474 protein-coding genes, 2 tRNA genes, 1 pseudogene, 7 riboswitches and 2 other annotated features (1 of these 486 only partly in view) are annotated in these 461,373 nt (G+C 41.9%); of the genes and pseudogenes, 337 read left to right on the top strand and 140 right to left on the bottom strand.

Annotated elements, in window-relative coordinates; genetic code table 11:
• The 3 genes from pdxR to yhbH form a co-directional block, all read left to right on the top strand.
• A protein-coding gene (gene pdxR / locus D9X91_RS04970; RefSeq protein WP_121679452.1) for a MocR-like pyridoxine biosynthesis transcription factor PdxR crosses the window boundary here: on the top strand, positions 1–160 show its 3' portion. It extends 1,253 nt beyond the left edge of the window; 160 of the gene's 1,413 nt are visible here — the last part of the coding sequence; its start codon lies beyond the left edge, outside the window; the stop codon is at positions 158–160.
• A 44-nt stretch (positions 161–204) separates the two neighbouring features.
• Positions 205–363, top strand: a complete 159-nt coding sequence (locus D9X91_RS04965; RefSeq protein WP_233569639.1) for a hypothetical protein — start codon at positions 205–207, stop codon at positions 361–363.
• Positions 364–841: 478 nt separating this feature from the next.
• The gene (gene yhbH, locus D9X91_RS04960) at positions 842–2,008 is read left to right on the top strand and encodes a sporulation protein YhbH (RefSeq protein ID WP_121679451.1); all 1,167 of its coding nucleotides are present in this window, start codon (positions 842–844) and stop codon (positions 2,006–2,008) included.
• A gap of 98 nt (positions 2,009–2,106) precedes the next feature.
• On the opposite strand, the gene D9X91_RS04955 is transcribed toward yhbH, so the two are convergent.
• From D9X91_RS04955 to D9X91_RS04945, 3 genes are all read right to left on the bottom strand, one after another.
• Positions 2,107–2,814, bottom strand: coding sequence for an exonuclease domain-containing protein (locus D9X91_RS04955; protein ID WP_121679450.1), 708 nt, complete (start codon positions 2,812–2,814; stop codon positions 2,107–2,109).
• A 132-nt stretch (positions 2,815–2,946) separates the two neighbouring features.
• A tRNA-Arg gene (locus D9X91_RS04950) sits at positions 2,947–3,020 on the bottom strand.
• A gap of 127 nt (positions 3,021–3,147) precedes the next feature.
• Positions 3,148–3,594 carry a nucleoside 2-deoxyribosyltransferase gene (locus D9X91_RS04945; protein ID WP_233569638.1) on the bottom strand — a complete coding sequence of 149 codons (447 nt, stop codon included), beginning with the start codon at positions 3,592–3,594 and terminating at the stop codon, positions 3,148–3,150.
• Between the two features lie 172 nt (positions 3,595–3,766).
• Here D9X91_RS04945 and D9X91_RS04940 point away from each other — a divergent pair, with 172 nt between their 5' ends.
• Together D9X91_RS04940 and D9X91_RS04935 are read left to right on the top strand one after the other, a co-directional pair.
• A complete protein-coding gene (locus D9X91_RS04940; RefSeq protein ID WP_121679449.1) occupies positions 3,767–4,615 on the top strand; it encodes a patatin-like phospholipase family protein in 849 nt (282 codons plus the stop codon).
• Positions 4,616–4,740: 125 nt separating this feature from the next.
• Positions 4,741–5,316: a CBO0543 family protein gene (locus tag D9X91_RS04935; protein WP_121679448.1), complete on the top strand. Its 576-nt coding sequence runs from the start codon at positions 4,741–4,743 to the stop codon at positions 5,314–5,316.
• Positions 5,317–5,821: 505 nt separating this feature from the next.
• On the opposite strand, the gene D9X91_RS04930 is transcribed toward D9X91_RS04935, so the two are convergent.
• Positions 5,822–6,334 (bottom strand): DoxX family protein, encoded by a 513-nt coding sequence (locus tag D9X91_RS04930; protein WP_121679447.1) that lies wholly within the window; start codon positions 6,332–6,334, stop codon positions 5,822–5,824.
• A gap of 406 nt (positions 6,335–6,740) precedes the next feature.
• Between D9X91_RS04930 and thiM the strand changes: the two genes are divergently transcribed.
• From thiM to thiE, 3 genes are read left to right on the top strand one after another with little or no spacing between them, the layout of a single operon-like run.
• Entirely contained in the window at positions 6,741–7,556 is an 816-nt protein-coding gene (gene thiM, locus D9X91_RS04925; protein ID WP_267900799.1) for a hydroxyethylthiazole kinase, read from the top strand.
• 6 nt (positions 7,557–7,562) lie between these two features.
• The gene (gene thiD / locus D9X91_RS04920; protein WP_121679445.1) at positions 7,563–8,369 is read left to right on the top strand and encodes a bifunctional hydroxymethylpyrimidine kinase/phosphomethylpyrimidine kinase; all 807 of its coding nucleotides are present in this window, start codon (positions 7,563–7,565) and stop codon (positions 8,367–8,369) included.
• Between the two features lie 12 nt (positions 8,370–8,381).
• Positions 8,382–9,050 (top strand): thiamine phosphate synthase, encoded by a 669-nt coding sequence (thiE, locus tag D9X91_RS04915; protein ID WP_233569631.1) that lies wholly within the window; start codon positions 8,382–8,384, stop codon positions 9,048–9,050.
• A gap of 43 nt (positions 9,051–9,093) precedes the next feature.
• On the opposite strand, the gene D9X91_RS04910 is transcribed toward thiE, so the two are convergent.
• Together D9X91_RS04910 and fbpA are read right to left on the bottom strand one after the other, a co-directional pair.
• Positions 9,094–9,399 carry a MerR family transcriptional regulator gene (locus D9X91_RS04910; RefSeq protein ID WP_121679443.1) on the bottom strand — a complete coding sequence of 102 codons (306 nt, stop codon included), beginning with the start codon at positions 9,397–9,399 and terminating at the stop codon, positions 9,094–9,096.
• 140 nt (positions 9,400–9,539) lie between these two features.
• On the bottom strand, positions 9,540–9,695 hold the full coding sequence (fbpA, locus tag D9X91_RS04905; RefSeq protein ID WP_121679442.1) for a Fur-regulated basic protein FbpA: 156 nt from the start codon (positions 9,693–9,695) through the stop codon (positions 9,540–9,542).
• 410 nt (positions 9,696–10,105) lie between these two features.
• Between fbpA and D9X91_RS04900 the strand changes: the two genes are divergently transcribed.
• The 7 genes from D9X91_RS04900 to D9X91_RS04870 all read left to right on the top strand — a co-directional run bounded on the left by D9X91_RS04900 (position 10,106) and on the right by D9X91_RS04870 (position 18,487).
• Positions 10,106–10,804 (top strand): polysaccharide deacetylase family protein, encoded by a 699-nt coding sequence (locus D9X91_RS04900; protein WP_121679441.1) that lies wholly within the window; start codon positions 10,106–10,108, stop codon positions 10,802–10,804.
• 80 nt (positions 10,805–10,884) lie between these two features.
• Positions 10,885–12,279 (top strand): bifunctional metallophosphatase/5'-nucleotidase, encoded by a 1,395-nt coding sequence (locus tag D9X91_RS04895; protein WP_121679440.1) that lies wholly within the window; start codon positions 10,885–10,887, stop codon positions 12,277–12,279.
• Positions 12,280–12,303: 24 nt separating this feature from the next.
• Positions 12,304–12,822: a GNAT family N-acetyltransferase gene (locus tag D9X91_RS04890; protein WP_199738073.1), complete on the top strand. Its 519-nt coding sequence runs from the start codon at positions 12,304–12,306 to the stop codon at positions 12,820–12,822.
• An 89-nt stretch (positions 12,823–12,911) separates the two neighbouring features.
• A riboswitch (SAM riboswitch) is annotated at positions 12,912–13,016 on the top strand.
• 90 nt (positions 13,017–13,106) lie between these two features.
• Positions 13,107–14,447: a Na+/H+ antiporter NhaC family protein gene (locus tag D9X91_RS04885; protein ID WP_121679439.1), complete on the top strand. Its 1,341-nt coding sequence runs from the start codon at positions 13,107–13,109 to the stop codon at positions 14,445–14,447.
• A 238-nt stretch (positions 14,448–14,685) separates the two neighbouring features.
• Positions 14,686–15,495 carry a pyrroline-5-carboxylate reductase gene (proC, locus tag D9X91_RS04880; RefSeq protein ID WP_121679495.1) on the top strand — a complete coding sequence of 270 codons (810 nt, stop codon included), beginning with the start codon at positions 14,686–14,688 and terminating at the stop codon, positions 15,493–15,495.
• A 57-nt stretch (positions 15,496–15,552) separates the two neighbouring features.
• Positions 15,553–15,654: riboswitch (purine riboswitch) on the top strand.
• A 201-nt stretch (positions 15,655–15,855) separates the two neighbouring features.
• Entirely contained in the window at positions 15,856–17,649 is a 1,794-nt protein-coding gene (ade, locus tag D9X91_RS04875; RefSeq protein WP_121679438.1) for an adenine deaminase, read from the top strand.
• 268 nt (positions 17,650–17,917) lie between these two features.
• On the top strand, positions 17,918–18,487 hold the full coding sequence (locus D9X91_RS04870) for a methyltransferase family protein (protein WP_121679437.1): 570 nt from the start codon (positions 17,918–17,920) through the stop codon (positions 18,485–18,487).
• 449 nt (positions 18,488–18,936) lie between these two features.
• Here D9X91_RS04870 and D9X91_RS04865 read toward each other — a convergent pair whose 3' ends face one another.
• Complete coding sequence (locus D9X91_RS04865; protein ID WP_121679436.1) at positions 18,937–19,497, bottom strand: maltose acetyltransferase domain-containing protein; 561 nt, start codon at positions 19,495–19,497, stop codon at positions 18,937–18,939.
• Between the two features lie 72 nt (positions 19,498–19,569).
• On the opposite strand from D9X91_RS04865, the gene D9X91_RS04860 reads away from it, so the two are divergent.
• Entirely contained in the window at positions 19,570–19,890 is a 321-nt protein-coding gene (locus tag D9X91_RS04860; protein WP_121679435.1) for a YciI family protein, read from the top strand.
• A gap of 63 nt (positions 19,891–19,953) precedes the next feature.
• Here D9X91_RS04860 and D9X91_RS04855 read toward each other — a convergent pair whose 3' ends face one another.
• The 4 genes from D9X91_RS04855 to D9X91_RS04840 all read right to left on the bottom strand — a co-directional run bounded on the left by D9X91_RS04855 (position 19,954) and on the right by D9X91_RS04840 (position 22,426).
• A complete protein-coding gene (locus D9X91_RS04855; RefSeq protein ID WP_121679434.1) occupies positions 19,954–20,181 on the bottom strand; it encodes a hypothetical protein in 228 nt (75 codons plus the stop codon).
• Between the two features lie 107 nt (positions 20,182–20,288).
• Complete coding sequence (locus D9X91_RS04850) at positions 20,289–20,942, bottom strand: SIMPL domain-containing protein (RefSeq protein WP_121679433.1); 654 nt, start codon at positions 20,940–20,942, stop codon at positions 20,289–20,291.
• A 7-nt stretch (positions 20,943–20,949) separates the two neighbouring features.
• Positions 20,950–21,345 carry a hypothetical protein gene (locus tag D9X91_RS04845; protein WP_121679432.1) on the bottom strand — a complete coding sequence of 132 codons (396 nt, stop codon included), beginning with the start codon at positions 21,343–21,345 and terminating at the stop codon, positions 20,950–20,952.
• Between the two features lie 124 nt (positions 21,346–21,469).
• Positions 21,470–22,426, bottom strand: a complete 957-nt coding sequence (locus tag D9X91_RS04840) for an L-lactate dehydrogenase (RefSeq protein ID WP_121679431.1) — start codon at positions 22,424–22,426, stop codon at positions 21,470–21,472.
• Positions 22,427–22,588: 162 nt separating this feature from the next.
• Between D9X91_RS04840 and D9X91_RS04835 the strand changes: the two genes are divergently transcribed.
• The 10 genes from D9X91_RS04835 to D9X91_RS04790 all read left to right on the top strand — a co-directional run bounded on the left by D9X91_RS04835 (position 22,589) and on the right by D9X91_RS04790 (position 33,491).
• Complete coding sequence (locus D9X91_RS04835; protein WP_121679430.1) at positions 22,589–23,590, top strand: DUF3231 family protein; 1,002 nt, start codon at positions 22,589–22,591, stop codon at positions 23,588–23,590.
• Between the two features lie 203 nt (positions 23,591–23,793).
• Positions 23,794–24,786: a LacI family DNA-binding transcriptional regulator gene (locus tag D9X91_RS04830; protein WP_121679429.1), complete on the top strand. Its 993-nt coding sequence runs from the start codon at positions 23,794–23,796 to the stop codon at positions 24,784–24,786.
• A 25-nt stretch (positions 24,787–24,811) separates the two neighbouring features.
• Positions 24,812–26,122 carry an ABC transporter substrate-binding protein gene (locus D9X91_RS04825; protein ID WP_121679428.1) on the top strand — a complete coding sequence of 437 codons (1,311 nt, stop codon included), beginning with the start codon at positions 24,812–24,814 and terminating at the stop codon, positions 26,120–26,122.
• 112 nt (positions 26,123–26,234) lie between these two features.
• Positions 26,235–27,530: a carbohydrate ABC transporter permease gene (locus D9X91_RS04820; protein WP_121679494.1), complete on the top strand. Its 1,296-nt coding sequence runs from the start codon at positions 26,235–26,237 to the stop codon at positions 27,528–27,530.
• 25 nt (positions 27,531–27,555) lie between these two features.
• A complete protein-coding gene (locus D9X91_RS04815; protein ID WP_121679427.1) occupies positions 27,556–28,383 on the top strand; it encodes a carbohydrate ABC transporter permease in 828 nt (275 codons plus the stop codon).
• Positions 28,384–28,419: 36 nt separating this feature from the next.
• Complete coding sequence (locus D9X91_RS04810) at positions 28,420–29,148, top strand: ThuA domain-containing protein (protein ID WP_121679426.1); 729 nt, start codon at positions 28,420–28,422, stop codon at positions 29,146–29,148.
• Positions 29,149–29,162: 14 nt separating this feature from the next.
• Positions 29,163–30,194: a Gfo/Idh/MocA family protein gene (locus D9X91_RS04805; protein ID WP_121679425.1), complete on the top strand. Its 1,032-nt coding sequence runs from the start codon at positions 29,163–29,165 to the stop codon at positions 30,192–30,194.
• Positions 30,195–30,238: 44 nt separating this feature from the next.
• Positions 30,239–31,279: a Gfo/Idh/MocA family protein gene (locus D9X91_RS04800; protein ID WP_121679424.1), complete on the top strand. Its 1,041-nt coding sequence runs from the start codon at positions 30,239–30,241 to the stop codon at positions 31,277–31,279.
• Between the two features lie 12 nt (positions 31,280–31,291).
• On the top strand, positions 31,292–32,260 hold the full coding sequence (locus D9X91_RS04795; RefSeq protein WP_121679423.1) for a sugar phosphate isomerase/epimerase family protein: 969 nt from the start codon (positions 31,292–31,294) through the stop codon (positions 32,258–32,260).
• A gap of 799 nt (positions 32,261–33,059) precedes the next feature.
• Entirely contained in the window at positions 33,060–33,491 is a 432-nt protein-coding gene (locus D9X91_RS04790) for an NUDIX hydrolase (RefSeq protein ID WP_121679422.1), read from the top strand.
• Positions 33,492–33,501: 10 nt separating this feature from the next.
• On the opposite strand, the gene D9X91_RS04785 is transcribed toward D9X91_RS04790, so the two are convergent.
• Positions 33,502–33,948 carry a PaaI family thioesterase gene (locus D9X91_RS04785; RefSeq protein WP_121679421.1) on the bottom strand — a complete coding sequence of 149 codons (447 nt, stop codon included), beginning with the start codon at positions 33,946–33,948 and terminating at the stop codon, positions 33,502–33,504.
• 146 nt (positions 33,949–34,094) lie between these two features.
• On the opposite strand from D9X91_RS04785, the gene D9X91_RS04780 reads away from it, so the two are divergent.
• From D9X91_RS04780 to D9X91_RS04770, 3 genes are read left to right on the top strand one after another with little or no spacing between them, the layout of a single operon-like run.
• Positions 34,095–34,595 carry a DUF1648 domain-containing protein gene (locus tag D9X91_RS04780; protein WP_121679420.1) on the top strand — a complete coding sequence of 167 codons (501 nt, stop codon included), beginning with the start codon at positions 34,095–34,097 and terminating at the stop codon, positions 34,593–34,595.
• A 16-nt stretch (positions 34,596–34,611) separates the two neighbouring features.
• The gene (locus tag D9X91_RS04775; RefSeq protein ID WP_121679419.1) at positions 34,612–35,349 is read left to right on the top strand and encodes a class I SAM-dependent DNA methyltransferase; all 738 of its coding nucleotides are present in this window, start codon (positions 34,612–34,614) and stop codon (positions 35,347–35,349) included.
• A gap of 16 nt (positions 35,350–35,365) precedes the next feature.
• Positions 35,366–36,067, top strand: coding sequence for a Dph6-related ATP pyrophosphatase (locus tag D9X91_RS04770; RefSeq protein ID WP_158598242.1), 702 nt, complete (start codon positions 35,366–35,368; stop codon positions 36,065–36,067).
• Positions 36,068–36,180: 113 nt separating this feature from the next.
• Here D9X91_RS04770 and D9X91_RS04765 read toward each other — a convergent pair whose 3' ends face one another.
• Together D9X91_RS04765 and D9X91_RS04760 are read right to left on the bottom strand one after the other, a co-directional pair.
• On the bottom strand, positions 36,181–36,726 hold the full coding sequence (locus D9X91_RS04765) for a GNAT family N-acetyltransferase (RefSeq protein ID WP_121679417.1): 546 nt from the start codon (positions 36,724–36,726) through the stop codon (positions 36,181–36,183).
• 510 nt (positions 36,727–37,236) lie between these two features.
• On the bottom strand, positions 37,237–37,695 hold the full coding sequence (locus D9X91_RS04760) for a hypothetical protein (RefSeq protein WP_121679416.1): 459 nt from the start codon (positions 37,693–37,695) through the stop codon (positions 37,237–37,239).
• A gap of 188 nt (positions 37,696–37,883) precedes the next feature.
• Between D9X91_RS04760 and D9X91_RS04755 the strand changes: the two genes are divergently transcribed.
• Together D9X91_RS04755 and D9X91_RS04750 are read left to right on the top strand one after the other, a co-directional pair.
• A complete protein-coding gene (locus tag D9X91_RS04755; protein ID WP_121679415.1) occupies positions 37,884–38,768 on the top strand; it encodes a DUF2785 domain-containing protein in 885 nt (294 codons plus the stop codon).
• A 112-nt stretch (positions 38,769–38,880) separates the two neighbouring features.
• Positions 38,881–39,912 carry a S66 family peptidase gene (locus tag D9X91_RS04750; RefSeq protein ID WP_121679414.1) on the top strand — a complete coding sequence of 344 codons (1,032 nt, stop codon included), beginning with the start codon at positions 38,881–38,883 and terminating at the stop codon, positions 39,910–39,912.
• A gap of 49 nt (positions 39,913–39,961) precedes the next feature.
• Here D9X91_RS04750 and D9X91_RS04745 read toward each other — a convergent pair whose 3' ends face one another.
• On the bottom strand, positions 39,962–41,362 hold the full coding sequence (locus tag D9X91_RS04745; protein WP_158598241.1) for an APC family permease: 1,401 nt from the start codon (positions 41,360–41,362) through the stop codon (positions 39,962–39,964).
• Positions 41,363–42,474: 1,112 nt separating this feature from the next.
• Between D9X91_RS04745 and D9X91_RS04740 the strand changes: the two genes are divergently transcribed.
• From D9X91_RS04740 to D9X91_RS04725, 5 genes are all read left to right on the top strand, one after another.
• A complete protein-coding gene (locus D9X91_RS04740; protein ID WP_121679412.1) occupies positions 42,475–42,924 on the top strand; it encodes an NUDIX hydrolase in 450 nt (149 codons plus the stop codon).
• A gap of 94 nt (positions 42,925–43,018) precedes the next feature.
• Complete coding sequence (locus D9X91_RS22440; RefSeq protein ID WP_158598240.1) at positions 43,019–43,186, top strand: hypothetical protein; 168 nt, start codon at positions 43,019–43,021, stop codon at positions 43,184–43,186.
• A 56-nt stretch (positions 43,187–43,242) separates the two neighbouring features.
• On the top strand, positions 43,243–44,025 hold the full coding sequence (locus D9X91_RS04735) for a cytochrome c oxidase assembly protein (RefSeq protein WP_121679411.1): 783 nt from the start codon (positions 43,243–43,245) through the stop codon (positions 44,023–44,025).
• 132 nt (positions 44,026–44,157) lie between these two features.
• A complete protein-coding gene (locus D9X91_RS04730; RefSeq protein ID WP_121679410.1) occupies positions 44,158–44,925 on the top strand; it encodes a GNAT family N-acetyltransferase in 768 nt (255 codons plus the stop codon).
• Between the two features lie 282 nt (positions 44,926–45,207).
• Positions 45,208–45,672, top strand: coding sequence for a hypothetical protein (locus D9X91_RS04725; protein ID WP_121679409.1), 465 nt, complete (start codon positions 45,208–45,210; stop codon positions 45,670–45,672).
• A gap of 64 nt (positions 45,673–45,736) precedes the next feature.
• On the opposite strand, the gene D9X91_RS04720 is transcribed toward D9X91_RS04725, so the two are convergent.
• Entirely contained in the window at positions 45,737–46,717 is a 981-nt protein-coding gene (locus D9X91_RS04720) for an aldo/keto reductase (protein WP_121679408.1), read from the bottom strand.
• Between the two features lie 180 nt (positions 46,718–46,897).
• Here D9X91_RS04720 and D9X91_RS04715 point away from each other — a divergent pair, with 180 nt between their 5' ends.
• The 7 genes from D9X91_RS04715 (at position 46,898) to D9X91_RS04685 (ending at position 54,643) form a co-directional block, all read left to right on the top strand.
• The gene (locus D9X91_RS04715; RefSeq protein WP_121679407.1) at positions 46,898–47,551 is read left to right on the top strand and encodes an HAD family hydrolase; all 654 of its coding nucleotides are present in this window, start codon (positions 46,898–46,900) and stop codon (positions 47,549–47,551) included.
• The gene (locus tag D9X91_RS04710; RefSeq protein ID WP_121679406.1) at positions 47,541–48,158 is read left to right on the top strand and encodes an NUDIX hydrolase; all 618 of its coding nucleotides are present in this window, start codon (positions 47,541–47,543) and stop codon (positions 48,156–48,158) included. The genes D9X91_RS04715 and D9X91_RS04710 overlap by 11 nt, the downstream gene beginning before the upstream one ends.
• A gap of 148 nt (positions 48,159–48,306) precedes the next feature.
• Positions 48,307–48,789, top strand: a complete 483-nt coding sequence (locus D9X91_RS04705; protein ID WP_233569619.1) for a cysteine hydrolase family protein — start codon at positions 48,307–48,309, stop codon at positions 48,787–48,789.
• 20 nt (positions 48,790–48,809) lie between these two features.
• Positions 48,810–49,481, top strand: a complete 672-nt coding sequence (locus D9X91_RS04700) for a hypothetical protein (protein WP_121679405.1) — start codon at positions 48,810–48,812, stop codon at positions 49,479–49,481.
• A gap of 260 nt (positions 49,482–49,741) precedes the next feature.
• Positions 49,742–50,011, top strand: a binding site (T-box leader).
• 52 nt (positions 50,012–50,063) lie between these two features.
• Complete coding sequence (gene metG, locus D9X91_RS04695; protein ID WP_121679404.1) at positions 50,064–51,740, top strand: methionine--tRNA ligase; 1,677 nt, start codon at positions 50,064–50,066, stop codon at positions 51,738–51,740.
• Between the two features lie 410 nt (positions 51,741–52,150).
• On the top strand, positions 52,151–53,782 hold the full coding sequence (locus D9X91_RS04690) for a BMQ_0737 family morphogenetic spore coat protein (protein WP_158598239.1): 1,632 nt from the start codon (positions 52,151–52,153) through the stop codon (positions 53,780–53,782).
• Positions 53,783–53,965: 183 nt separating this feature from the next.
• Entirely contained in the window at positions 53,966–54,643 is a 678-nt protein-coding gene (locus tag D9X91_RS04685; protein ID WP_121679402.1) for a BMQ_0737 family morphogenetic spore coat protein, read from the top strand.
• Between the two features lie 56 nt (positions 54,644–54,699).
• Here D9X91_RS04685 and D9X91_RS04680 read toward each other — a convergent pair whose 3' ends face one another.
• Entirely contained in the window at positions 54,700–55,104 is a 405-nt protein-coding gene (locus D9X91_RS04680; RefSeq protein WP_121679401.1) for a VOC family protein, read from the bottom strand.
• A gap of 181 nt (positions 55,105–55,285) precedes the next feature.
• Here D9X91_RS04680 and D9X91_RS04675 point away from each other — a divergent pair, with 181 nt between their 5' ends.
• On the top strand, positions 55,286–55,813 hold the full coding sequence (locus D9X91_RS04675) for a GNAT family N-acetyltransferase (RefSeq protein WP_233569680.1): 528 nt from the start codon (positions 55,286–55,288) through the stop codon (positions 55,811–55,813).
• Positions 55,807–56,292 carry an SRPBCC family protein gene (locus tag D9X91_RS04670; RefSeq protein ID WP_121679400.1) on the top strand — a complete coding sequence of 162 codons (486 nt, stop codon included), beginning with the start codon at positions 55,807–55,809 and terminating at the stop codon, positions 56,290–56,292. The genes D9X91_RS04675 and D9X91_RS04670 overlap by 7 nt, the downstream gene beginning before the upstream one ends.
• Before the next feature lie 181 nt (positions 56,293–56,473).
• On the opposite strand, the gene D9X91_RS22990 is transcribed toward D9X91_RS04670, so the two are convergent.
• Positions 56,474–56,608 (bottom strand): hypothetical protein, encoded by a 135-nt coding sequence (locus D9X91_RS22990; protein WP_267900798.1) that lies wholly within the window; start codon positions 56,606–56,608, stop codon positions 56,474–56,476.
• 229 nt (positions 56,609–56,837) lie between these two features.
• Between D9X91_RS22990 and D9X91_RS04660 the strand changes: the two genes are divergently transcribed.
• The 5 genes from D9X91_RS04660 to lepB (D9X91_RS04645) all read left to right on the top strand — a co-directional run bounded on the left by D9X91_RS04660 (position 56,838) and on the right by lepB (D9X91_RS04645) (position 59,247).
• Entirely contained in the window at positions 56,838–57,278 is a 441-nt protein-coding gene (locus D9X91_RS04660) for a MarR family winged helix-turn-helix transcriptional regulator (protein WP_121679399.1), read from the top strand.
• A 51-nt stretch (positions 57,279–57,329) separates the two neighbouring features.
• Positions 57,330–57,965 carry a nitroreductase family protein gene (locus D9X91_RS04655; RefSeq protein ID WP_121679398.1) on the top strand — a complete coding sequence of 212 codons (636 nt, stop codon included), beginning with the start codon at positions 57,330–57,332 and terminating at the stop codon, positions 57,963–57,965.
• Positions 57,966–58,003: 38 nt separating this feature from the next.
• Positions 58,004–58,297 (top strand): putative quinol monooxygenase, encoded by a 294-nt coding sequence (locus D9X91_RS04650; RefSeq protein ID WP_121679397.1) that lies wholly within the window; start codon positions 58,004–58,006, stop codon positions 58,295–58,297.
• Positions 58,298–58,494: 197 nt separating this feature from the next.
• Positions 58,495–58,653 (top strand): hypothetical protein, encoded by a 159-nt coding sequence (locus D9X91_RS22705; RefSeq protein ID WP_199738072.1) that lies wholly within the window; start codon positions 58,495–58,497, stop codon positions 58,651–58,653.
• Positions 58,654–58,680: 27 nt separating this feature from the next.
• The gene (gene lepB, locus D9X91_RS04645; RefSeq protein WP_121679396.1) at positions 58,681–59,247 is read left to right on the top strand and encodes a signal peptidase I; all 567 of its coding nucleotides are present in this window, start codon (positions 58,681–58,683) and stop codon (positions 59,245–59,247) included.
• Positions 59,248–59,305: 58 nt separating this feature from the next.
• Here lepB (D9X91_RS04645) and D9X91_RS04640 read toward each other — a convergent pair whose 3' ends face one another.
• Positions 59,306–59,587 (bottom strand): hypothetical protein, encoded by a 282-nt coding sequence (locus D9X91_RS04640; protein ID WP_121679395.1) that lies wholly within the window; start codon positions 59,585–59,587, stop codon positions 59,306–59,308.
• A 158-nt stretch (positions 59,588–59,745) separates the two neighbouring features.
• On the opposite strand from D9X91_RS04640, the gene D9X91_RS04635 reads away from it, so the two are divergent.
• From D9X91_RS04635 to D9X91_RS04585, 11 genes are all read left to right on the top strand, one after another.
• Positions 59,746–60,057 carry a DUF3892 domain-containing protein gene (locus tag D9X91_RS04635; protein WP_121679394.1) on the top strand — a complete coding sequence of 104 codons (312 nt, stop codon included), beginning with the start codon at positions 59,746–59,748 and terminating at the stop codon, positions 60,055–60,057.
• A gap of 309 nt (positions 60,058–60,366) precedes the next feature.
• The gene (gene argH, locus D9X91_RS04630; protein WP_121679393.1) at positions 60,367–61,890 is read left to right on the top strand and encodes an argininosuccinate lyase; all 1,524 of its coding nucleotides are present in this window, start codon (positions 60,367–60,369) and stop codon (positions 61,888–61,890) included.
• Between the two features lie 73 nt (positions 61,891–61,963).
• Positions 61,964–63,259 (top strand): extracellular solute-binding protein, encoded by a 1,296-nt coding sequence (locus D9X91_RS04625; protein WP_121679392.1) that lies wholly within the window; start codon positions 61,964–61,966, stop codon positions 63,257–63,259.
• 29 nt (positions 63,260–63,288) lie between these two features.
• Complete coding sequence (locus D9X91_RS04620; RefSeq protein WP_233569606.1) at positions 63,289–64,167, top strand: carbohydrate ABC transporter permease; 879 nt, start codon at positions 63,289–63,291, stop codon at positions 64,165–64,167.
• A 12-nt stretch (positions 64,168–64,179) separates the two neighbouring features.
• Positions 64,180–65,010 carry a carbohydrate ABC transporter permease gene (locus D9X91_RS04615; protein ID WP_233569591.1) on the top strand — a complete coding sequence of 277 codons (831 nt, stop codon included), beginning with the start codon at positions 64,180–64,182 and terminating at the stop codon, positions 65,008–65,010.
• A 267-nt stretch (positions 65,011–65,277) separates the two neighbouring features.
• Positions 65,278–66,603 (top strand): GntP family permease, encoded by a 1,326-nt coding sequence (locus D9X91_RS04610; RefSeq protein WP_121679390.1) that lies wholly within the window; start codon positions 65,278–65,280, stop codon positions 66,601–66,603.
• A 463-nt stretch (positions 66,604–67,066) separates the two neighbouring features.
• A complete protein-coding gene (locus D9X91_RS04605) occupies positions 67,067–67,741 on the top strand; it encodes a response regulator transcription factor (RefSeq protein ID WP_121679389.1) in 675 nt (224 codons plus the stop codon).
• Positions 67,731–69,158, top strand: coding sequence for a sensor histidine kinase (locus D9X91_RS04600; RefSeq protein WP_233569577.1), 1,428 nt, complete (start codon positions 67,731–67,733; stop codon positions 69,156–69,158). Before D9X91_RS04605 ends, D9X91_RS04600 begins: the two co-directional genes overlap by 11 nt.
• A 335-nt stretch (positions 69,159–69,493) precedes the next feature.
• On the top strand, positions 69,494–69,814 hold the full coding sequence (locus D9X91_RS04595; RefSeq protein WP_121679388.1) for a hypothetical protein: 321 nt from the start codon (positions 69,494–69,496) through the stop codon (positions 69,812–69,814).
• Positions 69,814–70,710 (top strand): FAD:protein FMN transferase, encoded by an 897-nt coding sequence (locus D9X91_RS04590; RefSeq protein ID WP_148709046.1) that lies wholly within the window; start codon positions 69,814–69,816, stop codon positions 70,708–70,710. Before D9X91_RS04595 ends, D9X91_RS04590 begins: the two co-directional genes overlap by 1 nt.
• The gene (locus D9X91_RS04585; RefSeq protein WP_121679386.1) at positions 70,707–71,267 is read left to right on the top strand and encodes a ferric reductase-like transmembrane domain-containing protein; all 561 of its coding nucleotides are present in this window, start codon (positions 70,707–70,709) and stop codon (positions 71,265–71,267) included. The genes D9X91_RS04590 and D9X91_RS04585 overlap by 4 nt, the downstream gene beginning before the upstream one ends.
• A 55-nt stretch (positions 71,268–71,322) precedes the next feature.
• On the opposite strand, the gene D9X91_RS04580 is transcribed toward D9X91_RS04585, so the two are convergent.
• On the bottom strand, positions 71,323–71,901 hold the full coding sequence (locus D9X91_RS04580) for a biotin transporter BioY (RefSeq protein ID WP_121679385.1): 579 nt from the start codon (positions 71,899–71,901) through the stop codon (positions 71,323–71,325).
• Positions 71,902–72,016: 115 nt separating this feature from the next.
• Between D9X91_RS04580 and bioD the strand changes: the two genes are divergently transcribed.
• On the top strand, positions 72,017–72,724 hold the full coding sequence (gene bioD / locus D9X91_RS04575; protein WP_121679384.1) for a dethiobiotin synthase: 708 nt from the start codon (positions 72,017–72,019) through the stop codon (positions 72,722–72,724).
• Positions 72,721–74,085: an adenosylmethionine--8-amino-7-oxononanoate transaminase gene (gene bioA, locus D9X91_RS04570; RefSeq protein ID WP_121679383.1), complete on the top strand. Its 1,365-nt coding sequence runs from the start codon at positions 72,721–72,723 to the stop codon at positions 74,083–74,085. Before bioD ends, bioA begins: the two co-directional genes overlap by 4 nt.
• Before the next feature lie 51 nt (positions 74,086–74,136).
• Here bioA and D9X91_RS04565 read toward each other — a convergent pair whose 3' ends face one another.
• Entirely contained in the window at positions 74,137–75,858 is a 1,722-nt protein-coding gene (locus D9X91_RS04565) for an ABC transporter substrate-binding protein (protein ID WP_158598238.1), read from the bottom strand.
• 96 nt (positions 75,859–75,954) lie between these two features.
• Between D9X91_RS04565 and D9X91_RS04560 the strand changes: the two genes are divergently transcribed.
• From D9X91_RS04560 to D9X91_RS04540, 5 genes are all read left to right on the top strand, one after another.
• Positions 75,955–77,217 (top strand): MDR family MFS transporter, encoded by a 1,263-nt coding sequence (locus tag D9X91_RS04560; RefSeq protein ID WP_121679381.1) that lies wholly within the window; start codon positions 75,955–75,957, stop codon positions 77,215–77,217.
• A gap of 162 nt (positions 77,218–77,379) precedes the next feature.
• Positions 77,380–77,925, top strand: coding sequence for a sigma-70 family RNA polymerase sigma factor (locus tag D9X91_RS04555; protein ID WP_121679380.1), 546 nt, complete (start codon positions 77,380–77,382; stop codon positions 77,923–77,925).
• Entirely contained in the window at positions 77,915–79,291 is a 1,377-nt protein-coding gene (locus tag D9X91_RS04550; RefSeq protein WP_121679379.1) for a DUF4179 domain-containing protein, read from the top strand. Before D9X91_RS04555 ends, D9X91_RS04550 begins: the two co-directional genes overlap by 11 nt.
• 119 nt (positions 79,292–79,410) lie before the next feature.
• A complete protein-coding gene (locus D9X91_RS04545; RefSeq protein WP_158598237.1) occupies positions 79,411–79,902 on the top strand; it encodes a GNAT family N-acetyltransferase in 492 nt (163 codons plus the stop codon).
• 84 nt (positions 79,903–79,986) lie between these two features.
• A complete protein-coding gene (locus D9X91_RS04540; protein WP_121679377.1) occupies positions 79,987–80,190 on the top strand; it encodes a hypothetical protein in 204 nt (67 codons plus the stop codon).
• Between the two features lie 39 nt (positions 80,191–80,229).
• On the opposite strand, the gene D9X91_RS04535 is transcribed toward D9X91_RS04540, so the two are convergent.
• Positions 80,230–80,616, bottom strand: a complete 387-nt coding sequence (locus tag D9X91_RS04535; protein ID WP_121679376.1) for an SET domain-containing protein — start codon at positions 80,614–80,616, stop codon at positions 80,230–80,232.
• Positions 80,617–80,764: 148 nt separating this feature from the next.
• Between D9X91_RS04535 and D9X91_RS04530 the strand changes: the two genes are divergently transcribed.
• The 22 genes from D9X91_RS04530 to D9X91_RS04425 all read left to right on the top strand — a co-directional run bounded on the left by D9X91_RS04530 (position 80,765) and on the right by D9X91_RS04425 (position 101,717).
• Positions 80,765–81,430, top strand: a complete 666-nt coding sequence (locus D9X91_RS04530) for a DUF1287 domain-containing protein (RefSeq protein WP_121679375.1) — start codon at positions 80,765–80,767, stop codon at positions 81,428–81,430.
• Between the two features lie 696 nt (positions 81,431–82,126).
• Positions 82,127–83,452: a phenylacetate--CoA ligase family protein gene (locus tag D9X91_RS04525; protein ID WP_121679374.1), complete on the top strand. Its 1,326-nt coding sequence runs from the start codon at positions 82,127–82,129 to the stop codon at positions 83,450–83,452.
• Between the two features lie 34 nt (positions 83,453–83,486).
• Positions 83,487–84,452, top strand: a complete 966-nt coding sequence (paaA, locus tag D9X91_RS04520; protein ID WP_121679373.1) for a 1,2-phenylacetyl-CoA epoxidase subunit PaaA — start codon at positions 83,487–83,489, stop codon at positions 84,450–84,452.
• Positions 84,453–84,463: 11 nt separating this feature from the next.
• On the top strand, positions 84,464–84,859 hold the full coding sequence (paaB, locus tag D9X91_RS04515) for a 1,2-phenylacetyl-CoA epoxidase subunit PaaB (protein ID WP_121679372.1): 396 nt from the start codon (positions 84,464–84,466) through the stop codon (positions 84,857–84,859).
• Positions 84,780–85,640 (top strand): 1,2-phenylacetyl-CoA epoxidase subunit PaaC, encoded by an 861-nt coding sequence (gene paaC, locus D9X91_RS04510; protein WP_121679371.1) that lies wholly within the window; start codon positions 84,780–84,782, stop codon positions 85,638–85,640. Before paaB ends, paaC begins: the two co-directional genes overlap by 80 nt.
• A gap of 23 nt (positions 85,641–85,663) precedes the next feature.
• Positions 85,664–86,164: a 1,2-phenylacetyl-CoA epoxidase subunit PaaD gene (gene paaD / locus D9X91_RS04505; protein ID WP_121679370.1), complete on the top strand. Its 501-nt coding sequence runs from the start codon at positions 85,664–85,666 to the stop codon at positions 86,162–86,164.
• 258 nt (positions 86,165–86,422) lie between these two features.
• Entirely contained in the window at positions 86,423–86,728 is a 306-nt protein-coding gene (locus D9X91_RS04500) for an EthD family reductase (RefSeq protein WP_121679369.1), read from the top strand.
• Positions 86,721–87,497, top strand: coding sequence for an enoyl-CoA hydratase-related protein (locus D9X91_RS04495; RefSeq protein ID WP_121679368.1), 777 nt, complete (start codon positions 86,721–86,723; stop codon positions 87,495–87,497). Before D9X91_RS04500 ends, D9X91_RS04495 begins: the two co-directional genes overlap by 8 nt.
• 12 nt (positions 87,498–87,509) lie before the next feature.
• The gene (locus D9X91_RS04490) at positions 87,510–88,283 is read left to right on the top strand and encodes an enoyl-CoA hydratase-related protein (protein WP_121679367.1); all 774 of its coding nucleotides are present in this window, start codon (positions 87,510–87,512) and stop codon (positions 88,281–88,283) included.
• A gap of 77 nt (positions 88,284–88,360) precedes the next feature.
• Entirely contained in the window at positions 88,361–89,215 is an 855-nt protein-coding gene (locus D9X91_RS04485; protein WP_121679366.1) for a 3-hydroxyacyl-CoA dehydrogenase, read from the top strand.
• Between the two features lie 16 nt (positions 89,216–89,231).
• A complete protein-coding gene (locus D9X91_RS04480) occupies positions 89,232–90,431 on the top strand; it encodes an acetyl-CoA C-acyltransferase (RefSeq protein WP_121679365.1) in 1,200 nt (399 codons plus the stop codon).
• A 77-nt stretch (positions 90,432–90,508) separates the two neighbouring features.
• Positions 90,509–91,399 carry a phenylacetic acid degradation operon negative regulatory protein PaaX gene (gene paaX / locus D9X91_RS04475; RefSeq protein ID WP_121679364.1) on the top strand — a complete coding sequence of 297 codons (891 nt, stop codon included), beginning with the start codon at positions 90,509–90,511 and terminating at the stop codon, positions 91,397–91,399.
• Between the two features lie 33 nt (positions 91,400–91,432).
• Positions 91,433–92,395 carry an NAD(P)H-dependent flavin oxidoreductase gene (locus D9X91_RS04470; protein ID WP_121679363.1) on the top strand — a complete coding sequence of 321 codons (963 nt, stop codon included), beginning with the start codon at positions 91,433–91,435 and terminating at the stop codon, positions 92,393–92,395.
• Between the two features lie 181 nt (positions 92,396–92,576).
• The gene (locus D9X91_RS04465) at positions 92,577–93,587 is read left to right on the top strand and encodes an ABC transporter substrate-binding protein (protein WP_121679362.1); all 1,011 of its coding nucleotides are present in this window, start codon (positions 92,577–92,579) and stop codon (positions 93,585–93,587) included.
• A 15-nt stretch (positions 93,588–93,602) separates the two neighbouring features.
• Positions 93,603–94,631: an ABC transporter permease gene (locus D9X91_RS04460; RefSeq protein ID WP_121679361.1), complete on the top strand. Its 1,029-nt coding sequence runs from the start codon at positions 93,603–93,605 to the stop codon at positions 94,629–94,631.
• Positions 94,632–94,634: 3 nt separating this feature from the next.
• The gene (locus D9X91_RS04455; protein ID WP_121679360.1) at positions 94,635–95,432 is read left to right on the top strand and encodes an ABC transporter ATP-binding protein; all 798 of its coding nucleotides are present in this window, start codon (positions 94,635–94,637) and stop codon (positions 95,430–95,432) included.
• A 15-nt stretch (positions 95,433–95,447) separates the two neighbouring features.
• Positions 95,448–95,846 carry a thioesterase family protein gene (locus D9X91_RS04450; protein WP_121679359.1) on the top strand — a complete coding sequence of 133 codons (399 nt, stop codon included), beginning with the start codon at positions 95,448–95,450 and terminating at the stop codon, positions 95,844–95,846.
• A 36-nt stretch (positions 95,847–95,882) separates the two neighbouring features.
• Complete coding sequence (locus D9X91_RS04445) at positions 95,883–96,992, top strand: Leu/Phe/Val dehydrogenase (protein WP_121679358.1); 1,110 nt, start codon at positions 95,883–95,885, stop codon at positions 96,990–96,992.
• Positions 96,993–97,019: 27 nt separating this feature from the next.
• A complete protein-coding gene (gene pdhA, locus D9X91_RS04440; protein ID WP_233569563.1) occupies positions 97,020–98,087 on the top strand; it encodes a pyruvate dehydrogenase (acetyl-transferring) E1 component subunit alpha in 1,068 nt (355 codons plus the stop codon).
• A complete protein-coding gene (locus D9X91_RS04435; protein WP_121679356.1) occupies positions 98,084–99,082 on the top strand; it encodes an alpha-ketoacid dehydrogenase subunit beta in 999 nt (332 codons plus the stop codon). The genes pdhA and D9X91_RS04435 overlap by 4 nt, the downstream gene beginning before the upstream one ends.
• Before the next feature lie 17 nt (positions 99,083–99,099).
• Positions 99,100–100,302, top strand: a complete 1,203-nt coding sequence (locus tag D9X91_RS04430; protein WP_121679355.1) for a dihydrolipoamide acetyltransferase family protein — start codon at positions 99,100–99,102, stop codon at positions 100,300–100,302.
• Positions 100,303–100,304: 2 nt separating this feature from the next.
• On the top strand, positions 100,305–101,717 hold the full coding sequence (locus tag D9X91_RS04425) for a dihydrolipoyl dehydrogenase family protein (RefSeq protein ID WP_121679354.1): 1,413 nt from the start codon (positions 100,305–100,307) through the stop codon (positions 101,715–101,717).
• Positions 101,718–101,747: 30 nt separating this feature from the next.
• Here D9X91_RS04425 and D9X91_RS04420 read toward each other — a convergent pair whose 3' ends face one another.
• Both D9X91_RS04420 and D9X91_RS04415 read right to left on the bottom strand, forming a co-directional pair.
• Positions 101,748–102,281, bottom strand: a complete 534-nt coding sequence (locus tag D9X91_RS04420; protein WP_121679353.1) for a dihydrofolate reductase family protein — start codon at positions 102,279–102,281, stop codon at positions 101,748–101,750.
• A gap of 387 nt (positions 102,282–102,668) precedes the next feature.
• Positions 102,669–103,967, bottom strand: coding sequence for an NCS2 family permease (locus D9X91_RS04415; RefSeq protein ID WP_121679352.1), 1,299 nt, complete (start codon positions 103,965–103,967; stop codon positions 102,669–102,671).
• Between the two features lie 209 nt (positions 103,968–104,176).
• On the opposite strand from D9X91_RS04415, the gene D9X91_RS04410 reads away from it, so the two are divergent.
• Positions 104,177–105,826 (top strand): M20/M25/M40 family metallo-hydrolase, encoded by a 1,650-nt coding sequence (locus D9X91_RS04410; protein WP_121679351.1) that lies wholly within the window; start codon positions 104,177–104,179, stop codon positions 105,824–105,826.
• Between the two features lie 47 nt (positions 105,827–105,873).
• Here the strand turns inward: D9X91_RS04410 and D9X91_RS04405 are convergent, their stop codons facing one another.
• Both D9X91_RS04405 and D9X91_RS22435 read right to left on the bottom strand, forming a co-directional pair.
• Entirely contained in the window at positions 105,874–106,485 is a 612-nt protein-coding gene (locus D9X91_RS04405; protein ID WP_121679350.1) for a nitroreductase family protein, read from the bottom strand.
• A gap of 240 nt (positions 106,486–106,725) precedes the next feature.
• Positions 106,726–106,863: a hypothetical protein gene (locus D9X91_RS22435; RefSeq protein ID WP_158598236.1), complete on the bottom strand. Its 138-nt coding sequence runs from the start codon at positions 106,861–106,863 to the stop codon at positions 106,726–106,728.
• A gap of 101 nt (positions 106,864–106,964) precedes the next feature.
• Here D9X91_RS22435 and D9X91_RS04400 point away from each other — a divergent pair, with 101 nt between their 5' ends.
• Positions 106,965–107,936, top strand: coding sequence for a LacI family DNA-binding transcriptional regulator (locus D9X91_RS04400; RefSeq protein WP_121679349.1), 972 nt, complete (start codon positions 106,965–106,967; stop codon positions 107,934–107,936).
• Between the two features lie 230 nt (positions 107,937–108,166).
• Positions 108,167–108,529: pseudogene (gene mscL / locus D9X91_RS04395) on the top strand (large conductance mechanosensitive channel protein MscL); the annotation flags it as partial.
• A 301-nt stretch (positions 108,530–108,830) separates the two neighbouring features.
• Here mscL and D9X91_RS04390 read toward each other — a convergent pair.
• The 3 genes from D9X91_RS04390 to D9X91_RS04380 all read right to left on the bottom strand — a co-directional run bounded on the left by D9X91_RS04390 (position 108,831) and on the right by D9X91_RS04380 (position 111,131).
• Positions 108,831–109,829 carry an inorganic phosphate transporter gene (locus tag D9X91_RS04390; protein ID WP_121679347.1) on the bottom strand — a complete coding sequence of 333 codons (999 nt, stop codon included), beginning with the start codon at positions 109,827–109,829 and terminating at the stop codon, positions 108,831–108,833.
• Positions 109,830–109,842: 13 nt separating this feature from the next.
• Positions 109,843–110,463 (bottom strand): DUF47 domain-containing protein, encoded by a 621-nt coding sequence (locus tag D9X91_RS04385; RefSeq protein WP_121679346.1) that lies wholly within the window; start codon positions 110,461–110,463, stop codon positions 109,843–109,845.
• Between the two features lie 140 nt (positions 110,464–110,603).
• The gene (locus D9X91_RS04380; RefSeq protein WP_121679345.1) at positions 110,604–111,131 is read right to left on the bottom strand and encodes a flavodoxin family protein; all 528 of its coding nucleotides are present in this window, start codon (positions 111,129–111,131) and stop codon (positions 110,604–110,606) included.
• A 196-nt stretch (positions 111,132–111,327) separates the two neighbouring features.
• Between D9X91_RS04380 and helD the strand changes: the two genes are divergently transcribed.
• Positions 111,328–113,598, top strand: a complete 2,271-nt coding sequence (helD, locus tag D9X91_RS04375; RefSeq protein WP_121679344.1) for an RNA polymerase recycling motor HelD — start codon at positions 111,328–111,330, stop codon at positions 113,596–113,598.
• A gap of 306 nt (positions 113,599–113,904) precedes the next feature.
• Here the strand turns inward: helD and D9X91_RS04370 are convergent, their stop codons facing one another.
• Entirely contained in the window at positions 113,905–114,657 is a 753-nt protein-coding gene (locus D9X91_RS04370) for an SAM-dependent methyltransferase (protein WP_121679343.1), read from the bottom strand.
• A gap of 133 nt (positions 114,658–114,790) precedes the next feature.
• Here D9X91_RS04370 and D9X91_RS04365 point away from each other — a divergent pair, with 133 nt between their 5' ends.
• From D9X91_RS04365 to wrbA, 3 genes are all read left to right on the top strand, one after another.
• The gene (locus tag D9X91_RS04365) at positions 114,791–115,621 is read left to right on the top strand and encodes an aldo/keto reductase (RefSeq protein WP_121679342.1); all 831 of its coding nucleotides are present in this window, start codon (positions 114,791–114,793) and stop codon (positions 115,619–115,621) included.
• A 306-nt stretch (positions 115,622–115,927) separates the two neighbouring features.
• Entirely contained in the window at positions 115,928–116,338 is a 411-nt protein-coding gene (locus D9X91_RS04360) for a DoxX family protein (protein WP_121679341.1), read from the top strand.
• Positions 116,339–116,479: 141 nt separating this feature from the next.
• On the top strand, positions 116,480–117,091 hold the full coding sequence (wrbA, locus tag D9X91_RS04355; protein WP_121679340.1) for an NAD(P)H:quinone oxidoreductase: 612 nt from the start codon (positions 116,480–116,482) through the stop codon (positions 117,089–117,091).
• Between the two features lie 302 nt (positions 117,092–117,393).
• Here the strand turns inward: wrbA and D9X91_RS04350 are convergent, their stop codons facing one another.
• The gene (locus D9X91_RS04350) at positions 117,394–118,311 is read right to left on the bottom strand and encodes an RluA family pseudouridine synthase (protein WP_121679339.1); all 918 of its coding nucleotides are present in this window, start codon (positions 118,309–118,311) and stop codon (positions 117,394–117,396) included.
• A gap of 163 nt (positions 118,312–118,474) precedes the next feature.
• On the opposite strand from D9X91_RS04350, the gene D9X91_RS04345 reads away from it, so the two are divergent.
• Positions 118,475–118,879, top strand: coding sequence for a YhcU family protein (locus D9X91_RS04345; RefSeq protein WP_121679338.1), 405 nt, complete (start codon positions 118,475–118,477; stop codon positions 118,877–118,879).
• A gap of 209 nt (positions 118,880–119,088) precedes the next feature.
• Complete coding sequence (locus tag D9X91_RS04340) at positions 119,089–120,780, top strand: glycoside hydrolase family 13 protein (RefSeq protein ID WP_121679337.1); 1,692 nt, start codon at positions 119,089–119,091, stop codon at positions 120,778–120,780.
• A gap of 66 nt (positions 120,781–120,846) precedes the next feature.
• Here D9X91_RS04340 and D9X91_RS04335 read toward each other — a convergent pair whose 3' ends face one another.
• Positions 120,847–121,458, bottom strand: coding sequence for a TetR/AcrR family transcriptional regulator (locus tag D9X91_RS04335; RefSeq protein ID WP_158598235.1), 612 nt, complete (start codon positions 121,456–121,458; stop codon positions 120,847–120,849).
• Positions 121,459–121,589: 131 nt separating this feature from the next.
• Here D9X91_RS04335 and D9X91_RS04330 point away from each other — a divergent pair, with 131 nt between their 5' ends.
• The 4 genes from D9X91_RS04330 to D9X91_RS04315 all read left to right on the top strand — a co-directional run bounded on the left by D9X91_RS04330 (position 121,590) and on the right by D9X91_RS04315 (position 125,243).
• Complete coding sequence (locus D9X91_RS04330) at positions 121,590–123,131, top strand: bifunctional GNAT family N-acetyltransferase/carbon-nitrogen hydrolase family protein (protein ID WP_121679335.1); 1,542 nt, start codon at positions 121,590–121,592, stop codon at positions 123,129–123,131.
• A gap of 170 nt (positions 123,132–123,301) precedes the next feature.
• A complete protein-coding gene (locus D9X91_RS04325) occupies positions 123,302–124,072 on the top strand; it encodes a fumarylacetoacetate hydrolase family protein (RefSeq protein ID WP_121679334.1) in 771 nt (256 codons plus the stop codon).
• A gap of 6 nt (positions 124,073–124,078) precedes the next feature.
• On the top strand, positions 124,079–124,819 hold the full coding sequence (locus D9X91_RS04320; protein WP_121679333.1) for a fumarylacetoacetate hydrolase family protein: 741 nt from the start codon (positions 124,079–124,081) through the stop codon (positions 124,817–124,819).
• Positions 124,820–124,862: 43 nt separating this feature from the next.
• Positions 124,863–125,243, top strand: a complete 381-nt coding sequence (locus D9X91_RS04315; protein ID WP_121679332.1) for a 5-carboxymethyl-2-hydroxymuconate Delta-isomerase — start codon at positions 124,863–124,865, stop codon at positions 125,241–125,243.
• 9 nt (positions 125,244–125,252) lie between these two features.
• Here the strand turns inward: D9X91_RS04315 and D9X91_RS04310 are convergent, their stop codons facing one another.
• Positions 125,253–126,137, bottom strand: a complete 885-nt coding sequence (locus tag D9X91_RS04310; protein ID WP_121679331.1) for a LysR family transcriptional regulator — start codon at positions 126,135–126,137, stop codon at positions 125,253–125,255.
• Positions 126,138–126,297: 160 nt separating this feature from the next.
• Between D9X91_RS04310 and hpaI the strand changes: the two genes are divergently transcribed.
• The 8 genes from hpaI (at position 126,298) to D9X91_RS04275 (ending at position 136,236) form a co-directional block, all read left to right on the top strand.
• Positions 126,298–127,224 carry a 2,4-dihydroxyhept-2-ene-1,7-dioic acid aldolase gene (gene hpaI, locus D9X91_RS04305; protein ID WP_121679330.1) on the top strand — a complete coding sequence of 309 codons (927 nt, stop codon included), beginning with the start codon at positions 126,298–126,300 and terminating at the stop codon, positions 127,222–127,224.
• Positions 127,225–127,261: 37 nt separating this feature from the next.
• Positions 127,262–128,785, top strand: coding sequence for a 5-carboxymethyl-2-hydroxymuconate semialdehyde dehydrogenase (gene hpaE, locus D9X91_RS04300; protein WP_121679329.1), 1,524 nt, complete (start codon positions 127,262–127,264; stop codon positions 128,783–128,785).
• Positions 128,786–128,806: 21 nt separating this feature from the next.
• Complete coding sequence (gene hpaB, locus D9X91_RS04295; RefSeq protein ID WP_121679328.1) at positions 128,807–130,282, top strand: 4-hydroxyphenylacetate 3-monooxygenase, oxygenase component; 1,476 nt, start codon at positions 128,807–128,809, stop codon at positions 130,280–130,282.
• Positions 130,283–130,294: 12 nt separating this feature from the next.
• On the top strand, positions 130,295–131,278 hold the full coding sequence (gene hpaD / locus D9X91_RS04290; protein ID WP_121679327.1) for a 3,4-dihydroxyphenylacetate 2,3-dioxygenase: 984 nt from the start codon (positions 130,295–130,297) through the stop codon (positions 131,276–131,278).
• A gap of 313 nt (positions 131,279–131,591) precedes the next feature.
• Positions 131,592–131,711 (top strand): symporter small accessory protein, encoded by a 120-nt coding sequence (locus D9X91_RS23090; RefSeq protein ID WP_325050497.1) that lies wholly within the window; start codon positions 131,592–131,594, stop codon positions 131,709–131,711.
• Positions 131,708–133,297, top strand: coding sequence for a sodium:solute symporter family protein (locus tag D9X91_RS04285; RefSeq protein WP_121679326.1), 1,590 nt, complete (start codon positions 131,708–131,710; stop codon positions 133,295–133,297). Before D9X91_RS23090 ends, D9X91_RS04285 begins: the two co-directional genes overlap by 4 nt.
• A gap of 308 nt (positions 133,298–133,605) precedes the next feature.
• Positions 133,606–135,357, top strand: coding sequence for a phospho-sugar mutase (locus D9X91_RS04280; RefSeq protein WP_121679325.1), 1,752 nt, complete (start codon positions 133,606–133,608; stop codon positions 135,355–135,357).
• A gap of 156 nt (positions 135,358–135,513) precedes the next feature.
• Entirely contained in the window at positions 135,514–136,236 is a 723-nt protein-coding gene (locus D9X91_RS04275; protein ID WP_121679324.1) for an SDR family oxidoreductase, read from the top strand.
• A 49-nt stretch (positions 136,237–136,285) separates the two neighbouring features.
• Here the strand turns inward: D9X91_RS04275 and D9X91_RS04270 are convergent, their stop codons facing one another.
• Positions 136,286–136,810, bottom strand: coding sequence for a 5' nucleotidase, NT5C type (locus D9X91_RS04270; RefSeq protein ID WP_121679323.1), 525 nt, complete (start codon positions 136,808–136,810; stop codon positions 136,286–136,288).
• A gap of 175 nt (positions 136,811–136,985) precedes the next feature.
• Here D9X91_RS04270 and D9X91_RS04265 point away from each other — a divergent pair, with 175 nt between their 5' ends.
• Genes D9X91_RS04265 through D9X91_RS04255 form a run of 3 tightly spaced genes read left to right on the top strand, consistent with a single transcriptional unit; the run spans position 136,986 to position 139,331 of the window.
• Positions 136,986–138,113 (top strand): GAF domain-containing sensor histidine kinase, encoded by a 1,128-nt coding sequence (locus tag D9X91_RS04265; RefSeq protein WP_121679322.1) that lies wholly within the window; start codon positions 136,986–136,988, stop codon positions 138,111–138,113.
• A 14-nt stretch (positions 138,114–138,127) separates the two neighbouring features.
• Entirely contained in the window at positions 138,128–138,769 is a 642-nt protein-coding gene (locus D9X91_RS04260; protein WP_121679321.1) for a response regulator, read from the top strand.
• Between the two features lie 34 nt (positions 138,770–138,803).
• Positions 138,804–139,331, top strand: a complete 528-nt coding sequence (locus tag D9X91_RS04255) for an NADPH-dependent FMN reductase (protein WP_121679320.1) — start codon at positions 138,804–138,806, stop codon at positions 139,329–139,331.
• A gap of 92 nt (positions 139,332–139,423) precedes the next feature.
• On the opposite strand, the gene D9X91_RS04250 is transcribed toward D9X91_RS04255, so the two are convergent.
• Entirely contained in the window at positions 139,424–139,675 is a 252-nt protein-coding gene (locus D9X91_RS04250) for a YhdB family protein (RefSeq protein WP_121679319.1), read from the bottom strand.
• 190 nt (positions 139,676–139,865) lie between these two features.
• On the opposite strand from D9X91_RS04250, the gene D9X91_RS04245 reads away from it, so the two are divergent.
• The 6 genes from D9X91_RS04245 (at position 139,866) to D9X91_RS04220 (ending at position 146,246) form a co-directional block, all read left to right on the top strand.
• Positions 139,866–140,183, top strand: a complete 318-nt coding sequence (locus D9X91_RS04245) for a DUF3889 domain-containing protein (protein WP_158598234.1) — start codon at positions 139,866–139,868, stop codon at positions 140,181–140,183.
• A gap of 169 nt (positions 140,184–140,352) precedes the next feature.
• Positions 140,353–141,564 carry an MFS transporter gene (locus D9X91_RS04240; protein WP_121679317.1) on the top strand — a complete coding sequence of 404 codons (1,212 nt, stop codon included), beginning with the start codon at positions 140,353–140,355 and terminating at the stop codon, positions 141,562–141,564.
• A 144-nt stretch (positions 141,565–141,708) separates the two neighbouring features.
• Positions 141,709–143,127 (top strand): SpoVR family protein, encoded by a 1,419-nt coding sequence (locus D9X91_RS04235; RefSeq protein ID WP_121679316.1) that lies wholly within the window; start codon positions 141,709–141,711, stop codon positions 143,125–143,127.
• 267 nt (positions 143,128–143,394) lie between these two features.
• Positions 143,395–144,687 (top strand): VTT domain-containing protein, encoded by a 1,293-nt coding sequence (locus tag D9X91_RS04230; protein ID WP_121679315.1) that lies wholly within the window; start codon positions 143,395–143,397, stop codon positions 144,685–144,687.
• Between the two features lie 23 nt (positions 144,688–144,710).
• Positions 144,711–144,810, top strand: a riboswitch (guanidine-I (ykkC/yxkD leader).
• 68 nt (positions 144,811–144,878) lie between these two features.
• Positions 144,879–145,202: a DMT family transporter gene (locus D9X91_RS04225; protein WP_121679314.1), complete on the top strand. Its 324-nt coding sequence runs from the start codon at positions 144,879–144,881 to the stop codon at positions 145,200–145,202.
• Between the two features lie 132 nt (positions 145,203–145,334).
• Positions 145,335–146,246 carry a cation diffusion facilitator family transporter gene (locus D9X91_RS04220; RefSeq protein ID WP_121679313.1) on the top strand — a complete coding sequence of 304 codons (912 nt, stop codon included), beginning with the start codon at positions 145,335–145,337 and terminating at the stop codon, positions 146,244–146,246.
• Here the strand turns inward: D9X91_RS04220 and D9X91_RS04215 are convergent.
• A complete protein-coding gene (locus D9X91_RS04215) occupies positions 146,243–146,569 on the bottom strand; it encodes an ArsR/SmtB family transcription factor (RefSeq protein ID WP_121679312.1) in 327 nt (108 codons plus the stop codon). The two genes, D9X91_RS04220 and D9X91_RS04215, sit on opposite strands and share 4 nt — an antisense overlap.
• 131 nt (positions 146,570–146,700) lie before the next feature.
• Between D9X91_RS04215 and D9X91_RS04210 the strand changes: the two genes are divergently transcribed.
• Positions 146,701–147,120 carry a CBS domain-containing protein gene (locus D9X91_RS04210; RefSeq protein ID WP_121679311.1) on the top strand — a complete coding sequence of 140 codons (420 nt, stop codon included), beginning with the start codon at positions 146,701–146,703 and terminating at the stop codon, positions 147,118–147,120.
• 93 nt (positions 147,121–147,213) lie between these two features.
• Here D9X91_RS04210 and D9X91_RS22430 read toward each other — a convergent pair whose 3' ends face one another.
• Entirely contained in the window at positions 147,214–147,357 is a 144-nt protein-coding gene (locus D9X91_RS22430; protein ID WP_158598233.1) for a hypothetical protein, read from the bottom strand.
• An 87-nt stretch (positions 147,358–147,444) separates the two neighbouring features.
• Here D9X91_RS22430 and D9X91_RS04205 point away from each other — a divergent pair, with 87 nt between their 5' ends.
• From D9X91_RS04205 to D9X91_RS04190, 4 genes are all read left to right on the top strand, one after another.
• The gene (locus tag D9X91_RS04205; RefSeq protein ID WP_121679310.1) at positions 147,445–147,918 is read left to right on the top strand and encodes a hypothetical protein; all 474 of its coding nucleotides are present in this window, start codon (positions 147,445–147,447) and stop codon (positions 147,916–147,918) included.
• A complete protein-coding gene (locus tag D9X91_RS04200) occupies positions 147,905–148,411 on the top strand; it encodes a hypothetical protein (RefSeq protein ID WP_121679309.1) in 507 nt (168 codons plus the stop codon). The genes D9X91_RS04205 and D9X91_RS04200 overlap by 14 nt, the downstream gene beginning before the upstream one ends.
• A complete protein-coding gene (locus D9X91_RS04195; RefSeq protein ID WP_121679308.1) occupies positions 148,408–149,313 on the top strand; it encodes a phosphotransferase enzyme family protein in 906 nt (301 codons plus the stop codon). The genes D9X91_RS04200 and D9X91_RS04195 overlap by 4 nt, the downstream gene beginning before the upstream one ends.
• A gap of 119 nt (positions 149,314–149,432) precedes the next feature.
• A complete protein-coding gene (locus D9X91_RS04190; protein ID WP_121679307.1) occupies positions 149,433–149,558 on the top strand; it encodes a YjcZ family sporulation protein in 126 nt (41 codons plus the stop codon).
• Between the two features lie 265 nt (positions 149,559–149,823).
• On the opposite strand, the gene D9X91_RS04185 is transcribed toward D9X91_RS04190, so the two are convergent.
• On the bottom strand, positions 149,824–150,726 hold the full coding sequence (locus D9X91_RS04185) for an aldo/keto reductase (protein ID WP_121679306.1): 903 nt from the start codon (positions 150,724–150,726) through the stop codon (positions 149,824–149,826).
• Positions 150,727–150,894: 168 nt separating this feature from the next.
• Between D9X91_RS04185 and D9X91_RS04180 the strand changes: the two genes are divergently transcribed.
• Positions 150,895–151,140, top strand: a complete 246-nt coding sequence (locus D9X91_RS04180) for a transcriptional regulator SplA domain-containing protein (protein WP_121679305.1) — start codon at positions 150,895–150,897, stop codon at positions 151,138–151,140.
• 16 nt (positions 151,141–151,156) lie between these two features.
• The gene (splB, locus tag D9X91_RS04175) at positions 151,157–152,185 is read left to right on the top strand and encodes a spore photoproduct lyase (protein ID WP_121679304.1); all 1,029 of its coding nucleotides are present in this window, start codon (positions 151,157–151,159) and stop codon (positions 152,183–152,185) included.
• Between the two features lie 58 nt (positions 152,186–152,243).
• Here splB and D9X91_RS04170 read toward each other — a convergent pair whose 3' ends face one another.
• A complete protein-coding gene (locus D9X91_RS04170) occupies positions 152,244–152,675 on the bottom strand; it encodes an arsenate reductase/protein-tyrosine-phosphatase family protein (RefSeq protein WP_158598232.1) in 432 nt (143 codons plus the stop codon).
• A gap of 302 nt (positions 152,676–152,977) precedes the next feature.
• On the opposite strand from D9X91_RS04170, the gene D9X91_RS04165 reads away from it, so the two are divergent.
• Positions 152,978–154,219 (top strand): dicarboxylate/amino acid:cation symporter, encoded by a 1,242-nt coding sequence (locus tag D9X91_RS04165; protein ID WP_121679302.1) that lies wholly within the window; start codon positions 152,978–152,980, stop codon positions 154,217–154,219.
• Between the two features lie 267 nt (positions 154,220–154,486).
• Entirely contained in the window at positions 154,487–154,684 is a 198-nt protein-coding gene (locus D9X91_RS04160; RefSeq protein ID WP_121679301.1) for a twin-arginine translocase TatA/TatE family subunit, read from the top strand.
• 70 nt (positions 154,685–154,754) lie between these two features.
• Here the strand turns inward: D9X91_RS04160 and D9X91_RS04155 are convergent, their stop codons facing one another.
• Positions 154,755–155,870 (bottom strand): histidine kinase N-terminal domain-containing protein, encoded by a 1,116-nt coding sequence (locus D9X91_RS04155; protein WP_121679300.1) that lies wholly within the window; start codon positions 155,868–155,870, stop codon positions 154,755–154,757.
• Positions 155,871–156,009: 139 nt separating this feature from the next.
• On the opposite strand from D9X91_RS04155, the gene modA reads away from it, so the two are divergent.
• The 3 genes from modA (at position 156,010) to thiT (ending at position 158,322) form a co-directional block, all read left to right on the top strand.
• Positions 156,010–156,777: a molybdate ABC transporter substrate-binding protein gene (gene modA, locus D9X91_RS04150; RefSeq protein WP_121679299.1), complete on the top strand. Its 768-nt coding sequence runs from the start codon at positions 156,010–156,012 to the stop codon at positions 156,775–156,777.
• Between the two features lie 13 nt (positions 156,778–156,790).
• The gene (gene modB, locus D9X91_RS04145; protein WP_121679298.1) at positions 156,791–157,453 is read left to right on the top strand and encodes a molybdate ABC transporter permease subunit; all 663 of its coding nucleotides are present in this window, start codon (positions 156,791–156,793) and stop codon (positions 157,451–157,453) included.
• Between the two features lie 74 nt (positions 157,454–157,527).
• Positions 157,528–157,626: riboswitch (TPP riboswitch) on the top strand.
• A 114-nt stretch (positions 157,627–157,740) separates the two neighbouring features.
• Positions 157,741–158,322 (top strand): energy-coupled thiamine transporter ThiT, encoded by a 582-nt coding sequence (gene thiT / locus D9X91_RS04140; protein WP_121679297.1) that lies wholly within the window; start codon positions 157,741–157,743, stop codon positions 158,320–158,322.
• A gap of 211 nt (positions 158,323–158,533) precedes the next feature.
• Here the strand turns inward: thiT and D9X91_RS04135 are convergent, their stop codons facing one another.
• Positions 158,534–159,946: a cryptochrome/photolyase family protein gene (locus D9X91_RS04135; RefSeq protein WP_121679296.1), complete on the bottom strand. Its 1,413-nt coding sequence runs from the start codon at positions 159,944–159,946 to the stop codon at positions 158,534–158,536.
• Between the two features lie 141 nt (positions 159,947–160,087).
• Here D9X91_RS04135 and D9X91_RS04130 point away from each other — a divergent pair, with 141 nt between their 5' ends.
• Positions 160,088–160,546, top strand: coding sequence for a helix-turn-helix transcriptional regulator (locus D9X91_RS04130; protein WP_121679295.1), 459 nt, complete (start codon positions 160,088–160,090; stop codon positions 160,544–160,546).
• A gap of 304 nt (positions 160,547–160,850) precedes the next feature.
• Here the strand turns inward: D9X91_RS04130 and D9X91_RS04125 are convergent, their stop codons facing one another.
• On the bottom strand, positions 160,851–161,360 hold the full coding sequence (locus D9X91_RS04125; protein WP_158598231.1) for a universal stress protein: 510 nt from the start codon (positions 161,358–161,360) through the stop codon (positions 160,851–160,853).
• Between the two features lie 581 nt (positions 161,361–161,941).
• On the opposite strand from D9X91_RS04125, the gene D9X91_RS04120 reads away from it, so the two are divergent.
• Positions 161,942–164,002, top strand: coding sequence for a transglycosylase domain-containing protein (locus D9X91_RS04120; protein ID WP_121679293.1), 2,061 nt, complete (start codon positions 161,942–161,944; stop codon positions 164,000–164,002).
• A 285-nt stretch (positions 164,003–164,287) separates the two neighbouring features.
• Here the strand turns inward: D9X91_RS04120 and D9X91_RS22700 are convergent, their stop codons facing one another.
• Positions 164,288–164,437 (bottom strand): hypothetical protein, encoded by a 150-nt coding sequence (locus D9X91_RS22700; RefSeq protein WP_199738071.1) that lies wholly within the window; start codon positions 164,435–164,437, stop codon positions 164,288–164,290.
• 375 nt (positions 164,438–164,812) lie between these two features.
• Between D9X91_RS22700 and D9X91_RS04115 the strand changes: the two genes are divergently transcribed.
• The 7 genes from D9X91_RS04115 (at position 164,813) to D9X91_RS04085 (ending at position 173,802) form a co-directional block, all read left to right on the top strand.
• Positions 164,813–166,090 (top strand): MFS transporter, encoded by a 1,278-nt coding sequence (locus D9X91_RS04115; protein WP_121679292.1) that lies wholly within the window; start codon positions 164,813–164,815, stop codon positions 166,088–166,090.
• A gap of 531 nt (positions 166,091–166,621) precedes the next feature.
• Positions 166,622–168,379 (top strand): ABC transporter ATP-binding protein, encoded by a 1,758-nt coding sequence (locus tag D9X91_RS04110; RefSeq protein WP_121679291.1) that lies wholly within the window; start codon positions 166,622–166,624, stop codon positions 168,377–168,379.
• Positions 168,376–170,394 (top strand): ABC transporter ATP-binding protein, encoded by a 2,019-nt coding sequence (locus tag D9X91_RS04105; RefSeq protein WP_121679290.1) that lies wholly within the window; start codon positions 168,376–168,378, stop codon positions 170,392–170,394. The genes D9X91_RS04110 and D9X91_RS04105 overlap by 4 nt, the downstream gene beginning before the upstream one ends.
• Before the next feature lie 53 nt (positions 170,395–170,447).
• Entirely contained in the window at positions 170,448–170,927 is a 480-nt protein-coding gene (locus tag D9X91_RS04100; RefSeq protein ID WP_121679289.1) for a hypothetical protein, read from the top strand.
• 189 nt (positions 170,928–171,116) lie between these two features.
• Complete coding sequence (locus D9X91_RS04095) at positions 171,117–171,710, top strand: hypothetical protein (protein WP_121679288.1); 594 nt, start codon at positions 171,117–171,119, stop codon at positions 171,708–171,710.
• Positions 171,711–171,791: 81 nt separating this feature from the next.
• Entirely contained in the window at positions 171,792–172,466 is a 675-nt protein-coding gene (locus D9X91_RS04090) for a response regulator transcription factor (protein ID WP_121679287.1), read from the top strand.
• The gene (locus D9X91_RS04085) at positions 172,459–173,802 is read left to right on the top strand and encodes a sensor histidine kinase (protein ID WP_121679286.1); all 1,344 of its coding nucleotides are present in this window, start codon (positions 172,459–172,461) and stop codon (positions 173,800–173,802) included. Before D9X91_RS04090 ends, D9X91_RS04085 begins: the two co-directional genes overlap by 8 nt.
• A 136-nt stretch (positions 173,803–173,938) precedes the next feature.
• On the opposite strand, the gene D9X91_RS04080 is transcribed toward D9X91_RS04085, so the two are convergent.
• Entirely contained in the window at positions 173,939–174,559 is a 621-nt protein-coding gene (locus tag D9X91_RS04080; RefSeq protein ID WP_121679285.1) for an NAD(P)-dependent oxidoreductase, read from the bottom strand.
• 178 nt (positions 174,560–174,737) lie between these two features.
• Between D9X91_RS04080 and D9X91_RS04075 the strand changes: the two genes are divergently transcribed.
• The 8 genes from D9X91_RS04075 to fumC all read left to right on the top strand — a co-directional run bounded on the left by D9X91_RS04075 (position 174,738) and on the right by fumC (position 183,001).
• Complete coding sequence (locus D9X91_RS04075; protein ID WP_121679284.1) at positions 174,738–175,532, top strand: amino acid ABC transporter substrate-binding protein; 795 nt, start codon at positions 174,738–174,740, stop codon at positions 175,530–175,532.
• A complete protein-coding gene (locus D9X91_RS04070) occupies positions 175,519–176,226 on the top strand; it encodes an amino acid ABC transporter permease (protein ID WP_121679283.1) in 708 nt (235 codons plus the stop codon). Before D9X91_RS04075 ends, D9X91_RS04070 begins: the two co-directional genes overlap by 14 nt.
• 14 nt (positions 176,227–176,240) lie before the next feature.
• A complete protein-coding gene (locus D9X91_RS04065) occupies positions 176,241–176,975 on the top strand; it encodes an amino acid ABC transporter ATP-binding protein (protein ID WP_121679282.1) in 735 nt (244 codons plus the stop codon).
• A gap of 171 nt (positions 176,976–177,146) precedes the next feature.
• Positions 177,147–177,719: a biotin transporter BioY gene (locus D9X91_RS04060; RefSeq protein WP_121679281.1), complete on the top strand. Its 573-nt coding sequence runs from the start codon at positions 177,147–177,149 to the stop codon at positions 177,717–177,719.
• A 16-nt stretch (positions 177,720–177,735) separates the two neighbouring features.
• Entirely contained in the window at positions 177,736–179,214 is a 1,479-nt protein-coding gene (locus D9X91_RS04055; protein WP_121679280.1) for an AMP-binding protein, read from the top strand.
• Positions 179,211–180,353 (top strand): thiolase family protein, encoded by a 1,143-nt coding sequence (locus tag D9X91_RS04050; protein WP_121679279.1) that lies wholly within the window; start codon positions 179,211–179,213, stop codon positions 180,351–180,353. The genes D9X91_RS04055 and D9X91_RS04050 overlap by 4 nt, the downstream gene beginning before the upstream one ends.
• Positions 180,350–181,138 carry an SDR family oxidoreductase gene (locus tag D9X91_RS04045; protein WP_121679278.1) on the top strand — a complete coding sequence of 263 codons (789 nt, stop codon included), beginning with the start codon at positions 180,350–180,352 and terminating at the stop codon, positions 181,136–181,138. Before D9X91_RS04050 ends, D9X91_RS04045 begins: the two co-directional genes overlap by 4 nt.
• A 480-nt stretch (positions 181,139–181,618) precedes the next feature.
• Positions 181,619–183,001, top strand: a complete 1,383-nt coding sequence (gene fumC / locus D9X91_RS04035) for a class II fumarate hydratase (protein WP_121679276.1) — start codon at positions 181,619–181,621, stop codon at positions 182,999–183,001.
• Between the two features lie 56 nt (positions 183,002–183,057).
• Here the strand turns inward: fumC and D9X91_RS04030 are convergent, their stop codons facing one another.
• Together D9X91_RS04030 and D9X91_RS04025 are read right to left on the bottom strand one after the other, a co-directional pair.
• Positions 183,058–183,273 carry an alpha/beta-type small acid-soluble spore protein gene (locus D9X91_RS04030; protein ID WP_121679275.1) on the bottom strand — a complete coding sequence of 72 codons (216 nt, stop codon included), beginning with the start codon at positions 183,271–183,273 and terminating at the stop codon, positions 183,058–183,060.
• Positions 183,274–183,572: 299 nt separating this feature from the next.
• On the bottom strand, positions 183,573–183,785 hold the full coding sequence (locus D9X91_RS04025) for a hypothetical protein (protein ID WP_121679274.1): 213 nt from the start codon (positions 183,783–183,785) through the stop codon (positions 183,573–183,575).
• A gap of 130 nt (positions 183,786–183,915) precedes the next feature.
• Here D9X91_RS04025 and D9X91_RS04020 point away from each other — a divergent pair, with 130 nt between their 5' ends.
• Positions 183,916–184,161, top strand: a complete 246-nt coding sequence (locus tag D9X91_RS04020; RefSeq protein ID WP_121679489.1) for a hypothetical protein — start codon at positions 183,916–183,918, stop codon at positions 184,159–184,161.
• Between the two features lie 53 nt (positions 184,162–184,214).
• Here the strand turns inward: D9X91_RS04020 and D9X91_RS04015 are convergent, their stop codons facing one another.
• Together D9X91_RS04015 and D9X91_RS04010 are read right to left on the bottom strand one after the other, a co-directional pair.
• Positions 184,215–185,315, bottom strand: a complete 1,101-nt coding sequence (locus D9X91_RS04015) for an ABC transporter ATP-binding protein (protein WP_121679273.1) — start codon at positions 185,313–185,315, stop codon at positions 184,215–184,217.
• Positions 185,316–185,453: 138 nt separating this feature from the next.
• Positions 185,454–186,368: a PucR family transcriptional regulator gene (locus D9X91_RS04010; protein WP_158598230.1), complete on the bottom strand. Its 915-nt coding sequence runs from the start codon at positions 186,366–186,368 to the stop codon at positions 185,454–185,456.
• 130 nt (positions 186,369–186,498) lie between these two features.
• Between D9X91_RS04010 and D9X91_RS04005 the strand changes: the two genes are divergently transcribed.
• Positions 186,499–186,759: a metal-sensitive transcriptional regulator gene (locus D9X91_RS04005; protein WP_121679271.1), complete on the top strand. Its 261-nt coding sequence runs from the start codon at positions 186,499–186,501 to the stop codon at positions 186,757–186,759.
• 266 nt (positions 186,760–187,025) lie between these two features.
• Here D9X91_RS04005 and D9X91_RS04000 read toward each other — a convergent pair whose 3' ends face one another.
• Positions 187,026–187,226, bottom strand: coding sequence for a hypothetical protein (locus D9X91_RS04000; RefSeq protein WP_121679270.1), 201 nt, complete (start codon positions 187,224–187,226; stop codon positions 187,026–187,028).
• Positions 187,227–187,398: 172 nt separating this feature from the next.
• Complete coding sequence (locus D9X91_RS03995; protein ID WP_121679269.1) at positions 187,399–187,614, bottom strand: YheE family protein; 216 nt, start codon at positions 187,612–187,614, stop codon at positions 187,399–187,401.
• Between the two features lie 131 nt (positions 187,615–187,745).
• On the opposite strand from D9X91_RS03995, the gene D9X91_RS03990 reads away from it, so the two are divergent.
• Positions 187,746–188,141, top strand: coding sequence for a ferritin family protein (locus D9X91_RS03990; protein ID WP_121679268.1), 396 nt, complete (start codon positions 187,746–187,748; stop codon positions 188,139–188,141).
• Positions 188,142–188,193: 52 nt separating this feature from the next.
• Here the strand turns inward: D9X91_RS03990 and D9X91_RS03985 are convergent, their stop codons facing one another.
• The 4 genes from D9X91_RS03985 to D9X91_RS03970 are packed head-to-tail and all read right to left on the bottom strand — an operon-like array spanning position 188,194 to position 193,193.
• Complete coding sequence (locus D9X91_RS03985) at positions 188,194–189,357, bottom strand: YheC/YheD family endospore coat-associated protein (protein ID WP_121679267.1); 1,164 nt, start codon at positions 189,355–189,357, stop codon at positions 188,194–188,196.
• Positions 189,354–190,715 carry a YheC/YheD family endospore coat-associated protein gene (locus tag D9X91_RS03980; RefSeq protein WP_121679266.1) on the bottom strand — a complete coding sequence of 454 codons (1,362 nt, stop codon included), beginning with the start codon at positions 190,713–190,715 and terminating at the stop codon, positions 189,354–189,356. The genes D9X91_RS03985 and D9X91_RS03980 overlap by 4 nt, the downstream gene beginning before the upstream one ends.
• A gap of 10 nt (positions 190,716–190,725) precedes the next feature.
• Positions 190,726–191,814, bottom strand: a complete 1,089-nt coding sequence (locus tag D9X91_RS03975) for a YheC/YheD family endospore coat-associated protein (protein WP_121679265.1) — start codon at positions 191,812–191,814, stop codon at positions 190,726–190,728.
• Positions 191,811–193,193, bottom strand: coding sequence for a YheC/YheD family endospore coat-associated protein (locus D9X91_RS03970; RefSeq protein ID WP_158598229.1), 1,383 nt, complete (start codon positions 193,191–193,193; stop codon positions 191,811–191,813). The genes D9X91_RS03975 and D9X91_RS03970 overlap by 4 nt, the downstream gene beginning before the upstream one ends.
• A gap of 137 nt (positions 193,194–193,330) precedes the next feature.
• On the opposite strand from D9X91_RS03970, the gene D9X91_RS03965 reads away from it, so the two are divergent.
• The 5 genes from D9X91_RS03965 (at position 193,331) to D9X91_RS03940 (ending at position 199,075) form a co-directional block, all read left to right on the top strand.
• Complete coding sequence (locus D9X91_RS03965) at positions 193,331–194,470, top strand: DUF445 domain-containing protein (protein WP_121679263.1); 1,140 nt, start codon at positions 193,331–193,333, stop codon at positions 194,468–194,470.
• A gap of 124 nt (positions 194,471–194,594) precedes the next feature.
• Positions 194,595–194,948, top strand: coding sequence for a YlbF family regulator (locus D9X91_RS03960; RefSeq protein WP_121679262.1), 354 nt, complete (start codon positions 194,595–194,597; stop codon positions 194,946–194,948).
• Positions 194,949–195,114: 166 nt separating this feature from the next.
• The gene (locus D9X91_RS03955) at positions 195,115–195,984 is read left to right on the top strand and encodes a Cof-type HAD-IIB family hydrolase (RefSeq protein ID WP_121679261.1); all 870 of its coding nucleotides are present in this window, start codon (positions 195,115–195,117) and stop codon (positions 195,982–195,984) included.
• Positions 195,985–196,625: 641 nt separating this feature from the next.
• Complete coding sequence (locus D9X91_RS03945) at positions 196,626–198,131, top strand: coproporphyrinogen III oxidase (protein WP_121679259.1); 1,506 nt, start codon at positions 196,626–196,628, stop codon at positions 198,129–198,131.
• Between the two features lie 152 nt (positions 198,132–198,283).
• Positions 198,284–199,075, top strand: coding sequence for an enoyl-CoA hydratase (locus tag D9X91_RS03940; protein ID WP_121679258.1), 792 nt, complete (start codon positions 198,284–198,286; stop codon positions 199,073–199,075).
• Between the two features lie 70 nt (positions 199,076–199,145).
• Here the strand turns inward: D9X91_RS03940 and D9X91_RS03935 are convergent, their stop codons facing one another.
• A complete protein-coding gene (locus tag D9X91_RS03935) occupies positions 199,146–199,325 on the bottom strand; it encodes a YhzD family protein (RefSeq protein WP_407644172.1) in 180 nt (59 codons plus the stop codon).
• Between the two features lie 155 nt (positions 199,326–199,480).
• Between D9X91_RS03935 and D9X91_RS03930 the strand changes: the two genes are divergently transcribed.
• From D9X91_RS03930 to D9X91_RS03900, 6 genes are all read left to right on the top strand, one after another.
• The gene (locus D9X91_RS03930) at positions 199,481–200,380 is read left to right on the top strand and encodes an ABC transporter ATP-binding protein (protein ID WP_121679257.1); all 900 of its coding nucleotides are present in this window, start codon (positions 199,481–199,483) and stop codon (positions 200,378–200,380) included.
• Positions 200,373–201,626 (top strand): ABC transporter permease, encoded by a 1,254-nt coding sequence (locus D9X91_RS03925; RefSeq protein ID WP_121679256.1) that lies wholly within the window; start codon positions 200,373–200,375, stop codon positions 201,624–201,626. Before D9X91_RS03930 ends, D9X91_RS03925 begins: the two co-directional genes overlap by 8 nt.
• Positions 201,627–202,050: 424 nt before the next feature.
• Positions 202,051–203,274: a metallophosphoesterase family protein gene (locus D9X91_RS03915; protein ID WP_121679254.1), complete on the top strand. Its 1,224-nt coding sequence runs from the start codon at positions 202,051–202,053 to the stop codon at positions 203,272–203,274.
• A 27-nt stretch (positions 203,275–203,301) separates the two neighbouring features.
• Complete coding sequence (locus D9X91_RS03910) at positions 203,302–206,289, top strand: ATP-binding protein (protein WP_121679253.1); 2,988 nt, start codon at positions 203,302–203,304, stop codon at positions 206,287–206,289.
• Between the two features lie 77 nt (positions 206,290–206,366).
• Positions 206,367–207,311, top strand: coding sequence for a 3'-5' exoribonuclease YhaM (gene yhaM, locus D9X91_RS03905; RefSeq protein ID WP_121679252.1), 945 nt, complete (start codon positions 206,367–206,369; stop codon positions 207,309–207,311).
• A 542-nt stretch (positions 207,312–207,853) separates the two neighbouring features.
• Positions 207,854–208,039 (top strand): sporulation YhaL family protein, encoded by a 186-nt coding sequence (locus D9X91_RS03900; RefSeq protein WP_121679251.1) that lies wholly within the window; start codon positions 207,854–207,856, stop codon positions 208,037–208,039.
• Positions 208,040–208,085: 46 nt separating this feature from the next.
• On the opposite strand, the gene D9X91_RS03895 is transcribed toward D9X91_RS03900, so the two are convergent.
• Positions 208,086–209,048 carry a peptidylprolyl isomerase gene (locus D9X91_RS03895; protein WP_121679250.1) on the bottom strand — a complete coding sequence of 321 codons (963 nt, stop codon included), beginning with the start codon at positions 209,046–209,048 and terminating at the stop codon, positions 208,086–208,088.
• A 183-nt stretch (positions 209,049–209,231) separates the two neighbouring features.
• On the opposite strand from D9X91_RS03895, the gene D9X91_RS03890 reads away from it, so the two are divergent.
• From D9X91_RS03890 to D9X91_RS03880, 3 genes are all read left to right on the top strand, one after another.
• A complete protein-coding gene (locus D9X91_RS03890; protein ID WP_121679249.1) occupies positions 209,232–209,318 on the top strand; it encodes a YjcZ family sporulation protein in 87 nt (28 codons plus the stop codon).
• A 162-nt stretch (positions 209,319–209,480) separates the two neighbouring features.
• Entirely contained in the window at positions 209,481–209,561 is an 81-nt protein-coding gene (locus D9X91_RS03885; RefSeq protein ID WP_114744072.1) for a YjcZ family sporulation protein, read from the top strand.
• A gap of 66 nt (positions 209,562–209,627) precedes the next feature.
• Positions 209,628–209,714, top strand: a complete 87-nt coding sequence (locus D9X91_RS03880) for a YjcZ family sporulation protein (protein WP_121679248.1) — start codon at positions 209,628–209,630, stop codon at positions 209,712–209,714.
• Between the two features lie 77 nt (positions 209,715–209,791).
• Here the strand turns inward: D9X91_RS03880 and D9X91_RS22810 are convergent, their stop codons facing one another.
• The gene (locus D9X91_RS22810; RefSeq protein WP_121679247.1) at positions 209,792–209,971 is read right to left on the bottom strand and encodes a hypothetical protein; all 180 of its coding nucleotides are present in this window, start codon (positions 209,969–209,971) and stop codon (positions 209,792–209,794) included.
• 163 nt (positions 209,972–210,134) lie between these two features.
• Here D9X91_RS22810 and D9X91_RS03870 point away from each other — a divergent pair, with 163 nt between their 5' ends.
• The gene (locus tag D9X91_RS03870; RefSeq protein WP_233569557.1) at positions 210,135–210,515 is read left to right on the top strand and encodes a DUF1878 family protein; all 381 of its coding nucleotides are present in this window, start codon (positions 210,135–210,137) and stop codon (positions 210,513–210,515) included.
• A 3-nt stretch (positions 210,516–210,518) separates the two neighbouring features.
• On the opposite strand, the gene D9X91_RS03865 is transcribed toward D9X91_RS03870, so the two are convergent.
• Both D9X91_RS03865 and D9X91_RS03860 read right to left on the bottom strand, forming a co-directional pair.
• A complete protein-coding gene (locus tag D9X91_RS03865; RefSeq protein ID WP_121679246.1) occupies positions 210,519–211,094 on the bottom strand; it encodes an HTH-type transcriptional regulator Hpr in 576 nt (191 codons plus the stop codon).
• A gap of 309 nt (positions 211,095–211,403) precedes the next feature.
• Positions 211,404–211,781, bottom strand: a complete 378-nt coding sequence (locus tag D9X91_RS03860) for a YtxH domain-containing protein (RefSeq protein WP_158598228.1) — start codon at positions 211,779–211,781, stop codon at positions 211,404–211,406.
• A 155-nt stretch (positions 211,782–211,936) separates the two neighbouring features.
• Here D9X91_RS03860 and D9X91_RS03855 point away from each other — a divergent pair, with 155 nt between their 5' ends.
• A complete protein-coding gene (locus D9X91_RS03855; RefSeq protein WP_121679244.1) occupies positions 211,937–212,131 on the top strand; it encodes a hypothetical protein in 195 nt (64 codons plus the stop codon).
• Positions 212,132–212,624: 493 nt separating this feature from the next.
• Here the strand turns inward: D9X91_RS03855 and D9X91_RS03850 are convergent, their stop codons facing one another.
• Together D9X91_RS03850 and D9X91_RS03845 are read right to left on the bottom strand one after the other, a co-directional pair.
• The gene (locus D9X91_RS03850) at positions 212,625–213,143 is read right to left on the bottom strand and encodes a tryptophan transporter (RefSeq protein ID WP_121679243.1); all 519 of its coding nucleotides are present in this window, start codon (positions 213,141–213,143) and stop codon (positions 212,625–212,627) included.
• A 198-nt stretch (positions 213,144–213,341) separates the two neighbouring features.
• A complete protein-coding gene (locus D9X91_RS03845) occupies positions 213,342–213,761 on the bottom strand; it encodes an HIT family protein (RefSeq protein WP_121679242.1) in 420 nt (139 codons plus the stop codon).
• Positions 213,762–214,322: 561 nt separating this feature from the next.
• On the opposite strand from D9X91_RS03845, the gene D9X91_RS03840 reads away from it, so the two are divergent.
• The 3 genes from D9X91_RS03840 (at position 214,323) to D9X91_RS03830 (ending at position 217,187) form a co-directional block, all read left to right on the top strand.
• Positions 214,323–215,069: an ABC transporter ATP-binding protein gene (locus tag D9X91_RS03840; protein WP_121679241.1), complete on the top strand. Its 747-nt coding sequence runs from the start codon at positions 214,323–214,325 to the stop codon at positions 215,067–215,069.
• Positions 215,056–216,279 (top strand): ABC transporter permease, encoded by a 1,224-nt coding sequence (locus D9X91_RS03835; RefSeq protein WP_121679240.1) that lies wholly within the window; start codon positions 215,056–215,058, stop codon positions 216,277–216,279. Before D9X91_RS03840 ends, D9X91_RS03835 begins: the two co-directional genes overlap by 14 nt.
• A gap of 191 nt (positions 216,280–216,470) precedes the next feature.
• Positions 216,471–217,187 (top strand): EcsC family protein, encoded by a 717-nt coding sequence (locus D9X91_RS03830; RefSeq protein ID WP_121679239.1) that lies wholly within the window; start codon positions 216,471–216,473, stop codon positions 217,185–217,187.
• Positions 217,188–217,236: 49 nt separating this feature from the next.
• On the opposite strand, the gene D9X91_RS03825 is transcribed toward D9X91_RS03830, so the two are convergent.
• The gene (locus tag D9X91_RS03825) at positions 217,237–218,442 is read right to left on the bottom strand and encodes a M20 family metallopeptidase (protein ID WP_121679238.1); all 1,206 of its coding nucleotides are present in this window, start codon (positions 218,440–218,442) and stop codon (positions 217,237–217,239) included.
• A gap of 416 nt (positions 218,443–218,858) precedes the next feature.
• On the opposite strand from D9X91_RS03825, the gene D9X91_RS03820 reads away from it, so the two are divergent.
• Positions 218,859–219,449, top strand: coding sequence for a phosphatase PAP2 family protein (locus D9X91_RS03820; RefSeq protein ID WP_121679237.1), 591 nt, complete (start codon positions 218,859–218,861; stop codon positions 219,447–219,449).
• A 50-nt stretch (positions 219,450–219,499) separates the two neighbouring features.
• Here the strand turns inward: D9X91_RS03820 and D9X91_RS03815 are convergent, their stop codons facing one another.
• Positions 219,500–220,891 carry a hypothetical protein gene (locus D9X91_RS03815; protein WP_121679236.1) on the bottom strand — a complete coding sequence of 464 codons (1,392 nt, stop codon included), beginning with the start codon at positions 220,889–220,891 and terminating at the stop codon, positions 219,500–219,502.
• Positions 220,892–221,357: 466 nt separating this feature from the next.
• Here D9X91_RS03815 and liaF point away from each other — a divergent pair, with 466 nt between their 5' ends.
• The 3 genes from liaF to D9X91_RS03800 are packed head-to-tail and all read left to right on the top strand — an operon-like array spanning position 221,358 to position 223,829.
• Positions 221,358–222,134 (top strand): cell wall-active antibiotics response protein LiaF, encoded by a 777-nt coding sequence (gene liaF, locus D9X91_RS03810; protein WP_121679235.1) that lies wholly within the window; start codon positions 221,358–221,360, stop codon positions 222,132–222,134.
• A gap of 11 nt (positions 222,135–222,145) precedes the next feature.
• Positions 222,146–223,192 (top strand): sensor histidine kinase, encoded by a 1,047-nt coding sequence (locus D9X91_RS03805; protein ID WP_233569545.1) that lies wholly within the window; start codon positions 222,146–222,148, stop codon positions 223,190–223,192.
• The gene (locus D9X91_RS03800) at positions 223,185–223,829 is read left to right on the top strand and encodes a response regulator transcription factor (RefSeq protein ID WP_121679234.1); all 645 of its coding nucleotides are present in this window, start codon (positions 223,185–223,187) and stop codon (positions 223,827–223,829) included. Before D9X91_RS03805 ends, D9X91_RS03800 begins: the two co-directional genes overlap by 8 nt.
• Positions 223,830–223,987: 158 nt before the next feature.
• Here D9X91_RS03800 and D9X91_RS03795 read toward each other — a convergent pair whose 3' ends face one another.
• Positions 223,988–224,512, bottom strand: a complete 525-nt coding sequence (locus D9X91_RS03795; protein ID WP_121679233.1) for an antibiotic biosynthesis monooxygenase family protein — start codon at positions 224,510–224,512, stop codon at positions 223,988–223,990.
• A 310-nt stretch (positions 224,513–224,822) separates the two neighbouring features.
• Here D9X91_RS03795 and hemE point away from each other — a divergent pair, with 310 nt between their 5' ends.
• The 3 genes from hemE (at position 224,823) to D9X91_RS03780 (ending at position 227,564) form a co-directional block, all read left to right on the top strand.
• Positions 224,823–225,863 carry a uroporphyrinogen decarboxylase gene (gene hemE, locus D9X91_RS03790; RefSeq protein ID WP_121679232.1) on the top strand — a complete coding sequence of 347 codons (1,041 nt, stop codon included), beginning with the start codon at positions 224,823–224,825 and terminating at the stop codon, positions 225,861–225,863.
• Positions 225,864–225,950: 87 nt separating this feature from the next.
• Positions 225,951–226,886 carry a ferrochelatase gene (hemH, locus tag D9X91_RS03785; RefSeq protein ID WP_121679231.1) on the top strand — a complete coding sequence of 312 codons (936 nt, stop codon included), beginning with the start codon at positions 225,951–225,953 and terminating at the stop codon, positions 226,884–226,886.
• Positions 226,887–227,060: 174 nt separating this feature from the next.
• Positions 227,061–227,564 (top strand): DinB family protein, encoded by a 504-nt coding sequence (locus tag D9X91_RS03780; protein ID WP_121679230.1) that lies wholly within the window; start codon positions 227,061–227,063, stop codon positions 227,562–227,564.
• Between the two features lie 368 nt (positions 227,565–227,932).
• Here the strand turns inward: D9X91_RS03780 and D9X91_RS03775 are convergent, their stop codons facing one another.
• Together D9X91_RS03775 and D9X91_RS03770 are read right to left on the bottom strand one after the other, a co-directional pair.
• Positions 227,933–229,354, bottom strand: coding sequence for a LysM peptidoglycan-binding domain-containing protein (locus tag D9X91_RS03775; protein WP_121679229.1), 1,422 nt, complete (start codon positions 229,352–229,354; stop codon positions 227,933–227,935).
• Positions 229,355–229,430: 76 nt separating this feature from the next.
• Positions 229,431–230,057, bottom strand: coding sequence for a hypothetical protein (locus tag D9X91_RS03770; protein WP_121679228.1), 627 nt, complete (start codon positions 230,055–230,057; stop codon positions 229,431–229,433).
• A gap of 144 nt (positions 230,058–230,201) precedes the next feature.
• On the opposite strand from D9X91_RS03770, the gene D9X91_RS03765 reads away from it, so the two are divergent.
• Both D9X91_RS03765 and D9X91_RS03760 read left to right on the top strand, forming a co-directional pair.
• Positions 230,202–230,789, top strand: a complete 588-nt coding sequence (locus D9X91_RS03765) for a TetR/AcrR family transcriptional regulator (protein ID WP_233569543.1) — start codon at positions 230,202–230,204, stop codon at positions 230,787–230,789.
• A gap of 74 nt (positions 230,790–230,863) precedes the next feature.
• Positions 230,864–233,074: a YhgE/Pip domain-containing protein gene (locus D9X91_RS03760; RefSeq protein ID WP_121679226.1), complete on the top strand. Its 2,211-nt coding sequence runs from the start codon at positions 230,864–230,866 to the stop codon at positions 233,072–233,074.
• Positions 233,075–233,124: 50 nt separating this feature from the next.
• Here the strand turns inward: D9X91_RS03760 and D9X91_RS03755 are convergent, their stop codons facing one another.
• Positions 233,125–233,655 (bottom strand): SCO family protein, encoded by a 531-nt coding sequence (locus D9X91_RS03755; RefSeq protein ID WP_121679485.1) that lies wholly within the window; start codon positions 233,653–233,655, stop codon positions 233,125–233,127.
• Positions 233,656–233,880: 225 nt separating this feature from the next.
• Positions 233,881–234,015, bottom strand: coding sequence for a protein YhfH (gene yhfH / locus D9X91_RS03750; protein WP_121679225.1), 135 nt, complete (start codon positions 234,013–234,015; stop codon positions 233,881–233,883).
• A gap of 195 nt (positions 234,016–234,210) precedes the next feature.
• On the opposite strand from yhfH, the gene D9X91_RS03745 reads away from it, so the two are divergent.
• The 3 genes from D9X91_RS03745 to D9X91_RS03735 all read left to right on the top strand — a co-directional run bounded on the left by D9X91_RS03745 (position 234,211) and on the right by D9X91_RS03735 (position 236,796).
• A complete protein-coding gene (locus D9X91_RS03745) occupies positions 234,211–234,945 on the top strand; it encodes an MBL fold metallo-hydrolase (protein WP_121679224.1) in 735 nt (244 codons plus the stop codon).
• Positions 234,946–234,967: 22 nt separating this feature from the next.
• Complete coding sequence (locus tag D9X91_RS03740; RefSeq protein WP_121679223.1) at positions 234,968–235,957, top strand: lipoate--protein ligase; 990 nt, start codon at positions 234,968–234,970, stop codon at positions 235,955–235,957.
• A gap of 80 nt (positions 235,958–236,037) precedes the next feature.
• Positions 236,038–236,796, top strand: coding sequence for a TrmB family transcriptional regulator (locus D9X91_RS03735; protein WP_121679222.1), 759 nt, complete (start codon positions 236,038–236,040; stop codon positions 236,794–236,796).
• Between the two features lie 314 nt (positions 236,797–237,110).
• On the opposite strand, the gene D9X91_RS03730 is transcribed toward D9X91_RS03735, so the two are convergent.
• Complete coding sequence (locus D9X91_RS03730; protein WP_121679221.1) at positions 237,111–238,301, bottom strand: MFS transporter; 1,191 nt, start codon at positions 238,299–238,301, stop codon at positions 237,111–237,113.
• 308 nt (positions 238,302–238,609) lie between these two features.
• Between D9X91_RS03730 and D9X91_RS03725 the strand changes: the two genes are divergently transcribed.
• Both D9X91_RS03725 and D9X91_RS03720 read left to right on the top strand, forming a co-directional pair.
• Positions 238,610–240,154: a fatty acid--CoA ligase family protein gene (locus tag D9X91_RS03725; protein WP_121679220.1), complete on the top strand. Its 1,545-nt coding sequence runs from the start codon at positions 238,610–238,612 to the stop codon at positions 240,152–240,154.
• Between the two features lie 233 nt (positions 240,155–240,387).
• Complete coding sequence (locus D9X91_RS03720) at positions 240,388–241,164, top strand: enoyl-CoA hydratase-related protein (RefSeq protein ID WP_121679219.1); 777 nt, start codon at positions 240,388–240,390, stop codon at positions 241,162–241,164.
• Positions 241,165–241,486: 322 nt separating this feature from the next.
• Here the strand turns inward: D9X91_RS03720 and D9X91_RS03715 are convergent, their stop codons facing one another.
• Positions 241,487–242,035 carry a helix-turn-helix domain-containing protein gene (locus D9X91_RS03715; RefSeq protein WP_121679218.1) on the bottom strand — a complete coding sequence of 183 codons (549 nt, stop codon included), beginning with the start codon at positions 242,033–242,035 and terminating at the stop codon, positions 241,487–241,489.
• A 119-nt stretch (positions 242,036–242,154) separates the two neighbouring features.
• Between D9X91_RS03715 and D9X91_RS03710 the strand changes: the two genes are divergently transcribed.
• The 3 genes from D9X91_RS03710 to D9X91_RS03700 all read left to right on the top strand — a co-directional run bounded on the left by D9X91_RS03710 (position 242,155) and on the right by D9X91_RS03700 (position 244,538).
• Positions 242,155–242,883, top strand: a complete 729-nt coding sequence (locus D9X91_RS03710) for an AzlC family ABC transporter permease (protein WP_121679217.1) — start codon at positions 242,155–242,157, stop codon at positions 242,881–242,883.
• Positions 242,873–243,181: an AzlD domain-containing protein gene (locus D9X91_RS03705; RefSeq protein ID WP_121679216.1), complete on the top strand. Its 309-nt coding sequence runs from the start codon at positions 242,873–242,875 to the stop codon at positions 243,179–243,181. The genes D9X91_RS03710 and D9X91_RS03705 overlap by 11 nt, the downstream gene beginning before the upstream one ends.
• A 97-nt stretch (positions 243,182–243,278) precedes the next feature.
• Entirely contained in the window at positions 243,279–244,538 is a 1,260-nt protein-coding gene (locus D9X91_RS03700; RefSeq protein ID WP_121679215.1) for a M48 family metallopeptidase, read from the top strand.
• A gap of 86 nt (positions 244,539–244,624) precedes the next feature.
• On the opposite strand, the gene D9X91_RS03695 is transcribed toward D9X91_RS03700, so the two are convergent.
• On the bottom strand, positions 244,625–244,864 hold the full coding sequence (locus tag D9X91_RS03695) for an IDEAL domain-containing protein (protein WP_121679214.1): 240 nt from the start codon (positions 244,862–244,864) through the stop codon (positions 244,625–244,627).
• A gap of 204 nt (positions 244,865–245,068) precedes the next feature.
• Here D9X91_RS03695 and D9X91_RS03690 point away from each other — a divergent pair, with 204 nt between their 5' ends.
• Positions 245,069–245,668: a competence protein ComK gene (locus tag D9X91_RS03690; RefSeq protein ID WP_121679213.1), complete on the top strand. Its 600-nt coding sequence runs from the start codon at positions 245,069–245,071 to the stop codon at positions 245,666–245,668.
• Between the two features lie 88 nt (positions 245,669–245,756).
• On the opposite strand, the gene D9X91_RS03685 is transcribed toward D9X91_RS03690, so the two are convergent.
• Positions 245,757–246,149 (bottom strand): hypothetical protein, encoded by a 393-nt coding sequence (locus tag D9X91_RS03685; protein WP_121679212.1) that lies wholly within the window; start codon positions 246,147–246,149, stop codon positions 245,757–245,759.
• Positions 246,150–246,356: 207 nt separating this feature from the next.
• Here D9X91_RS03685 and D9X91_RS03680 point away from each other — a divergent pair, with 207 nt between their 5' ends.
• The 4 genes from D9X91_RS03680 to D9X91_RS03665 all read left to right on the top strand — a co-directional run bounded on the left by D9X91_RS03680 (position 246,357) and on the right by D9X91_RS03665 (position 253,328).
• Entirely contained in the window at positions 246,357–248,345 is a 1,989-nt protein-coding gene (locus D9X91_RS03680) for a S9 family peptidase (RefSeq protein ID WP_407644171.1), read from the top strand.
• Positions 248,346–248,729: 384 nt separating this feature from the next.
• Complete coding sequence (locus D9X91_RS03675; RefSeq protein WP_121679211.1) at positions 248,730–249,347, top strand: TVP38/TMEM64 family protein; 618 nt, start codon at positions 248,730–248,732, stop codon at positions 249,345–249,347.
• Between the two features lie 23 nt (positions 249,348–249,370).
• Complete coding sequence (gene lepB / locus D9X91_RS03670; RefSeq protein ID WP_121679210.1) at positions 249,371–249,925, top strand: signal peptidase I; 555 nt, start codon at positions 249,371–249,373, stop codon at positions 249,923–249,925.
• Positions 249,926–250,067: 142 nt separating this feature from the next.
• A complete protein-coding gene (locus tag D9X91_RS03665) occupies positions 250,068–253,328 on the top strand; it encodes a BTAD domain-containing putative transcriptional regulator (RefSeq protein WP_121679209.1) in 3,261 nt (1,086 codons plus the stop codon).
• An 18-nt stretch (positions 253,329–253,346) separates the two neighbouring features.
• Here the strand turns inward: D9X91_RS03665 and sda are convergent, their stop codons facing one another.
• Positions 253,347–253,499: a sporulation histidine kinase inhibitor Sda gene (sda, locus tag D9X91_RS03660; RefSeq protein WP_158598227.1), complete on the bottom strand. Its 153-nt coding sequence runs from the start codon at positions 253,497–253,499 to the stop codon at positions 253,347–253,349.
• Positions 253,500–253,881: 382 nt separating this feature from the next.
• On the opposite strand from sda, the gene D9X91_RS03655 reads away from it, so the two are divergent.
• The 13 genes from D9X91_RS03655 to D9X91_RS03590 all read left to right on the top strand — a co-directional run bounded on the left by D9X91_RS03655 (position 253,882) and on the right by D9X91_RS03590 (position 272,703).
• Positions 253,882–255,105: a substrate-binding domain-containing protein gene (locus D9X91_RS03655; protein WP_121679483.1), complete on the top strand. Its 1,224-nt coding sequence runs from the start codon at positions 253,882–253,884 to the stop codon at positions 255,103–255,105.
• Between the two features lie 134 nt (positions 255,106–255,239).
• Positions 255,240–256,007 carry an ABC transporter ATP-binding protein gene (locus D9X91_RS03650; protein ID WP_121679207.1) on the top strand — a complete coding sequence of 256 codons (768 nt, stop codon included), beginning with the start codon at positions 255,240–255,242 and terminating at the stop codon, positions 256,005–256,007.
• A complete protein-coding gene (locus D9X91_RS03645) occupies positions 255,991–256,698 on the top strand; it encodes an ABC transporter ATP-binding protein (RefSeq protein WP_121679206.1) in 708 nt (235 codons plus the stop codon). Before D9X91_RS03650 ends, D9X91_RS03645 begins: the two co-directional genes overlap by 17 nt.
• Positions 256,699–256,717: 19 nt before the next feature.
• Positions 256,718–257,578, top strand: a complete 861-nt coding sequence (locus D9X91_RS03640) for a branched-chain amino acid ABC transporter permease (protein ID WP_121679205.1) — start codon at positions 256,718–256,720, stop codon at positions 257,576–257,578.
• 4 nt (positions 257,579–257,582) lie between these two features.
• Positions 257,583–258,584 (top strand): branched-chain amino acid ABC transporter permease, encoded by a 1,002-nt coding sequence (locus D9X91_RS03635; RefSeq protein WP_121679204.1) that lies wholly within the window; start codon positions 257,583–257,585, stop codon positions 258,582–258,584.
• A 20-nt stretch (positions 258,585–258,604) separates the two neighbouring features.
• Positions 258,605–259,618, top strand: coding sequence for a 3-oxoacyl-ACP synthase (locus D9X91_RS03630; protein ID WP_121679203.1), 1,014 nt, complete (start codon positions 258,605–258,607; stop codon positions 259,616–259,618).
• 10 nt (positions 259,619–259,628) lie between these two features.
• Positions 259,629–260,531: an intracellular short-chain-length polyhydroxyalkanoate depolymerase gene (gene phaZ, locus D9X91_RS03625; protein WP_233569528.1), complete on the top strand. Its 903-nt coding sequence runs from the start codon at positions 259,629–259,631 to the stop codon at positions 260,529–260,531.
• 13 nt (positions 260,532–260,544) lie between these two features.
• Positions 260,545–261,285: a 3-oxoacyl-ACP reductase FabG gene (gene fabG / locus D9X91_RS03620; RefSeq protein ID WP_121679202.1), complete on the top strand. Its 741-nt coding sequence runs from the start codon at positions 260,545–260,547 to the stop codon at positions 261,283–261,285.
• A gap of 13 nt (positions 261,286–261,298) precedes the next feature.
• Positions 261,299–262,471 (top strand): thiolase family protein, encoded by a 1,173-nt coding sequence (locus D9X91_RS03615; RefSeq protein ID WP_121679201.1) that lies wholly within the window; start codon positions 261,299–261,301, stop codon positions 262,469–262,471.
• 805 nt (positions 262,472–263,276) lie between these two features.
• Positions 263,277–264,782, top strand: a complete 1,506-nt coding sequence (locus D9X91_RS03605; protein ID WP_233569521.1) for an acyl-CoA synthetase — start codon at positions 263,277–263,279, stop codon at positions 264,780–264,782.
• A gap of 285 nt (positions 264,783–265,067) precedes the next feature.
• Positions 265,068–268,574: a helicase-exonuclease AddAB subunit AddB gene (gene addB / locus D9X91_RS03600; protein WP_121679199.1), complete on the top strand. Its 3,507-nt coding sequence runs from the start codon at positions 265,068–265,070 to the stop codon at positions 268,572–268,574.
• Positions 268,549–272,298 (top strand): helicase-exonuclease AddAB subunit AddA, encoded by a 3,750-nt coding sequence (gene addA / locus D9X91_RS03595; RefSeq protein WP_121679198.1) that lies wholly within the window; start codon positions 268,549–268,551, stop codon positions 272,296–272,298. The genes addB and addA overlap by 26 nt, the downstream gene beginning before the upstream one ends.
• A gap of 99 nt (positions 272,299–272,397) precedes the next feature.
• Positions 272,398–272,703, top strand: a complete 306-nt coding sequence (locus tag D9X91_RS03590; protein WP_121679197.1) for an HNH endonuclease — start codon at positions 272,398–272,400, stop codon at positions 272,701–272,703.
• Positions 272,704–272,756: 53 nt separating this feature from the next.
• Here the strand turns inward: D9X91_RS03590 and D9X91_RS03585 are convergent, their stop codons facing one another.
• The 7 genes from D9X91_RS03585 to D9X91_RS03555 form a co-directional block, all read right to left on the bottom strand.
• Positions 272,757–272,975 (bottom strand): spore germination protein, encoded by a 219-nt coding sequence (locus D9X91_RS03585; protein WP_121679196.1) that lies wholly within the window; start codon positions 272,973–272,975, stop codon positions 272,757–272,759.
• Positions 272,976–273,082: 107 nt separating this feature from the next.
• Positions 273,083–273,301, bottom strand: coding sequence for a spore germination protein (locus D9X91_RS03580; protein ID WP_121679195.1), 219 nt, complete (start codon positions 273,299–273,301; stop codon positions 273,083–273,085).
• A 30-nt stretch (positions 273,302–273,331) separates the two neighbouring features.
• Positions 273,332–273,751: a spore germination protein GerPE gene (locus D9X91_RS03575; protein ID WP_158598226.1), complete on the bottom strand. Its 420-nt coding sequence runs from the start codon at positions 273,749–273,751 to the stop codon at positions 273,332–273,334.
• Complete coding sequence (locus tag D9X91_RS03570; protein WP_121679193.1) at positions 273,751–273,930, bottom strand: spore gernimation protein GerPD; 180 nt, start codon at positions 273,928–273,930, stop codon at positions 273,751–273,753. The genes D9X91_RS03575 and D9X91_RS03570 overlap by 1 nt, the downstream gene beginning before the upstream one ends.
• A complete protein-coding gene (gerPC, locus tag D9X91_RS03565; RefSeq protein ID WP_121679192.1) occupies positions 273,920–274,546 on the bottom strand; it encodes a spore germination protein GerPC in 627 nt (208 codons plus the stop codon). Before gerPC ends, D9X91_RS03570 begins: the two co-directional genes overlap by 11 nt.
• A 28-nt stretch (positions 274,547–274,574) precedes the next feature.
• Positions 274,575–274,829: a spore germination protein GerPB gene (locus D9X91_RS03560; RefSeq protein ID WP_121679191.1), complete on the bottom strand. Its 255-nt coding sequence runs from the start codon at positions 274,827–274,829 to the stop codon at positions 274,575–274,577.
• A 15-nt stretch (positions 274,830–274,844) separates the two neighbouring features.
• Positions 274,845–275,066 (bottom strand): spore germination protein, encoded by a 222-nt coding sequence (locus D9X91_RS03555; protein ID WP_121679190.1) that lies wholly within the window; start codon positions 275,064–275,066, stop codon positions 274,845–274,847.
• Between the two features lie 130 nt (positions 275,067–275,196).
• Here D9X91_RS03555 and D9X91_RS03550 point away from each other — a divergent pair, with 130 nt between their 5' ends.
• The 3 genes from D9X91_RS03550 to D9X91_RS03540 all read left to right on the top strand — a co-directional run bounded on the left by D9X91_RS03550 (position 275,197) and on the right by D9X91_RS03540 (position 277,995).
• Positions 275,197–276,351 (top strand): DUF418 domain-containing protein, encoded by a 1,155-nt coding sequence (locus D9X91_RS03550; protein ID WP_121679189.1) that lies wholly within the window; start codon positions 275,197–275,199, stop codon positions 276,349–276,351.
• A gap of 268 nt (positions 276,352–276,619) precedes the next feature.
• A complete protein-coding gene (locus tag D9X91_RS03545) occupies positions 276,620–277,522 on the top strand; it encodes a fumarylacetoacetate hydrolase family protein (RefSeq protein ID WP_121679188.1) in 903 nt (300 codons plus the stop codon).
• A gap of 89 nt (positions 277,523–277,611) precedes the next feature.
• Entirely contained in the window at positions 277,612–277,995 is a 384-nt protein-coding gene (locus D9X91_RS03540; protein ID WP_121679187.1) for a YisL family protein, read from the top strand.
• Between the two features lie 540 nt (positions 277,996–278,535).
• Here the strand turns inward: D9X91_RS03540 and D9X91_RS03535 are convergent.
• Entirely contained in the window at positions 278,536–279,096 is a 561-nt protein-coding gene (locus tag D9X91_RS03535; RefSeq protein WP_121679186.1) for a DUF2777 domain-containing protein, read from the bottom strand.
• A 170-nt stretch (positions 279,097–279,266) separates the two neighbouring features.
• Between D9X91_RS03535 and asnB the strand changes: the two genes are divergently transcribed.
• From asnB to D9X91_RS03515, 4 genes are all read left to right on the top strand, one after another.
• Positions 279,267–281,117: an asparagine synthase (glutamine-hydrolyzing) gene (gene asnB / locus D9X91_RS03530; RefSeq protein WP_121679185.1), complete on the top strand. Its 1,851-nt coding sequence runs from the start codon at positions 279,267–279,269 to the stop codon at positions 281,115–281,117.
• Between the two features lie 285 nt (positions 281,118–281,402).
• Positions 281,403–282,905 (top strand): phytoene desaturase family protein, encoded by a 1,503-nt coding sequence (locus tag D9X91_RS03525; RefSeq protein WP_121679184.1) that lies wholly within the window; start codon positions 281,403–281,405, stop codon positions 282,903–282,905.
• Positions 282,902–284,401: a phytoene desaturase family protein gene (locus D9X91_RS03520; protein ID WP_121679183.1), complete on the top strand. Its 1,500-nt coding sequence runs from the start codon at positions 282,902–282,904 to the stop codon at positions 284,399–284,401. Before D9X91_RS03525 ends, D9X91_RS03520 begins: the two co-directional genes overlap by 4 nt.
• Positions 284,361–285,200 carry a phytoene/squalene synthase family protein gene (locus D9X91_RS03515; RefSeq protein WP_121679182.1) on the top strand — a complete coding sequence of 280 codons (840 nt, stop codon included), beginning with the start codon at positions 284,361–284,363 and terminating at the stop codon, positions 285,198–285,200. Before D9X91_RS03520 ends, D9X91_RS03515 begins: the two co-directional genes overlap by 41 nt.
• A 55-nt stretch (positions 285,201–285,255) precedes the next feature.
• On the opposite strand, the gene D9X91_RS03510 is transcribed toward D9X91_RS03515, so the two are convergent.
• The 5 genes from D9X91_RS03510 to D9X91_RS03495 all read right to left on the bottom strand — a co-directional run bounded on the left by D9X91_RS03510 (position 285,256) and on the right by D9X91_RS03495 (position 290,979).
• Positions 285,256–286,632 carry an ammonium transporter gene (locus D9X91_RS03510; protein ID WP_121679181.1) on the bottom strand — a complete coding sequence of 459 codons (1,377 nt, stop codon included), beginning with the start codon at positions 286,630–286,632 and terminating at the stop codon, positions 285,256–285,258.
• A 17-nt stretch (positions 286,633–286,649) separates the two neighbouring features.
• Positions 286,650–286,991, bottom strand: a complete 342-nt coding sequence (locus D9X91_RS03505; protein ID WP_121679180.1) for a P-II family nitrogen regulator — start codon at positions 286,989–286,991, stop codon at positions 286,650–286,652.
• A gap of 383 nt (positions 286,992–287,374) precedes the next feature.
• Positions 287,375–288,721, bottom strand: coding sequence for an MATE family efflux transporter (locus D9X91_RS03500; RefSeq protein ID WP_121679179.1), 1,347 nt, complete (start codon positions 288,719–288,721; stop codon positions 287,375–287,377).
• 228 nt (positions 288,722–288,949) lie between these two features.
• Positions 288,950–289,108: a hypothetical protein gene (locus tag D9X91_RS22425; protein WP_158598225.1), complete on the bottom strand. Its 159-nt coding sequence runs from the start codon at positions 289,106–289,108 to the stop codon at positions 288,950–288,952.
• A 113-nt stretch (positions 289,109–289,221) separates the two neighbouring features.
• Positions 289,222–290,979: an alpha-glycosidase gene (locus D9X91_RS03495; protein ID WP_121679178.1), complete on the bottom strand. Its 1,758-nt coding sequence runs from the start codon at positions 290,977–290,979 to the stop codon at positions 289,222–289,224.
• Positions 290,980–291,283: 304 nt separating this feature from the next.
• On the opposite strand from D9X91_RS03495, the gene D9X91_RS03490 reads away from it, so the two are divergent.
• From D9X91_RS03490 to D9X91_RS03455, 11 genes are all read left to right on the top strand, one after another.
• Positions 291,284–292,552, top strand: a complete 1,269-nt coding sequence (locus D9X91_RS03490) for a sugar ABC transporter substrate-binding protein (RefSeq protein WP_121679177.1) — start codon at positions 291,284–291,286, stop codon at positions 292,550–292,552.
• 129 nt (positions 292,553–292,681) lie between these two features.
• The gene (locus D9X91_RS03485; protein ID WP_325050494.1) at positions 292,682–293,995 is read left to right on the top strand and encodes a carbohydrate ABC transporter permease; all 1,314 of its coding nucleotides are present in this window, start codon (positions 292,682–292,684) and stop codon (positions 293,993–293,995) included.
• A complete protein-coding gene (locus D9X91_RS03480; RefSeq protein WP_121679176.1) occupies positions 293,995–294,837 on the top strand; it encodes a sugar ABC transporter permease in 843 nt (280 codons plus the stop codon). Before D9X91_RS03485 ends, D9X91_RS03480 begins: the two co-directional genes overlap by 1 nt.
• A gap of 27 nt (positions 294,838–294,864) precedes the next feature.
• Positions 294,865–296,415, top strand: coding sequence for an alpha-amylase family glycosyl hydrolase (locus D9X91_RS03475; protein WP_121679175.1), 1,551 nt, complete (start codon positions 294,865–294,867; stop codon positions 296,413–296,415).
• A 171-nt stretch (positions 296,416–296,586) separates the two neighbouring features.
• A complete protein-coding gene (locus D9X91_RS03470) occupies positions 296,587–297,612 on the top strand; it encodes a LacI family DNA-binding transcriptional regulator (RefSeq protein WP_121679174.1) in 1,026 nt (341 codons plus the stop codon).
• 64 nt (positions 297,613–297,676) lie between these two features.
• Entirely contained in the window at positions 297,677–297,913 is a 237-nt protein-coding gene (locus D9X91_RS22315; protein ID WP_148709045.1) for a hypothetical protein, read from the top strand.
• Between the two features lie 25 nt (positions 297,914–297,938).
• Positions 297,939–298,070 (top strand): hypothetical protein, encoded by a 132-nt coding sequence (locus D9X91_RS22985; RefSeq protein ID WP_267900797.1) that lies wholly within the window; start codon positions 297,939–297,941, stop codon positions 298,068–298,070.
• 2 nt (positions 298,071–298,072) lie between these two features.
• Entirely contained in the window at positions 298,073–298,330 is a 258-nt protein-coding gene (locus D9X91_RS03465; protein WP_121679173.1) for a hypothetical protein, read from the top strand.
• Positions 298,331–298,385: 55 nt separating this feature from the next.
• A complete protein-coding gene (locus D9X91_RS22310; RefSeq protein ID WP_148709044.1) occupies positions 298,386–298,592 on the top strand; it encodes a hypothetical protein in 207 nt (68 codons plus the stop codon).
• 2 nt (positions 298,593–298,594) lie between these two features.
• Positions 298,595–298,801, top strand: coding sequence for a hypothetical protein (locus tag D9X91_RS22305; protein ID WP_148709043.1), 207 nt, complete (start codon positions 298,595–298,597; stop codon positions 298,799–298,801).
• Positions 298,802–298,855: 54 nt separating this feature from the next.
• On the top strand, positions 298,856–299,053 hold the full coding sequence (locus D9X91_RS03455) for a hypothetical protein (RefSeq protein ID WP_121679171.1): 198 nt from the start codon (positions 298,856–298,858) through the stop codon (positions 299,051–299,053).
• 974 nt (positions 299,054–300,027) lie between these two features.
• Here D9X91_RS03455 and D9X91_RS03450 read toward each other — a convergent pair.
• The 5 genes from D9X91_RS03450 to D9X91_RS03430 form a co-directional block, all read right to left on the bottom strand.
• Entirely contained in the window at positions 300,028–300,894 is an 867-nt protein-coding gene (locus tag D9X91_RS03450; RefSeq protein WP_121679170.1) for an SDR family oxidoreductase, read from the bottom strand.
• A 107-nt stretch (positions 300,895–301,001) separates the two neighbouring features.
• The gene (locus tag D9X91_RS03445) at positions 301,002–302,339 is read right to left on the bottom strand and encodes a CoA-disulfide reductase (protein ID WP_121679169.1); all 1,338 of its coding nucleotides are present in this window, start codon (positions 302,337–302,339) and stop codon (positions 301,002–301,004) included.
• Positions 302,340–302,405: 66 nt separating this feature from the next.
• Positions 302,406–302,897 carry a YajQ family cyclic di-GMP-binding protein gene (locus D9X91_RS03440; protein WP_121679168.1) on the bottom strand — a complete coding sequence of 164 codons (492 nt, stop codon included), beginning with the start codon at positions 302,895–302,897 and terminating at the stop codon, positions 302,406–302,408.
• A 140-nt stretch (positions 302,898–303,037) separates the two neighbouring features.
• Positions 303,038–303,169: a DUF3941 domain-containing protein gene (locus D9X91_RS03435; RefSeq protein WP_121679167.1), complete on the bottom strand. Its 132-nt coding sequence runs from the start codon at positions 303,167–303,169 to the stop codon at positions 303,038–303,040.
• Positions 303,170–303,231: 62 nt separating this feature from the next.
• Positions 303,232–304,092: a DegV family protein gene (locus D9X91_RS03430; RefSeq protein ID WP_121679166.1), complete on the bottom strand. Its 861-nt coding sequence runs from the start codon at positions 304,090–304,092 to the stop codon at positions 303,232–303,234.
• Between the two features lie 221 nt (positions 304,093–304,313).
• Between D9X91_RS03430 and D9X91_RS03425 the strand changes: the two genes are divergently transcribed.
• Complete coding sequence (locus tag D9X91_RS03425; protein ID WP_407644170.1) at positions 304,314–305,168, top strand: YitT family protein; 855 nt, start codon at positions 304,314–304,316, stop codon at positions 305,166–305,168.
• A gap of 58 nt (positions 305,169–305,226) precedes the next feature.
• On the opposite strand, the gene D9X91_RS03420 is transcribed toward D9X91_RS03425, so the two are convergent.
• The 3 genes from D9X91_RS03420 to D9X91_RS03415 all read right to left on the bottom strand — a co-directional run bounded on the left by D9X91_RS03420 (position 305,227) and on the right by D9X91_RS03415 (position 306,473).
• Positions 305,227–305,400 (bottom strand): DUF3813 domain-containing protein, encoded by a 174-nt coding sequence (locus tag D9X91_RS03420; protein WP_121679164.1) that lies wholly within the window; start codon positions 305,398–305,400, stop codon positions 305,227–305,229.
• A gap of 1 nt (position 305,401) precedes the next feature.
• The gene (locus tag D9X91_RS22695; protein WP_199738070.1) at positions 305,402–305,554 is read right to left on the bottom strand and encodes a hypothetical protein; all 153 of its coding nucleotides are present in this window, start codon (positions 305,552–305,554) and stop codon (positions 305,402–305,404) included.
• A gap of 109 nt (positions 305,555–305,663) precedes the next feature.
• Positions 305,664–306,473 carry a Cof-type HAD-IIB family hydrolase gene (locus tag D9X91_RS03415; protein WP_121679163.1) on the bottom strand — a complete coding sequence of 270 codons (810 nt, stop codon included), beginning with the start codon at positions 306,471–306,473 and terminating at the stop codon, positions 305,664–305,666.
• A 164-nt stretch (positions 306,474–306,637) separates the two neighbouring features.
• On the opposite strand from D9X91_RS03415, the gene yjfP reads away from it, so the two are divergent.
• The 4 genes from yjfP to clpB all read left to right on the top strand — a co-directional run bounded on the left by yjfP (position 306,638) and on the right by clpB (position 310,893).
• Positions 306,638–307,405, top strand: a complete 768-nt coding sequence (gene yjfP, locus D9X91_RS03410; protein WP_121679162.1) for an esterase — start codon at positions 306,638–306,640, stop codon at positions 307,403–307,405.
• A gap of 73 nt (positions 307,406–307,478) precedes the next feature.
• Complete coding sequence (locus D9X91_RS03405; protein ID WP_121679161.1) at positions 307,479–307,787, top strand: metal-sulfur cluster assembly factor; 309 nt, start codon at positions 307,479–307,481, stop codon at positions 307,785–307,787.
• A gap of 192 nt (positions 307,788–307,979) precedes the next feature.
• Positions 307,980–308,159: a YjzC family protein gene (locus D9X91_RS03400; RefSeq protein WP_121679160.1), complete on the top strand. Its 180-nt coding sequence runs from the start codon at positions 307,980–307,982 to the stop codon at positions 308,157–308,159.
• Between the two features lie 112 nt (positions 308,160–308,271).
• Complete coding sequence (gene clpB / locus D9X91_RS03395) at positions 308,272–310,893, top strand: ATP-dependent chaperone ClpB (protein WP_121679159.1); 2,622 nt, start codon at positions 308,272–308,274, stop codon at positions 310,891–310,893.
• A gap of 70 nt (positions 310,894–310,963) precedes the next feature.
• Here the strand turns inward: clpB and D9X91_RS03390 are convergent, their stop codons facing one another.
• Positions 310,964–311,146, bottom strand: coding sequence for a YjzD family protein (locus D9X91_RS03390; RefSeq protein WP_121679158.1), 183 nt, complete (start codon positions 311,144–311,146; stop codon positions 310,964–310,966).
• 227 nt (positions 311,147–311,373) lie between these two features.
• On the opposite strand from D9X91_RS03390, the gene D9X91_RS03385 reads away from it, so the two are divergent.
• From D9X91_RS03385 to D9X91_RS03370, 4 genes are all read left to right on the top strand, one after another.
• Positions 311,374–312,117 (top strand): alpha/beta hydrolase family protein, encoded by a 744-nt coding sequence (locus tag D9X91_RS03385; protein WP_121679157.1) that lies wholly within the window; start codon positions 311,374–311,376, stop codon positions 312,115–312,117.
• Between the two features lie 90 nt (positions 312,118–312,207).
• Positions 312,208–313,011: a Rossmann-fold NAD(P)-binding domain-containing protein gene (locus tag D9X91_RS03380; protein ID WP_121679156.1), complete on the top strand. Its 804-nt coding sequence runs from the start codon at positions 312,208–312,210 to the stop codon at positions 313,009–313,011.
• A 108-nt stretch (positions 313,012–313,119) separates the two neighbouring features.
• Entirely contained in the window at positions 313,120–314,073 is a 954-nt protein-coding gene (locus D9X91_RS03375; RefSeq protein ID WP_121679155.1) for a BMP family ABC transporter substrate-binding protein, read from the top strand.
• A gap of 11 nt (positions 314,074–314,084) precedes the next feature.
• Entirely contained in the window at positions 314,085–314,270 is a 186-nt protein-coding gene (locus D9X91_RS03370; RefSeq protein ID WP_121679154.1) for a ComZ family protein, read from the top strand.
• Positions 314,271–314,504: 234 nt separating this feature from the next.
• Here D9X91_RS03370 and D9X91_RS03365 read toward each other — a convergent pair whose 3' ends face one another.
• The gene (locus tag D9X91_RS03365; RefSeq protein ID WP_121679153.1) at positions 314,505–314,756 is read right to left on the bottom strand and encodes a hypothetical protein; all 252 of its coding nucleotides are present in this window, start codon (positions 314,754–314,756) and stop codon (positions 314,505–314,507) included.
• A gap of 198 nt (positions 314,757–314,954) precedes the next feature.
• Between D9X91_RS03365 and D9X91_RS03360 the strand changes: the two genes are divergently transcribed.
• The 10 genes from D9X91_RS03360 to D9X91_RS03315 all read left to right on the top strand — a co-directional run bounded on the left by D9X91_RS03360 (position 314,955) and on the right by D9X91_RS03315 (position 325,264).
• Positions 314,955–315,893 (top strand): beta-ketoacyl-ACP synthase III, encoded by a 939-nt coding sequence (locus tag D9X91_RS03360; protein WP_121679152.1) that lies wholly within the window; start codon positions 314,955–314,957, stop codon positions 315,891–315,893.
• A gap of 51 nt (positions 315,894–315,944) precedes the next feature.
• Entirely contained in the window at positions 315,945–317,186 is a 1,242-nt protein-coding gene (fabF, locus tag D9X91_RS03355; protein ID WP_121679151.1) for a beta-ketoacyl-ACP synthase II, read from the top strand.
• Positions 317,187–317,420: 234 nt separating this feature from the next.
• Positions 317,421–318,206 (top strand): DUF2268 domain-containing protein, encoded by a 786-nt coding sequence (locus tag D9X91_RS03350; RefSeq protein ID WP_121679150.1) that lies wholly within the window; start codon positions 317,421–317,423, stop codon positions 318,204–318,206.
• Between the two features lie 149 nt (positions 318,207–318,355).
• On the top strand, positions 318,356–319,381 hold the full coding sequence (locus D9X91_RS03345; protein ID WP_121679149.1) for an ABC transporter ATP-binding protein: 1,026 nt from the start codon (positions 318,356–318,358) through the stop codon (positions 319,379–319,381).
• On the top strand, positions 319,381–320,397 hold the full coding sequence (locus tag D9X91_RS03340) for an ABC transporter ATP-binding protein (RefSeq protein ID WP_407644169.1): 1,017 nt from the start codon (positions 319,381–319,383) through the stop codon (positions 320,395–320,397). The genes D9X91_RS03345 and D9X91_RS03340 overlap by 1 nt, the downstream gene beginning before the upstream one ends.
• A 29-nt stretch (positions 320,398–320,426) precedes the next feature.
• Complete coding sequence (gene opp4A, locus D9X91_RS03335) at positions 320,427–322,148, top strand: oligopeptide ABC transporter substrate-binding protein (RefSeq protein ID WP_121679148.1); 1,722 nt, start codon at positions 320,427–320,429, stop codon at positions 322,146–322,148.
• Between the two features lie 35 nt (positions 322,149–322,183).
• A complete protein-coding gene (gene opp4B, locus D9X91_RS03330; protein ID WP_121679147.1) occupies positions 322,184–323,149 on the top strand; it encodes an oligopeptide ABC transporter permease in 966 nt (321 codons plus the stop codon).
• A gap of 12 nt (positions 323,150–323,161) precedes the next feature.
• Positions 323,162–324,070 (top strand): oligopeptide ABC transporter permease, encoded by a 909-nt coding sequence (opp4C, locus tag D9X91_RS03325; protein WP_121679146.1) that lies wholly within the window; start codon positions 323,162–323,164, stop codon positions 324,068–324,070.
• Positions 324,071–324,187: 117 nt separating this feature from the next.
• Positions 324,188–324,433 (top strand): hypothetical protein, encoded by a 246-nt coding sequence (locus D9X91_RS03320; protein ID WP_325050493.1) that lies wholly within the window; start codon positions 324,188–324,190, stop codon positions 324,431–324,433.
• An 84-nt stretch (positions 324,434–324,517) separates the two neighbouring features.
• On the top strand, positions 324,518–325,264 hold the full coding sequence (locus D9X91_RS03315; protein ID WP_121679145.1) for a YjbA family protein: 747 nt from the start codon (positions 324,518–324,520) through the stop codon (positions 325,262–325,264).
• Positions 325,265–325,596: 332 nt separating this feature from the next.
• Here the strand turns inward: D9X91_RS03315 and trpS are convergent, their stop codons facing one another.
• Complete coding sequence (gene trpS / locus D9X91_RS03310; RefSeq protein ID WP_148709042.1) at positions 325,597–326,589, bottom strand: tryptophan--tRNA ligase; 993 nt, start codon at positions 326,587–326,589, stop codon at positions 325,597–325,599.
• Positions 326,590–326,695: 106 nt separating this feature from the next.
• Positions 326,696–326,936 (bottom strand) — a binding site (T-box leader).
• 54 nt (positions 326,937–326,990) lie between these two features.
• Positions 326,991–327,347 (bottom strand): DUF3899 domain-containing protein, encoded by a 357-nt coding sequence (locus D9X91_RS03305; protein ID WP_158598224.1) that lies wholly within the window; start codon positions 327,345–327,347, stop codon positions 326,991–326,993.
• A gap of 351 nt (positions 327,348–327,698) precedes the next feature.
• On the opposite strand from D9X91_RS03305, the gene D9X91_RS03300 reads away from it, so the two are divergent.
• From D9X91_RS03300 to D9X91_RS03275, 6 genes are all read left to right on the top strand, one after another.
• Entirely contained in the window at positions 327,699–329,396 is a 1,698-nt protein-coding gene (locus D9X91_RS03300) for a peptide ABC transporter substrate-binding protein (RefSeq protein WP_121679142.1), read from the top strand.
• Positions 329,397–329,572: 176 nt separating this feature from the next.
• Positions 329,573–330,499: an oligopeptide ABC transporter permease gene (opp3b, locus tag D9X91_RS03295; protein ID WP_121679141.1), complete on the top strand. Its 927-nt coding sequence runs from the start codon at positions 329,573–329,575 to the stop codon at positions 330,497–330,499.
• Complete coding sequence (opp3C, locus tag D9X91_RS03290; RefSeq protein WP_121679140.1) at positions 330,499–331,515, top strand: oligopeptide ABC transporter permease; 1,017 nt, start codon at positions 330,499–330,501, stop codon at positions 331,513–331,515. The genes opp3b and opp3C overlap by 1 nt, the downstream gene beginning before the upstream one ends.
• Positions 331,516–331,533: 18 nt before the next feature.
• The gene (locus D9X91_RS03285; RefSeq protein WP_121679139.1) at positions 331,534–332,592 is read left to right on the top strand and encodes an ABC transporter ATP-binding protein; all 1,059 of its coding nucleotides are present in this window, start codon (positions 331,534–331,536) and stop codon (positions 332,590–332,592) included.
• Between the two features lie 3 nt (positions 332,593–332,595).
• Positions 332,596–333,531 (top strand): ABC transporter ATP-binding protein, encoded by a 936-nt coding sequence (locus D9X91_RS03280; RefSeq protein WP_121679138.1) that lies wholly within the window; start codon positions 332,596–332,598, stop codon positions 333,529–333,531.
• Between the two features lie 375 nt (positions 333,532–333,906).
• Entirely contained in the window at positions 333,907–335,106 is a 1,200-nt protein-coding gene (locus D9X91_RS03275) for a putative glycoside hydrolase (RefSeq protein ID WP_233569657.1), read from the top strand.
• Between the two features lie 193 nt (positions 335,107–335,299).
• Here D9X91_RS03275 and D9X91_RS03270 read toward each other — a convergent pair whose 3' ends face one another.
• A complete protein-coding gene (locus D9X91_RS03270) occupies positions 335,300–335,497 on the bottom strand; it encodes a hypothetical protein (RefSeq protein ID WP_121679137.1) in 198 nt (65 codons plus the stop codon).
• A gap of 162 nt (positions 335,498–335,659) precedes the next feature.
• On the opposite strand from D9X91_RS03270, the gene D9X91_RS03265 reads away from it, so the two are divergent.
• The 6 genes from D9X91_RS03265 (at position 335,660) to pepF (ending at position 343,108) form a co-directional block, all read left to right on the top strand.
• Positions 335,660–336,238: a GNAT family N-acetyltransferase gene (locus tag D9X91_RS03265; RefSeq protein WP_121679136.1), complete on the top strand. Its 579-nt coding sequence runs from the start codon at positions 335,660–335,662 to the stop codon at positions 336,236–336,238.
• A 640-nt stretch (positions 336,239–336,878) separates the two neighbouring features.
• On the top strand, positions 336,879–337,274 hold the full coding sequence (gene spxA, locus D9X91_RS03260) for a transcriptional regulator SpxA (protein WP_121679135.1): 396 nt from the start codon (positions 336,879–336,881) through the stop codon (positions 337,272–337,274).
• A 350-nt stretch (positions 337,275–337,624) separates the two neighbouring features.
• Positions 337,625–338,284: an adaptor protein MecA gene (gene mecA / locus D9X91_RS03255; protein WP_121679134.1), complete on the top strand. Its 660-nt coding sequence runs from the start codon at positions 337,625–337,627 to the stop codon at positions 338,282–338,284.
• Positions 338,285–338,369: 85 nt separating this feature from the next.
• Positions 338,370–339,881, top strand: coding sequence for a cardiolipin synthase (cls, locus tag D9X91_RS03250; protein WP_121679133.1), 1,512 nt, complete (start codon positions 338,370–338,372; stop codon positions 339,879–339,881).
• Positions 339,882–339,985: 104 nt separating this feature from the next.
• Positions 339,986–341,215: a competence protein CoiA gene (locus tag D9X91_RS03245; protein WP_158598223.1), complete on the top strand. Its 1,230-nt coding sequence runs from the start codon at positions 339,986–339,988 to the stop codon at positions 341,213–341,215.
• Between the two features lie 75 nt (positions 341,216–341,290).
• Positions 341,291–343,108 (top strand): oligoendopeptidase F, encoded by a 1,818-nt coding sequence (gene pepF, locus D9X91_RS03240; protein ID WP_121679131.1) that lies wholly within the window; start codon positions 341,291–341,293, stop codon positions 343,106–343,108.
• Between the two features lie 682 nt (positions 343,109–343,790).
• Here the strand turns inward: pepF and D9X91_RS03230 are convergent.
• From D9X91_RS03230 to D9X91_RS03215, 4 genes are all read right to left on the bottom strand, one after another.
• Positions 343,791–344,657, bottom strand: coding sequence for a ClpXP adapter SpxH family protein (locus tag D9X91_RS03230; RefSeq protein ID WP_121679129.1), 867 nt, complete (start codon positions 344,655–344,657; stop codon positions 343,791–343,793).
• Positions 344,657–345,058: a globin domain-containing protein gene (locus D9X91_RS03225; protein WP_121679128.1), complete on the bottom strand. Its 402-nt coding sequence runs from the start codon at positions 345,056–345,058 to the stop codon at positions 344,657–344,659. Before D9X91_RS03225 ends, D9X91_RS03230 begins: the two co-directional genes overlap by 1 nt.
• Before the next feature lie 412 nt (positions 345,059–345,470).
• On the bottom strand, positions 345,471–346,109 hold the full coding sequence (locus D9X91_RS03220; protein ID WP_121679127.1) for a lytic transglycosylase domain-containing protein: 639 nt from the start codon (positions 346,107–346,109) through the stop codon (positions 345,471–345,473).
• A 20-nt stretch (positions 346,110–346,129) separates the two neighbouring features.
• Positions 346,130–346,720 carry a CYTH domain-containing protein gene (locus D9X91_RS03215; protein ID WP_121679126.1) on the bottom strand — a complete coding sequence of 197 codons (591 nt, stop codon included), beginning with the start codon at positions 346,718–346,720 and terminating at the stop codon, positions 346,130–346,132.
• Between the two features lie 326 nt (positions 346,721–347,046).
• Between D9X91_RS03215 and D9X91_RS03210 the strand changes: the two genes are divergently transcribed.
• From D9X91_RS03210 to D9X91_RS03195, 4 genes are read left to right on the top strand one after another with little or no spacing between them, the layout of a single operon-like run.
• Positions 347,047–347,421, top strand: coding sequence for a UPF0738 family protein (locus tag D9X91_RS03210; protein ID WP_121679125.1), 375 nt, complete (start codon positions 347,047–347,049; stop codon positions 347,419–347,421).
• Between the two features lie 27 nt (positions 347,422–347,448).
• Positions 347,449–348,093, top strand: coding sequence for a GTP pyrophosphokinase (locus tag D9X91_RS03205; protein WP_121679124.1), 645 nt, complete (start codon positions 347,449–347,451; stop codon positions 348,091–348,093).
• Between the two features lie 26 nt (positions 348,094–348,119).
• Positions 348,120–348,914 carry an NAD kinase gene (locus tag D9X91_RS03200; RefSeq protein ID WP_121679123.1) on the top strand — a complete coding sequence of 265 codons (795 nt, stop codon included), beginning with the start codon at positions 348,120–348,122 and terminating at the stop codon, positions 348,912–348,914.
• Positions 348,915–348,929: 15 nt separating this feature from the next.
• Positions 348,930–349,838: an RluA family pseudouridine synthase gene (locus D9X91_RS03195; protein WP_121679122.1), complete on the top strand. Its 909-nt coding sequence runs from the start codon at positions 348,930–348,932 to the stop codon at positions 349,836–349,838.
• A gap of 1,000 nt (positions 349,839–350,838) precedes the next feature.
• Here the strand turns inward: D9X91_RS03195 and prpE are convergent.
• Entirely contained in the window at positions 350,839–351,576 is a 738-nt protein-coding gene (gene prpE, locus D9X91_RS03190; protein WP_121679121.1) for a bis(5'-nucleosyl)-tetraphosphatase PrpE, read from the bottom strand.
• A gap of 193 nt (positions 351,577–351,769) precedes the next feature.
• Between prpE and mgtE the strand changes: the two genes are divergently transcribed.
• From mgtE to D9X91_RS03165, 5 genes are all read left to right on the top strand, one after another.
• Positions 351,770–353,143, top strand: a complete 1,374-nt coding sequence (mgtE, locus tag D9X91_RS03185; RefSeq protein WP_233569513.1) for a magnesium transporter — start codon at positions 351,770–351,772, stop codon at positions 353,141–353,143.
• A 25-nt stretch (positions 353,144–353,168) separates the two neighbouring features.
• Positions 353,169–355,028, top strand: coding sequence for a monovalent cation:proton antiporter family protein (locus tag D9X91_RS03180; RefSeq protein ID WP_121679120.1), 1,860 nt, complete (start codon positions 353,169–353,171; stop codon positions 355,026–355,028).
• Positions 355,029–355,109: 81 nt separating this feature from the next.
• Positions 355,110–355,595: a DinB family protein gene (locus tag D9X91_RS03175; RefSeq protein ID WP_121679119.1), complete on the top strand. Its 486-nt coding sequence runs from the start codon at positions 355,110–355,112 to the stop codon at positions 355,593–355,595.
• Between the two features lie 76 nt (positions 355,596–355,671).
• On the top strand, positions 355,672–356,448 hold the full coding sequence (gene fabI, locus D9X91_RS03170; RefSeq protein WP_121679118.1) for an enoyl-ACP reductase FabI: 777 nt from the start codon (positions 355,672–355,674) through the stop codon (positions 356,446–356,448).
• Between the two features lie 242 nt (positions 356,449–356,690).
• Positions 356,691–357,176: a CotO family spore coat protein gene (locus D9X91_RS03165; RefSeq protein ID WP_121679117.1), complete on the top strand. Its 486-nt coding sequence runs from the start codon at positions 356,691–356,693 to the stop codon at positions 357,174–357,176.
• Positions 357,177–357,216: 40 nt separating this feature from the next.
• On the opposite strand, the gene D9X91_RS03160 is transcribed toward D9X91_RS03165, so the two are convergent.
• Entirely contained in the window at positions 357,217–357,756 is a 540-nt protein-coding gene (locus D9X91_RS03160) for a CotY/CotZ family spore coat protein (protein WP_121679116.1), read from the bottom strand.
• A gap of 126 nt (positions 357,757–357,882) precedes the next feature.
• Here D9X91_RS03160 and D9X91_RS03155 point away from each other — a divergent pair, with 126 nt between their 5' ends.
• The 9 genes from D9X91_RS03155 (at position 357,883) to D9X91_RS03115 (ending at position 362,862) form a co-directional block, all read left to right on the top strand.
• Positions 357,883–358,239 (top strand): DUF1360 domain-containing protein, encoded by a 357-nt coding sequence (locus D9X91_RS03155; RefSeq protein ID WP_121679115.1) that lies wholly within the window; start codon positions 357,883–357,885, stop codon positions 358,237–358,239.
• 310 nt (positions 358,240–358,549) lie between these two features.
• Positions 358,550–359,023 carry a YhcN/YlaJ family sporulation lipoprotein gene (locus tag D9X91_RS03150; protein ID WP_121679114.1) on the top strand — a complete coding sequence of 158 codons (474 nt, stop codon included), beginning with the start codon at positions 358,550–358,552 and terminating at the stop codon, positions 359,021–359,023.
• Between the two features lie 17 nt (positions 359,024–359,040).
• Positions 359,041–359,511 (top strand): stage V sporulation protein AC, encoded by a 471-nt coding sequence (gene spoVAC / locus D9X91_RS03145; RefSeq protein ID WP_121679113.1) that lies wholly within the window; start codon positions 359,041–359,043, stop codon positions 359,509–359,511.
• Complete coding sequence (gene spoVAD / locus D9X91_RS03140) at positions 359,511–360,527, top strand: stage V sporulation protein AD (RefSeq protein ID WP_121679112.1); 1,017 nt, start codon at positions 359,511–359,513, stop codon at positions 360,525–360,527. Before spoVAC ends, spoVAD begins: the two co-directional genes overlap by 1 nt.
• 27 nt (positions 360,528–360,554) lie before the next feature.
• Positions 360,555–360,911 (top strand): stage V sporulation protein AE, encoded by a 357-nt coding sequence (gene spoVAE / locus D9X91_RS03135; RefSeq protein WP_121679111.1) that lies wholly within the window; start codon positions 360,555–360,557, stop codon positions 360,909–360,911.
• An 18-nt stretch (positions 360,912–360,929) separates the two neighbouring features.
• Positions 360,930–361,625: a DUF421 domain-containing protein gene (locus D9X91_RS03130; RefSeq protein ID WP_121679110.1), complete on the top strand. Its 696-nt coding sequence runs from the start codon at positions 360,930–360,932 to the stop codon at positions 361,623–361,625.
• An 80-nt stretch (positions 361,626–361,705) separates the two neighbouring features.
• Positions 361,706–361,834, top strand: coding sequence for a YjcZ family sporulation protein (locus D9X91_RS03125; protein WP_121679109.1), 129 nt, complete (start codon positions 361,706–361,708; stop codon positions 361,832–361,834).
• Between the two features lie 110 nt (positions 361,835–361,944).
• Entirely contained in the window at positions 361,945–362,202 is a 258-nt protein-coding gene (locus D9X91_RS03120) for a stage VI sporulation protein F (protein WP_121679108.1), read from the top strand.
• Positions 362,203–362,604: 402 nt separating this feature from the next.
• On the top strand, positions 362,605–362,862 hold the full coding sequence (locus D9X91_RS03115; protein ID WP_121679107.1) for a hypothetical protein: 258 nt from the start codon (positions 362,605–362,607) through the stop codon (positions 362,860–362,862).
• 2 nt (positions 362,863–362,864) lie between these two features.
• Here the strand turns inward: D9X91_RS03115 and D9X91_RS03110 are convergent, their stop codons facing one another.
• From D9X91_RS03110 to D9X91_RS03095, 4 genes are all read right to left on the bottom strand, one after another.
• Entirely contained in the window at positions 362,865–363,554 is a 690-nt protein-coding gene (locus D9X91_RS03110; RefSeq protein ID WP_121679106.1) for a DUF421 domain-containing protein, read from the bottom strand.
• Between the two features lie 133 nt (positions 363,555–363,687).
• Positions 363,688–364,119, bottom strand: a complete 432-nt coding sequence (locus tag D9X91_RS03105) for a GNAT family N-acetyltransferase (protein ID WP_121679105.1) — start codon at positions 364,117–364,119, stop codon at positions 363,688–363,690.
• Between the two features lie 5 nt (positions 364,120–364,124).
• Positions 364,125–364,637, bottom strand: coding sequence for a YjcG family protein (locus D9X91_RS03100; RefSeq protein WP_121679104.1), 513 nt, complete (start codon positions 364,635–364,637; stop codon positions 364,125–364,127).
• A 151-nt stretch (positions 364,638–364,788) separates the two neighbouring features.
• Complete coding sequence (locus tag D9X91_RS03095) at positions 364,789–365,511, bottom strand: alpha/beta hydrolase (protein WP_199738069.1); 723 nt, start codon at positions 365,509–365,511, stop codon at positions 364,789–364,791.
• A 207-nt stretch (positions 365,512–365,718) separates the two neighbouring features.
• Between D9X91_RS03095 and D9X91_RS03090 the strand changes: the two genes are divergently transcribed.
• From D9X91_RS03090 to D9X91_RS03080, 3 genes are all read left to right on the top strand, one after another.
• Positions 365,719–366,681, top strand: coding sequence for a TAXI family TRAP transporter solute-binding subunit (locus D9X91_RS03090; protein WP_121679103.1), 963 nt, complete (start codon positions 365,719–365,721; stop codon positions 366,679–366,681).
• A 156-nt stretch (positions 366,682–366,837) separates the two neighbouring features.
• Positions 366,838–367,359, top strand: a complete 522-nt coding sequence (locus D9X91_RS03085; RefSeq protein WP_121679102.1) for a DUF1850 domain-containing protein — start codon at positions 366,838–366,840, stop codon at positions 367,357–367,359.
• Positions 367,360–367,384: 25 nt separating this feature from the next.
• The gene (locus tag D9X91_RS03080) at positions 367,385–369,316 is read left to right on the top strand and encodes a TRAP transporter permease (RefSeq protein ID WP_121679474.1); all 1,932 of its coding nucleotides are present in this window, start codon (positions 367,385–367,387) and stop codon (positions 369,314–369,316) included.
• A gap of 84 nt (positions 369,317–369,400) precedes the next feature.
• On the opposite strand, the gene D9X91_RS03075 is transcribed toward D9X91_RS03080, so the two are convergent.
• Positions 369,401–369,712: a DUF3243 domain-containing protein gene (locus tag D9X91_RS03075; RefSeq protein WP_121679101.1), complete on the bottom strand. Its 312-nt coding sequence runs from the start codon at positions 369,710–369,712 to the stop codon at positions 369,401–369,403.
• Between the two features lie 142 nt (positions 369,713–369,854).
• Here D9X91_RS03075 and D9X91_RS03070 point away from each other — a divergent pair.
• Together D9X91_RS03070 and D9X91_RS03065 are read left to right on the top strand one after the other, a co-directional pair.
• Positions 369,855–369,926, top strand: a tRNA-Val gene (locus tag D9X91_RS03070).
• A gap of 164 nt (positions 369,927–370,090) precedes the next feature.
• On the top strand, positions 370,091–371,482 hold the full coding sequence (locus D9X91_RS03065) for a cadherin-like beta sandwich domain-containing protein (protein WP_121679100.1): 1,392 nt from the start codon (positions 370,091–370,093) through the stop codon (positions 371,480–371,482).
• Between the two features lie 77 nt (positions 371,483–371,559).
• On the opposite strand, the gene D9X91_RS03060 is transcribed toward D9X91_RS03065, so the two are convergent.
• The 10 genes from D9X91_RS03060 to D9X91_RS03015 form a co-directional block, all read right to left on the bottom strand.
• A complete protein-coding gene (locus tag D9X91_RS03060) occupies positions 371,560–371,745 on the bottom strand; it encodes a FeoB-associated Cys-rich membrane protein (RefSeq protein WP_121679099.1) in 186 nt (61 codons plus the stop codon).
• A gap of 18 nt (positions 371,746–371,763) precedes the next feature.
• The gene (feoB, locus tag D9X91_RS03055; RefSeq protein ID WP_121679098.1) at positions 371,764–373,749 is read right to left on the bottom strand and encodes a ferrous iron transport protein B; all 1,986 of its coding nucleotides are present in this window, start codon (positions 373,747–373,749) and stop codon (positions 371,764–371,766) included.
• The gene (locus D9X91_RS03050; RefSeq protein ID WP_121679097.1) at positions 373,734–373,976 is read right to left on the bottom strand and encodes a FeoA family protein; all 243 of its coding nucleotides are present in this window, start codon (positions 373,974–373,976) and stop codon (positions 373,734–373,736) included. The genes feoB and D9X91_RS03050 overlap by 16 nt, the downstream gene beginning before the upstream one ends.
• 444 nt (positions 373,977–374,420) lie before the next feature.
• Positions 374,421–375,809, bottom strand: coding sequence for a peptide MFS transporter (locus D9X91_RS03045; protein WP_407644174.1), 1,389 nt, complete (start codon positions 375,807–375,809; stop codon positions 374,421–374,423).
• A gap of 272 nt (positions 375,810–376,081) precedes the next feature.
• Positions 376,082–377,239: a DegT/DnrJ/EryC1/StrS family aminotransferase gene (locus D9X91_RS03040; RefSeq protein ID WP_121679473.1), complete on the bottom strand. Its 1,158-nt coding sequence runs from the start codon at positions 377,237–377,239 to the stop codon at positions 376,082–376,084.
• Entirely contained in the window at positions 377,229–377,885 is a 657-nt protein-coding gene (locus D9X91_RS03035; protein WP_121679095.1) for an acetyltransferase, read from the bottom strand. Before D9X91_RS03035 ends, D9X91_RS03040 begins: the two co-directional genes overlap by 11 nt.
• A 5-nt stretch (positions 377,886–377,890) precedes the next feature.
• Entirely contained in the window at positions 377,891–379,048 is a 1,158-nt protein-coding gene (gene neuC, locus D9X91_RS03030; RefSeq protein ID WP_121679094.1) for a UDP-N-acetylglucosamine 2-epimerase, read from the bottom strand.
• A complete protein-coding gene (gene neuB / locus D9X91_RS03025; RefSeq protein WP_121679093.1) occupies positions 379,045–380,079 on the bottom strand; it encodes an N-acetylneuraminate synthase in 1,035 nt (344 codons plus the stop codon). Before neuB ends, neuC begins: the two co-directional genes overlap by 4 nt.
• Positions 380,072–380,773: an acylneuraminate cytidylyltransferase family protein gene (locus tag D9X91_RS03020; RefSeq protein WP_121679092.1), complete on the bottom strand. Its 702-nt coding sequence runs from the start codon at positions 380,771–380,773 to the stop codon at positions 380,072–380,074. Before D9X91_RS03020 ends, neuB begins: the two co-directional genes overlap by 8 nt.
• A gap of 8 nt (positions 380,774–380,781) precedes the next feature.
• The gene (locus tag D9X91_RS03015) at positions 380,782–381,786 is read right to left on the bottom strand and encodes a UDP-N-acetylglucosamine 4,6-dehydratase family protein (protein WP_121679091.1); all 1,005 of its coding nucleotides are present in this window, start codon (positions 381,784–381,786) and stop codon (positions 380,782–380,784) included.
• A 196-nt stretch (positions 381,787–381,982) separates the two neighbouring features.
• On the opposite strand from D9X91_RS03015, the gene D9X91_RS03010 reads away from it, so the two are divergent.
• Entirely contained in the window at positions 381,983–383,845 is a 1,863-nt protein-coding gene (locus D9X91_RS03010) for a motility associated factor glycosyltransferase family protein (RefSeq protein WP_121679090.1), read from the top strand.
• A 20-nt stretch (positions 383,846–383,865) separates the two neighbouring features.
• Here the strand turns inward: D9X91_RS03010 and D9X91_RS03005 are convergent, their stop codons facing one another.
• Positions 383,866–384,315, bottom strand: coding sequence for an SACOL1771 family peroxiredoxin (locus tag D9X91_RS03005; protein WP_121679089.1), 450 nt, complete (start codon positions 384,313–384,315; stop codon positions 383,866–383,868).
• Between the two features lie 222 nt (positions 384,316–384,537).
• Here D9X91_RS03005 and D9X91_RS03000 point away from each other — a divergent pair, with 222 nt between their 5' ends.
• Genes D9X91_RS03000 through D9X91_RS02990 form a run of 3 tightly spaced genes read left to right on the top strand, consistent with a single transcriptional unit; the run spans position 384,538 to position 387,199 of the window.
• On the top strand, positions 384,538–385,593 hold the full coding sequence (locus tag D9X91_RS03000) for a M42 family metallopeptidase (protein WP_121679088.1): 1,056 nt from the start codon (positions 384,538–384,540) through the stop codon (positions 385,591–385,593).
• Positions 385,594–385,624: 31 nt separating this feature from the next.
• Positions 385,625–386,122, top strand: a complete 498-nt coding sequence (locus D9X91_RS02995; protein ID WP_121679087.1) for a hypothetical protein — start codon at positions 385,625–385,627, stop codon at positions 386,120–386,122.
• Positions 386,123–387,199 carry a GGDEF domain-containing protein gene (locus D9X91_RS02990; RefSeq protein ID WP_121679086.1) on the top strand — a complete coding sequence of 359 codons (1,077 nt, stop codon included), beginning with the start codon at positions 386,123–386,125 and terminating at the stop codon, positions 387,197–387,199.
• Positions 387,200–387,240: 41 nt separating this feature from the next.
• On the opposite strand, the gene D9X91_RS02985 is transcribed toward D9X91_RS02990, so the two are convergent.
• Positions 387,241–388,302 carry an aromatic acid exporter family protein gene (locus D9X91_RS02985; protein WP_233569505.1) on the bottom strand — a complete coding sequence of 354 codons (1,062 nt, stop codon included), beginning with the start codon at positions 388,300–388,302 and terminating at the stop codon, positions 387,241–387,243.
• Between the two features lie 150 nt (positions 388,303–388,452).
• On the opposite strand from D9X91_RS02985, the gene D9X91_RS02980 reads away from it, so the two are divergent.
• Positions 388,453–388,929, top strand: coding sequence for a glutathione peroxidase (locus D9X91_RS02980; protein WP_121679084.1), 477 nt, complete (start codon positions 388,453–388,455; stop codon positions 388,927–388,929).
• A 377-nt stretch (positions 388,930–389,306) separates the two neighbouring features.
• On the opposite strand, the gene D9X91_RS02970 is transcribed toward D9X91_RS02980, so the two are convergent.
• The 3 genes from D9X91_RS02970 to D9X91_RS02960 all read right to left on the bottom strand — a co-directional run bounded on the left by D9X91_RS02970 (position 389,307) and on the right by D9X91_RS02960 (position 390,943).
• A complete protein-coding gene (locus tag D9X91_RS02970; RefSeq protein WP_121679082.1) occupies positions 389,307–389,624 on the bottom strand; it encodes a hypothetical protein in 318 nt (105 codons plus the stop codon).
• 21 nt (positions 389,625–389,645) lie between these two features.
• Positions 389,646–390,185, bottom strand: coding sequence for a hypothetical protein (locus D9X91_RS02965; protein WP_121679081.1), 540 nt, complete (start codon positions 390,183–390,185; stop codon positions 389,646–389,648).
• 80 nt (positions 390,186–390,265) lie between these two features.
• Positions 390,266–390,943 carry a BMQ_0737 family morphogenetic spore coat protein gene (locus D9X91_RS02960; protein WP_121679080.1) on the bottom strand — a complete coding sequence of 226 codons (678 nt, stop codon included), beginning with the start codon at positions 390,941–390,943 and terminating at the stop codon, positions 390,266–390,268.
• Between the two features lie 238 nt (positions 390,944–391,181).
• Here D9X91_RS02960 and D9X91_RS02955 point away from each other — a divergent pair, with 238 nt between their 5' ends.
• The 16 genes from D9X91_RS02955 to D9X91_RS02885 all read left to right on the top strand — a co-directional run bounded on the left by D9X91_RS02955 (position 391,182) and on the right by D9X91_RS02885 (position 409,938).
• A complete protein-coding gene (locus D9X91_RS02955; RefSeq protein WP_121679079.1) occupies positions 391,182–392,090 on the top strand; it encodes a hypothetical protein in 909 nt (302 codons plus the stop codon).
• A 49-nt stretch (positions 392,091–392,139) separates the two neighbouring features.
• Entirely contained in the window at positions 392,140–392,337 is a 198-nt protein-coding gene (locus tag D9X91_RS22420) for a hypothetical protein (RefSeq protein ID WP_158598222.1), read from the top strand.
• 13 nt (positions 392,338–392,350) lie between these two features.
• On the top strand, positions 392,351–392,746 hold the full coding sequence (locus D9X91_RS02950; RefSeq protein WP_158598221.1) for a Mov34/MPN/PAD-1 family protein: 396 nt from the start codon (positions 392,351–392,353) through the stop codon (positions 392,744–392,746).
• A 127-nt stretch (positions 392,747–392,873) separates the two neighbouring features.
• Positions 392,874–393,107, top strand: coding sequence for a YueH family protein (locus D9X91_RS02945; RefSeq protein WP_121679077.1), 234 nt, complete (start codon positions 392,874–392,876; stop codon positions 393,105–393,107).
• Positions 393,108–393,277: 170 nt separating this feature from the next.
• On the top strand, positions 393,278–394,858 hold the full coding sequence (locus D9X91_RS02940; RefSeq protein ID WP_121679076.1) for a peptide chain release factor 3: 1,581 nt from the start codon (positions 393,278–393,280) through the stop codon (positions 394,856–394,858).
• Between the two features lie 13 nt (positions 394,859–394,871).
• Positions 394,872–395,915, top strand: coding sequence for an EAL domain-containing protein (locus D9X91_RS02935; RefSeq protein ID WP_121679075.1), 1,044 nt, complete (start codon positions 394,872–394,874; stop codon positions 395,913–395,915).
• Position 395,916: 1 nt separating this feature from the next.
• Entirely contained in the window at positions 395,917–396,393 is a 477-nt protein-coding gene (locus D9X91_RS02930) for a GNAT family N-acetyltransferase (protein ID WP_121679074.1), read from the top strand.
• 694 nt (positions 396,394–397,087) lie between these two features.
• Complete coding sequence (gene nhaC, locus D9X91_RS02925; RefSeq protein ID WP_121679472.1) at positions 397,088–398,488, top strand: Na+/H+ antiporter NhaC; 1,401 nt, start codon at positions 397,088–397,090, stop codon at positions 398,486–398,488.
• A gap of 263 nt (positions 398,489–398,751) precedes the next feature.
• Positions 398,752–401,838: an efflux RND transporter permease subunit gene (locus tag D9X91_RS02920; RefSeq protein ID WP_121679073.1), complete on the top strand. Its 3,087-nt coding sequence runs from the start codon at positions 398,752–398,754 to the stop codon at positions 401,836–401,838.
• A 190-nt stretch (positions 401,839–402,028) separates the two neighbouring features.
• On the top strand, positions 402,029–403,129 hold the full coding sequence (locus D9X91_RS02915) for an SDR family oxidoreductase (RefSeq protein ID WP_121679072.1): 1,101 nt from the start codon (positions 402,029–402,031) through the stop codon (positions 403,127–403,129).
• 11 nt (positions 403,130–403,140) lie between these two features.
• Entirely contained in the window at positions 403,141–404,679 is a 1,539-nt protein-coding gene (locus tag D9X91_RS02910; RefSeq protein ID WP_121679071.1) for an aldehyde dehydrogenase family protein, read from the top strand.
• A 219-nt stretch (positions 404,680–404,898) separates the two neighbouring features.
• Positions 404,899–405,369 (top strand): hypothetical protein, encoded by a 471-nt coding sequence (locus D9X91_RS02905; RefSeq protein ID WP_121679070.1) that lies wholly within the window; start codon positions 404,899–404,901, stop codon positions 405,367–405,369.
• 54 nt (positions 405,370–405,423) lie between these two features.
• Positions 405,424–405,572, top strand: a riboswitch (yybP-ykoY riboswitch).
• A gap of 37 nt (positions 405,573–405,609) precedes the next feature.
• Entirely contained in the window at positions 405,610–406,371 is a 762-nt protein-coding gene (locus D9X91_RS02900; RefSeq protein WP_121679069.1) for a TerC family protein, read from the top strand.
• Positions 406,372–406,552: 181 nt separating this feature from the next.
• Positions 406,553–407,872, top strand: a complete 1,320-nt coding sequence (locus D9X91_RS02895; RefSeq protein ID WP_121679068.1) for a DUF5667 domain-containing protein — start codon at positions 406,553–406,555, stop codon at positions 407,870–407,872.
• A gap of 180 nt (positions 407,873–408,052) precedes the next feature.
• Positions 408,053–408,799, top strand: coding sequence for an RNA polymerase sigma factor SigI (sigI, locus tag D9X91_RS02890; RefSeq protein WP_121679067.1), 747 nt, complete (start codon positions 408,053–408,055; stop codon positions 408,797–408,799).
• Positions 408,796–409,938, top strand: coding sequence for an anti-sigma factor domain-containing protein (locus D9X91_RS02885; protein ID WP_121679066.1), 1,143 nt, complete (start codon positions 408,796–408,798; stop codon positions 409,936–409,938). The genes sigI and D9X91_RS02885 overlap by 4 nt, the downstream gene beginning before the upstream one ends.
• Positions 409,939–409,992: 54 nt before the next feature.
• Here the strand turns inward: D9X91_RS02885 and D9X91_RS02880 are convergent, their stop codons facing one another.
• Positions 409,993–410,196 (bottom strand): alpha/beta-type small acid-soluble spore protein, encoded by a 204-nt coding sequence (locus D9X91_RS02880; RefSeq protein ID WP_121679065.1) that lies wholly within the window; start codon positions 410,194–410,196, stop codon positions 409,993–409,995.
• A 208-nt stretch (positions 410,197–410,404) separates the two neighbouring features.
• Here D9X91_RS02880 and D9X91_RS02875 point away from each other — a divergent pair, with 208 nt between their 5' ends.
• Both D9X91_RS02875 and D9X91_RS22690 read left to right on the top strand, forming a co-directional pair.
• Positions 410,405–411,760 (top strand): TrkH family potassium uptake protein, encoded by a 1,356-nt coding sequence (locus D9X91_RS02875; protein ID WP_121679064.1) that lies wholly within the window; start codon positions 410,405–410,407, stop codon positions 411,758–411,760.
• A gap of 70 nt (positions 411,761–411,830) precedes the next feature.
• The gene (locus D9X91_RS22690) at positions 411,831–411,992 is read left to right on the top strand and encodes a hypothetical protein (RefSeq protein ID WP_199738068.1); all 162 of its coding nucleotides are present in this window, start codon (positions 411,831–411,833) and stop codon (positions 411,990–411,992) included.
• Between the two features lie 738 nt (positions 411,993–412,730).
• On the opposite strand, the gene D9X91_RS02870 is transcribed toward D9X91_RS22690, so the two are convergent.
• Positions 412,731–414,500, bottom strand: a complete 1,770-nt coding sequence (locus D9X91_RS02870) for a B12-binding domain-containing radical SAM protein (RefSeq protein ID WP_121679063.1) — start codon at positions 414,498–414,500, stop codon at positions 412,731–412,733.
• Between the two features lie 317 nt (positions 414,501–414,817).
• Complete coding sequence (locus tag D9X91_RS02865; RefSeq protein WP_121679062.1) at positions 414,818–415,870, bottom strand: acyltransferase family protein; 1,053 nt, start codon at positions 415,868–415,870, stop codon at positions 414,818–414,820.
• Positions 415,871–416,022: 152 nt separating this feature from the next.
• Between D9X91_RS02865 and D9X91_RS02860 the strand changes: the two genes are divergently transcribed.
• From D9X91_RS02860 to D9X91_RS02845, 4 genes are all read left to right on the top strand, one after another.
• Positions 416,023–418,233 (top strand): PAS domain S-box protein, encoded by a 2,211-nt coding sequence (locus D9X91_RS02860; RefSeq protein ID WP_158598220.1) that lies wholly within the window; start codon positions 416,023–416,025, stop codon positions 418,231–418,233.
• 13 nt (positions 418,234–418,246) lie between these two features.
• Positions 418,247–418,729: a methylated-DNA--[protein]-cysteine S-methyltransferase gene (locus D9X91_RS02855; protein WP_121679470.1), complete on the top strand. Its 483-nt coding sequence runs from the start codon at positions 418,247–418,249 to the stop codon at positions 418,727–418,729.
• A 203-nt stretch (positions 418,730–418,932) separates the two neighbouring features.
• Positions 418,933–419,523 carry a DUF2087 domain-containing protein gene (locus D9X91_RS02850; RefSeq protein ID WP_121679061.1) on the top strand — a complete coding sequence of 197 codons (591 nt, stop codon included), beginning with the start codon at positions 418,933–418,935 and terminating at the stop codon, positions 419,521–419,523.
• Positions 419,520–419,999, top strand: a complete 480-nt coding sequence (locus D9X91_RS02845; protein ID WP_121679060.1) for a GNAT family N-acetyltransferase — start codon at positions 419,520–419,522, stop codon at positions 419,997–419,999. Before D9X91_RS02850 ends, D9X91_RS02845 begins: the two co-directional genes overlap by 4 nt.
• A gap of 223 nt (positions 420,000–420,222) precedes the next feature.
• Here the strand turns inward: D9X91_RS02845 and mtnA are convergent, their stop codons facing one another.
• The 3 genes from mtnA to D9X91_RS02830 form a co-directional block, all read right to left on the bottom strand.
• The gene (mtnA, locus tag D9X91_RS02840; RefSeq protein WP_121679469.1) at positions 420,223–421,275 is read right to left on the bottom strand and encodes an S-methyl-5-thioribose-1-phosphate isomerase; all 1,053 of its coding nucleotides are present in this window, start codon (positions 421,273–421,275) and stop codon (positions 420,223–420,225) included.
• Between the two features lie 42 nt (positions 421,276–421,317).
• A complete protein-coding gene (mtnK, locus tag D9X91_RS02835) occupies positions 421,318–422,505 on the bottom strand; it encodes an S-methyl-5-thioribose kinase (protein ID WP_121679059.1) in 1,188 nt (395 codons plus the stop codon).
• Positions 422,506–422,598: 93 nt separating this feature from the next.
• Positions 422,599–422,755, bottom strand: a riboswitch (SAM riboswitch).
• 92 nt (positions 422,756–422,847) lie between these two features.
• Positions 422,848–423,630, bottom strand: coding sequence for a carbon-nitrogen family hydrolase (locus tag D9X91_RS02830; RefSeq protein ID WP_121679058.1), 783 nt, complete (start codon positions 423,628–423,630; stop codon positions 422,848–422,850).
• Between the two features lie 130 nt (positions 423,631–423,760).
• On the opposite strand from D9X91_RS02830, the gene D9X91_RS02825 reads away from it, so the two are divergent.
• The 6 genes from D9X91_RS02825 (at position 423,761) to D9X91_RS02800 (ending at position 428,545) form a co-directional block, all read left to right on the top strand.
• Entirely contained in the window at positions 423,761–424,945 is a 1,185-nt protein-coding gene (locus D9X91_RS02825) for a pyridoxal phosphate-dependent aminotransferase (RefSeq protein WP_121679057.1), read from the top strand.
• Between the two features lie 71 nt (positions 424,946–425,016).
• Positions 425,017–425,127: riboswitch (SAM riboswitch) on the top strand.
• Between the two features lie 62 nt (positions 425,128–425,189).
• Positions 425,190–426,407 carry a 2,3-diketo-5-methylthiopentyl-1-phosphate enolase gene (locus D9X91_RS02820; RefSeq protein ID WP_121679056.1) on the top strand — a complete coding sequence of 406 codons (1,218 nt, stop codon included), beginning with the start codon at positions 425,190–425,192 and terminating at the stop codon, positions 426,405–426,407.
• Entirely contained in the window at positions 426,407–427,069 is a 663-nt protein-coding gene (locus D9X91_RS02815) for a 2-hydroxy-3-keto-5-methylthiopentenyl-1-phosphate phosphatase (RefSeq protein WP_121679055.1), read from the top strand. The genes D9X91_RS02820 and D9X91_RS02815 overlap by 1 nt, the downstream gene beginning before the upstream one ends.
• A complete protein-coding gene (locus D9X91_RS02810; RefSeq protein WP_121679054.1) occupies positions 427,066–427,704 on the top strand; it encodes a methylthioribulose 1-phosphate dehydratase in 639 nt (212 codons plus the stop codon). The genes D9X91_RS02815 and D9X91_RS02810 overlap by 4 nt, the downstream gene beginning before the upstream one ends.
• Before the next feature lie 17 nt (positions 427,705–427,721).
• Positions 427,722–428,261 carry a 1,2-dihydroxy-3-keto-5-methylthiopentene dioxygenase gene (locus tag D9X91_RS02805; protein WP_121679053.1) on the top strand — a complete coding sequence of 180 codons (540 nt, stop codon included), beginning with the start codon at positions 427,722–427,724 and terminating at the stop codon, positions 428,259–428,261.
• Between the two features lie 98 nt (positions 428,262–428,359).
• The gene (locus D9X91_RS02800) at positions 428,360–428,545 is read left to right on the top strand and encodes a hypothetical protein (RefSeq protein WP_148709040.1); all 186 of its coding nucleotides are present in this window, start codon (positions 428,360–428,362) and stop codon (positions 428,543–428,545) included.
• 42 nt (positions 428,546–428,587) lie between these two features.
• Here the strand turns inward: D9X91_RS02800 and D9X91_RS02795 are convergent, their stop codons facing one another.
• Entirely contained in the window at positions 428,588–429,001 is a 414-nt protein-coding gene (locus D9X91_RS02795) for a YkvA family protein (protein ID WP_121679051.1), read from the bottom strand.
• A 233-nt stretch (positions 429,002–429,234) separates the two neighbouring features.
• Here D9X91_RS02795 and D9X91_RS02790 point away from each other — a divergent pair, with 233 nt between their 5' ends.
• The gene (locus tag D9X91_RS02790) at positions 429,235–429,510 is read left to right on the top strand and encodes an aspartyl-phosphate phosphatase Spo0E family protein (protein ID WP_121679468.1); all 276 of its coding nucleotides are present in this window, start codon (positions 429,235–429,237) and stop codon (positions 429,508–429,510) included.
• A 64-nt stretch (positions 429,511–429,574) separates the two neighbouring features.
• Here D9X91_RS02790 and D9X91_RS02785 read toward each other — a convergent pair whose 3' ends face one another.
• Complete coding sequence (locus D9X91_RS02785; RefSeq protein ID WP_121679050.1) at positions 429,575–431,131, bottom strand: PAS domain-containing sensor histidine kinase; 1,557 nt, start codon at positions 431,129–431,131, stop codon at positions 429,575–429,577.
• 166 nt (positions 431,132–431,297) lie between these two features.
• On the opposite strand from D9X91_RS02785, the gene D9X91_RS02780 reads away from it, so the two are divergent.
• From D9X91_RS02780 to D9X91_RS02770, 3 genes are all read left to right on the top strand, one after another.
• Positions 431,298–432,884: a bifunctional metallophosphatase/5'-nucleotidase gene (locus tag D9X91_RS02780; protein WP_121679049.1), complete on the top strand. Its 1,587-nt coding sequence runs from the start codon at positions 431,298–431,300 to the stop codon at positions 432,882–432,884.
• Positions 432,885–432,959: 75 nt separating this feature from the next.
• Positions 432,960–433,403 (top strand): MarR family winged helix-turn-helix transcriptional regulator, encoded by a 444-nt coding sequence (locus D9X91_RS02775; protein ID WP_121679048.1) that lies wholly within the window; start codon positions 432,960–432,962, stop codon positions 433,401–433,403.
• Between the two features lie 179 nt (positions 433,404–433,582).
• On the top strand, positions 433,583–435,277 hold the full coding sequence (locus D9X91_RS02770) for a M3 family oligoendopeptidase (RefSeq protein ID WP_121679047.1): 1,695 nt from the start codon (positions 433,583–433,585) through the stop codon (positions 435,275–435,277).
• A 397-nt stretch (positions 435,278–435,674) separates the two neighbouring features.
• Here the strand turns inward: D9X91_RS02770 and D9X91_RS02765 are convergent, their stop codons facing one another.
• Positions 435,675–437,813 (bottom strand): ATP-dependent Clp protease ATP-binding subunit, encoded by a 2,139-nt coding sequence (locus D9X91_RS02765; RefSeq protein ID WP_121679046.1) that lies wholly within the window; start codon positions 437,811–437,813, stop codon positions 435,675–435,677.
• Between the two features lie 247 nt (positions 437,814–438,060).
• On the opposite strand from D9X91_RS02765, the gene D9X91_RS02760 reads away from it, so the two are divergent.
• Positions 438,061–439,104: a YkvI family membrane protein gene (locus D9X91_RS02760; protein WP_121679045.1), complete on the top strand. Its 1,044-nt coding sequence runs from the start codon at positions 438,061–438,063 to the stop codon at positions 439,102–439,104.
• A 219-nt stretch (positions 439,105–439,323) separates the two neighbouring features.
• Here D9X91_RS02760 and D9X91_RS02755 read toward each other — a convergent pair whose 3' ends face one another.
• On the bottom strand, positions 439,324–439,983 hold the full coding sequence (locus D9X91_RS02755) for a hypothetical protein (protein ID WP_121679044.1): 660 nt from the start codon (positions 439,981–439,983) through the stop codon (positions 439,324–439,326).
• Between the two features lie 281 nt (positions 439,984–440,264).
• Between D9X91_RS02755 and D9X91_RS22805 the strand changes: the two genes are divergently transcribed.
• Positions 440,265–440,390: a DUF6254 family protein gene (locus D9X91_RS22805; RefSeq protein ID WP_233569493.1), complete on the top strand. Its 126-nt coding sequence runs from the start codon at positions 440,265–440,267 to the stop codon at positions 440,388–440,390.
• 45 nt (positions 440,391–440,435) lie between these two features.
• On the opposite strand, the gene D9X91_RS02750 is transcribed toward D9X91_RS22805, so the two are convergent.
• On the bottom strand, positions 440,436–441,749 hold the full coding sequence (locus D9X91_RS02750) for a DUF2254 domain-containing protein (protein ID WP_121679043.1): 1,314 nt from the start codon (positions 441,747–441,749) through the stop codon (positions 440,436–440,438).
• Between the two features lie 110 nt (positions 441,750–441,859).
• Entirely contained in the window at positions 441,860–442,051 is a 192-nt protein-coding gene (locus D9X91_RS02745) for a YkvS family protein (RefSeq protein WP_121679042.1), read from the bottom strand.
• Between the two features lie 124 nt (positions 442,052–442,175).
• Here D9X91_RS02745 and D9X91_RS02740 point away from each other — a divergent pair, with 124 nt between their 5' ends.
• From D9X91_RS02740 to D9X91_RS02720, 5 genes are all read left to right on the top strand, one after another.
• A complete protein-coding gene (locus D9X91_RS02740) occupies positions 442,176–442,409 on the top strand; it encodes a DEAD/DEAH box helicase family protein (RefSeq protein WP_325050491.1) in 234 nt (77 codons plus the stop codon).
• A gap of 262 nt (positions 442,410–442,671) precedes the next feature.
• Positions 442,672–443,277: a cell wall hydrolase gene (locus tag D9X91_RS02735; protein WP_121679041.1), complete on the top strand. Its 606-nt coding sequence runs from the start codon at positions 442,672–442,674 to the stop codon at positions 443,275–443,277.
• Positions 443,278–443,307: 30 nt separating this feature from the next.
• The gene (locus D9X91_RS02730; protein WP_233569487.1) at positions 443,308–443,496 is read left to right on the top strand and encodes an aspartyl-phosphate phosphatase Spo0E family protein; all 189 of its coding nucleotides are present in this window, start codon (positions 443,308–443,310) and stop codon (positions 443,494–443,496) included.
• 492 nt (positions 443,497–443,988) lie between these two features.
• On the top strand, positions 443,989–444,729 hold the full coding sequence (locus tag D9X91_RS02725) for a glucose 1-dehydrogenase (RefSeq protein WP_121679040.1): 741 nt from the start codon (positions 443,989–443,991) through the stop codon (positions 444,727–444,729).
• Positions 444,730–444,816: 87 nt separating this feature from the next.
• Positions 444,817–445,185, top strand: coding sequence for a cbb3-type cytochrome c oxidase subunit I (locus D9X91_RS02720; RefSeq protein WP_121679039.1), 369 nt, complete (start codon positions 444,817–444,819; stop codon positions 445,183–445,185).
• Between the two features lie 44 nt (positions 445,186–445,229).
• On the opposite strand, the gene D9X91_RS02715 is transcribed toward D9X91_RS02720, so the two are convergent.
• Positions 445,230–445,604, bottom strand: coding sequence for a PilZ domain-containing protein (locus D9X91_RS02715; RefSeq protein ID WP_121679038.1), 375 nt, complete (start codon positions 445,602–445,604; stop codon positions 445,230–445,232).
• 117 nt (positions 445,605–445,721) lie between these two features.
• Here D9X91_RS02715 and D9X91_RS02710 point away from each other — a divergent pair, with 117 nt between their 5' ends.
• The 11 genes from D9X91_RS02710 (at position 445,722) to D9X91_RS22685 (ending at position 455,763) form a co-directional block, all read left to right on the top strand.
• On the top strand, positions 445,722–446,666 hold the full coding sequence (locus D9X91_RS02710) for an AAA family ATPase (protein WP_121679465.1): 945 nt from the start codon (positions 445,722–445,724) through the stop codon (positions 446,664–446,666).
• 5 nt (positions 446,667–446,671) lie between these two features.
• Entirely contained in the window at positions 446,672–447,838 is a 1,167-nt protein-coding gene (locus D9X91_RS02705; RefSeq protein WP_121679037.1) for a DUF58 domain-containing protein, read from the top strand.
• The gene (locus D9X91_RS02700; RefSeq protein ID WP_121679036.1) at positions 447,826–449,058 is read left to right on the top strand and encodes a hypothetical protein; all 1,233 of its coding nucleotides are present in this window, start codon (positions 447,826–447,828) and stop codon (positions 449,056–449,058) included. Before D9X91_RS02705 ends, D9X91_RS02700 begins: the two co-directional genes overlap by 13 nt.
• A gap of 62 nt (positions 449,059–449,120) precedes the next feature.
• Positions 449,121–449,744 carry an ABC transporter ATP-binding protein gene (locus tag D9X91_RS02695; RefSeq protein WP_121679035.1) on the top strand — a complete coding sequence of 208 codons (624 nt, stop codon included), beginning with the start codon at positions 449,121–449,123 and terminating at the stop codon, positions 449,742–449,744.
• 12 nt (positions 449,745–449,756) lie between these two features.
• On the top strand, positions 449,757–450,542 hold the full coding sequence (locus tag D9X91_RS02690; protein ID WP_121679034.1) for an ABC transporter permease: 786 nt from the start codon (positions 449,757–449,759) through the stop codon (positions 450,540–450,542).
• Positions 450,543–450,627: 85 nt separating this feature from the next.
• On the top strand, positions 450,628–450,891 hold the full coding sequence (locus tag D9X91_RS02685; protein WP_121679033.1) for a hypothetical protein: 264 nt from the start codon (positions 450,628–450,630) through the stop codon (positions 450,889–450,891).
• Positions 450,892–451,228: 337 nt separating this feature from the next.
• On the top strand, positions 451,229–451,495 hold the full coding sequence (locus D9X91_RS02680; protein ID WP_121679032.1) for a phosphocarrier protein HPr: 267 nt from the start codon (positions 451,229–451,231) through the stop codon (positions 451,493–451,495).
• A complete protein-coding gene (gene ptsP / locus D9X91_RS02675) occupies positions 451,495–453,213 on the top strand; it encodes a phosphoenolpyruvate--protein phosphotransferase (RefSeq protein WP_121679031.1) in 1,719 nt (572 codons plus the stop codon). The genes D9X91_RS02680 and ptsP overlap by 1 nt, the downstream gene beginning before the upstream one ends.
• A 259-nt stretch (positions 453,214–453,472) precedes the next feature.
• Positions 453,473–454,255, top strand: coding sequence for an SDR family oxidoreductase (locus D9X91_RS02670; RefSeq protein WP_121679030.1), 783 nt, complete (start codon positions 453,473–453,475; stop codon positions 454,253–454,255).
• Between the two features lie 413 nt (positions 454,256–454,668).
• On the top strand, positions 454,669–455,544 hold the full coding sequence (locus tag D9X91_RS02665) for an NAD(P)-dependent oxidoreductase (protein WP_267900796.1): 876 nt from the start codon (positions 454,669–454,671) through the stop codon (positions 455,542–455,544).
• A gap of 42 nt (positions 455,545–455,586) precedes the next feature.
• The gene (locus D9X91_RS22685) at positions 455,587–455,763 is read left to right on the top strand and encodes a hypothetical protein (RefSeq protein WP_199738067.1); all 177 of its coding nucleotides are present in this window, start codon (positions 455,587–455,589) and stop codon (positions 455,761–455,763) included.
• A 51-nt stretch (positions 455,764–455,814) separates the two neighbouring features.
• Here the strand turns inward: D9X91_RS22685 and D9X91_RS02660 are convergent, their stop codons facing one another.
• A complete protein-coding gene (locus tag D9X91_RS02660; protein ID WP_121679029.1) occupies positions 455,815–456,969 on the bottom strand; it encodes an aminotransferase A in 1,155 nt (384 codons plus the stop codon).
• Positions 456,970–457,334: 365 nt separating this feature from the next.
• Between D9X91_RS02660 and corA the strand changes: the two genes are divergently transcribed.
• The 4 genes from corA (at position 457,335) to D9X91_RS02640 (ending at position 460,598) form a co-directional block, all read left to right on the top strand.
• Positions 457,335–458,330 carry a magnesium/cobalt transporter CorA gene (corA, locus tag D9X91_RS02655; RefSeq protein ID WP_121679028.1) on the top strand — a complete coding sequence of 332 codons (996 nt, stop codon included), beginning with the start codon at positions 457,335–457,337 and terminating at the stop codon, positions 458,328–458,330.
• 81 nt (positions 458,331–458,411) lie between these two features.
• Entirely contained in the window at positions 458,412–458,933 is a 522-nt protein-coding gene (locus tag D9X91_RS02650) for an RDD family protein (protein WP_121679027.1), read from the top strand.
• Between the two features lie 169 nt (positions 458,934–459,102).
• A complete protein-coding gene (locus tag D9X91_RS02645; RefSeq protein WP_121679026.1) occupies positions 459,103–460,002 on the top strand; it encodes a chemotaxis protein in 900 nt (299 codons plus the stop codon).
• A gap of 44 nt (positions 460,003–460,046) precedes the next feature.
• On the top strand, positions 460,047–460,598 hold the full coding sequence (locus D9X91_RS02640) for an HD domain-containing protein (protein WP_158598219.1): 552 nt from the start codon (positions 460,047–460,049) through the stop codon (positions 460,596–460,598).
• Positions 460,599–460,636: 38 nt separating this feature from the next.
• Here the strand turns inward: D9X91_RS02640 and D9X91_RS02635 are convergent, their stop codons facing one another.
• Entirely contained in the window at positions 460,637–461,098 is a 462-nt protein-coding gene (locus D9X91_RS02635) for a YkyB family protein (RefSeq protein WP_407644168.1), read from the bottom strand.
• Between the last annotated feature and the right edge of the window lie 275 nt (positions 461,099–461,373).

Below are 461,373 nucleotides of genomic sequence, written 5' to 3'. Positions count from 1 at the left end.
AAAAAGAGGCGTAAAGGTCTACCCGACCGCCGCGTATTGGGAAGGAAATGAAAAAGCTCCACGCGACACAATACTCCTTGGATTCGGGGGACTGAACGAACGCGACTTAAGTGCCGGGATTGCTATTCTTCGGGATGTGGTAAAAGAATTGAAAGCATGAAGGGGATTCACAGAGCGCATACTGATGTATGAGGTGATGACATCATGATGAAAAAGAAGCCGGCTCCTGCATCAAGCATCGTGAACGGCAATATGACGAACAATTTCGAGGACGTTATCTGGCTTGGAAAACAAATGGAGAAGCTGAGATCGGAAGAAGAGTTGGAGATATATGGGGAGGAGGCAGATCCCCAGCAGTTTTAATTATGGATGATGAAAATAAGCTGGTTACAGAATGGCAAATGGAATTGCGAGGATGCGGTCTCGATTCTATTTGTCATTTTTTTAATCGAGCTTACACTACTGGAATTTATTGATGCATAGACATAACTAGTGAAGTAAGGGTGATGCTTTTTCATTAAAATGGGTATGAGTCTTTTTCTTTATTATAGGAAATTTTGAGATTCTCACCAAATTTTTTTGTCATACAACAACAACTTTTCACGAAAAAAGCTTGTCATATTCTGGAGTAAATTTAGGCTTGTCCACACCGTAGGTTTTTGTCTTATTGTCGCAATAATTAGTAAATTATTTGGTTTTGGTGCATAGGATAGAGTAATCAACCTTTAACAGGATGAAGAGGCAAGACGCTTTTTTATTTTGACAGTCAAGACAGTATATGTTGATGAGGATGCCATTGTGACAATTTAGGATATGAAACTTCATAAGGAGGGGAATGAGAATGTCTCAAACGGATAATCAGCAGTATGTTATTTCGCAAGAAGATTGGTCCCTCCATCGTAAAGGGCATGATGATCAGCAGCGACACCAGGAAAAAGTGCAGGAAGCCATCAAGAAGAATCTTCCGGATTTAATAACAGAAGAAAGCATCATTATGTCCAATGGCCAAGATGTGGTCAAAATTCCAATACGATCATTAGACGAATATAAAATTCGATACAACTATGATAAGAATAAACACGTCGGCCAAGGCGACGGAGACAGCCAAGTGGGGGACGTCATCGCACGCGATGGTACACCTCAAAAGGGTCCCGGTAAAGGTCAAGGAGCGGGAGATCAGCCAGGTGAAGATTATTATGAAGCCGAAATTTCCATGCTGGAGTTGGAGGAAGCGCTGTTCAGTCAATTGGAGCTCCCGAACCTGAAAAGGAAGGAACAAGATGAAATTACTGTCGAGGACATCGAATTTAATGATATTAGAAAAACTGGTTTGATGGGGAACATCGATAAGAAACGAACGATGATGACGGCCTTCAAACGGAATGCCATCAGCGGGGAGCCGAAGTTCCATCCGATCTTTCCGGAGGATTTGAAATTCAGGACGTGGAATGAAATCAGGAAGCCTGAATCCAGGGCGGTCGTATTGGCGATGATGGATACGAGCGGATCGATGGGACTGTGGGAAAAGTATATGGCACGAAGCTTTTTCTTCTGGATGACTCGATTCCTGCGGACGAAATATGAAACCGTCGAAATCGAATTTATCGCCCATCATACGGAAGCAAAGGTTGTGTCGGAGGAAGACTTTTTCTCCAAAGGAGAGAGTGGCGGGACCATTTGTTCATCCGCCTACCGAAAAGCACTGGAATTGATTGATGAGAAGTACAATCCAACCCGTTTTAATATTTATCCTTTCCATTTTTCAGACGGAGATAATTTAACATCGGATAATGTCCGCTGCGTCAAGCTGGTCGAAGAGCTCATGAAAGTGTCCAACATGTTTGGCTATGGGGAAGTCAATCAGTACAACCGGCACTCGACCTTGATGTCAGCATACAAGAACATTAAAGACGAAAACTTCCGCTATTACATCTTGAAGCAAAAGGCGGATGTATTCCATTCGATGAAGAGTTTTTTCAAGCAGGAAGAAGAAAAGCAATACGCGTAGTCCCTGCCGGGCGGTGATTTTCATCGCCCGGTCTTTTATTTGTATCTTGGTTCTGAAATGAAAAACCGGCCAAACGAAATGGGCCGGGAAGGAAATGTTTATGAATCAACATTCTTTTTTGTTTGATAGCGGAATGGCGCTTTTTTTTCACGGGAGGCAGCCATCTCCTGCTCGGCCATTTTCCGGGCACGGCGGTAGGAATATTTGCTCGTTTGACCAGAAGGTCCGGTTTTCATGGAAGCTGGCAGAGCCATCGGCTTCCTGCTGGTCATTTCTTTCAAGTATGTATGTCCTGCTGAATTGGTTTTGAGCATGAGTTCCAGTGTGGAACGGGTGTCGCTATTGGCTCGATGGGCTTGATCGTTTAAAATGCCGTGGCCGTCGAGCAGGGTTCCAAGCTTCATGTTCGGGAATCCATGGTTTTTCCATTTTACGTGGCGCATGGAGCAATGCCATTTTCGATGGACCAATTCAGGCATGACCTTGATGATAAAGCTTCTATCGAATGAAGCGTTGTGAGCGAAGAAGTATTCAACATCTGAACAGAAATCTAAGATTTCCCCCAGATCCAGGGATGCGCCTTTCACCATTTCATTCGTGATGCCGGTCAATCTCGTAATCTGTGAAGAGATGGAAGAAGACGGCTCATTGAACGTGGAATATTCATCAAGCGTCTCGATGAATCGGCCTGTTTTTTGGTCAAAGGAAAACTTGATCATAAACAATTCGATGATTTCATTTGTATGCGGGCTCAAGCCGGTGGTTTCGACATCAAGGACAATTCCGATCTTTTCGTTTTGCGCCATGGTTCACACTCCTATTCGAATAACAAAGCCAAGCGGCAATGAGAGTAAAAAAATACACGCTATCATAAGCGTGGTCGATTTAATCTTGTAGGATATGAAAAAAATGATATTGTGAAAAATGATTATAAAAAACGTCCCAGGCGAGATTCGAACTCACGACCTACAGCTTAGGAGGCTGTCGCTCTATCCTGCTGAGCTACTGGGACACATTTAATAATTATAGAGGGAATGTACGCTCTGGTCAAGAATAATATTTTAAGTGGTATCCAATATCTGGATGGTGCTGTCACCCTCCGTCAACGGAGGGTGACAGGCACCATCCAGAAAATCCCATCAAACCATCGGTCCTTCATAGGGGATGGCGGGCATTTGGTGGAAGTTGTATGTGGCCATGTCTTCGACGTGCTTGAAGAAGGCGTGCAAGCTTTCTACGAGCATTAAGTTGGGAGGGAAATCCTTTTCTTCAATCAGGATGATCGGTTTTTGCATGGCATAGGCATAGCCGACTTCGAATGCAGTGCCGCTGTCCATGCAGTCCCCGGTGAAATCCCGGATTGTTACAACAACGTCAGCCCTGCGAAGGAATTTTAAGTCCTGCTCAAATGTTGTTTTCCTCCAAATATGCGAGCCAAAAGGAAGCTGCTCATTTTGGTGGAATCGAGCGGAATAAATATCGATGACATACGGATTTTTGGCAAGTGCGGTCTCCAGCCTATGTACTCGATCAATCTGTTCATCGGAGAAAAATGGTGCGGCAATGAATACACGGACAATTTTCAAATGAATGACCACCTTTCCGAAGAAGAAGTTATTGTTAGTTTATGGGGAGACAAAGGTAATTTAGACTTTATATTATTCTCGTTTAAAGAATCTGTAAAATATATGACGCTTTAACTGAACAAAGGTTATAATACAGGCTATCAGATAATATTCTTTACTGGGAGGCGGGGATATGAAAATAGGGATTGCCTTTTCAGGGGGCGGCATCAGGGGCGCCGCGCATCTAGGGATTGCACAGGCTTTATATGAAAACAATATTAAACCTTCCATTTACACTGGTACAAGCTCAGGGGCGATTGCGGCCACCTTGCTGGCTCTGGGATATAGTCCGGGAAAGGCTTTGGATAAATTCAAAAAAGTTAAGAGTGTCATTGATATCGCCTATTGGCACATCATAAAAGGGATCTTTACAAGCGATAAGATAAAAGGGATTGCCAAAGGGAATCGGCTGCATAAAATTTTGGACGATGTTTTTGATGGAAAGAGCTTTTGTAACTGTGAGGATACACTGGCAATCGTTGCAACGGCGATTGTGAATGGGGAACAGTCGGTCTTTTCGAATTCATCGGTTATGTATCCAGACAAAATCAACGATGATCACTTTCAATGGCACCCACTCGCTGAAAAGGATCTAAGTGATATTGTCCGTGCATCCTGCTCGCTGCCAGGTGTCTATTTGCCCTATACATATGAGGATTATGAATATGTCGATGGCGGGATAACGAACAACCTTCCGAGTGACATCGCCTATTCGCTCGGAGCAGAAAGGGTAATTGCCATCGACCTGGGGTATTCAGGGAAAACCCGTAAAGTGGGCGGTATTCAGGAAATTCTTTCTCAAAGCATTTACATCATGGTTGAAAGCATCATCGATGACCATGACTATAGTCATGGCGTTTACTTGAATCCAGAAATATTCGATATTGGCTCTTTAGAAATATCCAAAGTCAACGAATGCTTTGAAAGAGGCTACGAATACGCAATCAAGAACATGGGAAGAATCATGAAAGCATTGATATAATTAATTTGGAATAAAATGGATGGTGCCTGTCACCATCCATTTTTTGTTTGAATTCGCTGCAATTCGTTAAGGATAGTAGATAGTGGGGATTGAACTGATGAATTTCCGTTATTGGGGGAATAGAGTTGAACAGTAAGTATGATCAATTGGTACAGCATCGCATTATCCAGACCTATAAAGAGATGCATCAATGGTATGAAGATACATTTTTAAGCTGGGAATGGTGGCTGCTTGTCATATTGTTTTTGGGATCTTGGGTGGTTTTTATCAAGCTCGTCCATAAAGAAAAGCTCCATTTTCTTTTGTTGGTAGGGCTGCTGTGGATAATCATTTCATCAAACCTCGATAGTATCGGCTACGACCTGGGTCTTTGGGGATACCCGAAACAGCTTATACCGCTGCTGCCAAAGGCATATTTATTTGACTATGCGATTATTCCAGTCATTTATATGCTGATGTATCAATACTTTCCAAAGGGAAGAGCTTTTTTCATAGCCAATCTGCTAGTGGCTGCCAGTGCTGCTTTCATTGGGGAGCCGGTTTTCCATTGGCTCGGTATTTACAAAACTTTTCATTGGAGCTCCTTTTACTCATTTCCCATCTACTTTGTTATTGGATATATAGTGAAGATCATAGTCGAAAAGGTGAAAAAGACTTCCAAAATCAATAGAATACAGGACAGCCACCGCCATCAAAACTAGAGTTCTTACGGAAAAAATGAAAAATAAGTTTCAAGTCATTACGACATTACGACAAAGAAGGTACATGATTGGATGAGTATGAACACGTCGATCCAGGCAAAAATCATGATAAAACCTACTCCACCAGCTATCATGCAAGCTGAAACCTATCAATATAAAGTTGACCCCAGCAGTCTCGGCAGTCATTATATAGAAAAATTTCGTGACTGTCGGGGTGGTACCGATGGCAGAAGCAGCCTTCACTTACAGCTTCATTAATTGTATTGCCATACGGTATTCCTCCCTTCAAAGTGGATTCCTAGTATTTTATGAAAGTAAATAGAAGTGAAATGGACAAACGTGCAGGGGGCGATGTGTCGAATAATATTATTCGACAACAAGCAAGCTCTACTATTTCTATCATTTTCAACTTTGGTAGAAAGGAGAGAAGAGTCGTTAGGGGGGTACGATGATAGATTCCAGAGTCTCCCCACCCATTCAATTTGGTGAATGGGTGGAGTTTTCATTATAATGATTTCTGCAAGGCGATTTCACTACTTTCTTGCGATGCATTTCTGTTCATATTCTTTGAAAGTATTCCATCCAAACCCCATTTTCCTGCATTCATACCTGAAATGATGATAAAAAAAGTTAGCAGGACAAGCTGTGGGTTCGTACTCGTTGAACCACTGAATAGATAAGAAATATTCATGAGCAGGGCAAAGAAAGCACTTGTTTTCGTAAAGCACCCCATAAGAAGGCCGATTCCCACCAAAAGCTCCCCCCACATAACAAGGATGGTGAATACATCAGCATTTGGTAGAATCAAATGCTCAAGGAAGAATCCCCACCAAGGCTGAACAGCAGGATGACTGCCGCTGGTTTTGCTAAGGGCTTGCTGTAAAAAGCCTGACGCGTCAAATTCGCCGCCTAAGATTTTTTCGAGACCAGCCGTTAACCATGTATATCCTAAATAAAGACGGATAATGGCCAAAATAAAGGAAGGAACCATGCCTTCACGTATGTACTTAATTATCATGGAAATTTACCTCCTGAAAAAACATTAATGAAATTGATAATCATTATCAATTAATAAATTATCATAACCCATGACAACTTAAAATCATCCTTTTGACTCAATTTATAAAATGTAAAAAAATGGATGGTGCCTGTCACCCTGGTTGCAGGATAAGGGGTTTCGTAGTAGACTCTAAGTATAGTTGAATATGTTTCCGGGAGCCCGTGGGAAAGGGCTGAGAGTATGGCTGGACCGCCATAGACCGTTGAACCTGTTGGGTAATGCCAGCGTAGGAAAGTTATGAATGAGAGATACACTTTGCTTGCGCGCAAAGTGTTTTTTTGCGTTAGCAGATCACTTTCCCGCGGCGGTTCCCCACAATGGAGCCGTTTTTTATTTTTATTTTGCAGAAGGAGAGGGAAATAAATTGAATATCAGTGGAAAATTAGTGAAATTAAGAGAAAAGAAGCCGCTTGTCCATAACATGACGAATGTGGTCGTAACGAATTTTACTGCGAATGGGCTGTTGGCGATCGGCGCTTCCCCGGTCATGGCTTTTGCCAAAGAAGAAGTGGCCGATATGGCGGCAATTGCTGGGGCGCTTGTGTTGAACATCGGGACACTTGAAAAGGACCTGATAGATTCGATGATCATTGCAGGGAAATCTGCAAATGAAAATGGCGTGCCAGTCCTGCTTGATCCTGTTGGAGCAGGTGCGACAACGTTCCGGACAGAACAGGCGAAGCGAATTTTGAGCGAAATCAACGTAAACGTATTACGCGGAAATGCCGCGGAAGTTGCCAACGTGATCGGCGAAGAATGGTCCATCAAGGGAGTCGACGCAGGTGAAGGCAGCGGGGATGTCATTCAAATGGCGAAAAAGGCGGCCCAACAGCTGCATTGTACCGTCGTCATCACGGGAAAAACAGACGTCGTTTCCGATGGCGATCAAACTTACCTTGTCAATAATGGCCACCCGCTTTTGACCAGTGTAACCGGAACCGGATGTCTATTGACATCTGTCATCGGAGCATTCTGCGCCATCCATGAAGATCATGCCGAAGCAGCTCTTTCTGCCCTTGTCACTTACGGGGCTGCTGCAGAACAAGCAGCGGCATTAGCGGAAGCCCATGGGACCGGGACGTTTCAAATTGAATTTCTAAACCAGCTTTCCAAAATTACCGCGAATGAAATCGAGCAAATGGCGGACTATTCGCATGAAACTGCAGCAATGAAGGAGTGAGTACTCATGAAACAAGCAATGGCACTAACGATTGCAGGATCGGACAGCGGCGGCGGTGCAGGAATCCAAGCCGACCTTAAAACCTTTCAAGAATTGAAGGTTTATGGCATGTCAGCGCTCACAGCAGTGACCGCTCAAAATACCCTTGGTGTTCAAGGGGTATATCCAGTTCCCAAAGAAGGGGTCATCCAGCAATTGAATGCGATTGAAGAGGACCTTCGTCCGCAGGCGTTGAAGACCGGCATGCTCTTCAGTTCGGACATTATTGAAGCTGTGGCTGAACGGATTCATTCTTTTCAATGGAAAAATATCGTTGTCGATCCTGTCATGATAGCCAAAGGTGGTGCTTCACTCTTGTTGGAGGAAGCAATCGATGCTTTGAAGACACATTTGCTGCCGGTTGCTACAGTGATCACCCCGAACATTCCAGAAGCGGAAGTATTAACTGGCTTGAATATCATTACAGCTGATGACAAGAGAAGAGCTGTCGAGAAATTGACAGAGCTTGGTCCAAAGTATGTCATCCTCAAGGGGGGGCATGATGAAAATCCGAAAGAAGCGATTGATTTCTTTTATGACGGAAGCGAACTTAAAGAGCTGAGAAGTGAAAGAATACCGACAAAAAATACACATGGTACTGGATGTACATTCTCGGCGGCCCTTACAGCTGAGCTTGCAAAAGGGAAGAGTGTAGAAGATGCTGTTGAAACGGCCAAGCTTTTCATCCAGGCTGCCATCCAAAATTCCTTGGAAATCGGTAGTGGACATGGACCGACAAATCACTGGGCATACCAGGAGAACAATAAGCAATAGGAGATGCTTGAAATGAGAATTCCCAGTCATCAACTGAGAGACCTGCTAAAATTATATTTCATTATGGGCAGTCAAAATACCGATAAGGATCCCCGATTTGTATTGGAGGAAGCGATTCAAGGCGGCATCACCTTATTTCAATTCAGGGAAAAAGGTGAAGGCGCAAAAACTGGCGGAGAAAAGGAAGAACTCGCCCGCAGCCTGATGCAGCTTTGCCGAAATCATGGAATTCCTTTCATCGTGAACGATGACATTGATTTGGCCATAGCCATTGATGCAGATGGTGTCCACGTTGGACAGGACGATGAGGATGTGGCAGCGGTGCGCGAGCGGATTGGGGACAAAATCCTTGGAGTATCCGCCCATACGTTGAAAGAAGTCGAGGAAGCGATCGAGGACGGTGCGGACTATCTTGGCATCGGACCCATTTTTCCAACGGGCACCAAGCCGGATGCTAAAAAGCCCCAGGGTGATACGCTCATCCGGGCGGTCAGGAAGGAAAAGATCGACATTCCAATCGTGGGCATCGGCGGCATCACAGCAGAAAATGCTTCGTTTGTCATCCAAAGCGGGGCGGATGGGATTTCCCTTATATCAGCCATCAGCCAAGCTGCATCACCGAAGGAAAGCTCTAAGCAGCTTTTGGAAAGAATAATGGTGCCGTTAGCTCAAAATAAATAATTTGAAAATGTAAAAACCCGTTTCTTTGCATAGAAACGGGTTTTCACTTTGGCAGCTTAAAATGGGCATTCAGTTGGCCGCGGATCATCCGGTCGCGGATGTCTTTTTTCGTTTGTTCATTGAGCAGCTCCTGTTTGATTTCATTGGTTTGGACGCCTTCCTCACGTTTGTCGGCGATTTTCAATAATTGCTCGACATCGTAGAAAGAATACTTTCTCGTCCCGCGTTTCGAACGATCGGGGAATATCAATCCACGCTCCTCGTAATAGCGGATCTTCCGCTCAGAAAGTCCGGTCAATTCACTGACGATACCGATAGTAATGACTTTTTTATCTTTATAAGCGGACAACCCTCCCCCTCCTTATTTCCGTCCTGATCCCCTAGTTTTATCCCTTTTTCTTTTGATATATGTTCATTATCCTATTAATCTTTTGTTAATTCAAAGGTTATGTTAGAAAATCTAACATATATTCTGTCCTTTTAAGCTGATCATGGCTTGTTGACCTTTGCTGCAAGGCTTTTCAGTTCGCTTAATGTAAAAGAATACAAGATTTGATCCTTTGTTGTAAAAGTTCCCGTCCCTAATAGTCTTTGAATGTAATAGTGCCTCATCTTTTCCACACCGGCCCGTAGTTGATTTTTCATCTTTAAACACCTCCATCTTTTTCTATTCGAGCGACTGAAGAATTTTGGAAATTATCTATAGCTTAAAACAGTTTCGATCCCCTGTCATTGAACATGTCAGAAAATCTTACATGATTTTTTAAAAGGCTCTTTCCATAAAGTTTGTTACTATTAATCAAAGGATGTTCAAGTTTGATTTACGCGGAAGGAGGCTCGCTTTCTGAGGGGCCTCACACGAAGTGAGGTCGTTCGATGTTGGCACACGGATGTGCCGAACTTAATCGAACATCTGCCCAACCTCTCCTCGCTTCGCTGCGGGGTCTCAAATCTTCCGCTCCAATCAACTCCATATGAGAGTTATTTTATAGAAAAACTGTTAAATACAACAATCTTTGAGAAAAGAACCTTATAAAATGAATTTGAGGTGACTTATGAAAAAAACGCTTATCTTGATTGGCATCATCTTTGCAATAATTTTATTGTGGGCGTTCGGTACGTACAAATTAATGAATGCGAGAACATTTCAGCTGTTTGGCGGATTGACAAGTGAGGTGGATACAAAACAAAAAGTGGTGGCGATCACTTTTGACGACGGACCGACCAAAAATGTCGAGTCCATCTTGCCGTTGTTGGAAAATTACCATGCAAAAGCGACCTTTTTCTTGATCGGCAATGAATTGAAAAAGAATCCGGAGGAAGGCAAGAACATTGCTGATGCAGGACATCAAATCGGCAATCATAGCTTTTCACACCACCGGATGATTTTTAAATCTCCCGCATACATAAAAAACGAAATCGAAAGCACCGACAGGCTCATTCGAGAGACCGGGTATAAGGGAGAAATCGATTTTCGTCCCCCGAACGGCAAAAAACTTGTCGGCTTGCCCTATTATTTGAAAAAGCAAAACCGGGATACCATCATGTGGAGCCTTGAACCCGATACTTACAATCAATCGGCTTCAGAAAAAGTGAAATACGTCTCTGAACATGTAAAACCCGGGTCGATCATATTGCTCCACGCCATGTACGATCAGAAGGAACTGAAAGCGCTCGAAGGCATATTAAAAGAACTATCTAACAAAGGCTATCATTTCGTCACGGTCAATCAGCTGCAGTCGTTTGAAAAATAAGACCAGTTAATCTGGTGTAGAAAAAACTTGTCCAAACAAAAAGAAAATAATGGTAAAATTTAAAGGGAGGAGGGATAGGGATGAAATTAACCATCATACATACAAATGACTTGCACAGTCATTTCGAAAATTTCACAAGAGCAGCTTCATGGATACGAACCAATAAGACTGAGCATACATTGGTGCTTGACGGCGGGGATTTTGCCGATTTCAAAAGCATCGAGCTTCAAGGCACAAGAGGAATTGCAGCCATCGAACTATTGGAATCGGTCGGCTACGATGCCATTACAATTGGGAATAATGAAACATTCAACGGAGTGGACACACTTGAACATATGGCAGGCCGCAGCACCGTTCCATTCATCAGCAACAACCTGTTGAAAAAGGATCAAACGAAAATCGATGGTGTGTTCAGAAGCACGATCATTGAGAAAAATGGTCTTCGCATCCTGATAACCGGTTCGTCGCCAGACTTAGGGGTCTTCAACGATGGACTCGGCGTGTCGATCAGCTCCTATAAGGAGGCTGCTGAAGAAGAACTGAAAAGGAATCAAGGAAACTATGACATTTGCATTCTTCTAAGCCATATCGGCACGGAGGAGGATGAGAAGCTCGCTGAGGAAATAAACGGAATCGATATCATCATTTCTGCTCACGATCACCAGCTATACAAGGAAGCGAAAATTGTCAATGGTACGATCATGAACAGTGCAGGCTGCTACGGTGAGCATATTGGTTTTTTGGAGCTAGAGGCTTCAGAAGAAAAGATAGAGCTGCTTCGTTCAGGCACGATTGCAACTGATAACCTTCCAAGTGATGAAGAAACGGTCCGCCTTTTAAAAGAGAATAAAGATAGAGCTGTCGTAGTGCTTAGCCGTCCATTGTACCCGTTGGAAAAACCGCTCTGGCATGATGTGATCGAGGAGAATCCGATCTCCAATTTGATTGCGGATGGCTTAAAGGATATGCTGCAGGGTGATATCGGCATCATTAACAGCGGGATTGTCAATGCAGGCGCATTCGATTACCTTTCGAATAAAAAATTAGTGGAAATTTGCCCCTCCCCTTTAAATCCAACAACTTTTGAAATACAGGGGAAATACATCAAGCAGGCCTTGGAGGAATCACTTGATGCCCAGGTTTGCATGGCAGATGGCAGAGGTCCAGGATTTCGTGGGAAATATGCAGGGAAGCTCCATGTTTCTGGAGCGAAAATTGTCCATAATGGCAAAAAAATCGTGGAAATGTACATAGGTGATCGTCCGTTGGATGAAGAAGCATGGTACACGGTGGCGAGCTCCGATTACTTGCAGCGGGGGTCTGGCTACCCATCACTTGCCAATAACCGCAATGATCAATACCGTCCAGAAGAAATCCGCGATGTTATCCGGATGTATGCCGACAAGCCTGAATTCATTGATCGGGCTGTCGACAAAAGGTGGCGTGAGACAGCAAATGTGTCTGTCACTTTGTAGGAACATGAAAGGGAGTGGATGTGAATGATCACCATTAGAAGAGAGTATGTCATGGATGTTGATAAAATCAGGAAGATCCACGATGAAGCCTTCAAACAAAAGAATGAAGGAAAATTGGTCGACGCGATCAGAGAGTCAAAATATTTCATCCCCGAACTTTCCCTTTGCGCCGTGACAGATGAGGATGAACTGATCGGACATATTATGTTCAGCACGATCTTTCTCGAAACGGAAAAAGAAACAGTGCCAACCTTGGGGCTTGCACCGATGGCCGTCCTTCCAGGGCATCAGCATCAAGGCGTCGGATCGATGCTTGTTAAAGAGGGAAAAAATCGATGCAGGGAACTTGGATTCAAGCATATCGCAGTCCTTGGACATTCGGGCTTCTATCCCAGGTTCGGTTTTGAGATTTCAAAGAATAAAGGAATCGAGCCCCCTTTTCCGGTCCCTCCGGAAGCGTTCATGGTAATGGAGCTCGAAAATGGTTCGTTGGAAAACCTGAAAGGTAGAGTAAAATACCCGAAGGCTTTTGAAAGCGTTTGATTGAAAAAACGCGTCAAATCAAGAAAAAGAAACCATTTGACATATAATTAAAAACCGTTTATCGTAGTGAAATATATTCATATTGCAACTTCTTATCAAGAGAGACGGAGGGACTGGCCCTGTGATGTCTCGGCAGCGGACTCAATGTAGAGTGCTGTGCCAATTCCAGCAAGCGAAAACTTGATCGATAAGGAGGGTACTTTCATTACGTCGAATTTTGAATGGCCTCTTCTTATTGTTAAGAAGGGGCCTATTTTATTACTTCAACGAGAGAGGTGCTTGAAATGATGAACGAAAGAGGGAATCCATGGGCTTTATTGCCATTATTCATATTCTTGGCTTTATTTGTAGGCTCGGGTATCATTACCGGCGACTTTTATAAACTGCCTGTCCTTGTAGCGATCTTGATCGCCGCGGCAGTCGCCTTGACATTTAACCGTAAGCGAAGCTTCATGCAAAAGGTTGAAAGCTACGCGAAAGGTGCAGGGCATCCGGATATTATGATCATGGTGTTCATTTTCATCCTGGCAGGTGCATTTTCTGCAACAGCGAAAGGAATGGGAGCAGTTGATTCGACTGTCAACCTTGCCTTGAACATTTTGCCGCAAAATTTATTAATTGTCGGAATCTTCGTAATCGGGGCGTTCATTTCGTTGGCAATGGGAACATCAACCGGTACGATTGCGGCCTTGGCTCCGATCGGTGTCGGCATCAGCCATGAAACGGATATTTCGTTGGCGTTGTCAATGGCTGCGGTCATTGGAGGAGCGATGTTCGGGGATAATTTATCGATTATATCCGATACGACGATTGCCGCTGTAAGATCGCAGAAAACAGAGATGAAGGACAAGTTTAAAGTGAACTTTTTCATCGTCCTGCCTGCAGCAATTTTGACCATTGTCATTTTATTTTTCATGACGCAGGGTTCCCAATCCAGTGTGGATCATCATTCCTATAGCTTCGTGAAAATTTTGCCTTACATCGGTGTATTGGTTGCTGCACTATTCGGAGTGAATGTCATGGGTGTTCTGGCAGGGGGAATCGCCCTTGCAGGAATCATCGGATTGTCGGACGGGTCATTTACACTTTCCACTCTTTTTGGAAAAATGACTGATGGAATCGGGGAAATGTCCGAACTGATCATCTTGACTCTCTTGATCGGCGGTTTGGTTGAAATCATTCGGATTAATGGTGGAATTCAATATCTACTCAACTTGATGACAACCAAAATCAGCGGGAAAAAAGGAGCAGAATTCGGTATTGCAGGTCTTGTCAGCTTGACGAACCTTGCCACAGCGAATAACACAATTTCGATTATTTTCACGGGTCCGCTTGCGAAAAATATTTCCGACCGATATGGAATCGATCCCCGCAAGTCGGCGAGTATTCTCGATATTTTCTCTTGCTTTATTCAGGGAATCATTCCATACGGTGCACAAATGCTGGCGGCCGCAGAGTTCGCCAAAGTTTCACCGATGAATATCCTGCCGTACAACTTCTATCCGATTTTAATCGGCGTGTGCGGAGTCGGTGCAATTTTGATCAATTTCCCAAGGCTTTCTACAAAACCTTCGAAAGCGGGGAAACCAGCTCAATCTGCAAAAGCAGAACCGCAGCAATCCTAAAATGATCGAAGCTGTATGAAAGGCAGCGCAAGGCTGTCCCAAAGAATGTGCCAGGCAGCATCCTTCCATGGTATAGTAGAAAAAACGATTTTCTGCTTTGCCAGGACGAGGAAATGCCTGGTGCCTTTGGGGCAGCCTTTTTTGCTTTCCGCGTGTTATAATGGACCATCTGAGAATGATAGTAATGAATGAAAAAATCGAGAATAAGATAACTGAAAAGACGGGAAGTGATCATGATATGAAGAAAAAAATTGGATTTATAGGCTGTGGAAATATGGCACAGGCGATGATCGCGGGGATGATCAGGTCAGAGGTGATCCCTCCTGAGCAAATCATGGCAAGTGCCTTTACAGAAGCGACGCTGATTGAAGTCAGGAAAAACTATCATATTCACATCTCGCAGGACAATAAGGCTGTTGCTGCGTTTGCAGATATCCTGTTCCTGGCCATCAAGCCAGATCAATATAAAAAGGTGATCAATGAAATCAAGGATGCGGTCGGCGATGATACGATCGTGGTGACCATTGCAGCCGGGATAACGATCGACGCGATGAACGAAGCGCTTCGAGAAGGTGCAAAGGTCGTCCGGACGATGCCGAACACGCCATCACTTGTCGGGGAAGGATTGAGTGCCCTCTGTCCAAATGAGTTTGTGGAGAAAGAAGAATTGCAGGATGTAAAAGTTCTCTTCGAAAGCTTCGGTAAAGCCGAGGTGATCCAAGAAGATCTGATGGATGCGATACCTGCGATCAGCGGTTCGTCCCCTGCTTATGTGTTCATGTTCATTGAGGCTCTGGCAGATGGAGGGGTCATGCAGGGCATCCCGAGGAAGCAGGCCTATCGTTTGGCAGCCCAAGCAGTTTTGGGCGCAGCGAAAATGGTCCTTGAAACAGGGATGCACCCTGGAGAATTAAAGGATCAAGTATGCTCTCCGGGCGGTGCAACGATTGAAGCGGTCACGACCCTTGAACAGAAACAATTCCGGGGAGCTGTATTATCCGCGATGGAAAGCTGTACGAAAAAAGCAAAGGATTTGGCCAAATCTTAGTCTAAATTCCTAGTTGACCAGCCGCTCCTTTCGTCATATAATGTTCCTTAAAACATTTGAATATCGTTTGTTTTCTAATGTATATACCTGGGAATATGGCTCAGGCGTCTCTACCGGATCACCGTAAATCATCCGACTACGTCAGAAAACGATGGGAAAAGGGCTTTTTTTCATAGATAAATGCCGTTTTCCCTCGTTGACTCATATTTTTGAGATTGGATTGAACAGTGGGCCAGACACCTGGGATGCGCTCAAGCAAGGAGATGCCGTATATTTCTATTGCTTGGGGTGATTCTAAAAGGTGCAGGAGCTGTTTCGTCCAATCTCTTTTTTATATAGAAAGAAGGGAGAATCATATATATGACAAGACATCATAGAAAAAGTCTCGTTGAGGTAAAGGAGCATTTGGCACAAGTTGCGCTGGGGAAGAAGCCTGCCGATTTGGTCGTTAAAAATGGAAAGCTGATCAATGTTTTTACAAAAGAAATTCTTGATGGCAAAGATATCGCGGTCTCTGAAGGAAGAATCGCTTTTGTCGGGGATGCAAAGCATACCATCGGAGAAGGGACACGTGTTATCGATGCCGATGGCCGCTACTTGGTCCCAGGTTTACTGGACGGCCATATGCATGTGGAAAGCACGATGCTGAGCGTCACTGAATTCTCAAAAGCAGCTTTGGCAAAAGGGACGACTGCGGTGTTCATGGATCCACATGAAATGGCGAATGTATTTGGCTTGGAAGGCGTGCGCATGATGCATGATGAAGGAAAGAACTTGCCATTAAAGGTCTTCACGACCATTCCATCGTGTGTACCCGCCACAGAGGAGCTTGAAGATGCCGGGGCATCATTGGGAGTCAAAGAAATCAAGGAAGGCTTGAACTGGGATGAGCGCGTCGCTGGACTTGGCGAGGTGATGAACTTCCCAGGCGTCGTTTTCGGAGATGAAAAGACGACGGGGGAAATCAGTGAAACCATCCTTGCTGGAAAAGCGGTTACCGGGCACTTTCCAAGCACGGATGAAAAAATGCTCCAAGCCTATATTGCAGCCGGTGTGACATCCTGTCATGAAACGGTGACGAAGGAAGACGGGCTGGAAAAACTGCGTGCCGGACTTCACTTGATGATCCGGGAGGGATCGGCATGGCACGATGTTAAAGAAGTCATCAAAGTCGTGACGGAAGACCATGTGTGCACCGACAATATTTCATTGGTGACCGATGACGTATACCCGCAGACATTGGTCGACAAAGGGCATTTGAATCATGTTGTCAGAAGGGCGATCGAAGAGGGCGTGGATCCGATCGTTGCCGTTCAAATGGCGACCATCAACGTCGCACGCTATTTTCATATGGAGAAAGATTTGGGCAGCTTGACGCCGGGAAAATGTGCAGACATTTTATTGATGGACAACTTGGAGAAAATGGTCCCATCCACCGTCATCACGGATGGTCAAATCGTTTACGCAGATGGAGGATTGCAGGTTGAATTTGAACGGTATGATTATCCGGAGAAAGTGAAGAATTCAATCAGGCTGCCTCGTCAGCTCGCGTCAGAGGATTTTCTGTTAAAAAGCAAACATGACAAGCCCGTGACCAAAGTAAATGTTATCCATGCGATTGAAAATAGTGCACGTACGGCAAAGATGACAGCGGATCTTCCTGTCGAGGAAGGTGTCATCCAGCCTGATTTGGAACAGGACATCGTGCGCCTTGCCTGCATTGAACGGCATAATGGAACAGGTCAGATTTCCAATAACTTTGTCCATGGCTTCCAGCTGAATAGAGGTGCCGTTGCATCCACTGTCGCCCATGACAGTCATAACCTTATTGTAATGGGGACAAACGAAGAAGATATGGCGTTTGCTGCCAACGAACTCGTGAAAATGGGCGGCGGCATGATCGTTGTCAATAACGGACAGATACTTGGCAAAGTAGCGATGCCGATCGCCGGCTTGATGTCAGACCAGCCGCTGGACGTCGTCGTCAAGGAAGTGCAGGAGCTTGAAGCAGGCTGGAAGGAACTGGGCTGTCCATTGAATGCACCGTTTATGACATTTTCCTTGATTGCCTTGCCAGTCATTCCCGAAATCCGGATTACAAACAGGGGACTGGCAGATGTGACGGAATTCAAATTGATTGAAACGGAATTATAAGATGTGAAAAGGCGCTGCCGAAATGTCGTAACCGGTTCGGATTTCGAGCGCAAAATCCAATTAGCAGTCCAATTTTACAAACGGAAATTGGACTGCTTTTTTTAAAAGTCATAAGAAGGAGTTTCAAGGAGAATTAAGGGGAATTGCATATTCAAATTGGCAGGTTAAAGCGGATGCTGATTACTTTGCTAAATAAAATTTTATAAAGAGGGCTTATTTGGGTAATTGTGTTATAAAATTAATAAATGGTATTTAAGGGGGGGATTTAGTGGTAGGAATTAGTTTATTTGCAGAGGTTGCATTTTATCTATGGGTATTATCTGAAATTGCTATTTTAATAAAAACTAAACTTCAAAGAAAAAATGTCGTCTCGGAAAATAAAGATAAGGGGTCTATTTTATTCATTGTTTTAGGCATTTTTGTTTGTATGTTCTTGAATCAACTATGTAGTACTATGAAAATTGGCTATGTAAACGAAGTATTTTCGAATTTAGGCTCATTTTTAATTATTGTAGGTGTATTTGTTCGAATTTGGGCAGTGGTTGTATTAGGCAGACACTTCTCCTTGTCGGTCTCTGTGGATTCTAAACAAAAAATCATACAAAATGGTCCTTACCGTATGGTCCGACATCCTGCCTATACTGGCATGTTGATGACTTTTATTGGTATTGGTCTTGCTTTTAATACGTGGGTTGGATCTTTAATTTCGTTTATCTTTTTTCTCATTGTATTCGGTTATCGAATACGCATAGAGGAAAAAGCGTTGGCGGAGATGTTTCCAAATGATTATCCGGGATATATTCAAAAGACTTTCAGATTAATTCCATTTGTTTGGTAGAAGGTGACCTTAAATCAATTAACCGAAACTTTAGTTCAGTAAACTCATATAGAAAAAAAGCTCAAGGCATAAAGCTCTGAGCATTTTTTATGTAAATATCTAGTTTTCCAGCCACAAATGCCATTTGATACTTCAAATTCGAACCCGTCTGGATTGTCGACGGCGTCTTTTTCAGTTTTTTTCATGTTCAAAGGGGGTGCTGGATTGGATATCAGCGAAAAGTGTGGATTTATCTACGAAATTACCATTTTAATTTTATCTACGAAAATCGATCATATATTTCGAAATTATTAAAATATCGATGATTCGACACTTGTCAACAATTTACGCTTGCTTTTGCCTCTAGATTTAACCTTCTCCAGTCGTATACAAATCATTCAGTACCGCTAATAGAGAAATAAAAAAACCGGACACCCCCATATCCCGATCGCTCGGTTACGATGCAAGAATTAAAGTTCGATCTGCTTGATGATCCGTGCGGGATTGCCTCCGACCACCACATTGTCCGGCACATCCTTGGTCACGACGGCACCGGAAGCTACCACGACGTTATCACCGATTGTGACACCTGGATTGATGATGGCGCCTCCGCCGATCCAGGCATTATCGCAGATCGTCACGGGTTTGCCGAACTCTTTCCCGGAATTTCTATCCACCGGATGAAGTGGATGCGCCGCTGTGTAGATATGTACACCTGGTGCCAACATACAGTTGTCTCCGATCCGGACCTCGCATACATCGAGGATCGTGCAGTCGAAGTTAGCGTAAAAGTTTTCTCCAACATGAATGTTATAGCCATAGTCGCAGCGGAAATTAGTTTCCATGTAGATGTGGTCTCCAGTCGATCCGAACAGTTCTTTCAGGAGCTGTGACCGTTTTTCCTCTTCCGTTTCAGTTGTACTATTGAATTGGCGGGTCAAACGACGGGCATTTCTGCGGTCATTGATTAATTCCTCGTCCCCGGCAATGTAAAGCTCCCCCGCGATCATTTTCTTTTTTTCGGTTATCAACTAGAACACTTCCTTTTCGGTTGGTGGATAATCTATTACAATCATACTATAAACAAGATAGGGGATGGGAATATGAGAGAGCAATATGTTTATATCCTGAAATTGATTCCGGAATTGCTGAACGAAGAAAATTGGACTGAAAAAGAGAATGGCATTGTCGCCGAACATTTCGAGGCGCTGCAGGAGCTGAAAGCCGATGGCAAGCTCATCCTTGCGGGGCGGACATTGAATATGGATGAAACGACATTCGGCCTGGCAGTCTTTGAAGCAGACAGCGAACAACAAGCAAAGGAAATCATGGAAAGCGACCCTGCAGTCAAAAAAGGCATCATGACTGCCACTCTCTTTCCCTACCGAGTGGCTTTGTTCAGTGAAGCGAACATATCCAAATAGGGGATATTCAAAAAGCTCCGCACCTTTATAGAATAAGGGTGAGGAGCTTTTTTATCGTTCCCATTAAATCTCTCTTTCATTTTGTACTCGCTTCTCTCTAATCAACATCAATATCCCGAGTATGAAAAAACAAAACCCGCCGACGATGCTTGATATGAGGGAAATCCATGCAGCTGGTGCAATGGTCCCATCCCCGAGCGCGCCGGTTCTTGGCTTATTCCAGCTGTACAGGAAGTATAAGGGAAGCAATATCATCATGGCAGATCCCGCCAGTAAAAGATACTTTCTCATGAACGCCTCCTTGAAAAAGATGGATTTTTATCTATTTTAACATATTTTACTAAAAGGGTGACAGGCACCATCCAGAAAATGGATGGTGCCTGTCACCCTTTTGAACCTTATATTTTATATTCGACGCGGAGGGAGGAGGTGATGGTGTTTTTCCCTGCTTCGATCGGGGTGGTGCTTTTGGCAGCCTGCATATAGGCCATGGGAATGGGTTCGGAGATGGAGCCTGATTGCTCCAAAATTTTCATCGGAACCGGATCGGCTTTTTTCCCGAGTGACCTTGACAGGGTTTTGGCTTTTTGATTGGCGTCCTTCAAGGCAAGTGTCAATGCTTTTTGATAGTATTGATCCTGGTCAGAGACAAGGAATTGGATGTTTTGGACGGTATTTGCTCCGCTTTCGACAGCTTGATCAATCAATTTGCCCGTCATTTCAGGAGTCGAGATCGTGACGGTCAACAGGTGAGTCACCTGGTATCCCCGCAAAATTTGCTTACCCTCGATGTAGTCATATTGAGGGGATATCCGATAATCCTTTGTCTGAATATTTTCCCGTGGAATCCCCATTTTAACGATCGAATCAATCACATTTGTGGTGTCTTTCGCATTTTCAGCCTGGGCCGCGGCCAAGTCTTGGTTTTCGGTCGTGACGCCCAACGTCAGAACAACTGTATCCGGTGATGCTTTGACAGTCCCTTCACCTAGGACAGTGACAGTTGTCGGTGAATCACCGGTGGGTGGTTTAAAGTTTGGATTTCGATTCATCAGGCACCTACACACATTGAAAGGAAGAAATTTGTTTTAAGCTGACACCGTAATAGATCCACATATAGCCAACCCAGCGGTACCCGGATATTGATTGTCTCCCTACATATGTCGGGTAGAACCAGAACGATTGGCCATTGCGCAGCCAAATATAAGTGTAGCGATATCGGCAGCCTTTGATGGCGCCTGGATCCACCGCTTTTAGACTGGCGCTTTGTGACAGTTGGATATTCGGCGGCGGGCCTGAAGGCGGTTGATTATGCCCATCACCCGGGCCATGCTGGCCAGGAGGCGGCTGGGAAGGAAAGTGGTCTGGGCCAATTATTGGCGGTGCAGGAATCCCCACTGGTCCCGGCACTGAAGGAAATGGAGGGAAGGGTGGAAACGATGGTCGGTAAAACATATTACCAGCTCCTCAAACGTATTCCTTTTATTCATATGGGAAAACAAAATATGTGTGCATGCCTACACATACTAGTTCTTCACAAAAAAACGCTTGGTTTCCCAAGCGTTTCTGAAAATCAATCTTATTTTAAAAGTTCGGCATGGTCGATGATTCCTCTTAACAAATCGGCAGAAGCATTGAGCTGTTGTTTCTCATGCTCATCCAACGGCAGTTCAATGACCTTTCGAATTCCTTGCCGGTTGATGATAGCAGGAACTCCGATATATAGATCGTCCACACCATATTCACCTGTCATCAAGGCAGAAATGGTCAATATGCTGTTTTCGTTATGAAGGATGGCCTTCGTAATCCGGGCAAGTCCCATAGCGATACCGTAATAAGTGGCACCTTTGCGTTCGATGATTTGATACGCGGCATCCTTCACATTAAGAAAGAGCTTATCCAGATCGGCAGCCACTTGTGGATCCTTTATATCTATCAACTCATGAAGCGGACTTGCTCCGATTGTCGCATGGCTCCAGACAGGAAATTCGGAATCGCCATGTTCCCCCATGATATAGGCATGAACATTACGTGTATCGATGTCGAAGTAGCTGCCGAGCAAATAGCGGAAACGTGCCGTATCCAAGATCGTCCCGGAGCCAATGACCTGTTCCTTAGGAAGGCCGGAAAACTTCCAGGTCGCATATGTTAAAATATCGACTGGATTCGTCGCAATCAAAAAGATCCCATTAAATCCGCTTTCCATTACGGAGTCGACGATGCTTTTAAAAATCTTTAAGTTTTTTTCAACAAGGTCTAGTCTGGTTTCACCAGGTTTTTGATTAGCCCCCGCAGTAATGACGACAATGTCTGCATCTGCACAATCCCTATATTCACCTGAGCGGATCTTCATCGGGGAAGAAAAGGAAAGGCCGTGGCTTAAGTCCATTGCATCTCCCAGCGCTTTGTCTTTATTCACATCGATCATGATCAATTCTTGGGCAATCCCTTGATTCAGCATGGCAAATGCATAACTGGAGCCAACAAATCCTGTTCCTATCAAAGCGATTTTATGATGAGACCGTTGAGCTTGCATTCTTATCACCTTCATTTTAATTTTTATGTGAAAATATTCACAAACTAATTATACCAGCATTTCATTTAAAATGACACCCTATTTTTTCCTTGAAAAATGAATAATTTTACGTAAAAAAAGAAAAATACTCCTATATGATATGTACGTTATGGAGGGATCAGTTTGACTGACAAAATGAAAGTCAATGCAACCGAGCTGGGTACATTGTGGATGACCTATCAAGAGAAAACGTTGATAATCCAGTTCCTGGAATATTTTATTACCAAATCTGATGATCAGGAAGCAAAAGAAATTTTGAAGAGCTTATTGAGAGACCTTAATGGAAGTATTGAAAAAATTAAGTTGATTTTGAAAAGTGAAGGAATGGCCATACCGGTTGCCTTCGATTCGAGTGATGTTAATTTGGATGCCCCGAAACTTTATGATAACGGATTTGATATAATGTTTATCCGGGTTCTGAAGCAAATCAGCATGGGAATGTATACGCTGCATATCAGTATGGCCTATCGGGAAGATATTGTCATGCTATATAAGGACCTCACCGCCATCACACAAAAAATCTATAATCAATGTACGCAGTATTTGCTGAAAAAGAATATTTTGACACCACCCCCTAATATGACGGTTCCAACATCGGCTCAATTTATCAAGAGCCTTCAGTATTTAAGCGGTTTTCGATTGTTCGGTCCGAAGAGATCATTAAATACGATAGAAATGGGCTATATGCAGCATGCGATTGAAACCAACTGTGTAGGATTGCAGCTTGTGACAGGATTTGCCCAATGTGCAGAAGATGCGCATATAAAAAAATACTTTGTAAAAGGGAAAGGGCTCTCGAAAAAAATCATGAAAGAATATGAAGAGATCCTCATTGATAGTGATGTACCGATTTCCACTGGTACAAGGAGCACGGTGACGACATCGACTGAGCCGCCATTTTCCCAGAAGATGATGATGTACACCATTTATTTACTCAATTCCTTCGGGCTTGGGAGCGGCAGTTTCGGGGCGATATTCAGCATGAGAAAGGACTTAATCGCTAAATCAGCCCTCCTGACAAAAGACATCTATGATTACGCACAGGAAGGCGTCAAAATCATGGTGAAAAAAGGATGGATGGAAGAGCCTCCACATATAGAGGACCGCTCACAAATCATTAAATAGTTCATGAAAGTAAAAAAGGTATGCCCCTTCGGTGACAGGCACCACAGGGGGTATGCCTATTTTTTATAATAAAATAAATTTTCTAAAAACATCTTGAAAGGATTGTGAATATGGTTTAAACTTTCTTTGAAAACGATTTCATGAAATCGATTTCAATGACCTTTCAAAATAGGGAAAGGGGATGATTATTAGGAGGAGAACTAATGGCAACCATTTCGGATGTAGCTAGGCTTTCAGGACTATCGAGATCGACGGTTTCCAGGGTGCTGAATAATTATCCATATGTATCGGAAGAAAAGAAGCGCTTGGTCAATGAAGCGATGGAGCAGCTGAATTATTTTCCGAATGCTTCAGCCCAAAAATTAAGAAACCAAAAAACGGAGACGATAGCTGTGCTTATCCCGATGCTCACCAATCCATTTTTTGCGTATCTTCTGCAAGGCATCGATACGATTGCCACTGAGAACGGATTCCAGCTTCTTGTCTGCCAGACGAGATATGATAAGGAAAAAGAGCTGAATTTCTTGAATTTGCTAAAATCCAAACAAGTAGACGGCATCATCTTAACTTCTATTGAAAACTCTTGGGATCAGCTGGAGCCATTCTTGAAGTATGGCCCGATCGTGATGTGCAATGAATATGAGAAAACGGCAAAAAATGTACCAAGTGTGCGTCTCGATCAAGTATACGGGGGCTACATAGCCACAAGGCATCTTATCGAAAAAGGTCATTCAACGATTGCGTACTGCAGGGGAGCTTTTCGAAGCGGGATTGCAAGCGATCGTGAAATCGGCTACAGACTCGCGTTGGAAGAATTCAATCTCCCATATCGAGAAGAATTGATGTTCAGAGCGGCTGCAGATAGCCGTGATGGCGAAGAAGTCTTTAAGAAGCTGATGACTCTTAAAGAAAGGCCGACAGGGATATTTACCGGAAGCGACCAAGTGGCTGCCGGGATCATCAAACAGGCCAAATTAAATGGCATCGAAGTACCTAAGGAATTGGCGGTTGTCGGCTTCGACGATCAGCCGATAGCCGAGATCGTGGTTCCTGAGATCACCACCGTGAAACAGCCCATTCATGAAATTGGGGAAAAAGCCATGGGGTTGATGTTGAATCTCCTGCTTCCGAATGAATCAGATTCGATAGAGGAAGTGGAGCTCCAACTACAATTGATTGAAAGAGCTTCTACCTAAAATAAATTGGCAAAGGGGAAAAAAGATGAAAACTTTTAAAAAGTCTAAAGCACTTGCAGCTGCAGCACTCTCACTTACCCTCGCATTAGGAGCATGTTCAAGTAATTCCACCGATGACACCGCATCCAAAAATGACAACAAAGGCGACAGCGACAAACAAGTTACGCTTGTGTATGCAAGAGGAAAAGATGTGACAAAAGGAACGGAAAAAACAGTCGAAGCCTTTGAAAAATCCCATCCAAATATCAAAGTTAAATTCCGTGAAATGCCGTCTGATTCTGGGCAGCAGCATGATGCATACGTCACTGCATTAAACGCGAAGTCCTCCGAGATCGATGTATTCGATATGGACGTTGTATGGCCGGCTGAATTTGCCCAAGCGGATTATGTTCTGCCGCTGGATCGCTTCATCCAACAGGACAATGTCGATTTGTCGCAATATAACCAAGGTGCCTTATCAGCAGCACAATTCAACGGAAAGCAATGGGCATTGCCGAAGTTCATCGATGCCGGCTTGCTTTTCTATCGTACAGACTTAGTCAAAAAAGACGAAATCCCGAAAACATGGGATGACTTGATTGCACAGGCAAAAGCGAAAAAAGGACAAGGTGGAACGAAATTTGGCTACGTCATGCAGGCGAAACAGTATGAAGGCCTTGTATGTAACGCAATCGAATTCGTTGCAGCCTACGGCGGGCAGTTCATCAACGACAAAAATGAAGTCGTTGTCAACAGTCCGGAAACCATTAAAGGCTTAAAGAAAATGGTTGAAGTCGCACAGTCCGATTTTGTCCCAGGAAACGTGACAAACTTCACGGAAATTGAATCCGATCAAGCCTTCATCGAAGGGCAGACGCCATTCCTTCGCAACTGGCCGTATGAATATGCAAGTGCGAATGATAAAGAAAAATCCAAGATCGCAGGCAAGGTCGGCATCGCACCGCTTCCAGCGGGCGACAAGGGTTCAGCTGCAGCCCTTGGCGGTTGGTTGGCTGGAATCAATAAATATTCTAAACATCCGAAAGAAGCTTGGGAATTCCTTAAGTTCATGGCAGGTGCAGAAGGTCAGAAAATCGATGCCATTTATGGCGGCCATGCACCGACAATCACGAAGCTGTATGATGATCCGGATGTCATCAAAGCGAACCCGACTTTCGCCGATAAAGGGTTCCAGGAAGGTCTGAACGCTGCTGTACCGCGTCCAGTTGCAGCGAATTATCAAGAAATCTCCGAAATCATTCAAATCGAAGTTTCAAAGGCCATCGCGGGGTCTGAAACGGTCGAAGAAGCTGTGAAAAACATGGAAGCACAGATGAAAGAAAAGATAAAACAATAATAGGACCTTTATTGGGGCTTTGAGTCTGGCTGCACAAGGCCCCCCTTTTTTTATCTCATCATAAGGAAGTGAGAAAATGAAAAAGAGTTCTTCACCATCCAAAGGCAAGAAAATCAAGAATGAAAAATCCCATGAAAAAATCATGGCCTATTCCCTTGTTGCCCCCGCCCTTATCTTAATCCTGGTCATCGCCATCTGGCCCGTCCTGCAATCCTTTTATTTCAGCTTGTTCGACCTGAAGCTGAACAGCCCGACGAAATCTGAAACACATTTAAGCTACAGCATCGATCTGGAAAGATATCTAGACAACTACCCCTTTCTCGTAGGGGCGATCGACAATGAAATCAAAAAAAATCATGCACCCGACCAGCTTGGGAAAGCGAAAGACCAATTGGAAAAGCTGGATGCGAAAATCCAAAAAGATCCTAAAATAAAAAAGAACTATGACTTGGTAAATGATAAGCTGCTAAACTTCGAATCCATCGATCCGAGTATAGCGCTTTTAAAAATTGATAAAGATTTAGCAAACGAAATCGGCCATGTATCAAAAGAGGTTAAGGCAGAAGTGAAGAGTGCCGCGAAAGAGAAAAAGCTTGATCAGGAGAAGAAAATAGTAGGTCTGGCTTCCGGTATGCAGGATGTCGTGGTAAAGCCTAATTTCATTGGGTTGAAGCATTATATAAGCGACCTTTCTTCGAAACGGGTTTGGCGTGCACTTGGCAATACGATGACCTTTACCGTTCTATCGGTTGGAATTGAGCTCGTGCTAGGATTATCCATTGCCTTGTTGATCAATAAGGCCTTCGTCGGCAGGGGGCTTGTACGGGCTGCCATCCTGATTCCTTGGGCAATCCCGACAGCCGTTTCCGCGAAAATGTGGCAGTTCCTCTATGACGGCCAAAACGGAATCGTCTCGAAAATGTTTGAAAAGCTCGGACTTGTCGATTCGATGACGCATCTATTGACGACTGACACGGGTGCGATGTTTTCCGTAATCTTCGCGGATGTCTGGAAAACGACACCATACATGGCGTTATTGCTATTGGCTGGACTGCAGACGATCCCGGGATCCCTTTATGAAGCAGCATCAATCGATGGAGCATCGAAGTTCAAGCAATTTTTGACCGTCACATTGCCGCTGCTCAAATCGAGCCTGCTTGTTGCCTTATTGTTCAGGACGCTCGATGCCTTCCGCGTCTTTGACCTGATCTACGTCTTGACGGGAGGCGGACCAGCAAACTCAACGGAAACGATCTCCATTTTGGGCTACAAGATGATGTTCTCTCAAACGAATTTCGGTAATGGATCAGCCATTTCCGTCATCGTCTTTATATGTGTAGCGATCATCTCCATCATCTACATAAAATTCCTCGGAAGGGACTTGTTGAATGATGGCACAGGAAGATAACCCAAAGGAAAAGGAGGGACGGTAAATGAATAAAAAGGCAGGACTATTATTCTATGTATTTTTGTTTTTGTTCATCTTTGTCGTGATGTTTCCATTCCTATGGATCCTCCTGGCATCGATCAAGCCTGCGACGGAATTATTCGGTGACAAAGCATTTACACCATTTTCCGATCATCCGACATTCAAAAACTATGTATCAGTATTCGTCAACTATCCGTTCTTAAGATATATGTGGAACAGTTTCATCGTTTCTGTCATTACGACGCTGTATACCGTTTTCGTCGCATCCTTTGCGGCATACGCGATTGCCCGATTAAATTTCAAGGGCAAGTCGTTCATCCTCGGCTTGGTGCTTTCGGTGACGATGTTTCCGCAAATCGCGACCATTTCACCGATCTATATTTTCATGAAGGACCTTGGATTGACCAACTCTTATCTGGGGCTGATCATTCCGTACACAACCATAACACTGCCGCTATCCATATGGATTTTGGTCACCTTTTTCAGGAAAATCCCATTTGATCTTGAAGAGGCGGCAAAAATGGACGGGGCGACCTTATTGCAAACGTATTGGAAAGTCATCTTCCCGTTGGCGGGGCCGGGGATTTTCACAACGGCGATCCTCGTGTTCATCGCTGCCTGGAATGAATTCCTCTTTGCCTTGACGATCAATACCGATGAACATTATAAAACCGTTCCGGTGGGGATCGCGATGTTCCAGGGGCAATATACGATCCCTTGGGGAGAAATATCTGCTGCGACCATCGTCATCACCGTGCCGCTCGTCCTGTTCGTCTTGTTATTCCAAAGACGGATTGTATCCGGACTTACTTCAGGTTCGGTAAAAGAATAAGAATCTATTATACTCATCAAAAAAGGAGATATTGCTATGTTAAAAGTTACGGTTTGGAACGAAAACCGCCATGAAAAAAAGGATCCACGAGTAAAGGAAATCTACCCCGACGGCATCCACGGGGCAATAGCGAATGCCCTTTCCACCCATGATTTCGATGTCAGGACAGCGACCCTTGATGAAGAGGAGCATGGTTTGACGGATGACGTGTTGAATCAAACCGATGTCCTTGTATGGTGGGGACACCTTGCCCATGATGAAGTATCCGATGAAATCGTCTCGAAAGTATCTGAAAAAGTGTTAAATGGCATGGGCTTGATCGTCCTCCATTCCGGACACTTTTCAAAGATCTTCAAAAAACTGATGGGGACTTCATGCGATTTGAAATGGCGTGAAGCAGGAGAAAAGGAAAGACTCTGGGTCGTCGATCCGAGCCACCCGATCGTTGATGGCATCGATTCCTACATCGAGCTGCAGCAGGAGGAAATGTATGGCGAGCACTTTGACATCCCAGCGCCTGATGAACTCGTATTCTTGAGCTGGTTCGAAGGCGGGGAAGTATTCAGGAGCGGATGCACGTATCGCAGAGGGAACGGCAAGATTTTCTATTTCCGTCCCGGCCATGAAACGTATCCAACATACCATGATGAAAATATCCAAAAAGTCATTGCCAATGCCGTCAGCTGGGCAGCACCAACAGACCATAAACGTCCGGTTTACGGAAATGCACAGCCGCTTGAAGCAATTAAGAACCAAGAAAACTAAGGAGTGAATACACAATGACAACAGTAAAAGTAGGTATCATTGGCTGCGGGAGCATTGCGTCCCACCGCCACATCCCTGAATATGCCAATCATCCTGATGTAGAAATCGTTGCCTTTTGTGACGTGAAACTGGAGCGTGCTGAAGAAAAAGCGGCAAAGTATGGCGGAAAAGTTTATGAAAGCTATGAAGAAATGCTGGCAAACCATGAAATCGACGCTGTCAGTGTTTGCACGCCAAATTATCTCCATGCCCCGGCATCGATTGCTGCATTGAATGCCGGCAAGCATGTATTATGCGAGAAACCGATGGCTACATCGAAGGAAGAAGCGGAAAATATGATTTCGGCTGCAAAGAAAAACGGCAGGAAATTGATGATTGGCCACAATCAACGCTTTGTACGCTCCCATGAAAAAGCGAAGCAATTGATCAAGGAAGGAGAAATCGGGAAGATTTACAGCTTCCGTACAGCGTTTGGCCATGACGGTCCTGAAGGCTGGAGCGTAGATGGCACGAACAGCTGGTTCTTCAAAAAAGACGAGGCATTCATCGGTGCGATGGGCGACTTGGGCGTACATAAAACCGACCTACTTCGATATATCTTGGGCGATGAAATTTCCGAAGTGTCCGCATTCGTCGGAACGCTTGCCAAAGAAGGGGCATCAGTCGATGACAATGCGGTCTGTATTTTGAAAACCGAGTCCGGCATCATCGGGACACTTGCTGCAAGCTGGTCTTATGTGGCGGGAGAAGACAACTCAACCATCATCTATGGTGAGAAAGGAATTATCCGCCTGGAAGAAAGCCCGGATTACTCGTTGATCGTTCAATACAAAAATGGGGAAGTCGTCAATTATGACCTCGGGAAAATACAATCGAACGACGAAGGCGGGCAAAACGACTCAGGTGTCATCCGCCACTTCATCGGAAGCATTAAAGAAGATCGCGAAACCCCGATTCCCGGAGAGGAAGGCATGAAATCATTGAATGTCATCCTGGCTGCATTGGAATCAAGCCAAACCGGCAAAAGCGTATCGGTAAAGAATTAACAGTTTCATACATTAAGATGAAAAATATAAAAGAAGGTGCAGCCATGAACAAATTGCGATTAGGAATCATCGGGGTTGGCGGAATTGCGATAGGCAGGCATATTCCGGCTTTCCAAAAACTGTCTGAGCAGGCTGCGATTACTGCCGTGACTGACGTGAACCTTGAACGTGCAGAAAGCGTGGCAAAGGAATTTAAAATTCCTCATGCTTTTGAAAGTTATCAGGATATGTTTCCACATGTGGATGCTGTCGTCATTTGCACGCCGAATAAGTTTCACGCAGAGATTACGGTCAAGGCATTGGAAGCAGGGCTTCATGTCCTTTGCGAAAAGCCGATGGCCATGACAACGGCAGAAGCGGAACAGATGGTTGAAGCATCGAAGCGAGCAGGGAAAGTATTGAGCATCGGGTTTCACTACCGCTTCATGAAAGAATCACAAGCAGCCAAAAAAGTGATTTTAGAAAATGAAATCGGCCAGCCGATCGTCGTTCGCATCCAGGCTTTAAGAAGGAGAAAGGTTCCGGGGTGGGGAGTATTTACAAACAAGAGCCTTCAAGGCGGGGGAAGCCTGATCGATTATGGCTGCCATCTGCTTGATCTTGCGCTATGGCTGATCGGAAACCCCGAGCCAGTGGAAGTATCGGGTACTGCTTATAATATTTTGAGCAAACAGCCAGATCAAGTGAATCTTTGGGGAACATTCAACCATGAAACATTTGATGTCGACGACCATGTGACGAGCTATGTCCGCTTCGATAACAATGTTTCCTTAATGCTGGAGACGACATGGGCGGCCAACATCGAGGAAGATCAAGAAACATTAAGCATCTCCGGAGATCAAGGCGGGCTGGATGTATTTCCGTTCCGGTTGAACTATGCTAAACATGGGATGTTGTTTAACAGCGCGGCATCATGGATTCCAGGCGAAGAAGATTACGGCTTGGAACAAGCAAGGAATTTTGTCGGGTCATGCCTCGGTCAAACGGAACAGCTCGTTAAGCCGGAGGAAGCTTTGCACGTAACCAAAATCATCGAAGCGATTTATGAAAGCAGCGAGAAAAAAAGAAGCATCATTCTTGAATAGGAGGAAATAACAATGAAATTAGGCGTGTTTACTGTATTATTTGCAGAGAAAACGTTCACTGAAATGCTCGACTATGTGAAAGATGCCGGGCTGAAGGCAGTTGAAATCGGAACAGGAGGATACCCTGGGAATGACCACTGCCCGTTGGATGAACTTCTTGAAAGCAGTGAGAAGCGTGAAGCCTACTTAAATGAAGTGACGAGCAGAGGCTTGGAAATCAGTGCGTTCAGCTGCCACGGGAATCCAATTTCCCCTGACGAAGCTTTTGCAAAGGAGTGCCGTGAAACGTTCACGAAAACGGTACGCCTCGCGGAATTATTGAACGTACCTGTCGTCAACTGTTTCTCCGGAACAGCAGGTGACCATGAAGGCGCCAAGCATCCGAACTGGCCGGTCGCTCCATGGCCAAACGAATATGGTGATGTATACAACTGGCAATGGGAAGAGAAACTGATTCCATATTGGAAAGAAGCAGGTCAATTTGCCAAGGATCATAATGTCAAAGTCGGCCTTGAGCTGCATGGCGGCTTCCTTGTTCACACACCATATACGATGTTGAAACTGCGTGAAGCCACTTGCGATGCCATCGGCGCCAACCTCGATCCGAGCCATCTTTGGTGGCAAGGCATCGACCCGGTCGCTGCAATCAAAATCCTGGGCAAAGCTGGAGCAATCCACCATTTCCATGCAAAGGATACCTACATTGATCAGGACAACGTCAATATGTATGGTCTTTTGGATATGCAGTCCTATGGAAACGTCCAATCCCGTGCTTGGACATTCCGATCCGTCGGCTGCGGCCATAGCATACAGGAATGGTCCGATATGATGAGCGCCCTTCGCACCTATGGCTACGATTACGTCGTCAGCATCGAACACGAAGATCCATTGATGTCGATTCCGGAAGGCTTCATGCGAGCTGTCACAAATCTGAAGGGAATCTTAATCGAAGAACAGCCTGCCGATATGTGGTGGGTGTAATAGATTCAATGAAAGCAAGTCTCCTCTGAGGGGACTTGCTTTTTAATGTTGAGTCGTTCGAATGCGATGGAATATGAAGGAAGGATTCCGTACAGGGAACGAAATAAGCAAATCCCATGGATACGCATCATTCAATAGTGAGTCCAGCGGCTAGAGTATATGATATCATCGAAAATGAACATTTTATGTACGAAATACATAATATTCAAATATTTTTATGGTAGAGTAAAATCACAGGAAGGAAGTGCCAAATAGAGAATGAAATCACTTTTGCTCATCTTGTATTGTAGCTTATTGATATGTGTACAGTTTCTTTTTATTAGGGCAACCTTGTTTTTAGCTACGAATGCAGAATCATATCCCAGCACAGCCTTAATTCTCATGTTGCTCCTCATGATTGGATCGATTTGGGGGATTGCCTTTCAAGCAAGGAAATACATAAGGAAAATATCCGCAGGAAATGAAAAGAGAAGACATCATTTCAATAACATTATCGCAGTCTGTACCGTTCTTTGCGCATTGCTCACTTTATTATTTTTGACCCCTGTTTTCTAAAGACTAATTGTTGTAAATCACTTTTTCTTGTAATTTATTCATCCTATGTTGTTGATTGGAGCAGCAGGTGCGAGACTCCGGAGGGATCAGCGGGACATGTGAGACACCGCAGGGGGAGAGACCCCCCTTGAAAAACGAGCATCCTTCCACGGAAATACGGAAATCAACCTTGCTCGACCTTTGACGAATAGCAACAGGTTTAACGAAAAAAGTTTTCTAACCAACTAAAATTGGAGGCATCCATATGAAACGAGTCGATGTTGCTTACGCTCTAATCTTTGCGAAAGGGAAAATTTTGATGGTCAAAAATAGGGGACCAAAAGGATCCTATTACACACTGCCAGGCGGAGCAGTGGAAGAAGGAGAAACCCTTCAAGAAGGGGCAATAAGAGAAGTAAAGGAAGAAACCGGCTACGATGCGGAAGTGGGTCAAATCTGCGCGGTGACAGAAGCACGCTTTGAAAACAGCGGCCATCATGTGGTCTTTTTCACCTTCATCGGGAAAGTCATCGGAGGTGTGGCAGGTATATCCCATCCAGACGAAATTGAAGAAGTAACATGGATGCAGATTGAAGAAGCGAAAAAACAATTGACCATGTATGAAGATCTCGAAGCCCTTTTAAGGGAAAGCAGGGCCCCTTATTCATGGAAGGGGCATGTAACAGACCACATTTAAAGTACAGATATTAGTCAACTGGGACAAAATAGTGATCCTTGCGATAGGCCAATGCTTCCATCGTCGCGATGAGTTCACCGTCGCTTTCGACTCTGATTTTGTACCAGGAGGTGCGGTGGTTTTTCTTTTCTTCTGATGCAGTTGCTCTCAGCCTAGAGCCTTTTTTTCCTGCTGCCATGTAGTTGACGGTGGTGGAAAGGCCGACGGAAGTTTTTCCATATGAGTTGCAAGCGGCCGCAAAAACATAGTCCGCTATGGCAAATGTAATCGCACCATGGACGGTCCCATGTGAATTCAACATGTGATCTTGAATATCCAATTCCGCAACGGCAGTCCCTTCACCGATGTCCAGCAGTTCAATGCCTAAGAAATTTGCGTACGGTTCCTCTTTCAATAATTGAAAGATTTTTTCTTTATGACGATGGTGCAAATCGCTTTCATCCATAATCCTTTTCATCAATACGCCTCCTTTATAGGGAATTATACTATATTCACCTCAGATATGAGGGAATATTCAGAAATATAGATGTGTCAAAATCAAAATGAAACTTCCCATAAGGGATTTACGTATAAAGGGAAGTTTGCAAAAAAGGAGGAAAAGCGATGGATGAGAGGGGCCGCCCCATATTAAAAATAAAGAAAACACCGTTGGAGAAACTCCTTGATTTAGCCGCTTTGATTATCCTAATCGGAAACGTCATCTATTTGTTGTTGGTTTGGCCATCACTGCCAGATTCGATTCCGACGCATTTTAATTTCAAAGGGGATGTGAATGGAACAGGATCTAAATGGACCATTTTGCTGCTGCCGGCATTAGGTTTAATTTTGTGGCTTGGGATGTATGTACTGGAAAAATATCCGCACATTTATAATTATCTTAATTTAACGGAGGAAAATGCGGAGAGGCAATACAAAAATAGCAGGATGCTGGTCAATGTCCTGAAAAATTTCATTCTTTCCTACTTTGTCTATATTGGTTGGGAAATGGTCCAAGTTTCCAAAGGGAGTCATAAAGCTATGGACGCTTGGCCGATGATTTTATTTATCATCGCGATACTTGGCATTACTGTATTTTTCATTATCAGGTCGATTCGTTTAAAATAAATTTAGGGGGATACGCATGGAGTACAAAGGATCCAAGGTTTATGATACAGAAGAATTTTTTGACCGGTACATGAACAGAAGGCACAGGCCGGAAAGTCCGAATACCTTGATTGAAAACCCAGTCTTATTTGATTTGCTTGGAGACATCAATGGAGAGCATATATTAGATCTAGGATGTGGAGATGCATCGCTTGGACTTGCCCTTTTGGAAAAAAACTGTGGATTTTATACTGGTGTCGATGGCTCAGCGAATATGTGCCAAAAAGCAACTCAGTCGCTTAGAGGAAAAAACGGCGAAGTGATTGAATCATCGATGGAAGGATTCGATTTTCCACCCGACTCATTTGATACTGTCGTCTCTCAATTGGCGCTCCATTATATTGATGATTTTGCATCATTGGCGAAACAAATCTATAAAACCATTAAGCCAAATGGCCGTTTTGTTTTCAGCGTTCAGCATCCTTTACTGACCGCCTCTTTTAAAAGCATGAGTGAAACAGGAAGGCGCTTGGATTGGGTTGTGGATGATTACTTCAAAAGTGGAAAAAGAACAGAACCGTGGATTGGTGAACATGTCGTCAAGTACCACCGGACGATCGAGGATTATTTCATCCAGCTTCAGCAGGCAGGCTTCCAAATCACGGATTTGAAGGAAGCTGCTCCCCGCAGGGAATTCTTCCAGGACGAAGAAGAATATGAGAGAAGGCTCAGGATTCCATTGTTTTTATTGTTTAGTTGTAGGAAGTCAATTTAAAAAGGTTGTGTAAATGATGGAAAAGAAAGCAAAAAAGACAGTTGTTTGTTGGAGCGGAGGCAAAGACTGCTGTCTCGCTTTGCATAGAACCCTTCAAGAAAATCATGAAGTTATTTGCCTATTATCGATGGTTTCAGACAAAGACGAGAGGAATCATGCCCATGGTCTGAAATTAAAGATATTAAGCATGCAGGCGGAAGCTCTGGGAATACCTTTGCTGATGATCGATTCAGCTGGGGAGTATGAAAAGTCATTGAAACAAGCATTGACTCGCTTAAAAGAACAACAAGGTGCAGAAGCAGTTGTCTTTGGGAGTTTATATGCGAGAGAAGATCGTGACTGGAACGAGAATGCAGCGCGACAAGCTGGATTGGAGCCGATGTTTCCAATTTGGATTCAAGAAGACGAAACCTCCCGGCTGCTTCAGGATTTTATATCCCTCGGCTATAAATCCATTGTTTGCCGTGCCCATATGAAGCATTTTGACTCTTCGTGGGCCGGCCGCTATTTGGATGAACGCTTTTATTCTGACATCCATCACACTCAAAGCTGTGTCATGGGGGAAAATGGAGAATATCATACGTTTGTTTTGGATGGTCCAAAGTTTCATAAGAGACTTACAATCACTGCATCAGATGTAGTATTGAATTCCGATTTATGGTCATTGGATATCCAGGCTTGTGAATTGAAGGATCAGGAAACAAGGCACTCCGGATGAGCCAGTATGCAGCGGTATTAAACCTTACACAAACCTTATGAAAAGAGCTTGATGAAAAAACAACAAGGCGTATTGGACCTTCATCCAGTACGCCCTTCGAAAAGAAGAAACCTTTATTCCTTCTCAACCAGTTTCTTACTCCTCAAAACGGTGATGAAACCGTCCAATATATCATGGCTGACAGAAAAACCTTTTCGCTTGTAGAACTCTAATGCATTTTCATTTCCATTGGAGACGTAGATGAAATAATCCTCGACATCTTCAAATTGTTTCAGCCATTCCATCGACAAGTTAAAAAGCTTGGAACCGACTCCATATTTTCTGTATTGATCCTTTATATAAAATTGGGAGAGGCAGCCTACATTCCTTTTGCTGACCGATGACAGGTCGAAAAAAATGGCAAATTCATTGGAATAGGCTTCTTTCGGTGAAACATTTGAATATACATATCCGACGATTTCTTCACCGTCTTTTACGATAACTGTATGATTATGTACAGCGTTTCGGATGGAAGGCAGCAATCGTGTTTCAAAGCTCATGTTGTCGAACAATTCCGGTTTTATGCGGGCTTTCGACTTTTGAAACGCCATCAGTTCATTGCAGGCATCCCGGCAAAGTTCAATCTGTTCATCCGGGATGACCTCATAAGTAAGCTCCATTTTTTCACGCCCCATTTCTATTATTTTTTCAGTATCTATTCCATTTTAGTTTAATACATTATGAGAAATAAATAATAGATTATCTTTTAGAGGCTCTTCCAAGAAAGAGCCTCTAAAAATTAAATGGAGAATAGCTGTGTGTAGAAAGCTTTTTAGCCCATTTCAGTGAGGGTATTTGAATATTTTCATTGATTTTCAAAGAAGGTAGGTCTATTGCATTCCGTGCAGATGAAAATAGTTCCTGTGGTGAGATTGCCTGATAAATGAGGTTCCACACACTTGTACCTTTTTTGCGGGGTTGTTTCGCTGCTGCAATATTCACAAAAGTAGGAGGTATTGTTATATACAGATAATGTATTATACCAAGTTCCGGATAATTTAGGGTCCACTCAAAAGAACCAGCTCCTTATAGATAATTTTAGTGCGCATTATATATGCTAACTTATATTTTCAGTTTTTTCAGTAAATATTCCTAAAATTATATTCTGGCTATGATAAGCAATCCATTCATTATATTTTCTTTGTATAATAATCTCTTCCCATTTGAAAGGCATACAACAAAAGTAATCTGAATAAGTCAACCGCCCAATACTGCAGTTTGGGTATTTTCTTTAAAGATACGATGCCGATTTTCTTTAAAAAATCCAACCCAAAGAAAATAAAGAGGTATTGAACGACCACGTTAGTCAGTACATAAAGCCAGAATTTTTGATAGGTCATTTTTAAAATCCATAGGCTGGTGATGAAATATGGGCCAAGATTAAATACATCCACACCTTTAATCGGAGGCAGATCTTGATAAAATTTCCACCAATATCGTTTGTCTCCAATGATATCAATTATTTTTGTCACTACTGTAATGATAAGAACAGCAGGAAGAAATCGTTTAATCGAGCTCTTTCCGAGCAAAGGGAATGTCAACCATGGAACAATGAGTAATCCTAATAAGAACCATCTTGAATTTTTCATATATCTCACCTCATTCATTAGAATGTGCAATCGCAGATTGAAAAATTCCTAGTGGCAAAAGTGTATGTGTGTAAAAACTAAAGGAATTTCGCGGATTTCGTCGAAATTAAAAATATTGTGGAATGTAGTCAAACATTTGGAACAACCGTAAGTATAGGCTGACTGTGATAAATTTCAAGCCGTAATAAATGAAATCTCAAAATATTAATAGAAAAGGGGAACCAACAATATATAAAATGTCATTAGTAAATATGCTACAGGAAATTAAGAATAATGATTACCGTCTTCCCGATGAATATAGTGTATTTGAAGCAGTGAAGCTTGTCATGGGATCATTAAGTTCACCTGACGGAGAATTGAGGGATGACCTAGGATATACCATTCTCTTTAAATGGCTGATTGAGCAAAAGCTCCTGAATGGAACCGAGCTGAAGAATTTATTGGAGCAAGCCCAGTCAAGTAAGATGTTATATTTTGAAATTGGCGAAATTGAGAGCGACAGTGTATTTTTAAGGTCATTTTCTTCGCTGCTGATTGCCTTGATTCTTCATCGCGATAATGAAGAGAATTTACTGGGGGAAGAAGATTTTCAAGGATTATTGTGTCAATTAACTAAATATTGCTCGCTAGAGAGGGATTTTAGAAGCTTTGTTGATGGAAAAGGCTGGGCTCATGCCCCCGCACATATCAGCGACGCTCTTGATGAGTGTGTCAAGAGTCGATTTGCTGGTCTGGAAGAGTGCATTGTGATTTTAAACAGCATAAAGAATATGCTAGGAAATGCCCCTGCCGTCTTTGATGCAGAAGAAGATGAACGGATGGCGATTCCTGTTATAGGAATGATTGTTCAGAAAAAAGTAAAAGTCGGGATTCTAGTAGATTGGCTACATGAACTTGAAGTTGATAAGGCTTCTTCAGTCGATGCTGCCAACTTGAAGAAGAGAATAAATATAAAGCATTTTATTCGTTGTCTTTACATGAGACTGAAAGAAAAATCATTGATGGACCAAGAAGAAGAGCGTCGTTTATTTCAATTGGAGCATAGATTCAACCCGAACTTTTTTGATGTTTAAAACAAACTGTTCTTTAGTGAATGCTGAAGCAGCATCTGATGGAAAAGGTATTATCAAGAATAGATAATATTGTAGATAGATAAAAAATGAGTGCTTGAAATGAGGGAGTAACATGTTGATAAAACCAAAAAGATTGCAGCCAGGTGACACAGTTGCGACTGTAAGCCCCTCGTGGGGAGGGGCAGGTGAGCCGGAACTGAGATGGCGATATAAGCAAGGTGTCCAAAGGTTGGAAGAAGTCTTTGGCCTGAATGTGATCGCGATGCCAAACAGCATGAAGGGCGGGGACTATCTATACCATCATCCGGAGGCGCGTGCGGAGGATTTGATGACTGCCTTCAAGGATGAAAACATTAAAGGGATCATTGCCAACATAGGCGGAAGCGATAGCATCCGACTGCTTCCTTATATCGATTTCGATGTCATTCGTGATAATCCCAAAATATTCATGGGCTATTCCGATGTAACGATTTCACATTTATTTTGCCACACGGCAGGAGTCTCTTCGTTTTACGGACCAGCGATACTAACGGATTTCGCAGAAAATGTGGAGATGGATCCATATACAGTCGAAATGGTGAAGCGGACGCTTTTTTCCAATGAACCGATAGGCGAAATTCTGGCCGCTGCCAAATGGACGAGCGAACGTTTGGAATGGAAGGAAGATAATAAACATACACGGCGATCCATGAAGAACAATTCAGGAATCGAAGTGCTGCAAGGAGCTGGTTCCGCAACGGGGAGCTTGATTGGCGGCTGTATCGAGGTCCTGGAATTTGCAAAGTCAACGAAGATTTGGCCGGAAGAGGAGTATTGGAAGGAAAGTATTCTATTTTTTGAAACGTCTGAAGATAAACCTGAGCCCCAATTTTTGACGTATTGGCTGCGAAATTATGCAGCTCAAGGAATCCTGCAAAAAGCAAATGGAATCATCTTTGGAAAACCACAGGATGAAAAGTACTATGAGGAGTATAAGATTGAAATTCAAACGGTCATGAAGGAATATGGCCTGGAGGACATGCCGATATTGTATAACATGAATTTCGGACATACCGAACCGAAGTTTATTTTGCCATACGGCGCCATGGCAGAGATTAATTGTGACAATGGTACGTTTTCGATTTTAGAAAGCGCCGTTGAATAAAATACATGATACAAAAAGCTCATCTTGCCTTTGCAAGATGAGCTTTTTATTAACTTGCCTTCTTTAGTAAGGATTTGCTTTCTCTCGTTCCCATCTGATAAAACCAGAGTCCCAATACTCCAAAAATGACAGGGCCGACCACAAGTGGCGCGTACTGCGAAAGAGTGGTATGTGGTGCAGGGATCAAGGTTAATACAATCGTAGCGACAACGGAAAACAACCCTGCGCCAGCTACGATCAAAGCCAGTGTATTATTTTTGACTTTGAATGGACGAATGACGGATTGATCGATTTTCCTAAGTTTGATATAAGCCAAAATCAGATAAACATAAGGAATGAAGAAAGCAAGGGTCGCCATGAATATCAACATGTTCACTGCACTCGAAATGGTAGGAATGAATCCTGACAGCAGGAGAATGACTGATACCCCTGCTGCTTGCCAAAGAATCAAATTGGCAGGCATATCGGATTTGTTCTTCTTAGCAAGAGCAGCCTGCAGGATATTCTTCCCGCTTTCATAAAACATGACACTTGGATTCAGGATTAAAAACGATAAGGCGCCGATGATCGAAATAACAAAGCAAATTCCGAGAACTTGCGATAAATGAAATGGCAGGTGGAACTGCTCTGTCACTTGATCGGCAAACAAATATAAGGCAGTTGCAGTCTGGTCAGGTTTAATATTGACGACAAACTGAAACGCAATTGTCCCTAGGATATAAACCGCTCCGATGATCACGGACGTTATCCCTATCGCTTTCGGGAACGTGCTCTGTGGATTTTTTACATCGCCGGCAATGGTCCCAAGCATCTCCATTCCTGCAAAAGCAAACATCAAAGTTGATATGAACATCACGGTATCCAAAGAAAGATTATTTGGCAAGATGGTATGTGCATTGAAATCAGTTGCTGATTGATGACCGCTGAAAATGCTGATTGCTCCGAAACCAAAGATCAAGATGACAGGAACGACAAGGCCGATCGGTGTTCCGATCGCTGCCAGCTTTTCGCTCATTTTGGTTCCGCGCAATGTCAGAAGCGTCACGCTCCAGAAGATAGTCAGGGCGATGATCGTTCGAAGCCAATTGTTATCAATGATTTGGTGTTGATTGATGGCATATGAGATATTGACAGTTATTCCGAGCAGCAGGGATGGGTAGTATGTGAAATTTGCCACCCAATAAAACCAACTGCATAAAAAACTTGCCTTTTGGCCGAATGCACGGTTTACCCATGCGCTGATTCCACCCTGTTCCGGATAGGTGGTCGATAGCTCTGCCACAATCAAACTGATCGGGATGAAATAAAGCAGTGCGGCAACCACCCAAAATAAAATGGCAGATGGTCCGACTGTCGCTGCATAAGGAATATTTTTTAAACCAAGTATGGTGTTGACGCTGATGATTGATAATCCCAATACACCAAGCTTCTTTTTTGATGTAGAATTCATGGCTGTTTCCCTTTCTGGTAGATAAATAATTAGTAAAGCAAAATAAGAATACATCGATAAGCATATTTATACAATCTATTTCATTAAAATAAAACTTTTCTATTAATTTTCATTATTTGAATGATTTTGTTTAAGTCTTTTAGATAGGCTTTTTAGGAGAGAATTAACTATGCGTGTTAATTGGAGAAGAATGAATGAATGAATATACATATAAATCTATGGAAGTTGTCATTCCCTAAATAAAATATCAAATAATACAAACCAAGTTATTATTGACCCTAGCAAAGAGGAATTTAATGATACAAGAAGATAATATAGAGTCGCTGTGGCGGGCTCACCGCCCGCCCCTCGGAAAGAGAGCATCCTGCAGCGGAAATCAACATTTTATTATTTTTTACTAATAGCAGAAAAAATTTTGAATAAGATCGAATCTTTACAGGGAGGCAAGAGTTGGTCTGAAGGAAATCAGAATGAAGATCTGGTGCCCGTCACGGAGGATGAGGTGTACTGAAGGGAATCAGAATGGAGTTCTGGTGCCCGTCAAGGGGGATAAGGTGTACTGAAGGGAATCAGAATGGTGTTCTGGTGCCCGTCACGGGGGATAAGTTGTGCTGAAGGAAATCAGAATGAAGATCTGGTGCCCGTCACGGAGGATGAGGTGTACTGAAGGGAATCAGAATGGAGTTCTGGTGCCCGTCAAGGGGGATAAGGTGTACTGAAGGGAATCAGAATGGTGTTCTGGTGCCCGTCACGGGGGATAAGTTGTGCTGAAGGAAATCAGAATGAAGATCTGGTGCCCGTCACGGAGGATGAGGTGTACTGAAGGGAATCAGAATGGAGTTCTGGTGCCCGTCAAGGGGGATAAGGTGTACTGAAGGGAATCAGAATGGTGTTCTGGTGCCCGTCACGGGGGATAAGTTGTGCTGAAGGGAATCAGAATGGAGTTCTGGTGCCCTTCACTGGGAGAAAGCTGGTCGGAAGGGAATCAGAAGCAGGAAAAGTTTCAAATTTGAAGTTTGATTAAGTCATCAATCATTCGTTTCCCCCTTTTAAAGGGATTTCTCCATTTTTCATTGAAATATATATACATCATTTTTTTTGGAGGTAGTCGTATGTACATTGTCAATGTGGAAGGGGCCATCCATCATGATGGCCGCTGGCTTCTGATTGAACGTAGCAAGCATGAAGAACATGCAGCGGGGATGTTATCACTTGTTGGCGGTCAGTGTGAAATCGAAGAAAATTCAACTGATATATTGGAACGCACACTTAAACGGGAGATCTTCGAAGAAGTCGGAATCGAGGTATCCAACCTTCAATACGTCAATAGCTCCACATTTATGACGGATTCTGGGATCCATGTCATGGATATCGTCTTCCTTTGCGATCACTATTCAGGAACAGCCTATCCCAAAAGTCCGCATGAGGTCGAAGCTGTTTTTTGGATGACGACAGAGGAGATTCTTCAACGTCCTGACTTGCCGCCTTATTTGAAGGAAAATGTAAAGCTCGCTGATCGACTGGCAAAAAGAAATTCATCTTCCAGGAGTGGGCAGTCATGATTTATGGCATCGATCATGGACAGAAGAATTTAAACAAGAAAAGGCGTATGCAAGGAGGGAGGGGGGATGCATTTGAATAAAGAAGGCATCAGGAATGAAATCTGTAATCGATGAACGGCTTGATGTAGTTGATTTAGGCGAAGCCGATCGTTTAAAATTGTCCTCATTCAATGGTGAATATAAAAAATATGAATCCATGAAGCATGAGATGTGGAATGTGAAAAATATCTCATTACAGTCAATTTCGAATGCCTTGTTATAATCCTTCCCACCTGGCATAAACATGTGTATGTAGACTGCTGTTTGGGGAGGGAATCTATGCACACGTTATCCTTGCTCACAGATTATATCGAGTGGGATCTTCCGTTATTGATAGGGCTTACCTTTTCATTGACAATGTACTTATTTTGGATCAAGTGTGAAAGTATCCTTGGCCAGCCTTCCAAACGTTTTTTCCTTTCAATGGGATTGCTGTATGTCACGATTGGGAGTCCCTTTCGCATGATTATCCATTTAGCATTCTTCATACATATGACTCAAATGAGCATCCTTTTTTTTATTATTCCTCCCATACTTTTATCGGGGCTTCCGGAAGTTCAAATAATCAATCGCTTCATGAAATTCCATTTCGTAAATTTACTTCTATTTGCTGTCATGCTGTTCTTCTATCACCTTCCTTTCATGCTGGTCTTCTTTTTTCTCCATCCGACCTTTCACCAAATATACTTCATTGGGCTGTGTACATTAAGTTTTAGCATGTGGTGGCCCATTGCAGCGAAGGATTCACGGACCCCATTTACACAAAATCACAAAAGAATATATATTCTTTTCAGCGGTTTATTGATCACTCCTGCATGTCTTATATTTATTATCAATGCACTTCCTTGGATTTCGGAAAATCCATTTTTGAAAGATTATTCAGCCAACCTCTGCAATTATTCTCAGATAGGTCCGATCAGCAGCTTCACGCCCATTGCCATAAATGAAAGGGTGGATCAATTGTTGGCGGGCATACTGATGATGCTGTTGCATAAGGTGGGGCTCATGTTGGCTAACCATCTTCAAAAACAAGAAAAAATGAAACAGGAAAAAAATCATTAGTTATTCTACAGACTATTAATTCCTTAGCTGGGACCGCACTGAAAAAAATGCAGGGATTTGGCACAAATATAAAGAAAGAGGACATAAAGCATTTTCAAGTATCCTAATGTTTAAGAGAAGGGACTTTTTGATATGGACCACCTGAAAGTGAAGATAGATAGTAATTTAAAGGACTTCTTCAATATTTTGAACGGACTTCCAGATTATATCGCAATTGAAGAAATGACTGGGTGCGACCCATGTATAGACCAAATAAAAACAGGCCTGATGAATTTAATAGATACAGGAATGAAGCTGAATCTAAAAAGGATAAGTGCTGCGATTCAACAAACATCAGTGCATTATTTAGAATTGGCACAAATACTGAAAGATCTTGGCTTCCAACCCCATGCTTCAAAGGTTGTGGTATATCGGGATCTCAAAAAAGTCCAAAGCAATAAAGATTATAAGTGGGAATCATTGAGTAAGGGCGTCTTGACGGAAGGAGACTTTAAAAAGTTCTGGGAACGATGTATGTCTGGTTCTGCCAATGCCCCATCAACCCTCACCATGGATGAACATCTTCAATCAGTCAAAAGCGAATTAGGCGAAGCTTGGGAGGATGCTTGTAACCTAATTTCATTGAACGGTTGCCCCATCGGCATCTCCATTCCGCATATCGAACCTGGGACAGCCGATGAAGGACGGCTGTTTTATTTCGGGATATTGCCTGAGGAGCGGGGGAAGGGACACAGCTCTCCTATTCACTATCAATCATTGAATAAGTTAAAACAAATCGGAGCGTCCTACTATATCGGAAGCACCCATGAGAGTAATATCAAAATGCAAAAAGTATTCCTGCGAAACGGCTGTGAGATAAAGGGGAAGATAGAATCGTTTTATTATTATTTTCCGAAATAGATAGCCATGATTGCATGCGTATGTTCTTCGTGTTTTGTTGATTCAAGGAAAAAGTATCAATGTCCAGCGGAGCGAGGAGGCTCGACCGTCCGTCCGCGAAAGGGAGTTAGTCCCCTGCCATTAAGACATACAACATAAAGAGATGTCGGTTAAGTGGATTTATCTGAAATGATTAAAATATAAGTTTAAAGGCTGCCGCAAAGGGGCAGCCTTTTACTTTTTTAAGTACATCATACATCAGCATTTGGGGATAATGAGGTAAAAGGAGGTATCCCCAACGAAATGAAAAGATCCAATATTATTCGTATGGTTCAAATGACCGTTCCTTGGTTATCGGTTGTTTTTCTTCCAAAGAATTCTATTCGGCGATATTTACCTGTTTCTATCTTAGCTTCTTTGCTTGTAACAGGAATGTGTTTATTGGCAGTTCCATATAAATGGTGGAAAGTTATGGGTGGATGGAAAATAAAGATTTTTAATGATTTAAGCTTTATCCTTGGTCCTTTCTTCGTGGGGACTTTATGGATTTTTCATTTTAGCTTTGGCAATTTTTTACGATACTTTTTTCTTAATCTAATCATGGATTCTCTATTTTCTTATCCTTTAAATTATTTATATCAACGATTAAACCTTTATAAATTAATTAACTTCAAGCCAAGTCAAATCTTCATGTCATTCTTTGGCTTCTCTATCATTATCTATTTGTATCAGCATATTGTACAACGTGTAAATAACATAACAAAATAAAAGGTGTGAAAAATATTTTCACACCATTTTCGAGGGTTTTCCTTTTTAAAATATGAGAATTGGTTTATAAATTAACCCCGCTCATATTCGGATACCGCTCACCGGCAGCGACTCCTTTGGGAGAAGCTTCATCAATTTCCTGCAATTCTTCTTTCGTCAATGAAACATTTAGTGCCCCGATGTTTTCTTCTAAGTACTTTCTTCTTTTAGTACCAGGAATCGGAACAATATCTTCGCCTTGCGCCAAGAGCCAGGCAAGTGCCAGTTGAGCTGGTTTACAGCCTTTTCCCTTAGCGATTTCTTCGATTTTCCCGACGATGTCCAGGTTCTTTTGAAAATTGTCCCCTTGGAAGCGCGGAGAATGTTTACGGAAATCATCGTCAGCCAAGTCTTCGAATCGTTTGATTTGTCCGGTTAGAAATCCTCTCCCAAGCGGGCTGTATGGAACGAAGCCGATGCCAAGCTCCCGGCACGTTGGAAGGATTTCGTCCTCGACGTCACGGCTCCATAGCGAATATTCGGTTTGCAGTGCAGAAATAGGATGGACTTTATGAGCACGGCGGATTGTAGCCGGGGCAGCTTCTGACATGCCAAGGTAGCGTACCTTTCCTTCCTTGACAAGCTCGGCCATTGCCCCAATTGTCTCTTCGATTGGAACATTCGGATCGACCCGATGCTGGTAGTATAGATCGATGTAATCAATGTCAAGGCGCTTCAAGCTCGCGTCGCATGCTTTTTTTACATAGTCAGGATGACCGTTGACGCCAAGAAATGACCCATCATCCCCGCGCATATTACCGAACTTCGTTGCCAACACGACTTGATCGCGTCGTCCATTGATCGCTTTGCCGACAAGCTCTTCATTATCCCCGACACCATACATATCTGCCGTATCGAGGAAGTTAATTCCCTGTTCAAGTGCATAGTCAAGGGTTTTTAGCGATTCTTCATCATTTCTTCCACTGTAAAATTCCGACATGCCCATACATCCTAGTCCAAGTTCTGATACTTCCAAGCCTTGATTGCCGAGTTTCTTAGTTTTCAATGCCTTCACATCCTCAATTTGAGATTTTTTCCTGGAAACTAGTCTTCACGAAAAAGTGTAACGCATCGCTTTGATAAATACTAATTTTTAGAATTGTAAAAAATTGATTTGAGTATATTAGATTACTTTGAAATAATTGTCATTAAGCATGAAAAGTTTAGTTGTTTAGGAGATGAGTTTATGAAAGCTGTGATTTTTGACTTCGATGGAACATTGGCGAATACACTGCCCATTTGTTTTCAAGCATTTCAGCAAGTCTTCAGGGAATTTGATGACAAGGAACTTACCGCAGATGAAATCAAGTCCATGTTTGGTCCTTCTGAAACCGGAATCATTAGAAAGAACCTATTAATCCCACAAAAAGAGCAAGCGATTGAATTGTACTATCAATCTTATAAAAAGAAACACTCGGAATTTGTACAGCCAAATAAGGAAATCGATGCTTTGATTACATATTTGAAAAAAGAAGGCTACAAGCTAGGCATCGTAACAGGGAAAGCAAGAAGGAGTTTGGATATCTCGTTGGATGCACTTCAGATGGAAGATCTCTTTGAAGTCATTATAACCGGTGATGATGTGTTGGATCCTAAGCCACATCCGGAAGGGATTGAAAAAGCTCTGTCCCTCCTTGGTGTTCATCCTACCGACGCACTATTTATCGGAGATAGCGATGCCGATATTGAAGCGGGAAGAAGGGCGAATGTACAGACCATTGGTGTACAATGGCTGCCGGACTATCAAACAATTAAATTTGGCGTGAAGCCGGATCATTCCCTGAATAAGGTGGAGGAATTGATCGAACTGTTAAAAACTGGGGTGCCGAATGAGTTATAAATGGCTCGAATGGGCGAAGAGGATTCAATCCTTATCACAGGCTGGATTGGCCTTTTCAAAAAACGTTTATGACATCGAACGATATCAGGAGCTTCGTGATATAAGTGCTGAGATCATTGAACAATATACCGAATTGGACATGGGAAAAATCAAAGAACTCTTTCACAATGAGGACGGTTATCAAACACCAAAAGTTGATGTAAGAGGGGTTGTTTTTAGAGATCAAAAAATCTTGATGGTGAAAGAAAAATTGGATGAATGCTGGTCTTTGCCGGGAGGCTTCTGCGATATCGACCTATCGCCTGCGGAAAATATCATCAAAGAAATCAAAGAAGAAGCAGGCTACGATGTGAAGGCAGTAAAGCTTCTGGCTGTTTTGGACAAAAACAAGCACCCTCATCCACCAGAACCGTACCATTACTACAAACTCTTTATTCAGTGTGAGGTAATAGGCGGGAAAGCAGAGGCTGGCCTGGAAACAAATGAAGTTCATTTTTTTGATGAAGATCATCTTCCTGAGCTTTCACTGAATCGAAATACTGATTCCCAAATTAAACTGCTATTTGAATTCTTGCGTTCACCGGAAAAAGAGACGGTATATGATTGAAAGTCTATGTTGATATCTCAGATAATCAATATATCAAAAAGCATATTCGGCAGTCGCAATCGAAACATGAATAGTAGTTAAAAATAATATAGAGGGAGAAAAAACAATGAAACGATCTGCACTAATCATTATCGATGTATAAAATGCGATGTTCCATGAGGATGATCTGGTTTATAACCATAAAGAATTGATTCAAAAGCTTAAGAAATTAATAGCGGATGCACGTTCTTCCGAAACACCCATTTTTTATGTCCAGCATAATGAGAAAGAGGGAGAGCCATTGGAATCAGGTACGAAAGGATGTGAAATCCATCCTGAGATTGCTCCGGATATTGGGGATGTCATCATTCAGAAGTTCACCCCAGACTCCTTTTTCAATACAAACTTGGGAGAAGAATTGAAGAAAAAAGATATCGAACATCTTGTTTTAGCGGGCATCCAAACGGAAATGTGTGTAGATACAACGTGCAGAAGCGCATTCAGCAAGGAGTATGATGTGACATTGGTGTCGGATGCACATAGCACGTGGAATTCGACTGAAATTACGGCGCAGCAAATCATCAACCATCATAATGGGCTGTTAAGTTGGTTTGCTGATATCGTTCCGGCGAAGAAAGTTACATTTCAGTAGAAGTAAAGGAGAGAGAGAATGTGAATTCATTCATCCATAAGGCCGTAATGAATAATATTGCATGGTGCGGTAGTGTCTGTGAGGCACATGGGCTCACCCACCATTCAAAGGAGAATGTTTGGGGGCTGTTTTCTAAAGCACCAGTCTATTATCCCGAAATTATTTCTTCCAATTTAGATGCAGACCTGAAAGATATTGAATACTTTATTGAAAAAGGGGAAGTTTCAAGCGTTAAGGATAGCTATGCAAACCTTGATTTATCAACCATGGGATTTAAAATCCTTTTCGAGGCAGATTGGATTTTCCATACTGCATATTCAGGAAAATCGGATGTATTGCATTGGCGTGAAGTGAGAAGTGCAGATGAAATGGTAGAATGGATTCGGCTAAGCAGCCTGGAGAACGTAATTATGCCAACTCTTTTAAATCACTCAGATGTAAAGTTTTTCATCAGTGAATTCAGCGGAGAGGGAGCCGGATTTATCGCTAATATGAACGATGGCGTCGTAGGGATCTCCAATGTCTTTTCAACAGGCGACGTTCACGATGATCTATGGAAGGATATCCCCCTGGTTGCAGGAAATGCATTTCCGGGAGAATCCTTGGTCGGCTACGAACAGGGCAGTGACCTTACCGCTGCATTAAAAGCTGGTTGGACGTCGATCGGACCGCTTCGGGTGTGGGTGAAATAATGTGGCTGTTGTTTTAAATAGTTCTTTTAATGAAAATTTGAATTGGGTGTTGATTGAAGCTGAAGGTGCGAGGCTCCGATGGGATTAGCAAGTCAGGTGAGACCCTTTGGAAAGCGTGCATCCTGCAGCGGAAATCACCTTGCACAACCTTTGATGAATTGCATCGAACTTTACGAGAAGAGACAATAATTTAGTGAAAATCTCAAAAACATTCTTTATAAAAATTTGAATTTGTGTAATAATAAGGAAAATTTATTTAAAAAAATGCGATGATGAGAAAAGTAAATCAATCCCCCTTTTCTTCCAGAGAGCTTCGGTTGCTGAAAAGAAGCAGAAAAGAATTGATTGAAAATGGCCTCTGAGCTGCTTGGTCGACTTTCTACTGTGGAATAGACTTAGACGGGATTTGTCACTCGTTATGAATGACAGAGTATAAGGGTGGATTTTTTCACTCCGTACTTATAGAGACCGATAATGTGAGTTATTGGTGAACAAAGGTGGTAACACGAGAGCGCTCCCTCGTCCTTAGACAATTCATTTGTCTAGGGGCGGGGTTTTTTATTACAAAAGGAGGCGCACGTAATGAGTATATTTATTGGCGGGGCATGGCCGTATGCGAATGGGTCACTTCACTTGGGGCATATATCGAGCTTATTGCCGGGAGATATATTGGCAAGATTCTTTCGCATGAAGGGGGAAGACGTTTTGTACGTTTCAGGCAGCGACTGCAATGGGACGCCAATTACCATTAAAGCAAGGCAGGATGGAGTATCCGTTCACTCGATTGCCGATAAGTACCATCAGGAGTTTAAGAAGAATTTTGAGGCACTTGGTTTTACCTATGATTGTTATGCACGGACTGATTCAAAGGAGCACCATGAAGTTGTCCAGGAAATATTCATTCAGCTGCTTGAAAAAGGTGAAATTTATAAAAGGTCAGTTGAACAATGCTATTGCCAAACCTGTGAGCAGTTTCTGCCTGATCGATATGTCGAAGGGATTTGCCCGCACTGCAGCCACGAAGCACGTGGAGATCAATGCGATTACTGTTCGAATATGATCGATCCCCTGGACCTGGTTGAAAAAAGGTGCAAGGTTTGCGGCGGGTCTCCGACGGTCAAGGAAACCGAGCATTTCTATTTTAAGTTGAGCGCCTTTCAAGAGGACCTTGATCATTATGTTCAAGAGGCAAAAAAGAAGGGTCTATGGCGTAATAATGCCATCCATTTGACGGAACGATATTTAAAAGAAGGATTGCATGATCGTGCGGTATCGCGTGACCTGCCTATTGGAGTAAACGTTCCGGTCGAAGGCTATGAGGATAAAAAAATATATGTGTGGATCGAAGCTGTTTCAGGCTATTACTCTGCCAGCAGGAAATGGGCCAACGATCATGGCAGGGATACAGCGGATTTTTGGAATGAGAAGACGAAATCCTACTACGTTCATGGGAAAGACAACATTCCATTCCATACAATCATTTGGCCATCCATTCTGATGGGAATAGAGAACCCTGGTCTGCCGAGTCGGATCGTTTCAAATGAGTATTTGACGCTGGAAAATAAAAAGCTTTCCACCAGCAGGAATTGGGCCGTTTGGATACCTGACTTGCTTGCACGTTATGAACCTGATTCCATCCGATATTTCTTAACGATCAATGCACCCGAAAATCGCGATGCCGATTTTTCATGGCGGGAATTTATTAATAGCCACAACAGTGAACTGTTGGGTGCTTATGGAAACTTTGTCAACCGGACATTGAAATTCATTGAAAAATCATTTAATGGAACTGCCCCTATTGGCAGAATCAATCAAGATATTCAAAAGCGAACACAAGAACTTTATGAAGAAGCTGGATTGCTCATTACGGAAGCCTCATTCAAAAAAGCGCTTGAAGAAATCTTTGATTTCGTAAGAGCAGCCAATAAATATTTTGATGAGCAAAAGCCTTGGGTCCAAATAAAAGAAAATCAATCGGACTGCTTCAGCACAATGACGACCTGCCTTTATATCATTGCCAATCTGGCACAACTGCTGAAGCCGTTTCTGCCATTTTCAAGCGGCAAGGTAAAGGAGATGTTGGGATTAGAGAATCTTGCTTGGAAGGAAATCGTTCCCCGGTCTATTTCCTTGCAAGGTGTGAAGCCTCTCTTTGAAAGGATTGAAAAAGAAAGAATTGATCAGGAATTGGAACGTTTGAACAAACAATATAGCGTATGTAGGAAAAAAAGAGCTGGAAAACTTTATTTCAACGAATAAAATAGGTATTTTTTACGATAGTCTCTTTTCTCAAAGATTGTCGTATTTAACGGTTTTATTTAAAATAACTCATCGTATGATGTTGATTGGAGCGGAAGGTGCGAGACTCCGGAGGGAATAGGGGGGCAGCGCAAAGCGAGGAGAGGTTGGGCGGATGTTCGATTAAGTTCGGCACATCCGTGTGCCAACATCGAACGACCTCACTTCGTGTGAGGCCCCTCGGAAAGCGAACATCCTGCAGCGGAAATCAACAAAGGTGTTTGGCATATCCATTTTTAAAAACTCGTTGTAGTCTACTTTTCGGAAAAGTTCGACATGAAATCTATCTCCTGATAGCCGCTCGTCTATACAAGGACTTGACCAATTGCATAAAATATATGAAGTCAGATAGTAATAGAAAGGAGATTGTTATGGTTCTAGATCCTTGTCAGTTAAATGGACCTTTGGAAACCACTTGTTTTTTATCGGATGAGTCTGGACAACGGCTAGATCCTTTATCTGATAATGCAATTATTTGTGAGGAAATCGTTCAGCAAAACGGGCGCAAAAATGTATCCATTCTTCTCCCGACAGGGGAAACGGTTGACTTGCAAAAGGTATTTGTATTAAAAAGAGGATTTATCGTGGTTGAAATCAGTGGTTCAAATGGATCATGCACTACCGCGCCAATCCCATTTGCAATCGAGGAAGAAATCATATTATGTGCTCCGGAGGGTACTGAACTACAATGCGAAGTTACTAAATTTAATTGCTTTTCAAATGTGATTTGCGATGCCAATCAAATGCTGAGGGAGCTTAATGTCTTTATAGAAATATGTCAATCCATTAAAATGACGGCCGATGTAGTGATTGATGTAAATGCATCATTTTGCGCACCGCGAGAACAGATTACGAGGACGTGCAGATCATTCTCGATCCCGCCGCAATGTCCGGATATCTTTAACCAAGATCATGTGGATATACAAAAAGAGTCTGCAAAACCAGAACTGAAAAACGAAGTGGCTGTTCCCATTCGGCAGCTTGAAAGTCTTTGTGTCAATACTGAAAAAGTGTATGACTGGGTGACCCTTCAAGCAAAGAAGAAAATCAGCCTGAACCGGAATCAAATCATTTTCAACTGTACGCCTACGCACATTTTAGCGCCAGGCGGGGAAAATAACGGTGCTGCAATCGATAATGTCGATGATTATTTCTGCCAGACGGATACATGGGTGGCAAGGTCCAATCTGCTTGTTGTCCGAGAGGCGCATGCAGGAGGACTCCTTCCGAATGGGATGGTGATTGTCAGCCATGGATTTTCGCCTTCTGCGTTCACAGGGATTGATACGGCGGAATTCTATAATCCAGCGACTGATACGTGGACAGCTGCTCCAGCTGCCAATGTTCCCCGTGGTTCTGTAGGGGGGGATGTGCTGAATGGATTATTCTACGTAGTTGGTGGCAGCGATGGCAATGGAAGCAACGTATTGGATACGGTTGAAGTGTTCAACCCTGCCTCAAATACTTGGGCTCTGGGGACGGCGCTGCCATCACCGCGTTCGGAGCTGGCTGTGGTCGCATTAAATGGAGAGCTTCACGCAATTGCGGGCTTTGATGGTACAAATGATATTGCTGACCACGATGTTTTCGATCCCAATACGAATATGTGGACCTCAAGGGCTCCTTTGCCTCAACCGTTGGCATTCATAGCGGCCGAGGCCTTTCAAGGGAAAATCTATGTGTTTGGAGGAAGAGATCCAAGTTTTGCACCGATGAATAGTACATCATTTCTTTATGACCCGCTCAATCCTACCGCTCCCACAAACAATGTCTACATTTATGATCCAGCAACCGATTCATGGTCGACCGGAGCTCCAATGCCTACTTCACGCTGGGCCGCCGCAGCTTGTGTTTGCGGTTCTGAAATCTTTGTCATGGGTGGTTTTACACCGCCGAATAGCTATTTAACGGTAGTTGAGGCATATAATCCTGTCACGAATACGTGGCGCACAGTGGCTTCAATGCCAAACGCCCGCGCGGTTTTCCCGTGTATTTCTTTATAGTTCTGCACACAAAAGGAAAAGTCGTTCTTTAGAGAAAAGGGACGACTTTTCTCTTTCACCATGGAAAAGCAGCGAAAATAAAAAGGGGAGAATGATGCTCCACCAAGAATTTAGGCGAACAAGCTATTGGATGACTGAATATCCTAATCAAAATGATGTTTTAAGGAAAGGAGGCGGCAATCATTGAATCCCAATTTATGCAGGCTAATAAAAAATAGTCTGATTGATTGCTATTTGAGTGACCAGCAGGGGCTCCCGTTGTCGCAAAAGGGATTGGCGTCTCTTGTATGTGAAGAACTTATGCAGTCAGGCGGGAGGGAAGATGTTGCTGTCATGCTCCCATCCGGTGAATCAGTCACACTTCAAAAGGTGAATATCATAAAAAGGGGCTACTTGGTCATTGAAATAATAGGTTCTTTTCTATGTGTTTCCGAGCCGATTCCTTTTGAACTGCAGGAATCCGTGCTTTTATGCGCTCCGGAAGGAACGGAGATCACCTGTGATGTGACCGACTTTAACTGCCGCACAAGATTCAATTGTCAAAACGACAGGTTAGTATCATTGGATATATTTATGGATACATGTCAGGACATAAAAGCTTTGACGGATGTGGTCATCGCACAAACAGCCTCATTTTGCCAACCGCGCGAAAACTTCATCAAGCCGACCTGTTCTCCTGCTATCCCAGGGGAAGTCAAGATCCATCCTCTTCATGAACCACCTGGTACTTCACGGGAACAAAGGGTACAAGAAACTATTTGTTTTTCTGTACCAAAGGTCTATGACTGGATCATCAGCCAACAGAATTTCAGGTTGAATTACCTTTCCAATCAAGTTGTGTTTCACTGCGTGCCTCAATAATTGTCCAAAAAGGCGGTCCCCTCCATAAAGGAACCGCCATTGACTATCAAATCTCATTACATAACTGTGAACATCCAAGAAACTCCATATGTATCTTTGACAGATCCATGAAGTTTGGCAAAGAATGTAGGCTGGAGATCCATTAGGACAGTTCCGCCGTTTTTCAGGACTTCCCATGCTTTCAAAGCTTTCCCTTCATTGTCAAGTTCAACACTGACTGCAACTTTTTCACTGCCGCCATGTTCTTCTCTTGTATCGGATCCCATAATGTGTCCTGCCTCCGTAATTTTCAATTCAGCGTGTAAAACAAGACCTTTATCATCATCAGAAATCGGGAAATTCGGATTTGGGGGCATGTCACCATACTTTTGAATGGCTTTCATTTCTCCGTCAAATGCTTCTTGATACATTTGGAAAGCTTCTTCGCATTCTCTGTTAAACAATAAATAAGGTTTGATCATCACATATTCTCCTTTAAGCTATATGGATTTGAAGTAATTCATAATTGGTGTTATTCTTATCTTTAGTATATACGAACGTATGTTTCTGATACAATGATTTTTTTGATTTTCAAGGAAGTTTTAAATATAAGTAGAAATAGATAAAAGAAATGTTGATGGGATGACAGGAGGAATGGAATTGGTGCAAATCAGAAAGATGCACGATGTAGAAATTGACATGGTCCGTGATAAACGAATTGAGTGCTATGTAGAATATCGAAGTCTTGTTTCGGAAAATCACTGGGATGCCTTAATAGGGACCTTATCGTCCAAAAACGACACCTCGCCGGGTACAGAGATTTATGTGGCCGTTTCTGACAATCTAATTGTCGGAAGCATCGTTTTGTTTCCTGGAAAGAGCAAGTCTTATGAATGGACATCCGGTGCACCGGACTATCCTGAAATCAGGATGCTCGCAGTGGACAGGGATTTCAGGGGAAAAGGAATCGGTCGGAGTTTGGTCATGAGATGCATCGATGAATCAAGGAAAAAAGGATATTTTGCTGTAGGATTGCATACGGCGGAGTTTATGAAAAACGCTATCTTATTATATACAAAGATGAACTTTAAACGGATGCCTGAATATGATTTTGAGCCAGCCGATGACGGGATAATCGTTAAGGGATTCAAATACACGTTTGGCGATGATAAGGAGGAAAATCCATGTTAGCAGCTCTAGGAAAAAAGGTTGATGGATATCTCGCCCAGTTTAATCGTCCGATGGAGCATTCAATCGAAAATGTTTGGTCTGCATTAACGGAGAATGAAAAGCTGAAAAAGTGGATGCCCAATCTTCGTGTTGAAGATCTGGGGAAAGGCGGACGGATCATCTTCCATATGAATGACGGGACGGGCTCTACTTTTCCGATCAGCATTATCGATTATAAAATACATTCTTATTTCCAGTATGAGTGGGGGAAAGGCTCGGTCCGGTTCGAGTTGTTTCCAATAGATGATGGAACCCTGCTGATTTTAAAAGAATACATCCCTGTATTGACTGAACACACATCAAAGGATCTCGCAGGCTGGCATGTATGCTTAGATGTTTTCAACGCATTATTGAAAGGGGAAGAAATGGATTTTCCAAAAGAAGAATGGGAAAAACACCGTAAAGACTATGCCCGAATCATCGATAAGTATAGGGGATAAAATCAACCTCTTTCAACATCATTTCATCACTAATAGTTAGTCGTTGATTGGGGCGGAAAGCGAGCATCCTGCAGCGGAAATCAACCTTACACAACCTTTAATGAATTAGAACAAAAGAGCCGAATCAATAAACTAAAAAAGCTTGTCCCAATACCACTTGATTTAGGTTGGGACAAGCTTTTTACATTTGCGTCACTTTTCGATTATCGATCCACCAATCAATATAATCCAAATTAAAGACGAGAATGTTATTCATCAGTCTCTGATGGGGAATGTTCTTTTTTATGATCAACTGATTGATTTCTTCTTCATTCATGGGGTAATTGACTGAAACCAGGTATTCGGCCAGACCCTTGACTCCGGTAACTTTTCTAATGTTACTCAGCTCCTTGTAAAGATGGGAAAATTTTAATATTTTTAGTACCCTACTTTCGAAAAGGATAAACATTTAAATTCAATTATTTGAAATCCAAGATTAAATATATTATATTAATTGACGGGTCAACCATTGACTTATCAACTAATGAAAAGGAGGAGTTGATGCATTGTCCGAAGACCGTACGTTAGAAGAGAAAATTGTTTATGCTTTTTATGAAATAAATAAACAAACAAGTCCAAAGTTTGAGCGCTGCACCGGCATCAGTCAAACTCGGCTTGATTTGCTGCATAAGTTGTTTGAGGTAGAGGAAATCAGCCAGACAGAACTGCAAAAGACCGTGAATATCGATAATGGGGCAGTTACCAGGCACCTAAAGCAGCTGGAAGAAAAGGGAATGGTATCCCGAAGGAAAAATCCAGCAGATAACCGTTTTACCTTCGTCCGTTTAACGAGTGAAGGACGCGATAAAATTGCTGGCTATAAGGAAGAAAAACAACGCTTCATTAAAAAGGTCTTAAAGGGGTTTACCGAAGAGGAACATGCTGCTCTATTGGATATGCTAATCAGAATCCAGAATAACGTTAAAGCAATCAATCCGAATGAATAGACTGTCAGATTAGAGCGTTCAGCTAGAATATCGCAAAAAGGAGAATGTAAAATGAATACGACACTTATTAATGATTTCCAAGAAATTGTAGCAGGACGACGTTCAATCCGGAACTATGATCCCACGGTCAAAATCAGCCGTGAGGAAATGACAGAAATCTTATCAAAAGCTTCCTTGGCACCGTCATCGGTCAATTTACAGCCATGGCGTTTTGTCGTCATCGACAGTCCAGAAGGAAAAGCAAAACTGGCACCATTGGCTAAGTTCAATCAAAGGCAAGTGGACAAATCTGCTGCGGTCATTGCGGTATTTGCTGATATGAATAGTATTGAATACATTGATGAAATTTATGGACAAGCAGTGGAAAAAGGCTATATGCCTGCAGAAGTAAGGGATCAACAAGTCCCCGCTATAAAAGGATTGTTTGAAACGATGACAACGGATCAACTGAAGGACATGAATTTAATCGATGCCGGCCTGGTTTCCATGCAGCTTATGCTGGCTGCACGCGCGTATGGTTATGATACGAATCCGATCGGCGGCTATGAAAAAGATAAAATTGCAGATGCATTTGACATTGATTCAGAAAGATATTACCCTGTGATGCTGATTTCAATAGGAAAAGCTGCGGACGAAGGCTATCCATCATTCCGGATGCCAATTGAAAAACTCACAGAATGGAGATAATTTAGCTCACAAAAAAACTTGTGAAAGAGGGAGAAAAAATGATTGTCATTCATGCTAAGTTTCAAATCCACACCGATAAGGAGCAATCGTTCCTTGATGTAATCCGTCCATTGGTCACAGCATCCAGAGCGGAAGAAGGAAATATTTCGTATGATTTAATGAAGGATACAGAGCATGATGGAATTTATACCATGGTAGAAGTATGGGAGGATATGTCTGTGGTCGAAAGCCATAACAAAAGTGAGCACTTCACCTCTTTCGGCAGCATTGCTCCGGAATACTTGGCAGCTCCAATGAAAGTCAACGTCTACGATGGCAAACGATTGAAATAATATTTTCACACTGCCCGCCCCTCGGAAATCGGGCATCCTGCAGCGGGAATCAACTTTGCACAAACTTTACGAATAGAACCTTTTAAAAGACTGTTCCAGATAAGGAGGGACAGTCTTTTTTCTATAATTATGAAGAAAATATCGGGGAAAATATGGTAAAATTTTTGGTGGGATAGTTTGATAGGAGTGATTATACGATGGATCAATATTTTGTTGGATGGGGCACACTGTCCCTCATCAATGCTGGTTTGGCGCAGGGGAAAAACAGAAGAGGGTTCAACTGGTTTATCCTATCTTTGCTGATAGGACCATTTGCTACATTAATCCTGCTGTTCATGGATAAGCATCCATCATAAAGATGTATGAAAGAAGGGGTGACAAGGATGAGTGAAAGAAGCAAACGAGAATTGGTTAGTTGGATAAAAGCGGTTATTCTCGGCTTCACCATTGTGATTGTGGTGAAAAGTTTTCTCTTTTCGAATTATGTCGTTGAAGGAAAGTCGATGATGCCGACCTTGAAAGATGGGAACCGATTGATTGTCAATAAGCTTGATTACGATGTTTCTGCACCGAAGCATGGTGATATCGTCATATTCCATGCCACCCCAACGGAGGATTATGTGAAAAGGGTGATTGGCCTTCCGGGAGATACCATTGAATACAAGGGAGATCAGTTGCTTCGGAATGGGAAAGAAGTAGACGAGCCCTATTTAAAAGCGTATAAGAATCAATTGGAATCCGGCCAGCTGACGGAGGATTTTACATTGAAGGAGAAAACAGGGAAAACACGGGTGCCTAAAGGAATGCTGTGGGTAATGGGTGATAACAGAATAAAAAGTTCAGACAGCAGAATGCCATGGATCGGCTTTGTCGACATGGATCAGCTGGTAGGGAAGGTCAGTCTTCGATACTACCCGACCAATGATATCAATACTTTTTCAACTAATTGATAGGCAACGTAAAAGACGCATTCAAATAATCAGAATGCGTCTTTTGAAAAATCAGGAGCTAATATGGGTAAGGATAAGGGTACGGATATGGATATGGTGGATATGCTACCGGGACCGGATACGCATTGGGAGTTGTTGCTGCTCCAACCGCCAATCCCGTGACAGCACCTGCTGCGAAAGGAACTCCAGGGTAGTACCCCCCATGATAGCCTCCGTGGTATCCCCCATGGTATCCCCAATTTCCACCATGTCCCCAGGATGCATGCCCATGGCCATTAGCCCAAGTTGCGTGCCCGCCTCCGCCATGAGGACGAAAAGGCTGGAATCTGAATTGATTCATGTTGTCACCAATCTTTCTGATTTCTAATTATTTTAGATGTATTATCATATGTATAGGTTCAGGAAATGGACTTTAAAGGACAGACAATTTATTAACTTTCACATAGAACGGCTTTTTCCAGAACATACTAAAAACATATGTTCTGGAGGTGTATTTGAATGGATCAAAAAGATTTTGAGCAAATTTATGATGAGTACAAACATCAAGCAGAAGATGACACTCGCGCAGAAGTTGGCAGGTCGGATTCCGGCAAAGAGAAGATTGTAGCCGTCCGAAAAAATGATGAAGGAGATCTGATTGCTTTTAAAACGAACAGTGGAAGGGAATTGGACTATTTGACCGCGCTTGATGAAGCGAAAGCGGGAAAGCTCTCTCATGTGGATGTATTCCATAAATACGGAAGGGATATCCTCCGCAGCGAACCGGATGGCATCAAAGAGAATAATTTGGATAACCTGCCTTCTTTTTAACTTTTTTTATGAAGGGGCGAGCACAATGCAGCGCATTGTTTTAAAGGTTTCAGACGGAATGTCCTAATAAGGGCATTCTTTTTTGTCGTTCTCTTTTATGCAGGATGAACCTTTCCGGGGCTCCTGGACCGCCCATGGAAAGACCTTCAGGGACATCAACAGCTGTATTTAAAAGGGCCTTTTGCTCCAAGTTTCAAGAGTCTGGTTCTAAATGATTTTGTCCAATTTATATGATTTAAAATACGCGTTTCTCAATCGATACACTTTTTGTCGTCGCATAGGAGGGATTGATAGGGGGGGCGGTACTATATGAATAAGAAAGATAGGATTTTAAAAAAAGAAGGAAAGAAGTTTCCGGGGGCTACATATGCGGAAGTAGTACTGGCGCCTGCTTATGAACAGTCAAAACGTGTCTTGCTTGAGCCGATGATCGCCATCCATAAAGCACATCTGATCATGCTGGTCGAGCAAGGTCTGTTGGTTGAAGAAGAAGCTGGGAAAATCATGGATGGGATTAGGGCATTGGATATGAGGGCAATCAGGGAAACGACCTATGATGGGCGGTATGAGGACCTTTTTTTCCTTGTAGAAGACTGCATCATGAAGGTGGCTGGCGAAGCGGGTGGAAGTCTCCACCTTGCCCGGAGCAGGAATGATATGGGGGTAGCTGCGTACAGAATGGTTCTCCGTCATGAACTTCATGCTGCATTATCATCTTTGCTTTCTTTTCAGGAAACGTTATTGGAGGCAATCGACCAGTACAAAGAAACCATCTGTTTAGGGTATACCCATACGCAGCAGGCGCAGCCCATGACGTTTTCCCATTATCTCACGGGCATATATGATGTCGTAGACCGTGATTTTAAAAGGCTGCTGGCAGCGTACAATACTTGCAATGCCAGTCCACTCGGAGCTGCAGCATTCACCACGACAGGGTTTCCGATCAATCGGAAGAGGGTGGCTGACTTGCTTGGGTTTCCGGAAGTCGTGAAGAATGCGTATGATGCGATTGGCGGGGCTGATTATTTAGGGGAAATTGCTGCAGCCATACAATTGACATTCATCAATCTTGGCCGTTTTGCCCAGGATCTCCTTTTATGGTCTTCCCAAGAGTTCTCTGCTATTCGAGTGGCGGACCCGTATGTGCAAACGAGCTCCATCATGCCTCAGAAGAGAAATCCCGTTTCATTGGAGCACATACGCGCTTTGAGCTCCAGCGGCATCGGGAATGCCCAGACCGTCTTGCAGATGCTTCATAATACTCCGTATGGTGATATCAATGATACGGAAGATGATTTGCAGCCATATTTATGGAAAGGGATAAGCTTGATTGATCAGGTATTTCGGTTGACTGAGGCTGTGGTCGGAACGATTGATGTCCATGAAGAGGTTCTAAAAAATCGTGCAAAACACAGCTTTGCTACAGTTACTGAATTGGCAGACAGCGTTTTTAGGGAGACGGGCTTATCATTTCGGACAGCACATGCGATTGCAAGCGAAGTGGTGAATCTGGCTCTTTCCAAGGGGCTCAATGCAGAGCAAATAACCGCAGCCATTGTAGATGAAGCTTCAAAATCAATTATTGGAAGTCCATTGAATCTGCCGGAACATGTCATCCAAAAAGCGATGGATCCTGCACATTTCGTTAAGGTACGATCAGTGAGCGGGGGGCCGGCGCCGAAAGAAGTGAAAAAGGGGATGCATGCAAGAAAAAAAGAATTAAAGAAAAAAAATCATTTGCTGAAATGTGAGATAAATCGCATCGCTGAATGTATGAAAAAGCTTGATGATCTGACCGAGAATTGGAGCAGCCAGATGGATAGTGATTCTTGAACTAATGATTTTAAATCATGTAATAATGATACGCAATGTTTTCAAATGATTGTTTACTGGAGGGGGCATATAAATGAAACGAAGGTTATTTAGTATGGTTGTTGTCTTCATGATCATCGCTTTGCTTGCGCTGACTGGATGCAGTAATACCAAATCGGCAGGCAATGATTCGGATGTGACCATTACTTACTGGCAATATACTTTCCCGGCCAAAGTGACAGAAATCAAAAGCTTGATCAAAAAGTTTGAAGCGGAAAATCCTCATATTAAGGTCGTTGCACAGGATTTTCCGTACGATCAATACAACCAGAAAGTTTCAGCTGCCATGCATGCAGGCAAAGGCCCGGATATTTTAAATCTATACTATGGCTGGCTTCCTCAGTATGTAAAGCAAGGCTATCTGCAGCCGATTCCTCAAGACTTCATGTCCACTGCCGACATTGAAAAGAAATATATTCCGATGATCCAGGCTTCGAAAATCGATGACCAGTATTATACGCTTCCGATTGCTGTAAGATCGCTCGCATTATTCTGGAATAAGGAATTATTCAAGAAGGCAGGACTCGATCCGGATACACCACCAAAAACGTGGGATGAGCTCATAGCTTATGCCAAGAAATTGACCATTAGAAAAGACAACGGGAAACTGGAGCAGGAGGGATTCGCCTGGGACGTAAATGGCCAGGGGTACCATGCGTTTGAAGAAGTCCTACTCCGCCAGTGGGGGATTGAACCATTCAGCGAGGATGGGAAAGAGGTTCAGTGGAACTCCGATCCTGCAGGGCTGGATGCATTTACGTATTGGATCAATATGAACAAAAAAGATAAAATAGGCGAACCTAATTTCCTGACTGATTATAATACAGCATTTAAAGCAGGAAAGGCGGGTATGATCATTGACGGATCTTTCGATATCGCTGCAATCAAGGAAGCAGCAAAATTCAATTGGGGTGTGGCGACTCTTCCTGTAAAAGCAGAAGGCGGGCTTGAAGCGAATTTTGGATCGTTTTGGACGAATGGAATTGCCAAAGGGGTGAAGGGAGAAAGGCTGAAAGCTGCGGAGAAATTCTTAGATTTCCTTACTTCGGAGGAAACACAAACGGATTGGCTGAAGAATGTCGGGGAGCTGCCTGCTTCTGCTTCATTTGCCAATGATGATTCCATCAACAATGATCCGATTTACGGACCGTTTGTCCAAGGCTTGCAGCACGCACATGCTACCTTCTTCGTTGATGAAGCAAAGGAACGAGATTCCATGAGTGCACAAATCGATAAGATCTTGTTGAATAATGAGCCGATCGATAAAACTTTCGAAAGCCTTGTAAAAGAACAGCAGCAAATTCGCGATGACTATTTTAACAATCAATAGATTGTAGGATGAAAAGGAGGGCAGGGATAATGAGCCTAAAAGCTAGGAGGACGATGATTGCCTACTCATTCTTGACCATCCCGCTGTTATTCTTCCTGTGTATTCGAATCTTTCCGACAGTCTATGCTTTTTCCATGTCTTTCTCGCCCCAATATGGAGGCAGTTTCACATTAGAAAACTACGTGAAATTATGGCATGATCAAGTCTTTTGGAAATCGGTTTGGAATACATGCAAATATGTCTTCATCACCGTACCGGTGCAAATGGCGATCGGACTCCTGATCGCCATCGCCATCGAACGTGTCCGACATTTTCGGTGGATATATCGGATGATTTATTTTTTGCCCTACATCACTTCGATTGTTGCTGTCAGCTGGGTATGGCGTCTCATGTTTGATCCGAATGTAGGCTTTCTTAATGAGTTTATCGGCTGGTTTGGAATCCCTCCGCAAAACTGGCTGTCGGATCCGAAAGAATCGTTATTCTGCGTTTGTACGGTAATGATTTGGCAGTCCATGGGGTTCAGTATGTTGATCTTTATGGCGGGACTGAAGGCTGTACCCAAACAGTATATAGAAGCAGCCCAAATGGACGGAGCCGGAACCTGGAAGTGGTTTTGGAAGATTACCTTTCCTCTCTTAAATCCGACAATTGTGTTTTTGGCCGTTACAGGCGTCATCCAATCGCTGCAGACGTTTACACAAATTCAAAACTTGACGGCCGGGAGCGGTTCAAGTGCAGGCGGTCCGTTGAACAGTACGATCAGCATCGTGGTTTATATGTATAAAAACGCCTTCCAGGATTTTAATATGCAATATGCATCAGCTGTCGCGGTGGTATTATTTATCATCATTCTGCTGGTTACCCTGCTGCAATTGAAAATCCTCAATAGAAATTTTGATTATTAAGGGGTGATGGGATTGAAAAAGAGAAGAATCAAAGGTTCAGAGCTTATCATCCATCTCTGTTTATTCGCAGGAGTCACTATCGTTGCATTTCCATTTCTTTGGATGATTTTATCTTCCTTTAAAAGCCTGTCAGACTTCTATAGTTTTTCGTTTTTTCCTCATGAAATCGATTTATCCGCTTACAAGTATATTTTTCATGAAACGGGCTTTTTGACATGGTATATGAACAGTATCATCATTGCTGCTGTTGTTACGTTAAGCTGTTTGATCTTTAATTCGCTGATTGGATATACGCTTGCCAAATATAAGTTTCCAGGTGTGAAAGTCATTTTTATCTTAATCTTGAGTACCCTCATGATACCCACTGAAATGCTGGTCATCCCATGGTATGTCATGGGGAGTAAGGTGAACATCATTGACAGCTATTCCGGCATCATGTTCCCTGGGCTCATCGAAGCGTTCGGCGTCTTTCTTATGAGGCAGTTCATGCTCGGCATCCCCGATGATTTATTGGACGCGGCGCGGATAGATGGAATGAGCGAATTCAAGATATGGTGGAGAGTGGCGATTCCTCAAGTAAAGCCTGCCTTATCAGCTTTGGGAATCATTACATTCCTTGGGAATTGGAATGCTTATCTGTGGCCGGTCATCGCTGTCTCGTCTGATAACATGAGGACCCTGCCAGTCGGGATCTCCCTATTTGCAACCGGGGACGGAGGGGGGATCCAATGGAATACGATCATGGGCATGAGCACACTGGCCGTTGTGCCGATGATGGTGGTTTTCCTTATCTTCCAAAGGCGAATTGTTGAGGGGATCTCTTTGACCGGGGTGAAAGGTTGATTTGCAGGACGCTTTTCTTTTATAGGAAAGCGTTTTTTACGTATTTAGGGGTAAAAGGTTCTATCTTGGTTCATTTTGATTCTTGGAAGTTTGCAGAGGTATTTTTTAGGGGAATATTTCTATGAATCTTCAAATTTCATACGAACGACTTTCTTGGGTATGATAGGACTATCGTCACGTTTTTGGCTTTGGATTTTTCTTCTTCTTTATTTTTTGCGGAAAAGTATGTTAAGTTGACATGTATCATTGCTTAGGAGGGAAAAGGTTGTGGATACATACTTATTATTGATTACGCTTACATCCATCATCATCGTTATTTTAGGTGTTACTTGGCTGAATTGGCATGCATTCATCAGTTTACTTTTCGCCAGCCTGTTTCTGGCCGTGATGTCAGGACTATCCCTCGATAAAATCGTTGGTGCCTATGAAAAGGGAGTCGGCGGCGTATTGGGCCACCTCATCGGAATTTTGGCATTGGGGACGATTCTTGGGAAAATGATGGCGGATTCAGGAGCCGGAATCAAAGTAGCCCGATATTTTATCAATAAATTTGGTGAAGCATACTTGCCTTGGGCCATGCTGCTTTCTGGATTCATTATCGGATTACCCGTTTTCTTCGAAGTCGGCATCATCATATTATTGCCGCTTGTGATTTCGATTCAAAAAACTTCAAAACAGAACATCCTGTTGATTGCATTGCCGGTAGTGGCCGGTTTATCGATTGTGCACGGGTTGGTACCGCCGCATCCTGGTGCATTGGCAGCCATCAGCATATATAAAGCCAATCTTGGAAAAGTGCTGCTATATTCTTTGATCATTGCCATTCCAGCAGCCATTATCGCGGGGCCATTATTTGCAAAGTATATTCATAAGAGGGTCAAACCCGAAGGAGAACCTGAATTGATTCAAGTCGATGCAGAAAAGGAGCAATTACCGAGTACGGGAACTTCATTTTTTGTCATCCTATTGCCTGTCATCTTGTTGGTATTCTCGACAATTGCGCCTTATTTGCCGGTGCCATCAGGTGTAACTAAAGCATTTGAATTCATCGGGAGTCCATTGATGGCACTTCTGATTTCAGTGTTTGCAGCATACTATTTTCTTGGTTATCGTCAAGGGAGAGACCGGAAAGCCATTAAGAAGCTTACGGAAGAATGCTTGCTGCCCGTCGGTTCGATTGCACTCATCATCGGTGCAGGCGGTGGATTTAAAGAGATATTAATTGAAAGCGGTGTCGGAGATACGATTGCCAATATGGCGCAGAACTTTTCGCTTTCTCCGTTAGTGCTCGCATTCATCATTGCCGGCCTGATCCGAATCGCAACTGGATCTGCAACAGTTGCCTTAACGACAGCTGCAGGCATTGTAGCGCCGATCATCAAGCACATGTCCGGTGTAAACCTCGAGCTACTCGTCATTACCACAGGAGCTGGATCGCTGATGTTTTCCCATGTCAATGATGCAGGCTTCTGGATGGTGAAAGAGTATCTCGGATTATCTGTAAAAGAAACGTTCAAAACGTGGACAGTCTTGGAAACATTGCTTTCATTCATCGCATTCGGCGGTGCACTTATCGTAAATATATTTGTGTAATCTTTATGTAAAAAAATAATTTTTTAACAAAATGAAGGCGCTTTTCTGCTAAAAGAAAAGCGCCTTTTTCCATTGGAAAAACACATTAGTCATTCCAGAAAAGATTGTGCAAAGCTGATTTCCGCAGAAGGATGCTCACTTTCCGAGGGGCCTCACACGAAGTGAGGTCGTTCGATGTTGGCACACGACGTGCCGAACTTAATCGAACATCCGCCTGATATCTCCTCGCTCCGCTGCGGGATCTCACCTTGCCCGCTGATCCCTTCGGAGTCTCGCACCTTCCGCTCCAATCAACTTTAAATGAGGAATAATTTAAATTACAATCCATGCGAAGATTGGCACTCAAAGAAATCATTTAAGAAAAACATATCCCATGCCCATTCTGACAATTATGAGTTAAAATAAACATAATTGAAGAGAGCTCGAACATTTAGAAGAAAAGGTAACCGAAGGAGGAACAGTCTTGAATATTCTTTTGGCAGAAGATGATGAACAGCTGGGTGAATTGATCGTTTTCATGCTGCAAAAAAAGGGTGGATATAAGGTCGATTGGGTGATGGACGGAGAGGATGCTTATGCTTATGCGAACGCATCCCATTATGATGTCCTGGTGCTAGATTGGATGATGCCAAAAGAGGATGGGATATCCGTATGCAGACACTTAAGGCAAGAAGGGTATTCTGGTGCGATCTTGATTTTGACTGCAAAAGACGCAGTCCAAGATCGGATTGAAGGACTCGATGCCGGTGCCGATGATTATTTAGTCAAACCATTTGAAATTGATGAGCTTTTGGCACGGCTAAGGGCACTCTCAAGACGTAATTATGCACCGATCCTGGAAGATCGACTTGTCATTAATGATATGGTTTTAAACCGAACGAGCCAAACGGTCCGCCAAGGTGAACAAGAAATACAATTAAGCCGCAGGGAGTTTCAATTATTGGATTTCCTGGTCCAGAATAAAGGCCAAGTCCTTCCCCGTGAGCTGATATTAGACAGGGTTTGGGGATTGGATGCCGACGTATCGACGAAAACCATCGATGCAACGATAAAGCTCCTTCGTAAGAAACTCGATATGATCGAAAAACAGGATATGCTGCAAAGCATCAGAGGGGTGGGATATAAATTTGAAGGCTAGGTTTTCTTTTTTTTCTATTTTTCAAAGAAACCGTGGAGAAAAAGATATATTCAAGCATACCCAGTATCGCCTGACCGGGATATACAGCAGTCTCCTTATGCTTTTCCTTCTTTTATTTATCGTGGTGGTTTTTGCTCTATTATATACAATCATCTATAAAGGTCAGGAACAGGACCTTGATTCCAAATTGGATGGTGAAGCACATAGCATCGAGGAATATTTGAATCATAGGAACCAAACCAGTCTTTCAGGATTCGAGGGCCAAGAATTGGTATTGAATAACGTAGACCAATTTTTTTATTATATTACCGGGCCGGATGGGGATTTAATAATGGGGGATGAAATTCTCTCAGGGCTTCGCCCGGACATTTTGAACCTGATTAAAGGATGGTCGCCGGATCAGGAAGAATTTCACAGGGAACAATTAAGAGTAGATTTCTCAAAAATACATGAGCGAAAAGATGAAAGACACGAATTACAGCCGGCGCAAAGCCCACAGGATATCCAATTGATCATTGCGGTCCATCCCATCAAGTACAACGGTGAAATTGTCGGACGGATTTATCTAGGAAAGGATATCACTTCTACCTATCAGTTATTTAAGTGGCTATTGATCATTTTGGTTGGATTGGCTGTGCTCTTCATCGGGATTGCATTGATCATCAGCTTTTTCATGTCCAAAAAGGCGATGGTCCCAATAAGCAGAGCGTTTTCCCGACAGCGGGAATTTGTTGCGGATGCATCCCATGAGCTCCGTACCCCCTTGAGTGTCATGATGTCTTCCATTAATGCAATGGAAATGACAATGGATGAGAAAAATGATGACAACTATAGTAATAAGCTCCTCATTACGATGAAGGATGAAGTGAAACGGATGACGAGGCTTGTAGGAGATATGCTTACGCTTGCGAGGAGCGATTCAGGAGCGATGGAAAGATTCAATGAACGGTTTGATTTCAGTTCAGCAGCGGAGAAAGGTGTTCAATCTTTCCGTTCCCTTGCGGAGCAAAAAGAAATTCACCTGCAACTTCATGCCCCAGAAACTCTTTATATACAAGGTGATTCACAGCGCTTGACTCAGCTGCTGTACATCTTGATCGATAATGCCATCAAATATACATCAAACGGTGGAGAAGTGCATGTTTATCTTTCAATCGAAGGGGGAAGCTTGTCGATCAAAGTGGAGGATACTGGAATCGGCATCAGGCGAGAAGATTATGACTTGATCTTTGAACGCTTCTACCGATCGGATAAATCGAGGTCAAGACAAGTTGGGGGCCATGGACTTGGGCTGGCAATTGCCAAGTGGATCGTGGAGACCCATGGCGGGACGATCCGCGTTGACAGCGACATGGGAAAAGGGAGCATTTTTACTGTCAAAATCCCATTATCGTCAAAAACGAAAAGAGGCAAATAACAAAAGGGAACAGCATTTCTTAGGCGGAATGCTGTTTTTTTTGTAGTCCTATTTATGTTTGGAGCTGAAAGCGATCATGCTGCAACGCAAAAATAGCTATTTTGAAGTTTGAAACTTTGTTTAAACAATCTTTATTTGCTATAGCAGCGATGTATGAGAAAAGAGTCTTTTGAAATAACAAATTCTTTACGAAACCATCCATGTGTTCATTGAGGTAGCACATTTTTTCACTATTTTTTCACCATTGACGAGTAAAGTAATAGTTGTACTACTCATCCATTTAACATACTGTAAACGAATATTTTTGAATAATGGTATATAAAGGAGAATCGAACATGAAAAAAAAGGTGAAATGGTCAGTCATATCGGTCACTTCGATTACGTTTCTCACTTTTGCAGGACTCGTAGGAGCAAATTCGAATCCAAATAAGGATATTAACCAAGGTACAGCTTCCAATGACGATGGCTTTCAGCACAATGGCGATTCGTTCCAACGACGGCATCAGGATTTTAATGACCAAGGAAGTCAAAATGGTGATTCCGGATTTGGGGACAATTTTGATTCAGGTTCCTCTGACAACCAGGATCAATTTTTTCAGGCGCCTTCAGATGGATTTGCTCAAGGACACGGAAGTTCTGGCGGGTCGAAGCATTGATGATGACACAGTTCACAGCCATGAATTCTACTATCAAGCTTGTCGGGCTGAATGAAGAAATGCAGCAAATGGTGGAGCAGTTATTTCAACAATTTGAACAAACTGCAAGCAGGTTCATTCCTGGAAATGCGTTAGCCCATTTGAATGAAAGTCCCCTTCACGTGCCAATCCACTTGGAGGAAACATTGGCTGACCTGCTTCAACACGCTTTGAAACTATCCAGACGAGTTGAATATCATGTGAACCCCTTTATTGGTGAGGCGATGAAATCGATCGGTTATACGAATTCCTTTTACGAAGGATACAATCCCAGCAAACCGAATAGGCGGATTGTGAAATTTTTAACGGAGCCTATCGAACAAATCAGCAGGCAGTGGATCGTTAAAAAAGAGAATTTCACATTTGATTTTGGTGGATTCGGGAAGGGATACATTGTCGATAAAGCGAAACAGCTTCTTTTGCAGGAGGGTCAAGCGGAAACCATCATCAATGCCGGTGGTGATATGGCCGTCATCGGCAGGATGAAATCTGGCATCGAGCATCCGGGTTTAAATGGAAAGGATATTGCCAGGTTTTATATAAAAGACTGTGCCCTTGCCACTTCAAGCAAAAAATATAGGAAGTGGGCATTGGATGGGGAAAGCGTCCATCATATCATAAATGGCAGAACCGGGAAGGTTGCCCGAAATGGGGTTCTGCAGGCGAGTGTGATTGCCGACACGGCAATGGAGGCTGAAACGATCTCAAAGGTTTTTTGCATCCTCCCTTTTGAGGAAGCAAAAAGACTTGTCAGGAAAACTTTTCCGAATATCGCTTATTTTATTTATTTTGACAATCATACATTTGCTGTCGGAGGAAATGAACGCATGTATGAAGAATTGGAGGTTGCAAAATGAATTGGACGTGGTTGCTCATTCGAATTACGGGTTTGACGGCTTACAGTCTGCTGACGATTTCTGTCCTGGCTGGCATCTTCAGGCACATTCCCCGAAAAAAAGCCGGAATCTTGGAATTTCATCAAGTCATCGGACAGATTGCCCTTTTGGGATCTGCTGTACACGTGTACTTGCTCTTCTTTGATCATTTTCAGCCGTTTTCATTGACTGAAGCGCTTGTCCCATTCATGTCACCTTATCATCGGATTTTGAGTGGGATCGGGACGATTGCGTTGTATATCTTCATCATTGTGATCGTGACGTCAGATTTCATGAAGGCAATAGGCAGGAAGGTTTGGAAAAAGACACACTACCTCGTTTTTCCGCTTTGGCTGATGACTTGGGTGCATGGGTTCTATCTTGGAACGGATTCAAAAACAGAGTGGTCCATGTTCCTGTATTGGGGAAGCTTCCTGCTGGTACTTGGAGCAAGCCTCTATTTAGGGTACGTCACGTCCACGAAGAAGCCAGCTAATCCGAAACCTGTAGAAAAAAGGATGCAAAGATCTCAGATGTAGTAATGAAGCCCGCAGTCTATCTGCGGGCTTTATCAATGCTAACGATGCCCGGGAATCAATCTACACTTGCTCGTTTAGGTGTGTAACCGGTTTGTATGGCAGATTTCAGTCTTGGAACGATTGAAAATGACACGATGGTGACGACAATATCCAAAGAAAGATAGGCCATCATCCAGCCCCATGCCACCCCATAGCTGAATCCATCCGGTGTATCTGCACCAAATCGAAGGATGCAGTACATATAATTCGTGCCGATTCCATAATTAAGGACGAGGCTGAGAATTCCAGCCGCTATGTATGCACGCTTAGATTGTTTCAGCTGATCGCCGACAAGTTTTCCAGCCACATAGGCGACTGCGATAAAAGAAAGGATAAAGCCGAAAGTTGGACTCATAATATGTGACGGCCCACCTTTGAATTGAGCGAAGACCGGCAACCCAATCAATCCCATCAGCATGTAAACGACCATTGAAATCGAGCCCAGTCTGCTCCCAAGAATGCCTCCTGCCAAAATAGCGAACATGAGCTGCAGCGTTACTGGCACCCCGCCAATCGTTAAAAAAGGGGAAACATTAGCGCCAACTGCCATCAGTGCTGCGAAAAGTGCACAGTAAACCATGTTTTTCGTTTTCATTGCTTTCGATTCCTCCCAGATAAACTATTAATAATTTTCAAACTACATTGATTAACATTTTCGCATATGTTAACATTTTTGTAAATTATGTTTACAAATAATAAGGAGGTTCACAATGGCGGGGTATTTTATTACAGGAACTGATACTGATGTTGGCAAAACTGTCGTGACAAGTTTACTATTGTCGTATTTTCATCAAAAGGGCATCGATGTTTATCCATATAAACCAATTCAAAGCGGTGCCATCTATGAAAATGGAAACCTGCAAGGACCCGATCTTCAAATGTATGAAAGAGTCCTGACATCGCTCGATACAAACAAGGCATGTACATATTTATTGAAAAAGGCGAGCTCGCCTCACCTTGCTGCAAAGGAAGAAAATGTATGGTTCGATATTCCGGCTATCCAGAAGAATGTTGAAAGATTACTGGCTCTTCATGATCTTGTACTTGTGGAAGGAGCAGGCGGGCTTATCGTCCCGATACAGGAAGATTACTGCATGATTGATTTGATGAAGGAAATAGACTTGCCTGTCATCCTTGTTGGAAGAGCAGGTTTGGGGACCATCAACCATACGGTCTTATCTGTAATGGCACTGAAACAGGCGAATATAACAATCGAAGGAATTATTTTAAATCGTCTCCATATGGAGGATGAATCAATAGAAAAAGACAATGCAGTCATGATTGAACGGCTGACAGGGGTAAAAGTTCTTGGAACCATTCCTCATTTATCGGATGTTGAAGATGCATTCAAAACCCCGCAAGCCTATGAATCTATTTTTAATCGATTGAACGCTGCTAAGGAGGATATCAAGCAATGAATCAGCAGAAAGCGCTTTTGGAAGACAGCAAAAATTACTTATGGCTCCCTTTCACACAGATGACGGATTATGAAAGAGATCCGCTCATCATAGAGAGCGGGGAAGGGATCAAGTTGAAGGATATTGATGGAAAAGAGTATTTGGATGGGTACTCTTCGTTATGGCTTAATGTTCACGGGCATCGTAAAAAGGAAATCGACGACGCCATCAAAAAACAGCTGGATGCCATATCCCACTCGACATTGCTTGGGGCCGCAAACGTCCCTGCCATTCAGCTCGCTAAAAAGCTTGAACAAATCACACCTAAAAATCTTAAGCGGACATTTTACTCCGACAGCGGTGCTGAATCAGTCGAAATTGCCATTAAAATGGCCTATCAGTATTGGCAAAACAAAGGATTCAAAAAGAAGACGAAGTTCGTCACACTCTCGAATGGTTACCACGGTGACACAGTAGGGGCGATAAGCGTCGGGGCGGTCGACCTCTATCACCGGGTGTATGGTTCACTCATGTTTGAATCCATAAAGGCGCCTTTTCCACTAGTGTACCGAAGTGGCAAGAAAAATCCGGACGCCATACGCGATCATGCTCTGGCGGAGCTTCGAGAAATCTTTCAAAGCCGCCATGAAGAAATCGCCGGCATCACAATGGAATCCATCATCCAAGGTGCTGGAGGCATGAACATCATGCCCAAGGGCTACTTAAAAGGTGTTGAACTGTTGTGTAAGGAGTACGATATTCTCTTGATCATCGACGAAGTGGCAACTGGCTTCGGCCGGACAGGCAAAATGTTTGCCGTTGAGCATGAAGATGTACAGCCGGATCTGATGACGATTGCAAAAGGGATTACGGGAGGCTATCTGCCCGTTGCTGCAACGATGACGACGGAAGAAATCTATGATGCTTTTCATGGAGAATACGAAGAAATGAAAACTTTTTTCCACGGCCACTCCTATACAGGGAACCAATTAGGCTGCGCAGCGGCACTTGCCAATCTTGAAATCTATGAAAAAGAAAACCTGATTGAACAGGTACAGAAAAAAATTGCCATTGTCAAAGAAGGATTAGATGAACTGAAGGATTTGGAGTATGTCGGGGATATTCGCCAGCTTGGCTTGATGTGCGGAATCGAGCTAGTTCGCGATAACATTACGAATGAACCGTTTCCATGGAAAGAGAGGGTCGGCTACCGCTCCACACTGAAAATGCGAGAGCTTGGCATGCTTACACGCCCGCTCGGTGATATTATCGTATTCATGCCGCCGCTGGCGAGCACAGAGGAAGAATTGAAGCAAATGATCTCCATCATGAAGCAAGCGATAGAAGAAACATGTAAAGAAATGGCTGGAGTTGGAAATTAAGCGTGACCCTGAAGTGCCAGGCACCTAGGTGCCTGGCACTTTATTTGCCATTTATTTTATCCAGAGCTTCTTGAAGTCCAATTGGCTGTAGGATTGAAATTCTACATCTTTGATCATTGGGTGAAAGGTTCGTGTTTTGATGGGGTGGTGCTGGAAGATTAAGAGATTGTGTGCTCGTATGTGTGCTTCTATTTCTTTCATGATTCCCTCGCGTTTTTCGTTCGTCGGAGTCTGTTTGAATTGCTCCAGTTTCTCGTCGATCCACCTTAAATTTTCTGCAGGGAATAGTCTGCGGAATAAAAGCGTCTCGTTGTAAAAAGCGCCGAGAAAGGAAAGGTGGGTATCGAGAGTGGAGACTTCCCCCATGAAAATCATGTCCGAGTGTTGATCGATTTCCCTTTTATAAAAATCTTCTATCGAAAAAGGATGCATCGTAAGGTTAATGCCATATTTTTTCGCCTCTGCATCGAACCATCTGCTTGAGGCTATGGAGTTTGCATAATTCAAATGGTAAAGATGCAATTCTTCCCCTGCGTACCCTGAAGCCTTTAATAGATTGGGAATTTCAGAGGGATCTTTTTTTTGATGGAAGGAACGTTCTTTTGTAAAACTACTGGCTTCAATTAAGTCCGGCCACTGAAGGTCACGCGCCATCTTTTTCATATCTAGTAAGTGGTAAATGGCTTTTCGAAATGAAGCGTTCTTAACAGTGGATTGACGATGAAAATTAAATGCAAGGAAACGGAAGCCCGTTTCAATTTCATATGTACTTGATGGTTCAACAGACTCTCCGTTGTCGACGGTGTAATTCACCACTTCAGCTGCATCCTGGGAGACCTTATAAAAATGGATTTCATCCAATAGCGGCCTTTCTTTGAAATATCCATCAAACGCTTCCAAGACCAGCTTGTTTCTGCTCCTCTCCTTCATGGAGAATGGCCCGGAGCCGATCCATTCGTTTTCATTGAATGGAGTGGATGCCGGCAGGACGCAAAAGTTCGCGCATGATAAATATCGGAGCAAAAAGGGGTTCGGCTTGCTTAGATGCAAGTGTACCTCATAATCCCCGGCACATTCCACCTTGATGATTTCCTTCACCAGCCATGTGTATGCAGACGGACCTTGTTTTAAGCGCTCAATGGTTGTCTCCACATCTCTGCTCGTCAATGTTTCTTGATGATGGAATAGCACGCCTTTTCGCAAATAAAAGATCCACTTCAAACCCGCTTCGTCGACTTCATAATGATGGGCGATATGGGGGATGATTTTATCCTCCTTTGGATCATACTTCACCAGTGTATCCCCTAACTGCTCTACGAGGTGGGATTCAAATGTAACAGATGTGTATGTTGGATCTAACGTGGTGATCTCTCTGGAAATAAAGGAATGGAGTATATCCTTTGCAGCCATCCCCTGCTGGAATCCAAACATTTCCCGTATTTCCGATGATGCTTTGGCAATCCAAGATTTCGGAATGGGGAGACGGAGCAATTGGGCAGCCTGATCGAGACGGTCATTCTCAACGCTTTCCTTAATGAAATGCTCGACCTCTTGTTGGAATGGAGAGAGAAAGACTAGCTTAGACGGGTTTCCACGCCCTTTTCCAGGGATATAAGTGACTTTCCCACTTTCTTCAAAATGATGGAGAATCCTCTTTACATTCTTGGCTGAACAGAACCAAAGGGCTTCAAGCTCTTTAAGTTTAAAATAGCATTCTTGATCTTGTTCGCGCTCAAAAAAAGTTGCGCGCATTGAAAAATAACGCTCATCCATGGTTGAAACCTCCATATAAAAGGGGACATTTTTTTCATGATTGTACCCTTTTTCCCCCTTTTTTTCTAGCGGATAATGGAAAAAGGAGGCGGTATAATGTTTAAATCATTGCACCCGAATATACGAATGCGCATTTATACTTCATTTTTAAGCCGAGTGGTCGGATCTTCTGTATTCCCATTCATGGCCATTTATTTTACCAAACATATAAATCCCACGGTAGCAGGGATTCTAGTGTTGATACAGGTAGCAATCCAGTTTGTGGCAGGGCTGTACGGAGGATTCCTGGCAGATATCATCGGACGCAAGAAGCTGATGGTAGCAGGGGAGTTGATGAAGGCAGGGGCTTTCGCTGGCATGCTGTTGGTAAACTCTCCTTGGTTTGAATCTCCTTGGGCCACGTTTTTGATGATGCTGTTAATAGGTGTTTCAGGGGGATTGGTAAATCCGGCTGCGGAAGCAATGCTCATCGACGTCAGCACGAAGGAAACGAGGGCGTTTATGTACTCGGTCAACTATTGGGCCGTCAACATGTCCATCATGCTGGGGCTGATGTTCGGAGGCTGGTTCTTCGAAGACTATTTTTTTGAACTATTGGCTGTCTTGACTGCGATGAGCGTTTTCACATTCTGGCTTACGGCATCGAGAATCACGGAAACTTACAAAGGGAAAAAAACGGCAAGGAAAGAATATGGCTTGAAACCACTATTCCAAAGTTATGGTCTGGTGATGAAGGATTGGCCGTTTATTGCTTTTACGATCGGCGGGTTCAGTATCCTTGCACTTGAATTTCAGCGGAACAACTTTATTTCAGTCAGGCTGGAAAAAGAAATCGTTCCCGAAACCTATCATGCTTTTCACCTGATATCCCTACAATTGGATGGCATCAAGCTGTTGAGCATGCTGACGGTCGTCAATACACTGATGATTGTGTTATTCACGAGCCTTGCTGCAAAGTGGATCAAGGGGAGGAATGAGCGAAAAATCATGTACGCCGGATTCGTACTATTTGGCACAGGATATGCCATCATGGCGTTCAGCAACCAAATCATCCTTTTATTGCTGGCTGTCATCGTCCTGACGATCGGCGAATTGCTGTATGTACCGACAAGGCAATCACTCCTTGCCGATATTATCGATGGTTCACAGCGTGGTGCCTACATGGCGATGAATGGCCTCGTTTTTCAAATCGGCAAGATGCTGGGTGCCCTTGGTCTCATTGTCGGTAACATCATCGGTGGTTTGAACATGGCCGGAGGTTACCTTTTCCTTGTCCTGCTCGGAATCTTTTTCTCCAATTTGGCTCTCAGGCTGGGAGAGAGGAAGTCTATTCATATACAGTCGGCTGTAGGGAAATAATAGCCTTTGACGTTGTCTAAATATGTTAATATAAGTTTAATAATGGAAAGGGAAAGCTTGAATCAAATCCGTAATTGATTCAAGTTTTTTTAATTAGTTATAAAAACTTGAAACTTTCCAAACTTTTTCCTGCACTAATAGGCAGAAAGGAGTTGCCGATGGATGAAAGAAAAGAAATATAAAGCGTTAGTGAAAAAAGCGATAAAAGGCAATAACAAGGCATTTGAAGTGTTAATTAAGCACCACTATCAGCAAATCTATCGAACAGCTTTCATTTATACAAGGAATGAAGGGGACGCCCTGGACGTTGTGCAGGAAGCAACATGCCAGGCACTGATCCAAATTAAGTCATTAAGGACTCCGGAATTTTTTATGACCTGGTTTACCCGGATCATTATCCGCTGTGCGGCAAAACTTATAGACAAAAGGAAAGACATCGTTCCGATCTGTGAGGAGATGATAGAATCGTATCACAATGTGTCTCAGCAGGCGGGCAAAGAAGAATCCATGGTCCTGCTCGAAGCCATATCAACCTTAAAAGATTCCTATAAAACAGCCATCATCTTATTTTACTATCATGATTACTCGATCAAAACAATCAGTAAAATGATGGACATTCCCGAAGGAACAGTCAAGACGCATTTAAGCAGGGGAAAAAGTGAATTGAAAAAAATACTCTCACGGGAGGAATTTTGCTATGGATCATAAGGAATGCAAAGGAGCAATCAATCGCATATACGCACCAAAGGATAAAATTTTCGAAGCAATGGAACATGGGATTAAACAGGCTAATGGACACAACGTTAAACCTTTTAATAGAAAAAGAAATATACTTGTGAGTTCGATGACGGCGGCAGCTGTGGCAGGCTTGACGTTAGCATCGGGATTTATCAATCCTAATATGAACCATGTATTGGCAGAGGCGCCGCTGATCGGGAAAATCTATCAGGAATTCGGGGACACGATGGGAATGCAATTGACACAGCAGCATGCAGTCAAGGAGCTGAACAAATCGCTGACAAGAAATGGGATTACCGTAAAGTTGAGCAGTGCTTATTTTGATGGAAATGTCATCTCCGTCATTGGGCATGTAAGCGGTGATCTTAAAAAGGGAATGAATGAAAAGGGTGAATTAAGCTTCGATCTCAATGTTGAAGATGGAAAGGGCGATAACGATCCATGGCTGAATGGAATGGTAAAAGACATAAGGAAAAAAGGGAAAGGCTATGATTTTCAATGGAAACTCTACTATCCATATGAAACCATAAATGATGATTTCACATTGCCGGTGACCATTCATGATATCAATGGGATTAAAGGTGACTGGAAGTTCAATATCCCAGTAGAGCAAAAGAACTACAGAACGGTTGCGTTGAGCGAGTCGAAAAACGATGAAACGGATGGAGTCAAAATCGATATGAAAGAATTAAGAATCGGGAAGGCCTATTCTTCGTTAACGTATGAAGTTGTGACGAAGAATAAAGGAGATAGAATCAGTACGAGCAGTGCGGTGAATGATTTTATCTTAAGACAAAAAAAGGCTCCTGATGGTTATCATACTGTGAAAAAGGCAGTGTTTGAAAAGTTGGACGGAAATAAAGAACTGACCATTAAACCAATCTTATCAGTTGCGGATCCGGCTGTTTCACATTCTTTGAGCGACCATTCCTTCACATTGGAAAGCGGGCGGACCGATATGGGGCTAAAGGTGAATAGCGTGAAACACCAAGGAAATTCAGTAGTCATCGATTACAATTTCCAAAATCCACCTGAGGGATATAACTTCACAGAATTGAAGAATAATTTGCAATACGAATTTATGCTGATCGACAAGGGATATCTCGACAAAATTGATTTGGCCAATCCGGTTCCGCTTGAAAACCACAGCATAAGTAAGAATCACGTCCAACTTTTGGATAAAAGCTCATACCATTTCCAGTCCACCTTTCCGTTGGCAGGAGACGAAAAAATGGATGGATTCAAGTTAGAAAATACAATGCTCCAGTTTAATTTTTACAGTTTTATTAGAGATAAGGATCTCGAGCCGATTAGCATCGAAATTCCTGAACAATAATTTTATTGATCCTATTTCCTCGAGAAATAGGATTTTTTCATGCAGCAAGATATGATACGATAAAAATATAAAATTTTCCAATTGTTCAAAAATCAAACATCATATAAAGAGGGATGAGAGTGGAATATCAAATTAATCACACTCACATGGAAGAGGAAAAAGAAATTCTATTTCTATTAAAAGAGACTGCAAGCTGGTTAAAGGATAAAGAAATCGACCAATGGGGCTTCCTTCTGAACGGTGGTGAAGACCAGGAAATCAAGGAATCAATTGAGCAAAATCAGACTTATTCCGTCAAGAGGGATGGACGACTGATAGCATCATTCACACTGTATGAATCACAGGGGGAATGGGACCGTTACATTTGGGGGCAATCAAAGATTCCTGCAGTTTATCTTCATAGGCTTGCTGTTGACCGGACTTTGGTTGGGCAAGGAATTGGAAAAGAGATTATAAAATGGATTGAAGATTATTTAAAAAACAAAGGGTGGACACAGCTGAGGCTCGATTGTGTGGCAGGAAATCGCAAGCTGAATGACTTTTATTTGCAAGCAGGCTTTGGAAAAATCGGGAAAAACCGAGAACATACAAAGTTTCTGAAATCGCTTTAGCCGAGAATGAAAATTGAAGAAATTTTATTAAAAAAATGGATGAAATTGGTATTTGCGGGAGGCAACAAATGAGGAGGAAACCCCTTGAATAGAAGTATGGGAATCTTATTAGTGGGATGTTCTTTATTAAACTTTGCCATCGTTCTGATGCTGGCAAAAGTTTCGTACCGGCTTGATGAACTCAGCCACGAGTGGCAAAGTGGCTGGGCATACCAGATTCCCCCGACGGTTTATATTTTCATTGCGATAGTCTTCATTTATGGACTTTTAACTGCTTTCAAAAAATAAAAACCGGATAGAGCCGCTGCTCCATCCGGTGGTGAAAATTTATTTCTCGCTTCCGTCGTTGAACCAAAGTGGATCGGTATCATCGACATCGCCATTATAATTGATCAACACTTCTTCGCCGGCTTTAATATCCTTGTAGGCAAAGAAATTAAATGTATGGTTGTCAAAATTGATTTCATAAGTGGCGTTCGGCGTATAGGAATGGTTGAAGAGCATCCCATATCCTAGCAGGATGGCCGAATGGTTCTTTCCGTATTCAAATGCATAGTCCGCGAGCCTGGTCTTTTCGATATGATGATGTTCATCATTCGGGTATGGGAGGACCGGCGCCTCATGGATGAGTTCGCCTTTTGCTATATCACGGGTGGCAAACACACCTCTATTTAAATCCCCATCACTGAGGGTGGAAGTTTTAACTTCGATCATCTACAACACCTGCGCATTCATTTATTGTCTTTCACTACCTTATAAGCTTGACAGTTGCGCAGTAGGAAAGCAACTGTTTTCTATTAGGAGATTCTTCAGAGTAAAAATATATTGAAATATTTTCAATCATAAAGGAAGTTGGGTGTCGATGAAAGTCATAAAAAAACTATCAATCTTGGTCATTGGAATAGCAGTTCTTCTTGTCTTGCTGACTGGCTATCTCTATTATTTCAGAGGATACCATGGGAGTATGTACACTTCGGCAGCAAGTGCAAAAATGAAAAAAGATTACCGTGTTACAAGCAGCGGTGATGCAAATGGAAATGGGGTATCAAACATAAAGGAAATTTCTGCAAACGGGGTGAAGCTGGCAGGTACCCTATACGATCCATTAAAGGGCAGCATCAACAATACGGGCGGAAAAATGGGATTCATTGTCTGCATCGATGTGCCTCGAATCGCATATGGACAAGCAGGCATTTCTTTGGCCGATATGCTCGAATCGGACTATGAAGAGCATCCCGAACACTATGAAACAGCAGGCGGTTCAAATACGCCTGATACACCATATTTTTTCCGCAGGGTCAGAAACGTCTATGACTTCGCCAAAGGCAATGGAATGCTCGTTCAAAAAGCGGAAGAGCCCAAAATAGGAGATATTGTCTTTTATGGAAGGTATCACTCGACGCTTGTCGTCGGTGTACATGATGACGGCACCTACGATGAAGTGGAGGCGCATCCAAAGCTCGTATTCGTGCAGGAACACAAACGGAAAAAATGGATCCCGCATGATGTAGCGAGGATTTTGGAATAGTTTTGCAGGAAGTATTAAATTAGACCGTTTTCTCAAAGATTGGTGTTTTAACAATTTTTCTGATATAAATTCATCATATTTTGATGAATGTTGCAGAAAGTGCGAGACTCCGGAAAGATCAGCGGGTTAGATGAGACCACGGAGGCTATAAGGCGGATGTTGGATTAAGTTTGACACCTCGTGTGCCAACATCGAACGACCTCACTTCCTGTGAGGCCCCTTGGAAAGCGAGAACCCGTCCGTGGAAATCAACCATGCTCAACTCTTGATGAATCAACAAGCTTACGAAACAGTCCCAAATTTAATAGAAGGACAGTGAAAAACCGAATCGAATGCCGAATCGGTTTTTTTATTTATTGTGAAGGGCATCAATCAAATTTTCATTATATCAATCAATTTAAATCATAAATCAGCCAATCGACAAGGAGCTTCAAAACGTAGCGAGATGATGAAAGAAAAATCTAGAGCAAGATATGTCAAAAGTAATCCAGCCGCAAAGAAAGAAATCTTTTTCATAATCACTTATCAACCTTGCCGCATCAGCCAATATACTGCTTGATATCTAATTGAATTTTCAGAATTATCATTGACAGATGTGAAAATAAAAAGTATTCTAGGTCTAAATATAACACTATTTTATGCAACCGAATATTTTTCGTCATACTATTGGGTATGTGAGCAAAGGGGGAGCATGACTTGATACTTCACCAAATCGAAACGAAAGCTAGGGAGATGATTGAAGAGGAGCAGCTGAAGAATCTGCAGAACACGATTCAGCATGTGCAGAAAAATGTGAAATTTTATCAAGAAAAGCTGCATGAGCTTGGCCTCGATTCAGAAGATATTCAAACACTGGATGATGTGCGCAAGCTTCCATTTACGACGAAAAAGGATTTAAGGGGCCACTATCCGTTCGGTCTTTTTGCCGTTCCTCAGGATGAGATTGTCCGTCTCCATGCTTCATCGGGAACCAGCGGGAAATCTACGGTTGTGGGGTATACAAAAAGGGATATTCAAAGTTGGACGGAGATTGTCGCTCGAGCCATTGCGACTGCTGGCGGCAAGCCTGGCGACATCTTGCACAATGCCTACGGCTACGGCTTATTTACAGGTGGTCTCGGGCTGCATTATGGCGGCGAGGAGCTTGGAACAACGGTTGTTCCGGTATCAGGCGGTAATACGGATCGCCAAATTGAAATCATTCAGGATTTTAAACCTGCTTTGATTTGTTCTACCCCCTCTTATGCTTTGAACATTGCTGAAAGGATGGTCGAAAGGGGAATCGATCCTTCAAAAACATCTTTGAAATATGGGATATTCGGAGCGGAGCCATGGTCGGAGGAAATGAGAAAAACGCTGGAGGCGGCATTCGGGATAAAAGCCTGCGATATTTATGGACTGAGCGAAGTCATTGGTCCTGGTGTTTCCATGGAGTGTCACGAAGCACAAAGCGGACTGCACGTCGCTGAGGATCATTTCCTTGTGGAAGTCATCGATCCTTACACACTTGAGCCTGTCCCGGACGGCGAAGACGGGGAACTTGTTTTTACGAGCTTAAAAAAGGAAGCGCTTCCAATTATCCGGTACCGCACCGGAGACATCAGCTCCATCACCAGGGAGACGTGCAGATGCGGCAGGACCACCACAAGGATGGGAAGGGTGAAGGGACGTATCGATGACATGATCATTGTCAGGGGAGTAAACGTTTTTCCATCTGAGATCGAGCACCACCTTCTTCAAATTCCGGAACTTGTACCGCATTATCAACTACACCTTCATAGAAAAACCTCATTGGACGAAGTTGAACTTCACGTAGAAATGACAGAGGAGCTTAGTCACTTAACTTCAAATGACCACAATCATCCATCGCTCATATCACTTCAGTCAGAAATCAAGGAGAGAATAAAATCGTTTTGTTTGATTACGGTCGATGTCAAGGTCCACCCGCCAAAAGGGATCGAACGTTCTCAAGGAAAAGCGGTCAGAGTTGTTGATAAACGAATAGAAAAGCAGCTACATTAAGCAGCAGTCAGAAAATATACAGAGGTGAAAAAGTATGTCCTTACTTGAATTTGACAAACTGACAGAAGAAGAAAACCTCCATCTGTTTATGGAAAAGATTGAATCGGGAGAAAAAATCGAAGCGGATGACTGGATGCCCAATGAGTATCGGATGGCGCTGATCAAGCTGATCTCGATGCACGGCATCAGTGAAATCATGGGTGCCCTCCCTGAAAAGGAATGGGTCCCGAAAGCCCCGACGCTACGGAGAAAGCTGGGGATTATGGCAAAAGTGCAAGATGAAATGGGACATGGACAGCTGCTCCTTCGAGTGACAGAAGATCTGATGAAGCCACTAGGAAAGACCAGGGAGGATCTGATGGAGGATTTGCTGACAGGTCGGTTGAAATTCCACAATGTCTTTCATATGGAAGCCCCTACATGGGGGGATGCCGGCCTGATCGGATGGCTTGTGGATGGAGCTGCCATCATGACGCAGACCAATATGCTCCAAGCTTCTTACGGTCCATATGCCCGCGCCTTGCAGCGGATATGTGCAGAAGAGGTCTTTCATGCCCAGCACGGTGAAGCGATCATCATGGCGCTGGCAGAAGGGACAAAGGAGCAGCGCGATATGGTCCAGGATGCGGTGAACCGATGGTGGCCGTCCCTTCTCATGTTCTTTGGTCCAGCCACTGCCAGTACCACTGGATCTTCCAAGCAGGATATCACCATCAAATACAAAATCAGAAGCAAGACAAATGAGGAGCTCAGGCAGGATTTTTTCTCCAAATATGTACCTAGGATCTTGTCACTTGGTTTGACGATTCCTGATCCAACGATGAAATATGATGAAGAAACGGAAGAATGGATATATCAGCAGCCGGATTGGAACGAATTCAAAAGAATCATTTCAGGCAACGGTCCTAAATCGCAGAACCGGCTTGATTTAAGAAGGACTGCACATGAAAACAATCGCTGGGTCCGCGAAGCTTTAAGCAAAAGCAGCCAAGTGATGTAAGGGGGGATTAGATGAGCCGGGAAAAGCAGATTGATCAATTTTACCAAGTGTTTGAAGTGTTCAGTAAAAGGACGCCAGCCGCGAACTTCCAACATCAATTCAGCCTTTTGGCACCTAATAGAGAAATGGCATTCGTCATGGCCCAGGAAAACTTCATGCGCCGTGAGCCGGTCGTCGATATTTGGGTGGTCAGGCGCGAAGATATCCGGATGATGCAGCCGGAGGAGAAAGCAAGCCTGCAGCGACTCGATAATAAGGAATATCGAACCGCAAAGGGATATGGTTATTTAAAGAAAAAATGGAGACAGTACGAGCAGCAAATGCTCGATGAAAAAGAAATTTTGTCATGGGGGGAGTCAAAAAGTGAAAAACATCGAAACAGCGGAGCAAGCCCTTCAAAATCCTGAGTATAAAAAAGCGCTGGTGGAGCTGTTGTACCAGCTTGCGGATGATGACTTTTTTCATGCATATAGAGGGGCGGAGTGGCTCGGTCTGGCCCCTCATATCGAAGAGGATGTCGCGTTTTCTTCCATCAATCAAGACACGATGGGGCATGCAGCCATGTACTACGGGCTTTTGGAGGAATTAGGGGAAGGAAAAGCAGACGATCTTGCCCATGCCAGAAAAAGCGTCGATCGCCGCAATGCCGTGCTGAACGAGCTCGTCAACGGAAGCGGCACCTATTTGGAAGAGCCCAGATATGACTGGGCATTCACGGTGGTTCGCCACTACTTCTATGATGTGTATAAAAAATTGAAGCTCGAATCTCTTAAACTCTCATCCTACCGGCCATTGGCGGAAGCAGCCGTGAAGATCAACATGGAGCAATATTACCACGTCATGCATTGGAAGGTATGGTTCCAGCAGCTCTCGATGAGTGAAGGGGAAGGCAGGAACCGGATGCTTGACGCCATTGAAAAGGTATGGGGGGAATTTGCCGATGTTCTAAGCTACGGGCCGCTTTCAAGTGAAATGAGCCGGCATGGACTCTTAATGGATGAAGAAAGCTTCACGGAAAAATGGAAGGTTCATATGAAGCAAGTATTCGAATCCATCGATCTAACCTTTCCAGGTGGATGCGCCATGAAAAGTGGAAGCGGCCGGCAAGGAATTCATACAGATGACCTTGAGCAAGCGCTAGATACCCTTGGCGAGGTGTATCGCCTTGATACGGAAGCGGTTTGGTGAAGACAGCGAAAGGAGGAATCGTCATGGAAGGGATTGACGTCCTGCATCAGAAAATCATGGAGAAACTGCAGCAGGTCAAGGATCCTGAAATTGATTCTGTCAGTATGATCGAACTGGGGATGCTCGAAAGAATCGAGCTCACTGGAAACGACGTAAGGATTGAAGTCCTCCCTACATTCATGGGTTGTCCTGCACTTGAAATCATCAAGAAAAATATTTTGAGCGCAGTCAAGGAAATCGATGAAGTGGGCTTTGTTGCAGTGGAATTCAGCTATTCCGTTCCGTGGACATCAGACCGTATCAGTGAAGCAGGAAGGGAAAAACTGAAGGAATTCGGGATCGCCCCCCCACCGGAATATGATGCGGAAGGGGATGGAATGTGGAAGGTGAATTGTCCATACTGCGCTTCAGCGTACACAACGATGGAAAATCTTTTCGGTCCGACTGCCTGCCGAAGCATCTTGTATTGCAAAGCATGCAAAAACCCATTCGAGGCAATGAAGCCGATATCAACACTGATGTAATCCGTACGCGTAGAAATTAAGCTTTGATTTTGGTAATGGTGTTTTCTCATGGGTTGCTGTTTATAAAATGGACATATTGTAAATCTTTCATCCTTAGATGTTGATTGGAGCGGAAGATGTGAGGCTCCGGAGGGATCAGCGGGTAGGGTGAGCCCCTGCAGCGGAAATCAACCCTTACACAACCTTTGATGAATAGCAAAAAACTTTACGAAAAGAGCCAAAGAAAAAACAAAAAAGTGAAACCAAGGAGGAAAAAACATGTTTAAAATGATCGCTTTATTCAAGAAACCAGAGGATACAGAGAAATTTGATGAGTACTATTTCAATACGCACATTCCTTTGACAGAGAAAATTCCAGGACTTCAACGGGTGGAAGTGACAAAATTCACTGGCTCCCCAATGGGAGAGAGCCCTTACTATCTAATGTGTGAAATGTATTATGAGAACAAACAGGCGTTCAAAGAAGCGTCCAAAACGGAGGAATCGAAAGCATCAGGCAAGGATGTCATGAAGTTCGCAGGAAATCTTGTCACATTCATGTTCGGTGAGGAGACTCATGGATAATTTCAGCCACATACTCATATCGGTTGAAGGCCCTCTTGGCATGGTTCAATTAAATCGCCCAAAGGTGCTGAATGCCATCAGCCGGGAGATGGTCGGTGAACTTGTTTCTGCCTTTGAGCATTTTGACAACTGCGACGATGTCCGCGCCATCGTCTTGTATGGTGGTGGAAGGGCATTTGCTGCCGGGGCCGATATCGATGAAATGGCAAACGAGAGTACCATCGATTTCGAGCTGTTGAATCAATTTTCCGATTGGGACCGATTAAGCAAAGTAAAAAAGCCGATCATCGGTGCAGTTCACGGTTTTGCCCTTGGAGGCGGGTTCGAACTTGCACTGTCATGTGACATCTTATTTGCGGCAGAAGACGCGAAATTCGGATTTCCTGAAGTGAATCTCGGCGTCATGCCGGGGGCAGGGGGGACGCAAAGGCTGACAAAGCTCATTGGCAGAACACGCGCCCTCGAGTGGATTTGGGACGGTGAAATGAGAACGGCCAAGGAGGCAAAAGAGCTAGGAGTCGTCAATCGGCTGGTCGCGCCTGAGCTGCTTGTGGATGAAGCGAAGAAATATGCGATGAAGCTTGCATCGAAAGCACCTTTGTCTTTAAGGCTCATCAAGGATTCGGTCAATAAGGCCGTGGATTATTCCTTGTATGAAGGGATGCAATATGAGCGGAAAAATTTTTATCTTCTGTTTTCATCCGAAGATCAAAAAGAAGGCATGAAGGCATTCATTGAAAAACGCAAACCTCACTTTCGGGGACGATAAGGGGGAAGGAACATGTTTGAAACGATACTATATGAAGAAAGAAATCACATTGCTTGGGTCACGTTGAACCGGCCGGATAAGCTGAATGCATTCACAATGCAAATGAATCACGAGCTGTTGAATGCTTTTAAACAAATCTCGAAAAACGACAACGTAAGGGCGGTCGTGTTGACAGGGGAAGGAAGAGCCTTTTGCTCGGGGCAGGATTTGGGAGATGTGAACCACGATATGGACCTCGGCGACGTACTGCGAAAAGGATACAATCCGATGATTCAGCAAATGGCCAATCTCGAAAAGCCGATTATCGGAGCCATCAACGGCGTTGCAGCCGGTGCAGGCTTTAGCTTGGCGCTTGCATGTGATTTCAGAATAGCGTCAGAGAATGCAAGTTTCCTGGAAGCCTTTATCCATGTCGGACTGATTCCGGATTCAGGGAATCTATTTTATCTTCCAAGGCTCGTTGGCCATGCAAAGGCATTGGAACTTGCGGTGTTGGGAGAAAAGGTCAAGGCTGACAAAGCGCTTGAACTGGGGCTTGTTACAAAGCTCTTTCCTGCAGCGACATGGGAAGATGAAGTTGAGCGTTTTGCAGAAAAGCTGTCATCCATGCCAACGAAGGCGATTGGATTGATCAAACGCTATCTTTATCAAAGCTGGGATACCGAACTTCATGAAATGCTTGAAAAAGAAGCTTATGCCCAAAAGATCGCCGGTCAATCCGAGGACCACCAGGAAGGGCTCAAAGCTTTCATGGAAAAAAGAAAACCTGTCTTTAAAGGGAATTAGTGAAAAAAGATAATAGAAATGGGCTCAAAAAACAACTCATATTTTTTGGGCCATTTCCACGTAAAGGAGGAATGGCGATGAAACAAATTTCAATCATCGGATCCGGCGTAATGGGACGCGGGATAGCATATGCTGCATCTATCGGGGGATTTCACGTCCACCTTTTCGATGTCCAAAATGATTCCCTTGCAAACGCGGAAAAGGAGATCGGCGCGATTTTCCAAAAAGGTGTGGAGAGGGGGAAAATCACGGAGTCCAATATGAAGGATGCATTGAACCGCCTCCGCTTTATGAATGATTTGGAAGAAGCAGTCCATACAGCGGATTTGGTCATCGAAGCCGTTCCAGAAAAGTTGGAGATCAAAAGGGATGTTTTCGAGAAACTCGATCACTTGACGAAAGAAGCCTGTATTTTGGCATCCAACACGTCGACGATGAGTCCGACAGAAATCGGCTCCTTTACGAAACGTCCGGATAAAGTCATTGCGATGCATTTCTTCAACCCTGTACATAAGATGCCTTTGGTAGAAATTATTAAAGGGTTGGAAACAAGTGGTGAATGCGTCCAAATCGTGAAAGAAACGGCAGAACAAATGGGAAAGCAAACGGTAGTTGTCAATGAGTTCCCAGGATTCGTGACGAGCAGGATCAGTGCCTTAGTCGGCAATGAAGCTTTTTACATGCTTCAGGAGGGCGTTGGTACTGCAGAAGAAATTGATAAAGCGATCAAGCTTGGGCTGAATTACCCGATGGGACCTTTTGAGCTGGGGGATCTGGTCGGACTCGATACCCGGCTCAATAACCTGGAATATTTGCATAAAACGCTTGGGGAAAAATACCGTCCGGCACCGCTTCTTGTGAAATACGTCAAAGCTGGCCGCCTTGGCCGGAAGACAGGTAAAGGAGTATACGAATACCCCTCAAATCTCTAGAAAGAAGGTGAAGGAAATGGAGAAGGTCGTCATTGTAGATGCGGTCAGGACACCGATTGGACGCTATAAAGGGAGTCTGAAAAAGGTCAGGCCGGATGATCTTGGTGCTGCAGTCATCAAAGCGCTCCTGGAACGAAATCCGTCTCTGCCACCAAGTGAAATAGAAGAAGTTGTTTTGGGAAATGCCAATCAGGCGGGGGAGGACAACCGAAACGTTGCGCGTATGGCTGCTCTATTAGCTGGGCTGCCGGTGGAAGTTGCTGCCACCACCATCAATCGCTTATGCGGGTCTGGACTTGATGCGGTCAATTATGCTGCAAGGGCAATCAAAGCCGGTGAAGGGGACATCTTTATTACTGGCGGTACCGAGAGCATGTCCCGCGCCCCTTTTGTCATGGCAAAGCCCGAAAAGGAATTTCCGCGTGGGAACATGGAGATGTTTGATACGACAATCGGCTGGCGCTTCATCAATCCACGGATCCAGGCGATGTATGGAACCGATTCGATGCCGGAAACAGCTGAGAAAGTCGCGGCCAAGTATCGAATTTCGCGGGCTGAGCAGGATCGATTCGCTTTTGAAAGTCAGATGAAAGCGAAAAAAGCGATGGAAGATCATGCCTTTTCACAGGAGCTGATAACCGTCCATACCTGTAATGATAAGAGGGAGCCTGTTGCCGTGAAATTGGATGAACATCCACGTCCCATGACAACACTGGACAAATTGGCCAATTTAAGTCCGATATTTGAAGGTGGGACGGTCACTGCAGGAAATGCATCTGGTGTGAATGACGGGGCATCTGCCCTTTTGTTGATGAGAGAATCGAAAGCAAAAGAATTAGGGTTGAAGCCTCTGGCTGCATACCGTTTTTCAGCCGTAAGTGGATTAGAGCCCGAAGTGATGGGGATGGGTCCTGTGCATGCTGTGAAAAAAGCCATGATGAGACAAGGTCTATCAATTGGAAACTTTGATTTAATTGAATTAAATGAAGCATTTGCTTCGCAATCATTGGCGTGTATGCAGGAGCTGGATATTGATCCTCAGCGGGTGAATGTAAATGGCGGGGCTATCGCTTTCGGTCATCCATTGGGAGCAAGCGGCGCCAGGATATTGACCACACTCATCCACGAGATGAAGCGGAGGGATTCCGAGCTTGGATTGGCGACCATGTGCGTCGGTGTCGGGCAGGGAATCGCAACGATTGTAGAAAATATATAGGGTCATTGTCGGAGGCGTTTGAATCTGGTAGAATTTGTACAACTTCAACATTGTGAAAAGGGTAGTGAGACAAACAGATGAATAACAGCCTAAATACAAGATCAATGATTTTTACATTATACGGTGATTACATCCGCCATTACGGCAGTGAAATCTGGATCGGGAGCCTGATCCGTCTGCTGAAGGAGTTCGGCCATAACGAGCAGTCAGTGAGGGCCGCGATTTCACGGATGAACAAGCAAGGATGGGTTCAGTCCCGAAAGGAAGGAAATAAAAGCTACTATTTTCTGTCGCCGATCGGAGTCGACCGGATGGAAGAGGCAGCCAACCGGATTTTTAAATTGAAACCGGACGACTGGGATGGAAATTGGCGGATGTTGATCTACTCCATCCCGGAAGACAGAAGGAATGTGCGTGATGAACTCCGCAAGGAATTGGTTTGGAGCGGTTTTGGCACCATTTCAAACAGCTGCTGGCTTTCACCGAATGATTTGACAAAGCAGGTTTATGCCCTTTTGGAGAAATACGATATCCATGATCATGTGCACTACTTTATCAGCGAATATAAAGGTCCTCATGAAAGCAGAAGGCTGGTGGAGGAATGCTGGAACATTGCTGAAATTAATGAGAAATATGAGCAATTCATCAATGAATACAGCAAAAAGTTCGAACATGATCAGAAACGTATCCAAAAAGGAGAAATATCGGATGCAGACTGCTTTGTGGAGAGGACCAAGCTTGTCCATGAATACAGGAAGTTTTTATTCATCGACCCAGGCCTTCCCCAAGAGCTTCTGCCTGAAAAGTGGCTTGGCAGTCAGGCGGCATCGCTCTTTGCCGATTATTATCGGGAATTGGCTGAACCGTCCAGCATTTTCTTTGAATATGTTTTTGATGACGGGAATGAGTTGAAGAAAAAAGATAAAGAGTATGATGTTCTCCAGCATCCTCTTATTATAGAAGACTAGCTTCATGAAACGGGCCTCGAGGAGGGAAGCAGTATGAATGAATTGACGAATATATTGGGTATATCATATCCCGTCATACAAGGGGGGATGGGGAATATCAGCAACGCACAGTTGACGGCAGCGGTATCCAATGCAGGTGGATTGGGGACAATTGGTGCAGGGACGATGACCCCTGAAAAGGTGGAAGAACTGATCATCAGGACAAAGGAACTTACCACGCATCCATTTGCCGTCAATATTCCAATGATGGTAAATGCCCATGTGAAGGAAATGGTTTCCTTGATCCTGAAGCACCGTGTCCCAGTTGTTTCACTTTCTGCGGGAAATCCGGCTCCATTAATCCCTATTTTTCATGAATTCGGGGTAAAGGTGATGACTGTAGTGGGGACGGTAAAGCACGCTGTAAAGGCTGCAGATGCCGGCTCGGATATCATAGTCGCAGAAGGCTATGAAGCTGCTGGGATCAATTCGCCGAACGAATCGACTACCATGACCTTGATCCCTCAGGTGGTTGCTGCCATAAATAAACCAGTAGCCGCTGCAGGCGGGATTGGCGATGGAAGGGGATTGCTGGCTGTCTGTGCACTCGGCGCCCAGGGAGTTCAAATGGGGACGAGATTCATCGCCACTCAAGATGCCCCTTTTTCTGATGAATATAAGAAAAGGGTCCTGGGGGCGGATGATACCAGTACGATGATTATCGGAAGGTCGGTAGGGAAAATTAGAAGGGTTCTTGCAGGAAGTTATGCGAAAAATTTAAGAGAATTAGAGAATCAGAATATTAGTGTTGAAGAATTCAATAAAGCGACGGACGAAGACTTTCATTGTGCAGGCGCCTTGAATGGGGACGAAGAGAATGGGTTCATGAACAGCGGACAAATCGCTGGCTTGATCCACAGCCTTCCGACGGTGCAAGAACTTATCGAAGGGATGATGACGGAATATAACCTGCAGTTAAATAAACTCTTGCCTATAAAAGAATCGGAGAGTTTATAGTTTTTTTAAAATTGGAAATATTATTGACGTTTTGTGAAAAAATACGTTAATATTACACTAAATTAACGTTGTTTGATTTTTTGTAACACGATAAAATGTAATCGTTTTCATCCTGGCTAGGACATCTATTGTAGTTGATCAATCTGCACCAACTAAATTAGATAATCAAGGGGGATATATCATGAAGCATTTGTGGAAAAAAAGCTTGGCGTTAATTTTGACCTCTTCCGTCGTATTATCAGCATGCGGCAGTTCCGAAACAGGCTCCTCCAGCAACTCTTCCGGTTCAGGAAAAGACAAAACGACTTATAAAATCGGCGTCACACAAATCGTAGAACATCCATCCCTTGATGCTGCCTTTGATGGCTTCAAGGCGGCGCTGAAAGAAAATGGTCTAAATGTCAAATATGATGTCCAAAACGCTCAAGGCGATTCTTCAGCGAATACGACGATTGCAGCAAACCTTGTCAGTTCCAACGTCGATATGATCTTCGCGAATTCCACACCAAGTGCCCAGGCTGCACTGAGCAGTACAAAAGATATTCCAATCGTATTTACCTCTGTTACAGATCCAGTTGGGGCAGAGCTGGTAAAATCAATGGACCAGCCAGGCGGGAATATTACCGGAACCGTTGATTCTCATCCAGATGCCATTCCCGATACTCTTAAATTCATGAAGGACCAGCTGAATGTAAAAAATGTCGGCCTGATTTATAATGCCGGTGAACAAAATTCACGTGCACAGGTAGACAGTGTGAAAAAAATCATGGCTGATATCGGTGGATTAAAAGCAGTCGAAGCTTCGGTTGCGACATCTGCTGACGTAAAGCAGGCGGCAGAATCGCTGGTCGGGAAAATCGATGCTTTTTATATCGTCTCCGATAATACCGTTGTATCCGCCTTTGAATCGGTTGTTTCCGTTGCGGATGAACAGCACATCCCATTGTTGGCATCTGAATTTGATTCCGTCAAGCGAGGGGCTTTTGCCGCCTACGGATTTGATTACTTCGACATTGGCCATGAAGCGGGAGAGATGGCTGCGAAGATTTTAAAGGGGGAGAAGAAACCTTCCGAGCTTCCGGTACAGCTTCCGCAAAACTTGAAGCTGGAAATCAATAAAAAAGCGGCAAAGGATATGGGAATCGAATTGAAGCCTGAATGGGACGACATGGCTGAATACATTGAACAATAAGGAGATGATTCGAATATGTTCTCATTTGTAGCAATATTCGGCTCAGTGGAGCTTGGAATCATCTATGCCATATTGGCATTGGGCGTGTATCTTTCGTTTCGTGTGCTCGATTTCCCGGATTTGACGGTCGATGGGAGCTTTGTGACAGGGGCTGCTGTTGCGGCTACGATGATTACAATGGGGTATTCCCCACTTGCTGCAACAGTGCTTGCCCTTGTGGCAGGTTTTTTTGCGGGCTGTATCACAGGACTTTTGCACACAAAGGGGAAGATCAATTCTCTCTTGTCTGGAATCTTGATGATGATTGCCTTGTACTCTATTAATTTACGAATCATGGGATTGACCTCAGACACATCTGTCGGCAGGCCGAACATTCCCCTTTTAAACAGTGAAACCCTATTTTCACAGTTTGCAAGTTTTTGGAAGCCATTAGGAATCGACGGCTGGATGAATGGTCTTTTTTCCTCTCTTCACGTCGAACGGCTTCCTGCCACATGGGGAATTCTATTTTTCATGATCATCGTGGTATTCCTCATAAAATGGGGAACCGATTGGTTTTTACAGACTGAGGTAGGTCTCGCACTCAGAGCAACCGGGGATAACCAGAAAATGATCCGCAGCTTTTCAGCCAATACAGATTTATTGATCATCTTGGGCCTTGGCATTTCCAATGGCTTTGTAGCTTTGTCAGGTGCCCTTGTTGCGCAGTATTCAAAGTTCGCCGATATCGGGATGGGGATCGGTATGATCATCATTGGTCTGGCGTCGGTCATCATCGGTGAAGCGCTATTCGGGACAAAATCCATTTTCAGGACCACTCTTGCTGTCATAGGGGGGGCGATCGTTTATCGCATAGTCGTCAGCATCGCTTTAAGGGTTCAATTTCTGGATACCGGCGATATGAAGCTGATTACGGCAGTCATCGTCATTCTTGCCCTTGTCATGCCGAAGCTGATCGATAAGCAGAAGGAGAAAAAACGAAAGGCCAAACGGCATGCCGAACGGATGGCGTCCGTGAAAATGGCCGCTGACCAGGAGGGATGAACGATGCTTAATCTGGCTCATATCGGAAAAATATTCAATGAAGGGACTCCTGACGAAAAGGTCGCGCTGGATCAAGTGGACTTGAAACTGGAAAAAGGCGACTTTGTAACGGTCATAGGCAGCAACGGTGCAGGAAAGTCAACCCTGATGAATGTCATTTCAGGTGTACTCTCACCTGATGCCGGATCGGTTGAAATCGATGGCAAAGAAGTAACGGGACTGCCAGAATATAAGCGCTCGAGATTTATAGGTAGGGTGTTTCAAGATCCGATGGCAGGTACAGCACCATCCATGACAATCGAAGAGAATTTGGCGATGGCCTACTCACGCAATCAGAAACGCGGGCTGAAAAAAGGTGTAGATAAAAAGCGGCGAAATTTCTTTAGGGAGTCATTGAGTACACTTCATTTGGGATTGGAAAACCGCATGAATGCCAAGGTGGGCCTTCTTTCAGGTGGGGAGCGCCAAGCTCTGTCTTTACTGATGGCCACTTTCACCGAACCGGAAATCCTTTTATTGGATGAACATACAGCAGCCCTTGATCCTTCTCGTGCCCAGTTGATTACGGAGTTGACGAAGGAGATTGTCCAAAAGCATCAACTTACGACACTGATGGTCACTCATAATATGAAACAAGCACTGGACTTGGGCAATCGACTGATCATGATGGATAAAGGCGAAATAATCCTTGCAGTTGAAGAAGAGGAAAAGAATAAATTAACCATTGAAAAACTTTTGAAGGAATTTCAGAGAATCAAAGGGGAACAAATGGCGAATGACCGCGCCATGCTTAGCATATAGAAAGGAGCTGCTTGCATGAAAGACGGTATGGAGGTAGGGCAGACAGCGGAGGTAACCTTTGAAGTGACCCCGGAAATGTTTGCCCAGTTCGGAGGAGAAGTGGTTCATCCAGCTTATTCAACCGTGTCGATGGTTTATCACATGGAGTTAGCGTCAAGAAAAATCATCCTCTCCTATTTGGAGGATCATGAAGAGGGTATCGGCGGGGCGGTTTCCGTCAAGCATGTTGCACCGACCGGGGAGGGCACGATCGTCACAGTCAGAGCGACGCTTATCGAATTAAAGAAAAATGTGGTGATCACCAAAACGGAAGCGTTCATCGCATCGGGCATGATCGGATTAGGCGAAGTGACCCAGGTGATTTTGCCGAAAGCCGATATCACTCAAAAAATAAAAAGCTCAACACTAAAATGAAAGCGTTTACGATATCGCTCAAGGAGGGAAATGCACATGGATTTATTTAATGATATCCGTGAACATGAACAGGTTGTTTTTTGCAATGATCCGGAAACAGGGTTAAAGGCAATCATCGCCATACATAATACGACATTGGGGCCAGCACTTGGCGGGTGCCGTATGAGGCCGTACGCTACCTTCGATGAAGCGCTGGAAGATGTGCTTCGCTTATCCAAGGGGATGACCTACAAGTGCGCTGCGGCGGATGTCGATTTCGGCGGGGGGAAATCGGTCATTATCGGTGACCCATTAAAGGACAAAACACCGGAGCTTTTTCGGGCTTTCGGACAATTCGTCGAATCTTTGAATGGCAGATTCTATACCGGCACTGATATGGGGACGACTCCGGATGACTTTGTGCATGCATTAAAAGAAACAAATTGCATTGTCGGCGTACCTGAGGAGTATGGCGGAAGCGGTGATTCATCCGTACCCACTGCCCTCGGGGTCATATATGGAATCCAAGCAACCAACCAAGTCGTTTTCGGGACATCGGACCTGGGAGAAAAAACGTATGCGATCCAAGGATTGGGCAAAGTGGGCTTTAAAGTGGCTGAAAAACTGTTGGAGCAAGGAGCATCTCTATATGTTACAGATATTAATCCAAAAGCGATTGAGAATCTGCTTTCAAAGGGAAGGGAAATTGGCAATGAATCGATCAAAGTCGTGGCGGGGCAGGATATTCTCGGCGTCGAAGCCGATGTGTTTGTCCCTTGCGCCCTTGGTGGAGTCATCAATGATGAATCGATTGATCTGCTCAATGTGAAAGCCATCGTTGGCTCCGCTAATAACCAGCTCCTTAGTGAAGAACAAGGCGAGCAATTAAATCACAGGGGCATTCTCTATGCACCTGACTATATTGTCAATGCCGGAGGACTGATTCAGGTCGCAGATGAGCTTTATGGTCCCAATAAGAATCGGGTGTTGAATAAAACGAAGGCGATTTACGATTCATTGCTTGAAATCTATTTGCATTCCGAAAATGAAGGAGTATCCACCGCCCATGCTGCCAACGTGTTCTGCGAAAAACGAATTGAATCGAGAAGAAAGAGAAGCAGCTTTTTCTCCCATCACAAACGTCCAAAATGGAGCATTCGCAGTTAATTCCCAAATGGAAAGGATGAAACAATGATGGAGACATTTGAAACGATTTGCTATATTGACGAAAACGGAAACGTCCGGAATGAAGAAGGGGCGGCTCGAATTAATGAAAAACTGGCAAAAGAGATGTATGAGAAACTCCTTCTTGTCAGAACGTTCGACCGCAAGGCGATCAGCCTTCAACGGCAAGGAAGACTTGGGACTTATGCCCCTTTTGAAGGGCAGGAAGGGGCGCAGGTTGGAAGTGCATCTGCTCTGAAGGAAGGCGATTGGCTTTTCCCGACCTACCGTGATCATGCTGCGAGTATTACCTTCGGCCATTCCATTCCACGTGTCTTTTTATATTGGAATGGCAGAGTAGAAGGTTGTGTCGCTCCTGAAGGCAAGCACATTTTTCCTCCAGCTGTCCCTATCGCAACACAGCTTCCGCATGCCACAGGTGCAGCATTGGCGGAAAAATGGAAGGGAACGGATAATGCCTCAATCGTGTATTTCGGAGATGGTGCAACATCAGAGGGGGACTTCCACGAAGGATTGAACTTTGCAAGCGTATTTAAAGCACCGGTTGTCTTTTTCAATCAAAACAATCAATATGCCATTTCGGTACACATCAGCAAGCAAATGAATTCTGAAACAATCGCTCAAAAGTCGGTTGCTTACGGAATCCCGGGTGTCCGAGTGGATGGCAGCGATGTTTTCGCTGTCTATTTCGAAACGCAGAAAGCATTGGAACGAGCAAGGAATGGAGAGGGGCCTACGCTGATTGAAGCCGTGACCTGGAGATTTGGGGCACATACGACGGCTGACGATCCGACCAAATATCGCAATCAAGATGAAAGCATCCAAAAAAGGGAACAGATCGATCCATTGCTGCGGGTTGAACGCTATCTGAAAAATCAAGGTTACTGGGATGACGAATGGGCTGCTGAAATGCAGGCAAATGCATCGGCGGTCATCGAAGAAGCGGTGGAGGAAATGGAGGCATTTCCAAAGCCGAAAGTGGAAGATATATTCGACCATGTCTTTGCGAGTCCGACGTGGACCATCCAGCAGCAAAAAGAAGAATATCTTCAGCAAATGAGAGGTGAGGATGCATGAAGACAGCTGTAGCAAATGTACAAAAGCTATCATTGGTGCAAGCGGTAACTGACGGTTTAAGGACAATGATGAGCGAGCATAAGGAAGTAATTGTCATGGGCGAGGATGTCGGACAAAACGGAGGAGTATTCAGGGCGACGGAAGGATTGATTGAGGAATTTGGCGAACAGCGTGTCATTGATACTCCATTAAGCGAATCCGGCATTATCGGGACGGGAATCGGGTTGGCGCTGAACGGCTTCCTGCCGGTTGTTGAAATGCAATTCCTCGGCTTTATCTATCCCGCTTTCGAACAAATCATGACACATGCCACAAGAATCAGAATGAGGACCCTCGGAAAATACCACGTTCCTATGGTCATCCGCGCTCCATATGGTGCTGGGATAAGGGCCCCTGAAATTCATTCTGACAGTGTGGAGGCGCTGTTTACTCATATGCCGGGAATCAAGGTCGTCTGTCCATCCAATCCATATGATGCAAAAGGATTGCTGATTGCAAGCATTGAAGATCCCGATCCGGTCCTATTCATGGAGTCGATGAGATGCTACCGATCCACGAAAGGCGGAGTCCCTTCTGGAAAATACACAGTCGATATCGGGAAGGCGAACGTGCTTAAAGAAGGCGAGGATATCACGATCCTGGCATGGGGAGCGATGGTCATGCTTGCCGAAAAAGCAGCAGAGGAGTATAAAAAACAGGATATCCACTGCGAGGTCATAGATATCAGGACGCTATACCCACTAGACAAGAAAACGATCAGCGAATCCGTCCAGAAAACGGGGAGGGTCGTAATTGTCCACGAAGCCCATTCTACCGGAGGGGTCGGAACAGATCTTATTTCATTGGTCAATGATACTTCCTTTTTGTCATTAAAAGCTCCGATCGAGAGAGTCACAGGGTTCGATGTGCCTGTACCATTCTCAGCATTGGAGGATCATTATATCCCGACGGTGGATCGAATCAAAAAAGCCATCAACAAAGTTTGGACATTTTAAAGGAGGAGGTGTGAAGAATGGTTGAATTAAAGCTTCATGATATTGGAGAAGGAATGACCGAAGGAGAAGTCCTTCATTATTTTGTAAAAGTCGGGGACCAAGTAAAAAGCGATCAGCCCCTTGTTGAAGTACAAACGGATAAAATGACGGCAGAGCTTCCTTCTCCGGCAACAGGTGTCGTCAAAGAGATACTGATCCAAACAGGCAATACAGTCGAGGTCGGCACAACGCTGCTGATCATTGAAGACGGAAAACAACAGAAATTAAAGACAGTCGATAAACCGCAGAAAGAAACAAGCGAAGGTACAAGGCAAATCTCTTTTGTTTCCAAAAAGGGATCAAAACGGAATATCCTAGCCGCTCCCTATACAAGAAAAATCGCTCGCGATCTGGGAATCGATATCGAGGAAATCACTGGGTCCGGCCCCGCTGGCAGGGTCACCGATGAAGATGTTTATCGGTTTGTAAATGAACCTGCCTCTCCTTCGGAAAAAGCTATAATGCAAGATGCCCCTGTGTGCGAAAGTGAAAATAGGGAAACCATACCATTCAAGGGAAGAAGGAAACAGATCGCCAAGAAAATGACCCAGTCTCTATTCACCATTCCGCATGTAAGCCACTTTGATGAAGTAGACATGACCGAGCTGCTGGCTTTGATTCAAACCTTAAAGGATGACGGGGAAAAGATTTCAGTTGCATCCTTTTTCATCAAAGCCATCCAGCTTTCATTGAGAGCCCATCCTATATTTAACTCAGTGCTGGATGAGGAAAACGAAGTCATTCAATTGAAGAAAGAATTCAATATCGGCATTGCGGTAGATACAGAAGAAGGATTGATCGTTCCGGTCATCCATCATGTCGAAAAGAAAAGCATAAGCGAAATCCAGAAAGAGATGAAGGAATTGATCAGCAAAGCTCAACAGAATGAATTATCCCATAAGGAACTGACTGGGGGAACTTTCACGATCAGCAATGTCGGTCCTCTTGGAAGCACTGGTGCGACACCGATCATCAATCACCCGGAAGCTGGGTTGATGGCATTCCATAAAACTAAGAAACGGCCGGCCGTCGTCGATGATCAAATCGTCATCCGCTCCATGATGAACGTGTCGATGTCATTCGATCACCGGGTTGCAGACGGTGTCGCGGCAGTAAGATTCACGAACCAGTTTATTGAGTTAATCGAAAATCCGGCAAAAATGCTATTGGAGATGGTGTAAACATGGTTGTTGGAGAAATCGCCCAAGAAAAGGATATCGTGATCATCGGCGGGGGGCCAGCTGGCTATTCAGCGGCGATTCGGGCTGCGCAAAACGGAAAGGAAGTACTGCTCATTGAAAAGGAAGAACTCGGCGGCGTCTGCCTCAATAAAGGGTGCATTCCTTCCAAGGCAGCCACCGAAGCGGGAAAACAGCTGAAGCAGCTTCACCACCTTAAAAGCATTGGGCTGAACATAGAGGATCATACTTTTGATTTTAATCGGTTCACGAAGTATCAAAGTGATAAAATCGATCAGCTAAGAAAAGGAGTAGAAGCTCTCTGTAAAGCGAATAAAATCGAAGTGGTTTATGGGGAGGCAGCGTTTCTTTCAGAGGACAGGATCGGTGTGGAAACGAACCACCATTTTGATATCTATCAATTTCAAGATGCGATTATTGCAACGGGGGCAATGAGTGAAAAGAACGGATGGAATATAAATGTTAATGAGTTATTCCATGTCAGGGAATTGCCTGCGCATCTCGTATTGATCGGCAGCAGCTATATCGTCCTTGAGGCCGCATTTGCGTACGCAGCATTCGGGAGCAAAGTTTCTGTTGTAAATGAGCAAAACGGCTTCGGACTGGATGCCTCAATTGAAAAAGAATTGCTCAGGCAAATGAAAAAAGCAAAAATCAACTATTATAACTCCGTGGAGAAAATCGTTTGCGACAGTGGAAGATGTAATTTTATCGACAAAAAAGGGGAGATGTGCGAACTCCCAGCTTCCATGGTTTATCAGGACCCCATTTTTCATGGGAATACTGGGACGTTAGGCATTGACAGAATCGGGGTTGAAATGGATGAACTCGGTTTTGTGCGGGTCGATCAGTCTGGAAAAACAAGTGTCTCCCACATCTTTGCTGCAGGGGATGTGACAGGCGGTCCGTTTTCCGCTGTGAAAGCCATCAAGCAGGCAAAAGTGATTATTGATATTATTCAAGGGAAGCCTGCCGAAGCCGATTTTACCTATATGCCAAGAATCATCCATTCGCAGCCGCCGATTGCGTCAGTCGGATACACGGAAGAAGAGGCAAAAGAGGAGGGAATATCATTTCGTTCAGGGGTATATGCATTAGGTGGCAACGGATATGCATCACTCATGGAACGAAAGGACGGGCTTGTCAAGGTCCTCTTTGAAGAAGGATCAGATCGGCTATTGGGGATCCATATTATTGGAGAGGGAGCTGTTGAATTGATTCAAACCGGTGTCCTCGGAATGGAGCTTGTAGCAAGGGATGAGGACCTCCTTTTTCCGAGCTATGCCCACCCAAGCCTGTCTGAAAGCTTGCTCGAAGCATGTGAGGACGCATTCGGTCTGGCCATTCATCAAGCACCCAAGGCCAAAAAGAAATCTAAAACTATGCAGAATGTGTGAATGAAATAGCCTGCCGAGTATGCAGGCTATTTACTTTTTCACGACATAATTCAGTTCCACAAACTGATTGAAGCGCTTAATATCGATTAATTCCAGCTCGAATTCGAAATCTCCCTTTGAAAAAAGCGGGATTCCTTTCCCGATTATGGTGGGAGCAACAGTCAATCTAATTTCATCTATTAATTTTTCTTTCATGAAGGAATGGATGACTCCCCCACCGCCGACCAGCCAAATATTATTTCCTGGTTGATTTTTTAATTGTTTTGAAAAAGCTGCAATGTCCCCATTGATGAATTTAACATATTCATGATCATCAGATTCAGTATTGGAAAATACATAACAATCCTTATCCTTATATGGGAAATTTCCTTTTTCATGCTCCATCACCCAGTCATAAGTCTTTCTTCCGATTAAGATGGAATCCACGCTCCCGTAAAAATCTGAGTATCCATTATCCCCTTCACCCTCGACCTTAAAGAGCCAATCCAATGAATCGTCCTCTCGCGCGATGTAGCCATCCAAACTTGCTGCAATGTATAGGACGATATTTCTTTTCTTGCTCATTGAAAATCCCCCATTCCGATGTATTCATATGTTTACTTTACTAGATACTTGACCAAATGAAAACTTTATCTGGCGATCCGGTATTAGGTGAAGTTCATGCGATGAGTGAGGTACTCATACATCCAGAAAGGAGTGGATTTATTAGCAGACAACGTTGAAGTAGAGGGAAATGTCCCCATTTTGGAGGGGAAAGGAGGAGAAACGAAACGGTAGCAAAAAAGCTGGAATAGCGCCAATTTCAAGGCAGGGATAGCAAACCGGTAGCAAAGGCGCAAAAAAATGGCTTCCACCACAGACAAAAGTCCGTAATGCTATCAGATCCTGCTCATCTAAATATGCCCGAACCATATAAAAACCCCGCAAGCTTGCTTGCGGGGCAAATACAAATTAATGCTGTAGAAAAGCGAGTTGATAAAAGAACAGTACAGCAAATAGATAAACGAGTGGATGGACTTGTTTCCATTTACCTTTGACGATTTTTAAAATCGGGTAGGAAATGAATCCAAGAGCGATTCCGGTCGCGATGCTGGAAGTAAGCGGCATGCTGATGATGACCAAAAATGCCGGGAATGCTTCGTCAAGTTCGTTCCAGCTGATTTTTGCGATGCTTCCCATCATCAAACTTCCAACGATGATCAATGCTGGTGCCGTAATCGCCGATAAGCCGGAAACCGCACTGACGAGTGGACCGAAAAATGCCGATAAAACAAAGAGAATCGCTACTGTCAAAGCAGTTAGACCAGTTCGTCCACCAGCGGCAACCCCACTGGAAGATTCGATATAGGCACTCGTTGGGCTTGTTCCAAAAATGGCTCCGACAGTAGTCGCGATGGAATCAGCCAAGAGAGCTTGACGGGCACGAGGCATTGATTTTCCTTTCATCAAGCCTGCTTGCTGGGCAACCCCGATCATGGTGCCGGTCGTATCAAAAATCGTCACGAGTAAGAATGAGAAAACGACTGCAAATAACCCATATTGAAACACATCGCCGATGGCATGCAGCGGATTGATCATGATCCCTTGTGGAAGGGAGGGTGTCGATACAAATCCTTCTTTAAAATCCAATTGGCCTGTAAAATAAGCAATAATTCCCGTTGCGATCATTCCGATGAATAACGCTCCATTGACATTCAATACCATCAAAATCAGCGTAATCGCCAATCCGATCAGTGCAAGCAGTGCGGATGGTGCACGAAGGTCGCCAAGTGCAACTAAATTGGTAGGGTGCGCAACGATGATATGTGTCAAACGCAGCCCGATAAAAGCAATGAACAGACCGATTCCAGATGTGATTCCATATTTGAGATTATCCGGTATCGCTTCAATAAGCTTTTTCCTGAATGGCGTCAAAGATAGCAGGACAAAAATGAGACCTGCGACGAAGACTGCTGAAAATGCTACTTGATAAGAAATATTGGTTTGATTTCCGACGACGGAATAAGCAAAGTATGCATTCAGTCCCATTCCCGGCGCGATGGCAATCGGGTAATTTGCGGCTAATGCCATCCAAAGCGTCCCGATAACTGTTGCAATGATTGTGGCTGTAAATACTTGATTGAAAGGAACCCCTGCATCCGACAAAATGACAGGATTCACGATCACTATATAAACCATCGTTAAAAAAGTCGTTAAGCCTGCTGTTAATTCAGTTTTAACCGATGTCCCATTTTCTTTTAAATTAAACATGAAGTAAACCCTCCGAAACACGAACATTATTTTATTACATATCATATATTATTCGTTCTTTTCTGCATATGCAAGTGATTTATGAAAACTGTCCATTTTATCCACAATAAGGCGCCTATTTCCAGGAACAGCTCTTTTCAATGAAACCCCTTCCAATATGAATTTTAGTAGGATAAGATGAGTAAAAAGAGAAAAGGAGCGTGGTTAAGGTGTACTCACAATTGAGGAAATTAACCTTGCAAGATCAGGCAGAACTGCTGACAAGATCGTTAATCGCGCACAAAAGCTACAACGGTACAGAGGGAGAAGTTACAAAATCCATCCAAATCAAAAATATTTTAAAGTCGTTCCCTTATTATCAGCAAAATCCTGATTTTTTATGGGAACAAAACATAGATCATGACCCAATAGGCAGGAAAAATATATTTGCATTCATTAAAGGAAAATCAAACCGGACTGTTTTATATCATGCTCATTTTGACACGGTTTCCACTGAGGACTTTGGAAGCCTTCAGGATAAAGCGCATGATCCTGATTATTTAGAGCGATTTTTTTGCCAATATGAAGGTGAGGAGAAGGTTCGTTTGGATGCAGAATCAGGAAAATGGCTGTTTGGCAGGGGGGCGTTGGATATGCAGAGCGGCATCGCCGTTCATATGGCCAATGCGCTTTATTATATGGATCATCCTGATGAACTGGAAGGCAGCATCCTACTTTTATTCAATGCAGATGAAGAGAGTCAGCATGCTGGAATGATTGCTGCATTGGAGGAGTTGGAAAGGCTGGAGGAAAAGGATGATGCTCATATTGTGGCAGCGATCAATAATGACTTTATTTCTCCTCTTTTTGAAGGAGATTGCAAACGATATATTTATACCGGCGCCGCTGGGAAGGTGCTTCCGTGCTTTTACGCATTCGGCCGTGAAGCACATGTCGGTGATGGTTTGACGGCAATCGATCCAACCTATATCACCTCAGAGCTGAATCGCAGGATCAATCAAAATATTTTTTTGATGGAGAAGATAAGCGGGGAGTTTGTTTTGCCGCCTTCATGCCTTTATCAAAAGGATGATAAATATCATTATAATGTCCAGACGCCAGTCAGCAGCCGGATTTATTTCAATTATTTTATGTATGAGCGGACGGCAAAGGATGTATTGAATGAAATGGTCCATATTGCTTCTGCGGTTTGTGAGGACTATGAACAGCTGTTGATGGAACGCAACGAACAGTTTCGCATGCTCCACCATTACCCAAAGAGGAATCTTTCTTGGAAGATAGAGGTCGTCACACTGTATCAGTTGATTGAAAAGCTTAAGTCTGAAGGGAGAGAGCCTGACAAGGTTATGGAAAGAGTACTGGCTGAAAATGCAGACCTTGAAACAAGGGAGCAAGTGTTCAAACTGGTGGAGGGGCTTCAGCAGCTTGATACCGATAAAACTCCGAGGGTCGTAGTGTTCTTTGCCCCGCCATTTTTACCACATAACTATTTGAACGTCGAAAATCAATATGGCACAAAAACAAAAGCGGCTTTGGAATCCAGTTTGGATGAAATCAGTGCAGCAACCGGGGAAGAATTTGAAATCAGACGGTTTTTCCCCTATTTAGCGGACGGCAGCTTTCTTTCTCTCCATGAAACCGATGAGGATATTGAATATTTAACGAAAAACATTCCATTGATGGATAAACTTTACCCATTGCCGATCGATAGGATCCGGAAACTGAACATCCCCTCCATCAATATCGGCGTATATGGACAAGATGGCCACAAATGGACAGAAAGAGTATATAAACCATATACATTCAACGTCCTTCCGAAAGTGATCAGGGAAGTGACAAAAGCATTTTGGAATATTTAGATCAAAAATGCCCCGTGCAGCTATTTTTGCACGGGGCATCCTTTATTTTAGTCAGCCCACTTAACTAAATCTTTTATATTTAAGCGGTCTGATTTTCGTGCTTCTTGAAGCGGTTTGCCTACTGAAATCAACATAACCGGAATATATCGTGAGGAGATATTGAATTGCTCGACAAGCTGCTGTGGATTGAATCCTCCGATTGCACAAGTGTCCCAGCCTTTAGCCTTTGCGGCGAGCATTAATTGCATAGCTGCCAATGATGCATTACTGAATGCTGCATCCCGTGCATATTGTTCATTCTGATAAGCTCCTTGGATTTGACCATTCAATACTTCCTTGATTTCTGATGTCATAGCACCAGATTCGACTGCTGGATCAAAGACGGGATCAACATTTTTATTTGCTTCCAAATCTCCCAAAACAGCTACTACAGCGGATGAATCAAGGACCTGCTGCTGGTTGTACGCAATAGGAAGCAGCTTTTGCTGAACTTCTTTTTTGTCAAATACCATGAAATTCCAATGTTGCAGATTCCATGCGGATGGCGCTTTTCCAGCCAACTCCAAAATTTCAACTAAATCCTCACGGGGAATTTCTACATTAGGATCATAAATTTTTGTAGCTTTTCTTTCTTCAATAATCTCAAAAAAGTTGGACATGAAGTTACCTCCTGATGGTAATATTGTTAATATTTGTTATAGTTTGTCACTTGGTTACTTTTTGTAAGTGTAATACGTTATATACTATAAAGAGATTATTTTACGATGTCAACTATCTTAGTATGAGATATGCATAAACAAATAACACAGATTTTTAATATCTTTTCAAAAATAAGAGGGATATAATGGAGGGGAAAAAGATGCAGTGCCAGGCACCATGGTGCCTGACACTAAAATAGATCAATCAGGCTGCTTGAAGATATGGTCAAATGGATCTTTGGGGTCGTCATCGTTCAAGCTCTTTCTTTCGCTAAGGGCACCATAGGCTCCAAGGACAATGGCAGAGCACAATAGTAAAAAAATCAAAATTCCCATCATTTGGTCAGCACCTCCTAATTTGAAACCAATATAAGCTATGAAACGCGTTTCATAGCAACCATATTTTTTAAAAAAATCAGCCAATATAATAAGGTGATAGCATGGGTAATATTCGAGAAATAGCTAAGGAAGCCGGGGTCTCAGTCACAACAGCCTCAAGGGTTTTAAACCACCATCCGTATGTTTCGGTTGAAAAAAGGCAGGCAGTATGGGCGGCAGTAGAAAGATTAAATTATACAAAAAATGTGAATGCTGTCCATTTATCAAATGGAAAGACGAATTCCGTCGGGGTTGTCCTTCCTTTTTTGAATCTTCCATATTACGGGGAGTGGCTGCATGGAATTGCAGAAGAAGCCTTGAAATACGGGACAAGCCTTCAAGTTTTTCAAACGAACTATCAAAAATCGATTGAGATTGAAGCGCTGCAGAAATTAAAAAGCCGACAGGTGGATGGATTGATCATTGCTTCCCGAGCGAATGAGTGGGACATTATTTCCTCATTTGAAGAAGAAGGGCACATTATTATTTGTGAAAGGATAGACGATCCTCAAGTATCCACTGTTTATATCGATCATTACGATGTATTTAAAAAGGGAATCAGGATGCTGAAAGATCATGGGTATGACTCCATTGGAGTCTGCATTCATCGAAGGTTTGGAACAAACAGCCAAGAACGGATCAAGGCATATTTCACGGAATGTGAGATGCTGCAAGTAAAAGGCAGGGAGGAATGGATCTTTACGGATTGCTATACGATGAAGGATGGGAAGGAAATCTTTCATAAGTGGCAGCAGCTGCAAGAGCGTCCCTCTGCACTCATTGTCACGAGTGATCAAGTTGCCGCTGGCATCGTGTCGGAGGCAAGATTGAAGGGCATAGAGGTGCCCGGGGACTTGGCAATCCTTAGCTCTGATAATCATCCTATAGCGGAAATCATCAATCTCACTTCGATTGATATACCTGTCAGGAAACTTGGAAAAAGGTCTTTTGAGTTGTTTATCGAAAATACGAAAGGAAACACAATCATTCATGAAGAATTGGATGCTCTGATTGTTAAGCGTGGAACGGTGTAAGTGAGTGATTGCAGAAGAATTCGTGATGAAAGGCAGGTTCATAAGATGCAGGGGAACAAGGAAGAAAAAATATTGGTGATCGTGATGGTCATAGTTGCCGTGTTTTTGCTTTTTGCACTGCTGCGAAATTATTTATTTTGACGGGATATTGGAGGCAGGTTTTCTGCTCAGAACTTAAAGGTCATGATTAAGATTTCATCTGCATAGGCTGTTCAAAAGGGGCTGTCTTCATGTGGAAGGAATTTAAAGAATTTGCTTTGAAGGGAAACGTCTTTGATCTTGCCATTGCTGTGATCATCGGTGCTGCCTTTGGTCATATTGTAGAATCATTGGTCAATGACTTGATGATGCCTGTTGCGGGGATGGTCATCGGTGGAATCAATCTAACCTCTTTAACCGTTACCGTTGGAAGAGTCACCTTGAAATATGGGGCATTTATTCAGTCGGCAGTGGATTTTATCCTCATTTCCTATTCTATTTTCCTTTTTATCAAATTGCTGATGCGCTTGAAAGGGAAGCATGAGAAATACCATTTGTCTTCAAAAACCACCAATGAATTACTCACAGAAATCAGGGACTTATTAAAAGGCCAGCACCCTCCAAATGAAGATCAAGAGGGGAATAAGCAAAACGGACCTGCTCCTACCTTTATCATACGCGCAAGAAAATTGAATAAAGTACGTCCGTTGATCAAAAAACGCATGTCCAAAAAATAATGGACATGCGTTTTTTATTACGCTCTTTTCGTAAGGTTTGTTGCTATTCATTAAAGGCTGCGTATGGTTGATTTCCGCTGCAGGAGTTTCGCACCTTGCGCTCCAATCAACTTCATAGGATGAGTAATTTTAAGGAAAAACTGTTAATAACAACAATCTTTGAGAAAAGAGCCTTTTATTAAAAAATTGCATTTAAGATAAAATAGACGACCGCCGCCAGCATGGCTGCGATTGGCAGTGTGATGAACCATGTGATGACGATGCGCTGTGCTGTATTCCACTTGACGCCTTTCACCCGGTGTGATGTACCTACGCCAAGGATGGCGGAAGAAATGACGTGGGTTGAACTGACCGGCAAATGGATATACGTTGCGCCGAAAATGATCAATGCAGAAGATAAGTCTGCAGCAACACCGTTTACAGGGCGAAGCTTCATGATGCCGCCCCCGACGGTTTTGATGATTTTCCAGCCGCCTACGGATGTTCCTACCCCCATGGCGATCGCACAGGATAGCTGGACCCAAAACGGAATGTCCGTTGTGGTGATGTAATTATTGGAGATCAACGCCAACGTAATGATCCCCATCGCCTTTTGCGCATCATTCGTTCCATGGGAATACGATTGGATGGCAGCTGTCGCGATTTGATAAATTCTGAAACGCTTGTTTGTTTTCGCAAGGTTGTGATTTTTAAAGACAACCTTGAAAATGCTGTATATGATAAAACCGACAATAAATGCAAGGATAGGTGAAATAATCAAAGCTTCAAGAATTTTAAGGAATCCTCCATAATTCAGGGAAGAGAATCCTGCTGCAGCAATGGCAGCACCTGCAATCGAACCGATGATGGCATGTGAGGAACTGCTGGGAATTCCATAATACCAAGTAATCAAGTTCCAGGCGATTGCCGAAATTAATGCAGCTAGAATGACGATCGAGCCATTGTGCAAAGTAAAGGGATCGACAATATCCTTCGTGATCGTCTTTGCCACACCTGTAAACGTCAAGGCCCCAAGGAAATTCATGACTGCAGCCAGTAAAATGGCATGTCTTGGCTTCAGGGCTTTCGTTGAAACAGACGTTGCAATGGCATTTGCTGTGTCGTGAAAGCCATTGATGAAATCAAAAATTAATGCACCAATTACAATTAGAATCGTTACGATGAATAAAGTATCCATAATTTAAAACCCCTTACGCATTCTTCATAACGATGGATTCTAAAGTATTTGCCACGTTCTGGCAATCATCGGCGATTTCTTCAAGGTTTTCATATATTTCTTTTACTTTGATAAGCTGAATCGGATCTTTTTCCGTCGCAAATAAGTTTTTGATGGATTGGCGAAGAACGCTGTCACATGTAGATTCGTGTTCTTTAATTTTGATAGCATGCTCGCGGATTTTTTTCAATTTCTTTGTAGAAAGAAGGTCGATTGCTTTTTCAATTTCGATTGCGCATTTCTGAATGGCATCGACAAACTTGATCATGTAATCATCAGCCTGGGTGATGGAATACATTTCGAAAAGTGCTGCATTGTGCTCAAGACCATCTAGTACATCATCCATTGTCATAGTCAATGCAAGCAAATCCTCGCGCTCGATCGGTGTAATGAAGGCATGGTTCAATTCAAGGATCATGTCGTGGACATAATTGTCGCCTTTTGTTTCATATTCCTTCATTTTTTCGGAAAACACCTTTAAATCACTTACATTTTTAATTTTAAAATCTGTGTAATAATTTGCTGCTTCTAGTAAATTTGTAGAAACGTTTCCCAATAAGACAGAAAACTTATCTTTCTTGCTCAATAAAGCCATGGTATTTACCCCTCCATCAATTTTAAATTCATCCAAGTTGTTTATTCAAACGTTACTATTCTAACTTTTTTTTAGAGAATTTGAAAGATATTGTCGAAAAAATAATCTAAATGTAAATTTTGGCTAAAAATGATTGCTTCTTAAGAAAGCAGTCTTCGTGCACTTTCTAATGCAAATTCATTGTTCAAAATATCATTTGGTGCATTTGCCTCTCCTATTATGTAACCCCCAAACTCCATCCCCATAAACTCAAAAATGTGTTTAAATTGCATAATTAACGGGAGTCCTTTTATTTTGGCTTGATCGCCTCCGCAAATAATGACATATGCCTTTTTCTTTGACATATGTTCCTTGAAGTTCAACATGGGATCACGCAGGCTTTGCGACCAGCGATCGATGAAGTTCTTCATTTGCCCGGACATGCCATACCAGTAAATCGGAGTGGCAAAAATGAGAATATCAGATTCAAGGACTTGTTCTATAATGGCTTCATAATCATCTTCTACAGGTGCAAACCCCTTGGGATCATGCCTCATATCGTCAATCGGCAGGATTTTGTAATCTTTAAGCTTGAAAAGCGTGTGGGCATGCTTTTCAACTGCCGTCTTTGCCAAGTACTCCGTGTTGCCATTATGGCGTGCGCTTCCGCTTAAAACCGTTATTTTCATGCAACTCACTTCCTTCTATAGAATATAGAAATATTGTATCGAAACCGAAAGAGAAAGATAAAATTATTTGTATTGAAAAGAGCATGTTGAATTATTGGTATTTTTCTGATAATATAATCTTCTGCTTACTTCACACACGCCTACATACGTCTAGCTTTCTCCAATGCGGCTGAAATATCAATGAAAGGAGAAACATATGACATCACAAACTCCACAGCATCCTGATTTTCATCATGAACAAAACAGATTGGACTTCACGACAAGATACATTGATGTTGTCATCAAGACTTCCTCCACAAGCAAGGATCAATTCAAAGCAAATATCCAAGAGGCCTTCGGAGATGTCGATTGGCTGGAATCCAGTGCAGCGTATACTGACATATTAACGAATGCCAGCTTTTTTGAAATGTCAAAGGAAGAGTTGGAGAGCTTGATTCTTGCTAAGAAAAAGCCATATTTCGCACGGATTGATTTTCAAGGAGAGGATACGGAAGAACCTGAACGCCTCTACATCGGGAAAACATCCCTTTACCAGCGGGAAAACCAGGAACAGATCATCGTCGATTGGCGTTCGCCGATTGCCAATCTATACTATGAAGGTAGAATTGGGGAAGTTTCCTATGAAGCGGAAGGGGAAACATACCTTGGCGATTTATCACTGAAGCGCCAATTCATGATCGAAGAAGGAAAACTTGATGAAATCCGCGATATTGACTTAACGACTACAGATGAGCTGCTTCAAGAGTCCCTCGCCAAAAGCTCAAGCAACCGGTTAACAGAAATCATATCCACCATCCAGGAAGAACAAAACAAAATCATCCGGGCCGACCTTAACAAGCCGATCATCGTACAGGGAGCGGCCGGAAGCGGTAAGACAACGATTGCTCTCCACAGAATCTCTTATTTCATTTATAACTATAAAGACTATTTCGATCCAAGGCAGTTGATGATTTTGGCTCCGAGTAAGCTTTTCATAGATTACATTTCGGAAGCACTTCCTGAACTGGGCGTCGAAAAAGTCCGGCAAACGACCTTCTCGGATTATGTCATGACGTGCATTGGGAAAAAATTAAAGTTGAAAGAGGATGATAAGCTCGTTCGTTTAGTGGAACACCCAGATGAGAAAACGGCAAAAAATGCCTATTATTCAGGGTTGAAAGGTGCCCCGATCTTTCAAAAAATCCTAAAAAAATATATCGATGAAATTTTTCAGCGTTTCCATCCACAAGAGGATTTTGTAGTGGATAAGTATCGTCTATATTCCAAAAAAAGATATATAAAGTTGCTGCGGAATGAATATTTTTATCTTCCACTATATAAACGAATAGATAAACTTCGGCAAGTGCTCCAAGAGCAGGTGCGCTCCAATAAAAAAGTTATGATGGAGCGGGTCGAAGCTTTTTATGATGACAAAATCGACCGTGCACTTTATCAAACGAAAGATCCTGAAAAACGAAAGCAATACGTTTCGCTTGCTTTGGATAAGAAGGCTGAGCGTATCATCGAATTGAAAAAAAGCATTCGGACTGCAGTATCTGCTTATATGAAGCCATTTGAGAAAAAAAAGCTCCTTCAATACTATAAAGAGTTGTTTTCATCACCGGAAAGGCTGGTTCATTACTCAGAAGGTGAAATGTCCCTGGAGGATGCAAGGGAACTCGGCCGATATACGAGCGGACAGCTGGCAAAGGGTGTATATGAAATGGAAGATCTTGCTCTGCTGTTGTATCTGCAAACTTTCTTGTTTGGCATCGATAAAACTCATAAGGCGAAAAACATTGTCATTGATGAAGCCCAGGATTACAGCTTCATGCAGCTGCAGTCATTGAAAAAAGCGCTGGATACAGATATGTTCACGCTTGTCGGTGATTTGGCCCAGGGCATTCACTCCTACAGGGGGATTTCCTCATGGGAATCGATCAAAGAGGGCATTTTTCCAAGAGCTACTTATACAGAACTGCAAAAGAGCTATCGTACCACCATCGAAATCATGAAAGAAGCAAATAAACTTTTAGCCATGCTCCCTTACTATTTCCCAGAGGTGACCCCTGTGGTGCGTCATGGGGAAAAACCATCGTTTCACAAAAGGAAAGCGGATAAGGAATTTATCACCCAGCTGTATGAAAAAGTACAGGGACTCAGAAATGAGGAATTTAAAACCTTTGCCATCATCTGCAAAACGATGAAGGACTGTAAAAAGGTCATCGCGGGATTTGAAAAACAATATCCAGGAGAGGTCAAGTTATTGCAGGAGCAAGAGACCATTCCAAAGGATAAAGTAGTCATCGTCCCATCGTATTTGGCGAAGGGGCTGGAGTTTGATGCCGTCATCGCTGTGTCTTTGGATGAATCGTATGACCGGTCGAATGAATTGGATATCAAACTTCTGTATGTCGTCATGACGCGACCTCTTCATAGACTCATATTCTTTGGGGATAAACAGGAAGATTTTCTGCTTGATTTGTAGCCAAGCATTTAGTGAGGAGAGAGAATATTGCTCTCCTCATATTAATTTTGGTTTTTTCCTAAAGGCTATGTTAAAGCCTAATGTTGATTTTCAAGCTGTTTCAAGCAGTTGATTGGAGCGCAAGTCGTAGACTCCGGCTGGAAAAGTGGAACAGGTGAGACCCCACAGGCAATAGGCGGATGTTCGATTAAGTTCGGCACGTCCGGTGCCAACCTCGAACGAACTCACTTCCTGTGAGGCACGCGGAAAGCGAAGTCTTGCGCGGAAATCAACAGTGGTGCAATAGAAAAAAAACATATTTTATTGTTATTTTTGATTTTGAAATAAGTACAGCCCGAATCCAAGCGTGTCTCTCCCCCAATGAAGATAGGTCCTTCTCCATGAGCGGATTTTTGCCAAAAACGCTTCAGCATCAGGATCATCAGGATGCTCCATAAAATATTTTTCAATCGAAGAGGAATACAGCCATTCGTAGTCATCCCATTCATCTTCATTTGCTGTGACGGACCATAGCGGGATCAGTCCCAATTCCTCGGCTGCAGCGACATTCCCTGCGTGTGTCAGCATTTCATCCTCCATCGCTCCACCCAATGCTTCCAGGTAAGCAAGTTCTGGTTTCTTCTTCCAATAGCCTTCCCCGATAAGGATATAGCCTTTATGTTTTGTGTGCGCTTTTAGATGCTTCAATGCTGTTGGATAATCAACCAAGGCATGGCTCGCTCCCAAGCATATGGATAGAGAGTACTCAGCCTGATTTATTTTCATGAATTCCAATGCTTCCATTTCGATGTATTGGATGGAACCGTTCGAGGATCTTTTTTGTTCCATGTTTTTGGCTTCTTTAATGAATGGTTTTGAGATTTCAATTCCAGTTCCTTCAACGCCATATTTTTCTGCGAGCTGGAATAATAGTTCATATTTGCCGGCTCCCACATCAAGAACATGTTCACCCATGTTTAATGGGATTTTTGAAAGAACTTTATTCATTTTATTTGTGCTCATGGGGTTGCAGAATGTGTGATTTGTATGAGCAAGTGCAGAAAAACGCTGTTGGTTCAAGGGCCATCCACTCCTTTGTGTCCTAATATGTTCATTTTACACTTATTAAATTTTAATCGTAAGACTAGTTAATAGAGTTTTATTTAGGGAAAAGGTAAAATTGAAATGATTAAAATAACAAGGAGGTTCCAAGATGGTTAAAAGCTTACAAGATACGATCACGTTACATAATGGTGTGAAAATGCCGTATGTAGGACTTGGTGTTTGGCAGATGAAGGATGAAAATGAAGCAAGAAATGCTGTGAAATCAGCGATTGCAGCCGGATATCGTTCCATCGATACCGCTGCCGTCTATGAAAATGAAGAGAGTGTGGGCCTCGGTGTAAAGGAATCTTCGGTACCAAGGGAAGACTTGTTCATCACATCAAAAGTTTGGAACAGCGACCAAGGATATGACACGACCCTGAAGGCGTTTGAAGCCAGCTTGAAAAGACTGGACATGGATTATCTTGACCTTTATTTGATCCATTGGCCGGTTGAAGGAAAATATAATGATACGTGGAGGGCGATGGAAAAGCTATATGCTGATGGACTTGTAAAATCCATCGGTGTGAGCAACTTTCATCAACATCACTTGGAGGACCTGCTATCCAAGAGCAATGAAAAGCCGGTTGTCAACCAGGTGGAAACCCATCCCCGCTTAAATCAGGCTGCACTGAAAGAATACTGCAAGAAACAAGAAATCGCTCTGGAAGCTTGGTCACCGCTTGGACAAGGGAAGCTTTTGGGTGAGAATGTATTGAAAGAACTTGGCAATAAACATAACAAAACAGCAGCACAAGTGATCCTTCGTTGGCATCTGCAAAATGATACGATCATCATCCCAAAATCGGTTCATGAAAATCGCATCAAAGAAAATGCTGATTTATTCGATTTTGAATTGTCCCAAAATGAAATGGAGCAAATCAATGAATTGAACCGCGATGAGAGATTCGGACCAAATCCAGATACATTTGATTTTTAATGCTCGACTGACAAAGCCTGTTCCCTAATTACGGGGCAGGTTTTTTTCTTATATTAGAGAGACTGCTGCGCTTAAAGCCTTCGGATAGAGAATGGGAATCAAAATGAATGAAAAGCAATTGACATCCTAAGAAACAATTTATATAATTTATCTCGAATTAAAAACATTTTATTTCAAGATTAATTACAGAGTTTCATCTCTTTTTTTGAATAAATATCTCGAATTCATAATATATTAATTTGAAGCAAAAGCTTTTGAGATGTTTCTTGAAGAATTAATCGGGAAGATTATAAAGGAGGAAATACAATGACAGTTTTAGGAAGTTTAGGGATTTTGATTATTCGTTTAGTTGTTGGCTTATCCTTTGCCGGGCATGGTGCACAGAAGCTGTTTGGCTGGTTCGGAGGACACGGACTTGAAGGGACAGGAGGTTTTTTTGAATCCATCGGAATTAAGCCTGGTAAATCGATGGCAGCTATGGCGGGCCTGATGGAAGCTGTGGGAGGCATGCTCTTTGCCTTAGGCTTATTGACCCCTCTAGCGGCAATGTTCATCATCATTCCGATGATTGTGGCAATCGTCAAAGTTCATGGCGCCAATGGCTTTTGGGCAACTCAAAATGGATATGAATACAATCTCATTCTAATTGTGCTCGCTTTAGGCATTGCCCTGACTGGCGCAGGTTCCTATTCGCTTGATGCAATATTATTTGGATGAAGTTACAAAGATAAACAGGTGGGATTCAGCAACCCTTTCACACTGACAAAAATATCCGATTCATGCTGATCGCTTTGGCCGTAAAATACTCCATGGGCAAACCATGTTAAATATAAAATTTATCGATAAAGGAGAGTCAATATGTCCAATATTAATTTAGCAATCATCTATTACAGTTCAACCGGCACCAATTATCAAATGGCGAAATGGGCGGAGGCGGCAGCAAAAGAATCTGGGGCAGAAGTGAAACTTGTAAAGGCTGAAGAACTTGCGCCACAGGCTGCAATTGAGAGCAATCCTGCTTGGAAAAAGCATTATGAGGAAACAAGGGACGTTCCTGTCGCAGCACTGGATGATTTGGAATGGGCGGATGCATATATTTTCAGTATCCCGACCCGATTCGGAAATCTCCCAGCCCAGATGAAGCAATTCCTTGATACAACCGGAGGACTTTGGTTTCAAGGAAAGTTGGCAAATAAAGTCGTAAGCGGAATGTCATCAGCGAGCAATTCCCATGGAGGGCAGGAACAGACCATTTTGGCACTGTATACGACAATGATGCATTGGGGGGCGATCATTGCAGCTCCAGGATACACGGATCAATCGGCATTTGCATCCGGAGGGAATCCATACGGCACAAGTGTGACTGTCGACCAAGAGGGAAATATGGTCGAGGATGTTCAAGAAGCGGTTAAACATCAGGCACGAAGAACGATTGAAGTTGCAGGATGGGTTAAAGCCGGAATGAAATAGAATTTTAAAAGGCTGTCGACAACTGTTCGACAGCCTTTTTTAGTTAATCAAATGGAATGAAGGAGAAATTTCACGCCTAACGACTAAACCAATCTACATAAAAAAGCAATTTAGATGCTCAAAAATGTACTTTTTGACTCAAGATGGATATCAGACTTTTCGGCAAATAAATTATATCAGCCGATTTTTTGCCGTATATCAACCAATTTCACCAATATATCTGACATTCAACAAATATAAACAATATCCGAGTAAAAGTTTAGCGCTGATGCATTCATTGAAACCCCACTCTTTCCTTACAATCACTTTCCCTCTGGAACCCACTTTTCAAATATCGGAGGCTCATCCAAAAAAGGTGCGGTGCAGTGGATGGGTTCACCAGAAAGGGGATGCGGTAGGTCCAAGTATCGTGCATGAAGTGCCTGGCGCGCAAACCTGCTGCTTCCTCCGTATAATTTGTCCCCGCAAAGCGGGAATCCCATGTCGCTGAGGTGGACCCGGATCTGGTGTGTCCTTCCCGTATCCAACGTGCATTCAACCAGCGTTATTTCTGCTTTAGGGAAAGATTTCAACACTTTATAATGAGTAACGGCTGGTTGGCCGCCTGGGGAGACTCTTCTGCGGGTAGGATGATGACGGTCCTTTCCTATCGCTTTATTGATCGTTCCTTTTTTTACCTTCAGTACACCATCTGCCAATGCCCAATAAGTCCGCTTGATTCTTCGTTCTTCGAGCATGCGATCCAATATGGCCCCGCTTAAATCATTTTTGGCAAATAGAACCGCACCGGTTGTATCCCTGTCCAATCTGTGGACATGCCGCACCTTTATTTGCTCCCCGTTTTGTTGAAAATAAGAAGCGACGGCATTTGCGAGCGTATTTGTCTGACCCGGTTCATTGGGATGTGTATCCATATTGGCCGGTTTGTTGACGACTAATAGATGATTGTCTTCATATAATATTTCTAATGGATGATAATGGGGAATGACGCCATATTGTTCATCCACGAATAAATGAATCTGAATGATGTCTCCCGCCTTTAACGGGCTATTCCAATCAGGAGGAGAATGGTTTATGGTAATCTTTTTTTCCATTCTCATTTTATGAATCCACTTTTTAGGCGCCTTCCATATATTTCTTAATATGTTATCAAGATTATGTTGTTCCCATTTTTTAGGTGTATGAAGCTCCAATACTGGTCCTTTTTTTGAAATAATCATAACATTTCACCAATACTTTCCTTATATGATCTATTAGTCCCGAAAATTCGACATTTCTAACAATCTCATGGGTATAATTACCACACGAAGGGAATTTTGAATATGTTATTCTATTAATAACTGTTACAGAAAGATTACAATAATGACAAAAGGTGGGTTATGAATGAAGATCTTGTTTGCGTCTACACATGAGCAAGAAGAGAAAATCAGTGAACTTATCAATACGTTTTATACTCAAATTTTTCCACAATATTTTAGTGATGAAGAAATCGCCAAATTCCATGAATTAAAAATCTTACATACCACCACTCGTCACTTTGAATATTTCGGGACATTAAAAGAAGCCTTTCAAGTCATTTCATGCTTACAAACCATTATAAGCATACTTGATGTACAGCAAAAAGGAAAACTGGAAAATCACTATCAAGAAGTATTTGAGCGGAATACCAAAATTCTTCAGAAATTCGGTTTATTGTTTCCTTTCCATTTGGAGCAATTTCAAGAAGAAATTAGTATGCAAACCAATTTCAGTATTTATACGAAAGCCGCAAACGAGTTATTGGTTTGATGACAGCAGGATGATCCGTCCTGCTGTTTTTTTTAGTTATCTTCGTATTCATCAATAGGAGTACTTCTACAAATAGATATAACTTGGCCAAAGAAAAATAAATCAGTTGCCAACTTCAATACTTCATGTAAAATGAAATGAGAGCGTTTACTGTAATTTTTGTGCAATCGTTTGCATTATACTAAATTTTTAATTATGAGGTGATATATATGAAAAAGCAGTGGTGGAAGGAATCCGTTGTCTATCAAATCTATCCTAGGAGCTTCATGGACTCCAATGGAGATGGAATCGGTGATATTCAAGGAATCATCTCTAAACTGGATTATTTGCAAGAATTGGGGATTGATGTGGTGTGGTTGTCGCCAGTTTACGATTCACCTAATGATGATAATGGTTATGACATCAGTGATTACCGAAATATCATGCATGAATTCGGTTCAATGGCGGATTGGGAAGAAATGCTTGGAGAGATGCATAAAAGAGGTATCAAACTGGTGATGGACCTTGTTGTCAACCATTCTTCCGATGAGCATGCATGGTTCATTGAGTCAAGGAAATCGAAGGAAAATGTTTATAGGGAATATTACATATGGAGAGAAGGAAAAGATGGGAAGGAGCCGAATAACTGGGAATCTGTTTTCAGTGGATCAGCTTGGAAGTACGATGATCAGACGGGTGAATATTATTTGCATCTTTTCTCTCAAAAACAGCCTGATCTGAACTGGGAAAATCCACAGCTCCGCAGCGAAATTTATGACATGATGAAGTTTTGGCTTGATAAGGGCATCGATGGATTCAGGATGGATGTCATTAATTTCATTTCGAAGGTGCCTGGTCTGCCGGATGCACCTAATCCGGAAGGGAAACCATATGCATCTGGTCATGATTATTTCATGAATGGTCCACGCATCCATGAATTTTTACAGGAAATGAACGAAAAAGTCCTTTCACGTTATGATGCCATGACTGTAGGGGAAATGCCTGGTGTAACTCCGGAAGAAGCTGAATTATATACAGGGAATGACCGGAATGAACTAAATATGGTGTTCCAATTCGAGCACATGGACGTGGACTCAGGTGCAGGAGGGAAATGGGACGTCATACCATTCGATTTACCCAAGCTGAAAGAGATATTGACCAAGTGGCAGACAGGGCTGCATGGAAAAGGGTGGAATAGCCTCTATTGGAACAATCATGATCAGCCGCGCGTCGTTTCGAGATTTGGAAATGACAGTGAATATCGCGTTGAATCGGCAAAAATGCTCGGAACCCTGCTGCATATGATGCAAGGCACTCCGTATATCTATCAAGGCGAAGAGCTTGGGATGACAAACGTCCGATTCGAGTCGATCGATGACTATCAAGATATTGAAACATTGAATATGTTCAAGGAGAAAGTGCAGGAAGGCAAAGCACCTGAAGATATCATGGCATCCATTTACACGAAGGGAAGGGACAATGCCCGCACCCCGATGCAATGGAATGCAACTGAGAACGCAGGTTTCACAGCGGGGACCCCTTGGCTGCAAGTCAACCCGAATTATAAGGCAATCAATGCCGAAGCTGCGATGAAGGATCCTCAATCTATTTTTCATTTCTATAAACAGCTGATTGAGCTTCGGAAAATGAACCCGATCATCCCTTATGGTTCATTTGAACTTTTACATGGGGACCATCCAACGCTTTATGCTTATATACGCAGGTATGAAGGGGAGGAATTGCTGGTCGTGGGAAATGTATCAAATGAAACTGGGCTATTTGAAGCACCTGAAGACGTAAAAATAAATGAAGAAGAAAAAAGGATATTGATCAGTAATTATGGAGTGGAAAAGATGGAGTCTGCTCAGCGATTTGAATTGAAGCCTTGGGAAGTCCGCGTATATAAATACCCTGCAAATTAAACGAGACTGTCTTGAAAAAGGCTTGTTCATGCTTGATTCTATCGAGCTGGACAGCCTTTTTCAGAGCTAGTCTTTTTTTTGCTCCTTCTCAGGGACGACCATGCCATAAAAGAAAAAATGGAGGATTTCTTTCGTGGTTTTCTCCATTTTTTCATCGGTCGAAAGCAGCTGAGGATGCCGCTTGATGGCGAGGGTCATACTATCGAGGAATAGTAGAATGGTGTCAATGGAGACTTCATTGGAAATAACTCCGAGCTCTTTTCCCTGATCCAGAAATTCCATGAATTGTGGAACAGTTTTCTCGGATGTATAATATTGAATTAAATCAGCAATCGGTCCGCTTTCCGTAAAAAGTGATTCCATTAACTCGGAACTGATTGCCTGTGTGGCTTCCAGCTTCATTGCGAAGATCTTTTTGATCTTATCCGTGAATGGGATCGAGCTGTTTTTTATTTTCTCAAAAGTGCTTAGCTGCTCTTCAAAATATTCCTTTAACGCATCGAGTAATAACTCATCTTTACTGCCAAAATAATTATAGATTGTAACTTGAGAAACGTTTGCTTTTTTGGCAATATCCTGGATGCTCACTTTTTGAATGCCATATTTGCTGAATAAGGAAAATGCTGCCTGTCGTATTTGATTCATCTTTTGTTGTCGTCTTCTTTCAAATCCGTTCATGGTACCACCTCTAACGATAATCATATAGAAAGTTATGTAATAATTCAATTTTCGCATTTCATAACTATTTGCCATTGCGTTTCATTATTTGAAATCGAGGGTAAATTTACTAGGTAAAGGAGTTGTCGCGAATGTCAGATAAACTTGATTTATCACAATTTGAAAAGAAAATGATCATTCGAAATCTTGAACATAAGGATATTGCTCAAATTATCGAACTGCAGAAAGTCTGCTTCCCGGGGATGGATCCGTGGAAGAAATCGCATTTACAAAGCCATTTGGATATGTTTCCCGAAGGGCAGATCGTTGCAGAATATGATGGAGAAATAATCGGGTCCTGTTCAAGCCTGATCATCAATTTTGATGAGTATGATGACCGCCACACGTGGGACGATGTGACGGATAACGGATATATTACCAACCATAATCCGGACGGCTATAACTTATACGGCATTGAAGTGATGGTCCATCCGGAATTCAGAAGGATGAAAGTAGGGCACAGATTATACGAAGCGAGGAAGGATCTGGCACGCCAATTAAATTTAAAGAGCATCATAATAGGCGGAAGGATCCCCAATTATTTTAAACATGCTGAAGAAATGTCGCCGCGGGAGTATGTCGAAGCGGTTTCGCGCCACAAAATCTACGATCCGGTCCTTTCCTTTCAATTATTGAATGGCTTTACTTTAATGAGGATCAACCCTAATTATTTACCGGATGATAAAAGGTCGCATAAATATGCTACGCTGATGGAATGGAACAACGTCGAATATTTGCCAAACAGCAAGAGGCATTTCAAGACAAGCTATCCAGTGCGCATTTGCGTCGTGCAGTATATGATGAGGCAAATCAGTTCCTTCGAGGATTTTGCGAATCAGGTTGAGTATTTTACTGATGTCGCCTCCGATGCAAAATCGGACTTTGTAGTATTCCCGGAGATTTTCACAACTCAGCTGATGTCATTCATGGACGAAAAATCCCCAAGCCTTGCGGTCCGTAAAGTAACGGAATACACGGAGGAATACATTGAATTGTTCACGGATTTGGCTGTCCGCTACAATGTAAATATTATCGGAGGTTCGCATCTTGTTGAAGAAGAAAACGAAGAAATCTACAACATTGCGTACCTGTTCAGACGGGATGGAACGATCGAAAAGCAATATAAAATCCATATTACGCCGAACGAACGCAAATGGTGGGGGATCAGTGCCGGCGATCAGGTTAAGGTATTTGATACCGACTGCGGAAAGGTTGCCATTCAAATCTGCTATGATATTGAGTTTCCGGAGCTTGCCAGGATTGCCACCGAGAAAGGGGCGAAAATCATATTCACACCTTTCTGTACAGAGGATCGCCAAGGCTATTTGAGGGTCCGCTACTGTTCTCAGGCGCGAGCTGTCGAAAATCAAGTTTACACGGTCATTTCAGGTACGGTAGGCAATCTCCCACAAACGGAGAACATGGATATTCAATATGCTCAATCCGGCATATTTGCCCCATCGGATTTTGAATATGCACGGGATGGAATCGTTGGTGAAACCAATCCAAATATCGAAATGGTCCTGATTGGAGATGTCGACCTGGAAATCCTTAGAAGGCAAAGGCAATCAGGAACGGTAAGGCAATTGAAAGACCGCCGCCATGACGTATACGAAATCAAATATAAAAAATAATGAATCAATCTTCAGTTATGCCCCCCGGTGCCAGGCACCGGGGGGCATACCTGTTTATATATCTTTTTCATATGCTGTAATTATGTTTTATATATTTATCATTGGAGTGAGTTTGTTTTATAGTTGTAATATTGGGAATATTATTATTTTTTTGATGGGAGTGATTGATTATGCCATTAGCCAGGGCAAAGCTGAACGGGATGTTTCAGCACTGTGAAATCAATGTCGATGCACGACAGCATAGATTTGAATGGAATAATGAAAATCTGGATGCATCAGAGGCAAAATGGGAAGCACCTGTAGAAGGATCCATTTACGGAACACTGTTAAACTTCAAGGGCGCACTTGCTGAAATGGGAGGCAAAGTCTTAAATCCTCCGTATAAGCAGCCGCCAAAAGCCCCAATTTTATACATAAAGACAGGTAATACGATCATCGGGGCAAATTCCACTATCCCCATGCCCCATGATGAAGGAAAGCTGCAAGTTGGTGCGACTGTTGGCATCGTCATCGGAAAAACAGCCACTCGGGTTCCAGAGAAGGAAGCAATAAGCTATGTCGAAGGATATACAATCGTAAATGATATAAGCATTCCCCACGAAAGCATTTACAGGCCGCCGATCAAATACAATTGCCGAGACGGTTTTTGTCCGGTCGGTCCATGGGTAGTGAAGCGGGAAGAGTTGGACAATCCAGACTTTCTTACAATCAAAGTCTATGTGAACGGTGAATTGGTGCAGGAAAATACAACGGCCAATTTGATTCGGCCCATCTCCAGATTGATAGCCGATGTGACCGAATTCATGACATTAAACAAAGGCGATGTCCTTCTTGTCGGGATACCGGAGGATGCACCACTCGTTAAAGCCGGTGACTGCGTAAGGATTGAAGTGGAAAGGATCGGCATCCTCGAAAATACAATCTTAAAGGACAAGGGGTGAATCGGAATGAGGCACGCAAGGGTGGCATACGCAGGGAAAGTGCATGAAGCTAAAGAGCAGGATGGGAAGTTAGTGCTTTCAGACGGAACGATCGTCAAGGAAGAAGCTGTTGTTTGGCTTCCTCCAGTCGAACCGAATACGACTTTCGCCCTTGGTTTGAATTACTCTGACCATGCGAATGAATTGTCTTTTCAAGCACCAGAAGAACCGCTTGTCTTTTTAAAAGGGCGGAATACGTTCGTCGGTCATCGAGGATTTACACCAAGGCCTGTTGACGTGGATTATATGCATTATGAATGTGAATTGGCAGTAATCATTGGAAAGCAGGCAAAAGGGGTGAGCCGGGAGAATGCCTATGAATATATTTCAGGCTATACGATTGCGAATGATTACGCATTTCGCGACTATTTGGAAAATTATTATCGGCCGAATCTCCGGGTTAAAAATCGTGATTCCTCCACACCTATCGGCCCTTGGTTTGTCGATGCAAAGGATATTGCCGATCCGATGAACCTTCAGCTCAGAACATATGTGAATGGGGAACTGACACAAGAAGGATCGACAAAAGATATGATTTTTAAGATTCCATTCCTGGTGGAATACTTGAGCAGTTTCATGACACTCAATGCAGGGGACATCATTTTGACCGGCACTCCGAAAGGGACAGTCAATACGGTAGTGGGAGATATTGTTGAGACGGAAATCGAAGGGATTGGGCGTTTGACTAATACGATCAAGGAAGCTTAATCTGAATTGTACTTTAATCGAACAAATTAGGAGTGAACGGAAAATGCCGCATTTCATTGTGGAATACACAGATAATCTAAAGCAAGAAGGCGATATAAAGGCTTTTTTGCAAAAAGTGAATGAATATATGATGTCGAGGGGGGATGTCTTCCCGACAGGCGGCATCCGTTCACGTGCAATCGAGCTTCATGACTATGTCATAGCGGACGGGCAGGAAGATGATGCATTCGTCCATGCGACTTTAAAGTTGGGGAAGGGCCGGTCTGAAGAAGTGAAGAAATTGGTTTGTGAAGAACTCTTTTCATTGATGAAAGAACATTTCGCCGGCCTATTTGATAAAAGATATTTGGCATTATCGATGGAACTGATGGAATTTGCCCACGGAACATATAAACACAATAACATCCATAAACGCTTCAAGTGATTATATTAATCAGTCACTAAAGGTTTCAATGAAGCGAACGGCATTTTTCGAAAGGTATCGATCTTTCAGCCAGATGACAGCTGACTCCGATTTGATGACCTCCCCGCTGATTTCCACAACTTTGACACCTTGAGGTGGAAAGGCATGAAGGGTCGACTTCGGCAGCAGGGTGATGCCCACCCCTGCCCTTACAAGTGAAAGTAGCATGGCTGCATCCGGGCATTCGCAAACGACATGCGGCTTTAAGTTTTTTTCTTTGAAAGCGTCAAGCACCAATTCATAAAGCCCCCGTTCCCCTTCTCCTGCGCGGTGGAGAAGCATCATCGGCAGCTTCGCCAATTCCTCCAAGGTCATGCAGGGCATGTCCGGGTCTGACATCCAGTCTTCGGGTAGGATGGCGACAAAATGATCGGTAGGAAGGGGGATATGGGAATACTCTTTCATTTTCATAGGAAGCCTTACTACGGCAACCTCGATTTCTTTTTCTTTTAAATAGTGCTGAAGCCTGAACGTATCCCCTTCAATGAGTTTAAAGCTGAGCTGCGGAAATTTTTCCTGGAAATTTCGGATCCTGTAAGGAATGTGGTGAAAGCATGTTTTTACGGATCCGATTGCCAGCACACCTCGTATGCCCTCCCCGGTCTCCCTCACTTCCATGATGGTCTCATCAACATCTTCCAATATTTTTTTTGCCTTCTGATATAAGACAATCCCGGCTTCGGTCAATTCAAGCTTGCGTCCATTGCGGTGAATCAATTCAACTCCTAATTCTTCTTCCAGTAGCTTCAGCTGTTGGCTCAAAGGGGGCTGAGCCATGAAAAGTTTCTTTGCAGCCTTGGTGATCTGCCCTTCTTCAGCGAAGGTTGAAAAGTATCGAAGCTGTTTAATATTCATATCCATGCTCCTTTATCATTTCGATTTCAAGTATATTTATTTAATATGCAAATGAAACTTTTTGAATATTTTTAATATATCTTACCACATGGTACAGTTATATTGTTGGATATTTCTGATAATTAAAATAAATCCAAAACGATTAATAGGAGTGAAAACTATGACGCGTTATGCAGAAGTAAAAAGAAAGCTGAGAGGGTCGATAGCTCCAATTATTACACCATTTTTTGAAAGCGGTTCCATAGATTTTGGATCGTTGAAAAATTTGATTGATTGGCACATAGAAAGCGGGACACATGCCATATCAGTGACCGGGACAACAGGAGAACCAAGTTCACTTACCGTTGATGAAAGGGTGCAGGTGATGGAGCACGCGGCTAAGGCGGTTGATCGGAGAGTGCCCTTTGTGCCTGGTACGGGCACCACAAATCATGAAGAAACCTTATTCCTCACAAAAAAAGCACAAGAAATCGGTGCTGATGCCGCCTTGGTCATCGTACCCTACTATAATAAACCTTCCCAACACGCATTATATAAGCACTTTAAAGCGGTAGCAGATTCAGTCGATATTCCAATCATCATTTATAACATCCCGGGGCGGACGGCAACGAATCTTGATGTTAAAACACTGGCAAAGCTGAGCAAGGATTGCCCGAATATCATTGGAGTCAAGGAGTCCAATAAAGACTTCGAGCATGTCAATCGTGTGTTGTTGAACTGTGGAAGGGACTTTCTGCTTTATTCAGGAATCGAGCTCCTTTGCTATCCGATGCTGGCGATTGGCGGCGCCGGCCATATTAGCGCAACTGCGAATATCTTGCCCGGAAAAGTGGCAGAAATCTATGATGCTTGGGCAGAAGGCGATGTCAAACGTGCACAGGATCTTCATTATGAGCTCATGCCGCTGAATGATGTCCTTTTTAAAGATACGAACCCGGCCCCGTTGAAAGCAGCTCTTGGAATGATGGGGAAAATCAAACCGGTTCTGCGGCTGCCGATGGACTTGCCATCATCGGAGCTGCAGGAGGAAATCAGGAAAGTACTCAAGCAATATGTAACATTGAGCGATCAAGTCTCTGCAAAATAAACAACTGATACAACAAATAACGATGGTGGTGAAAAGCATGCAGCACAATACAGTGCAAAAAGACGGCGGTGCACTCCGCCAAAAAGTCGAAAATGTTCAATTATATGTTAACGGAAAGTTTGTCGATGCAATGGGAGGTGCTTCCTTCGACAACCGAAATCCCTATACAAATGAAGTGATCAATCAGGTTGCGGAAGGAAGGAGCGAGGATATCAAAAGTGCCGTTGAGTCGGCAAAACTTGCATTTGTTAAAGGGCCATGGGGAAGTATGAAAGTTGCGGAACGAATGAAATATATTAATAAAATTGCAGATTTGATAGATGAAGAGATTGAAGAGATCGCTATGCTAGAGGCATTGGATACAGGTCTCCCTATAAGCCAGACGAAGAAAATGACGGCGCGTGCGGCTGAGAATTTCCGCTTCTATGCAAGGATGGTCCAGACCAAGCTTCATGGGGATGCCTATGCTGTGGATGATGAATTCATCAATTATACAGTGCATAAGCCGCTTGGTGTTGTCGGTCTCATTACTCCTTGGAATGCCCCTTTTATGCTTGAAACTTGGAAAGTGGCCCCAGCATTGGCCACAGGCAATACCGTTGTATTGAAACCGGCTGAGCTGTCGCCTTTGACGGCAAATAAGCTTGCGCGAGTCATCCATAAAGCCGGCTTGCCCGATGGCGTTTTTAATGTGGTTCATGGATATGGCGAAACTGCAGGGGCAGCATTGGTAGCCCATCCTGATGTCTCAGCCATTTCGTTTACCGGAGAGACGGTAACAGGAGCGACGATTATTAAAAATGCAGCCGACTCCTTGAAAAGAACATCCATGGAGCTTGGCGGGAAATCACCGCTGATCGTATTTGATGATGCCGACTTCGAACGTGCACTGGATGCGGCTGTCTGGGGGATCTTTTCCTTCAATGGAGAACGATGTACGGCAAACTCCCGAGTTTTCATTCATAAAAACATTAAAGACAAGTTCATTGATGCCTTGAAGGAGCGGGTGGCGAATATCACGATCGGCGATCCGATGGACCCTTCCACTGAACTCGGACCATTGATTGATAAAGGACATTTTCAAAAGGTGACAGAGTATATTGAAGTGGCAAGAAAAGAGGGATGTGAGGTTATTCAAGGGAACATTCCTGAAGAAATCGCAATGGGGAATTTTGTGCCGCCAACATTATTGCTGAATGCGGCAAATGACATGAAGAGCTCACAGGAGGAGATTTTTGGTCCTGTCATGAGCGTCATTGAATTCGAAACGGAAGATGAGGTCATTGAAGCAGCCAATGATGTGAAGTATGGGTTAGCTGGTTATGTTTGGACCAATGACATGAAGAGGGGCCACCGTGTCGCCCAGGCCGTCGAGGCAGGTATGCTTTGGGTGAATGCACAGAATGTAAGGGACTTAAGGATTCCTTTCGGCGGGATGAAGGCAAGCGGTATTGGAAGAGAAGGCGGCCACTATGCCATGTTTGAATTTTATACCGAAGCAAAAGTGATCCATGTCGCAATGGGGGACCATCATATCCCTCAGTTCGGTAAAAGGAAATAAGTTTAAAAAGGGGGAATCAAAATGCCGGCAAAGACAGGGAAGGAATATAAAGAACGTCTGAAAAATGCCAAAAACAATGTTTATATCCATGGAGAAAGAGTGGAGGATGTGACGGAGCATTCGGCTTTTAAGAATGTCATCGACTCAATGGCCAATCTTTACGATTTGCAATACGAAAAAAAAGACAAAATGCTGTACACTTCTCCAACCAGTGGAGAAAAGGTGGGGATGACCTTCCTTCAGCCAAAATCCATCGATGATCTGATTAAGAGGCGTGAGGCGATTACAGAATGGGCAAGGACTTCCGGCGGAATGATGGGAAGATCGCCGGATTACTTGAATGCTGAGGTTATGGCAATGGGAGTGGCGAATGACCTGTTTGCAGAAGCCGATCCCATGTTTGCAGATAACGCCAGGAAATATTATGAATTTGCACGTGAAAATGATATCAGCCTGACCCATACGCTTATCCATCCTCAAGTAAACAGGGCGAAGGCGCAGCATGAGCAGAAGGATGCCAATGTGGCCCTGCACCTTGTGGAAAAGAACAAGGATGGGATCATCGTCGATGGAGTGCGTCTTCTTGCCACCCAGGGCGGAATCACGGATGAAATATTGGTCTTCCCTTCGACAGTGAAAAAATCCGGTGAAAAAGATGATCCATATTCATTGGCATTTGCCCTGCCAAATAATACGCCAGGGCTGAAATTTTTAAGCCGCGAGTCCTTTGATCATGGGAAGAATCATTGGGATCATCCACTTTCCTCCCGTTTTGAAGAAGGAGATGCGATCGTTGCTTTCGATCATGTATTTGTTCCTTGGGATCGGGTGTTTGTCTGTGAAGATTCCTCCATCTGCAACCGTACTTTCAGGGAGACGAATGCTGTCGTTCATATGGCCCATCAAGTAGTCGCTAAAAATGTGGTCAAAACAGAATTTCTGCTTGGTGTCGTACTTAGCTTGATGGACGCGATCGGCATCGATCAATTTCAGCATGTGAAAGACAAAGGGACGGAAGTGATGCTGACGCTCGAAACGATGAAATCTCATTTATATCGTGCTGAGCATAATGCCTCTTTGGATAAATGGGGAACGATGACACCTGATTATGCTGCATTGGATGCAGCCCGGAATTGGTATCCGAGGATCTACCCGAGGATGGTGGAAATCTTAAGGATATTAGGTGCATCCGGCCTAATGGGCATTCCAAGCGAAGCTGATTTTCAACACCCTGAAATCGGACCGATATTGAACAGGGCCGTCCAAGGCAAAAACCTGGAAGGATATGAAAGGGTTCAATTATTCCGATTGGCCTGGGATATGACATTAAGCGCATTCGGAGGAAGACAGCTGCATTATGAATATTACTTTTTCGGTGATCCAGTCAAAATGGGCATGACCTACTTTGATAACTATGAAAAAGAGCCGTATAAAAATATAATCCGTGATTTCTTAGGGAATGTCGGGGGAACAAAGCCGCATTTCGTCAAAATGTAAGGGGGCAGGAAAATGGGGTTTGACATTATTCGGACAGCCAGATCAATCCTTCATGTCACAGACTTGAATCAATCAAGGGACTTTTACGTCAATGCACTTGGATTTGTAGAAACGGATGCTGATGAGGAACATATTTACTTGCGTGGCCTTGAAGAACACGTTCATCATAGTCTCGTGCTAAAAAAGGCAGATAAACCAGCCGTGGAGGCGTTGAGCTATAAGCTTCGTTCAGAATCAGATTTGGAAGCGCTCTCCAATGTGTTTGCCGAGGCTGGACACAAGGTGAAGTGGCTGGAAGAAGGGAGCCAAAAAGCACTGGGGAAATCTTTCCGTGTTCAGGATATTTCCGGGATGCCGCTGGAGTTCTTTGCAAAGATGGATACCGTTGAAAGATTTTTGCAGCGCTATGATCTTTACAAAGGATCACGGGTGCAGCGGATTGATCATTTCAATTGCATGGTTCCCGATGTGGAAAAAGCTTATGATTTTTATATGAACAAGCTTAAGTTTTCGTGTTCTGAGTATACGGCAACCGGAGAGGATAGAATATGGGCCGCTTGGCTCCACCGCAAGCCGACGGTCCACGATGTTGCATTCATGAATGGGAAGGGGCCGAGGCTCCATCATGTGGGCTACTGGCTGAGTGATCCGATGTGCGTCATTCATACATGCGACGTCCTGGCTTCGATGGGATATGGGGAAAGCATCGAAAGGGGACCGGGCCGACACGGGCTGTCCAATGCGTTCTTCCTTTATTTAAGAGATCCTGATGGCCATAGGATTGAGCTATATACAGGGGATTATCTGACGAGCGACCCTGATTTTAAACCGATCAAGTGGGATATTAACGATCCAAGAAGACAAACATTTTGGGGTCACGCCGCTCCGGACTGCTGGTTTGAAGAAGCATCAGAAGTACTGGATGTACACAGCGGGAAGCCGATGGATCTGAAGGAAGCCACTCTTGCCCAGCAAAAGCCGACGTTTATGACATAGGGGGATTGTAACAGATGACTCATTTATTAAAGGTTTGTTGTTATAAATAAAATAGTGAGAAGGTTGATTTCCGCGGCAGGATGCTCGCTTTCCGAGGGGAGGTAGATGAGCCTCCTCGCTCGGCTGTGGGGTCTCACCATGCCTCCGATCCCTCCGGAGTCTCGCGCCTTCCGCTCAAATCAACATCATATGGTTAATGTTCGAAAAGAAAAGCTGTTAAAAACAACTATCTTTGAGAAAACAGCCTAAAAGATACAATATGAAACCATCAAGTGAGCACAGAAACAAAATTTGTTTTTGGGGGGGAAATACCTTGCTTGGAATGGAAGACGTATCAATTGCGTTTGTGTGGTATGCAACAGTTGTTTCTGCTATTGGATGCATTTTATTTGGGGCAATCATGTGGAATCGTGGAGGTGGCGGCCAAGAATGAACCTTTCGGTACTGATTCCATTATGCTTGGTGTATTTTGTCATCATGTCCTGTCTGGCATATTATGGATATAAAAAAACAAAAACAGAATCGGACTATTTGGTAGGGGGAAGGAACATCCATCCTGCGGTGATGGCTCTTTCTTATGGAGCCACATTTATCAGCACCTCAGCAATTGTAGGATTTGGCGGTGTTTCAGCCATTTATGGATTTGGATTGCTTTGGTTGGCCTTATTGAATATCGTTCTCGGCATTTTTGTTGCATTTGCCATTTTTGGGACAAGGATAAGGAAGCTATCGATTTCATTGGATGCAACGACCTTTCCATCTTTATTGGGAAAAAGATACAATTCAAAATTCATTACTGTATTTTCAGGAGCTATGATTTTTGTTTTCATGCCGGCATACACGAGTATTGTATTAATTGGAGGAGGGCGCTTCCTTCAAGAATCACTATCCATGAATTTTAATCTTTCCTTGATGATATTAGCCATAGTCATTGCTGTATATGTTGTCAGTGGTGGGATTAAGGCGGTCATGTATACAGATGCCTTCGGTGCAATCATTATGCTTCTGGGAATGGCAATATTTCTGGTGGTCAGCTATATGGCAGTCGGCGGTCTTGTAGAGGGGCACAGGGCATTGTCAGCAATGAAGAATATGGTGCCTGAGTCACTGATTGAACAAGGGCACCGCGGATGGACCAGTATGCCTCAGCTCGGTTCTCCATTATGGTGGACGCTTGTCAGCACCATCATCATGGGAGTTGGTATAGGTGTTCTTGCCCAGCCTCAGCTCGCCATGAGGTGTATGACCGTAAAGGATGACCGTGCTTTATATAGGTCTGTGCTGGTCGGTGGGATATTTATTTTCTTTATGACAGGAACTGCCTTTATGATCGGTCCTTTGAGCAATGTATATTTCGCCAATACAACTGGAAACATATCCATAGTTGTGGCTGGTGGAAATGTAGATCTTGTCATTCCTAAGCTAATAAATGCTTTAATGCCGAAATGGTTTATCTATTTGTTTACCCTCACATTACTATCAGCAACAATTTCAACAGTAAGTTCCCTCATCCATGTTCAAGCAACGGTTTTTGGTGAAGACATCCTTAAAACGCTTGGTGTTCGATCCGTATTCGGTACTAATATCAGTCCTTCACGAGTTGGGGTCATCATTGGAGTGATCGCTGCTATAGGTCTGGCTTATATACTTCCGGGAGGGGTTATTGCCCAAGCCACCGCGTTTTGGTTTGGAATTTGTGCAGCTGGTTTTCTTCCTGCCTTGATTGGGGCATTCTATTGGAAAAATGCAACTCGTGCTGGTGCTATTTCTAGTATCATTACTGGGTTTACAGTTAGCATTTTTGGTTTCTTATTCATTCACCAAAAGGAATCCTCTGCACTAGGTTTGTCAAAGGCTATTTTCGGCAGGGATGCGTTGTTTAAGTTTCCGTTAACACATATCGATCCGTTGTTCTATGCACTTCCATTGGCAGCGATCGTCTTTATAGTCGTCAGTTTGATTGACAAAAGTGCACAGATTAACAAAGAGGATTTGGTGGAGGCAGCCATTTCTGAATAAGCATGAAGACCAAGTCTGAATAAGCATGAAGACCAAGTCTGAATAAGCATGAAGACCAAGTCTGAATAAGCATGAAGACCTAGTCATTTCGAGCCGTTGTTCAAACGGTTCTTTTTTTTACTTAATAAAGGTGGAAGGAAGTTGTATAATGAACGAGTGTTGGAGATTTGTCGTATTTCCTCGGATTGTTTTGACAGGAAATTCGCTTTTTTTCACGAAATGATAATATGAACAATCAGACTGACGAGCAACGGAGAATACGAGCGTTTGTCACCAGTCTGAACAATACGTATTGGAGGCGAATGAAGATGACTTGGCAGCATACATATGAGAGATGGAGCAGCTTTCAAGGCCTGGATGAAGAAATTGCATCACAATTGAATGAAATGAAGGAAGACGAGAAGCATTTAGAGGATGCTTTTTATAAAAATTTAGAGTTCGGGACAGGCGGCATGCGGGGAGTCATTGGACCTGGAACGAACCGAATGAATCTTTACACCATCCGAAAAGCATCGGAAGGCCTGGCACGATACATAGAAAATCATGGTGAGGATGCAAAGAAAAGGGGTGTCGCCATCGCATATGATTCTCGTCATAAATCTCCTGAATTTGCGATGGAAGCAGCAAGAACACTTGCGACACATGGCATTCAAACCTATGTATTCTCTGAATTGCGTCCGACCCCTCAACTATCTTTTGCAGTCAGGGATTTGAATGCATTCTCTGGAATCGTCATCACGGCAAGTCATAATCCGCCTGAATATAATGGATACAAAGTTTACGGTGAAGATGGAGCACAATTAAATCTTGCAGATGCGGAAGCCGTCATTGAGAAAGTCAATGAGGTGGAGAATGAATTATTAATTCAAGTAGAAACAGAAGATGCATTAAAATCACGCGGGCTCATTACCATGCTTGGTGATGAAATGGACCGCCAATATGTTGATAAATTAATGACCATCAGCGAAAATCCTGGTATTTCCGGTGAAGTGGACTTAAAGATTGTTTTCACTCCGCTGCATGGGACGGCAAACAAACCTTTAAGGCAGTCGCTTAAGGCTTATGGCTATGAGAATGTCTATATCGTTGAAGAGCAGGAACAGCCAGATGCTGAATTTTCTACAGTCAAATCACCTAATCCGGAAGAGCAGGCTGCTTTCGAGCTAGCGATAAGGGATGGAAAAAAACATGATGCAGATATTTTGATTGCAACTGATCCCGATGCTGACCGCTTGGGTGTCGCTGTCAAAAATGAGGTTGGGGAGTACGTCCTTTTGACAGGAAATCAAACAGGTTCTCTGCTATTGCACTATATTCTCAGTCAAAAGGCTGAAAAGAATAACATCCCTGAAAACGGCATCGTTTTTAAAACGATTGTCACTTCCCAGCTCGGTGAAAAGGTAGCGAGAAGTTTCGGAGCTGAAGTCGAGGATGTCTTGACTGGCTTTAAATTCATTGGGGAAAAAATCAAGCAATACAATGGTGATGGTTCGCATTCCTTCTTGTTCGGTTATGAGGAAAGCTACGGCTATCTAATCGGAGACTTTGCCCGCGACAAGGATGCGATCCAAGCTGCACTGTTGGCAGTGGAAGCATGCGCTTACTACAAAAAACAAGGCAATACGCTTTATGAAGTATTATTTGAACTATTTGAAAATCATGGCTACCATCGTGAAAACTTGAAATCGATGACCCTGAAAGGAAAAGAAGGCGCAGAGCAGATCAGCGCCCTCATCGATGAGTTTCGCCGCCAGCCATTGACTGTTGTCAATGGGATGAGCGTGGTGATGACAGAAGACTATGCAACTCAGACCAAAGTCGATGCAGAAGGGAAATCTGAAAAACTGACATTGCCTTCATCGAACGTCATTAAATACATTTTGGAAGACGGTTCTTGGATCTGCCTGCGGCCATCTGGAACTGAACCAAAAGTGAAGTTCTACTTCGGGGTGGTCGGGAAGGACAACGATGAAAGTGCCAAAAAACTTGAAGAAATCACGAATAGTTTTATGGACATCGTCGAGCATACATTGAATTCCGTGAAAAATCTTAAAGTATAGTCAGTATAGGAACGCATCTCTATCGGGTGCGTTCTTTTCTATTAGCTGGTTTCGCACAGATCGATTTACCTTTGTTCTCATCTGTATAAACAGCTATAATGGACAGGCATCCAATAAACAATATGAAAACACGACAAAGATGAAAGGATGAGGAAAATGCTAACAGATCAAATCGCCATCGTCACAGGAGCTTCGCGTGGAATCGGCAGAGAAACGGCAATCCAGCTTGCAAAGGAAGGGGCAAAGCTTGTGGTCGTCGGCAGTTCCAAAGAAATTTTTAAAACAGCAGATCATCTAAAAGAGATTGGATATCCAGATGCATTCGCCGTCCAAGCGGATGTCAGCAGCGAGGAAGAAGTCAATCGTGTGATTGAAGAAGCCAAAAACGCATTTGGCAAAATCGATATATTGGTAAATAACGCAGGGATTGGCTTCTTTAAATCAGTGGAAGATACAAGCGCTGATGAATGGAAGAAGGTATTCGATGTAAATGTCCAAGGCGTCTTCTTGTGCGCGAAGGCCGTCCTTCCGACCATGAAAGACCAGAAATTCGGGACAATCATCACCATCTCTTCAGATGTTGCACGTTACACGATTCCGAATGGTGCAGCATATACTGCGACAAAATATGCTGTTCAAGGCTTTTCAGGCGCACTTGCTCAAGAAGTGAGAGAACATGGTATAAGAGTTGGGACCATAAATCCAGGAATGGTCGATACATACTTGGCTGGCTCTCAGCAAGGACTGCCTGAGAAGCAAGACTGGCTGAAGGTTCAGGATATTGCGAAGGCAGTCGTATATATGGCATCGGCACCGAAGCATATGATGATTGATGAAATGATCATCCACCCATTCGCACAAGACTATCCAATCGCCTAAATAATAAGGTATGCACGTTGGTGCCAGGCACCAACGTGCATACCTTATTTCATTTCAAGAAGAATTCTCGAACTTCCTTCCAGTTGTTGACCCGGACATAATCTGTTTCATTGACATTATGTGGTGAAGTAAACAATATACCTTGTCCTGTGAAGCGTCTGAAATGGCGTGCATTGTCATCGATTAAATAATCTGCATGGATGATGCTTTTGTCGCCGCAGAACACAATATTCATATCTGATAGAAATGGAAAATGCTCGTTTAGCCATTCGTACTTCGCAGTGAAGGAAGCAGGATGCTCCATTGCAGCAGTAGTAATGAAAATTTCATAATGCTCGCTTAATTCTCGAATGACTTCTTGGGAGCCCTCCATTACTTCTAAATCCCGAAAGAAATCTGGTTCATCAATATATTCCATTAATTCTTTTTCACGTCCTGGCCGCAAGTGCCTTAACTTCTTTCCTAGAAGATCTTTTTTCGTCAACGATTCATTGAAATCGCTGTTGTAGAGATACAAATGTTTAGTCACAAAATCAGCCATGACCTCGTCCATATCGATGGCAATTCTCTTCATCATCAAGTCTCCTTCCTCATCAACATAAAACATACTATATCAAATTAAATTCATCCAATGAAATGCACATCTCATACGAAAGTCGTAGAAGAAATTCGATCAAAATTCGAATGGGATTTATTTGAATCAATTTGTATAATGGTAGTAAGAGGAAGTAAGCCAAAGGAGAATCATTATGTCATTGGAGGAAATTAAACATCAATCCGACCTTCATATATTAAAAAGCATCGCCGAGCTTTTGAATGAAGAGACAGATCTCGCCCCCATGCTCAAAGGGGTGCTGAAGAAACTACTGCAAATAACCGGCTTTACGACTGGCTGGATCTTCTTTATAGATGGTGAACAAGGTGCACATTCCATGGTCGCTGCAGAAAATCTGCCGGCAGCTTTGACTTACTGCCAGTGTCAGCCCATGAAAAAAGGAAGTTGCTGGTGCGTAGATAAACTGCAAAAAGGAAAGCTGACGAAAGCTTCTAACATAATTGAATGCAAAAGGATCGAAGATGCCATCGAACATGAGTGGGGAGAGACGGAAGGAATCACACATCATGCAACAGTGCCGCTTCAATCCGGCAAAGAAACATTCGGTTTATTGAATGTCGCTTCGCCTCACAAAAAACAATTCACTTCCAACGAGTTGGCGCTGTTGGAATCTGTCGCCCTTCAAATAGGTTCGGCAATCAAGCGAATGAAGCTGACAAAGAAAGAGCAGGAAGTCGCGCTCATGCAAGAACGGAATCGACTTGCGAGAGATTTACACGATTCTGTCAATCAGCTTTTGTTTTCCCTTACTTTGACGGCACGCGGCGGGGCTTCGCTCACGGAAGATCCAGATATCAAGGATACATTCTCGATGATAGGGGAGTTGGCGCAGGAAGCATTGACAGAAATGCGTGCCCTCATTTGGCAGCTGCGGCCAAAGGGGCTTGAAGTCGGACTGCTGGAAGCGATAAAAGGATACGGGGAAATGCTTGGTTTAAAAGTCCATACAAAATTAACAGGCGTCATGTGCCTGCCTTCAAAGATTGAAGAAGCTCTTTGGCGCATCTGCCAGGAAGCGTTGAATAATTGCAAAAAACATTCTGGTCAAAACGAGGTATTCATTCAGATGAAAGTCAGTGAAAAGTCATTTGAAATGAATATCGAGGATAAGGGATGCGGCTTTGATTTTGAAAAGGGGAGGACACTATATTCGGTCGGGCTTCAAAGCATGAAGGAACGAACCGAAGCCTTATCGGGGACTTTTCGATTTGAGAGCAAGTTGGGAAGTGGTACGAAGATTACAGTCACAATGCCATATTAGGGGGATGGAGCTTGATGGGAATACGGATACTGATCGCCGATGATCACCATATCGTCAGAAGGGGACTTGTCTTTTTTCTTCGAACGCAAAAGGATATTGAAATTGTCGGCGAAGCAAAAAATGGGGAGGAAGCGGTCAAGTTAACAGCCGAGCTAGCACCTGATATCGTCCTGATGGATCTTATGATGCCCGTCATGAATGGCATTGAAGCGACGAAGCAAATCAAGGAATCGTTTCCAGGGACAAAAATATTGATGCTGACGAGCTTTTCTGATCAAGACCATGTCATCCCGGCAATAGAAGCCGGAGCGTCCGGGTATCAGTTGAAGGATATTGAACCTGATGAGCTCGTTGAATCGATCAGAAAGCTTTTTGGCGGTGAAAGCACGCTTCATCCGACAGCCACAAATCATTTGCTGACCCGGATTACCAGGAAGGAAAAGCCAGAGCAGAAACTCGATTTACTGACAAACCGTGAAAAAGAGGTTTTGACTGAAATTTCCAAAGGGAAAAGTAATAAAGAAATTGCTTCATCCTTGTTCATTACCGAAAAAACGGTCAAGACCCATGTGTCCAATGTATTAGCGAAACTGAATGTTGCCGACCGTACACAAGCTGCCTTGTTTGCGGTAAAATATGGGCTAAATGGACATTAAGAACAACGAGATCCAACGAAAGGGAGAGGTTGAAATGAAAATTGTCGTAATCAATGGAAGTCCGAGGAAGAAAGGAAGAACGGGAATTGCTTCCCGTTACTTGGCAAGAAACTATGGGTTCGATTTAATCGATTTAAGCAAAGGGGATATTCCGCTGTATACGGGAGAAGAAGAACAATTCAATATGGAGAGTGTGAAGGGACTTCGTCAGCAAGTCAAGGATGCAGACGGTATTATCTTGGCTTCACCTGAGTACCATAGCGGCATGAGTGGTGCGTTAAAAAATGCACTGGATTTTTTAAGCAGCGAGCAATTTGCACATAAGCCTGTAGCATTGCTTTCATGCGCAGGTGGAGGAAAAGGCGGAATCAATTGTCTGACCAACATGAGGACGGTTGCACGAGGCGTTTATGCAAATGTAATTCCAAAGCAGCTCGTAATGGATCCTCATTGTTTCGACTACGAAAACGATGGACTTTTAAAGGACCCTGCAGAATTGGTGGATCAAATGATCAAAGAATTGAAAATGTATGTTAAAATCGCAGAAAATGTTGATTTGTAATTTAAAAAGCTGACTCCGAAAACGAGTCAGCTTCTTTTTTTATTGGTGGAATTCTTTTCTTGTTACATCAACGGCAGCCCAGCCACCCTACGTCAGTGAAGCACAACTTCTTCTTCCATGGGTTGGAAGGTGGTAAGTGAGTTTGCATAATCAACATAACGTAAAAGGTTATACAGTTTTCTTTCGATCACTGCATAATCATCTGAAAAATTGTAAGCATGCAGGAAATGCTCAATTCTCTTCGACAAAACATCATCTTGCGTTCTGACCATTAGTATCAATAAATTATCCCATTCTGATCGATGGGTATAATATAATGCGCGGTCGTAATCCACTCGATTCATTCCTGTACCTCCTTCTAAAGGAGTTATGAATAGTTTATGCCGCATCAAGACTTTCTTCCCCTGAAAAAGTTGGAGGAGTTGATTTCATCGCCTTTCCTTCATTTGCATGGATATCTTTCGGACCCAAAGGTTTTGAATAATTTTGGATGCAGGAGTCATCCTAATAAAAAACATGCAGGAGGAAAAAGGAATGAAACACATCGTCCTTTCCGTTGGTTTTTGTATACTCATGCTCTTGGGGTCTTCTCTGCAGGCATCCGCTCAAAAAGTGGATTATGCAAAGTATGGGAGAATGGCCACAGCAATCGTAAAGGAAGATTACCCTTCCGAAGAATTGACGGAATATCAGTATATGGGAAGAAAAAAACTTGGGGAAGATCTCGTACAGGATAACTTTAAATTTACAGTAAAAGAAAACAACATGGATAAGATCATCATTGTCCAAGTGACCCACAGTCCGCAAAATGAGAAACTGGTTACACTCGCAGTCAAAGAAGCCAGCCAATAAACGATTTCTAACCCTGTCCTTTGGTGCCTGGCACCAAAGTGCAGGGTCTTTTTCTGTTGTGGTAAGATGAAGTTATTATTTGCGGATTTTGGAAAGGTGAGTGTTCCGATGTAAGGAGTTCTCCTAATGAAGAAATGATGAATGATATTGAAATGGGGGGACTTTGAAAATGAAGTCTAAAGCCTTTCGTTATTTATGGTTGGGGCAGGCTTTTGCAAATGCAGGGGATGTGCTTTATGTCGTAGCATTGATTGCGGAGATATATGATGAGTCGCATTCGCCGCTTTACATGGCTTTAGTGCCATTCATAGTGACGTTCTCTCGTTTCTTGAGCAGCATCATCGCACCTCTGCTTTTAGATCGTTATGCCTTGAAGGCTTTGTTGTTTCATTCCCAGGTGCTTAAGACAGGTCTTTTGCTCCTGTTGTTTTTTACTATGACGGTGCAAATAGGCGCCATATGGCCGCTGCTGGTTTTGGCAGCGATGATTGCCTTTTTGGATGGATGGGCGCAGCCTGCACAAAATGCGATGGTGCCGTTGCTGGTGAAAAGGGAAGAACTATTGGGTACCAACGGTTTTTTGTCGACAGTCGATCATCTGATTGGCATCAGCGGCTGGAGCATCGGAGGGATATTGACCGCCATGATTTCAACTAAAGGAACCATGGCTGTTACATTTATTTTATATATTTTCAGTACCATTTTTATGGCAAGGATATCGCTTGCATCCCAGCAGACTCCATCTGCTGCAAATAAAAAGCTATTTCTGGACTATGTGCATTCATTGACGACAGGGTGGACGGAAATTTGGTCGAATGCCCGTTTGAGGAGAGTCCATTATATTTATTGGATAGAAACGGCTGCCAGTGTTGTTTGGATTGCAGCCATTATGTATATTTTCGTTGAAAAGCAGCTGAAGGTTGGCGAAGAATGGTGGGGATTCATCAATGCCGCTTTCTTTGTCGGCTTAATTTTAGCCAGCATCATGATGTTGAGGTTTCATGGAATCCTCGGGAAGGGGCAGCAATCTTATATTTGGCTGTCAAGTATGCTAACGGCCATTATCACATTTGCCTTCTCTTTTAATGCCATTCCTGTATTGGCGCTGCTCTTGTCATGCTTATTTGGTTTATTCGATCAATCGAAGACAGTGGTCCTGCAGACCATCGTCCAATGGGAAGCGGAACCTGACCGGCTCCCTAAGGTATATGCTGCACAGACTTCATTAGTGACCATGACCTTTGGAGCTGCATCGCTTGCAGCAGGATGGTTCGTGGAGCATCATGGCGTTCGATCCGCTTTTATCCTTTCGGCGATATGTCTGTCGATAAGCATCATCCCTGCAAAGGTGCTGGCAAAATCACTAAAAAGCGAAACGTAATCTTTTTAAAACTGCCCTGCAGGCGACCTGTCGACCTAAGGGGCAGTTTTTATCTGGATTTAACGATCATGAATTTTAAATCTCCTTTCATGTTCACCTTTATCAGCTCATACATTGTGATAAGAGGTAAAGGGGGAAACGCCTATGAGAGAGGTTGAACATAAACAGCTTCAACAATCAATTGCTGAGATCACGGAAATTGCCAAAGGTTTTGGTCTAGATTTCTATCCAATGCGTTACGAAATTTGTCCTGCTGATATTATTTATACCTTTGGAGCATATGGGATGCCGACAAGGTTCTCTCACTGGAGTTTTGGGAAGCAATTTTTTAAAATGAAACTTCATTATGACCTTGGACTGAGTAAAATTTACGAATTGGTCATCAATTCCGATCCCTGCTATGCTTTTTTATTGGATTCAAACTCGTTGATCCAAAACAAACTGATCGTTGCACATGTTTTGGCCCATTGCGATTTCTTCAAGAATAATGTCCGTTTTCAGAATACGAAAAGAGACATGGTCGAGAGCATGTCTGCCACGGCTGAGAGGATCCGCGAGTATGAAATTCAGTACGGAAAGCGGGAGGTAGAAACGTTTATCGATGCAGTCCTGGCAATCGAAGAGCATATTGATCCCTCACTCATGCGGCCAAAGCTGTCATGGACCATGGCGGATGCAGAGGAATGGGAAGAAGACGAGGATACAAAGTTGTCTTCTCCTTATGATGATCTATGGTCGCTTGATGAGAAACCGAAACCGATGGAAAAAAAGAAAAAACGAAAGAAATTCCCGCCTCAGCCGGAAAAGGATATTTTGCTTTTCATTGAGTCCTACAGCAGGGAACTTGCTGATTGGCAACGGGATATTTTGACGATGATCAGGGAAGAAATGTTATATTTTTGGCCGCAGCTTGAAACGAAAATCATGAATGAAGGCTGGGCATCGTATTGGCACCAGCGGATTCTTCGGGAGCTGGATTTGACAAGCGGGGAAGCGCTGGAATTTGCGAAACTCAACGCAGGAGTCGTGCAGCCGTCAAGAACTAGCATCAACCCATATTATCTCGGTTTGAAAATTTTTGAAGATATTGAAGAAAGGTACGACAACCCGACAGATGATATGAAGGAGCTGGGCGTCAAACCTAATTCAGGAAGGGAAAAAATGTTTGAGGTGCGCGAAATCGAATCCGATATCTCTTTCCTGAGAAATTATTTAACGAAGGATTTGGTCATGCGGGAAGATATGTACCTTTTCCAAAAGCAAGGGAAGGATTACAAAGTGGTCGATAAACAGTGGGAAAATGTAAGGGATCAGCTGGTGAACATGAGAGTGAACGGTGGTTTCCCTTACCTCACAGTGACCGATGGGGACTATATGAAAAACGGTGAGCTGTACTTGAAGCATTGGTTCGAAGATGTAGAACTCGATTTGAAATATTTAGAAAAGGTCCTTCCATATGTCCATCAGCTATGGGGAAGGACGGTTCATCTCGATACTGTCGTAGAAGGGAAAAACATGCTCTTTTCTTATGACGGCCGATCTGTCCAAAGAAAATATTTATAATGTGCCTTGCCGAAATTATTTTAAGGGAGTGGGAGCCTAAATAGCAGGCTCTCTTTTTTTGCTGTTTTTCAAAGGCTAATTTCTCACAATTTGTCATCATATAAGTGGATGAAGTGGAAGGTATGAGCCCCCGTCGGAAAGTGGGGACCATCCTTACTTAATCTTGGATTAATTACGAAAATAGATTTTCTTTATGCATTTTTTCGCTTTTTTCCATCTTTTTCAGTATACTTTTTTTATAAAACAACATTTAGGAGGGGGAAATTTGTGGATTTTTTTATGAATATGATTGATCATCACGGATATCTTTTCCTCTTCTTTTCATTGATGCTCGAGTTGATTATTGTACCGATACCGAATGAGGTTCTGATGAGCTATGTCGGTTTTGTTGTATATCAAGGGAAACTCAACTGGTTTTTGACTATTATGTTTGGTGGTGTCGGAGGGATCATCGGGGTCAGCGTTTCCTATTGGATCGGCTACAAATTAGGCGCGCCGTTTTTCTATAAACACGGGAGGAAAATCCATTTAGGTCCGGAAAAGCTGGACAAGATGGCTGCCTGGCATAAAAAATACGGCAAGGCGCTTTTGGTGTTCGCGTATTTTGTTCCTGGTGTGAGGCATGTGACCAGTATTTTCTCTGGCATTACAAAAATGAATTTTAAAACATTCGCCATTTTTGCCTACATCGGTGTTTTCATTTGGGTTGGGACGTTCATCACGCTTGGGAAAATCTTTGGTCCGAAATGGGAGGAATTCCATCAGGAAGCGAGCAAATTTCTCGGCGTCGCAAGTGTTCTGGGAGCGCTTATTTACGTAATATATTTTTTTATTAAAACAAATCGAGAAAAAATCAAAGAAAACAGCTGGCTTTTGTATGAACATACATTTAAACGATTTAAGAGCTTTATCGGGATCAAGTTATTTATTTTGTTTGTTTCATTGGTATTGATTACCCTTATCAGCTTTATGGTAGGTCTGATCCAAGACTTTATCGCAAATGAGTTTGGACAATTTAACATCATTTCTACGACAGTCATCAATTATATCTTTGATGATCGATGGAGGGGGGCGATGCACTACTTTAGTGCCCTTTCTTCTTGGAAGCCACTGGATGGGGTCATCCTTCTTACTGTTTTTTGGCTGCTTGTTCTCGGTAAAAACAAGCTGATGGAATTGCAGTTCTACGCAGTAAATTTAATCGGAGCCCTCATTTTCGGGAAGGGGCTGCATATATTATTCGATTATTTTACTGAAGGTCGGAATTTCAGCGATGCTTTTCCAAGCGAGTCGATGCTCATTTCGATTGTCATCTATGGCTTTTTTTTATATGTCATCATCAGGCATCCGATCAGCCATTTTTTTAGTGTGGTTGCACTTGTATTAACCATCTCGATTTTGGCAATGATCGCAATCAGCAAAAGTTATCTTCAGATCCAGCAGCCCAGCGATTTGGTCGGGGGCTTTGCATTTGGCGGAGTCTGGGTGAGCTTGGTCATTTTATTGATCGAGATTTTCAGATTTTTGACATTGATAAAAAGCACGCCAACAAAAGAATAATGCAAACAAAATCATCATACATTCACAAAGTTTCCTAGGGTTCCGCTGCCATTCAAAGGCAGGGCAGGTCCGAGAGGAAACGCGCAGCTGCTGCGTTCACGGAAGGACAAAAGCCTGGGAGATATCTTTGGATATTCCGAGGCTTTTTTCGATTTTTGCACAAAATAATGTATGTTAAGGAGGATTCGATTATGGCATGGATTTATTTGATTATTGCAGGTGTATTTGAAGTGGTTTGGGCGATGGGATTAAAACTCTCTAACGGTTTTTCAAAGGTCTATCCAAGCATAGTTACTGTTGTCGGGATGCTCATAAGCTTATATTTTTTATCAGCAGCCGTCAAAATTTTACCGATTGGCACGGCCTATGCGATTTGGACAGGGATTGGAGCAGCTGGAGCTGTCATTATGGGAATTATATTATTCGATGAACCAAAAACATTGGCAAGATTCATCTTCTTAGGTTTGATAATAATAGGAATGATTGGATTGAAAGCAGTTTCTGGAGAGAAATGATCTATGGCCCGTTGACTTATGGTTTCCGGACATGGAGAGAAGGGAAATGAAAAAACAGCAACGCTTGAAGTGGAAGCTGCTGTATTATATCATATATATGAACATATAATCATATAAGTGGAGGCGTCTATTTTGGGACATAATCACAATCATTCTCATGGACATCATCATACCAACAATAAAAAAGTACTTTTTATTTCATTCCTGTTGATTACATCATTCATGATCATAGAAGCCATCGGCGGATGGGTGACAAATAGCTTGGCGTTGCTTTCGGATGCAGGGCATATGTTATCGGATTCTGCATCACTAGGGCTTAGTTTTTTTGCGATGAAGTTGGGAGAACGCCAAAGCACGGATTCGAAAACGTATGGATACAAGCGATTTGAAATCATTGCGGCGCTCATCAATGGTGCTGCATTGGCAATGATCTCCTTAATGATCATTTATGAAGCCATTCATCGGTTCTTTAATCCACCGGAAGTACAGAGCAAAGGTATGCTGTTGATTGCAATAATTGGGCTGATCATCAATATCATTGTTGCATGGATATTGATGAAAGGTGAAAAAGAGGAAAATTTAAATGTAAAAAGTGCATTTCTGCACGTCCTTGGAGATTTGATGGGCTCAGTGGGGGCTATAGTGGCAGCCATACTGATTTATTTTTTGAACTGGGGCATTGCGGATCCGATTGCGAGTGTCATTGTGGCCATTCTGGTGCTTGTAAGCGGCTATCGCGTTTTAAAAGAATCCCTTCATATATTGATGGAAGGAGCACCTTCTTCGATAGATGTCGCTGAAGTGAGAAAAGCCCTGCTAGCAATGGACAAGGTAGAGGATATCCATGATTTGCATGTGTGGAGCATTACCTCTGGATTCCAAAGCTTCAGCTGTCATCTGGTCATGGAAGAAGAAGGGGTGCATGAAGAAGTACTGAAACATGCACAAAACCTTTTATATAGCCAATTTGGCATCAAGCACAGCACCATCCAAATCGAAAAAAGCAAAGGAGATTGTGTTTTGCATCCTGAAACATGCAATTAATGATGCAAGGCATGTTCGATGGACTGCTTTAATAGGTCCAAAACATGTTCATCATCATGTGTATAATAGAAGGTCGTACCTTCTCTCCGGAATTTGACCAGCCTTAAGTTTTTAAGGAATCGAAGCTGATGGGACACGGTGGATTGAAGAAGCGATAACTTTTCAGCAATTTCATTGACTGAATGCTCCCCATGAAACAATAGATAGAGTATCCGCAGACGTGTCGGATCGGATAGAGCTTTGAATGTCTGAGATACGATGAAGAGTGTTTCTTCGTCCAATTCTGTATATTGTGATTTATCGTTGTTTTCATTATTATTCATTTATCATCATCCTCCATCACTATTATACCTTGGAAATCGATCATATAAAATACACCAGGATCAAAACGAATAATTTCCTGAAATCTTCGCAAAATATGCTTGTATGTTGATTTTTTTAAGGAGGAATTCTCATGCAGGTACGCGATGTAATGTCAACAAATGTTCAATCATGTTCAAATCAGGATTCTTTGCAAGATGTAGCAAACAAAATGCATTCTTCCAATATCGGTGCGATCCCAGTTGTGCAAAACGGACAAGTTGTAGGGATGGTAACCGATCGCGATTTGGCCATCAGAGGAGTTACTGATGGAAATGCACATAGTTCTGTATCCCAAATCATGTCCAATAACATCGTAACGGTTCAATCTGATGCATCATTGGAAGAAGCGGCGGCTTTAATGTCCCAGCATCAAATCCGCAGGCTTCCCGTCGTCGATAATGGACAGATTGTCGGTATGCTCTCTCTTGGTGACTTAGCTGTGAGAGATCAGTCCAATAATAGTGCAGGCGGTGCATTGAGCCAAATTTCAAAAAATAACGACCTTCAATAAATAAAAGAAAGAGGCTGATCCATGTCTAACGGGACAGCCTCTTTCAAATCTTGATTTATTGTGGAATCCGATTGGTTTGAAAACATTCTTCATTTAGTTAAACAGAATCAAAAAAATGATGCCTGCGATTGCAATGGAGTAATTTAAAAGAAAATGCCCCTGCCTGTGCTCTTTGAAAGAATCTTGGTTCATCTGCTCCAATACAGCCATTCTAAGCTTGGTTTCATTGATAAACAATTCAAAGGACCACCCTTCTTGAAATCGCTTTCATAAATTATAACATAAAAATCTGAATTTACAAAAAATTCAAAAGAGGTTTTGTGGATGATCATTGCCATTCAAATCATTTTATTTTTTCTCCTGCTGTTTGTATGTGTTTACAGTAAGTATAAGCTGCCGTTTAAAGAGTTTATTTTTGTTTTTTTAGTGTCGTCCATCCTTTTAATGAATTCGTATACGGTCATGTCATTAAATTTAAAGTGGATCGCTGTAAGCGATCACTATGAAAAGTTTATCGGCTTTTTATTATTCAGAAATTTATGCATGCCTTTAATGTTTACTGCGGTTTTGGCAATCATCAGCAAGGCGGGGAAGAGCGGAAAGGGATTAGCAGTGGTATTTTATTTTATCGCCATTATTGGAATGGAATCCATCAATCTAAGCTTCTCAGTTTATCATTATTTAAAATGGAACCTGCTAATGACGCTGCTTTTCTACATTCTATTTTTAGCTGTCATGAATTTCTTGCTAAAAGGGTTTAAAGCACTTGAAAGGATAAAGCATCATGAAAGTGTATGATCATTCATTTAATGCCAACGAATGGTTTACATGCGGTGTTTTCTTTGCCGCATATGCTTTTCTCTTCATTTTGCCTCGGAGATTCAGCAAACAGGATAAAGCACTATATGTCATTTTAGGGATGTTTATCGGTAATTTTTATGATCATACCATCAGTGTCCCGCCATGGAATTTTTATGATGTAAATGATACTTCTGAATTTCAATTAATGGATTTTATCTCCTATTTCATGTACGGACCATTTTCATACTATTTTGTGTATATTTGGGATGCGTTGAAGATAACCGATAAACATATCCCCCTTTACATTTTTATTTGGTCCATCATATCCATGGTAATGGAATTCATCGCTCATCAGTTAGGGGTTTATCATTACCGCCAAGGATATGAGATATATTATTCTTTCGCTGTGTATCCATTGATGCAATTTACAGTGTTTTTACTATTCAATAGAATCCAAAAAGAAAATAATATGCAAAAAGGGCAAATATGAATAAAGTCCATAATCTGGATTGGCTTGGTTCATGCTGGGATATCGGTTCTGTTGTCCATTTAATCCGATACAAAGATCATGTTAGCTTCTTTACAACCGATCGGGGATCACATTATCTCCTAAAGGAAAAAGGATGCTTTCACCATGCAGAGCTTGAAGGGGGATTCCTCTCCTATCTGTATCAGGAGGGACTGAGTGTCCAAGTTCCGATATATAATAAATATGGAAAACAAGTTTTCCGGTATGAAGGAGGAGTATACTGCATTTATCCATATACAGCAGGAAAGCCTTATTCTTTCATCGAAGAAGGGGCAATGGAGTATATTAATCAATCTGGGAGGCTCATTTCTGAATTTCATTATTTAGCGGAAAACTATACAGAATGTATAAATTATAATGAAATGGAATTAGGGGATCAAATATATGAGGTATTGACTTGGATACATCGTTTTTCATTGTGTAATCAAGAGAAAAGTAAACTTTTTAATCGCATGATGCGATTGGATGCGATGGAAGGGAAACTGCCAAAACAGTTGATACATCGTGACCTCCATCCGAATAATATGATATTCAACAAGGGCAGGTTTAAAGGGTTTATTGATTTTGATATGTGTCAGATCGGATGCAAGGTGTACGATATCGCTTATTTCATGGTTGCGGTGTTAAAGAGGAGAATCCTGGACCATTCCCATGACGATCATTTTGACGAGGCTTTTCACAACTTTTTATGCAACTATGAAAGCTTGGTGCCCTTATCTGTTTTGGAGAAAGAGCTATTGCCGGATGTCATGCTGTTCATTGCGTGTTGTTATGTTATTTATTTTTCACTCCAGCTGTATTATGAAAGCACAGCGGAATCATACATCAAGGTAATTAAATATCTGTTATCTACCACAGAATAATACAGGCAAACGAACAATTAATCAAAAACGTGGGTTGAAGTCCATACCTATTTGCTGAAAGTTGAATATTGTAGCAGTGTAAGGATTATCCTTAACAACTTCCCAGGAGGTGAAAGGATATGTGCTGGGGTTACGGTGGATGTGGCTATGGCGGCGGCTACGGCTATGGTTACGGTGGTTCAACTTTCGTATTGATCGTTGTTCTATTTATCTTGTTGATCATTGTCGGTGCTTCATTTTTGTAAGATAAGCTTTTTTAAACAGAAACACCCTAACATTATGCTAGGGTGTTTCATACTGTATTGCTGTTTTCGTAAAGATTGTTGTTAAAATCCTATTGCCGATTTTAACGAAGAATAGCTGTTATCTCATTGAATTTAACCTTTCAGCTCATTTGAAGTTGAAACTTTGCTTAAACAATCCTACTTTATTAACTGAAGCAACAAAGTACGAGAAAAGAACCAAATGTAAAAAAGACTCTACGCCTCTGAAGGAGCCGGCTCCGCTTTTCTATGGTATATCGTGGCCCATTGAGGATTGGAGGATTTCGAACCATTGGTCGACATTCATCGATAATTTCAAGGATTGGACAGCTGAATCCATTCGGTTCGTTTTGCCTGATCCAACAATTGGCATGATTTTCGCTGGGTGATGCAGCAGCCAGGTATACATGACTTGATCGATGCTTCCCGCTCCGATTTCTTTTCCTACCTTTTGTAAGGCAGTGCGCAGACGTACGGCTTTTTCTTCATCAGAAGTAAATATTTTTCCACCTGCAAGCGGCGACCAGGCCATCGGGGCAATTCTTTCCTTCATACATAAGTTCAGGGTGCCATCATCGAAATTTTCCAATTCATACGCAGATAATTCCAGCTGATTCGTAACCAATGGAACATCCAGGTAAGATTTAAGAAGTTGATACTGGTGTTCTTTAAAATTGGAAACACCGAAATAGCGGACTTTTCCATCTTTTTTCAATGCGGCAAATGCCTCGGCTACCTGCTCCGGATCCATTAACGGGTCTGGGCGGTGTATGAGTAATACATCAATATAATCTGTTTGCAGGTTTTTCAAGGATTGTTCTGCAGATTTGATGATGTGCTCTTTGCTTGTATTGTAATGGTGTGATCGATGCTGTGGACGGTTTGGAGATTCCAGCACGATTCCACACTTTGTGACAAGTTCCATTTTTTCGCGGAGGCTCGGGTTCAATGCAAGAGCCTGACCGAACAGTTCCTCACAAGTATAGCTGCCGTAAATATCGGCATGGTCAAAAGTAGTTATACCGGCATCCAGTGCATGATTGATCAAGGAGAGCGTCTCTTGTGAAGAGTAGTTCCACTCGTTTAACCTCCATAAGCCGTGTATGATTCTTGAAAAAGACAATTCCTCTGCCAATTTAATTCTTTCCATTATGTAAGTGCCTCCCCTTCGAATTTAATCGTTTTCATTATACAGGAAAGCGAATGAAATAAAAAAACATTCTGCTCCAATCCCTTTTTTTACCTCCTCATAATATTCATGATTCCTTGGTGCTGAGGAATAATGAAGACAATAAGGAATTGAAAGGGGATCTATGTAGTGAATATATACGACTATGGCTCAACCTATAAAGCTGGGGACATTGTGTATGTCCTTTACCGAAATCCGCATACACAAAACGTGGCCAATATACAGTCCGCTGCGATTGTGCAAGATCCTGAGAATGACGGGGGACTCTCCATATTCTTGTATGATAATTACTATCCGTTGACAGATGAAGTAGCTGTTTATGCCACAGAGGCTGAGGCAGAGGAAGCATATCAATATTATTTTGGAGACATGTAAAGGGAGGTTGGAATGAATGGTGAAGCCCTTCATGCCTCAATTGGTTTACTTTGAACCGGATGCTTTGAATTATCCGCTTGGGAAATTATTGAAGGAAAAATTCGAAAAAGAGGATGTGGAAATTCGATTTACGACTTCGCATAACCAAGTCAGAAATTTACCAGGAGAGAATCATTTCCAAAAATATCGTGTAGCAAAATCAACGCTTGTTGTCGGTGTACGAAAGACATTGAAGTTCGATACCTCCAAGCCCTCGGCAGAATACGCCATCCCTTTTGCGACAGGCTGCATGGGGCATTGCCATTATTGCTACCTTCAAACAACGATGGGAAGCAAGCCCTATATCCGTACGTATGTAAATACAGACGAGATCTTCGATGCGGCTGAAAAGTATATGGAGGAGAGGGCACCTGAGTTCACAAGATTTGAAGCATCCTGTACTTCAGATATTGTAGGGATCGACCATATCACCCATACATTGAAGAAGGCAATCGAGTACTTTGGACAATCCAAATACGGAAAGTTGAGATTTGTAACAAAGTTCCATCATGTCGACCACTTGCTGGATGCAAAACATAATGGAAAGACACGATTCCGCTTCAGTATGAATGCGGATTATGTGATCAAGAATTTCGAGCCGGGTACATCGCCTTTCGCCAAGAGAATAGAAGCAGCTGGCAAGGTAGCCGGTGCGGGCTATCCACTAGGATTTATCATCGCCCCGATTTATTTGCATGATGGGTGGGAAGACGGTTATAGGGATCTTTTTGAGCGGCTGGAAGGTGAATTATCGAAAGAAGCAAAAGAAGACCTGACATTTGAATTGATACAGCATAGATTCACCAAGCCGGCTAAACGTGTCATACAAAAAAATTATCCGATGACAAAACTTGAATTGGACGAAGAAAAAAGACGGTATAAATGGGGGAGATATGGGATAGGCAAATATATTTATCCAAAGGATGAAGAACAGAAAATGAAGGATGTTTTGGGGGGATATATAGAAAAATATTTTCCTAAAGCAAAATTGGAGTATTTCACCTAAGGCAACTGGTGTGATTAAGTAAAAATGTGCCTCAGAAGATTCCTCTTTTGAGGCACTCCTACATATAAACGTTGAGACTGGATTCTAATTTTTTTACTTTCGTTGCGATGTCATCGCAAACTTCCTGATAGGCAGCCCATTTTTCCAGTAAAGATTGACCATGCAGATTAGGATTCTTAATGTCCCATTCAATCATTTTATCCTGATGTTCCTTCGGAATCGGGATAAAGTGATCTTGACCAAAGTCGTATATCGAAATGATGAAGTCAGCTAGTTCCATCATATGGTCATTTACCGTCCTGTTGGGGGTGGATGTCAAATCAATATTGAGTTCATCCATCGCTTTGATTGACATGGGATTTCGATCATTGTTGAACCAACCTGCACTCATGAATGACCAATCAGATAAATTAAGTCTTTTGGCCCATGCCTCTGCCATTGAACTTCTTTCATGATTGGATGAAACAAAATAAAGAAGTTTTTTTGACATTTCTCTGAAGTCCTTTCTCTTTATTTGTACTATTCCTATACCCGCAGGAAGAGAATATATGCAGAAAAAAATTGAAAGTTTCTGGAAAAAAGATAAATAAACTGAGAAACGAGGCTTTTCCCAATATTTTTCCATATCATAAGTCTTTAGAACCATTTAGAAGAATGAATTTGAAAAAATCTGTTTTCATGTTTAAAGTTAATAGAGGGCGGGTAAGTTTATTTTGAACCAGTTTGAGCATTTTTATTTTTCAAACTAGTTTGTCAAAAAACATCATGAAAAACATATTTGGGGGTATGCATATGAAATTAACCACAAAAATCATTCTCGGTTTAATAGCAGGTGCAGTCGTTGGAATCATTCTAAATGTAGCTGCTCCTAGCGTGTTCAATATTTTAGATCCTTACTTATTTAAACCTCTCGGAAAAATCTTCTTGAATTTAATCAGTATGCTGGTCGTTCCGATTGTCCTTTTTTCAATCATTCTAGGGACAGCAGGTCTCGGCGATCCAAAAAAATTAGGAAGAATCGGTTTGAAAACCATCTCTTATTTTTTGATTACGACATGCATTGCCATCATCATTGGCATCGGTCTAGCATATATCATTAAACCAGGTTTAGCTGGCCATTTCGATACTGCTTCAGCAAGTTTTAGTGCTGAAAAAGCTCCGCCGGTATCAGACACTCTACTCAATATCATCCCGAAAAACCCTTTCGGGGCTTTGAATGAAGGAAATATGCTTCAAATCATCGCACTCGCCATTTTCATCGGACTGGCATTGACAGCTCTAGGTGAAAAAACAAAAGGAATTTACAATCTAGTGGAACAAGGAAATGAAATCATGATGTACCTTGTTACATTAGTAATGAAATTCGCACCATACGGAACGTTCGGCTTAATCGCCTCCGCAATCGGCAGCCAGGGATGGAATGCAATTAAGGCGATGGGAATATACATGATTGTTGTTGTTCTTGCTCTGATTGTGCATGGCGTTGTCACATATGGAAGTGCCGTTGCGCTGCTTGCCAGAAAGAATCCACTATCCTTTTTCAAAGGGTTTTCCCCGGCAATGGGAGTTGCTTTCAGTACTTCAAGCAGTAACGCAACGCTGCCGATTTCCATGGAAACAGCTCAAAAGAACTTAAAGGTGCCAGAAACTATTTCAAGTTTTGTCCAGCCGTTGGGAGCAACAATCAACATGGATGGTACGGCGATCATGCAAGGTGTTGCCACTGTCTTTATTGCACAGGTCTATCATGTCGATCTCTCGATTGGCGAGCTTGCTACGGTTGTGCTGACAGCTGTATTGGCGAGTATAGGGACAGCCGGTGTACCAGGTGTCGGCTTGATCTTGCTAGCCATGGTGCTTAGTTCCGTCAACCTGCCTGTTGCTGGAATTGGCTTGATTCTTGGGATTGACCGTATTTTGGATATGGCACGGACTGCCGTTAATATTACAGGCGATGCCTCATGTGCCATGATCGTGGCAGAAACGGAAAAAAGAAGGACCGTCAAGATCCAGCGCGGCGAAAAATCAGCATAAATCATTGATAGCCATCAAAAATATCCGCTTTAGTTTGTAGACAAAAGGTATCGGGAGCACATTCATTCACTCGATACCTTTTGTCGTTTTTTTGAGGAGAAGAGGCTGGAGACTCCGGGGGATATGCGAATCGGCCCCGACCGTGGAACTTAACATTGCCGCTTTCCATTTTAAAGTTGACCTACCTAAGTCAAAAATCATAGATACTGGATTCGAAAAATAGGATATACTGAATGAAAGAGATTTAAGGGAATAGGAGATGCGATGATGAATCTGGGATTTGGGGAAATTGTAGTCATCATAATAGTAGGTTTATTTGTATTTGGACCATCGAAATTGCCCGGTTTTGGAAAAGCTGCTGGACAGGCACTCCATGAATTTCAAAAAGCCCTTCAAGGAAAGATTGATGAAGAGGAAGAACATCATGAACAAGAAAAAATCAATGATCAAAGCTTCCATAAATAGATAACGGTAAAGTATTAGATAGGAGATATAGAGAACCTGCGGACAATGAAATCCAGTCCTAGGTTCTCTTCTATTTAATGGATGGCAAAGTAATATGAAAGATCGTCCAATCTTCATTTGATTCGCAAGTGAGAGTCCCTGAATGTTTTTCGATGATTTCTTTGCATACATAAAGCCCTAATCCAGTACCGGTTTTTTTCGTGGTTACAAATGGATCGAATATTGTATTTTGAAGCTCGGAAGGGATTTTTGGACCATTGTTTGCGATGCTCAGTGTAATCGAGTCGTGGTGTTCATATGCGCGAATTATGATGATGGGATCTGATGAGTTCCCGGACAAAACATCGATTGCATTAAAAACAATATTGATGATGACCTGTCGGATTTCTTCTTTATAGCCTTTAAATTGCAGATTGGCTTGAAGGTGTTCTTCAACTTTCACATTCACTTCCAATATGCGCGGGAATAAAAAGGACATTATTTCCTCGATCAGCAGATTCAGAGATATTTCCGACCATTCCGTATCCGCAATTTGCTTTTTTGAAAGCAGTAAAAATTGAGAGATCCTAAATCTTAGCTGTTCGAGTTCACCTGTGATAATATCCAAATAAGGAAGGTTTGGATATTCCGCCTTTAACAATTGGATAAATCCATGGATGGATGTCAATGGATTGCGGAATTCGTGAACAAAGCTGGATGTCATTTGACCAAGGAGCGACAAACGGTCATCATGGGTCGTATCTATATAATCCTGTTTTTGTCGAATGATTTTATCTTTGATATCGGTGTAGTGGGAAACGGCAAAATATAAAAATTTGTCAAACACATAATTTATCGTGTTCAACGCGGTCTGTAGGTCATCCCATGAGTGGAATACATTATGTAAATCCTTATAAATTTCTGATCTCGCTATGTTAACATTATAAACGAAGTCACCGATATTGACGGAGGCATGGACACGTTCTTCTGCAACCTTATAGGCAAATGGCCGGATAAATTCATCCACCGATTCGCTGTCAGTCATCAAGGCTTCCACCAAAAGCTGAATCATGTCATTTCCATTTTTCCATACTTGTCCCTTAAAGGGATCTTTTGTTGAAAGAATAATCTGTTTCTCCCACTTTTTAAGTAAATCATATCTATGATTTTCTAAATATTGCACAAACTGCTTTTTGAGTGGAATCATATTGTCACCTCTATCCTCTATTATAGCAAGAATATTCAGTTAAAAACAAAAAATATGTCAAAAAATGCGCTATATTACAATTAATTTCATGATAGTATTTTAATGTGAATAATTACATAGGTCTTAATGGGGGTTTATCATGATAAAAAAATACCAAATGGCTGCAGCTATTGTGATCATGCTTACTATTGCTTTATCAGGATGCAGCTCTAAAGAAGATAAAAAAACAATTACGATTTCTGCAGCGGCAAGCTTGAATGATGTGTTATCGGAGCTTGCGGATGATTATGAAGAATCGCACCCTGATCAGAAGGTGCAGCTTAACTTTGGAGGATCCGGTGCATTATCACAGCAAATCATTCACGGGGCACCTGTAGATGTCTTCATTTCTGCGGCCGAAGAGCCTATCAGCATGATTCAGCAGAAAGGACTTATGAAAAAAAAATCTATTCTCTTTAATAATCAGCTTGTGTTGATTATACCAACAAATTCCACAGTTGGCATTTCAGATTTTAAGGATTTAACGGCAGGAGAAGTGAAAAAAATAGCTGTCGGCACTCCAAAAGCGGTTCCTGCAGGTACATATGCAAAGGAAACATTAACATCATTAGGAATTTGGGATCAACTGCAGAGCCGCCTTGTTTACGGAAAAGACGTTCGACAAGTACTGCAATATGTTGAAACTGCCAATGTAGATGCAGGGATAGTTTATTATACAGATGCATTGACAACGAAAAAAGTGAAAGTAGTAGCCAAAGCAAAATCGGATTGGCACAGTCCGATTGTCTATTATGGCGGTGTCCTGGATGCGAGCAAGGAGCATGGATCATCTAAGGAATTTCTAAAATATTTAAAAAGTAAACATGCAAAATCCATTTATAGCAAATATGGCTTTAGCATGAATTAAGAGAGGTCGGAATATGAACGCAGATTTTTGGAATCCAATCCTGCTCAGTGTGAAAATATCCATCATCTCCACTATGATTGTTTTATGCGTGGGGTTGTTCTTTTCAAAAATGCTGTTGAGAAAAGGACCAACAAGGAAAGGAAAGGTTATTGAATTAATCCTTTTGATCCCGCTTGTTCTCCCACCCTCAGTGACTGGTCTTATTCTGATCACGTGGTTGGGAAATAATTCTGCTCCTGGAAAAGTGATTGCTTATATTTTCGGGCAGGGTATTATGTTTACGTGGTGGGCTGGGGTGCTGGCGGCTGCTGTCGTCACTTTTCCACTTATGTATCAAGCATTGAAATTGGGTCTTTCAAGCATCGACGGGGAAATCAAAGGAGCCGCATTGGTGGATGGTGCAGGGCCTTGGAATCTGTTCTGGCTCATTGAGCTGCCATTGATGGCCAAGTCTATTTTGACAGGAGTGGTATTAAGCTTTGCAAGGGGTCTGGGTGAATTTGGAGCAACCCTTATGTTTGCCGGAAATATCCCTGGAGAAACCCAAACCGCTTCAACTGCGATTTACACAGCGATAGAAGTGGGGGATGTCCAAAAAGCATGGATTTGGGCTGGAGCGCTGACCATCCTTTCTTTTATTCTATTGTATATCATTCAATGGATGCAGAGGGAGTGATTCATCCTGGTAAAGGATTCGTTCTTGCCAGTACGAAAGTAACATAGTATATTGATAGAGGAAGTTTAATTGTATATTTCCACAAGGGGAGCCTCTGGCTGAGAGTGAACGCAGTTCTGACCCTTTGAACCTGTATAGTTAATGCTTGCGCAGGGATGTGGTTTTGATGGGATATTTGCAATGAGGGCCATCTTTACCGCCCTTCATTGCTTTTTTTTATGGTCTTTATTCGTACATTCTTTTCCCAGAAAAATCAAACCCTCAAATATTTTTAGGAGGAATTCAACATGAGCTCGAGAAAAATACTGTTTCTTGTAGAAGTTGCCGTATTGGCAGCACTTGCTTATTTACTGGACCTCGCGTCCACATTCATATTCTCAAGAATTTGGCCAGAAGGAGGATCTGTCTCGCTGGCAATGATCCCGGTATTCCTGATTTCCTATCGCTGGGGAATCAAAGGGGGGCTTTTATCCGGATTTCTTTTGGGGATGCTTCAATTCATATCAGGATTTGCCCAAATCTACACACCTATACAAGGCATTATTGATTATTTTGTGGCCTTTACATTGATTGGTTTCTCAGGAATATTTGCATCCAGCATCCAGCGCACGGTCCATGAAGGAAAGGCTGGACAATGGATCACTTTGGTGATAATAAGCACACTGACCGGAAGTTTGTTGAGGTTTCTTGCCCACTTTTATACAGGGATCGTATTCTTTGGATCCTATGCACCGAAAGGACAGCCGGTTGCATTATATTCACTAATTTATAATGGAACTTATATGCTTCCATCTTTCATTTTAAGTGCAATCATCCTAATCTTAATCATTTCCGTGTCACCAAGGCTCGTATCTCCGAAAAAAATGTAATGCTCGTTGTTATTTATCCCAGGTTGTATGCGGTTGATTTCCGAGGGGCGGGCGGCGAGCCACCCCGTTTCGATGTGGGGTCCCATCTGTCCTGCTATCACTTCAGGGTCTCGCACCTACGATATGCGCATAAAAAAACTATTTGGGAGATAACAGTCATTAGATAACAGGAAGGCCCCTTGGTGCCTGGCACCAAGGGGCCATGTTGTGACTACTTATTTTTTATTTCCTCATAACGGTCAAGCGCTCTTTTCCGGGCGGCGGCATGATCGACAATGGGGAGGGGGTAAGTCTTTCCTAAAGTAATTCCTGCTTTTGCTAATGCATCATCCGGTGCATTCCATGGTTCATGGATATACTTTTTGGGTAGATCCTTCAGTTCAGGCACCCATTTTTTGATATAGGCTCCATCCGGGTCAAACCGCTTGCTTTGTGTGGCAGGATTGAATATCCGAAAATACGGTGAAGCGTCCACGCCAGATCCTGCAACCCATTGCCACCCCATGGTATTATTGGCGAGATCGGCATCAATCAGTGTATCCCAAAACCACTCAGCCCCTTTTTGCCATGGTATCAAAAGGTCTTTTACAAGGAAGGACGCCACCACCATCCTGACCCGATTCGGGAGGTATCCCGTTCCCCAAAGCTCTCTCATTCCTGCATCGATAAACGGAAATCCGGTACTTCCTTTTTTCCAAGCATCGAACCGGTCTTCGTCATCGTTCCACCGAATTTCCTTGAACAACTCCTGCAGCGGCAAAGTCGTCGAATGTGGAAAATAATATAGGAACTGGTAGGCATAATCCCTCCATATTAATTGTCTGATAAAAGCTGTATGGTTCCGGTAGTCTAGTAAATAATGAAACATGCTCCTCGCAGAAATCATGCCCATGGCAAGATAGGGGGAGAGCTTCGAAAACCCTTCCCTGCTGGGGATATCCCTGTCTTCGCCATAGTGCCCTAACTTTTCTTCACAAAAGTGTTTAAAAATTTGGATTGCTTTTTCTTCAGTAGGTTCCCAAGCAGTTTCCAAAAAATCGGGCCATTTTTCTTTCGGAAGCAAGTCCAAATCTTCTACCATCAACGAGTTGAGTGTGATGTTAGGTGTGTCCATCCTTTTTATGGAAGGGTACGCCTGTGGGACGCTTTTCATTGGAAAAGCTTTATAAAATGGAGTGAAAACCCGATATGGTTCGTGTTCCTTTCTTGTTGTGCTCCAAGGCGGGAGCAGTGTGATGCCTTCAAACGTTTGTATCTCCAGATTGTGGTTTGAGAGCTCCTTCGCCAACTTAATATGACTTTTGTATATTTCTGGGTGGTAAGACCGGTTCCAGTATACCGCTTCCGCTCTAGTTTCCTCAATAAGTCGGGGGAGGATCTCATTCGCAGTCCCTTTGAAAATCCAGAGCTTCCCACCAACCTCATGAAGAGATTGCTGAAAGGAATGCAGGCATTGGTGCAGCCACCACTTTTTGGCGGCCCCTATGCTCCATTTTTCTTGATCTTCTTCTTCATAAATAAATACCGGAATAACGTCACCAGAATTGACTGCATTATACAAAGCGGGATGGTCATGCAGCCGAAAGTCATTATTGAGCATGACAATCGTTCTCCGTCTGTTCATGTCCTATAACCCTCCATTCAGATAAAATTATAGGGATAGTCGATGAAGCTGACAAAAATGGGTGTGCTCTCGTGTAAATTGGTTGAAATTTCTGGGAGTTAGTGTAAAATTACACTATAATAACCATTGAGGTGAGAGCAATTGACAAGAGAGGAAATCATCTTATTGGTCTCTGAAAAAATGAGATTAGTAAGGGTGGAAGCGAACTATACCCAGGATAAAATGGCGGAAGTAATAGGAATCTCTAAAAAAACTTTGGTGCAAATAGAAAAAGGGCGGATCGATGCAGGATGGACGACTGTCATTGCTTTATGTGCATTGTTCAGCAACAGCCAAACCCTGCAGCATGCATTGGGCGGTGTACCGATGGAGATCGTCGAGGTGGTTGCCAGGGAAGGGATTGATTATCGTAAAGAAAAAACGTTGGGGGGGAAGGTCTGGTGGACGGAAATTCAGCAAGAAAAAGGCTTCGTTCTGCAGAAGAATATCATTACGAAGCATTATCGAATAATTGATGAGGATTATTTCCGGCTGTTTAGCTCCTTCGATGATAAATTGGCACAGCAGCGTTTTGATGAGCTGATAAATGGGACCTTTTAAAACACAAGGCTCTTTTCTCAAACTTTGTTGCTTTAACGACTAAAATAGGATTGTCCATTGAATTTTTTGTCTTTAAAATGCCCTAATAAGCGAGAAAATAGCCGGGATCTTATATTTCAAACGAGCAAACATTTATTTACGCGTTAAAACCGGCAGTAAGATTTTAACAGCAATCGTATGAAAACAGCCAAACACAAAGACAGGAATGCCCAAAAGTAACTCATGAGGCGTTCCTGTATTCATAGGTTTCCTTTATACATTTGCAAAAATATCGCCGAAGAAGTTAAAAACTCATGTCATGAAATTATTTCACGATTAACACTGGACAATGGGCATGTTTGGTTACTTTTTCACTGACACTGCCGATGAAAAACTTCTTTAATCCACTATGTCCGCTGTTCCCCATCACGATTAAATCCACTTGCTCGCGATCTGCAAATTCACTGATGCTGTCAGCAGGTGACCCATCCAATATTTCAAATTCACCGTGAACTCCCCTCGTTTCCAGAGCAAATCTTGCCTCAGAAATGGCTTGGTCCGCACTGTTGTGAACAACTTCCTGTGTTTGAGTGATTCGCTCGTCCTGGGCGAGCGGCATATGTGCAGCATAGAGGCCATCCACCCGTTTCGTGGCCATCGCCTCCATATTTAATAATTTGTCTTCGTTGGAAGGAATCTCTGTTTTATATTCATGATAAACGTGGGCGACCGTAAATTTCTGACCGCTTGATCTATCAAGGAGGTCCATGGCGTATTCCAATGCCTTCTTGCTCCCTTCAGAACCATCATAGGCCACCATTATATGTTTAATCATATTTTTCATCCCCTTGACTATGATTTTTGTATCATAGAAATCATTTACCCAATATTCAGAAAAATAGTCTTATTTCAATTTTACATATTGATGACGAATGTTTCGGAAAACGTAAAATATGATACCCGCAAAAAAAGGATCCACAATACGAACGCCTGTGTATATACAAATCCTTTTACGAAATTACTTCTTCAACTCACCTTTGGGATAAGCCGTTTTCACAAATTCTGTTGTTTAAGAGTCTTTCTTGAAAATTGTTGATTGGAGCGAAAAATACGAGACTCCGGAGGGATCAACGGGCATGGTGAGAACCAGCGAGGAACTCAACTCCTACCTCTTGGGAAGCGAGCAAATCAACCCTACTGAACATTTGACCCAACAGTAAGAAACTTTACAAAAATATCCTTAGAATATTTTAGTGTTTTGCCAAATCGATTAATTTGTTATATCTTATAAACTTAGCATGATCAGTCAACCTTTTTTGTACATACGCGATTATCAGTTTGTTAAAAAGGGTAAGTATAACTGGTCCAATTAGTAAGAAAATAATGGTACATTGAAAGGAAAGCAGGTAGTCTAACATGGGAAAAATCAAACAGTATATGCTTGCCTTTAAAAAGTTTTGGAAACGAAAGCATATGAATCAGATTTTGATCTTATTATTTTCAATATTAGTTTTAGCCTTCATCGGCTTCTTTGCTTATTTTGCAAGCAACGCAAATGTGGAAGATTTAAAGAAAGGATTATCCCAGTCAACCGTCATTTATGACAAAGACGGAGATGAAGCCAGCAAGGTGACGGCCAATCGGACGGAAGGGGTGGATATCAATAATATCCCTGATCGAATGAAGGATGCTGTCGTGGCCATTGAAGATCACCGCTTTTATGAGCACGGTGGTTTTGACCTCAAAGGGATGGCAAGGGCGTTCGTCTCAAATCTTTTTGCCGGGCATGTTGTAGCCGGAGGAAGTACGATTACCCAGCAGTTGACGAAGAATGCGCTCCTTTCACCAGAAAGGACGTATAAAAGAAAGATACAAGAACTCTTTTTGGCTGCTGAAATAGAAAAGCAGTATAGCAAAGATGAAATTTTACAAATGTATTTGAATCAGATTTACTTCGGCCACGGTGCATGGGGTGTTCAAAATGCCTCCCATAAATACTTCGGCAAAGACGTAAAGGATGTATCAATCAGTGAAGCAGCGATGCTGGCGGGATTGATCCGTGCGCCATCTGCATTGAATCCATATGAGCATTATGATAAAGCCATCCAGAGAAGAAATGTCGTACTTGGACAAATGAAGAAGTATAAAATGATCAGCTCTGCTGAATACAAGGAAGCAAAAAGCGAGAAAATCACCCTGGAGGATAAAGGCGGGGATCCGCTGAAAAATAAATATCCTTCCTATGTGGATGCCGTATTAAATGAAGCCATTAACAAATACGGCCTTTCGCAGGATGATATATTGACAAAAGGATATAAAATATATACGACGATGGATCAAAATATCCAGGCATCCTTGGAAAAGGTATATCAAAGGGATTCATTATTCCCGCAAGGCAAGCCTGATCAAATGGTTCAAAGTTCAGCAATCCTGATCGATCCAACAACAGGCGGTATCAGAGGGCTTGTCGGCGGAAGAGGGGATCATACATTCAGAGGGTTTAACCGAGCTACCAGCCTCGCCAGACAGCCAGGTTCGATCATGAAGCCCCTGGCCGTCTATACGCCAGCTGTACAAGAAGGATACACGGCTATGTCGCCATTGAAAGATGAAAAAATGGAATTCAACGGGGGTTACTCTCCTTCCAACTATAATGATAAATACTTGGGTGAAGTCCCGATGTATAAAGCTTTGGAAGAATCGATCAACGTGCCTGCCGTATGGCTGCTGAATGAAATTGGCATTCAGAAAGGGATGGATTCCGTTAAAAAATTCGGGATCCCTTTGACAAAGGATGATCGTCAGCTCGGCCTCGCATTGGGGAATATCCACAAAGGAGTTTCTCCGCAGGAAATGGCAGAAGCATTTTCTGCCTTCCCAAATGACGGGAAGCGTGAGGACAGCCACATCATTACCAAAATCGTTGGACCGACCGGCGATGTGATCATGAAGTGGAAGAAAAAAGAGACAGATGTCATGAGTAAGAAAGTGGCCGATCAGATGACGTCCATGATGCTCAATGTTGTTGAAACAGGTACTGGAAGTAAAGCACAAATCCCTGGCCATCCGATTGCCGGCAAGACTGGATCAACCCAAGTCAGCGGTACACGGAATGGAACGATGGATCAATGGTTCGTCGGATATACGCCAAATCTAGTCGGAGCCGTTTGGATGGGGTATGATCATACTGATAAAAACCATTATTTAACCGGTCTCAGTGAAAATGGCGTCGTACCTGTCTTCAAAGCCGTCATGGAAAGCGCCATTCCACATGTGGAAACAAAGGACTTTGATGTTAAATCCGTCAACTATTCTTTGGAACAGGAACGCAAGAAGAAGGAAGCGGAACAAAAACAAAGCATTGAAGGAAAATTAAAAGAAAAAACAAAGGAATGGAAAAAACAATTAGATGAAGCGAAAAAGAGATGGAAGGACCTTTTGAAAGGTCATGGACACGGGAAAGGCAATAAGCATTAAAAACAAAAAGGCAATCGAGGATATTCCTCGATTGCTTTTTTATTTGGGGGCTATTTAAAAACTTATTATTGATGTTAGCTCTTACCAGGAAAATGGTTGCAATGAAATTAAAAGGGACTGTTCAACAGGTCCACTTAGATAAGCTGTTTCCTTAAACTTGCTGTTTTAAGAGTAGACTCCGGAGGCTTAAACCTTACCGCTCAGAAAGCAAAGCATCCTGCAGCAGAAATCACATAGAGCCTCTTTAAACAAAAAAAGATGCCCTTTTCAAGAGGGCATCTGCTTTTAGAACATCGGCAAAATATAGTGAATGAGAAACCAGATGATTCCGAAGAAAATAATGAGATATGCCACATATTTTACTACTGTCGCTCCAACCATACTATTATCGGTTTTTTCTTCACGTTTTACTTCGACATGCTTATGTTCATCCATTATTATCACCTCGTTTTAATAGTGAATAAGTTTACATTAGGGCATTGACCAACCAGCCAATAACGACGATTGCACCAATTATCATAAGTATTGTTCTTATCATTGCTGAAACACCTCTTATAAGTAAAGTTAATATAAGAAGAGAATTCTCTACTAAACCGGTTAGAGTATATTTACCCGAGGTGGTGATTCATAAACCTTTACGTTATTTAAAAAATCTGATGATAGCAGGTATTCCCAATTGCACAGAGAATCTAAAAAAATATGGAAAAAAATATCAGCCTGAAGGCGGAGGAAGAAACCTCCACCCGACTCTCTACCTGTTTTAATGAGACAAATATAATAAAAGTATCAATAAACGTAAGGGGAATCTGTATGAAGAAATTTTTGGGGATATTTAAAAACAAAACGTTCGTAAAGTTATTTCTAGCCACGTTCACTTCGCAAATGGGAAGCATCATCGGGGTCACTGCCTTCATGTTTTATTTACTGGACCGGTTTTCGAGCCAGCCTATGTATGCGTCGATTACGGAACTCATGTATTCTCTTCCGACCCTCGCTGTTTTTTTCCTTGTCGGTGTAGTGGCTGACCGTTTGGATCGTCAAAAGGTCGCGTATTACTGCGATGCTATCTGTGCTGCGCTGTCCATAATATTATTGTTCGCGATCTGGACCGGGTGGATGCCGGTGATTTTTGCAGTCCTATTCTTACGGAGTGGAGTCCAGAAGTTTTTCTTCCCGGCAGAATCGGGAATCCTCCAAGGAGTCTTAAATAAGGATGACTATGCTACCTCTGCAGGATTGAATCAGTTGGTCATGAGTGTTTTCATGCTCGTGGGTAATGGCCTGGGGATCCTTGCTTATTGGCTTGTGGGCATTTATGGGGCCATTTTGATCGATGGGGTCACTTTTGTGGCGAGTGCACTCCTTATCAAAGCATGTACCATCTCAAATGAAGCAAAGCTCCCGAATGGACCGCATACATGGAAGGATTTAAATCCGAAGTTCGTGTTGAAAGATTTCAAGGCAGGGATGGTTTACATCTTAAAGCATAAGCTTCTGCTCTCTTTGATCGTTGGATTTTTTGTATTTGGTGTTGTAAACGGCGGATTTTCAGTGATGCCCGTGTTCATTTTAAAATATAAGCTTGCGCCGCAAACGTATGAAGAGTTCTCGATCATCCTTGGAGCAATGTTCGGATTAGGGGCGTTGATCGGTGGTGTGATCGCATCCGTGATCGTACAAAAAATAAAATTTTATCAGTTGATCGTCATCGGCTTGTTGGTTTCCGGAGGATTTACGGTTGCGTGTTCATTTACGTCCAACACGGTTGTCTTTTTGATTCTTGTATTTTTATCTGCATTTGGAATTCCATTTGCCAATATCGGAATCGGCGGCTGGGTTCCGAGTGTGGTCGATGCGAAAATGATGGGCAGGGTACAAGGGTGGGTCAGTCCGCTTATGATGGTTTCACAATCAGCGACCCTTGGATTCATTGCCTTTAGTTTCCCTGCATTCCTTTCTGTAGAAATGCTTTATTGGATAGTCGGGGGATGTCTCATGATCGTCGGGATATTTTATTTGATCGTGCTCCCAAAATTCGCTGAAGATAAGAAGCAGCCGATCAATCAATCGGCACCATCTTCCGTATAAACCGTCCCCTTGGAAAGCGGGCATCAGTCCATGGGAATCAACGCTGCACCAAAAAAATAGGAAAGAAGTCTATGAATATTGTTGAATTGGTGTCATAACATGTATTATCAACAATCGAAAGAATTTTCTAAATTTAAATTGACTTAATATTGTGAAGGTGTTAATCTGTTTGAGTAGTAAAATAGAAATTTTAACCAAAGGAGGTCATTAAGATGAACTATATTGTTGGAAGCAAATTGATCAGAAAACAACTCCATATCTTTTCGACCTATCCTGGGAACGCTCAAATTTAATTTTTTCTCCAGTTCACAAAGCATGGGTTGAATCTTTTAATCTGTGCTTTTATTATGCTTTTTTCCAGGCATACTGCATTGCGCGGTATGCCTTATTTATGTTAAATCGGGCAATGCCCTTTTTATAAAAAAATTTTTGGAGGTATTCAGATGAAAAATACAAAAGGAAAATGGATGATTTCATGGGCTGCGGATCCAGATAGCGGATAGCGAAGAAGAAGAAAAGGGGGAATAGTGAATGTTTAGTGTATTATGGAAATTGAGCTGGTTCTTTAAAGAAAATTGGAAGCGGTACACGATTGCCGTTGTTTTATTGACGATTGTCGGTGTTTTCGATGTCCTCCCGCCAAAGCTTGTCGGAATGGCCATTGATGATATCCACCTCGGGACGCTGACCTTGGGTGGAATATATAAATATATTCTTTATTTGACGGCGATTGCGGTCACATCCTACAGCATCACATATTATTGGCAATACTTGTTGTTTGGCGGTGCGTTCTTAATCGAAAGAAAGCTGCGCGGCAGTCTGATGGGCCATTTCCTGAAAATGACGCCCACATTTTATGAGAAAAACCGCACAGGTGATTTGATGGCAAGGGCCACGAATGACCTTAAGGCTGTTTCGGTTACAACAGGCTTCGGCATCCTTACGTTGATCGATTCCAGCATCTTTATGCTGACGATCCTCTGCACAATGGGATTCTTTATCAGCTGGAAGCTGACTTTTGCCTCAATTCTGCCGCTCCCGATCATGGCAATCCTCATGAAAATTTATGGAGCCAGAATTCATAAGCGCTTCATGAGTGCACAGGATGCCTTTGGGGATCTGAATGACAAGGTGCTTGAGTCGATTGCCGGTGTCCGGGTCATCCGCGCCTATGTCCAGGAGCGTGCGGATGAGAAGAAATTTGAAGAAATGACAGAGGATGTATTCAAGAAAAACCTGGCGGTGGCCAAAATTGATTCATTATTTGATCCGACCATCAAAACGCTTGTGGGCGTGAGTTATATGATCGGACTTGGATATGGGGCATATCTTGTCTTTCACCAGGTGCTTACCTTGGGGGATTTGGTCTCTTTTAACGTATATCTGGGCATGCTCATCTGGCCGATGTTTGCGATCGGTGAACTGATCAATGTCATGCAGCGCGGGAATGCTTCTTTGGACCGTGTCCAGGAAACATTGAACTATCGAGAGGACGTACAAAATCCTTCACGGCCAACGGTCATTAAGGATCCGGAATCCATTGATTTTAAAGATTTCAAATTCCAGTATCCATCTTCGAATACAGCCAATTTAAAGGATCTTCGCCTGACGCTTAGAAAAGGAGAAACTCTTGGGATTGTAGGGAAAACGGGAAGCGGGAAAACGACACTGATCAAACAGCTCCTAAGGGAGTATCCTGCAGGGGAAGGATTATTGGCCATCGCGGATGTCCCGATCCAGGAACAAACGAAAGAGCAGGTAAAATCATGGATTGGCTATGTCCCACAGGACCACGTATTATTTTCAAGGTCGGTAAAGGAAAATATTTTATTCGGAAACCCTGAAGCTGGAGAAGAAGATCTTGAGAAAGCAATCGATTTGGCTGCATTCAGGAAAGACTTGTCAATGCTCCCGGATAAACTGGAAACGCTCGTTGGAGAAAAGGGGGTGGCCCTTTCCGGGGGGCAAAAGCAGCGTATTTCGATTGCACGAGCATTGATCAAGAATCCTGAAATCTTGATTTTGGATGATTCGCTTTCTGCTGTGGATGCGAAAACAGAAACAAAGATCATTGAGAATATCCGGTCTGAGCGTTCCGGGAAAACAACGATCATCACGACACATCGATTATCTGCAGTTCAGCATGCCGATTGGATCGTTGTATTGGATGATGGGAAGATCATCGAAGAAGGGACGCATCAAGATTTAGTAGAAAACGACGGATGGTACATGGAGCAATATATTCGTCAGCAAATAGAGGAAACGGCAATGGAGGGGGTGCAGGCATGAAATTAGGCAAAAGGCTCTTCAATTATGCATTATTATATAAAAAGGTCATCATTGCAGCCCTTCTGATGCTTGCTGTCTCGGTCGGTGCCGAGCTGGCAGGTCCATTTATCGCCAAAAGGATGATCGATCATCACATCCTCGGCATTGAAACGAAGTGGTACGAAACCAACAAAGGGCAAGATGCCGTCCTATATAAAGGGCATTGGTACAAGCGAGAAGATTATTTGCAAAAAGGAGAGAGGAAAGGAAAAGAGGTAAGGATCTTCCAATCGGGCAGAGATTTCATTTTCGTTCCTTCTCCTGTCGATATCGATGGGGATAAAAAATTCAAAAATGGCTACTTGACGATTTCAAAAGGAAACATCGTCAAAAAATTCAAAGCTGAGAAACTCGGTATTGATCAGCTCCTTAAGTTTTACAATCCGGAAATTCCAAGGCTGATGAAATTGTTTAGCATCTATTTGGGCCTTCTGATTTTCGCTTCATTTTTCCAGTATGGCCAGCATTATTATTTGCGAAAGGCAGCCAACCGCATCATTCAAAAAATGCGCATGGACATCTTCCAGCACATTCAAAGACTGCCAATCAGCTATTTTGATAATCTGCCTGCAGGAAAAGTCGTGGCAAGGATCACAAATGATACCGAAGCGATCCGCGAACTTTACGTAAACGTGCTCTCCAATTTCTTCACTAGCGGGATCTATATCATCGGGATCTACATCGCCCTATTCATCCTTGATGTAAAACTGGCCATGATCTGCTTGATTCTTTTGCCGATTTTGTATGTATGGATATTGTTTTACCGAAAGTATGCTTCAAAATATAACCACGTCATCCGCAGCAAAATCAGTGAAATCAACGCGATGATCAATGAATCGATCCAAGGGATGAATATCATCCAGGCGTTCAGCCGCGAGGAAAAATCAAAACAGGAGTTCGATGAGCTCAACGAAACCCATTTTTCCTTTCAAAATAAACTGTTAAGCCTTAACGCCTTGACCTCACATAACCTGGTCGGTGTTCTAAGGAATATCACCTTTGTATCGTTCATTTGGTATTTCGGGAGAGGCTCCATCGGGGTGGAATCCTTCGTAACCTTGGGCGTACTATACGCGTTTGTCGATTATATCAACCGCTTGTTCCAGCCGGTTCAGGGCATCGTGAACCAGCTGGCAAACCTGGAGCAGGCACTCGTTGCCAGCGAACGCGTCTTTCGCTTGATTGATGAAGATGGAATCAATGTAAGCGACGAAAAAATAAAGAGGTATAAAGGAAATGTTGTGTTTGATAACGTGTTTTTTGCCTATAAGGAAGGAGAATATGTCCTTAAGGACATCAACTTCGAAGCAAGTCAGGGCGAAACAGTAGCTTTAGTGGGACACACGGGGTCCGGAAAGAGTTCAATCATGAATCTGCTCTTCCGATTCTATGATCCCAACAAAGGAAGCATCACGATCGATGGAAAAAGCATCGTTGATATACCACATCAAACGATCCGGGAGCACATGGGAATCGTCCTTCAGGATCCATATCTTTTCACAGGCACGATTGCTTCGAATGTCAGCCTCGATGATCCACGCATCACAAGGGAAATGGTCGAAAAAGCCTTGAATGACGTAGGAGCAGAGGGGATCTTTAAGAATTTAGAAAATGGCTACGATGAACCGGTCATTGAGAAAGGCAGTACGCTGTCATCAGGTCAGCGGCAGCTTATCTCTTTTGCCAGGGCATTGGCCTTTGACCCGGCCATCTTGATATTGGATGAAGCCACATCGAGCATTGACACAGAAACGGAGGCCATCATTCAAAACGCGATGGAAGTCCTGAAAAAAGGCAGGACCACCTTCATCATCGCTCACAGGCTTTCCACAATCAAAAATGCCGACCAAATCCTCGTATTAGACCGAGGCACCATTGTGGAGCGGGGAAATCATGACCAGCTAATGGCATTGAAAGGGCGATACTACCAAATGTACGAACTTCAACAAGGAAAAAAATCGGACCTCGCAGGATAGATAATAAAGCATTCATTTCATGGCAGCCAGCTGAAAGATCAGCTGGCTGCTTTTTGTCGGGGGAGACCGAACTGCTGCCCGTCAAAAGCGAAATCCAAAATGAAGGGAACCAGAAGGAGGATCTGATGCCCGTCAAAAGCGAAATCCGAAATGAAGGGAAGCAGAAGGAGGATCTGATGCCCGTCAAAAGCGAAATTGGACATAAAGGGAACCAGAAGGAGGATCTGATGCCCGTCAAAAACGAAATCCGAAATGAAGGGAAGCAGAAGGAGGATCTGGTGCCCGTCAAAAGCGAAATCCGAAATGAAGGGAACCAGAAGGGGGATCTGGTGCCCGTCAAAAGCGAAATCCGAAATAAAGGGAACCAGAAGGGGGATCTGGTGCCCGTCAAAAGCGAAATCCGAAATGAAGGGAAGCAGAAGGAGGATCTGGTGCCCGTCAAAAGCGAAATCCGAAATAAAGGGAACCAGAAGATGGATCTGATGCCCTTCAAAACCAAACCCATCAGTAGCAGAATTAGAAGCTCTCAATAACAAAAACTTTTAAAAATTTTATATTCACTTTTGTTAATGACTAAAGTATTTCCGAGGAAAATCTCCACCTTTTTTCGGCCTTGGTACACCTTTCACATAATTTCACATATTTCTTTGACAATAATTCTGGAAAGTTTGTCTAAAATAAGGGTGTACAAATCCACATTTTGATGAAAAGGACGTGAAATGATGTTGAAAAAGCGAAGTTTGATTATTTTGGGAACGGCATTAATGTTGACGGTGCCGACAATGGCTTTTGCTGCAGAGGATCAGCCTGACTCCACTCCGAAGAGTAAGCTTCATGATAGGGTAGAAAAGTGGAAAGAGCATAAAGGCGAAAGGCACCAGAATTGGATGGAGCACAGACAGGAGCATCAGCAAAAGCTGCTTGACCTTGTGAAGGAGTACAGTCCTGATACCTTGAGCAAATGGACGGCTGCGGTGAATGAACGGAATGATCTAATCGATCAGCTGAAAGATCCTGCTACAAGGGAAAAGCTGAAAGAATATCATAAGAACCAAAAAGATGGGCTGAAGGACAAGGGTAAAAATTTGACGAAGGAAGAGCGGAAAAAATTATTCCAACAGAAAAAGACAGAATGGAAAGCAAAACGTGAAGCTCATAAGCAATTCAGGGATCAGCTGAAGGCGGCAGTCGACGCGAAGGACAAAGCGAAAGTGGCTGCATTGTTATCGAAAAAATATGATCAATTCGTCCAAACAAACAAAATGATCGCTGATAAGCTGGAAAAAGCGAAAAGTTCCACTTTGAATGTTCAGTAAAATAGTATTTAATTTAAGTAGGGGCGTTTGACGTCCCTCTTCATTTTTTTATTAATGAATATTCAGTTGGAGAGATGAAATATGAGTTATCGTATTTATTTGGTGGAGGATGAGAAGCATTTGAATTCCATCCTTACTTCCTACTTGAAAAGAGAGGGTTGGGAAGTGGCATCCTTTCATAATGGATCGGATGCTGTGGAGGCCATCCCGGATCATCCGGATTGCTGGATATTGGATATCATGCTTCCAGACATGGATGGGTACCAGCTGCTGAAAAACATTAAACAGCATCATGAAGATGTGCCGGTCATTTATATTAGTGCACGAGACAGTGATTTGGACCGAATTTTAGGTTTGGAGCTTGGCGGGGATGACTACATAGCAAAGCCGTTTTTGCCGAAGGAATTAGTCATTCGCACAAAGAAGCTGCTTCAGCGGATTTACGGCAAGAATAAACATGCATTGGAAGTTTCTACTTATGGTCCATATGTGGTGAACGAACTCAAACGGACGATTGCATATGAAGACGAACATATCACCTTGACATCAAAGGAATATGATTTGTTTCTCTTTTTTTATCAAAATATCGGACGTGCTTTTTCAAGAGATGAAATTCTCCAATGTGTTTGGGGAAGCGACTATTTTGGATCTGACCGGGTCGTTGATGATTTAATCAGGAGGCTGCGAAAGAAATTGCCCTACTTTCAAGTTGAAACAATCTATGGATATGGATATAGGTTGACCGATCATGTTTAAAGACCGACCTATTTGGCAGCAGTTGTTCATCCTTTTTGCCGGGTTTTGTCTACTAATTGGAATATTACTATTTTTAATCATCCCCCCGACGCTGAAAGGTTTTTTTACAAAAGAGATATATCAATCGATCGAGGAATCCCAGAATTTTAATGTGGCCATTGAAAATCGGCTTTCAGATTGGAAGCGTGAGCCTGATAAGCAGACGATCCGCTCCGTACAGCATGTTGTGCTTGATGATCAGGGGAGAATCCTGAAAAAAGCGGGGCTGACGAAAGATGTAATCAACCGCCTTTATTTGCAGGCACTTTCGCAAAATTCCAGCTCCAAACGGTATTCGGTTTCCATTAACGGACAGGAACTTTTATATGTCATCAAAAAAGGGCAAATCAGCGGCAAGGACTTCATTTTAATCTCTTACCTGTGGGATACGTATCGTAAGGAACTTGTTCATACCCTCTTAAGGAGGATTTATCTCGTTCTATTCTTTATTCTTGCTTTTGCGGTGTTTATTTCCATCTTCTTTTCAAAATGGATTGTGAAGCCGCTCCTGTCCATTAAAGGATCAGTCAACAAGATTTCTCAAAAAAATTGGAAGGAGCCGATTGTGTTGGAGAGAGGGGATGAGATTGGCGAGCTTGCCAAGTCGATCGAGTCGATGCGGAAGCAGCTAGTCATACAGGATGAAGCACAACAGGCTTTATTGCAGCATGCATCGCACGATCTGAAGACCCCTGTAATGGTGATACGAAGCTATTTGGAAGCGATAAGCGACGGTATTTATCCGACCGGTGACTTTGATGGAACGCTTTCCATATTAAAACATGAAGCAGAAAGCATGGAGAAAAAAATAGGAAACTTGTTATATATTACGAAGCTGGAATATTTATCGACAAAGCCCGTACATCAAGAGCCAATCGATTTAAAGGATCTCATTCTTTCTGTTTGTCAGCGTTTATCGACAACGAGAGGGGAGATTCAATTTGAATACCGGTTATTGGACTGCATGGTTAAAGGAGATCTTGAGCAATGGAAGATTTTCATGGAAAACCTGATCAGCAACTCATTGAAATATGCGAGAAGTATCATTGACATCTCAATGGAAATGAGTGGTGAGGGGCTTAGGTTAACCGTGTTTAATGATGGTATGCCGATTGAAGAAAAGGTTCTCCAAGAGCTGTATCAGCCATTTGTAAAAGGAAGCGACGGCCATTTCGGCCTCGGGATGTACATTATGAAAAAGATTGCAGATCGGCATGAAGTCGAATTCTCAGGAGAAAATATCAGCGGCGGCGTACGATTTAGCGTTCATTGGAAAAAGGCAATGCAAAAGGACTGACCAATCGATAAGATGGGCAGTCCTTTTTTTAAATTCGCTTTTTTTGCTATTCATTAAAAGTTTGTGCTAGGTTGATTTCCGCTGCAGGATGCTCGCTTTCGCTTCTTTTTTCTTTACAATCGCCTCGCAAAAACCTTTAATAAGCAATGCCGACTCTTGTATTCAGAAATGTCCTGTCGGTAAGCAAGCTGTAAGCAAAGTCTGCCGTATCATAAATCGAGATGCTGCGTCCGTTTTCAGGCAAAAAATCTTTTTCGACTCGGTAATTGCCAGTCCGCTCGCCATCGGGAAGGTAGGTGGGGCAGACAATGGTCCACTTCAGCCCTGATTCCCTCAACATTTCGTATGCCATTAAATGTTCCTCGGCCGCCCTGGTCAGTTTACGCCTCGATTCCTTTGATTGAAATCGGTATTTGCCTGGTTCGGATCTTGCTTGAAGGATTCCTGCGGTTCCAATGGTAATGATTCGTTCTACCTTAAAGGATTTCATTGCTGCAATGATCAAGGGAATCGAGCCGGAGAGTGTTGTCCCCCCATCAGTGCCCATTGCGCTGATGACTGCATTCGCATCTTCAATTGCATTGAAGACATCTTCTTTAGTAAGTGCGTTTCCTTTGTATACGACGAGATTTTGTTCAGATGCATCAAGTGATGCAGGGTTTCGTGCCAATGCCTTTACATGATGGTGATCGGCTAAAGCATTTTCCAGGATGACATTGCCGACTCTTCCGGTTGCTCCAAATATGCTGAGTTTCAATCTTTTTCACCTCTAAATCTCTCTTTTCCCCCATTATACAGCCTCTTCTGATTGTTGTAATAGAATATACCCGATTGGAGATTCTAATAGCAAATCTTTATGATTGACATTTTGAATTAAAGACATTATGATTTCATTCGTACTTAATAATTCCGATAAGATTAATGGGGGTTTTAAAATGAAAGGTTTGAAATTATTCTTGGTTCTCGCTTTGAGTGCCATTTTCATGCTTGCTGGCTGCGGAAGCAAAGATCAATCCGCAAAGAACGGAAGTTTATATGACAAAATTAAGAAAGATGGAGTGTTGACGATTGGGACAGAAGGTACATATGCTCCCTTCACATTCCATGATAAATCAGGCAAGCTCACTGGATTCGATGTTGAATTGGCACGTGAAGTGGCAAAGCGCCTTGGTGTGAAAGCAGAATTCAAGGAAACTCAATGGGATTCCATGTTCGGGGGATTGAACTCTAAGCGTTTCGATATGATTGCCAATGAGGTTGGAATTAGACCTGACCGCCAAAAGAAATATGATTTCTCAGATCCTTACATTAAGTCTGCTGCCGTACTGGTGACAGCAAAAGACAATGATAAAGTAAAATCCTTTGATGATATGAAAGGATTGACTGCAGCTCAATCGTTGACAAGCAATTATAGAGATATCGCAGAAAAGAATGGTGCAAAGATTATGGGAGTGGAAGGCTTGAGCCAATCGATCAAGCTGATCGAGCAAGGTCGCGCGGATGTGACTGTCAACGACAAACTTTCCATCCTTGATTATTTGAACAATAAAAAGAATGCAAACATTAAGATTGCAGCGACGGCTAAAGATGCTGCTTCAAGTGCCTTTATGTTCCGCAAAGGAAACGATAAGCTGGTTAAAGAAGTGAATAAAGCGTTGAAAGATATGAAAGAAGATGGAACTTACTTGAAGATTTCGAAGAAGTGGTTCGGTGAAGATGTATCTAAGTAGCATCATTCCAGCAGGCCGTATACAGGATCTGCTCAACATTGCGCAAAGCTCCCTTGCTCCTATGCTTCAGGGAGCTTTGCATTATACGATACCTTTAACCATCTTATCGTTCATATTCGGAATGATCCTTGCCATACTCACTGCATTGGGGAGGCTTTCCAAGATCGGCTTTTTACGTGGGGCTGCAAGGTTTTATGTTTCAGCCATCCGTGGAACACCTTTGCTGGTGCAGCTATTTATTATTTTTTACGGATTGCCGTCCCTTGATATTGAGTGGCTGAAGTTCGATCCATTCCCATCTGCTGTCATTGGGTTTTCTTTGAATGTAGGGGCCTACGCATCTGAAATCGTCCGTGCTGCGATCCTTTCCATCCCAAAAGGACAATGGGAAGCGGGTTATTCCATCGGAATGACCAACAACCAGACATTAAAAAGGATCATTTTGCCCCAGGCTGCCAGGGTATCCATACCTCCTTTGTCCAATACGTTCATCAGTTTAATTAAAGATACCTCTTTGGCCTCCCTGATTTTAGTCACTGAGCTTTTCAGGAGAGCACAGGAGATTGCGGCGACCAATTACGAATTCCTTCTTCTTTATACAGAGGCGGCCCTGTTGTATTGGGTGATGTGTTTTATTCTTTCGGTTATCCAAGGCCGCATCGAAGCTCGACTTGAACGGTATGTGGCAAAATAGGAAGGAGGATTTACATGATTGATATAAAAGGATTGCATAAACAGTTTGATCGATTGGAAGTCCTCAAGGGCATTGATTTGAATGTCAATCAGGGGGAAGTTGTCGTCTTGATCGGCCCGTCAGGATCCGGGAAAACTACATTTTTGAGGTGCTTGAATGCACTTGAAATCCCAGATCAAGGACAGATTTCATTGGGCGATGTCCAAATTGATTTTAATAAAAAAGTTGGGAAGCAAAATCTACTGAAATATCGGAGACAATCCGGGATGGTTTTTCAAAACTATAACTTGTTTCCACATAAAACAGCACTTGAGAACGTGATGGAAGGCCCGGTAATCGTTAAAGGCGAGTCGAAAGCAAAGGTTGCTGAACGGGCGAAGCTGCTTTTGGAAAAGGTTGGCCTTGGCGATAAGGTCGATTTTTACCCTCACCAGCTCTCCGGTGGCCAGCAGCAGCGGGTCGGAATCGCAAGGGCGCTGGCCATCGAGCCTGAAGTCATGCTATTTGATGAGCCCACCTCTGCCTTGGATCCAGAGCTTGTCGGCGAAGTTCTGAAAGTCATGAAGGATTTGGCGAATGAAGGCATGACCATGGTGGTCGTGACTCATGAAATGCGCTTTGCGAAAGAAGCAGCAGACGAAGTTGTCTTCATGGACGGGGGCGTCATTGTCGAACGGGGCACCCCCTCACAAATCTTCGAACAGCCGAAAGAAGAGAGGACAAAGCGCTTCCTGCAAATGATACAGTAAGTTTATTCGGGGTCTGACCCTCACTGCGTTAATGCTTTAACGCATGTGGGGTCAGACCCCTTTTTCGCTTTTTTATCTCTTTTTTTGTTAACAATAAAAATATCATAGTTGACACTAGGAGTTTTTGATTATATATTTTTTATAGATTTTCTTTAGGAGGGAAAGGGAGAAATGAAATTACAAAGTATGATTTTAACAGCTTTATTTGCTGCGATCGTTGCAGCTTTAGGATTGATTCCTGCTATACCATTGCCATTCACGCCTGTACCGATAACGGCACAGACATTAGGTGTTATGCTTGCCGGAGCAGTTTTGGGGGCTAGACTCGGCGGTGCCAGCATGCTGTTATTCGTTCTATTGGTGGCAGTCGGTGCTCCTGTTTTATCCGGAGGACGCGGATCACTTGCTGTGCTGCTAGGGCCAAGCGGAGGGTATATCTTGAGCTGGCCGATTGCTGCATTTGTGACGGGGCTGCTTGCAGATCGATTCCAATCAAAGTTGAAGTTATGGAATATGATTCTCTTTAATATCATCGGTGGAATTATCATCGTCTATCTGATTGGTATTTCATATCTGGCATTTGTTTCAGACATGACGTTTAATCAAGCTGCATTCTCTGCGCTGGCCTACATTCCTGGGGATGTCGTAAAAGCTGTCGTAGCTGGGGTCGTTGCACTTCAAGTAAGAAGTTCTGCACCTGTGGTAAAATATAGAGAAAGCAGAAAACGAAACCAAACAGCTTAAGGAGAAGATTTTACCCATGTATATCGGAGAGAACCTGAAAACTATTTCGGCTTTATATCCGAATAAACCAGCCATCATACAAAACCATAAAATCATAACCTATAAAAATTTCAATGAGAATGTCGAACAAGTCCGAAACCGATTGTATTCCCATTTCAATGGCAGTCAAGAAAAACGGAAGATTGCGTTCCGCTTGAAAAATTCTGCAGCTTTTTTGGAAGTGTTTTTTGGGGTTGCATCAATGGGATGGACAGCGGTGCCGCTGGATTCCAAATGGACGCAAAATGAATTAAAGCATGCAATCGGGATTGCCGAACCGGATTTGATCATATTAGAAGATGAAGCGAGTGATTTGCTTCATCTTTTTCCTGTTTCTTCTGTCATAAACCTTTCCGCGATTTATCAACAGTCTCCAGAAGCTGTTGCACAGACTTTTGCAAATGAACACGACTCCTTTTATCTAGGATTCACTTCCGGGACAACCGGTTTGCCAAAAGGCTTCATCCGGTCGCACCGATCGTGGGTGAAAAGTTTTGAAGCCTGTGAGGAAGCATTTGGCTATGGCCGAGAAGAAGCGGTGATCGCACCTGGTCCACTGGTCCATTCCTTATCATTGTTTGCAGCAGCTCATTGCCTTCATTGCGGAGGGACTTTTTATCTGGAATCAGCCTTTCTTCCAGAGACGGTTTTCAACCTATTGAAAAATAACTCCATCGATGTAATAAGCGCGGTGCCGACGATGCTGGAAGCCTTGTTGAGCGTAGAGGCAAATCCGGGACAGAAACTCGTTGGCGTAAAAAAGATTTTAGTATCGGGAGCACAATGGCAAGAGGATTCAAAGCTTAGGGTGATGAGGCTTTTTCCCGAAGCAGAATTATATGAATACTATGGAGCTTCTGAGCTGAGCTTTGTTTCATACAATCGTTTTGGTATGGGAGAAAGTGATGGGGGCCAAAAATTATTTTCAGATGTCCAAATATCGGTGATCAATGAACATGGGGTATCATGCGGCTCTGAAGAAATCGGAAGAATTTACATTTCAAGTCCCATGCTATTTAGCGGCTATGTAAATAATGTGCAGGAAACAAAGAAAGTATTGACACCAATGGGGGCGACCGTCGGCGATCTAGGCTTTTTGGATAATAATGGGGCACTCACGGTTGTCGGCAGGGAAAACAATATGATCAAAAGCGGTGGCTTGAAAATTTTTCCCGAGGAAGTAGAGGGAGTATTGAAAGGAATCGTTGGCATTAAAGAGGCGGTTGTTGTTGGAGTTCAGGATGCCTATTGGGGTGAAATGGGTGTGGCCGTGATCCAGTGGGAAAATGAAGAGGAAAAGCTTTTACCGGAGGAGATGAAACGACGGTGCCTGCTCTATTTATCTTCATACAAATGTCCGAAGAACTATTTGAATATTGATGCATTTCCAATGACCAAAAGTGGAAAGGTTGATCGATCCGCAATGAAAAAATGGACAGAGGTGAAGATGAAATGAATAGAGCGGTAATTGTGGCAGGCAAGAGAACGCCGATCGGGAAAGTCGGAGGCATCCTGAAGGAATTTGAACCACAGGATTTAGCAGCCCCGTTGATTCAAGCGATAGTCAAAGAAACCAACCTTCCCATGGATGAAATAGATGATGTCATTCTAGGGAATACAGTCGGCCCCGGCGGCAACCTTGCAAGGCTTTCCTCATTGACTGCCGGTCTGCCTGTGGACATACCCGGCATGACAATCGACCGTCAATGCGGCTCTGGCCTTGAGGCAGTCATTTCGGCATGCCGGCTTGTCCAAGCAGGGGCAGGGGAAATTTATTTGGCAGGCGGTGTCGAAAGTGTCAGCTTGGCTCCATGGAAGATGAAGAAGGCAAAAAGTCCATACGCTGCTCCGACTCTCTTTACACGGGCTCGATTTTCTCCTGATTTTATTGGTGACCCCGACATGGGGGTTGCGGCTGAAAATGTAGCTGAAAAATATCAAATTTCTAGAGGCGAGCAAGATCGATTTGCTTTCAATAGCCATCAAAAAGCATTGAAAGCACAAGACGCAGGCAGGTTCGAAGAAGAAATCGTTCCCTTGAAGGGGATAGAGATGGACGAATGCCCGCGACGTGATACGAGCTTGGACAAGCTTGGACAGCTTGCCCCCGTTTTTGTTGCAGATGGCAGTGTCACGGCAGGGAATTCCTGCCCGATCAATGATGGTGCTGCACTGGTATTGGTCATGTCTGAAAAGAAAGCTGAATCATTGGGCATTCGTGGTGTCATGCAATTTGTTGATAGTACTGTCAGCGGCGTCGATCCCAACATCCTGGGAATTGGCCCTGTCCCTGCAGTTCAGCGTCTTTTGTCAAAAGTCAAAATGCCTATCGATCAAATCGACTTGATCGAGTTCAATGAGGCATTTGCATCACAAGTCCTTGCTTCGATCCAGGAACTGCAGATTGACGAGAATAAGGTGAATATCGGGGGAGGTGCCATTGCATTGGGACATCCATACGGTGCATCAGGCGCCATCCTCGTCACAAGGTTATTGCATGAAATGAAAAATGGACACGGTTCTACTGGACTCGCCACATTAGGCATCGGTGGAGGAATGGGATTGGCAGCCATGTTTGAAAGGATGAGGACATGAAGAAGTCTGCAGCGATCATAACGGGATCATCGCGAGGAATCGGTTTCGCCCTTGCTCAACGATTTGCTTCAAAGGGCATGGGGGTTGTCATCAATGGAACTAGTGAGGAAAATGTATGCCATGCAGTGGAAGAAATCAGAAGACACGGCGGATCAGCTCAAGGGGTTGTCGGAAGCGTGCAGGATATTGATACGGGGAAAAAGCTAATGAATACTGCCATCGATCACTATGAAAATGCCTCCATCTTAATCAACAATGCAGGGACAACAAGGGATAGAATGGCGCATCGCTTATCCATTGACGATTGGAACGAAGTGATCCATACCCATTTGACAGGAACTTTTTCCGCAGCCCAGCCGTTTATCCTTCATCAGAAAAGCATCGGAGGGAAAGGGTGTATCATAAATATGACCTCCACAGCGGGACTGGAAGGAAATATCGGACAACTCAATTACAGCGCTGCCAAAGCAGGCATACTTGGAATGACATGGACACTTGCAAAGGAACTGGAGAAATGGCACGTTCCGGTCTTTGCAGTGGCGCCAGCCGCTTTGACAGATATGACAAGACCGTTTGTCGAGCGTGCCCGAAATCAAGCGATTGAAAAAGGAGAACCACTAGATCCTTATTGGGAAATCGGCACGCCCGAACAAGTCGCTGAATTTGTATTCAAAATATGGGAAAATCGATTGAATCTTCCATCCGGCACAATATACAGCGTCAATGGAAATAAAATCGGGAAATGGTCACCTCCCGCATTTCAAGAAATTGAATCATTGGACTAGCCTCCTTTAAAAGGATACAGACTTTCAACAAAAATACAAAGTAAGCATCCTTCCACGGAAATCAACCTTTATTAAATCCTCCTTCAGCTCAGAAGGAGGATTTTTCGTATAGAAAGCCATGTTCAAAACATATCGTTGTTTTTGCCTGTTTCCAGCAGTTGATGGAGTGCACATCATAGTCTCGAAGCGGCGTTGGGATAGGAGGATTCGGATTAAGTACGGCACTTCCTCGAAAAATGCCAGGCGTTTTTTTCGTACGAAGTGTCGGTCCGAAGTTTTCCTTGTCCTGCGCCAAAATCGAACGACCTTACTTCCTGTAAGATCTGCGAAAAGCGAGGGCTCGAACGGAAATCAACCGCGGTGTTTAATAGATAATATGGATAAAGAAGGAACAAAAAAATCAAAAAATATGCGAGAATAGATTTTAGAAGCCAGAGTTTGAGGGAAACAATGTAAGTGATAGTAAAGGAGGCTGGATAAATGGATTTTCGTATTGAAAAAGACACGATCGGGGAGATTAAAGTTCCTGCTGAAAAGCTTTGGGGCGCACAGACTCAGAGAAGCAAGGAAAATTTTAAAATCGGTACAGAAAAAATGCCGATAGAAGTGACTTATGCATTTGCGCACCTAAAAAAAGCCGCTGCTCAGGTGAATCATGATTTAGGGAAGCTATCTGCCGATAAAATGAATGCCATCGTTTCGGCATGCGACGAAATACTTGCCGGCAACCTTGATGACCAATTCCCTCTCGTGGTATGGCAAACAGGAAGCGGGACGCAATCCAATATGAACGTCAACGAAGTGGTTGCATACCGTGCGAACGACATTTTGGAACGCAACGGATCGGAAGAGAGGATTCATCCGAATGATGATGTCAACATGTCGCAGAGCTCGAATGACACTTTTCCGACCGCCATGCACATAGCCGCATATCATGAGTTGAAAGAGACCCTTCTGCCATCAATCGAACAATTGAAGCATACACTTTCCGCGAAAGAAAAAGAATTCATGAAGATTATCAAAATCGGCCGCACCCACTTGCAGGATGCGACTCCGGTTACATTAGGTCAAGAAATAAGCGGCTGGAGATACATGCTTGAAAAGAGTGAAGAGATGATTCGAGCATCTATGGAACAATTGCTTAATCTTGCAATCGGAGGGACGGCTGTCGGAACGGGGATTAATGCAGACCCTTCTTTCGGAGGGAAAGTGGCGGATGTTTTGAAGTCCCAAACATCCTATGATTTTTCATCATCGGAAAATAAATTCCATGCACTGACAAGTCATGATGAAATCGTCCATGTTCACGGTTCATTGAAGGCACTGGCAGCAGATGTAATGAAAATAGCCAATGATGTCCGATGGCTGGCAAGTGGTCCTAGAAGCGGGCTGGGTGAACTCACAATTCCGGCCAACGAACCAGGAAGCTCCATTATGCCTGGAAAAGTAAATCCCACACAAAGTGAAGCTTTGACAATGGTAGCTGTCCAGGTATTCGGAAACGACGCAGCAATCGGATTTGCAGCGAGCCAAGGGAATTTTGAATTGAATGTTTTCAAGCCTGTCATCATTTATAATTTCCTTCAAAGCGTCCGACTTCTAGCGGACGGGATGAAATCGTTCGATGAAAAATGTGCGAAGGGGATTGAAGCGAACGAAGAGATCATTTCACAATACGTCGAACGATCACTAATGCTCGTGACGGCCTTGAACCCGCATATTGGCTATGAGAAAGCGGCAAGCATCGCCAAGCTCGCTTTCAATAAAGGCATCACATTGAAAGAAGCTGCGATTGAATCAGGCCTCGTATCGGAAGAGGAATATGAAGAATGGATCGATCCGGCAAAAATGGTGAACCTGTAAAAATAGACAAAAATGAAGCCTCTGAGCGTACTCAGAGGCTTTTGCCATTGTATAAATTATTTTTGGTATCCGCCAAGTTGCTGCTCAGCCATTTGCACTAAACGTTTTGTGATTTCTCCACCTACAGAACCGTTAGCGCGTGCAGTTGCATCAGGTCCAAGCTGTACGCCAAATTCAGAAGCGATTTCATACTTCATTTGGTCGATAGCTTGTTGAGATCCTGGTGCTACCAATTGGTTTGAAGAGTTAGGACGTTGTTGGTTTTGTTGCATGTTTTGTCATCTCCTAGTTGAGTATTTTAGAATGGTTGAGTTAGCTGGAATCGCACCAGTACACAATTGTTTGTGTTCCAACTGTTTGGTCTAACTCATCGGAGTTGAAGCCTTTTTGTTGCTGTTAATCAGTATTATGGAGTTTTCGATTTGATAATATTCGAAAGTTTAAGAGGGAATTAATGGGATTTACTTAAGGGAAATCGAACACATATTTCATTCTGTTTCAAGCATCCTAATATTATTCAAAAACTGAAAGTACCGAATTTAAAAGCTCTTTTTTCGAGAGCTTGTCGATATTAATTATGCGAAAAATAATTAATCATATGTTGTTGATTATAGCGCAAGGTGCGAGATTCCGGAGGGATCAGCGGGCCAGGTGAGACCCGGCAGCGGAGCGAGGAAAGGGAAGTCTGGTGTTCGATTAAGTTCGGCACATCCTCGAAAAATGCCAAGCATTTTTCTTCGTGCGATGTGTCGCTGTCTAAGCTTTCCTTGTCCTGTGCCAACATCGAACGACCTCACTTCGTGTGAGGCTCCTCGGAAAGCGAGCATCCGGCAGCGGAAATCAATTAAAAACCGTTTGATAACAACAATTTATAAGGAAATAGCCATTTCAAATGAGACTGGATGGGAGCAAGCATGAATATATGTCCTTTATGCAATGATTTTATTGATTACTCATTTCAATGCAGCGAATGCTCTGGCGTGATGGAGGATCAAGGCAAAGCATACGATTACTATGACGATTACAGTGCCTATATGGATACGGACCTGATAAAATTGGCAGATGGAGATGATGTAAGCTCAAAAAAGCCAGTATGTCTCCATCTGTTTAGATGCAAGGAATGCGGCAGTGAAAAAAATGAAAATATCACTTATCAATAAATAAAAAAGGACGACTAAGAAAGTCATCCTTTGTGAAACGGGTTCAATGAAATTTATGCTCTGATTCTTGATTCAGTCGCTGGATCGAAGAAGTGTGCTTTGTTTAAATCAAGCGCCAAATCAATTGTTTGTCCAGGTTTGATATCTGAACGGGAATCGACCCTGGAGATGAATTCTTGACCGCCGACTTGTGTATAAAGCATCATTTCAGCACCGGTAAGTTCAGCCACTTCGATTTTTGCAGAAATTGCAGTCCCTTTAGAAGATTCAATGAAAACAGGTTCGTCATGGATATCTTCCGGTCTGACACCCAAGATGACATCTTTGCCGACAAATCCTTGATCGCGAAGGATTTTCAATTTTCCTTCCGGTACAGCAATTTTAATATCTCCGATAACAAAGTCATTTCCATCCAAATGGCCTGTAAAGAAGTTCATGGCAGGAGAGCCGATGAAACCGCCGACAAAGACGTTTTCAGGGTTGTCGTATACTTCTTTTGGCGTTCCAACCTGCTGGATGACACCATCCTTCATGACGACGATTCTTGTCGCCATTGTCATTGCTTCGGTTTGGTCATGTGTTACGTAAATTGTAGTCGTTTGCAAACGTTGGTGCAGCTTGGCAATTTCCGCACGCATTTGTACGCGAAGCTTCGCATCAAGGTTGGATAAAGGTTCATCCATTAAGAAGACTTTTGCATCACGGACGATTGCACGACCCAATGCCACACGTTGGCGCTGACCACCGGATAGAGCCTTCGGTTTGCGGTCCAAGTAAGCTTCCAATCCAAGAATGCGCGCAGCATCTTTCACGCGTCGGTCAATTTCATCCTTTGCCACTTTACGAAGTTTAAGTCCAAACGCCATGTTGTCATATACACTCATGTGTGGATATAACGCATAGTTTTGGAACACCATTGCGATATCACGGTCTTTTGGAGCTACATCATTCACGCGTTTTTCATCAATGAAAAAGTCGCCTTTTGATATCTCTTCAAGTCCGGCGATCATACGAAGCGTTGTTGACTTACCACATCCGGAAGGACCGACAAATACGATGAATTCTTTGTCCTTGATATGTAGATTGAAGTCTTTTACTGCTGTCACTTTATTGTCATACACCTTATAAATGCTATCTAAGTTTAATTGAGCCATGAAAAAAGCCTCCCTCACTTTGATGCAACCGTTTTCAGGTCGTATCTCTAGTGTAATGAAAGCTCTTTCAATAAACTATGGTCAACATGCACAAAAAAGCTGCGCATGTTTTAGGCACCTTGTCTTTGAATGGATTTCTTATAGGTTTAAGTATTCAAATTGGAGACAGGCAAGATATACAGTCAGCGTGCCCGTGAATGTTTTTAGGTCAATTCCTGCCAAATCTGAAAATTTATCTATTCGATATTGAAGGCTATTCCGGTGCATATACAGCTGTTTTGCCGTCAAACTTGTATTATTTTGATTTTCTATATATGTTTTGATCGTTGTCATAAGCTCATGATCTTCAGCAAAAATTTCAGTGATGAAATTCAATTGTTCAAGATGGGGGGCTTTATTTAGTTCTTTGACCAAAAGCACCGGAAATACTTTTTCAAAAGAAAATAATTTTTCTCCTTGAAAGGAAGATCGTGCAAAATGAAATAAACGTTGCTCTGCTGCGAAATGTTCTGTAAAGTCTTCATCCAAATCAGCAAACCTGCCCAGATAAAACATAGATTTAATATAAAAATCGCTTTCAAATGCATCCATGGCAGATAAAAGCTCTTCTTCGGCCAATGGAGCATCTAATTTCTCCTCGACGATAAACCCGTCATTTGCTGACATCATCCCAATTGTCACATTATGCGAAAATATGCTTTGCAGCGCTTCTTTTAGGGCTTCAAAGTCTAATAAATCAGGTGATTCGGAGAATATGGCAAATTGGATGATTCGTACTTTGTTTTTAGTGTGTGCTGGGAGCTCCTGTTGTTTCTGAAATAAAAATTGATGCCAAGCGTCTGCCTGGCCGGATATCGTTCTAAATACCTCTTCTTTTTGGAAAGGGAAAAGAATCTGAAGCAATGTCAGCTGATCTTCATTGATTTCTGTCTTCGATACTCCTGCAAATCGTTCATTGGCCGGATCGAAAAACCAGTGATATGTATCAAAATCTACCGGCGGCAATGATTGTAATACCGCATTCGGAAACTGCTTTAATAAATTCTCAAGCATATCGTACCCTCTTTTTCTTTTGGTTACCCACATTATACATGGGAAAAGGCTGTTATATCAAAAGCTGTCAATTGAATTTTAAGGCCATATTCTATACACTAAGGAGTAGAAATCAATAGAGGTGGATCAAATGGACTATTCACAGGAAATGAAAAACCGACTTCGTCGACTTGAGGGTCAAGTACGAGGCGTTTTAAAAATGATGGAAGAAGAAAAACATTGCAAGGATGTCGTAACCCAGCTATCTGCTGTTCGATCAGCGGTCGATCGTTCAATCGGCCTGATTGTCGCCAAAAATCTGGAAGCCTGTATAAAGGAAGCCAATGCTGAAGGGCTCAATACAGAAGAAGCCATCCAAGAAGCCGTAAAAATGCTAGTCAAAAGCCGTTGAATAGAAAAGCGGATTCGGCTTGAGTGTAATCGACTTTCCAAAGGGAAGTCGATTTTTTTGGTTCTTGATTTTGTCGAAAAAAGTAGAATAATCGATATATCCGAGTTTTCGAAGATATATGAGCCGTTTTCGCAGATAAATGCGCAACTTTCGAAGATATCCGTCCCAATTGTGTTGTATGAATCCACAAAAAATGAAATATCCGGCTCTAAAAGCATATTTTGATCATTTCGACCCAAAAAAAGAAGCCAAAACGGCTTCCTTTTTCATCCTTGTGTCGTATTGGGCGGTGTTTCGTCGGTGATGTCCAATGCTTCATCAATATTGGTGGAGTTTGCCCTCATGTGGACGGAACCTCCGGACATACCTTCGTTCACCATTCGGTCGATATCAAAATAGGCTTTGTTTTTTCCTTCATAATGCGTATCTTCCAGGAATTCATATTGGTCTTTATCTTGAGTTGCCATTGGATCTTCCTCCTTTAGTTTATTTATTTCAAAAAGAAGGAGATCCCATACAGCTTTTATGTAAATAGTTGCTGCCTATTTCTTATGCTTTTCATCTTAAGTTATGCAAAAGTTGTTTTCCAAGCAGCTGCCGGTACTTTTTGCTCCGCCTAATCACATCTTAGTAGATCTACTATTGCCTGTCATACACATGATAGAGCATCAAATCATGGATCTGTGAGCTGATGGCTTCTATGCTATCCTGCGGTGGAGCGGAGGTTGTCCACTCAATGGAGCCGTTTTGATGATAGATGCCTTCGTAACGGATCTGCTTGTAATAAAATGAAAAGGTCCATCCCGGAAGCTGTTTGTTTTTATACATGGATTGATATTGAAAGTGTTGAATCATGATTTACATCATCCCCTTTCCTATATTCTAAATGGATTTATGCGGCTTGACCAGACGGACGATCGGAAAAAGGTATAAATTACATGGGCCGGTCATAGGGTATAGCGACAATATAAAAAGGGGATGCGTGTATGACTTTCTTGGAAAAATTAGAGACGGCAATCAATAATGAATGGAAGGCTTATCATTTTTATAAAGAGTTAAAAACGAAAACAAATAATCCATTATATATTGAATTTATCGATGAGCCGATGCAGGATGAGAAAAAGCATTTTGAAATGTTTCAGTATCTGCATAAATTGCTTACTGGTGATTATTTTGAAAATAAAGAGGAGGAAGTACAGTTCACTTCATTTAAAGAAGGGGTACTGATGGCGCTTAAGGATGAACTCGAAGCTGCGGCATTCTATCGTGATATGTTGTTTGAGATTCCCAATCAGCAAGCATATCAACCTTTGTTTGTCGCAATGACCGATGAAATGGAGCATGCAACAAGGTTTTCAACGATTTACAATTCTTTGAAATAACTGACCTATATAAAACTGGTTCGAAAACAATTCGAACCAGTTTTTTTCTGAGTCAGCTGATCAATAAGAAAAGGTCGATCAAGTTTTCTATTTTCGCTTGTTCGATCAGCGGTTCGTCAAAACTCATTGGCTTGGAGTTGATTTCAAAGATCCAAATGTGGCCTTCTTGGTCAATGCCGACATCGAAAGAAAATTCGCCGAAAAAACCGTAGTGGTCCGTCAATGCTTCTCCGCAGCGTTTCATCAGCTCCGATAGTTTATCCTCGATCGCATCATCCTTTAGCTTCTCATAAGGAAAAAGACTTCCGCCGCGCTTCAGGTGAGTGGTCAGTTTATTGGAACCTGCCACCCTTATGCCTATGCCGGTTAAGGAATAGCCAAAAGAACTGTAATGGACAAGACCCCTCAAATCATATTTTTTTCCATCGATTGTCTTTGTGGTGATCTCTTGCTGGAGAAGAATATCATCGTTTTTCCACTTTGGGCTTTCAGAGGTCCAGAAATCCTCGAGTGTTGCATACCTCTTCGTCCCTTCCATTGTTTCATAAGAAATCGCATCCCCTCCCTTTTCTAAGGAAATCCTTGAAATTCCTTTTCCCTGAGAAAGTTTGACCGGTTTTACATAAATGGATTTGTGCCTGGAAAGCATCTCCTCCAGCCGGCCTTTCGTAGAAGGGGACGTTTCAGGTAGGTGGAGGGCGATGGATGGATGTTTCTTTAATACTTCATATAATGAAAATTTATGGATGAAACCAGGATTGAAAAAGGGGATGTTCTGTTCAGCCAAGAACATTTTGAATCGGTTGAACTCATCGCGATTTTCTGCCCAGCGAAACGGGATGCGGTTGTAAACCACTTGTGGAAGCGGAAACAATCCTCTATACCATCGGGAGGAAGGTTCATCATAGAAATACCCTTCAATTCGATCCTTATAAGTATCTTCCAATGTGAAGATAAAGGAGAGACCTCCTGATTTTTGAAGCTTTGCTTGGATTTTTTGGAATAGTAAGCTGTTGCCGGTCAGCACCCCTTTTTTATTTTTGCTCGTTAATATCCCAATCAATGGCCCCACCTTTTTATCGGCCACATTCAAAAAAAATCGTTTGCTGCTCGTTTCATTCATCTGCGGGAGCAAATCATCCTTTGCTCCCCAAACGAAGGTATCCTCGTCATTATGGAAAAAAATATGTTCTTTTTCACTGTAATAAATGTTCATCTAAATAATTCCTCAGGTTTATCAATGGTTTGTTCAGTCAGAAATACAGCATAGGATAGCGCAAGCTTACGTGTCAGCATATCAAACTCCTTGAGGAGAGGATGGGAAAAGATCGATCGGCCAGGTTTCGAATTTGCTTCGAACAGCCAGACTCGATCTTGGCGGTCTAAGCCGAAGTCAAAACCGATTTCTGCTATAATACCGCCGACTTGCTTTTCAAGCGCCTGGGCAAGCAGAAGGGCAGCTTGCTCTAGTTTATCCTTGTACTTCTGTTGAGCTGTTTTATCAGGAAAAATCTCTTCCAATGTTTTGACGGTTCCACCATTATTGATATGGGTTGTAGGACTCCCAGTCCCGGCTATTTTTGCAGCAATGGCGCTGAGTTTCCATTCCCCATGCTCATCCTTGTTGACGTGCACCCGAAAATCGATGGGACGCTGTTCATGACGGATTAAATAGATCCCTTGTTGGACAAGCATTCTTTCAAGTGAGCGGTTCGCAAAAACTTTTTTCATAAGTGCTTCAAGCGTCGAAAACTTCTGCAGTCGATTCTCGCCATCACGATAACGACAATAATAGGCATGATTTTTCTTATCATAAATCAGTTGATGAACGCCTAGCCCCAAGCTCCCGTTTTGCGGCTTGATGAATACATGCCCGTAGTCCGCCAGCATCTTCTCGATTTGGTGGAAGGATTGAAATGGGGAGGTTTCAGGCAGGAAAGGCTCTGCCTCGCCCACATTGTATAGCTTTTCAAACACTTCTAATTTGTTAAAGAAGCCTGGATTATACCATGGAATTAAATAATCTTTTTCAAACCTTTCCTTCACTGCCTGTGACGCCTTCAATTTTTCGCTTCTGCGATTTGGAAGGCGGTCGTAAACGACATTCGGGAATGGCACTTTCAATGACTCCCAGCCTTTATTGGTGAAGAAAAATCCTTCTATGACTCCTTGACCCCAGTCAATATGCTGTTCACCGAATAAGAAAGGAACAACGCCGGAAGAAGCATGTGATGATAAAAGCTTTGCGAACAAGAAGGATCTCTCGCCGATGGGACGTATTTGGAATGGCGTGAATCCTGACGAAAATATCCCGACCAACGGCCCTAAATGGAGACAGTCTTCCTTGGCGAAAATATGAATGGATTGAATATAGGACGGCAGGTTCAGTTCTTTTGCCAGAGCTGAACTGATCGTGATGATATTTCTGCCATTTGGCTGTGGTTTGCAATCGATTGATTGTGTACTCGATCCGAATCCGACTCTTTTGATCTCATCAGGGGAAGTGATTTGACCGGGAACATAGATGATATGTTCACGTGAATCAAACGTTTCGATTTTTAATTGTTTAGCCATCATTGCCACCTCACTTTGTTTTTTCGAAATTCACGGCTTTATTGTTGGCCAGGAACTTACAGTAGGAAAGAGGAGCCTTGTAAAGTGTTTCCAATTCCTGAGGATTTGTCATCGCGACCAGCTTGCGCCCAGGCTTGGAGTTCATGTCGATGATCCAAATGGAATGGTCTTTTGCGATAATTAAGTCAATGCCTAATTCAAATAATGGATAAAATTGTTTTTCTAAAATATGCGGCAGCTTATCCAGCACTTCGTTGATTTCGTTATCGATAAAAGGGATGTTGTAATTGGAAACGGAATTCTTCCATTCTTCGAAAGAAATGATGTCTGCGCCGGCGCTGAGGTTCGTCAAGATTCCATCCTTTTGCCCTGTCCTGATGCCTCTTGCCCTTTCCATCCATTTGCCATTTTCGTCTTTTTGCAAAAAGACCCTCAAATCAAAGGGATGCCCGCTTTCATTAAGGTTGTTGAGTCGAGGCTGTAAAATAAAAATATGCTTCAGGAGCAATTTTTCAAAAAACGGAATGGCATCCTTTGGATCTGAAACAGTTCTGGAAACGAGTTTTCCATTTTTGGTCGTCTTGATTGTGAGTATATGTTGGTCATATTCAATTAAATACACGGCAAACCCATGTGCCCCGTTGATGGGCTTGATGATGACTTCCTTATACTTGATTGCCGCATCCACGATTTGCTCAGGGGAGCTGACTTTTCTCGTTATTGGCAAATAAGGGGAAATGTCGGAGGCCGGTATTAGTTTCTCATATAAGCTCCATTTGTTTGGAAGCCCATAGCCTAAAAAGGTGATATCCTCTCTTGCTTTAAGCCACGATACGATAGCCTTGGCATCCTTGGATTCTTTTGTTTCTCCATATAAACAGCGGTCGTATAAAAATGAAGGGATGGAAAAAGAATCATGGATCCATTGGTTGGTTCCCTGGTGGAAGCGATAACCTGAAACATTTTCGGATCCGGGCTGTATATGCAGCGGGGAGAATAAATAAACACTCACTCCTGAATCCGGACTTAAGCCTGCAAGCTCATTGAAGTAGCTTGATGGCTGGTCTGGGGTAAGGGTGATTATGCCTAGTTGAATCATGGTGAATCTCTCCTTTCAAGCCAAAGTGTTTTTGAAAATTTCCAGATGGCCTTAGTCGATGGCCTAATGCCTGAACTGGTGCCTTCCTGCTTTTTAGATGGTTTTGAGTTGGCTTCAATCAACCATATCTTTCCGTCAAGGTCGACACCTATATCCAAACCGAGCTCCCCGGTCACTCCTTCCAGAGATTTCGCAATCAAGGCAGCCGTTTCAAGTGCAAGCTCCTTCATTAAGCTCAGGATTTGGGAGGAAGTACTCGTTGAAAAAAACCCCTTTAATACGGCCCCTGGTTTATCCAGAACGCCTCCCTGAGCGAGATTGGAGACAAATTGATTTTCCCCCGATATTCTGGCTACAGCTGATGTGACACGCCAATGATGGCCCGCATCTGGATGGGTAAGAAGGCGGAAATCAATTTTTCTTCCATCCTTTTCGAGCAGACTTAATGCCTGCTGAATAATGCAGATTCGTTTTCCGATCCATTTATGAACGGCATTTTTCACATCCGTCAGACTTTCAAAGGTGTGCTCTTTCTGCTCGGGGAAATAGGTTTGATTAACAATGAACAGTCCGTCTGAGTGCTTTGTGACTTCTATAATTCCCCTGCCAAGGCTTCCGTGCACCGGCTTGATATAAACAGCACCGTACTTGCCTAAGAAATCGTCAAAGGTCGACTCGGAATAGAGGTTGGTTTCCGGAATGAACGGATTCATATGGGACTCCGCTCCAAGAAGCTGGTATACCTCCCATTTGGATAAAAATTGAGGATTAAAGATGGTCGAACCGGATTGTAAATAATGTTCATAAAAAACCAGGTAGGCTTTGGTCCTCTCGGTTTTCCGCGAATGGATCCGATTGTAAATGACATCCGGCTCAGGAAGGTCCCACATAATCCAGGCGTCATCATAGAAGATAAAACCTTTGCTTTCTTCGCCAAGATTCATATTATCGGATAGGTTCATAATAGAGAGAAGTCCGCCTTCTTTTGAAATGAAAGTTTGCAGCTCTTCCGCAAAGCAGTGAATGGATCCAAAGGAAGGTTGGTCATGTCCAGCATGCTTGAATTCGGTTAAAATGGAAATGAACGGACCAAGTTTCAACAGTTGATCATGAACATCATACAAAACATGCCATTTGTAAGTCTGTATAGGGAGCAGCAAGGACTGATATAGTGCAGGTTCAACGGCAGCACTGCCTTCTGGCTCATCGCTGTTGAAGTGAACGATGGCTGCAGCCGTTTTATTCCCTATTTTGATTGTGATTCTGGAATTGTCATCTATATTCAATTTCTTTCCATCAAGTGGATTTAGATGGAGCTGGGGTGATGAAGTAAATAAACCATTGGTATTGCTTATATGAAACGAAATTTTGTGAGACATAGTCATTCCCCGTTTGCCTAATGTCAAACTTTATCGATATAATATTTAACTAGGCATTAGTTGATATTGCATCGTATGTCATAATGAAATGAAAGGTTCAATTGATTTTTTAGAAAGATAGGAAGGTTGAGTGTCTTATGCATCTATTTCTTGTCCTGCTTTTCATGATGGTGATTGGGGCCATCATAGGAGGCTTTACGAATTCGCTGGCGATTAAAATGCTTTTTCGCCCATATAAAGCGATATATATAGGAAAATGGCGGCTGCCTTTTACACCGGGATTGATCCCGAAGAGAAGAAATGAACTGGCGGTCCAACTGGGGAAAATGGTTGTCGATCACCTTGTAACACCGGAAAGCATCGAAAAAAAATTAGTGGACTCCCATTTTCAAGAGGAAATTGTCCTTTTGCTACAAAAGGAGTTGGATTCCCCAAAACTCGCTGAAATGACGACGGAAAAGCTGTTGAATGATATGGGTTTCAATGATTCAATCCTTATAACAAACGGATTCATTGCCGATCAGCTGCATAAAAAGTATCGATCATGGGCATCAGAACATCGCCATCATTCGTTAACGGATGTAATGGGACAAGCCTTGGAAGAAAAAATAGATGGAAAAATTCCGGCCATCACAGAATTCATCCTGCAAAAAGGAAAAGAGTATTTTTCCAGTCCAGAGGGCAAACAACGGCTGAAAGTCATGCTTGAAGACTTTTTTAAAGATAGAGGAATGTTATGGAACATGATCAAAATGTTCATGGGCAATGAATCTGTCATTGATAGAATCCAGCCAGAGGTCATTAAATTCTTGAATAATCCTGGAACCGGTGAGCTGCTGTCATCCATCTTGCAAAAAGAGTGGGGGAAAGTGAAGGAATGGCCTTTGGAAAAAATCCTTCCTGAGGAGAAGGATGAAAGCATTGAGCGTATGATTTCCGATTTTACCCTAAAGGTACTAAATATCGAAAAAATATTCACCACTCCGGTTCGTTCCATGATTGAACCGTACATTCCATTTATTGCTGAAAAAGTACTCCCATCCTTGGTCGGAAACGGACTCCGCATGCTCTCATTGAGAATTGGACCGCTGCTTCAAAAGCTAAAGGTGGAGGAAATGGTCAAGGAACAAGTGGAAACATTCTCTGTTGGAAGATTGGAAGAGCTTGTTCTGGGCATCACGAGGTCTGAGTTGAAAATGATCACTTATTTGGGTGCTCTCCTTGGCGGCATTATCGGCCTTGTTCAGGGGATCATCGTTATGTTTATAGGCGGATAACCCGAAAACCATGAACATTCTCGCATTATCCTTCATAGTTTGTTATAGTTGAGGATGGTTTTAAACGGGCGGTGTTTCACGAAAGAAATATGCACTCCCCTAAATTTTGAGGAGGTTATTTAAAATGGCTACAAACTTATACGATTTATCTTACGAATTGCAAAATGCACTGCGTGAAAGCGACGAGTATAAAAATTTATTGGCTTTGTATGATACGGTAAATAAGGATGAATCTGCAAGCAAGCTTTTTGCGAATTTCCGCGATATTCAGGTGAAGCTTCAGCAAAAACAAATGTCCGGCCAAGAAATTACACAGGAAGAAGTCGAGCAGGCGCAAAAGGCAGCTGCCCTCGTTCAGCAAAACGAAAAAATTGCGAAATTGATGGAAGCCGAGCAGCGTATGAGCATGTTGATCGCCGATTTGAACAAAATCATCATGAAGCCGCTTGAAGAATTATACGGCCCAATGGGAAATTAAACATAAGAGAATGATAAAAGCTGTCCCTCAGTTTCATGGCATATGCTGTTGAAATTTAGAAGGGCAGCTTTTTTGCGTCGATCAGTATTTCTGCAGGTTCTATATCGCCAAGCTCCTTCATACAAGTATACAAAGCGATTGTATTCACATCAAAGGGGGAGCAGCCATGATCTATCGACTACTTGCGTTGAATATAGATGGAACGTTGCTGAATGACAATGCACGGATGAGTAAGCAGACAAAAGAAGCCATCGAATATGTCACATCGAAAGGAATCTATGTCATGCTCGTCACATCCAGGAGCTTTCCATCAGCCAAAAGGGTCGCCAAAGCGTTGAAATTGAATAGCTATGTTGTGGCCCATCAAGGCGCCTATATCGCCAATGAATTAGATAAGCCGCTGCGTGTGTCCAGGATAAATGAAGATATCACTTTCGAGCTCGTGAAATTTCTCGAAAGATTCAATTGCCATATCAGGCTTCTGCACGAAAAATATGCTGTAGCCAATAAACGGGACATCGATCAAAATATTGTTGCCAAAGGATTTTGGCAGCGGGCTACACGATTGAGCCACACGACTGAATTTGTAGAGTCCGTCAGTGAATATCTCATAGATCATTCAGTCGAACCTCCAAAGATCGAGGTGTTATTCCAAAACCAAAAGGATTTGGATGATGCCAAAAAGGCAATTGAAAGTATGTATATCGAAGTCGACTGCATAGAAAGCAGCAGTATGAAGCTAGAGATCGTCCCTGTGGGAACCTCCAAGCTGAAGGGAGTCCTTTATGTTTGCGACCGCCTCGGTGTCCCTAGGGAAGAAGTGGTGATGATCGGATCGGGTATCGATGATATCCCGCTCATAGAGTGGGCTGGCCTGGGGGTGGCCATGGGCAACGCCAATAAGGAAGTGAAAAGATCGGCTGACTGGATCACAAGGGACGCTGAAGAAAACGGAGTCGCTTATATGGTGAAGGAACACTTCAGGAAACAGCATCCCATTGAATTCCTAAAAAGGATGAATGTAATTAAAAGATAAAGCAAACAGCGGGCATCCGCTGTTTTTTTGTTGCGCATCGCAGCTGGAACAAGGCGGGACTTCTAAGGAGAAGCCCGCCCGGTGGAAGTTTGGAGGAAGGTTTCGGATCAGGGCTTCCAATTTGAGGATTGAACGTGGCATTTGGTGGGGTTTTACATTCATTTCATCACTCCTAATTATTTTTCCAATCCCTATTCTGCAGAATGGGATGAATATCCTTTATTTTTTAGGTTTTCTTTAATAAAATTCGACTGCTGTTTTTTATTTATCTGCGAAAATAGGAATTTATCTGCGAAGATTCCTAAATATCGATTATTTTACACGGTTCGACAAACTCAGCATTGCTCTTGATTAAACTTTTGCTTTCAAGTCAAGCCGCCCCCGCTTTTCATTGTCCCCCACCGCCGCCTATAGGTTGTGAGGCTTCACGTTTTGTGTCTACGATAAGTCAACATCGAATCGCTTTCGGTCTTCGTGTTTCCTTTACCTTTATCTCACACAAATCGCTCCAAGGAAAATTTGAACGCCAATTTTCACAGTCTCTTCGCCTCTGAGCAAGCCCGTGCCGCTTTTCTAATCATTGACCTTGCATGGGTGATTCAGTACACTAAAGGAAGCTTTTATATTGAAAGGTGATTGAATTGAACATTGAGATAAAAGGGATTGAGGATGAAAAATTCCATCGTCCGCTGCAGCTGATTGCAAATTTATTCTTTGAAGATCCAATTGTTTCATTAAGGCCGCTTGTAGAAAAGGATCTCACCATTGCTTTGACTCTGGATGAAGTGGACGGATTCATGAAGGCAAGCGCTCGATTATATACAGAAGAAGATCAAAGAAATTTCAGTGATGAATATGAAAAGGCCATTGAAGGTGAGATGACTGCAAAAGAAAGGTTCAGGCTTGAGAAGAATGTCCTTTCACATGTGTATCTAACCGTGCTTCAGGACTACACTGGCATCGTCCAAAAGTGGGGGATCCTGACCGGGATGCGTCCTACCAAACTCCTCCATAAGGCAGTCCGTGATGGGATCGCGACTGAAGAGGCACACCGCAGCCTAAAAGAAAACTATTTGATCACAAATGAAAAGATTGAGTTGATGCAGACAATCGTTGACCGGCAATTGTCTGTCGTGCCGGATCTTTATGATGTGAGAAATGAAGTGAGCATTTATATCGGGATTCCTTTCTGCCCTACTAAATGTGCATATTGTACCTTCCCTGCCTTTGCCATTCAAGGGAAACAGGGAAGGGTCGATTCCTTTCTTGCAGGGCTCCACTATGAAATGCGCGAGATGGGAAAATGGCTAAAAGAAAATAATGTGAAAATCACCACGGTCTATTATGGTGGAGGGACTCCGACTTCAATCACAGCGGAGGAAATGGATCTCCTTTATGATGAGATGTATCAAGCCTTCCCAGACGTCGAGAATATCCGTGAAATTACCGTGGAAGCAGGGAGACCGGATACGATCACGCCGGAAAAACTGGATGTACTGAAAAAATGGAATATCGATCGAATCAGCATCAATCCACAGTCGTATACGCAAGAAACCTTGAAGGCAATCGGGCGCCATCATACCGTGGAGGAAACGATTGAAAAATTCCATCTGGCACGTGGGATGGGGATGAACAACATCAATATGGACTTGATCATCGGCCTGCCTGGAGAAGAAGTTCCTGAGTTTACTCATACGCTCGAAGAAACAGAGAAATTAATGCCTGAATCGCTCACTGTACACACTTTGTCATTTAAACGTGCGTCAGAAATGACCCTGAACAAGGATAAGTATAAAGTGGCGCCGCGCGAGGAAGTGGAACGCATGATGACCTTGGCGGAACAATGGACAAAAGAACATAATTATACACCATACTATCTGTACAGACAGAAAAATATTCTTGGAAACCTTGAGAATGTAGGGTATGCACTCGAAAACCAAGACAGCATTTATAACATCATGATCATGGAAGAAGTACAGACGATCATTGGAATCGGGTGCGGGGCGGCAAGCAAGTTCATCCACCCTGAGACAGGAAAGATTACGCATTTCAATAATCCGAAAGATCCAAAGTCCTACAACGAGGGCTTCCAGGAATATACGAATAAAAAAATCGACATATTGAATGAGTTGTTTTCTAAATATTAGTAAATGAACCTGCCTTTATCCAATGGAATCGGCAGGTTTTTAATTTGGATGATGAAAATGTCGTATTTATTTTCGAAAAATTATAACTATTTATATTTAATCTTTCTTAGATATCCTTTATTCTATTAATAGATGATAGAAAGGGGATAAACATGAATTTAATAAAATCATATGAAACCATCCATGTGGAAATAAAAGAAGAAGTCGCTTTTGTAACCATGAATCGCCCTCAACAGCTGAATGCTTTAAATGGACTGCTTATTCAAGAGCTCGGGAGTTGTTTGAAGGAGCTAAAAAATACTGAAGAAATCAACATTTTGGTTCTTCGGGGAAATGGACCTGCTTTTTCGTCCGGTGGAGATATCAAGGAAATGCTTAATATCAATCAAGATGAGCAATTTTTTGACATTATGGATCACATAAACGAATTAATGGAAACGCTTTATTCAATGCCGAAGCTGACCATCAGCTGCATTCAAGGAGCAGCGGCAGGTCTCGGACTGAGCATTGCTTTGGCGACAGACCACATCGTTGCTGATAAGACTAGCAAAATTGCGATGAATTTCATCGGGATCGGATTGATTCCGGATGGCGGAGGACATTTCTTGCTCGAAAAAAGACTTGGTGCAACAAAAGCCAAGAGGGTTATTTGGGATGGGAAAATCATGAAGGCAGAGGAAGCCCAGCAGCTCGGCCTGGTCGATCAGTTAGTCGAAGAATCAATGGCAGTGGATCTAGAAAATCTCCTTTCAAATTGGAGAAGGAAACCATTAAAAGCGATGATTAAAACAAAAATGATCTATGCAGAGATGGAACTGGACAAGCTGCGGAATTACCTTGAACTAGAAAAGCTAAGTCAATATGAAATGCGTCAAACAAAAGATCACTTGGAAGGAATCAAAGCATTCGTAGAAAAGCGTCCGCCGATTTTCCAAGGAAAATAATAAAAAACTGTCCTCAACGCAGATGCGTAGTGGACAGTTTTTTTAACGATTGTTTCTAAGATGCCGCTCATTAAGCATGGAATAATAACAGCTTTCCGGATGAAGAGGTGCAGCGGTGAGTGCTCTCAAGCAGGTTCTTTTCTTCCAGCATCGTTTTTCCGATTTCTTTTGCTTCAAGATCGTCCTTGGCTTCGAAGGATTCATCCAAAATCTTTTCACCATCAGGCTTGAATGCGGTTAATTTATACATGGGCAGACTTCCTTTCATTTGCAAACGTTTTACTATTATTCTTGCATAATTTTCTGAAAATGAAAAGTTTTAAATTTTTGCAAAAAAACAATGGAAAAGTGAACCATTTTCCGTTCTCATCCGTATAAAGAAGAGTGACGAAGGAGGGATTTTTGATGACGCTAACGATACATAATGTCACAAAAAGATACGGGGACCATTTGGCTGTTGATCATCTATCACTTTCCATTCCGGAAAAAGATATGTTCGGTTTTCTGGGGGCGAATGGCGCCGGCAAAACGACTACATTCCGGATGATCCTCGGCTTGATTGATGCAACCTCAGGGAGTATAGAGTGGAATGGGGAGCCGATCGATTACTCAACAAGCCCATTCATTGGATATCTTCCAGAAGAGCGGGGACTTTATCCAAAGCTGAAAGTAAAAGACCAGCTCGTTTATCTTGCAAGACTGAGAGGAATGAGCAAGCAGGATTCATTGAGAGAAATAGGACACTGGCTCGATCGATTCAAAGTTCCTGAAAATGCAGATAAGAAAGTAGAGGAGTTGTCGAAAGGGAACCAGCAAAAGATCCAATTCATCGCTTCGGTGCTTCATAAACCAAAGTTGCTGATCCTGGATGAACCATTCAGCGGGTTGGACCCTGTCAATGTGGAGCAATTGAAGGAAGCTGTCATTGATATTAAGAATAGTGGATCGACCATCGTATTTTCCAGCCACAGAATGGAACATGTGGAAGAACTTTGCCAGAACCTCTGCATCATGCATAGGGGGAAGCCGGTCGTCCATGGAGGATTGAAGGAAATCAAACGTGACTTTGGGAAGAAGAACGTTTCCGTTCATGCAGACTTTGATTTAAGCCACCTTAAAGAGATAAAAGGGGTTTTAAAATGGAAACCGACCGCTGAGGGAGCTGTTCTGCAGGTCGATGACGAGAAAACCTCAGAATCTGTGCTGAACGAATTGATCGGAAAAGGCTTCATCCGAAAGTTTGAACTGGAAGAGCCATCATTGAACGATATTTTCATCGAAAAGGTAGGTGCTTCCTATGAATAAGTTTTGGATCATTCTATCGCATGCTTTTTTGACCAAATTGAAAGCAAAGTCCTTTATCGTCATAACGGTCATCATGATCGTGGGCGTCCTGGCGATGACGAATATGGAACGAATTGTCGATTTGTTCTCAAACGGCAAGGATGAAAAGAAAATTGCAGTGATGGACCAAACGGGAAATGTATTTGATTCGTATAAAGCTCAAATGAAAAACATCAATAAAAATATCATTCTTTCAAAAGTAAAGAGTGATGAAGAGAGTCAAATTGAGAAACAGGTCAGGGAAGGGAAGTATGATGGATATTTATCAATAAGGACTGACGAGAAAAATATCATCGATGCAGTCTATAAAGCAAAAACCATTACAGATTCGGATACGATGGGCGACCTGCAGACAGGGTTGCAAGGCGTCAAGGCGATGCAGGCTGCAAGTCAATTGAAGCTTGCCCCGGACCAGCTACAACTCCTGAATAATCCGGTCCAATTTGATAAGGTCGCCCTTTCCAACAATGCAAAGACACAAGAGGAACTGAATCAGGCACGGGGGCTGGTCTACATTCTTCTATTCATCATTTATTTTGCAGTCATCTTTTATGCTAATATGATCGGTATGGAAGTGGCGACAGAGAAATCTTCGAGGGTCATGGAAATTTTGATTTCCAGTGCAAGTCCGATTCAGCATATGTTTGGAAAAATTCTCGGCGTTGCCTTGCTCGGGTTGGCGCAAATGGCGCTGATTCTGACAGTGGGCTATATTTCACTGAAACAGAATTATCAAAATATGAATGATGGCTTCTTTGAGGTATTCGGGTTCGGAAATATTTCCGTTTCGACCATTGTGTATGCGGTTGTATTCTTCTTGCTCGGCTATTTGCTTTATTCAACATTTGCTGCCTTTTTGGGATCTTTGGTGAGCCGTATTGAAGACATGCAGCAAATGATCATGCCGATGACCTTTCTGATCATGATCGGCTTTTTCATTTCCATGTATGGGTTGGGCAATCCTGAAGCAAAATTCGTGACTGTTACTTCCTTCATCCCATTTTTCACTCCGATGATCATGTTCATGAGGATCGGGATGCTTGATGTTCCTACATGGCAGGCGCTTCTTGGCATTGCGGCATTGATTGCTGCGATTATCGCACTGGCATGGTTCGGAGCGCGTGTTTACCGAGGCGGAGTCTTGATGTACGGCAAATCCAATTCCTTCAAGGATATCAAAAAAGCACTCCAGATTACGAAAAATTAGGTGAATATTAAAGACAAAAGGGATCGAGAGCTGTATCATCGACTCCCTTTTTTCATTTTTTTGTTACAAAAGTTGTCCGTTCCTAATCGCTGCAGGCACTTGCTCTTCACGGGGAGGGGAGCCTCCTCGGCTGCGCCCTGCGGGCAAGGTGAGACCCCGCAGCGAAGCGAGGAGATGCAAGGCGGATGTTCGATTAAGTTCGGCACTTCCTCGAAAAATGCCAAGCATTTCTTCTTCGTGCGATGTGTCGCTGCCGAAGTGTTCCTTGTCCTGTGCCAACATCGAACGACCTCACATCCTGTGAGGCCCCTCGGAAAGCGAGCATCCTTCCACGGAAAGCAACAACGCATGTGTTTTTAATTTGCGATAAATAGTCTATAATGAAGAATATAAGAACGTGTATTCGTATTAGGAGGGAAATGTCATGCAGGTATTGCGATTCATACATACTGCCGACTTGCATCTCGATAGCCCGTTTAAAGGCTTGAATAAACTGCCAGAAAAACTTCTCTACCGACTGCAGGAAAGTACGTTTCGATCCTTTGAAAGAATCATAGAGGAAGCGGTTAAACGGGAGATGGACTTTGTCATCATTAGCGGCGATCTCTATGATGGCGAGGATCGAAGCATAAAAGCCCAAGCTCGAATGAAAAGACAATTGGAAAAATTAGCAGAGCGGCGCATACCCGTATTCATCATTCATGGGAATCATGATCACATGGGTGGAAGATGGACAAAGCTTGAAATGCCGGAAAATGTACACATTTTTCACACCGAACCAGAAGTGAAGTCAATTGAAACAAATAATGGATCGGTTGTACACGTTTACGGTTTCAGTTATGCCGAACGCCATATATATGATAGGAAAATCGACCGCTTTAAGAAGGAAAATCAGGGGGGCTTCCACATTGGGCTGCTTCATGGACATTGCGAAGGGAGCCCGTCAACCCATCAGCCTTATGCTCCTTTTACGGTTAATGAACTTCTCGCAAAGGAATTTGATTACTGGGCACTCGGGCATATTCACCAACATGCAGTTCTTTCTGAAGACCCCTATATCATCTATCCAGGTAATATCCAAGGCCGTCATCGCAAGGAAAAAGGGGGAAAAGGATGTATTGAAGTGAACCTTTGCAAGGATCATACATCAATCCAATTTATTGAAACAGCAGATATCATTTGGGAAGAATCTGTCGTTTCGGCAGCAGGCATCACGGAATTCAATGAATTGTTTACACTGCTGACCGCTGAACTCGTGAGGTTCAGAAAAACCGACCAGGGAGTCATTCTTGGAATTCAGTTGGTCGAAACGGAAGCTTTGTCTGCTGAGGCAATAGATAAAATACATTCTGGCGAATTGCTGGAAATACTGCAGGATGATGAAGACCCCGAGCAAAACTTTGTATGGATAAATTCCATTGATATAGAGGCAAAGACTTTCAGCAATGCAGGTGTATTTGACACTGGATTCATGGATGAATTGAAGGCTGCCTTTGAAGGATTTGAACGTCATCATTTGGAAGAAAGCACCAAGGACTTATATCACCATATGTTTGCCAGAAGATATTTGCATGATTTGGAAGAGGAGGAGGAGAAAGCGGTTATCGAAAAGGCACAGCAGCTGATCCTCCAGCATCTTCAAAAATAGGCACTGGCGGGAAAGGAGTGAAGGGCATTGTACATAAAAAAAATACATATATACGGCTATGGGAAAATTGAAGATTTCATAATTGAACCGGACCAGGGACTGCAAGTGTTCTATGGCAAGAATGAAGCCGGAAAATCGACCATTATCGCTTTCATTCAAAGCATTTTATTTGGTTTCCCGACCAAAGTGCAAAACGAACCGAGGTATGTTCCAAAGACGCATACAAAATATGGCGGACAGCTCACGATTGAAACTGAGAAATATGGAAGTGTCATCGTTGAACGAGTCAAAGGAAAGGCTGTCGGTGATGTCAAGGTAATTCTTCAGGATGGAAAAACAGGCGGAGAAGAAATGTTGGAACTGGTTTTGGATGGAATGGATAAACCGACATTTCAGGCAATATTTTCGTTCAGTGTCCATGGCCTCCAGCGTGTCCACCAATTAAGCAAAGAAGATATTTCCAAGTATCTCTTTTCAGCAGGAACGATGGGGACAGAAGGAATATTTCAGGCTGAAAATGAGCTGCAAAAAAAAATGGAACAGCTATTTAAACCAAATGGGCGCAAACCTGATTTAAATCAACAGCTACATGATATCCGTGAATTTGAAAAAGAGGTGAAAAAGGCGAGGCATGGCAATGATCAATATGAAAACCTGCTTCAGGAAGAGGATCGAATGGATCGCGAGCTGCGAGGTCTGATCGATGAAGAAAAGAGACTGTCGGAGAAGATGCTTGAATTGAAGCACCTTGATAGTGTAATGCCGCTTTATCAAGAGTTTTTACTAACGAGCAATAGGCTTGAGGAACTGGCGAATGTATCATTTCCTTCAGATGGACTGAACAGGCTGGAGAAGTGTCTGGAAAAACAGGGGAAAGTGATTGCTGAACATGATTCCATTATCGAACAAAGAAAAGAAATCATGCAGCGGCTTGAAAAATATGCCCCAGATTCCTATCTTTTGGAGCATGAAGCGGCAATATCACAAAAAATAACTGAATGGCCGCTGTTTCTTCAATGGAGTGAGGAAGTCACAAGCCAATTGCATGCCATCGAAGATTTAGAAGAAAAGATCGATCTTTATAGGCGACAATTGAACATGCCTGTGGAGACCATTGAACAGTGGGATAAGCTCCAGACAGGGATTCAATTGAAGGGTGAGGTAAAGGATGTCATTGCAGAGCATTTAAAGCTTGCCGCATTAAAGGAAGAAATTCATGATAACAGGCAAAAAGAACAAAATAGGGTGAAAGAATGTGAAGCAGCGCTTACAATGGTGGAAGAGCAGCTTCTACAGGAAGAAGAGTTTCGAAAACTGGAAAAATCGATTCAAGCTGAAAACTCCAAACAGACTTTGGGACTAGAAGCATCCTTGATTACAGATCGTATCAAAGAGTTGGAATTGGAAGGGCGAAAGTCAGGAAGTCATTTGCAAAATCTTATCGAATGGATTTTGGCGATTGTATTTTTATTAGGAGCGGTTTGGGGGATGGTCCAGGTTCAAATCATGATAGGCATCCTTTCCATTGTTTTGTTAACTGTGATTGCAGTGAAAATCACCTTCAATAAGAGAAAGCAGGGGATGGACAGGAAACATAGAGAATCAAAGCTCAATGATTTGAAAGAAAGAAAAAAAGATATTCAACTTCTGCTGCAAGAAGACGGCAATGATAACCAAACCAAAAGAGGACTTTATCATTCACAATTGAAATTAAGGAACGAATGGAAACAGATCCTCATCCGGCTTGAAGAGCAGCAGGCGCGCTGTCAAGAATTTTCAGCTGAAATCGAGCGACATGCCAAGAATTGCGAGGAACATGAAAAAAGGACTGCAGATTTAAGGAAAAGCCTTCAAGTGCCTTATTCATTTCCAATCCTTCAGCTGGAGGATGCTTTCAATTATATTCAGGAGATTATCCAGCTATCAAGAGAAGTGATGAAACGGAAGGGATATGCCCAAAGTGCAGCTGTGAAGAAGGAAGAATGGGAAAGACAGTTGAGGCAATTGATCTCTCCGTTGGGATGGAAGGAATTCCAACTGGATGAAGTGGTCTTGAAATTGAAGGAACGGATGAAACAGGAAGAAGAGAAGCGGTTTTATTACCGGGAAGCTTCACAAAAGTCGATGCAATATGATGAAAGGTATATTAAGGCCGAGAATGAAAAACAGCAATGTGAGCTTCAGCTTCGCAAACTTTTCGAGCTGGCAGGTACTGAAGATGAAGAACAATTCAGGAAAGCAGCGAAATTGGCCGAGGAAAAGGTAAGTATGGTTGAACGAAAGCAGCTTCACCTTATGCAATTGGCAGAAGGAGATATTAAATCCCTGGATCAGTTCGACTCACATTCTGCACTTGAAGAAGAATTGACGGCGACGGAATCCTTAATGAAAGAATGCAGCGGAAAAATACAAGAATTGCAGGAAAAGAAGTCCTCGTTGGTTCACAAATTGAAAGTACTCGAAGAAGGCGGGACCTACACTAACATGATGCATCGCTTCAATCACTTGACGTCTAAATTTAATGATCTTGCAAAAGAATGGGCGGCTTTGGCTGTGGCCAAAAACCTTTTATCCAATACAATCAACCGGTATGAGAAGGAGCGTTTCCCAAAAGTCATTTCAATAGCAATAGACTATTTGTCCACCTTGACTAATGGTGAATATACAAACATTATCCAAAAAGAAGATAAATCCTTTTTTGTCATCAGGAAAGATGGTATTCCATTTGAGCCTGATGAATTGAGCCAAGCTGCATCTGAACAAGTATACACAGCATTCAGGTTTGCCCTTGCTGCTGTGTTGTTAAAAGAATCGCCTGCACCAATGATTATTGACGACGCTTTTGTCCATTTTGACAGGGAGCGAATGCAGCAGGTGAAAACAATGCTTTCAAAAGTGAGCAGTCATACTCAAATCCTGTTTTTTACGTGTCATGAACATATTAGAGAATTATTCCCAAAGGAACAGCAGTCCTTATTGGGTGAAACAAGGAAGGAACCTATCAGGGTACAGTAAGCTGAGAAGGTGATGATTCCACCATCAGAAGGATGTATGATATACTTTCCATAAAGGAAAATTCGGAGGTATGGATGATGACAAGAGGTGTACTTCATTACGATATTGGAGATCAAGTCGATCTTTATTTATTGATTAAAACTTCAACAAAAGCGACAGCCAGCAATGGCAAACCGTTTTTGACCCTGATTCTGCAGGATAAATCAGGCGATATCGAGGCAAAACTTTGGGATGCATCGGATGAAGACGAAAAGATGTATCAAGCTCAAACTATTGTCAGGGTAAATGGCGATCTTCAAAATTATCGTGGACGCCAGCAGCTTAAGATTCGCCAGATTCGTCCGGCTACTGCGGTGGATGGAATGGAAATTTCGGATTTCCTTGAAACCGCCCCGGTCAGCAAAGATGAGATCAATAGCAAGGTCACACAATATATTTTTGAAATGAAAAACCCAAATATTCAACGCGTTACTAGGTACTTGCTAAAAAAATACCAAACTGAATTCATGGAGTATCCGGCGGCAACCAAAAATCATCATGAGTTCATTTCCGGGCTCGCATATCATGTCGTTTCCATGCTTGATTTGGCCAAAGCGATTGCTGGCCTTTATCCATCATTGGACAAGGATTTATTATATGCCGGAATCATCTTGCATGATTTAGGAAAAGTAATTGAATTGTCCGGTCCCATCTCGACGACTTATACGATTGAGGGAAACCTGCTCGGACACATCACTATCATGATCAATGAAATTGGAAAAGCAGCGGAAGAGCTCGGGATAAACGGAGAGGAAATTGTCGTCCTGCAGCATTTGGTCCTTTCCCACCATGGAAAGCCGGAATGGGGAAGTCCGAAGCCTCCAATGATCAAAGAAGCCGAAATTCTTCATTATATTGATAATCTTGATGCAAAAATGAACATGCTTGACCGTGCACTGGAAAGAGTCAAGCCAGGTGAATTCTCCGAGCGAGTATTCGCATTGGAGAACAGATCGTTCTATAAACCAACTTTTCATAAGTAAATCAGCAAAGCAATGGTAATAAGGGAATCCATGACACTCTAAGAAGGGGAATCGGATTCCCTTTTTTATTTAGGCTCTTTTCTTATACTTCGTTGCTTTAGCAAATAAAGCGGGATCGTTTAAGCAAAGTTTCTTCTTCAATATAGCTATTTTTACGTGCTCTGTTAAAGCTTGGCGTTGATATTAGAGCGTTTCCAGCTGTTGATTGGAGTGCAAGACGAAGACTCCGGTGGGATTAGCGGGACAGTTAGAAAAGCGGCGGGGCTTTGCCTAGGGGCGACAAGCATAAGCCGAATCTGAGGGAAAGGGGTCCTTTGTTTTTTTGACAGAATCTGCTTATGACCTCGGGCCCCTAAGCCCCAGAGCTAGACAGGTGAGACCCCGCAGCGGAAATCAACTATACAACTTAATGAATATCAACTAAGTTTACTAAAAATTCAATTGAAAATCGCCTCTGATTTTTTTGAAAGCATATTTTGTGCATACATCCATTTAGACAAGCATAGAGTGGTGATAAGTAAAGAATTCAGGAGGATTGAGAAATGGAACTGCCTATTTGGATATATTTCGTTGCAGCAGGAATTCTATTCAGTGCGTTCATGTCAGTAAAAAGCGCAAAGGAAGACCGGGAAGAAGAACAGGAATGGCTTGAAAAAGAAGGCGAAATCTACATTGAAAGAATGGAAAAGGAAAGGGAAATGAGGAAACAACTGAAGGATGGGGCATGAAATGCAAAAAAGCATGAAGGATAAGATCCTTCATGCTTTTTCATGTTTATTTCTGATCGCTTGATTGGTCAGAGGATTGATTTGAACTGGAATCGGCTCCAGTTGCTGAGCCATTGCTTCCGTCCGCACTTGCACCAGAAGAAGGCTGGCTATTCAATAATTGATCGAAAGTGGATTTTAAATCCTTGTCTTCCACTTTTAGATCCGCTTTTTTGATTTCATTTTTCATGGCTTCTTGAATCTTGGTTTGATCGACTTTTGAAGCTTTAACTTGTTCAGTCAGCTCTTTCTTCATATCATCAAATGATTTCTTCTTCTTCTTATCAGTCAATTTAATGATATGGTAGCCATACTGTGTTTTGACAGGTTTGCTTACTTCGCCGACTTTTAAGGCATAAGCGGCTTTTTCAAACGTTGGATCCATTTTTCCTTGGCCAAACCAGCCTAGGTCTCCGCCGTTTTTCGCTGAACCTGTGTCTTTGGAATATTTCTTCGCCAAATCAGCAAATTTTTCGCCATTTTTCAATTTCGTTTCTATTTCATTAGCTGTTTTTTCATCATCGACTAAAATGTGGCTTGCCTTGATTTCAGGCTGATAATCGTCATATGCCTTTTTCAATTCTTTGTCGGTAACTTTAACATCTTTAGTTGCCGCTTTTTCCTGTAAAAGGCCGATCTTCAATGTTTCTCGAAGGTCTTTTTCATTTTTGTATCCATATTGTTGAAGAGCTTGTTCGAAATTTGGACCTAACTGATCTTTGATCTTGTTGATTTTTTGGTCGACTTCTTTATCAGTAACTTTGTACTTGTCAGATAAGACTTTTTCAAATACTAATTGTTGAAGTGCTTGTTCACCGTATTTATCTTTCATTGCTTCATATAATTGATCTTTTGTAATGTTCCCTGCATCAGTCTTGGCAACAACATCGCTGCCCCCGCCGTTTCCACTGCAGCCAGCCAGGCCAATTACTCCGGCAGCTAATGAAAGGGATAAAATCCATTTTTTCATGCTGAACAACTCCCAATATAAAAATGTCGTGGGTTGTACAAATCCACAAAACATACTATATCACAAATCGATTCAGAAAAAAAACATTTATCAGAGACTTTTGGTAAAAATGGGCATTTGAATCAACCCAATTGTCACACAATTTTCATAAGATAATTTGAAGAGAAAAGGAGGTAATTGACCATGGGTGCTGGTTTTAATTCAGGATTTGCATTGCTGGTTGTGCTGTTTATTTTATTGATTATCGTAGGTTCCGCTTATATTTGTTAAGAAAATTAAGTAAATAGTCCCTGTCTGGGCAGGGGGATTGTTAATATTCTTGGCTCTATATAGATGGAAATCTCGATTTTTTGAAAAAATATGATGAATGCCTAAACGTTCTTTCATCGAAATGAATAGTATATTTTAGTCCTTTTAAAGGAGGTGGAACATATGGGTGCGTACGGTGGCGGCTTCGCTTTAATCGTAGTGTTGTTCATCTTGTTAATTATCGTAGGTGCAGCTTGGCTGTAATATAAAATCATGGAACATAAGGCATGGTATCGCCTTATGTTCCACAATGAAAGGTGGCAAACGTTCATGACTTGCGGATATAACAGCGGTTTTGCGCTATTAGTGGTTCTTTTTATCCTACTTATCATCATCGGAGCTTCTTGGCTTTACTAATCATTCCAGCAGCTGAAAAAGAGACAGACTCATTCGAGTCTGTCTCTCTTAGCTATGTATACAGCAGGCCGATTCGATTATGCGAACAAAATTTCTACATAAGATGATACGAGTAGTATGGTTATCAATATATTAATCGTCCGGAACACCTTTCCTTGCTTATCTTCAGGGATTTCCTTCTGAACACATAAAGAATTAGTTAAGGTGTTAATGAAATATAAAATAAATATCGCTAGAACTACAAAAGCGGAGATCATCTTAACCCCTCCCCTTTATCTCCTCTACCGATAACGATACCAAATTTTTTTCAAAAAAGATAGAGTTATGGCATCAGATCTTTGGATATTGGAGAAATTTCAGGTTTCATCGTTTGAATGAATTATGTTATCCAATATAAAAAATGAGTGATATTATTATATCATGTCATTAAAACGAACAGCGGAATATTATGAAGTAAAGGAACGTGATGAAATGAAATTGCTGCTTGAAAGGATTGAAAAGCTCGAATTTCAACAAAAGCTTTTATTGAAAATGATGTCACCGAAAGGTTTTGAATTTGACCAATTAATCATTGAAAAGAATTTGTCGGAGCAAGATGTAATGGACTTCCACAGATTATGTGAAGAGCTGAACAAAGAGCTGAAAGAACAAAAAGCGGAAGGATTTGTTTTTTATTCTCCGCTTTTTAAAAAATTCAATGAAAGGCTTCATTCTCAGTTAGAGCCCGCAGAAGTGATCGATGCCTGCAAAAAACAAAAGCTTTATGAAGAACTGATGCTTCTATTGGAGCAAAACATATAGATATTATATGGTTTCTTTCACTTCTTCCGATATTTTTATTATCTGTCCCTTTTCCTCAATAAAATCAGTTTCGAAGTTATTAAAAGATTTCTCAAAGATTTCCATGAAATCATCGCCATAAATATTTTTTACGATTGTCATCATTTCAATGATTTCCGGGAATTTTCCATAGAGATCTCTTAAAGGCATGGCCCCCTTGAAGACAATATTATCTGTGGGCTTATAGTTTTTCATCGAGTTTAATAGAATTTCTTCACCTTGTTCGGTTAGTTCGACATAGGTGTTTCGCTTATCATTCTCTTTCTTGGAAAATCTTAAGAGATTTCTTTCCTCAAGCTTCTTCGAAAAATTAAATGCGGTGGATACGTGCATGACACCGAATTTAGCCACATCAGAGATGGACGCTCCTTTAAGGTGGTAGGCAATCCATAAAATGTGATGTTCATTGATATTGAGATTGTAAGGTTTAATCCATTGCTGCCAATCTTTTTCTATGGATTTCCATAATGCCTTGCTTAGTTGGGCAATACGCTGGCTGAACAGCATCGCTTCTTTCATGGAAAATGGAGTTTCTGTCATTTCATTCACCTACTTATCTATGTATTTTTTCTTTCTTTTGGTAATAGGAAAGAAATCGCTCTTTTAGGAAGCCCTTACATATTATTATGCCAATAAAACAAAAATTAATAAAGATGTAAATTTACAAAATTTTTTGAAATAATGAATTTTCAACGAAAAAAAGACGATGTTTTTAAGAAATTATGGGATTGCATCATATAAAAAAGTAATGCAGGAACTGAACAAGTTGTAAGAGGAATGCTTGTGTGAAAAAGTAAATGGTAAAAAAAAGCCGTCCCATTTAAAAATTGTGGGACGGCCTTTACTATATCAGGATGAAACTGTGGTTTTATCTGATTTATGGATTTCAGATTCCAGTTCTGCTATGGTTTGCTGAATTTCTGCAATTTCCAATTTTAACTGATCTTTATTAGGCTTTGAATCCAGCTGCCATTGCTGGACGATTTCTTTAATATCGGAAGTTAACTGAAGGATTGTATCCTTACCTTCCTTTGAAACCTTTGCAACGGAGTCTTTTAAGCCTTGAACATTGACTTTGATTTCCTTGAGCGTATTCAGCCATTCATCTCCGGACTCCTGCAGCTGGGTGCGGAGCTCTTTGCCTGAAGATGGTGCAGACAATAGTGCGGATACGGCGCCAATAGCTGTTCCAAACAATAGTCCATATGAAAAAATTTTTTTATTCATTGCGTCACTCCTATAGTATTTGTTTATTCTATTTCTACACGTTTTCATTAATTCCTGCAAGTTTCCGCGAAGGGAGGAACAAGGAATTTATAGATATTTTGGATGGTCTTCGCATAGATATTTAGTAAGCGTATTGTGCTAGAGGGGTGGGGAAGGTGAGCGGAGTCATCTTTTGTTTTTATGCAATAAGTGCAGTACTATTTTTTGGGACGTTTCATTATTTGATAGCCATAAAGCGGCCGGGGATCTATCCACCGAAAAATCTCATGAAGAAAAGAGCGGGAGTGCTCGGAGCGGGAGGAATCATCGTATTGATATTAGGATTATTGCTTTCATTGATTGTCAATTAAAAAAAGAGGCGATGCCATTGGAATGGCTGCTTTTTCAAAGATTGTTGTTTTCAAAAGTTATTCTGTTAGAATTCATTTCCGTTGTTGATTGTAACGGAAGATGCGAGACTCCTGAGGGATCAGCGGGCAAGGTGAGACCCCGCAGCGTAGGGAGGAGAGGTTGGGTGGATGTTCGATTAAGTTCGGCACGTCGTGTGCCAACATCGAACGACCTCACTTCGTGTGAGGCCCCTCGGAAAGCGGGCGTCCTTCCGTGAAAATCAACACACGCTACCTTTGTTTTCGCTTGTGCCTACAGTATTAAAGTAGAGAATCCGCTAAGGAAAAAGGGATCGGATAGCAAATGTCTGCAGCGGATAGGACAATCATATGATCCAGACACAAAGTAATCGATATGAAAAAGCAAAAGAATCACCACATCAAGGGATTTACAGAGTATATTTTCTTCCTTTTGCATACAAAATAAAAGAGGCGACTCGGTGGTCGCCTCTTTTTATATATTTTCTGCAATTTGGGTTCTTCTTAAAATGTTTTGAACGACAGGGTAGATGATGAACATGACGATGCCGTTCATTACCGCTGCTGGCAGTACTCCCATTCCGAACAACAGGACAAAGGAATCAGGCAAACCTACAATGAAGTATGCAGACGTAAGGAAAATGAATCCTGATAAAATGGTGCCTAAACTTGTAAGGGCCGTAGCAGCTTTTATAGAATTAGACTTCTTCACCAATGCTGTATAAACGAAGAAAAAGGTAAAAGAAGTAATGAGCTTATCAATGACATTCGGAATGAATCCTCCTGGAAATGTGGAAGTCAATCCGGAAATGATTCCAGTGACAGCCCCCAAAAGTAATACGTTTTTCTTTTCCGGGAATAAAAGAATGCCTAGGAACATCATGCTAAGCATCATATCCGGCTTCAGACCAAAGACGATCCCTGGAATGATTGTGTGCAATACTGCGCCTATCCCGACAATCAAGGAAAGGGCTACTAATGTTTTTGTCTTCATATCTCGACTCTCCTCTTCTAATCTATGACTATACTTAACTGATGCTTTCCTGCAGTGCACTCTTGCCTGCAGCGAAAGAATGTCTATAGTATAACATACATCCTGTCCCTTGAATAGGATCATCGTGCTGACCAAATTTTCCTAGAAATGAAAGTCCCCCAGAAGGGAACTGGGGGACTTCGTCAATCAAGAAACTCTTTATAAATGCTGTCCAATGGCTTCTGCAATCGCGTGCAAGTCCTCCTGATTATAGGCACTCGAATTGTTTTTCCAAACAGCTCCAAATCCATCCCCTTTTCCATAACGGGGGATGATGTGCATATGGAAATGGAAAACGGATTGTCCTGCATGTTCTCCGTTGTTGTTCAATAGGTTGAGGCCGATAGGATTGAATTCTTTTTTTATGGCATTGGCTATTTCAGGCACTGCTTTGAATAGGTTGCCCGCTATCTCCGGAGTAAGCTCATATAAGTTTTCTTTATGTATTTTAGGGATGACAAGGGTATGTCCTTTGGTGACCTGGCTGATATCCAGAAAAGCCAAGACATGTTCATTCTCGAAAACCTTAGACGCTGGAATATCCCCATTCAATATTTTACAAAAAAGACAGTCGCTCATTCCTGATCCACCTTTCAATGATTTGCATTCAGTTTACCACATCGATAGAAGAATCGGAAAATAATAAGAGGACAGGATTTTCGTGGAAGATCCTGTCCAATGAAGGGTTAAAGGTTAAAAGTTTCGGCCATTCTCTTTGATAAACACCTCATTATACAATGATTATGTGTTCGACAAATGAATTTGGACTTCATGACACATGTTCAATACGACCATCCCCTATATCTTTAAAATTTCCAATAGCTTGGAACTAAAGAAGGAAATCTGATCTTTCTTTGATAAACACCTCATTTTAAATGATGGTTTAATCAATTGATGATGATGTCATTTTCCAATGCACGAGGACTATCCCTTTCTCAGGCTCGAATAGCAATGTGCATTTACGGTAATCGGTCTTTAACAACCACCCCGTTTTCGAGATTGTGACCCCTTCGATTATTATGATGTACAGTTTGAAAAGTTATATGAATAGGAAATTTTTCCACTCGACCGGGTACAAGATAACATCTTGCCGGCAAATTTGATAAAATGAATTCAGGACTGTTAGAAAGGATGTTCCTTATGGCACTATTGAATGTGAAAGAATTGACAGGAGGCTATACGAAAAAGCCGGTACTCAAAGATATTTCCTTCTCTATAGACAAAAACCAAATCGTTGGATTGATTGGATTGAATGGTGCAGGAAAAAGTACGACAATCAAGCATATTATCGGCCTCCTTGAACCAAAAAATGGGGAGATTAGCATTAATCAAAAGCACTTGTCGAAAGAGCCGGAAAATTATCGCAAACAATTTGCATATATCCCTGAAACCCCCATTTTATATGATGAATTGACGTTGGAAGAGCATTTGAAGCTGACTGCCATGGCCTATGGATTGGACGAGTCGGTTTATCAAGAACGGATTCCGCCCTTGTTGAAGGAATTTCGACTAGAGAAAAAAATGGGCTGGTTTCCTGCACACTTTTCAAAGGGGATGAAGCAAAAGGTGATGATCATGTGCGCATTTTTGGTCAAGCCAAGCCTCTATATCATTGACGAGCCATTTGTTGGGCTCGATCCCTTAGGCATCCAATCCTTGTTGGATTTAATGAATGATATGAAAAACAGCGGTGCAGGCATCCTGATGTCCACGCATATTTTAGCCACTGCGGAACGGTATTGCGATTCATTCATCATCTTACATAATGGAAAAATCCGTGCACAAGGAAGTTTGGCGGAGCTTCAAGAAGAATTTAATATGCCTGGGGCAACCTTGGATGACATCTATATCCAGCTGACAAAGGAAGATCAGGATGAAACAAATTAACAGGCTTTGGAGGGAAAGATCACAGACCTATAATCAAGAAATCAGGAAATATTTGCGCTACATGCTGAATGATCATTTGTTGTTCGTCATGATTTTTGCCATCGGTGGTGGAGCATATTATTACAACAATTGGATTGATACATTGGACCAAAATTTTCCCGTTTCATGGGTGATGGCGATCATTCTAGGGATCATCGTGACAATCAGTCCGATTCAAACATTGCTGAAAGAAGCTGATCAAGTTTTTTTGCTTCCGCTTGAACATAAAATGGCCAATTATTTCCGAAAAGGGATTTGGACCAGTTTTTTTACCCAAAGCTATCAGCTATTAATCATATTGGCTGTGCTGATGCCGCTTTATGCAGGAGTAACGGGAGAGGGGTTTCAATCGTTCTTTTACCTATTCATCCCCTTGCTGATCCTAAAGGTATGGAATTTGTATATTCAATGGTTCCTGCTTAAATTCCAGGAAAAGGAATTCAATCAGCTTGATAAAATCGGCAGGCTGCTAATGAATGTCATATTTATTTTTCTATGGACTGCCAAATCATCGTATTGGCTGGTTGCGGCTGTGGCTGTCGTCTATGTGATATTGTTCATTTATTATTGGAATGCTACAAAAAATAAGCTTCTGAAATGGGATACGTTGATTGAATTGGAACAACAAAGGATGCTGCTTTTTTATCGAGTGGCCAATTTGTTTACGGATGTTCCGAAATTAAAAGGGGAAGTAAGAAGGAGGAAATGGCTTGATCCACTTCTCAAGTTTGTCTCCTACGGACACAATAGCAGCTTTCAATATTTATTTTCGAGAACGTTCATTCGAAATTCGGAATATTTTGGGTTGTTTTGCAGATTGACGATCATTGCTGCTGTATTTATTTACTTCAGCCATAATATGTTTGTCATTATCGGCATTACATTGCTATTTATTTATTTGACAGGCTTCCAAATGATACCTTTGTTCCAGAAGCAGGATAATAAAATCTGGGTACACTTATATCCTGTTAACCATTCGTTGAAAAAAAAGTCTTTCTTGAGGTTGACGCAAGTCTTATTGCTGATCCAAACGTTTATCTTTTTGGTGATCCTGATGGTCAAACATGAATGGATGAGCGGTGGAGCTTCCTTCATCATTGGAGCGGTATTCAGCATGTTCATTGTTCAGCTATATATCCCGATGCGTTTATCGAAAATGGAAAAATATTGATTGTATCTTTGGACCTTTTGACTTGTTTTCGTATGTTAAAGAAAGGCTCTTTTCTCAAAGGTTGTTGTTTTTAACAGTTTTTCTTTAAAAACTCATCATATGATCTTGAATGGAGCGGAAGGTACGAGACTCCGGATGGAACAACCGGCCAATACGAAAAGAGCGTAAAGAAATCAAAAAGGGGCATGGTTATGAACAATTCTGATTATGTATCCATCGCTAAACAGGACACTGAACGTTGGAAGAAAAAAATCAACACACGCTCCAGCATGATCAAAAGAATGGCCAAAAGAGCTCAAGAAAAAGTCAATTCTTTTATTCCGGAGAAAATCCATCATGTGGTGACGGAAAGCATTAAAAAAATGGTTCAGATCACTTTGTTTGGCTCTGAATATTTAACGAAAACAGATCCAGAAGATAATATGGATCTTGAGGCAAGGGAAAAATTAATTAAACAAAAAATCAATGCCTACAAAAAAACAGCTGCCCTTGAAGGAGCCGGAACAGGAGCGGGTGGTATAATCCTTGGAATGGCTGATTTTCCTTTATTGTTGAGCATAAAAATGAAGCTTTTATTTGAAATTGGAGCCCAATATGGGCACGATATCAAGAGATATGAAGAAAGAATGTTCATATTGCACGTCTTCCAGCTCGCATTCTCCAGCGATGAAAAGAGACTGGATCAGCTGAGTATCATCGAAAATTGGGAACAATATAAGAATGAGCTTGATGATTTGGATTGGAGGCAATTTCAGCAGGAGTACCGAGATTATATCGACTTTGCAAAGCTTCTTCAGCTTGTTCCGGGAATAGGCGCATTTGTTGGAGCATATGCGAACTATTCATTATTGGAGTACCTCGGGGATACAGCCATCCAAGCATACCGGTTGAGATATTTTAATCAATGAGTCTTTCGAAGAATAAAACCGGACAAAATTTGTCCGGTTTTTTGTTCCTTTATTGCTTTACTTCATTTAACTCTTTTACGTGTTTGGATTGATACTTAATGGCAGCAGCTCCTAATGTTTTGGCAGCAGTGAGCATAGACTTTTCATTGATGTCGAATTTTGGGTGGTGATGCGGATAAGCAGTTTCCACACCATCCGGTTTTGCGCCGGTGAAGAAAAAGGTACCTTTTACATTTTGAAGATAATATGCAAAATCCTCGCCGCCCATTTCAGGGTCCGTTTCTTCGATTTTGATTACATCAGGCACGTCTTCGGCACATTTTTTCAAAAATTCTGTTTCATCAGCATGATTGACAACGGCCGGATAGCCTCTATCATAGTTATATTCATAGCTGCAATCAGACGCATAGCAGGCCCCTTTTATGATTCTTTCAATTTCTGCTTCCATTTGATCGCGTACTTCTTCATTGAATGTTCGTACAGTTCCGATCAATTTGGCGCTGTCGGCAATGACATTGAAAGCGTTATCTGCAATGAAGGAGCCGACCGACAAGACTGCCGAATCGATCGGATTGACCCTTCTGCTGACGATTTGCTGAAGGTTCATGACCAGTTGGGATGCAATGACGACAGAATCTTTGGTCTTATGAGGCTGGGCTCCGTGGCCGCCCTCACCTTTTATTTTTATGGTAAACCTATCAGAAGCAGCCATGAATGGACCGGTCCGTGTTTGAATGACTCCATAAGGCACAGTTGCCCACAGGTGTGTACCAAAGATAACATCGACACCTTCAAGGCAGCCGTCCTTGATCATATCGATGGCTCCGCCCGGTGCATATTCTTCTGCATGCTGGTGAATGAAAACATATTCTCCTGCCAATTCATCTTTTAATTCATTCAATGATTTAGCAAGGATTAGGAGGGTGGCTGTATGCCCATCATGCCCGCATGCGTGCATGACGCCTTTATTCAAAGATTGGTATGGGAGCCCCGTTTCTTCCTGGATTGGCAAGGCATCGAAATCTGCCCGGATTGCAACGGTTTTTCCAGGTTTACCGCCTTTTAAATGAGCGACTACTCCATTTCCGCCAACCCCTGCTTGAACATCCATTCCCAGTCCTCGGTAGAAATTCACTATGTACTTGGCTGTTTCCACTTCTTGAAATGATAACTCAGGATGCTGATGCAAATGTCTTCTGATTTCCACCATTTGATCATACTGCGACTCCAGTATTCGAAATAATTTTTCCGACATATTAAAACCCCCATAAGTGAATTTTCTAAACATTTAAAAATATTATAACATTACCCAATACTTCGATAAACGAAAAATATTGATTTGAAATCTGGGTCTATGCGTAAAGTCTGTAGCTATTGCTCAAGAGTGATGAATGTTGATTTCTGCGGAAGAATGTTCGCTTTCCGAGAGGCCTGACAGGAAGTGAGGTCGTTTCGATGTTGGCACACGAGATGCTGATCTTAATCGAACATCCTCTTAGTTCTCCTTTGCCTAGCCTCCGGAGTCTTACACATTCTGCTCCAATAAACACCATATGATGATAGTTGATCAGAATAAATGATAAAAACAATAATCTTTGCGAAACAAGCAAAAATCAATGATAAATGTATTAAACTATAAGAATATACACTAATTAGAAAAAGGAGAAAAAAATGGTTGAAAGAAAAATGATAGCAGGTTTAATTGCGTTTTTTGCATTTCTTTTTATGTTGCTTCTCGTATTGAATGGAGGCATTGCCACTTTTGATGATGAGGCAGCCAAACTATTCACTCCGCTTAAATTTTTAAGTATCTTCAATGTTTTAGGCACCCAGTTAATAATAGGCGGAGGAAGCATCATGCTGATTCTTTATTTATGGTGGAGAAAGAAAAATTACTTTGGCATTCTTTTACTATTAATTGCTGTAGCAGGTGGCAACTTGGTGAATAAGTGGCTGAAGGCTGCCGTTGGAAGAGAGAGACCGCCTTTGGCACAGGGTGAAGAAGGTTTCAGTTTTACAAGCGGGCATGCCATGGTCGGAATGATCTTTTATCTTCTGCTCGCTTTTTTCATCAATCAAGAAGTTGCGTCGAAAAAAATAAGGATAATGATTTATTCTGCAGGAGTTTTGAGTGCAGTTCTAACTGGATTGAGCAGGATTGTTACACATGCACACTATCCATCGGATGTTTTTGCAGGCTATTTAGCAGGGGTGACGATTTTTATGTTCACTACAGGGGTTTATGGTTGGAATAAAAAGTAAGGGCTGAATTTTTCAGCCCTTTTTGATGATGTGAGGGAAATCAATAATTTTTAAATCAGGAACATGGCCGCGATGGTGGTGACGACAAGGCCAATGACGACTGGCAGAAGGTTCCTTCGTGCGAGTTCGAAAGGATCGACATTACATATTGCTGCAGCAGGGATTAGCGCCCAAGGGACAAGCGTTCCGCCTCCTACCCAAATCGCGGCGATTTGCCCAAGTGCTGTAAGTGTTGCAGCACCTGCTCCGATGGCGTGGGCAAATAGATTCGCAATGGACCCTGCGAGAGAGATCCCCGAGAAACCAGAACCATCAAGTCCCGTAATCGCCCCGACCGTCGTCAAGGTAACGGCTCCTACACCTTTTGAAAGAGGTACTGCTGAGGCCAGTGCAGCCCCAAGGTCATTGACGATGCCCTGCGATCCTTTCGGGAGATAATCTCCAATGATGCTTTGGAAACCCGCGTCTCCCAAGTAAAAGAAGGCTGCAATGGGAATGACCGGGCCAAATACTTTAAAGCCGAACTGAAATCCATCAATCAAATATTGAGTGGTCTTTTCCAATCCATCATTTTTAAATCCAGCTAATGTGATCAGCAGCATGATGAAAATGGAAGTACCTCCGACTAATGCGGTTGCATCCCCCCCAGTCAAATTGAATTTAACCATTGCAAGGATATCCAAACCAAATAACACCGGGATCAGCAAGGCGAAAAATTTCTTCCATCCTTCTGAAATGATTGTATTGGTTTTGGAGGATGAAAGATCGCTGATAGTGGTTGAATCGACCTTCAACAATCCTTTTTTCATATCGCGCTTTAAAAACAAAAATGCGGTGATGGTTGTAACCAATCCCATAATGATGACTAATGGAATGCTGGCTTGAACAACCTCACTGACAGGGAGGCCGGCTGCATCTGCTGTAAGCTTAGGGGCAGCTTGAATCACGAAATCACCGGATAATGCGATCCCATGGCCAAATAAGTTCATGGCCATCGCGATGCCCAGCGCCGGCAGCCCCACCCTTAATGCAACCGGAACGAGGACAGCACCCATGAGTGCAACGGCCGGTGATGGCCAGAAAAACCAAGAAATGATCATCATCAATATTCCGATTGTCCAGTAAGCCAACCCAGGGGACTTGATCAGCTTTGTAAACGGTTTGACCATGACATCATTGATGCCTGTGGCAGTCATGCTCCGGCTCATGGCAACGATAATCGAAATGACAAGGATGGTGGATAACAGTTCGCTTATTGCATAGATGAAACTGTTAAATACGCTGCTGACGGAATGGGTGATCGAACCAGTCGCTGTCAGTGCGATAAGGAAAATGCCTGCTATACATAGAATCGTCGTATCCCGGCGAAAAATCATGAAAAGTACAATTAATCCAATGAAAACAAGGTATAGCCAGTGCAGTGAAATAAGTTCCACTCCCACTAGAATTCCTCCTTTAATTAAGATGAGACTGAAAATCGGGATAAACGCCCGGTTTCCGTAATACAGGATATGAAAAGAAAAAAAACTTGTGAGCCCCTTAAACAAAAAAATCAGTCCCAAGACGGAGGCTTATTCAAGCGTATGAATGTTCAAACGGATATGCTTGAAGACTAAAATATAAATAAGAAAAGGACTTTCTTTAATGCTTTGTTGAAGCTTATTGTTAATATAAGCTCTCTCCAGCTGTTGAATGAAGCAGAAGGTGCGATATTCGCAAGACTCAGGTGCCTGGAGCTGGTGAGCGCACCGAGCGACGAGCATCCTTCCGAGTAAATCAACAGCGGTGTTTAACAGAGCCTTTTATTAAAAGCAGCAAAACTTTACGGAAAGAGCCAAATGAATAAAAAGGATTTAATGAATTGGATAACGAAAATAAATATGTATAGTAGAAAAGGCGGGGGATCAATTGCGTTATCGAACTGGAAAGCAATGGTTTGGATCATTGCTCCTGCTCATTGCAGGAATTGGACTTTTATTGGTGAATATTGGTGTCATTTCCTTGGAAATAAAAGAGGTTTTTGTCGTCTTGCTGCCTGCAATCATTGCGTTATATGGACTCAAAAAACTATTGGATGCACTGCTGCAAAAATCATCTGGATCTCTATTGGTCGGTTTGTTTGCCCTATGCTACGGCGGTCTGATTTTATGCTCCCATTGGGACCTCATTGATTTTGGCTGGGAAGATTGGTGGAAGCTGTGGCCGATACTCATCGTATCCATTGCATTCAATGGGATATTTCAAAAGAAAAAAGTGAAGATTTCTTTTGAAACGGATTATCCTTTTGTTAAGGACAAGGACGAATCTTCTTTCGGTAAGAAAAAGAATATGAGCATGATCGGCGATATGAAATTTCAAAAGGCAAATTGGCCATTGGAGCCCATGGATATGTTCAATGCAGTCGGGGACTATTATTTTGACTTTGGAAAGGCTTATATCCCGGAGAAAACCACGCCATTAAATGTAAAAGGTTGGGTGGGCGATGTGAAAATGATCATCCCGGAAGACTTGCCGGTAAAGATTTATACGAAAGTGAAGATAGGGGATATCAGGCTCTTCGAACAAACATCCGACGGTATGAAAGCCGAGCTCTTTTATGAATCCCCTGATTATGAGGAAGCTGTTAAAAGACTGCAATTGACGGTTGAGCTTGGTGTTGGCTCTATCCGAATAGTCCGAGTATAGGGGGGCGTGCGATGAAACAGCAAAATATCAGGACATGGTTTGTTCAAAGCTTTTTAATGATGTCTTTATTCGGAGGATCTGTTTTTTTTGCAGGTTTGCAAATTTATATTATGTTGTCGAGCCAACCAATGATTTCCCTTCGTTCTTCTATTTATCTATCTCTATTCCTTTTTGGCGTCCTTTTGGTATTAAGCATTTATTTCGGCATTAGGGGCGGATATCTATTTAAGGGAAGGCTGGACGATTTGTTTACCTTCGTAGCAACATTAAGAAGCGGGAAATTCTCGGCGAGGGTGGAAAAATTCGAAGAAGATGAAATCGGCATGATTACCGATGAAATGAATCATTTGGCAGATTTCATCCAGGATCAGGTGAAATCACTTCAACGGCTTGCAGACGAAAAATCTGAATTGGCCAACCAGGCGCATCAAGCTGCGGTCATGGAAGAGCGGCATCGGCTTGCCAGGGAATTGCATGACTCGGTCAGTCAGCAGCTTTTTGCATTGGGTATGCTTTCATCTGCAGCCATCAGAATCATCCAAGAGGATTCTTTACAGGCGAAAAAAATGCTCGAGCAAGTTGCTGAAATCGCTTCAAAAGCTCAAGGGGAAATGAGGGCGCTTCTTCTGCATCTTAGGCCCATTGATTTAAAGGGAGACTCTTTGGGGGAAGGTCTGCATAAACTGGTAAAGGAACTTAAAGACAAAAGCCATTTAAATATTGATATGAAGATTGAGGATGTAGGAAACCTGTCAAAAGGTACCGAAGCGCATCTATTCAGGATTGTTCAAGAAGCATTGTCCAATATTTTAAGGCATGCCCATGCAGAAACCGTGAAAATTGTCATGGAGAAGCATAAGGATATGCTCCATTTGTACATAAGTGATGACGGAAAGGGATTTGGGGTTCATGCGAAGCCGTTGACTTCCTATGGACTGCAGACCATGAGGGAGCGCTGTGAAGAATTGGGAGGAGTCTTTCAAATCCGTTCCAAGGAGAGAGAAGGGACGTATATAAATATTCGGATTCCAGTCGGGGAGGTTGGAGAAGTTGGATAAAATCAAAGTGTTGATCGTGGATGACCATGAAATGGTGCGGTTGGGGATGAAATCATATCTTATGACTGAAAAAAGAATCGAGCTTGTCGGGGAAGCTTCATCCGGTCAAGAAGCAGCCCAACTTGCAAAAAATCATGAACCGGATGTAATACTCATGGATCTATTGATGGAGGATGGGACAGGAATAGAAGCAACGAGAAATGTTTTATCTTTTCTGCCAAACTGTAAAATCATCATTTTAACGAGCTACTATGATGATGAGCAGGTATTCCCTGCGCTGGAGGCCGGAGCTCACAGCTATTTGCTGAAAACGGCAAAAGCAGAGGAAGTCGCCGACGCTATTTATAAATCAATGAAGGGTGAGGTTGTGATCGAGCCCAAAGTTGCCACGAAAATGATGAATCGATTTCGCTCCAAAGAAAAAAAGCCCCATGACGAATTGACGGAAAGGGAACTTGATGTGCTGAAGTGTTTAGGGGAAGGGATGACCAATCTAGAAATCAGTGAATCTTTATTTATTGGAATCAAAACGGTCAAAACACATGTAAGTAATATTTTAGGGAAATTAGGCGTATCGGATCGAACCCAGGCGGCCATCTATGCGAATCGAAATGGAGTCGTCCTTGAGAAAAATTAGACTTTCCTTTAAGGCTTTTTTCGTAAATGATTTCCGCTGCAGGATGCTCGCATTCCGTGAGGCGGGCGGTGAGCATCCTTTCTTGGGAAATGAATAGAATAAGAAAAGGCTGTCTCGAGAAGATCATTTATCATGACCTCTCGAGACAGCCTATTTTATCAGCCATTCGTTAATTGTTCTTTGTCGGGGGCACTGTATTTTGTCACATAAGAAGCACGTGGGAACAGGTCTTTTTTTGCATCCACACCTTCTTCGGTTCCACGTTTCTCATGGGCTTTGGCATATGCTTTCGAATCCTGCCAATTATGAAAAGCATCCGCATCTTCCCATTGAGTCAGGATCACATATGTATCGGAATCCAATGGTCTCAATACACGAATGGATATGAAACCGGGTTCTTCTTCGATCATCCTTGCTCTGTTTTTGAAACGGTATTCAAATACAGGTCTCCCTTCATCGGTAACCGGTATATTATTAAAGACAAAGAATCCTCTTTGTTCCAATTCGCCGTGGGCATCAATCACCTCATATTTTCGGGGCTCCTCAAAGAAAGTTTCTCCTTCTGCCTCCTGCATCAGCAAAGTCCGCTCTGCATTTTGGGCGATGAAAACCTTTGCATCAGTGTGCTCATTGTATTTCTTCAGTAGGAAGTCATATGTACCGCTTGTGATAAAAAAATTCATTCTAAACCCCACCTCTGTCTAAGATTTATATTTATTATACCCATCCTTCTTGATAAGATAGATATCGATATGAATATTTACCCAGCACGTAATTATTGTAAACGCATATCACCTTGGGATTAACGGCAAATTTATGACATTTGCCAATGTTTACTATACATTTCATGATAAAACGTCTATAGTGATAATCGGATGCTGGACGATTGTTTCTCCAGCTTTGAAAGCGCTTGAAAATTAAAGATATTTTTTATTCAAAGCAAATTATAATACAATAGTGAAAGAATCAATTGAAAGGTGGACACGGCAACAAATGAGCAAAATGACAAATGATACTTTTTTAAGAGCTGCGAAAGGGGAAAAAACAGATTATACCCCACTTTGGTTCATGCGCCAAGCGGGACGTTCGCAGCCGGAATATCGGGCAATCAAAGAGAAATACTCATTGTTTGAAATCACTCATCAGCCCGAACTTTGTGCCTATGTCACCAGGCTGCCAGTGGAAAACTACAATGTCGATGCAGCAATTCTATATAAAGATATTATGTCGCCGCTTCCTGCTATCGGCGTAAATGTAGAAATCAAATCCGGGATCGGGCCAGTGATCGATAATCCGATTCGGTCCATGCAGGATATTGAACGGCTTGGGGAAATTAATCCGGAAGAGGATGTCCCATATGTATTGGAGACGATCCGTATCCTTACGGAGGAGCAGCTTTCTGTGCCATTGATCGGATTTGCTGGTGCTCCCTTTACGCTTGCCAGCTATATGATCGAGGGCGGGCCGTCCAAAAACTACAACAAAACGAAGGCATTCATGTATGCCGAACCAAATGCCTGGTTTGCCATGATGAATAAGCTTGCTGACATGACGATTACATATGCGAAAGCGCAAATCAAAGCGGGTGCGAAAGCATTCCAAATCTTTGATTCATGGGTCGGTGCCTTGAATATAGCTGATTATCGTGTATTCATCAAGCCGATTATGGAGAAGATCTTTAGTGAATTGCGTAAAGAAGGGGTTCCATTGATTATATTCGGAGTCGGTGCAAGCCACCTGGCGCTTGAGTGGCATGATCTGCCTGTCGATGTCGTGGGCTTGGATTGGCGTCTGCAGATAAGCGAAGCAAGGGAAATGGGTATGACCAAAACCCTTCAAGGAAACTTAGATCCTTCGATTTTATTGGCACCATGGGATGTAATCGAAAAGAGGGTAAAAGAAATTTTAGATCAAGGTATGTCCCAGCCAGGACATATTTTCAATCTGGGACATGGTGTATTCCCTGCCGTTCAGCCTGACACGCTTAAACGGGTTGCCTCTCTCGTTCATGAATACAGTGCCAGGAATCAATGAAATATCAAAGAACATTAAAGGTTGAAACCGGGATAACATATAAGGCAAACTATTCCTTATCTTAATAGAAAACGGGGGTCTTATCCTATGAATAAAAAGAAAATGGGTTTATTGGTAATGGCCTATGGAACACCCTATAAAGAAGAAGATTTAGAACGGTACTATACTCATATCCGCCATGGCCGCAAACCTTCTGAAGAACTTATTGAAGACTTGAGAAACCGCTATAATGCAATTGGTGGCATTTCCCCGCTTGCAAACATAACACAGGAACAGGCAGAGAAGCTGGAAGAGCATCTTAATAGCATCCAGGATGAAATTGAATTTAAAGCCTATTTAGGATTGAAGCATATTGAGCCTTTTGTCGAAGATGCTGTGAAGAAGATGAATGAAGATGGTATAAGAGAAGCCGTTTCTATCGTACTCGCCCCTCACTTTTCGACGTTCAGTGTTAAATCCTATAATGGCAGGGCAAAGGAAGAAGCAGAAAAGCTTGGAAGTCCGGTCATAACATCCGTGGAAAGCTGGTACGATGAGCCTAAGTTCATTGAATATTGGACAAACAAGGTGAAAGAAACATATGAAAGCATGCCGGAAATAGAAAGAGAGAATGCCTGCCTCATTGTTTCTGCGCACAGCTTACCTGAAAAAATACTTAAAAATGGCGATCCATATCCTGATCAGTTAAAAGATACAGCCCAGATGATTGCTGAAAACGCAGGTATCAAGGAGTATGCGGTTGGATGGCAAAGCGCGGGCAATACACCTGAACCATGGCTTGGACCAGATGTACAGGATTTAACCAGGGATCTTTATAATGAGAAGCATTATAAAGCTTTCGTTTATATTCCTGTAGGATTTGTGTCCGATCATTTAGAGGTGCTGTATGACAATGATACGGAATGTAAAATCGTTACCGATGAGGTAGGGGCTGCCTATTACCGTCCCGAAATGCCGAATGCCCAGCCGGAATTCATCGACGCCATGGCTTCGGTCGTACTGAAAAAACTGAATGGAAAATAAGTTGAATAATCAAAGAAGCTAAAAGCTGGAAAAGCACATCAATTTGAACTTGCAAATTGATGTGCTTTTTTGCTTTTTTTCCAAGTAAGGCATAGGGGGGGTTAGTGAAAAAGGTTTTTACGGGCTCTGTATAGAAGATGTTGGAAACGTATTTTTTGAGGAGGGATTAATGAAATGACTCACTTAGCTTTAAAAATGTTTGACTATCATATTTGGGCCAATCAAACCCTATTTAACCGGTTAATAGAGCTTTCCGATGATGTGTACCAACAAGAGATTCAAAGCGTTTTTCCTTCAATCTCGAAAGTGGTTTCCCACATGTACATCGTCGATCAGCTTTGGTATTACATTGTTTCTGGGAAAGACATGCCAGAAGCATTGGAAGTAGAGAAAGACGCAGGGGAAGGTAAAAGCATAGTAGAAATGGAAAGTTTATTTTGCTACTTATATAAGAAGTATAAGGGATTTTTAATTAAACAAGAAGACTTTGAAAAGAAAAGGATTCTGGATATACCATGGGAAGGGAAGAGGGAAACGAGTCTATCAGAAATGGTCATGCACGTTGTAACCCATGCAACGTATCATCGAGGCAACATTACAGCGATGCTGCGGCAAATAGGTCATGCATCTATCACGACTGACTATACACGTTATTGGTATAGTGGCGCTGATGAATAATTCATAATTGATGTTGCTTGCAGCGGATGATGCGAGCAACTGATGGCGGCCAAGTAGAAAAGCGAAGAGGCTCTAGCCCTTTGGATATGTATGACCCCACATCACATCGAGGATGCATACCACCTACTGTCTTCGGAAAGCGAAGACTTGCGTGGAAATCAACAGCGGTGTTTAACAGAGCAAACTAAAAAAATAAAAAAGAAAGTCTTATACGAAATGTAGAGACTTTCTTTTTATTGAGATTGTTTTCGTAAAGATTGTTGTTAAAATCCTAATGCCTATTTTAACGTATTTAGTTCGTTGAATGAACGTTTCCTATTTTTTTCATTTTTTATTAGCTTAGCAACAAAGTATAAGAAAAGAGACTTTTATAATAACTTCTTGACGCGGAAGTTGCTGCGCTGCACCGCCCAGTTTTGCGGGAAGGGGTTTCCAAGCACCCAATAGCTGATCCCACGCAATTTGTATATTTTCGCTACATCCATTTTTGCCTTCATACTTCTGGCATCCTCGAACCATACTTCATGCTGCTGGCCATTTTCATCTGTATATCTGAAATATGGGGATTGATACGTATAGTTGTAATTAATGGCGACTTTATATTTCCTGGCTAAATCCAATGCCTGATTCGGACTGATCGTCCTTGCGATCGTCCCTTTTTTCCAAGGGATTTTCCAATCACGTCCATAAAGGGGAGTGCCCATCAATATTTTATTGCTTGGGATGATAGCGACTGCATAATCCAGTACCTTCCTTACTTCATTTATCGGGGCGATGGCCAGCGGAGCGCCACCTGCCCAGCCCCATTCATATGTCATGAGGACTATAAAATCGACAATCTTTCCTTGAGCCTCGTAATCATGTGCCTCATATAATAGTCCCTTTTGGTCTGCTTTCAGCTTCGGAGCCAGTGCAGTTGATACCGAAAATCCTTTTGGATGAAGTTTGGCTACGACTTTCTTTAAAAAAGCAGTATAATTCTCTTTATCCTCCGGGTATACATATTCAAAGTCAAAATTCACGCCGATGTATTGATTTTTCTGAAGCTCTTCCAATATGTTTTGAATGAGAGTGTCTTGGGTCGACTCATTCCTGAGGATCGATGCGGCCAGGTCGGAATTGAATTTATCCGAGAAGTTTGTCAAAACAAGCAATGATCCAGCTTGATTCGCTTTTGCTGCTGGAATTAACTTGCTGTCATCTTTATTTCCTAAGGCCGTAATGGTTCCATCTTCCTTCACTGCATGAGTGAAAGGGGATAGGTAGGTGAAGTATTGCCCAAGCTTGAGAACTTCCTGCCTTTCAAGCTCTGTCGTTTCTGTCGTATATGCATTTACCTCTATTTCCGGTCTTTCATTGGTGGGGATCCTTATTGTCTGTCCTGGACTCAGGACAGAGGAGGATGTCAGGTTGTTCTCCTTTAAGATGGCATCGACGGAAACGTTGTACTTCCTTGAAATTTCCCAAAGCGTATCACCGGTTTGGATAGGGTAGTATAAAAATGGCATGAGAAGAAGCTCCCCGGCATAAATTGTATCCGGACGGGAGATTTGATTGAATGCTTGCAGCTCAGAGGCTTCGATACCATATTTGTCTGCGATCACGGGAAGGGTGTCGCCTTTTTGGACAACATATTCTTTCGTTGATTGGGGAATGATCAATGCTTCTCCCGGCAGCAGTTGATCAGCATTGCTTATATCATTGACGCCCATGATCTGGTTAAGCGGCGCCCCATATTTTTTGGAGATCGACCACAAGTTTTCTCCGTATCGAACAACGTGAATGATCAAGTTCTTTCACCACCTTACAAGACATATGATTCATAATCACTATATTCCAGCAGATGGGTGAAATATGTGTAATTTTCTATATCGTCCATTGGCTGTGAATCAATGCCACGAGCTTCCATTCTGAATGTTTGTCTTTTTCAAACACAAAATATAGGCTGGACCAATCCATCGCATCATTCTTCTCTGTCCCATTGAAATGGTATTCGACCATCATTCCATTTGGATATTTTACTTTCAGATTACTAATCATATTTCCACGTTTAACTAGGCGGTCAAAGATGATTTCATCAGGTGTGGATGCACGATTGTTTAAGATGAATTTGTCAAAATATGCAGTGGGAGCCAATTCAATCGGCATCCCGCTTCCGTCTGCAGTCCCCCATGTGTAGATATGATCGTCGTCATCCAACGTTTCAAGGTCCTTTGTTTTGAAAATGAGGGCGTTTTCCGGTATAAAAACATAGGGTGAAAATAATATACCTTTTTCTGAATCAATAAAGGAAGAAAGGCATGCAAAGCGTTCTTCCTTTAAGCATTTATATATTTCTTCAGTTTTTATCATGACCTGTTCCTTATCGGATATAGGGTCTTTTTTCACGTTGGTGGATACTGGAATGGAAGATGGCTTTTTCGGTGCATGGGATACGTGGGAACAACCTGTTATAATAAGGAGCAGAGAAGTGAATACAAGGAATTTCTTCATAGTATCATCACCTTTCTAAAAGGAAGATGGTTTTACATAATTTATTTCGATAAATAATCATTCATTCCTTGTCATCCACAAATGATTGTGGTAAATTAATTTTATGGAAAAATGACCGAAATTTAAAATCAGTCAAACGGTCAGATGTGGGGTGTTGAATTGGCTATCGATCGAAAGAAATTAATCTTGGAAGCAGCGACAAAATCATTTTCATTATTTGGTTACAAAGCTACAACGATGGATCAAGTCGCAAAAATTGCAAACGTCGGAAAAGGAACGATATATACCTTTTTTAAAAATAAGGAAGAACTGTTCGATGAAATTATCACTACACTGATTTTGGAAATGAAAACTGTCGCCGAAGAGGCGATGGATGAAAGCCTGTCTTTTTATGAAAATCTCCACAGTGCCTTATATAAAATCCTTGAATTTCGAACCCAGCATCAGCTTTCCATTAAGTTGTTTCAGGAGGAAAGGGAGATTGGCACCCCTGCGGTCCTTGAGGTGATGCAGAAGCTTGAAAATGCCATCATTAATTTTATCAAAAACAAGGTTCGATGTGCCGTGGATCGTGGCGAAATCCAGCCTTGTGATCCGGAAATCACTGCCTTTGTCATGTTGAAGCTATATGTGTCGCTCATCTTCGACTGGGAAAAGCAGCATGAACCATTAAATAAAGATGAGATTTTAAACTTATTTGAGCTCTATTTGTTCAAAGGATTATCAAAGTGATGATCCTGAATTTTTTTGCCATAAAATGACCAAATGAACAAAATGGTCATTAATTATAGTGGGGAGGACTAAAGTTGAAAAAATCAATGTTTTCGGCTGAATGGAAGGCGATTTTCACAAAACCAAAATTCTTAATATCAATGATTGCCATTTTATTTATTCCGATTATGTATAGCGGTGTATACTTATGGGCGTTTTGGGATCCATACAGTCATTTAGATCGGCTTCCTGTAGCCGTGGTTAATGAAGATAAAGGAGCAGCATTTGAAGGAGATGACCTTCAGCTTGGAAAGGACCTTGTCGACAATTTGAAAGACAACGATAAATTCGAATTTCATTTTGTTAATAAAGAAAACGGTTATCAGGGACTTGAGAGAGAGAAATATTATATGCTTGTTGAAATTCCAAGCGACTTTTCCGAACATGCTACAACACTGTTGGAGGACCATCCCGAGAAGCTCCAGTTGAAATATGTCCCCAACCAGGGATATAACTTCATCTCATCCCAAATCGGTGAATCGGCGATGAAAGATATTAAAGCCTCGTTATCCAAGGAAGTTACAAAAACCTATGCAGAAAAAATATTCGAGAAAATTCAAGAGCTTGGCGATGGATTTTCAAAAGCAAGCGACGGTTCTGAGAAATTGGCAAATGGTGCGATTAAATTATCTGATGGCGCATCACAATTGAAGAATAACCTTGAAAAATTAGCTTCGAAATCTATTGAATTTGAAAATGGTGTTTCAAAATTAAAAGCCGGTACTGATGAGGTCGCAAAAGGATCGACTGATCTCTCTTCCGGGCTAGGAAAACTCGTCGACGGCCACCAACAGCTCGTCCAAGGCGCAAAAGCTTCGCAAGCAGGAGCGGATAAGCTGGCTAATGGTGCAAGCCAAACCGAAGCTGGTGTAAAAAAAGCAGATGACTCAATGGGCAAGATCATCGATGGAACGGGGCAGTTGACTGATGGAGCTGCTTCATTATCCGATAATCTGAAAAAATTTCAAACTGGAGCCGATGCAGCTGCCAACGGCGCTCAAGATCTGAACGATGGAATCAATTCACTTCAGCAGCAGCTGGAGCCGATGCTTCCTTCACTTCCAGAGCCTCAAAAAACACAGTTGCAAGAGGCTATGAAAAAGCTAAGTGATGGCAGCCAGTCATTAGCAGATGGAACGAAGAATTTAGATGGTTCCGCTGGACAGCTTTCAGAAGGTGCATCAACCATTAGTTCAAAACTTAACTCTTTGAATGCAGGACAGAAACAATTGAAAAATGGACTTGATCAGCTCGCACAAGGATCTTCACAGTTGGCCAATGGAGCAAATTCATTGTCCGCCGGTCAGGATAAACTTATCGGTGGCATGGAAACCTTCGATCAAAAATTGAGGGAAGCAAAGTCCGGATCAGACCAATTGGCACAGGGGGCCAACCAGCTGGCAGGAGGAATGAATGACCTGTCTTCCGGATCAAATAAAATGACCGATGGAACGCAAAAGCTTGCTGACGGATCAGCAGATTTATCCAGCGGTACAGATGATCTTAAAAAGGGATCGGAAGAGTTGCATGATAAGCTCGCAGATGGTGCTGAAAAAGCAAATTCAGTCCACTCCGATGATCAAACGTACGATATGATGGGCGAACCGGTAAAAGTCAAAAAGGATGGAATCAATAAGGTACCTAACTACGGAACTGGATTTGCTCCTTATTTTATTTCTTTAAGTCTATTCGTTGGAGCTTTGATGCTGTCAATCATCTTCCCAATGCGGGAGCCTGCAGGAAATCCGAAAAACGGCTTCAGCTGGTTCATCGGGAAATTCGGTGTCATTGGCATCGTCGGCATCCTGCAGTCGGTCATTGTCGATATCGTCTTGCTGAATTGGCTTAATTTGAAAGTGGAAAGTGTCCCTTTCTTCTTCCTGACAACCATTGCAACAAGCTTAACTTTCATAGCCATCATTCAATTCCTGGTCACAGTGCTCGATAATCCAGGAAGGTTCCTAGGGGTCATCATCCTCATCCTTCAATTAACGACCAGTGCTGGAACCTATCCGCTTGAAACGATACCGAAAATGCTGCAGCCTATCCATTACTTGCTGCCGATGTCCTACACGGTTCAAGCTTTCAAAGCGGTGATTTCAAGCGGGGATTATGATTTCATGTGGACGAACATTTATATGCTCGGAGTATATTTTATCGGCTTTTTATTATTGACAATGATCTATTTCGTGATTAAATTTATACGCGTCCAAAGGAAGAACCCTTCCCAGGAAGCAGCGGCATAATAAAAAAGCTCTCCCTTAGGTGTCAGAGACACCGTTGGGGAGAGCTTTTCTTATTCTTGATCTTTAATGTCTTTGATGATTTGATCAAATGGAACATCCTTTACACCACTGTAGCTTTTCACGCGTTCACCATTTTTGTTGATGAGGTAAAAGGATGTACCATGGATGACTTGATCATCATTTTTTGGCTTCTTGACCAATGCTTGGAAATTATCCAAGGCGAAATCTTGGATCTTGTCCTGGGAATAGCCAGTGAGAAAATGCCAAGTGGCAAGATCAGCATCGTATTTAGCAGCGTATTCTTTCAATCCTTGCGGTGTATCGACGGTAGGATCGACGCTGAAGGAAACGAAGCCCACGTCCTTAAGGCCTTCCTTCTTCACCATTTTCTGCAGCTCGCTCATATTATGAGTCATCGGCGGACAAACCGAAGTGCAGCTGGTAAACACGAAATCCGTGATCCAAACTTTCCCTTTCATGTCCTTCAATCCGAAAGCTTGATTGTTTTCGTCCGTAAATTTGAAATCCTTCAAAGGCGTTCCTTTTTCCTTGGAGGAACAGCCGGCAGCCATCAGCAGCATGATAATTCCAATAATAAAAAATGAATGTCGGAGCGTTTTCAATATATGTACCCCCTTTATTGATTTCCGTCTATATTATAAACCAATTGCAAGGAAGAACAGTGTTATATTGGGAATGTTCTTTAAAATTTCATAAATGAGGAAGAAAAAAGAGGCTGACAAAGTGTTCCGGACACTTCGACACGCCTCATGAAATCATCATATTCGCTTTCCTAGGGGGATTTTTTACAACTCGTTGACTCCCATGCATTTATCACATTTGTTTCCGTAGCACTCATGCTGCTCGTTAATTTGCTCCCCACATTCTGAACAGTGTTTTGCCGGTAGATTTTTAAAGAATTCAACAACATTATGAAGCATTTCCATCAACCTCCGTCATTTTTTTGTTATAGAACTGTGTTTTTATTTATTATATTGTATTATAACAGAACTATTCTCGTCAATGATATTGGTATGTTTTTATGTATTGAAGAAAAAATAGGCATATTGACACGCGTAAGAGAGGAAATGTACGGACCTTTCAGTTAAAATAGAAGAAAATAAGGAGGGCTCATATTGAAGTTAACAGTCATTGGTCAATGGGGCGGCTATCCTAAGCAGAATGAAGCGAGCTCAGGATACCTGTTATCACATAATGGTTTTCACATGTTGCTGGACTGCGGGAGTGCTGTTCTATCACAGCTGCAAAATTACTTGGTTCCGGAAGAATTAGATGCTGTCATCCTTTCTCACTACCATCCGGATCATACTGCCGACATAGGCGTCCTCCAGCATGCACTGCTTATTCAAAAATTTCTGGGAAAGACACATGGGACGCTGCCCATTTATGCGCATAATGAAGATTTGCAGGGATTCGACATGTTGAATTATAAAGATATTACAAAGGGATGCGCCTATAATCCAGAGGGAACTTTGAACGTCGGCCCTTTTTCAATTCGTTTCCTAAAAACAAAGCATCCTGTTCCCTGCTATGCAATGAGAATGGAAGTCGATGGTAAGTCGTTGGTATATACAGCGGATTCGGCATTTTTGGAAGAGTTCGTTCCATTTGCGGAAGGGGCGGACGTCCTTCTCTGTGAATGCAACTTTTATGGGGATATGGACGGTTCAGGAGCAGGCCATATGACAAGCCTGGATGCAGGCCGGCTGGCAAAAGAATCAGGTTCATCACGGCTGATATTGACACATCTTCCGCATTTCGGCGATATTACACAACTTTCCAAAGAGGCAGGAAGTATTTATAAAGGCCCTGTACAATTGGCTGAAAAAGGGCTGATACTTGAGGTTTGAATTGGGAATGGAGGAATAGGATATGTTGTTCATTGACAATGAAGGCATTACGGATCCACGGATCAATTTGGCTATAGAGGAATATGCGTTAAAGCATTTGGACATCAATGAAACTTATTTATTATTTTACATAAACAAGCCTTCCATCATCATTGGAAAAAATCAAAATACGATAGAAGAGATCAATACTGATTATGTGGAAAAAAATAATATTACCGTTGTCAGAAGGCTTTCTGGCGGAGGCGCCGTATATCATGATCTGGGGAATTTGAATTTCAGCTTCATCACAAAAGATGACGGCGATAGCTTTCATAATTTCCAAAAATTCACGGAGCCGGTCGTCCAGGCATTAAGGAAATTGGGCGTGAATGCAGAATTGAGCGGACGCAATGACTTATTGGCGGAGGGAAGAAAAATCTCCGGTAATGCTCAATTTTCTACAAGGGGCCGGATGTTCAGCCATGGCACACTTCTATTTGATTCAGAGATGGATCATGTTGTTTCTGCTTTGAAGGTAAGGAAGGATAAAATTGAATCAAAGGGGATTAAGTCCATCAGAAGCCGCGTTGCCAATATTTCTGAATTCCTGGAGAAAAAAGTGTTAATCGAAGAGTTCAGGAGCCTCCTGCTTCAATTTATTTTTGATGGCAAAGAACCTGTACCGCAATACCATTTGACAGAAAAGGATTGGGAAAAAATCCATGAAATCTCGAAGGAGCGATATCAAAACTGGGATTGGAATTATGGAAAGTCCCCTAAATTCAACCTGCAGCATTCTCATCGTTTTCCAGTCGGACAGATTGATGTCAGGCTTGAAGTGAATAAGGGGTTGATCGAAAATTGTAAAATCTATGGGGATTTCTTTGGCGTCGGTGATGTTGCCGACATTGAAGATAAGCTAAAAGGGATTCGATACGAAAAAGCCGAAATAGAAAAAGCATTGGAACCGGTTGAGGTAAAACACTATTTTGGAAACGTGGATAAGGAAGCGTTTATCGACCTGCTCTGGTAAGCAATTGCTTTCGGGCAGCTGCTCTCTGATTCATATGGTAAAATTGTAGTCGAGAAAAAGTGAGCTATGGGAGTGGGCATATGCTGCAAAAATTTGGTTTTACACAGTATGAAAGCAAGGTATATGAAGTTTTAATTTCAAGCGGTGAGCCGATGGATGCTGCCATGATCGTCAAATATTCCGGTGTTCCGAAAGCGAAGATCTATGAGGTCCTTGCGCGGATGATCGATAAAGGGATGATCCTGGACTCCGTTTCTGAAAAGAAAAAACTCTATTTGGCATTGTCCATGGATTTGGCGATCAAGAAGCTGACGGCAGAATTTAAGGAAAATATCGATGAGTTGAAAGAAAACAAACCAACAAAATCTTTTGCAGATGATCGGGTGTGGAGCTTGAAGGTCGATTCCTCAATCATGGCGCAATCAAAGGAATTACTTGAGCATGCAGAAAAATCCATCCTCATTTCGATTTGGCACGATGAAATTGAGGAATATTTACCGATTTTAGAGAAAAAAGAGAAATCGGGCGTAAAAGTGGAGGCGCTTATCGTAGGGGAAGCCGATGCCAATCTGGAGCACTTATATGTGCTATCTCCGAATGAAGAACATCGTATGCTGGAAAAAAATCGGCTGATCATCATAGATGACGAAGAAATCCTTTTTGCAGGGGTTGAAAATGAATCCTGGCAAGCGATGAAAACAAAATCAAAACCAATCGTCAAATTTTTTGCCGAATTCTTCTATCACGATGTCGCCTTAACCGAAATCACGAAAAAGTATGAAGACACCCTCATGAAGGATGAAGATATCAAACAGCTCCTGATGAGGCTGCGCTATTGAAGGACGGGAAAAAGTTTTAGTCGAAAAAAATCCGTACTGATACAAATTCTTTTATTAGAATTCGAATCAGTACGGATTTTTTATAGCTATTGATAAAGCGTGTTGGTTACATTCAGTTTATTCTTGCTGTTGATTGGAGTGCAAGACGAAGACTCCGGCGGGCTCACCGCCCGCCCAGCGGAAAGCGAAGTCTTGCGCGGAAATCATTAGCTGTGTAATTACAGATCCTAAAAGTATGAGTTATCTTGATATTTTTTACCTTTTGATTAATGTGATTTAGTTATGTCCCAACCTTATGCGAATCGAATGTATTATTAAACTTCATTGGGGCTTGTGCGATTTATCGATGATCTTGTAATGGATATCACTGCACAAAGAAGAGAGAGCAAAATGAAAGCTCCTCCAACAAACGCATTGTTCAGAACGGAAGATTCTTCAATGACAACCCCGCCTATGATGGAGCCGAGAGCAATCCCGAAATGCAAGGCTGAATTATTCAATCCCTGCTGGATGTCTGCCGTTTCGGGGGCAGATTCAATCAAGTAGCTTTGCAAGGCAGGTGTGATTGCCCAGCTGAGCATGCTCCATACCATCATAAAAATGACAAAAATGATGATGGAGAAGGTCATCTTCGGTAATAAGAACAAAATGACAGAGAACAAGCCAATGATCGATAAAATGCTTTTCTTCGCTCCCCATTTGTCAGCAAACCATCCACCGACACCTCCTCCGAATACAGCTGATATCCCAAAGATGAAATAAAAAATACTAATCCAACGTGGTGTCAGTCCTAAAGATGCCTGTAAAAATGGAGTAAGGTAAGCGTACAGGGTCAAATGACCGGTCAAAAATAAAAATGATGCAAGCTGTGCAAACAATATTTTTGAATCTTTTAAAGTGCTCAACTGCTTTCGTAATGGAATGATGGGCTTTGGCTCAATTTTTTGCAGAAACAAGAAGACGCCAATCATCGATAACACGGTCAAAATGATAATGAAAAAGAAAGGCCCCCTCCATCCAAAATGATGGCCAATGACAAGACCAAGAGGAACTCCAAGCACAAGCGATCCGCTGATACCCATGAAAATCGTCCCGATTGCCCGCGCACGAAATTCTTCTTTAACAATCGATGATGCAATCGTCACACATAGAACGATCAGCAATGAACCACTGGCAGCGGACAACATCCTCGAAATGAATAGCATTGTAAAATTCAGGCTGAAAAATGATAATGAATTCCCGCATAAAAATGCGAACAATGTCCAAAGAAACAACGCTTTTCTTTCCACTTTCGAAGTGGCCACCAATAATATCGGCGATGCAATCGCAAAGACAAACGAATAGATCGTAATGAGCTCTCCAGCAGTACTGATCGATACATTCAGACCGTCGGCAACTAAATCAAGGATCCCTCCAACGATCAATTCCACCATACCGGCTACAAACGCAACCACCGTTAAAATATAGATTTTATAATTCAAAGGTTTCACAACTCCTTTATCCATTTAAAAGGTTACTACTAAGATAGTAACCTTTTAAATGAGTGGTGACAAGGGGAAAATACATACATTTAATGGATGGTCAATCAAGACTGCAGTGCCTGGCACCTCGGTGCCAGGCACTGATTACATTATCTTGCTAAAATAATAGTTTACTATTAGGTATTTAGGTATCAACAACTTGAAAGAATAATATTCTTTTTATATAATATATTTTGAAAATTAAAAAATATAAAATGAATGATTATTCATTCAGCTTAGAGGTTTCCGTTCACCATAGGATCAATCATTCACCTTTTTGAAGGAGGGAGAAAATGAATTTATCTTCACGGTTAAACGAAACGGCAAAAGTTCATGCCGGCAAGCCAGCCTTTTATTTCCTTGATCAGGCAACTTCATACGGCGAACTTGATGCAGCTGTAACGAAGTTTGCAAGTGGTTTGGAAAGGCTTGGTGTGCAAAAAGGGGATCATATTGCGCTTTTATTGGGGAACTCACCGCATTTTGTCATTGCTTTCTATGGTGCTCTGAGACTTGGCGCAACAGTCATTCCGATAAATCCGATCTACACCCAGGAGGAAATAGGCTACATATTGCAGGATGGAGATGTGAAGGCAGTTGTCGCTCTGGATTTAATGGCTCCATTGGCAGGGAAAGTGGCAAATCTGCTCCCAGGGATTAAAAGTTTTGTCGTGTGCCCGACAAAACCTGATGTGAACTTAGAAGATGTCGTTCAAGCACACCCAAAAATGAAATCGTTTACAAGTGTGATTGAATCAGGGTCTCTGGATTTTAACCACCCTGAGCTTAATGAAGAGGATGTAGCAGTCATTCTTTATACATCAGGAACAACCGGTAAGCCAAAAGGAGCAATGCTGACTCATCGCAATCTATATTCCAATGCCCGCGATGTAGGTGCTTATTTGAAGATGAATGATACAGACCGCGTAGTGACCACCTTGCCGATGTTTCATGTTTTTTGCTTAACGGTTGTTTTGAATGCCCCATTGATCAGCGGGGCGACGCTTCTGATTGTACCAAAATTCAGTCCTGGAGAGATTTTCAGGCTATCACAAAAATTTGAAGCGACGGTATTTGCCGGTGTTCCGACCATGTACAACTTTCTTTATCAATTTCCGGAAGGCGATCCGGAAAAATTAAAATCTCTGAGACTTTGTATCTCGGGTGGAGCCTCACTGCCGGTGGCATTATTGAAGAATTTTGAACAAAAATTCAATGTCGTTGTTTCCGAAGGCTATGGTTTATCGGAAGCATCCCCTGTCACGACATTCAATCCTTTGGACAGGCCAAGAAAACCTGGCTCGATCGGAACTTCGATCATGAACACCGAAAACAAGGTCGTCAATGAACTCGGGGAGGAAGTGCCGGTCGGAGAAGTTGGTGAATTGATCGTCAGAGGTCCCAATGTGATGAAGGGCTATTATAAAATGCCCGAAGAAACGGAAGCGACAATTAAAAATGGTTGGTTGTACACAGGCGATCTAGCCAAGATGGATGAAGAAGGTTATTTCTATATCGTTGATCGGAAGAAGGATATGATCATCGTAGGTGGCTACAACGTATACCCGCGTGAAGTGGAAGAAGTGCTCTATGGCCATCCGGATGTAGTGGAGGCAGCAGTTGTCGGGGTCCCCGATCCAAATATGGGGGAAGCTGTCAAATGCTTTGTCGTTAAACGCGACCCGGATCTTTCGGAAAAAGCATTAATGGAATACTGCACGAAATACTTGGCTAAATATAAGCTTCCGAGTACCATCGATTTCATTGAGGAATTGCCAAAAAATACAACCGGAAAAATATTGAGAAGAGCTTTGAAGGATCATGTTCTTCAATCTTGATTATGTTAGGGCAGGCGACAATTCTCTTCGGCGGCTAGAGGCTGTGGGATTTCCCTCGGCACGCTTACGATAAGTCAACATCGGATCGCTTTTCGCTCTTCGTGTTTCCTTTATCTCTCGGTGCTTCAGTCCAATCTCTTCGCCTCTGATCAAGCCGCCTCCGCTTTTCTTTGCAGGGTTTGTGAAAAATGTGTCGAATAGGATAGATTGAACGAACAAAGGAGGAAGCTGTGATGAATTCCATAATTTTAGAACAAAAAAATAATGTAGCCTTTGTGACCATTAATCGTGCACATGCGATGAATGCTTTTAACTATGAAACGCTTTGTGAGCTTGAAAATGTAGTGGAAGCTTTGAGGATCAACCCGGATGTACGCGTAGTTGTTTTTTTAGGTTCAGGGGAGAAAGCCTTCAGTGTAGGTGCAGACTTGAAGGAAAGAAAAACGTTGACCGAGCAGCAGGTAAAAAGGAATGTTTATAAAATCGGTGAAGTGTTCTCTGCAGTGGAACAGCTGCCTCAGCCGACAATTGCGGCCATGAATGGCTATGCGTTCGGCGGCGGCATGGAGCTGGCGCTTGCCTGCGATTTCCGGATTGCTGTGGAGGAAGCGGTGATGGGATTGACTGAAACGAGTCTGGCGATCATCCCTGGCGCCGGTGGTACACAGCGGCTGCCTAGGCTAATAGGTGAAGCGAAGGCAATGGAGCTTATTTTGACCGCAAAACGACTTCCGGCTGAAGAAGCTTATCAATACGGGTTGGTGACCAAGGTTTGTCAGCGCAGCGTTTTCTTTGAAACAATCCAAGAATTTGTCCATACCATCCTGGCCAATGGTCCCATCGCATTGCAGCAGGCTAAATATGCCATAAAAAATGGGATGAATGCAGATTTGCACACTGGCCTACAAATCGAGAGAAAGGCGTATGAAATGACCATTCCCACGGAAGACCGAGTGGAGGCACTCATCGCCTTCGGTGAAAAAAGAAAGCCTGTATTTAAGGGAAAATAAATTTTCGAAAGAAAAAATAGTTGAATATTGAATTAGATCAGCCACAGTCAGACGAGGATTGTGGCATTTTCTTTTTGCTGAAAAAGGTGACGAGAACGAGTCTATCTTGCCCGAGTCGAGATCGCGAAGCCGAAAAAGGGAACGGTAAATGAATATAGTCAGCATGCGTCATGTTCCCTGGAAACAGTTCGATTTTACATAATGGCTTAACGAAGTATCAGTTGGGATTTATCAATGAAATCAACCTTACTCTATTATTGTTATTAATATCAAACTTTCAAAAAGAACCATACGTAAAGCTGCACTGTATTCCAATGCAGCTTTACGTATGGTAATAGATGACCATTTGGCATACGGTCTCCTCTTGTGCTTGATAGGTGTGTTGAAAATCAGCATGGAAATGAAGGGATGAGCCTTGCTTGACTTCATACACTTCATCGTTCACTTCCAATGTCAATTTTCCGCTGTTGACTGTGATGAATTCTTCGACGCCATTCGGGTGCCCCTCACTGGTGTAGCTGCAGCCCGGTGAGAGTTCCACTTTATAGATTTCAAGCTTTTTGTTGGGGTCATAAGGGAATATATTAAATACTCTATATTTCCCGCCGTCTTCCTGGATTGGTTCTAATTCTGCCGAGTTGATGATGGTTACGGGAGAGCCCGGTTTTTTAAGAAAAGTAGAGAAGGATACTTTCAGTCCATTGGCGATTTTCCAAAGGGTGGCTACGGTGGGATTTGATTCACCCCTTTCGATCTGACCGAGCATGGCTTTGCTGACTCCTGTTAGTGCAGCGGTTTGATCGAGGCTTAACTCTCTGTTTTTTCTTATTTTTTTCAAATTCTCCCCGATTTGTTTTTGAAGATGTTCCATCTATTAAAAACTCCTTCTTGTGCACTAAAACGCACATATGTATAATAAAATATACTGATAATTATTATTATACTAAATTTTCGGATTGAAAACAGTTTTTGTTTTTGAGGGGGATATCGATGGAACTATCAAGGGAAAGAATATATGTTTCCGATTTTCGGCAGGGGCTTCAGGGTGGTGTAAGCATTGGTGTCGGTTATTTGCCGATTGCTTTGACGTTTGGTCTATTGGCAAAGACGACTGGGCTTTCTTTAATGGAAACTGTCAGTATGAGTGTGTTTGTTTTTGCAGGTGCATCACAATACATTTCGTTGAGCTTGATCGCTGTTGGCGCAAGTGTGTTTGAAATCATTCTCACGACCTTCATCGTAAATATTCGTCACTTGTTGATGTCAGCCTCCTTGAATGAAAAGGTGGAGCCTGCAAGCGCTTGGACAAAATCCATCTATGCCTTTGGGATTACGGATGAAACGTTTTCTGTCGCTGCCACCAGAGAAGGTACGGTTAAGACGGGGTACATATACGGCGTGATCGTCCTTGCTTATGGGAGCTGGGTCATCAATTCTGGGATTGGCTATTTGATTGGCGCAAGCCTTCCCCATTCCCTTCAGGAAAGCATGACTGTCGCATTATATGCCATGTTTGTCGGACTCCTTGTCCCATCATTAAAAAAGAGCCGGAAAGTGATGTTTTTAGCTGTTCTAGCCGCTGCCTTCCATTCAATACTCGAGTTTTTTTCCTGGTTGTCAGCGGGATGGGCCATAGTATGTTCTACATTGTTATCATCCATAATAGTAGAAGGGATCGAGTATTTGCGGAAAAAAGGGGGGATGGGCCATGGAAAGTAAGCTACTGTGGATGATCATCGGAATGGGAGTTGTCACATACCTTCCACGGATGCTTCCATTTGTTTTGTTCAGGGGCAGGGAGCTTCCTCCGTTTGTTCAAGGAGTTCTAAAAAACGTCCCGTATGCTACATTGGGGGCACTTATTTTTCCAGGCATTCTTCTCATTAAAAATCAAGATGTTTGGTTTGGGGTGATCGGTGCTGCGGCGTCGTTTATTTTGGCGCTGCTTGGCGCAAATGTCATTTTTGTTGTTTTGGGAGCCATAGGGATACTAAGTGTGTATTCATATTTTTTTTAGGAACTAGTTTTGTTCCTTAAGTGTCCACATTCTTGTGTTCTAATTTCCTTCTTCAATGCTACATTAATAGAAGAGGACAAGGAGGGAGGAATCCACATTGGTAAGAAAATGGGCTTTTAATGCCGTTTTAGCTTATTTATTGTTTGGCCTGCTGATTTACGCCTATTTATTTTATTTGTCGGATGCGGCTGTCCCGCATTCTTTGAAGGGGAGCAGTGTTGATCCTGCAACATTTATGAACGGCCGTGAACAGATGCTCAGTGAAGAATATTCAAAGATTCGAAATTTGCTTTTCTTTTTATCGACTCCTTACGATTGGTTATTTTATTTTCTTGTCTTGATTTTTGGCATCTCCCGTACGTTTGAGAGATGGGCAAAGAAAACATCGCGTTTTCATTTGCTGCAGAGTGCCATTTATTTATTTTGGCTGTCTCTAGCATCCTTCATTGTCACCTTTCCGATAAGTTATTTATCGCATAGTCTGTCGAGGACCTATCATATCTCTACGCAAGGCTTCCACTCTTGGATGAAGGATGAACTGATTGATTTCTGGGTGAACTACGCCACGATGCTCATTGTCGTAGCTGTACTATATGCATTGATGAAAAAGTTTCGAAAGAAGTGGTGGCTTGCTGCATGGGTGCTGTCCATCCCGTTTACCATTTTCATGATGTATATCCAGCCGGTGGTCATTGATCCGCTTTATAATGACTTCTATCCGCTTGAAGATAAACAGCTGGAGACCAAAATTCTGGATCTTGCTTCAAAAGCACATATACCGGCCAAACATGTATATGAAGTGAATATGTCTGAAAAAACGAATGCGCTGAATGCATATGTTACAGGAGTGGGATCTCATTCCCGGATTGTACTGTGGGACACAACGCTCAATAAGCTCAGTGATAAAGAAATCCTGTTCGTGATGGCGCATGAGATGGGCCATTATGTTGAGAAGCACATTTATTTCGGAATTGCAGGATATCTTCTCTTGTCTTTGGTTGGGCTTTGGCTGACCTCAAAGTTGATGGAAAAAATGATGAAAAGAAAAGAGGATTTGAAAGTAACGGGGATTTCTCATTTAAGCTCCCTGCCGCTCTTCCTCCTAATCACATCCATCCTTTTGTTTGCGGCAAGCCCGTTGACCAATGCTGTTTCGCGATATGAGGAAACGAGGGCTGATCGGTATGCGATGGAAATGACGCATGATCCAAAAGCGGGGGTAAAAACGTTCCAGGACTTGACGAAGTCCGGACTGAGTGAAGTAAATCCGCCTTGGCTTGTGAAGATCTTCCGCTACGGACACCCAACAATGCTTGAGAGGATTCAAATGGTGGAAACATACGAATATAAAAAATAGCTAGAAACATAAAAAAAGCTGGCGTACGAAGGTTGTTTTCATCGATTCATTCGATGAACCTGCACCTTCATGTACGCCAGTTTATTTTATAATCCCAATTTTTTTTGAAGTTCCACATATTTTTTGGCCAGTTGATTGAAGGTTGTCTCATCTCTTGCGTCGAGAGCGGCATCAATGGAAGCTGACAGTAAATCCTTTTCCCGTGTCAATAATACCTCTTGAAGCAGCATGTCAACATAAACCTCATTCATAAAAGATTCCTTGGATTGGTTCTTGGTCATCGCACAGGCTTTCATCAATTCCGAATAAGACTTATCTTTTTTCATGGACGATCACCCCTGGTCTTTTTAATAGTATATGGAATTAATGAGCGATATTCAACCAAATAAATTAAATTTTCTGAAAAATATTTTGAATCCCCAAATACCGGATGGTTATAATTTTTAGAAATTTTAGAAAAAAATAACAATTACCTTTTATTTATGCTATTATGTAGAAGAAAGAAGAAAATGATTGAAAGGAGTCGAAAAATGGAGTTAAACAAGAAGATGATTGAGGAATACGAAATAAATCCGTTTACAATGATGATGCGCCCCGTTCAATATGGCTCTAAGGTGTATACGGAAGTCTATGAACTGAATGATCAATTTCTTTCGCCTTTCAAACCGTTAGACATTGTAAAGAAAAGCTGTGAATATTTCGGTTCTAGTTTCATTGGCAGAAAAGAAGGAACGAAACAGCTGACAGGCATTACCCGCAAGCCCCCAATCATCGTAGACCCTCACACTTCGATCTATTTATTTCCGACCACAGCCCCGACAAGACCTCAATGTATATGGATTTCTCTCGAGCATATAAAGGACAGGAAGCCCTTGGAAGACAACTCAGCTTTAGTTACATTTGACAATGATCAGTCCTTTTCACTCCCAATATCCATTTATTCGTTTGAAAATCAATTTTTAAGGACAACCAGCCTCAAGACCCGTTTTCAAAAAAGAATAGGAAAAATGGAAATGATGGCTTGGGAGAGGAATCCTCCTTCTTATTCTCGGCTTGGCGCCTCTGAAAAAAAACAATCATATATCATTCAATTAAAGGATTTTGAAAAGGCAGAGAAACAAGAAATATAAAGCAGGTTTACTAATTAACGAAATGATGTTTTCCAAAAGGCTCATTCCTGAAGAAGAGCCTTTTTTGATGGAATCTTTATGAGAATGGTCATCCATTTTGACTTGATGGGGGTGAAAGAATCGATTGAAAACGCTCGTATAAATAGTATCTCATCAGCTCTTCGGATTTGTTTCGCAGGCGGGGATTAAAATAATTATGGTGTTCTTCGTAGCCTTTGTATAAAAATAAATACATCGTAAAGGTATCATCGGTGTTCAATCTTTCCACTTTCATTTGGTGCTTTTTCATATAGCGCTTCACCTGCGCCAGATCCTTTTGGATTGCCTTCATCGTTTCCTCGATTAATTCCAGATAAGGTTTCTTTAATTTAAAGGGACTCATTTCAATGATGGATAAGTCACGGTTGAGAACGGTCAATACCATCGGAAGATATATGGCTTGCTCAAAAATGTTTCGTTCATCTTCAGGAATTCGCGTCACGGTTAAGCGCCCCTTTTCTCAATTATGGAACAAGTGTTCGTAAAAATATTTTATCCTGAAACATAGAAAATTACAAGTAAAGGCTTGTGATAAGTTTTCCCGGTTTTTCTACATAAATATAAAGAATTTGATAAAAAAGCAGGAAAAATATTTTGAGTGTCGAAATAAATTCCGCAAGCAGATAATGAAATGAAAGGTGGGAGTGCATTGACAAAGAGCAGAGGCATGAAGGCAGAGGATCTTTACAGGCTAAAATCAGCCGTCGATCCAAACATATCCCCTGATGGGAAGGAATTCGTATACATACAGACACATATCGACGAAGAGAAGAAAGAGTATATTTCCAACCTGTTCTATATGGACTTGAAAACGAGGAAAGAAGAACAATGGACGTTTGATCAAGGCAGGGTATCAACACCTAAATGGTCACCCGACGGAAGCAGGGTGGCCTTTGTTTCAAACCGATCAGGAAAAAACCAAATATATTTGCTTTCAAAAAGCGGTGGTGAGGCAAGACAGCTTACAGAGGCAGTAAACGGCGCGCAAAATCCTGTTTGGTCTCCATGCGGCGAAAAGGTTGCATTCACTTTGTCCCTATCCAACGATGAAACCATCCATTTGAAAGCAGAAAACAACGACACTGATGACCCGAAAGACCTTGAGCCCCTTGTTGTAGAAAAAATGAAATATAAATCGGATGCAAACGGATTTTTGGATGATAAAAAATCATTCATCGCCATCAAAAATTTAAAAACGGATGAACTCATTCAAATAACTTCTGCAAACTATCATACCCATCTGCAGTCATGGTCGCCTGATGGGAGCTGCATTGCGTATACAGCGGATGAATTGGAGGAAGACGATTTTTCCTTTAAAAACGATGTTTATCTGTATCATCTTGAAAGCAAGGAAACCGAGAAGATTACGGGGGGAAAAGGTATTTACTGGACCGCCACTTGGTCACAGGACAGCAGATTCTTGAGCTTTATCGGGCATACACGCGAATTTGAAAATGCCACCCATTCAAAAATATGGCTCTATAATCGAGAAACGAGAGAGCTGACTTGCTTTACAGAAGAATTTGATGCACCAGTCGGAGATTATATGGTAGGTGATTTCCACCAAGGTGCCGTCAATCCCGGTGTTCAGTGGACTTCCGATCATCAAGGGTTTTACTTTATGGCATCGGACCATGGAAATACGGCATTGTACTACGGGAATGTGTCAGGGGAAATTTATCCCGCCGTCGTGGAAGAACAGCATATATATGGTTTTTCCCTGCAGCATAAGGAGCACAAGGGGATTATCGCGGTCAGTAAGCCGACGCTTCCTGGTGAATTTTATTCCATTGATCTGGAAAAAGGAGAACTCGAGCAGCTCACCCATATCAACGATTCCTTCATTGAGGATATTGAGCTCTCGCATGCGGAGCCATTTGAGTTTCAAGGTCCGGAAGGCTGGAGCGTACAGGGCTGGATCATGAAACCTGCGGGCTTTAAAGAAAATGAAAAATACCCGACGATTCTTGAAATACACGGTGGACCGCACGCGATGTATGGCCAGACGTATATGCATGAATTTCAAATGCTCACTGCACAAGGGTACGCGGTGATTTTTGTCAATCCAAGGGGGAGCCATGGATACGGGCAGGCTTTCGTAAATGCCGTAAGAGGCGACTACGGAGGAAATGACTACGCTGATATCATGGCTGGTGTGGACTATGCTCTATCGCAATTCGAATTCATTGATCAAGATCGTCTTGGAGTGACCGGCGGCAGCTACGGCGGTTTTATGACAAACTGGATCATCGGGCATACGGACATATTCAAAGCGGCAGTCACGCAGCGATGCATTTCAAATTGGATCAGCTTTTACGGTGTCAGTGATATCGGCTACTATTTTTCTGAATGGCAAATCGGTGCTGACTTAAACGATATTGAAAAACTGTGGAAACATTCGCCATTGGCCTATGTAGGGAAAATGGATACACCACTGTTGATCATTCACAGCGAGAAGGATTACCGATGTCCGATAGAACAGGCTGAACAGTTATTCATCGCATTGAAGAGACAGAAGAAAACGGTGAAAATGATCCGTTTTCCTGAATCCAACCATGAGCTATCCAGAAGCGGAAAACCTAATTTACGAATCAAGCGATTGGAATCAATTAGAGATTGGTTTAAAGAATCTTTGTAACATTAGACCTTGTAAAATAAAAAAACGCTAAATGCCTGGATTCCCCACTAAATATGAGATATGGTCCAAAGCTGTATCTTGAAGGGGAAACCGGGCATTTCCTTTTTACCGGATTTCATGAAAACGTTCTTCCTATGATGTTGATTGGAGCGGAAGGTGCGAGACTCCGGAGGGACAGCGGGGCAGGTGAGTCCCCGCAGCGGAAATCAATCATTTGTGGCCACTAGAGAAAAATCTTGGGTAAACAGATATAAAAAAAGCCACACATTTTTCACAACCCTAAAAGGGATTCACATATGGAATTGAAAAATGTTGTGGTATACTTTAAAAAGGATAATTTACAATTGATATATATGGTTTTTGGGCCGGTAAGGGGAAAGAGATATGGATTTGGCTGCAATAAAAGAATGGATGACATTTGACCATTTAATGAATGTTATTCAGCAATATCGTTCATTAGGTCCGGTTGCAGGGGTGCTATTGCCGACGGTGGAAGCTTTTTTTCCATTTGTGCCGCTGTTTTTAATCGTACTGGCAAATGTGAATGCATTCGGTTTATGGCTTGGGTTTACCCTCTCCTGGTGCGGTGCTTCTCTCGGATCGATGCTGGTATTTTTGTTCTTTCGGCAATATGGACAAAGAAAGCTTTTCCACTTTTTGCAGCGACATAAACAAGTAAATCGACTGATGGACTGGATAAACCGCCATGGTTTCGGTCCATTATTTTTATTACTATGCTTTCCATTTACACCCTCGGCATTGGTGAATGTCGTTGCAGGACTTTCGAATATACGATTTGTTCAATATTTGATGGCGGTGCTGATTGGGAAGCTGATCATGATTTTTACAATCAGCTACATCGGACATGATGTCGGATCATTGGTGGAACATCCTAAAAAAACCGCCTTCGTCCTGGCCGTCACCTTTATCTTATGGCTTGGGGGAAAGCAAGTTGAGAAAGCAATGGCTCTATCTGCTAAAAAGAAGGAACAAAGGGGTTAAATATTGTCTTGGAGGTAATGAGCATGCAAGAAAAATGGAAGCAAGAAGGATTTGAATGGTTAAAAGCGTTTGTTATTGGACTCATCATCTTTGTCATCATTCGTGCTTTTTTCTTTTCGAATTATGTAGTCGAAGGAAAGTCGATGATGCCCACCCTTCAGGATGGAAATAAATTAGTAGTGAATAAAATCGGATATGAAATCGGAAGCCTGCATCGATTCGATGTCATTGTCTTCCATGCAACGAAAGAAGATGATTATGTAAAACGGGTCATCGGACTGCCTGGCGATACCATTGAGTACAAAAATGATATTTTATATGTTAACGGTAAGCCGCAGAAAGAACCATATCTGGATAAATATAAATCAGAGGTCATGGATGGAAAACTCACAGGTGATTTCACCTTGAAAGAATTAACCAATAAAGAAAAGGTGCCGAAAGGAAAAATCTTCGTCCTTGGCGATAATAGAAGGAACAGCATGGATAGCAGAATCTTCGGCTTTGTCGACGAAAGCAAAGTGGTCGGAAAAGTCGATTTAAGATATTGGCCATTAAAAGAATGGGATGTTAACTTTTAATCCTTGAATATTTCAGCAAAAGGACTGACTCCAGTGTGTACGGAGCCAGTCCTTTTTATAAGAAAAGCAAAATTCGAGATTATTTTCGCTTGACATATGTTAAAATATTTTAAAAAGTCTGAATGTTGGAAGGGGGGAAAGAATGAATTCTTCAATGATAATAGTTGACACGAAACTGATTCCTCCGATGGTCAAGGATACTTTCGTAAGAAGGCCATCCTTAATGAAAAAAATGAAAGCGATTTCTGATCATTCCGCCACGCTCCTTCATTCAGGAGCAGGATACGGGAAAAGTGCTGCACTAAGCCTTTATTTATCCGACGGAAGCAAAAAAATTTGCTGGTATACGATCACTTCCAGCGATGATGATATTTTGCCGTTCGTTACATATATCATACATGCAATCCGAAGGAAGTACGGAGAATTCGGGGAAGACCTTCTTGAGTATATTCAAACCATGGACAAGTATTTTCGGGAAGAACAGTTAAACACACTGACATCGGCTTTTATGAATGAATTAACTAATATCAGAGAAGAAATGATCATCGTCCTTGACGATTTTCACCTGGTCGACCATTCCTTTACGATCAATCAATGGCTGGAAAGGGTGATCGATCTTCTCCCTGTCCATATACATCTTGTGATTTCAAGCAGAGTAAGGCCAAAGTGGAAACAGCTGGCCAAGTGGAAACTCTCAAAAAAACTGTTTGAAATAGGAGAGGCGGATCTCATCCTGAATCATGAAGAGATAGAGCTGCTGTTTACAGATTTTTATCATACCTCCCTTCAGCCTGACGAGGTGGTTCAAATCCATGAATTTACGGAAGGCTGGGTAATTGCTTTAGCGATGATCGGCGAACAATTGGACAATCAAGCGGGTGGAGCGAATGAGCTTTCGTCCATTTTAAAGCATCAGCATTCTACCATGGATGAGCTGTTCCGCTACCTTGCCCATGAGGTTTTTTCACAGCAATCCTCCATTATCCAGCATTTCTTGAAGCAGACTTCGATCCTGGAGGAAATCACCCCTGAAATCTGTGATGAAATACTTGGCTTTCCTGCCTCGGAAATGATGCTTGAACAGCTGTCTGGAAGGAATACCTTTGTTCAGAAAACTCAGGGCACGAAACAATATCGTTTCCACGCCCTGTTTAAAGTCTTTCTTGAAAGAAAGTTACAGGAGGAAGATCCGGTTTTGTTCAAAGAGCTCCATCAAAAAAGCGCAAAATACTATATTCATAAACAACAGTGGGAATTGGCAATCTTTCATTATGAAAAAATCCATTTAAACTCGGCGATCGGGGAATTGCTGGAAAAATGGGGGCCGCAGATGCTTCAGGCCGGAAAGCTCGAAGGTCTCTATGAAAGGTTGAAAAAGCTGCCCCTTGAGGTCAAGAATCAATATTTGGCCCTTTGGTTGTATGAAGGTGATGTTTTAAGGTATCGCTCCTTCTATGACAAGGCCGAAAAATGCTATCTTAGGCTTATTGAATTATCACAATCGAAAGGGCAATATCGCTTATGCAGCAAGGCGCATGAAGGCATCGCCAAGATTTATCTGGATACGATACAGCCGATGAGGGCAGAAAAGTATTTATTTCGAGCACTTGAATTGCTGGAAAAAACCAACCATCAGACTCTTGATGAGACACAAGAGCTGTATCGCTTGATTACCGAGAATTTTGTAAATTCCGGAAACGCCATGAAGGCTGAAAAATGGTACGGAAAGTTGTCCGCAGAAAACTTCTCCCTCCAGGAAGGGAATTTGGATGCAAGAATGTTCCTCCGAACGGGAAGACTGGCTCAGGCAAAAGAGGTCCTCATAGAACGTCAATCATTACAAACATCCTCTGTTCCTCAATCACATCGGGAAACCGACTTGCTGATCTCCTTAATCGAAGTGTTCATGGGTAATGGAGAAAATGCCAAGAAATTGGCCCAAAAAGGGATTGAACAAGGCATTCGGTATCAAACTCCCTTCATAGAGGCATGCGGATGGATCAGAATGGGGCATGCCGTCCAGCAATTGGAAAGGTATGAATCCAGCCTGGCTGAACAATGTTACATGACGGCCCTTTCGATCATGGAAACAATCAATGTGTCCAGAGGAAAAGCAGAGCCGTATATGGGACTTTGCATTTTATATGGTAGAAATGGTGAAACGGAAAAGGCACAGGAAGTTGGAAATAAAGCTCTATATGAAACGAAAAAGGTCCAGGATCTCTGGTTGTCGTCCTTGATCCAGCTCTGCATGGGGATCTCATATGTTTACAGAGGCGATTATGAAGCGGCTTTAAAATTGATCAATGCCGCCCATAAAGGGGCCGAGATTTGCGGGGATCAATACGGGGAAGCACTGGGTCATTATTGGCAAGCTGTAATTGCCAGCGAAATTGGAGATATTGAAAGGTTTTCATTGGCTATGAATCGGTTTTTAAAGGATGTTCAATTCGGACAATATGAATTTATTTTTTTTAGGCAGACCACTTTTGGTCCAAGGGATCTTCAATCCCATGTCCCATTGCTGATTAAAGCGAAAGAACTCGGCATCTATCCTGCATTCACACAGAAGATTTTGAAAGAAATCGGCCACGGAGAAATTGAATCACATCCAGGATACACGCTGAGCATAAAGACATTTGGAGAATTTAAAGTAAAGATAGGGGAGGCAGTCATTGAAGAAAGAGACTGGCAGCGTGAGAAAGCAAGGGAGCTTCTCCAGTTTTTTGTCATCCACCGAGGAGAGTGGTGGAGAAAAGAGGACATTTGCCATGAACTTTGGCCGGAAAATGATGAAAAGAGCAATGAAAGGGACTTTAAGGTTGCGCTTAATGCTCTGAACAATGCACTGGAACCCAATCGAAAACCAAGGGAAAAGCCGTTTTTTATCCAGCGCCTGAATAATGGGTATGGTTTGAATATAAAAGCTGTCATCGAAATTGATTGTAGTCAAATGAAGCAATTGGTCCAGGAGGGAATTCATGAAAACCAGATTGAAAAAGCCGTCATATTACTAAGGAAGGGGTTGTCATTATACTCTGGGGAATTCCTTGCAGAAAGAAAAGGCGAACGATGGTGCCAGGCGGAAAAGGAAAAATGGAAGCTCATTTTCTTAAGGGGGGCCGAACGCCTTGCGCAACAGCTCGTACAAATGCAGGCATTCGATGAAGCCATACAATGGTGCGATACGATATTGATTTATGATTCTTCCTGGGAAGAGGCCTATCGACTGCTCATGTTCTGCTATTATCATAAAAATAATCGGCCACAGGCAATAAAATGGTATAAAAAATGCATCAATGAATTGAAGGAAGAACTCGGTGTAGAGCCGATGGAACCGACGAAGCAGATGTATGAAATGATCTTGAATGCAGATGAATACAATGGGCCTATCACCTATTAGAAAGATAGAAGGGATTACTCAAGTAGCGGAAAGGTGAAGTTGAACATCGATCCCCCGCTTTATCATTTCCACATAAAGGACTTTTATCAAATCATCAGACAAGTTTAGCTGGATGGCATTTTCATATGCGCTGGTCAAATCTTGATTATTCATGTTCTCAAACGAATACATCATAGTGACCTCCTAAATTTGTCGAATTTATTTATTGAATATTTTAACTATTTTCCCGGAAATAGCAATAGGATTTTGCATAGATGAATCCATAGTCCTGTTAATTTCGCGTTGCTCGGCAAATTTGCCGGGTCTTTTTTATGGGAATTGAGATAAGTTGATCTCAAATTCGACACTGGTCAATGCAGTGGAGGCAGCCTCGAAAAGCAACTGTTTTGGATAGAAGGTCGGAAAAACGGCAGCAATTCCAGAATCGAGTGACTCCTCCTCACCCGTCTGTCCCTCCACAGCTCTTCTTGTAACTTATTTGTAACTGCTCTTCCTTATGATGAAGTCAAAGCTTATAGCTTGGATTCTTAGCGAATAGGGGGAATTGGGATTGATGAAGTTTAATAGGTATACGGCTCTTGTGTTTCTATTGATCTCGGTGCTGTTGTTTACGAGTGCGTGTTCTTCGGATAGTGCCAGCGGAGATGGAGAAAAGAAAGGGGATGGATCAAAGGCGCCGATCAAGATAGGGGTGCTGGCTTCTTTATCAGGTGCACTGGAATCCTATGGGAAGCAGACGAAGCAAGGATTTGAGCTTGGTTTAGATTATGCGACTGATGGAAAGATGGAGGTCGATGGGAGAAAGATAAAAGTCGTCTATGAGGATACTGAGACAAAACCAGAAGTGGCTGTGCAAAAGGCAACGAAGCTTTTAGAGGAAGATAAAGTCGACTTCCTTGTAGGTTCATCCAGTTCTGGAGACACTCTGGCTGTATTGCCATTGGCAGAAGAGTATCAAAAAGTGATGGTGGTGGAACCAGCGGTAGCTGATAGCATTACAGGTTCGGAATTTAATAAATATATATTCCGGACTGCAAGGAACTCTTCCCAGGATGCGGTCGCAGGGGCAGCTGCCATAGCCAAAAAAGGAGTGAAAATTGCAACGCTTGCACCGGATTATTCCTTTGGCCGTGACGGTGTTGCGGCATTTAAGAAAGCGGCGGAGAAATTAGGGGCCGATGTCGTGCTTGAAGAGTATGCAGATCCAGCGGCGACAGATTTTACATCGAACCTGCAAAAGATCATCGATAAGAAACCGGATTATTTGTTTGTCATCTGGGCAGGAGCAAATTCGCCTTGGAACCAAATTGCAGATATGAAGCTCCAGGAAAAGGGAATCAAGATTTCTACAGGTGCTCCTGATATTGCGGCATTGTCCACAATGGAACCGCTTGTTGGCATGGAAGGATTCACGGTTTACTATCATGACTTGCCGAACAACAAAGTGAATGACTGGCTTGTGGCTGAACATAAAAAACGCTTCAACGGCCAAGTCCCTGATTTGTTTACACCAGGAGGCATGAGTGCGGCGATTTCAATCGTGGAAGCACTTAAGAAAACAAAAGGCGACACCGATTCAGACAAATTGATCAAAACGATGGAGGGTATGAGCTTCGAGACACCTAAAGGGAAAATGACTTTCCGCAAAGAGGATCACCAGGCGCTGCAATCGATGTATGCCATCAAACTTGAAAAGAAAGAAGGGGTGCCGTATCCAGTTCCAGTGCTGGAACGAGAACTGACACCTGAAGAAACTGCCCCGCCGATTCAAAACTAATAATAAAGTGCCAGGCATTTTCCCATCAACCATTTTTCTCATTTTAAACCAAACACAACAAGATCTATGGGAAGGGGTGCCAGGCACTTTCCTTTATTTATCGAAATCAAATTCTTGCAAATGAGGTGGGCAGCGTGGAAACCATTTTAGAAACGAATGGGTTGACCATTCAATTCGGGGGACATAAGGCGGTGGATGATATAAGCTTTTCCCTTCCGGAAAAGCATTTCAAGTCCGTGATCGGCCCAAATGGTGCAGGGAAGACGACTTTTTTTAATTTAATAAGCGGACAGCTCTCTCCATCAAAAGGAAAGATCTTTTTGAAGGGGGAAGACGTGACAAAGATGTCCCCTACGTTGAGGACAAGAAAAGGGATTGGGAGATCCTTTCAGATCACGAACGTTTTTCCTAATCTGACCGTTTTGGAAAATGTGAGGCTGGCGGTTCAATCACAGATGGGAATCAGGTATCAGATGTTCCGTCATTTCCACTCTTATAAAAAAGTGACCGAAGAAGCGCAGGAGAAATTGATGCTTGTGCTGTTGGAGGATAAAGCGTACGCCCTTGCCGGCAATTTGGCACACGGGGAGAAAAGGAAGCTCGAAATTGCCATGCTTCTGGCATTGCACACAGAGATCCTTCTCCTGGATGAACCGACTGCCGGAATGTCGGTGGAAGAAGTGCCGGCCATATTGGAAGTCATTAAAAATATTAAAGCTCAAGGGGATCGAACCATCATGCTGATCGAGCACAAAATGGATATGATCATGGAGCTGTCCGATTCCATCATGGTTCTGTTCAACGGCCAGCTGCTAGCAGATGGAGCACCGAAGGAAATAGTCAAAAATGAAACGGTGCAGTCTGCGTATTTAGGAGGTCTCTATGATGAGTTCACTGCTTAGTGTCCAGCAAATTGAAACGTACATTGGACAATATCATATTTTGCATGGGGTATCCTTTGAAGCTAAAAAAGGTGAAATAACTGTACTCTTGGGAAGGAATGGTGCTGGAAAAACGACGACCTTAAGATCGGTCATGGGATTGAACCCGGCTTCGTCAGGCAGCATCATGTTTCATAATCAGGATATCGCTGCTTTGCCGACACATAAAATTTCCGGCTTGGGGATCGGATATGTACCTGAAGATCAAGGCATCTTTGGAGATTTGACAGTGGAGGAAAACATGAAGGTGGCCATGAAAAATAATGACCACGAAACATTGGAGCGGATGGAATGGATTTTGAACTTGTTTCCGGATTTAAAAAAGTTTTGGAAGAAAGCAGGCGGCTATTTAAGTGGCGGGCAAAAGCAGATGCTGTCGATTGCCAGGGCCTATATCAATCAAAATGACCTGCTCTTGATTGATGAACCGAGCAAGGGACTGGCGCCTGTGATTGTTGAAAAAGTGATGGAATCTCTCCTGGAGATGAAAGAGAAGACGACGATCGTCCTAGTGGAACAAAATTTTCTGATGGCGAGTAGGATAGGGGATTGCTTTTTTATCATTGACGATGGGAAAACCGTTCATTCCGGGGACATGAAGGCACTGAAGGAAGATGAACAGCTGAAAAGAAAATATTTAGGAATTGCATGAGGAAAGGGGGAGGGATGACATGGATCTCTTTATCAATTTGACCATAAATGGGTTGGCAACCGGTATGCTGGTTTTCCTCCTGGCAGCGGGACTTACGTTGATTTTCGGTTTGATGGACGTTCTGAATTTTGCACACGGAGGTCTTTTTGCTTGGGGAGCATACAGTGGTGTGTGGGTCTATACCATGACAAACAGCTTTCTCATTGCCATTGCAGGTGCGATTGGTACGGGACTTGTTTTAGGGTTCATCACGGAAAAGATCATCATCCAGCCTGTATATGGAAACCATGTACAGCAAATCTTGATCACCCTCGGTTTTATGCTTGTTTTGTCAGAGTTGTTAAAAGTCGTATGGGGGCCGAATCAGATTTCAGCGAAAACGCCTGATTATTTGGCTGGGAGCTGGGAAATAGGAAATGTGATTTTGATCAAATACAGACTGTTTATCATAATAGTGGGCATTATCATGTTCTTGTGCATTCAATTCATTTTAAAAAGGACCAAGGTTGGATTGATTGTAAGGGCGGGAGTGATGAACAAGGACATGGTCCAGGCGCTGGGCATCAACATCAAGCGAGTGTTTATGCTTGTTTTTATGGTGGGATCTGCCATGGCTGCACTTGGAGGGGTCCTGCTTGCTCCCTATTCCGGGGTCATTCATGCAGAAATGGGGATGGAGTTTGCCATTTTAGCATTTGTTGTCGTCGTCATCGGGGGGATGGGAAGTTTCCCTGGTTCTTTATTTGCATCCGTCTTAGTCGGATTGTCGGGGTCGTTCATGGCATATTACTTGCCGGATTTATCATTGGCAGTAAATATGCTCTTGATGGCAGTGGTTTTAATCTTTAAGCCGAGCGGTTTGTTTGTGGTGAAGGGGTGATGGGATGAGAAGATATTTCCAGGTTTCCACGATGGCCATGGCACTCGTTGGATTCATGTTGGTGGTGCTGCCTTCTATTTATGATTCTAGGAGTTTCCTTATATTAATGACTCAAATCTTTATCTTTGCCATTTTCGCCATGAGCTATGATATACTTCTTGGCTTTACGGGAATAGTATCGTTCGGACATGCCATGTTTTTCGGAATCGGTGCATATTCAACGGGGGTCATATTGGATCGATTTGATCATACGCTCCCGTATTTTTTCCTTGCTATTCTTGTTGGTTCGTTGATTTCCACTTTCATCAGCTTCATCGTCGGATTATTGACACTTCGTTTGAAAAGCCACTATTATGCAATGCTCACACTTGCATTCTCGGGATTGTTCCTCGTGGCAGCGGAAAAATGGCGGACATTGACAAAGGGAAATGACGGTTTTACGTTTCGGGTGCCAGATGTCATGATCGATCGGACAACTTTCTATTTCATTTGTTTAGCACTCATGCTGTTCGTGTATTTCTTTCTGAAAAGAATCACGCAGTCGCCTTTCGGAAAAGTGATGCTAGCGATCAGGGAAAACGAACAAAGAACGGAGTCGCTTGGGTTTACAATCCTTCATTATAAGGTTCTTGCAAGTATTTTAGCAGGTGTTACAGCCAGTTTGGCAGGTTCGTTTTATGTAATGTCCCTTCGATTTGTCAATACGAGCGTATTTTCTATCGATACCACATTGGATGCCTTATTGATGACGATCATCGGCGGTGTCGGGACATTGGCCGGTCCCATCCTTGGAGCAGGGTTGATTGAATTTGCACACCATTGGTTGACAGAACTTGCGAAGGAGCACCCGATATTTGAAAGATGGCTCATTTTCTTTGGCATTCTGTATATAGTGGCTGTCATGTTTTTTCCAGCAGGCATTGTTGGAACTATACAAAAGTGGGGAAGGAAGAAGCAAACTCCCTCAAAGAAACAAAGCATTGAAAAGCATAAGGCTGCAGGCTGATGAACAAAGGGGGACATTCAATGAATATCGGCATTTTGAGTACTGGCCTATACCTTCCTGAAAGCGTTATGACGAGTGAAGAAATCGCAGAAAAAGCAGGAATTCCATTAGAGGTCGTAGAAGAAAAAATGGGTATCAAGCAAAAGCCGGTTCCTGGTGTTCATGACCATACGTGTGAAATGGGCATAAGGGCAGCGAGACAAGCGATAGAAAGAGCGGGAATCGATCCGAAAGAAATTGACCTTGTCATCTATATCGGGGAAGAACATAAGGAATATCCGCTGTGGACCGCTGCCATCAAGCTTCAAGAAGAGATTGGGGCGCATCGGGCATGGGGATTTGACGCTGCACTCAGATGCGGAACAACGATCATGGCGATTAAAATAGCGAAAGCCATGATGATAGCAGACCCTGCAATCAAAACAGTCCTTCTTGCCGGTGGTTACCGAAATATCGATTTTATTGATTATGGCAATGAGCGGACTCGATTCATGTTCAACTTAGCGGCAGGTGGAGGTGCACTCATGTTACAAAAAGGGATTAGCAAAAATGTAGTATTGGAATCGGAAATCATTACGGACGGTACTTTTTCCGAGGACGTCGTTGTCACGTCCGGCGGGACAAAAAATCCGATCTCGCACAAGAACTTGGATGAAGGACTGTACCGGCTTGATGTGCTCGATCCACCAGGAATGAAAAGAAGGCTTGAGCAAAAGTCGATGGATAATTTTTTGAAGGTCATCCGAGAGTCGCTCTTCAAAAGCGGCTACGCTGAAAAAGACATTGATTATGTGGCCATGCTCCATATGAAAAGATCTGCTCATGAGTATGTACTGCGGGAACTGGGCTTAACAAGTGAACATTCTATTTATCTGGAAGACTACGGACATATCGGCCAAATTGATCAAATACTATCATTGGAACTTGCCGAGAAACAGAATAAATTAAAAAACGGCGACCTCGTTGTACTGGTTAGCGCAGGGATCGGATATGCATGGGGTGCCACAACGATCCGGTGGGGAAATTCGAAGTGAGGTGAAAGGGATGAAAACAATGGATATGGAAATTCAAACAGTGAAATTGTCCAATGGGGAAACAATGGCATATCGCGAAAGACCGGGGAGTGGGAAAACAGTATTATTGATCCACGGGAACATGACCTCATCCAAGCATTGGGATGTTTTAATGGAAGCGCTGGATGAACAATACCACCTTTATGCAGTCGATTTGAGGGGATTCGGAGGTTCAAGCTATCATACGCGTATAAAAGGGATCAAGGATTTTTCTGATGATCTGAAATCATTTGTCGATATCATGGGAATAACCGACTGCTCTCTCATCGGATGGTCGACAGGAGGCGCTGTCGGAATGCAATTTGCTGCAGAGCATCCAGGATTTTGTCAAAAATTGATCTTAATTGCTTCTGCTTCAACAAGAGGGTATCCATTCTATGGAACAAAAGAATCAGGGGAACCGGATTTAGCCAATCGGCTAAAGGCGATTGAAGAGGTAGAGAGGGACACGGGGAAAACGATTGCTGTTCAATTGGCTTACGACCAAAACAATCGTGATTTCCTGAAGGCGATGTGGAATATGTTGATTTATACACATAACAAGCCTTGCGAGGAGCATTTCGAAGCATATGTTGACGATATGCGGACACAGCGGAACCTTGCTGACGTCTATCAAGCTTTAAACACGTTTAATATTAGTGAACACCACAATGGTCTTGTAGAAGGAAACGGAAAAGCAAAGGAGATCACAATTCCGGTGCTGGTGTTGCGAGGGGATCGGGATTATGTGGTTCATTCGCAGATGGTAAAAGAAATCCTGGACGATCTTGGAAGTAATGCACAATTCAAAGAGTTGAAAAACTGTGGACACTCCCCGCTTATCGATGATCTGGGGCAGCTGCTGCAGGAAGTTTCGGAATTTTTAGCGAATTAGTAGGAGGTAAGGCATGAGACTGAATGAAAAGGTAGCTGTCATAACAGGTGCAGCCAATGGGATAGGATTTGCCGCAGCCAAACGCTTTTCGGAGGAAGGGGCAAAAGTGGCCTTGGCAGACTATGATGCTGAAATCGGGGAAAAGCGTGTCGGGGAACTGAAGGAACAAGGGTATGATGCGGCGTTTTTTCAAGTGGACGTTGCAGAACGTGAAAGCATCGACCGCATGGTTGAGCAAGTCATTTCTACATATGGAAAGATCGATATTTTAATAAACAATGCTGGAATCACCCGGGATGGGATGCTGGCGAAATTGAGCACGTCTGATTTCCAGCAGGTCATTGATGTCAATTTGACCGGAGTCTTCCACTGCACTCAGGCTGTCCTCCCTTATATGGTACAAAGCGGGAAAGGGAAGATCATCAGCACTTCTTCCGTCAGCGGAATTTATGGAAATGTCGGGCAGACGAACTATGCTGCAGCAAAGGCAGCAATCGTCGGGATGACGAAAACTTGGGCAAAGGAGCTCGGCCGTAAAGGAATAAATGTCAATGCTGTCGCTCCAGGCTTCACCGAAACGAATATGGTAGCCAAAGTCCCGGAAAAAGTGATCGAACAAATGAAAAGCATGATTCCACTTCAACGCCTTGGAAAACCGGAAGACATTGCAAATGCCTATCTGTTTTTGGCGAGCGATGAATCCGACTATGTCAATGGAACCGTTCTGCACGTGGATGGCGGAATCATGATGTAAAGGAGAAATGGGAATGAAGAATGTTGTAGTAACAGCGGCTTATCGCACACCGATCGGTACGTTTGGGGGTGCTTTCAAAGACTTGCTTCCGACGGATTTAGTCGTACCCCTTTTGCAGGAAGCTGCTTCTGCCAGCAAGCTTGGTGCATGTGATATCGATGAAGTGATCCTGGGCCACTGCATCCAGCGTACAGATCAGCCCAATACAGCAAGGACAGCTGCCCTTTTGGCAGGATTTGAAGAAACGACGACGGGTTATACAATCCAGCGCCAATGTGCCAGCGGCATGCAGGCGATCATCTCTGCTGCCATGCAGATCCAAACAGGAATGTCGGAGATTGTGTTGGCAGGCGGTGTTGAAGCCATGAGCTCCAGCCCTTATGTATTAAAGCAGCATCGTTGGGGGCAACGTCTTCAACATGGTGAAATAAGAGATACGGTTTGGGAGGTGCTGGAGGATCCGATTCATCACTTCATGATGGGGGAAACGGCTGAAAACCTTGCTGAAATACATGGGATAAGCCGGGAAGAGCAGGATGAATTGGCTTTTCAGTCGCACCAAAAAGCGATGACGGCAATCGAGAACGGATATTTCGATTCACAAATCATCCCAATTACAGTGAAGGACCGCCGGGTGGAACGATTGATAGATAAGGATGAAAACCCGCGCGGCAATTTATCCTTGGAAAAACTAAACGGACTAAAGCCTGCATTCCGCCAGAACGGTACAGTCACGGCGGGGAATGCATCGAGTTTGAATGATGGGGCAGCCATCCTCGTTCTGATGTCAGAGGAAGAAGCGAACCGCAGAGGTGTGGAGGTTCTGGCTAAAATCTCGGGCTATTCGGTTGCGGGAGTCGATCCCAAGGTCATGGGCAGAGGTCCCGTCCCTGCTACTCAAAAGGGATTGAGCAAAGTTGATTGGTCCATGGATGAAGTCGATCTCTGGGAAATAAACGAGGCATTTGCAGCTCAGTATTTAGCTGTGGAAAAGGAACTTGGTTTGGACAGGGAGAAAGTAAATGTCAATGGCAGCGGCATCAGCTTAGGGCATCCAGTAGGCTGCACCGGAGCAAGAATTGTCGTCTCGCTGATCCACGAAATGAAAAGAAGAAACGCAGAAAAAGGTATAGCTTCATTATGCGTCGGCGGCGGCATGGGAGCTACTGTTTTCATAGAATGCTAGGTTTAATTGAACACCCAATGTGCGGGTGTTCTTTTTTGGTTATTTTATAGATAATGCGGCGCAATATGTAGAGGTGGCGATATTTGCAGTTGGGCGCTCCTGTGACTTGAGTGACCTGAAAACAATAAGTCAGAATAAAGCCTTTGAGTTGAGCTGGTGTGCGAAACGGTGGCAAAAGAGCCGGGATAAAGCTCGTTGTCCGGCATATTCGGATCATTGACTTTTCACCTGATTTTGAAACAAAACCGCCCCCTGAATCGTAAGTGAAATTAAGGATGTTGGGGAGGGGAAGAGCTTGAGGGTGATGTTGGTATTATTGCTGATAGGATTTGTCATATCTGTGCCGGCGCTTCTGTTAAGGAAGCTGGAAGGGTCGATGAAAGGATTTTTTCAAAAAGGGTTCGGTGGTCTTGGCGATGATGATAGCACGACAGTAGAGTGTCCAGGATGTCATAGGAGCCTCAAGCGGGGGAACACGCCTCCCTACTGTGATCGCTGCCGAAGGTTTTTTTAACGAGGCTGTTTTCGTAAAGATTGTTGTTAAAATCCTACAGTCGCTTTTACGTTTGTTCGTTGAATGAAAGTTTTCCAGCTCTTTTCTGCCGATATACGCCATTTTGAAGTTGAAACTTTGCTTAAACAATCCTACTTTATTAGCTAAAGCAACAATGTATGACAAGAAAGAGCATTTAACGAAAGGGCCATGAGTTAAATTCACGAGAAGCAGCCCTATTTTATCCTCTGTAACTTCCTTGTAACTCCTTAACCATATAATTTTGTTATTAAGCTGGAGGAGGAAGACGCGGTGTGGAGTGAAATGGATTGGATCGAGAGTCGGGCGCGTTTGACACCTGATGATATTGCGGTTGTGGATGGAGATACGGGCACAGAATTAACCTATTTAGGTTTACATAACCAAGCATTGAAATGGGCAATGTTTTTTAAGACAAAAGGGGTGAAGAAAGGCGATCGGATTTGCTTGGTTTCGGAGAACGATCCGATTTTTTTCGAGGTGCTCTTTGGTTGTGCCAAGATAGGGGCTATCTTTGTTCCGTTGAATTGGAGGCTATCTGAGGCTGAACTTGAACATATCGTAATGGATTGCAGTCCCTCATTAATGCTGTACAGTGCAGACTTTGAGCCTATTGCCAAATCATTATCGATGTTGATCGAAACGATCTCAATCGAACAAAATCGATTGGACTCGTTCAATGAAGATATCATTTTGATTCAGGAAGATATCTTTGAAAAAGATCCATGGATGATGATTTATACAGGTGGAACAACAGGGAAGTCAAAAGGGGTAGTCCTGTCTTATCAATCAGTCAATTGGAATGCTGTCAATACGATAATCAGCTGGGGCTTGAATAAGGAGGATAAAACACTGACCTACCTTCCTTTGTTTCATACAGGCGGAATCAATGCCCTCTCTATCCCCATTCTGATGGCCGGGGGAAAGGTAGTGATAGGGAGAAGGTTCACCCCTGAAGCAGCCATTGCACATTTGAATAAGCATCAGATCACGATTGCTCTATTTGTGCCCACCATGTATCATATGATGATTCAGAGCGAAGGATTTTCCCGTACAAGCTTTGACAGCATGAAGGTTTTTTTATCGGGAGGTGCCCCTTGTCCGCTGTCGATATATGAGTTTTTTGCCGGTAAAGGACTTGCTTTCAAAGAAGGATACGGATTGACTGAAGCAGGACCTAATAATTTTTATATAGATCCGAAAATAGCAAACGAAAAAAGAGGCTCTGTCGGAAAGGCAATGGTGTTCAATTCCATTAAGATCATAGATCCTAATGGGAAAGAGGCGAAGAGCGGCCAGGTAGGTGAGCTTCTGATTAGAGGGAAGCATGTCTTCTCCTGCTATTGGAACAATGAAGAAGAGACTTTAAGAACGGTTAAAGGCGGCTGGCTGCATACTGGGGATCTGGCGCGGAAAGATGAGGATGGCTATATTTATATCGTTGGCAGAAAGAAGGATATGATCATTACGGGCGGAGAGAATGTATATCCTCTTGAAATTGAGCATTGGCTTTGTGAGCATCCAATGGTTGATGAAGCAGCTGTCATTGGTATCCCGGATGAAAAGTGGGGGGAGAAAGTTACAGCCTTCTTGACCACAAAAGGAAACAAAAAATGCGAAGTCGATGTAATTCAACGGCATTGTCTTCGGAAGTTTAAGAATTTTAAAATGCCGAAGGATTTTGTTTTTGTAGAGGAACTGCCTAAAACGCATGTAGGAAAAATCGATAAGAAGTCCTTGAAATCACTATGGTATATGAAGGGGAATACCATTATGTAGCGAATATATAAAATGAGTGATCCAAACGCGTTCAGTAAGCGTTTGGATTTTTTTGGATTTCGATGAGAGGGCATGATATCAATGGAGATAATTTCTTTTGACGGGTGATCGTGGTGTAGGGTAGTGTATAATGACCACTTTTTATATGCACCATTCAGCTATCCTCTAAATGAGCAGTTTTTCCTCTATTTAATGGATGGGTATACTATAATAGTAGAATGAAATATTAATATTTATATTTGTACAGAAAATTTTACATAAAAAAGCTGTAGAAGGAGTGATCATATGTCTGTGCGCTTCATCCTTGGCCGTTCGGGAGCAGGGAAAACGTCTTACGTCTTTGATGAAATGGCAGCGTCGCTTGAAGCAAAGCCGAATGGCGCGCCTATCATTTATTTAGTACCGGATCAAATGACATTTTTATCTGAATATCGCCTTGCTAAATCCCCGAATTTAAACGGCATGATCCGTGCTCAAGTGTTTAGTTTTACCAGGCTCGCCTGGAGGGTCCTGCAGGAAACGGGAGGAATGGGCCGCTACCATTTATCCAGCGCCGGATTGAATATGCTCATTCGCAAAATCATAGAAGAGCAAAAAGAGCAATTGAAGCTGTTTGGCCGCGCAGCTGATAAGAATGGTTTCGTACAGCATATTGAGTCAGTGCTGACAGAATTCAAGAGATATTGTGTAGAGCCCGAAGAGCTGATGATTAAACAAGAAGAGCTGGCGAATGAGGGGTATCATCAGTCGCTTGTGGACAAACTCCACGACCTGGAGCTCATCTATACCAAATTCGAAGAAACGTTGTTGGATAAATATATTGATTCTGAAGATTATTTTCGCCTGCTGGCGGAATCCATCCGCCATTCGCCATATTTACAATCTGCTGAAATCTACATCGATGGTTTCCATAGCTTTACTCCTCAGGAATACTTGGTGATTGAAGAATTAATGAAAACTTGTCCAAATGTTTCAATTGCACTTACGTTGGACAAACCATACAGATTTGCCACACCTGATGATCTAGACTTGTTCAGAATGACAGGGGAAACCTACGAAAGTTTATATCAGATTGCTTCTGCTCTGGGGATTCCACTTGAGGAAAAGGTCATGGAATCCAGCTTGCGCTATGAGGGGAATAGTTTATTGCACCTTGAAAGGAATTTCGAACATCGCCCCGCGATCCCATTTCAAGGGGAGCTGGATATAGAATTATGGCAAGCTTCCAACCGTCGATCTGAAATCGAGGGCATTGCAAGGAAAATCAGAAGTCTTATCCAGGAATCCAACTACCGCTATCAGGATATTGCGATATTAGTAAGGAATGGGCACGATTATCAGGATGTATTTGAAACTATTTTTTATGATTATGACATTCCATACTTTATCGACCAAAAGCGCCCTATGCTCAATCACCCTTTGATCGAGCTCATCCGTTCAACCATTGAAATCCTCAATAGCAATTGGAGATATGAACCGGTTTTCAGGGCCGTGAAAACCGATTTGCTGTTTCCGCTCAACAGCCGCGATCAGGGTTTGAGGGAGAAGATGGACCGGCTTGAAAATTATGTGTTGGCAAATGGAATCAAAGGAAGCCAGTGGACAAATAAAAATCGATGGGTTTATAGAAGATTCAGAGGGCTGGAATTAACGGATGTCCCGCAAACAGACCAGGAACGGAGCATAGAGCATGAAATCAATGAATTGAGGCTTTTTATATCAGCTCCGATCCTCCGTCTGTCGAGAAGGTTGAAAAAGGCAAGCGCCGGAAGGGATTTCGGGGAAGCGCTGTTTCTTTTTTTAGAGGAATTAGATATTCCATCGAAACTTGAGAAACTGAGGATGGATGCAGAGGAAAAAGGAAATCTGGTTCTCGCCCGTGAACATGATCAAGCATGGAATGCCGTGATCGAATTATTGGATCAGTTCGTGGAAATGGTTGGATCTGAACGATTTACCCTTAAGAAATTCTCCACGGTATTGGATTCGGGTCTTGAATCGATGAAGTTTTCCATTGTCCCGCCTGCGATGGATCAAGTAATCATTGCAAACCTTGAATTATCAAGGTTATCAGAAGTGAAGGCAGCGTTTGTCATTGGATTGAACGATGGTATCATGCCAGCGAAAATATCGGAAGAAGGTGTTTTTGCGGATGATGATCGGGAAAGGCTATTTCAAAGCGGGATCATGGTTGGACCCAGCAGCAGAAGAAAGCTTCTTGATGAAGATTTTATCGCCTACAAGGCATTTACCACGCCTTCTCGCCATCTTTTCCTTTCTTATCCTTTGGCAAATGAAGAAGGGAGGGCTTTACTCCCTTCCCCATATATAAAGAGGCTGAAAGAAATGTTCCCGGGAATTGATGAAAAAATGATTGTTAACGACCCTGCGGATCTATTTTCCTCCGAGCAATTGGAATATATATCACACCCGAATGTATCGATTGCTTACTTAACGACGCAGCTGCAGTTGAAAAAGAATCATTACCCGATTGCCGGCTTTTGGTGGGATGTCTACAACTTTTATATGGAGCATCCTCAATGGCATTCTAAGGCAAAGCATATTCTCTCGAGCCTATACTTTCAAAATAAAGCCAAACCGATATCGGAAGCAGCGAGCAAAGAGCTGTATGGAGAAGAAATTTTGGCCAGCGTTTCAAGGATGGAAATGTTTCACGGCTGTCCTTTTTCCCACTTTGCCCGCCATGGTCTCAAGCTTCAAGATCGTGAAATATTCAGGTTGGAAGCTCCGGATATCGGAGAAATGTTCCATGGAGCCCTTAAGTGGATTGCTGATGAAGTGACCAGGCTGAATTTATCGTGGTCAAGTTTATCGCAGGAACAGTGCACCATGCTGGCAAAGGAAGCTGTCAATGTATTGGCTCCGAAGCTTCAGCATCAAATCCTTCTCAGTTCCAACAGACATCATTATATTAAAAAGAAGTTGGAAAATGTCATCAGCCGTGCCTCCATAGTACTTAGCCAGCATGCAAAAGCGAGCGGATTCGCCCCGATAGGTCTTGAACTTGGATTCGGCCCGAAAGGAAGCTTGCCGCCATTTACTTTTACATTGAAAAATGGAATAAAGATGGCGCTGCAAGGAAGGATCGACCGCATCGATAAATCAGAAAATCAACAAGGCACCTTCCTTCGGGTCATTGATTATAAGTCAAGCGCCAAATCATTGGACTATACAGAGGTTTATTACGGACTGGCTTTGCAGATGCTCACGTATTTGGACATTGCCATTACCCATTCCAAGCATTTGGTCGGCACGGAAGCCCTGCCGGCAGGCGTCCTATATTTCCATGTGCACAATCCGGTTGTAAAGGCCAATTCCTTTATGACCATGGAGGAAATTGAACAGGAAATCTATAAGAGTTTTAAAATGAAGGGACTTATCCTTGACGACCCTGATATTGTCAGATTGATGGATCGTACATTGGAAAGCGGATCCTCAGAAGTCATTTCCGCCGGTTTGAAGAAGGACGGTACATTGACGGCCAATTCTCAAAGTGCGTCAAAGGAAGATTTGCAGTACATGAGAAAATATGTAAGGAAAATTTACGAAAAAACAGGGAATGACATCACCTCTGGGCTGGTGGACATTGCTCCATACAAGCTGAAAGATCGCACACCTTGTCAATTCTGTTCGTTTAAGCCGGTTTGCCAATTCGATCAATCAATGGAAGGGAACCAATTCCGGATACTGCCGCAGCATAAGCAAGATGAAATCATGGCTAACATTAGAGAGGAGGTTGATGAAGATGGTCAAATCACTGATACCAATTAAGCCGGATGGCGTCACTTGGACCGATGACCAATGGCGTGCCATTCATGCCAAGGATCAAGATATTTTAGTGGCAGCTGCAGCCGGCTCAGGGAAAACAGCTGTATTAGTCGAAAGGATCATCGGGAAAATCCTTTCAGAAACCGAACCGCTGGATGTCGATGAATTGTTGGTTGTAACATTCACCAATGCATCCGCCGCCGAAATGCGCCATCGAATCGGGGAAGCACTTGAAAAAGCAATCGATGAAAATCCAGCTTCCCATCATTTGCGCAGACAATTGAGCCTGCTTAACAGGGCTTCCATCTCCACGCTTCATTCTTTTTGCTTGGAGGTCATCAGGAAATATTATTATTTGATTGATATCGATCCTGGTTTCAGGATCGCCGACGGAACGGAAGGAGAGCTATTAAGGGATGAAGCGCTCGACGATCTGTTTGAAGAAGAGTATGGAAAAGAAGAAAATGAGCGTTTTTACCGTCTTGTGGATACTTTTACTAGCGACCGCAGTGATGCAGCATTGCAGGATATGGTGCGGCGGCTTTATGATTTTTCCCGTTCACATCCAAATCCAGATCTTTGGCTTGATCATCTCGTATCCATGTATGATGTTGAAGGGATCGAGACCATTGAACAGCTTTCATTCGAACCCTACTTAAAAAAAGATATTAAGCTGCAGCTGGAGGGAGCAAAATCCATTCTCCTCCAAGCGCTGGAAATGACGAAAATTCCAGGCGGTCCTTCACCGCGTGCGGAAAATTACATCGATGACATAGCCATAGTCGAACGACTTCTAGAGTCATGGAATAAATCCTGGAATGATTTATACCTGGAAATGAACGCTTGGAGTTTCTCAAGGGCGAAATCATGCCGTGGAGATGAATATGACAAGGATTTAACGAAAGAAGCGGACGACTTAAGAAAAAAAGCGAAAGCCATTTTAGAAAAGCTGAAGGGAGAACTATTCTCACGCAAACCCGAGTCGTTTCTGAAGGATATGGCAGAAATGAAAGACGTCATTCATGCTCTTGTTGATTTGGTAAAGGCCTTTTCCATCCGCTTCAAAGGAATGAAGACAGAGAAAGGGTTAGTCGACTTCTCTGATTTGGAGCACTTTTGCTTGGATATCTTAAGAACCTCCCCACAGGGCATGTCGCCTTCAGAATCAGCCCTGACATATAGAAATCAATTCAAAGAAATCTTGGTCGATGAATATCAAGATACCAACATGGTCCAAGAGACAATCCTGCAATTGGTTTCTGCCGAAGGGGAGAGTGACGGAAACCTATTTATGGTAGGGGATGTGAAACAATCCATTTATCGATTCAGGCTGGCAGAGCCGAATCTATTTCTATCGAAGTATAATCGTTTCCGCCCAGATGGAAATGGAACAGGCATGAAGATCGATTTAGCCAAAAACTTCAGGAGCCGAAAAGAGGTTTTATCCGGTACAAATTATTTATTCAAGCAGATCATGGGAGTTGAGGTCGGGGAAATTGAGTATGATGCCAATGCTGAACTTGTATTGGGAGCTTCATATCCTGAAGATGAAGAATATCCAATTGAAATCCAGCTCGTCGATTTAGCGGATGACGGCAGTGCCACGGAAATCGAGGAGGATTCCGATGCAGCCAGCGAAGAGGATTTGGAGCAATCACAGCTTGAGGCAAGACTCATTGCCAACAGGATCAAAGAATTGATAGAATCCGAAAAACAAATTTACGATCCAAAGAAGAAAGCTTATCGTCCGATCCAATATAAGGACATCGTATTGCTGCTAAGATCAATGCCGTGGGCTCCGGTCATCATGGAAGAGTTTAAGGAAGCCGGCATCCCGATTTATGCGAATTTGGCTACAGGCTACTTTGATGCGACAGAAATAACGGTCATGCTCTCGCTCCTTAAAATCATCGATAACCCATACCAGGATATTCCCATGGCGGCTGTATTGCGCTCGCCAATCGTGGGCTTAGAAGAAGAAGAGCTTGCTGCCATCCGGAAATCAAATTCCATTGGTGCATTTTATGAGGCTGTCAAAAAAATGGTTCAACAAAAGGAAGCAAAGAATCATGAAGAATTGGCGGATAAGCTGGAAAAATTCTTACTGCAGCTCGATGGATGGAGGACGCTTGCAAGGCAGGGGGCACTGTCCGATTTGATTTGGCAGCTGTATCGGGACACCAGATATTACGATTTTGTCGGCGGTCTGCCGGGAGGAAAGCAGAGACAGGCGAACTTGAGGGCATTGTATGATCGTGCAAGACAGTACGAATCAACTTCATTCAGGGGACTTTTCCGCTTTTTAAGATTCATCGATCGAATGAGAGAGCGTGGAGACGATCTCGGTACAGCCCGGGCATTAAGTGAAGGCGAGGATGTCGTCAGGCTGATGACGATTCATTCAAGTAAAGGCCTTGAATTTCCTGTCGTCTTTTTGGCAGGGCTTTCGAGGAATTTTAACATGATGGATTTGAATTCTCCTTATTTATTGGATAAAGATTTGGGGCTGGCAGCTAAATATATGAACCCTGAAAAGCGAATCACATATCCTTCCCTGCCGCAGCTGGCATTTAAAAGGAAAATGCGGTTGGAGTTGATTTCTGAAGAAATGCGGGTCTTGTATGTTGCCTTAACACGTGCAAAAGAGAAACTATATTTAATTGGGAGCCATAAAGAGCTTTCAAAAACCGTGAAGAAGTGGAGAAGCAGCCCGGCATTGGATCAATGGCTGTTGAAGGACTATGACCGTGCCCAAGCCAAGTCTTACTTGGATTGGATCGGCCCTGCCTTGATCAGGCATGCCGATGTTTCCCTATTGGGAGATGGCAGCCAAAGCATTTCCGCACTCCTGCCTGAAGGCATGAAGGAACACCCATCACGCTGGAAGGTCAGCATCCACCACAAATCGATTTTACAATCAGAAGTAAAACCATCGGAAGCAGAAAAAGACTGGCAGGAGTTTGTGAAGGAAGGAAAAGTTTATCCAGAACACTCACCTGAAAAAGATAAGATTATCACAAGTCTTAATTGGTCCTATCCATACAAGGATGCAACGAAAAAACGTTCGAAGCAATCAGTATCCGAATTGAAGAGGATGTTGGAGATTCGTGATGCAGAAAGTGATACAACGCTTCTTAATAAAATGCAGAAGCCTGTTTTGAAAAGGCCGAGGTTCATGCAGGAGGAAAAACTCAGTCCCGCTGAACGCGGTACGGCCATGCATATGGTCATGCAGCACATTCCACTCGGAAAGATGCCGACGGTTCAAACTCTGGAAGAATTGCTTGGCACCATGATAAAAAAAGAGCTGCTGACAGAAGAACAAAAAAATGCCATCAGCATCGAGGAAATTGCAGCCTTTTTCCATACAGAAATCGGCAAGAAAATGATTTATGCCAAAAAGGTATACCGTGAAATTCCATTCAGCATCGCCGTACCAGCTGATGAGATTTATCCCGATTGGCAAAAAGGACAAGAGGATGTATTGGTCCAGGGGATCATCGATTGTGTCATACAGGACGAATATGGACTTACCATTTTAGACTATAAGACAGATACCATTCATGAACGCTACAAAGGTGGTTTCGAAGAAGCGATGCCAATCTTGGAAAAACGATACCGTGTGCAGCTAGAATTTTATCAAGTGGCAATCGAAAAGATTTGGAAACAGCCCGTTGTAGGGAAATTTCTATTCTTTTTTGATGGTGCACATGTCCTTGAGCTTTGAGGCAACAATAAAGGAACAGCGAAAGAATTCTCGCTGTTCCTTTATTTTATAAGTACCTAATATAAATTTCAGATTATGGCTTAAAAGGGGGAATGATTAATGGGAAAAAGTTCTGTCAAAGGAAAATGTGAGCTTTGTTTGCGGGAGGAAGTAGCTGTAACGGAGCATCATCTCACACCGAAGGAAATGGGGGGAGCGTTTCTCCCGACGGCCATGCTCTGCATCCCTTGTCATAAACAAATCCACGCGCTTTTTACAAATGAGGAGCTCGCGGAAACAATGAATTCGGTTGAGAAGCTAAGAGCCAATCCCCAGCTTTGGAAGTTCATTAAATGGATCAAAAAGCAGCCTGCAAGCAGAATCCCAAAGATGAAAAAATCGAATCATCGAAAAAGAAAAAACTGACCGGACTGCACCTGCCTTCTGTAGAAAGGCGAAGTGGCATCGGTCAGTTTTGATTAATTATTTCCCGCTGTCGGCTGCTCAATGAGACTGTTGTTCAACGTGCCATTTATACTAAAAAATGAAAAGGCATCGAAGAATGATCCCGAATTGATTGATGCTGCTCCAGTTGTTGATTTGGATGCGCTTTTGGGTGAATTGACGGCTGTATCCCCAAAATGCACAGTTCCTCCGTTTACGCTCATGACTTGGACAGAACCTGAAAACGCTGGCATATACACACCTTCTTTTACAAAATTAATAAACACTTATTTCAACTAGATTATCTAATAGCTTATTCAAATAACCATCTTCTCGTTACCTTCTTTATTCAAACCTTTATTTAGTTGTTTCCGATGATAGGCTGATCGATTAGGCTCGTATCAAGAGTTCCATTCACACTAAAAATTGTATAGGTGAAAAATAAAGCACCCGTATTGAAAGCTCCACTTCCTGCGGTTGTCTTTGCTCCATTTTTGGGTGAAATGACAGCGGTATCCCCGAATTGAACGGTTCCTCCGTTCACGGTCGTTAATTGAACTGGTCCAGTAAAGGCTGGCATATATACACCTTCCTTTTAATAATATTTTTCTTATTCTTGTGTTGTGGAATTATTTAAAGACAGATTCAATTCCTCTTCACGTTCTATCAATTGGCGGATATGATGAGTCCTATTTTCTAAATAGACGTCATTCGTGCTTCCGATATGCAATATTGCAGCATTTGAGATACCGTTAATACGGATTTTATTGACTCTGATCGTGCCATTTGCATTCAATTTATTGATATAAACAGGTTCCCTTTCATGAGGAATGGGAATAGGTTCGTTAAAAATGGGATAATCCTCATAGCTTCCTTCTTCATCAAAAAATAGTTCTCTTTCCCTTTGAGTGGCCAAGACGTTTGATTTGGATCTAATATAACAGGAGTCTCCAATTTCTATTACAGCAGCAAAACCCATTACATCAACAGTCGTATTTTGCACAATGGATTGACGACAAAAGGGGTTCATCATCCTTGAGGCGACAGTGGAACGAATGGACCAACAATAAGTGATTCAGGTGGTGTATCAAAGGTGGAGGCAAGTTGGATGTGGTTTGCATCGCCTACCAACACTAATCCTGAAGCTGAGACTCCAATGATGCGGATTGCATTTACGCATAACTCGCGATTAACGACATTAAGTTCCATCTGGCTTCTTTCCTTTCAATTCATTTGGTAATTGGGCAATGAATGTGTATACCGCCTGTTGGATATCGGCTCTGATTTTCTGCCCAATCACTTCTTCCAATTGTTCTACCGGGTTCTGCTGTCTGGCACTTGGGTGGGAGTGGACATTGATATAGTAGCTTATTCGCTGTGGCAGTTGGCGTTTAATATCATTTTTAATCAATTCATGATACTGTGGGTCGATGTGTGTCTCTAATTGCTCCTCATTATCCTGAATCAAATTGGCTATTTCCTTATCGACGTATTGATTCGCGGCAGCTTCGATATTATCACGCATTCCTTGTGGGAAAGGTGTGACGACGGATTCTGAATTAGCAGGCTGCTGGTCAACTGCAAAATCCTCTATATTTTTCAAGTCGGTTGGATTAAGACCAATATTGAGCGTGCCTTCCAGTGTTTCAACCTTCAGCTGATCGAATTTATATTCCAGCCTCTCCACATTGACAGATGGCTTGCTTTTTAATTGCTCAATCTCCATTTGAATGGATGATATCGTATCTTCCAAGTCTTTTATTTTATTTGTCTGCTTGCTTATATAGTGATACAGCTGATTGATATGTTGATAGAGGTCCTGCATGATGACACCTCACCTTCTAATAAAGTTTTTATACTGGAGAAGCAGGAGGCTGAAATGGCACTAAAGGTTTTTTTATTATAGGGGGTTGCTTAGCTCCTTGTTCAGCCACGACAGTTCCCGGTTTCACTGCTTCAGGTGCGGGTTTGATGTAGCCGCCTGTATTATATAGGTTTGAGGATTCACTAATGGAACCTGCTGTTCCGATTTGAAAAACGGAGGAGTTTGAAACCGAGCCAATTTTGATCATTTGTATTTGAATCGTTTGCTGGACGTAAAATTTCATGCGATCACCACATCATTAAACATTGAAGTAATTTCCTTGATCCAAGCCGTCTTGGTCATACGTATTGGTCGAGGATCGTTCGTTATAAACCGATAGCCCATCTCCGGTATTAAAGGACCCGGCCCCGGCGAAGGTCTTGGAATTGGACAGTGGCTGTATTTGAAAGACATCACCTATATGGAAAACCCCGCTCGATCCAAGGTTGATTACTTGAACGGCTCCAACAAAAGCAGGCATGACCGTTCACATCCTTTACATGATTTCTTACAACATTGTATGAGAGTGAGGAGTAAATGTGATTCATTCGCCTAAAGGAAAATTTCATTGTAAAATGTAAATTGAGATACAGAGAAAAAGGGGAGCTAATATGAGACCTATGCAATCCCATGAACGATTATTATCAATAGACATAATAAGGGGAATTGCTTTGCTCGGAATATTCATGGTCAATATCATCTCATTTCATTCACCGGTATTATACATGAATCCGTTTGAATGGTGGGATCAGCGAAGCGATTTGGGCAGCTATGTTTCGGACGATATATTCATAGAAGGAAGTTTTTACCCCATATTTGCGTTTCTTTTTGGTTTTGGAATGGTGATGATTCAGCAGCGTACTCGATCTATGGGGGATTCATCCTTTAAAATCAGTGCCAGGAGGCTGCTGATCCTGCTCGGCTTTGGCATCATTCATGCTGTTTTTATTTGGTATGGGGATATACTTATCATTTATGCGTTGCTTGGACTTCTTCTTTTGACCGTTTTAAGCATGACGGGCAAGAAATTGGTGCTTTTCGGAATGACGCTGTTTTTGATCCCTAATCTTTTGTTCAGTGTCTATTTGAGTTATTCCGCCATCATCGACCCATATAGCGCAGTAATTTGGTCCGATATCAATGGCATCAAGGATTCGATTTCAGCGTACACATCTTCTTCCTATGCTGCAATCATGCAGCAAAGGATATTTGATTGGTATCATGTGAACAATCCCGGTAATCTAATCTTCATGTTGGTGACGATCTTTCCAATGATGATGATAGGTGCAGGTGCTGCAAAGGAAAAGTGGTTCGAGAATGCAAAGAATTATAAAAAATATTGGGTGGCAGCAGCCGCAGTATTCCTGACCGTTGGCATTTTATTGAAGATGCTTCCGTACATACTTTTAAAGAACACAGTATTTATGTTCATCCAAAACATTCTTGGCGGGCCAATGCTGGGAATCGGCTATCTTGCCCTATTGGTTCTACTGACGATGATCCCGCACAGTCAAAAATTGTTGAAGCCGTTTGCTATGGCCGGTAGAATGTCGTTGACCATTTATATCAGTCAATCTATTGTGGGGTCATTCATTTTTTATGGATATGGACTCAACCTTTACAACGATATGGATCTATCCACGAGCATCGAGCTTGCCATCGGAATTTATTTTATCCAGGTCATTGCAGCGGAAATTTGGTTTATCAAGTTCAAACAAGGTCCACTTGAATCCATTTGGAAAAAAGCAGCCTACCGAAGTAAATAAAAGTGATATCATAATAATCATAAAAGGCTGTTTTCTCAAAGATTGTTGTTTTTACCAGTTTTTCTTTAAAATAACTCATCATATGAAGTTGATTGGAGCGGAAGGTGCGAGACTCCGGAGGGAACAGCGGGCCGGGTGAGACCACTCGGAAAATAGAGCAGCCTGCAGCGGAAATCAACCTTACACAACCTTTGATGTATAGCAACAAACTTTACGAAAAGAGCGTTTACGAAAAACCCTAATATTAATGAAAGAAGAGGTGCAGCAAATGAAATTTGTATCGTATTCAATCGACGGAGCGTTGAGCTATGGAGTTTTATCAGACTTTGAAGACTTTATATGGGATTTACCTTCCATCCAACAAAAATATGAATCTCCAAAACTTCCTGAATCACTGTTGGAAGGGATAAAAATGGGTGAAAGCTTTATGGATGCAGTCAAGGATGCCTTGGAATTTGGACAAACTCAGGACGACTGCTCATCATTCAAAATTTCCTTGGAAAAAGTGGCTTTTGCTGCCCCAATACCGCGTCCTGGCAAAAATATCATGTGTGTCGGTAAGAATTACCGCGACCATGCAATCGAACTGGGGAGTGAAGCAGATATCCCGAGTCATATCATGATGTTCACGAAAGCGCCTACAACGGTGATCGGACATGAGGGGTTGATCGATTGCCATTCCGATGTGACTTCTGAGCTTGACTATGAAGGGGAACTTGCGGTCGTGATCGGCAAAGAAGGGAAGAACATCCGTAGGGATCATGCACTTGAACACGTGTTTGGCTATACGATTGTCAATGACATCACTGCACGGGATTTGCAATCAAGGCATAAGCAATTCTTTATCGGAAAAAGTTTGGATACATTCTGTCCAATGGGACCGAGCATCACGCACGCATCGATGATCGAAGACCCCGGTCAGCTGAAAATCACCACAACCGTCAATGGAGAGGTCCGCCAGCAATCAGATACCTCCCATTTCATTTTCCCGATTGACGAAATCATTTCAGAACTGTCAAAAGGCATGACCCTGGAGCCGGGGGACATCATCGCCACTGGAACACCGGCTGGCGTGGGGAAAGGCTTTAAGCCTCCGCGATTTTTAAAATCTGGTGATGAAATCGTCATAGAAATCGAGAACATCGGAATTTTAAAGAATAAAGTAAAATAATGATAGGTTCTTATTTCTACTTTTTCCTTTCTCTATGGTATGATATTGAGAGCAATGAAGTAGGAAACTATAAAAGGAGGGATGCCCGCATGATGGCTACGACGCATCTTCATATCACCACTTGGGCAATTGCGATCATTTTATTTTTCGTCGCGTTATCCTTACATAAAAGTAATAACGCTAAAGGATTTAAGATTGTACACATGATCCTGCGAGTATTTTACATTTTAATCATCATCTCTGGAGCACTATTGTATCCGGTAGGGAATCCAAATGCGAATCATATGTTGTATGGAATCAAGGTCCTGACAGGGCTAGTGGTCATTTCCATGTTTGAAATGATTTTGATCCGTACATCTAAGGGTAAGAGCACAGGGGCTTTATGGACCATTTTCATCATTGCCATTGTTGCTGTACTTTACTTGGGACTGAGCCTTCCATTGGGATGGCACCCGTTCTACAATCCTAGCTAAAAAAGAGCCGTCATGGCTCTTTTTTTTTGTGGGAAAATGGTGGTGGGCCAGAGTTGGAAATCTGGATGTTAAACTATGTACATTTTACAGAATGACCGAGCATTCACAAGCAAAAGGGGAAGAGCTCCGTCGGTGAACGTGCTCGAAAGTATGTAGGAAAGCGAGAAAAGGGCAAGAGAAAGGGGGATCGTGCCCAAAACGGGGAAGGAAAGCTGGAAAAGGGACCAATCAAACGATAATTGTACTTAAAATGAAGCCAAAATGCTTTTGAAAAACTGAAAAGCTTGAAAATAACATGATCAAACAGTTCTAATCCACAGGTATCTGCGAAAAGAGATCATATATCAGCGAAAATTTGATTTTATCTGCGAAATCGCTAATATATCAGCCAAAAATTCAATATATCGATTATTCTACAATTGTCTACAAAGTTCGCATCCACCGTTCCTCCTTAACGATCCAACCAGGCACCCATTCAACTAAAAAAACGCTCCCTCGTATTCGGAAGCGTCCCCAATTTTTAACCAATAAAACAACCTCTTAATTGAATTTTTCAATGATGAATCGTTTTCCTGTGTTCAAGGTCAATTCAAACCGGTCCTGATCCTTTTGGCTGTACCTGAAATGGTGCTGGACTGAACAAATATTTTCACTGTTATCAAACATCAGGAAGTTGACGCCTTCCCTGCGACCTTCTTTACTTAAAAACGAAAGATGATTATGGCAGTAAATGCAGTCGTAAATGGAAAAGTGGGCTGAGTTGAGGCTTGTGATGAATTGGACAAAGGCATCGTCATTCAAGTCATCCAACAGCATTTCCAGGGAAAACACCAAGTTCTTTCTGATCCTGATGGCAGCTGCATGATCAAGTGAAACCGTCCCGTATGGCAATTTGATTTTCCCGTTGTCACGGAGCTTTCCTTTTTCCCATTGGTTGAATCGAAAAACCTCTATTTCATGATCGATATAATATTCCAGCATCGATGCCTCATCGGTTTCCTCATCAAAGAAGACCCACTGGTTGTCAATCATTTCAGCGGTTCCTGCAGTGAAGGCTCGAGTTTGTTTTTCTAAAAATTGATTTCGATCTTGATGATTCACGAAAGAAACCTCCAATATAATATCTTCAATTTCTATTTTTTGACATAGACCCTGCATTTCATACAGGAAGCCCCTGTTATTTTTTTCGGACAAATAACTATTTTTTCATCAAGGCATATGATAAATCATGCCTAATGTTCAGCCGACTTCATTTAGAAAGGGTGTATGCTATGTGCGGCATTACTGGATGGATTCATTTTCAGCATAACTTGACTTCAAGGACAGACATATTAAAGACCATGACGGATACGTTAAAGAAAAGAGGACCGGATGATACAAATATTTGGTCTACCCGGCATGCGGCCTTTGGACACAAACGGCTGGTGGTTGTCGATCCCGAAGGCGGGAAGCAGCCGATGTCAAGAAGCCAAGGTGATCATACTTATACAATTTGCTACAATGGCGAGCTCTACAATACCGAGGATATAAGAAAAGAGCTGCTCTCTAAAGGATATTCGTTTCAAGGTCATTCTGATACAGAAGTTTTGCTGAATGCTTACATTGAATGGCGTGAGAGGTGCGTTGACCACTTGAATGGGATATTCGCCTTTGCAGTATGGGATAGTGAAAAGGAACAGTTGTTCATCGGGCGGGACCGGCTGGGGGTAAAGCCTCTTTTTTATGCAGAGAAAAATAATGGATTCATATTCGGATCGGAAATTAAAGCGGTGCTTGCCCATGAGGATATGAAAGCGGAAATCGATCGGGAAGGGTTATCTGAAATTCTGGGGCTGGGACCATCAAGATCTCCCGGAAATGGCGTCTTCAAAGGGGTAAAGGAGCTGCGGCCCGGTCATGCGCTGACAGTTTCAAGGAATGGTTTGAAGATCTGGAGGTATTGGAATGTAGTAAGTCAGGAACATACAGATACCTTTGATGAAACAGTGGAAAAAGTAGGGTTTTTGTTAAAGGATGCAGTAACCCGCCAATTGGTATCTGATGTGCCATTATGCACTTTCCTATCAGGCGGTTTGGACTCGAGTGCCATCACAGCGATTGCCTCCAATCATTTTAACAGGGAAGGAAAAGGGCCGCTTCATACTTACTCCATTGATTACGAAGGAAATAGTCAATATTTCAAGGCGAACGCTTTTCAGCCAAATTCGGATGGGCCATGGATCGAGCAAATGGTTAAATCCTTCCAGACTAACCACCATTATTGTGAAATCTCCCAAAATGATCTGGTCGACTATCTAGAGGAAGCGGTGGAGGTTCGGGATCTTCCAGGGATGGCTGATGTAGATTCTTCGCTCCTATGGTTTTGCAAAGAAATAAAAAAGGATTTCGTCGTGAGTCTCTCAGGTGAATGTGCAGATGAAATATTCGGGGGATATCCGTGGTTTCACCGGGAAGATGATCTGAACAGAAAAGCATTTCCTTGGATGAGGTCGACGGATGAGAGGCAGGGTCTCCTAAATGATTCGTGGAAGGAGAAGCTGAACCTTGATGAATATGTCCAGATCGTTTATCAGAAAACGGTGGATGAGACACCTCGTTTAGAAGGGGAGACGCCTCTGGAGGCAAGGAGAAGAGAGCTATTCTATTTGAATATGATCTGGTTCATGACGACCCTTCTTGACCGAAAGGACCGGATGAGTATGGGAGCAAGCCTTGAGGTCAGGGTCCCGTTTGCGGACCACCGCTTGGTTGAGTATGCATGGAACATCCCTTGGCAGTGGAAAATGGCGGATGGAAGGGAAAAAGGGCTTCTTCGCAAATCATTGGAGGGCGTTCTCCCAAAAGACATTCTTTATCGAAAAAAAAGCCCATATCCGAAAACTCATCATCCGGTTTATACACAACTTGTACAAAGCAAATTGACCAATCTGCTAAAAAATAAATCGAGCGTCCTTTTTGAACTATTCGACCATAAAAAGCTTCATCAAATCGTCGAGAGCGGCGGGGATGCATTTAAAGTACCATGGTATGGCCAGCTAATGACCGGCCCGCAGCTGTTGGCTTATTTGGTTCAAATTGATGAATGGTTTAAAAAGAATAATATTACTCTGATTGATAGATAAATAATTTCCCTTGAATTTAATCTCAGCGGATTCCAACCTTAGATGAATAGCTTCAATCATATTAAAAAGAAGCATTGGATTGCTGTTGCTTGAATGCGGCAAGACAAAATGCTTCTTTTTTTGTATTTTGCATACTTATCAATTGATAAACATGTAACAGGATTGTATAATAATTGTATAAGTTATGTATAGTAAATGTTTTAAAATAAAATAGAACCTTGTCCAATATATATATCTATAAGGGAAAATGCATTAACATCTTATTGATTTGGAGGCATGAAGAATATGTCGAGGAATATTGTCATTGTCGGCGCGGGACCAGGAGGACTTGCAGCAGGCATGCTATTGTCCAGTAAAGGATACGAAGTGGATATCTTTGAAAAGCAATCCTTTGTCGGTGGAAGAAATGGTTCCATTACTGAGCAGGGTTTCACATTTGATATAGGTCCGACTTTCCTAAGCATGCCCGAAATCGCCATGGAGCTCTTTGAGATGGCTGGCCGGGATCTGGCAGATTACATAGATTTAAAAGAACTTGATTTGATGTACGAACTTATCTTTGAAGGGAAAGCCATAAAGATGTTCCGAACGAAAGAGAAAATGATCAATGAACTGGAAAAACATTTTCCCGGCAGTTCAAAAGGGTATGTGCAATTTATGAAAGATACGAAAGTGAAAATGGATAAGCTTAAGCCGATTTTACAAAACAGGATGGATAAGATCTATCATTATATAAGCCCGAGGGTTTTAAAGGCATTGCCGCGATTATCGCTTGGGAAATCTGTTTATGAGGTATTAAGCGACTACTTTCAGGAAGAAGAATTAAAGTTTGCTTTTACCTTTCAGTCAAAGTATTTGGGCATGTCGCCTTGGGAATGTCCTGGAGCGTTTTCGATCCTCTCCTTTATGGAACATGAATACGGCATCTTTCATCCAATTGGAGGTGTGAACCGATTGTCAAAGGCAATGACTCAAGTTGTTGAGGAAAATGGTGGCCGAATTCATTTAAATAGAGGTGTCCGGAAATTATTGTTGAATGGGAAAAAGGCTGTCGAAGGCGTACTGCTGGAGGATGGCACCAAGGTTTCGGCTTGTCATACGGTTATAAACGGCGATTTTGCCCATAGCATGACAAATCTAGTGGATGATGGAGTTTTGAAGCGGTTCAGCAAGTCAAATCTCAGGAAGAAAAAATACTCCTGTTCAACCTTCATGATTTATTTAGGCCTGGATAAGAAATATGATCTTCCCCATCATACGGTTTGTTTTTCTGAAGATTACCGCAGGAATGTCGAGGAGATCACGAATTCGATGATTCTTTCCGGAGATCCTTCCATATACGTCCAAAATGCCTGTGCAACGGATGAAACACTCGCACCACTCGGCAAATCGACTCTTTATATTTTGGCTCCCGTCCCCAATAATATGAGCGGGATCGATTGGAGTGAAAATAAAGCAGAATTCAGGAACCTTGTACTGAAGACCCTCGAAGAAAAAACTCAGTTCAAGGATATTCAGGATCACATTGAATTCGAGAAGATCATCTCTCCGGTTTCCTGGGAAAAAGATTTCTTTATATATGAAGGGGCAACTTTCAATTTGGGGCATCAGCTCTCCCAGATGATGGCGCTTCGTCCACCGAACAAATTTAAAGAATTAAAGAATTGCTGGCTTGTTGGTGGGGGGACGCACCCAGGCAGCGGCCTGCCGACCATTTTAGAATCAGCTCGCATCACAACGGGATTATTGACAGGCGGTGATAAAAACAGGAGGGAGGAAGTCCTATGAGAGTGTCGGTTGCTGGGGGTGGAATCGGCGGCATGCTGGCGGCGTTGATGCTGGCGCAGGATGGATTTGAAGTATCCGTTTTTGAGAAATCTGAAAAGCTCGGTGGAAGGTTGGCATTCGTCAACCATAAGGGATACAAAATCGATCAGGGACCAACGATTGTTCTTCTGCCAGAAATGCTTAAGCAAATCCTCGGGAAGGCGGGTGTCCTGGAAAAGGAAATTGATTTGATTCCATGTGACCCTCTATATAAAATCCATTTTTCCAGCGGGAAATCTTATACAAAATATAGCGATGAGGAAAAGCAGCTGAAAGAAATCCGTGAATCTTTTCCAGGCAATGAGGCAGGATTTCTCAAATTTATGCGAGACATGAACCGGCGCTATCAAATTGGAAAACCTTCTTTTCTTGAACAATCTTTTTCTAATATCTTGAATTTTTTTAAGCCATCTACTTTGTCATCATTATGGAAATTGAATGCACACCAATCTGTCATGAAGCAGCTCGAGAGTTATTTTGACAACAAACTGATGCAGACGGCCTATGCGCTTCAAACCCTCTATATCGGCGGGAATCCTTTTACGACCCCAGCCATTTACAGCCTTGTCTCTTTCAGTGAACACTTTCACGGGATTCATTACTTAAAAGGTGGATATGCGAATTTAGTAGATATTTTGGAGACGGCATTGAAGCGGGCCAACGTTCGTGTTCATACGAATCATGAAGTGACTGGAATATGCAGAACAGAAGGACGCGCGACAAGTATCATCGCCAATGGGTGTGAGTTTCCGACAGATCTTGTGATCATGAATGGGGATTTTCCGATAGTTGAAAGGATGGTGCAAAAGAATAGGCGACGCTTCACAGCTTCTTCCTCCTGTTTTCTGATTTATATGGGTGTGAATAAGAAATTCGAACATGCGAATGTACACCAGTTTTTCATTGGTGATGATTTTGAAAAAAATATGAAAGAGATTTTTAAGGAAAAGAATGTGCCTTCAGATCCATCCTTTTATGTGTTTCATCCATCTTTGATTGACGATAGTCTAGCGCCGGAAAATAAAGGGGTCCTATATGTTTTGGTACCCGTTCCTTCAGGCGAAGCGATCGAATGGGAAACGGAGAAAGAGCGATTTGCCGATCGCATCATTGCTGAGATGGAGTCGGCTCAATTTTCTGGCCTTCGCAAGGAAATTGAATGGATGACGATAAGGACCCCTCAAGATGCGCTGGCTGATGGGTTGTACCAGGGAGGGAGTTTTGGCATAGCGCCGGAACTGCTTCAATCAGGTCCATTCAGGCCACAAATCAAACCTTTTAAAGAAAACAATATCTATGCTGTCGGAGCTTCGATTCATCCTGGCGGAGGGATTCCAATTGTCATGCAAGGTGCGTCTATGCTGGTGGATGCGATCCGTAAGGAAATGGACACACACGTTGAAAAGAAGGGTGTGAATGCAAGTGCTGGAACTTTCAACCGCATATCAAATATGTGAAGGAATCATAAGAAAACATTCCAAGACATTTTTTAAAGCATTTTCCTTGCTGCCTCGGGAAAAGAAAAACGCCGTGTGGGCCATCTACGCTTTTTGTAGGAAAGTGGATGACATCGTGGATGAAGGACTTTATCCGGAAAAGGGGTTGTTAGCATTTGAAGCTGAATTTCATGCGTTTATGAATCATTGCTTTTCTACTGATGACCCTTTATGGGTAGCTCTTCATGATGTGTTCTCTAACTACCATATGGATCGATCTGCATTCTTGGCAATGATCAAGGGGCAAAAGATGGATCTGGAGGGAAGGCGTTATCAAGATGTGAGCAGCCTCCTTGATTATTCATACCACGTAGCAAGTTCCGTAGGACTGATGCTTTTGCCGGTCTTGGCCCCTGAACGGCAAGATCAATTAAAGCAGGATGCCATTCATTTAGGTTATGCAATGCAAATCACGAACATTTTAAGAGACGTTGGAGAGGATTTGGAAAAAGGGAGGTGCTATCTTCCGGCTGAATTGATGGATAAGCACCATTATTCCATGAGTGATTTACACCTTCATAGAATGAATTCTTCTTTTATTGCAGTTTGGGAGGAGCTGGCGGTGAAGGCTGAGCGTTATTATGAGCTCGCTCTGTCTACCATGCATTTGTACCCGTTGGATTCCCGGATTCCTGTTAAAGGGGCCGCTTTATTGTATCGTGCCATTCTTGATCAAATTAGGATCAGCCAATACGAGGTATTTAAGGAGAAGCAATCTGTTTCAAATGAAGAGAAAACCAAGATAATGGCGATGATTTAACGAAGATTTTTCATAAAAAAGGGGAGTTCCCATTAGCGGGAATTCCCCTGTTGCTTTATGATGATTTATTTACTTCTGAAACACTTAAACTATTCAACCGCTCCACTAAATCTTTTCCAAAGGTTGGGCTTCCGGCTGATTCTGATAAATCCGGGAGGATTGCTTCCCTTAAGGAATAGGCATTTGATCCATGTTCGGCAAAGTCCAAACCGGATATTTCCTCCTCTGAAGAGACACGGATGCCGGACAATTTCTTCAAGGCAAATGCAACTGCTCCGACTGTAATAAATGTCCAAACAATCACGGCAAGGACACCGATCGCCTGAGTTGCCAGCAGTGAACTCCCTCCGCCGTATAAAAGTCCATTCTGTGTATCGAATAAACCAACGGCAAGTGTGCCCCAAATTCCGCAAATCCCGTGTACGGAAGTAGCACCGACCGGATCATCAACTTTTAGTTTTGAATCAATGAGCCAAACCGCCTCAACCATGATCACCCCTGCAATCAGTCCGATCAAGACAGAACCTGTGAGGGAGACATTGGCACATCCGGCTGTGATCCCGACCAAACCTGCAAGTGCACCGTTCAGTGTCAAAGAAGGATCGATCCGCTGGAAGCGCAGTTTAGAGTAAAATGCCGATGAAAGCAGCGCGGCAGATGCAGCGAATAAGGTTGTAACCAGTACATGGGGCACTAATGAGGGATCTGCAGCAAGCGTGCTTCCCCCATTGAAGCCGAACCAGCCAAACCATAGAATGAATACGCCCAGCGCACCCATTGGAATATTGTGTCCAGGGATGGCATTGATTTTTCCGTCCTTATATTTTCCGATGCGCGGTCCGAGAAATAGGATGACGGCAAGCGATCCGACGGCACCTGTCAAGTGAACGACGGATGAACCGGCGAAATCGATGAATCCAAGTTTGGAAAGCCACCCGCCTCCCCAAACCCAATGGCCGATGATCGGATAAATCAATCCTGTCATAACGACGGTCACCAATAAATAGCTTGATAGTTTCATACGTTCCGCAACAGCACCTGAGATGATCGTGGCACAGGTAGCGGCAAATACCGTCTGAAACATGAAGAATCCCAGGTCGGTCCTGCCTGATAAAAGAAAACCATCAGTACCGAAGAGGCCATGGCTGGATTTCCCGAACATGAGGCCAAAGCCGATGCAATAATAAAGAATCGAGGCGATGGCGACAGTCAAGAAGTTTTTCATGAGGATGTTCAAGGTGTTCTTCGCACGTGTAAAGCCGGTTTCCACCATTGCAAAGCCTGCATGCATAAAAAATACTAAAATAGCGGACATCATCACCCAGACCATATCGATGGAAGTTTTCAATTCGGTTGTTGTGGGCTCTGCAGCCATTGCGACGCTGCTCGTTCCTAGGCTTAAACATAAAATTAGACTTGTTTTTTTAAACATTTCATAGCCTCCTGAAATTATAATATGGCTTCACTGCCTCGTTCACCGCTTCTGATTCGAATGACTTCCTCCACTGGGAAAATGAATATCTTCCCATCTCCTACCGTTGATGTTGAACAGGTTTCAAGTATGATGTCTACGATCGGATCTATTTTTTCATCTTCTACGATCATTTCAACCTTTACTTTGGGAACCAATTGTATTTCAAAAGAAGTCCCCCTGAATAACCCTTTTTTTCCTTTTTGCTTACCGCATCCTGCTGCCTCTGAGACGGTGAGGCCGCTAATGCCGAGCGAAGCCAATCCGTTCTTTAGGTGTTGGAATTGTTCTGGTCTAATAATAGCTTCTAATTTTTTCAAATCTGTTCCTCCTCCCTTAATTTCATGTTATGTTTTATGACATGAAGATTATTTATTCATAATAATATTCTGAAAAATATAAAAATTCAAGTGGAAAATTCAAAAAATTTAAATTTAATGTAAGGAAATGTAACATGGGGAAAAAAGGGGTGCCCCATTGGTGACAGGCACCAATGTGCACCCCTGCATAATGCCGAGAGTTTTTATTTGGCTTTTTCAGTATAGTTTGTTGCTATTCATCAAAAGGCTTACAATGTTGATTTGTAGGGGGGTCTCCCCGACCGCCCCTTGGAAATACAGCACCCTGCAGCGGAAATCAACATCAAATGGAGATTTTTAAAAAGCAGGTTAGAATCAATAATATTTAAGGACACTTTTTATTTTCAGGACACTTTATTCATAAAGGACATATTCATCCACGCTTTTGATTTCCAGCGTTTGAGCATCAGGAGCCCTCTCAGCCATTCGTCGGCAATGAAGGAGATCCAGATTCCTAGGAGACCAAGATGAAGCAAGATTCCGAGAAAATAAGAGATAGTGACGCTAACCCCCCACATGGATAAGATCCCCATGTACACCGGGAAGCGGACGTCGCCTGCTGCGCGGAGCGAATTGATGATCACGAGATTGAACGATCGTCCAGGTTCTAATAAGATCGTCAAGTAAATTAAAGTGGATCCCTCGGCAATTATCGCAGAATTTGTTGTGAATATCCCCAAGAGGGGCTTGGAAAAGATCGAAAGAATAATCGCCATTCCCAATGAAATGAATATTGCGATCTTCAAACTTTTTAAACATCGTTTATATGCCTCGCTGAATTGCTTTGCCCCTACATGCCGTCCGACGAGTATTTGCGTACCTTGACTGATGGCAACGCTGAACAGAAAGATGAACATCATTAAATTTTGTGCATATACCTTTGTCGTTAAAGCTTCCGTTCCGATCATCGTAATGAAGAACGTGATCATCATTTGGGAGGCATTATAGGATAATTCCTCTCCTGCCGATGGAATCCCGATAGTCAAAAGGTCTTTCATATGTGCAGAAGGGAGCTTTAAGATTTGGCGGAAAGGCATAGGGGTGGGCATCCTTTTCATTAGTACGATCATGATGACGATGAAACCAATCAATCTGCTTACGGTAGTTGAAATGGCAACCCCGGTTACACCTAAAACTGGGACACCGAATCCCCCGAAAATAAATAAATAGTTTCCGGCGATGTTTAAAATGTTCATTCCTATGGTGATATACATTGCATCTTTCGTATATCCGTAGCTGCGGAGGATCGCGCCGGCAGTCATGATCAAAGCTTGTATGAATGAGAAACCACCGACGATCCATAAATAGGATGAGCCATCCGCCATCAATTCGCCAGGTAAATCCATTAACATTAACAAATCTTTGTTAAAAATAAATAGAACACCGCTTAAGATGATTCCAAATGCAAGGTTGCCCGCCAATGACATTAAAGAGATTTCATTGGCTGTTTTCCAGTTGTCTGCTCCGATATTTTGGGCAATGAGGATAGCTGCCCCGGTGGCGACAAATCCAAACATGACGATGATAAGTGAAAGGATTTGGTTTGCCACCCCCACCGCTGCCACCGACTGATCAGAATATTGGCTGAGCATGAGGGTATCTGCATTTCCCATTAGCATATGCAGCATGATTTCGATGAATATCGGCCAAGTCAATGAAAACAATGTAAGATTTTTTCTGGTGTTATTCATTAAATGATCTCCCTTTTGATTAGGCTATGTTGAAATTTATTGTTGATTTTAGCCTGTTTCAAGCTGTTGATTGGAGTGCCAAGTCGTAGACTCCCGACCCACCCGCGGAAAGCGAAGACTTGCGTGGAAATCAACAGCGGTGTTTAACAGAGCCTTTGATTAAAGGTAGTACACTAAGGCTGTTCTTTGAAAAGTTGTTTTATTTTATTATGTTTTTGAAGAAAATCATCAATAAAGGAGTTGATTGGCGCGGAAGCTGCGATACTCCGGAGGGAATAGAGACCACCAGTGAAGCAAGGAGATGTAAGGCTGCTTTTCGATTAAGTTCGGCACCCCTCGAAGCTTTCCTTGTCCTGTGCCAACATCGAACGACCTCACATCCTGCAACGGATATCAACCTTGCACAACCTTTATTGAATAGCACAAACTTTTCGAAAAGAGCCCATACAAAAAGAGAAGCCTTAAATGGATAATACCCATTAAGACTTCAGGATAGACAGTTAAAATGAAAGGATGGCAAATCCTTTTGCCGGCAGCTCGATTGAAAAGCCGTCATCCTCACGCTCGATTTCGGTACCGCTCCAAATATCAGATATTGTTTCAGTGTCAATATCAAATGGAACCTTAAAGGAAGTAGCTGCATCATCCATATTTAAGATGATCAATAAGGTTTGTTTACCATTGGATTTCGTGTATGCAATGCATTTCTCATGATAGTCGGATGGGAGGAATGATAGATTTCCTCCATTGGCCAATAATCGCTCCTCTTTTCTTAAAGCGATGAGTCTTTGCAAGTGGGAAAAGATGTGTTTGTCTTGCTTGGATTCATCCCATTCCATGCATTTCCGACAGCCTGGATCCATACCGCCGGTCATACCGATTTCATCGCCGTAATAAATGCACGGGGTGCCGATGAAGGTGAGCATAAATGAATAAATTTGCTTCATTCGCTCAGTGTCACCGCCGCATTCAGTCAAAATCCTCGGCGTATCATGGCTGTCGAGTAAATTAAAAGCCGCTTCATTCACATTTTTGGGATACATATGAAGGACGCTGCTCATATTTTCGACGAATTCAGCGGGGGAGATGGCTTTCTTTGCCATCAAATTCAATACATTTGTCGTAAATGGGTAATTCATTACGGCATCGAATTGATCCCCGCGAAGCCAAGGCATGGAATCGTGCCAGATTTCGCCTAAAATATATAAATCAGGCTTGATTGCTTTAACCTCTTTTCTGAATTCCCTCCAAAAAGCATGATCGACTTCGTTTGCCACATCGAGGCGCCAGCCGTCAATATCAAACTCCCTGACCCAATATCTACCTACTTCAAGCAAATACTCTTTTACTTCAAGGTTTTCTGTATTCAGCTTTGGCATGAAAGGAGTAAATGCAAATGTATCGTAATTTGGAACAGGTTCAGTTTGAAGCGGGAACTCATGTATGTGGAACCAATCCTTATACTTTGAGTCTTGTCCATTTTCCAACACATCCTGGAAATGTGGAAAATAGTAGCCGCTATGATTGAAAACTGCATCCAGCATCACTTTGATGTCATTTTGATGGCAGATTTCCACCAATCTTTTGAACGTTTCCTTGTCCCCGAATTGCGGATCGATTTCCATATAGTCGATCGTGTCATATTTATGGTTGGAATGGGCCGTGAATATGGGGGTGAAATAGATTCCCGTTATTCCGAGCGTCTTCAAGTGATCGATATGCTGTATGACCCCTTCTAAATCGCCGCCAAAAAAGTTATCAGGACTGGGAGGGACGCTCCCCCAAGCCAATGTGTTTTCTGGATTGTTATCTGGATTTCCATTTGCGAAACGTTCTGGGAAGATCTGATACCAGACAGTATCCTTGACCCATTCAGGAGCCTGGAATACATCGATTGAATTCAAAAAAGGGAAGCAAAAGTAGAATGCTGTATCATTGATGGCTTCATCCGAAAATCCCTTTTCTCCTAAATATACTGCTTCCTTTCCATCCTGAAGGACAAATCCATATCGCAGCCTGCGATGAGGCGGACTTATTGCAATGAACCAATAGTCAAAGAGAGTGTCGCTCCCGCTGATCGACATTTCCTTGGTCTCGAATACCCATTCGCCGTCTTTCCAATTGTAAGGATCGCCAAACAATAGTTTGACAGAAGGGACATCATTTTTTTTGGTCCTTATACGGATATGTAATTCTTCTTCAGTGCAAGCGTATGCATAATTATCTTTGGGTCGATGGTAAATGGCTTCTCTCAACAAAGCATGTTCACTCCTTTAAAAGGTATGATTATAAACTAAAGGTTATTCCAACCCTCATGCAAAGTCAACGGAACATTGACAAAAATAAAGCGTTTTCTTTTATTGGGTAAAAAGTTATAAAAATATTTAAAATTTTAGTTGTCAAAATAAAAATAGGCGATATAATAATAGTAGATTGTGCAATCGTTTTCACTAAAAATGTAAGCGTTATCCTACTATTCTATCATCATTCTATTTTTTACAGAATGCGGTTGCACAATAAAAGAAAAGGTGAAAGCCTACATAAAACCAGGAGGGGTCTTGAATGAAGAAAGTTTTATCATTGGTATTGGCTCTTGTTCTCGTAATGGGTGTTTTGGCAGCTTGCGGTCCGAAGCGCGATACGGAAGCGACAGCAGATAAGCCAAAGGAAACAAAGAAAACAGAAGATGTGGCAAAGCCAGACAAACTGGTTGTTTGGGTCAATAATGAGGACAAACAAAAACAAGCGCTTCAAGATATTTTCGATAAGTATACTGAAAAAACAGGAATCAAAGTGGAAGCGGTTCCAATGGACATGCTTGACCAGGTTAAAACATTGGCACTTGATGGCCCGGCAGGAAAAGGCCCAGACTTATTCTTCCAGCCTCATGACCGCATTGGAAGCATCGTGCTTCAAGGATTGGCGGACCCAGTCGACCTTGGGGATGCTAAGAGTGATTACGTTGACACTGCAATCGACGCCGTAACTTATGATGGAAAGACATACGGAGCTCCGTTGGTTGTTGAGACTTATGGAACTTTCTACAATAAAGATCTAGTTGATAAAGCGCCTGAAACAATGGATGAATTGATGGAAATCGCAAAAAATCAAACTGATGCTTCTAAAGATAAGTATGGATTCTTGATGGAAGCAGCTAACTTCTATTTCTCTTACCCGTTCTTCGCAGCAAATGGAGGATACGTATTTAAAAAGGATAATGGCACTTATGATGTTAATGACATCGGATTGAACAATGACGGAGCCAAAAAGGGCGGAGAGCTGATCGGTTCTTGGTTCAAAAACGGCTACATTCCTGTAGAAGTAAATCCTGATATCATGAATGGTTTGTTCACAAAAGGAAACACAGCAGTCGTTATCACCGGTCCTTGGAATATCGCTACTTATAAAGATGCTTTGGGTGACAAGCTTGGAACTGCGACTCTTCCGAAAATCGATGGAAAAGTCCCACAATCATTCGTAGGTGTCAAGTCTTGGATGCTTTCTTCTTACTCTAAAAATAAAGAATGGGCAACAGACTTGATGAAATTCGTTACGAACCAAGAAAATTCATTGCATTACTTTGAGGTTGCAGGTGAAATGCCGGCAAACAAAGCTGCTTTGGAAGATGACAAAGTGAAAAGCGACAAGTTGATTGCAGCATTTGCTGAGCAAGTAAAATACGGTGAACCAATGCCATCCGCTCCAGAAATGCAGCAGGTTTGGGAGCCGATCAATAACGCGCTGTCATTCATAGCGAAAGGCCAGCCGGTTGATGAAGTATTGGATGAAGCAGTACAAACAATCAAGGACAATATTGCATCTTCTAAATAATTTTCATTAAATTTGGGGCTGACTCAGGCAACGAAGCCAGGCACCACTTAGGCCAAAACTTGTTTTTATGCCTGAGGCCGGCATGAATGCCGAGTCAGCTCCATTATTCTATCTTTGGGAGGATTTACGATGTCTTCACAAATAAATATGTCTACACAAAAGCCAGTGAACATCAATAGACATAATCCTGCATTAGCCATGATCCTTTCCATCCTGTTCGCAGGGCTTGGTCAGCTATATAATAAGCGCTTTGTAAAAGGGATTATTCTTATCATCGTTGAAGTTTCATTCATCCTGACGTTGGGGAATTTTATCAACTATGGTCTTTGGGGAATACGTACACTCGGCACCATTCCGGTTGTCGATCATTCCATTTTCCTTATGATCTATGGACTTATTTCCATCATTATCTTAGCCTTTGCCATCACGCTTTATATTTTTAATGTCATTGATGCAAAAAGAACGGCAGAAAAAATCAGAAGAGGGGCAAAAATCCCTGGTTTCAAAGAATCTCTTCGGAACACATGGGACAAAGGATTCCCATACATATTTGTAACACCTGGTTTGATCATGCTTCTTTTTATTGTTGTGCTGCCGATTCTCTTCACAGTGTCACTAGCCTTTACCAACTACAATTTGTATAACTCGCCGCCGCGGAAATTGCTTGATTGGGTTGGACTGGAAAATTTTCATAAACTTTTGACGATCGGTGTCTGGAAAGAAACATTTCTAAGTGTATTTACCTGGACGATTGTGTGGACAATTGTGGCGACTACACTTCAAATCGCTTTGGGTCTGTTTCTTGCTCTCTTAGTGAATGACCCCCGGATAAAATTCAAGAGACTTATCCGTACAGTATTAATTTTGCCATGGGCAGTGCCTGCGTTCGTCACGATTTTGATTTTTGCAGCTATGTTCAATGATAAATTCGGTACGATCAACCGTAATCTTCTCTCGATTTTTCATTTGAATATCGCTTGGCTCCAAGATCCGTTTTGGACAAAAATCGCATTGATCATGATTCAGACTTGGCTTGGCTTCCCGTTTGTTTTCGCCCTATTCACCGGCGTTCTCCAAAGTATTTCAAAAGATTGGTATGAAGCGGCTGATGTAGATGGAGGTTCGCGGCTGCAAAAGTTCAGATTCATTACGATGCCACATATTTTTTATGCAACGGCACCCCTGTTGATCATGCAGTATGCAGGAAATTTCAATAACTTCAATATCATCTATTTATTCAACCAAGGAGGACCTGCTGTACGCGGCCAGAATGGTGCAGGGGGAACCGACATCCTTATTTCATGGGTATACAACCTTACATTTAATATCAATCAATACAACATGGCTGCGGCTGTATCGATCATTTTAGGAATCATCGTCTGTGCCTTTGCCTTCTTCCAGTTCAGACGCACACGTTCCTTCAAAGAGGAGGGGAATATTTAATGACTGCAAAAACAAAGTCGAGAATAGAGGTAGCATCCATTTACCTATTCATCGCCGTAATGTTTATCGTAATTGCCTATCCGCTCCTTTGGACGGTCGGAATGTCCCTGAATCCAGGACAAAGCCTTTATTCGGCAAAATTGATTCCCGACAACTGGTCATTGGTACATTATAAATGGCTGCTGACAGATCCGCACAGCGATTACTTGCTGTGGTATAAAAACAGTCTCGTTGTGGCTGTCGCAAATTCCTTCTTTTCTGTCATGCTGACTGCCTTTGTTGCCTATGCATTTTCCAGATACAGATTCGTCGGAAGAAAATATGGTTTATATGCATTTCTTCTTCTGCAAATGTTTCCTTCATTAATGGCCATGGTAGCGATTTATGTCATGCTAAATATGTTAAACTTATTAAATACGCTGACTGGTCTGATCATTATTTATGTGGGGGGACAAATTCCATTTAATGCTTGGCTGGTAAAAGGGTATTTTGATACAATTCCACGTGAACTGGATGAAGCTGCGCGTATCGATGGAGCAGGCCATCTTGGAGTATTTTTCAAGATCATGCTGCCCCTTGCCAAGCCGATCCTTGGTGTGGTGGCGCTATTTAATTTCATGGCTCCATTCGTTGATTTTCTTTTGCCGCAAATCATCTTGCGCGATCCGGGGAAATTTACGCTGGCAGTCGGTTTGTTTCACTTTATCAACCAGCAGTTCGACAACAATTTCACACGATTTGCCGCTGGTTCGATTTTGATTGCGATTCCGATTGCCATAGCGTACTTATTCTCTCAACGATTCTTGATTTCAGGACTGACATCCGGTGGAACGAAGGGATAATATTTTGAACAGCAGGGAGGGGCAGTGATGAGAAAAAGGTGGTTGCCTATCTTTCTCATCCCATTCTTACTTTTTAATGGCTTTAACAGTGGTACAGCAAAAGCGGTTGAAAAAGAAGAACGCAATTGGCAGGACGAAACGATCTATTTCTTGATGGTCGATCGTTTCAATGACGGCGATACTTCAAATGACTTCGGTGTGAACATGAATGATCCAAAGGCCTATCAAGGCGGGGATTTTCAAGGGATCATCGATAAGTTGGATTATTTGAAGGATATGGGATTTACAGCAATATGGTTGACGCCTATTTTTGACAATGAAGATGGGGGATACCATGGTTACTGGACAAAAGATTTTTATAAACCTGACGAGCATTTTGGAACAATGGAAAAATTCAAAGAGCTTGTAAAAGAAGCGCACAAAAGAAACATGAAAATCATTTTGGATTTTGTCGCGAATCATGTTGGTCCGCACAGTCCTTGGCTGGATGATCCAACTAAGAAAGATTGGTTCCATGAGAAGAAGCCGATCTTGGGGAACGGACAAAAAAGCCTTGAAAATGGATGGATCTATGATTTGCCTGATTTGAACCAAGACAATCCAGAAGTGAAAAAATACTTGATTGATGCAGCAAAATGGTGGATCAAGGAGACGGATATCGATGGGTATCGGCTAGACACCGTCAAGCATGTTCCAATCAGTTTTTGGAAGGACTTTTCCAAAGAGGTTAAATCGGTCAAGAAAAATTTCTATTTGCTCGGTGAAGTCTGGTCGGATGATCCCAGGTACATAGAGAAGTACGAAAAGGCAGGGATCGACGGCTTCGTTGACTATCCATTGAATGGACCTCTGCGCCAGGCGTTCGCCAAACCGGATACTTCGCTTGATCGCTTATTTACGATGTGGGATATAAATAAGAATACTTATGACCATCCTGAACTTATGGGAAGTTTTTTAGATAATCACGATATGAAGCGATTTACCAGGGACATGGTCGAAGCGAAGCAATTCCCTGGCACGCGATGGCAGCTAGCATTAACATACCTTTATACGACACCAGAGATACCAATTGTCTATTATGGAACGGAAATCGCCATGGATGGCGGGAATGATCCCGATAATAGACGGTTCATGAATTTCCGGGCAAATAAGGACCTCATCGACTATATGACAAAAATCGGTGAACTCAGGCAGCAGCTGCCCGCTTTGAGAAGAGGAACCATGAAGTTGTTGTATGAAAAAGACGGAATGGCCGTTTTTAAACGGGAATACAAAAAAGAAACGATTGTTGTTGCAATTAACAACACGAGCAAAACACAAAAAATTGAAATTCCTGAAAAAGACCTGAAAGCCGATAAAGAGCTGAGAGGACTATTAAATAACGACCTAGTTAAAAGCAAGGACGGTAAATATACGATCATCATCGATCGGGAGAAATCCGAAATCTATGCATTGGCAGATAAAACGGGTCTTAATATTCCATTCATTTCAGCTTTGGCATTTGTGTATATCACCTTCATGGCATTTCTATACCTTGCCTGGAAACGCGGAAAAAAGAAAAATAAGAATAAAGAATGATAAGTTGTAGGTCAGGGGCGTTCTGCTCCTGAGGTATAACATGTAATGTAACCGCTTGCTAAAATCGCCGGCGGAAGAAGAAAAATCATGGCTTTTCACCGGATGCCAAGGGCTATTGTACAAAAATAGCACATGCATTGTGTTTAAGCTTTTGAAATAGAGGTGAAAAAAATGGCCGTAACCATCAAAGATGTCGCTAAGGCAGCAAATGTTGCACCATCAACCGTTTCACGCGTCATCGCGAACCACCCTAGAATTAGCGAACGGACAAAGAAAAAAGTCAGGGAAGCTATGGAAAACCTGGGCTACCATCCGAATTTCATAGCTCGGAGCTTGGCCAATCAATCCACCCAAGTGCTTGGACTGGTCATGCCGGGATCGACGGAAGTGTTTTTTCAAAATCCTTTTTTCCCTACTGTATTGAGAGGGCTAAGTGAAGGGGCAGACGAGAAACAGTATGCACTTCAGCTGACAACAGGCAAAACAGAGGAAGAGATATACAATGGTGTTGTCCAGATGGTGCAAGGGGGCAGGGTGGATGGCGTCGTCCTGCTATACTCAAAAGTGGAAGACCGCCTTTTAATGTATCTGAAGGAGAGAAACTTCCCATTTGTGATGATCGGGAAACCCTTTAAATATGTAGAAGAAATCACTCATGTAGACAATGACAACTTCAGGGCAACGAAAGAAGTTGCACAATATATGCTTGATTTAGGCCATGAAAGAATAGCTTTTATCGGGGGAGATCTCAATCTTGTTGTGACGGTTGAGCGGTTGCTTGGGTATGAAAAGGCGCTTCGTCAAGCGGGTATTCCGCTGCGGGATGATTATATCATCCATGAAGAATTTCTGCGCGAGGGCGGAAGGGAAGCCGTCAACGAACTGATGATGCTCAAGGAGCCGCCAACAGCTCTGATCGTCGTTGATGATCTCATGGCGCTCGGTGTATTGAATACGTTGGATGAAATGAATATCCGTGTTCCTGAAGACATCTCGATCATCAGTTTCAATAATGTCCTTATGACGGAAATGTCCAAACCGCCATTGACATCGGTGGACATCAATATATTTGACCTAGGCTTTCAAGCTGCAAAATCATTGATCCAGCGGATTGAAAATCCAAAGGAACCGATTAAACGTGTCATTGTTCCGCATGAAATCGTCAAAAGATGTTCATGCAGTGAAAGAAATGAATAGTTTCCAACAGCAATAACCCGCGCTATCAGAGTCGGGTTATTGCTGTTTTTTGGTTTGGTTATGATTGAAACAGGGGGATCGTGTTCCACATGGCGTGCATAGCGAACCTCCCTGTTTGCTGCCCGAATCGAGAGCGATGGGGCAAAAATGGTCATCAAAGAGGCCGTTTGCTGCCCGGCTCGAGAGCGATGGGGTGAGAATGGTCACCAAAGCGGCTGTTTGCTGCCCGGCCAGAGAGCGTTGGGGTAAAAACGGTCATCAAAGAGGCCGTTTGATGATCGAATCGAGAGCGATTGGGTGAAAATGGTCACCAAAGCGGCCGTTTGATGATCGAATCGAGAGCGTTGGGGGTAAAAACGGTCATCAAAGAGGCCGTTTGCTGCCCGGCTCGAGAGCGATGGGGTGAAAATGGTCACCAAAGCGGCCGTTTGCTGCCCGAATCGAGAGCGATGGGGTGAAAATGGTCACCAAAGCGGCTGTTTGCTGCCCGGCCAGAGAGCGATGGGCTAAAAACGGTCATCAAAGAGGCCGTTTGATGATCGAATCGAGAGCGATGGGGCAAAAATGGTCATCAAAGAGGCCGTTTGCTGCCCGGCTCGAGAGCGATGGGGTGAGAATGGTCACCAAAGCGGCTGTTTGCTGCCCGGCCAGAGAGCGTTGGGGTAAAAACGGTCATCAAAGAGGCCGTTTGATGATCGAATCGAGAGCGATTGGGTGAAAATGGTCACCAAAGCGGCCGTTTGATGATCGAATCGAGAGCGTTGGGGGTAAAAATGGTCATCAAAGAGGCCGTTTGCTGCCCGGCTCGAGAGCGATGGGGTGAAAATGGTCACCAAAGCGGCCGTTTGCTGCCCGAATCGAGAGCAATGGGGCAAAAATGGTCATCAAAGCGGCCGTTTGCTGCCCGGCCAGAGAGCGTTGGGGGTAAAAACGGTCATCAAAGAGGCCGTTTGCTGCCCGGCTCGAGAGCGATGGGGTGAAAATGGTCACCAAAGCGGCCGTTTGCTGCCCGAATCGAGAGCAATGGGGCAAAAATGGTCATCAAAGCGGCCGTTTGCTGCCCGGCCAGAGAGCGTTGGGGGTAAAAACGGTCATCAAAGAGGCCGTTTGCTGCCCGGCTCGAGAGCGATGGGGTGAAAATGGTCACCAAAGCGGTCGTTTGCTGCCCGGCTCGAGAGCGTTGGGGTAAAAACGGTCATCAAAGAGGCCGTTTGATGATCGAATCGAGAGCGATGGGGTGAAAATGGTCACCAAAGCGGCCGTTTGCTGCCCGGCTCGAGAGCGATGGGGTGAGAATGGTCACCAAAGCGGCCGTTTGATGATCGAATCGAGAGCGTTGGGGGTAAAAACGGTCATCAAAGAGGAATTTGATAATCCAAAAGAGACCTCTGAATCAAATTTGCCCTTAACCTCTCAATGCTTCATTCCAAGGAAAATTTGAACTACAATTTTCCTTTCTTTTCATCTCTGTCAAGGTGTCTCCGCTATTCTTGTTGTCCAGCTCCGGCACCCTATCGCCTAGAAAACTTCCCTCCCCTCGTCTACGATAAGTCATCATCAAAAGGCTGTCGCCTTTTGTGTTTCCTTTATCTCACTCGGGTCAGTCCAGTTTTTATGGCGATGGACAGGGTGTCTCCGCTATTCTTGTTGTCCAGCTCCGGCACCCTATCGCCTAGAAAACTTCCCTCCCCTCGTCTACGATAAGTCATCATCAAAAGGCTGTCGCCTTTTGTGTTTCCTTTATCTCACTCGGGTCAGTCCAGTTTTTATGGCGATGGACAGGGTGTCTCCGCTATTCTTGTTGTCCAGCTCCGGCACCCTATCGCCTAGAAAACTTCCCTCCCCTCGTCTACGATAAGTCATCATCAAAAGGCTGTCGCCTTTTGTGTTTCCTTTATCTCACTCGGGTCAGTCCAGTTTTTATGGCGATGGACAGGGTGCCTCCGCTATTCTTGTTGTCCAGCTCCGGCACCCTATCGCCTAGAAAACTTCCCTCCCCTCGTCTACGATAAGTCATCATCAAAAGGCTGTCGCCTTTTGTGTTTCCTTTATCTCACTCGGGTCAGTCCAGTTTTTATGGCGATGGACAGGGTGCCTCCGCTATTCTTGTTGTCCAGCTCCGGCACCCTATCGCCTAGAAAACTTCCCTCCCCTCGTCTACGATAAGTCAACATCAAAAGGCTGTCGCCTTTTGTGTTTCCTTTATCTCACTCGGGTCAGTCCAGTTTTTATGGCGATGGACAGGGTGCCTCCGCTATTCTTGTTGTCCAGCTCCGCCGGCTAGAGACTGTGAGATTTCCCTCATCACGCTTACGATAAATCAACATCAAAAGGCTGTCGCCTTTTGTGTTTCCTTTATCTCGAGGTGCTTCAGTCCAATCTCTTCGTCTCTAACAAGCCGTCTCCGCTTTTCTATTACCCATTGACGATGGTGCCTCCGTTTATGTGGATCATTTGTCCTGTGACGTATTGTGAGTCGTTTGAGGCCAGATAAACATAGGCCGGGGCCAATTCAAACGGTTGTCCTGCCCTTCCCAGCGGTGTGTTTGCACCGAATTGTGAAACTTTGTCTGCTGTAAATGTGGAAGGAATGAGCGGGGTCCAGATAGGTCCTGGTGCTACTCCGTTCACCCTGATGCCCTGTGAAGCAAGGGACATCGCCAAAGACCTTGTGAATGCCACGATGGCTCCTTTGGTTGATGAATAGTCGATAAGCTGGTCATTGCCGTGATAAGCGGTTACTGAGGCGGTGTTGACAATGGCATCACCTTTTTTCATATGAGGAAGCACGGCTTTTGTCATATGGAAAAAGGAGAAGATATTTGTACGGAATGTTTTTTCCAGCTGTGATGTACTGATGTCCAATATGCTTTTTTGCGGATGCTGTTCGGCTGCATTATTGACTAAAATGTCGATTTTTCCATAATGCTCATGGATTTTGTTCACCACATCCTTGCAATATGTTTCACTCCCGATATCCCCTGAGAATAGCAGGCATTGGCAGCCATCTTGCTTGATCAAGTCAGCTGTCTTTTGTGCATCATCGTGCTCATCCAAATAAATGATGGCAATATCGGCGCCTTCCTTTGCAAAGTAAATTGCGACCGAGCGTCCGATTCCGCTGTCGCCGCCTGTAATGATTGCGACTTTACCGGCAAGTTTGCCGCTGCCTTTATAGGCTGGGTCGATTGATTGGGGGTTAGGATTCATTTGTGATTCGATTCCCGGCTGTACATTTTGGTGTTGTGGTGGAAACGTTTGTTTTTGCTCATTTGAATTCACGTTGAACACTCCTATCGGTTTGGTGAATGATTATTATGTTTTACCCTGGACATGCTCGGATATGTTTAGGTTCTGCTATTTTTCAAAAATTAGTAAAAATTGAATGGTTACTTCGCCTTATACCCTAATATGTTTACTGGATCCTTTGGGGAAGAATAGGGCGGCGCATAAGCAAGCTCGAGATCTTGAAGCTGATCGACTGTCAAATTTCCTTTCATCGCTGTCGCAAGCACGTCGATCCGTTTATCCACACCATCTGTTCCGACAGCCTGGGCTCCAAATATCTGTCTGGATTCAGGTCCATAATGGACTTTCATCATTAAATGTCCGGGTTTTGGATAATAGCTTGCATGCGATGTAGATTCGATGGCAGTGGTATTGAAGGGTTTGTTCATCTTTTTTAGACTCGTTTTGTTATGCCCGATCATGGCAGCGGTCAGATCGAAAATCTTGATGATGGCTGTACCAAATGTCCCTGAATACGCTATATTCTCTCCATTAATGTGGTTGGCAATAATGAAGGCTTGCCTATGTGCAGGCCATGCAAGTGGTACTTGCTTTGGCATTTGAAAGATTGGGTCCCAAGTTTCCACGACATCACCGAGTGCATAAATGGATGGATCATTCGTCTGCATGTATTCATTCACAAGGATGCCGTTTGTCGCTTCTCCGATTTCGAGTCCTGCATCTATTGCCAGCTGATTATTGGGAGTGATTCCAAGTGCAAGAATAATCATGTCGGCAGCAATTTCCCTGCCGCTTTTGCACCTCAATGTACGACCATCGCTATCTATAGAGATGACATCCTCATTCACGAACAGCGATACACCTTTTTTCTTTAGCTCATCCTGAATGACTTCTGCCAGATCTGCGTCCATGATCCCCATTACATGTTCGGACCGTTCGATGATGCTGACATCAAGGCCACTTATAGTCAGGTTTTCCGCCATTTCCATCCCGATGAATCCTCCTCCGATGATAGCTGCGTTCTTTGGTGAGGTGTTCTCCATATAATCGATGATGGTGTCCATATCGTGTATGGATTTTACAGTGAAGGCATTTTGGGAGGGCAGGCCGCTTATATCAGGAATTCGCGGCGATGCACCTGGAGACATGATGAGTATGTCATAATCCAAGCTCTCAATTTTACCGGAAGGAATGTGTTTGTATGTAATTTTTTTTTCGTTTCGATTAATCTTGGTTGCTTCACTCGCTGTTCGAATGTCGCAGTCATATTTTTGTGCAAACTCTGATGTTTCCTTTAGAATCTTTTCGCGTTTTTCTACGACGCCTCCAATGAAGTAGGGAATCCCGCAATTCGAGTAGGAAATATGATTGCCTTTTTCAACTATCGTAATTTTAATGTTTGAATCCAATCTTCTCAGCTGTGCAGCTGCAGTGGCTCCGCCGGCAACACCGCCGATGATTACCGCATGTTTTGTCATTGAATATACCTCCAATAAAAAACGAATGGGTTATACTATACCCATTCGTTTTGAAAAGTAGCCATATTATCGATAATTTATGAATTGAACATCAATCGGCAGATCGGCATTCCGTATCGCGGCGATGATGCCCTGCAAGTCGTCACGGCTTTTGCCTGTTACTCGAATTTGATCATCCTGAGTCTGTGTTTTTACTTTTAGGCCTGAATTCTTGATGATGGCATTAATTTTTTTGGCATTATCTTTATCGATTCCCTGTACAAGCTTTGCCCGCTGGCGGACGGTTCCGCCAAATGCATTTTCTGCTTTCCCATACTCAAGGTTCTTGACAGGTACATCCCGCTTAATTAATTTGCTGAGTAAAACATCCTTTAATTGGCCCAGCTTAAATTCGTCATCAGAAAGGAGCACGAGCTCATCTTTCTCCAGTTTGATATCACTTTTGCTGCCTTTGAAATCATAGCGGTTCTGGATTTCCTTCAATGCAATGTTGACCGCATTGGTTACTTCAGCCATATCCACTTTTGAAACAATATCGAATGAACTTTCTTTAGCCATTTTATCCCTCCGGAAACATATTTCTTTGTTCAATTATAGATAAACTGAGGGGAGGTTACAACTGCTCGAAATGAAAAAGGATATAAAAAAGCCTGAAACGATTCCCGGCGACAGGGAGTTGTTTCAGGCATAAAAACGAATTACAAATGGTCTGTTTTTTTAGAGTATTGATGTTTTCCTTTTTGGCGGTTCTTTTCCCGTTCCATATTCTTTTCATGAAGCAAAGCGTTATTGTCCTTTGCTTTTTTATCGTTATCTGAAGTGTGCGGCACAACATTCATTCCTTTCAATGCAAGATATAGGATTATTGTTGCCGCAAGCCATAAAGTTTATGTCAAGATTTTGTTTGATTCAAGAAGAAAAGGGCAATCGTTCCCGGACCTGAGTGGGAACCGACCGCTGCTCCAATCATGGATATATAGACATCTTTAACATTCAGTTCAGAAAAGATCATATCCTTCACCTGCTGGGCAGCTTCTTCATCATCACCGTGGCTGATTCCAATAATCTGGTCTTCAAAATCACTTCCACGTTCTTTCATTAATTCCAGCATGCGCTTGAATAGTTTTTTTCTTCCCCTGATCTTTTCTAATGGTACAAGCTTGCCATCCTCGACGTGCAAGAGCGGTTTAATGTTTAACAGGCCGCCTATGAATGCCGAAGCTTTGGATACCCTTCCGCCTCGGGCCAGAAATTCTAAATCTTCCACCGTAAACAAGTGCTCCATATGTTGACAAAAAAAACGGATATCGTTTAAAATATCTTCTCTTGAACCATTGTTCTTGATGGCTTTAGCAGCTTCCATTACAACTAAACCATATCCCAACGAGGCGCATTTGGAATCGATGATCGTTAAATCAAGATTTGGGAAATCTTCCATGACCTGATCATGGACCATCATCGCTGTCTGGTATGTACCTGAAAGCTCTGAAGAAAAAGCAATATAGATGCCGGGTTGTTTATTTTCGGCAAGCTCTCTGAAGATGGTTTGCATTACTTGGGGGGATGCCTGAGACGTCTTTGGCATTTTTCCTTCACGCACATGGTTATAAAGCTGTTCAGGGCTGATGGAAAGAAGGTCGTCATATTCTTTGGAATCAATCTCCACCCTTAATGGAATAAGCGTTGCATTATTTTCTTCAAAAAAGGATAAAGGTAAATCGCATGCGCTATCCGCTAATAATTGTATGGCCATTTCATTCACCTTTCGACTTGGAATTTATGTATTAAGTTTAGCTATTTTATCACGGATTGACAATAAGTGTGTTACATAACATGGAAAATGGTTAAAAGTATAGGTAAGTATTACTGAATTATTAAGCGATATTATTTGTTTTACTTGTTATAATTTGAATTGGTGCAGAAGGAATCCCGTAATTAACATTGAATGTGATTTAGCAAATGAGGAGGATGCATATGACGAGGGATGTAATTTGGCAGGAAACGAAGAAGTTAATCATTGTCGTAGTCGGTGCATTATTGAATGCAATTGCCATGAATCATTTTTTGATTCCGGCAAAGGTTTATGCGAGCGGTTTTACAGGGGTGGCCCAATTATTATCCAATATTTTGACTGAATATACACCTTTGAACGTTTCCACAGGTATTTTATTATTTCTTTTGAACGTCCCCGTAACGATTTTGGGATGGAGGAAAATAGGCAAGGCTTTCACTTTATATAGTTTTGTGTCTGTTACATGTATGACCTTTTTTCTTGAACTCATTCCTATTGAAAAGCATTCCCCGGATATATTGTTGAATGCTGTATTTGGTGGGGTGATCGCAGCTGTAGGCGTAGGGATCACATTGAAATGGGGGGCTTCAACAGGAGGGTTGGACATTGTGGCAATGATCCTTTCCAGAATGAAGGATAGGCCCGTCGGTACATACTTTTTCACTTTGAATGCTGTCATCATCATAACTGCAGGCGCCCTGTACGGATCAGAAAAAGCATTGTATACACTCGTCACATTATATGCCTCAACAAGGGTGATCGATGCGATCCATACCCGCCATGAAAAACTGACAGCTATGATCATCACGAAAAAGGCCGATGAATTAAAGACGGCGATCCATGATAAAATGGTGAGGGGAATTACGAGGGTGCCAGCCAAAGGTGCTTTTAAAGGGGAAGACAAAGAGATGCTCATCATCGTCATCACACGGTATGAGCTTTACAATCTCGAACAAGTCATTAAGGAAGTCGATCCCAATGCCTTTACCAATATCGTCGAAACTGCAGGGATATTCGGTTTTTTCAGGAAAGAATGATATAAAAAAAGCGATTTTCCAACGGAAAATCGCTTTTTTTGATTAGCCGCACACTTTATTATAACTCATCCAATTCCTGCTGCATTTGACGAAGCTGAAGCTGTTCAGCTGCAGTAGAGTTTGCATAGGCTGATGATAAAGCGTTTTTGGCTTTGTCATAGTCGTTAAGGTTTCGGGATTGCTTCGCTAATTCCACTTGATTCCGGGCTTGCTGAAATAGTCGGTTGGCCACGTCAGACTCCTCCTAAAGAGGATTTTTCAACGTTTTGAAGCTTTTGAGCTTCGGCCTCTGCATAAGTGAGTCGGTATGGGAAACGGCTGTCGTGCTGATCGACCGCATCCTTGCCCTGTTGAACAAATCGTTTCGATTTATTTCTTTTGCCCACAATGAACACCCCTTTTTCAAGCATGCATGAACGAGATTTGTCGTTCGATATTAGTATGGCCTGAAAAAGGATCTTTACTTAATGGTTTGTTTGGGGAAACTTCCAATAACTACAGGTTCAATCGATCTTCCAGGAATGCTGCAATACCTTCGTCTTCGTTGGAAAGGGTGATCTCATTTGCGATATTTTTCAAATTGTCAATGGCATTCCCCATGGCGACACCGATCCCTGCATATTCAATCATTTCCAAATCGTTGTCTTCGTCGCCGAAAGCGATGATTCGTTGCTGAGGGATGTTAAAATACTCAGCTATTTTTTTGACTCCTACAGCCTTGTGTATGCCATTTCGGACGATTTCAATCACATGCCAAGGGGCAGCCCAGCGCCGGTGATCAATAAGGTCGGCGTGAACTGTACTCAAATGTTCTCTGATTTCGGAAACGTGCGATTCTTCCGCATGGATTAATAAAGAAGTAGGGCTGTCGGTCAAATAATCCCGAAGGTCCCCAGTCGTGATATCAGGGTTTCCGAGGCTGAATATATCCATCAGTTTTTCACTATGGTAATGGAAGTAAACTTCATCCATGACTTCCGCGACAATATTATGTATCGTATATTTTTGGCAAGCGTCGACGATTTCCTTGGCGACATCGATATCGAGCGGTGAGTGGTAAAGCCCCCATTTGCTGTCCAATGGGTGATGGATGAATGCCCCATTGAAATTGACGATTGGCGTATTCAAATTCAGTTCTTTATAATACATTTCGCTTGAGCGATAAGGGCGGCCGGTGGAAATGATGACTTTATGTCCTGCTTCCATCGCTTTTGAAATGACCGTTTTGGTACGGTCGCTGATTGTTTTTTTATCTGTCAATAATGTTCCATCTAAATCCAGGCAAATCAAGTGTTTTTCAGGCATCTTCATTCTCCTCTATCTCTTTTTCTAAACTCAGTGTATATGTTTATGAAATCTTAATACCACATGTTAAACTTAACTTAGGAAAAACTTATATTGCATAGTATCCGTTATTTTACCAAAAAACAGGTGATTATTAAAAGCATGATGCAAGGGAGAGGGACATCTTGATTCAAATACATAAGGAGACCATCCGTGATATTCCATTGCTCCATGTAGTGGGCGGGAGCGCTCAGAATGAAGCACTGCCATTGATCTTTTTCCTTCATGGGTTCACTTCAGCCAAAGAACATAATTTACACTATGCCTATTTACTTGCTGAAAAAGGCTTCCGGGTCGTTTTGCCCGACGCTCATTTTCATGGAGAACGCATTCAAGGATTGAATCAAAGGGAATTAAGCTTTTATTTTTGGAAGATCGTCATTCAAAATATAGAAGAGCTCGGAATATTGAAAGACTCATTTGTAAATGATGGACTGGCAGACGAAAATCGGATCGGTGTGGTCGGTACATCAATGGGGGCGATAACGACTCTGGGTGCCATTTCACAATACGATTGGATCAATACGGGGGTCAGCTTAATGGGAAATGGGGCATATGAAACATTTGCACGTTCCCAAATCGATTACTTAAGGCAAAATCATGTCGCCATCCCCTTATCGGAACAGGAGCTTGAACATCAATTTTCAATCTTGGCACAGTATGATTTAAGCCAGCAGATGGAGAAGCTTAATGGCCGACCGCTCCTTTTTTGGCACGGCAAGAAAGACCCGATCGTTCCGTTTGGACCAGCCTATGATTTTTATGAAGCCATTTCTAAATATTATGTTGGAAAAGAGGACAAATTACAATTTATAGTGGATGAGAAGGCAGATCACAAAGTAACGAGGCACGGATTGCTCAAAACAGTGGAATGGTTTGAAGAGCACATGTAAATGAATCGTTTTCCATGTGGCGGTTCATTTGTTATGATTAAGGTAGAATGACCTGAGACAAGGAGTGTTATATATGGATCAAGATTTGAAAGATAATATCATGGGTGCCCTTGAACAAGTGGTGGACCCTGAATTAGGCATCGATATTGTTAACCTGGGACTCGTTTACGATGCCGAAATGGATGACGAGGGACAAACTACAGTGACGATGACACTGACATCAATGGGTTGTCCTCTCGCTGGGACAATCGTCGATCAAGTAAAAGCTGCACTGAAGGATATACCCGAAGTGAAATCAACGGAAGTCAACATTGTTTGGAATCCGCCTTGGTCTAAAGATAACATGTCCCGTTATGCCAAGATCGCGCTAGGTATCCGATAAATATTATGGCCGGTTCTCATAGTGGGAATCGGCTTTTTTGATTGAATGGTCGGAAAGCGAGCATCCTGCCGTGGAAATCAACCTGAATAGTCTTTACAAAGAACCATTGGAAAAAATCAACGCTCATGAAACGCAAGGGATATGCGAAAACTTTAAAGGAAGCATGTTGCTTCTTTAAGGGAGGGAAATTTCATGGGCCAAAATCATCATTTTAGAGCTGGACAAAAGGCTCCCAATAACGGATTCTACGTTGAAATAGGTGAAACTGGCAGTATGGTGAAAAACCCAAGAAAGATCAAATTAAAAGCAGGGGATCGTTTCCCTGAAACAGCTAATGCAGACCGGCATTGGTCGTATATGAGAAAGCCATGAAACAAAGCTCTGCATGCGATATGAATGTATGCAGGGCTTTTTCTTTTACTTTTTCTCCCAATGTCTTATAATGGTTACATAAAGGTCAAAAAAGGTCAAAAGAGGTGCGGAGATGGATATTAGCAAGATGACAATATCATTGCAGGAGGGAATGATATCTGCACAAAAAGACGCTTCAAGGGCTAATCACCAGGAGATGGATATATTGCATCTTTGGCAAACTCTTCTGGATCAGCCGGAAAGCCTGATGAAAAATGTATATGCTCGTCTTGGACTTGAAAAAGACAGCTTGACTCACTATCTGCAGCAGCATTTAAGTAAGAAACCGACCGTTACGGGCGCAGGGGTAAATGGGGGACAGTACATCTCGAGTAATCTCCAAAAGCTTTTGGAAACGGGCGAGAAGATAAAGGAAACGTATCAGGATGAATATTTGTCAGTAGAGCATTTATTGCTCGGAATCATGGATCAAAAGAATTTGCCCTTGGTCCAATTTCTTGAAAAGAATCAAATCACCAAACGTGCACTGGAAAATATCATAAGTGAAATCAGGGGGAATCAGAAAGTGACCAGTCAAAATCCAGAGGCATCCTATGAGGCGCTTGCCAAATATGGAAGGGATCTCGTTGCGGAAGTAAAGGAAGGAAAGGTTGATCCTGTGATTGGGAGGGATCAGGAAATCAGGAATGTCATCCGCATCCTTTCCAGAAAAACAAAAAATAATCCTGTCTTGATCGGAGAGCCAGGTGTTGGAAAGACGGCCATCGTCGAAGGCTTGGCCCAGCGGATTGTCCGTAAAGATGTACCAGAAGGATTAAAGGATAAAACGATCTTTGCCTTGGATATGAGTGCGTTGATTGCCGGGGCGAAATTCCGGGGAGAGTTTGAAGAAAGGCTTAAGGCCGTACTGCAGGAAATCAAAAAAAGCGATGGGCGCATCCTTTTATTCATTGATGAAATTCATACAATCGTCGGAGCAGGGAAAACGGAAGGTGCGATGGATGCTGGAAATATGTTGAAACCGATGCTGGCTAGAGGGGAACTTCATTGCATTGGTGCCACAACGCTGGATGAACATCGAAAATACATCGAAAAAGATCCCGCATTGGAAAGAAGGTTTCAGCAGGTGCTTGTCCAAGAGCCGACGCCGGAGGACACCATTTCCATTTTAAGGGGGCTTAAGGAAAGGTTTGAAATCCATCACGGGGTCAATATCCATGACAGGGCATTAGTGGCTGCAGCAGCCCTATCAGATCGATATATATCCGATCGTTTCCTTCCTGACAAAGCCATCGATCTAGTCGATGAAGCCTGCGCCATGATCAGGACTGAAATCGATTCAATGCCGACTGAATTGGATGAAGTGACAAGAAGGGTCATGCAGCTTGAAATAGAAGAAGCGGCATTAAAGAAAGAAAAAGATGAAGCAAGCAAAGAAAGGCTCGCTATTTTAAAAAAAGAACTGGCTGACCTAAAAGAAAAAGCTGATGGCATGAGGGCGAAGTGGCAAAAAGAAAAACAGAGCATCCAAAAAGTCCAGGGAAAACGGGAGCAGATTGAGAAAGTAAGAAGGGACTTGGAGGAAGCTGAAAACGAGTATAACTTAAACAAAGCAGCTGAGCTCCGCCACGGAAAGCTCCCTGCCCTTGAAAAAGAATTGAAGCAGCTTGAAAATGAAATGGCATCCCAGCAGGATAACAAAAATAGGCTTCTAAGGGAAGAGGTGACGGAAGAAGAAATTGCAGGCATCGTTTCATGGTGGACGGGAATTCCTCTTTCCAAGCTTGTCGAAGGAGAAAGAGAAAAGCTGCTCAAATTAGAAAGCATCCTGCATGAACGGGTGGTTGGCCAGGATGAAGCTGTTTCCCTCGTCAGCGACGCCGTTCTTCGGGCAAGGGCTGGCATCAAGGATCCGAATCGTCCCATCGGTTCATTCATTTTCCTTGGCCCTACCGGTGTTGGGAAAACAGAACTTGCAAAATCATTGGCACAGACGTTATTTGACAGTGAAGAACAAATGATCCGGATCGATATGTCGGAATATATGGAAAAACATGCAGTTTCAAGATTAATCGGTGCTCCTCCTGGGTATGTAGGATATGAGGAAGGCGGACAATTGACTGAGGCCGTCAGAAGGAAGCCATATTCAGTCATCCTTCTCGATGAAATCGAAAAAGCCCACATTGAGGTTTTCAATATATTATTGCAGGTACTCGATGATGGCCGAATTACCGATTCTCAGGGAAAAACGGTTGATTTCAAAAATACCGTCATTATTATGACATCCAATATCGGATCCCACTTTTTGCTGGATACAGAACAATCGCCAGAAGAGACGAAGGATAAGGTGATGGGGCAGCTTCGTCAGCATTTCCGCCCGGAATTCCTGAATAGGGTTGATGATGTCGTACTATTTAATCCATTGACCATCCAAAACATTAAATCCATCGTATCAAACCTTATCAAGCAGCTGCAAAAGCGATTGGAAGAACAGCATATTTTTATTGAAATCACCGAAGAAGCAAAGGAGTCCATTGCAAGAGAAGCCTATGACCCGGTATATGGTGCGAGGCCTTTGAAGCGCTATCTTCAAAGGATGGTGGAAACAAAGCTGGCAAAAGAAATAATTGCTGGAAATGTTCATCCTTACGATTCCATCCTCATAAATATGAGAGACGGGGAAATGCAAGTATCAGTAACCAGTAAAACTTTAACGAAAAGACACAGTCAATAAAGAAAAATCAGCGATAGAAACAAAAAAAGGGGTGACTCATTTGAGCCCCCTTTTTTTAAAAAATGAATTTTTATTCGTGTTCGATCGTGTCGTTTGGTATCAATGCTGGCACGATGAAAATCAGCACAGTGGTAACAAGAGATAGAACCAATCCGGTTGAGAAGTGATAAGAAGTGCCGCTCATGGATCCAACTACATAGGTAACCATCTGAATTAAAAGAAAAGTCCAAAGAAAAGTCCAAATATATCTCATTTCTTCACCTCGTTTCAAGCTTTCAAGCCGATCATATGTAAATCAAAGAAATTGATAAGTTTCTCGTTACATAGTATCACAGCCATGCCAATTAATAAATATTTTTAACGAAAAATTTGAAAACCTTTTCTTTACGCATTCTTGCAGACAAATAGGCTCTGTCCCATACATTGACGAAAACCATTTCATACATTATTATGACTCATTTTGCAAAAGGAGAATTCCTTATGATGCAGCGAACTTTTCAAATTGAACATGAATGGTGTATGATCCATTACCCTGAAAAGCCGAATGGCTTTGCGGTGATGATTTTTGGTGATGTCCAGCATTTCGTTGATGAAGCTCAAAGCTTTTGGACACAAAATATTGGCAGGAAGAAAATGATTCAGGAGTTAACCGATTCAGGATATATCGTATTTTATTCGAATTATGGCGGAAGGCACTGGGGGAGCGAAAGAGCTGTAGAGTTGGCGCATACCCTTTATCATATTGTCATGAAGCAGGAAATCCTAAATGATAAAATCCATGTGCTTGCCGAAGGGATGGGAGCAGCGGCTGTACCAAGGCTGTTGAACGTCATGGATCATAAGATCAGGTCTGTCGTCTTCATCGCTCCTTGCCTGTCGCTCAAGAGTCATGTCGAACAGGAGCAGGAAAAGAAATTTTATTATAAGAAATTAGTTTCAGAGCTTAGCAGCAGCTACCAAGTGGACAAATCCTTGGTCATGGATAAAATAATACAGCATGAACAGGAAACAAAAGTCCTTCATGACACCCATTGTCCCTTATCGATTATCAGCCTGGTTGAGAGAAGCCGCTATGAAAGTCAGCAGGAGTACATCAAGTGTCTTTATCATTTTCGCTTGGAAAGAAAACTCCCGATTACGATACAGTATCTTCTTCCTGAAAAAAGGGTGCTTATGACACGGAAAGTCCTCAAACTTCTTCAAATGAACGAGGCTGATTTATAATCGCCGAGAAAATAGCCAATGGAAAATGAAAGAAATGAAGAAGTCCCGCATACGATACAGTAATATCGATATTGAGGGGGCTTCGAAAAGATGGAGCAAGCTGTAGTTTTATGTGCAGGTCAATTTATCGGATTTGCATTTTGCAAAGAACTTTTAAATAGAGGGTACACTGTGACTGCAGTTGACCACGAGGAATGGTTTACCGGCGTTCAGGAAGAAAAATGGCTTGAATTTGGGCGTAATTCCAATATTCGATATATCCCATTTGATGAATGGAACCCAAGCGGAACAGAGTCAAGCTATTTCTTCATCCCTATCTATGATTACATCAGCACCAATAATGCAGATGGACTAATGAGCTTAAATGACAAATTCGGCGGCGTGTCCAATCTTGGGAATAACCGCTGTGTGCTGCTGGAGCCGCATCGGCCGCTGCTGTCAGAGCATCAAAATGAAGCTGATAGAGCATTTGATTCAGTTAAATCTGCAAAATCCTTGATCAAGGTTTTCTTGCCGACCATCTATGGTCCATGGCAGCCTTCCGCGTTTGCTTTTTATAAACTCATTGAAAATAAACATCCTCTCTGTTTGGGAGAATGCAGCGATTCACCACCTGATGCGATATTTATCGATGACGCTGCAAATGCTGTTTTGACCTATTTGGAAGAAACCGATGATGATTTTGATGTGGTACTGAATAGTGGACGCAAAAATGAATGGCTGAATGGTTTAAAATACCTGGATGAAAAATTCAAGGTTACTATAGATGAAATGAAGCCATTTAAAAGAGATTCAGCGCATATTTCTTTATCTGTCAAAAGTCCGCTGTCTATTGAAGAGGGATTGGAACGTCAAAAAACATGGCAAGAGTCCCAGATGGGAAAAGGGGATTAGTAACTCTTTTCATATTTTGAAATGAAAGGTAGAATAGGAATTGTTTATGGGTGAATCGTAATCGTTCATGCTAAAGCAATTTGGTTAGCTTAAAGGAGTTGCTGAAATTTGTACAAAAAGTGCCTTCCTATCTTACTAATTATTATTTTCTTAACTAGCTGCTCCGAAAATGCAGATCATGGAAAATTGAAAAAAGTCGGGCTGCTTGTTCCAGAAACGATCAGTGACCAGGTCTGGGGGACAAAAGGCTATAAAGGCATGTTGAATATTCAGTCCCGTTTTAATGTAGACGTGTACTACAAAGAGGGGATAGATTCAGAGATCATGGTAGACAGGGCAGTTAAAGACTTTAAACAAAAAGGGGTCAATCTCATCTTTGGGCATGGCAGTGAATATGCGCCATACTTCAACAAAATCGCCCATAAATATCCAAAGATCCATTTTGTTTGCTTTAATGGAGATGCCACCGAAAAAAACACGACAAGCTTGAACTTCAAAGGTCACGCAATGGGTTTTTTCGGAGGGATGACTGCTGCCCATATGACCAAAACAAAACAGATCGGAATTATTGCTGCATTTGATTGGCAGCCTGAAGTGAAAGGGTTCATCGAGGGGGCAAAGGCCGAGGATAAAAATGTCCAGGTCAATGTTAAATATGTGAATAATTGGGATGATCGCGATACCGCCATCCGGTACTTAAATGATTTGATTTCCCAAGGCGTAGACGTTGTGTATCCGGCAGGGGACGGGTATAATGTTCCTGTAATCGAACAATTGAAGTCTAAAGGACTCTATGCCATCGGATATGTATCCGATCAATCAGATCTGGGAGAATCCACTGTCCTGACAAGCACGGTGCAGCATGTACCGAAGCTGTATGAGCTGGTTGCACAAAAATTTTCTCAAGGAAAATTAAAATCCGGGAATCTTACCTTTGACTTCCCGGATGATGTCATCTCAATGGGGACATACAGCCACTTAGTGGATCAGCCATTTGAAGAAAAAATCAATCAACTTATCTCGACTTACAAGAACACGGGAAAACTACCTAAACCGCACTAGGAGGAATAACAATGAACGAAGGCAAATCAATGGAATTCATGCAGATCGCAATGAAGTATCTACCTGAAGCGAAGCAGCAATTAGAAGAATCCGGAGTGGAATTATCAATGGAAATGATCCAGCCATTCATGGAATTGTTCACGAAGGTCATGAATGAGGCCTATGAAATGGGCAGACAGGATGCATTGAAACAATAAAGGGCAGACTTATTGCAGAGTCACTCGTATGGCTACACTGGCATACGAGTGATTCTGCAGCATAGTCGCCCTTTTTCTTTTCGTAAGGCTGTTTTCTCAAAGTTTGTTGTTATTTATGGTTATTTTGATAAGCATTCATCATAGGGTGTTGATTGGAGCGGAAGGGGCGAGAATCCGGAGGGAACAACTTACAAAAAGAAAGCCCTTGTTACTGTCCTTCTCATACCTTCTGATCTATTTGACGGATTGTTTAAATATGTCAATAAGAGGAGTCATTTTTTTAAAGTATGGTTTAAAATACGAAAATGAATCGACGAGCGAATCAATATGGCCCATCATTTCATCGATGTCGATACCATTGAGAACGGCATCCATATTCGACTCTTGTTTCATTTCTTGGATTTCATTATTCTCTCTCTGGCCAAACACCATGATGTCAAAAGGATGCTTCTGTTGATTTTGTCCTTGCATATTTTCAGCAGCCAAGAAATTTCACCTCCATCATTGTCCTTATACTATTTATATGGCATGTGTGCAGAGTGGTATGGACGAATGAAATAGTATGCAATAAATAATGTTTGCAAGTCTAAATCATTTTAGATAAAATTAGTACCAAGTCATAATAATTGATATTAAAAATAAGTTTATAGAAATATGATTTATTCGAAAGAAGGGATTCCTTTCATGAAGAATGCAGGTTTCATCGGAATAGGAAGATATGTTCCGGAAAAAGTATTAACAAATGCAGATTTAGAGAAAATAGTGGATACATCCGATGAATGGATCAGGACAAGAACAGGAATCGAGGAACGCAGGATTGCGGACGATTCCATCAATACTTCCGACATGGCATACGAAGCTGCATTGAATGCCATCAAAAATTCAGGGATTGATGCAGAGGAAATCGATATGATTCTGGTAGCGACGGTTACGCCTGACCGCCCATTCCCAAGCGTAGCAACAATCCTTCAAGAGAGATTGGGAGCAAAAAGAGCCGCAGCAATGGATATCAGCGCTGCATGTGCAGGGTTTATGTATGGAGTCGTTACGGCTAAACAATTCATCGAGACTGGCACTTATGATAATATCTTAGTAGTCGGTGTTGAAAAGCTCTCCAAGATCACGAATTGGGAGGACCGCAATACGGCTGTCCTATTCGGAGACGGAGCAGGTGCGGCAATCATTGGAAATGTCTCTGAAGGAAGAGGGATTTTATCCTTTGAATTAGGAGCTGATGGAACAGGCGGCAAGCATTTATTCCAAGACGGGAAACATATTTACATGAACGGCAGGGAAGTATTCAAATTCGCCGTTAGACAAATGGGTGAATCATGTATCAATGTTATTGAGAAAGCCGGATTGACCAAAGAAGATGTCGACTATCTGATACCGCATCAGGCGAATATCCGGATTATGGAATCGTCCAGGCAGAGACTGGATCTTCCTGAAGAAAAGATGTCCAAGACTGTGCATAAGTATGGAAACACTTCAGCCGCATCCATTCCAATTTCCCTTGTGGAGGAATTGGAGGAAGGCAACATCAAGGATGATGATGTCATCGTAATGGTTGGTTTCGGCGGCGGCCTCACTTGGGGAGCGCTTGCCATCAAATGGGGAAAATAATTGAAGATGTATCGATGATCTTCTTGTATTGATAAAAGGAGATGGAATAATATGAATAAACGAAGAGTAGTAGTGACAGGAATCGGAGCAGTATCTCCGTTGGGAAATGATGCAGAAACAACATGGAAAAACGCTTTGGCTGGTAAATCAGGAGTCGGTCCGCTGACAAGATTGAATCCTGATGATTATCCTGCAAAGGTTGCAGCGGAAGTAAAGGATTTTGATATTGAGCAGTATCTCGAAAGAAAAGAAGCAAGAAAAATGGACCGCTTCACTCATTATGCCGTTGCTGCATCGGTGATGGCAGTGAATGATGCCGATTTGAAAATAACCGATGACAATGCAGACCGTATTGGAGTATGGATCGGATCTGGTATTGGCGGTATGGAAACCTTTGAACAGCAATATGAGACTTTCCAAAAACGCGGTTACAGAAGGGTTAGCCCATTCTTTGTACCAATGATCATCCCGGATATGGCTGCTGGTCAAGTATCCATCATGCTTGGTGCCAAAGGAATCAATTCCTGTACGGTAACTGCTTGTGCCACTGGTACGAATTCAATTGGGGACGCGTTCAAGGTCATCCAAAGAGGCGATGCTGATGTCATGGTATCCGGCGGGGCTGAGGCACCGATCACAAAAATGTCAGTAGCTGGATTCTGTGCGAATACCGCATTGTCTACAAATCCCGAACCTGCAACGGCGAGCCGCCCGTTTGATGCAAATCGCGACGGATTCGTTATAGGTGAAGGTGCAGGAATTCTTATTCTGGAAGAACTAGAGCACGCAGTGGCGCGTGGAGCCAAAATCTATGCGGAAATCGTCGGATATGGCTCAACCGGAGATGCCTATCATATTACTGCCCCAGCTCCAGGTGGAGAAGGCGGCGCAAGGGCGATGAAGCTTGCGATTGAAGATGGCGGTTTATCGCCTGAAGATATCGGATATATCAATGCCCATGGCACAAGCACACAATATAACGATAAGTATGAAACAATGGCCATCAAGGAAGTGTTTGGTGATCATGCCAATAAGCTTGCCGTCAGTTCCACTAAATCAATGACCGGCCACTTATTGGGAGCAGCCGGCGGTGTTGAAGCAATCTTTACCATTATGGCCCTGAAGGAAGGCATTATGCCTCCGACAATCAATTTAGAGTCCCCGGATCCGGAATGCGATTTGGATTATATCCCGCATGAAGCAAGAGAACAGCAGCTGAATGCTGCAATGAGCAACTCGCTTGGGTTCGGCGGCCACAATGCAACAATCGTTTTCAAAAAGTACGAAGCTTAATGATTAACATATCTTTAAAGGTGTCCCATAATTATGGGGCACCTTTTTTTGTTCTCCACTACTACATGAATGCGAGCATCCATCCGCGGAAATCAACATTACTCAATTGTTGTTAACTGTAATAAAATTTACAAAAAAATCCATATTAAAGGTCAACAGAAAGACAAGGTTTTTGAACCTTGTCTTTTTTGATGCATTGAAACATACAATGTATCAAAAAACAGGAGGTGCACAATGGGGGTTCTTCAAACAGACAAATGGCTGGATGACCAGTTTTTTGAGCCGACGGCCATACTAAAAAAAATCGATGAGAATTTGAATAAAGAGCAGGCTTTCTATAAATATTTAAAGCAGTTCGGCATGTATCAGCCAAACAGACGTACAAAAGAAACCTTCGAGCAGCTAAAAGAGGCAAACGCATGGAAAAAAATTGATAGATACTATAAAAAATACAAAAAATTCTGGAATGGCCCAGCCGTTAAAATCGCCATTTTTCCTATCGATACAGGAAACAGGAGACTCATGAGACAGACAAGAGGGAGGGCAGGCATCACCTTCCATGAAATCATGTATCTATTCCTGTCCCCGCAGGATGATGAAAAAGAATGGGAATCCCTTTTCATCCATGAATACCACCATGCTGTCAGGTTGAATCATTTCAAAAAGGAAATGACGGAATATACGCTTTTGGATTCATTATTGCTGGAAGGACTGGCAGAGCATGCAGTCCTTGAATGTTGCGGTGAAAAATACCTTGGTCCATGGTGTGATGCCATAGAAGAACCCCAATTGGATTCTTATTGGGAAAAATGGTTTTCTTCAAAGCTTGATGTGAAGAAAAAAGAAGCAATCCATGATGATCTGCTTTTTGGAAAAAGGAACCTGCCAAATTTGCTGGGATATTCTATGGGGTTTTACATCGTTAAAGTATATAAGAAGAAACACGACATTTCCACGGTCTCCATGATTGATTTACCACCTAAAAAATTACTATTAAAAAAATTTTTTACAAAGGAGTAAGTCCCTAAACAAAGGGATTTATTCCTGTTTTTTGCAATAATAGAAGATTCAAAATTATAAAAAAATATTGCAATTGTAATATTTTTGTAATAGTATTTTATTCAAATATATTAATAGACTGATAATTTAAAAAGTTTAGAGGTGTCCTAATGAGCGTTAAAGCAAATATACATAACGATGCACCTTTGCTTGAGGTGAAAAATCTGGAAACCGCATTTGACATTGACGGCAAATATTACAATGCCGTGGATGGTGTCTCATTTAAAGTCAACCGCCGCCAGGTTTTGGGCGTAGTAGGGGAATCAGGCTGTGGAAAAAGCGTCATGTCACTGTCGATCATGAAGCTCCTGCCAAAGGGGATCGGTAAAATCGGCAATGGGGAGGTCGTGTTTGAAGGAAGAAACCTGGAAAATCTTTCCGAACGGGAGATGAATAAGGTCCGTGGAAAAGATATTTCGATGATCTTCCAGGAGCCGATGACCTCGTTGAATCCAGTATTCACTGTCGGTTTCCAGGTCCAGGAAGCACTCTTCAATCATATGAAAATCTCGAAAAAAGAGGCAAGGATGAAAAGCATCGCGCTTCTGAAAAGTGTCGGGATATCAAGACCGGAGAAAATCGTCGATGAGTATCCCCATCAATTATCCGGCGGGATGAGGCAGCGCGTCATGATTGCGATATCCATTGCTTGCCAGCCGAAGCTTTTGATAGCGGATGAACCGACCACGGCATTGGATGTTACTGTACAAGCTCAGATTCTCGAATTGCTTAAAGAAATCCAGGAAGTAAATGACATGTCCATCATTTTGATCACCCATGATCTTGGAGTAGTGGCTGAAATGTGCGATGAGGTTGTGGTCATGTACGCCGGCAGGATTGTTGAAAGAACGGATGTCGAGACACTCTTCTATAATCCGAAACATCCTTATACAGAACTGTTGATGGGGGCCATACCGAAGCTGGATGAGGAAGTGGAAGAATTAAGCTCGATCAAAGGGATCGTACCTTCATTGAAAAATATGCCTGAGGTCGGATGCAGGTTTGCCAACCGCTGTCCGAAGGCTATGCCTGAATGCATGGAAATCACACCAAAGCTGGCTGAGACAGATAAAGGACATGAAGTGGCATGCTTGCTTTATGAATCCAGCAAGCCTGCAGAAGGGATGAATGTATAATGAGCACCACGGAACTAAAACAGGGGAATGGAAGTACAGGGGTCATGGATCATGACAACCTATTGGAAATCCGCAATCTTAAAACCTACTATCCTGTTAAAGGCGGTTTCTTCCGCAGGACAGTAGCGCATGTCAAAGCGGTGGATGATGTAAGCTTTGAAATAAAAAAAGGTGAAACGCTGGGGCTTGTAGGCGAGTCCGGGTGTGGAAAGTCCACTGCCGGAAGAACCATCCTAAGGCTCCTCAATCCAACAGAAGGGGAAATTTTATTTGATGGTACAGACATTACGAAATTAAATGGCAAAAGCTTGCGGGATGCAAGGCAAGATTTTCAGATGGTCTTCCAAGATCCGTACGCTTCGCTGAATCCGATGCAAATGGTCGGGGATATCGTGTCGGAGCCAATCAGGAATTTTACAGGGAAGAGCATGAAGGCGCTGAAAGATGAAGTGATCGAGCTGTTGAATCGAGTCGGCCTTCCTGATGACGCGTATTACAAATATGCACATGAATTTTCCGGAGGTCAGCGCCAGCGTATTGGAATAGCACGGGCATTGGCATTGAAGCCGAAGCTGATCGTCGCCGATGAACCTGTTTCCGCACTGGATGTCTCAGTGCAATCGCAGGTGTTGAATCTTTTGAAAGAGCTCCAGAATGAGTTCGATCTTACATATTTATTCATTGCCCATGATTTGAGCGTCGTCAAACATATGAGTGACAGAATCGGGGTCATGTACTTAGGGAATCTGGTGGAAATTTCCGATAAAAATGACATCTACAGCGAACCGCTTCACCCATATACACAAGCATTGATTTCGGCCATTCCTGAAGCGGATCCAAAGAGGAAAAAAGAGCGGATCGTCCTTCAGGGAGATGTCCCGAGTCCTGTGAATCCGCCAACCGGTTGTCCGTTCCATACGCGCTGTCCGATGGCAAAAGAGGATTGCTCGAAGGTCAAGCCGACTTTAAAGGAGGTGAAGCCTGGTCATAGTGTAGCTTGTATCCTGTATGATTAAGAATCACAAATATTTTTGGGGGGAAAACAATGAGAAAACGATCGTTATTGTGGCTGACAACCCTTGTGCTGGTGTTGTCAATGTTCTTGGCTGCCTGCGGCGGCAAAGATAAAACGAGTACAAACTCAAAAGACAATGATAATAAAGGAAGCGGCCAAGAAGCAACTGGTCCTCAAGATGGCGGTACATTGACATATGCGATGGAAGCCGAGTTCAAGGGAATCTTGAACTGGAACTTCTACGGAGACCAATCGGATGCTGAAATTTTAAGCTTATTTGATGAAGGGTTGATCAAATACGATAAAAACCTTAAAGCAGAACCGAACATTGCAAGCTGGAAAACGGATGACAACAAAGTATTCACATTTACATTCAAAAAAGGCGTCAAGTGGCAGAATGGTGAAGAGCTGAAAGTTCAAGATTGGCAGTTTGCCCTTGAAACAATCGCGACAATCGGACCGGACAGCCCGCGCTGGACAAATGTAAACACAATCGAGGGAGCGCAAGATTTCCACGATAAGAAAACCGATCACATTGCGGGCTTTAAAGTAATCGATGACTATACAGCGCAGGTTACATTTGATAAGGCACGCGTAAACAATTTAGACAATTTATGGACATATCCATTATCCCGCAAGGAATTTGAAGGCATCGACCCATCCAAAATGGAAGAATCCGATCAAGTCCGCCTTCACCCTGTAGGATTGGGACCATTCAAAGTAACAAAAGTAATCCCTGGTGAGTCCGTTGAGCTTACAAGATTCGATGATTACTGGCAAGGCAAGCCTCATATCGACAAGATCATCGTTAAAGTAATCGATGGTTCATTGACTGTCGGAGAGCTTCAAAACGGCGGAGTCGATATGACTGCATTCCATCCAACGCTTCTGCCTGAAATCGAGAAGCTGGATACAGTTAATGTAGAAAAGGTACCTGGAACAAGTTATTACTATGTCGGCTTCAAACTCGGCCACTTCGATGGCAAGAAAAACGTTATGGACAAACCGAAATATCAGGATAAGAGATTACGCCAAGCGATGCTTTATGCGATCAATCGTGATGAGTGGGTAAAAGCATTCTTCAGTGGATTGGGAACTCCTTTGAATACACCGGTTCCATCTTCCCACTGGATTGCAGCAGACAACAAGGACCTTCCGAACGATTACAAGTTTGATCCGGAAAAAGCGAAGCAATTGCTTGATGAAGCTGGCTATAAAGATGTAGATGGCGACGGATTCCGTGAAGATCCAAACGGCAAGAAATTTGTTGTGAACTTTGCTCACTATGCGACAGGAAACCCGACATATGAAGCGCGTGCAAAAGCACTTACGCAATATTGGGAAGCTGTCGGTTTGAAAACGAAGCTTACAATGACAGATGTCAACCTTTATTATGATGAGCTTGAAAAAGACGATCCATCCATCGAAGTATTCTACGGCGGCTGGGGAGTCGGAGCAGATCCGGACCAAACAGCGCTTTGGGGATCTAAAGCAGTTTGGAACTATCCTCGCTGGGTCAACGAAAAATCTGACCAATTGTTGAATGATGCAACTGATATCGATGTTGTGGGAACTGACCAGGATAAAGAAAAACAAATCTATCTTGAATGGCAAAAGCTATTCAATGAAGAAGTTCCTGTCATTCCAATCATGGAGCTTCAAGATGCTTGGGCAATCAGCAAACGCGTCCAAAACGTAACGCTTGATGTTTCAGGATATAATTCACCGAATGAATGGTGGATCAAGCAATAATAATCAGCAGCACATTTAGATAAGGAGAATGCATAATGCTCAAATACTCATTAAGACGCTTACTCGGCATGATTCCTATGCTCTTCCTTATCTCCATTGTAGTGTTTACCCTGGCAAAGTTAATGCCAGGGGATTCCCTCAGTGGGGAAATTGATCCGACAAATACGGATCCTACATATATCGCAGAAATGCGGGAAAAGCTTGGTTATAATGATCCGATTTATGAGCAGTATTTCCATTGGATTAATGATTTCGTTCATGGGGATTTTGGAAAGTCGTTCAGGTATAAGATCCCAGCGAGTCAAATCATTATGGAACGCTTGCCGAATACGATCCTTTTAGGATTGACTTCAATTGTTCTGACCTACATCCTTGCATTTATTATGGGGACGTTTGCAGGAAGGAAGCCGTATACGATAGGTGATCATATCATTGGCGGAGCCAATTATCTAGGTTTGGCGCTCCCATCATTTGTTGCCGGTGTATTCGCCATTTATATTTTTGCGTTTTATCTGGGCTGGTTCCCTTCGAATGGAACAGTCGACATTGGACTTGAGGAAGGTTCCTTGAGTTATTGGATAAGCAGGATGCATCATGTCCTATTGCCAGCCATTGTACTGGGGCTCCTCAGTACTGCCAGCTACACTCAATTTTTACGAAATGATATTATTGAAAACAGCCGCAAAGACTTTGTCAGGACAGCAAGGGCAAAAGGTACACCTGAAACCATCATTTATAATAAACATATAATGCGAAACTCTGTCATTCCGTTGATTACTTTCCTTGGGTTTGATATCGTTGCCATCGTTGGCGGGGCAATCATTACGGAAACGATTTTTACTTACCCGGGAATCGGACAACTATTTTTGAGTTCGGTTACTTCCAAGGATTATTCGGTATTGATGAGTTTGACAATGATGTTTTCATTTTTAACGTTATTTGGAAATCTGATAGCAGACATTCTTTATGGTGTAGTTGACCCTCGCATCAGGATGGAATAGGAGGAATGGCAATTGGAAATTGTAACTCAAAAATCGACCACACCTGGAGCTAAAGCTCCGAAAAGCTTATCTCCCTGGGCCATTGCTCGAAGAAAATTCTTGAATAATAAAATTGCGATGGTCAGCTTTATCTTTTTAATTTTTGTTATGATCCTTTCATTTTTGGCCCCATATATCACAACCCAGGACATCGTCAAGGTGAATATCGGACAGATGTCATTGAATCCTTCGGCCGACCATTGGCTGGGAACGGATAAAAGTGGACGGGACGTTTACACACGTCTGCTTTATGGCGGCAGGATTTCACTTCTAGTGGGAATCTCCTGTACATTATTTGTCATCGTTATCGGCACAATCATTGGATCGATTGCCGGGTATTTCGGTGGGATAGTGGACAGTGCGCTGATGCGTTTCACGGATTTTGTCCTTAACTTCCCATTTTTAGTATTCGTCATCGTATTGAATACGATTTTATTTGGAAAACTCAATGGCTTATGGGTCTTAATCCTCGTCATCGGCTTATTGAGCTGGGGTGGGATTGCCAGGATTGTAAGGAGTAAAATTTTAGCCGAGAAGGAAAATGAATTTGTCCTTTCAGCCGTTTCAATTGGCTGTTCACCATTTAAAGTGATCATGAAGCACCTTCTGCCTAATGTTCTATCAACCATAATTGTTCAGGCGACTATCACTTTCGCTGGTATGATCGTAGCCGAATCCGCATTGAGCTATTTGGGATTTGGTGTCCCTGCTGAAACACCGAGTTGGGGGACTATGCTATCTTTTGCAAATGAACCTGACGTCCTACAGTCCAAGCCGTGGATGTGGGTGCCGCCGGCATTGGCGATTGTATTCACGATCCTTTCCATCAACTTTGTGGGAGAAGGAATCAAGGATGCGCTCAATCCAAAATCACGAAGATAAATCTACCATCCAAGGAATGGTAGATTTTTTTTGTTCAATATAATAATAGTGCTATTTGAAATTGAATGGAATATACATACTAAAAATGGACAAGTATGAAGGTGATGAGGGTGACAGGTGAGAACCAAGATAGTATTGATGCTGGTGGAAAAAATGTTTTTTAGGATGTTCTTCCTTCTGACAGGATTTGGACTTGCCGTCACAGGTGGAGTCAGCTTGATTGCCTATTTGAATATGCTCGCAGCCGGAGAGAGTATTTCAGGATATTTCCGTTTTGTATCCACTCGGATCGAATTTTTTCTTTTGATCATCGGAATTCTGCTAATTACGATGACCGTCTATATACCAAAAAAGAAAAAGTAGGTGGGATACTTTAAAAGCGAGGAATAAATTAACTTTTCAATGCCTATACTGAATGACAAACAGTTGTGAAGCGAGGGATAAATGATGTTGTATCTTCATGATGTTTGGGTAAATTGGTTTGAAGGCGAAGAGAACGGCTACAACATTTGTCATTTTCACGAATGGCGAAAAGAAGATGTCATTGAACTGCTTGACCAAGTCCCATTGATCAAAGTGGATTCCGTATTATTTCATTATATTGAAAACGACTTGGCGGAGCTCCCAAAAGAATTGTTGGATGAGGTATATCACAAAGCATACTTGCGAAAAAATCATGAACGAATTCAATTAGAGTATTGTTTTGTTGCAACGGATGGGACAGGCATCATAGTGGTGGACACGATAGGGTATAACATTCCGATCAGAAAGAGCAGGCTGATTCCGAGGCAAGAGCAGCTCGTCTATGAAATGACCGAAATGCACGAACCGGTGTCATTTTCATTTTCCCCGTGTCAGACCAAAAAGGAATATCACATTTTATCTCCGGATCCAGATTTAATGAACGGATTGACAAGGCGGGAACGTCAATTAAAACAGCTGTTATTCATGGCTCTCGATCAATTATACAGCACGAAGAATACAGCACAGATCAGATATTGGTACACAGAATGGGCACCGAACCTTTACCGTGAAATACAGGAAATGCACTTTGAAGAAGTATGGACAGGCTTATTTGAAGATATGAAGCATGGATGGAACGAAAAGCATCTCCACTTTTGTGAGAATTTGATAAAAGGTCAGCCCTTCTTCGAAAAACTGTGGGAAGTAGAGCATGGACCTCGTGTGAATTAATTTGATAAAATCCTGAAGGCTTATGGCTTTCAGGATTTTTAATTTCACTCTTTTTTTAATTTGTTGCTTTTATCCACAGGTTTCAGTAGAGTTGATTTCCCTGGAATGATGCTCGCTTTCCGAGGGGCGGGGTGAGCCTCCATGCACCTATAAGGGGTCTCAGCTTGCCCGCTGATCCCTTATGACATTGAAATCACTTCTTCGAGGGGTCTCGCACCTTCCGCTCCAATCAACAATGAATAGTGAATTATTTTATCTTTGATTATTACCAACAAACTCTATAAAAAGTATCATATAAAAAAGACCGGGATATTCACCCGGTCCAATGTCAATTATTTTCTTTTTCTACCCAAGCCCATGGCATTTTCCATTTTCTTGACCATTTTCATGGCTGCATAATTGGCCTTTTCAGCTCCCTTGTCCAGGATTTCATCAAGCTCTGTCGACTCCATCAAAGCATTATATTTTTCCTGGATAGGCTGGATCGTTTCGACAACAAGTTGAGCTAAGTCGGATTTAAACTCTCCGTATCCTTTTCCTTCATAATATGCTTCCAATTCATCAACAGATTTTTTACCAAGGATCGAATAAATGGAAAGTAGGTTCGATACACCAGGTTTATTCTCTTTGTCATACTTTACGATGCCGTCTGAGTCCGTCACGGCACTTTTGATTTTCTTTTCGATTTGCTTCGGATCGTCCAATAACGTTATGAACGCTTTTTTATTAGGATCCGATTTACTCATTTTTTTCATCGGATCCTGTAGGGACATGACACGGGCACCGACTTTCGGGATTCTCACTTCCGGAATCCTGAAAATATCGTTGTATTTCTTGTTGAATCTTTCAGCAAGATCCCTTGTCAATTCAATATGCTGCTTTTGATCTTCACCGACGGGCACCAAGTCGGTCTTATAAAGCAAGATATCCGCAGACATCAATGGTGGATAAGTCAATAAGCCTGCTGAAACAGCTTCTTTCCCATGAGATTTGTCCTTGAACTGAGTCATTCGCTCGAGTTCCCCGATATAGGCAACGCACTGGAGCATCCATCCGGCCTGTGCGTGGGCAGGAACTTCTGATTGGATGAAAAGGGTTGTTTTTTCTGGGTCGATCCCCACAGCTAGATAGAGAGCTGCAAGGCTTTTGATGTTCTTCCTCAACTCCAGTCGATCTTGTGGAACGGTGATGGCATGCTGATCGACGATGCAGAAGTAGCAGTTATATTCATTTTGCAAATCCACAAATTGCTTCATTGCACCGATATAGTTGCCAAGCGTGATTGTTCCGCTCGGCTGGATTCCTGAAAAGATGGTTTTCATCATGATTTCCTCCTATATATAAATAAGGTTTTAAATAAATAACTTTTCATAAGGCTCTTTCTCAAAAATTTGTTGTGACAAACAAAAAACCATCCATCCCAATAATAATAATAGGGACGAATGGTTGGTTATACATCCGCGGTACCACCCTAAGTGCCGAAATTCGGCCGCCTTAGTCCATAAAAATATGGAGTCAAGTTAACGTTTGACATACGCCGATCGCTATTGGGCACTGGCTTTTCACGATCGAGGCTCAAAAGTCCATTCCATTTGCGCCGCTGCTTGTTTTCAGCCCCACAAGCTCTCTGGAAACGGGAAGCAAATATACTACTCTTTATCGCTGCCTTCTTTTATAGATGACATTATTATATTGAATCTAATTACTGTTTTCAAGCCTTTTCTTCCTATAAATAGTATATCCAGAGGCAGATGAGCATAATCGCATATAATAGAAAGCCATTGATCATGGATGGAATATATGGAATCGTAATCAACTCAGACAATGGCCTCATTTCATCAACCTCTTCTTTGGAGATCATCTTCGAATTGATGGCAAACGTTCGCCGGAAGCCTTGGGTCACCAAGTCGAAAAATCCACTGCTCAGCAAAAAGATTGAGATGGAAAAGAATAAGAATATGCCTCCGATCAAGAAAGAAACATTTATATAGTCGACAAGTGTTATTCCATGATACTTAATGAACAAAATCGCAAATATGACGATCTGCGATGGAAGGAATTGCTTGGCAATTTTTCGAAGCATAAATCTACACCCTTCTTTTATTGACATCCAATTGAAATGCTTTCGTCTTTATATTACAAAATTCTCGAAACACATACAATGAAAATAAAGGAAGAAACACATGGGATATCTTGAAGAAAAGCTATATTTGTAAAATTTTTTATTTAGGGCAAAAGGCTTAACGGCAACACTTTACAGCCCTAAAATATAATGAAAAATTTTATTACTGAAACCGAAATAGTTTTGATTGAATAATAAAAATATTTCAATTATGTAAAGTTTTTTTAAAAAAAGTAATGTACAATCTTCTGAATTTATGTATAATAATCATTGTAGAAATTTTTCAGAAAAATAAAAAAGGGAGGTCTACTAGTGAAGAAGTCAAAATTTTTATTACTTTTATGCTTATCGCTAGTGCTCAGCATGTTCTTGTCTGCTTGTTACGGCAAAGATGACAGTAAAGATGCTGGCGGCAACACTGGTTCAGACAAAGGCGGCAAAGAAGCACCTGCAGCTGAACAAGTATTGAATGTTACGGAAAGTGCAGAAATCCCAACCATGAATACAATCATGGCACAGGATGCAGTTTCATTGAACGTCATGAACCAAGTATTTGAAGGATTAATGCGTTTAGGCAAAGACAACAAGCCAACTTTAGGGATGGCTGCTGAAGAGCCTAAAATGAGCGAAGACGGAATGACTTACACGTTCAAACTTCGTGATGCAAAATGGTCAAACGGTGATCCAGTAACTGCGAACGATTTCGTATATGCTTGGAGACAAACAATCGACCCGAAAAATGCAACTCCTTATGGTGCCTACATGATGAGCGGCGTCATCAAAAACGCAGCTGACATCGCAGATGGCAAAATGGCTCCAGACCAATTGGGAGTTAAAGCAATCGACGATAAAACTCTAGAAGTTACATTAGAGCGTCCGGTTCCTTACTTCAAATCTTTAATGTCATTTGCAATCTTCTATCCGCAAAATCAAAAATATGTTGAATCAAAAGGCGACAAATATGCAACAAACAGCGACAACATGATCTACAACGGACCATTCACATTGAGTGATTGGAACGGAACTGGTCTTTCTTGGAAATTCCAAAAGAACGACAACTATTGGGACAAAGATTCTGTAAAACTTAAAACAATCAACGTAAACGTTGTTAAAGAAACAGGTACAGGTGTAAACCTTTACAAAACAGGCAAAATCGACCGTGTAGGTTTGAGTGCTGAATATGTAGCACAATATGAAAACGATAAAGATTTAATCAAATACCTTGAGCCTACTATTTTCTGGTTCAAATATAACCAAGAGCGCAACGGAAAGAAAACAGCGCTTGCGAACAAAAACATCCGCTTTGCATTATCATTGGCAGTCGATAAACAATCAATGGTAGATACAGTTCTTGCAAACGGTTCAGTTCCTGCAAACTATGAAGTTCCAAAAGACTTCGTTAAAACGCCAGACGGAGATGATTTCCGAAAAGCAAACGGAGACATGAATACGTATGATCTAAAAAAAGCACAAGATTATTGGCAAAAAGGTCTGAAGGAGCTTGGAACTGACAAGCTAAGCCTTGAAATCCTAGGCGGAGATTCAGATGTTTCCAAAAACATGGATGCATATTTCAAAAACCAATTAGAGAAAAACCTTCCTGGTTTATCAATTTCTCTTAAAGAAGTACCTTTCAAAATCCGTCTTGATTTAGATTCTAAGCAAGACTATGACATCCAAGTTGCTGGATGGGGCCCTGACTATCAGGATCCAATGACATTCTCTGATCTATGGTTGACAGGCGGATCTCAAAATAAATCCGGCTACTCTGACCCTGAGTATGACAAGTTGATCAAAGAAGCTCAAACAACTTTGGCAACACCTGATAAGAGTAAAGAACGTTATGAAGCTCTTCAAAAAGCTGAAAAAATCTTGATTGAACAAGATGCTGGTATCGGACCATTATACCAACGCGCTAGAGCAGTATTACAGCAAAAATATGTTAAAGATTTAGTTGTACATCCATTCGGAGCTGACTTCAGCTACAAGTGGGCTTACATTGAAAAGTAATATAGGCTGAGATTTCCGAATAGCGGAAAGAGAGTATATCCTCGTGTATACTCTCTTTTTCCCTGTAAAAGAATTGTCGAACTTTGATGAATTTTTCGAAAATAATTTGCCTGAAATGCAAATGAAAATAGATAAAAAGAAAATAAAAGATATATAGTTTACTAGGAGGTGCAGCAATGACGAAGTACATTTTACAACGTGTCATTTACATGATCATTACTTTATTTATCATTGCTTCGTTCACATTTTTCCTCATGAAGGTCTTGCCAGGTTCCCCATTTAATGACCAAAAATTATCTGCGGCACAAGTTCATATCATGAAAGAAAAATACGGATTGAATGATCCGGTGCCGGTTCAATATGCCAAATATATGTTTGGACTTGTTAAAGGAGATTTAGGAGTTTCCTTCCAATTTGACAATCACCCCGTAACACAGCTTCTTGCAGAACGTATAGGTCCATCGGCAATGTTAGGTATACAGGCAATGTTTGTTGGGACCATATTAGGAGTAATATTAGGGATATTAGCAGCGGTTTATCAAAATACCTGGGTTGACTACTCCAGTACCTTTATTGCCGTGCTTGGGAAATCGATTCCTTCCTTCGTATTTGCAGCATTGTTGCAATATGTGCTGGCTGTAAAGTTTGAAATCTTTCCGGTAGCATTCTGGAATGGTTTCTCATATAGTATTCTTCCGACTGTGGCATTGGCAATGTTCCCGATTGCGATCGGAGCCCGCTTCATGCGTTCTGAGCTCATTGAGGTTTTAGGTTCCGACTATATCACATTGGCAAAAGCGAAAGGTGCCAATTCTTTCGAAATTGCTTTTAAACATGCACTAAGGAACGCGTTGATCCCATTAATCACGGTTTTGGGTCCTTTGGCTGTCAGCCTGATGGGCGGATCACTTGTCGTTGAAAAAATCTTTTCAATCCCTGGAATCGGGGAACAGTTTGTAAAATCGATTATGACGAATGACTACCCGATCATCATGGGAACGACACTTCTTTTTGCATTCGCATTAATCACGATTATTTTAATTGTAGACTTGCTATATGGATTGATTGATCCGAGAATTCGTCTAGCGGGAGGTAAAAAATAATGAATCAACCAGAAAACATCTCAAAAGAATTATTTCAACCCGCTGAAATGGATACGGCATCTAGTGAAAGAATCGCCAAGCCAAGTTTGAATTACTGGCAGGATGCATGGCTTCGCGTTAAAAAGAACAAAGGGGCAATACTTGCCTTGATTCTTTTGGTTATATTGACATTTATGGCGTTTGCTGGTCCGTATATGACAAAGCAAAACTATAAAGAGCAAAACTTAGCTCATGCCAACCTGCCACCAAAGGTTCCAGGGTTGGAGAAGTTAGGAATATTCGATGGTACAATGACTCTGGGCGGGAAAAAAGTCGATATGTATGAAAGAAAGCATGTTGATGAGAATTATTGGTTCGGAACTGACGGACTTGGGCGCGATTTATTCGCCCGTACATGGAAAGGTACCCAAATTTCATTGTATATCGCCGTACTCGCAGCATTTATTGATATGGTCATCGGTGTTGCTTACGGAGGGATTTCTGCCTACTACGGCGGAAGAGTGGACAATGTCATGCAGCGTATCATTGAAGTACTTGTGGGAATTCCAAATATTATCGTAGTAATTTTGATGATCTTGATTTTAGAACCAGGTATTCTGTCGATCACTATTGCGATCACGATCACCGGCTGGATTACAATGGCAAGGGTTGTTCGTGGTCAGACGTTGAAGCTGAAAAGTCAGGAATATGTACTTGCATCACGTACACTTGGAGCAAGCAACGGGAAAGTCATATTCAAACATCTTATCCCTAACTTGGCAAGTGTCATCATCATTAATACGATGTTCACGATTCCAAATGCGATATTCTTCGAGGCATTTTTGAGCTTCATCGGACTCGGACTTCAAGCACCGGCAGCTTCACTTGGTACACTGATCGAGGATGGGTATCGTACAATGCAGATTTTGCCGCATATTATTTTGTTTCCGGCGGTCATTATCTGTTTGGTGATGATTGCATTCAACTTATTGGCGGACGGTTTACGTGACGCATTAGATCCAAAAATGCGCGATTAATAGGGCAGGTGAAAATAGATGGAAAAATTACTAGAAGTAAACGATCTTCAGATTTCGTTCCACACGTTTGCCGGTGAAGTTCAGGCAATACGTGGAGTGAATTTTGATCTATATAAAGGTGAAACATTAGCAATTGTTGGGGAGTCTGGTTCTGGTAAATCGGTAACGACGAAGTCGATCATGAGGCTTTTGCCTGAGTCTAGCTCCGAAATTAAGTCGGGTGAGATTCTTTTTAATGGCAAGGATTTATCCAAGGCTTCAGAAAAAGAAATGCAGAAAATCCGAGGCAAGGACATTTCAATGATCTTCCAGGATCCGATGACATCATTGAATCCAACGATGACAGTCGGTAAACAGATCATGGAACCACTTTTGAAGCATCAAAAATTAAGCAAATCAGAAGCTCGCAATAGAGCTTTGGAATTATTAAAGCTTGTTGGGATTCCTAAACCGGAAATTCGTCTTAAACAGTATCCGCATCAATTTTCAGGCGGAATGAGGCAGCGTGTCGTTATTGCCATCGCACTGGCTTGCAATCCGAAAGTTTTGATTGCCGATGAGCCAACGACCGCTTTGGACGTAACAATCCAGGCACAAATCTTGGAACTGATGAAGGATTTGCAGAAAAAAATTGACACATCAATCATCTTTATCACACATGATCTCGGCGTTGTGGCAAATGTAGCCGATCGTGTTGCTGTTATGTACGGCGGTAAGATTGTAGAGGTCGGTACGGTCGATGAGATTTTCTATAACCCTCAGCACCCATATACTTGGGGCTTGATCAGCTCGATGCCGAATATGGATGCAACGGATTCCGAGTTGTATGCGATACCTGGATCTCCTCCAGATTTATTGGATCCACCAAAGGGAGACGCATTTGCGGCCCGTAATGAATATGCGATGAAAATCGATTTGGAAAAAGAACCGCCAATGTTCAAGGTCTCTGATACACACTATGCAGCAACATGGCTATTACATCCTGATGCACCGAAAGTGGAGCCTCCTGAAGCAGTAAAAATGAGGATGCGTCAATTCCCTGGTGCAGGTCCATCTTTGAAAAAGGGGGAGCTGTAAGATATGGCAGAAAAATTACTTGAAATCAAGAATTTAAAACAGCACTTCAACCCAGGACGCGCCAATGAAGTCCGTGCCGTTGATGGCATCACTTTCGATATTTTCAAAGGTGAAACATTAGGGCTTGTTGGTGAATCCGGCTGTGGAAAATCGACGACTGGAAGGACGATCATCCGCCTTTATGATGCGACTGATGGAGAAGTGTTATTTAAAGGCGAAAATGTACACGGCAAGAAATCAAAGGCCGATTTAATGAAGTTCAATCGCAAGATGCAGATGATTTTCCAAGATCCTTATGCATCACTGAATCCTCGAATGAAAGTCATTGATATCATTGCTGAGGGGATTGACATCCACGGGCTGGCAAAATCAAATGAAGAGCGCAGAAAAATTGTTTACGACCTCCTGGAAACAGTCGGTCTGAACAAAGAGCATGCCAACCGCTATCCGCATGAATTTTCCGGTGGACAAAGACAGCGTATCGGCATCGCTCGTGCTTTGGCAGTTGACCCTGATTTCATCATTGCCGATGAACCGATTTCGGCTTTGGATGTATCCATTCAGGCGCAGGTTGTCAATCTTTTGAAAAAACTGCAAAAAGAAAAAGGATTGACATATTTATTTATCGCCCATGATTTGTCGATGGTTAAATACATCAGCGATAGAATCGGAGTTATGTATTTTGGGAAGCTCGTTGAGTTGACGACAGCAGAGAATTTATATAAAAATCCCCTGCACCCATATACTCAATCCTTATTGTCTGCTATCCCGCTTCCAGATCCTGAGTATGAGCGTTCTCGTAAGCGTAAATCTTATGATCCGAATGTACATGATTATGCAGATGGTGAAGAAGTGAAGATGCGCGAAGTTGTACCAGGCCATTTTGTTTACTGTTCAGAAAAGGAAATGGCACAGTATAAAGCTCAATATAAACATTAATGATAGGAGGTTGATCCTTTAAGGGATCAGCCTTTTTTCTTTACTAGTAAAGGACCATACGCGTTTAAGTCAGCCATTTTTCAGTTTGTCCAGCTCCTGCAGCTAATGGCTCGTGAACTTTCCTCGCCTCGTCTACGATAAGTCAATATCAAAAGTGTAACACCTTTTGTGTTTCCTTTATCCCGCGGTGCTTCAGTCCAATCTCTACGCCTCTAATCAAGCCGTCATCGCTTTTCTGATTTCCTCGGAAATTTCGACAGACACTCCCTAATTATACCTATTGTTTTGAGTGTGGTTTAATAGAATAATAGTAAGTAACAAATCATTACAGAAAATACATATTTCGTTAAAAAGGTGTGTGTGATATTGAAATTAATGAAATGGTTTGGGCTTTTTTTGATGGTTTTGGTTTTCTTGATCCCGGCTATTTATTTCAAGGATTCGGCTCATTCAAAATCTAATGATGAGGTCTCGTTGAATTCGAAGAGAGAATTGTCAATCAAAGAAAAAAGTCTGCCGGAACAGCCTGTCAGATTTGCATTTAATTCAGGTTACCACTTTGATTATCCCGATGCAGTTAGAGGGATTTATGTAACTGGGAATTCTGCAGGTGCAAGTAAATTTCCCGGTTTGATCAAATTAGTTGATTCAACCGATCTGAACACGATGGTCATTGATATTAAGGACGATCGGGGAAATATGACGTATAAACCGGATCCGTCATCACCCTATTCCAAGATCGGAAAAAATTATATAAAAGATCCGAAAGCCCTGTTGAAGACGCTTGAGGAGAAGAAAATTTATCCGATAGCCCGAGTCGTTGTTTTCAAGGATACCGTGTTGGCAAATGCAAAGCCGGAATGGTCCTTTATGGATGGAAAGGACCTGTGGAAAAACGGCAGGGGGGAATCTTTTGTAAACCCTTTTTTAAAGGAAGTTTGGGAATATAACGTCGGGGTTGCTCTCGAGGCTGCGAAGCTGGGTTTTCAAGAAATCCAATTTGATTATGTGAGATTTCCTGAAGGCTTTGAAAAAAGGGATAAAGAATTGAAATATAGTGAAGGTAACTATAAAGATTTAGAAGGGGATGGAGTACAGCAGCGTGTCTCTGCTGTAACCGACTTTGTTTCGTATGCAAAAGAAAAGCTCAAACCTTATGGTGTGAAGGTATCGGTCGATATTTTTGGATATACGGCAACACTTCCGGAAGCACCCGGAATCGGCCAAAACTTCTCTAAAATATCGAATCATGTGGATGTCATTTCCTCTATGATCTATCCAAGTCATTGGACCTCTTATTTTGGGATAAAAAATCCAGATCTGGAGCCGTACAAGTTGGTTGCGGAATATAGCAAGGTAGAGAAGAAAAAACTTGAACAGCTAAAAAATCCGCCAACATCCAGGCCATGGATTCAAGATTTTACAGCTTCATGGCTGGGAAGCGGTAACTATCAAGTGTATGGTAAATCACAGGTGGAAGCTCAAATAAAAGCATTGAAGGATAACGGCATCCATGAGTATTTAGTATGGAATGCGAGCAACCGATATACGCCAGGAGTCGATTATACACCATAAAAAATGCTGGACCTATTATTCTACGGTCCAGCATGCTTTTTAGCCTTTTCCGGATTTCGGAAATTAACCTTTAACATCGAGATTTAAGGATAAGTACCTTTAAAATAATGAATATTAAATGATGTTTATCTATTTGGAAAAAAGGGTATAAAATAGTGGGAAAAATTTGACTTCATTTTTATTTCTTGTATCATTAAAGAGTAGATTTTTTCTTTTGACCACCTACTTTATTCCACCCGGTCTGCATTTTTGCTGACTGACCTACAAAGTGCTTTTTGTTTTTGCCACCAAAAACAGCTCTTCCAATACCATTTGTGAGCACACCCATTATGGCGGTCGATCCGATCACAAAAAGGGAGAACAAAATCAATTCTGTTACATACTCAATCATTCATATGAACCTCCATCTTTTTATTTAGATCAAACTGTAAGACTGCTCTAATCTATAACATTGTATGCAGCATGTCCTGAATTAAAAGCCATTATTGTTGAAATAATATGAATAAGAAGATGGGAGTTTATTGATTGGGAATAAAATTAAAGGAGTAGATCCATGCATTGGTATGAAAAATTAAATCAATATTTCCCTGTTGAGGAAATGAAATCAAAGGAACATATGGAATCATTGCTGAAAGAAAAGAGCGATATCTATCATAAGGATGAAGGGCCGCTTCACGTCCTGATGTATGTCGAATCCGACGAATTTGTATTCATTGACTATTTATTCGTTTCCAAGGATGCAAGGGGACAGGGATTAGGCCATAAGCTCATCGAAAAGCTGAAGGCAAAGAATAAACCGATCATTTTAGAAGTAGAGCCTGTTGACTACGAAGATACAGATACAGAAAAACGCTTGAGGTTCTACAAAAGGGAAGGTTTTGAACACGCTACAAGCATTGGGTATCGGAGAAGATCATTGGCAACGAATGAAATAAATGCGATGGAGATTTTATATTGGGCTCCTAATGATGAGTCTGAAGAGCAAGTATATGAAGCAATGAAGAAAACATATGAAATGATCCATACGTATAATGATGAAAAATTTTATGGTTCATCCTACCAGCCTGTAGAGGAAGTGTTGACGTATGATGAGGAGCAGGAAAAAGCCGTTGACATGCTTGAGGACATTTAAAGAGCCTCAAACTGTTTTTACGATGTGAAAATGCAGCATAGAGCTGTTGATTGCAGTTGTAGGTTCAGGACTTCAGAGGGATTGGCGGATCAGGTGATATACCACAGGTGAAACCGAGGAGAGGTAAGATGGAAGTTCGATTCAGTTCGGCAGTTCGTGTGCCAAAATCGAACGACCTCACTTCCTGTGAGAACCCGCGGAAAGCGAGCCTTCTGCAGTGGAAAACTTCCTTGCACAATCTTTGATTTGATGAATAGCAATGAACCTTAACCTTTCTCAAAGTTACTCACTATATTTCATAGCAACAAATGTACAGAAGCGCCTGGCATTTTCATATCGAAACGGATTCGTATGGCGGCCCTGGCGCTTCATGTTAAATGAAGAAACAATGATTATTAATTAGAAGATTATAGGTTTAAATGATTCGCACGCGGGAACATATACTATAAAGCAACAAATTCTTGTCACATTCTGTACAATAAATGTATAACAAATATTACATTATGTGAAAATCTATGTTCAATTTATTTTAATTAGTGTATAATACATAATAGAGATTTTTTCTTTATATTAATTATAATTTAAAAATCCTCCATTTAATAAAAATTTCATTATTATATAAGGGAGTGTGAATGAAGAAATGGTTACATTATACACTTCACCGAGTTGCACATCATGTCGCAAAGCGAGAGCATGGCTAGAGGAACATGAAATTCCATATACTGAGCGAAATATTTTTTCAGAGCCCCTTAGCCTGGAAGAAATCAAGGAAATATTGAGAATGACTGAAGATGGAACTGATGAAATCATCTCCACCCGTTCTAAAATTTTCCAAAAGTTAAATGTAGACCTTGAAACACTGCCGCTCCAACAATTGTTTGAGCTTATCCAGGAAAATCCTGGTTTGTTAAGACGTCCGATTATCATCGATGAAAAACGGCTTCAAGTGGGATACAATGAAGATGAAATCAGAAGATTCCTGCCACGAAAAGTAAGAACCTTTCAATTGCGCGAAGCTCAAAAATTGGTGAATTAATTTTTAAAAACCTTCAAACTTTTTAGCTTGAAGGTTTTTTTTGCCATTTACGCCATAATAGAGCAAAGTGTGAATGATGGGTTTAATTCTTTTGCATTTTGTGAATACCAATAATACTTTAGTCTTGAATTTTACGGTCAAATTCGATAAAATAACCAAAATGCTTGAAAGCTACTGGGTATTTGATTATTTTCAAAAGATGGAACACATTTTGTTTCCATTTCAGTCTCATTTATCATAAAATAAGAGTACAAGGTACAAAATACTTTGTATAATATTCACCATCGATTGGAGCATGAGCTCGGGGGTGCAGTCCCTTCAACACTTTTAAAAAGAAGGGAGAGTTGAAAGTGGAAATCGAAAGAATTAACGAAGATACAGTTAAGTTTTACATTTCTTATATTGATATAGAGGAAAGAGGCTTCGATCGCGAAGAGATTTGGTACAATCGTGAAAGAAGTGAAGAATTATTTTGGGAAATGATGGATGAAGTCCATCAGGAAGAAGAATTCTCGGTTGAAGGCCCATTATGGATACAGGTACAGGCCCTTGATAAAGGTCTTGAAGTGCTTGTTACCAGAGCTCAACTTTCTAAGGACGGTCAAAAATTCGAGCTGCCTATCCCGGAAGATAAGCTAAAGGAGCTTCCGGTTGATGAAAAAATCGAAGAGCTGTTGGACCAGCATTTCCAGCTCAGGCAGCAAGATACCGATAATGAAGAGTCACTTGAATTCCTGTTGACATTCAAAGACTTTGAAGATGTCATTTCATTGGCAAAACGCCCAGGACTGGATCAATTGATGACAAAACTTTACTCGTTTGAGAACAAATATTATTTGTATGTAGAATTCCCAGAAGATGTATTTGAAGAGGAAAATATAGATAATGTCTTGAGTATCCTTCTGGAATATGGTTATGACACGCAAATGACCATACACAGGTTGGAAGAATACGGGAATGTGGTCATTGAGGAAAATGTATTTCCTGTCTTGAATGAGCACTTTTCGTGATAGCTCATCGATACCGATTTCTTTAAGAAATCGGTATTTTTAATATGGAATATTGTGTGTAATTGGAATGGTAGGTGTTTGTTGTTTGAAAAATACTGTCAGGCTTTTGATTTTTATTGGTGCACTAACGGCATTTTACTATCTGCTTCAAAATTGGCTCGATTATGATTTATTGAAATATGCAAGCTTCATCATCTCATTGTCCGTTATTTTTATCGGACTGGTCATTTTTATGGAAAATAGACATCCTACCCAAACGTTGACTTGGCTCATTGTTTTAGGGGGATTTCCACTCCTTGGCTTTATTTTTTATCTTCTTTTTGGCAGGAATTACCGAAAAGAAAAAATGTTCAGAAAAAAATACGTTTTAGATCAAGAAGCATATACGAAGTATGAGTCATTTCCAGATGACCATGATTCCAGGTTAGAGCAGCTTGGCGAGCATCAAAAGAAGCTATATCATTTAGCACAGAGGCTTGGACATAGCCCGGTTTCGTTTTCGACCTCAACGAAGGTCCTCACAAATGGGGAGGAGACGTTTCAATTCATTAAAGATGAATTGATGAATGCTCAAGACCATATTCATCTGGAATATTATATTGTCAGACATGATGAAATCGGAAGTGAAATAAAAGACATTCTTATTGACCGTGCTGAGAATGGAGTGAAGATTAGGTTCCTCTATGATGCAGTGGGTTCTTGGAAATTATCTAAATCGTATGTAAATGAACTGAAAAGTGCGGGCGTCGAAATGGTCCCATTTGGACCGGTTAAGCTTCCTTTTTTAAATAATAAATTTAATTTCCGCAACCATCGGAAAATCATTGTCATCGATGGCAAGGTTGGATTCGTTGGGGGATTGAACATAGGCGATGAATATCTCGGAAGAAGCAGGCACTTTGGCTTTTGGAGAGATACCCATCTCATGGTTCATGGAGAAGCCGTTAAGTCGTTGCAATTGATCTTTTTTCAGGATTGGTATTATATGACTAATGATGATTTCTTAAATGAAGAATACATCAGCACAGAACCTTCAGAGCTCTTTCAAGATGGGGGAGTGCAGATGATTGCAGGCGGCCCTGATAATGAGTGGAGCGTCTTGAAGGATATTTTCTTTTCTATGATTAACTCGGCCGAGCATTCTGTCTGGATTGCTTCTCCTTATTTCATTCCGGATGAAGATATCTTTTCAGCACTGAAGATAGCTGCATTAAGCAACATTGATGTCAGGTTGCTTGTGCCAAACCGTCCTGATAAAAGGATCGTCTTTCATGCTTCACGCTCTTATTTTCCTGAACTTCTTGAAGCGGGCGTTAAGATTTTTGAATATGAACAAGGATTCATGCACAGCAAGATCGTCATCGTCGACAATGAACTCGCTTCCATCGGTACATCAAATATGGATATGAGAAGCTTTCATTTAAATTTCGAAGTGAATGCATTCCTCTATCGCACATTAAGTACGCAAACATTGGTAAAAGAATATAAAAATGATTTAGATAACGCGAAAGAAATTGAATTGGAGTCATTCAATAAACGCCATTTAGGATATCGGCTGCTGGAATCGACCTCAAGGCTGCTCTCACCATTACTGTGATCTACAGAAGATAATGATTAACAACTTTTGACGAATGAAAATTCGTCATTTTTTTTGCAGGAAATTCCAATGTGTTATGGAATATATGGGAAGGAGGTGAAAATGTGCTTACAGCTGTTAATCAGATTGGAGAAGTTTTTTCATTGGTTCATGGTTTTCCGAAGGAGGAATTGCGATCCATCAGAAAAGAAATGAACTTTTACTGTCCACATTGTCATGAGAGAGTCCACATGAGGGTTGGAAACATTAAATTTCCGCATTTTTCGCATATGCCTAATTCCAGCTGCAGCTTTAGCGAGGGGGAAAGTAAAGTCCACTTGCAGGGAAAGCTTGATTTATATAACTGGCTAACAAGCCATAGGGGGGTACATGCTGAATTAGAACCATATCTCCCTGCGATCGGTCAAAGGCCGGATATTCTTTTTCAATGGGAAGATCGAATATATTCGCTTGAGTATCAGTGTTCAGCAATCCCGATTGAAGATATGGTCAATCGCACAAAAGGGTATATAAGTGCAGATATTCATCCGATCTGGATTTTAGGTCCTGTTTTTGAAAAAATTTACGGAGCCTCACCATCTGTTAATCAGTTATCCGCATTTCAATGGTCATTTTTTCAACACATGCAGGATTCAGGGCTATATCTTCTCAGCTATTGTCCCCAAAAGAAAAGCCTTCTTCATCTATCAAGACCATTCCCGATTTCCTCAAAGAAAATCTACAGTGTAATAACCACCTTACCACTCCATCAGCTTCATCCATCACAATTGTCTTCCATCCAAACGAAACAGCTAAAAATCCCTCTTTCCCATTGGCTAATGGAGAAAGCTAGATGGGCCGGGCAAAGAATGCGTTTCTCGAGAAAATACAAAGACCCATTTTTGCAGTGTGTGTATAATAGTGGAAAGAACCTACTCGTTATGTCTCCCCAAATAGGTCTGCCGGTTCCATCTATGTACACGATGGCTGTACACCCAATCGAGTGGCAGTTTTTTGTCTGGTATGACAATATCAGGTTTAAACGGGAGGGGGAGTGTATCTCAGCGAAGGGATGCACAGCAATGATTGAAGAGCGGATTAAACAGGGATGCCTAAAAAAGAGGTGTCTTCCCTTATTGAAAATAGATCACTCAAGGGATATGGTCATTCAATACTTGGATTTGCTTTGTTCGCTTGGATATATGAAGCGATTGTCTCCTGAAAGATATTTGCTGTTAAAACCCTTTTTATTTGAGCAGAATATGTTGAAGAGTTTAGATTTTGAGAAAAAATTTTATTTGGAAAATCTGATGAAAATTAATGGGCAGTTTAATCGGATGATTCACATTTTTTGAAGGAATATACGGAGAAAAAAAGAATAAGTAATAAAGGAATTTTATTTTCGTGCCACGAAAGAATGGAGGATTTATATGGAAAAAGCTACTGCAACAAAGGCGCTGCCTGGCCGCAAAGATGTGCCGGTGGAGATGACATGGAAGCTAGAGGATATTTTCGCAACCGATGAAAAATGGGAAAAAGAATTCAAAGAAATCAAGAACCTGTTGGAAAAGGCCGAATCTTTCAAAGGTAAACTGAGCGAAAGTGCAGAGAATCTGTTGGAGCTATTTCAATACCAGGATGAGGTACTGGAACGGATGGGCAAACTATATGCGTATTCTCATATGAGATATGACCAGGATACGACAAATTCATATTATCAAGGGCTCGATGATCGTGCCAAAAACCTATATACACAAATCTCCAGTGCATTAGCTTACGTCACGCCTGAAATATTATCGATTGATGAAGGGAAAATCAAGAAATTCTTGGAAGAGAAAGCTGAATTGGAGCAGTATGAACATGCTCTGGAAGAAATCAATCTACAAAGGCCACATGTGTTATCAGCTGAAGAGGAAGCTTTGCTGGCACAAGCCGGTGAAGTGTTGAATGCTTCAAGCAACACGTTTGGAATGCTGAACAATGCTGATTTGGAGTTCCCTTCCATTCAAGATGAAAATGGAGAAGAAGTTCAAATTACACATGGAAGATACATCCGATTCTTGGAAAGTTCAGACCGCCGGGTGAGAGAAGAAGCTTTTAAAGCTGTCTATGATACATATGGCAACTTCCGGAATACGTTTGCCAGCACACTGAGCGGCCAAGTGAAAAATGATAATTTCAATGCCCGTGTGCGTCATTTCGATTCAGCCCGCCATGCTGCCCTGGCGGCAAACAATATTCCTGAGAGTGTCTACGATAACCTGGTCAACACTGTCAATGAGAATTTGCATCTGCTGCATCGATATATCAAGCTCCGAAAAAAGATCCTTGGTGTAGATGAACTGCATATGTATGACCTATATACACCGCTCGTAAAAGATGTGAAAATGGAAATCCCATATGATGAGGCAAAAGATCTTGTTCTAAAAGGCCTCGCACCACTTGGGGATGAATATAAAAAAATCCTGGAGGAAGGCTTCAATAACAGATGGGTTGATGTTGAAGAGAATAAAGGAAAGAGAAGCGGTGCGTATTCCTCTGGTGCATATGGAACAAACCCATATATATTAATGAATTGGCAGGATAATGTAAATAATTTATTTACACTCGCACATGAGTTCGGCCATAGTGTCCATAGCTATTATACACGCAACTATCAGCCATACACTTATGGCCATTATTCCATTTTCGTCGCGGAGGTAGCCTCGACATGCAATGAGGCTTTGCTGAACGATTATTTGCTGAATACGATCGATGATGAAAAGAAGAGAATTTACTTGTTGAATCATTATTTGGAGGGCTTCAGGGGGACGGTATTCCGCCAGACCATGTTTGCCGAATTTGAGCACCTCATCCATAAAAAAGCCCAGGAGGGGGAAGCCCTGACGGCAGATTTATTGACGGAAGAGTATTACAACCTGAACAAGAAATATTTTGGTGATCAAGATATTGTCATCGACGAACAGATTGGGCTGGAGTGGTCAAGGATCCCACATTTTTATTACAACTATTATGTGTACCAATATGCAACAGGTTTCAGTGCTGCAACTGCGCTCAGCCAACAAATCTTGGATGAAGGGGACGAAGCGGTTTCTCGCTACGTAGATTTCTTGAAAGCAGGAAGCTCCGATTATCCGATTGAAGTATTGAAAAAAGCAGGAGTGGATATGACAACTTCCGCCCCGATCGAAGCCGCACTTAAAGTATTTGAAGAGAAGCTGACTGAAATGGAAGAATTATTGTCCTAATCTTAATGTAAAAAGGATGGTGCGTTTGCATCATCCTTTTAGTTTTTTTATTAGTGGTGTTTTTCCAATGTAATTGCAAACCATGAAAAAAGGGGGAGATTGGAGTGGAAGGTGCGAGACCCCGGAGGGATCACACGCACGCCCCTCAGAAAGCGAGCATCCTGGAGCGGAAATCATTCACATTTCATGATGTCATCAAAAAGTATGCGAAAACAGTCTTTCAAAATTTTCACTTAAAGCCTCGAAATTTGTTTTTTATGCTGAAATAATAAACTAGAATAAAGAGTGATAAAAACAAGAGAGGAGAAGTGATATAGATAGGATACATTTTCATAAGTCCCATCATGTTGATCCAAAAAGATACAAAGAAAAAGGATAACATGGAAGCCATCATCCATTTTGATTTCATATGCGTATTCACTCCACATGAATTGATGGTATATGTATATGCATAAATGCAAGAAGACATGTTGTTAATTGATTTTGACAATATTGTGAAATAACTAACATACACTTGCAAATACAAGTTCATACATGCTATATTACTAGTGTGAAGTTGATCACAAGCAAACATATACCCCTTTGTTTGACCGTGAAAAATTTCTCCCATCCCCTTTGTTCGTAAATGGAAAGGCCTGGCTCGGTGCCAGGCCTTTTCTTGTTTTTATATTTGTTTAATATATTAATTTTCCCCGATGTATCTCCAAAAGGTGCCATATTTTGCTGGAACCTTTTTCACTTTCTGCTGCAGAACCCACTTTTTCATTTCCTTTTCCACTTCTTCAATCGTCATATCGTATACCTCCGCAATTTCCTTGGAAGCAACGAGATTGAAGTGGGACAAGAACTTTTGAAGCGGGGGTGGCGGAGCGGGGTCAGGCATTTCGTTCAATAGTTCCATAATAATTTGGACATATACTTCAAATGGATATAAACCAGTTACCTTTAAGCCTTCATCTTCGATATTCTCATTGAAGAAAACCAAAGTTGGTATTTCTGATACTTCCATTTCCGAAGTAATCTTCAAGTCGCATTGCAATGCCTTCGCAACGCTGGTGGAATGTAAATCCTTCTTAAACTCTTCAGTATCAAGCCCTACTGCCTCAGCGCATTCCATCAGAATGTCGAGATTGGAGATGTTCTCCTTATTTAAAAACAAATATTCCTGGACTTTCCTAAGGAATTTGGAAGCTGCCCTTTTGCCTTGCAGTTCAGCTGCTTTCAATGCCATGGAAGCCAAATATGGAGTGCAGATCGGGTTTTCAAACCAAAGGGTCCCATCACAGGACATTCCTGTTCGGCTTGCGGTCTTCTCCCATAATTCAGCTATATCTACATGGTTTTTTTTCTTTCCCAGATTCAGTCTGGATATTTGGCTGCTGACTACATGTTTCAGCGTGAAATATCTGCCGTATCGAATTTGGAGCTTTTTAACAATTGGCTCCAGCGCCCAGCATTCCGGGCAAAGAGGATCGATAAACATGTAAATTTCCAACGGTTTTTTATCCGGTCCACACCCGGTTGCATTATCCCAAATAGGCTTTCCCATTATGCCTTTTCACCTAGCTCTTCCTCCGAAATATTGACCATGTGCCGAGCAGTCAATATTAACCTGGAAAAAAATTCTTCTTGGACCGGACCGTCCAATCCGACTTCATCCATTGCTTCACTCATGCATTCCAACCATGATTGTGCCCTTTTAGGTGTAATCGGGTGTGGAAGATGGCGTGCACGCATCATAGGATGACCGTGTTCTTCTGTATATAAGGGTGGACCGCCTAAATATTGTGTCAGGAATTGTTTTTGTTTTCTGGCCGTTTCTGTTAAGTCGTCAGGAAATATTTCCATTAAATCAGGATGACGCCCTATTCTGTGATAGAAGGCATCCACCAGCATCGAGAGTTTTTCCTCGCCGATCCGTTCAAACGGCGTAGCTTCGTTCTCGATCATATTGTTAACTCCTTTTACTTTGAGATTTATATTTATTGTAGCAAGCCGGTATTGATAACTCAAACAAATCGCTTTTAATGACGTCAAATCACTTTAATTTTTCCTCTGTCCGTAAAATTTTCTTCTTTTCTTCGAAGGTGCTGCAATGTTAATTCTGCTGCAAAATGCCCGTCTTCCCAGGGGCGGGCGGTGAGCCTCCTCGCTTCGCTCTTAAAAACAACAATCTATGAGAAAACAGCTTTATTTTTTGAATGTTTTTGTTAACTTATACTTTTGAATGCTGCTCCTTTTACATTAGTCAAAATGCTTTGTTTAGCACCTGACTTCCCTGCAATTCTTCGTTTTCCAGACGAAATAAAAAAAGCCTCCCATTATAGGTCGGCTTCAAATCAAACTGGTCAGACTCATTTCACTAAGCAAGGAAGGTGCTTTTCACATTGTTAACATAATTTTGTGTTTCCGCGAATGGCGGGACCCCTCCATAACGATCCACGTTCCCTGGACCAGCATTGTATGCGGCCAGTGCCAGGTCGATGCTGCCATTATATTTATCGATCATCTGCTTTAAATATTTCGTGCCTGCCGCAATATTTTCTTCTGGATTGAATGGATCTTCTGCTCCAAGCGATTTTGCAGTTGAAGGCATTAATTGCATCAATCCAGCAGCTCCAGACGCACTTTGAGCAAGAGGATTATAATTGGACTCCTGTTGAATGACTGCGTGGATAAGTTTTTCAGGCACCTGAAAGCTTTCCGATGCTTTTTGAATAAGTTGATCGTATGATGTCTTTGGAAGAGGCTGATCGGCTCTGCTTGACATCAGAGAAGCGGAGGCGGCTGCAGCTGGTGAATATTGAAGCTTTGATAATAGGTAATCAGTCTGTCCATTATCTGCCGTTTTCGTTCCGCTTAATTCCATCATTACTTCATTCAAGATTTCGGAAAATGCATCATTGCTGCTGTCATCATATATACCGTTCATAGGATCATTGGAAAGTCCTTTAATGGCTTGAAGTTGAAGAAGAGAGCTTAATTGATTGATTGCAGTCATTGGAGTCCTCCGTTCATTATTTAAAGATTATTGGATAACCGCATCTTTTCTTTGTAAAAGCGTTGAATTTTATTTTCGGTGTTCCGTCTGGGGATTTTTAGGTCTGAAAGAAATTCCAGGAATATTTCTTCCCCATTTTGGAAATCAGATACTTCATATTCTAACTCAAAGTCTTCTTTGTTTAAATAGGAGCTATGGTCCATTACAAGCAATCCGCCTCGGAAAGGTAGCTCGGCCCGATTTGTTTTTAAGCTTCCGACAAGTTGAAGGCGCTCGATATCTGTTCCCATTTCATGCAAACGATTGGTCACTTCCCCTCGAGGGAAATTTAAATCGTGTATTACCTGGTCGACCTGCACGGCATTGAGAAGTTGATGGGTTTCCAATAAACCTACTTCAGCAGGTTCTTTGAGCGTTAGGACATACTTTCCGTTTTTCACCCTGATTCTAAGGGCGCTTTTGTTTTCTTTTAAATAAAAGTCATCGGTATCAAAGTAATGATTTTCCTGTTGAAAAAAATCATCGCTGGTAAGCGAAAGGGCATTATTTATTTTATCAAACTCATCTTTTGTCAGCATGTTCTTAAATTCGATTTCGATTTCTTTGCTCATCAGATGCTTCCTTTCAGCACATATTTAGCGTTTTTTTAAATTAGTTTGATTGCTATTCATCAAAGGTTGGGTAAGATTGATTTCCACTGCAGGATGCTCGCCTGCTGAGGGACGGGTGGTGAGCCCTAGGGAGTCTCGCACCTTCCGCTTCTTCAAGACGACTTGGTGATTCAAATTGTATAGCCATCGTTTTTTGAGAAAACTGCTTTCAAAAAAATACAGTATTTTAAATCATTATCTCTAAAAAAGCAGGATACATCAATGTTTAGATGATTTTCAGGGAATGTGTTAAAATATGAACAGATGTAATTAGGAAGGAGATTGTTATGAGAAAGAAAATACAGCTTAAGAATACAGAAAAAAGAGACGAAGAACTCATTTTACATACTGAAGAGGATTTCTCATTCTCGGACCTTCGGGCAACAGGACAGGTCATTGTTGACTCTGATGCTCTGTCATTCGTATATTTGGCAGAATCTGATGATGAATTTATCTATCTATATATACCTGAATCAATTTGGGGTGATATTCATACAGCCATACAACAAAATTTAATTGTAAAGGCAGTATCGGGTGACACTGAAATGATATTGGAAAACATTCAGGATGAACTTGGATACCTGATCGAAAATATTGAAGGCAACAGCAATTATGGGGAAGAGATGGTGAACAAGGTAGAGACTATTTTTCTGTCCAAGTAAAGTTGTAGTCAACATGAGGTGGGGAAAATGAAGCATTGGGAAATTTTTTTAGCACCATATAAACAAGCTGTTGACGAATTAAAGATAAAACTGAAAGGGATGCGCGGTCAATTCGAAATGGAAAGCGTGCATTCCCCGATTGAATTCGTAACAGGCAGAGTCAAACCGATTGCCAGCATATTGGATAAAGCCAACCAAAAGGGGATTCCATTGGATCGGCTTGAATCAGAGATGCAGGATATCGCGGGTCTAAGGATGATGTGTCAATTTGTTGATGACATTAAGACAGTGGTGGAATTGCTGCGAAGAAGGAATGATTTTGAAATTGTCGAGGAAAGAGATTACATCTCGCATAAGAAACAGAGCGGCTATCGGTCTTATCATTTAGTCATCCGCTATCCGGTCCAGACCATTCAAGGTGAGAAAAATATTTTGATGGAAATACAAATTCGGACACTCGCCATGAATTTTTGGGCAACCATCGAACATTCCCTTAATTATAAGTATAAAGGGCAGTTTCCGGAGGAAATTAAGATGAGGCTGCAGCGAGCCGCTGAAGCAGCATTTCGATTGGATGAAGAGATGTCCCTCATTAGAGAGGAAATCCAAGAGGCACAAGCCTTCTTTTCAAACAAAAAGGATATACATAAGGACAATAAGAAAAATACTTAGACAATTAGACGAAAAGGGTGTATAGGATGAAATTTGCTATCACGTCAAAAGGGGATTCCAAATCAAACGCACTGATGCATAAAATGCGGACCTATTTACAGGATTTTAATTTGGAATACGACGAAGACCAGCCGGATATCGTCATATCAGTCGGAGGGGATGGGACGCTCTTATATGCCTTCCACCGTTATAGCTCCCGTTTAGATCGAACGGCTTTTGTCGGTGTTCATACCGGGCACCTCGGTTTTTACGCTGATTGGGTGCCTGAAGAAATTGAAAAATTGGTCATTGCGATTGCCAAAACACCATATCAAGTGATCGAATATCCGCTTCTCGAGGTCATTATCCGCTACCAGCATGGCGGGAAGGAAACGAGGTACCTTGGATTGAATGAGTCTACTGTGAAAGCGGTCGAAGGAACATTAGTGATGGATGTGGAAATCAGGGGCCAGCATTTTGAAAGATTTCGCGGCGACGGATTATGTGTATCGACGCCTTCAGGAAGTACTGCCTATAACAAAGCCCTTGGCGGAGCGATCATCCATCCTTCGCTGCCTGCCATCCAGTTGGCTGAGATGGCCTCAATCAATAATAAAGTCTTTCGTACAATCGGATCGCCGCTCATTTTACCAGCACATCATACGTGCATGCTAAAGCCGGTCAACAAAACTGATTTCTTGATAACGATCGATCATTTAACACTTTTGCATAAGGATGTAAAATCGATTCAGTTCAGGGTTGCAGATGAACGGATCCGCTTCGCCAGGTTCCGCCCGTTCCCGTTCTGGAAACGAGTACACGATTCGTTTGTCGCGGATTAACAGGGAGACAGCAGTATGTCAAAAGTATATAAGATCTCGTGGGAAATTAAGCACGAAGACGCTGCCAAGAAAATTAAGCAATTTCTTTCAGAACAAAACATCTCCAAGCGTGCATTGACTGATATTAAATTTGCCGGTGGGAAAATCACGGTTAATGGCGAAGAAGTAAATGTCAGATATGTATTGAAGGAAAAAGATGTGCTGAACGTCGAGTTTCCGGTTGAAATTCACAGTGATGGACTTGTGGCAGAAACGCTTCCATTGAATATTGTCTATGAAGATGATGATGTAATGGTCATCGACAAGCAGCCATATATGAATACGATTCCTTCTCGGGAGCATCCGAAGGGGAGTTTGGCAAATGCCCTGCTTAGCTATTATAAGGAGAATGGAATTTCATCAACTATACATATCGTGACAAGGCTCGATCGCGATACCTCTGGCCTCCTCCTTGTGGCAAAGCATCGGTTTGTCCATCATTTGCTGTCAAATCAGCAGCAGAAAAGGCTCATTCAACGAACATATCAAGCTGTGGTGGAAGGGATCCCTACACCGCTTGAAGAAACGATAGATGCCCCGATTGGAAGGAAAAAAACAAGCATCATTGAAAGGGAAGTCACATGGGATGGCCGGCCGGCAGTCACTCATTACAAGGTGCTGCATGCAAATGAACGGATGTCACTGGTCCAGCTGAATCTTGAAACCGGGAGGACCCATCAAATAAGGGTCCATATGACATATAAAGGGCACCCCCTTATCGGCGATGATTTATACGGCGGCAATACAGAGCTGCTTCAAAGGCAGGCACTCCATTGTACTGAATTGTCCTTTTTTCATCCATTCCAGGAAAAGACTTTGACCTTCCGATCAAGATTGCCGAAGGACCTGGAATCATTGATCGGCTCTAATTTCGAAGATGTATAATTCTTCATTAATGATGACTTGAAGGTGCATAAAGAAGGAGTTTGAACTTTTAGCAGTTCAAACTCCTTTTTTGAATGGTTGTTTTGGTGAAAACTTGCTAATTTAACTCTTTAGGAGTGGGGCGATTGGTGTTTTATCATCCATTTTTCCCGATTATTGACCGGAATTTGAATAAATCGGTCAATTTCAGTTGTATATCGGTCTAAGTTAGAATATATCGGTCAATCTCAGGTGTATATCGGTCTAAAATAGAATATATCGGTCAATTATAAGCATATATCGGCCAATCGACAAAATGCGGCAAAATTCGGCACAAACTTTTCAGTCCAAGGAAAATTTGACCTGCAATTTTCAAAATCTCTTCGCCTCTAACCAAGCAGCCTCCGCTTTTCTATTGTCCAGCTCCGGCAGCTAGAGGCTGTGAGATTTCCTTCAGCACGCTTACGATAAGTCAACATCGATTCGCTCCGCTCATCGTGTTTCCTTTATCTCGCGGTGCTTCAGTCCAATCTCTTCGCCTCTGAACAAGCAGCCTCCGCTTTTCTATTGTCCAGCTCCGGCAGCTAGAGGCTGTGAGATTTCCTTCAGCACGCTTACGATAAGTCAACATCGATTCGCTCCGCTCATCGTGTTTCCTTTATCTCGCGGTGCTTCAGTCCAATCTCTTCGCCTCTGAACAAGCAGCCTCCGCTTTTCTATTGTCCAGCTCCGGCAGCTAGAGGCTGTGAGATTTCCTTCAGCACGCTTACGATAAGTCAACATCGATTCGCTCCGCTCATCGTGTTTCCTTTATCTCGCGGTGCTTCAGTCCAATCTCTTCGCCTCTGAACAAGCAGCCTCCGCTTTTCTATTGTCCAGCTCCGGCAGCTAGAGGCTGTGAGATTTCCTTCAGCACGCTTACGATAAGTCAACATCGATTCGCTCCGCTCATCGTGTTTCCTTTATCTCGCGGTGCTTCAGTCCAATCTCTTCGCCTCTAACCAAGCAGCCTCCGCTTTTCTTAGTCAAATGTCCGGAATTTTTCTTTTACGTATGGCATGGAGGAAGGGACGTTGTAAAGGTTCATTTCTGGATATCGAACGGATGTCAGGCTGCCTCCGAAAACGGCGCCTGTATCAATGTTTATGGTACGGTTGATGAGCCTTGCTTCTTTCACAGGGGTGTGGCCGTAAACAATCCAGGCGCTGCCTTGGTAATGTTTGGCCCAATCCCTTCTCACAGGAGACCCATCCGGATGCTTTTCTCCTGTAATATCTCCATAAAGAACAAATGTTTTAACTTTTTTGCTATACTTTCCGATATCATCTTCTTTTATACCCGCATGAGCTATTATCAATTTCCCATTATCTAAAACATGGTATAATGGGGATTCCTCATATAATTCCATGAACATTGCCGCAATGTCGTTTCTGTTTGATATTGTCAAAGCATCAAACTCTGCGACTGTTGTTTCCAGCCCGTGTGTGATTTGTACATTATTCCCATTCAAATATCGGTAAAGCTTGTTGCAGTGGTTGCCAGGAGCAAACAAAGCCTGCCCTTTTTTCCATAGTTTCCAAACGGTTTGGATTACTTCAAGCGAGTCGGGACCGCGATCGGTTAGATCACCTACAAAACCGAGCAGTCTATCATCCTCATGCACAGGAAGATCTTTTTCCCATTTGTAGCCCATTTGTTCAGTCAGCGTTTCAAACTCTTTCATGCATCCGTGGATGTCTCCAATGATGTCGATTTTCATAATACACCTCATTGCCTTTCTTTTAATCCTTTTTCTATTATGGCATGAAAAGCAAAGAATTGATTCAGGAACATGCGCAGACTTGGTTGTGGAAATACTAAATGAATGTGATATAGGCTCTCAAGAGACAACAGTCGAAAAATTTGCTAGTATGATGGAAGAAAAAATAAGAAGTGTGAAGGAGGAAGGGAATATGGGGCAAGGTCAAGCACAAGAGAACACAGAAATATCTTTTCCTTATTTGATTGAGTCATTGCAAAACCATGAATTGGACCAATTCAGGCATGAATTCATGACCCTGCACTCGTATGACCAAGCACAGTTCTTCTTAAAGGTGGATAAAGGTCTTAGAACGGTCATTTATCAATTCCTCTCCCCTGAAGAAATGGCCGATATCTTTGAAAATATTGAGATCGACGAAGAAGATTATCAAAGCATATTGACTGAAATGGACTTGGAGTATGCTTCTTCCATGCTCGCCAATATGTACGCCGACGATGCTGTCGATGTATTAAATGAATTGGAAAAGGAACAAGTTGCTACATATTTAACGATTATGGATGAAGAGGCTGCGGAAGAAATAAAGGAATTGCTTCATTACGAAGAATATACTGCAGGTAGTATCATGACGACAGAATTCGTCGCAATTTCTGCCAATCAAACTGTCCGTTCGGCTATGTTCATATTGAAAAACGAAGCACCGAATGCCGAAACGATCTATTATGTTTATGTAGTCGATGAAGAGAGAAGGCTGGCCGGAGTCATTTCCCTCCGCGATTTAATCGTCAGCGATGATGAAACGATGATTCATGAAATCATGTATAGTAAAGTAGTTTCGGTCTCTGTAGGTGAGGATCAAGAGGCTGTCGCAAAAAAAATGAAGGATTATAACTTTTTGGCTGTCCCTGTAGTGGACTTTCAGAACCATCTGTTGGGAATCATTACCGTCGATGACATCATTGATGTACTGGATGAAGAAGCATCTGATGATTATTCGAAATTGGCTGGTGTGACGGATATGGATACGGTTGATCGAAATCCTTTTTCCGCGGCTAAAAAGCGTCTTCCATGGCTGATTGTTTTGTTGTTTTTGGGAATGTTTACAGCAAGTCTCATTGGCAGGTTTGAAGATACGTTGAACAAAGTGGCCATATTGGCAGTATTCATCCCATTGATCGGCGGGATGTCGGGGAATACGGGAACCCAGGCCCTGGCAGTTGTCGTGAGAGGGATTGCGACCGGAGACTTGGAAAAGGAAAGTAAATGGAAATTGGTGGCTCGGGAAGCCGGCACGGGGATTATCACGGGTACATGCTGTGGACTGCTCGTATCGGTGATCGTTTATGTTTGGCAAGGAAGCATTTACCTTGGCATGCTCGTTGGCTTTTCCATTGTTGCTTCATTGTTTGTGGCTACTTTGGCAGGAGCTTTGGTGCCGCTTCTGATGCATAAGTTAAAAATCGATCCTGCAGTTGCATCGGGTCCATTCATTACGACGATCAATGACATCATTTCCGTTTTAATATACTTTGGCATGGCTACAATTTTTATGGATTATTTAATATAGATACAACTGTAAAGGGGAGATGAGCGTGGAGCAGCATGCGTCTGTAGCATCACTTGTTATTGTCATCTTGGCGGCGTTTATTACACCGATTCTTTTGCACCGCTTAAAATTGAACTTCATTCCAGTCGTTGTGGCGGAGATCCTTGTAGGCTTATTGCTTGGGAAGTCGGGATTCAACCTGGTCACACAGGATATGTGGCTTGGCACTTTGTCAACGCTGGGATTTATTTTTCTAATGTTCCTGAGCGGTGTTGAAATTGACTTTTCGGCATTTAAAGGCAGCCAAAAAAGAGAAACCCTGCCGAACGGAAAATTGGAACCAAATCGTTTTCTTGTCGCCATTGTCATATTCAGCGGTATATTTGTTGTTTCACTTGGATTGTCTTATTTATTCGTATTGTTTGGTTTAATACACAATGCATTCCTGATGACACTCATCATTTCAACAATCTCACTTGGGGTCGTTGTTCCGACATTAAAAGAAGAACATTTAATGAATACCGGTATCGGGCAAATCATATTGCTTATCGCCGTCATCGCCGACCTGGCAACTATGATCCTGCTTTCCGTCTTTGTATCATTGAATGATAAAGCTCAAGGGAATATGTGGCTTCTGCTCATCCTGTTTGTGGCAGGTGTCATCCTCTATTTTGTCGGCAAAAGATTCCAAGACCGAAAAATCTTTGAGAAAATGTCAGCAGGGACAATTCAAATTGGTACGAGAGCTGTATTTACATTGATCATTTTGCTCGTAGCTTTGTCTGAATCAGTCGGTGCTGAAAATATATTGGGTGCCTTTCTGGCTGGTGTGCTGGTGTCCCTTTTATCGCCGAATCAGGAAATGATCCATAAACTTGACTCTTTCGGCTATGGGTTCCTGATTCCGATTTTCTTTGTGATGGTAGGGGTCGACCTTGATTTATGGACGTTATTGAGCGATAAAAAAATGCTTCTTTTAATTCCCTTGCTGATGATCGCTTTTTTGATATCCAAGTTCATCCCTGTATACGCATTGAAGAAGTGGTATGATTCCAAGACGGTCATTGCATCTGCATTTTTATTGACATCCACATTATCATTGGTCATAGCAGCAGCAAAGATCGCTGAGAGACTGGACATCATTACAAATGAAATCAGTGGTACGTTGATCTTGGTTGCCGTCATCACATGTGTAATCACACCTATTTTCTTTAAAAAATACTTTCCTAAGGAAAATGCGGAACCAACGAAAATAAGAGTGGCATTTGTCGGAGCGAACCAGCTTACACTTCCCGTTTCAAGAGAGCTTGAATCATCTCTATACAGCCCTATCTTATATCATACAAAGATGGAAAAATCGGATAAGCAAATTTCAGATTCCTTATTTGAAGTGCACGAAATCGACAATTATCATATGGATACCTTAATTACTGAAGGTCTTTTTACAGCTGATATTGCCGTATTTTCTACTGGAGATGAAGAAATGAATGCGATGCTTGCCATCGCAGCCAAGGATCAAGGAGTCGACCGAGTCATCACTTTGGTGGAAAGTCCGGATTTGGAAGAGAACCTGATCGACCATGATGTAGAGATCTTTTCTGCTATGCTGTCCAATAAAACTTTGTTAAGAGGTTTAATCGAATCACCGAATTTAATCAATATTTTAACCAACCAGGAAACCTCATTGTACGAAATAAAAATGATGAACATTCAATTTGACGGAATGACGCTTCGTGAATTTCCTTTCACTGGTGATATCATATTTGTCCGTATTTTCAGAGGGAAGGATTCCATCGTGCCCCATGGAGATACTGAATTATTAATGAATGACCGCTTGATTGTCACGGGATCAAAGAAATATGTCGATGAGCTGAAACGTGAACTTGAGTTTTGTGAAGTGTGTTAAGCTGCCGCTTGTCATATTGATAGAAAATTCTGTTAACCGATGGTATATTTGAAGTAACATTTGATAAACGGGGGATGAAAAATGGACGAAATAATGCTGGATCAAATCAGAAATGATTTATTGAAGAGCTTCTCCGATGTTCAGGTTGAAAAGCTGAATGAGCAGCCAGAGGAAGGAAAATGGAGCATTGCCCAAGTGGTGCTGCATCTTGCAGGAGCGGAAAAAAGGTTCCTGCAGGCAGCATTCAAAGCTGTCGAGGAAAAGAAAATCTCCTACCCTAAAAAGGTAGATCTTTCTGTTTTTGATGACCCAGAGGTGAAAATGAAGGCACCGATTGACCCCAAAGATGATTATCAAACCAAAGCGGATTTAGTCGAAGCATTATCGAATTCGCGTGCCTTGACAAAAGACTTTTTGTCAAGGTTCAGTGAAGGAGAATTGGAAGGCTATTGTTTGGATCATCATCGTTTCGGTGAGATGCCGGCTTGGCAAATATTTGAATTGCTGGGCAGGCATGAACGGCACCATATAAATCAAATTAACCAAATAAAACAAGCTGTCCGATAAAACTTTTCATTTTTTTAGAAATACGTTAAAATTAGTACCAAGTACTAATAACTTGTAGTAATTGGAGGAAATAATAATGAACCTTTCTTTAGAAAATAAATCATTTATCGTGATGGGTGTTGCAAACAAAAGGAGCATTGCTTGGGGCATTGCAAGATCATTGCATGAAGCCGGAGCAAATTTAGTTTTTACATATGCAGGTGAACGCCTGGAAAAAAGCGTGCGTGATCTAGCATCAAGTCTGAATCCTGAATATATGGTCATCCCTTGTGATGTGACGAATGATGAAGAAATCGAAAAAAGCTTTGCCGACATTAAAGCAAAAGTCGGCGCCGTTCATGGGATTGCCCATTGCATCGCATTTGCCAAAAAAGAAGAATTAAATGGCGAGTATATGAATACAACACGTGATGGCTTCCTTATGGCGCAGAATATCAGCTCTTATTCTTTGACTGCCGTTGCGAAGGCAGCGCAGAAGCTTGAACTCATGAATCAAGGCGGAAGCATTGTTACATTGACTTATCTTGGCGGAGAGCGTGTCCTTGAAAACTACAATGTCATGGGTGTTGCCAAAGCATCCCTTGAAGCTAGCGTACGCTATTTAGCCAGTGATTTAGGCAAATATGGAGTTCGCGTGAATTCCATTTCGGCTGGTCCGATCCGTACACTTTCTGCTAAAGGGGTAAGTGACTTCAACTCCATCCTAAAGCAGATTGAAGAACGTGCTCCGCTCCGCAGAACGACGACTCCTGAAGAAGTCGGTGATACTGCTCTTTTCCTATTCAGCGATTTGGCTAGAGGGATCACTGGAGAAAATATTCATGTCGATTCAGGGTATCACATATTAGGATAATTTCAGTCATTAAGTACGAAAAATGCTAAAAAATAGAGGCTGTCCAAGTTTGGACAGCCTCTATTTTTTTATATTTACTTTTGGGGGGGAGAAGGAGATGCTGTTTCCTTCATAATGAAATTAACAAAGCAAGATTAAAAAACAATGAGATGAAAGTAAATTTTCCGTTAGATATGGATAAGGAAACGTATTGCTTATTTATGCATACATATAGAATGAAATGACTTGTTGAGGAGGTGAAGATGAAGGTGAATAAAGAAGCGAAGCCATCAAAGGGAAATCAAGAGCCCCTCATTTATATTCAACAGCCTAATTTTCACGTTGGTGCTTCAAATATGCAGGCGACTTTTCGAACATCGACAAAAGTCTTTGAGCATCCGAAAAAAACGAAGCCTCCAAAACAAAAGGAAGAGGCTATACTGCAGGATGTTGTAGAAATTGAAGACGCACAGGAGGATGAATTGGCTGAAGAAATTCATACAGACTATTCATTTACCCCTGTTAAACCATTTAGATTAATGGACCTGGATGAAAAAATAAAATACCTTACCGGTTTTTCAGGAAGAAAAGCGCCTTTTCCATGCGAGTTTATATCAACAGAATTGAGGGCAAAAGGAATTATTCAACAAATGAACGGAAAATATCTTGAGATTAAAACATTTACAAATGATTCCGTCATCATCAATCGGGATGACTTACGGGATATCCGGATGATCGGACTTATGTAATAGCCAGCCGGATTAAAATCCGGTGGCTATTTCCAATATATTAATTATCGCAGATATTTAAAAATTCATCTTTAATACATTGGATCGCGCAGAAGCAGTCAAGGTCTACAGTAATACAAGAATTTGTTTTCTCGAAGCGAGTGACTTCGCAAATTTTATCGTACTGCACTCGGCCTTTGTCATCGACAACATTCACGCGGTAGGAGTTCTTGAATGGTTTTAATACGCGAAGAGTGGCGCAGCAGTTATCGAAAACATCTTCCACGCGGAAATAGATAGAGGCGCAAGTTTTTTCTCTATGTCTGCTATCTTGAGTATCTGCGGCAGCATCTGTTTCCTCATGATCTCTGAATAGACCTTTGAAAAGATCACCGTTACTAGTAGTGAGTGTAAATACGCGAGTATCTGCACGACGACGGCGAGCCGGGCTCACCAAATCTCCAAGCGGCTCCAAGAAACAGCTTGATGAACACTCTAAACAATCGTCATTTACAGCATTATCTTGTATATCTTTAATCGCGCGTACTACTTCACATACACAATTACGGTCATTACGTCCGTCATGACTTCCACAACCCATGTTTTTTCCTCCTTAGATTAATTGTTTTTACATTACTAACATATTGCAATTACCTATCATGAGTAACGGACAATAGCCTGTTTTTAGTGAAAATAGGCATAAATATAAGCAAAAGGGGACAGGTCTGTGCATCTTACATTACTCCAATTTATTATTTTGAGTTTTGCTTCCTTTCGATTAACACATCTTTTGGTCTTTGATAAGATCACGTCATTTATTAGGGCGCCTTTTTTTGAAGAATTCATGGAAAAGGATGAGAATGGGAAAGAAGAACTGTATATCATGCCCAAGCAATCCGGGGTAAGGGGCTGGATCGGTGAATTGTTGAGCTGTTATTGGTGCACCGGCATCTGGATGGCCATATTCTTATTCTTGTTTGCCAAGTATGTTCCTTATATAGCAGATCCGGTCATTTTAATTTTAGCGGTTGCTGGTGTCGGGGCATTCATTGAATCCATCATCCAAAAATTAGTGAATGAATGAAAAATATCAAATAGGCAATTGGTTTAAACGGGCTTAGAATCACTCACATATAGTGTAGGGAGTCTTTTTCTTTTGATTGGAGGGAATAATGAATTGAACACAAAAAAATCAAAAATCTATAGCTCATCAGCCAAACCTGTGAAAGCCGTACAACCTAAGAAAAAAGGCTGTGGATGCGGGAAAAAGAAATAGCCTCAAAAGACTGCCCTAAAAAATGGCAGTCTTTTTTCTTGTGACTTTTTCATAAAACAAAAACCTTTTATGCACAATAAAAACGTGTGAATCGAAAATTAGTTAGAGGGGATTAATTATGAAGAAAATCAGTTTTTCGATGATCTTAGCCATCCTGATCATTTTAAATGGGTGCTCTTCCAATTCAGAACAAAAGAATAAAAGTCAATTTGCCCTTATTAAGACAACGAACCCTGCCCCGATAGAATTGAAAGAACGGCCAGAACACAAATCAATCGGCTATCAGGTCCGAAAAGATGTAAATGCCATACCGGAATTATACGATGTAGCTGTCATAGAGGGGAAAAAGGATATTATCGTTGCATACAAAGTAAAGCACTCCAAGCGCTTTTCAATGAAAAAGATAGAAAAGCAGATCACGTCCATGCTTGAAAAGAAATATCCGGATGAAAACTTCATCGTTTCAAGCGACTATAAAATCTTCTTGGAAGCTGTAAGGCTCAAGGAGGATTTAGATAATGGGAAAATCAGTAACCTTGAAGCGGGAAAGCGTTTCAAAAAAATCATCAAGCTTCATCATGAACAAGCATAAGGAAGGTGGATCGACTGATGGCCAAAAACCAAAAAACACCAGAACAACAGCAGTATGAACAATTGGAGCAAAAATATGAAATAAAGCGGCCGGTGCTAAAAAATTGTGTGAAAGCATTTTTTGTCGGTGGGATCTTTTGCTTTGTGGGGCAGGCGCTCACCTATTTTTACATATATTTTTTCAATTTCACCGAACAGACAGCTGGCAACCCAACAGTCGCAACAATGGTATTTATCGCTATGCTCCTCACAGGTTTTGGGTTATATGACCGAATTGGACAGTTTGGCGGTGCAGGCAGCGCCGTACCGGTTACAGGTTTTGGCAATGCAGTCATCTCTGCAGCAATCGAACATCGCACCGAAGGATTTGTACTAGGGGTCGGGGGGAATATTTTTAAGCTCGCAGGGTCGGTTATTGTCTTTGGCGTGTTTTCTGCATTTATTGTAGCTCTGATAAAAACACTATTAATGAAATGGGGAGTGATTTGATGTTAAAAGGAAACCAGTCCTGGATATTTTCAAATCGCCCTGCGATTCTTTCAACAGGTGTGATCGGGGGCCCATTTGAAAAGAATGGAAAGCTTTCGGCTGACTTTGATCGATTTTATGATGATTTATGGATGGGACAGGACACATATGAAAAAGCCCAAAGAGTGCTGATTGAAGATGCAGTGCAAACCGCCCTTCAAAAAAGCGGCATAAACCAAAACCAAATACAGCAATTCATAACCGGTGATTTAATCAATCAGATCACGCCTTCCAGTTTTGCTGCAAGAACAAATCAAATTCCATATCTGGGGGTCTTTGGTGCATGCTCTACCTCCATGGAAGGATTGGCGCTGGCGGCATTCATCGTCAACTATCAAGGAGCTCAATATATTGTTACCGGGGCTTCCAGTCATAATGCAGCGACTGAAAAACAATTTAGATATCCAACGGAATACGGCGGGCAGAAACCTCCGACAGCCCAATGGACGGTGACAGGGGCAGGTTATGCCTTGGTTGGTTCATGCATGAACGGGGGATCACCTCAGCCGCGTATCACCTCGGCCACAATTGGCAAGGTAATCGATATGGGGCTGACGGATCCTTTTAATATGGGAGGTGCCATGGCGCCTGCCGCGGTCGATACCATCCAGGCACACTTCCAGGATACTCAGCGTGATCCATCTTATTATGATCTCATCGTGACTGGGGATTTGGCCAAAATCGGAAGGGAAACAGCTTTGGATATGTTGAATCAAAAAGGGGTAGCCGTGCAAGATAATCAATTCCAGGATTGCGGGCTGTTGATTTACGGCGAAGATCAGCCTGTACAATCTGGTGCAAGCGGACCTGGCTGTTCAGCCACAGTCTTATATGGACATCTGCTTAATCAAATGAAACAAGGAACATACAAAAAAATTCTCGTTGTTGCTACAGGGGCTTTATTATCGCCGCTTACTTTCCAGCAAAACGAATCCATTCCTTGCATTGCACATGCTGTATCGATCGAATATGTCTAATTTTTTGATAAAGGAGGTAAGAAACTCATGCTTGCAATGTTTTTATGGGCTTTTATAATCGGGGGAATCATTTGTGTTATCGGCCAGCTTCTGTTTGATGTAGCAAAATTGACACCTGCGCATACATTAAGTCTTTTAGTCGTCATCGGGGCAGTCCTTTCCGGGTTAGGCTTATATGATCCATTGATTGATTTTGCAGGTGCCGGAGCAACGATCCCGATCACAAGCTTCGGGAATTCACTTGTCCACGGAGCTATGTCTGAAGCCAATAAACACGGATTAGTAGGGGTATTGACCGGAATGTTTGAGGTAACTTCATCAGGGATATCCGCTGCAATCGTTTTCGGATTCATCGGCGCCATTTTATTTAAACCTAAAGGGTAATTCCGGAGGAGCAGCCATATGCCAAGTTATTTATTAGCAGCTGTACGATCTGTCTTTTTAATTTTGGGAATCTTTATCATTGCCAAGTTATTGGGGAAAAAACAGCTTTCAAAGCTTTCATTTTTTGAGTATATTACAGGGATCACGGTTGGGGACATTGCGGGAACCTTATCAATGGATCCAAATCTGAGCTTGACGGATGGTGTGACAAGCATTGTCATTTGGTCGATATTTCCAATCATCCTTTCAGTTGTTTCTCTGAAAAGTCCTAAAATCAGGCACATTGTAGAAGGAAAACCGACTGTGTTCATTGAAAATGGGAAAATCAAAGAAAAGGGCTTGAGAAAAGAAAAATATTCAACCGACGAGCTTCTGGAACAATTGAGGAAAAAAGATATCTTTAAAGTGGCAGATGTAGAATTTGCAACTCTGGACACAAACGGGGACTTGAGCGTGCTATTAAAAAGGTCCAAACAGCCGTTGACATACGGCGACTTCGGGGGCAAAGAACATAAAACATATCCACCTCAGGCAGTGATAAATGATGGGGAAATCGATGATGAAATGCTCAGGATGCTTGGATTGAATGAGAAATGGCTGACCTATGAGCTTGAAAAAAAGGGGATCGAACCAGACCAAGTATTCTTTGCTCAAGCCGATCAAAAAGGAGAACTCACCTTCGATCTTTACGACAAAAATGAAAACAATCCATAAACTAGGGATTTCGCCCATACACTTTTGTACCGACCTACATATGTTAAGAGTGTACTCAATACAAAGTGAGGTGACAGTCGATGCCTTATGGATATGGATATGGATGGGGCGGCTGCGGTTATGGCGGATACGGCGGTGTTGGTTCTACTTTTGTTTTAATCGTCGTGTTATTTATATTGTTAATAATTGTTGGCGCAAGCTTCTGCTAATGAAAAGATGAAGAACAAAACCTTGTCGTTTTGTTCTTTCTTTTTTCTTTCACCATTTTCCATTCCTCTCATAAGATAAATTAGATTGAATGAGAGGACGTGTTTGAAAAATGGAAAATCAATTTTTTAAAAATATCGAGAAAAAAACCGGCGTTAATATGAATGATATTTTCGAACTGGCCAATTCATTGCAAAATGCCAATTTCAAGGATGAAAAAACTGTTCGCGGTGTCATCCAACGAGTCTCACAAATAGCGAATAAACCAGTATCGAAGGAAATGGAAGATAAAATTGTCCAATCAATAATAAAGGATGGAAAACAGCTCGATCTCGGGACCATCTCCAAAATGATGAATAAGAAACAGTAAATAAACAAAAAAAGCGATTGAAAATATATTTTCAATCGCTTTTTTGACGGCTGATTATTATATTAGTCCTTTCCCTCAATGATTGTAGTTATTAAAAGGATATTTTGTAAATCAGTCATCTTTATATGTTGATTGGTGCGGAAGATGTGATACCACGCAGCGGAGCGAGTAGGGGGGAGGCGGATGTTCGATTAAGTTCGGAACTTCGTGTGAGGGTCCTCGGGAAGCGACAATCCTTCAGCGGAAATCAACCTGGGACAACTTTTGATAAATAACAGCATACTTTATGAAATTTTAAAACATTGACGGACATATACTTTTGATGACAAACGAAAAATATATTACATCCAAAAGGTTAATTCAGCAATATTTTAGGGAATACAGATAACGGAGGTGATTGGAATGGGCTACATTGCACCTGTTCCTCATTATCAGTATATGCAGTATCAAAAACGAGTCGCCAATAAAGGGTATGATCCTTTTGATTTGATTCCGGTCGAAAAAACTGCACCTGCTTCACAATTTGGCCAAATCCTAAAAGATATGCAGGAAGATGATGAATCCCATGCAATGCAAGAAAATACACGGATTAAACATATCTCTTCCGATTTACTTTATCGTTCAACCGGCAAGGGCAAATTCATCAATGAAATCATTTGATATCATTGATGATCGATATGATATCCTTGAACAAACAACGGTTCTCCCTCTTTCCATTCTGCAAAAAATACTTCTTTGGGGTCTTGGAATCCATGAATGCTCAATTCGTTTAATAACCAGGATTCGTTTTTATTGATTAGCTTCACATTATCATAAATGATCTTTCCATCCAGCACGACAGACATCGGTATGTTGACCGGGCTTGGGGCGATGTTCAGATCTTCTCTTGTGACATTTTGACATAGTGATTTTTTCATAATGGATATTGTCCCGTCCGATTCCAAAAACGCATATTCACAATCTCGAATGGAAAACACATCTTTTGTACGCAAAAGGTGCTGCAGCTGGTTGATGTCCAGATTGTTTTTCTTTAGTGCCTCATAATTTATTTTTCCTTTATGAATGACGATGGTTGGAGTTCCCTCCAGAAAATGCCTTGCTTTCCGTACCTTTTGAGTAATGTATTCTGTTAAAAATATAAAAAGACCCCATAAAATGACAGCAAATAATATTTGCTTTACACCGATTTTTCCATCATATAGGGCATTTCCTACAAGCTCACCAAGTATCAATGCTGAAATGAAATCAAATGCTGTAATTTGTGTTATTTGTGTCTTTCCTAATATTTTGGTTAATATAAAGAGTGCTATGTAGCCAACAAATAGCTCAAGTGCAATATGTAAATAATCCATGTAATTATCCCCTTTTTTATTCCGGTAACCCATATTCATCACTTTTCATTATGGTCAATGGGGGAGGGATGCATACATGAATAAAGTTCTGAAATAGAAAGAGACAGTGCCGTATTTCAGGCACTGTCTCTTTCTATATTATGGAAATTTGCTTCTGCATCGATTTATGAGGGATGCCTGCATCAAGGAATTCTTCAGAAATGACCTCATAGCCCAACCTTTCATAAAAGGGAATGGCATGTGTTTGGGCATTGAGCTTTAAGTATTCAACGCTGCCATCCTTGGCGTATTCTTCGATTTTATCCATGATCAGCTTTCCTGCACCATTGCCACGAAATTGGTTAAGGACACAAATCCGTTCCACTTTTCCTTTTCCATCAATAATCCGAAATCTACCCGCACCGATTGGATTATCGTCTTCCAACAATAAAAAGTGTGTACAAGATTGTTCGAATTGATCAATTTCTTCTTCAGCAGGTACCTTTTGTTCATCAATAAACACTTTCCTGCGAACAGAAAATGCTTGCATCAATTCTTGGTCACCATTCACAATTTTTGCTATCACTTCAACTATTCCTTCCCAAGCCGAAATGTTTCATAGACTGTCCAAGAACCATTTTCCAGCTGATAAAGGAGGTGGAAGCGGTCAATCACTTCCTCATGCTCGACACCAAGCATGCGAAGCGATCCATAAACATCCGAATGTTCATCATCAGAAAGCTTTTGAGCAATCGTGATGTGCGGAACGAATGAGTATTCAGGATCTTCACCAAAGAAATTCGTGTGCATTTCTTTATGAAGGCCCTCCAACTCTGCAGACGGCTCAACCTTTAAATAAATGACATTGTTTACAGGCTGAAAGGAGCTGATCTTGTATACTTTCAGTGTAAACGGTTCATGGTTGCGGGCAACGTGTTCTAGTTTATTGGAAACATCCTTGATTTGATCATCGTCTATGTCAAATGAATTTTTTAATGTGATATGCGGTGGAATAAGGGCATAATGGGGATCATATCTTTTACGATAAGAATTAGCTGTATCTTGAAGCTTTTTTGATGGAAAAATGGCAACTCCATATTTCATATTGGTGAACCTCCTTATTTAACTATGTAGAATACGTTCTATAGTTGATATTATAGCATTTTTTTGAAAATTTTAATATAAATTCGATGTGAGCAAAAATTACCGATAAGAAATGATACTAAAATAATTCTTTTGCACTAGTCCACTGAATTTAAAACATGTGCTTCAATGCTCTTTTTAAATCTGGCTGCCAATGCTTCCATGTATGTTCTCCTTCGAATTCCTCATAAAATACATGAAACTTTTTTTCTTCCATAAGCCTATGGAGGTCGCGATTTGGCGCTAGAAAATCCTTCACCTTTCCATCGGTTGTTTTAACGGCTGTCTCCCCAGTCCCGATGATGTGGTATATGTTCAACAGATGAGGATGTGCAAGTTCATCTACACCAGCCAACACTCTCTCATCTACATATGGTGATTGGAGAATGAGTTTTCCAAATGTATTTGGATACTTGACCGCCGTCATCAATGAAACAGTCGCTCCGAGTGAGTCTCCGATTAGTGCACGTCCCATTCCCATTTGATATGTCGGATATTCCCGATCCAGGAACGGGACCAGCTCATGGGCTAGGAAACGGATATAAGCACCGTTCTTTTCTCCATCAGGATGGTACTTCCTTCTGCGATCCTCTACATCATTGTAGGGAATTCCGACAATGATAAGATTCTCTATCTCTCTTTTATCCAAAAACTCGTCGGCTAAACGGGCGATCCGTCCCAGTTGAAAATAATCTTTTCCATCTTGTGCAATAAGTAAGGAATATTTGTATAAAGGAGAGTAAGTAGCAGGCAAATAGACAAGAAGCTTCACTTCTTCTTCGAGTTCAGCACTATGAAAGGTTAGTTCATTGATCGTTCCTTTAGGTATAGACATGATGATGACCTCCAACTTAGTTCATAATAAAAATAAAGCGCATACACCATGATTTTAACATATAGCACTGGCAAATGCCTAAAACGATGAAGCATCAAATGGAGCTGTTTTTATTATTTCAATAATCTAAATTCATTAACTATTAAAATAAAAATTATGTTAAAATATTCTAGTAACTATTATTTTCCATAAAAAGGGGGATTTTCAATGAAAAGGAGAAGCTTTTTTCTCGGCACTGCAATAGTACTGGCATTATCTTTGCTGCTTGCAGCGTGCGGCGGCGAGAAGGATGGTTCAGGCAAAGTGAAATTTATCAGTCTTGCCACAGGTGGAACAGGTGGAACGTACTATCCTTTGGGAGGGACGTTTGCAAAACTCATCCAGGATGAAACGGGCATCGATGCAAATGCCATTACTTCAGGGGCATCAGCTGAAAATATGGCTTCCTTAAAAAAGAAAAAAGTCGAAGTCGCTTTCACTCAATCAGACATCGCTTCTTATGCCACAAAAGGCGAATTAATGTTCAAAGATAATAAAGTAGATAATGTTCAAGCGATCGGAACATTGTATCCGGAAACGATTCAAATTGTCACATCAAAAAAATCCGGCATTAAATCTGTTGAAGATTTAAAAGGAAAAGTGGTTTCAGTAGGGGAAGCCGGATCTGGTACATTGGCAAACGCCGAACAGATCCTGGAAGTATATGGCCTTAAGACAGACGACTTAAAGGCACGCAACCTATCATTTGATGATTCAGCACAAGGTATCCAAGATGGGACGATTGACGCTGCATTTATTACATCGGGGGCTCCAACTGGTGCGGTTGAAGGGTTGTCTGCCACTACGCCAGTCAACATCATTGCGCTGGATGATGATAAAATGGATGATTTAATCAAAAAGTACCCTTACTACGCAAAGGATGTAGTCAAGTCCGGTACATATGGTCTTGAAGAGGATGTTCCTACTGTAGCCGTACGTGCGATGCTCGTCGTACGCTCTGACTTATCGAAGGATATGGTTTATAAAATGACAAAAGCAATCTTTGACCATACAGACAAGATCACAAATAAAAAAGAATACATCAAAGCTGAAAATGCTCTGCAAGGATTGGGCATCGAACTTCACCCAGGCGCCAAGAAGTATTTCGATGAAAAAGGAATCAAACAATAATCGTTTGAAAAGTAGGGCGGCTTCCTAAGCATTTCCATTGAGCTGCACATGTGCATCGGCTTGGTCGATCGTCGTGTGCAGCTGCTGTTGCTTATAGGCTGCCATTTTAAAATGAATTTCTGGAATATCGTAAGAATGCAGCTAGGGTGGTCAGAAATGAAAAAAAAGGGCTCAATAATTGGTTTGTTTATTTTCATTATGCTTTTCTTCATATGCGTCGGATATTTTCTTCCAATTGAAAAGTGCCTCTCCATCGAGGAGCTTTCAAGCGGGAGGGAATTAGCCTACATTCCTTTAAAAGGGGAAAGGGCCTTCCAAATCCAGTATACCCATTCCATTCATTTATCAGAGGTTAAAGAATTCTATAAGATTCAAGGAGATGGAAACATCCGTCAGGTCGAACTTATGTATAAGGACACTGCCATCGGTATGCCTTCAAATGCTGAAAAGGGAGAAACCTTCGAAATGAAAAATGGAGAATATTACATCAAAAATATGAAGAGAGTATTTCCTTACATTAATTTAAGCACTGGTCAAGTAGTTGCGAATCATCGGATTATCTTTAAGGGAAGGACCTACCCGTTGAAGGATACGATCAAGCCAGGGACGATCGTTCAAATCAAAGTGGAAAAATTGACTCTGTACAAGCTATGGAGAGGAGTGAATATTCTTGACTGAAAAGACTCAGCACGAAACATTATCAATGGAGGAACAACAGGAGCTGTTGGAAAAATTCGATCCGGAAGCAGGAACCAGAAAATTATCCGGTATCTCCGGCAAGGTTGTTTTCTTAGGACTCTTGGCATTTTCAATCTTTCAATTGTATGCTTCCATTTTTCAAGTTTTCCCGAAACAGATTTTACTTTCCATCCATTTGGGATTTGCATTATCGCTCATCTTTCTTTTATTCCCGGCAGCAAAAAAAACACGAAAGAACAACAAAGCCGCATGGTACGATATCATTCTTTCCTTCTTGGCAGTAGGGGTAGGCATATATTGGCCAATCATGATGGATGATATCGTCAGCCGTGTCGGGATCATGACATCCCTTGATTTTGCCGTCGGCATCACCGCAGTTCTGCTGGTGCTGGAAGCGACAAGGCGGGCAGTGGGACTTCCGATCATGACGATCTCAATCCTCTTTTTGCTTTATGCCTATTTTGGACCATACATGCCGGGGTTCCTTGCACACAGGGGATTGGATCTGGAGGATTTGGTGAAAACGATGTTTTTCACAACGGAAGGGATTTTAGGTACCCCATTATCCGTATCTGCTACATATATCTTTTTGTTTTTGCTTTTCGGTGCATTTTTGGTGAAGACAGGAGTCGGACAGTATTTCAATGATTTGGCCGTCGCCATTGCAGGAAAGAGAATAGGCGGGCCAGCTAAGGTAGCGATATTTTCGAGTGCGCTCCAAGGGACGATCAGTGGAAGTTCAGTTGCCAACGTCGTAACATCCGGTTCATTTACGATACCAATGATGAAGAAACTGGGGTACCGGAAGGAATTTGCAGGAGCCGTTGAAGCAGCTGCGTCAACCGGTGGTCAGCTGATGCCGCCGATCATGGGGGCAGCAGCATTCCTAATGGTTGAATTCATTGGTGGAATATCTTACTGGGACATTGCCAAAGCCGCTGCGATTCCGGCATTGCTATATTTTACAGGAATCTGGATCATGACCCATTTTGAGGCGAAAAGGATCGGGCTAAGGGGACTGACCGATGAAGAAATGCCAAATCGTTTGGAAGTATTAAAGAAAATCTATCTGCTCATTCCGATTTTAACGGTCATTGTTCTTTTGATGCTGCATATGAGCGTCATGCGAGCCGCTTTATGGTCCATTGTATCGGCCATAGTCATCAGTGCTTTCAATAAAGAAACGAGAATGAATGTAAGGTCGATCATCGATGCGCTTGTGGATGGAGCGCGTACGGCTCTGTCAGTGGCTGCTGCGACTGCCTGCGCGGGAATAATCGTAGGGGTGGTCACAAAGACGGGCCTTGGATTGAAGCTGGCCAACGGACTTGTTGATTTAGCGGATGAAAAGCTCCTGTTGACACTGTTCTTTACGATGATTACAGCTCTCATCCTGGGGATGGGATCGCCCACCACAGCCAATTATGTTATCACATCCACGATCGCTGCACCTGCCATCATTTTGCTTGGGGTACCTCAATTAGCAGCGCATTTGTTTGTGTTCTATTTCGGGATCATTGCCGATATCACACCGCCGGTTGCTCTTGCTGCCTTCGCAGCAGCTGGTGTATCAGGGGGGGAGCCAATAAAAACTGGCGTGAACTCTTCGAAGCTGGCAATAGCCGCCTTCATCATTCCATATATGTTCGTCCTGCAGCCCGATTTGCTGATGATCGACACGACGATCACGAGAGTCATCTGGGTGGTCATCACTGCGATTGCAGGGATGATGGCAATAGGGGCAGGAATGATCGGGTATTGGTATCGCAAACTTTATTGGTTTGAACGGATCGTCGGAGCAGCGGCAGGACTGATGCTCGTTTATCCAGAAGGTATTTCGGATATTATCGGCGTCGTACTTTTCATCGGAATGCTTGCAATTCAATGGATCAATAAAAAAGAACCAAAATCTAGGAAATTAAATGCACAGGTATAAGGAAGGAGGGGCTGTCCGGCAGCCCTTCTTTTTTTTGTTCATCCAAAAAAAAGACCGGGAGTTTTCCCGCTCTTTTTACGTTCTTTATTTTTCTGCCTTTACTAAACGAACAAGCATGTGTGCAAGATGATGCTGCTGTTCCTTTGACCCTACGCTCCATAGTTCATTTAGAAGATGTTCTTCTCGGTTTTTAGGATCTTCTCTTTTCGCAAGGTGGTCCGCAATCTTTTCAGCTGCCATCGCCAACTGTTCTTCATTCAAACCGAGTTTTTCCCCAAGTTCAACTTTATCCGCTAAGTATTGTTTGAAATCATCGAAGGATTGGAGTATTTGCTCTTTTTCTTCACCATCGACATGCTTCAGTTTCTCTTCAACTTTTCCCAAATGATTGCTCATTCATAATACCTCCTTAATCATAATGGTAATTTTTTACCACTAATGTGGTGTGTATAAACAAAGAAAAACATATTTTAAAAAATATATTAAAATCCGTTGACATTGGCTGAAAAATGATTATAATAGAATTTGTAGCTAACACGATCTGATAGTTCAGCGGGAGAATACTTCCTTGACAGGGAAGGGGTCGGGGGTTCGAATCCCTCTCAGATCATACTGAAAAAGGTCTCAATCCTTATAGGATTGAGACCTTTTTATATTTTCATAGAAACTTCGCATCCATCTACAATCCGTTTTAAAAAACTTAAGAGTATTTTAAGCATTAAATGATAAAGTATTCCTAATTTGGTCTTAAAAGAATATTAAGGAGGATTGTAGATGGTGGGGAAAAGGTTAAATCGTAATGGGATTAAGCTAATGGCTGTAGTATCAATCATATCTATAAGCATATATTCAACAAGTCTGGCTGCTTTTGCTGAGGGTGATCAAAGTCCGAGTGATGGTCAAACAAAAGAAGAACAAGTGCAAAACAACAATTTGTTGTCCAAGTTGGAAGTAGAGGGGATACAACTTGATGAAACATTGGCGCCTGACCTATTTGACTATACTGCGACAGTAGAAAACGACATTCAAACTATAAAAATCACTGCTGAAAGTGAAAACTCAAACGCCATCATTACGATAGAAGGCTTAAATCCAGAAGACGATGATTCTCATACATATCCATTGGTGACAGGTGAGAATAAATTCATGATTACAGTGGATGACGGTACTGATCCTAAGAGTATATATACTCTGACTGTGACAAGAAAACAAAATAGTGATAACAAGCTTAAAGCAATTACAATCTCAAAAGGGGAGTTGTCCCCCGGATTCGATCCTGCTGTGACTGATTACAACATTCAAGTGGATAATGAAGTTGCTGCACTGACATTGTCTGCTGAAAAAGATGTTGAAACTTCTATAATCAAAGTTAACAACACTTTGTTGGAGGATGCTGGGACAACGGTGCAGCTTCCTGTTGGCAAAATGGACTTTTCATTAAACGTAATTGCTGAAAACGGGGATGAAAAGACCTATACGATTCATATGATCAGAGCTGATAAGAATCCTGAGGGAAGTACAAATCCGCCAAAAGACCCTTCTCAGAATAAGCAGGATGACAAGAATTCAAGTAAACAGGGAACTACTTCCCATTCGTCCGATAGTTCTAAGGCGCAGGGGGCTTTTAGAAGTTCCAGAGGGTCCACTTCCCAAAGATCATCTCAAGGTAATCAAAGTTCAAACCAACAGGCTGGAACTGCAGCAGATTCGACCGTGAAGGTCAGTACAGCTGTCCTTTCATCGCTGACTGTTTCTGATGGTACATGGGATTCTGGATTTACGAGTGATGAATACACGTATCATATTGCCGTTCCGAAAGGGATGACTTCAATAACCATAAATCCTGTGCCTAAATACAGCGGTGCATCTGTTTTATACGAAGGTAAAACAGATCATACAATTCAGTTAACGGGAAACAGGACGGTGGTTTCTGTATTAGCAACAAAAGGGGACGACCGAAAAACTTATGTGCTTGTGTTCGATAAACCAATAGAACAAAATGCTGCATCTGAAACACCGAAACAGACTTCATATACTAACATCGTTTCTACTGAGCAAACCGATTCACCAAAATTATTATCAGCCAGGACAGTCAATAAGAATGAGAGTAAAGATTCAGCAACTTTTTTTGGGAAAATAATCGCTTTCTTTAAAAATTTATTTTGAGGTCTCACTCTTTCTCCTATGCTTATATAAAATATAAAAAAAGGCTGTCGGGATATATTCTCGACAGCCTAAACCATTTATTTCGCTTCTTTATGCAAGGAAAACTCCTGTGATTCACTTAAGAAAGTTTCGCATTTTGATTCACAGCTTTTTTTAAGTGCACAAGTGGCGCAAACCCCCTGTTTGCTTTTCTTGAAGAACTTATATAAGGTAAAGCCGGCATATCCGAAGACCAGCAGACCGATGATGATGCTTGCTATCATGTCAGTTCCCTCCTTGTACTATATTACCAGCTTGCCTATTTGGTAGATGGCAAAGGATAAGAGATAAGCAATGAGCAAGGCATATCCAATGGAAAACAATGTCCACTTCCTTGAACCTGCTTCATTTTTAATCGCTGCGACTGTTGCTACGCATGGCACATATAATAGGATGAACACCATGAAACTGTAGGAGCTCAATGCCGTATAGTGATCGGCCAAAATACCTTGAAGGCTTCCTGTATCAGGCGTATGATAAATGATATTCATCGTTGACACTACCACTTCCTTAGCAAGGAAACCTGTCAGAAGTGAAGCACCTGCCTGCCATGAAGCGAATCCCAACGGTGCAAGAAGTGGCGCAAGCACTCCTCCAATCATGGCAAGAAAGCTGTCATCCATTGGGACGTTAATTCCATCAGGACCCATATAGGATAGAAGCCAAATAAATACAGAGCCCCCAAATATGAATGTGCCTGCTTTGCGGACAAAGCCTTTTCCTTTTTCCCAAGTGCTTCTCCATAACGTCCTGCCATGTGGAATGCGATAAGGAGGAAGCTCCACAACAAACAATGATGCTTCATTCTTTAAGATGGTCTTTGAAAAGATGCTGGCCAATAAGAGTGCAACAGCAATCCCAAGTACATACAACGAGAATACTACGAGGGATTGATGGCTTGTAAAGAACGCCCCTGCGAACAGCGCATAGACCGGCAGTCGCGCCGAACATGACATAAGTGGTGTCAATAGAACGGTCAGGAGACGTTCTTTCGGCTGTTCAATGGTTCTTGCTGCCATGACGCCTGGCACATTGCATCCGAATCCAATGATCATCGGAATAAACGCTTTTCCGTTCAACCCCACCCTTTCCATGAGTCTATCCATTACGAGGGCAGCCCTTGCCATGTATCCAGAATCTTCAAGGAATGAAATGAAAAAGAATAGGATGAATATTTGAGGTACGAACACTAATACCCCGCCGACACCGGCAATAATTCCTTGAGTAATTAAATCCTTGATAAAGCCATTTGCATGGATGGCATCCAGCATGTACATGATCACAGAAGTCAACGGCCCCGAGAAAAAGGCATCCAATGCGTCCGACAAACGAGTTCCAAGCCAATCAAATGTCACCATGAACATAATGTACATAAATAAAAGGAAAATTGGAATCCCCAGCCATCGATTGGTGAGAATGCGGTCAATTTTAGCTGTGCCCGTTTCCTGAACAATCTTATCCTGTTCCATGACTTCATCCAAAACAGAATCGATCCATTGCTTTCTTGTATGGAAAATATTTCTTTTTACTGAACCAAAAGAAAGGTTTGCTTCAACTGATTCTATTTGTCTCCTTAATTGCTCGTCAGAAATCCAATCTCTGCAAAAATGAAAAGCCTGTTCATTTCCTTCAAGAAGCTGAAGTGACAACCATCTGGAAGGGAAGGAGATATCCATTGGAAAAGTGCTTTGTAACTCAGCTATCAATCCTTCAATTTCAGGACCATAATCGATATGCAGCGGCGGCTGTTTTTCAGTCGAATCCAATAGAACTTTCTGCATCTCTAAACATCCTTTGCCAGTCCTGGCAATGATCGGTGTAACGGTAGCACCTAAAAGAGAACTTAGTTTATTTACATTGATGTGAATTCCCCGTTTTTTTGCAACATCCATCATATTGAGTCCAATATGGACAGGTTTTCCGAACTCCAGCAAAGTAAGTGTCAGCTGCAAATTACGTTCCAATTGGGAGGCATCTACAATGTTTAGGATATTGGTAAATGGCTCATTCAATAAAAAATTGATGACGACAGATTCATCCTTCGATAAAGGCTGCAATGAATAAACTCCAGGTAAATCAATCAATTCGCCGTTGGTTTTTGAAAGGATGCCGATTTTCTTCTCGACAGTCACTCCGCTCCAGTTCCCTACATATTCATAGGAATTCGTCAGTGTATTAAATAGAGAAGTCTTTCCCGTGTTCGGGTTTCCGATCAGAGCTGTTTGCATGAATCTGATTCCACCTTGATAAATTCGGCATCCTTCCGGCGAATGCCAATCAGCTGACCTCCGCACTCAATCATGCAAGGGCCTCCAAATGGCAGGGTTCGTTCCAATTTTATCGGGCAGCCTTCACAGACACCGATATGTAATAAGCGATCCTGGAGTATTTTAGTTGTATTTGAAATATCTTTTATGACACCGATTTGTCCTTTTTTTAACGTTGTAAGGTTCATATGCAAATCTCCATTTTTTTATTGAAATCAAATGAGAATGATAAACCTTCTCAATTACAACTTTATTCTAACATACTTTTAATTATGTGAGTATAAAAAAAAGAAATTTTCTTATAATGATAGGGTATTTTCTTAAAGATTGTTGCTTTTAACAGGTTTTCTTTAATACCTCTCATCATATGATGTTGATTGGAGCGGAAGGTGCGAGACTAAGGAGGGAACAGCGGGCCAGGTGAGACCCCGCAGCGAAGCGAGGAGATATTAGCGGACGTTCGATTAAATTCGCCAGGCATTCTTCTTCGTGATGAGCGTGAAAAAATCCTGTGTTAAAGCTTAGTGTTGATATTAGTACTATTAAATCTGTTTTACGGAAATCAACCGCGAAGCTTAACATAAAAAAAACCAGCCTGTAAAAAAGGCTGGTTTTTAGTGTCATATAGGATATCAAGTACTGCTCATCATGTCTACAAGCTTTCTTGAGATGCTCAACAAGACCAATCCAAGTATGATGGCTGCAGCACCGATTACCAAGAATATTTCCATATAACCTAATGATTCTGTCAAAGCAGCTAATTCACCCGCAACAAAGTTCGCGACGGAGCTGGAGAATAGCCAAACTCCCATTAAGAGTGAAGCAAGCTTTACAGGGGACACTTTACTTACAAGGGACAATCCGACAGGGGATAGGAATAATTCACCCAATGTATGAAGGAAGTAAGTAAAGATAATGAAAAGCATGTTTGCTTTCATCGGGATGTTTGATTCATCGCTTCCTGTTTGAAGGACCGCTGGGATCAACGCCAGGAATCCGACTCCCAATAAGATCATTCCAATACCCATTTTTGTCGTCATTTTAAGGTCGCCGCTTTTGGAGTTGGCAAGTTTTGTCCAAAGAGCGGATAGGATTGGAGCTAAAATGATGATGAATATAGGGTTGATGGATTGGAACCATGCTACTGGAACTTTAAATCCAAATACCGTTCTATCAACGAATTTTTCAGTATAAAGTGTGAATGAGCTTCCGGCTTGTTCAAATCCTGCCCAGAAAAATACCACAAAACATGTAATGATGATGATTGCCCATGTTCTTTTCTTTTCGCCTGGAGTAAGAGGTTGACTTGGAGCTTTACTGTCGATGGATTGACCTTGACGCAATGGTTTCTTTCCGATATCACCGAGGTATTTACTTCCTAGAGTACTATAGATGATTTGACCGATGACCATCCCCATCGATGAAGCAAGGAATGCCCATTTGAATCCCCAATGCTCAACACCGCTTGCATCTTTTCCAAAGAAAAGTGTTTCAGCAAGGTATCCGGCTACTAATGGAGCAAATAGTGCACCTAAGTTGATTCCCATGTAGAAAATCGTAAAGGCTGCATCTTTTCGTTTATCGTTCTTCGGATATAGCTCCCCTACCAATGTAGAGATATTCGGTTTAAAGAAACCGTTTCCAATAATTAAGAGAAGCAATCCGGCATACAATCCTGTAGTCGAATGTGTGGCGAATACGGTAAAGTCCCCGCATGCCATCGTGATTCCACCAATTGTAATCGCTCTTTGGAGTCCGATGAATCTGTCAGTGAGATAGCCTCCGATCAGTGGAGTGAAATACACTAATCCTGTGTATAGTCCATAGATTCTTAAGGCAGTGGCATCATCGATCCCCAAGCCGCCGCTCACATAGGCTACCGTTAGATACAGAACCAATAATGATCTCATTCCGTAGTAGCTGTATCGTTCCCATAATTCTGTGAAGAAGAGAAGATAAAGCCCTTTGGGGTGTTTTTTCGTGTCTTTTTGCAATGTTTCTTCCACAAAACCACTCCTGATGTCTGAAATTTTTTAACACAGTTACAAATTATAATTGACACAAAATTTATAATCAATAAATAACGGAGAAGTAATAATCTTAAAACAATTGTCCCAATTCAGAGAGTTAATCGCAATTCCCACAATTTAGTTGATTAGAGAAGGAAAGTTTCTGGTGAATAAACATCTATTTTTTGTTGTAATTATGCATGTTGTGAACAGTTCTTGAGCACCTGTTTTATTTAGTGCCGATTACATAAAAAAACTCATTTCATGATAAGAAATGAGTTAAGTCATTTAAGAATTTTTTTTGAAAGGACATCTTTGATCGCTGCAATGATTCTATCCTGGTCGACGGGGGTTAACGATGAGCCTGATGGGAGGCACAAACCGGTATTGAAAAGATGAGCGGATACACTTTGTTCCTCTTCATGAGGAAAGTAATGATTATTTTTAAATATTGGCTGAAGGTGAAGCGGCTTCCAAATTGGACGTGCCTCGATATTGAAATTTTCCATGCCGTCGATCAGCTCGATGGGAGTGGTAGAAAGAACTGACGGATCCAAGAGGATGGCTGTGAGCCATCGATTGGATCTTGAATGCTCAGGTTCTGGCATAAAGGCGATGCCTTCTATAGATCCTAGGGCATGCTTATATTTCTTGAAAATTTCTCTTCTTTTCCTTACCCTTTCTTCAATGTGGAGAAGCTGCCCCCGTCCAATTCCAGCCAAGACATTGCTTAACCTGTAATTGTAGCCGATCTGGCTATGTTCATAATGGAGAGCTTTGTCCCTGGCCTGTGTAGATAAGAATCGCCCCTTTTCGATGAGGTCATGATCATCAGAAACGAGCATTCCACCCCCAGAAGTAGTAATGATTTTATTGCCATTAAAAGAGAAGACGCCAAACTTTCCAAATGTCCCGCTTTTCTTTCCATGGTACATCGAACCGAGAGATTCTGCAGCATCCTCGATAATTGGCACCCCATAACGGCAGCAAATCTCCAAGATTTCATTGTAGTCAGCACTTTGCCCATATAAGTTCACAACGATGACAGCTTTAGGCAGAACTCCGATTCTTCTGTAATGCTCAATGGCGCGTTCCAATGCTCTCGGGGACATGTTCCATGTTTCGGGCTCAGAGTCGATAAAAACTGGAATTGCCCCTTCATACAAAATGGGATTTGCACTTGCTATGAAAGTCAAGGCTGAACATAGCACGATATCATTGCGTTCAATATTCAACAGCCTGAGTGCCAGATGGATAGCAGCAGTTCCGGAGCTTAAAGCAAGGGAACAGTCTGAGTCGACATATGTTGATATTTCCTTTTCGAATTGATCGACGTTGTTGCCTAATGGAGCAATCCAATTCGTCCTGAAGGCTTCTGAAATAAACTGTTGTTCATCTCCACTCATATGAGGGGGAGAAAGGTATATGCGATCATACGCCATCAATATCGAAGCCGCCTTTCCTTGTAGATATTTTTGCAGGGGAACCGAGAGCATTCGAATAAGGGGGAATGTCCTTTATGACAGTCGAGCCTGCCCCGATGATCGACCATTTTCCAATTGTCACACCCGGAATGATGCTCGCTCCAGCGCCAATCAGAACTCCCTCCTGTACCCCGATATTGCCAGTTAAAACAGTCTGAGGCGCTGCATGGACAAAAGAGTCAATCCTACAGTCATGCTCGATCACACAGTGGGTATTGACGATGCAATGGCTTCCGACAACAGCATCTGTGTTGATGACTGCATAAGGCATGACGACCGTGCCCTCCCCGATTGCGGCACCAGATCCGATATGAGCGGTAGGATGGACAGCGGTCCCATATTTCACCGAAAGTGGTTCGAGCTGAATGGATATTTCTTTCCTTGTGAAATTATCTCCTACTGAAATGATGAATTTAAGGGCGGGATTCCTACTCATCAGTTCAGGGATATCCTTTAGAGTTCCGAGGAGAGGAAATCCCTTTAAGGAGGGCTGAACCGAAAAATCGTCCACAAATCCCAAGACATCTTCTTTGTTCCTGATTAACATATCCAAAATGACCTTTCCGTGCCCGCCAGCTCCTATTAAAGCGTAAATGTTCCACACCTCGCTTAGTAAGAAATCCTCTTTGATGTTAATTGTGGGGTGATTTCAATGTTTTCAAGCGTATTGATGATTTTTTCAGTTGTTTTCCCGGCACCGTATACATTTCTAACTTCATTGACTTTTTTCTGAAAATCCGCACTAAATAACAAATCGATCCCACTTTCAATGTCAGCAGGATCCGGCGTTACATCGATAACATTTCCAGACCGTTCCCTGCCTTGCTGTCTGCTTCCCACATTCAAGACGGGCACATGAAAGGAAGCCGCTTCGATGATTCCCGAAGAAGAATTGCCGATCAAACAGCGAGCATTTTGTAAAATGGTCAAGTAGTCCGCTTGTTGAAAATTTTTAATATAAAAAACCTGATTATCATGTGAAATGTTTTGATAAGCCATCATGACTTCGTCGGCACCGGCATCCGTATTCGGCAATATGCAAATGACAGGTAGATTCTTTGCTAGTATTTTCTTTAATGTCAAGCTTGCCTGCATTTGAATGGAGCCGCATTCAAACGAAACAGGATGAAATATATATAGAATGAATTGTTTGGGTGTTATTGGAAGTGAATATTTTTCAGTGACTGTTTCAAAAAGGGGGAGATTGCCGGATAAAATCTGTTCAACCCGCAAAGAGCCCACATTAAATATCCTCCAGGGATCCTCCCCCAATTTCTGTATTCTTGCCGCACTTTGGCTGGTGGCGGGGAAATGAATATGTGAAAGTTTTGTTATGGCATGCCTGACACTCTCATCGATGGACCCGGATATTTCCCCTCCATGCAAATGTGCAACCGGGATATTAAGGTGAGCAGCAGCGATGGCAGCGGCAAGCATTTCTCCACGGTCACCCAAAATGATAACAAGATCTGGAGGTTGTGTTTCAAAATGCTGTGTCATCCCAAGGATCCCCATACCGATGGATTTTGCCATATTTCCCTCTGTATGATTGATCAGGATCGTATCAACCTTCCCGGTTATATTGAATCCATCCCTTTTTATTTCATTTATTGTGTGCCCGTGGGCAGGGGACAGGTGCATGCCTGCTGCCAAAATGGACAGTTCAAATCGATGGTGGATCTGCAATTTTTCCAAAAGGGGGATATAGATTCCATAATCTGCCCGTGTACCTGTAACCACACAGATTTTTGTGATTTTTCTGGTCATAATATGTCATCCCAAGAGAGTGTTTGATCTTCATGAAAATCCATTTTTGCTTCTTTCCCAATTATTTTGGAAAGGTATTTTGGCGGAATTCCGGTACCCGGCCGTTTGCAGACAAGATGTTCTTTAGAAAGGATCTGCCCCTTCGAGATACTGACTGAAGTTGTTAAGCTTTTTCTCGCGATATCCCGGATTTCTGATTCTGCACTCGTACATTGTTTTCGTCCGCTGCCTAAACTTTTTGTAATGGTTCGAATCGATTTAACATATGATTCAAATTCTTTTGGAGGAAGTGATGCCATATGGTCGGGGCCAGGTAAGCATCGATCCAATGTAATATGCTTTTCAATGATTTGTGCACCTAATGCAACACAGGCAATCGCCGCTTCACAGCCATCTGAATGGTCGGAATATCCGACTGGCAGGTGAAATGCCGATTGCAAAGCAGGGATTGCCAATAGATTCAATTCATCCATGGGGGCAGGATAAGCTGAAGTACAGTGTAAAAGAGCGATGGGACTATTTTCGATCGCTAGAACCGCATCTTCAATTTCGGCAAGGTTCGCCATCCCTGTTGATAAGATGATGGGAATTCCATAGGTGCTTATTTCTTTTAATAAAGGGATGTTAGTCAGGTCACCCGATCCGATCTTAAATGCCTTGACCCCCGTCTTATATAAAAAATCAGCACTATCACTGTCAAAAGGAGTGGAAAGGAATTCAATCCCATGGGAATCACAATGTTTTTTTAAACGGATGAATTGGTCATCATCAAGCTCCAATTTTGTCAGCATTGCATGCTGCGACGAACCAGGTGAAGGATCACGCAGTTGATAGGATGCTTTTTTGGCATGTTTACTGACCAGTTTATTGCTTTTGAAAGTTTGGAATTTCACTGCATCAGCCCCGGCTGAGTGTGCGGCTTTAATCAACTTCTCAGCCATTTCCACCGATCCGTTATGATTTACCCCGATCTCGGCAATCACATAGACAGGTGATTCTTTGGAGATGAGTCGATTACCTATCTTAAACATGTTGATCACTCCGTTTGGTTAAAACATAAGAGGCAAGTTGGAAATCCAGCTCATCATCGATGTCGATCGAATCTTCCTTTTTCATAAAGAAAGGGATTGCTAAGTCTTTGTAGAGATATCCTTGCGAAATCAAGCTGGAGTCAGAAATATAAATGGCCCCGTTCAACTGGTACAATGGTGGGAAATCTTGACGACGATTGATTGATGAATGAGGGCTGTATTTCATTATCCGATTATTCTCAACCTTCATCAGCAACAGTGGATGGGTGTACGCTTCACACACACTCAAGACAGGAACGCCTTTGTTTTCGATATATAAAGAAAAAGCCTCTTTTATGTGATCGCTGGTCCGAAGGGGAGAGGTGGGCTGAAGAAGGATTACACATATCTTTTCGAATGGATGCTGCGCCCCTGAAAAATATTCATCTACTGCATGCTGCACTACTTCGATGGTCGAAGCGGTATCGGTTGCCAGCCTTTCCGGACGAAGGAAAGGAGTGGAGGCACCATATTGATTTGCAGTCCTGCGAATGTCCACACTATCTGTCGTCACGATGATCTGATCGAATATATCAGCTCTGATTGCACTTTCAATGGTATAGGCTATCAATGGCTTTCCGTTCAATGATAATAGGTTTTTCCCTACCAGTCCTTTAGAGCCTCCGCGGGCAGGGATGATCGCTATCGTTTTCATGTTTCACCTCAATCAAGAAATCCTTTTAGGCTAAGAAGGCTGCGAATGTCTTCTTTGCTCATGGCAGCAGATTTACTTGATACATATGCTCTTCTTTTCGCTTTTTTAAAGTCAGGGGGAATCTCCTTTCTCATTGGCCCGATTGGTAAAATCATATACATGCTGCTGCTCTCATAGGCACGTTCGGACTCTTCCAATGTCATAAGTTCTTCGTGAAGCTTCTCTCCCGGCCGGATGCCAATTTCGACGATGCCCGGATGGATATGCTTCCTATGATTTGAAAGGTGCTCTTCAAGTAGAATTTCAGCTAAATCATGAATGTTGATGATCGGCATTTTTAGGACAAATGTTTCTCCGCCAATACCTTTTTCAGCTGCCTGAAGCACAAGGGTGGCTGCGTCTTTTATTGTCATCATGAAGCGGGTCATATTTTGATGTGTCAATGTTATGGGCAGCCCTTTTTGAATCTGCGCTTTGAATAGAGGTATGACCGAACCGCGTGATCCCATCACATTGCCGAATCGCACACATGAAAATTTAGTTGGTGAATTGCCTTTATATAATTCAGCAGCCATTAGGATTTTTTCTGATAATAGTTTGGTGGCCCCCATCGTATTGACTGGGTTGACCACTTTATCAGTGGATATTGAGACCACTCGCTGAACTTTATTGGCGATGGCTGCTTCAATCACATTTTGTGTTCCTAGAACGTTTGTTTTCACAGCTTCAAATGGATTGAACTCGCAGGATGGAACATGTTTTAACGCAGCCGCATGAAAAATGATGTCAACTTCTTTAGTCGCATAGGCGAGGCGGTCTTTATCCCTTACATCCCCGACAAGAAACCGGATATTTTCATGATTGGCAAATTCCTGCTGCAATTGGAAGTGCTTGGATTCATCCCTGCTGTATATCCTGATCACTTCTGGGGATTTTTCGAGTACTTGCCTGACAATCTCGCTGCCAATAGACCCTGTACCTCCTGTAATTAAAATCCGCTTGTTTTTAAACATAGCTCCCCCTATAAGAAGTAATGGAATTTCCCTTATATATGTTATACAAAACTGCTGATGTATTTAGAACGTTTGGAAAAGCAGTGGTCTCGTACTTTATTTTTGGAGTTTTCATGTTTCAAAAATTCCATTCATAAAATCGAACATATGAATATTGTTAAAGTGAAATTATGGAATATGGGGAGATGTGGATTGAATGATGTTTCAAGAGAACTTAATTCTTCTTACACATTTTTGTAATCCTGCATTAGTTGATCATATGTTCGAATTTGAGCCGCTTGGGAAATTTGAAATGGCTTGGTCTGTTGAAAACGAGAAAAACATCGTATGTAGGTACGCATCCGAGCAATGGTATATCCATAGATTTGAAGCCATGAGAGAAGAGGCGCAAAATATCATCGAGGAACAATCAGCTAAAATAAATGAAGAAACACATGTTATATTTTGGGGAATGGGCATGGGCTATCATATAGAAGAATTTTTAAGGATGTTCCCCAACAATGAGTTTACGATTTTTGAGCCTTTTGAAGAGGTTTTTTATCTCCTTCTGAATAACCGGAGTGTATCACCGTTTCTAAACAAGCACCTTAAAGGCGTTTTCCTTCCAATAGGAGAGGATATATCGATAATAACCGATGAAGTCGCAAGGGTGATAGGGGGAAGGGTCCTGGTGATCCCGCTGCCGAGCTATGAGAAGAAATTTCCAGATGATTATTCTGGATTTATTCAATGCTTAAAGAACTCGTTCAATAAAAAAGGAATTAATTTATCGACCCTAGGAATCAATCAGTTGAATTGGATCAAAAATTCAATAGGAAACTTCCCCACAACGATTGATACAGAAGCCATCCTGGATAAAAAACGCCATTTTCAAAATAAGCCTGCCATCATCGTTTCAGCGGGTCCTTCGCTGCAAGATGAGCTGGAAAATCTTCGCAGCATCAAGGAAAAGAAACTAGCGTATATCTTTGCGGTTGGATCTGCCAACCGCGCGCTTGTACAAAATGAGATTTATCCGGATGCTGTATGTTCATTTGAGCCGCAGCGGGCAAATGTCCATGTTTTTGAGGAAATTGTCAAAAATAACATTTCGACCATCCCGATCATCTATGGAACGAGTATATACAGGGATTCACTTGAACAATACCCAGGCGAGAAATATCATGTGATAACTTCACAAGATGTCGTTTCACAATCCTACTTGATCAAAGAGGGGGGAAGAAAACCGGATGTAGTCAATGATGCTTATTCGATCGCCATTTTCACCTATGAAACGCTGGCAAGGCTGGGGTGCAGCCCGATCATTTTAGTCGGGCAAAATTTAGCTTTTCGAAAAGGGCAATACTATGCCGAAGGGATCTCATACGAATGGCGTGATACAAAACTGACCGATGAGGAAATGGCTCAGGGAAAGATGTTGGTCGAAGATGTAGAAGGGAATTGGATCACCACGGATCCCACCTTTCATGAAATGAGGATTTTACTGGAGGAGTATATTGAAAAATTCAATGTAGAAACAATCAATACCACAAAAGGCGGAGCCAATATTAAAGGTACTGACTTTATTGCATTGGATCATTTAATGGAAAATCGTCTGATGAAAAGAATTGATGATACAGACTGGAGGATAAAGGATGGGATTCCTTATGATAAGGAAACGTTGATCAAGCAAATGGAGCAGATGGAAAAGAAAATGAATGAATTCTTAGATTTGGAAAAAGACTTCACAAAAAATCTGGAAAAAAATAAATCTATGATTTCTCAGCGTAAATCTATTCAAAAAATCAATACTTGGCTAAATAAAACGAACCAACTCTTACAGGAAATGAACAAAAATGAATTTTATCGAGTTTTTATCACTAAAGTCAATGCTTTAGGTTATGAGGTGTTTACAAATAAAATGCAGAGTGCCAAAGAGATCGACCGTTTTCATCTTCAAAAAAGTGAAATGGTGGATGCAATCGAGCAATATGTTATGAAATGCTTCGAATATGCCATGGAAATCGCAAAAGACTTAACCGAAACACATGAAAAAATTTTAAAGAAGCTGATTCCATGATGAATCAGCTTCTTTGATAATCAAATCATTTCAATCGTTTCGTTGACTTGAATTTCCACATTTCCTCTGACTGCTCTTGAGATCATGCAGCTGTCTTCAGCTTTATGCACAAGCCTTTTAATTTTGGAGATTGTTGTTTCTGTGGAGTTCTTGTGAACGGTTATGATGGGCATATGAGAGATATTCTTATAGGTGATGATCCCATTTTTAACTTCAACTGTTCCTTCAGTGGTCATTTTCAAATTTTGAATAACTTCGATTCTGCTGCGTTCAAGCATAGCAGCCAGGGTGATGATATAGCAGGTTGCAGCAGCACCGAGGAGCATCTCATCCGGATTGGTCCCCACTCCCGGACCATCCATTTCAGGTGGTATGGAAACGCTTGTTTTCAATTCACCGGTTTCGATTTTTCCAACGCTATTCCTGCCGCCAGGCCATTCCGCTTTTAAATGGAATATATGCTGAGCCATACAACGCCTCCTTTTCTCATAATCGCTTATGATATCGATGTCCCCCAGAATGGTGAGCGATGTTTTAATGAATAATATAATATTTATTGTTACCCATATTGGGGTCATAAGCCTTTATGTACCAAGTATATATTTTAAGACAAATTGCCAAGAGAGGCAAAACATCCTAAAGATGAGCATTGATGATATAATAGAACTAAAAAACAAGGGGGAAGGCATATCATGAATACATATCCAAACAGCAGTAATACGATTGACATGATAAAAAAACTTGTATCGATTCCAAGTCCTTCAGGCAATACCGAGAAAATCATTTCATTTGTAGAAAATTCTTTGTCGGATTTATCCATTGAAATGAAGAGGAATCGAAAGGGCGGTCTGCTCATCACGCTGCCCGGTCAAGATGATAACCGGCACCGGATGTTGACCGCTCATGTAGATACACTTGGAGCCATGGTGAAAAGCATCACACCTTCAGGAAGATTGAAGTTATCTATGATCGGTGGTTTTCGCTGGAATTCGGTGGAAGGGGAATATTGTGAGATACAGACGCACGAAGGGAAGATCTTTACCGGAACCATATTGATGCATCAAACCTCTGTCCACGTTTATAAAAATGCGGGTGATGCCCCTCGCAACGATGAAAATATTGAAGTCAGGATCGATGAAAAAGTATCCAGCGCTGATGAAGTAAGGAGATTGGGCATACAGGAAGGTGATTTTGTCTCATTCGATCCAAGGGTTCAGGTGACGGAGAGTGGGTTCATCAAATCACGCCATCTGGATGATAAAGCGAGTGTAGGCATTCTTTTGGAACTTATACGCCATATCGTAATGGAAAACATCGAACTGCCTGTCACAACACATTTCTTGATTTCAAATAATGAAGAAATCGGATATGGCGGAAACTCAAACATCACCCCTGAAACGGTCGAATATTTAGCAGTGGATATGGGAGCTCTGGGAGACGGTCAAAACTCTGACGAATATACAGTTTCCATTTGTGCAAAGGATTCAAGCGGCCCCTATCATTATGGACTGCGAAAAAAACTTATTGAAATCGCAAAGGAGAATGAAGTGGAATATAAAGTCGATATTTACCCGTATTATGGATCGGATGCATCCGCGGCAATACGGGCAGGATTCGACATCATCCATGGATTGATCGGTCCCGGCATTGAGGCATCCCATGCTTTTGAACGAACGCATGAAACTTCCATTTATCATACGGAAAAGCTCTTATTGGCATATGTAAAGTCTCCGCTCGTCGAAAGATAAGCCAACACGTGCTTATAGAAGGAGGGAACCAATGGATTCGTTGGAAACGGTCGAGTCATTGTACAGAGACTTTTTTTCAGGTACAAAATATGATTGCCAGTCGAATGCATTATTTTTTCAAATCCTCTTTTTGAAATGGGCTAATGATCAATTTTTTCTAGATAGAAATGAGATGAAAAAAGATTTCCTAATTAGAGGGATTTGTGAGAGAGAAGTAGAATTCCTTCTTGAAGAACCTGGATTATATAAATCATTCTTTTTGCCGATGCATACTCGTTGGAGTGCTTTGATGAAGTGGATGACTCAAGCATCAGACAGTGAACTTCAACTTTTTCCTGTCTGCAAAGAGATTAATTGCTGTCAAACAGGTGAGAATTGTATTTCCATATTTGAAGAAGTGTCTTTTCCAACCGAAATAGTGTTGAAACTGGTTGAAATGATGGATGTACTCCAATTGAACGAAGGTAATGAGAAAATTGGTGAATTTATTATTGAGAAATACAATCCATGCAAAAAAGAAGGGTATTAAATGAAAATCAGTCTTTATTTAAATGATTTTGAAACTGAAAAGCTATTTTCTTATTTAAGATGGTTTTTTTTGCTTGTATCACTCGTATTATTTTACGTACCTCCATTTCCGGAGAAGCTCGGGTTTCATACAGATAGCTTTATGACGCTCTTTCTGATAGGGATTCTATATATGTCCATAACCCAGTTTGCTCTCTATAAAGCAAAGGATTCTTCCCTTATTTTTGCATATATCACAAGATGCGGGATTGTTTTCGATTACCTCGCATTTTTTTGGCTTCTTGCGCTAACAGGGGGATTAAAGAGCCCTTTGCTGCCAATTTCGTACCTCATTGTCATTCATGCTACGATTTATTGGAGGACAAAAGGAGCCTTCATCTCAGCTTTTTTCATTTCACTCGGCTTCGGCGTCTTTATTTTTTATATTCATGCGGTAAGCTTTGTGGATTTAAGTTATTTTTTGTTTACCATTGTCTTTCTTTGGGTGATCGGCCTATTTGGTTCAATGATCGTATTAAGGGAGCGTGTCCATTTAAGGGAGAAAGAGCTGATCAATAACCTCCTTCATCAAGACTATTTAACAGAATTGTACAACCATCGCTGCTTTCAGGAAGAAATCCGTTTTTACCACAAGTCCGGTAAAAGATATATTCTTATATTAGGAGACATCGACGGGTTTAAAAAAATAAATGACAGCTACGGACATCTCATTGGGGATGAGGTGCTTCAATCGCTCGGGAAGATTTTCAAGAATGTTCTCCCTAAATATGACGGAAGCGCATACCGCTATGGCGGTGAAGAATTTGCCTTCATTCTACCCATTGAATCAAATGATGAACTTCCTCAGTTTTTTGGAGAACTGAATAAGGAATTAAATGAGACCCATTTTACAACTGAACAATGGTCCGTCACAATGAGCTTTGGCGTAGCCATAGCAGAGCATGATGAACCAGAAAAGGTAATAACTTGCGCTGATGAACTTCTCTATTATGCAAAGAAATCAGGAAAAAATCGCGCTGCCTTGAAAAACGAAAAATTCATATTGAACAATGCGTTGAACAAGGGAGAAACGGCATAAAAAAGAAGGCTTACAAGTGTGAACTTGTAAACCTTCTTTTTTTACGCTCTAATTGGGGAAGCTAACGCCTTTTGCCTGCGCATTTCGAATTCTTGAATCTGGCGCCGCTCTTCCAATAAATCATGAATGGACAACAATTCATAAAGAATCACCGTTTCAGGTGAAAAATGATGACAATGATCGGTGGGAATTTGCCCTTTTTGCTCCCAGAAGGTGCCGACAAGCTCATTGATCAATTCATTGTGTTCAGCCGTAATTTCCGCTCTCGGTTCCTGGATGATTGTCGTCAAGGATTGAATCGCGGTCAATACTTTCTCTTTCTCGTTTTCTGGCCAACAATACAAAGAGGATGGCATGTAAATTATATTTCCTAAATGGTAGACGATTTGCCGGAGCAGGTGGATCTTTTTCTGCAAATAATGCAGCTGCCTCATTTCCTCTTTCGAATTCCGATGAAACTTCCACTCTTCCCTTTGATATTCACATAATTTTTCTGCCTTTCGCAAATCATTCACCAAATCGATGAATAAGTTCTTGGTTCTCTTTTCAATAGGCTGAAGATGAAGAATTTCCATCATTCTCCGTTCCAATATATTCCCTGTGCGAATGTATAGATTATGAACACTATTAAAAATAATTTTAGAATAGTTAGGAGGCATGATGAATAGGTTGACGACAGTCGAAACGACCAATCCGATCGTAGTCGTTCCCAACCTTACCAAGAAGTTGATTAAAAAGTGATCGTGTGTTGCAGGGATCATAGCGACCGCTGTCAACGTGGCGACCACCATCCCGGCATGGAGTTTCAACCTATGGCAGATTGCAATTGTAAATATAGCTGCAAATGCGTACGTTAATGGTTCGTCCCCGAAATAGGAAGTCAAGACCATCGCAAATGCTGCTCCTATGGCCGATGCAGGAAATCGGACCATCCCTTTGCGGATCGAATCCGAAGCAGTCGGTTCAATCGTGACAATCGAGGTCACCACAGCAAATACAGATGGCCAATTCAATAAATGACATATTAATGATGTAAAAAAAACGGCTATTCCTGTTTTGACCGTTCTTCCTCCAATGATTTTCCACTGTTTCAAATATTTCAATCCAATTACCTTCTTTTTAAAATATAGCGTCATTTCTATTATAAAGGATACACAAATAGAAACAACCGATTACGGAAAAGAGTTATTATTTCATATCTGAATTTGGATAAGGTAAAATAATGAAAATGAAATAATCGGAGGTTTTCATAAATGGAGATATATTCTTATATGGCAGATAAACCAAATGGAGAGAAGGTTTCTTTAGACGAATACAAGGGGAAGGTTTTGCTTGTCGTAAACACTGCCAGCAAGTGCGGGTTTACGCCACAATTCGAAGGGCTGCAAGAGCTTTATGAAAAATACAGCGATCAAGGATTGGAGATATTAGGTTTCCCTTCCGACCAATTCATGAACCAGGAATTTTCCAGCAATGATGAGATCATGGATTTTTGCAAAGTGAATTATGGCGTTTCTTTCCCGATGTTCGCCAAAACAGATGTAAAAGGGGAAAGTGCCCATCCATTGTTCAAGTATTTGACGAATGAGCAAAAAGGAATGATGGGTTCGGAAGTGAAGTGGAACTTCACGAAATTTCTAGTGGACAAGGAAGGCAAAGTGGTGGGGAGATTCGCGCCACAGACAAAACCGGCCAAACTCGAAAAGGAAATAGTTGAATTACTTAAATAATAGGCTTTATTCGTAAAGTTTAATCCAATTCTTTATAGGAAGTGCAAAGTTAATTTCCGGTGCAGGATGCTCGCCTTCCTCGCAGCCCAGACTGAGGGGGGATTGTCCGGCTTTCAATATACGTTTTATTTTGAAATGCTGAGTGAATTGAAGCGGAAGGCCTTGACTCCGGCGGGAAATAGAGGGAATCGGTGGACCCCGCAGGAAGCCGAGGAGGATCCCGTCCCTCCCGCTGAAAGCAAGTGCCTGTAGCGGAAAGGAACGGACTAACGTTCTAACCACAAACAATATGTATTTTAAGAAAAAGTCAGATAAATTGACAAATAGAATCGAGAGGACTATTTCCTTTTGTTAAAAAAGAGAGGCTCCCAAGGTGATTAGGAGCCTTTTTTATCTGAGGGGAGCATTTCTTTTAGAAGCCCTTCAAGCTTTTCTTTCTGATCCTTCATCAATTCATCGAGTGCCTGGACAATCTCCATCTGATTGGATGTTTTGGGAATAGAGACTGCCGATGATTGTTTTTGTTGATTCATGAAAAGATATAATAAAACGATCGGAAGGTTTCCATTGTCGACATGGACGACAGATTGGCCTTCATATAAATTCGTCTTTCCTTCACCTTCTTCATTCTGAAAGTAATCTTGGACATATTTCTTTACTGCATTCTCAATCAGATTTTCCATACTTTCTTCCAATGAAGCTCCCCCCTTTTCTATTTATCCCCGAACCGAGATCGAGTTCAATGAGGCGATTCCTTCCTTGACCTCCTGGCTGTAAGTGAATCCTTCCACAAGAAGCTGCGCCCGATTTTCGTAGGTCCATTTCAACTGGAAATTCTGAAATACGACCTGTTCATTTACTCCAATAGTGGTTTCACGGGAAGGCTTTAGCCAATATTCGCTGGAAGGATTAGATCCTTCCACCTCGAGGCGTTCCCATGGGATTTGAATATTTGCCGTTGACTTTCCTTGTTTATACTTTCCGGAAAATGAGAATTCTGTGTCAGATTGGATTCTAATGAAAAGAACTGGCGAGTGGATGGGGACAGTACCTGTATTTTTGACGGTATAATTGCCGAGCAGAACATGATCTTCTCCTTTTTCTTCCGCAACGGACAATGAATGGCTGAAATAGCTGACAAAAGAGAGGTGTGAACCTTTGGTAGAGAGTTTATGGGCTTCGCGGATTTGTTTTATGTAATGATCGGTTTGATCATTAATTTGCTGAATTTTGGCTACCACCGAATTTTCATTCATGATATCACCACATTCTATATAAATTAGAAGAAGAGAGGGAATCCCTCTCTTCAAAGTGTATGCACGGTAATAAAGGATTATTATCGGGCAGCTGGTCCGTTAGCCGGGAAGATCACCGGGCATTGAGGCGGAATCATTGGAGACGGACATTGTTCATTGATAATGTCGCGCGGCTGACAGAATTCTGCTTCAAGCTCGATTGTGACGTTGGCAAACGTTTGAACGCTTTGGCAAAGATTGATGAATACATCAACGCTGACGAGAGTTGTACCTGTACAGTTTACACGAGTACGGCAGGAGAAATCAGTCAACCTGATCAACAGGTCAGTTCCATCCGGAGCACACAAGAATGCAGACTCAGGAATTTCGAATAAGATTGGAGTACTTGATACAACAAATGGAGTCACTCCTGATACCCCAGTGAATTCCAAGGTCACATACAATGATTTGACCCAAGAAACGTCTTGCAATGTTACAAGAGCTCCGTCGACGACGAATTGCTGAGAAGTACGTTCGCCGATTTCTTCAAATGTCACTCCATTTGATAAAGAAACAGGATTTCCTGATGCATCTGTCAACATACATGCGACTTCTAGATCAAGAATTCCAGAGGCACATGGATTGAATCCAGATGGCAATCCAAGTCCGGTTGCTGTGACGGTTGTTGAATCGCTTGACTGAAGAATGACCCAGTCATACACTTTTTCTGCATTGATACACAAAAGCTCTTGAGCCCCGCGCAATGGCTGTGCTTGCATAAAAAATCTACCACCTTCAAAAGTTTTTTATTACAGTTTCAAAGTATGAAAAATAGCATGTTTGTGTACTAGGGAAAGCGCATATTTTCGATGAAAACAAGCTATTGTCCTATGACACGAGGCCATTTTTCCAACTTTACAAATTAAGGGATTGCTTTTTCTTAGCGTATGTTCATCACACTTGTCTGTGTGCCGACATATATTGTTAAAGTCCTGTAGTTAAATAGGGGGGACGAAAGTGGAACAGGGAAACGAACAATTGTCCGCAGAGTATAAAAATTTATATGAAGAGCTGAAAAAGTATAAAAAGCTTGTCCAACATTACAAGGAAAACGATTTGACGGATGATTATATGAAACTGAAAAAAACAAATCGGCATTTAACCAGCCAGGTTAGTCTCAAAGAGGAGAGATTGAACAAAATGAGCTTTGATAACGAGAGGCTCTTTCATGAGCTGAATCAAAATAATCAACAGTTTGAAAAAGAGATCGAGGCAGTGTCGCAGGAAGTCAATGAATTGAAAGGGATGGTCGACAGGATCCAGCAGCAGCTTTCCGTCATGACAAATAAAATTCAAGTCCTTGCCCACTCAGTGGAAGCAAATAAGTCACAGCCTGCAGCTGACCCGATGAAAAATTTGATTGAAAGCAATAATGCAATCCTTGGTGACATCCAAAAAGCATTGAAGATATTGTTGGAGCAAAACGTTCAGGCGGAAGAACAGCACCATCATCAAGAAATAAACGAATATGTAGAGAAGGCGCCGGTGCAATATGAGCAGCCTAAGTCCCCGCAATCATACCAGCAGTCTGCATCCGAACAATATGATAACCGAAACCAAAACCAGACATCTTATCAGCAGCCATCACCACCGCAATATGCATCACAAAGCCAGTCGTCTTATCCACCGCAAACACAGCAGCCGAAAAAGAAATTTCCTTATACCCAAAATGCCCAGCCTCAGCAGCAATATCCAAACTATTCTTCCAGCCAGCCAATACCCCAATATTATGAACCTTCACAGCAAGCAAGACCGTCTTCCTTTTCATTTCGAGATATCCAGAGGGCGGAAAGTATTTATGCACCTAAATCAAATAATAAACAATCACATGGAAATCAGCATATGCTAAAAAAAAAAAATAAATAAATCCATCAATTCCACCCTCCATAATGAAGCAAGATCCGAGGCGATAATCATGGACGGGGAAGCACCACCATCTGTGGATCAAGTTAATTCCCACAACCAGCCTGAGAACAAAATAGATAACAAGGAGCTGCCGACTATCAGTAAGGAGGAAATGAAACAGGAAAAAATAGAGAATGATCTGGTCGTCCATCAGTCACAATCAAATCCCTTTTCTTTCCTCTCCTTATTCAAGAAAAAGAAAACGTAAAGTAGGAATTTTCATGAAGCTATCGAGACAGCTTTATAATCAACTCATTCACTTTGTAGAAAGGGAGCTTCCAAAAGAAGCATGCGGCATACTCGGCGGGGTGAACGATCATATTTTGTCCATCTTTGCTCTTCCAAATGAAAGCAACACCAATAAAAATTTTTATGTCAGACAAGAGCACGTTGAAATTGTTTTCAATAAACTAGCCCATTATGAACAAGAGGTTCTTGCCATTTATCACAGTCATCCAAATTCAAATCCCATCCCTTCTCAATCCGACATCCAGTTTCATCCGGATTCTCAGGTGAAGATGGCGATCATGTCTTACAAAAATGGAAACCCTCAGTTAAAGATATATCGAATCATTAATGGAATTTACATTAATATACCTTTTTCCATAATTGAATGAGAGCTTCCTGCATTTATTGTAAGAAGCTTTTTTAATTTGTGCACTGTCCAAATGGCTGTATATTTTGATATGATGGTAATCGGAATGATAGAACGTCTAAATGAATCACTTATTAAAGGAGATAAAGATGAAGATTCGTAAAACTTTTATGAATGGCCATGAGACGAAAGTATATATATATGAAAACAAAAAGGAAGAATCCTTTATGGTAGCAGTGCCACAACTCGAATGGTCCACAACATTTTCATATGAAGAAGAAAAAACAGCTCTGCTTGAGAGAATGGAATCTTCGCTTTCGACAAAAATAGAAGAATCAGAAGTTTTATCCAATAGAATATTCCAATGGACTCGGGAAATGTAAAAGCTTGTTGTTTGCAGCCTGACTCAACCTTTTGTTTATTAGCCGCAAACTTTTAGAAAGAGCCTTTAAAAATAGTGAAAATACAAACAATATTATAAGACTAAGGGCATCATAGGTGTTTTGAGCGAGATAAACAAGAATAGAAACCTATGTTAGAAAGGAACACAACAATGACATTATCATTTGTAGAAGAAGTAAAATCACGAAAGACTTTCGCCATTATTTCCCATCCGGATGCAGGGAAAACAACTTTAACCGAGCAGCTGCTCCTATTTGGAGGCGCCATCCGGGCAGCAGGAACCGTAAAAGGGAAGAAGACTGGAAAGTTTGCGACATCCGATTGGATGGAAATTGAAAAGCAGAGAGGGATTTCTGTAACTTCTTCAGTTATGCAATTTGAATACGATGGGTATCGTGTCAACATTCTTGACACTCCAGGACATCAGGATTTCAGTGAAGATACATATCGTACACTGATGGCCGTTGACAGTGCTGTCATGATCATCGATTCGGCAAAAGGGATCGAGGACCAGACCATCAAACTTTTCAAAGTGTGCCGCATGAGAGGCATCCCCATCTTCACCTTTATCAATAAAATGGACCGTCAAGGCAAAATGCCCCTGGAGCTTCTAGCAGAACTGGAGGAAGTACTGGGCATCGAATCATATCCAATGAATTGGCCGATAGGCATGGGGAAAGAATTTCTAGGGATCTATGACCGATTCTACAATCGAATCGAGCAGTTCAGGACAGATGAATCTGAGCGTTTCTTGCCGCTGGATGCGGATGGGGGGCTTGCCGTCGATCACCCAATGAAAGAATCTTCCATTTATGAGCAGGCATTGGAAGAAGTCCTTTTGCTTAATGAAGCTGGAAATGAATTCTCAAGAGAAAGAATTGCGGACGGAACACTATCTCCAGTATTTTTTGGGAGTGCATTGACAAACTTTGGCGTGCAAACCTTTTTGGAAACCTATTTGCAATTCGCGCCATCTCCACAGCCTAGGAAAACCGATGATGGAATGGTAGATCCTGCATCAACTGATTTTTCCGGTTTCGTATTCAAAATCCAAGCGAACATGAATCCTGCACATAGGGATCGCATTGCCTTCATCCGTATTTGCTCCGGCCAATTTGAAAGAGGGATGAACGTCACTTTGTCCCGTACAGGAAAATCGATGAAGCTATCCCAATCGACTCAATTTTTAGCTGATGACCGCAGTACTGTAAATGCAGCGGTCAGCGGGGACATCATCGGGTTGTATGACTCCGGCACCTACCAAATCGGGGATACGATCACAACTGGGAAGAAAACGATGCAGTTTGAGAAACTGCCTCAATTTACACCAGAGCTTTTCGTTAAAGTCACAGCAAAGAACGTCATGAAACAAAAGCAGTTTCATAAAGGAATTCATCAGCTTGTTCAAGAAGGAGCAATACAATTATATAAAACACTCCATACAGAGGATTATATTCTTGGTGCAGTTGGCCAGCTTCAATTCGAAGTTTTTGAGCACCGGTTGAAAAATGAATACAATTCAGAAGTGAACATGGAATCATTAGGTTCAAAAGTGGCACGCTGGCTCGAGGACGAGAAAATCGATGACACGCTATCCAATTCCAGAAGCTTGCTTGTAAAAGATCGATTTGATAAAAAGTTATTTTTATTTGAAAATGATTTTGCTCTAAGATGGTTCCAAGACAAAAATCCAACTATCAAGTTGATTAACCCAATGGATTTATCTGAATAATTGGAGGTAAAAAATGAAAACTACTTGTTTCCATTGCGGAATACCCTTTACTTTTTTAAGTCAAGGGTTTTTTCTGCTTAAAAAGGCTGAGAATGATGGACGTCAAATGAAGGAATTGAGCAATTTAGGCTTTTTACAACAAAGTATGAATACATATTATTATCATTTTGAACAGTTTCAAGAGTTAATTGCAATCATGGAAGCATGCAATAAAATCAATATGTTTGAAGGGGTGCAGGTTGGAATATCCCGAACGAAAGAAACAAATAAGTGGTTTACCTTCGAGACATTCTTGCTGTATTTAAGGAATAAAGAAATGATTGAGTTCATTCAATATGGTGGGATGGTAAGCCATCTCCAGCCAATAGTCGATATGCAAAACCTCGGAATCTATGGATATGAGTCCCTTTTACGGTCAGAAGATGAAGGGGCGAATATTAATCCATCCCAATTGTTTCAGCTCGCAGATCGTACCGGCCTCCATTCCTTGCTTGATAAGCGTGCCAGGGAAACAGCTATTAAAACAAGACATGGATCCATTCCTGATGGGATTAAAAGCTTTATTAATTTCCTGCCCTCAACGATTTATAATCCAGAATATTGCCTGCGTCATACATTCCAAATAGTCGAGCAATACAAGGTTCAGCCTGAGGATTTAGTTTTTGAAGTGGTGGAAACTGAAAAAATTGAAGATGTACATCATTTGCAGAGTGTTCTCGATCGATATAAAAGGGAAGGGATGAAAGTAGCGCTCGATGATGTTGGGACAGGCTTTGCAACCATTGACATGCTCTCACGCCTTCAGCCTGACTATGTAAAGATTGATAGAGAGTATATCTCGTTCTGTGACAGGGATGGAAGGAAACAAAACTTTTTAAATGAAGTGATTGAATTAGCTGAAAAACTGGGGTTTATCATTTTGGCTGAAGGAATTGAAAGAATGGAAGAATGGTATTATTGCCGGGATGCAGGAATTCACTTAGGGCAGGGCTATTTAATCGGAAAGCCGTCGCTTCACCCTAAAATGACCGGCACATTTTGGTGTGAGGTACAATAATATGAAGATTGTTTCGCTTTCCATCATATCCGTTGAAGAACGCAAGGAATTCTTTTTCGAGCATTGGGGATCTGAGGAGATGGTCCTTTCCAGTGGGATTTTTCAATGTTCCACATTGCCTGGGTTTGCCTGCATGTTAGATGAAAATATAATTGGACTTGTCTCATATTTTGAAAGGCAGGAATATTTAGAAGTCATTTCATTGGATGCCAGGAATGAAGGGAAGGGCATAGGAAGCAAATTATTATATGAAGTTGAACAACTGGCTCTCACATTAGGAAAGAAGTACATTTCCCTGATAACTACCAATGACAATATTAGGGCGATTGCCTTCTATCAAAAAAGAGGGTACCGTTTGATAGAAATTAAAGAGAATGCAGTCAATGAAGCAAGGAAGATGAAACCAAATATCCCACTCGTTGCTCAAAACGGCATTCCAATCATTGACGAAATCGTTTTGAAGAAAGTTCTATATTAAAACAATCGTTGTTAATAAAGGTAAATTAATGAATGCAAGCTATTGTTAAAGAGTTGCTTGAAGCTGAATAAATCTTATTTGATTTCAAATGCTAACAGAGGCATCCATAACACAGGGTGCGTCTTATTTTTCATAAGGGTCTTTCCTCATACTTTGTTGCTTTAGCTAATAAAGTAGGATTGTTTAAGCAAAGTTTCAACTTCAAGATCGCGTAATAGGGAGTAAAGAGCTGAAAAAATTTCATTCAACGAACTAAAAGGCTATTTTTACGTTAAAAACGCAGTAGGATTTTGACAACAATCTTTACGAAAACAGCCTTTCATAATGAATAAAATACTTGACTAATTTTATTTTCGTGTTAAATTATTATTTATAAATACTTTAACGATTAAAAGCGTTTAAGTTTAAAAGCGTTTGAGAATAAAACGAATCAACTTTAGCGGACATAGTAGTGATATGAATTGCAGCAGGAAGAGACTGGATGGTTGGTGGAAATCCAGGCAGTCATAAAACGAATTACACCGCTTGGCTATGAGTTGAATCACTTTGAGTGGACTGGCAGTGCCTGTCAAATAGGGTGGTACCGCGGAGAATTCTTCGTCCCTATGATTGGGGAGGAAGCTTTTTTGTGTTGGAACGCTTCTTCCCTGATATTTTCGGCGATATCGCCTTATTTATTTCAGGGGGGTCCTATATGTTCAGAATTAAATCGATTTATACTCCAAAATTATCCGAAGCGGTCGGCATCATTATTGCCATTCTTTTGATTATGGGCTTCAGTATCATCAAGCTGGAGGCAGCTCCGCATATCCCCATTCTCATATCGATCATGATGCTGTTCTTATTTGGACTTGGAAAGAAGGTTGCCTATAAAGAGTTGGAAATGGGAATGGCAGAAGGGGCCAAAGCAGGGTTGCCGGCCATTTATCTTTTCTTTTTTATTGGGATCTTGATCAGTTCGTGGATGATCAGCGGAACGATCCCCACTTTGATATACAGTGGATTCAGCATCGTGACACCAAAGTTCTTTTACGCATTGGCATTCATCGTGACATCGATCGTCGGGGTATGCATCGGCAGTTCCTTGACGACCATTGCCACAATCGGCATCGCATTTCTTGGAATATCCAATGCTCTTGGGCTTTCAGAAGCAATCACAGCTGGTGCGATTGTGTCTGGGGCATTCTTCGGTGATAAAATGTCTCCGTTGTCAGATACCACGAATTTAGCCTCATCCATCATCAAAGTGGATTTATTCGAGCATATCCGCAATATGATGTGGACGACTGGACCTGCTTTTATATTATCACTGCTTTTCTTCGGGGTTCTCTCACCGGATATATCTGAGGCCGACCTAAGTAAGATCAACCATTATCAAGAAGGGCTATTGAAAACAGATCTTGTCCATTGGTACAGCATCATTCCGATTGTCATCCTATTGATCATGACAGTGGCCAAAAAGCCTGCCCTGCTGACACTTGCATTAAGTTCCGTATCGGCAATCGTTCTGTCATTCATTCATCATTCTGCAGGAGGCAAAGAGCTGTTCAATATTTTATTTAACGGGTATGTGTCTCATACAGGAATTGATGCAGTCGATTCTCTACTATCAAGAGGCGGAATTGATAGTATGATGTTTACCATTTCTCTTGTCATTCTCGCTTTGAGTATGGGAGGCCTGTTGTTCACGCTAGGTATCATCCCGGTGCTTTTAAATAGAGTAGAGCATCTCTTTACCCATAGTTCGCGGACGATCGCTTCAGCGGCGCTGACGGCCATCGGCATCAATATTTTAGTGGGGGAACAGTATCTTTCCATTTTATTGACCGGTGAGACATTTCAATCTTCATTCCAAAAAGTCGGATTGGCCAGAAAAAATTTATCACGAGTATTGGAAGACGCCGGAACTGTCATCAATCCGCTGGTTCCTTGGAGTGTGTGCGGAGTATTCATATCGAACGTCCTTGGAATTTCCACATTATCCTATTTACCGTTTTCAATCTTTTGTCTGCTTTCCCCTGTTTTGACGATTCTATTTGGTTTGACAGGTAAAACATTGACATTCGAGGACGAAGAACATAAAGCAGTTGCATAACGGCTGAAGGGCTGCCTGAAGGAGGCAGCCCTATTTTGATGCTTTGATTTTGTCTCTTTTGTATAGTTAACTGCAATTATTCAAAGCCTGCCAGTAGTTGATTTAAGCTGCGGGGGCAGAGATATCAATCCCATTCAAATGTGTCCATTTATAAAAAAGAGAAGACAATAAGTTGAATCAAACAATATCCATCCATTATATTTAAAGGTACATATATCCAGTAAAATTATTTTTCGAGGGCAGCATTGAAGGGAGAAGTTTACTTGAAATTAAGCAATTTTTCGATAAGGAGACCCGTGTTTACGATCGTAACAATGTTCCTGATCCTCATATTGGGTACCGTATCTTTATTAAAAATACCTTTGAAATTGATACCGGACATCAACCCTCCTGTTGGTGTTGTCGTAGCTTCCTATCCGGGAGCAAGCCCTGCTGAAGTGGTTGAAAAGGTGACAAAGCCGTTGGAGCAAAGTCTATCGACGCTCCCTGGAATCAAAAAAATCCGGTCGACATCACAGGAAGGGTCCAATTTTATCCTTTTGGAATTTTCATGGAGCACCTCCATTGATGGTATTGAAAATGATGTACTCCAGCGAATCAATCAAACTCCCATTCCGGAAGATGTAGAACAGCCCAAGTTTTTGAAATTCGATCCTTCCCAATTTCCCATCATACAATTATCTTTAAGGTCAGAAACAGATGAAAAGGATTTGAAAAAGCTTTCGGAGAAATTGAAACAGGAGTTGACGAAGGTAAAAGGAGTTGCCAATGTCAATGTATCTGGAAGCTTCGTCGATCAAATCAACGTTCAACTCGATCAGGAGAAGCTTAAAAAATATAAGCTGAGCCAAACGGATGTAGTAAACACAATCCAGTCCAATAATATATCCATGCCAGGGGACACGGTGCTTACAAACGGGAAGGAACTCACGACAAGAGTGATCAGCTCGCTGCATGGGACAGATGATATAAAAAAATTAGTATTGAGCATCAATCCGTTAACCGGGAAAAAAATCCGGATAGAGGATGTTGCGTCCGTCGATCTGGGAAACAAAGATGAGCGGACGATTACGAGGAGCAATCAGAAGTCATCCTTGCTTTTGAGTGTGCTGCAGGAGTCTGATGCAAATACTGCGGATGTATCGAAAGAATTTCAAGGACAGCTGGCACGCTTGCTAAAAGAAAAGAGATACGAAGGAATCAAATCTGATATTTTATTTGATCAAGGAGATTACATCCAACAGGCGATCGGCAATATAGCCAGCTCACTTATCGTCGGAGGGCTATTCGCCATGCTGGTACTATTTCTTTTCCTGCGGAATATCAAGAGCCCGCTTATCATCGGGGTTGCCATCCCATACTCTGTCATCGTGACGTTTGTATTAATGTATTTCTCTCATTTTGCCTTGAATATCATGACCTTGGGAGCTCTTGCATTAGGCATTGGAATGCTGGTGGATAACGCCATCGTGGTCATTGAGAATATTTACAGGCACCTTTCGATGGGCAAGGATCCAAAGAAAGCTTCGATGGACGGAGCGAAAGAAGTGGGAGGGGCAATCACGGCATCCACATTAACGACCATTGCCGTATTCTTGCCGGTTGTATTTATCACGGGGTTGATCGGACAATTATTCACTCAATTTGCATTGACCATTTCTTTCAGTTTATTTGCTTCGTTGATTGTTGCTCTCACGGTAATACCGATGTTGGCGAGCCGCCTTCTTAAAACGCCTAAAGGGGATCCAGAAGCAAGGAGGCGGCGTTCAAAAGGAATGAATTTATTGGATCGATCGATAAGGTGGTCATTGAATCATCGAAAAACAGTATTGGGCCTATCGACTATATTATTGTTGGCTGGGACTCTTTGCCTGACAAAGGTGGGGATGGAATTCCTGCCTGCCACAGATGAAGGGACATTTACCATTGGTGTAAAGCTTGAGAATGGGACTTCCCTTTCTGAAACAAATAAAGTCGTTCAATCGATCGAAGGCCAATTAAAAAAAGAAAAAGATGTCGACGTATATGTAAGTCTTGTCGGTTCTACACAGGAGGATGCGTTCAGAGGCTCTGGAAGTACGAATGAAGCAGAAATTTATATTAAAATGAAGCCACTTAGCAAAAGAAATCGTTCTGTTTTTAAGTTTGTCGATGATATGAAGGGGAAGTTGAAGGATGCAGCAGCGAAAGTAAATCCCAGCTCAGAAATCACTTATAATTTACAATCTTCTTCAGGGACAAGCCCCCAAACCTTGACCTTCAGTGTCCAGGATACGGATTCAAAACGGCTGAACAATACAGTTCAGAAAATTTATGATTCACTGGAAGGAACAAAAGATATCAATGATATTTCAACGGACCAAATGGAACGCGTCAAGGAGATTCAAATTGATATCAAACGGGATGAAGCTTTGAAAGCTGGAATGGCCCCTGTCCAAATTGCTAAGATGGTGAACGATATTACAAGGGGAAAGATTGCCACCCAGATCATTTCCAATTCTTCAGATGTATACGGAGTTTTTGTCAAATATGATTCCAAGATAACGAGAAATCTGGAACAACTAAAGAAACTTCAATTGAAAAAACCTGATGGACAGTTTATCGCTTTGAATCAATTGGCAGATATTACAATTGGTGATGGGCCGGTGAAAATTGAACGAATCGATCAGCAAAATGCCGTTCAGTTCACCATAAAATATGATTCAAAAACAAATCTTGGCTCAATTTCCAATGTGGTAGACAACAAAATTGCACAATTGAATCTGCCTGGAGAGACGGAAATCACTTTTAGCGGTGATCGGCAATTGCTTGATGATTCCATCGACGATATGCTTTTGGCCATTGGATTGGCCATCGTATTGGTTTACATCGTAATGGCTGCACAGTTTGAATCATATAAATATCCATTTGTCATCATGTTCACCGTCCCGCTGATGATCATTGGCGTCGGGGCTGCCCTGTATGCCACCGGAACCTCCATCAGCGTATCATCGATTATCGGTGTCATTGTATTGGCAGGAATTGTCGTCAATAATGCCATCGTTATCGTCGAATATATAAATCAGAGGAAGGAAGAAGGTATGGACAGCTACGAAGCGATTGTCCTGTCGGTTAAAGATCGGGCAAGACCGATTCTGATGACGGCACTGACGACTATTTTAGGCTTAGTTCCATTGGCTTTGGGGATCGGAGAGGGCACTGAAATCAATCAGCCTATGGGAATTACGGTCATCGGTGGATTGGTCAGCTCGACATTTTTAACATTGTTTATCATTCCGGTTGTATACAGCTATTTTGATAAGAGTCTCCGAAAGAAATATAGATGGAATAGAAAATCGAGTTCGTTATAAAGTATGAAGGATTGGCTGTCCATAAGCAGAAAGTGCTGCTTATGGGCAGCTTTTTATGTAAGACAAATGGAAAGGTGTTGTTTTTGGAATATTCAGTCTAATATAATGGTTATAAAGATTTTTTTAGAAATCTGTCTTCTTAAATGTTTTTTGGTTTAGGTCAATTTCATGAACAAAATGGGGGATATGGATGGAGAAATGCGGCTCATATTTTATTACTGGCTTTCCGGGTTTTTTAAGTGCCAAGCTGATTGAAGGCATCTTTAAGCGTGATAAAAATTCACGCGTGAATTTATTATATATAGCATCCATGAGTGTCAGGGCAAGGCGAGAGAGAGAGGAACTGATTAACTCTCTCGGGTTGGAGGATTCACAAATAAAATTATTTCAGGGAGACATCACGAAAGAGCAGATGGGGCTGAACAAAGACGCATGGGAGCTGCTAACAGAAGAAACAGCGTATGTCTGGCATTTGGCAGCCATTTATGACCTGGCAGTCGAAAGGAATCTTGCTTATGAGATAAATGTAGTGGGGACTAAAAATGTAAATACTTTTGCTGAAAGCTGTGTGAATATTATAAGATATATTTATTTTAGCACTGCATATGTTGCTGGAAAAAGGACAGGAAAGCTAAAAGAAGATGAATTGATTAAACCAGTGGCCTTTCACAATTTTTATGAAGAAACGAAGTATGAAGCAGAAACAATGGTAGAGGCATTGAAAGAAGATGTTCCCATCACCATCATCCGACCTGGAATCGTCAAGGGAGACTCATCAACGGGGGAAACGAAAAAATTTGATGGACCTTATTTCATCATGAATATGTTATTTCGATTAAGATACCTTCCGTTTATACCATCAATAAAAGGAAGCAAAGCGGTGGTAAATTTAGTTCCGGTCGATTATGTAATCAAAGCGGTCCTTTATCTTAGCCATGAGCCGGTTGGATTGAATAGGACATACCATCTGACAGATCCAAAACCGTATGATGTATCAGCTGTTTACACAGAAATGATGAAGCAGCTGATACAAAGGAAGCCATTTGGTTCCATTCCAATAAAGCTATTAAGCATTATCCTAAGTCAATCTTCGATTCGCAGATTTTTGGGTGTGGAAAAGGAAGCATTGGATTATTTTATATGGGAAGGTCATTTTGATTGTTCGAATACTTTGGAAGACTTGAATGGAACAGACATCATTTGTCCGGATTTGATGCAGGGTCTCCCTAACATGGTTCATTTTTATTTAAATAATAAAGATCGTCAAGAATATCATATCAATATTCAATGAAAGGAAAACACATGCAAATCACAAAGAAAAATACATTGCTTGTCGTCAATCCGGCGACAGGAGAAACATTTGAAGAGATAGAAGAAACCGGACCTGATCAGACAGAGCAATATTATCACAAGAGCCGTAAAGCACAAGCAAGCTGGGGGAAAATGAGTATAGAGGAGAGGATGGTATTTTTCCGAAAGCTTAGGCTCTATATGGTCGAAAATATGAGAGAAATAGCAGAAGTCATTTCAAAAGATACAGGGAAAGTATTGACAGAGGCAATTACGGCTGATGTCATGCCTACCATTGATGCAATCGTGCATATTGAAAAGCGGGCAAGAAAAGTGCTGAGTCCCCAAAAAGTCTCGACGCCATTACTGCTAATCGGTAAAAAATCATACGTTGAATATATGCCGCGTGGTGTTGTCCTTGTCATTTCTCCATGGAACTATCCTCTAAACCTGGCAATGGTTCCGGTTTTAAGCGCATTGGCAGGGGGGAATGCAGTCATTTTAAAACCATCCGAGATCACTCCACTGGTTGGAAAGCTGATTGGAGAGCTATTCAATAAGGTTGAATTTCCTCAGGACATTGTCCAAATTGCCCAAGGAGGAAAAAAAGTAGGGGAGGCATTTACGCAAGGCGATCCTGACTACATTTTTTTTACTGGATCTGTTTCGACAGGAAAAAAAATCGCCGAAGCAGCAGCAAAAAAGCTTATCCCTACAACACTGGAGCTAGGCGGGAAAGATCCGATGATCGTCTTTTCCGACGCACATTTAAAAAGGGCGGCAAAAGGAGCAGTTTGGGGGGCGTTTACAAACAGCGGCCAAGTATGTATGAGTACAGAACGACTCTATGTCGAAGAGGCGGTCTATTCTCAATTCTTATCGTTGGTTAAAGAAGAAGCTAATTCGATCAAACGAGGAATTGAAAAAGATGCTGATCTCGGATCGATGACATATATAGGACAAAAGAAGATCATTCAACATCAATTGAATGACGCACTCGAACAAGGAGCACGACTGGCTGTCGGGACCCCCCCTGAAAAATGGGTCAATGGTATGTTCATTCCCCTCATGATATTAACTGATGTCACGGAAGAAATGGATATAATGAAAGAGGAAACTTTCGGCCCTGTCCTTCCGATTGTGAAATTTACTACTGAGGAAGAAGTTGTGGAAAAAGCCAATTCCACACAGTATGGCTTAAATGCAAGTGTGTGGACTGCAGACTTGAAAAAAGCTAGAAGGATCAGCAGGCGCCTGATATCAGGGTCTGTCGTCATAAATGATGTCATTACTTCTGTCGCAAATCATCACCTGCCATTCGGAGGAACCAAAAACAGCGGAATCGGAAGATATCACGGGGACGCCGGCCTTCGGGTCTTTTGTCATGAAAAATCAATCTTGATGGATAAAGGTAGGAAGCGTACAGAAGTACAATGGTTCCCATATCAAGGGAAATACGAACGCTTTGTTTCACTCTTCCAGAATTATTTTGGAAAAAAAAGAAACTGGATGAAGTTTGCCAAAGACTATTTAAGTTTATTGAAAAAATGATGATGAGTTAGAGAATCACATGCTGCTTTTTGTGCATCGGCCTTACACAGAAATCAACCTATCTTTACTTTGATTAATTATTAGGCTCTTTTCTCTTTATTTCAACATACAAAAATCGTTACGAAAACAGCCAATAAATATTAACTGCTGATAAAAATACAGAATTTGGGAAAGATAGGGAGAATAGCACAAATACGTTTATTAAAAAGGCTGATAAACATGCAAAAGATTGACAAACTTGAAGCAGTATTTTGGGGGATTGCCTTACCTGGATTTCCCCAGCTCCTAGCGGGTTCATTCATTAAAGGGGTACTGTTCGTTTCTCTGGAAATACTGATTAATGTGATGAGTCATTTCAATAAGGCCATAATGCTAAGCTTTCTTGGACAGACGGAACAGGCATCGGAGGTCGTAGACTATCAATGGCTGATGTTCTATCCTTGTTTATATATGTTCGCCCTGTGGGACGCCTATAAAACTTCAATAAAGCCGGAAGAGAAGTTTGCTTATCTGCCTTTTGCTTTTTGTGCATATTTTGTGACCATTGGTTTAATGTTTGCTCCAAAAGTCTTTATTAGTGGAAAGTTGATCGGACCCGTTTTCCTGCCAATGTTCGGGGTGGTTCCAGGTATTCTTATTGGACTTTTCATCAAGCAAGTGCTCATTCAAAAATTCGTCAATCATAAATGATTGAATGAACGTAATCGCTCCTTTATAATGAAAATAATTAAATGACTCACAGAGACGAAAGTCGAAGGGGAGTAGCGTTAGGTTTTACCTAAAACAAAGTCGTCATTACATGGATGATCCATCGGCTTTGTTGGCACGATAGTGTCCAGCGAGACCTTTGCCTATAGGCAAAGGTCTTTTTCTATTTCCTGCACCTTGCCAATAGGATTTTTGTCCATACTATTATTGGAGGGTGTCCAAATGGAATTATCAACGTTATTGGAGTATGGATGGGTCCTGCTCATCTTAATCGGACTGGAAGGGATTTTGGCAGCTGATAATGCAGTCGTAATGGCCGTGATGGTTAAGCATTTGCCAAGGGATGATCGGAAGAAAGCACTCTTTTACGGGCTATTCGGAGCATTCATTTTTCGCTTTGCTGCACTTTTCCTCATTTCGTTGCTAGTGGATGTGTGGCAGGTCCAAGCCTTGGGAGCAGCTTACTTATTTTACATCAGCATCCACCATTTAGTAAGCAGGTATACAAAGGAAAAGGAACATATAAAAGTGAAATCGAGCGGGTCATTTTGGATGACGGTTTTGAAAGTGGAAGCGGCGGATATCGCATTCGCAATCGACTCGATGCTTGCAGCGGTTGCTTTTGCGGTGACGCTTCGGCCATCGGGATGGTTTGTCATCGGCGGGGTGGATGCAGGCCAATTTGCCGTCATGTTTTTAGGCGGAATCATCGGTCTTGTAATCATGAGGTTTGCAGCCAATTGGTTCGTCAATTTGTTGAAAAAATATCCATCGCTTGAGACGACAGCATTCATTATCGTCGGTTGGGTCGGTGTCAAATTAACTGTATTTACCTTGGCCCATCCCAAAGTAAGACTCATTGACCATCATTTTCCTGAATCCATTGCTTGGAAAGCGATTTTCTGGACTGTCCTTATCTTTATCGCCGCAAGCGGATATGTCCTATCAAGAAAAAGTATCAAAAAAAGTGGTGCCTGGCACTAAAGTGCCAGGCACCAAGTAGGGGTACCGCCGGTAATGGCGGTCTTTTTTTATGAAATAAATGATTAATTTTACCTATTTAAGAGAATATTTCATTTCTCCCCCCTAAAAAAGGTGTGAGGTCCGCGTATGTTTGTAATGAAAGCGATCGCTGAATAAAACTTACGTCGAGGTGGATGAATCAATGTCGAAACAATCGAAAATCGCAAAAACATCATTAGCTCTTTTAGTGGCAGGAACTTTTTCATTATCTAATACATTTGCATACGCAGCTGAAAACAGCAGCAATTCAGGGATTGACACAAAGGCTGACACAAGCGTTTCCCTACCTGAAGGAATGAGTGGAGATCAAGCTTCAAAGGCAATTGAGGAAGCTGTGAAGCAATTCGATGAAACAAAAGCAGAAACACCATCGCTTTTACCAGGTGACTTTTTCTACTTTGCAAAAATTGCACTGGAAAACATCAAGCTTGCCTTTACAAGAGATGATGATAAAGAAGCGAAAATGCTATCCCAATATGCATCAGAGCGTTTTGCAGAGGCTGAGGCATTGCTCGCTGAAGGAAAAGAAGAATTGGCCGTTCAAACCATTAAAGATGCTCTGGCAGAAATGAAGGATGCTCAGGACAAAATGGATTCCGACAATGACAGCCAAAAAGATCCGAAAGGTGTAGATGAAAAAACGACTGATGAACAATCAGCCGATTCAACTGACTCAGAGACACAAGCAGACGTTGACGGAACTGATGCCCCTAAGACGGAAGACACTGACAAAACGGATGAGGCAGATACAAAAGCGGATGACCAATCTGAAGAAAAAACTGCAGATGAAGATAAAGAAGCAGATGTAAAAACAGATGATAGTGCTTCAACGACAGACAAAGAAGCAATCGACAACCTTGAAGAGATGATGGCTAAGAATATCGTTGCCTTAAAAGCTGCATTGGAGCACGTAAAGAATCCAAAGGCAAAGGCTGCACTTGAAAAGAACATTGAAAAGAGCTACGAAAAACTAGCTAGGAAAATGGATAGAATCGAAAAATACCTGGCTGAGAAAGAGAAAAATGAAAAAGATCAAACAGCTCAAGATGAATCAAAAGATCAGGCCGCGGAAGCACCTGAGAATAGTGGAGAAAAAGAAGTAGAAGATTCCGCAAAACAAAAAGACACGAATACCCCTGTTCAAACGGACCAAAAAACAACAGATGAAAAAGACCAATCAACGGATGTAAAATCACCTGAGAAAAAAGAAATGAAAAATGTAGTTAAAAACTGGAAATCTAAAAAAGAAGAAATGAAAACAAAATGGAAAGAAGAAAAAGATAACGAGAAAGAACAAAGCAAAGCCCTCCAGGAAAAAAGACAAGAAATGATGAAGTCAGCAGCAAAACATGTGGAAAAACATGTTCAAAAATACGATGATGAATCCGATCAACATAAGGGTTTCGGTAAAAATGACTCCCATGATCACCAAGGTGAAAACCATGAAGGGCACCAGCATTAAGCAATAAATGATGTCTAAAGGATGATTACAAAATGATGTATTTTAATATTCATCATGAACGATAAACATCTCGGAAGGAGGGAGAGGCTGGTTTTTCTCTAGGCCGATCCTTCCTTTCCATCCTAAAATACGATGAAACATAAATCGTGGTATAATATGGCCTAGGATGAGGTGAGAGTAATGCTAAGTTTATTGTTCATGGCTCGAAAAAAGAAAAAATCATTGGAAGATTTAGCCGTCGATATTCAAAAAGGCAATGAGGAAGCATTAAATGCAGTGCTTGATTCATATAAGCCATTTGTCAAAAAAACGGTATCTTCCGTATGCAAAAAATACATCAGTGAAAGTGATGATGAATTTAGCATTGGGCTCATGGCCTTTCATGATTCTATCCAAAAATATGAACATAAAAAAGGAACATCACTAATCAGTTTTTCCGAGGTTATCATCAAGCGGAGAGTAATCGATTATATTCGAAAAAATGCCAAATTCAAAGATATTAGCATGACCGGAAGCCGTTACGAAAATGAAGATGATCATCCGAGCGTGACGCTCGAAGATACATTGTCATTGGAGGAGTTCCAGAAGAAGGAAGAGCAGCAGCGCCGGAAGGAGGAAATCATCCAATTTCAACAGTTGATTTCTTCATACGATGTTACGTTCGATGACTTGTTAAATCAGTCACCGAAGCATGAAGACGCCCGGGTAAATGCGATTCATGTCGCACAAACAATTTTAGAGAACGAAGAATTCATGGACCATCTGCTGGAAAAGAAGCAGCTTCCCATTAAAAAATTAGAAAAAAAAGTTAAAGTGAGTAGAAAGACGATAGAACGCAACAGAAAATATATCATTGCAGTTGCACTTATATTATATGGGGATTTTATATACTTAAAGGAATATTTAAAAGGGCGGTTAGGCTTATGATGAAAAAGGGAATCATCATGGATATAAAAGAAGACTATCTCGTAATGCTGACAGCTGATGGAGAATTTTTAAAAGGTAAAAAAACATCCCATGATTATGAATTGGGAGATGAAATATCCTTTAGGGCTTATGAATTGAAATTAGAAAAAAAGAACCCATTCGTTTTGCCCGCTTATATAGGGAATAAGAGAGCATTGGCTTCGATTGCTGCTATATTCATCTTATCATTTGTATTGCTATTTCCATTTTTCCAAGAAAATCAAGTATACGCATATGTTTCGATTGATATTAATCCGAGCATTGAGCTTGGGGTCAATAAAGATTTTGAAGTAGTAGAAACAAAAGCCTTTAACGATGACGGCAAAAAGATTCTCGAACATATCTCTTTATCAAAGCATCAAGAAATGACAAATGCTGCTGAGAAGATCATGGAAGAGAGCGAAAAGGAAGGCTATTTAAAAGAAAACCATCAAGTAGTCATCGCTTCCGTTCCCCTTAAAAAAAGCAGCAGTAAGTTCCAATCACAGATGGAAAAGGATTTACAATCTTTGAACAAGGTGTCTGAAAACCTAAAAGCACAATTGATTGTTTTAAAAGCCACCCCAAAAGTACGTAAGGCTGCAGTTGCGCAGGGATTGACCACCGGTAAGTATTTAAAGGGTAAAGAAACTGAACCGATGAAGGCGATGGAGAAAGAGAAACAACCAGAAAAGCAGAAGCCTCAAACGAATGAAGATGGAACTGGAACTGGAACTGGACACTCTGGTACTGATAATAATTCAAAAAGCGGGGATTCAATCAACAGGGAACAGAATAATGTTCATCCATCAAAAAAGAAGCCTGATCACCCATCCGGTACGTCAAAACCATCGGATCAAAATTCATACAAGGATAAACTTAAAGGTTCGGAAAAAGACAAGAATATTTATCCTAAAAAAGGTGAAGAGGAAGGGCACAAAGGCTACAGGGGAAATCATGATAAAATCCATGATCAAGATGACAAAGAGGACTGGAAGGATAATCAAGATCAAGGAAGCCGACACAAAGATGATGGCGGATGGCAGCCGAATAGTCATCAACATGACGGTGACAGCGATAAAAATTATGGGCAGGAACATAAGAAAGAGTCCGGCGATTAATCGTCCGGACTCTTTTTCCCATCTATATTCAATTGGCAATTTAAAAGCCTGTAATTAAGATTGTTTAGGTTGGCCAGAAAGTTGGGATTGAGCTTGTTGAACGAGACGCTTTGTAATTTCTCCTCCAACTGATCCATTTGATCTTGCTGCAGTATCAGATCCCAAATTCACGCCAAATTCTTGGGCGATCTCATATTTGATTTGATCTAAATATTGCTCCACTCCTGGTACGACAAGTTTATTCGTGCTGCGAGCCATGTTGATTTCTCCTTTCATTGTGTATTCCATTGCTGGTAATACTATTATGTGAAGACTTTTGGAGAATCATTAATGGTAAATGGTATCACAAATAGTACATTTGACTATTTTATTTGCTGTAAAGAAAAGCTAATAAGGAAAAAAGCTTTAAAAATAATATCCATTTCATTATGATAGAGACTAGAGTAAGCTTAGAAAGGATTTTAACATGCTTTATCCATTGCGAATAAAATTCAGGAAATTATCTCCTGCCCAGCTGATCGTGTCGTTTTATATTTTAGCTGTGACAGTTTCGACTATATTGTTAAGCCTGCCTTTTGCCCATAATCCCGCAGCCAAATGGTCGTTTCTAGATGCGATTTTTACGGCAGTCAGTGCTGTCAGCGTAACAGGGTTATCGACGGTTGATATATCACAAACCTTTAATACTGCCGGCATATTCATATTAATGTTCGTTCTTCAATTCGGTGGAATCGGAATCATGACCTTAGGAACTTTTATTTGGCTGGTTTTTCGAAAGAAAATTGGCCTTAAGGAAAGAAGACTGATCATGACCGACCAAAATCAGACAAGCCTCTCCGGCTTGGTCCGGCTATTAAGGCAAATATTGGTTATCATTCTAACTATTGAACTAATCGGTGCACTCGTGTTGGGCGTGTATTTCTTAAACTATTTCCCTGATTGGGAGGAAGCGTTCCTTCAAGGACTTTTTGCCTCTGTCAGTGCAACCACAAATGCAGGATTTGATATAACAGGCTCTTCATTGTTTATGTTTAAACATGATTACTTCGTCCAAATCATAAATATGCTATTGCTTATTCTAGGGGCGATTGGTTTCCCCGTTTTAATTGAAACAAAGGATTATTTGCTTTCCAGGAACTCAGGAAGGCGGACCCGGTTTTCTCTATATACAAAATTAACGACTTTCACGTTCTTTTCTTTGGTTATATTGGGGGCCATTGCCATATTTCTTTTGGATATGAATCATTTTTTCAAAGGGATGTCGTGGCATGAGCGGCTGTTTTACTCCTTGTTTCAATCGATCACGACAAGGAATGGCGGATTGGCAACAATGGATGTCAGTAAATTTTCAGACCCTACACTGCTGGTCTTATGTGCTTTGATGTTCATTGGAGCTTCCCCTAGCTCAGTTGGAGGGGGAATCCGTACAACCACTTTTGCCCTGAATATTTTGGCCTTATACCATTTTTCTAAAGGAAATAAAACAATTAAGGTTTTCAAAAGAGAGCTATTGGAAGATGATGTAGTGAAATCATTCATTGTTTCCACCATGGCTTTCTTAATATGTTTTTCTTCTGTCATCACTTTGATGATCACCGAGAAGGAGCCATTAATGCCGATTCTGTTTGAAGTCTGTTCTGCATTCGGAACTACAGGGTTATCGCTTGGCATAACCCCTGATCTCACCATTATCGGTAAATGCATCGTCATTTTGCTCATGTTTATTGGAAGAGTCGGGATTCTATCCTTTTTGTTCATGTTCGGAGGAAATGAAAAGCTGACAAGATACCGTCTCCCTAAAGAAAGGGTCATCATCGGCTAAGGATGTCATGGATAATGGATGTCGTATTGATGCATACTAAGGTCCTAATCGATTTAAGGAGAGATAAAAAATGGCCAAAAGAAAAGCACAATTCGATGCAGCAGCTAAAAATAATCAAACTCCTTATCAGAATAAAAAGGAAACTGAATTCTCGACTGAGTATGCAAATGGTGAAGACACAGCGAAATTTGCCAATCGCAACTCCAAGCAGGGCCAAAAGGGTAGAGGGTAATGAAAAAAGAAGATAAATCCCAGTCTTGCAGAGAAGAATTCGGGATGGAATTCGGGGACATAAATGCTGCTAAACATTTCGAGTTGGCATTTAACCGCGATTCCCGTAAAAAGAAAGATAAGAATGATAAATGTTAGTTTAATTATAGCATTCAATTCGATGCCGTTAGTCAAAGGATTGAATAATTGATTTCCACGGAAGGATGCTCGTCTTCCGATGGGCTGGCATTGATCCCTCCTCGATGGGTCTCACGGGGCTTAGGGGATCGAGGTCATAAGCCATTAGGCAATGACCCTACACTTTTCTTATTGCCCGGTTATCCCCTCGGAGTCGTGCTCCTTCCGTTTCAATCAACGACAATGATATGTATACATACTGTCAATGAAATAATATTCAGCGATATAACAATAATTGGAATAATAAATTATTGAGAGCTCTTTTAGACTGTAGGACAAATTGTCTACAGTCTTTTCTCAATTACTATAATAACTTCGCGATTTCCTCAGAAGTCCCTTTGTTCAACTGAAAGCTGAGCCAATTTGTTCCAACATCGAACGACCTCACTTCCTGTGGAGGCCCCGTAGAAAGGAACGGGTAAGTTATTTACAAACAATAATCTAACTGAAAACACATCCAAAAAATGACAAAGGAATCGAAGAAACTTTACTTGATCCCTTTGTCATCTTTATGAAAGCGGCTGTATGTCAGCTTATTTTTATTGTTACGAGCATCTTGAATTCATTTAACAACTTCTTTTTTCATGTTCACAAAAGGCACAAAGAACATGTGTGGTGATCCATCGGAAGGATCGAAGAACACGACCAACGCTGTCTTTTCATTGATAACTTTGTTTTCTGTAAAATATTGCTGTGCATCGAACGGCAATATTTCCAACATGGTATGCTTGAATAATTCTTTTTCTGATAGGTTGAGATTCATGAAACTTTCGCCGAGTATTTCAGGATTCTGCAAGATGTAATGATACAATGCACCCTTTTCCTGTTTGCTGAGCTGATGTGCCCACCATGGTTTTCTTGGCTTGTATTTTTGGTTGCGGATGTAATCGTACATCATCAGACTCTCAATCAATTCCATGTTTTCAATTTCTAATGACTCAAGGAAAAGCTTCAAGCGATTAAACAGGTCTTCGAGTTGATGTCCGATTCTTGACCAGCCTTTTTCATCCCAAAAAGTACCGAATTGTTGAAAGAAGTCAAATGGCGAGTCAAAAATATTTGAAACCAAATATTCGATCGTTTGATCCATTCTATGGTCATTCCAATATTTCTCCAATACATCTTCCACTTGCTTGATACGGACAATATCGTCGAAGCTCAATAAGTTATTCCCTAAAATTTCATATGGCGCATGATCCATATAAATATATTTATGATCATTAGCTCTTATCCTTAATCCAGTCCCCCTCAGCATTTTCAAAAAGCCCAGCTGCAATTCTTCCGGGCGCAGGGCGAAAACATCATTGAAAGTGTTTCGGAAGGAATGATAGTCTTCCTCGGGCAGACCTGCTATCAAGTCTAAATGCTGATCGATTTTTCCTCCTTCTTTCACCATTGTGACGGTGCGGGTGAGTTTTTGGAAGTTTTGCTTTCTCATTACTAATTCGTTTGTTTCATCATTAGTCGATTGAACGCCAATCTCGAAACGGAATAATCCTGCAGGTGCATTTTTGTTTAAAAAGTCGATGACTTCCGGGCGCATGATATCAGCTGTGATTTCGAACTGAAAAACTGTTCCTGGTAAATGCTCATCTATTAAGAACTGGAACATTTCCATGGCATAGCTTCTGCTGATATTAAAGGTACGGTCTACAAATTTGATGGTTTTTGCACCGTGTTTCATTAAATAGCGAATATCATCTTTAACTTTTTCTCTATCAAAGTATCGAACACCCACTTCAATGGATGATAAGCAAAATTGACAACGGAAAGGGCATCCCCTGCTCGTTTCAATATATACGACACGTTTGGATAGATGAGGAAGGTCCTCTTTAAAGCGAAACGGGGATGGAAGCTCCCTAAGGTCCAATTTGTTTCGCTGAGGATTGATGACAGGCTTTCCAACGTTCATGTACCCGATGCCGGGTACCTTGTCCCACTGATGATCTCCTTCAATTTCAACGAGTAGCTGTTTGAAGGTTTCTTCCCCTTCTCCCAAAACAATGAAGTCAGCCTCCGGTATTCTTTCCAGCCAGTATGGAACGTCATATGTGACTTCTGGGCCTCCAAGTACGATCTTCAATGTCGGCATGATCTTTTTCAGCATTTGTATAACTTTGATTGTTTCCTCGATGTTCCATATATAACAGCTGAATCCAATGACATCCGGTTTCTTAGTGAATAGATCTGAAACAATGTTCAATGAAGGATCTTTTATTGTATATTCGCTTATTTCCGCCTCGTATTCCGGCAACGCAAATGACTTTAGGCATCTTAAGGCTAAATTGGTGTGAATGTACTTCGCATTCAACGTGCTTAAAACTATTTTCATTTCTCTTTTAAAACCTCTTTTCAATCTATATACTTACTTATTTTATCCGAGCTTTGGAAAAACCTCAATGCATGGGAGATATTACTGAAAAATTGAATTGTTTAGCAGGATTTTTATCGTTTCCTCCGAATTTTAATAAGAAAAGCGGAGCCGGCTTGACCAGAGGCGAAGAGATTGGACCGAGCCGTGTGAGATAAAGGAATCACGGAGAGCGAAGCGATCCGATGATGACTTATCGTAGACGCGGGGAGGGAAATCTCACAGCCTGTAGCCGGAGGAGCTGGACAAAAGAAAAAACAGCCGATAGGACTGTTTTTTCAAGGTTGTTGGTTCCCTAATATTCTTTTTACTTGATTAAGTCTAAGCTTGACACGCTCTTTGAATTTTTTCCACTTGGATGATCTTATTTCAATCAAAGGCTGAGTAAAAGAAGTGATTGCTTTGCTAGATAATAGAACTGAAAGGGTCAGGGAAACAATCGCCAAGGTAATATATGTGCTTAAATCATATGTGTAATGATTGGGTACATCGCTTGCCCTGAAAATCTTGATGAAGAAACCATGCAATAAATAAACATAAAGTGTGTTCCTTCCCCACTTCGTAAAGAAATAATTTTTTGTTGGGACGAACGAAAAGAAACAAAATACCATGACGATGTTCAATATATAGATCCCAGACCGTACAAAAGGACTATAAGCGATTTTCGCTCCCATCTCATCGTAAGGCTTTGAGCCAAGCAGCCATTTTTCATTCCAATCAGGAAACAAAAAGATGCCGATAAATGTCGCTAATAGAACGATGGTTGTGATGACCCTTGCTTTGGGTGTCGTGAAAGAACGGAACGTATCACGGTCCAACACATAACCCAATAAAAACAATGGGAAGAACACAAATGTTCTTGAAAGGCTCAAGTAGTTGGAAATCCAATCGACGTAACCTACCAGCAAACCGATTGCGAATGCGATGGCAAGGGCCGGAATGGGACGCATCTTTGCAAATAGGAGCAAAAGCATGTTCCAGCAGAAAAGACTCAACAAGAACCATAGTGCCCATTGAGGATTCAATGGATCGACAGCAAATGTGGACTTATCATAAAGGTAATAATAAAAAATCGTATAGATGAGCTGAAAGATCAGATAAGGAAGAATCAATTTTTTGGCCAATTTTCCAACGTATCCTTTTTTATAGAAGCCTTTCGCAAAAAAACCGGAAACTAAAATAAATGCGGGCATGTGAAAGGTATAAATAAATTTGTATACCACTTCAATGAAGGCGTTTTGTGACACGTAAGGCTGGAGCAGATGCCCAAAAACCACAAAAAAGATTAAAATGAACTTTGCGTTATCAAAATAATGATCTCGTTTTTCCATATTGTCACCAACTGTTCTGATTAAGCTAATAAACTTTGATTGATAATTTTATACCCATTCTTTGCTTTCGTAAAACGTTTGTCGATGCACAGCCGATCGCCAAACTAATAAAAATTATGAACGTCATAGCTTTTAATGAAGGAGGAACTTCCGTGTCAAACCTAAAGAACACAAGCGAGCCCTCAGCCGATCGGTTATCGGCGAATAATTGGATAGGCCATGATGGCTTGAATGACGACAAGAACAATCTTTTTGAGTCGGTTGCCAATTCCATGATAAATGCCGTGATTGTTACAGATTTTTCTGGGAAAATCATCTTCATTAATGAAATTGCCGCCAGTCTTTTTCAAGAACGTCATAATGCTATTATCTCTAAATCCATTCAATTTTATTTTCGGGACATTCCTGACCTTATCAAAAAATTTCATGATGAGCAATTGGAGAATTGTGGAGTGATTAACGATGAAGTCCTGATGACTCTTTCCGATGGCAGAAACCTTCATATTCGGATGAATGTCCAGCGGGATGAATTGAAAGAATGGAACATCTATCAACTATGGGATTTAACAAAACAGAAGGAGATCGAGAGGGAAGATCAAAGGAATCAACAAATGCTTTATAATATTTTTTCACAGGCTGCAGACAGCATCATTATTTTTCGGGATGATGGGAAAATCGTCAATGTCAATCCGGTATTTTGCAGAAAGGTCAACATTGAGAGGGAAAATATTTTAGGGAAAAAAATATTTTCTTTTATTCCAAAAGGCTTCTATCACAAAATTTTCAAAGTCAATAAGTTTATAGAAATGAATAAAAAAGTCATGGGGGAAATCCCGATTATCCATCAAGATGGGCTTTCTGTTATGGAATTCAGCATCAGTCCGAATATATTTCAAAATATGCATATGGCGATTTTAAGGGATATCACAGAAAAAAGGCAGATGGAAATAAAATTAAGAAGAAGTGAGGAACAATTTGAGGACCTATTTGAGGAAACGATCGATGCCATCGTTCTCTGGGACCATGAAGGAAGAATCATAAAAGCGAATAAGGCTGCACTCAGTATTTTCGAATGCACCATAGAAGAATTGCTTCAATCGAAATTATGGGATTTTCTCTATGAAAAGGATCGTAAATATTATCATATTTCAGCTGAATTTAAAGAAAAAGGGGCAATCCGGGATGAATTATTATTCCTCATGCCCAATGGACAAAAGAAGCACTTGGAATTCACTTCAAGGATGCATTCGATCGATGGCTATAACATTACAATCTTACGAAATGTTAGTGAAAGATATCAAATGGAAAAAGAGTTAAGGGATAGTGAAATGAGGTTCAGGAAAGTATTTGAAGGTACATTGGATGGAATGCTGCTTTGGGATCAAAATTATCTCCTTATTGATATGAATCCAGTGGCAGAAACAATCCTGAATTGCGGGCAGGAGAAGTATATCGGCATGGATATCAGGAATCTGATTGAAGATAAAGTTGATACGATGAATGAATTCAGGACCCATATGAGGGACATAAAAAAGCACGGTCAAGCAAGTCAAGTGATTTCTTATAAATACGAAGAAAATAAAGTGAAACATCTGGAGATTTCCACCAAAAGCAATCTTGTCTCCAATCTCAATTTAACGGTCATCAGGGATATGACCGAAAAGCTCGAAATGGAGGAACAACTAAGGAAGTCAGATACACTTACGGTGGTCGGGGAACTTGCCGCAGGGATAGCCCATGAAATCCGAAATCCGATGACCGCATTAAAAGGATTCATACAGTTGTTGGAAAACAGTATGGTCGGTTCGCAATCACATTCTATGTATTTTAATGTGATATCTTCAGAACTGCAAAGAATCGAATCGATCATCACAGAGTTTCTCATTTTGGCAAAACCGCAGGCGATCCATTTCAATGAATATGATGTGTGCCGAATCATGAAGGATACCATAGAGTTATTGAATGCTCAGGCATTAATGCATGGTGTAGAATTTAATATCTACTATGAGAAGGACTTGCCGTCCATCTATTGTGAACCTAATCAATTGAAACAAGTGTTTATAAATATTATTAAAAACGCGATCGAGGTCATGCCAAAAGGGGGAAACATTACAGTCAAAATCGTCGATCAACAGGATGGGTATATTCATATCACCATTGAGGATGAAGGATCTGGCATCCCCTCCGACAAAATCAAAAAATTGGGTGAACCATTTTACACAACGAAGGACAGAGGCACTGGACTTGGTTTGATGGTAAGCTTTAAAATAATCAAGGAACATAAAGGGACAGTTGAAGTGGAAAGCGAAGTGGAAAAGGGGACCATCTTTCACATTAAACTGCCGAGTTCCAAGCATTGTTAAGGAGGTTGCAAAAATCGTTTATTATACAAGGCTCGAAAGTCCAATCGGTACACTCTATCTAAGTGGAGAAGATGGTTTTCTCACTTCCATCTTCTTGGACGAAAGTGATTTTCAACAACATGCGAAACAGGATTGGAAGGAAACATCGGATGAGGATATACTTCTTAACGCCAAGAAACAATTAAAAGAATATTTTAGAGGTGAGAGAATGACATTTGATCTTCCTCTCCAAATCAAAGGGACAGAGTTTCAAAAGAAAGTATGGGAGCAGCTTCAGGCAATTCCATATGGTAAAACATGCTCTTACCAGGATATTGCCTTGGCCATTGACAACATTAATGCCGTTCGGGCGATTGGCCAAGCGAACAAAGCGAATAAATTTCCGATCATCATCCCTTGCCATCGAGTAATCGGTAAGAATCGGGCACTAACTGGATATGCAGGAGATCAAGTGGATAAAAAAGAAAGGCTCCTATATTTGGAGAACGCGTTGTAAAATTCAATAGCGAAAAATTGATTTTTAATGATTACGAAAGGTTGTTTTTATTACATGTAAATCAGCCGTATCTAACCGATCATAATAAAAATTTCAAAAAACTCCTCCGACTGATGCGTAGGAGTTTTCTTATTGACAAATTAAACTAATTTTATTATCATCTAATTAGATGATAATAAAATTAGTTTTAATGGGGTGTTAGTTTGCAATTAAACCGGATTGTTGCCTTTCATAAAACAATGGGTGATCCTACCAGGGTGAGGATCATCACTCTTTTGGCTCAAAGTGGTCCGCTGCATGGACAGGCGCTGGCTGGGAAGCTCGGAGTGACTCCACCTACGATCTCCCATCACTTAAACAAATTGAAGGAGATAAATCTCGTTTTCCAGAGAAGAGATAAAAATACCATCTATTTTCATCTCAACCACAAGCTGTTGAAAGAGCATTCAGCTGCATTATTGGAATATGTCAAAGAGAAACATGAAGGAGGAGCCGAAATGGACAAATTGACGATTGAAAAGCAAAGTGTACTACGCAATTTTTTTACAAAGGATGGCAGGTTGAAATCAATTCCGGCGCAGCGCAAGAAAAAGTTATATGTATTTGAACACTTGGTAGAAGGGCTGGAAAAAGGACGGAAATACCCAGAAAAAGAAATCAATGAATATATTAAGAATTTTCATGATGATTTCGCCACGATTCGAAGAGAGTTCATCATCAACCATTATATGTATCGAGAAAATAATATTTATGAATTAAATCCAAAGGAAATGTGGGCAAAAATAGAATCATGATCACGTTTGAAAAAAACAAACAAGAATGGATGGAAATTGAGCTGGCCATCATGAATTCAAACCCTGCATACAATCTCCTGACACATGGACGTGAGCTCCTTTTTGAAAAGGATATAAAAGAAGAATACAAGGAAAGTGTTGAGTTGGAGACTGAACGCTATTTAGTAAAGGAAAACGACAGATGGATCGGAATCATCGACTTTTGTCCGCATAATCCAAAGGACGGAAAACCGTGGATCGGCTTGTTAGTTCTTCATTCCAGTATGCAAAAAAAAGGTAAAGGAAAAGAGGTGTATCACCTCTTTGAAGAGAAATTAATTAATAGGGGCTTCAAAGAAGCAAGACTGGGAATCATTGATGGAAACAGAGGTGCTCGACGCTTTTGGGAATCACTTGGCTTTCAGCAATATACCCAGAAAGAATGGAAAGGAAAAAAGATATACTGCTGTCAAAAGAAGATTTCTAATTGGAGTTGAACAGAAGAATCCCACTATACCAAAGAGGCAGGGACAAAAGTATTTTAGTCGAAGAAAGATCCGAACAATAATTCAAATTCTTTTATTAGAATTATTGTTCGGATCTTTTAATAGATTTTGTTAAAGCGCGGAAATCAAATGGGATGTAATAACAATCCTAAATATATGAGTAATCCTGATAATGATCGCCTTATAAGTGATGTGAATTAATTATGTTCAAACCTTATGCCTCGGGCTTCAATTTTAATATAGATTTACGGTAATCGGGATATACAATTCCCTTTTCGGTAATGATTGCTGTGATAAGGTTTGATGGTGTGACATCAAAAGCAGGATTAAATACTTTGGCGCTCTCGGTGGAAGTGAAGATTCCTTGAATCGATTTCAGCTCTTCTGGATTCCGTTCTTCGATAGGAATATCACTTCCAGAATCGATTGAAAAATCGAATGTTGATGTCGGTGCCGCCACATAAAAAGGAATTTGAAATGCTTTTGCAAGCAAAGCAAGTCCGAATGTACCTATTTTATTGGCAGTATCACCATTGAGGGCAATACGATCAGCACCGACGATGATTGCCTTTATCCCTTTTTCCTGTATCGTATAAGCAGCCATGCTATCCGAAATCAACGTAACATCGACGCCTGACTTCTCCAGTTCCCACACAGTCAGGCGCGAGCCTTGCAGAAGCGGTCTTGTTTCACATGCATAAACCGTGAATTGCTTGCCTCTTTCCATAGCTAAATGAAAGGGGGCAAGGGCAGTCCCATATTTTGCAGTTGCGATGGAACCGGCGTTGCAAATGGTCATGACAGGTTCTTCAGCATGTAATAAGGTCAGTGAATACTCCCCAATCTGCCTGCACATTTCTTCATCCTCGGTATGTATGCGAATCGCTTCATGAAGGAGTTCGGTTTTGGCTTCATTCACACTTTTCGACTTTTGCGCGGCCCGGTTTAAACGGGTCAATGCCCAATTTAAATTGACTGCAGTTGGTCGGGAGGAAGATAAATAACCAGTATCCTTTTCTAGTAGTGCAATAAATTCAGTAATGTCTTCCGTTTCATAATGGGCGGCTGCCATTGCCAGGCCATATGCACCAGCTATCCCGATTGCCGGTGCTCCCCTGACTTTCAAGGATTGGATCGCTTCATGCACATCATGAAGTGTGCGCAATTCCATATATTCTTCAGTCTGTGGGAGCACCTGCTGGTTCAAAATCTTGATATGATCGTTATTCCACTCTACCGATACTGGTATATGGAAAGAAGTGTTCAAAGTCATGAAAAAGACTCCTTTTCTCTAGTTCGCTTCAACAAGCTAAAATTGAAATGTCCTTAAATAATCGATAAAACCAGAAATTTCCTGGAAATCCGCTCGGTGGACAATCATCTCCCTGCCTAATGATAGACTGTTCCGTTTAGCCTGCAATCGTTTATCGAATGAGGGGATGCCATCTAGATCTTGTACGTGTGCAAGCCCGATCGTCCTCCTGATGAGTTCACATCCCGCAAAGCCGATTGCGTCCTGGAGGCATTTCTTTAATACATAATCCAAATATCCTTCCACACGGGTATATTTTTCATGGCTTTCTGACAGCCAAAGGTCCGAATATATCGTTTGAAAGCTGTTCCAAGTGTTTGAGATATGGTCTAAGATGATCTTCTCTTTTCCAGTATCGGATATGATTTGAAATAGAAGGTTGGCAAAGAATTGTCCTATATCAAATCCGATGGGGCCAAAGAAAGCAAATTCGGGATCGATGACCTTTGTTTCTTCATTGCTGCTGAAAATGCTTCCTGTATGAAGGTCCCCATGGATCAAAGCTTCTCCTTCAGTCAAAAAACTTTTTTTGAGTTTGGCTGCTTCCAGCTTCAACACCAGGTCATTCCAGAGCTTTTGGACATCATCCGTCAATTCTTCTTCAAATTCATTCGTTTCACTATTAAAAAATGGATCTGTAAACACAAGATCTTCAGTAATTTTACATAGTTCAGGATTGTAAAATTTCTTAGCAAGTGCTTTCTTTGCCGGAGGAGTTAAATAATAATCTGAAGTGTAAAATAGGGATTTAGCTAAAAATTCCCCGATATGACCTGAAAGTAATGGATATGATTCGCCCTCTATCAGTCCGGACCTGGTGATTTTTAAATGAGAGAGATCTTCCATGATTGTGACAGCCAGGTCATTGTTCGTATAATGAACCTTGGGGACAAGATTCGGCGTGTGCTGGTGATAAATCTTTAAGGCATCCGCTTCGATCTGTGCACGCTGCAATGTAAGCGGCCAGCTTTCTCCGACAACTTTTGCGTATGGGAGTGCTTGCTTAATGATCACGCTTTTATTATTGAGTCTGTCGGCTATGCGGAAGACAAGATTCAAGTTTCCATCACCGATTTCCTCGCATTCCAATAAAATTTCCTTCTCAAAAAGTCCTAAATCCTTTACAAGCACGACCGCTGAATCTTCATTCAGCGGTTCATAAATTTTTTCTTTTGCCAATGCCATTTGAGCAACCTCCAAAGTTTAGAGGCTTCATCAAATAAATGAAAAAGCCTCTTTCGATTTTATGAAAGAGGCTTGAAGATTAATGCTTCGCACCTCTTATCTGCCAGAAAGTACACCTTTCTGTTGGAATTAGCACCGTGCCTTATGAGGAAATACCTCAGGCGAAATTATACGCCCCGTTTCACAACGGTATTACGGTCGGTTGCTGGGCTTCATAGGGCCAAATCCCTCAGCCTGCTCTTGATAAGAGTTATTCATTTTGTTTAAAGCTGATCAATTCAATCTCGCTTGATGCAAATCATAACAAGAAGAAATTACCTGTGTCAAGAAAAAGTTTGAATATTAATAAAAGTCCGATAAGCGATCGTCGAATACAGGAATCTGCTTTCTGACTTTTTTCACGAGATCCATATCGATTTCCCCTACGATCAATCCCTCCCCTTCAGATCCTTCGGCAATGATTTCCCCCCAAGGGTCTATTATCAAGGAATGGCCGGCAAATGTATTCTTAGGGTCGTCACCACTTCGATTACAGGCTACGACATAGCATTGATTTTCAATCGCTCTTGCCACCAAGAGGGTTTTCCAATGATTCAGACGGGGCAACGGCCACTCCGCTACTACAAAAATGGCTTCAGCCCCTTGCAGGACATGTTTGCGCAGCCACTCAGGGAATCGTATATCATAGCAAATAAAACTAGCGAATGTATGTCCATTCAGATTGAACAATGCATGGTCCCTGCCGGAGGATAAGAAATGATGTTCATCCATCAGTTTAAATAAATGCAATTTACTATATTCCTTAACAACTTGACCATTTTTATCCACTGCGAAAAGTGAATTATAAAATTTCGAGTCCTTTATCTGAGCGGTTGAACCGCCGATAATATCCACGTTGAATTTCTTCGCGCATTTCTTCAAAAAACCTTTTAGCTGCTCACCATTTGGATCACCAATTTCGTTTAATCTCGGCAAGTCATAGCCCGTAGTCCAAAGTTCTGGCAGGACTATGAGTCTGCATTGGGAACGGGCAGCTTCTTCAATCCATCGGAAGGCGTTTTCAAAATTTCTTTCAGGCTGGCCGAATGCAATATCCATTTGAATGCAGGCGACTTTGATCTTCATAAATTTTTCTCCTTTATGAATAATTAGAAAATTTGTACTTTACAACTTGCTTTTTCCGTTATATCATTTGTGACTAGATTTTTAAAGTGGAAAGATGAATAAATTTAAAATAATGATAGAGGGTGAAGGAATGAAACATTTTGAATCATCCAATTTGATAGCTTCATTGCCAAAGCAGTTCTTTGCTTCATTGGTTGAAAAAGTAGGGAAAGTGGTTGAGGAAGGACATGATGTCATTAATTTGGGGCAAGGGAATCCAGATCAGCCAACTCCGGTGCACATTGTTAAAAAATTGCAGGAAGCTGCACAAAACCCTGGCCACCACAAATATTCTCCATTTAGGGGGAATCTTTTTTTGAAAGAAGCTGCAGCACAATTTTATAAAAGAGAGTATGGGGTCGAATTGGATCCCGAAAAGGAAGTGGCTGTATTATTCGGAGGGAAAGCCGGTCTTGTGGAATTGCCGCTTTGCCTGTTGAATCCAGGGGAGACTGCCCTGGTTCCTGATCCCGGATATCCCGATTACTGGTCCGGGGTAGCGATGGCAAATGCCAGAATGGCTGTGATGGAGCTAAAAGAGGAAAATGATTTTTTGCCAGATTATAATGGACTGCCAGCTGATATCGTTGAAAAAGCTAAACTGATGTTTCTGAATTATCCTAACAACCCGACGGGAGCAACAGCCAATGAAGAGTTTTTCGAAGAAACGGTATCCTTTGCCAAGAAAAATGAGATATGCGTCGTGCATGATTTTGCATACGGTTCAATTGGTTTTGAGGGTAAGAAGCCGATCAGTTTTTTACAAACCAGTGGGTCAAAAGATATTGGAATCGAAATTTTCACCTTATCCAAAACGTATAATATGGCTGGGTGGAGAGTTGGGTTCGCTGTGGGGAATGCTAGTGTCGTAGAGTCGATCAATCTCATTCAGGACCATTTATATGTCAGTCTGTTCGGGGCAGTCCAAGAAGCTGCTGCATGTGCGCTTTTGGAATCGCAGGAATGTGTGCATGAGTTGGTTGCGATGTATGAGGCCAGGAGGGACGCATTCATCAAAGGACTCCGTGGAATTGGCTGGGAAGTGTCCGCGCCAAAAGGTTCGTTCTTTGCATGGCTGAAAGTCCCTGACGGCTACACTTCTGAAGAATTTTCAGACTTGCTGCTGAATGAGGCAAAGGTAGTGGTAGCCCCCGGAATTGGCTTTGGAAAATTTGGGGAAGGATTTGTCAGGGCAGGTTTGCTGACAAGTGAGGAAAGGCTTCTAGAAGCAGTTGAAAGAATAAAAAATATCCATGTTTTTTCAAAAAACGATTGACATGAGAATTTTTCCCTGTCATAATCCTAATTAATTTGATTGGCAATTATAAATAATCTGATAGTTGGAATTTCTTATCAAGAGCAGGTGGAGGGACGAGCCCGTTGAAGCCCGGCAACCGACTTAAAGCTTTAACTTTAAGCACGGTGCTAATTCTTGCAGCAGCAGCTGGGAGATAAGAAGGAGTTGTACATTTAACCTCTTCTTATTGAAGGGGTTTTTTTATTGTGAAAGGATGATGAAAATGAGTGAAGTCATCGCGACTTATTCCGTTTTAGGCAAACCTGGATCGTTTGAGAAAAAAGCTGAAGGGATCGCACTTGGTTTAACGGTTGGAACCTGGACTGATCTGCCGCAGCTGGATCAAAGGCAGCTGGCAAAATATAAAGGACGTGTAATCTCTGTCGAAGAAAAGGGATATGCAGGAAATAAAGTGAATGCTCTTATTAAGATTGCATACCCCGCCTTGAACTTTTCAGCTGATTTGCCTGCAATCCTGACGACTGTATTTGGCAAGCTGTCATTGGACGGAGAAATTAAATTGATTGATTTAGAGCTATCAAAAGAGCTGCGAAAACTTTTTCCAGGACCCCGATTCGGTATACAAGGTATCCGGGAAAAGCTAGATGTTTATGATCGTCCATTAGTGATGAGCATTTTCAAAGGTGTCATCGGCAGGGATATGGATTTTTTGCTGGAACAGTTGAAGGCACAGGCAGAAGGTGGAATCGATTTAGTAAAGGATGATGAAATATTATTCGAAAATCCGCTTACACCGTTCACTAGCAGAATTGTTGAAGGAAGGAAAATACTCTCTAAGGTCTATGAAGAGACAGGACACCAAACCCTGTATGCTGTGAATCTGACAGGAAGGACGTCCGAATTGAGGGAAAAAGCAAAGAGAGCACGTGAACTTGGTGCTGATGCTTTATTATTTAACGTTTTCACCTATGGCTTGGATGTATTGCAGGAGCTGAGGGAGGAAAGTGAAATTTCGCTGCCGCTCATGGCCCACCCGGCATACAGCGGGGCTTTCACCAGCTCGGATGTGTATGGATTATCGCATGGTCTCCTGCTCGGTAAATTATTGAGGGTTGCCGGAGCAGATTTTTCCCTCTTTCCATCCCCATATGGAAGTGTCGCATTAGAAAAAGGAGCGGCCCTGGAGATCAAACAGGCTTTGACTGAAGAAAATGAATTCAAGACAACGTTCCCGGTTCCTTCAGCAGGTATCCACCCCGGTCTCGTGCCGGTGCTTTTCAATGATTTTGGGACGGACTCAATCATTAATGCTGGAGGAGGGGTCCATGGACATCCAAAAGGAGCAAGCGGAGGAGGCAAAGCATTCAGGCAGGCAATCGAAACCGTTTTGGCAGGTAAGTCACTTTCGGAAGGGGCAGATGCCCACGGTGAATTAAGGTCCGCACTTGAACTGTGGGGATCCCTTGAGGTAAAAAGCTGATGGGAAGAGCCGTTGTAATTTGTGATTTTGATGGGACTGTGACCGAGACGGATAATATCATCTCCATCATGAAAAAATTTGCGCCGAAAGAGTGGGAACGTCTAAAGGATTTGGTTCTGTCCCAGAAGCTGTCAATACAAGAAGGGGTCGGGAGCATGTTCTCCCTTCTTCCATCACATTTAAGGGAGGATATCGTTGGATTTTTAAAACAGACTGTTGTTATTCGAAAAGGATTCCCGGAATTTACTGAATACTGCAGGAGCAATGATATTCCGCTTTATATCGTCAGTGGCGGGTTGGACTTTTTTGTTGAACCTTTGCTTAAGGGATATGTACGCCAAGCAGAAATCTATTGCAATAAAGCGGACTTCAAGGGAAATGCCATCAAAATCAATTGGCCACATTCCTGTGATCAATATTGTGATAAGGACTGTGGGTGCTGCAAGCCCAGCATCATTCGAAAACTTGTCGAGCATGATGATAAGGTCGTAGTCATCGGTGATTCCATTACCGATTTAGAAGCTGCGAAAATAGCTGATATTGTGTTTGCAAGGGGTTTTCTTGCAGAAAAATGTTCTTCGTTAGGCATTCCGTATCATGAATTCAATACTTTTACCGAATGTCTGGAGCTCCTTTCAGAACTTAAGGAGGTGGAAGTATGAGCCTTGTAGTTGATCGCTGGAATGAGCTTGCCGAGATTAAGGACGAATTGGCAGACAGGGACTGGTTTATGGGCACAAGCGGTAATTTATCGATTAAAGTCAAAGATCATCCATTGGAATTCCTTGTGACTGCCAGCGGGAAGGATAAGCGGAAGAGGACAAATTCAGATTTTCTCCTAGTAGACCACGAAGGACATCCAGTCGAGAAAGAAGAATCAAAACCATCTGCTGAGACGCTCCTTCACTGTGAAGTTTACAATCGAGTATCCGCTGGATGCAGCCTGCACGTCCATACCGTAGCAAATAATGTCGTCTCTGAGATTTGGGGAAATCATCATGAGGTTGTGTTCAAAGGGCAGGAACTAATCAAGGCTTTCGATCTTTGGGAAGAAGATGCAGTCCTGCGGATACCGATCATACCGAATCATCCGCACATACCAGACCTGGCGGAAGCATTTGGAGAGCATATATATTCAGACAGGGGAGCAGTTCTCATCAGGAACCATGGGATTACAGTCTGGGGAAGAAACGGATTTGAAGCTAAAAAGCTTTTGGAGGCTTGTGAATTTTTATTTCAATATCAACTTTCTTTGATGCACGCAAAGAATTCGCTGCTAAATTCAACAAATATATAATATTGGGAGGAATAATGATGACCGTCATTAAAATTCAAGGGACCAATGAAGTTATTGATAATCAGGAGGAAGTCATTCAATTTTTACAGGATCAGGATGTCATTTATGAACAGTGGAATATTGAAAAGCTGCCAGTGAATCTTCATGAAAAATTTGATCTGAGCAGCGAGGAGAAGGATGAAATCTTGAATGCCTTTGATGATGAAATCAAAGATATTTCCGAGAGAAGGGGCTATAAGGCTCAAGATGTCATTTCATTGTCGGATTTAACGCCGAACTTAGATCAATTACTGCAAAACTTCAATCGTGAGCACCATCATACGGATGATGAGGTGCGCTTCATCGTCAGCGGGCACGGTGTATTTGTCATTCAAGGCAAAGATGGAGTGTTCTTTGAAGTCCACTTGAACCCTGGAGACCTTATTTCTGTCCCTGAAAACATCCGCCACTATTTTACGCTGTCTGAGGACAAAAAAGTTGTCGCTGTCCGAATCTTTGTCACCCAGGAAGGCTGGGTGCCCATTTATAAAAAAGAAGAGTCAGAAATAAAAGCATAGCCTGCTTCAGACACATTGATAGGTGGAAAACCAAATAGATTGAAAATGGAGTAAGAACTTGCATCGGTTCCTGCTCTATTTTTTATGTGCAGCCTCTGTTGAAAATGATTGTTGATTTTAGCTTTTTTCAGCTGTTGATTGGAGTGCAAGTCGTAGACCAAGGAGGGAAAAGTGGAGTCGAGGAGACCCTGGAGGCGCTAGGCGGTAAACGCCAGACCCGCCTTTGGAAAGTGAAGACTTGCGCGGAAATCAACAGCGGTGTATATAACCACTCCTATGCTTAAAAGCTATTTCCAAAAGCCTTTCTAGCAATGCTGATAAACATACTACTGCGCGTCGATCGTATTGTCTCGGGTTTTCTTCCATTCCAGGAATCGGGCCAGGTCAGGATCGATTTGAGAAAGCAGCACACCAAGAACGGCTGCGTCATCTACGAGCCCGAAGCCCGCAATGAAATCCGGCACCAGGTCGATTGGAGATACAAAATAAACAATTCCGACGACCATCGTAATCAATGTTCTATAGGGGACATCTTTGTACTGTCCGGTCAGCCAATACTTGAGAAGCTGGAAAGTAGTCTGTAATTTATGCCAAATACTAGTTAAAGTCAATTTATTTCCGATGGCTTTTTTTTCGGCTTTTGAAAGGAGTTGGAACGTTTTATCCTTATCTTTTAAATATTCTTTTGCCTCTGGTTTAAAGAATTTATAAGCCAATTTTCCTAACATCCACTTTTTCATTCTACCACCACCTCTTCAATAATTTTCCCTGGGAGTCGGAAAATAAACAACAAAAAAAAGCTGAAATTGTCGAACTTTGAGGCTTTTGTACCGTGAATTCAAGTTATTTTGCAAAAAGATTGTCTAATATTGCGAATCTATTTACTTTTCTATTCAGAGTTGCGATAATTCACAAGTAGTCAAAATCTCGTATTCCGAAATATACTTTGGTGGAGGTAGATTCAAAAGTGTCGATGATCAAAGGAAATTATGATTTTTATCTAGTAGAAATCCAAAGAAAAAGGGAAGAAATGATTCATCTAGGCCTTCATTTGGGATTGAACAATAAGCAAACGATTGCATGCAGCCAGGAATTGGATGCCCTTTTGAATGAGTATGAGCGTTGTTTACAATCTTCCATTGAAAAGCCCAGTTTTCCCATGAAAAAAAGCATGTGCTTAACTTTGGACCGCAGATCGTCAATGTCCATTTTTTTAAATAAAAAAACCAAGCTTAGCCCCCAAAAGTAAAACAATAATCGAGACCGGCAACCATATGTCATAGCTGCACTAATGCCAACAACTTCGTTCAGTCTCAACAGTCTGCGTTTTCATTTATATGGAAATTTGCTTCCTGGAATTTTTCTTCATCAGATTTTTCTCCATTTATAGCTAAAGGCAACAAAATAGAAACTTTGGTTCCTTTCCCAAAGCGGCTGTCCAAATCGATGCTCCCTTGGAATGATTGTATGATTCTCTTGCATACGACCAATCCCAGACCGGTGCCGTGATCTTTTGAAGTGTAGAATGGATCGAAAATTTTATTCATATTCGATGGACGGATTCCACTGCCAGTATCTTCTATAGTCAAACAGCAAGTTCGATTTTGAATAAAGATCTTGATCGTCAAGGACCCTCTATTTTTCATGGATTCAAGTGCATTTTTGGTCAGGTTTAATATGACCTGCTTCATTTGGTCGATGGAACATTGAACCTCGATAGGCGATACTTCCATTTCATAATGGTAATCGATATTATGCAGATTTGCTTCTGAACGGATGATAGGATTCAGATCCAGAAGGATGTCCCTCATATCCACTATTTCTATTTTTTGCAGAGATGGCTTTCCAAGGATCAAAAATTCGCTGACAATTTGATTGATTCGCTCGATTTCATTTTGAATGACCATAAAATAATAGTCATCACGGGGATCTGTGTGCTTTTCAGCGAGCAACTGAATCAACCCTTTGATCCCTGTAAGCGGATTTCTGATTTCATGAGCCGTGCTGGCTGCCAGTGTGCCGACCAATTCAAGCTTTTGTGCATCATTTTGCTGCTTTTCAAGTTTCAAGATTTTTTTCTTTCTTCCAATTGAATATATGAAATAAACCAAATTGAAAATAATGATTGAAAGTATGAAAAAGCAAATTACATAATAGTTGGCCAATACGGTCTGCCTAGCATCTTTATTGACTTGGATATACCAAGAGGCGTGTTCAAGCGGCTTGGAGAACCACTGGTTTGACAGCTTCGATTGGCCATCCTTCAATTCCAATATGATTTCGCCGCTGGAATTCATGACGTTTATATTCTGATGTGGAGTGAGCATCTTCATGATGTTTTTTAAATAATCGGTCCTTATTTGTCCAATGAGCATTCCCGCCATTTTTCCCTTTTTAAATATGGGCGTTGCAATGGAAACAACCGATAAGTGATCATTTATTAATTCTGTATGATCGGAAATAATCGTTTCCCCGGTTAAAAAGGCCGATAGAAAATAATCTTCCTTTTGAACGTTATAGAATTCCAACGATCCGTTGGAGCCCGCAATTATTTTTCCATCCATGCTGGCATAATATAATCCCCCATATCTTGGGTCCTTGCCAGCTATTTTTTTGAGCGTATCGGTTAAGTTCTCCTTCTCATTCAATTGATCTCCCATTGCAAGCGATAGTGTCTCCAAACTGATGACCGTTTGATTCAACAGTTGATCCATCTGATTTTGATGCAAAGAAGCCACCCGTTGGACTTCGTGAAGGTCTTCATGGTTTTTTTTATGATAAATGATTTGTGCGAAAAAATATGTAGAAAAAAGCGCAGGGATCAGGACGATCAATATATAGATAAGGACATTTCTTTTCATTGCAGCCATAAAGCGATAACGTCCTCCAAAAATCAATTATTATTTCTTTCTTCGTCAATTATACCAAACTTTGCAGGGTAGATATGGCAAACCAGCAGAAACTTTCCCTTTTCTGGAGGTGAATGGCCGCTATTAATCGAAACCTATTAATAGCACATTAGTTAGGAGGAAGAAAATGAAGGAGTATGGTTCTTTAGAAAAAGTCATCGTTTTGGCTACAAGTGATTTACATGGACACATCCTTCCGATGACATACGGCGCAAATGAATCAGCGGATATTGGACTGGCCAAAATTGCTGCTAAAATAAGAAAAATCCAATCCGAAGAAGGGAATATCCTTCTTATTGACAACGGTGACATGATTCAAGGAACTCCATTGACCTACCACTATGTAAAATATCTAAAATATAAACCAAACCCATTGATCAAAGTGTTAAATCATTTACAATATGATGCAGGGATAATTGGCAATCATGAATTTAATTATGGGATGTCCATTTTAAATCAGGTTGTCAGCCAATCTAATTTTCCATGGCTGTCAGCAAATATTGTGCATCACTCAACAAAAGAAACCTATTTTGGAATCCCCTATATAACCAAGACTTTCAAAAATGGGATAAAAGCGGCGGTTTTGGGATTGACGACACATTTCACCCCAAATTGGGAAAATCCCGTACATATACAAAATCTATATTTTGAAGATGCCTGCTTGACCGCCAAGAGATGGGTGCCCTATATTCATGAGACTGAACAACCTGACTTAATGATTGTCGCTTATCATGGAGGTTTTGAACGTGATATTTCTACGGGAAAAGCAACTGAAAAAGAGACGGGAGAAAATCAAGCATATCAAATCTGTCAGGAAGTAGACGGCATCGACATTCTCCTGACAGGACACCAACATAGAAAGCTTGAAGGAGAGGTGAATGGCGTGGCTGTCCTTCAGCCGGGATCTAAAGGGGAATGTCTTGGAAAAGTGACAATCGAAATGCAAAAAGTCGATTCAGGCTGGAAAATACTAAAAAAAGTTCCAGAGCTTCTCATGGCAGATGATGCGTCGGATAAGGAAGTTGTGAACCTTGTCCATTTTTACGAGAAAAAAACCCAAACATGGCTTGATGAACCGATCGGAGAAATAGAAGGAGACATGCAGATCCATGACCCATTTGAAGTTAGGAAAGCTGAACATCCGGTGGTTGAGTTGATTAATCGGGTTCAAATGGAAGCATCATCCACGTTGATTTCAAGTACGGCATTGTTCCATAATGGCTCTCCAGGCTTTAAGCAAAAGGTAACGATGAGAGATATCATTTCGAATTATATTTATCCGAATACTTTGGTGGTTTTGCAGCTGCTTGGCAGTGATATAAAAGCAGCATTGGAACGATCCGCTTCCTACTTCATAGTAGATGCTGATGGGAAAATAGCTGTGAATCCCCGATTTGCCATCCCTAAACCACAGCACTATAATTACGACATGTGGGAAGGGATTGAATACGTCATAAATGTTGCTAAACCGTTGGGCAGTCGAATAGAAAGGCTGTTATTCAATGGTGAACCTCTATCGATGATGATGGAATATGAAGTGGTCATGAATAATTATCGTGCAGGAGGGGGAGGGGGCTATGAAATGTTTAAAGGAAAAGAGGTTATCAAAGAAGTCCAAAAAGATATGACAGAACTCTTGGCTGATTATTTCTATAGACATCCTGTCGTAAAAGCAGGGGTCAACCACAATTGGAAAGTGGTGAATCGACCATAGCACATTGACAGTAATGCGAAAATTCATCTATACTTATTTTGAATTTGAGATATTTTGAAAAGAGGATCTGATCGAATGACGAATGAAACGAACAGCCGGCAATCATTAAAGCTCTTTATTGTATTGTCCCGGGCTTATAAAGCCATCAATGAAAATGTTGGGCATTTCATTTCTGAAAATGGATTGAATCCAACAGAATTTGCAGTGCTGGAACTCTTATATCATAAAGGAGACCAACCGCTGCAGCAAATTGGCGGGAAGATTCTGCTGGCGAGCGGAAGCATTACATACGTCGTGGATAAATTGGAAAAGAAGGATTATTTGCAAAGGGTTGCGTGTCCAAACGACCGTCGTGTAACCTACGCCCAAATTACCGGTAAAGGGAGGGAATTTATCGAGAGTATTTTCCCGGAGCATGAGCAAAGAATTGATGAACTACTTTCCGTACTGTCTGAAAAGGAAAAAAACGAGGCCATTCACTTGCTGAAAAAATTAGGCAGGTCAATAAAGGATTTTTAAAATAATCCAAAAAAAACTCTTTGAAGTATAATCGCCCCTACTTCAAAGAGTTTTTTTAATTTTAGGAAGGTGAAAAGAAACACATTGTAGAAAGTAGTAATGCTGCTGATAACGCTTTACATAGTGGATGATTGAATGCAGCAATCGAAATAGCAAAGAAAAGTAAAGGGGAGTCGTACATGAAATTTGAGGAGTATATATACAAAAGGCCAGATTTGGAAGAGATAGAAGCCGCTTTTGAAAAAAATCTGGAGAATTTTTCTGATGCGGGAAGTGTGGAAGAACAAAGCAAAGCGATGGGGGAAATCAATAAAATCCGCAATGATGTAGGTACAATGTTCAATTTATGCTACATACGCCATACGATCAACACGAATGATGAATTTTATCAAAACGAACAGGACTATATGGATGAATTAGCCCCCAAAATGGAAGGATTGACCGCACGATACTATCAAGCTCTCAAAGATTCAAAATATCGAAAGGAACTGGAAGCTAAATGGGGGGATCAATTGTTTGCCCTTGCCGACGCACAATTGAAAACATTTTCTCCTGAAATCATCCCACTTCTACAAAAGGAAAATAAACTTTCATCGGAATACACAAAATTGATGGCATCGGCAAAAATTGACTTTGAAGGTGAAGAAAGAACTTTGGCCCAGCTTGAACCATTTTCACAGTCAACGGATCGTTCAATGAGGAAAAAGGCAACGGAAGCAAAATTTAATTTCCTGGAAGAGAATGAAGAAAAGCTGGATGGAATCTATGATCGACTTGTGAAGGTCAGACATGATATCGCCCAGGCACTGGGGTATGAAAATTTTGTAGAGCTCGGATATTATCGGATGGCAAGAACGGACTATGATGCCGGTATGGTGAAAACATTCAGGGATCAGGTAAAAGAGCATATCGTCCCGTTAGCATCCGAATTAAGAAAGAGACAGCAAGATCGCATTGGCGTCGATGAATTCAAGTTTTATGATGAAAGCTTTCAGTTCCTCTCAGGGAATGCTGTGCCGAAAGGAGAGGCGGAATGGATCATTGAAAATGGCAAGGAGATGTACGAGGAACTGTCACCTGAAACGAACGAATTTTTCCATTATATGATTGATAATGACCTGATGGATCTTGTGGCTAAAAAGGGTAAAGCAGGCGGAGGTTATTGCACATTCATCGAAAATTATCAATCACCTTATATTTTTTCAAATTTCAATGGTACTTCTGGGGATATCGATGTCTTGACTCACGAGGCAGGGCATGCATTTCAAGTATACTCAAGCAGGCAAATTGAAATCCCTGAATATATATGGCCTACCTATGAAGCATGTGAAATTCATTCAATGAGCATGGAGTTTTTTACATATCCTTGGATGGACAAGTTTTTTAAGGAGGATACAGAAAAGTACAAGTTTTCTCATTTGAGCCAGGCCCTGCTTTTCTTGCCATATGGAGTAGCAGTGGATGAGTTCCAGCATTTTGTCTATGAGAACCCTGGAGTTTCGTCAAAAGAGAGAAAAGAGGCATGGAGAAGGCTGGAGAAAAAATATTTGCCTCATCGCGATTATGACGGAAATGAATTCTTGGAAAAAGGTGGATTCTGGCAGCGGCAAAGCCATATTTTCAATTCTCCTTTCTATTATATTGATTATACACTTGCACAGATTTGTGCGTTTCAATTTTGGAAGAAGTCCATCGAAAACCGAAATGAAGCATGGAATGATTATGTACACCTGTGTAAACTTGGCGGAAGTCAATCCTTCACTGGTCTTGTAAGGCAAGCCAACCTGAATTCACCTTTTGAAGAAGGCTGCGTGGAGAAAGTCATCGGTACCATCAAAGATTATTTAAACGGAGTGGATGACCAAACATTATAGGGTAATGCTCTTTTCGTAAAGTTTGTTGCTATTCATTAAAGGTTGTGTAAGGTTGATTTCCGCAGAAGGATGCTCGCTTTCCGAGGGGCCTCACACGAAGTGAGGTCTTTCGATGTTGGCACACGGATGTGCCGAACTTAATCGAACATCTGCCCGACCTCTCCTCGTTCCGCTTCAATCAACAACCTATGATGAGTTATTTTAAAGAAAAACTGTTAAAAACAACAATCTTTGAGAAAAGAGCCTAAGGTAACGAAGAAGTCGTTATGGAGACTCTTGCCGTAAAGAATAATTGCCCTTAATCAAGAAAACTGTTGAAAAACTTTTTTTGTTTAATTGTATAAACAAAAACAGCTGTTCCAATCGCGTTCTAAACGATGGAACAGCTGTTTTTTTATTATTTCTTCACTTTGATTTCCTCATTTTCCAAAACAATATTAATTGTTTTCACTTCAGGTTCATCAAGGATCAAGTCGGCAATCTTATCTTCAAGATGCTCTTGGATCACTCGGCGGAGAGGACGGGCACCAAATGCCGGATGGTATCCAAGCTCCGCTAATTTTTCCTTGGCTGCATCATCAATTTGGAATGTAATTCCTTGTTCTTCTGTTGTCGCCAATAAATCATTAAGCAAGATATCTACGATTTTAAGCAAATCTTCTTTTTCCAATGATTTGAATTCAATGATGCTGTCAAATCGGTTCAGGAACTCTGGCTTGAAGAAGCTGCCGAGCGAATCCAGGATGCTGGTTTCTTTAATGGCATTATTTTTTTCAAAACCAACCTGAATATTTTTTTCGGAAGTTCCTGCATTGCTCGTCATAATGATGACGGTCTCCTTGAAGCTAACTGTTCGTCCTTGGCTGTCCGTTAACCGGCCATCCTCCAGGATTTGCAGGAACATATGCTGAACATCTGGATGTGCTTTTTCAATTTCATCCAATAAGATAATGGAATAAGGGTTTCTTCGCACTTTTTCTGTTAGCTGTCCAGCTTCTTCATGTCCGACATATCCTGGTGGTGAGCCAATCAGTTTGGAAATGCTATGCTTCTCCATGAATTCACTCATATCCAGCCTGATCATGCTATCTTCAGTTCCAAATAATTCTTTAGCCAACGTTTTTGTCAATTCTGTTTTACCTACACCGGTTGGTCCGACGAACAGGAACGAGCCGATAGGGCGATATTTGGATTTTAGGCCAGCACGACTCCTGCGAATCGCTTTGCTCACTTTTTCCACTGCTTCTTTTTGGCCAATCACGTTTTTGGCCAAGTTCATGCCAAGGTTTTTCATTTTTTGCTGTTCTGTGTCTTGAATTTTACCAACAGGGATCCCTGTTTTCTTTTCAATGATCTTCTGAATATCCTCTACTTTAACAGCAGGAGCTGAAAGGCTTTCTTCATTTTTCAAGGACTTAAGAATCTTTTCCTCCTCATCCCTCAATGCAGCGGCGAGCTCATAATCTTCTTCCTTAAGTGAAGCTTCTTTTTCCTTCGCAATCTGGATTAGCCTTTCTTCAGCTTTTTCAGTTGATGGAGCATCGATGGATAAATTTAATTTGGCACCTGCTTCATCCATTAAGTCAATCGCTTTATCTGGCAGGTATCGGTCCTGGATATATCTATGGGAAAGGTTTACGCATGCTTTCAGCACCTCATCTGAATATAAAATGCCGTGGAATTTTTCATATTTATCTTTGATGCCTTTCAAAATTTCTAATGCCTCTTCAACTGTAGGCTCATGAACTTGAACCGGCTGGAATCTTCGCTCCAAGGCAGCATCCTTTTCAATCTGACGATATTCTTTAAGTGTCGTTGCTCCAATGACCTGTAGTTCACCGCGGGCTAGGGCAGGCTTCAGGATGTTCCCTGCATCCATGGAGCCTTCCGCTGATCCTGCACCGACTAATAAGTGAATTTCATCAACGAAAAGAATAACGTTTTTTCTGGCTTTCAGTTCTTGGATAAGCTGTTTCATTCGTTCTTCGAATTGGCCCCTGATACCGGTATTCGCTACTAAAGAGGCAACATCCAATAGATAGACTTCCTTATTGAGAAGCTTCTTAGGTACTTGGTTTTCTGCAATTTTCAATGCCAATCCTTCTGCTATCGCTGTTTTCCCTACTCCAGGCTCACCAATGAGAACTGGGTTATTTTTGTTTCTGCGATTTAGGATTTCAATGACTCTGCTGACTTCATCCTCGCGGCCGATGACGGGGTCAATGATTCCTGCTTTGGCTAACTGTGTCAAATTCTTTCCGAATTGATCGAGAAATCCATTTCCGCCGCGGGAGGCATCGCCTTGTGATTTTTGTCTGTCTGCCTGTGGTGTACCAGAATTCATATTCTTAAAGAATTCATCCATGTGATTGAATCCCGGGTATTGATTGATAGGTGTATTCCCCAGACCATTGGTAATCTTTTGGCGTTCTTCGGTATAACACGTTTTGCATAAATGCACGTGTTCAGTATGGCCATTTATTTGAAGATGCAATTGAATATTTGCTTGGTTTTCATGACATTTTTGACATAACATGAGACATTCCTCCTCAGTTATAAAATTGAATGTTTTGATGTTGACTAACTTTGACTTATTGATTATAGGATAATACGAAGGTCATAAAATCTCAAATGATTTGTTTGTCTTTGACTATATTTGACCTTCTGTACTCTTATTATAATTTGACCTTTTTTGACTTTCAAGTGTTTTCTATAATTTTTTTTACTTCTTAAATGGACAACTTGTACATATGGATGAAGTAGGGAGATGAGGTGAAGCAAACATGAAAGATTGGATCAGGTCCATACAAATTGCAGCAGTCTATGTCGGGACAGTTGTGGGCGCAGGTTTTGCAACTGGGAAAGAGATTGTTGAATTTTTTTCTAGATTTGGATTCATCGGATTCATCGGGATCCTGATGGCAGGCTATTTATTCATCATGCTTGGGACAAAGTTGATGGAAAAATCCATAGATATACAAGCGAAATCATATGTGGAGTTTAATACATATTTATTTGGACCATTCTTTTCTCGTGTGATGAATGTGTTGATGATGTTCATGCTTTTAGGGGTTTGCTCTGTGATGATTTCAGGGGCTGGAGCGCTGTTTGAGGAACAGCTGGGGATATCCAAATTCATTGGTGTCTTGATTACAACCGGATTGGCATTTATCGTGATTTCGATGGGCGTTAATGGTTTATTTGCCGTCAATTCCTTTGTGGTGCCATTGATGGTTTTCTTTAATTTTTATTTAATGTTCCATTCCGTCCAAAGAGGTGATTTCGGTGATTTCTTTTTACATATCCCTCATGCAGGGGATGGGTGGAAATCCGTTGTGGCACCTTTTTCGTATACGGCTTTGAATTTATCCTTGGCACAAGCTGTTCTGGTACCTGTCGCAGTCGAGGTCAATAATAAAAAGGTGGTACGGTGGGGAGGAATTATCGGGGGATTGATATTGACTTTAATCCTGATTTCCAGCCATTTTACATTGGTGATGCTCCCGGATTTGACCTCTTATGATATCCCAATGGCCATCATCATGAAGAAATTCGCATCTGAAATATACATTCTTTATATATTGATAATTTATGGAGAGATATTTACTTCGGTGATCGGCAATATTTACGGATTGGAAAAACAACTGCAAGGATATTGGAATATCAACAGTATTTGGCTGTATGGAGTAATCTTATGTTTGACCTCTTCATTAAGCATGATCAATTATGGGACGTTATTAGCATATTTGTACCCATTGTTTGGCTATATCAGTCTACTGTTTGTGGTATTGCTTTGGATGAAACCGATCAAGGAGAGAAGAATTTAAAAAAATAGCTTTGTTTAAACACCGCTGTTGATTTCCGTGCAAGTCCTCGCTTTCCTATGGGCATCACACGAAGTGAGGTCGTTCGATGTTGGCACAGGAAAAGGAATGCTTAGAAAGCGACGCATCGCACGAAAAGTAAAAAAAGAATCGAGAAGAAATTTTTCTCGATTCCTTTTTATTGCGATTGAGGCTGCCAGAAAGGGAACACCCTTTTTGGCATTACTTGCTTGCTGTCGGCATGATGGTTTCGGCCATTTTAAGCAATGCATCTTCGTAATTTTGATCCTTTTTATTAAAGATGGTCAGTTTGACCGTAGCTTCATCCTGATTGATCAAGTACGAGGTTACAACATCAGTATCATTTTGCGCTTGAAGGATGGTTGCATCCTTTAGCCAGTCTTGGTCTGCAGGTGGATCAAGTTTTTTTACATCGCTATTGACAGCGCCTAACTGGGATTTGGTATTTTCCACAATGGTATTCTGATCAGCATCATTTGGGAGCATTTCAATTCGCATGAAGATTTGATCGTTTTCTTTTAAATATAAACTGTCTTTATGAGGTTCTTCTGCAGTTAATTCGAACTCCGGCAGTACGTATAAAGAAAAGTCCTGGTTGTCGCTTTGCGTTAGCGTGGCTTTTTCTTCCTTATTTTTACCATCATTCATATAAGATAATGTTTTTTCCAATTCCCGTTTTTGGTCTGTTGATGTTTGATCTGCTGTAGTGGTGCTGTTTTCTTTTGATTGTTCAGTCGATGCAGTGGTGTCATTGCTGCCCGAGCCATCAACATTCTTATTCGATTGCTCCGCTGTTCCACACCCTGCCAACAGGAATACCCCTACAATCCCTGGCAGAATCGGTTTAATCCAATTTTTCAATATGTTCAGCCCCTTTTATGTCATTTCCCGTTTTTCAATTTCCAACGTAAATCGTACGGGTTGTCTATTTACTATTGTAGACGAAATTCAGAAAAGATGGCTATAAAATTAGAAAAATAATCAAACTGACCTAATATTTTTCCAAAAATAAATTTATTTGTTTTTATGCTGGAGTTGAGTGGGAAAATGGATTCATTCCCCAATTTCAATGTTTAGAGAAGGGAGTAATTCCTGAAATTTGGTTCAAAATATGAATCAGGACATATTCTTGGAGGGGAAAAATGACAAAGTCAAAGCATGAAAAGGAACGCCAATGGAATGTGAGAAAACAGGATCAGCATCCACATGGCAAGGTCTCTTCAAAAAAAGAGCTGGCTGATGGCCAAAGTAATAATCGTGTACAATAATTAGGAGCCGCACATAAAAAAGTGCGGCTCTTCCATGTGAACATGCTATTGATCATTGGCCATCGACACTTCGCAAGAATTTGCCAGGCTTCTGATATGTTTGTCCAAAAATAAAATATCCAACTTTTGAAGAGCATCATAATTAATTCCTTCCAATATATAATCTTTATATTCCCAAATGATTGTTTTGACTTCTCTATTATTTGTTGCGGCTATATGGTCAAGCGCCTTAATGATTTCTGTCATGATGGATATGTCATTTTTCCCATAATACCTTAGCTGAAAAAAGCTTTTATAAAGATAATCATGAAAAGAAGGCTGTTCCATGACCAATCTGACTTCATTTTTATCATCAAGAATATAATCTCCAGGAATGTCTTTCCTGCCGAGTTGGGAAAGGAGGATGCCGATCTGTTCGATGCAGTCGATGGCGGTATTAGGATCATTGATTGCAGGGGAAATGGCTCTTAACGCCACCTCTGTCAATTTTCGGATTCCTAAATCGATATCTTCGATCGGTTCTTTATCCGGACCAAAGGTAATGAACTTTAAGTATTTCTCACCTCTTATTCCATGCGAATGACAGTGAACTTCGAAAAGCGGTGTTTCCTGTACCACGTATTGCCCGGAGGTCTTCAGCATCTTGATACAGCATTGATCTCTTTGGGCTTGAGCGGTCAATCCATGAATATTGACTTGTTGGAAAAAACCTTCATTTTTCGCTTTTATCACTACTTTAACTGGATAGCGTGCAAGTAGTTCTTCCTCATTGTATTCTTTCTTATCATTGGATTCTTTTTTCATTAGAAAGCTTGTCTCGATTTTTTCATTGGTTTTAGTCGTTATATTATGAATTAAATGACTGACCTTTACCCAATTTGCAACATGCTGAACAAAATACACAAATACAAATAGGCATATAATGGCCACCATTGCCGCGAATATAGGTGAAATATATAATTCTTGCTGCTTTTCTCCTTTTAGGAGAACCAATAACGTAATGTTATACACATATCCCGATACAAAGATGGCTAAAACGTTTTGGGTTGGACGGTCATTGATTAAATTTTGAACGGTCCTTGGAGAATATTGTGATAAAAACGTTGTAAGAACAACCATGATGGAGGAGAATGTGATGGTTGTCATCGTCAGGATGGATGAAGAAATGGTGCTGATTATAGTTGATGCTAAGCTGAAATTAGTCATGAAAAATGAAGGGAATATCTTGGATTTAGCATTTACATACAGAAAATCCAAAAGGAATGTACTGTATGCCAGTATGATTGCTGCAATCGTATAGATGGTTGGCAAGAACCAAAAATTTTTTCTAGCTTTTTTCCAAAAGTGTGTGTTGATCATAATCGCCCTCCTAAATCCCTAATATAGAGTTTTCCTATTAGGAGGACTTTTAAACCAATCATAAAAATCCGGACCCTAAATTAAGGGCCCGGATTTGTTGTTAATGCTTCTTAAGCGTTTACATTCAATTTAATTATTTTATAATTTTTATGGTTAACGACTGTTTTTTCTTCAAGCTCTAGGTCTCGATAATTTTCCATATAGGTGAGATCGACGATCACGGAATTTTCATTTACTTTCTCTACGATTCCATGCAGACCACCTTTAAACTCGATCACATTCCCCACTTCTGCTTTTTTCACTTGTAGCTCTCCCCTTTTCCATTCTTTACTAATAGTTTGCACTAATTTTTTGTATTCGTAAAGTTATTTTCTATATTTTTAGAAAACTTTACATCGAATTTATTCAGTACTGGGTTATAGTATAATGATTGAAGTAGATCAGGTTGAAGGAGTGAAGGAGATGGACACGTTGGAACAATATAGAGAGCAATTGGATAAGCTGCAAAATGGGGACCTTGACAAATTATACATCAGCAAAGAAGAGTTTTTGCCATTTCGGCAGTTATTAGTGGCGCGTCCAGATTTTAAGCATTTTTTCGGCATAGCACAAAGAGGCGGCGGAGTCATCTACACATATATGCCTGAGCCAAGAAGTTAATACTTTATAATCGCCCCCGATTGTCTAACTATTCAATATGAATGCATCACTAAAATTTGTAATTTAATCATTACGATAATGTAAAAAAGAACCTTTTTTTGCCGATATACAATATACAATAGAAAAAATTTCTATCATGAGCTCAAAAGTTGATGTATCAATTTTCGCAGCTTTTTTGTTTTCGCTAGAAATTATTACCTGCTGAAATTATGATTGCCCGTTGTTATGGTATGTGGTGTAAGTCATTGCAAGGAGGTAAATAATGAGAAAACAAAAGACAGTAAAATCTTTCGTTATAGCTACTCTTTTAGGTGCTGGTTTATTCACCTTCCATCATGGGCAAGCGGATGCTGCTCAATCAAACTATACGGTAAAAAAAGGCGATAGCCTTTGGAAAATCGGAAAGAAATATGGTGTTCCTGCTAAGGAACTGAAATCTGTGAATAATCTTGATAATTCAATGATATACCCAAATGAAACTTTAAAATTACCGAGCCAGGTCTCTGAAGCAGATAAAGAATTACTGGCTAAATTGGTAACAGCAGAAGCAAAGGGAGAACCTTATGCTGGTCAGGTTGCGGTTGCGACTGTCGTGTTGAATAGGGTGGATTCAGATCAATTCCCTGATTCAATTCATTCCGTCATTTATCAGGATATCAATGGACATTACGCGTTCTCACCTGTTGAAAACGGACAAATAAACCAACCTGCTAAACCTTCGGCTGTAAAAGCTGTCGATGAAGCATTGAAATTCCGCGGCAAAGGAAATGGGTCTCTTTTCTTCTATAATCCAGAAACAAGTACGAGTAAGTGGATTTTCTCAACACAAGAGACAGTAACGATCGGTCATCACCGTTTTGCTAAATAGATAAATAAAGATTAAAAAGAGGTGGGAAAATTGAAACTCCACTTAGCTATCCTGATTGAAGAGAAACGGGGAGAAATGATCGAATCCGGTTTGATCAACGGTTTTTCAAATCAAGATACAGTTAAGCTGAGTCAGGAATTGGATGAATTATTGAACGTTCATTATCAAATAGACGATGGACTTATTCCTGATCCCACCTCATTCATTAAAGAACCTTGATTGGAAGAGGCTGTCCGAGTTGGGCAGCCTCTTTAAGTTTGAAGACAAAAAAGAGAATCGTGAATGTAATCTCGGACCATTTTATGGTTTTTCTGAGACAAAAGATAGATTGAAGTTGATTTCCGCAGAAGGATGCTCGCTTTCCGAGGGGCCTCACACGAAGTGAGGTTGTTCGATGTTGGCACACGACGTGCCGAACTTAATCGAACATCCGCCCAACCCCTTCTCTCCGCTGCGGGGTCTGGCACCTTCTGCTCCAATCAACAACCATTAATGAATTTCCATCAAAAAACATTAAAAAATAAATAGATTTCAGACAGCCCGCTAAGTAAATTAAACTACGCTAATAAGCAAAAACACTTGTTTAATAGAAAAGTCAATTTCTTAGAATTTGTCTAGAGCCAGTTGGCTGCCGAAATAGGCAGTTTTTTTTGTAAATCTGATTGAAATGCCCCAAAATGTGTTAAATATAAGGAGAGAGGATGTGAAAAAATGTTCAATCAGAAAATAGTAGTCGTCACTGGCGGTGCACAAGGAATAGGAAAAGGTATTGCTAAAGCTTTTGCACAGGCGGATGGTACCGTCATTTTTATTGATCGGAATTTGGATGAAGGGAACAAAACCCTAGATGAACTAAAACAGCAGAAATTGAATGTTCAATTTGTACAAGCCGACCTTTCCAGACTCGATGAAGCATCAAAAGTAATGAAAAGTATTGCGGATGAATACGGAAAAATTGATATTTTGATCAACAATGCCGGCGCATCTAAGTTTCAATCCATTTGGGAAGTGACAGAAGTGGATTGGAACGAAATAATCAACAACAACTTAAGCAGTGTCTTTTACTGCTCCCGCGAAGCTGCGAAATATATGAAAGAAACAGGTGGAACGATTGTGAATGTTGCCTCGACCAGAGCGTTTCAATCAGAGGCAAATACGGAGGCGTATTCTGCTTCAAAAGGCGGTATTTCATCATTGACTCATGCTTTGGCCATAACGCTTGGCAACTATGGCATTCGCGTCAATGCAATCAGCCCTGGCTGGATTGAAACGAGCAGCTATGAAGAATTACGTGAAGTTGATCACGGACAGCATCCCGCAAATAGAGTCGGTAAGCCTGAAGATGTAGCAAAGGCTTGCCTATATTTAGCCGATCCGGCAAACGACTTCGTTACAGGCATCAATTTGGTTGTAGATGGAGGAATGACAAGAAAAATGATCTATGAACATTGAGGTATTATTTTTCTTTTTTTTTCATAAATCAGGGATATATGAAATACACCTCTTAATATAATGAAGTATGATATTAGGAGGTGAAATATGGGGATTAAATTAATCAAGATTTCATCTGTTTACTTTGGTTTAGGCGTTTTGCTTGGGTATTATATGTCAACTGTCCATTCATATGATTTGACTCCTGTCCATGTTCATATCAATCTTCTGGGATGGACGGCGCTGACGCTTGCAGGGTTGATCTACCATCAATTTCCATACTTAACAGAGTCGCCGCTGGCAAAATGGCATTTTTGGCTTCATAATATAGGTCTCCCGGTAATGATGGCCGCCCTAGCAGGATACTTGTTATCAGACAAGGATGTCTACGTTGTTGGAATCGCGGCTGGTGCCACCATCACAGCATTGGGTGTACTGATTTTTGTATTCCATATCCTTAAAAACTTAAAATCATAATAAATATAGACGAGGTCTGTTCCGAAGTGCATGGCGCATTCGGATCAGGACTCGTCTATTTTTTTTTTCGAGAATGATTTCAATTCGCGTACGATATCTTCAGCAAGATTGTCATCTCCAAACGAAGATACGCCATAAATGAAATCGGTGGCACTTTGTCTTTTCCATTTTAGTTTTCCAACGAATTCGATTGCTTTTTCGTTGATTACAAAAGTGATATGCAGGTGCAAATCCGTTCGTTCCACTGGAATATTCAACTTGGACCGAAATTTAATCCCCTTCGGACTGAGGTCTATAATCTCCATATTCCCTTCTTTTGTTTCTATTAGCTCTTTATCCTTTTCGATGAAAAGCCTGAAAGAGCCTTGAATGGGAGATGTAAAAGAATACCGGAACGGTTCTTTCCGCTTAAATTGCATCGTTGATCCCTCTTTTATATGAGTGGTATTTTCCAAAATATTGAATAAATAATAGATTTTTTTAAATAATTATTATATTGTTATTATACTGAAAAAAAGAGGGGATGTTAAGAAATGATGGGGCTGGAAAGAGAGATAGAGCGATTAAAGAATGAAATGAATCGAGTCATGGTAGGTCGTGAGAATGATATTGAACTATTGGTGATAGGTTTATTGCAAGGGGGGCATTTGCTTTTGGAAAGTGTTCCGGGAACAGGCAAGACATTGCTTGCAAAAACATTTGCAAGGTGCATCAAATCACAGTTTAGAAGAATTCAATTCACCCCCGATGTACTGCCGAGCGATATAACCGGTATCCAGTACTTCAATCCGCAGACGAAGGACTTTCAGCTCAGGCCCGGTCCGGTCATGACAAATATCCTTTTGGCGGACGAAATCAATCGTGCAACTCCCCGCACTCAATCCAGCCTGCTGGAAGTGATGGAAGAAAGACAGGTGACGATAGACGGGGAAACATTGAAGATGGAAGAACCTTTCATGGTCATTGCCACCCAAAATCCGGTTGAATCCCAGCAAGGGACGTTTCCTCTCCCTGCAGCCCAGCTGGATCGCTTCTTTATGAAAATAAGTATCCCATTCCCTAGTTTTCAAGAAGAGAAGGAAATATTAAAGAGATTTCGATCAGAAAACCCTCTTGAGGCAATAAACGAAGTATTGACGGTGGAACAAATAAATGAACTGAAAACGAAGGTTAAGCAGGTAATTGTTTCAGAAGACATTGAAAACTACATATTATACATCGTCCAGTCTACAAGGGATCATCCAGCCCTTGAACTCGGAGTAAGCTCAAGGGCCGCCCTTGCTCTCGTAAAAGCGGCTCAAGGTGCTGCTTTTATTCGAGGCAGGAATTATGTGATCCCTGAGGATGTGAAAAGTCTTGCACCTAATGTCCTCGTTCATAGGCTGCATTTAACACCAGAATCATCGCTCACAAGGTCAACCGATGAAATTTTCAAAGAAATTTTAAATAGTGTGGATGCACCCGTAGAATCGGGGGCATAACGGGGATGTGGAAAACGGATATCATTGACGGACAATTGTCAAGGACCAGGATTGTATTCATCATTTTTGCCATCATGGCTTTTTTTCTATATCAGTATTTACTGTTGGCGGTGTTTTGTCTTTTCTTGCTATTTTTTCATTTGAGTATTTTTTATTTAAAAAGCATACACAAGAGCCTGACTCTAATAAATGAAATGAAGAGTATCAGGGTCTTTCCTGGAGAGCAGACAAGCTGGAAACTTTCATTTAGAAATGGGCTCATCCCCATCTTTAAAGGCAGCTTGACCATTGCATTCGATGCCAATATTCAGCCTACAGGTACGGAATTCACGGTTCATTCCGATTTGGCTGAAGTCAGTATCCCATTTGCTGTCTTTCCCAACGAAGAGAAAGAAGTGACGATACCTATAGAAACAGTGAAAAGAGGTCTAGCAAGAATCAGAAAAATTGAATTGATGATTCCAAGTCTTTTTGGCAGTGAAACGGCTATTTTGGAATTCAATGAGATATTCAAACAGGAAATCATCGTGTATCCCCTACAAAGGGAAGTCAATGGGGATGTGGAGAATGAGCGGATGGTTACAGGCTTTCACCCATCCCCACAATCTTTATTTTCTGATCCTTTGCAGACGATCGGGACAAGAGAGTATAGAAGCGGGGATGGATTTCAAAACATTCATTGGAAAGCTACTGCAAGGACAAATGAATTGCAGACGAAAATCTTTGAAAAAACAACTGAAATGTCCTGGATCATTGTGCTCAATGTAATAGATAGGCATTCAGTCGTCGCTGATTTGGAGGAGATGATCGAACAGGCAGCTTTTCTTGTAAATACTGCATTCATAAAGGAGATTCCATTTTCACTATTGGTGAATCTCCGTTCGTTTGGAGATAATCCTTATTTTTTGCTTCCGCTGGGAGAAGGGCCGAAACAAAGGCAAAAGGCCATGGAAATGCTTGCAGTTATTTCTGTGGATTCTTTCCCATTTCCTTTTAGCAGCATGCTTTTTCATGAGAACAAAAAAAATCATAGGGTTTCAACGATCATCATTTTAGGTGAAATCCCTTCGGACGCCAACGCCGTAATCCAACTGTTTATGAAAAAAGGAATCAGGCCGACTCAAGTAAAAGGGAATACGGTAAAAGGAGTTGACCGACTTTGGATATCGTAAAAAATACCAGGAGCCGCGAGCTCATAGTCCGGGTGATGTTTAAAATCACAGCTGAAACCATTCTGCTGCTCTTGTTTTTGATGCCGTTTCTCTTTATCAACAAGCATGAATATATGGCTGCGCCGATCTTGCTATCCGTCAGCATAAGCGTATTGGCGATGCTGTTGCTGCTGACCAGGATAAATAAGCCAAGCATCCTTCTTATCTCGATTCCATTGCAGGCTGCAGCCGGAATGGCTATGGGAATAGACTGGTGGATTATTTTGGCCGTTTCTTTATTTATGTATGCCCGGTTGAAAACGATTGTACAGGATTCATTATTTGAATTGGATTCAACCACTGTTTTATATACTGCTTTGTTCATGGGCATATGCGAGTACTTTTTGTCAAAGGGATTCAGTCCGAGTGGAGAAGATTGGATTCTGATGCTTCTTTTGCTCCAGGTCTTCGTGTATACATATGGTTCCTTCATGGAAAAGTGGATATCCGGCCCTGATCAGAGTAAACCCTTTGGACCCTTCATTCTGCAAAGCCTTGCTTTTATTGGAATCTTTCTGTCTATAGTCTTTGGTGTCATATACTTCAGTCAATATTTCCATAATGGCGTAAACGGCCTCTTAATACTCATAATCCGAGTGTTATCTTTTGCTACTATTCCGATCATTGAATGGGTCATTGATAAATTACTATCAAAAGGGTGGTCTAAAAAACTAGAGAAAGCCATCCAAGATGATTCAACAGACAAAAACAATCAAGAACATGAAGTGTTTCAAAATGCATCAAATGGTGAGTGGCTTGAGGTGTTCTTTGTGTTGCTGGTGATCGCGGTTGTCATCATTACTGTATATAAATATCGACATTGGAAGTTCGAGATTTCAAACACAATTAGTCCAAATGATGAGTTTCCGACACTTTCAAAGAAATTAAAAAATACTTTCTTTCAAGAAAAAATCAATCGCTATCACTATTCCAAAGCTGAAAATAAAGTCAGGCAAATGGCCTTGAAAATGAATAAGCTTGCTGCCAACAAAAGCATTAAGAAGAAAAAGAATGAAACATTCAGAGATTGGGTATTGAACAATAGACTGCATTTTCCCGAATATTCCTTGAGGATTTACGAAAGGGTCAGGTATGGTCATGAAACAATAACAAAAGATGAGTTAGTTCAATTTGAAACTTCCATCAAAAGTCTGAAAGAAGAGATCAAGAAAAGAAAATAGGTTTCAGTAGGAAATAAAGTGCGGCCATTGGCAACACTAAAAGGAAGAAAGGGGCGGTGCCGATGTTTTCACTCCATAATGTTCAATATCAACATATTTTAAGGATTGAAGATATGCGGATTGAAAAGAAGGAAATCACTTGTATCGTAGGTGAAAGCGGGGCAGGCAAATCGACCCTCCTAAAACTCCTGAACCAAATGATATTGCCGGACAAAGGAGAAATTCTTTACAAAGGAGAAAATATTCGGGATATCGACTCGGTGAATTTGAGGAGAAAAGTAGTAATGTTAGCCCAGCAGCCTCTTGTCTTCCCGGGGTCCATTGAAGATAATCTGCAGAAAGGATTGCGGCTTTCTGAAAAAGATGATGCCTCTTTGAAAGAATTGGATTCGATTCTAAGGGCTTTTTCACTGCAAACCTTGAAGCTAAGTCAAAGCATCGAAACATTATCTGGAGGGGAAAAACAACGGGTTGCGTTGGGAAGAGTGCTGTTGATGAAGCCTGAAGTCTACCTCTTGGATGAACCTACTTCAGCACTTGATGATGAAACCGCATTTGATGTGATGACGGAATTCTTGAATCGGGCCAAATCACAGGGATCAGCGGTTGTCATGGTGACCCACTCAAAGATGATTGCAGAAAGATTCGGCGAACGTATGATCAAAATGGATAAACAAGAGCATTAGAAAGGAGTCATCATGGAATCAAAAGGGATTATTGATATAGAATTTTGGCGTTTATTGGCCGCTTATGTATTTGTCATCATACTAATCATCATCGTCAAAATCAGAAAGATCTCCAGAGAAAGACAGATTGTCATTGCAACATTGCGGATGACGCTTCAATTGGTCATGGCGGGATATATCCTGATTTTTATCTTTGATCATCCCCATCCATTGCTGACGTTGTTGATTATCGCGATCATGGAAACGTTCGCCATATATAATGTTTATAAGCAAATGAATGGTCATATCCCATCAATCTTTAAGAAAACAATCGCTGTTTCCATGGCAGGCGGCACCTTAATTAGCTTGTTTTACTTTAATATTATCGTCGTACATTTCGTCCCATGGTACTCACCGCGTTATTTCATTCCCATTGCAGGCATGATAGTTGGAAATTCAATGACTGGAATAACGCTAGGTGCAAAGAATTTGCTGCAAAGCATCCGTGATCAAAAGGAAAAAATTGAAGGTGCACTGATGCTTGGCGCAACACCAAAAACAGCGATAAAACCATTTGTCGATAATGCATTCGATTCCGCCATCCTTCCAACAATCAATAATATGGTCGGGATGGGGATCGTCTTTCTACCGGGAATGATGACCGGCCAGATTTTATCAGGCGTCAGTCCGCTCGTGGCAATTGAATACCAAATCGCCATCCTATTGGGGATTTTAGGAAGTGTTTCCTTGACGGTCATTATTTTTATATGGCTGATCACTAGATTCTTATTCAATAAATATGCACAATTGGGTGTATAGGGAAATAAGCTGTTCTCTTTCTTGTTCTATTTTTTGAAGGGATTAAATATACTTCCAAAAATGGATTTGTTGGGGGATGGATGTAATGAAGCGTGAAATGGAACAGGCTGCTAGAGTCAAATCCACTGTAAATGAATTATTGCAAATGCTGATGAAAGAACAAAATGATTTTAATGAAAAAGAACTTCAATATGCAATCGAGCTTTTGGCCAGATCCGTACTTGACCTGGCAAACGTATATACGGATCTGGATTCCGATGTTGAGACCACGCTGAAGGCGACGCTGATCAAACTCAGGGTATCTTATAATGTTTTAAGCAAAGGGAAGCATTATCGATTGACAAAATAATTTAAGAGAATTAAAAAGACGGGATGTAATAGGGGATAGAACCTCATGCAATCCCGTTTTTATTTTTTAAATCAAAGGCAGTTGGAATTTGTTAATTCAGTTGCTGATAAAATAGTTTTTGGATCCATTCATAAGTTCTTCCAAGAATTGAAATACTAAAAAAGTGAGCATTACAATTGTCTTACATAGGTGTACATGCTATTCTTAAAAGTTGAAAGGGTATTCCTTTCAAAATTAATTGCTTGCCTTTATAAAGTTATGTGTTGACGAATTCTTCAAGATTGGATAATTTAATGAAGCGAGCATTATTTATATATGAATAAAGGAGTAGATAAATATGGTACAAAAGCAATTTACTGTAAAAGCAGAAACTGGAATCCATGCACGCCCGGCTACACTTTTAGTTCAAACAGCAAGCAAGTTCAATTCTGAAGTACATTTGGAATTCAAAGGTAAAAAAGTGAATTTGAAATCAATCATGGGTGTTATGTCTCTTGGTGTTGGCAAGGATGCTGAAATCACAATCATCGCTGAAGGCAATGATGAGCAGGATGCATTGAACAGCTTGGAAGAAACTTTAAAAAATGAAGGTTTAGCTGAGTAATGTCAAGTATCTTAAAGGGAATTGCCGCTTCTAACGGCATCGCAATTGCAAAAGCCTATCGTTTAGTAGAACCTGATTTAAGCTTTGAGAAAAAAGAAATTTCTGATAAGGAGCAAGAGGTTTCCCGCTTTCAGCAAGCGATTGCAACCTCAAAATCCGAATTGGAAGCAATCAGGGATAAAGCTAAAACTGATTTGGGTGAAGATAAAGCGGCAATTTTTGAAGCGCATCTTCTCGTTTTAAGCGATCCAGAGCTATTGACACCGATTGAAGACAAGATTAAAACCGAAGCTGTAAATGCTGAAGTTGCTCTTAAAGAAACTGCGGATATGTTTGTATCCATGTTCGAATCGATGGATAACGAATATATGAAGGAAAGGGCAGCGGATATCCGTGATGTAACGAAACGTGTACTGTCCCATTTATTGGGTGTACAAGTTGTCAATCCAAGCATGATCGCCGAAGAAGTGATCATTATTGCGGAAGATTTGACTCCATCTGACACTGCTCAATTAAATCGTCAATTCGTTAAAGGATTTACCACTGATATCGGTGGAAGGACATCCCATTCTGCGATTATGGCGAGATCTATGGAAATCCCTGCCGTAGTCGGGACCAAATCCGTCACTGATGAGATTCAAAACGGCGACTTGGTCATTGTGGATGGACTAAATGGTGAGGTACATATCAATCCGACACCAGAAGTCATCGATCAGTATAAGAAGGAACACGAAAAATATGAAGCGCAAAAGGCCGAATGGGCGAAGCTTGTAAATGAGCCGACAGTGTCCAATGATGGTCACCATGTCGAGCTTGGCGCAAATATCGGGACTCCGAAAGATTTAAAAGGAGTAACAGAACATGGCGGAGAAGCGGTAGGACTATATCGTACAGAATTTCTTTATATGGGAAGAGACGAACTTCCTACGGAGGATGAACAATTTTCCGCTTATAAAGCAGTCCTTGAGGGAATGGAAGGAAAGCCGGTTGTCGTTCGTACATTGGACATCGGTGGCGATAAGGAGCTTCCATATCTTAACCTGCCTAAAGAAATGAATCCGTTTTTAGGATTCCGTGCCATCAGGCTGTGTCTGGAAGAACAGGATATTTTCAGAACACAATTGAGGGCGCTGCTGCGAGCAAGTATTTATGGAAATCTAAAAATCATGTTCCCGATGATTTCAACTTTAAATGAGTTCCGGGAAGCGAAAGCCATTCTTTCTGAAGAACAGGCTAAGCTTAATGAAACTGGTGTAAAGACTGCAGACAACATTGAAGTTGGCATCATGGTCGAAATCCCCTCTACCGCAGTCATGGCGGATCTTTTTGCTAAGGAAGTCGATTTCTTCAGCATTGGGACTAACGACCTTATCCAATATACAATGGCAGCAGATCGCATGAATGAAAGAGTATCTTACCTTTATCAGCCATACAACCCAGCCATCCTTCGCTTAGTGAAAATGGTAATTGATGCTGCGCATAAGGAAGGCAAATGGGCAGGTATGTGCGGAGAAATGGCTGGCGATGAAATTGCAATTCCAATTCTATTAGGGTTAGGATTGGATGAATTTTCAATGAGCGCCACTTCGATTTTAAAGGCCCGTTCCCAAATTTCTCGTTTGAACCACAAAGAAATGAAAGAACTTGCCAATGACGTATTGCAGCTTCACACGAATGATGAAGTAATTGAAGCTGTAAAAAAAGTTACTGAACTGTAATTTATTTGTCACATAAATTCAGGTGTACAGTTATAATTTTGAGGGTATGAAATAAACAAGCACAATGGTAAGACTTTAAGCTTTTTTATTCTCATTTCCCCCTATTTTTGGGTGGAGCTTCATGCTCCACTCTTTTTTTATTTTCAAATGAAAAGGTTTGCAAAACGTATTATATAACATGTAAGCGCTTTTTTAAAGAGTTATTTTCAGCCATGACCTTTCACTTCAGTTATAATGAAGATAGAAATGGGGGGATAGAATGGAGCTCAACCTAAAAGGGAAGAATGCGCTAGTGGCTGCATCAAGTCAAGGGCTGGGAAAAGCGATCGCGGAAGCACTTCTTAGAGAAGGTGCCAATGTCATATTGACGAGCCGGAATGAAGAAAAACTGGCACAGGCTGCAGCCGATTTATCAGGATTAGACGGAAGGGTGGCTTACTTTCCTTGTGACATTACAAAATATGAGCAAATTAAAAGTCTTGTCCAGTGGGCAGGGAAAAAAAGTGGATCAATTGATATCTTAATAAATAATTCTGGTGGACCTCCTGCAGGGAAATTTGATGAGCTGAGCGATGATGAATGGCAGTATGCCTTTGAGTTGAACCTGCTTTCCTATGTTCGAATGATCCGAGAAGTACTGCCATTGATGAAAGATGCTGGTGGCAGCATCATCAATATTGCTTCCTCCTCAATCAAGGAACCTATACCAGGTCTCATTTTGTCCAATACATTCCGAACGGGTATCGCAGGACTGACTAAAACGTTGGCACAAGAATTGGCCCCGTATAATATTTTAATCAATACTGTAGCACCTGGTAGGATTGACACTGACCGAGTCAAACATTTGGACGATTTGAATGCTGAAAAAATCGGGATGCATATTGACCAGTTCAAGGAACGGATGAAAAGCAATATTCCATTGGGGCGTTATGGGACCCCTGATGAATTTGCCAAAGTGATTGTATTCTTGGCATCCAGTTCAAATACATATATGACCGGAAGTACCTTCATGGTCGATGGCGGTATGGTGAAATCCATATAAGGCTCTTTGAAACGGTACTAGGATAGGATCAAAAAAATAGGCGGATTTTATCTCTTTCCAGATGTTGATTGGAGTGCTAGTCGTAGACTCGTACATTATGCTTCTTCGTGCGGCGTTGATTCCATGTCCTGCGTGATAAGAGGAGTCCTAGAGACCACGGAAAGCTAAGGCTTGGACGGAAATCAACAGCGGTGTTTAAGAGAGCAAAAAAAAATATAAAAAAAGGTTTGAACAAGTTAGCAGGGGGTATACTATAACCAAGCATAAAGTTGGAGATTTCTCACATACCCCCCTTTTTTTGAGCCTGTGAAAACAGGCTCTTTTTTTTTTTCAAAGGATGAAACCTGATAAAATTAATATAAAGTGAATTTCAACAATGATGATTTTCCAACCATTTTGAAAGGGTGAAAGCATTGGAATTAAGAACAATAGGCTTCATTGGAACTGGTGTCATGGGTCAAGGAATGGTGAGAAACCTTATAAATGAAGGTTATTCTGTATACATATATAATCGCACGCACTCAAAAGGAAAGGTTCTGGTGGAGGAAGGTGCGTTTTGGTGCGATACGATTAAGGATCTATCCAGTCAAGTAGATATGGTCATTACCATGGTTGGCTATCCAAAAGATGTAGAGGACATTTATTTTGGTGCTGAGGGAATTATCGCAAATGCCAAACCTGGGACAATACTTGCTGATATGACCACTTCAACCCCGACTCTTGCCAAGAAAATTTACAAGGAAGCATTGGAAAAGGGGATGCATGCAATAGATGCACCTGTATCCGGTGGTGACATTGGAGCCAAAAATGGAACGCTCACCATCATGGCAGGCGGTGATGAAGAGGCTTTCCGTTCAGCGGGGGAAGTATTCCGTGCAATGGGGAAAAATATTGTTTATCAAGGTGGGGCTGGAAGCGGACAGCATACGAAAATGTGCAATCAAATCGCCATCGCTTCCAATATGATTGGAGTGTGTGAAGCATTGGTTTATGCTGAGAAAGCAGGTTTGAATGCCGGGACTGTGCTGGAAAGCATATCATTTGGAGCCGCCGGCAGCTGGTCGCTATCCAATTTGGCTCCACGAATCTTAAAAGAAGATTATTCACCGGGATTCTTTATTAAGCATTTTATTAAGGATATGAGCATCGCCTTGGAAGAAGCCGAAAAAATGGATTTAAAGCTTCCAGGTTTGAAAATGGCCAAGCAAATGTACGAGGAACTAAGTAATGATGGTGAGGAAAATAGCGGAACACAGGCATTGATAAAATATTGGCTTTCAAATGAATAAAAATGGTCCAACCCCTCAAACTAAAAAAAAGGAGGGAAAAGTATGGCCAAACGTACGAAAAAAAATGATGCAGATCAAAAAAATAAAAAAGGATTTGATTCTGCTGTATTAAACCAGGAATTTGCCCATGAATTTGGCAGCGCCGCAGCAAATAAAATCCATAAGGATAAAGCCAAAAAAGAAAAAGCCCCTAAAAATAACGGGGAATATCAAAAATAGGGTTTCACTAAAAAGGCAAGGCGAAATTCAATCTTCCGCCTTGCCTTTTTGCTATTCATGCAATTCTAAAAACCTTTGAAGCCTGTCCAAGCCATCTTTCAACGTTTCCATAGCACATGCGTAGGATATCCTGAAAAACCCTTCACCATACTTGGAAAACGCACTACCCGGCACAACCGCCAATTTTCCTTCTTTGGCAAGTTTGACGGCGAAATCAAAGGAAGATTCCTTAATGGTTTCCGGAATTTTAACAAAAAAATAAAAAGCTCCTTCAGGAAGGACTGTTTCGAGTCCCATGTTCATCAGACGCTCGTATACGTAATCCCTCCGCTCTTTATACTCATCCGTCATAGCCACTGCATCATATTTGCCATTGGCCAATGCTTCATGGGCAGCCTTCTGAGAAATCGAAGATGCACAGGATACATTATATTGATGCACCTTCAGAATATGTCTTGCAATGATTGATGGGGCGAATAACAACCCAATCCTCCATCCGGTCATTGCATGGGACTTGGATAAACCATTGATCAGGATGGTTTGCTCCCTTAAAAACTTGGCAATGCTGACATGATTCTGTTCATATACTATTTCACTGTATATTTCATCTGCTAGAATAAAGATTTCTTTCCCTTTGATCAATTCGGAAATTTCCAGTAGTTCTTCTTTTGAAAGACTTACTCCCGTGGGGTTTGAGGGATATGGAAGTATGATGCATTTGGTCTTTTCCGTGATCTGCTCGTTGATTAATTTTGCTGACATTCGAAATTTATTCTTTGAAATATCAGTATATACCGGGACCCCTCCGCTTAGTCGGATAAGCGGCTCATAGCCAGGATAAACAGGGCCGGGGATGATTACTTCATCTCCCTTTGATAAAATTGTTCTAAGGGCTATGTCCAGCGCCTGACTGGCACCTACGGTCACGATTACTTCTGAATTTGGATCGTATGTAAGTCCGTACTTTTCTTTTACAAAATCACAGGCAGCTTCCCTTAAAGAAAAATACCCTGCATTATGGGTGTATGAAGTGAAGTTTTCCTGAATGGCCGATTCTCCAGCTTCTTTTATATGTAGGGGTGTGTGAAAATCTGGTTGGCCGATCGTTAAGGAAACCAAATCATCGAAATCATTGACCATATTGAAAAATTTTCTGATGCCTGAAATTTCGATGTTTTTAACAGTCTGATTCAATAAGTGTTCCATGAGGATTCTTCCTTCCTGCATATTAGTACGTTCATTCTACCATTAAATTTAAGGATTCATGCAAAAAAAGGTTAAAAGTGATTCATTTGGGTTAAAGAAAGAAAAGATAGACTTTATCTTTTCCTAAAGCTTGTTGCTATTCGTCAAAACTTGTGCAAGCTTGTTTTCCCTGCAGGTTGCTCGCTTTCCGAAGGGCAGGCGATGAGTCTCCTTGCTCCGCTGGGGGATCCTTGCCTGCTGATCTCTACGGAGTCCCGCACCTTCTACTCCAACCAACATCACATGAAGAATAATTAGTGAAAAATGGAAATTTAAACAATATTATAAAACATTCAAAAATAAAAGAAATGTAAAGGAGCTGCTTCATGATCAGGACTTGCACCTGTCTGCAGGATGGTACCATCAAGTATGACGTCCCTCTCCGTGCAGTAAAAGACAAAAATGTAAAATGGTATTGGGTGGATTTTTCCAACCCAAACAACAATGAAGCAAAACAATTATCGAAGGTGTTTCATTTTCACCCATTGGCTATCGAAGACTGCCTGGACGGTTTCAGCCAGCGGCCGAAAATCGATTTTTATGATCAATATTTTTTCATTGTCCTTCACGCACTGAACGTCTCAAGTTTGGACCCTTATGAGGTGGACCTTTTCATTAACGAGAAATATATTGTCACAGTACATAAAAAACCAGTAAGAGAACTCAATAATTTGTGGGATCAATTGAAAAAGAAAGACAGTGCTTCCCAAAGTCCTTTTTCAATCATGCACGCCATTGTCGATAAGCTTGTCGATGATTTCTTTCCGCCAGTCTATCAAATTGAAGACCGGCTCAATGTAATAGAGGATAATACAGAAGAAGAAACGATTAATGAATTGATGGACAAATTGTTTGATATCAGGCATGAAATGTCCAAGCTCCGAAGATCGCTCCTGCCCATGAGGGATCTGCTTTACCGCATTCTTCATTCTGATCGGATGTCTTTCCTGAAAGATCAACAGCTATACTTTCAAGATGTGTATGATCACCTGATCAAGCTTGTGGAAATGCTTGAATCGTATCGTGAATTTTCAGCAGATGTCAGAGACAGCTATCTTTCCATCAATTCAGACAAAATGAATAATATCATGATGACGTTGACTGTCATTACAACCATATTCATGCCATTGACTTTCATAGCGGGGCTATATGGGATGAATTTTCAATACATGCCTGAATTAAGATGGAAGTACTCTTATTTTGTAGTGTTGGGGATTATGTTCCTTATCGCCGCAATGATGTTCATGATGTTTGTCAAAATAGGCTGGCTTCGGTTTGGCAGGAGAAAAAAGAAAAAGAAAAGATTAATTAAAATAAAGTAACTTATTACAATTTATATTATAATGTGTGGGAGATGATTTTTCTCTATTGCTTTATTTTGGTAAAAATGGAGGTTTTTTTCAATGGAGGCTGCAGAAAATCAAGAGTTTTCTTATGAAAAAAAGCCGGCATATGCAGGTTTTTGGGTCCGGTTTGGAGCCTATGTAATCGATAGCCTGATTTTAGGCATTCCGCTTGGCATCATCAATGTGCTGATTGTAATCATGTTTTTTGTACCAACAGGCTTTTTCGATGCTGTTAATGAAACGGGCTATGGAGAGCCGCAATTGACAAACGGGCAGGTTGTTGGCATGTTAGCCACATACGCATTCTTAATGATCTTAAATTTACTTTGTTCTATATTTTATTTTGCGGGATTTCATGCATCCAAGTACCAAGCAACCCCTGGAAAGCTCCTGCTTGGACTTAAAGTTACAGATGTAGCCGGAAATCGGATTTCCTTTTGGCGAGCTCTCGGAAGGCTGCTTGCAATGAGTTTTTTATCTTCCATCCTGATGATTGGCTACATAATCGCAGCATTTACAGAAAAGAAACAGGCATTGCATGATTTGATTGCAGGAACATATGTGGTGCGAAAATTATAATTAACCTGAAACATATCGGAAATGGAGTATGAATTCATAAAGAATTTGTACTCTTTTTTTGTTCAAATTGCTATGTTTAAGAGATTTAGTATGAAAAATTCCTTTCTTTTCATGATATAGTAAATAAATGTAGAATAATGAATTAATCATGAAGGAGGAGTTTGTTTTCATGAAAAATGAAAAAGGAATATTGCTGGAATCCGGTACGAATGAATTGGAAATCATTGAATTTAAAATTTTGAATAATACATTCGGGATCAACGTAATAAAAGTAAAGGAAATCATCCAACCCGTCCCGGTCACAAAAATTCCCCATTCACATCCGATTGTTGAGGGGATCATTCAGCTGCGGGGAGAGGTGCTTCCTGTCGTCAACCTTGCCAAAGCATTAGAAATGGAAAATGAAAAGAGTGGATCTTCAGACGAGAAATATATTGTATCCGAATTCAATAAACAAAAAGTGGTCTTCCATGTTGATCATGTGACGAGAATACATAGGATTTCCTGGGACCAAATTGAAAAGCCTTCTGAAATGTACCAAGGGAGTACAGTCCAGATTGTCGGGGTCATAAAGAGGGATGATGAAATGGTCCTTATGATTGACTTTGAAAAAATTTTGTTGGATATCGATCCAAGCTCTGGGATCAATATTGAAAAGGTTAAAAAATTGGGACGAAGAGAGCGCTCAGGTAAAAAGATCATTGTGGCAGAGGATTCACCGCTGCTCAGAAAGCTCCTTCATGATACATTAGCCGAAGCAGGTTATGTGAATGTAGAATTCTTCGAAAATGGAAAGGATGCTTACGCCTACTTGGAAGAAGCGGGGGATTCAGCTGCAGTGAATGTGAATTTGGTCATCACTGATCTAGAAATGCCGCAGATGGATGGTCATCATTTAACCAAGAAAATCAAATCCAATCCGCAGTTATCGAAAATTCCTGTACTGATCTTTTCATCATTAATCACAGATGACTTGAGGCATAAAGGTGATATGGTCGGTGCGGATGGACAGGTGAGTAAACCTGAAATAGCCGAGCTTGTCTTAAAAATTGATCAATTCATTAATTAAATTAATATCGATCGATTCAGAAATTTGATGGGGGGAGATGGGAATTGCATTTAATTCAAAAAGCCAGGGACTTTGCTTTTACGGCTCATTTAGGTCAAAAGCGAAGGTTAAGTGATGAGCCGTATTTTGTTCATGCAGAAAATGTGGCGAGGCTGCTGGAAGAATCGGGTTTATCAAAAGAGTGTATTGCTGCTGGATACTTGCATGACGTTGTTGAGGATACACCTATCACAATGGATGAAATTACAAATGTATTTGGAGATAAGGTCAGCATGCTTGTAAAGGCGAATACAGAAGATAAAAGCCTGAACTGGGAAGCTCGGAAGCTCCATACCATCAACAGCATAAAAACCGCAAGCTTCGAAGAAAAAGCATTGATTACTGCCGATAAGCTGGATAATGCATCATCCTTATTGAAACATCATGAACGATTGGGAGATGAAATGTGGTCTTCATTCAAACGTGGGAAGGCGCAGCAAGTTTGGTATTATCAACAAATCGGTGAACAGCTTGAAAAATACAGAAAACATGATGAGCCATCAGATTTATTAGAGGAGTTTTTGAAAGTATTGGCTAAATTAAAAAAGCTGTCCTAATAGAGGGACAGCTTTTTGTTATATGGATTTTAGAAAGCTTAAAAAAAGCTGTCGCCCAATTTCTTGAAGACCGGCTTTGTATACGTGCTTTTTTTATGCTTGCTGTCCGTTTTTTCTTTAAAGCCTGTGTATTGCTGCAGCAGCTTTTTTGCTTGATTTAATGGCATGCGGTAATTGGGGTTGCGGGTAGAGTGATCCAATTGCCCAAGATGGGTAAGGTTTTCGAAGTCATCCTTTGAAGGGGGGATATGAAACAAATATTCGCCGCATTTAACCAAAACGTCGGATTGCTGTTTGCTAAACTTTGGATTTTCAGAAAAATGCAGGCCGATTTTTTTCGCTTTTCCTTCTTTGATCATTTTACAGATAGCTTGTCTCTTCAAATTATAAAGGAATTTAGGGTTAGTCGCAGTCTTTGCGTGCCGGTTGACTGTAAATAAGGCTCGGGCGAGGTTTTGGGTAGTAGTGTTTATAGAGGTGGTTCTTTCGTGAGAATTCAATCTGCAAACTCCTTTCATCGTTAATATTAATGCATGATTATAGTATACTACTTTTTCACTTTAAAGGAAAGCTTCATTTGGGTAAAATCCCTTAAATACCCAATTGTACCTAAACATATAAGATCATAATTACAATGTACAGCTCCATATAAAGGGATGTCCTATTGTAATTTCTTGTGTTTATAGCTTTTATTTGTTATCAGCATGGAGGTCAGATGCCCGTCACGAGCGGAAATCGAAATGAAGGGAATCAGAACAGGAATCTGGTGCCCGTC

The organism is Falsibacillus albus (genome assembly GCF_003668575.1).
Taxonomy (GTDB): domain Bacteria; phylum Bacillota; class Bacilli; order Bacillales; family DSM-25281; genus Falsibacillus; species Falsibacillus albus.
This window is presented reverse-complemented; position numbering and strand designations above follow the sequence as displayed.

Coding starts and splice junctions, on each gene's coding strand:
- D9X91_RS04965 (WP_233569639.1), top strand. CDS start 205: ATGATGAAAAAGAAGCCGGCTCCTGCATCAAGCATCGTGAACGGCAAT.
- yhbH (WP_121679451.1), top strand. CDS start 842: ATGTCTCAAACGGATAATCAGCAGTATGTTATTTCGCAAGAAGATTGG.
- D9X91_RS04955 (WP_121679450.1), bottom strand. CDS start 2,814: ATGGCGCAAAACGAAAAGATCGGAATTGTCCTTGATGTCGAAACCACC.
- D9X91_RS04940 (WP_121679449.1), top strand. CDS start 3,767: ATGAAAATAGGGATTGCCTTTTCAGGGGGCGGCATCAGGGGCGCCGCG.
- D9X91_RS04930 (WP_121679447.1), bottom strand. CDS start 6,334: ATGATAATTAAGTACATACGTGAAGGCATGGTTCCTTCCTTTATTTTG.
- thiD (WP_121679445.1), top strand. CDS start 7,563: ATGAAACAAGCAATGGCACTAACGATTGCAGGATCGGACAGCGGCGGC.
- thiE (WP_233569631.1), top strand. CDS start 8,382: ATGAGAATTCCCAGTCATCAACTGAGAGACCTGCTAAAATTATATTTC.
- fbpA (WP_121679442.1), bottom strand. CDS start 9,695: ATGAAAAATCAACTACGGGCCGGTGTGGAAAAGATGAGGCACTATTAC.
- D9X91_RS04900 (WP_121679441.1), top strand. CDS start 10,106: ATGAAAAAAACGCTTATCTTGATTGGCATCATCTTTGCAATAATTTTA.
- D9X91_RS04895 (WP_121679440.1), top strand. CDS start 10,885: ATGAAATTAACCATCATACATACAAATGACTTGCACAGTCATTTCGAA.
- D9X91_RS04890 (WP_199738073.1), top strand. CDS start 12,304: ATGATCACCATTAGAAGAGAGTATGTCATGGATGTTGATAAAATCAGG.
- D9X91_RS04885 (WP_121679439.1), top strand. CDS start 13,107: ATGATGAACGAAAGAGGGAATCCATGGGCTTTATTGCCATTATTCATA.
- proC (WP_121679495.1), top strand. CDS start 14,686: ATGAAGAAAAAAATTGGATTTATAGGCTGTGGAAATATGGCACAGGCG.
- ade (WP_121679438.1), top strand. CDS start 15,856: ATGACAAGACATCATAGAAAAAGTCTCGTTGAGGTAAAGGAGCATTTG.
- D9X91_RS04860 (WP_121679435.1), top strand. CDS start 19,570: ATGAGAGAGCAATATGTTTATATCCTGAAATTGATTCCGGAATTGCTG.
- D9X91_RS04855 (WP_121679434.1), bottom strand. CDS start 20,181: ATGAGAAAGTATCTTTTACTGGCGGGATCTGCCATGATGATATTGCTT.
- D9X91_RS04850 (WP_121679433.1), bottom strand. CDS start 20,942: ATGAATCGAAATCCAAACTTTAAACCACCCACCGGTGATTCACCGACA.
- D9X91_RS04845 (WP_121679432.1), bottom strand. CDS start 21,345: ATGTTTTACCGACCATCGTTTCCACCCTTCCCTCCATTTCCTTCAGTG.
- D9X91_RS04840 (WP_121679431.1), bottom strand. CDS start 22,426: ATGCAAGCTCAACGGTCTCATCATAAAATCGCTTTGATAGGAACAGGA.
- D9X91_RS04830 (WP_121679429.1), top strand. CDS start 23,794: ATGGCAACCATTTCGGATGTAGCTAGGCTTTCAGGACTATCGAGATCG.
- D9X91_RS04825 (WP_121679428.1), top strand. CDS start 24,812: ATGAAAACTTTTAAAAAGTCTAAAGCACTTGCAGCTGCAGCACTCTCA.
- D9X91_RS04815 (WP_121679427.1), top strand. CDS start 27,556: ATGAATAAAAAGGCAGGACTATTATTCTATGTATTTTTGTTTTTGTTC.
- D9X91_RS04810 (WP_121679426.1), top strand. CDS start 28,420: ATGTTAAAAGTTACGGTTTGGAACGAAAACCGCCATGAAAAAAAGGAT.
- D9X91_RS04805 (WP_121679425.1), top strand. CDS start 29,163: ATGACAACAGTAAAAGTAGGTATCATTGGCTGCGGGAGCATTGCGTCC.
- D9X91_RS04800 (WP_121679424.1), top strand. CDS start 30,239: ATGAACAAATTGCGATTAGGAATCATCGGGGTTGGCGGAATTGCGATA.
- D9X91_RS04795 (WP_121679423.1), top strand. CDS start 31,292: ATGAAATTAGGCGTGTTTACTGTATTATTTGCAGAGAAAACGTTCACT.
- D9X91_RS04790 (WP_121679422.1), top strand. CDS start 33,060: ATGAAACGAGTCGATGTTGCTTACGCTCTAATCTTTGCGAAAGGGAAA.
- D9X91_RS04785 (WP_121679421.1), bottom strand. CDS start 33,948: ATGAAAAGGATTATGGATGAAAGCGATTTGCACCATCGTCATAAAGAA.
- D9X91_RS04780 (WP_121679420.1), top strand. CDS start 34,095: ATGGATGAGAGGGGCCGCCCCATATTAAAAATAAAGAAAACACCGTTG.
- D9X91_RS04775 (WP_121679419.1), top strand. CDS start 34,612: ATGGAGTACAAAGGATCCAAGGTTTATGATACAGAAGAATTTTTTGAC.
- D9X91_RS04770 (WP_158598242.1), top strand. CDS start 35,366: ATGGAAAAGAAAGCAAAAAAGACAGTTGTTTGTTGGAGCGGAGGCAAA.
- D9X91_RS04765 (WP_121679417.1), bottom strand. CDS start 36,726: ATGGAGCTTACTTATGAGGTCATCCCGGATGAACAGATTGAACTTTGC.
- D9X91_RS04760 (WP_121679416.1), bottom strand. CDS start 37,695: ATGAAAAATTCAAGATGGTTCTTATTAGGATTACTCATTGTTCCATGG.
- D9X91_RS04755 (WP_121679415.1), top strand. CDS start 37,884: ATGAAATCTCAAAATATTAATAGAAAAGGGGAACCAACAATATATAAA.
- D9X91_RS04750 (WP_121679414.1), top strand. CDS start 38,881: ATGTTGATAAAACCAAAAAGATTGCAGCCAGGTGACACAGTTGCGACT.
- D9X91_RS04745 (WP_158598241.1), bottom strand. CDS start 41,362: ATGAATTCTACATCAAAAAAGAAGCTTGGTGTATTGGGATTATCAATC.
- D9X91_RS04740 (WP_121679412.1), top strand. CDS start 42,475: ATGTACATTGTCAATGTGGAAGGGGCCATCCATCATGATGGCCGCTGG.
- D9X91_RS22440 (WP_158598240.1), top strand. CDS start 43,019: ATGAAATCTGTAATCGATGAACGGCTTGATGTAGTTGATTTAGGCGAA.
- D9X91_RS04735 (WP_121679411.1), top strand. CDS start 43,243: ATGCACACGTTATCCTTGCTCACAGATTATATCGAGTGGGATCTTCCG.
- D9X91_RS04730 (WP_121679410.1), top strand. CDS start 44,158: ATGGACCACCTGAAAGTGAAGATAGATAGTAATTTAAAGGACTTCTTC.
- D9X91_RS04725 (WP_121679409.1), top strand. CDS start 45,208: ATGAAAAGATCCAATATTATTCGTATGGTTCAAATGACCGTTCCTTGG.
- D9X91_RS04715 (WP_121679407.1), top strand. CDS start 46,898: ATGAAAGCTGTGATTTTTGACTTCGATGGAACATTGGCGAATACACTG.
- D9X91_RS04710 (WP_121679406.1), top strand. CDS start 47,541: ATGAGTTATAAATGGCTCGAATGGGCGAAGAGGATTCAATCCTTATCA.
- D9X91_RS04705 (WP_233569619.1), top strand. CDS start 48,307: ATGTTCCATGAGGATGATCTGGTTTATAACCATAAAGAATTGATTCAA.
- metG (WP_121679404.1), top strand. CDS start 50,064: ATGAGTATATTTATTGGCGGGGCATGGCCGTATGCGAATGGGTCACTT.
- D9X91_RS04690 (WP_158598239.1), top strand. CDS start 52,151: ATGGTTCTAGATCCTTGTCAGTTAAATGGACCTTTGGAAACCACTTGT.
- D9X91_RS04680 (WP_121679401.1), bottom strand. CDS start 55,104: ATGATCAAACCTTATTTATTGTTTAACAGAGAATGCGAAGAAGCTTTC.
- D9X91_RS04670 (WP_121679400.1), top strand. CDS start 55,807: ATGTTAGCAGCTCTAGGAAAAAAGGTTGATGGATATCTCGCCCAGTTT.
- D9X91_RS22990 (WP_267900798.1), bottom strand. CDS start 56,608: ATGAATGAAGAAGAAATCAATCAGTTGATCATAAAAAAGAACATTCCC.
- D9X91_RS04655 (WP_121679398.1), top strand. CDS start 57,330: ATGAATACGACACTTATTAATGATTTCCAAGAAATTGTAGCAGGACGA.
- D9X91_RS04650 (WP_121679397.1), top strand. CDS start 58,004: ATGATTGTCATTCATGCTAAGTTTCAAATCCACACCGATAAGGAGCAA.
- D9X91_RS22705 (WP_199738072.1), top strand. CDS start 58,495: ATGGATCAATATTTTGTTGGATGGGGCACACTGTCCCTCATCAATGCT.
- lepB (WP_121679396.1), top strand. CDS start 58,681: ATGAGTGAAAGAAGCAAACGAGAATTGGTTAGTTGGATAAAAGCGGTT.
- D9X91_RS04640 (WP_121679395.1), bottom strand. CDS start 59,587: ATGAATCAATTCAGATTCCAGCCTTTTCGTCCTCATGGCGGAGGCGGG.
- D9X91_RS04635 (WP_121679394.1), top strand. CDS start 59,746: ATGGATCAAAAAGATTTTGAGCAAATTTATGATGAGTACAAACATCAA.
- argH (WP_121679393.1), top strand. CDS start 60,367: ATGAATAAGAAAGATAGGATTTTAAAAAAAGAAGGAAAGAAGTTTCCG.
- D9X91_RS04625 (WP_121679392.1), top strand. CDS start 61,964: ATGAAACGAAGGTTATTTAGTATGGTTGTTGTCTTCATGATCATCGCT.
- D9X91_RS04620 (WP_233569606.1), top strand. CDS start 63,289: ATGAGCCTAAAAGCTAGGAGGACGATGATTGCCTACTCATTCTTGACC.
- D9X91_RS04595 (WP_121679388.1), top strand. CDS start 69,494: ATGAAAAAAAAGGTGAAATGGTCAGTCATATCGGTCACTTCGATTACG.
- D9X91_RS04590 (WP_148709046.1), top strand. CDS start 69,814: ATGATGACACAGTTCACAGCCATGAATTCTACTATCAAGCTTGTCGGG.
- D9X91_RS04585 (WP_121679386.1), top strand. CDS start 70,707: ATGAATTGGACGTGGTTGCTCATTCGAATTACGGGTTTGACGGCTTAC.
- D9X91_RS04580 (WP_121679385.1), bottom strand. CDS start 71,901: ATGAAAACGAAAAACATGGTTTACTGTGCACTTTTCGCAGCACTGATG.
- bioD (WP_121679384.1), top strand. CDS start 72,017: ATGGCGGGGTATTTTATTACAGGAACTGATACTGATGTTGGCAAAACT.
- bioA (WP_121679383.1), top strand. CDS start 72,721: ATGAATCAGCAGAAAGCGCTTTTGGAAGACAGCAAAAATTACTTATGG.
- D9X91_RS04565 (WP_158598238.1), bottom strand. CDS start 75,858: ATGGATGAGCGTTATTTTTCAATGCGCGCAACTTTTTTTGAGCGCGAA.
- D9X91_RS04560 (WP_121679381.1), top strand. CDS start 75,955: ATGTTTAAATCATTGCACCCGAATATACGAATGCGCATTTATACTTCA.
- D9X91_RS04555 (WP_121679380.1), top strand. CDS start 77,380: ATGAAAGAAAAGAAATATAAAGCGTTAGTGAAAAAAGCGATAAAAGGC.
- D9X91_RS04550 (WP_121679379.1), top strand. CDS start 77,915: ATGGATCATAAGGAATGCAAAGGAGCAATCAATCGCATATACGCACCA.
- D9X91_RS04535 (WP_121679376.1), bottom strand. CDS start 80,616: ATGATCGAAGTTAAAACTTCCACCCTCAGTGATGGGGATTTAAATAGA.
- D9X91_RS04530 (WP_121679375.1), top strand. CDS start 80,765: ATGAAAGTCATAAAAAAACTATCAATCTTGGTCATTGGAATAGCAGTT.
- paaA (WP_121679373.1), top strand. CDS start 83,487: ATGTCCTTACTTGAATTTGACAAACTGACAGAAGAAGAAAACCTCCAT.
- paaB (WP_121679372.1), top strand. CDS start 84,464: ATGAGCCGGGAAAAGCAGATTGATCAATTTTACCAAGTGTTTGAAGTG.
- paaC (WP_121679371.1), top strand. CDS start 84,780: ATGAAAAAGAAATTTTGTCATGGGGGGAGTCAAAAAGTGAAAAACATC.
- paaD (WP_121679370.1), top strand. CDS start 85,664: ATGGAAGGGATTGACGTCCTGCATCAGAAAATCATGGAGAAACTGCAG.
- D9X91_RS04500 (WP_121679369.1), top strand. CDS start 86,423: ATGTTTAAAATGATCGCTTTATTCAAGAAACCAGAGGATACAGAGAAA.
- D9X91_RS04495 (WP_121679368.1), top strand. CDS start 86,721: ATGGATAATTTCAGCCACATACTCATATCGGTTGAAGGCCCTCTTGGC.
- D9X91_RS04490 (WP_121679367.1), top strand. CDS start 87,510: ATGTTTGAAACGATACTATATGAAGAAAGAAATCACATTGCTTGGGTC.
- D9X91_RS04485 (WP_121679366.1), top strand. CDS start 88,361: ATGAAACAAATTTCAATCATCGGATCCGGCGTAATGGGACGCGGGATA.
- D9X91_RS04480 (WP_121679365.1), top strand. CDS start 89,232: ATGGAGAAGGTCGTCATTGTAGATGCGGTCAGGACACCGATTGGACGC.
- paaX (WP_121679364.1), top strand. CDS start 90,509: ATGAATAACAGCCTAAATACAAGATCAATGATTTTTACATTATACGGT.
- D9X91_RS04470 (WP_121679363.1), top strand. CDS start 91,433: ATGAATGAATTGACGAATATATTGGGTATATCATATCCCGTCATACAA.
- D9X91_RS04465 (WP_121679362.1), top strand. CDS start 92,577: ATGAAGCATTTGTGGAAAAAAAGCTTGGCGTTAATTTTGACCTCTTCC.
- D9X91_RS04460 (WP_121679361.1), top strand. CDS start 93,603: ATGTTCTCATTTGTAGCAATATTCGGCTCAGTGGAGCTTGGAATCATC.
- D9X91_RS04455 (WP_121679360.1), top strand. CDS start 94,635: ATGCTTAATCTGGCTCATATCGGAAAAATATTCAATGAAGGGACTCCT.
- D9X91_RS04450 (WP_121679359.1), top strand. CDS start 95,448: ATGAAAGACGGTATGGAGGTAGGGCAGACAGCGGAGGTAACCTTTGAA.
- D9X91_RS04445 (WP_121679358.1), top strand. CDS start 95,883: ATGGATTTATTTAATGATATCCGTGAACATGAACAGGTTGTTTTTTGC.
- pdhA (WP_233569563.1), top strand. CDS start 97,020: ATGGAGACATTTGAAACGATTTGCTATATTGACGAAAACGGAAACGTC.
- D9X91_RS04435 (WP_121679356.1), top strand. CDS start 98,084: ATGAAGACAGCTGTAGCAAATGTACAAAAGCTATCATTGGTGCAAGCG.
- D9X91_RS04430 (WP_121679355.1), top strand. CDS start 99,100: ATGGTTGAATTAAAGCTTCATGATATTGGAGAAGGAATGACCGAAGGA.
- D9X91_RS04425 (WP_121679354.1), top strand. CDS start 100,305: ATGGTTGTTGGAGAAATCGCCCAAGAAAAGGATATCGTGATCATCGGC.
- D9X91_RS04420 (WP_121679353.1), bottom strand. CDS start 102,281: ATGAGCAAGAAAAGAAATATCGTCCTATACATTGCAGCAAGTTTGGAT.
- D9X91_RS04415 (WP_121679352.1), bottom strand. CDS start 103,967: ATGTTTAATTTAAAAGAAAATGGGACATCGGTTAAAACTGAATTAACA.
- D9X91_RS04405 (WP_121679350.1), bottom strand. CDS start 106,485: ATGTCCAACTTTTTTGAGATTATTGAAGAAAGAAAAGCTACAAAAATT.
- D9X91_RS22435 (WP_158598236.1), bottom strand. CDS start 106,863: ATGATGGGAATTTTGATTTTTTTACTATTGTGCTCTGCCATTGTCCTT.
- D9X91_RS04400 (WP_121679349.1), top strand. CDS start 106,965: ATGGGTAATATTCGAGAAATAGCTAAGGAAGCCGGGGTCTCAGTCACA.
- D9X91_RS04390 (WP_121679347.1), bottom strand. CDS start 109,829: ATGGATACTTTATTCATCGTAACGATTCTAATTGTAATTGGTGCATTA.
- D9X91_RS04385 (WP_121679346.1), bottom strand. CDS start 110,463: ATGGCTTTATTGAGCAAGAAAGATAAGTTTTCTGTCTTATTGGGAAAC.
- D9X91_RS04380 (WP_121679345.1), bottom strand. CDS start 111,131: ATGAAAATAACGGTTTTAAGCGGAAGCGCACGCCATAATGGCAACACG.
- helD (WP_121679344.1), top strand. CDS start 111,328: ATGACATCACAAACTCCACAGCATCCTGATTTTCATCATGAACAAAAC.
- D9X91_RS04365 (WP_121679342.1), top strand. CDS start 114,791: ATGGTTAAAAGCTTACAAGATACGATCACGTTACATAATGGTGTGAAA.
- D9X91_RS04360 (WP_121679341.1), top strand. CDS start 115,928: ATGACAGTTTTAGGAAGTTTAGGGATTTTGATTATTCGTTTAGTTGTT.
- wrbA (WP_121679340.1), top strand. CDS start 116,480: ATGTCCAATATTAATTTAGCAATCATCTATTACAGTTCAACCGGCACC.
- D9X91_RS04350 (WP_121679339.1), bottom strand. CDS start 118,311: ATGATTATTTCAAAAAAAGGACCAGTATTGGAGCTTCATACACCTAAA.
- D9X91_RS04345 (WP_121679338.1), top strand. CDS start 118,475: ATGAAGATCTTGTTTGCGTCTACACATGAGCAAGAAGAGAAAATCAGT.
- D9X91_RS04340 (WP_121679337.1), top strand. CDS start 119,089: ATGAAAAAGCAGTGGTGGAAGGAATCCGTTGTCTATCAAATCTATCCT.
- D9X91_RS04335 (WP_158598235.1), bottom strand. CDS start 121,458: ATGAACGGATTTGAAAGAAGACGACAACAAAAGATGAATCAAATACGA.
- D9X91_RS04330 (WP_121679335.1), top strand. CDS start 121,590: ATGTCAGATAAACTTGATTTATCACAATTTGAAAAGAAAATGATCATT.
- D9X91_RS04325 (WP_121679334.1), top strand. CDS start 123,302: ATGCCATTAGCCAGGGCAAAGCTGAACGGGATGTTTCAGCACTGTGAA.
- D9X91_RS04320 (WP_121679333.1), top strand. CDS start 124,079: ATGAGGCACGCAAGGGTGGCATACGCAGGGAAAGTGCATGAAGCTAAA.
- D9X91_RS04315 (WP_121679332.1), top strand. CDS start 124,863: ATGCCGCATTTCATTGTGGAATACACAGATAATCTAAAGCAAGAAGGC.
- D9X91_RS04310 (WP_121679331.1), bottom strand. CDS start 126,137: ATGAATATTAAACAGCTTCGATACTTTTCAACCTTCGCTGAAGAAGGG.
- hpaI (WP_121679330.1), top strand. CDS start 126,298: ATGACGCGTTATGCAGAAGTAAAAAGAAAGCTGAGAGGGTCGATAGCT.
- hpaE (WP_121679329.1), top strand. CDS start 127,262: ATGCAGCACAATACAGTGCAAAAAGACGGCGGTGCACTCCGCCAAAAA.
- hpaB (WP_121679328.1), top strand. CDS start 128,807: ATGCCGGCAAAGACAGGGAAGGAATATAAAGAACGTCTGAAAAATGCC.
- hpaD (WP_121679327.1), top strand. CDS start 130,295: ATGGGGTTTGACATTATTCGGACAGCCAGATCAATCCTTCATGTCACA.
- D9X91_RS04285 (WP_121679326.1), top strand. CDS start 131,708: ATGAACCTTTCGGTACTGATTCCATTATGCTTGGTGTATTTTGTCATC.
- D9X91_RS04280 (WP_121679325.1), top strand. CDS start 133,606: ATGACTTGGCAGCATACATATGAGAGATGGAGCAGCTTTCAAGGCCTG.
- D9X91_RS04275 (WP_121679324.1), top strand. CDS start 135,514: ATGCTAACAGATCAAATCGCCATCGTCACAGGAGCTTCGCGTGGAATC.
- D9X91_RS04270 (WP_121679323.1), bottom strand. CDS start 136,810: ATGAAGAGAATTGCCATCGATATGGACGAGGTCATGGCTGATTTTGTG.
- D9X91_RS04265 (WP_121679322.1), top strand. CDS start 136,986: ATGTCATTGGAGGAAATTAAACATCAATCCGACCTTCATATATTAAAA.
- D9X91_RS04260 (WP_121679321.1), top strand. CDS start 138,128: ATGGGAATACGGATACTGATCGCCGATGATCACCATATCGTCAGAAGG.
- D9X91_RS04255 (WP_121679320.1), top strand. CDS start 138,804: ATGAAAATTGTCGTAATCAATGGAAGTCCGAGGAAGAAAGGAAGAACG.
- D9X91_RS04250 (WP_121679319.1), bottom strand. CDS start 139,675: ATGAATCGAGTGGATTACGACCGCGCATTATATTATACCCATCGATCA.
- D9X91_RS04245 (WP_158598234.1), top strand. CDS start 139,866: ATGAAACACATCGTCCTTTCCGTTGGTTTTTGTATACTCATGCTCTTG.
- D9X91_RS04240 (WP_121679317.1), top strand. CDS start 140,353: ATGAAGTCTAAAGCCTTTCGTTATTTATGGTTGGGGCAGGCTTTTGCA.
- D9X91_RS04235 (WP_121679316.1), top strand. CDS start 141,709: ATGAGAGAGGTTGAACATAAACAGCTTCAACAATCAATTGCTGAGATC.
- D9X91_RS04225 (WP_121679314.1), top strand. CDS start 144,879: ATGGCATGGATTTATTTGATTATTGCAGGTGTATTTGAAGTGGTTTGG.
- D9X91_RS04215 (WP_121679312.1), bottom strand. CDS start 146,569: ATGAATAATAATGAAAACAACGATAAATCACAATATACAGAATTGGAC.
- D9X91_RS04210 (WP_121679311.1), top strand. CDS start 146,701: ATGCAGGTACGCGATGTAATGTCAACAAATGTTCAATCATGTTCAAAT.
- D9X91_RS04205 (WP_121679310.1), top strand. CDS start 147,445: ATGATCATTGCCATTCAAATCATTTTATTTTTTCTCCTGCTGTTTGTA.
- D9X91_RS04200 (WP_121679309.1), top strand. CDS start 147,905: ATGAAAGTGTATGATCATTCATTTAATGCCAACGAATGGTTTACATGC.
- D9X91_RS04195 (WP_121679308.1), top strand. CDS start 148,408: ATGAATAAAGTCCATAATCTGGATTGGCTTGGTTCATGCTGGGATATC.
- D9X91_RS04190 (WP_121679307.1), top strand. CDS start 149,433: ATGTGCTGGGGTTACGGTGGATGTGGCTATGGCGGCGGCTACGGCTAT.
- D9X91_RS04185 (WP_121679306.1), bottom strand. CDS start 150,726: ATGGAAAGAATTAAATTGGCAGAGGAATTGTCTTTTTCAAGAATCATA.
- splB (WP_121679304.1), top strand. CDS start 151,157: ATGGTGAAGCCCTTCATGCCTCAATTGGTTTACTTTGAACCGGATGCT.
- D9X91_RS04170 (WP_158598232.1), bottom strand. CDS start 152,675: ATGTCAAAAAAACTTCTTTATTTTGTTTCATCCAATCATGAAAGAAGT.
- D9X91_RS04165 (WP_121679302.1), top strand. CDS start 152,978: ATGAAATTAACCACAAAAATCATTCTCGGTTTAATAGCAGGTGCAGTC.
- D9X91_RS04160 (WP_121679301.1), top strand. CDS start 154,487: ATGAATCTGGGATTTGGGGAAATTGTAGTCATCATAATAGTAGGTTTA.
- D9X91_RS04155 (WP_121679300.1), bottom strand. CDS start 155,870: ATGATTCCACTCAAAAAGCAGTTTGTGCAATATTTAGAAAATCATAGA.
- modA (WP_121679299.1), top strand. CDS start 156,010: ATGATAAAAAAATACCAAATGGCTGCAGCTATTGTGATCATGCTTACT.
- modB (WP_121679298.1), top strand. CDS start 156,791: ATGAACGCAGATTTTTGGAATCCAATCCTGCTCAGTGTGAAAATATCC.
- thiT (WP_121679297.1), top strand. CDS start 157,741: ATGAGCTCGAGAAAAATACTGTTTCTTGTAGAAGTTGCCGTATTGGCA.
- D9X91_RS04135 (WP_121679296.1), bottom strand. CDS start 159,946: ATGAACAGACGGAGAACGATTGTCATGCTCAATAATGACTTTCGGCTG.
- D9X91_RS04125 (WP_158598231.1), bottom strand. CDS start 161,360: ATGATTAAACATATAATGGTGGCCTATGATGGTTCTGAAGGGAGCAAG.
- D9X91_RS04120 (WP_121679293.1), top strand. CDS start 161,942: ATGGGAAAAATCAAACAGTATATGCTTGCCTTTAAAAAGTTTTGGAAA.
- D9X91_RS22700 (WP_199738071.1), bottom strand. CDS start 164,437: ATGGATGAACATAAGCATGTCGAAGTAAAACGTGAAGAAAAAACCGAT.
- D9X91_RS04115 (WP_121679292.1), top strand. CDS start 164,813: ATGAAGAAATTTTTGGGGATATTTAAAAACAAAACGTTCGTAAAGTTA.
- D9X91_RS04110 (WP_121679291.1), top strand. CDS start 166,622: ATGTTTAGTGTATTATGGAAATTGAGCTGGTTCTTTAAAGAAAATTGG.
- D9X91_RS04105 (WP_121679290.1), top strand. CDS start 168,376: ATGAAATTAGGCAAAAGGCTCTTCAATTATGCATTATTATATAAAAAG.
- D9X91_RS04095 (WP_121679288.1), top strand. CDS start 171,117: ATGTTGAAAAAGCGAAGTTTGATTATTTTGGGAACGGCATTAATGTTG.
- D9X91_RS04090 (WP_121679287.1), top strand. CDS start 171,792: ATGAGTTATCGTATTTATTTGGTGGAGGATGAGAAGCATTTGAATTCC.
- D9X91_RS04085 (WP_121679286.1), top strand. CDS start 172,459: ATGTTTAAAGACCGACCTATTTGGCAGCAGTTGTTCATCCTTTTTGCC.
- D9X91_RS04075 (WP_121679284.1), top strand. CDS start 174,738: ATGAAAGGTTTGAAATTATTCTTGGTTCTCGCTTTGAGTGCCATTTTC.
- D9X91_RS04070 (WP_121679283.1), top strand. CDS start 175,519: ATGTATCTAAGTAGCATCATTCCAGCAGGCCGTATACAGGATCTGCTC.
- D9X91_RS04065 (WP_121679282.1), top strand. CDS start 176,241: ATGATTGATATAAAAGGATTGCATAAACAGTTTGATCGATTGGAAGTC.
- D9X91_RS04060 (WP_121679281.1), top strand. CDS start 177,147: ATGAAATTACAAAGTATGATTTTAACAGCTTTATTTGCTGCGATCGTT.
- D9X91_RS04055 (WP_121679280.1), top strand. CDS start 177,736: ATGTATATCGGAGAGAACCTGAAAACTATTTCGGCTTTATATCCGAAT.
- D9X91_RS04050 (WP_121679279.1), top strand. CDS start 179,211: ATGAATAGAGCGGTAATTGTGGCAGGCAAGAGAACGCCGATCGGGAAA.
- D9X91_RS04045 (WP_121679278.1), top strand. CDS start 180,350: ATGAAGAAGTCTGCAGCGATCATAACGGGATCATCGCGAGGAATCGGT.
- fumC (WP_121679276.1), top strand. CDS start 181,619: ATGGATTTTCGTATTGAAAAAGACACGATCGGGGAGATTAAAGTTCCT.
- D9X91_RS04030 (WP_121679275.1), bottom strand. CDS start 183,273: ATGCAACAAAACCAACAACGTCCTAACTCTTCAAACCAATTGGTAGCA.
- D9X91_RS04025 (WP_121679274.1), bottom strand. CDS start 183,785: ATGTTGGCACAGGACAAGGAAAGCTTAGACAGCGACACATCGCACGAA.
- D9X91_RS04020 (WP_121679489.1), top strand. CDS start 183,916: ATGAATATATGTCCTTTATGCAATGATTTTATTGATTACTCATTTCAA.
- D9X91_RS04015 (WP_121679273.1), bottom strand. CDS start 185,315: ATGGCTCAATTAAACTTAGATAGCATTTATAAGGTGTATGACAATAAA.
- D9X91_RS04010 (WP_158598230.1), bottom strand. CDS start 186,368: ATGCTTGAGAATTTATTAAAGCAGTTTCCGAATGCGGTATTACAATCA.
- D9X91_RS04005 (WP_121679271.1), top strand. CDS start 186,499: ATGGACTATTCACAGGAAATGAAAAACCGACTTCGTCGACTTGAGGGT.
- D9X91_RS04000 (WP_121679270.1), bottom strand. CDS start 187,226: ATGGCAACTCAAGATAAAGACCAATATGAATTCCTGGAAGATACGCAT.
- D9X91_RS03995 (WP_121679269.1), bottom strand. CDS start 187,614: ATGATTCAACACTTTCAATATCAATCCATGTATAAAAACAAACAGCTT.
- D9X91_RS03990 (WP_121679268.1), top strand. CDS start 187,746: ATGACTTTCTTGGAAAAATTAGAGACGGCAATCAATAATGAATGGAAG.
- D9X91_RS03985 (WP_121679267.1), bottom strand. CDS start 189,357: ATGAACATTTATTACAGTGAAAAAGAACATATTTTTTTCCATAATGAC.
- D9X91_RS03980 (WP_121679266.1), bottom strand. CDS start 190,715: ATGGCTAAACAATTAAAAATCGAAACGTTTGATTCACGTGAACATATC.
- D9X91_RS03975 (WP_121679265.1), bottom strand. CDS start 191,814: ATGATTCAACTAGGCATAATCACCCTTACCCCAGACCAGCCATCAAGC.
- D9X91_RS03970 (WP_158598229.1), bottom strand. CDS start 193,193: ATGTCTCACAAAATTTCGTTTCATATAAGCAATACCAATGGTTTATTT.
- D9X91_RS03965 (WP_121679263.1), top strand. CDS start 193,331: ATGCATCTATTTCTTGTCCTGCTTTTCATGATGGTGATTGGGGCCATC.
- D9X91_RS03960 (WP_121679262.1), top strand. CDS start 194,595: ATGGCTACAAACTTATACGATTTATCTTACGAATTGCAAAATGCACTG.
- D9X91_RS03955 (WP_121679261.1), top strand. CDS start 195,115: ATGATCTATCGACTACTTGCGTTGAATATAGATGGAACGTTGCTGAAT.
- D9X91_RS03940 (WP_121679258.1), top strand. CDS start 198,284: ATGAATTTAATAAAATCATATGAAACCATCCATGTGGAAATAAAAGAA.
- D9X91_RS03935 (WP_407644172.1), bottom strand. CDS start 199,325: ATGTATAAATTAACCGCATTCAAGCCTGATGGTGAAAAGATTTTGGAT.
- D9X91_RS03930 (WP_121679257.1), top strand. CDS start 199,481: ATGACGCTAACGATACATAATGTCACAAAAAGATACGGGGACCATTTG.
- D9X91_RS03925 (WP_121679256.1), top strand. CDS start 200,373: ATGAATAAGTTTTGGATCATTCTATCGCATGCTTTTTTGACCAAATTG.
- D9X91_RS03915 (WP_121679254.1), top strand. CDS start 202,051: ATGCAGGTATTGCGATTCATACATACTGCCGACTTGCATCTCGATAGC.
- yhaM (WP_121679252.1), top strand. CDS start 206,367: ATGACAAGAGGTGTACTTCATTACGATATTGGAGATCAAGTCGATCTT.
- D9X91_RS03900 (WP_121679251.1), top strand. CDS start 207,854: ATGGAACTGCCTATTTGGATATATTTCGTTGCAGCAGGAATTCTATTC.
- D9X91_RS03895 (WP_121679250.1), bottom strand. CDS start 209,048: ATGAAAAAATGGATTTTATCCCTTTCATTAGCTGCCGGAGTAATTGGC.
- D9X91_RS03890 (WP_121679249.1), top strand. CDS start 209,232: ATGGGTGCTGGTTTTAATTCAGGATTTGCATTGCTGGTTGTGCTGTTT.
- D9X91_RS03885 (WP_114744072.1), top strand. CDS start 209,481: ATGGGTGCGTACGGTGGCGGCTTCGCTTTAATCGTAGTGTTGTTCATC.
- D9X91_RS03880 (WP_121679248.1), top strand. CDS start 209,628: ATGACTTGCGGATATAACAGCGGTTTTGCGCTATTAGTGGTTCTTTTT.
- D9X91_RS22810 (WP_121679247.1), bottom strand. CDS start 209,971: ATGATCTCCGCTTTTGTAGTTCTAGCGATATTTATTTTATATTTCATT.
- D9X91_RS03870 (WP_233569557.1), top strand. CDS start 210,135: ATGTCATTAAAACGAACAGCGGAATATTATGAAGTAAAGGAACGTGAT.
- D9X91_RS03865 (WP_121679246.1), bottom strand. CDS start 211,094: ATGACAGAAACTCCATTTTCCATGAAAGAAGCGATGCTGTTCAGCCAG.
- D9X91_RS03860 (WP_158598228.1), bottom strand. CDS start 211,781: ATGAATAAAAAAATTTTTTCATATGGACTATTGTTTGGAACAGCTATT.
- D9X91_RS03850 (WP_121679243.1), bottom strand. CDS start 213,143: ATGAAGACAAAAACATTAGTAGCCCTTTCCTTGATTGTCGGGATAGGC.
- D9X91_RS03845 (WP_121679242.1), bottom strand. CDS start 213,761: ATGAGCGACTGTCTTTTTTGTAAAATATTGAATGGGGATATTCCAGCG.
- D9X91_RS03840 (WP_121679241.1), top strand. CDS start 214,323: ATGGCACTATTGAATGTGAAAGAATTGACAGGAGGCTATACGAAAAAG.
- D9X91_RS03835 (WP_121679240.1), top strand. CDS start 215,056: ATGAAACAAATTAACAGGCTTTGGAGGGAAAGATCACAGACCTATAAT.
- D9X91_RS03830 (WP_121679239.1), top strand. CDS start 216,471: ATGAACAATTCTGATTATGTATCCATCGCTAAACAGGACACTGAACGT.
- D9X91_RS03825 (WP_121679238.1), bottom strand. CDS start 218,442: ATGTCGGAAAAATTATTTCGAATACTGGAGTCGCAGTATGATCAAATG.
- D9X91_RS03820 (WP_121679237.1), top strand. CDS start 218,859: ATGGTTGAAAGAAAAATGATAGCAGGTTTAATTGCGTTTTTTGCATTT.
- D9X91_RS03805 (WP_233569545.1), top strand. CDS start 222,146: ATGAAACAGCAAAATATCAGGACATGGTTTGTTCAAAGCTTTTTAATG.
- D9X91_RS03795 (WP_121679233.1), bottom strand. CDS start 224,512: ATGAATTTTTTTATCACAAGCGGTACATATGACTTCCTACTGAAGAAA.
- hemE (WP_121679232.1), top strand. CDS start 224,823: ATGAGCAAAATGACAAATGATACTTTTTTAAGAGCTGCGAAAGGGGAA.
- hemH (WP_121679231.1), top strand. CDS start 225,951: ATGAATAAAAAGAAAATGGGTTTATTGGTAATGGCCTATGGAACACCC.
- D9X91_RS03780 (WP_121679230.1), top strand. CDS start 227,061: ATGACTCACTTAGCTTTAAAAATGTTTGACTATCATATTTGGGCCAAT.
- D9X91_RS03770 (WP_121679228.1), bottom strand. CDS start 230,057: ATGAAGAAATTCCTTGTATTCACTTCTCTGCTCCTTATTATAACAGGT.
- D9X91_RS03765 (WP_233569543.1), top strand. CDS start 230,202: ATGTGGGGTGTTGAATTGGCTATCGATCGAAAGAAATTAATCTTGGAA.
- D9X91_RS03755 (WP_121679485.1), bottom strand. CDS start 233,655: ATGCTGCTGATGGCTGCCGGCTGTTCCTCCAAGGAAAAAGGAACGCCT.
- yhfH (WP_121679225.1), bottom strand. CDS start 234,015: ATGCTTCATAATGTTGTTGAATTCTTTAAAAATCTACCGGCAAAACAC.
- D9X91_RS03740 (WP_121679223.1), top strand. CDS start 234,968: ATGTTGTTCATTGACAATGAAGGCATTACGGATCCACGGATCAATTTG.
- D9X91_RS03735 (WP_121679222.1), top strand. CDS start 236,038: ATGCTGCAAAAATTTGGTTTTACACAGTATGAAAGCAAGGTATATGAA.
- D9X91_RS03730 (WP_121679221.1), bottom strand. CDS start 238,301: ATGGATAAAGGAGTTGTGAAACCTTTGAATTATAAAATCTATATTTTA.
- D9X91_RS03725 (WP_121679220.1), top strand. CDS start 238,610: ATGAATTTATCTTCACGGTTAAACGAAACGGCAAAAGTTCATGCCGGC.
- D9X91_RS03720 (WP_121679219.1), top strand. CDS start 240,388: ATGAATTCCATAATTTTAGAACAAAAAAATAATGTAGCCTTTGTGACC.
- D9X91_RS03715 (WP_121679218.1), bottom strand. CDS start 242,035: ATGGAACATCTTCAAAAACAAATCGGGGAGAATTTGAAAAAAATAAGA.
- D9X91_RS03710 (WP_121679217.1), top strand. CDS start 242,155: ATGGAACTATCAAGGGAAAGAATATATGTTTCCGATTTTCGGCAGGGG.
- D9X91_RS03705 (WP_121679216.1), top strand. CDS start 242,873: ATGGAAAGTAAGCTACTGTGGATGATCATCGGAATGGGAGTTGTCACA.
- D9X91_RS03695 (WP_121679214.1), bottom strand. CDS start 244,864: ATGAAAAAAGATAAGTCTTATTCGGAATTGATGAAAGCCTGTGCGATG.
- D9X91_RS03690 (WP_121679213.1), top strand. CDS start 245,069: ATGGAGTTAAACAAGAAGATGATTGAGGAATACGAAATAAATCCGTTT.
- D9X91_RS03675 (WP_121679211.1), top strand. CDS start 248,730: ATGGATTTGGCTGCAATAAAAGAATGGATGACATTTGACCATTTAATG.
- lepB (WP_121679210.1), top strand. CDS start 249,371: ATGCAAGAAAAATGGAAGCAAGAAGGATTTGAATGGTTAAAAGCGTTT.
- D9X91_RS03665 (WP_121679209.1), top strand. CDS start 250,068: ATGAATTCTTCAATGATAATAGTTGACACGAAACTGATTCCTCCGATG.
- sda (WP_158598227.1), bottom strand. CDS start 253,499: ATGTATTCGTTTGAGAACATGAATAATCAAGATTTGACCAGCGCATAT.
- D9X91_RS03655 (WP_121679483.1), top strand. CDS start 253,882: ATGAAGTTTAATAGGTATACGGCTCTTGTGTTTCTATTGATCTCGGTG.
- D9X91_RS03645 (WP_121679206.1), top strand. CDS start 255,991: ATGAGTTCACTGCTTAGTGTCCAGCAAATTGAAACGTACATTGGACAA.
- D9X91_RS03640 (WP_121679205.1), top strand. CDS start 256,718: ATGGATCTCTTTATCAATTTGACCATAAATGGGTTGGCAACCGGTATG.
- D9X91_RS03635 (WP_121679204.1), top strand. CDS start 257,583: ATGAGAAGATATTTCCAGGTTTCCACGATGGCCATGGCACTCGTTGGA.
- D9X91_RS03630 (WP_121679203.1), top strand. CDS start 258,605: ATGAATATCGGCATTTTGAGTACTGGCCTATACCTTCCTGAAAGCGTT.
- phaZ (WP_233569528.1), top strand. CDS start 259,629: ATGAAAACAATGGATATGGAAATTCAAACAGTGAAATTGTCCAATGGG.
- fabG (WP_121679202.1), top strand. CDS start 260,545: ATGAGACTGAATGAAAAGGTAGCTGTCATAACAGGTGCAGCCAATGGG.
- D9X91_RS03615 (WP_121679201.1), top strand. CDS start 261,299: ATGAAGAATGTTGTAGTAACAGCGGCTTATCGCACACCGATCGGTACG.
- addB (WP_121679199.1), top strand. CDS start 265,068: ATGTCTGTGCGCTTCATCCTTGGCCGTTCGGGAGCAGGGAAAACGTCT.
- addA (WP_121679198.1), top strand. CDS start 268,549: ATGGTCAAATCACTGATACCAATTAAGCCGGATGGCGTCACTTGGACC.
- D9X91_RS03590 (WP_121679197.1), top strand. CDS start 272,398: ATGGGAAAAAGTTCTGTCAAAGGAAAATGTGAGCTTTGTTTGCGGGAG.
- D9X91_RS03585 (WP_121679196.1), bottom strand. CDS start 272,975: ATGCCAGCGTTTTCAGGTTCTGTCCAAGTCATGAGCGTAAACGGAGGA.
- D9X91_RS03580 (WP_121679195.1), bottom strand. CDS start 273,301: ATGCCAGCCTTTACTGGACCAGTTCAATTAACGACCGTGAACGGAGGA.
- D9X91_RS03575 (WP_158598226.1), bottom strand. CDS start 273,751: ATGAACCCCTTTTGTCGTCAATCCATTGTGCAAAATACGACTGTTGAT.
- D9X91_RS03570 (WP_121679193.1), bottom strand. CDS start 273,930: ATGGAACTTAATGTCGTTAATCGCGAGTTATGCGTAAATGCAATCCGC.
- gerPC (WP_121679192.1), bottom strand. CDS start 274,546: ATGCAGGACCTCTATCAACATATCAATCAGCTGTATCACTATATAAGC.
- D9X91_RS03560 (WP_121679191.1), bottom strand. CDS start 274,829: ATGAAATTTTACGTCCAGCAAACGATTCAAATACAAATGATCAAAATT.
- D9X91_RS03555 (WP_121679190.1), bottom strand. CDS start 275,066: ATGCCTGCTTTTGTTGGAGCCGTTCAAGTAATCAACCTTGGATCGAGC.
- D9X91_RS03550 (WP_121679189.1), top strand. CDS start 275,197: ATGAGACCTATGCAATCCCATGAACGATTATTATCAATAGACATAATA.
- D9X91_RS03545 (WP_121679188.1), top strand. CDS start 276,620: ATGAAATTTGTATCGTATTCAATCGACGGAGCGTTGAGCTATGGAGTT.
- D9X91_RS03540 (WP_121679187.1), top strand. CDS start 277,612: ATGATGGCTACGACGCATCTTCATATCACCACTTGGGCAATTGCGATC.
- asnB (WP_121679185.1), top strand. CDS start 279,267: ATGTGCGGCATTACTGGATGGATTCATTTTCAGCATAACTTGACTTCA.
- D9X91_RS03525 (WP_121679184.1), top strand. CDS start 281,403: ATGTCGAGGAATATTGTCATTGTCGGCGCGGGACCAGGAGGACTTGCA.
- D9X91_RS03520 (WP_121679183.1), top strand. CDS start 282,902: ATGAGAGTGTCGGTTGCTGGGGGTGGAATCGGCGGCATGCTGGCGGCG.
- D9X91_RS03515 (WP_121679182.1), top strand. CDS start 284,361: ATGCAAGTGCTGGAACTTTCAACCGCATATCAAATATGTGAAGGAATC.
- D9X91_RS03510 (WP_121679181.1), bottom strand. CDS start 286,632: ATGTTTAAAAAAACAAGTCTAATTTTATGTTTAAGCCTAGGAACGAGC.
- D9X91_RS03500 (WP_121679179.1), bottom strand. CDS start 288,721: ATGAATAACACCAGAAAAAATCTTACATTGTTTTCATTGACTTGGCCG.
- D9X91_RS03490 (WP_121679177.1), top strand. CDS start 291,284: ATGAAGAAAGTTTTATCATTGGTATTGGCTCTTGTTCTCGTAATGGGT.
- D9X91_RS03485 (WP_325050494.1), top strand. CDS start 292,682: ATGTCTTCACAAATAAATATGTCTACACAAAAGCCAGTGAACATCAAT.
- D9X91_RS03480 (WP_121679176.1), top strand. CDS start 293,995: ATGACTGCAAAAACAAAGTCGAGAATAGAGGTAGCATCCATTTACCTA.
- D9X91_RS03475 (WP_121679175.1), top strand. CDS start 294,865: ATGAGAAAAAGGTGGTTGCCTATCTTTCTCATCCCATTCTTACTTTTT.
- D9X91_RS03470 (WP_121679174.1), top strand. CDS start 296,587: ATGGCCGTAACCATCAAAGATGTCGCTAAGGCAGCAAATGTTGCACCA.
- D9X91_RS22985 (WP_267900797.1), top strand. CDS start 297,939: ATGATCGAATCGAGAGCGTTGGGGGTAAAAACGGTCATCAAAGAGGCC.
- D9X91_RS03465 (WP_121679173.1), top strand. CDS start 298,073: ATGGTCACCAAAGCGGCTGTTTGCTGCCCGGCCAGAGAGCGATGGGCT.
- D9X91_RS22310 (WP_148709044.1), top strand. CDS start 298,386: ATGGTCATCAAAGAGGCCGTTTGCTGCCCGGCTCGAGAGCGATGGGGT.
- D9X91_RS22305 (WP_148709043.1), top strand. CDS start 298,595: ATGGTCACCAAAGCGGCCGTTTGCTGCCCGAATCGAGAGCAATGGGGC.
- D9X91_RS03455 (WP_121679171.1), top strand. CDS start 298,856: ATGGTCACCAAAGCGGCCGTTTGCTGCCCGGCTCGAGAGCGATGGGGT.
- D9X91_RS03445 (WP_121679169.1), bottom strand. CDS start 302,339: ATGACAAAACATGCGGTAATCATCGGCGGTGTTGCCGGCGGAGCCACT.
- D9X91_RS03440 (WP_121679168.1), bottom strand. CDS start 302,897: ATGGCTAAAGAAAGTTCATTCGATATTGTTTCAAAAGTGGATATGGCT.
- D9X91_RS03430 (WP_121679166.1), bottom strand. CDS start 304,092: ATGGCCATACAATTATTAGCGGATAGCGCATGCGATTTACCTTTATCC.
- D9X91_RS03425 (WP_407644170.1), top strand. CDS start 304,314: ATGACGAGGGATGTAATTTGGCAGGAAACGAAGAAGTTAATCATTGTC.
- D9X91_RS03415 (WP_121679163.1), bottom strand. CDS start 306,473: ATGCCTGAAAAACACTTGATTTGCCTGGATTTAGATGGAACATTATTG.
- D9X91_RS03405 (WP_121679161.1), top strand. CDS start 307,479: ATGGATCAAGATTTGAAAGATAATATCATGGGTGCCCTTGAACAAGTG.
- D9X91_RS03400 (WP_121679160.1), top strand. CDS start 307,980: ATGGGCCAAAATCATCATTTTAGAGCTGGACAAAAGGCTCCCAATAAC.
- clpB (WP_121679159.1), top strand. CDS start 308,272: ATGGATATTAGCAAGATGACAATATCATTGCAGGAGGGAATGATATCT.
- D9X91_RS03390 (WP_121679158.1), bottom strand. CDS start 311,146: ATGAGATATATTTGGACTTTTCTTTGGACTTTTCTTTTAATTCAGATG.
- D9X91_RS03385 (WP_121679157.1), top strand. CDS start 311,374: ATGATGCAGCGAACTTTTCAAATTGAACATGAATGGTGTATGATCCAT.
- D9X91_RS03380 (WP_121679156.1), top strand. CDS start 312,208: ATGGAGCAAGCTGTAGTTTTATGTGCAGGTCAATTTATCGGATTTGCA.
- D9X91_RS03370 (WP_121679154.1), top strand. CDS start 314,085: ATGAACGAAGGCAAATCAATGGAATTCATGCAGATCGCAATGAAGTAT.
- D9X91_RS03360 (WP_121679152.1), top strand. CDS start 314,955: ATGAAGAATGCAGGTTTCATCGGAATAGGAAGATATGTTCCGGAAAAA.
- fabF (WP_121679151.1), top strand. CDS start 315,945: ATGAATAAACGAAGAGTAGTAGTGACAGGAATCGGAGCAGTATCTCCG.
- D9X91_RS03350 (WP_121679150.1), top strand. CDS start 317,421: ATGGGGGTTCTTCAAACAGACAAATGGCTGGATGACCAGTTTTTTGAG.
- D9X91_RS03345 (WP_121679149.1), top strand. CDS start 318,356: ATGAGCGTTAAAGCAAATATACATAACGATGCACCTTTGCTTGAGGTG.
- D9X91_RS03340 (WP_407644169.1), top strand. CDS start 319,381: ATGAGCACCACGGAACTAAAACAGGGGAATGGAAGTACAGGGGTCATG.
- opp4A (WP_121679148.1), top strand. CDS start 320,427: ATGAGAAAACGATCGTTATTGTGGCTGACAACCCTTGTGCTGGTGTTG.
- opp4B (WP_121679147.1), top strand. CDS start 322,184: ATGCTCAAATACTCATTAAGACGCTTACTCGGCATGATTCCTATGCTC.
- D9X91_RS03315 (WP_121679145.1), top strand. CDS start 324,518: ATGTTGTATCTTCATGATGTTTGGGTAAATTGGTTTGAAGGCGAAGAG.
- trpS (WP_148709042.1), bottom strand. CDS start 326,589: ATGATGAAAACCATCTTTTCAGGAATCCAGCCGAGCGGAACAATCACG.
- D9X91_RS03305 (WP_158598224.1), bottom strand. CDS start 327,347: ATGCTTCGAAAAATTGCCAAGCAATTCCTTCCATCGCAGATCGTCATA.
- opp3b (WP_121679141.1), top strand. CDS start 329,573: ATGACGAAGTACATTTTACAACGTGTCATTTACATGATCATTACTTTA.
- opp3C (WP_121679140.1), top strand. CDS start 330,499: ATGAATCAACCAGAAAACATCTCAAAAGAATTATTTCAACCCGCTGAA.
- D9X91_RS03285 (WP_121679139.1), top strand. CDS start 331,534: ATGGAAAAATTACTAGAAGTAAACGATCTTCAGATTTCGTTCCACACG.
- D9X91_RS03280 (WP_121679138.1), top strand. CDS start 332,596: ATGGCAGAAAAATTACTTGAAATCAAGAATTTAAAACAGCACTTCAAC.
- D9X91_RS03275 (WP_233569657.1), top strand. CDS start 333,907: ATGAAATGGTTTGGGCTTTTTTTGATGGTTTTGGTTTTCTTGATCCCG.
- D9X91_RS03270 (WP_121679137.1), bottom strand. CDS start 335,497: ATGATTGAGTATGTAACAGAATTGATTTTGTTCTCCCTTTTTGTGATC.
- D9X91_RS03265 (WP_121679136.1), top strand. CDS start 335,660: ATGCATTGGTATGAAAAATTAAATCAATATTTCCCTGTTGAGGAAATG.
- spxA (WP_121679135.1), top strand. CDS start 336,879: ATGGTTACATTATACACTTCACCGAGTTGCACATCATGTCGCAAAGCG.
- pepF (WP_121679131.1), top strand. CDS start 341,291: ATGGAAAAAGCTACTGCAACAAAGGCGCTGCCTGGCCGCAAAGATGTG.
- D9X91_RS03230 (WP_121679129.1), bottom strand. CDS start 344,657: ATGGGAAAGCCTATTTGGGATAATGCAACCGGGTGTGGACCGGATAAA.
- D9X91_RS03225 (WP_121679128.1), bottom strand. CDS start 345,058: ATGATCGAGAACGAAGCTACGCCGTTTGAACGGATCGGCGAGGAAAAA.
- D9X91_RS03220 (WP_121679127.1), bottom strand. CDS start 346,109: ATGACTGCAATCAATCAATTAAGCTCTCTTCTTCAACTTCAAGCCATT.
- D9X91_RS03215 (WP_121679126.1), bottom strand. CDS start 346,720: ATGAGCAAAGAAATCGAAATCGAATTTAAGAACATGCTGACAAAAGAT.
- D9X91_RS03210 (WP_121679125.1), top strand. CDS start 347,047: ATGAGAAAGAAAATACAGCTTAAGAATACAGAAAAAAGAGACGAAGAA.
- D9X91_RS03205 (WP_121679124.1), top strand. CDS start 347,449: ATGAAGCATTGGGAAATTTTTTTAGCACCATATAAACAAGCTGTTGAC.
- D9X91_RS03200 (WP_121679123.1), top strand. CDS start 348,120: ATGAAATTTGCTATCACGTCAAAAGGGGATTCCAAATCAAACGCACTG.
- D9X91_RS03195 (WP_121679122.1), top strand. CDS start 348,930: ATGTCAAAAGTATATAAGATCTCGTGGGAAATTAAGCACGAAGACGCT.
- prpE (WP_121679121.1), bottom strand. CDS start 351,576: ATGAAAATCGACATCATTGGAGACATCCACGGATGCATGAAAGAGTTT.
- mgtE (WP_233569513.1), top strand. CDS start 351,770: ATGGGGCAAGGTCAAGCACAAGAGAACACAGAAATATCTTTTCCTTAT.
- D9X91_RS03175 (WP_121679119.1), top strand. CDS start 355,110: ATGGACGAAATAATGCTGGATCAAATCAGAAATGATTTATTGAAGAGC.
- fabI (WP_121679118.1), top strand. CDS start 355,672: ATGAACCTTTCTTTAGAAAATAAATCATTTATCGTGATGGGTGTTGCA.
- D9X91_RS03165 (WP_121679117.1), top strand. CDS start 356,691: ATGAAGGTGAATAAAGAAGCGAAGCCATCAAAGGGAAATCAAGAGCCC.
- D9X91_RS03160 (WP_121679116.1), bottom strand. CDS start 357,756: ATGGGTTGTGGAAGTCATGACGGACGTAATGACCGTAATTGTGTATGT.
- D9X91_RS03150 (WP_121679114.1), top strand. CDS start 358,550: ATGAAGAAAATCAGTTTTTCGATGATCTTAGCCATCCTGATCATTTTA.
- spoVAC (WP_121679113.1), top strand. CDS start 359,041: ATGGCCAAAAACCAAAAAACACCAGAACAACAGCAGTATGAACAATTG.
- spoVAD (WP_121679112.1), top strand. CDS start 359,511: ATGTTAAAAGGAAACCAGTCCTGGATATTTTCAAATCGCCCTGCGATT.
- spoVAE (WP_121679111.1), top strand. CDS start 360,555: ATGCTTGCAATGTTTTTATGGGCTTTTATAATCGGGGGAATCATTTGT.
- D9X91_RS03130 (WP_121679110.1), top strand. CDS start 360,930: ATGCCAAGTTATTTATTAGCAGCTGTACGATCTGTCTTTTTAATTTTG.
- D9X91_RS03125 (WP_121679109.1), top strand. CDS start 361,706: ATGCCTTATGGATATGGATATGGATGGGGCGGCTGCGGTTATGGCGGA.
- D9X91_RS03120 (WP_121679108.1), top strand. CDS start 361,945: ATGGAAAATCAATTTTTTAAAAATATCGAGAAAAAAACCGGCGTTAAT.
- D9X91_RS03115 (WP_121679107.1), top strand. CDS start 362,605: ATGGGCTACATTGCACCTGTTCCTCATTATCAGTATATGCAGTATCAA.
- D9X91_RS03110 (WP_121679106.1), bottom strand. CDS start 363,554: ATGGATTATTTACATATTGCACTTGAGCTATTTGTTGGCTACATAGCA.
- D9X91_RS03100 (WP_121679104.1), bottom strand. CDS start 364,637: ATGAAATATGGAGTTGCCATTTTTCCATCAAAAAAGCTTCAAGATACA.
- D9X91_RS03095 (WP_199738069.1), bottom strand. CDS start 365,511: ATGTCTATACCTAAAGGAACGATCAATGAACTAACCTTTCATAGTGCT.
- D9X91_RS03090 (WP_121679103.1), top strand. CDS start 365,719: ATGAAAAGGAGAAGCTTTTTTCTCGGCACTGCAATAGTACTGGCATTA.
- D9X91_RS03085 (WP_121679102.1), top strand. CDS start 366,838: ATGAAAAAAAAGGGCTCAATAATTGGTTTGTTTATTTTCATTATGCTT.
- D9X91_RS03080 (WP_121679474.1), top strand. CDS start 367,385: ATGGAGGAACAACAGGAGCTGTTGGAAAAATTCGATCCGGAAGCAGGA.
- D9X91_RS03075 (WP_121679101.1), bottom strand. CDS start 369,712: ATGAGCAATCATTTGGGAAAAGTTGAAGAGAAACTGAAGCATGTCGAT.
- D9X91_RS03065 (WP_121679100.1), top strand. CDS start 370,091: ATGGTGGGGAAAAGGTTAAATCGTAATGGGATTAAGCTAATGGCTGTA.
- D9X91_RS03060 (WP_121679099.1), bottom strand. CDS start 371,745: ATGATAGCAAGCATCATCATCGGTCTGCTGGTCTTCGGATATGCCGGC.
- feoB (WP_121679098.1), bottom strand. CDS start 373,749: ATGCAAACAGCTCTGATCGGAAACCCGAACACGGGAAAGACTTCTCTA.
- D9X91_RS03050 (WP_121679097.1), bottom strand. CDS start 373,976: ATGAACCTTACAACGTTAAAAAAAGGACAAATCGGTGTCATAAAAGAT.
- D9X91_RS03040 (WP_121679473.1), bottom strand. CDS start 377,239: ATGGCGTATGATCGCATATACCTTTCTCCCCCTCATATGAGTGGAGAT.
- neuC (WP_121679094.1), bottom strand. CDS start 379,048: ATGACCAGAAAAATCACAAAAATCTGTGTGGTTACAGGTACACGGGCA.
- neuB (WP_121679093.1), bottom strand. CDS start 380,079: ATGTTTAAGATAGGTAATCGACTCATCTCCAAAGAATCACCTGTCTAT.
- D9X91_RS03020 (WP_121679092.1), bottom strand. CDS start 380,773: ATGAAAACGATAGCGATCATCCCTGCCCGCGGAGGCTCTAAAGGACTG.
- D9X91_RS03015 (WP_121679091.1), bottom strand. CDS start 381,786: ATGTTTAAAAACAAGCGGATTTTAATTACAGGAGGTACAGGGTCTATT.
- D9X91_RS03010 (WP_121679090.1), top strand. CDS start 381,983: ATGATGTTTCAAGAGAACTTAATTCTTCTTACACATTTTTGTAATCCT.
- D9X91_RS03005 (WP_121679089.1), bottom strand. CDS start 384,315: ATGGCTCAGCATATATTCCATTTAAAAGCGGAATGGCCTGGCGGCAGG.
- D9X91_RS03000 (WP_121679088.1), top strand. CDS start 384,538: ATGAATACATATCCAAACAGCAGTAATACGATTGACATGATAAAAAAA.
- D9X91_RS02995 (WP_121679087.1), top strand. CDS start 385,625: ATGGATTCGTTGGAAACGGTCGAGTCATTGTACAGAGACTTTTTTTCA.
- D9X91_RS02990 (WP_121679086.1), top strand. CDS start 386,123: ATGAAAATCAGTCTTTATTTAAATGATTTTGAAACTGAAAAGCTATTT.
- D9X91_RS02980 (WP_121679084.1), top strand. CDS start 388,453: ATGGAGATATATTCTTATATGGCAGATAAACCAAATGGAGAGAAGGTT.
- D9X91_RS02965 (WP_121679081.1), bottom strand. CDS start 390,185: ATGAATGAAAATTCGGTGGTAGCCAAAATTCAGCAAATTAATGATCAA.
- D9X91_RS02960 (WP_121679080.1), bottom strand. CDS start 390,943: ATGCAAGCACAGCCATTGCGCGGGGCTCAAGAGCTTTTGTGTATCAAT.
- D9X91_RS22420 (WP_158598222.1), top strand. CDS start 392,140: ATGGACGGGGAAGCACCACCATCTGTGGATCAAGTTAATTCCCACAAC.
- D9X91_RS02950 (WP_158598221.1), top strand. CDS start 392,351: ATGAAGCTATCGAGACAGCTTTATAATCAACTCATTCACTTTGTAGAA.
- D9X91_RS02945 (WP_121679077.1), top strand. CDS start 392,874: ATGAAGATTCGTAAAACTTTTATGAATGGCCATGAGACGAAAGTATAT.
- D9X91_RS02940 (WP_121679076.1), top strand. CDS start 393,278: ATGACATTATCATTTGTAGAAGAAGTAAAATCACGAAAGACTTTCGCC.
- D9X91_RS02935 (WP_121679075.1), top strand. CDS start 394,872: ATGAAAACTACTTGTTTCCATTGCGGAATACCCTTTACTTTTTTAAGT.
- D9X91_RS02930 (WP_121679074.1), top strand. CDS start 395,917: ATGAAGATTGTTTCGCTTTCCATCATATCCGTTGAAGAACGCAAGGAA.
- nhaC (WP_121679472.1), top strand. CDS start 397,088: ATGTTCAGAATTAAATCGATTTATACTCCAAAATTATCCGAAGCGGTC.
- D9X91_RS02915 (WP_121679072.1), top strand. CDS start 402,029: ATGGAGAAATGCGGCTCATATTTTATTACTGGCTTTCCGGGTTTTTTA.
- D9X91_RS02910 (WP_121679071.1), top strand. CDS start 403,141: ATGCAAATCACAAAGAAAAATACATTGCTTGTCGTCAATCCGGCGACA.
- D9X91_RS02905 (WP_121679070.1), top strand. CDS start 404,899: ATGCAAAAGATTGACAAACTTGAAGCAGTATTTTGGGGGATTGCCTTA.
- D9X91_RS02900 (WP_121679069.1), top strand. CDS start 405,610: ATGGAATTATCAACGTTATTGGAGTATGGATGGGTCCTGCTCATCTTA.
- D9X91_RS02895 (WP_121679068.1), top strand. CDS start 406,553: ATGTCGAAACAATCGAAAATCGCAAAAACATCATTAGCTCTTTTAGTG.
- sigI (WP_121679067.1), top strand. CDS start 408,053: ATGCTAAGTTTATTGTTCATGGCTCGAAAAAAGAAAAAATCATTGGAA.
- D9X91_RS02885 (WP_121679066.1), top strand. CDS start 408,796: ATGATGAAAAAGGGAATCATCATGGATATAAAAGAAGACTATCTCGTA.
- D9X91_RS02880 (WP_121679065.1), bottom strand. CDS start 410,196: ATGGCTCGCAGCACGAATAAACTTGTCGTACCAGGAGTGGAGCAATAT.
- D9X91_RS02875 (WP_121679064.1), top strand. CDS start 410,405: ATGCTTTATCCATTGCGAATAAAATTCAGGAAATTATCTCCTGCCCAG.
- D9X91_RS22690 (WP_199738068.1), top strand. CDS start 411,831: ATGGCCAAAAGAAAAGCACAATTCGATGCAGCAGCTAAAAATAATCAA.
- D9X91_RS02870 (WP_121679063.1), bottom strand. CDS start 414,500: ATGAAAATAGTTTTAAGCACGTTGAATGCGAAGTACATTCACACCAAT.
- D9X91_RS02865 (WP_121679062.1), bottom strand. CDS start 415,870: ATGGAAAAACGAGATCATTATTTTGATAACGCAAAGTTCATTTTAATC.
- D9X91_RS02845 (WP_121679060.1), top strand. CDS start 419,520: ATGATCACGTTTGAAAAAAACAAACAAGAATGGATGGAAATTGAGCTG.
- mtnK (WP_121679059.1), bottom strand. CDS start 422,505: ATGGCATTGGCAAAAGAAAAAATTTATGAACCGCTGAATGAAGATTCA.
- D9X91_RS02830 (WP_121679058.1), bottom strand. CDS start 423,630: ATGAAGATCAAAGTCGCCTGCATTCAAATGGATATTGCATTCGGCCAG.
- D9X91_RS02825 (WP_121679057.1), top strand. CDS start 423,761: ATGAAACATTTTGAATCATCCAATTTGATAGCTTCATTGCCAAAGCAG.
- D9X91_RS02820 (WP_121679056.1), top strand. CDS start 425,190: ATGAGTGAAGTCATCGCGACTTATTCCGTTTTAGGCAAACCTGGATCG.
- D9X91_RS02815 (WP_121679055.1), top strand. CDS start 426,407: ATGGGAAGAGCCGTTGTAATTTGTGATTTTGATGGGACTGTGACCGAG.
- D9X91_RS02810 (WP_121679054.1), top strand. CDS start 427,066: ATGAGCCTTGTAGTTGATCGCTGGAATGAGCTTGCCGAGATTAAGGAC.
- D9X91_RS02805 (WP_121679053.1), top strand. CDS start 427,722: ATGACCGTCATTAAAATTCAAGGGACCAATGAAGTTATTGATAATCAG.
- D9X91_RS02795 (WP_121679051.1), bottom strand. CDS start 429,001: ATGAAAAAGTGGATGTTAGGAAAATTGGCTTATAAATTCTTTAAACCA.
- D9X91_RS02790 (WP_121679468.1), top strand. CDS start 429,235: ATGATCAAAGGAAATTATGATTTTTATCTAGTAGAAATCCAAAGAAAA.
- D9X91_RS02785 (WP_121679050.1), bottom strand. CDS start 431,131: ATGGCTGCAATGAAAAGAAATGTCCTTATCTATATATTGATCGTCCTG.
- D9X91_RS02780 (WP_121679049.1), top strand. CDS start 431,298: ATGAAGGAGTATGGTTCTTTAGAAAAAGTCATCGTTTTGGCTACAAGT.
- D9X91_RS02775 (WP_121679048.1), top strand. CDS start 432,960: ATGACGAATGAAACGAACAGCCGGCAATCATTAAAGCTCTTTATTGTA.
- D9X91_RS02770 (WP_121679047.1), top strand. CDS start 433,583: ATGAAATTTGAGGAGTATATATACAAAAGGCCAGATTTGGAAGAGATA.
- D9X91_RS02765 (WP_121679046.1), bottom strand. CDS start 437,813: ATGTTATGTCAAAAATGTCATGAAAACCAAGCAAATATTCAATTGCAT.
- D9X91_RS02760 (WP_121679045.1), top strand. CDS start 438,061: ATGAAAGATTGGATCAGGTCCATACAAATTGCAGCAGTCTATGTCGGG.
- D9X91_RS22805 (WP_233569493.1), top strand. CDS start 440,265: ATGACAAAGTCAAAGCATGAAAAGGAACGCCAATGGAATGTGAGAAAA.
- D9X91_RS02750 (WP_121679043.1), bottom strand. CDS start 441,749: ATGATCAACACACACTTTTGGAAAAAAGCTAGAAAAAATTTTTGGTTC.
- D9X91_RS02740 (WP_325050491.1), top strand. CDS start 442,176: ATGATTGAAGTAGATCAGGTTGAAGGAGTGAAGGAGATGGACACGTTG.
- D9X91_RS02735 (WP_121679041.1), top strand. CDS start 442,672: ATGAGAAAACAAAAGACAGTAAAATCTTTCGTTATAGCTACTCTTTTA.
- D9X91_RS02725 (WP_121679040.1), top strand. CDS start 443,989: ATGTTCAATCAGAAAATAGTAGTCGTCACTGGCGGTGCACAAGGAATA.
- D9X91_RS02720 (WP_121679039.1), top strand. CDS start 444,817: ATGGGGATTAAATTAATCAAGATTTCATCTGTTTACTTTGGTTTAGGC.
- D9X91_RS02715 (WP_121679038.1), bottom strand. CDS start 445,604: ATGCAATTTAAGCGGAAAGAACCGTTCCGGTATTCTTTTACATCTCCC.
- D9X91_RS02710 (WP_121679465.1), top strand. CDS start 445,722: ATGGGGCTGGAAAGAGAGATAGAGCGATTAAAGAATGAAATGAATCGA.
- D9X91_RS02705 (WP_121679037.1), top strand. CDS start 446,672: ATGTGGAAAACGGATATCATTGACGGACAATTGTCAAGGACCAGGATT.
- D9X91_RS02695 (WP_121679035.1), top strand. CDS start 449,121: ATGTTTTCACTCCATAATGTTCAATATCAACATATTTTAAGGATTGAA.
- D9X91_RS02690 (WP_121679034.1), top strand. CDS start 449,757: ATGGAATCAAAAGGGATTATTGATATAGAATTTTGGCGTTTATTGGCC.
- D9X91_RS02685 (WP_121679033.1), top strand. CDS start 450,628: ATGAAGCGTGAAATGGAACAGGCTGCTAGAGTCAAATCCACTGTAAAT.
- D9X91_RS02680 (WP_121679032.1), top strand. CDS start 451,229: ATGGTACAAAAGCAATTTACTGTAAAAGCAGAAACTGGAATCCATGCA.
- ptsP (WP_121679031.1), top strand. CDS start 451,495: ATGTCAAGTATCTTAAAGGGAATTGCCGCTTCTAACGGCATCGCAATT.
- D9X91_RS02670 (WP_121679030.1), top strand. CDS start 453,473: ATGGAGCTCAACCTAAAAGGGAAGAATGCGCTAGTGGCTGCATCAAGT.
- D9X91_RS22685 (WP_199738067.1), top strand. CDS start 455,587: ATGGCCAAACGTACGAAAAAAAATGATGCAGATCAAAAAAATAAAAAA.
- D9X91_RS02660 (WP_121679029.1), bottom strand. CDS start 456,969: ATGGAACACTTATTGAATCAGACTGTTAAAAACATCGAAATTTCAGGC.
- corA (WP_121679028.1), top strand. CDS start 457,335: ATGATCAGGACTTGCACCTGTCTGCAGGATGGTACCATCAAGTATGAC.
- D9X91_RS02650 (WP_121679027.1), top strand. CDS start 458,412: ATGGAGGCTGCAGAAAATCAAGAGTTTTCTTATGAAAAAAAGCCGGCA.
- D9X91_RS02645 (WP_121679026.1), top strand. CDS start 459,103: ATGAAAAATGAAAAAGGAATATTGCTGGAATCCGGTACGAATGAATTG.